This window comes from Mucilaginibacter pankratovii (genome assembly GCF_014773265.1).
In the GTDB taxonomy this organism is placed as follows: Bacteria; Bacteroidota; Bacteroidia; order Sphingobacteriales; family Sphingobacteriaceae; genus Mucilaginibacter; species Mucilaginibacter pankratovii.
Genome location: NZ_JACWMY010000003.1, coordinates 113,535 through 574,907, shown reverse-complemented (window position 1 = coordinate 574,907; position 461,373 = coordinate 113,535). Strand labels below are relative to the sequence as shown.

409 protein-coding genes, 3 tRNA genes and 5 pseudogenes (2 of these 417 running past the window's edge) are annotated in these 461,373 nt (G+C 45.7%); 174 read left to right on the top strand and 243 right to left on the bottom strand.

The window, feature by feature from the left end; translation table 11 throughout:
- Positions 1-1,991, bottom strand: partial view of a PKD domain-containing protein gene (locus IDJ77_RS08245; protein ID WP_191188462.1) — the 5' portion only. 2,008 nt of this gene lie to the left of the window's left edge; 1,991 of the gene's 3,999 nt are visible here — the first part of the coding sequence; its start codon is at positions 1,989-1,991; its stop codon lies off the left edge, out of view.
- 1,233 nt (positions 1,992-3,224) lie between these two features.
- Between IDJ77_RS08245 and IDJ77_RS28015 the strand changes: the two genes are divergently transcribed.
- On the top strand, positions 3,225-3,350 hold the full coding sequence (locus tag IDJ77_RS28015; protein WP_394368029.1) for an Arm DNA-binding domain-containing protein: 126 nt from the start codon (positions 3,225-3,227) through the stop codon (positions 3,348-3,350).
- A 30-nt stretch (positions 3,351-3,380) separates the two neighbouring features.
- On the opposite strand, the gene IDJ77_RS08240 is transcribed toward IDJ77_RS28015, so the two are convergent.
- Complete coding sequence (locus tag IDJ77_RS08240; protein WP_191188461.1) at positions 3,381-4,823, bottom strand: DUF1593 domain-containing protein; 1,443 nt, start codon at positions 4,821-4,823, stop codon at positions 3,381-3,383.
- Between the two features lie 109 nt (positions 4,824-4,932).
- Between IDJ77_RS08240 and IDJ77_RS28085 the strand changes: the two are divergent.
- Positions 4,933-5,211: pseudogene (locus tag IDJ77_RS28085) on the top strand (IS982 family transposase); the annotation flags it as partial.
- A 186-nt stretch (positions 5,212-5,397) separates the two neighbouring features.
- Here the strand turns inward: IDJ77_RS28085 and IDJ77_RS08230 are convergent.
- The 8 genes from IDJ77_RS08230 to IDJ77_RS08195 form a co-directional block, all read right to left on the bottom strand.
- Entirely contained in the window at positions 5,398-6,210 is an 813-nt protein-coding gene (locus IDJ77_RS08230; protein ID WP_224751017.1) for a sigma-54 interaction domain-containing protein, read from the bottom strand.
- A 369-nt stretch (positions 6,211-6,579) separates the two neighbouring features.
- On the bottom strand, positions 6,580-7,941 hold the full coding sequence (locus tag IDJ77_RS08225; RefSeq protein ID WP_191188458.1) for an alkaline phosphatase family protein: 1,362 nt from the start codon (positions 7,939-7,941) through the stop codon (positions 6,580-6,582).
- A gap of 11 nt (positions 7,942-7,952) precedes the next feature.
- Positions 7,953-9,143: a metabolite traffic protein EboE gene (eboE, locus tag IDJ77_RS08220; RefSeq protein ID WP_191188457.1), complete on the bottom strand. Its 1,191-nt coding sequence runs from the start codon at positions 9,141-9,143 to the stop codon at positions 7,953-7,955.
- 15 nt (positions 9,144-9,158) lie between these two features.
- Complete coding sequence (locus IDJ77_RS08215; RefSeq protein WP_191188456.1) at positions 9,159-10,307, bottom strand: 3-dehydroquinate synthase; 1,149 nt, start codon at positions 10,305-10,307, stop codon at positions 9,159-9,161.
- A gap of 28 nt (positions 10,308-10,335) precedes the next feature.
- Positions 10,336-11,202 carry a UbiA-like protein EboC gene (gene eboC, locus IDJ77_RS08210; RefSeq protein ID WP_191188504.1) on the bottom strand — a complete coding sequence of 289 codons (867 nt, stop codon included), beginning with the start codon at positions 11,200-11,202 and terminating at the stop codon, positions 10,336-10,338.
- 34 nt (positions 11,203-11,236) lie between these two features.
- A complete protein-coding gene (locus IDJ77_RS08205) occupies positions 11,237-12,217 on the bottom strand; it encodes a TatD family hydrolase (protein ID WP_191188455.1) in 981 nt (326 codons plus the stop codon).
- Between the two features lie 14 nt (positions 12,218-12,231).
- Positions 12,232-12,957 carry an EboA domain-containing protein gene (locus tag IDJ77_RS08200; RefSeq protein ID WP_191188454.1) on the bottom strand — a complete coding sequence of 242 codons (726 nt, stop codon included), beginning with the start codon at positions 12,955-12,957 and terminating at the stop codon, positions 12,232-12,234.
- 5 nt (positions 12,958-12,962) lie between these two features.
- On the bottom strand, positions 12,963-13,286 hold the full coding sequence (locus IDJ77_RS08195; RefSeq protein ID WP_224751005.1) for a transmembrane 220 family protein: 324 nt from the start codon (positions 13,284-13,286) through the stop codon (positions 12,963-12,965).
- A gap of 634 nt (positions 13,287-13,920) precedes the next feature.
- Between IDJ77_RS08195 and IDJ77_RS08190 the strand changes: the two genes are divergently transcribed.
- Complete coding sequence (locus tag IDJ77_RS08190; RefSeq protein ID WP_394368028.1) at positions 13,921-14,115, top strand: aromatic-ring hydroxylase C-terminal domain-containing protein; 195 nt, start codon at positions 13,921-13,923, stop codon at positions 14,113-14,115.
- 66 nt (positions 14,116-14,181) lie between these two features.
- On the opposite strand, the gene IDJ77_RS08185 is transcribed toward IDJ77_RS08190, so the two are convergent.
- The 4 genes from IDJ77_RS08185 to IDJ77_RS08170 all read right to left on the bottom strand — a co-directional run bounded on the left by IDJ77_RS08185 (position 14,182) and on the right by IDJ77_RS08170 (position 21,194).
- Positions 14,182-15,231 (bottom strand): phytase, encoded by a 1,050-nt coding sequence (locus tag IDJ77_RS08185; protein WP_191188451.1) that lies wholly within the window; start codon positions 15,229-15,231, stop codon positions 14,182-14,184.
- 5 nt (positions 15,232-15,236) lie between these two features.
- Complete coding sequence (locus tag IDJ77_RS08180) at positions 15,237-16,499, bottom strand: right-handed parallel beta-helix repeat-containing protein (RefSeq protein ID WP_191188450.1); 1,263 nt, start codon at positions 16,497-16,499, stop codon at positions 15,237-15,239.
- A gap of 31 nt (positions 16,500-16,530) precedes the next feature.
- Positions 16,531-19,308, bottom strand: a complete 2,778-nt coding sequence (locus tag IDJ77_RS08175) for a TonB-dependent receptor (RefSeq protein WP_191188449.1) — start codon at positions 19,306-19,308, stop codon at positions 16,531-16,533.
- Positions 19,309-19,574: 266 nt separating this feature from the next.
- Complete coding sequence (locus IDJ77_RS08170; RefSeq protein ID WP_224751004.1) at positions 19,575-21,194, bottom strand: tetratricopeptide repeat protein; 1,620 nt, start codon at positions 21,192-21,194, stop codon at positions 19,575-19,577.
- 330 nt (positions 21,195-21,524) lie between these two features.
- Here IDJ77_RS08170 and IDJ77_RS08165 point away from each other — a divergent pair, with 330 nt between their 5' ends.
- The gene (locus tag IDJ77_RS08165) at positions 21,525-22,778 is read left to right on the top strand and encodes an alkaline phosphatase family protein (protein WP_191188448.1); all 1,254 of its coding nucleotides are present in this window, start codon (positions 21,525-21,527) and stop codon (positions 22,776-22,778) included.
- Between the two features lie 331 nt (positions 22,779-23,109).
- Here IDJ77_RS08165 and IDJ77_RS08160 read toward each other — a convergent pair whose 3' ends face one another.
- The 6 genes from IDJ77_RS08160 to IDJ77_RS08135 form a co-directional block, all read right to left on the bottom strand.
- On the bottom strand, positions 23,110-23,778 hold the full coding sequence (locus IDJ77_RS08160; RefSeq protein ID WP_191188447.1) for a TerD family protein: 669 nt from the start codon (positions 23,776-23,778) through the stop codon (positions 23,110-23,112).
- A 21-nt stretch (positions 23,779-23,799) separates the two neighbouring features.
- Positions 23,800-24,375, bottom strand: coding sequence for a TerD family protein (locus tag IDJ77_RS08155; protein WP_191188446.1), 576 nt, complete (start codon positions 24,373-24,375; stop codon positions 23,800-23,802).
- A 385-nt stretch (positions 24,376-24,760) separates the two neighbouring features.
- Positions 24,761-25,891, bottom strand: a complete 1,131-nt coding sequence (locus IDJ77_RS08150; protein WP_191188445.1) for a TIGR03364 family FAD-dependent oxidoreductase — start codon at positions 25,889-25,891, stop codon at positions 24,761-24,763.
- Positions 25,888-27,213 (bottom strand): DUF5690 family protein, encoded by a 1,326-nt coding sequence (locus tag IDJ77_RS08145; protein ID WP_191188444.1) that lies wholly within the window; start codon positions 27,211-27,213, stop codon positions 25,888-25,890. The genes IDJ77_RS08150 and IDJ77_RS08145 overlap by 4 nt, the downstream gene beginning before the upstream one ends.
- Positions 27,213-27,899: an HAD-IA family hydrolase gene (locus tag IDJ77_RS08140; protein ID WP_191188443.1), complete on the bottom strand. Its 687-nt coding sequence runs from the start codon at positions 27,897-27,899 to the stop codon at positions 27,213-27,215. The genes IDJ77_RS08145 and IDJ77_RS08140 overlap by 1 nt, the downstream gene beginning before the upstream one ends.
- A gap of 79 nt (positions 27,900-27,978) precedes the next feature.
- A complete protein-coding gene (locus IDJ77_RS08135) occupies positions 27,979-28,557 on the bottom strand; it encodes a helix-turn-helix domain-containing protein (RefSeq protein ID WP_191188442.1) in 579 nt (192 codons plus the stop codon).
- Between the two features lie 164 nt (positions 28,558-28,721).
- Here IDJ77_RS08135 and IDJ77_RS08130 point away from each other — a divergent pair, with 164 nt between their 5' ends.
- From IDJ77_RS08130 to IDJ77_RS08110, 5 genes are all read left to right on the top strand, one after another.
- Positions 28,722-29,291, top strand: coding sequence for an HD domain-containing protein (locus IDJ77_RS08130; RefSeq protein ID WP_191188441.1), 570 nt, complete (start codon positions 28,722-28,724; stop codon positions 29,289-29,291).
- Between the two features lie 190 nt (positions 29,292-29,481).
- A complete protein-coding gene (locus IDJ77_RS08125; RefSeq protein WP_191188440.1) occupies positions 29,482-32,760 on the top strand; it encodes a SusC/RagA family TonB-linked outer membrane protein in 3,279 nt (1,092 codons plus the stop codon).
- A gap of 14 nt (positions 32,761-32,774) precedes the next feature.
- The gene (locus IDJ77_RS08120; protein WP_191188439.1) at positions 32,775-34,355 is read left to right on the top strand and encodes a SusD/RagB family nutrient-binding outer membrane lipoprotein; all 1,581 of its coding nucleotides are present in this window, start codon (positions 32,775-32,777) and stop codon (positions 34,353-34,355) included.
- A 70-nt stretch (positions 34,356-34,425) separates the two neighbouring features.
- The gene (locus IDJ77_RS08115) at positions 34,426-35,514 is read left to right on the top strand and encodes an alkaline phosphatase family protein (protein WP_191188438.1); all 1,089 of its coding nucleotides are present in this window, start codon (positions 34,426-34,428) and stop codon (positions 35,512-35,514) included.
- A 2-nt stretch (positions 35,515-35,516) separates the two neighbouring features.
- On the top strand, positions 35,517-36,326 hold the full coding sequence (locus tag IDJ77_RS08110; protein ID WP_191188437.1) for a glycerophosphodiester phosphodiesterase: 810 nt from the start codon (positions 35,517-35,519) through the stop codon (positions 36,324-36,326).
- Between the two features lie 12 nt (positions 36,327-36,338).
- Here the strand turns inward: IDJ77_RS08110 and IDJ77_RS08105 are convergent, their stop codons facing one another.
- The 5 genes from IDJ77_RS08105 to IDJ77_RS08085 form a co-directional block, all read right to left on the bottom strand.
- Positions 36,339-37,421: a bile acid:sodium symporter family protein gene (locus IDJ77_RS08105; RefSeq protein ID WP_191188436.1), complete on the bottom strand. Its 1,083-nt coding sequence runs from the start codon at positions 37,419-37,421 to the stop codon at positions 36,339-36,341.
- Entirely contained in the window at positions 37,421-38,353 is a 933-nt protein-coding gene (locus IDJ77_RS08100; RefSeq protein ID WP_191188435.1) for an RraA family protein, read from the bottom strand. The genes IDJ77_RS08105 and IDJ77_RS08100 overlap by 1 nt, the downstream gene beginning before the upstream one ends.
- A 228-nt stretch (positions 38,354-38,581) precedes the next feature.
- Entirely contained in the window at positions 38,582-39,709 is a 1,128-nt protein-coding gene (locus tag IDJ77_RS08095; RefSeq protein WP_191188434.1) for a mannonate dehydratase, read from the bottom strand.
- A 49-nt stretch (positions 39,710-39,758) separates the two neighbouring features.
- Complete coding sequence (locus tag IDJ77_RS08090; RefSeq protein ID WP_191188433.1) at positions 39,759-41,279, bottom strand: SusD/RagB family nutrient-binding outer membrane lipoprotein; 1,521 nt, start codon at positions 41,277-41,279, stop codon at positions 39,759-39,761.
- Between the two features lie 20 nt (positions 41,280-41,299).
- Positions 41,300-44,395 (bottom strand): SusC/RagA family TonB-linked outer membrane protein, encoded by a 3,096-nt coding sequence (locus IDJ77_RS08085; RefSeq protein WP_191188432.1) that lies wholly within the window; start codon positions 44,393-44,395, stop codon positions 41,300-41,302.
- Positions 44,396-45,109: 714 nt separating this feature from the next.
- Here IDJ77_RS08085 and IDJ77_RS08080 point away from each other — a divergent pair.
- A complete protein-coding gene (locus tag IDJ77_RS08080; RefSeq protein WP_191188431.1) occupies positions 45,110-49,279 on the top strand; it encodes a hybrid sensor histidine kinase/response regulator transcription factor in 4,170 nt (1,389 codons plus the stop codon).
- Here the strand turns inward: IDJ77_RS08080 and uxuA are convergent.
- Entirely contained in the window at positions 49,276-50,481 is a 1,206-nt protein-coding gene (gene uxuA / locus IDJ77_RS08075) for a mannonate dehydratase (RefSeq protein ID WP_191188430.1), read from the bottom strand. The two genes, IDJ77_RS08080 and uxuA, sit on opposite strands and share 4 nt — an antisense overlap.
- 199 nt (positions 50,482-50,680) lie before the next feature.
- Here uxuA and IDJ77_RS08070 point away from each other — a divergent pair, with 199 nt between their 5' ends.
- Positions 50,681-51,031, top strand: a complete 351-nt coding sequence (locus IDJ77_RS08070; protein ID WP_191188429.1) for a glycoside hydrolase — start codon at positions 50,681-50,683, stop codon at positions 51,029-51,031.
- A 69-nt stretch (positions 51,032-51,100) separates the two neighbouring features.
- Here IDJ77_RS08070 and IDJ77_RS08065 read toward each other — a convergent pair whose 3' ends face one another.
- A complete protein-coding gene (locus IDJ77_RS08065) occupies positions 51,101-53,392 on the bottom strand; it encodes a GH92 family glycosyl hydrolase (RefSeq protein ID WP_191188428.1) in 2,292 nt (763 codons plus the stop codon).
- A 197-nt stretch (positions 53,393-53,589) separates the two neighbouring features.
- Between IDJ77_RS08065 and IDJ77_RS08060 the strand changes: the two genes are divergently transcribed.
- From IDJ77_RS08060 to IDJ77_RS08040, 5 genes are all read left to right on the top strand, one after another.
- Positions 53,590-54,168 carry a LemA family protein gene (locus tag IDJ77_RS08060; RefSeq protein WP_191188427.1) on the top strand — a complete coding sequence of 193 codons (579 nt, stop codon included), beginning with the start codon at positions 53,590-53,592 and terminating at the stop codon, positions 54,166-54,168.
- A 99-nt stretch (positions 54,169-54,267) separates the two neighbouring features.
- Positions 54,268-54,702, top strand: a complete 435-nt coding sequence (locus tag IDJ77_RS08055) for a TPM domain-containing protein (RefSeq protein WP_191188426.1) — start codon at positions 54,268-54,270, stop codon at positions 54,700-54,702.
- Between the two features lie 10 nt (positions 54,703-54,712).
- Complete coding sequence (locus tag IDJ77_RS08050; RefSeq protein ID WP_191188425.1) at positions 54,713-55,519, top strand: TPM domain-containing protein; 807 nt, start codon at positions 54,713-54,715, stop codon at positions 55,517-55,519.
- 87 nt (positions 55,520-55,606) lie between these two features.
- Positions 55,607-56,020 carry a hypothetical protein gene (locus tag IDJ77_RS08045; protein WP_191188424.1) on the top strand — a complete coding sequence of 138 codons (414 nt, stop codon included), beginning with the start codon at positions 55,607-55,609 and terminating at the stop codon, positions 56,018-56,020.
- Positions 56,007-56,558, top strand: coding sequence for an NUDIX hydrolase (locus tag IDJ77_RS08040; RefSeq protein WP_191188423.1), 552 nt, complete (start codon positions 56,007-56,009; stop codon positions 56,556-56,558). The genes IDJ77_RS08045 and IDJ77_RS08040 overlap by 14 nt, the downstream gene beginning before the upstream one ends.
- Before the next feature lie 263 nt (positions 56,559-56,821).
- Here the strand turns inward: IDJ77_RS08040 and IDJ77_RS08035 are convergent, their stop codons facing one another.
- From IDJ77_RS08035 to IDJ77_RS07885, 31 genes are all read right to left on the bottom strand, one after another.
- Positions 56,822-58,216: a RagB/SusD family nutrient uptake outer membrane protein gene (locus IDJ77_RS08035; RefSeq protein WP_191188422.1), complete on the bottom strand. Its 1,395-nt coding sequence runs from the start codon at positions 58,214-58,216 to the stop codon at positions 56,822-56,824.
- 15 nt (positions 58,217-58,231) lie between these two features.
- Positions 58,232-61,285 carry a SusC/RagA family TonB-linked outer membrane protein gene (locus IDJ77_RS08030; RefSeq protein ID WP_191188421.1) on the bottom strand — a complete coding sequence of 1,018 codons (3,054 nt, stop codon included), beginning with the start codon at positions 61,283-61,285 and terminating at the stop codon, positions 58,232-58,234.
- Positions 61,286-61,415: 130 nt separating this feature from the next.
- Complete coding sequence (locus IDJ77_RS08025) at positions 61,416-61,913, bottom strand: acetyl-CoA carboxylase biotin carboxyl carrier protein subunit (protein WP_191188420.1); 498 nt, start codon at positions 61,911-61,913, stop codon at positions 61,416-61,418.
- 1 nt (position 61,914) lies between these two features.
- Positions 61,915-62,577 carry a DUF4159 domain-containing protein gene (locus IDJ77_RS08020; protein WP_191188419.1) on the bottom strand — a complete coding sequence of 221 codons (663 nt, stop codon included), beginning with the start codon at positions 62,575-62,577 and terminating at the stop codon, positions 61,915-61,917.
- Positions 62,574-63,284 (bottom strand): 16S rRNA (uracil(1498)-N(3))-methyltransferase, encoded by a 711-nt coding sequence (locus IDJ77_RS08015; RefSeq protein ID WP_191188418.1) that lies wholly within the window; start codon positions 63,282-63,284, stop codon positions 62,574-62,576. The genes IDJ77_RS08020 and IDJ77_RS08015 overlap by 4 nt, the downstream gene beginning before the upstream one ends.
- A 79-nt stretch (positions 63,285-63,363) precedes the next feature.
- Entirely contained in the window at positions 63,364-64,704 is a 1,341-nt protein-coding gene (locus IDJ77_RS08010; protein ID WP_191188417.1) for a hemolysin family protein, read from the bottom strand.
- Between the two features lie 7 nt (positions 64,705-64,711).
- Positions 64,712-65,257 (bottom strand): inorganic diphosphatase, encoded by a 546-nt coding sequence (locus IDJ77_RS08005; RefSeq protein ID WP_191188416.1) that lies wholly within the window; start codon positions 65,255-65,257, stop codon positions 64,712-64,714.
- Between the two features lie 20 nt (positions 65,258-65,277).
- Entirely contained in the window at positions 65,278-65,922 is a 645-nt protein-coding gene (locus IDJ77_RS08000; protein WP_191188415.1) for a DedA family protein, read from the bottom strand.
- A gap of 53 nt (positions 65,923-65,975) precedes the next feature.
- Positions 65,976-67,355 carry an NADH-quinone oxidoreductase subunit N gene (locus tag IDJ77_RS07995; protein WP_191188414.1) on the bottom strand — a complete coding sequence of 460 codons (1,380 nt, stop codon included), beginning with the start codon at positions 67,353-67,355 and terminating at the stop codon, positions 65,976-65,978.
- Positions 67,356-67,375: 20 nt separating this feature from the next.
- Positions 67,376-68,842: a complex I subunit 4 family protein gene (locus tag IDJ77_RS07990; RefSeq protein ID WP_191188413.1), complete on the bottom strand. Its 1,467-nt coding sequence runs from the start codon at positions 68,840-68,842 to the stop codon at positions 67,376-67,378.
- Positions 68,843-68,868: 26 nt separating this feature from the next.
- Positions 68,869-70,773, bottom strand: coding sequence for an NADH-quinone oxidoreductase subunit L (gene nuoL / locus IDJ77_RS07985; protein ID WP_191188412.1), 1,905 nt, complete (start codon positions 70,771-70,773; stop codon positions 68,869-68,871).
- A 65-nt stretch (positions 70,774-70,838) separates the two neighbouring features.
- Positions 70,839-71,168: an NADH-quinone oxidoreductase subunit NuoK gene (gene nuoK, locus IDJ77_RS07980; protein ID WP_191188411.1), complete on the bottom strand. Its 330-nt coding sequence runs from the start codon at positions 71,166-71,168 to the stop codon at positions 70,839-70,841.
- Positions 71,168-71,677, bottom strand: coding sequence for an NADH-quinone oxidoreductase subunit J family protein (locus tag IDJ77_RS07975; protein WP_191188410.1), 510 nt, complete (start codon positions 71,675-71,677; stop codon positions 71,168-71,170). The genes nuoK and IDJ77_RS07975 overlap by 1 nt, the downstream gene beginning before the upstream one ends.
- Before the next feature lie 61 nt (positions 71,678-71,738).
- Positions 71,739-72,236 carry a NuoI/complex I 23 kDa subunit family protein gene (locus IDJ77_RS07970; protein ID WP_128534166.1) on the bottom strand — a complete coding sequence of 166 codons (498 nt, stop codon included), beginning with the start codon at positions 72,234-72,236 and terminating at the stop codon, positions 71,739-71,741.
- A gap of 15 nt (positions 72,237-72,251) precedes the next feature.
- A complete protein-coding gene (gene nuoH / locus IDJ77_RS07965; protein WP_191188409.1) occupies positions 72,252-73,283 on the bottom strand; it encodes an NADH-quinone oxidoreductase subunit NuoH in 1,032 nt (343 codons plus the stop codon).
- Positions 73,283-74,281 (bottom strand): 2Fe-2S iron-sulfur cluster-binding protein, encoded by a 999-nt coding sequence (locus IDJ77_RS07960; RefSeq protein ID WP_191188408.1) that lies wholly within the window; start codon positions 74,279-74,281, stop codon positions 73,283-73,285. Before IDJ77_RS07960 ends, nuoH begins: the two co-directional genes overlap by 1 nt.
- A gap of 28 nt (positions 74,282-74,309) precedes the next feature.
- Positions 74,310-75,665, bottom strand: a complete 1,356-nt coding sequence (gene nuoF, locus IDJ77_RS07955; protein ID WP_191188407.1) for an NADH-quinone oxidoreductase subunit NuoF — start codon at positions 75,663-75,665, stop codon at positions 74,310-74,312.
- A gap of 5 nt (positions 75,666-75,670) precedes the next feature.
- Complete coding sequence (locus IDJ77_RS07950) at positions 75,671-75,853, bottom strand: hypothetical protein (protein WP_191188406.1); 183 nt, start codon at positions 75,851-75,853, stop codon at positions 75,671-75,673.
- On the bottom strand, positions 75,853-76,377 hold the full coding sequence (locus tag IDJ77_RS07945) for an NADH-quinone oxidoreductase subunit NuoE family protein (protein WP_191188405.1): 525 nt from the start codon (positions 76,375-76,377) through the stop codon (positions 75,853-75,855). The genes IDJ77_RS07950 and IDJ77_RS07945 overlap by 1 nt, the downstream gene beginning before the upstream one ends.
- Positions 76,370-77,581: an NADH-quinone oxidoreductase subunit D gene (locus IDJ77_RS07940; RefSeq protein ID WP_191188404.1), complete on the bottom strand. Its 1,212-nt coding sequence runs from the start codon at positions 77,579-77,581 to the stop codon at positions 76,370-76,372. Before IDJ77_RS07940 ends, IDJ77_RS07945 begins: the two co-directional genes overlap by 8 nt.
- Positions 77,581-78,084 carry an NADH-quinone oxidoreductase subunit C gene (locus IDJ77_RS07935; protein WP_191188403.1) on the bottom strand — a complete coding sequence of 168 codons (504 nt, stop codon included), beginning with the start codon at positions 78,082-78,084 and terminating at the stop codon, positions 77,581-77,583. Before IDJ77_RS07935 ends, IDJ77_RS07940 begins: the two co-directional genes overlap by 1 nt.
- Entirely contained in the window at positions 78,084-78,626 is a 543-nt protein-coding gene (locus IDJ77_RS07930; protein WP_191188402.1) for an NADH-quinone oxidoreductase subunit B, read from the bottom strand. The genes IDJ77_RS07935 and IDJ77_RS07930 overlap by 1 nt, the downstream gene beginning before the upstream one ends.
- A 117-nt stretch (positions 78,627-78,743) precedes the next feature.
- Positions 78,744-79,115, bottom strand: a complete 372-nt coding sequence (locus IDJ77_RS07925) for an NADH-quinone oxidoreductase subunit A (protein WP_191188401.1) — start codon at positions 79,113-79,115, stop codon at positions 78,744-78,746.
- A 77-nt stretch (positions 79,116-79,192) separates the two neighbouring features.
- Positions 79,193-80,875: a tetratricopeptide repeat protein gene (locus IDJ77_RS07920; RefSeq protein ID WP_191188400.1), complete on the bottom strand. Its 1,683-nt coding sequence runs from the start codon at positions 80,873-80,875 to the stop codon at positions 79,193-79,195.
- Between the two features lie 26 nt (positions 80,876-80,901).
- Positions 80,902-81,822: a PstS family phosphate ABC transporter substrate-binding protein gene (locus IDJ77_RS07915; RefSeq protein ID WP_191188399.1), complete on the bottom strand. Its 921-nt coding sequence runs from the start codon at positions 81,820-81,822 to the stop codon at positions 80,902-80,904.
- Positions 81,823-82,051: 229 nt separating this feature from the next.
- Positions 82,052-82,879: an energy transducer TonB gene (locus IDJ77_RS07910; protein WP_191188398.1), complete on the bottom strand. Its 828-nt coding sequence runs from the start codon at positions 82,877-82,879 to the stop codon at positions 82,052-82,054.
- Between the two features lie 23 nt (positions 82,880-82,902).
- Positions 82,903-83,436, bottom strand: coding sequence for an ExbD/TolR family protein (locus IDJ77_RS07905; protein ID WP_191188397.1), 534 nt, complete (start codon positions 83,434-83,436; stop codon positions 82,903-82,905).
- A gap of 8 nt (positions 83,437-83,444) precedes the next feature.
- A complete protein-coding gene (locus IDJ77_RS07900; RefSeq protein ID WP_191188396.1) occupies positions 83,445-84,059 on the bottom strand; it encodes an ExbD/TolR family protein in 615 nt (204 codons plus the stop codon).
- Between the two features lie 88 nt (positions 84,060-84,147).
- Entirely contained in the window at positions 84,148-84,990 is an 843-nt protein-coding gene (locus IDJ77_RS07895; protein WP_191188395.1) for a MotA/TolQ/ExbB proton channel family protein, read from the bottom strand.
- Positions 84,991-85,589: 599 nt separating this feature from the next.
- Positions 85,590-85,925 carry a translation initiation factor gene (locus IDJ77_RS07890; RefSeq protein WP_191188394.1) on the bottom strand — a complete coding sequence of 112 codons (336 nt, stop codon included), beginning with the start codon at positions 85,923-85,925 and terminating at the stop codon, positions 85,590-85,592.
- Between the two features lie 6 nt (positions 85,926-85,931).
- Positions 85,932-86,822, bottom strand: a complete 891-nt coding sequence (locus IDJ77_RS07885) for a diacylglycerol/lipid kinase family protein (RefSeq protein ID WP_191188393.1) — start codon at positions 86,820-86,822, stop codon at positions 85,932-85,934.
- Between the two features lie 210 nt (positions 86,823-87,032).
- Between IDJ77_RS07885 and metK the strand changes: the two genes are divergently transcribed.
- The 4 genes from metK to IDJ77_RS07865 all read left to right on the top strand — a co-directional run bounded on the left by metK (position 87,033) and on the right by IDJ77_RS07865 (position 90,701).
- Positions 87,033-88,283, top strand: a complete 1,251-nt coding sequence (gene metK, locus IDJ77_RS07880) for a methionine adenosyltransferase (protein WP_191188392.1) — start codon at positions 87,033-87,035, stop codon at positions 88,281-88,283.
- Between the two features lie 83 nt (positions 88,284-88,366).
- Positions 88,367-89,308, top strand: a complete 942-nt coding sequence (locus tag IDJ77_RS07875) for an EamA family transporter (RefSeq protein WP_191188391.1) — start codon at positions 88,367-88,369, stop codon at positions 89,306-89,308.
- Positions 89,309-89,358: 50 nt separating this feature from the next.
- Complete coding sequence (locus tag IDJ77_RS07870; protein WP_191188390.1) at positions 89,359-89,919, top strand: NUDIX domain-containing protein; 561 nt, start codon at positions 89,359-89,361, stop codon at positions 89,917-89,919.
- Positions 89,920-89,966: 47 nt separating this feature from the next.
- Positions 89,967-90,701, top strand: a complete 735-nt coding sequence (locus IDJ77_RS07865; RefSeq protein ID WP_191188389.1) for a lysophospholipid acyltransferase family protein — start codon at positions 89,967-89,969, stop codon at positions 90,699-90,701.
- A 249-nt stretch (positions 90,702-90,950) separates the two neighbouring features.
- On the opposite strand, the gene ypfJ is transcribed toward IDJ77_RS07865, so the two are convergent.
- From ypfJ to IDJ77_RS07845, 4 genes are all read right to left on the bottom strand, one after another.
- Positions 90,951-91,790 carry a KPN_02809 family neutral zinc metallopeptidase gene (gene ypfJ / locus IDJ77_RS07860; RefSeq protein WP_191188388.1) on the bottom strand — a complete coding sequence of 280 codons (840 nt, stop codon included), beginning with the start codon at positions 91,788-91,790 and terminating at the stop codon, positions 90,951-90,953.
- A gap of 157 nt (positions 91,791-91,947) precedes the next feature.
- Complete coding sequence (locus IDJ77_RS07855) at positions 91,948-93,273, bottom strand: M20/M25/M40 family metallo-hydrolase (RefSeq protein WP_191188387.1); 1,326 nt, start codon at positions 93,271-93,273, stop codon at positions 91,948-91,950.
- Between the two features lie 2 nt (positions 93,274-93,275).
- A complete protein-coding gene (locus IDJ77_RS07850; RefSeq protein ID WP_191188386.1) occupies positions 93,276-95,141 on the bottom strand; it encodes a M61 family metallopeptidase in 1,866 nt (621 codons plus the stop codon).
- A gap of 139 nt (positions 95,142-95,280) precedes the next feature.
- The gene (locus IDJ77_RS07845) at positions 95,281-96,399 is read right to left on the bottom strand and encodes a DUF4407 domain-containing protein (RefSeq protein WP_191188385.1); all 1,119 of its coding nucleotides are present in this window, start codon (positions 96,397-96,399) and stop codon (positions 95,281-95,283) included.
- 123 nt (positions 96,400-96,522) lie between these two features.
- On the opposite strand from IDJ77_RS07845, the gene IDJ77_RS07840 reads away from it, so the two are divergent.
- From IDJ77_RS07840 to IDJ77_RS07830, 3 genes are all read left to right on the top strand, one after another.
- A complete protein-coding gene (locus IDJ77_RS07840; RefSeq protein WP_191188384.1) occupies positions 96,523-96,837 on the top strand; it encodes a rhodanese-like domain-containing protein in 315 nt (104 codons plus the stop codon).
- A 1-nt stretch (position 96,838) separates the two neighbouring features.
- A complete protein-coding gene (locus tag IDJ77_RS07835) occupies positions 96,839-97,027 on the top strand; it encodes a DUF6358 family protein (protein WP_191188383.1) in 189 nt (62 codons plus the stop codon).
- Between the two features lie 106 nt (positions 97,028-97,133).
- Positions 97,134-98,039, top strand: coding sequence for a prohibitin family protein (locus IDJ77_RS07830; protein ID WP_191188382.1), 906 nt, complete (start codon positions 97,134-97,136; stop codon positions 98,037-98,039).
- Positions 98,040-98,125: 86 nt separating this feature from the next.
- Here the strand turns inward: IDJ77_RS07830 and IDJ77_RS07825 are convergent, their stop codons facing one another.
- The 7 genes from IDJ77_RS07825 to IDJ77_RS07795 form a co-directional block, all read right to left on the bottom strand.
- Positions 98,126-98,989: a 3-keto-disaccharide hydrolase gene (locus IDJ77_RS07825; RefSeq protein WP_191188381.1), complete on the bottom strand. Its 864-nt coding sequence runs from the start codon at positions 98,987-98,989 to the stop codon at positions 98,126-98,128.
- Between the two features lie 134 nt (positions 98,990-99,123).
- The gene (locus IDJ77_RS07820) at positions 99,124-100,014 is read right to left on the bottom strand and encodes a hypothetical protein (RefSeq protein ID WP_191188380.1); all 891 of its coding nucleotides are present in this window, start codon (positions 100,012-100,014) and stop codon (positions 99,124-99,126) included.
- A 304-nt stretch (positions 100,015-100,318) separates the two neighbouring features.
- The gene (locus IDJ77_RS07815) at positions 100,319-101,542 is read right to left on the bottom strand and encodes a family 16 glycosylhydrolase (RefSeq protein WP_191188379.1); all 1,224 of its coding nucleotides are present in this window, start codon (positions 101,540-101,542) and stop codon (positions 100,319-100,321) included.
- Between the two features lie 254 nt (positions 101,543-101,796).
- Positions 101,797-103,665, bottom strand: a complete 1,869-nt coding sequence (locus IDJ77_RS07810; protein ID WP_191188378.1) for a glycoside hydrolase family 30 beta sandwich domain-containing protein — start codon at positions 103,663-103,665, stop codon at positions 101,797-101,799.
- Positions 103,666-104,216: 551 nt separating this feature from the next.
- Complete coding sequence (locus IDJ77_RS07805; protein WP_191188377.1) at positions 104,217-104,735, bottom strand: DinB family protein; 519 nt, start codon at positions 104,733-104,735, stop codon at positions 104,217-104,219.
- A 176-nt stretch (positions 104,736-104,911) separates the two neighbouring features.
- On the bottom strand, positions 104,912-106,816 hold the full coding sequence (locus tag IDJ77_RS07800) for a 7TM diverse intracellular signaling domain-containing protein (protein ID WP_191188376.1): 1,905 nt from the start codon (positions 106,814-106,816) through the stop codon (positions 104,912-104,914).
- A 260-nt stretch (positions 106,817-107,076) separates the two neighbouring features.
- Positions 107,077-108,309: a glycoside hydrolase family 5 protein gene (locus tag IDJ77_RS07795; RefSeq protein WP_191188375.1), complete on the bottom strand. Its 1,233-nt coding sequence runs from the start codon at positions 108,307-108,309 to the stop codon at positions 107,077-107,079.
- A gap of 245 nt (positions 108,310-108,554) precedes the next feature.
- Between IDJ77_RS07795 and modA the strand changes: the two genes are divergently transcribed.
- The 3 genes from modA to IDJ77_RS07780 are packed head-to-tail and all read left to right on the top strand — an operon-like array spanning position 108,555 to position 110,608.
- A complete protein-coding gene (modA, locus tag IDJ77_RS07790) occupies positions 108,555-109,316 on the top strand; it encodes a molybdate ABC transporter substrate-binding protein (RefSeq protein WP_224751003.1) in 762 nt (253 codons plus the stop codon).
- Positions 109,317-109,322: 6 nt separating this feature from the next.
- Positions 109,323-109,994 (top strand): molybdate ABC transporter permease subunit, encoded by a 672-nt coding sequence (gene modB / locus IDJ77_RS07785; protein ID WP_191188374.1) that lies wholly within the window; start codon positions 109,323-109,325, stop codon positions 109,992-109,994.
- Positions 109,991-110,608 (top strand): ATP-binding cassette domain-containing protein, encoded by a 618-nt coding sequence (locus IDJ77_RS07780; protein ID WP_191188373.1) that lies wholly within the window; start codon positions 109,991-109,993, stop codon positions 110,606-110,608. The genes modB and IDJ77_RS07780 overlap by 4 nt, the downstream gene beginning before the upstream one ends.
- A gap of 140 nt (positions 110,609-110,748) precedes the next feature.
- Here IDJ77_RS07780 and IDJ77_RS07775 read toward each other — a convergent pair whose 3' ends face one another.
- The 3 genes from IDJ77_RS07775 to IDJ77_RS07765 all read right to left on the bottom strand — a co-directional run bounded on the left by IDJ77_RS07775 (position 110,749) and on the right by IDJ77_RS07765 (position 112,314).
- On the bottom strand, positions 110,749-111,261 hold the full coding sequence (locus tag IDJ77_RS07775) for a molybdopterin-binding protein (RefSeq protein WP_191188372.1): 513 nt from the start codon (positions 111,259-111,261) through the stop codon (positions 110,749-110,751).
- Between the two features lie 197 nt (positions 111,262-111,458).
- Positions 111,459-111,734, bottom strand: coding sequence for a hypothetical protein (locus IDJ77_RS07770; RefSeq protein WP_191188371.1), 276 nt, complete (start codon positions 111,732-111,734; stop codon positions 111,459-111,461).
- A 1-nt stretch (position 111,735) separates the two neighbouring features.
- Positions 111,736-112,314, bottom strand: coding sequence for a sigma-70 family RNA polymerase sigma factor (locus IDJ77_RS07765; protein ID WP_191188370.1), 579 nt, complete (start codon positions 112,312-112,314; stop codon positions 111,736-111,738).
- A gap of 381 nt (positions 112,315-112,695) precedes the next feature.
- On the opposite strand from IDJ77_RS07765, the gene IDJ77_RS07760 reads away from it, so the two are divergent.
- The 3 genes from IDJ77_RS07760 to IDJ77_RS07750 are packed head-to-tail and all read left to right on the top strand — an operon-like array spanning position 112,696 to position 114,989.
- Positions 112,696-113,496 carry a DUF1223 domain-containing protein gene (locus IDJ77_RS07760; protein ID WP_191188369.1) on the top strand — a complete coding sequence of 267 codons (801 nt, stop codon included), beginning with the start codon at positions 112,696-112,698 and terminating at the stop codon, positions 113,494-113,496.
- A gap of 25 nt (positions 113,497-113,521) precedes the next feature.
- Positions 113,522-114,220 (top strand): cytochrome b/b6 domain-containing protein, encoded by a 699-nt coding sequence (locus tag IDJ77_RS07755; RefSeq protein WP_191188368.1) that lies wholly within the window; start codon positions 113,522-113,524, stop codon positions 114,218-114,220.
- Positions 114,210-114,989 carry a molybdopterin-dependent oxidoreductase gene (locus IDJ77_RS07750; RefSeq protein ID WP_191188367.1) on the top strand — a complete coding sequence of 260 codons (780 nt, stop codon included), beginning with the start codon at positions 114,210-114,212 and terminating at the stop codon, positions 114,987-114,989. The genes IDJ77_RS07755 and IDJ77_RS07750 overlap by 11 nt, the downstream gene beginning before the upstream one ends.
- A 14-nt stretch (positions 114,990-115,003) precedes the next feature.
- Here the strand turns inward: IDJ77_RS07750 and IDJ77_RS07745 are convergent, their stop codons facing one another.
- Positions 115,004-116,815 (bottom strand): PAS domain-containing sensor histidine kinase, encoded by a 1,812-nt coding sequence (locus tag IDJ77_RS07745; protein WP_191188366.1) that lies wholly within the window; start codon positions 116,813-116,815, stop codon positions 115,004-115,006.
- Between the two features lie 138 nt (positions 116,816-116,953).
- Here IDJ77_RS07745 and IDJ77_RS07740 point away from each other — a divergent pair, with 138 nt between their 5' ends.
- Positions 116,954-118,300, top strand: a complete 1,347-nt coding sequence (locus tag IDJ77_RS07740; RefSeq protein ID WP_191188365.1) for an MFS transporter — start codon at positions 116,954-116,956, stop codon at positions 118,298-118,300.
- A 66-nt stretch (positions 118,301-118,366) separates the two neighbouring features.
- On the opposite strand, the gene IDJ77_RS07735 is transcribed toward IDJ77_RS07740, so the two are convergent.
- The 3 genes from IDJ77_RS07735 to IDJ77_RS07725 form a co-directional block, all read right to left on the bottom strand.
- Positions 118,367-119,503: an alpha/beta hydrolase gene (locus IDJ77_RS07735; RefSeq protein ID WP_191188364.1), complete on the bottom strand. Its 1,137-nt coding sequence runs from the start codon at positions 119,501-119,503 to the stop codon at positions 118,367-118,369.
- A gap of 156 nt (positions 119,504-119,659) precedes the next feature.
- A complete protein-coding gene (locus tag IDJ77_RS07730) occupies positions 119,660-120,535 on the bottom strand; it encodes a TIM barrel protein (protein WP_191188363.1) in 876 nt (291 codons plus the stop codon).
- 84 nt (positions 120,536-120,619) lie between these two features.
- The gene (locus tag IDJ77_RS07725; RefSeq protein WP_191188362.1) at positions 120,620-121,852 is read right to left on the bottom strand and encodes a DEAD/DEAH box helicase; all 1,233 of its coding nucleotides are present in this window, start codon (positions 121,850-121,852) and stop codon (positions 120,620-120,622) included.
- A gap of 176 nt (positions 121,853-122,028) precedes the next feature.
- On the opposite strand from IDJ77_RS07725, the gene IDJ77_RS07720 reads away from it, so the two are divergent.
- From IDJ77_RS07720 to IDJ77_RS07705, 4 genes are all read left to right on the top strand, one after another.
- Positions 122,029-123,054 carry a hypothetical protein gene (locus IDJ77_RS07720; RefSeq protein WP_191188361.1) on the top strand — a complete coding sequence of 342 codons (1,026 nt, stop codon included), beginning with the start codon at positions 122,029-122,031 and terminating at the stop codon, positions 123,052-123,054.
- 255 nt (positions 123,055-123,309) lie between these two features.
- Positions 123,310-123,975 carry a 3-keto-disaccharide hydrolase gene (locus tag IDJ77_RS07715; protein WP_191188360.1) on the top strand — a complete coding sequence of 222 codons (666 nt, stop codon included), beginning with the start codon at positions 123,310-123,312 and terminating at the stop codon, positions 123,973-123,975.
- A 39-nt stretch (positions 123,976-124,014) separates the two neighbouring features.
- A complete protein-coding gene (locus tag IDJ77_RS07710) occupies positions 124,015-125,748 on the top strand; it encodes a GMC family oxidoreductase (protein ID WP_191188359.1) in 1,734 nt (577 codons plus the stop codon).
- Positions 125,749-125,754: 6 nt separating this feature from the next.
- Positions 125,755-126,387, top strand: coding sequence for a gluconate 2-dehydrogenase subunit 3 family protein (locus tag IDJ77_RS07705; protein ID WP_191188358.1), 633 nt, complete (start codon positions 125,755-125,757; stop codon positions 126,385-126,387).
- Between the two features lie 226 nt (positions 126,388-126,613).
- On the opposite strand, the gene IDJ77_RS07700 is transcribed toward IDJ77_RS07705, so the two are convergent.
- A complete protein-coding gene (locus IDJ77_RS07700; RefSeq protein WP_191188357.1) occupies positions 126,614-127,285 on the bottom strand; it encodes a response regulator transcription factor in 672 nt (223 codons plus the stop codon).
- Between the two features lie 236 nt (positions 127,286-127,521).
- The gene (locus IDJ77_RS07695; RefSeq protein WP_191188356.1) at positions 127,522-128,049 is read right to left on the bottom strand and encodes an outer membrane beta-barrel protein; all 528 of its coding nucleotides are present in this window, start codon (positions 128,047-128,049) and stop codon (positions 127,522-127,524) included.
- 246 nt (positions 128,050-128,295) lie between these two features.
- On the opposite strand from IDJ77_RS07695, the gene IDJ77_RS07690 reads away from it, so the two are divergent.
- From IDJ77_RS07690 to IDJ77_RS07680, 3 genes are all read left to right on the top strand, one after another.
- Positions 128,296-128,505 carry a sensor histidine kinase gene (locus IDJ77_RS07690; protein WP_191188355.1) on the top strand — a complete coding sequence of 70 codons (210 nt, stop codon included), beginning with the start codon at positions 128,296-128,298 and terminating at the stop codon, positions 128,503-128,505.
- Between the two features lie 171 nt (positions 128,506-128,676).
- Positions 128,677-129,423: a YdcF family protein gene (locus IDJ77_RS07685; protein ID WP_191188354.1), complete on the top strand. Its 747-nt coding sequence runs from the start codon at positions 128,677-128,679 to the stop codon at positions 129,421-129,423.
- A gap of 2 nt (positions 129,424-129,425) precedes the next feature.
- A complete protein-coding gene (locus tag IDJ77_RS07680) occupies positions 129,426-130,409 on the top strand; it encodes a glycoside hydrolase family 43 protein (protein ID WP_191188353.1) in 984 nt (327 codons plus the stop codon).
- Between the two features lie 194 nt (positions 130,410-130,603).
- On the opposite strand, the gene IDJ77_RS07675 is transcribed toward IDJ77_RS07680, so the two are convergent.
- Positions 130,604-131,998 carry a Gfo/Idh/MocA family protein gene (locus IDJ77_RS07675; protein WP_191188352.1) on the bottom strand — a complete coding sequence of 465 codons (1,395 nt, stop codon included), beginning with the start codon at positions 131,996-131,998 and terminating at the stop codon, positions 130,604-130,606.
- A gap of 224 nt (positions 131,999-132,222) precedes the next feature.
- Between IDJ77_RS07675 and IDJ77_RS07670 the strand changes: the two genes are divergently transcribed.
- A complete protein-coding gene (locus IDJ77_RS07670; protein WP_191188351.1) occupies positions 132,223-134,130 on the top strand; it encodes a beta-N-acetylhexosaminidase in 1,908 nt (635 codons plus the stop codon).
- A 334-nt stretch (positions 134,131-134,464) separates the two neighbouring features.
- Here IDJ77_RS07670 and IDJ77_RS07665 read toward each other — a convergent pair whose 3' ends face one another.
- Genes IDJ77_RS07665 through IDJ77_RS07640 form a run of 6 tightly spaced genes read right to left on the bottom strand, consistent with a single transcriptional unit; the run spans position 134,465 to position 137,017 of the window.
- Complete coding sequence (locus tag IDJ77_RS07665) at positions 134,465-134,896, bottom strand: hypothetical protein (protein WP_191188350.1); 432 nt, start codon at positions 134,894-134,896, stop codon at positions 134,465-134,467.
- 40 nt (positions 134,897-134,936) lie between these two features.
- Positions 134,937-135,320, bottom strand: a complete 384-nt coding sequence (locus tag IDJ77_RS07660) for a DoxX family protein (protein ID WP_191188349.1) — start codon at positions 135,318-135,320, stop codon at positions 134,937-134,939.
- 20 nt (positions 135,321-135,340) lie between these two features.
- Positions 135,341-135,766, bottom strand: a complete 426-nt coding sequence (locus tag IDJ77_RS07655) for a VOC family protein (protein WP_191188348.1) — start codon at positions 135,764-135,766, stop codon at positions 135,341-135,343.
- Between the two features lie 12 nt (positions 135,767-135,778).
- The gene (locus IDJ77_RS07650) at positions 135,779-136,321 is read right to left on the bottom strand and encodes an SRPBCC family protein (RefSeq protein WP_191188347.1); all 543 of its coding nucleotides are present in this window, start codon (positions 136,319-136,321) and stop codon (positions 135,779-135,781) included.
- A gap of 42 nt (positions 136,322-136,363) precedes the next feature.
- Positions 136,364-136,768, bottom strand: coding sequence for a VOC family protein (locus IDJ77_RS07645; protein ID WP_191188346.1), 405 nt, complete (start codon positions 136,766-136,768; stop codon positions 136,364-136,366).
- Between the two features lie 33 nt (positions 136,769-136,801).
- On the bottom strand, positions 136,802-137,017 hold the full coding sequence (locus IDJ77_RS07640) for a hypothetical protein (RefSeq protein WP_224751002.1): 216 nt from the start codon (positions 137,015-137,017) through the stop codon (positions 136,802-136,804).
- A 104-nt stretch (positions 137,018-137,121) separates the two neighbouring features.
- Between IDJ77_RS07640 and IDJ77_RS07635 the strand changes: the two genes are divergently transcribed.
- The 3 genes from IDJ77_RS07635 to IDJ77_RS07625 all read left to right on the top strand — a co-directional run bounded on the left by IDJ77_RS07635 (position 137,122) and on the right by IDJ77_RS07625 (position 140,745).
- On the top strand, positions 137,122-138,108 hold the full coding sequence (locus tag IDJ77_RS07635; RefSeq protein WP_191188345.1) for a GlxA family transcriptional regulator: 987 nt from the start codon (positions 137,122-137,124) through the stop codon (positions 138,106-138,108).
- Positions 138,109-138,195: 87 nt separating this feature from the next.
- The gene (locus tag IDJ77_RS07630) at positions 138,196-140,022 is read left to right on the top strand and encodes an ATP-binding protein (protein ID WP_191188344.1); all 1,827 of its coding nucleotides are present in this window, start codon (positions 138,196-138,198) and stop codon (positions 140,020-140,022) included.
- An 84-nt stretch (positions 140,023-140,106) separates the two neighbouring features.
- The gene (locus IDJ77_RS07625) at positions 140,107-140,745 is read left to right on the top strand and encodes a DUF47 domain-containing protein (protein WP_191188343.1); all 639 of its coding nucleotides are present in this window, start codon (positions 140,107-140,109) and stop codon (positions 140,743-140,745) included.
- A gap of 1 nt (position 140,746) precedes the next feature.
- On the opposite strand, the gene IDJ77_RS07620 is transcribed toward IDJ77_RS07625, so the two are convergent.
- Positions 140,747-140,899: a hypothetical protein gene (locus tag IDJ77_RS07620; protein ID WP_191188342.1), complete on the bottom strand. Its 153-nt coding sequence runs from the start codon at positions 140,897-140,899 to the stop codon at positions 140,747-140,749.
- A 123-nt stretch (positions 140,900-141,022) separates the two neighbouring features.
- Between IDJ77_RS07620 and IDJ77_RS07615 the strand changes: the two genes are divergently transcribed.
- Complete coding sequence (locus tag IDJ77_RS07615; protein ID WP_191188341.1) at positions 141,023-141,340, top strand: hypothetical protein; 318 nt, start codon at positions 141,023-141,025, stop codon at positions 141,338-141,340.
- A gap of 5 nt (positions 141,341-141,345) precedes the next feature.
- Here IDJ77_RS07615 and IDJ77_RS27930 read toward each other — a convergent pair whose 3' ends face one another.
- The 3 genes from IDJ77_RS27930 to IDJ77_RS07600 all read right to left on the bottom strand — a co-directional run bounded on the left by IDJ77_RS27930 (position 141,346) and on the right by IDJ77_RS07600 (position 144,299).
- Positions 141,346-142,821, bottom strand: coding sequence for a gliding motility-associated C-terminal domain-containing protein (locus IDJ77_RS27930; RefSeq protein WP_191188340.1), 1,476 nt, complete (start codon positions 142,819-142,821; stop codon positions 141,346-141,348).
- Between the two features lie 65 nt (positions 142,822-142,886).
- Positions 142,887-143,870, bottom strand: coding sequence for a 23S rRNA (adenine(1618)-N(6))-methyltransferase RlmF (gene rlmF / locus IDJ77_RS07605; RefSeq protein ID WP_191188339.1), 984 nt, complete (start codon positions 143,868-143,870; stop codon positions 142,887-142,889).
- 75 nt (positions 143,871-143,945) lie between these two features.
- Positions 143,946-144,299 (bottom strand): winged helix-turn-helix transcriptional regulator, encoded by a 354-nt coding sequence (locus tag IDJ77_RS07600; RefSeq protein WP_191188338.1) that lies wholly within the window; start codon positions 144,297-144,299, stop codon positions 143,946-143,948.
- A gap of 111 nt (positions 144,300-144,410) precedes the next feature.
- Between IDJ77_RS07600 and IDJ77_RS07595 the strand changes: the two genes are divergently transcribed.
- Entirely contained in the window at positions 144,411-145,013 is a 603-nt protein-coding gene (locus tag IDJ77_RS07595; protein ID WP_191188337.1) for an FMN-dependent NADH-azoreductase, read from the top strand.
- Positions 145,014-145,057: 44 nt separating this feature from the next.
- Here IDJ77_RS07595 and IDJ77_RS07590 read toward each other — a convergent pair whose 3' ends face one another.
- The 14 genes from IDJ77_RS07590 to IDJ77_RS07525 form a co-directional block, all read right to left on the bottom strand.
- Positions 145,058-145,984: a class I SAM-dependent methyltransferase gene (locus IDJ77_RS07590; RefSeq protein ID WP_191188336.1), complete on the bottom strand. Its 927-nt coding sequence runs from the start codon at positions 145,982-145,984 to the stop codon at positions 145,058-145,060.
- Between the two features lie 127 nt (positions 145,985-146,111).
- Positions 146,112-147,233, bottom strand: coding sequence for a glycoside hydrolase family 76 protein (locus tag IDJ77_RS07585; RefSeq protein ID WP_191188335.1), 1,122 nt, complete (start codon positions 147,231-147,233; stop codon positions 146,112-146,114).
- Between the two features lie 11 nt (positions 147,234-147,244).
- Positions 147,245-149,518: a GH92 family glycosyl hydrolase gene (locus IDJ77_RS07580; RefSeq protein WP_191188334.1), complete on the bottom strand. Its 2,274-nt coding sequence runs from the start codon at positions 149,516-149,518 to the stop codon at positions 147,245-147,247.
- Positions 149,519-149,623: 105 nt separating this feature from the next.
- Positions 149,624-151,804: a type 1 glutamine amidotransferase family protein gene (locus IDJ77_RS07575; protein WP_191188333.1), complete on the bottom strand. Its 2,181-nt coding sequence runs from the start codon at positions 151,802-151,804 to the stop codon at positions 149,624-149,626.
- 67 nt (positions 151,805-151,871) lie between these two features.
- Entirely contained in the window at positions 151,872-152,630 is a 759-nt protein-coding gene (locus tag IDJ77_RS07570) for a DUF3823 domain-containing protein (protein ID WP_191188332.1), read from the bottom strand.
- A 12-nt stretch (positions 152,631-152,642) separates the two neighbouring features.
- The gene (locus tag IDJ77_RS07565) at positions 152,643-154,556 is read right to left on the bottom strand and encodes a RagB/SusD family nutrient uptake outer membrane protein (RefSeq protein ID WP_191188331.1); all 1,914 of its coding nucleotides are present in this window, start codon (positions 154,554-154,556) and stop codon (positions 152,643-152,645) included.
- 11 nt (positions 154,557-154,567) lie between these two features.
- Positions 154,568-157,714 carry a SusC/RagA family TonB-linked outer membrane protein gene (locus IDJ77_RS07560; protein ID WP_191188330.1) on the bottom strand — a complete coding sequence of 1,049 codons (3,147 nt, stop codon included), beginning with the start codon at positions 157,712-157,714 and terminating at the stop codon, positions 154,568-154,570.
- 194 nt (positions 157,715-157,908) lie between these two features.
- Entirely contained in the window at positions 157,909-160,470 is a 2,562-nt protein-coding gene (locus tag IDJ77_RS07555; RefSeq protein WP_191188329.1) for a Kelch repeat-containing protein, read from the bottom strand.
- A 284-nt stretch (positions 160,471-160,754) separates the two neighbouring features.
- The gene (locus tag IDJ77_RS07550) at positions 160,755-161,789 is read right to left on the bottom strand and encodes a GntR family transcriptional regulator (RefSeq protein ID WP_191188328.1); all 1,035 of its coding nucleotides are present in this window, start codon (positions 161,787-161,789) and stop codon (positions 160,755-160,757) included.
- A 91-nt stretch (positions 161,790-161,880) separates the two neighbouring features.
- Positions 161,881-163,266: an FGGY-family carbohydrate kinase gene (locus IDJ77_RS07545; RefSeq protein ID WP_317174315.1), complete on the bottom strand. Its 1,386-nt coding sequence runs from the start codon at positions 163,264-163,266 to the stop codon at positions 161,881-161,883.
- 2 nt (positions 163,267-163,268) lie between these two features.
- Positions 163,269-164,543, bottom strand: coding sequence for a TIM barrel protein (locus tag IDJ77_RS07540; protein WP_191188327.1), 1,275 nt, complete (start codon positions 164,541-164,543; stop codon positions 163,269-163,271).
- Positions 164,544-164,603: 60 nt separating this feature from the next.
- On the bottom strand, positions 164,604-166,724 hold the full coding sequence (locus IDJ77_RS07535) for a bifunctional aldolase/short-chain dehydrogenase (protein WP_191188326.1): 2,121 nt from the start codon (positions 166,722-166,724) through the stop codon (positions 164,604-164,606).
- Positions 166,725-166,873: 149 nt separating this feature from the next.
- Positions 166,874-167,962, bottom strand: a complete 1,089-nt coding sequence (gene rhaT, locus IDJ77_RS07530; RefSeq protein WP_191188325.1) for an L-rhamnose/proton symporter RhaT — start codon at positions 167,960-167,962, stop codon at positions 166,874-166,876.
- A gap of 93 nt (positions 167,963-168,055) precedes the next feature.
- Positions 168,056-171,730, bottom strand: coding sequence for an MBG domain-containing protein (locus IDJ77_RS07525; RefSeq protein ID WP_191188324.1), 3,675 nt, complete (start codon positions 171,728-171,730; stop codon positions 168,056-168,058).
- Between the two features lie 264 nt (positions 171,731-171,994).
- On the opposite strand from IDJ77_RS07525, the gene IDJ77_RS07520 reads away from it, so the two are divergent.
- From IDJ77_RS07520 to IDJ77_RS07510, 3 genes are read left to right on the top strand one after another with little or no spacing between them, the layout of a single operon-like run.
- Complete coding sequence (locus tag IDJ77_RS07520; protein ID WP_191188323.1) at positions 171,995-172,423, top strand: SRPBCC family protein; 429 nt, start codon at positions 171,995-171,997, stop codon at positions 172,421-172,423.
- A 4-nt stretch (positions 172,424-172,427) separates the two neighbouring features.
- The gene (locus tag IDJ77_RS07515) at positions 172,428-172,751 is read left to right on the top strand and encodes an ArsR/SmtB family transcription factor (protein WP_191188322.1); all 324 of its coding nucleotides are present in this window, start codon (positions 172,428-172,430) and stop codon (positions 172,749-172,751) included.
- Positions 172,752-172,762: 11 nt separating this feature from the next.
- Positions 172,763-173,221, top strand: coding sequence for an SRPBCC family protein (locus IDJ77_RS07510; RefSeq protein ID WP_191188321.1), 459 nt, complete (start codon positions 172,763-172,765; stop codon positions 173,219-173,221).
- Positions 173,222-173,301: 80 nt separating this feature from the next.
- Here IDJ77_RS07510 and IDJ77_RS07505 read toward each other — a convergent pair whose 3' ends face one another.
- Positions 173,302-173,919 (bottom strand): hypothetical protein, encoded by a 618-nt coding sequence (locus IDJ77_RS07505; protein ID WP_191188320.1) that lies wholly within the window; start codon positions 173,917-173,919, stop codon positions 173,302-173,304.
- A gap of 284 nt (positions 173,920-174,203) precedes the next feature.
- Here IDJ77_RS07505 and IDJ77_RS07500 point away from each other — a divergent pair, with 284 nt between their 5' ends.
- Both IDJ77_RS07500 and IDJ77_RS07495 read left to right on the top strand, forming a co-directional pair.
- Complete coding sequence (locus tag IDJ77_RS07500; RefSeq protein WP_191188319.1) at positions 174,204-174,809, top strand: trimeric intracellular cation channel family protein; 606 nt, start codon at positions 174,204-174,206, stop codon at positions 174,807-174,809.
- Between the two features lie 253 nt (positions 174,810-175,062).
- Complete coding sequence (locus IDJ77_RS07495) at positions 175,063-175,899, top strand: DUF2971 domain-containing protein (RefSeq protein WP_191188318.1); 837 nt, start codon at positions 175,063-175,065, stop codon at positions 175,897-175,899.
- Positions 175,900-175,975: 76 nt separating this feature from the next.
- On the opposite strand, the gene IDJ77_RS07490 is transcribed toward IDJ77_RS07495, so the two are convergent.
- Positions 175,976-176,047, bottom strand: a tRNA-Arg gene (locus IDJ77_RS07490).
- Positions 176,048-176,172: 125 nt separating this feature from the next.
- The gene (gene metG / locus IDJ77_RS07485) at positions 176,173-178,239 is read right to left on the bottom strand and encodes a methionine--tRNA ligase (protein WP_191188317.1); all 2,067 of its coding nucleotides are present in this window, start codon (positions 178,237-178,239) and stop codon (positions 176,173-176,175) included.
- Positions 178,240-178,372: 133 nt separating this feature from the next.
- On the opposite strand from metG, the gene IDJ77_RS07480 reads away from it, so the two are divergent.
- Both IDJ77_RS07480 and IDJ77_RS07475 read left to right on the top strand, forming a co-directional pair.
- Positions 178,373-179,293, top strand: coding sequence for a S66 peptidase family protein (locus tag IDJ77_RS07480; protein ID WP_191188316.1), 921 nt, complete (start codon positions 178,373-178,375; stop codon positions 179,291-179,293).
- A 19-nt stretch (positions 179,294-179,312) separates the two neighbouring features.
- Positions 179,313-179,720: a DoxX family protein gene (locus IDJ77_RS07475; RefSeq protein ID WP_191188315.1), complete on the top strand. Its 408-nt coding sequence runs from the start codon at positions 179,313-179,315 to the stop codon at positions 179,718-179,720.
- A 199-nt stretch (positions 179,721-179,919) separates the two neighbouring features.
- Here the strand turns inward: IDJ77_RS07475 and IDJ77_RS07470 are convergent, their stop codons facing one another.
- From IDJ77_RS07470 to IDJ77_RS07455, 4 genes are all read right to left on the bottom strand, one after another.
- Positions 179,920-180,855 (bottom strand): peptidase associated/transthyretin-like domain-containing protein, encoded by a 936-nt coding sequence (locus IDJ77_RS07470; protein ID WP_191188314.1) that lies wholly within the window; start codon positions 180,853-180,855, stop codon positions 179,920-179,922.
- Between the two features lie 333 nt (positions 180,856-181,188).
- Entirely contained in the window at positions 181,189-182,040 is an 852-nt protein-coding gene (locus tag IDJ77_RS07465; protein WP_191188313.1) for a BT_3987 domain-containing protein, read from the bottom strand.
- Between the two features lie 58 nt (positions 182,041-182,098).
- Positions 182,099-183,568 carry a SusD/RagB family nutrient-binding outer membrane lipoprotein gene (locus IDJ77_RS07460; RefSeq protein ID WP_191188312.1) on the bottom strand — a complete coding sequence of 490 codons (1,470 nt, stop codon included), beginning with the start codon at positions 183,566-183,568 and terminating at the stop codon, positions 182,099-182,101.
- An 11-nt stretch (positions 183,569-183,579) separates the two neighbouring features.
- Positions 183,580-186,780: a SusC/RagA family TonB-linked outer membrane protein gene (locus IDJ77_RS07455; protein ID WP_191188311.1), complete on the bottom strand. Its 3,201-nt coding sequence runs from the start codon at positions 186,778-186,780 to the stop codon at positions 183,580-183,582.
- 184 nt (positions 186,781-186,964) lie between these two features.
- Between IDJ77_RS07455 and IDJ77_RS07450 the strand changes: the two genes are divergently transcribed.
- The 5 genes from IDJ77_RS07450 to IDJ77_RS07430 all read left to right on the top strand — a co-directional run bounded on the left by IDJ77_RS07450 (position 186,965) and on the right by IDJ77_RS07430 (position 193,232).
- Positions 186,965-187,300, top strand: coding sequence for a PadR family transcriptional regulator (locus tag IDJ77_RS07450; RefSeq protein WP_191188310.1), 336 nt, complete (start codon positions 186,965-186,967; stop codon positions 187,298-187,300).
- 24 nt (positions 187,301-187,324) lie between these two features.
- On the top strand, positions 187,325-188,977 hold the full coding sequence (locus IDJ77_RS07445) for a PspC domain-containing protein (protein ID WP_191188309.1): 1,653 nt from the start codon (positions 187,325-187,327) through the stop codon (positions 188,975-188,977).
- Positions 188,977-189,192: a hypothetical protein gene (locus tag IDJ77_RS07440; protein ID WP_191188308.1), complete on the top strand. Its 216-nt coding sequence runs from the start codon at positions 188,977-188,979 to the stop codon at positions 189,190-189,192. The genes IDJ77_RS07445 and IDJ77_RS07440 overlap by 1 nt, the downstream gene beginning before the upstream one ends.
- Before the next feature lie 229 nt (positions 189,193-189,421).
- Positions 189,422-191,881 carry an outer membrane beta-barrel family protein gene (locus IDJ77_RS07435; RefSeq protein WP_191188307.1) on the top strand — a complete coding sequence of 820 codons (2,460 nt, stop codon included), beginning with the start codon at positions 189,422-189,424 and terminating at the stop codon, positions 191,879-191,881.
- Positions 191,882-192,086: 205 nt separating this feature from the next.
- Positions 192,087-193,232: an acyltransferase family protein gene (locus IDJ77_RS07430; RefSeq protein WP_191188306.1), complete on the top strand. Its 1,146-nt coding sequence runs from the start codon at positions 192,087-192,089 to the stop codon at positions 193,230-193,232.
- A 102-nt stretch (positions 193,233-193,334) separates the two neighbouring features.
- Here the strand turns inward: IDJ77_RS07430 and IDJ77_RS07425 are convergent, their stop codons facing one another.
- Complete coding sequence (locus tag IDJ77_RS07425) at positions 193,335-195,833, bottom strand: M14 metallopeptidase family protein (protein WP_191188305.1); 2,499 nt, start codon at positions 195,831-195,833, stop codon at positions 193,335-193,337.
- Positions 195,834-196,164: 331 nt separating this feature from the next.
- Between IDJ77_RS07425 and recQ the strand changes: the two genes are divergently transcribed.
- The 3 genes from recQ to IDJ77_RS07410 are packed head-to-tail and all read left to right on the top strand — an operon-like array spanning position 196,165 to position 200,140.
- Positions 196,165-198,309 carry a DNA helicase RecQ gene (gene recQ, locus IDJ77_RS07420; protein WP_191188304.1) on the top strand — a complete coding sequence of 715 codons (2,145 nt, stop codon included), beginning with the start codon at positions 196,165-196,167 and terminating at the stop codon, positions 198,307-198,309.
- A complete protein-coding gene (locus IDJ77_RS07415) occupies positions 198,306-198,779 on the top strand; it encodes a DinB family protein (protein ID WP_191188303.1) in 474 nt (157 codons plus the stop codon). Before recQ ends, IDJ77_RS07415 begins: the two co-directional genes overlap by 4 nt.
- 11 nt (positions 198,780-198,790) lie before the next feature.
- Complete coding sequence (locus IDJ77_RS07410; protein WP_191188302.1) at positions 198,791-200,140, top strand: UDP-N-acetylmuramoyl-tripeptide--D-alanyl-D-alanine ligase; 1,350 nt, start codon at positions 198,791-198,793, stop codon at positions 200,138-200,140.
- A gap of 203 nt (positions 200,141-200,343) precedes the next feature.
- Here the strand turns inward: IDJ77_RS07410 and infB are convergent, their stop codons facing one another.
- The 5 genes from infB to IDJ77_RS07385 form a co-directional block, all read right to left on the bottom strand.
- A complete protein-coding gene (gene infB / locus IDJ77_RS07405) occupies positions 200,344-203,388 on the bottom strand; it encodes a translation initiation factor IF-2 (protein WP_191188301.1) in 3,045 nt (1,014 codons plus the stop codon).
- A gap of 61 nt (positions 203,389-203,449) precedes the next feature.
- The gene (gene nusA / locus IDJ77_RS07400; protein WP_191188300.1) at positions 203,450-204,685 is read right to left on the bottom strand and encodes a transcription termination factor NusA; all 1,236 of its coding nucleotides are present in this window, start codon (positions 204,683-204,685) and stop codon (positions 203,450-203,452) included.
- 4 nt (positions 204,686-204,689) lie between these two features.
- Complete coding sequence (gene rimP / locus IDJ77_RS07395; protein ID WP_191188299.1) at positions 204,690-205,154, bottom strand: ribosome assembly cofactor RimP; 465 nt, start codon at positions 205,152-205,154, stop codon at positions 204,690-204,692.
- A gap of 114 nt (positions 205,155-205,268) precedes the next feature.
- Positions 205,269-205,691: a hypothetical protein gene (locus IDJ77_RS07390; RefSeq protein ID WP_191188298.1), complete on the bottom strand. Its 423-nt coding sequence runs from the start codon at positions 205,689-205,691 to the stop codon at positions 205,269-205,271.
- On the bottom strand, positions 205,688-205,846 hold the full coding sequence (locus IDJ77_RS07385) for a hypothetical protein (RefSeq protein WP_191188297.1): 159 nt from the start codon (positions 205,844-205,846) through the stop codon (positions 205,688-205,690). The genes IDJ77_RS07390 and IDJ77_RS07385 overlap by 4 nt, the downstream gene beginning before the upstream one ends.
- Before the next feature lie 116 nt (positions 205,847-205,962).
- On the opposite strand from IDJ77_RS07385, the gene IDJ77_RS07380 reads away from it, so the two are divergent.
- Positions 205,963-206,568: a murein L,D-transpeptidase catalytic domain-containing protein gene (locus IDJ77_RS07380; RefSeq protein ID WP_191188296.1), complete on the top strand. Its 606-nt coding sequence runs from the start codon at positions 205,963-205,965 to the stop codon at positions 206,566-206,568.
- 152 nt (positions 206,569-206,720) lie between these two features.
- Here the strand turns inward: IDJ77_RS07380 and IDJ77_RS07375 are convergent, their stop codons facing one another.
- Positions 206,721-209,093, bottom strand: coding sequence for a S9 family peptidase (locus IDJ77_RS07375; RefSeq protein ID WP_191188295.1), 2,373 nt, complete (start codon positions 209,091-209,093; stop codon positions 206,721-206,723).
- Positions 209,094-209,165: 72 nt separating this feature from the next.
- On the opposite strand from IDJ77_RS07375, the gene IDJ77_RS07370 reads away from it, so the two are divergent.
- The gene (locus IDJ77_RS07370; protein ID WP_191188294.1) at positions 209,166-209,702 is read left to right on the top strand and encodes a GNAT family N-acetyltransferase; all 537 of its coding nucleotides are present in this window, start codon (positions 209,166-209,168) and stop codon (positions 209,700-209,702) included.
- Positions 209,703-209,791: 89 nt separating this feature from the next.
- The gene (locus IDJ77_RS07365) at positions 209,792-210,277 is read left to right on the top strand and encodes a nuclear transport factor 2 family protein (protein WP_191188293.1); all 486 of its coding nucleotides are present in this window, start codon (positions 209,792-209,794) and stop codon (positions 210,275-210,277) included.
- A gap of 112 nt (positions 210,278-210,389) precedes the next feature.
- Here IDJ77_RS07365 and IDJ77_RS07360 read toward each other — a convergent pair whose 3' ends face one another.
- From IDJ77_RS07360 to IDJ77_RS07340, 5 genes are all read right to left on the bottom strand, one after another.
- Positions 210,390-211,013, bottom strand: a complete 624-nt coding sequence (locus IDJ77_RS07360; RefSeq protein WP_191188292.1) for a thiamine phosphate synthase — start codon at positions 211,011-211,013, stop codon at positions 210,390-210,392.
- Positions 211,014-211,133: 120 nt separating this feature from the next.
- Positions 211,134-212,798 (bottom strand): alkaline phosphatase PafA, encoded by a 1,665-nt coding sequence (pafA, locus tag IDJ77_RS07355; protein ID WP_191188291.1) that lies wholly within the window; start codon positions 212,796-212,798, stop codon positions 211,134-211,136.
- Positions 212,799-212,910: 112 nt separating this feature from the next.
- Positions 212,911-213,999 (bottom strand): acyl-CoA dehydrogenase family protein, encoded by a 1,089-nt coding sequence (locus IDJ77_RS07350; protein ID WP_191188290.1) that lies wholly within the window; start codon positions 213,997-213,999, stop codon positions 212,911-212,913.
- A 1-nt stretch (position 214,000) separates the two neighbouring features.
- Positions 214,001-214,621: a nicotinamide riboside transporter PnuC gene (pnuC, locus tag IDJ77_RS07345; protein ID WP_191188289.1), complete on the bottom strand. Its 621-nt coding sequence runs from the start codon at positions 214,619-214,621 to the stop codon at positions 214,001-214,003.
- A 4-nt stretch (positions 214,622-214,625) separates the two neighbouring features.
- Positions 214,626-217,070: a TonB-dependent receptor gene (locus tag IDJ77_RS07340; RefSeq protein WP_224751001.1), complete on the bottom strand. Its 2,445-nt coding sequence runs from the start codon at positions 217,068-217,070 to the stop codon at positions 214,626-214,628.
- 398 nt (positions 217,071-217,468) lie between these two features.
- Between IDJ77_RS07340 and IDJ77_RS07335 the strand changes: the two genes are divergently transcribed.
- The 7 genes from IDJ77_RS07335 (at position 217,469) to IDJ77_RS07305 (ending at position 224,476) form a co-directional block, all read left to right on the top strand.
- Positions 217,469-218,527 carry an acyltransferase family protein gene (locus IDJ77_RS07335; protein WP_191188288.1) on the top strand — a complete coding sequence of 353 codons (1,059 nt, stop codon included), beginning with the start codon at positions 217,469-217,471 and terminating at the stop codon, positions 218,525-218,527.
- A gap of 55 nt (positions 218,528-218,582) precedes the next feature.
- Positions 218,583-220,337, top strand: coding sequence for an aspartate--tRNA ligase (gene aspS / locus IDJ77_RS07330; protein ID WP_191188287.1), 1,755 nt, complete (start codon positions 218,583-218,585; stop codon positions 220,335-220,337).
- Positions 220,338-220,358: 21 nt separating this feature from the next.
- A complete protein-coding gene (locus tag IDJ77_RS07325) occupies positions 220,359-220,826 on the top strand; it encodes an FKBP-type peptidyl-prolyl cis-trans isomerase (RefSeq protein ID WP_191188286.1) in 468 nt (155 codons plus the stop codon).
- A gap of 471 nt (positions 220,827-221,297) precedes the next feature.
- Positions 221,298-222,608: an amidohydrolase gene (locus IDJ77_RS07320; protein ID WP_191188285.1), complete on the top strand. Its 1,311-nt coding sequence runs from the start codon at positions 221,298-221,300 to the stop codon at positions 222,606-222,608.
- A gap of 1 nt (position 222,609) precedes the next feature.
- Complete coding sequence (locus IDJ77_RS07315) at positions 222,610-223,269, top strand: hypothetical protein (RefSeq protein WP_191188284.1); 660 nt, start codon at positions 222,610-222,612, stop codon at positions 223,267-223,269.
- Positions 223,270-223,293: 24 nt separating this feature from the next.
- On the top strand, positions 223,294-224,157 hold the full coding sequence (locus tag IDJ77_RS07310; RefSeq protein WP_191188283.1) for a hypothetical protein: 864 nt from the start codon (positions 223,294-223,296) through the stop codon (positions 224,155-224,157).
- Positions 224,158-224,161: 4 nt separating this feature from the next.
- Positions 224,162-224,476 carry a low molecular weight protein tyrosine phosphatase family protein gene (locus tag IDJ77_RS07305; RefSeq protein WP_191188282.1) on the top strand — a complete coding sequence of 105 codons (315 nt, stop codon included), beginning with the start codon at positions 224,162-224,164 and terminating at the stop codon, positions 224,474-224,476.
- Between the two features lie 167 nt (positions 224,477-224,643).
- Here IDJ77_RS07305 and IDJ77_RS07300 read toward each other — a convergent pair whose 3' ends face one another.
- The gene (locus IDJ77_RS07300) at positions 224,644-226,173 is read right to left on the bottom strand and encodes a serine hydrolase (RefSeq protein WP_191188281.1); all 1,530 of its coding nucleotides are present in this window, start codon (positions 226,171-226,173) and stop codon (positions 224,644-224,646) included.
- A gap of 109 nt (positions 226,174-226,282) precedes the next feature.
- On the opposite strand from IDJ77_RS07300, the gene IDJ77_RS07295 reads away from it, so the two are divergent.
- Positions 226,283-228,502 carry a S9 family peptidase gene (locus tag IDJ77_RS07295; protein ID WP_191188280.1) on the top strand — a complete coding sequence of 740 codons (2,220 nt, stop codon included), beginning with the start codon at positions 226,283-226,285 and terminating at the stop codon, positions 228,500-228,502.
- Positions 228,503-228,611: 109 nt separating this feature from the next.
- Here the strand turns inward: IDJ77_RS07295 and IDJ77_RS07290 are convergent, their stop codons facing one another.
- Positions 228,612-229,520: a hypothetical protein gene (locus IDJ77_RS07290; protein ID WP_191188279.1), complete on the bottom strand. Its 909-nt coding sequence runs from the start codon at positions 229,518-229,520 to the stop codon at positions 228,612-228,614.
- 256 nt (positions 229,521-229,776) lie between these two features.
- Between IDJ77_RS07290 and IDJ77_RS07285 the strand changes: the two genes are divergently transcribed.
- Positions 229,777-231,330, top strand: a complete 1,554-nt coding sequence (locus IDJ77_RS07285) for a glycoside hydrolase family 10 protein (RefSeq protein ID WP_191188278.1) — start codon at positions 229,777-229,779, stop codon at positions 231,328-231,330.
- Positions 231,331-231,335: 5 nt separating this feature from the next.
- Here the strand turns inward: IDJ77_RS07285 and IDJ77_RS07280 are convergent, their stop codons facing one another.
- The 8 genes from IDJ77_RS07280 to IDJ77_RS07245 form a co-directional block, all read right to left on the bottom strand.
- On the bottom strand, positions 231,336-232,127 hold the full coding sequence (locus tag IDJ77_RS07280; protein ID WP_191188277.1) for a hypothetical protein: 792 nt from the start codon (positions 232,125-232,127) through the stop codon (positions 231,336-231,338).
- Entirely contained in the window at positions 232,120-233,736 is a 1,617-nt protein-coding gene (locus IDJ77_RS07275) for an ATP-dependent DNA ligase (RefSeq protein WP_191188276.1), read from the bottom strand. The genes IDJ77_RS07280 and IDJ77_RS07275 overlap by 8 nt, the downstream gene beginning before the upstream one ends.
- Positions 233,733-234,854: a ligase-associated DNA damage response exonuclease gene (locus tag IDJ77_RS07270; RefSeq protein ID WP_191188275.1), complete on the bottom strand. Its 1,122-nt coding sequence runs from the start codon at positions 234,852-234,854 to the stop codon at positions 233,733-233,735. Before IDJ77_RS07270 ends, IDJ77_RS07275 begins: the two co-directional genes overlap by 4 nt.
- Before the next feature lie 182 nt (positions 234,855-235,036).
- Positions 235,037-235,354: a 2Fe-2S iron-sulfur cluster-binding protein gene (locus IDJ77_RS07265; protein ID WP_191188274.1), complete on the bottom strand. Its 318-nt coding sequence runs from the start codon at positions 235,352-235,354 to the stop codon at positions 235,037-235,039.
- Positions 235,351-236,358, bottom strand: a complete 1,008-nt coding sequence (locus IDJ77_RS07260) for an NAD(P)/FAD-dependent oxidoreductase (RefSeq protein ID WP_191188273.1) — start codon at positions 236,356-236,358, stop codon at positions 235,351-235,353. Before IDJ77_RS07260 ends, IDJ77_RS07265 begins: the two co-directional genes overlap by 4 nt.
- Positions 236,359-236,369: 11 nt before the next feature.
- Entirely contained in the window at positions 236,370-236,804 is a 435-nt protein-coding gene (locus IDJ77_RS07255; protein WP_191188272.1) for a MarR family winged helix-turn-helix transcriptional regulator, read from the bottom strand.
- Positions 236,805-236,941: 137 nt separating this feature from the next.
- Positions 236,942-239,074: a carboxy terminal-processing peptidase gene (locus tag IDJ77_RS07250; protein ID WP_191188271.1), complete on the bottom strand. Its 2,133-nt coding sequence runs from the start codon at positions 239,072-239,074 to the stop codon at positions 236,942-236,944.
- Between the two features lie 200 nt (positions 239,075-239,274).
- On the bottom strand, positions 239,275-239,892 hold the full coding sequence (locus IDJ77_RS07245; RefSeq protein ID WP_191188270.1) for a hypothetical protein: 618 nt from the start codon (positions 239,890-239,892) through the stop codon (positions 239,275-239,277).
- A gap of 333 nt (positions 239,893-240,225) precedes the next feature.
- On the opposite strand from IDJ77_RS07245, the gene IDJ77_RS07240 reads away from it, so the two are divergent.
- Positions 240,226-242,625, top strand: coding sequence for a PAS domain S-box protein (locus tag IDJ77_RS07240; RefSeq protein ID WP_191188269.1), 2,400 nt, complete (start codon positions 240,226-240,228; stop codon positions 242,623-242,625).
- Between the two features lie 62 nt (positions 242,626-242,687).
- Here the strand turns inward: IDJ77_RS07240 and IDJ77_RS07235 are convergent, their stop codons facing one another.
- Positions 242,688-243,530 (bottom strand): isoaspartyl peptidase/L-asparaginase, encoded by an 843-nt coding sequence (locus IDJ77_RS07235; protein ID WP_191188268.1) that lies wholly within the window; start codon positions 243,528-243,530, stop codon positions 242,688-242,690.
- Positions 243,527-244,447, bottom strand: a complete 921-nt coding sequence (locus IDJ77_RS07230) for a cyanophycinase (RefSeq protein ID WP_191188267.1) — start codon at positions 244,445-244,447, stop codon at positions 243,527-243,529. The genes IDJ77_RS07235 and IDJ77_RS07230 overlap by 4 nt, the downstream gene beginning before the upstream one ends.
- Positions 244,448-244,606: 159 nt before the next feature.
- Between IDJ77_RS07230 and cphA the strand changes: the two genes are divergently transcribed.
- On the top strand, positions 244,607-247,234 hold the full coding sequence (gene cphA / locus IDJ77_RS07225) for a cyanophycin synthetase (protein ID WP_191188266.1): 2,628 nt from the start codon (positions 244,607-244,609) through the stop codon (positions 247,232-247,234).
- Positions 247,235-247,404: 170 nt separating this feature from the next.
- Here cphA and IDJ77_RS07220 read toward each other — a convergent pair whose 3' ends face one another.
- Positions 247,405-248,037, bottom strand: a complete 633-nt coding sequence (locus IDJ77_RS07220; RefSeq protein WP_191188265.1) for a DNA-3-methyladenine glycosylase family protein — start codon at positions 248,035-248,037, stop codon at positions 247,405-247,407.
- Between the two features lie 66 nt (positions 248,038-248,103).
- Between IDJ77_RS07220 and IDJ77_RS07215 the strand changes: the two genes are divergently transcribed.
- From IDJ77_RS07215 to IDJ77_RS07195, 5 genes are read left to right on the top strand one after another with little or no spacing between them, the layout of a single operon-like run.
- On the top strand, positions 248,104-249,384 hold the full coding sequence (locus IDJ77_RS07215) for a replication-associated recombination protein A (RefSeq protein WP_191188264.1): 1,281 nt from the start codon (positions 248,104-248,106) through the stop codon (positions 249,382-249,384).
- Positions 249,385-249,420: 36 nt separating this feature from the next.
- Complete coding sequence (locus IDJ77_RS07210) at positions 249,421-250,086, top strand: TMEM175 family protein (RefSeq protein ID WP_191188263.1); 666 nt, start codon at positions 249,421-249,423, stop codon at positions 250,084-250,086.
- A 1-nt stretch (position 250,087) separates the two neighbouring features.
- Positions 250,088-251,563: a DUF5687 family protein gene (locus tag IDJ77_RS07205; RefSeq protein WP_191188262.1), complete on the top strand. Its 1,476-nt coding sequence runs from the start codon at positions 250,088-250,090 to the stop codon at positions 251,561-251,563.
- A gap of 1 nt (position 251,564) precedes the next feature.
- Positions 251,565-252,308: an ABC transporter ATP-binding protein gene (locus tag IDJ77_RS07200; RefSeq protein ID WP_191188261.1), complete on the top strand. Its 744-nt coding sequence runs from the start codon at positions 251,565-251,567 to the stop codon at positions 252,306-252,308.
- A 9-nt stretch (positions 252,309-252,317) separates the two neighbouring features.
- Positions 252,318-252,812, top strand: coding sequence for a GNAT family N-acetyltransferase (locus IDJ77_RS07195; RefSeq protein ID WP_191188260.1), 495 nt, complete (start codon positions 252,318-252,320; stop codon positions 252,810-252,812).
- A 129-nt stretch (positions 252,813-252,941) separates the two neighbouring features.
- Here IDJ77_RS07195 and gltX read toward each other — a convergent pair whose 3' ends face one another.
- A complete protein-coding gene (gene gltX, locus IDJ77_RS07190; RefSeq protein ID WP_191188259.1) occupies positions 252,942-254,465 on the bottom strand; it encodes a glutamate--tRNA ligase in 1,524 nt (507 codons plus the stop codon).
- Between the two features lie 177 nt (positions 254,466-254,642).
- Here gltX and IDJ77_RS07185 point away from each other — a divergent pair, with 177 nt between their 5' ends.
- Positions 254,643-255,863, top strand: coding sequence for a sensor histidine kinase (locus IDJ77_RS07185; protein ID WP_191188258.1), 1,221 nt, complete (start codon positions 254,643-254,645; stop codon positions 255,861-255,863).
- Positions 255,841-256,353: a DinB family protein gene (locus IDJ77_RS07180; protein ID WP_191188257.1), complete on the top strand. Its 513-nt coding sequence runs from the start codon at positions 255,841-255,843 to the stop codon at positions 256,351-256,353. Before IDJ77_RS07185 ends, IDJ77_RS07180 begins: the two co-directional genes overlap by 23 nt.
- 57 nt (positions 256,354-256,410) lie before the next feature.
- Here IDJ77_RS07180 and IDJ77_RS07175 read toward each other — a convergent pair whose 3' ends face one another.
- Complete coding sequence (locus IDJ77_RS07175; protein WP_191188256.1) at positions 256,411-256,761, bottom strand: DUF6249 domain-containing protein; 351 nt, start codon at positions 256,759-256,761, stop codon at positions 256,411-256,413.
- Positions 256,762-257,075: 314 nt separating this feature from the next.
- Here IDJ77_RS07175 and IDJ77_RS07170 point away from each other — a divergent pair, with 314 nt between their 5' ends.
- The 3 genes from IDJ77_RS07170 to IDJ77_RS07160 all read left to right on the top strand — a co-directional run bounded on the left by IDJ77_RS07170 (position 257,076) and on the right by IDJ77_RS07160 (position 259,359).
- On the top strand, positions 257,076-257,657 hold the full coding sequence (locus IDJ77_RS07170) for an RNA polymerase sigma factor (protein WP_191188255.1): 582 nt from the start codon (positions 257,076-257,078) through the stop codon (positions 257,655-257,657).
- The gene (locus IDJ77_RS07165) at positions 257,654-258,169 is read left to right on the top strand and encodes a hypothetical protein (RefSeq protein WP_191188254.1); all 516 of its coding nucleotides are present in this window, start codon (positions 257,654-257,656) and stop codon (positions 258,167-258,169) included. Before IDJ77_RS07170 ends, IDJ77_RS07165 begins: the two co-directional genes overlap by 4 nt.
- 332 nt (positions 258,170-258,501) lie before the next feature.
- Positions 258,502-259,359, top strand: coding sequence for a DUF2911 domain-containing protein (locus IDJ77_RS07160; protein WP_191188253.1), 858 nt, complete (start codon positions 258,502-258,504; stop codon positions 259,357-259,359).
- A gap of 54 nt (positions 259,360-259,413) precedes the next feature.
- On the opposite strand, the gene IDJ77_RS07155 is transcribed toward IDJ77_RS07160, so the two are convergent.
- The 3 genes from IDJ77_RS07155 to IDJ77_RS07145 all read right to left on the bottom strand — a co-directional run bounded on the left by IDJ77_RS07155 (position 259,414) and on the right by IDJ77_RS07145 (position 262,579).
- The gene (locus IDJ77_RS07155; protein ID WP_191188252.1) at positions 259,414-260,583 is read right to left on the bottom strand and encodes an acyltransferase family protein; all 1,170 of its coding nucleotides are present in this window, start codon (positions 260,581-260,583) and stop codon (positions 259,414-259,416) included.
- Complete coding sequence (locus IDJ77_RS07150; protein ID WP_191188251.1) at positions 260,555-262,285, bottom strand: sodium:solute symporter; 1,731 nt, start codon at positions 262,283-262,285, stop codon at positions 260,555-260,557. Before IDJ77_RS07150 ends, IDJ77_RS07155 begins: the two co-directional genes overlap by 29 nt.
- Before the next feature lie 108 nt (positions 262,286-262,393).
- Positions 262,394-262,579: a hypothetical protein gene (locus IDJ77_RS07145; protein WP_191188250.1), complete on the bottom strand. Its 186-nt coding sequence runs from the start codon at positions 262,577-262,579 to the stop codon at positions 262,394-262,396.
- Positions 262,580-262,853: 274 nt separating this feature from the next.
- On the opposite strand from IDJ77_RS07145, the gene IDJ77_RS07140 reads away from it, so the two are divergent.
- Positions 262,854-265,715, top strand: a complete 2,862-nt coding sequence (locus IDJ77_RS07140; RefSeq protein ID WP_191188249.1) for a M16 family metallopeptidase — start codon at positions 262,854-262,856, stop codon at positions 265,713-265,715.
- A gap of 128 nt (positions 265,716-265,843) precedes the next feature.
- Here the strand turns inward: IDJ77_RS07140 and IDJ77_RS07135 are convergent, their stop codons facing one another.
- On the bottom strand, positions 265,844-266,446 hold the full coding sequence (locus IDJ77_RS07135) for a hypothetical protein (protein WP_191188248.1): 603 nt from the start codon (positions 266,444-266,446) through the stop codon (positions 265,844-265,846).
- 129 nt (positions 266,447-266,575) lie between these two features.
- Between IDJ77_RS07135 and IDJ77_RS07130 the strand changes: the two genes are divergently transcribed.
- Both IDJ77_RS07130 and IDJ77_RS07125 read left to right on the top strand, forming a co-directional pair.
- Positions 266,576-267,262, top strand: a complete 687-nt coding sequence (locus IDJ77_RS07130; RefSeq protein WP_191188247.1) for a flavin reductase family protein — start codon at positions 266,576-266,578, stop codon at positions 267,260-267,262.
- Positions 267,263-267,326: 64 nt separating this feature from the next.
- Positions 267,327-269,900 (top strand): ligase-associated DNA damage response DEXH box helicase, encoded by a 2,574-nt coding sequence (locus IDJ77_RS07125; RefSeq protein ID WP_191188246.1) that lies wholly within the window; start codon positions 267,327-267,329, stop codon positions 269,898-269,900.
- Here IDJ77_RS07125 and IDJ77_RS07120 read toward each other — a convergent pair.
- Complete coding sequence (locus IDJ77_RS07120) at positions 269,897-271,036, bottom strand: NAD(P)/FAD-dependent oxidoreductase (RefSeq protein WP_191188245.1); 1,140 nt, start codon at positions 271,034-271,036, stop codon at positions 269,897-269,899. The two genes, IDJ77_RS07125 and IDJ77_RS07120, sit on opposite strands and share 4 nt — an antisense overlap.
- Positions 271,037-271,151: 115 nt before the next feature.
- Here IDJ77_RS07120 and IDJ77_RS07115 point away from each other — a divergent pair, with 115 nt between their 5' ends.
- The 3 genes from IDJ77_RS07115 to IDJ77_RS07105 all read left to right on the top strand — a co-directional run bounded on the left by IDJ77_RS07115 (position 271,152) and on the right by IDJ77_RS07105 (position 273,649).
- On the top strand, positions 271,152-271,880 hold the full coding sequence (locus tag IDJ77_RS07115) for a zinc metallopeptidase (protein ID WP_191188244.1): 729 nt from the start codon (positions 271,152-271,154) through the stop codon (positions 271,878-271,880).
- Positions 271,881-272,076: 196 nt separating this feature from the next.
- On the top strand, positions 272,077-272,904 hold the full coding sequence (locus IDJ77_RS07110; RefSeq protein ID WP_191188243.1) for an ion transporter: 828 nt from the start codon (positions 272,077-272,079) through the stop codon (positions 272,902-272,904).
- Positions 272,905-273,046: 142 nt separating this feature from the next.
- A complete protein-coding gene (locus IDJ77_RS07105; RefSeq protein WP_191188242.1) occupies positions 273,047-273,649 on the top strand; it encodes a hypothetical protein in 603 nt (200 codons plus the stop codon).
- 55 nt (positions 273,650-273,704) lie between these two features.
- On the opposite strand, the gene apaG is transcribed toward IDJ77_RS07105, so the two are convergent.
- Entirely contained in the window at positions 273,705-274,091 is a 387-nt protein-coding gene (gene apaG / locus IDJ77_RS07100) for a Co2+/Mg2+ efflux protein ApaG (protein ID WP_191188241.1), read from the bottom strand.
- A 47-nt stretch (positions 274,092-274,138) separates the two neighbouring features.
- Positions 274,139-275,131, bottom strand: coding sequence for a tRNA dihydrouridine synthase DusB (dusB, locus tag IDJ77_RS07095; protein WP_191188240.1), 993 nt, complete (start codon positions 275,129-275,131; stop codon positions 274,139-274,141).
- 37 nt (positions 275,132-275,168) lie between these two features.
- Here dusB and IDJ77_RS07090 point away from each other — a divergent pair, with 37 nt between their 5' ends.
- From IDJ77_RS07090 to IDJ77_RS07075, 4 genes and pseudogenes are all read left to right on the top strand, one after another.
- Positions 275,169-276,113, top strand: a complete 945-nt coding sequence (locus tag IDJ77_RS07090; RefSeq protein ID WP_191188239.1) for a CPBP family intramembrane glutamic endopeptidase — start codon at positions 275,169-275,171, stop codon at positions 276,111-276,113.
- A complete protein-coding gene (locus IDJ77_RS07085; RefSeq protein WP_191188238.1) occupies positions 276,094-276,306 on the top strand; it encodes a hypothetical protein in 213 nt (70 codons plus the stop codon). Before IDJ77_RS07090 ends, IDJ77_RS07085 begins: the two co-directional genes overlap by 20 nt.
- Entirely contained in the window at positions 276,303-277,160 is an 858-nt protein-coding gene (locus IDJ77_RS07080; protein WP_191188237.1) for a phosphatidate cytidylyltransferase, read from the top strand. The genes IDJ77_RS07085 and IDJ77_RS07080 overlap by 4 nt, the downstream gene beginning before the upstream one ends.
- Before the next feature lie 36 nt (positions 277,161-277,196).
- Positions 277,197-277,850 (top strand): annotated as a pseudogene (locus tag IDJ77_RS07075) (phosphatidylserine decarboxylase family protein); the annotation flags it as partial.
- A 346-nt stretch (positions 277,851-278,196) separates the two neighbouring features.
- Here the strand turns inward: IDJ77_RS07075 and porN are convergent.
- The 20 genes from porN to IDJ77_RS06975 all read right to left on the bottom strand — a co-directional run bounded on the left by porN (position 278,197) and on the right by IDJ77_RS06975 (position 293,558).
- Positions 278,197-279,423 carry a type IX secretion system ring subunit PorN/GldN gene (porN, locus tag IDJ77_RS07070; RefSeq protein WP_224750999.1) on the bottom strand — a complete coding sequence of 409 codons (1,227 nt, stop codon included), beginning with the start codon at positions 279,421-279,423 and terminating at the stop codon, positions 278,197-278,199.
- 72 nt (positions 279,424-279,495) lie between these two features.
- The gene (rplS, locus tag IDJ77_RS07065; protein ID WP_191188236.1) at positions 279,496-279,843 is read right to left on the bottom strand and encodes a 50S ribosomal protein L19; all 348 of its coding nucleotides are present in this window, start codon (positions 279,841-279,843) and stop codon (positions 279,496-279,498) included.
- A gap of 217 nt (positions 279,844-280,060) precedes the next feature.
- On the bottom strand, positions 280,061-280,303 hold the full coding sequence (locus IDJ77_RS07060; protein ID WP_191188235.1) for a hypothetical protein: 243 nt from the start codon (positions 280,301-280,303) through the stop codon (positions 280,061-280,063).
- Positions 280,278-280,805, bottom strand: coding sequence for a hypothetical protein (locus tag IDJ77_RS07055; RefSeq protein WP_191188234.1), 528 nt, complete (start codon positions 280,803-280,805; stop codon positions 280,278-280,280). The genes IDJ77_RS07060 and IDJ77_RS07055 overlap by 26 nt, the downstream gene beginning before the upstream one ends.
- A gap of 42 nt (positions 280,806-280,847) precedes the next feature.
- Positions 280,848-281,411, bottom strand: coding sequence for an RNA polymerase sigma factor (locus tag IDJ77_RS07050; RefSeq protein WP_191188233.1), 564 nt, complete (start codon positions 281,409-281,411; stop codon positions 280,848-280,850).
- A 157-nt stretch (positions 281,412-281,568) separates the two neighbouring features.
- Positions 281,569-282,243 carry a tRNA (guanosine(37)-N1)-methyltransferase TrmD gene (trmD, locus tag IDJ77_RS07045; RefSeq protein WP_191188232.1) on the bottom strand — a complete coding sequence of 225 codons (675 nt, stop codon included), beginning with the start codon at positions 282,241-282,243 and terminating at the stop codon, positions 281,569-281,571.
- Between the two features lie 64 nt (positions 282,244-282,307).
- Positions 282,308-283,036 (bottom strand): hypothetical protein, encoded by a 729-nt coding sequence (locus tag IDJ77_RS07040; protein ID WP_191188231.1) that lies wholly within the window; start codon positions 283,034-283,036, stop codon positions 282,308-282,310.
- Between the two features lie 322 nt (positions 283,037-283,358).
- Positions 283,359-283,733, bottom strand: a complete 375-nt coding sequence (locus tag IDJ77_RS07035) for a VOC family protein (protein ID WP_191188230.1) — start codon at positions 283,731-283,733, stop codon at positions 283,359-283,361.
- Between the two features lie 62 nt (positions 283,734-283,795).
- Positions 283,796-284,227: a VOC family protein gene (locus IDJ77_RS07030; protein WP_191188229.1), complete on the bottom strand. Its 432-nt coding sequence runs from the start codon at positions 284,225-284,227 to the stop codon at positions 283,796-283,798.
- A gap of 63 nt (positions 284,228-284,290) precedes the next feature.
- Positions 284,291-284,491: a helix-turn-helix transcriptional regulator gene (locus IDJ77_RS07025; RefSeq protein ID WP_191188228.1), complete on the bottom strand. Its 201-nt coding sequence runs from the start codon at positions 284,489-284,491 to the stop codon at positions 284,291-284,293.
- Between the two features lie 3 nt (positions 284,492-284,494).
- Positions 284,495-284,950, bottom strand: a complete 456-nt coding sequence (locus IDJ77_RS07020; protein ID WP_191188227.1) for a hypothetical protein — start codon at positions 284,948-284,950, stop codon at positions 284,495-284,497.
- 590 nt (positions 284,951-285,540) lie between these two features.
- Positions 285,541-287,118 (bottom strand): M28 family peptidase, encoded by a 1,578-nt coding sequence (locus tag IDJ77_RS07015; RefSeq protein WP_191188226.1) that lies wholly within the window; start codon positions 287,116-287,118, stop codon positions 285,541-285,543.
- 29 nt (positions 287,119-287,147) lie between these two features.
- Positions 287,148-287,582, bottom strand: coding sequence for a ribose 5-phosphate isomerase B (gene rpiB / locus IDJ77_RS07010; RefSeq protein ID WP_191188225.1), 435 nt, complete (start codon positions 287,580-287,582; stop codon positions 287,148-287,150).
- 270 nt (positions 287,583-287,852) lie between these two features.
- Positions 287,853-288,716, bottom strand: a complete 864-nt coding sequence (gene tatC / locus IDJ77_RS07005) for a twin-arginine translocase subunit TatC (protein ID WP_191188224.1) — start codon at positions 288,714-288,716, stop codon at positions 287,853-287,855.
- A 77-nt stretch (positions 288,717-288,793) separates the two neighbouring features.
- Positions 288,794-290,128 (bottom strand): acetyl-CoA carboxylase biotin carboxylase subunit, encoded by a 1,335-nt coding sequence (gene accC / locus IDJ77_RS07000; protein ID WP_191188223.1) that lies wholly within the window; start codon positions 290,126-290,128, stop codon positions 288,794-288,796.
- A 114-nt stretch (positions 290,129-290,242) separates the two neighbouring features.
- Positions 290,243-290,713: an acetyl-CoA carboxylase biotin carboxyl carrier protein gene (gene accB, locus IDJ77_RS06995; RefSeq protein WP_191188222.1), complete on the bottom strand. Its 471-nt coding sequence runs from the start codon at positions 290,711-290,713 to the stop codon at positions 290,243-290,245.
- A 161-nt stretch (positions 290,714-290,874) separates the two neighbouring features.
- Positions 290,875-291,870 carry a beta-ketoacyl-ACP synthase III gene (locus IDJ77_RS06990; RefSeq protein WP_191188221.1) on the bottom strand — a complete coding sequence of 332 codons (996 nt, stop codon included), beginning with the start codon at positions 291,868-291,870 and terminating at the stop codon, positions 290,875-290,877.
- A gap of 5 nt (positions 291,871-291,875) precedes the next feature.
- Positions 291,876-292,814, bottom strand: a complete 939-nt coding sequence (gene plsX / locus IDJ77_RS06985; RefSeq protein ID WP_191188220.1) for a phosphate acyltransferase PlsX — start codon at positions 292,812-292,814, stop codon at positions 291,876-291,878.
- A gap of 14 nt (positions 292,815-292,828) precedes the next feature.
- Positions 292,829-293,020 carry a 50S ribosomal protein L32 gene (gene rpmF, locus IDJ77_RS06980; RefSeq protein WP_128533978.1) on the bottom strand — a complete coding sequence of 64 codons (192 nt, stop codon included), beginning with the start codon at positions 293,018-293,020 and terminating at the stop codon, positions 292,829-292,831.
- Between the two features lie 16 nt (positions 293,021-293,036).
- The gene (locus IDJ77_RS06975) at positions 293,037-293,558 is read right to left on the bottom strand and encodes a YceD family protein (RefSeq protein WP_191188219.1); all 522 of its coding nucleotides are present in this window, start codon (positions 293,556-293,558) and stop codon (positions 293,037-293,039) included.
- A 203-nt stretch (positions 293,559-293,761) separates the two neighbouring features.
- On the opposite strand from IDJ77_RS06975, the gene IDJ77_RS06970 reads away from it, so the two are divergent.
- On the top strand, positions 293,762-294,043 hold the full coding sequence (locus IDJ77_RS06970; protein WP_191188218.1) for a hypothetical protein: 282 nt from the start codon (positions 293,762-293,764) through the stop codon (positions 294,041-294,043).
- A gap of 62 nt (positions 294,044-294,105) precedes the next feature.
- Here IDJ77_RS06970 and IDJ77_RS06965 read toward each other — a convergent pair whose 3' ends face one another.
- Both IDJ77_RS06965 and pdxA read right to left on the bottom strand, forming a co-directional pair.
- Positions 294,106-295,290, bottom strand: a complete 1,185-nt coding sequence (locus IDJ77_RS06965; RefSeq protein WP_191188217.1) for a DUF5009 domain-containing protein — start codon at positions 295,288-295,290, stop codon at positions 294,106-294,108.
- Positions 295,291-295,369: 79 nt separating this feature from the next.
- Positions 295,370-296,425, bottom strand: coding sequence for a 4-hydroxythreonine-4-phosphate dehydrogenase PdxA (pdxA, locus tag IDJ77_RS06960; protein WP_191188216.1), 1,056 nt, complete (start codon positions 296,423-296,425; stop codon positions 295,370-295,372).
- 226 nt (positions 296,426-296,651) lie between these two features.
- On the opposite strand from pdxA, the gene rsmA reads away from it, so the two are divergent.
- Positions 296,652-297,431 (top strand): 16S rRNA (adenine(1518)-N(6)/adenine(1519)-N(6))-dimethyltransferase RsmA, encoded by a 780-nt coding sequence (rsmA, locus tag IDJ77_RS06955; protein WP_191188215.1) that lies wholly within the window; start codon positions 296,652-296,654, stop codon positions 297,429-297,431.
- Positions 297,432-297,434: 3 nt separating this feature from the next.
- Positions 297,435-297,746: a hypothetical protein gene (locus IDJ77_RS06950; RefSeq protein WP_191188214.1), complete on the top strand. Its 312-nt coding sequence runs from the start codon at positions 297,435-297,437 to the stop codon at positions 297,744-297,746.
- Here the strand turns inward: IDJ77_RS06950 and IDJ77_RS06945 are convergent.
- Positions 297,743-298,306, bottom strand: coding sequence for a hypothetical protein (locus IDJ77_RS06945; protein WP_191188213.1), 564 nt, complete (start codon positions 298,304-298,306; stop codon positions 297,743-297,745). The two genes, IDJ77_RS06950 and IDJ77_RS06945, sit on opposite strands and share 4 nt — an antisense overlap.
- A 270-nt stretch (positions 298,307-298,576) precedes the next feature.
- Here IDJ77_RS06945 and IDJ77_RS06940 point away from each other — a divergent pair, with 270 nt between their 5' ends.
- The 3 genes from IDJ77_RS06940 to IDJ77_RS06930 all read left to right on the top strand — a co-directional run bounded on the left by IDJ77_RS06940 (position 298,577) and on the right by IDJ77_RS06930 (position 300,775).
- On the top strand, positions 298,577-299,515 hold the full coding sequence (locus IDJ77_RS06940; protein ID WP_224750998.1) for a 2-hydroxyacid dehydrogenase: 939 nt from the start codon (positions 298,577-298,579) through the stop codon (positions 299,513-299,515).
- Between the two features lie 276 nt (positions 299,516-299,791).
- Positions 299,792-300,265 carry a transcription elongation factor GreA gene (gene greA / locus IDJ77_RS06935; RefSeq protein WP_067188926.1) on the top strand — a complete coding sequence of 158 codons (474 nt, stop codon included), beginning with the start codon at positions 299,792-299,794 and terminating at the stop codon, positions 300,263-300,265.
- 99 nt (positions 300,266-300,364) lie between these two features.
- Positions 300,365-300,775: an HIT family protein gene (locus IDJ77_RS06930; protein ID WP_191188211.1), complete on the top strand. Its 411-nt coding sequence runs from the start codon at positions 300,365-300,367 to the stop codon at positions 300,773-300,775.
- 161 nt (positions 300,776-300,936) lie between these two features.
- On the opposite strand, the gene IDJ77_RS06925 is transcribed toward IDJ77_RS06930, so the two are convergent.
- The 4 genes from IDJ77_RS06925 to IDJ77_RS06910 form a co-directional block, all read right to left on the bottom strand.
- Entirely contained in the window at positions 300,937-301,872 is a 936-nt protein-coding gene (locus IDJ77_RS06925; RefSeq protein WP_191188210.1) for a hydrogen peroxide-inducible genes activator, read from the bottom strand.
- Positions 301,873-302,061: 189 nt separating this feature from the next.
- Positions 302,062-303,897, bottom strand: coding sequence for a glutamine--fructose-6-phosphate transaminase (isomerizing) (gene glmS / locus IDJ77_RS06920; protein ID WP_191188209.1), 1,836 nt, complete (start codon positions 303,895-303,897; stop codon positions 302,062-302,064).
- 100 nt (positions 303,898-303,997) lie between these two features.
- Positions 303,998-305,386: a DUF4270 domain-containing protein gene (locus tag IDJ77_RS06915; RefSeq protein WP_191188208.1), complete on the bottom strand. Its 1,389-nt coding sequence runs from the start codon at positions 305,384-305,386 to the stop codon at positions 303,998-304,000.
- 15 nt (positions 305,387-305,401) lie between these two features.
- Entirely contained in the window at positions 305,402-306,226 is an 825-nt protein-coding gene (locus tag IDJ77_RS06910; protein ID WP_191188207.1) for a glycogen/starch synthase, read from the bottom strand.
- 154 nt (positions 306,227-306,380) lie between these two features.
- On the opposite strand from IDJ77_RS06910, the gene panC reads away from it, so the two are divergent.
- From panC to IDJ77_RS06895, 3 genes are all read left to right on the top strand, one after another.
- Positions 306,381-307,211: a pantoate--beta-alanine ligase gene (gene panC, locus IDJ77_RS06905; protein WP_191188206.1), complete on the top strand. Its 831-nt coding sequence runs from the start codon at positions 306,381-306,383 to the stop codon at positions 307,209-307,211.
- Between the two features lie 220 nt (positions 307,212-307,431).
- Positions 307,432-307,782: an aspartate 1-decarboxylase gene (gene panD / locus IDJ77_RS06900; RefSeq protein WP_191188205.1), complete on the top strand. Its 351-nt coding sequence runs from the start codon at positions 307,432-307,434 to the stop codon at positions 307,780-307,782.
- 32 nt (positions 307,783-307,814) lie between these two features.
- Positions 307,815-308,774 carry an energy transducer TonB gene (locus tag IDJ77_RS06895; protein ID WP_224750997.1) on the top strand — a complete coding sequence of 320 codons (960 nt, stop codon included), beginning with the start codon at positions 307,815-307,817 and terminating at the stop codon, positions 308,772-308,774.
- Positions 308,775-308,781: 7 nt separating this feature from the next.
- Here the strand turns inward: IDJ77_RS06895 and IDJ77_RS06890 are convergent, their stop codons facing one another.
- Positions 308,782-309,306, bottom strand: a complete 525-nt coding sequence (locus IDJ77_RS06890) for a hypothetical protein (protein WP_191188204.1) — start codon at positions 309,304-309,306, stop codon at positions 308,782-308,784.
- A gap of 93 nt (positions 309,307-309,399) precedes the next feature.
- Here IDJ77_RS06890 and IDJ77_RS06885 point away from each other — a divergent pair, with 93 nt between their 5' ends.
- From IDJ77_RS06885 to IDJ77_RS06870, 4 genes are all read left to right on the top strand, one after another.
- Positions 309,400-309,969: a Crp/Fnr family transcriptional regulator gene (locus IDJ77_RS06885; RefSeq protein WP_191188203.1), complete on the top strand. Its 570-nt coding sequence runs from the start codon at positions 309,400-309,402 to the stop codon at positions 309,967-309,969.
- Between the two features lie 74 nt (positions 309,970-310,043).
- A complete protein-coding gene (locus IDJ77_RS06880) occupies positions 310,044-310,763 on the top strand; it encodes a sterol desaturase family protein (RefSeq protein WP_191188202.1) in 720 nt (239 codons plus the stop codon).
- A gap of 292 nt (positions 310,764-311,055) precedes the next feature.
- The gene (gene carB, locus IDJ77_RS06875; RefSeq protein WP_191188201.1) at positions 311,056-313,872 is read left to right on the top strand and encodes a carbamoyl-phosphate synthase large subunit; all 2,817 of its coding nucleotides are present in this window, start codon (positions 311,056-311,058) and stop codon (positions 313,870-313,872) included.
- A gap of 93 nt (positions 313,873-313,965) precedes the next feature.
- Entirely contained in the window at positions 313,966-314,661 is a 696-nt protein-coding gene (locus IDJ77_RS06870; protein WP_191188200.1) for a hypothetical protein, read from the top strand.
- 108 nt (positions 314,662-314,769) lie between these two features.
- Here IDJ77_RS06870 and IDJ77_RS06865 read toward each other — a convergent pair whose 3' ends face one another.
- Entirely contained in the window at positions 314,770-315,102 is a 333-nt protein-coding gene (locus IDJ77_RS06865) for a DUF4920 domain-containing protein (protein WP_191188199.1), read from the bottom strand.
- A 250-nt stretch (positions 315,103-315,352) separates the two neighbouring features.
- Between IDJ77_RS06865 and IDJ77_RS06860 the strand changes: the two genes are divergently transcribed.
- The 4 genes from IDJ77_RS06860 to IDJ77_RS06845 all read left to right on the top strand — a co-directional run bounded on the left by IDJ77_RS06860 (position 315,353) and on the right by IDJ77_RS06845 (position 319,131).
- Positions 315,353-315,949: a ribonuclease HII gene (locus IDJ77_RS06860; protein ID WP_191188198.1), complete on the top strand. Its 597-nt coding sequence runs from the start codon at positions 315,353-315,355 to the stop codon at positions 315,947-315,949.
- A gap of 61 nt (positions 315,950-316,010) precedes the next feature.
- Positions 316,011-317,207, top strand: coding sequence for a glycosyltransferase family 4 protein (locus IDJ77_RS06855; RefSeq protein WP_191188197.1), 1,197 nt, complete (start codon positions 316,011-316,013; stop codon positions 317,205-317,207).
- 52 nt (positions 317,208-317,259) lie between these two features.
- Positions 317,260-318,339, top strand: a complete 1,080-nt coding sequence (gene gcvT / locus IDJ77_RS06850; RefSeq protein WP_191188196.1) for a glycine cleavage system aminomethyltransferase GcvT — start codon at positions 317,260-317,262, stop codon at positions 318,337-318,339.
- Between the two features lie 39 nt (positions 318,340-318,378).
- A complete protein-coding gene (locus IDJ77_RS06845; RefSeq protein ID WP_191188195.1) occupies positions 318,379-319,131 on the top strand; it encodes a 2-phosphosulfolactate phosphatase in 753 nt (250 codons plus the stop codon).
- Here the strand turns inward: IDJ77_RS06845 and IDJ77_RS06840 are convergent.
- The 5 genes from IDJ77_RS06840 to IDJ77_RS06820 all read right to left on the bottom strand — a co-directional run bounded on the left by IDJ77_RS06840 (position 319,128) and on the right by IDJ77_RS06820 (position 322,569).
- Positions 319,128-320,081, bottom strand: a complete 954-nt coding sequence (locus IDJ77_RS06840; protein ID WP_191188194.1) for a DUF4349 domain-containing protein — start codon at positions 320,079-320,081, stop codon at positions 319,128-319,130. The two genes, IDJ77_RS06845 and IDJ77_RS06840, sit on opposite strands and share 4 nt — an antisense overlap.
- A 121-nt stretch (positions 320,082-320,202) precedes the next feature.
- Positions 320,203-320,529 (bottom strand): nucleotide pyrophosphohydrolase, encoded by a 327-nt coding sequence (locus IDJ77_RS06835; protein WP_191188496.1) that lies wholly within the window; start codon positions 320,527-320,529, stop codon positions 320,203-320,205.
- A gap of 9 nt (positions 320,530-320,538) precedes the next feature.
- The gene (dtd, locus tag IDJ77_RS06830; RefSeq protein ID WP_191188193.1) at positions 320,539-320,997 is read right to left on the bottom strand and encodes a D-aminoacyl-tRNA deacylase; all 459 of its coding nucleotides are present in this window, start codon (positions 320,995-320,997) and stop codon (positions 320,539-320,541) included.
- A gap of 50 nt (positions 320,998-321,047) precedes the next feature.
- Positions 321,048-321,965 (bottom strand): ribosome small subunit-dependent GTPase A, encoded by a 918-nt coding sequence (gene rsgA, locus IDJ77_RS06825; protein ID WP_191188192.1) that lies wholly within the window; start codon positions 321,963-321,965, stop codon positions 321,048-321,050.
- Between the two features lie 22 nt (positions 321,966-321,987).
- Positions 321,988-322,569 (bottom strand): hypothetical protein, encoded by a 582-nt coding sequence (locus IDJ77_RS06820; protein ID WP_191188191.1) that lies wholly within the window; start codon positions 322,567-322,569, stop codon positions 321,988-321,990.
- A 255-nt stretch (positions 322,570-322,824) separates the two neighbouring features.
- Here IDJ77_RS06820 and thrA point away from each other — a divergent pair, with 255 nt between their 5' ends.
- The 5 genes from thrA to IDJ77_RS06795 all read left to right on the top strand — a co-directional run bounded on the left by thrA (position 322,825) and on the right by IDJ77_RS06795 (position 328,754).
- Positions 322,825-325,275: a bifunctional aspartate kinase/homoserine dehydrogenase I gene (thrA, locus tag IDJ77_RS06815; RefSeq protein ID WP_191188190.1), complete on the top strand. Its 2,451-nt coding sequence runs from the start codon at positions 322,825-322,827 to the stop codon at positions 325,273-325,275.
- Positions 325,276-325,374: 99 nt separating this feature from the next.
- Entirely contained in the window at positions 325,375-326,328 is a 954-nt protein-coding gene (locus IDJ77_RS06810) for a homoserine kinase (RefSeq protein ID WP_191188189.1), read from the top strand.
- 125 nt (positions 326,329-326,453) lie between these two features.
- Positions 326,454-327,764: a threonine synthase gene (gene thrC / locus IDJ77_RS06805; RefSeq protein ID WP_191188188.1), complete on the top strand. Its 1,311-nt coding sequence runs from the start codon at positions 326,454-326,456 to the stop codon at positions 327,762-327,764.
- Positions 327,751-328,152, top strand: coding sequence for a hypothetical protein (locus tag IDJ77_RS06800; RefSeq protein WP_191188187.1), 402 nt, complete (start codon positions 327,751-327,753; stop codon positions 328,150-328,152). The genes thrC and IDJ77_RS06800 overlap by 14 nt, the downstream gene beginning before the upstream one ends.
- Entirely contained in the window at positions 328,149-328,754 is a 606-nt protein-coding gene (locus IDJ77_RS06795; RefSeq protein ID WP_191188186.1) for an HAD family hydrolase, read from the top strand. The genes IDJ77_RS06800 and IDJ77_RS06795 overlap by 4 nt, the downstream gene beginning before the upstream one ends.
- A gap of 141 nt (positions 328,755-328,895) precedes the next feature.
- Here the strand turns inward: IDJ77_RS06795 and IDJ77_RS06790 are convergent, their stop codons facing one another.
- Positions 328,896-331,196 (bottom strand): TonB-dependent receptor, encoded by a 2,301-nt coding sequence (locus IDJ77_RS06790; protein WP_191188185.1) that lies wholly within the window; start codon positions 331,194-331,196, stop codon positions 328,896-328,898.
- 60 nt (positions 331,197-331,256) lie between these two features.
- Positions 331,257-331,589: a hypothetical protein gene (locus IDJ77_RS06785; protein ID WP_191188184.1), complete on the bottom strand. Its 333-nt coding sequence runs from the start codon at positions 331,587-331,589 to the stop codon at positions 331,257-331,259.
- 138 nt (positions 331,590-331,727) lie between these two features.
- On the opposite strand from IDJ77_RS06785, the gene IDJ77_RS06780 reads away from it, so the two are divergent.
- The 5 genes from IDJ77_RS06780 (at position 331,728) to IDJ77_RS06760 (ending at position 335,907) form a co-directional block, all read left to right on the top strand.
- Positions 331,728-332,072: a hypothetical protein gene (locus IDJ77_RS06780; protein WP_191188183.1), complete on the top strand. Its 345-nt coding sequence runs from the start codon at positions 331,728-331,730 to the stop codon at positions 332,070-332,072.
- A gap of 2 nt (positions 332,073-332,074) precedes the next feature.
- Positions 332,075-332,785 (top strand): peptidylprolyl isomerase, encoded by a 711-nt coding sequence (locus IDJ77_RS06775; protein WP_191188182.1) that lies wholly within the window; start codon positions 332,075-332,077, stop codon positions 332,783-332,785.
- A 73-nt stretch (positions 332,786-332,858) separates the two neighbouring features.
- A complete protein-coding gene (locus tag IDJ77_RS06770; protein WP_191188181.1) occupies positions 332,859-333,626 on the top strand; it encodes an exodeoxyribonuclease III in 768 nt (255 codons plus the stop codon).
- A gap of 309 nt (positions 333,627-333,935) precedes the next feature.
- Positions 333,936-334,223 (top strand): hypothetical protein, encoded by a 288-nt coding sequence (locus IDJ77_RS06765; RefSeq protein WP_191188180.1) that lies wholly within the window; start codon positions 333,936-333,938, stop codon positions 334,221-334,223.
- A gap of 40 nt (positions 334,224-334,263) precedes the next feature.
- The gene (locus tag IDJ77_RS06760) at positions 334,264-335,907 is read left to right on the top strand and encodes a M1 family metallopeptidase (protein WP_191188179.1); all 1,644 of its coding nucleotides are present in this window, start codon (positions 334,264-334,266) and stop codon (positions 335,905-335,907) included.
- Between the two features lie 247 nt (positions 335,908-336,154).
- Here IDJ77_RS06760 and efp read toward each other — a convergent pair whose 3' ends face one another.
- From efp to IDJ77_RS06730, 6 genes are all read right to left on the bottom strand, one after another.
- A complete protein-coding gene (gene efp, locus IDJ77_RS06755) occupies positions 336,155-336,718 on the bottom strand; it encodes an elongation factor P (RefSeq protein WP_191188178.1) in 564 nt (187 codons plus the stop codon).
- Between the two features lie 145 nt (positions 336,719-336,863).
- Positions 336,864-337,484 (bottom strand): ABC transporter ATP-binding protein, encoded by a 621-nt coding sequence (locus IDJ77_RS06750; RefSeq protein ID WP_191188177.1) that lies wholly within the window; start codon positions 337,482-337,484, stop codon positions 336,864-336,866.
- A gap of 95 nt (positions 337,485-337,579) precedes the next feature.
- Positions 337,580-338,365, bottom strand: coding sequence for an acyl-ACP--UDP-N-acetylglucosamine O-acyltransferase (gene lpxA, locus IDJ77_RS06745; RefSeq protein ID WP_191188176.1), 786 nt, complete (start codon positions 338,363-338,365; stop codon positions 337,580-337,582).
- A 4-nt stretch (positions 338,366-338,369) separates the two neighbouring features.
- On the bottom strand, positions 338,370-339,767 hold the full coding sequence (locus IDJ77_RS06740; protein ID WP_191188175.1) for a bifunctional UDP-3-O-[3-hydroxymyristoyl] N-acetylglucosamine deacetylase/3-hydroxyacyl-ACP dehydratase: 1,398 nt from the start codon (positions 339,765-339,767) through the stop codon (positions 338,370-338,372).
- A 101-nt stretch (positions 339,768-339,868) separates the two neighbouring features.
- Positions 339,869-340,906: a UDP-3-O-(3-hydroxymyristoyl)glucosamine N-acyltransferase gene (lpxD, locus tag IDJ77_RS06735; RefSeq protein WP_191188174.1), complete on the bottom strand. Its 1,038-nt coding sequence runs from the start codon at positions 340,904-340,906 to the stop codon at positions 339,869-339,871.
- Positions 340,907-340,963: 57 nt separating this feature from the next.
- Complete coding sequence (locus tag IDJ77_RS06730) at positions 340,964-342,190, bottom strand: HD domain-containing protein (RefSeq protein ID WP_191188173.1); 1,227 nt, start codon at positions 342,188-342,190, stop codon at positions 340,964-340,966.
- A gap of 139 nt (positions 342,191-342,329) precedes the next feature.
- Here IDJ77_RS06730 and porX point away from each other — a divergent pair, with 139 nt between their 5' ends.
- The 3 genes from porX to IDJ77_RS06715 all read left to right on the top strand — a co-directional run bounded on the left by porX (position 342,330) and on the right by IDJ77_RS06715 (position 345,715).
- A complete protein-coding gene (gene porX / locus IDJ77_RS06725) occupies positions 342,330-343,883 on the top strand; it encodes a T9SS response regulator signal transducer PorX (RefSeq protein WP_191188172.1) in 1,554 nt (517 codons plus the stop codon).
- Between the two features lie 131 nt (positions 343,884-344,014).
- Positions 344,015-344,431 carry a tRNA (adenosine(37)-N6)-threonylcarbamoyltransferase complex ATPase subunit type 1 TsaE gene (gene tsaE / locus IDJ77_RS06720; protein ID WP_191188171.1) on the top strand — a complete coding sequence of 139 codons (417 nt, stop codon included), beginning with the start codon at positions 344,015-344,017 and terminating at the stop codon, positions 344,429-344,431.
- Between the two features lie 57 nt (positions 344,432-344,488).
- Positions 344,489-345,715 carry an alanine dehydrogenase gene (locus tag IDJ77_RS06715; RefSeq protein ID WP_191188170.1) on the top strand — a complete coding sequence of 409 codons (1,227 nt, stop codon included), beginning with the start codon at positions 344,489-344,491 and terminating at the stop codon, positions 345,713-345,715.
- Here the strand turns inward: IDJ77_RS06715 and IDJ77_RS06710 are convergent, their stop codons facing one another.
- On the bottom strand, positions 345,716-346,327 hold the full coding sequence (locus IDJ77_RS06710) for a phosphoglycerate mutase family protein (RefSeq protein WP_191188169.1): 612 nt from the start codon (positions 346,325-346,327) through the stop codon (positions 345,716-345,718). It abuts the gene before it with no gap.
- 48 nt (positions 346,328-346,375) lie between these two features.
- Here IDJ77_RS06710 and IDJ77_RS06705 point away from each other — a divergent pair, with 48 nt between their 5' ends.
- The 3 genes from IDJ77_RS06705 (at position 346,376) to IDJ77_RS06695 (ending at position 351,423) form a co-directional block, all read left to right on the top strand.
- Positions 346,376-347,368: a YihY/virulence factor BrkB family protein gene (locus IDJ77_RS06705; RefSeq protein WP_191188168.1), complete on the top strand. Its 993-nt coding sequence runs from the start codon at positions 346,376-346,378 to the stop codon at positions 347,366-347,368.
- A gap of 44 nt (positions 347,369-347,412) precedes the next feature.
- Positions 347,413-348,726, top strand: coding sequence for a PDZ domain-containing protein (locus IDJ77_RS06700; protein ID WP_191188167.1), 1,314 nt, complete (start codon positions 347,413-347,415; stop codon positions 348,724-348,726).
- Positions 348,727-348,819: 93 nt separating this feature from the next.
- Positions 348,820-351,423, top strand: a complete 2,604-nt coding sequence (locus tag IDJ77_RS06695) for a zinc-dependent metalloprotease (protein ID WP_191188166.1) — start codon at positions 348,820-348,822, stop codon at positions 351,421-351,423.
- Between the two features lie 103 nt (positions 351,424-351,526).
- Here the strand turns inward: IDJ77_RS06695 and IDJ77_RS06690 are convergent, their stop codons facing one another.
- Entirely contained in the window at positions 351,527-351,799 is a 273-nt protein-coding gene (locus IDJ77_RS06690; protein ID WP_191188165.1) for a hypothetical protein, read from the bottom strand.
- Between the two features lie 204 nt (positions 351,800-352,003).
- Between IDJ77_RS06690 and IDJ77_RS06685 the strand changes: the two genes are divergently transcribed.
- Together IDJ77_RS06685 and IDJ77_RS06680 are read left to right on the top strand one after the other, a co-directional pair.
- Complete coding sequence (locus IDJ77_RS06685) at positions 352,004-352,732, top strand: collagen-like triple helix repeat-containing protein (RefSeq protein ID WP_191188164.1); 729 nt, start codon at positions 352,004-352,006, stop codon at positions 352,730-352,732.
- Positions 352,733-352,945: 213 nt separating this feature from the next.
- Positions 352,946-355,918 (top strand): outer membrane beta-barrel protein, encoded by a 2,973-nt coding sequence (locus tag IDJ77_RS06680; RefSeq protein ID WP_191188163.1) that lies wholly within the window; start codon positions 352,946-352,948, stop codon positions 355,916-355,918.
- Between the two features lie 67 nt (positions 355,919-355,985).
- Here the strand turns inward: IDJ77_RS06680 and IDJ77_RS06675 are convergent, their stop codons facing one another.
- On the bottom strand, positions 355,986-356,360 hold the full coding sequence (locus tag IDJ77_RS06675; RefSeq protein ID WP_191188162.1) for a response regulator: 375 nt from the start codon (positions 356,358-356,360) through the stop codon (positions 355,986-355,988).
- A gap of 105 nt (positions 356,361-356,465) precedes the next feature.
- A pseudogene (locus IDJ77_RS06670) lies at positions 356,466-356,951 on the bottom strand (magnesium chelatase subunit ChlI family protein); the annotation flags it as partial.
- Positions 356,952-356,956: 5 nt separating this feature from the next.
- On the opposite strand from IDJ77_RS06670, the gene IDJ77_RS06665 reads away from it, so the two are divergent.
- Together IDJ77_RS06665 and IDJ77_RS06660 are read left to right on the top strand one after the other, a co-directional pair.
- A complete protein-coding gene (locus IDJ77_RS06665; protein WP_191188161.1) occupies positions 356,957-357,415 on the top strand; it encodes a helix-turn-helix domain-containing protein in 459 nt (152 codons plus the stop codon).
- 106 nt (positions 357,416-357,521) lie between these two features.
- Positions 357,522-357,875 carry a response regulator gene (locus tag IDJ77_RS06660; RefSeq protein WP_191188160.1) on the top strand — a complete coding sequence of 118 codons (354 nt, stop codon included), beginning with the start codon at positions 357,522-357,524 and terminating at the stop codon, positions 357,873-357,875.
- 154 nt (positions 357,876-358,029) lie between these two features.
- On the opposite strand, the gene IDJ77_RS06655 is transcribed toward IDJ77_RS06660, so the two are convergent.
- Complete coding sequence (locus tag IDJ77_RS06655; RefSeq protein ID WP_191188159.1) at positions 358,030-358,473, bottom strand: hypothetical protein; 444 nt, start codon at positions 358,471-358,473, stop codon at positions 358,030-358,032.
- A 659-nt stretch (positions 358,474-359,132) separates the two neighbouring features.
- Here IDJ77_RS06655 and IDJ77_RS06650 point away from each other — a divergent pair.
- A complete protein-coding gene (locus IDJ77_RS06650; protein WP_191188158.1) occupies positions 359,133-359,357 on the top strand; it encodes a hypothetical protein in 225 nt (74 codons plus the stop codon).
- A 144-nt stretch (positions 359,358-359,501) separates the two neighbouring features.
- Here IDJ77_RS06650 and IDJ77_RS06645 read toward each other — a convergent pair whose 3' ends face one another.
- The gene (locus tag IDJ77_RS06645; RefSeq protein ID WP_191188157.1) at positions 359,502-359,945 is read right to left on the bottom strand and encodes a hypothetical protein; all 444 of its coding nucleotides are present in this window, start codon (positions 359,943-359,945) and stop codon (positions 359,502-359,504) included.
- Between the two features lie 133 nt (positions 359,946-360,078).
- On the opposite strand from IDJ77_RS06645, the gene IDJ77_RS06640 reads away from it, so the two are divergent.
- Positions 360,079-360,438 (top strand): helix-turn-helix domain-containing protein, encoded by a 360-nt coding sequence (locus IDJ77_RS06640; protein ID WP_191188156.1) that lies wholly within the window; start codon positions 360,079-360,081, stop codon positions 360,436-360,438.
- A gap of 1 nt (position 360,439) precedes the next feature.
- On the opposite strand, the gene IDJ77_RS06635 is transcribed toward IDJ77_RS06640, so the two are convergent.
- Positions 360,440-363,385, bottom strand: a complete 2,946-nt coding sequence (locus tag IDJ77_RS06635) for a type IV secretory system conjugative DNA transfer family protein (RefSeq protein WP_191188155.1) — start codon at positions 363,383-363,385, stop codon at positions 360,440-360,442.
- 4 nt (positions 363,386-363,389) lie between these two features.
- On the bottom strand, positions 363,390-363,845 hold the full coding sequence (locus tag IDJ77_RS06630; RefSeq protein WP_191188154.1) for a hypothetical protein: 456 nt from the start codon (positions 363,843-363,845) through the stop codon (positions 363,390-363,392).
- A 116-nt stretch (positions 363,846-363,961) separates the two neighbouring features.
- Between IDJ77_RS06630 and IDJ77_RS06625 the strand changes: the two genes are divergently transcribed.
- The gene (locus tag IDJ77_RS06625; RefSeq protein ID WP_191188153.1) at positions 363,962-364,228 is read left to right on the top strand and encodes a hypothetical protein; all 267 of its coding nucleotides are present in this window, start codon (positions 363,962-363,964) and stop codon (positions 364,226-364,228) included.
- Positions 364,229-364,257: 29 nt separating this feature from the next.
- Here IDJ77_RS06625 and IDJ77_RS06620 read toward each other — a convergent pair whose 3' ends face one another.
- Positions 364,258-365,382 carry a hypothetical protein gene (locus tag IDJ77_RS06620; RefSeq protein WP_191188152.1) on the bottom strand — a complete coding sequence of 375 codons (1,125 nt, stop codon included), beginning with the start codon at positions 365,380-365,382 and terminating at the stop codon, positions 364,258-364,260.
- A gap of 365 nt (positions 365,383-365,747) precedes the next feature.
- Complete coding sequence (locus tag IDJ77_RS06615) at positions 365,748-366,914, bottom strand: type IV secretory system conjugative DNA transfer family protein (RefSeq protein WP_191188151.1); 1,167 nt, start codon at positions 366,912-366,914, stop codon at positions 365,748-365,750.
- 418 nt (positions 366,915-367,332) lie between these two features.
- On the opposite strand from IDJ77_RS06615, the gene IDJ77_RS06610 reads away from it, so the two are divergent.
- Complete coding sequence (locus IDJ77_RS06610; protein WP_191188150.1) at positions 367,333-368,964, top strand: recombinase family protein; 1,632 nt, start codon at positions 367,333-367,335, stop codon at positions 368,962-368,964.
- 167 nt (positions 368,965-369,131) lie between these two features.
- Positions 369,132-369,647: a hypothetical protein gene (locus IDJ77_RS06605; protein ID WP_191188149.1), complete on the top strand. Its 516-nt coding sequence runs from the start codon at positions 369,132-369,134 to the stop codon at positions 369,645-369,647.
- Positions 369,648-369,938: 291 nt separating this feature from the next.
- Here the strand turns inward: IDJ77_RS06605 and IDJ77_RS06600 are convergent, their stop codons facing one another.
- Both IDJ77_RS06600 and IDJ77_RS28010 read right to left on the bottom strand, forming a co-directional pair.
- A complete protein-coding gene (locus IDJ77_RS06600) occupies positions 369,939-370,439 on the bottom strand; it encodes a hypothetical protein (RefSeq protein ID WP_191188148.1) in 501 nt (166 codons plus the stop codon).
- 408 nt (positions 370,440-370,847) lie between these two features.
- Positions 370,848-371,096, bottom strand: a complete 249-nt coding sequence (locus IDJ77_RS28010; protein ID WP_191188147.1) for a helix-turn-helix transcriptional regulator — start codon at positions 371,094-371,096, stop codon at positions 370,848-370,850.
- A gap of 210 nt (positions 371,097-371,306) precedes the next feature.
- On the opposite strand from IDJ77_RS28010, the gene IDJ77_RS06590 reads away from it, so the two are divergent.
- Together IDJ77_RS06590 and IDJ77_RS06585 are read left to right on the top strand one after the other, a co-directional pair.
- On the top strand, positions 371,307-371,465 hold the full coding sequence (locus IDJ77_RS06590; RefSeq protein WP_191188146.1) for a hypothetical protein: 159 nt from the start codon (positions 371,307-371,309) through the stop codon (positions 371,463-371,465).
- Positions 371,466-371,495: 30 nt separating this feature from the next.
- On the top strand, positions 371,496-372,980 hold the full coding sequence (locus IDJ77_RS06585; protein ID WP_191188145.1) for a recombinase family protein: 1,485 nt from the start codon (positions 371,496-371,498) through the stop codon (positions 372,978-372,980).
- Here the strand turns inward: IDJ77_RS06585 and IDJ77_RS06580 are convergent.
- Positions 372,961-374,016 (bottom strand): annotated as a pseudogene (locus IDJ77_RS06580) (YifB family Mg chelatase-like AAA ATPase); the annotation flags it as partial. The gene IDJ77_RS06585 and the pseudogene IDJ77_RS06580 overlap by 20 nt on opposite strands.
- Positions 374,017-374,316: 300 nt before the next feature.
- A complete protein-coding gene (locus tag IDJ77_RS06575; protein ID WP_191188144.1) occupies positions 374,317-374,769 on the bottom strand; it encodes a hypothetical protein in 453 nt (150 codons plus the stop codon).
- A gap of 170 nt (positions 374,770-374,939) precedes the next feature.
- Between IDJ77_RS06575 and IDJ77_RS06570 the strand changes: the two genes are divergently transcribed.
- On the top strand, positions 374,940-375,698 hold the full coding sequence (locus IDJ77_RS06570; RefSeq protein ID WP_191188143.1) for a class I SAM-dependent methyltransferase: 759 nt from the start codon (positions 374,940-374,942) through the stop codon (positions 375,696-375,698).
- A 161-nt stretch (positions 375,699-375,859) separates the two neighbouring features.
- Here IDJ77_RS06570 and IDJ77_RS06565 read toward each other — a convergent pair whose 3' ends face one another.
- The 7 genes from IDJ77_RS06565 to IDJ77_RS06535 form a co-directional block, all read right to left on the bottom strand.
- On the bottom strand, positions 375,860-376,888 hold the full coding sequence (locus IDJ77_RS06565; protein ID WP_191188142.1) for an acyltransferase family protein: 1,029 nt from the start codon (positions 376,886-376,888) through the stop codon (positions 375,860-375,862).
- 140 nt (positions 376,889-377,028) lie between these two features.
- Positions 377,029-377,409, bottom strand: a complete 381-nt coding sequence (locus IDJ77_RS06560) for a hypothetical protein (protein WP_191188141.1) — start codon at positions 377,407-377,409, stop codon at positions 377,029-377,031.
- A gap of 263 nt (positions 377,410-377,672) precedes the next feature.
- Complete coding sequence (locus tag IDJ77_RS06555) at positions 377,673-379,826, bottom strand: S9 family peptidase (protein WP_191188140.1); 2,154 nt, start codon at positions 379,824-379,826, stop codon at positions 377,673-377,675.
- A 184-nt stretch (positions 379,827-380,010) separates the two neighbouring features.
- Positions 380,011-381,339 (bottom strand): signal recognition particle protein, encoded by a 1,329-nt coding sequence (gene ffh, locus IDJ77_RS06550; RefSeq protein ID WP_191188139.1) that lies wholly within the window; start codon positions 381,337-381,339, stop codon positions 380,011-380,013.
- Between the two features lie 70 nt (positions 381,340-381,409).
- Entirely contained in the window at positions 381,410-382,579 is a 1,170-nt protein-coding gene (locus tag IDJ77_RS06545; RefSeq protein WP_191188138.1) for a hypothetical protein, read from the bottom strand.
- Between the two features lie 65 nt (positions 382,580-382,644).
- Positions 382,645-383,421, bottom strand: a complete 777-nt coding sequence (locus IDJ77_RS06540) for a C10 family peptidase (RefSeq protein ID WP_191188137.1) — start codon at positions 383,419-383,421, stop codon at positions 382,645-382,647.
- An 87-nt stretch (positions 383,422-383,508) separates the two neighbouring features.
- Positions 383,509-384,681, bottom strand: a complete 1,173-nt coding sequence (locus IDJ77_RS06535; protein ID WP_191188136.1) for a helix-turn-helix domain-containing protein — start codon at positions 384,679-384,681, stop codon at positions 383,509-383,511.
- Between the two features lie 227 nt (positions 384,682-384,908).
- Here IDJ77_RS06535 and IDJ77_RS06530 point away from each other — a divergent pair, with 227 nt between their 5' ends.
- The gene (locus IDJ77_RS06530) at positions 384,909-387,362 is read left to right on the top strand and encodes a DUF5916 domain-containing protein (RefSeq protein ID WP_191188135.1); all 2,454 of its coding nucleotides are present in this window, start codon (positions 384,909-384,911) and stop codon (positions 387,360-387,362) included.
- A gap of 114 nt (positions 387,363-387,476) precedes the next feature.
- On the opposite strand, the gene IDJ77_RS06525 is transcribed toward IDJ77_RS06530, so the two are convergent.
- The 7 genes from IDJ77_RS06525 to ruvX form a co-directional block, all read right to left on the bottom strand.
- On the bottom strand, positions 387,477-388,493 hold the full coding sequence (locus tag IDJ77_RS06525; RefSeq protein ID WP_191188134.1) for a DUF3078 domain-containing protein: 1,017 nt from the start codon (positions 388,491-388,493) through the stop codon (positions 387,477-387,479).
- A gap of 64 nt (positions 388,494-388,557) precedes the next feature.
- Complete coding sequence (locus tag IDJ77_RS06520) at positions 388,558-388,881, bottom strand: hypothetical protein (protein WP_191188133.1); 324 nt, start codon at positions 388,879-388,881, stop codon at positions 388,558-388,560.
- Positions 388,878-389,627: a hypothetical protein gene (locus IDJ77_RS06515; RefSeq protein WP_191188132.1), complete on the bottom strand. Its 750-nt coding sequence runs from the start codon at positions 389,625-389,627 to the stop codon at positions 388,878-388,880. The genes IDJ77_RS06520 and IDJ77_RS06515 overlap by 4 nt, the downstream gene beginning before the upstream one ends.
- 62 nt (positions 389,628-389,689) lie before the next feature.
- Positions 389,690-390,520, bottom strand: a complete 831-nt coding sequence (locus IDJ77_RS06510) for a glucosaminidase domain-containing protein (RefSeq protein WP_191188131.1) — start codon at positions 390,518-390,520, stop codon at positions 389,690-389,692.
- Positions 390,521-390,572: 52 nt separating this feature from the next.
- Positions 390,573-391,127, bottom strand: coding sequence for a glucosaminidase domain-containing protein (locus IDJ77_RS06505; protein ID WP_191188130.1), 555 nt, complete (start codon positions 391,125-391,127; stop codon positions 390,573-390,575).
- A gap of 2 nt (positions 391,128-391,129) precedes the next feature.
- Positions 391,130-391,768: an O-methyltransferase gene (locus tag IDJ77_RS06500; RefSeq protein ID WP_191188129.1), complete on the bottom strand. Its 639-nt coding sequence runs from the start codon at positions 391,766-391,768 to the stop codon at positions 391,130-391,132.
- 158 nt (positions 391,769-391,926) lie between these two features.
- On the bottom strand, positions 391,927-392,337 hold the full coding sequence (gene ruvX, locus IDJ77_RS06495) for a Holliday junction resolvase RuvX (RefSeq protein ID WP_191188128.1): 411 nt from the start codon (positions 392,335-392,337) through the stop codon (positions 391,927-391,929).
- A gap of 150 nt (positions 392,338-392,487) precedes the next feature.
- On the opposite strand from ruvX, the gene IDJ77_RS06490 reads away from it, so the two are divergent.
- The 4 genes from IDJ77_RS06490 to IDJ77_RS06475 all read left to right on the top strand — a co-directional run bounded on the left by IDJ77_RS06490 (position 392,488) and on the right by IDJ77_RS06475 (position 396,900).
- Positions 392,488-393,630, top strand: a complete 1,143-nt coding sequence (locus IDJ77_RS06490) for a DNA polymerase III subunit (protein ID WP_191188127.1) — start codon at positions 392,488-392,490, stop codon at positions 393,628-393,630.
- 3 nt (positions 393,631-393,633) lie between these two features.
- Positions 393,634-395,067, top strand: a complete 1,434-nt coding sequence (gene ricT / locus IDJ77_RS06485) for a regulatory iron-sulfur-containing complex subunit RicT (RefSeq protein WP_191188126.1) — start codon at positions 393,634-393,636, stop codon at positions 395,065-395,067.
- Positions 395,067-395,546 (top strand): gliding motility lipoprotein GldH, encoded by a 480-nt coding sequence (locus IDJ77_RS06480; protein ID WP_191188125.1) that lies wholly within the window; start codon positions 395,067-395,069, stop codon positions 395,544-395,546. Before ricT ends, IDJ77_RS06480 begins: the two co-directional genes overlap by 1 nt.
- 76 nt (positions 395,547-395,622) lie before the next feature.
- Complete coding sequence (locus IDJ77_RS06475) at positions 395,623-396,900, top strand: tetratricopeptide repeat protein (protein ID WP_191188124.1); 1,278 nt, start codon at positions 395,623-395,625, stop codon at positions 396,898-396,900.
- A gap of 5 nt (positions 396,901-396,905) precedes the next feature.
- Here IDJ77_RS06475 and IDJ77_RS06470 read toward each other — a convergent pair whose 3' ends face one another.
- Positions 396,906-397,286 carry a hypothetical protein gene (locus IDJ77_RS06470; protein WP_191188123.1) on the bottom strand — a complete coding sequence of 127 codons (381 nt, stop codon included), beginning with the start codon at positions 397,284-397,286 and terminating at the stop codon, positions 396,906-396,908.
- Between the two features lie 78 nt (positions 397,287-397,364).
- Between IDJ77_RS06470 and IDJ77_RS06465 the strand changes: the two genes are divergently transcribed.
- From IDJ77_RS06465 to IDJ77_RS06455, 4 genes and pseudogenes are all read left to right on the top strand, one after another.
- On the top strand, positions 397,365-397,616 hold the full coding sequence (locus IDJ77_RS06465; protein ID WP_191188122.1) for a hypothetical protein: 252 nt from the start codon (positions 397,365-397,367) through the stop codon (positions 397,614-397,616).
- A 63-nt stretch (positions 397,617-397,679) separates the two neighbouring features.
- A complete protein-coding gene (gene rmuC, locus IDJ77_RS06460) occupies positions 397,680-399,059 on the top strand; it encodes a DNA recombination protein RmuC (protein WP_191188121.1) in 1,380 nt (459 codons plus the stop codon).
- A 160-nt stretch (positions 399,060-399,219) separates the two neighbouring features.
- Positions 399,220-399,318: pseudogene (locus tag IDJ77_RS28005) on the top strand (IS1595 family transposase); the annotation flags it as partial.
- Between the two features lie 129 nt (positions 399,319-399,447).
- Entirely contained in the window at positions 399,448-400,194 is a 747-nt protein-coding gene (locus IDJ77_RS06455) for an IS1595 family transposase (RefSeq protein ID WP_262892792.1), read from the top strand.
- Here the strand turns inward: IDJ77_RS06455 and IDJ77_RS06450 are convergent, their stop codons facing one another.
- Positions 400,195-400,578 carry a hypothetical protein gene (locus tag IDJ77_RS06450; protein WP_191188119.1) on the bottom strand — a complete coding sequence of 128 codons (384 nt, stop codon included), beginning with the start codon at positions 400,576-400,578 and terminating at the stop codon, positions 400,195-400,197.
- Positions 400,579-400,840: 262 nt separating this feature from the next.
- Between IDJ77_RS06450 and IDJ77_RS06445 the strand changes: the two genes are divergently transcribed.
- Complete coding sequence (locus IDJ77_RS06445; protein ID WP_191188118.1) at positions 400,841-401,269, top strand: hypothetical protein; 429 nt, start codon at positions 400,841-400,843, stop codon at positions 401,267-401,269.
- 101 nt (positions 401,270-401,370) lie between these two features.
- Entirely contained in the window at positions 401,371-401,691 is a 321-nt protein-coding gene (locus tag IDJ77_RS06440) for a GIY-YIG nuclease family protein (RefSeq protein WP_317174314.1), read from the top strand.
- Positions 401,692-401,788: 97 nt separating this feature from the next.
- Here IDJ77_RS06440 and thiL read toward each other — a convergent pair whose 3' ends face one another.
- On the bottom strand, positions 401,789-402,835 hold the full coding sequence (thiL, locus tag IDJ77_RS06435) for a thiamine-phosphate kinase (RefSeq protein ID WP_191188117.1): 1,047 nt from the start codon (positions 402,833-402,835) through the stop codon (positions 401,789-401,791).
- A gap of 239 nt (positions 402,836-403,074) precedes the next feature.
- Here thiL and IDJ77_RS06430 point away from each other — a divergent pair, with 239 nt between their 5' ends.
- On the top strand, positions 403,075-404,514 hold the full coding sequence (locus IDJ77_RS06430; protein ID WP_191188116.1) for a DNA/RNA non-specific endonuclease: 1,440 nt from the start codon (positions 403,075-403,077) through the stop codon (positions 404,512-404,514).
- Between the two features lie 129 nt (positions 404,515-404,643).
- On the opposite strand, the gene nadA is transcribed toward IDJ77_RS06430, so the two are convergent.
- A complete protein-coding gene (gene nadA / locus IDJ77_RS06425) occupies positions 404,644-405,636 on the bottom strand; it encodes a quinolinate synthase NadA (RefSeq protein ID WP_191188115.1) in 993 nt (330 codons plus the stop codon).
- Positions 405,637-406,043: 407 nt separating this feature from the next.
- On the opposite strand from nadA, the gene nadB reads away from it, so the two are divergent.
- Complete coding sequence (nadB, locus tag IDJ77_RS06420; protein ID WP_191188114.1) at positions 406,044-407,636, top strand: L-aspartate oxidase; 1,593 nt, start codon at positions 406,044-406,046, stop codon at positions 407,634-407,636.
- A 90-nt stretch (positions 407,637-407,726) separates the two neighbouring features.
- Complete coding sequence (locus IDJ77_RS06415; RefSeq protein ID WP_191188113.1) at positions 407,727-408,314, top strand: hypothetical protein; 588 nt, start codon at positions 407,727-407,729, stop codon at positions 408,312-408,314.
- Positions 408,315-408,317: 3 nt separating this feature from the next.
- Here IDJ77_RS06415 and IDJ77_RS06410 read toward each other — a convergent pair.
- Positions 408,318-408,390, bottom strand: a tRNA-Gly gene (locus tag IDJ77_RS06410).
- 73 nt (positions 408,391-408,463) lie between these two features.
- Here IDJ77_RS06410 and IDJ77_RS06405 point away from each other — a divergent pair.
- Positions 408,464-408,976: a gamma carbonic anhydrase family protein gene (locus tag IDJ77_RS06405; RefSeq protein WP_191188112.1), complete on the top strand. Its 513-nt coding sequence runs from the start codon at positions 408,464-408,466 to the stop codon at positions 408,974-408,976.
- On the opposite strand, the gene IDJ77_RS06400 is transcribed toward IDJ77_RS06405, so the two are convergent.
- The 5 genes from IDJ77_RS06400 to IDJ77_RS06380 all read right to left on the bottom strand — a co-directional run bounded on the left by IDJ77_RS06400 (position 408,966) and on the right by IDJ77_RS06380 (position 415,428).
- Positions 408,966-410,612, bottom strand: coding sequence for an Ig-like domain-containing protein (locus tag IDJ77_RS06400; RefSeq protein ID WP_191188111.1), 1,647 nt, complete (start codon positions 410,610-410,612; stop codon positions 408,966-408,968). The two genes, IDJ77_RS06405 and IDJ77_RS06400, sit on opposite strands and share 11 nt — an antisense overlap.
- 115 nt (positions 410,613-410,727) lie before the next feature.
- Positions 410,728-412,590, bottom strand: a complete 1,863-nt coding sequence (gene mnmG / locus IDJ77_RS06395; protein WP_191188110.1) for a tRNA uridine-5-carboxymethylaminomethyl(34) synthesis enzyme MnmG — start codon at positions 412,588-412,590, stop codon at positions 410,728-410,730.
- 63 nt (positions 412,591-412,653) lie between these two features.
- A complete protein-coding gene (locus IDJ77_RS06390; RefSeq protein ID WP_191188109.1) occupies positions 412,654-412,908 on the bottom strand; it encodes a CBU_0592 family membrane protein in 255 nt (84 codons plus the stop codon).
- 1 nt (position 412,909) lies between these two features.
- A complete protein-coding gene (locus tag IDJ77_RS06385; protein WP_191188108.1) occupies positions 412,910-414,775 on the bottom strand; it encodes an ABC-F family ATP-binding cassette domain-containing protein in 1,866 nt (621 codons plus the stop codon).
- A complete protein-coding gene (locus IDJ77_RS06380) occupies positions 414,775-415,428 on the bottom strand; it encodes an NAD(P)H-binding protein (protein WP_191188107.1) in 654 nt (217 codons plus the stop codon). The genes IDJ77_RS06385 and IDJ77_RS06380 overlap by 1 nt, the downstream gene beginning before the upstream one ends.
- A 428-nt stretch (positions 415,429-415,856) precedes the next feature.
- On the opposite strand from IDJ77_RS06380, the gene IDJ77_RS06375 reads away from it, so the two are divergent.
- Genes IDJ77_RS06375 through IDJ77_RS06365 form a run of 3 tightly spaced genes read left to right on the top strand, consistent with a single transcriptional unit; the run spans position 415,857 to position 418,202 of the window.
- On the top strand, positions 415,857-416,633 hold the full coding sequence (locus tag IDJ77_RS06375) for an MlaE family ABC transporter permease (RefSeq protein WP_191188106.1): 777 nt from the start codon (positions 415,857-415,859) through the stop codon (positions 416,631-416,633).
- Between the two features lies 1 nt (position 416,634).
- Positions 416,635-417,417 (top strand): ABC transporter ATP-binding protein, encoded by a 783-nt coding sequence (locus IDJ77_RS06370; RefSeq protein WP_191188105.1) that lies wholly within the window; start codon positions 416,635-416,637, stop codon positions 417,415-417,417.
- Positions 417,414-418,202: an MlaD family protein gene (locus IDJ77_RS06365; RefSeq protein WP_191188104.1), complete on the top strand. Its 789-nt coding sequence runs from the start codon at positions 417,414-417,416 to the stop codon at positions 418,200-418,202. Before IDJ77_RS06370 ends, IDJ77_RS06365 begins: the two co-directional genes overlap by 4 nt.
- 82 nt (positions 418,203-418,284) lie before the next feature.
- Here the strand turns inward: IDJ77_RS06365 and IDJ77_RS06360 are convergent, their stop codons facing one another.
- The 5 genes from IDJ77_RS06360 to IDJ77_RS06340 form a co-directional block, all read right to left on the bottom strand.
- Positions 418,285-420,399 carry a prolyl oligopeptidase family serine peptidase gene (locus tag IDJ77_RS06360; RefSeq protein ID WP_191188103.1) on the bottom strand — a complete coding sequence of 705 codons (2,115 nt, stop codon included), beginning with the start codon at positions 420,397-420,399 and terminating at the stop codon, positions 418,285-418,287.
- Between the two features lie 147 nt (positions 420,400-420,546).
- Positions 420,547-421,062 (bottom strand): glutathione peroxidase, encoded by a 516-nt coding sequence (locus tag IDJ77_RS06355; protein ID WP_191188102.1) that lies wholly within the window; start codon positions 421,060-421,062, stop codon positions 420,547-420,549.
- Positions 421,063-421,107: 45 nt separating this feature from the next.
- Positions 421,108-421,533, bottom strand: coding sequence for an rRNA maturation RNase YbeY (ybeY, locus tag IDJ77_RS06350; RefSeq protein ID WP_191188101.1), 426 nt, complete (start codon positions 421,531-421,533; stop codon positions 421,108-421,110).
- Positions 421,533-421,979: an ATP-binding protein gene (locus tag IDJ77_RS06345; protein ID WP_224750994.1), complete on the bottom strand. Its 447-nt coding sequence runs from the start codon at positions 421,977-421,979 to the stop codon at positions 421,533-421,535. Before IDJ77_RS06345 ends, ybeY begins: the two co-directional genes overlap by 1 nt.
- On the bottom strand, positions 421,957-425,256 hold the full coding sequence (locus tag IDJ77_RS06340; protein WP_191188100.1) for a DUF4175 family protein: 3,300 nt from the start codon (positions 425,254-425,256) through the stop codon (positions 421,957-421,959). The genes IDJ77_RS06345 and IDJ77_RS06340 overlap by 23 nt, the downstream gene beginning before the upstream one ends.
- Before the next feature lie 116 nt (positions 425,257-425,372).
- On the opposite strand from IDJ77_RS06340, the gene IDJ77_RS06335 reads away from it, so the two are divergent.
- Positions 425,373-425,446, top strand: a tRNA-Pro gene (locus IDJ77_RS06335).
- Positions 425,447-425,515: 69 nt separating this feature from the next.
- Here IDJ77_RS06335 and IDJ77_RS06330 read toward each other — a convergent pair.
- The 3 genes from IDJ77_RS06330 to IDJ77_RS06320 form a co-directional block, all read right to left on the bottom strand.
- A complete protein-coding gene (locus tag IDJ77_RS06330; RefSeq protein WP_191188099.1) occupies positions 425,516-426,829 on the bottom strand; it encodes a hypothetical protein in 1,314 nt (437 codons plus the stop codon).
- A gap of 1 nt (position 426,830) precedes the next feature.
- Positions 426,831-427,574 (bottom strand): glycosyltransferase family 2 protein, encoded by a 744-nt coding sequence (locus IDJ77_RS06325; RefSeq protein ID WP_191188098.1) that lies wholly within the window; start codon positions 427,572-427,574, stop codon positions 426,831-426,833.
- Positions 427,575-427,837: 263 nt separating this feature from the next.
- Entirely contained in the window at positions 427,838-428,698 is an 861-nt protein-coding gene (locus IDJ77_RS06320; protein ID WP_191188097.1) for an OmpA/MotB family protein, read from the bottom strand.
- 255 nt (positions 428,699-428,953) lie between these two features.
- Between IDJ77_RS06320 and IDJ77_RS06315 the strand changes: the two genes are divergently transcribed.
- Positions 428,954-430,444: a M28 family metallopeptidase gene (locus IDJ77_RS06315; protein ID WP_191188096.1), complete on the top strand. Its 1,491-nt coding sequence runs from the start codon at positions 428,954-428,956 to the stop codon at positions 430,442-430,444.
- 117 nt (positions 430,445-430,561) lie between these two features.
- Positions 430,562-432,802, top strand: a complete 2,241-nt coding sequence (locus tag IDJ77_RS06310; protein ID WP_191188095.1) for a tetratricopeptide repeat-containing sensor histidine kinase — start codon at positions 430,562-430,564, stop codon at positions 432,800-432,802.
- Positions 432,803-432,815: 13 nt separating this feature from the next.
- Here IDJ77_RS06310 and IDJ77_RS06305 read toward each other — a convergent pair whose 3' ends face one another.
- Positions 432,816-434,972: a tetratricopeptide repeat-containing sensor histidine kinase gene (locus tag IDJ77_RS06305; protein WP_191188094.1), complete on the bottom strand. Its 2,157-nt coding sequence runs from the start codon at positions 434,970-434,972 to the stop codon at positions 432,816-432,818.
- A 178-nt stretch (positions 434,973-435,150) separates the two neighbouring features.
- Here IDJ77_RS06305 and IDJ77_RS06300 point away from each other — a divergent pair, with 178 nt between their 5' ends.
- A complete protein-coding gene (locus IDJ77_RS06300) occupies positions 435,151-435,642 on the top strand; it encodes a hypothetical protein (RefSeq protein ID WP_191188093.1) in 492 nt (163 codons plus the stop codon).
- A 54-nt stretch (positions 435,643-435,696) separates the two neighbouring features.
- On the opposite strand, the gene IDJ77_RS06295 is transcribed toward IDJ77_RS06300, so the two are convergent.
- Positions 435,697-435,885: a hypothetical protein gene (locus tag IDJ77_RS06295; RefSeq protein WP_191188092.1), complete on the bottom strand. Its 189-nt coding sequence runs from the start codon at positions 435,883-435,885 to the stop codon at positions 435,697-435,699.
- 93 nt (positions 435,886-435,978) lie between these two features.
- Positions 435,979-436,362: a hypothetical protein gene (locus IDJ77_RS06290; RefSeq protein WP_191188091.1), complete on the bottom strand. Its 384-nt coding sequence runs from the start codon at positions 436,360-436,362 to the stop codon at positions 435,979-435,981.
- Between the two features lie 150 nt (positions 436,363-436,512).
- Between IDJ77_RS06290 and IDJ77_RS06285 the strand changes: the two genes are divergently transcribed.
- The 5 genes from IDJ77_RS06285 (at position 436,513) to IDJ77_RS06265 (ending at position 443,079) form a co-directional block, all read left to right on the top strand.
- Positions 436,513-436,914 (top strand): VOC family protein, encoded by a 402-nt coding sequence (locus tag IDJ77_RS06285; protein WP_191188090.1) that lies wholly within the window; start codon positions 436,513-436,515, stop codon positions 436,912-436,914.
- 82 nt (positions 436,915-436,996) lie between these two features.
- A complete protein-coding gene (locus IDJ77_RS06280) occupies positions 436,997-437,170 on the top strand; it encodes a DUF3606 domain-containing protein (protein ID WP_191188089.1) in 174 nt (57 codons plus the stop codon).
- A 12-nt stretch (positions 437,171-437,182) separates the two neighbouring features.
- Positions 437,183-439,915 carry a DNA ligase D gene (gene ligD / locus IDJ77_RS06275; protein WP_191188088.1) on the top strand — a complete coding sequence of 911 codons (2,733 nt, stop codon included), beginning with the start codon at positions 437,183-437,185 and terminating at the stop codon, positions 439,913-439,915.
- Between the two features lie 612 nt (positions 439,916-440,527).
- The gene (locus IDJ77_RS06270) at positions 440,528-440,890 is read left to right on the top strand and encodes a BlaI/MecI/CopY family transcriptional regulator (protein WP_191188087.1); all 363 of its coding nucleotides are present in this window, start codon (positions 440,528-440,530) and stop codon (positions 440,888-440,890) included.
- Positions 440,887-443,079: a M56 family metallopeptidase gene (locus tag IDJ77_RS06265; protein ID WP_191188086.1), complete on the top strand. Its 2,193-nt coding sequence runs from the start codon at positions 440,887-440,889 to the stop codon at positions 443,077-443,079. Before IDJ77_RS06270 ends, IDJ77_RS06265 begins: the two co-directional genes overlap by 4 nt.
- 67 nt (positions 443,080-443,146) lie before the next feature.
- Here the strand turns inward: IDJ77_RS06265 and IDJ77_RS06260 are convergent, their stop codons facing one another.
- From IDJ77_RS06260 to IDJ77_RS06250, 3 genes are all read right to left on the bottom strand, one after another.
- Complete coding sequence (locus IDJ77_RS06260; protein ID WP_191188085.1) at positions 443,147-443,512, bottom strand: response regulator; 366 nt, start codon at positions 443,510-443,512, stop codon at positions 443,147-443,149.
- Between the two features lie 248 nt (positions 443,513-443,760).
- The gene (locus IDJ77_RS06255) at positions 443,761-444,390 is read right to left on the bottom strand and encodes an NAD(P)H-dependent oxidoreductase (RefSeq protein WP_191188084.1); all 630 of its coding nucleotides are present in this window, start codon (positions 444,388-444,390) and stop codon (positions 443,761-443,763) included.
- A gap of 116 nt (positions 444,391-444,506) precedes the next feature.
- Positions 444,507-446,768, bottom strand: coding sequence for a biosynthetic peptidoglycan transglycosylase (locus IDJ77_RS06250; RefSeq protein ID WP_191188083.1), 2,262 nt, complete (start codon positions 446,766-446,768; stop codon positions 444,507-444,509).
- Positions 446,769-446,891: 123 nt separating this feature from the next.
- Here IDJ77_RS06250 and IDJ77_RS06245 point away from each other — a divergent pair, with 123 nt between their 5' ends.
- From IDJ77_RS06245 to IDJ77_RS06235, 3 genes are all read left to right on the top strand, one after another.
- The gene (locus IDJ77_RS06245) at positions 446,892-447,980 is read left to right on the top strand and encodes an Mrp/NBP35 family ATP-binding protein (RefSeq protein WP_191188082.1); all 1,089 of its coding nucleotides are present in this window, start codon (positions 446,892-446,894) and stop codon (positions 447,978-447,980) included.
- Between the two features lie 27 nt (positions 447,981-448,007).
- A complete protein-coding gene (locus IDJ77_RS06240; RefSeq protein ID WP_191188081.1) occupies positions 448,008-448,286 on the top strand; it encodes a NifU family protein in 279 nt (92 codons plus the stop codon).
- Positions 448,287-448,395: 109 nt separating this feature from the next.
- Positions 448,396-449,019: a hypothetical protein gene (locus IDJ77_RS06235; protein WP_191188080.1), complete on the top strand. Its 624-nt coding sequence runs from the start codon at positions 448,396-448,398 to the stop codon at positions 449,017-449,019.
- A gap of 151 nt (positions 449,020-449,170) precedes the next feature.
- Here IDJ77_RS06235 and def read toward each other — a convergent pair whose 3' ends face one another.
- Both def and IDJ77_RS06225 read right to left on the bottom strand, forming a co-directional pair.
- A complete protein-coding gene (gene def / locus IDJ77_RS06230) occupies positions 449,171-449,743 on the bottom strand; it encodes a peptide deformylase (RefSeq protein WP_191188079.1) in 573 nt (190 codons plus the stop codon).
- Positions 449,744-449,761: 18 nt separating this feature from the next.
- On the bottom strand, positions 449,762-450,994 hold the full coding sequence (locus IDJ77_RS06225; protein ID WP_191188078.1) for a M16 family metallopeptidase: 1,233 nt from the start codon (positions 450,992-450,994) through the stop codon (positions 449,762-449,764).
- Positions 450,995-451,430: 436 nt separating this feature from the next.
- Between IDJ77_RS06225 and hpt the strand changes: the two genes are divergently transcribed.
- Positions 451,431-451,970, top strand: a complete 540-nt coding sequence (hpt, locus tag IDJ77_RS06220) for a hypoxanthine phosphoribosyltransferase (protein WP_191188077.1) — start codon at positions 451,431-451,433, stop codon at positions 451,968-451,970.
- Positions 451,971-452,183: 213 nt separating this feature from the next.
- Positions 452,184-452,951 (top strand): slipin family protein, encoded by a 768-nt coding sequence (locus IDJ77_RS06215; protein WP_191188076.1) that lies wholly within the window; start codon positions 452,184-452,186, stop codon positions 452,949-452,951.
- A gap of 71 nt (positions 452,952-453,022) precedes the next feature.
- Here IDJ77_RS06215 and darG read toward each other — a convergent pair whose 3' ends face one another.
- From darG to mfd, 3 genes are read right to left on the bottom strand one after another with little or no spacing between them, the layout of a single operon-like run.
- Positions 453,023-454,087, bottom strand: coding sequence for a type II toxin-antitoxin system antitoxin DNA ADP-ribosyl glycohydrolase DarG (gene darG / locus IDJ77_RS06210; RefSeq protein ID WP_191188075.1), 1,065 nt, complete (start codon positions 454,085-454,087; stop codon positions 453,023-453,025).
- Entirely contained in the window at positions 454,074-454,718 is a 645-nt protein-coding gene (darT, locus tag IDJ77_RS06205; RefSeq protein ID WP_191188074.1) for a type II toxin-antitoxin system toxin DNA ADP-ribosyl transferase DarT, read from the bottom strand. Before darT ends, darG begins: the two co-directional genes overlap by 14 nt.
- A 32-nt stretch (positions 454,719-454,750) precedes the next feature.
- Positions 454,751-458,101, bottom strand: coding sequence for a transcription-repair coupling factor (gene mfd, locus IDJ77_RS06200; protein WP_191188073.1), 3,351 nt, complete (start codon positions 458,099-458,101; stop codon positions 454,751-454,753).
- Between the two features lie 158 nt (positions 458,102-458,259).
- On the opposite strand from mfd, the gene IDJ77_RS06195 reads away from it, so the two are divergent.
- The 5 genes from IDJ77_RS06195 to IDJ77_RS06175 form a co-directional block, all read left to right on the top strand.
- On the top strand, positions 458,260-458,676 hold the full coding sequence (locus tag IDJ77_RS06195) for a DUF4199 domain-containing protein (RefSeq protein ID WP_191188072.1): 417 nt from the start codon (positions 458,260-458,262) through the stop codon (positions 458,674-458,676).
- On the top strand, positions 458,669-458,983 hold the full coding sequence (locus IDJ77_RS06190) for a DUF2752 domain-containing protein (protein WP_224750993.1): 315 nt from the start codon (positions 458,669-458,671) through the stop codon (positions 458,981-458,983). Before IDJ77_RS06195 ends, IDJ77_RS06190 begins: the two co-directional genes overlap by 8 nt.
- 394 nt (positions 458,984-459,377) lie before the next feature.
- On the top strand, positions 459,378-459,746 hold the full coding sequence (locus tag IDJ77_RS06185; RefSeq protein WP_191188071.1) for an NINE protein: 369 nt from the start codon (positions 459,378-459,380) through the stop codon (positions 459,744-459,746).
- A 525-nt stretch (positions 459,747-460,271) separates the two neighbouring features.
- Positions 460,272-461,369 (top strand): Nif3-like dinuclear metal center hexameric protein, encoded by a 1,098-nt coding sequence (locus IDJ77_RS06180; RefSeq protein WP_191188070.1) that lies wholly within the window; start codon positions 460,272-460,274, stop codon positions 461,367-461,369.
- Positions 461,369-461,373: the start of a zinc ribbon domain-containing protein gene (locus tag IDJ77_RS06175; RefSeq protein ID WP_191188069.1), read on the top strand. Its footprint extends 739 nt past the window's final position; 5 of the gene's 744 nt are visible here — the first part of the coding sequence; the start codon lies at positions 461,369-461,371; its stop codon lies beyond the right edge, outside the window. The genes IDJ77_RS06180 and IDJ77_RS06175 overlap by 1 nt, the downstream gene beginning before the upstream one ends.

The window sequence follows — 461,373 nt, the reverse complement described above, 5'->3', positions numbered from 1 at the left end:
TTAATCAAACCTCTTTCAAAATCGTAATTTGGGTTTGGCGGGAACGGGTAAGAGAAAAAATCATTTTTAATATTCCAGTCAGTGGCGGTACAACTGTTGCGCGCAACATAGCTTTTAGAATTGGCCCACTCTGTAGCGCAGCCGCTGCAAACCGGTGCGGAGCCCAAATCCCAGTGTGTGGCCGGTACATAATATTGATACAAAGTGCTTCCGGCATTGGCTTGGCTCATGGTGACGTCGGTATACATAATGGTGTGGTCGTCATTCGACATGTCATATTCTGATAACACGGTGATATAATCCCAAAGGCTTTGGCCGGTTAACGAGGTAGTTGACGGAACGCTAAAGGCGAACGCAGGAAGCGAAATTGGCCTCCCGCTGCTATTGGACGTACCAGGGAGTGTGTATGTGTAATTACGCACCATATTGTTTGCCGTACTAATACCGTCATAATCGGTAACTTGCTTGACGCGGACTCCACCTCCTGCTACACTTTGTGCGGATGGCAAATCATAATACGTATTGTATTCATACAATACACTTGTTGTGCCTCCTTGCGCATATTTGATGCCGGAAAGGCAGCCGATGGATACGCCGCCCGTGGGTGCAACCGGTGTGCGGCTTACACCGCCACTGGTAGAATATACATAACCCCCGGCCCCCGTTGCGGGATTATAAATAGCATAACGCGGATATCCGGCATTAAAAGGGTTTACCCAAACCTTAGGGACAAGCGATGAGCTCCCGGATCCGGTATAATAGCCCCAGTAGTCGATATTATTAGAGGTGGAGTCAGGAAGTAACGTTGTATTTGTTGATAGATTTTCGCCATCATAGGTAAAACTGTAGTTGACCGGCGAACTGCAGCCCGCCTCGGTGATGCCGCGAAGAAAAAGCCGCCTGAACCCTGTGGTACTTTGGGCGACAGGGGAATAATTTAATATAAAATCCCGCCCAAGGCCGATTATTTCCCTGATGACGAGTTGCCCGGTTTGGGAGGTTGGGAATCCACCGACATCATTGCGGTAAAACGTTAAGCCAGGAAAGGTGGTGCTTACATTGAATGTATTTATCGTGGATAACAATTGAGAGCTGATCTGGCTTTGGACATAATATTGTATACTTTGGCTCGAAGATCCGGATAAATGAAGTATAACGGGGTCAGTACCATAAGTAACCGTCGTTGGCAAATAGTTAAATTGTATGCCGTTACCCAAAGGGTCGGTAATCGATATAAGGTTCCAGCTATTATAAAATGTTACACCATTTTTATAATTGTTATATTTCGTAGCAAAATAGGTGGCAGTACCGCTGCCCAACACCGTTTTAACAGTGGCCTGTTGCGGGGCAGAAAAATTGTATTTGATACCTCTGTCCGTTGTTATGGTGAATGAATTAATGAGGCTTGAGTTACTACCGCTGCCGCCATGAGTGGTGTAAGTGATGGCCAAATCTTGGTAGTTAACCAATTTAAACTGGTTCGTAGCCTTGTCAAAAATCATCTGGCAGGAAAGCCCCGGTGCACTTACGGTGAACAGGTCCGGCTCCCGGTCATCATTGGTAGTGCTTAAATTAGTATTGATATAACTGTTATCATTCGACTCATCTGTACAAGTTGCGAAGTTATTGTCGTTTGCAATGGTGAACCCTGTAATAAGTGATATAGGGCTAAATGACATCCAGCCATGAAGGTCCAATGCAGTTGGTGTTGAGTTGTCTTTCGTTACATCGTCCGGCAACCCCCTAAGTTCTCTACTGACCGCCCCTCCGGCTATGACGTTCCAGCCAAGGCCTGCGGTGCCTTCCACATCTTTGGGCTTAACCCCTGACGTGCTGTAACTTAAGCTTACGGAGGCAGATACCTGCCCGCTACTCAAGGTATAGATTGGTATATCGACGGCAGCCGCACCTGTTAGCGGGTTAACTGTAACCTGCCCAACGGCGCTAACAGCAAAAATCCAAAAAAAAGGTAAAATTAAATATTTCAGCATAACGATAATGGTTTAGGAAAAGCTTAAGCACTTTATATTACAAGTAAATTAGTACAATTATAATGGGAAGCCAATACCTCAGTCTCTTATAGAGCCTAAAAGTATTGAATAACAAATCCGAAACGGTAAAAAAAATAGTTGCGGAATGCAAAGATGATTGTAGCAGGCTTTCATTTGGTGATATTTTATGGTTCGGGATAACGAAATAAATATATTAAATAAGTTATTAAAAATCCAAATAAATAAATAAATAACTGCCAACCGCAGCTTTTACCTTCTGAAGATTAAGTGTAGTGCCTGGGGCACGCGGGGCGGCCTATAGTTAGTTTTCCCTTGCCGCCGGCCCTGCAGAACCCTCTACTTCCTTGGGCTTTATCTCGTTGGTGCTGTAGCCAGGCTTACCGGGACCGCAACCTGCCCTTTGGAAAGGTGATTTTTATTTCGAAGTACCTACAAAATGTTCAATAAATTGCATTATTCGGGTGACCTTTTCGGGACCTCTAATATATTATTGTAATTTGAGCTTAAAATACCTCAACTTAATACTTCTTACGCGCTTTACCTGTCGACTAACATATTCAATGGCAGTTCTTACAAACTGTCCAGGGGAAACTAATTAATCACAGCGATGGTTAAGCTATGATTATGGATTAATGCACCTTTTCAAATTAAATTTTGACTAACGAATATTCTAAATAAAAGTGCCGAAGACGTAATCAGCAAAGGGCAAAAAAATATCTGAAAATTTGGTTTAGATTGTGCTTTCGCAATGCAGATAATCTCACGTTGTACATCTTTATTTCCACCAAAAATAGCTCAATGTAGTTGGAACAGTTTAAAAGATTTCTTATCTTTATATCGTAAGATTTGTGATTAATCTGCATCAAAAAAATGGTTAGTAATTCGGTGCGTAGTACATCGAGGACCATATAAAGTATTGTCAGTCAATGGGGTTTTAGTCGTGTTCGATTTCCCTACGGGTTACCAAAAACAATATCGAAAGATACTAAAGACCTGCAAATCAAATGATTGCAGGTCTTTTTGTTTGCGCCAAAATGCCATTTTATACACCAAATCGCAACAAAAAGAGGCAGATTCGGTGCGTACTTAAATGGAAATATACTACGCGCCGAATTGATCGTCATTATTTGATTATCAACGCATTAAAGCGATTACCATTTTGATATCAGCAGGCTGCAAACTTACTTTTGTTTCACTTTTAAGCTTGTAATTATGAAAAGTAATTTCCATCTGCTTTTTTATCTGAGAAAGCAAAAAAACCACAAAGGCGGGCCTATGGCCGTCTACATGCGTATTACTTTAGACGGTAAACGTGCTGAAATGTCTGCCGGATGTTAATGTGATCCGGCGAAATGGAACAGCCATCGTTCATAGCTTTGGAAGAATGGTCACAATTACTCTTTTATATCGGGTTAGCCGGGGCGTTCCTTTATCGGTAACCTTCAAGATGAAGTGAGTAGTTTGGAGACTACCTACCTCTGGCGCTTTTAACTCTGCAATGACAGACATGTTTTCTGCCGGAGTGACCGCTATTGTATTATGCAACGTTCCCGCTTCCCTGTATTGAAACCACTGAAAACTCAGGGCATCTCCATCAGGGTCATAGGATGCACTGCCGTCAAGACTAAATGCCTCGCCGGATTTTACCGTGAACTGTTCAGGCATATTGAGTTTCACAACCGGTGGGTGATTGGCAGCTTTATAATCCTTATTGCACCAAGCCATTCTTGCCGCAAAATCATTCTGGATTTCTTCTCTCCATCTCCAAATCGTTACATGGTTGTCTTTGTATGTACCGGTGTCTTTTACAATGGCGCTCCCCCATTTGCCCTGCACCCAAGGTGTATATTCGTCTTCGGCATTTGTCCAAAATGGTCTCGTCTCTTCTTCCAGCGGAACAATCCATTTCATCTTGGGGTCAAAGGGTGGTTTGTAAAATTCATAACGTCCGCCCCAACCTCCCCAGTTTGGATGCCCCGGGTTGTTCAGTCCATTAGGAATCAGCGAGAGCCAGGACGGGGTATCACCCTCCATTCCAAAAGACACATCAGGATAGATTGCCCCGAGCGGCCCATGTCCCTGCTGGACATTTCGCATAAGCCAATCATTGCTGACGACTGCGTTGTTGGCGCCGGGAAATACGCGTAAGATGGCTGACCATGTAGCCGCATAATAATTTCCCGGGCTTGCGATGTAGAATAGGTCGGGGAAATTCTTGCGTATCCATGTCCCCGAATTATCCTGGTCCGAAATCGTGTATACTCTGAGCTTGCTTATCAACCTTTTTGCTTCCCCTTCGCTTTTAGTCTCCCTGATTTTCCAGAGTGCTTGCGCCAGTATATTCGGGCCGCCCCAAACAGTCACCCACAAAGGGCGGCTGTCATTCTTTTCAAGCATCTTGATGACCCAGTCCGAACCTTCCGAATCTTTGCCTTTTCCTACGCCTTCCATGCCATAAACCGGAAGGCCTTTTTTTACCAGGCTTAATAATTTTTGCGCTGTCGGAAATCCGGGTTCGTGTTTTAGAAGATTAGGTTGCACCTTCTCATAACTACGAATGACTTTTTCAATGAGTTCTGGGCTAACCTTTTTTGATTGATGAATGGATGTTGAAGCGATGAGCCCTACAATGTCGATTTGATTTGTGTATAGCATTAACCGGACCATCGACATAAAATCATCAGGCTCGTTTCCGATGTCTGTAATGACAATCAGGCGATGTTTGGCAATTGTTTGTCCAGAAGCCGTAATGTGTGTTGCCAGTATAATACTTAATACAACTAGCGCAACTAGCATTAGTCTTGTTTTCATTATTTAACGTGAGTTCGGGATAAGAAAAGTATATATAAAGAAAGCAAAGCGCATGATTTTTTTCTCATAAATAACTGGCAATCAATTTATTAATAAATATCAACGCCTCATGCTCAGAGATAAAATTATAGAAATTTTTGTAAACGTTGATGACTTTTGCAAAGAAATAGCACCAGAACTTGAAAAACAGTTTATCCAAGAATATTCTTTAGGCAAACGAAACAGAAAAGCAGGCTTGTGCAATAGTGAGATCATTACCCTGATGATCGCATTCCATTATAGCCAGTTCACTAACCTGAAATCTTTTTACGTTCATTTTGCACAACCTCATTTAAGGGATTTGTTCCCCGGCCTGGTATCTTATAACCGCTTTGTCGAACTTCAACCTGGTAATAAGTCGTGTTCGATTCCCTTAGGGAATGGTTTTGAGGCCAATACGTTGAAAGGCTACAATACATCTGTTAAACATTTATCCGGCTTTTTAAAAGCTAATCACGGAAAGGCAGACATTGAGGTCAAAAGCCTAAATCATGCATGCATCGTCAATAAGCACGAAAATTTTTAAGATAGCGCATTAATTATTTTCATCGCTAAGGTACTTTTTACCAATACCCAGTTTTTTCATTCGCGAGTTGAGCGTGGATGGATGAAGGCCTAATAATTCTGCCGCTCCGCCCTCTCCGTGTATTTTCCAGTTACAGCGCTCAAGCGTCATTAAAATATGGTCGCGTTCGTTTTCTGTCATGGTTCTGATAGGTGCCTTTTGTACTACCGGGGCCACACCAGCCTGGGCGGGCAACTTTAAAGAATCAATAATTGGCCCGGTGGTAAGTAAAACGCATCTTGCCATCAGATTTTCTAACTCCCTTATGTTGCCCGGCCAGTTATAATTGAGCATACTTTGTATCACATGGTCCGCTACCCCTGTGATTGCTTTATTTTCCTTCCGTGCAAAAATGTTCACAAAATGCTTAGCCAGGGATGCAATGTCTTCCTTGCGTTCGCGTAAAGCAGGCAGGGTGATAGGGAAAACATTCAGGCGGTAATACAAATCCAGCCTAAACCGGCCCTTTGCAATTTCTTCTTCCAGGTTGCGGTTAGTGGCAGCTATAATCCTAACATCTATCTTTCTCTTCTTGCCGCCTACGGGTTCTACTTCTTTTTCCTGCAGAACTCTCAGTAATTTTACCTGTAGTTCAACCGGGAGTTCCCCGATCTCGTCTAAAAATACCGTTCCCTCATTTCCCTGTTCAAACTTCCCGGTCCGCTTATCTGCAGCACCTGTAAAAGAGCCCTTTTCGTGCCCGAACAGTTCCGACTCGATCAGGTTTGCCGGCAGTGCTGCACAATTTATCGGCACGAATGGCTTTGATCTCCTGGACGACATTCTCATCAGGCTCCATACTTAATGTTGCCGGAGGCTCATTCGTGTTCTTTGCTTCAGCTCATCAAGCCGTCTTTGATAGAGGACCCAGGCGAGATTGCTCTTTTAAACGTCATTAACTCTTGGGGGAGGTTAGTGCAAACACAAAGGGTTTCAATAATCAAAATGGTACCGTTGTTATGCAAATGTCATTTAAGAAGAGCATGGAAAGAGCTTATCACCAGCTGTTTAAGGCGTAACTTTTGCTTGCTAGCAAAAGTTACCGGACCAAGGGTGTTCGATAATTTTAAAGTTCCAACAACTTGGTCAAATTAAAATGTTGATACTTGCTGATGGAAGCTCTGTGAGTTATCTATTTATTGTATACAACGTTTAAGCAGAAGTTTGTACCAATGTTTCCCAAATTACGTCATAAACATCTGTGGAGGATAATTTTTGCTGGTCAATTCTATTCCCGGACACTAATACCGCTTTATATTTATCCTCAATATTTACCCGGCCATGAGACCCTTTAATCAGCAAAGCATCGAGCGGAATCACGTCCATTACATAACGGAAGCCTAATTTTTTTCGGAGCAGCTTATAGGCAGCGCGGCCTTTAGATGTCATGAACATTTCGACAGGGTCGTAGCCAGGTTTTTTGTGAATATCTACAACGCGGGCGTAATCAGGTGCAACAGCGTCGTCCAGCCAGAAATAATAAGTGAACCAGCTATCTTTATCGGCCATCACTACAAGATCTCCTGCACGTTCGTGGTCGATATGGTATTTGGCTTGTTCGGCACGATCAAGTACCAGTTCTACTCCTTTAACGGAGCTTATGAGGCTTTTGACCTTTTCTGTAACTGATAAATCATTAATATAAATGTGCGCGACCTGGTGATCAGCGACCGCAAATGCTTTGGAAGCACCGGGATCGAGCAGCTCCAGGCCACGTTCTATCCGTATGCCTAACATACCTTCCTCGCGAAGCAAGCGGTTTAAATGGATCGGGGTACTAACCGGCGCAATTCCATACTCGGATAGCAGGATGATTCTGGCACCCTTACGCTCGTAATAGGCAACCAGATCTTTTACCACCTCATCGATTTTCTTTAACTCCGGTATTATATCAACAGAGTCCGGCCCAAATTTTTGCAAACAGTAATCTAAATGCGGAAGGTAAATCAGAGAAAGTGTCGGATCATACAAGCCATCCGTATACATAGCAGCATCTGCGATCCAGCGCGTCGACTTAATATTCGCACCAGGCCCCCAAAACTGGAACAGTGGAAACTGTCCCAGCTTTTCCTGTAATACATCGCGCAATTTAGCCGGATGCGAGTAGCAATCAGGCATTTTGCGGCCATCAGCCAGATAGTTTGGCCGTGGCGTAACCGAATAATCGGCGTTAGAGTACATGTTGTACCACCAAAACATCATGGATGTGGTAAATGATGGGTCAAGCGTTTTGGCTTTATCCCAAATTTTTTCACCATTTACCAGTTTGTTTGATTGTTTCCAAAACTTCACTTCGCTGTCGGCACGATCATACCAGCCATTGCCAACAATACCATTCTCAGCCGGCCATTTACCTGTTAAATAAGCAGATTGAACGGATGTGGTTACAGCGGGTAATAACGGCTCAATTACGTTTAGGTTATTTTTCGCAATGTAATTTGTCAAGAATGGTGTATGTTCACCTATCACCGAGGTGGATAGGCCAACAATATCTATAACGACGGTTTTATTCATAGCTAAAACGTTTATTGTTTAATCTGGCCGGCCACCCATGCCAATTCCCTACTGATTGAACTTGCAATAGGAATCTTGAGCTCCGGAGGCAATACATTCCAGGTGTAAGTTTCAACCTCCAAATGGTTAGTAAATCTTCGCGTTTCCCAAATGGCCAATATTTCTTTAATATCGCTTTGGGTCGAGCTCAGCAAGCCAAATTGTTCTAAAAATATTGGCACATGAAAATGGGCCCGCCATTCCGCAGCATCCTTACTTAATAATAAAGCGTCAGGCAAATCTGAATAACGCGTCAACCGGCCATCTTTCTCCCGGGCTATAACCTGATGCAAATAGGTGGGTTCGTCAAATTTGGCAAACGAATCCAAAATCGCCTGATTATTTTCTGAGTCGTTATCAAATGAGGCTTTAAGTGCTGCGCTGATCTGGATTTTCCCTGTTTTTATTCCTTTTAATGCAAGTTCTGCCACTACTTCTTCGTGTACTTCATAACCGATAGAAAAGTGGCAAACATCGTAACATAAATTGATGTGGCGCTTAATTATCGTATCAGCATTGCTTTTACCGTCAAAGAAATCTGATCCAAGCGGTAATAGGACTTGTTCATACCAGTCGATAAACTCGCGGCCGGTCTCTAATAAGCCATCCGGCTCTGGTTCGATATCCAGGTGCAGAATTTTACCGCTTTGTTCATAAATTTCGTTTAATTGCTGAGCTATTTTTAGGATTTGCATGGTGGCAGTAATGGTAGCTTTCTTCACTTCATTAGCCCCGGCAAACCAATTCCTATAGCTCAACGGTGAAGTGGAAATTCCCCCGTCCATTCCTTCAGGAAGTAGCTGGGCCAATATCTCAAAAAGACGTTGGGTATAAGCCAACCTTTCACTTGTGGTCCAGTCCGGCGCATGTACCTGATCTTTTACTACAACATCATGAAAGCCGCCATATGGAAAACCATTCATCGTAAAAACATAGGCATCATTTTCTTGCAGCCACTGTTTAAATTGTTGCAAATTATCACCTGATAATATTTCGATGCTGGCCTGGTTTGATAAACGCAAACCAATGCCCATGCTGACGTCAGGCGATACATCTGCCTTAATCTGAGGGAAACTTTGCTGTAGTGCCAAAAAGTGTGCATCCCAGCTTTCTCCCGGATGTATGTTAGTGCAGTAAGTAAGATGTGCGTTTCTAATAAGCATATGTTATTGTAAGTTTTAGTGCGTTGAGGTGGCTAAAATATGCCCGGCTTTTTCAAGTAAACCAGCATCCATCTCATGGGTTTCCTCACCTTTGCCTATAGCGACAAGGAGCATAATGGTCAGCTCTCCGCCAAGGTGTTCGCGAAATTCTTCCAGGCCATCCATTATCGGGCTTGTGCCTTCATTAACCTGCAGCAGCGGATGGGTGACCTCAAAACCTAAAGCCATAAGCAGATCAACTACCCTGCGGCTCGCGGCAGATGATAAACGACCCGACAAGTTAGAATAGACGGTATCTAAAGCGATGCCAAGAGCTACAGCCTCGCCGTGCTTTACGTCAAAATTACTCAGGCACTCTAATTTATGTGCGCTCCAATGTCCAAAATCGAGGGGGCGTGATGAGCCGCTTTCAAAGGGGTCGGCACCGGCAATGTGTTCCATGTGCAGGCTGGCACAGCGCCAGATAAGGTGGTTCATGGCGGCCATATCGCGCCTTGTCAGCAAACCTGCATTCTCTTCTATCCATTTAAAAAAGTCAGCGTCCTTAATGAGAGCAACCTTTATCGCTTCAGATATTCCCGAACGCCATTCGCGGTCTGATAAAGTGGCCAGGAAACGCTCGTCATTAAATACCGCTACCGGTGGAGCGAAAGTTCCAAGAAAATTCTTTTTATTGAAATAATTGATACCGTTCTTTACACCGATACCCGAATCGTTCTGCGACAATACCGTTGTAGGGATCCGAATGAGCTTAATACCGCGATGTGAAACGGCCGCGGCATAACCCACCATATCCAAAACAGAACCACCGCCAATGGCTGCAATATACGAATGACGATCAACCCCGTATGCATTTACGGCTGCCAGAACATGGTCAAAATAGCTGATGTCGTTTTTTACACGCTCACCGCCGGCTACAATAAGTATATGCTCTACAAGTTTTACTTCCTTATTTATGGCAAAATAATTTTTGATATCCTGAATAAGTTGTGGATGCGCATCGGCAACTCCCGAATCAATTATAAAAAAAATCTTCCGGTGGGCGTTACTTTTTACGTTTGACAAAAAGCTGCTCAATAACGTGTTCCCGGGCTCGAACAGGCCTGCAGTAAAAAATACCTGATAGTTAAACTGTACAGTAAAAGACTGTTGTAAATGATGCATAAAAAAATTCGATCGATAAATTAAAAGATCATGTGACGGCGAAGATACGGGCCAACCACAAGGATATGGGTAATAAACAAGCGATTAACAACGCCACATAAATAGTGCTGAAAGTAGCCGCCCAGGCTGCGTCCATTAATATCAGTGATATTACGCCCGCCTTTACCGCTGCACCAATATTTTTTCCGGCTGGGTCTTTAATCGCCTTTATTAACGGCTTAAATATCATCCATAAAAATGGGCATAGAAAAAAAGCTGTTAACCATAATGTGTGATTATAAAAACCAAAATAAGCGATGTTTGCCGCAACTATGCCATAAAGAAGCGCTGCTATATAAAGGTTACGCTTACTTCCGCCATTCACCTCTCCCCGGCTGATCATCGTAATGCAGAAAATATAAATGATCGGTACGATGGCTAAAAAATACCAGATTGGCAGCAGCGGTGGCTTAATACTGATACCTAAAAGAAGGTTAAGTCCGCGGCATATCCCCATATTTAAGGGGCCAAAAATAAAGTGATGCTTACTAAACTTATTATATAATAATGCAAAAAACGCGATAGCCGCAGCCAAAAGCCCGGATACAATACCGCTTAAAAACGCGGCTGTAATACCTAAAAGCAACAGTATAACGCCTAATGTGGCGGCTTGTTTCAGACTAATAATACCACTTGGAATTGCCCGTTCCGGACGCTCTATTTTGTCCAGTTCAGCATCGAAAACATCATTAAAAACGATGCCACCAGCATACAGGCAGGCGGTGGAAAAACTGAGCAATAATATATTTGACAAGTATGCCGGAACAGTTGGCGCAGCCACACGTGTAAAAACCCCGGCTATTGCGATACCGGCCAGTACATCTGCTACGGAAGTAACCATATTGGCCGGGCGCATCATGCGCAGATAATTGATTGTATTGTTCAAAATCTTAACTGATAATAATAGAAGATTTATCTATACGTGGTTGCTGGCCACCCCGTAAAATGCTATTTCCTGCAAATTTGGTGCTCTGGTCGATAGTACTACTGAACTCAGTTTCATCAATTTGCCCGCTTTGCGCGAATGCGGTGATGGCATTACGATAAGTTACCCGTTCAATATCCCCCGTACTTATACCCTGTTGCTGCATTAGCGCTGCAGTTTTAGGTACAGCCAGCGGATCGCTGATTCCCCAATCGGCAGCAGAGTTGATCATGATACGTTCCGAACCGTATTGCTTTACAATCTCCACCATGCGTTGGTTACCCATTTTGGTGAACGGATAAATAGTGAACGCTGCCCAAAAACCCCGGTCAAGGACTTCTTTAACGGTCTCTTCGTTATTATGGTCAACGATCACGCTATATGGGTTTAGGCCGTGCTCAACGGCAATGTCCATACTGCGTTGCGTGCCGCGCTTTTTATCCCGGTGAGGCGTGTGTACCTGCACCGGCAGCCCAGCCTCTTTAGCTAAGTCCAATTGCAATCGGTAATATTTTTCCTCGGCAGCGGTCTGGTCATCAAAACCAATTTCACCTACACCTACCACTCCTTCTTTATAAATAAATAAAGGCAGGATTTCCATAACTTGTTCAGCTAAGGCCTCATTATTGGCTTCACGCGAGTTCAGTCCAATAGTGCAGTAATGTTTGATACCAAATTGCGAGGAACGAAACCGCTCCCATCCAATTAAGCTGCTATAGTAGTCGCGGAAACTATCCAGTCCCGTCCGCGGTTGTCCCAACCAAAATGCAGGTTCTATCAAAGCTACCACTCCGGCATCAGCCATGGCCTGGTAATCGTCGGTTGTGCGCGATGTCATATGCACATGCGGGTCAAAAAACTTCATTCCCTTTATAGCGCTTATATCAAATAACTCCGGTACAACTTCCGGATGGTATTCGTTCTCAACAGATCGGCTACAGCACATATCTTTAAATTTATTCAGTTTAGTTGATAATCTTGTTTCAATTTATCTATTAGCCCCGCCTCGGTAAACTGCTGAGCCAGTTTCCATAATTCCGTTGGTACGGTACGGCCGGCAGCGCCACGTTCACGGGCGTGGTCCAACAGGATTCGAGCGAGCTCGGCGTTATTGCGTTCATATAGTCCAATAATCAAACCAATTTCTTTTTCAGTGAAAATAGCTTTCATCACCAACTGATTCCAGGCATCTGCCGAGAGCTGCTCGCTGGGGTAGGGATTGCGGTACATAATAGCTTCGAGCACATTACCGATATTGCTGCGAATTCCTTCTGCGCAACGCATGGCCCACGACTCTGGATAAGCCAGTAATGGCAGGGCTGAATATAGCGCTACCAACTCATTCATTTCCCCTGCACGAAATAAACTCTCAATCACCTTTAAGTAATGACTTCTATCAATTGCATCAGCTAATGTTAGTAAAAATACCCGGCCGAGGCGGTCGGCTGTCCAGCCCTCAATGTTGAAGTTAGGGCGGATGGTGTTTAGTTGCGTGATTTGTACCGGTGTTACAGATATTGTTAACCTTCCGGTCTTTCGCGGCATCATTACAAAAGCAGCATGGAAGGCAGCAGTATTATTGCTATTTCCTTGCTTCATTAACCACGCTAAAACATCCGGCGAGATATTGTCATGCATAATTAAACCAAGCAATTGTTTTAGCGCATCGATATCGTATGTATACATCTCAGCTATATAGACAAATAATTGACCATTAAAGCCGCGGTGATGATAAGCAGCCCAAAGAATTCGCGTGTTTTTTCAATGTACGGTTTTTCGGCTTGCATGCTTTGTACTAAACTTGGCCTGTTATATTTGGAAATCCAATCGCGGACGCCATCCTGTTGAAAGAAGAGCAACGCAGCATAAATTAGATAAAATACCATCAGCAACAAATAGATGGTTGGGTAGACCATATTTACCACTGCAAGTCCGCAGCATGCGGTCGCACTTAAGTAGATTGGCACCCACAGGTACCAATCAGGGTCGTTAAAATTCAAATAAGCGAATATCAAAAACGATATTACACACAAAATATTAAAGTAAATCAAAGCCTTCGTATTACAAAGGTATAAAAGTAATAAAGTCCATATAAAATTGAACGAGGAATTGTATTTTGACTTTTAATATACATTTGGACAATCAAGTATTAAAAATGCGATAACATGTATTTTAAAAAACATCCCTTTTCAACGGACGATTGTATACGATCACCATATTACAATCACCTAAACCAGCAAGTGTGCTTGCGGTATTGCCAATTATAAGTATTTACCATCGCAATGTTCTCAAAAGCCTCAATTATATAAACTTAAATCTTTTCATTGGTCCGTAATTTTGGAATTCAATTCTCGCAGTTTGAGTTATGGTGAAATTAAAAAAAACCTGCAAAACAGTATAAAACAGTATTTCCTGAATGCACGGTCGCAGGTTGCTACCAGCAGTATGCTATATAAAGCGGGAACTGCGATACGCGAAGCAAACGGCACCATGCCCGGCGGCTCATGCAACGGTTCGCACCTTAGAGAGGGCCTTCAAGCAATCTTCCGGCTATACCGTTAAAGATGTATCGGGCTTAATACGCTTTGACAGGTACGCAACCATTTATGGCATTATCCGGACATCGGCCTGGCCGGCTTAGCTCATGAGTTGGGCTATACCGATCAAGCCCACCTAAGCAGCGGTCGAATGAAATATGTTTCGGCGGGGGCGAAGGAGCAATTCGGCTTGAGCGCGTTAATGATACGCCCCGATGGCATCGTCGCCTGGGTTTCTGAGGGCGGGGCCGATTGCGGCGAACTTGAAAAGGTTGCCGCCCGGTGGTTTGCGCCGAATGATCTATAAATGTTATATAGCAAAAACGAGATCAGCCCTGGCGGGCTGATCTCGTTTTAATCAAATCGGTGAAGTTTATTTTACGCGCAATTCCAATCCTGCAATATCCTCCCACTTGTAGTAGTGTAATGTTTTGTCATCGCTCATTACTACAAACAATCCATGCTTAAAAGTATCATTCAATGGCACATTAACTACGTCTGATCCGTCGCTCTGGCGGGCAGAAACATTGGCTACTTTAAGCAGTTTATGGTTTATTCCTTCGCGACTAAAGATCTGGAAGCGGTTAGCGCCCTGGTCTGATACCAAAATATAACCGGTAGTATCTGTGAGTTTATAAATGGAGATCCCTTCATGGTCGGCATTAAAACCGCTGGTACCAAATATGGCTAGTTGTTTATCGCCTTTTTCCGGGTCGGCATAGTATTGCCTTACGCCTGTTTGCTCATCAGAGTAATAGATGTACCCCAGCTCGTTATCTACGGCTATGGATTCTATCTCCTTTTTACCACTGTATTCGCCAAACTTACGTACGAGGGTGGCTTTCACATTGCCGGTGCCATCATCTCCCAATAAATATTGCCAAATGTAGCCGCCGGTTTTGGGTCCGTTTTTTCTACCCACTACCGCATACATTTTGCCGTCCTTAGCCGTATAAATAGCTATCCCCATCAGGTCGCGATACTCGAAACCCTTTTCGTTGGTAAACATCTCAATGCCACCGTTGTCTACCGGCTTCATATCCGGCAGGGAGAAAATGCGCAGCTTGTGTGTCATCCGTTCGGTAGTAATAGCGATATCGGTTGGCTTGCCGTTCAGCATCAGGCCGTAGGCAAGGTCAACATTATTGGGGCGTTTTAACCCTCTTATTACTTTATCGGCTATTATTTTACCATCCAGATCAAAGACATATAAAGCGCCGTCGGTATTTTTATCGGTACCTATTACCAAACTTTTAGATGGATCCGCCTTATTTACCCATATGGCCGGGTCATCGGTATCGTACTTTACCGGTTGGGTGATCACCGCGGGTTTTATTGCGTTTGTATCGGGGGCTGGTTTGCACGAAACCAAAACAGAAAAACCTAAGCCTAACAGGCAAATAGTATTATAACTATACTTCATTCCCCTTATAATTTAATGCCGTATGCACCTACATAAGCAGCAGGCTCCGGTGACACGTAAGTAATCCCGTTTGCGGTTGTTATACCCGCTTTGTGGTGCCGGGTAAAGGTAGTAATGCCCTTAGCTAATGCCGGGGAATTACCCTGTAAATGAAAATCCCATGCTGTATTAAAATCCGCATTTATAACCGGTGTGTTCAACGGATAGTTAACAAACTTAGGGTCGTTAGCGCCTGCGGCGGTGCCCCTTACATCATTTACACCTGCAACAATATCGTTAGCACCTGGCTGAAATTGGGTGACGGTTGTCTGATCGTATCCATAGTACCAGTTGTTGCTGTATTTAGATCGCGCATCTTCTGGTTTTTTAGGGTCGCGTTTTACGCCAAAGCGGGTGTTGACAAAAAGATTGTTGTAAAGTTCGGCGCGTACCGTAGCCTCTAACCAGATAGAACCACCTTTAGCGGTTGGCCTTCTCCAGCCGGTATTAACCATAGTATTATTGTAAGCAATGATGTAGGCCTGTGGCGTGCGGTCCCCGCTGTTTGATAATTTAAGCGCGTTGGTATTGGTGCTGTAAACCAGGTTATTGGCAACATCGGCTAAACAGCCCGATTTAAAGTTCATCGCTTCGCCGCCTGTTACGCCCGTGGTGTAAAATACGTTGTTAGCAAAAATGATCTTACCACCCTCTATATAGGTACAATCCTCCTGAAAATTGCGAACAATACTGTTCTGCACAACCAGTTTACCATTTACGTTAGAGAACCATAGGGCAGGCAGGTTTTCGCCTGCTACTGCTTTGTATAAACCCATTTTAACCGATGTAGATGCATCTGAAGTTGTTGCGCCGCCATATTCCAAAATGGTATGGTCCAGCACTAATTCGGCACAGGTTGGGCCTGCTAAAATGCCGCCCCAAAGCTTACCAAATTTATTTTCGGCAGTGCGGTAAGCATCGCTCACGGTAAACTTAACCGGGTTCTCTACCGTACCCAAGGCGTATAAGTTGCCTTTTACTACTATCTCGGGCTTGGCGGTTACATCCATCAGCACGGTTACGCCCTCTTCAATGGTAAGGGTTTTACCTTCGGGGATAATAATATCACCCTTAATTTCGTGTACGCTGCCTTTTGCCCAAACGCCCGATACTTCGCCTATTGCCGAACCACTTGTTGGCGTGGTATCTACATCTATATTCGCTTTTTCGCAGCCGCTAAATACTACTGCTGTCAGCGCTATTGCTGCAATAATTTGTTTGAATTTCATTATATCTCTTTTTAAATATCGTTTTTACAGATTAATTGAATTTGTAGCGCAGGCCTAATAAATATGTTTGGCCGTACAGGTCGTTACGTATAAGGGTACCGCCATTTGTACTTAGGTTTTCTTTCAGCTTGTCGTTCTCGGGGTTAGTGCCCTTAATAAACAGCTTGGTTGGCGTATTAAGAATGTTATTTGCTTTGGCAAATACGCTGATACCGCCTTTAAACCTTTTTTCGGCTGATGCATCCATCTGCACAAAGCCCGTCTGCCACAGATCATTATTTACAAACTGTGATACGGTGTTGATACGCGAACCGGTATATGCACCCGCTATTTGTAAATCCCAGCCTTTTTTGGTGTCTTTATAAAGCAGGGAGATGTTACCGATATGCTCCGACTGGCCATACAACGGCCTGGTCTGATCCACCGTTATGGTTTCGATATTGCCGGTGGTGCTATTGATCTGGCGTTTATTTTTGGTAGTAGTAATGCGCGAGTGGGTGTAGGTATAGTTGGCCTTAATACCAATCTTGTTAAAAAACTTAATGTAATCTACCTCTGCACCAAAGTTATTGGCCGTACCAAAATTGCCGGGGGTGTAGTAGGTATCCTGCGGACGCGTACCATTTGCCTGGAAGGTGAACTCGATAGGGTCTTTTATGCGTTTGTAAAAAGCACCAACCAATAACTGCTCAGATGCACCCGGGAATAATTCGTAACGCAGATCGTAGTTATCAGCTTTGGCGCGCTTCAAATCGGGGTTACCTGCTTCGTTATAATCTTCGTTAATAGTTCCGCCGGGCACCAGTTCATAAAAGCCGGGGCGGTTAATGGCTTTGTAGTACGATGCATGTAACTGGGCTTTATCGCTTAAATGGTATTTAGCTGTTAAGCTTGGTAACACATCCGTGTAAATTTGGTTACCGGTAGGGCGCGATTCGCCTTGCGCAAACAGCATCCGGTAGCCCTGGTCGGTATGTTCTACACGGGCACCACCAACTAATTCTAACGATTTACCGGTGTATTTAAACATACCGTAACCCGCTGTGGTTTTTTCAGATGCATCGTAAGTTAAAGAGTTGGCTACGCCACCTGTAGGGTTACTCACCACAAGGGCCAGATCGGTGTAGTTTTGAAAATCTACCCCGTACTGCAAACCCGCATTGGCTGCCGATGGCGCAAGGGTGTAGTTGTTGTAAAAGCTGCTGCGTTGCTTATCGCGGTACAAACCACCGGCCATTAGGTCCAGCTTGTTTTCGCCTGTTTTTAAGCTGTACGTAAGGTCTAAATAACCTGCTTTATCATCATCGGTGTTACGTTCCCAGCGGCTTTCTACCGGGGAAGTGTTTACCAATGAAGTACGTTTTTCCTGGAAGTTCTGGCGCAGGCCATTCAACTCTATATTGGTATTTTGAGGCACATCGTTTTTAGCGGATGAATATACTGCCGACCACTGCACCTTAAATTTCTCGTTGAAGAATTTATGATCGCCATGCAGCGTGCTGTTGTATATCTGCTGCTCGGTTAAGCGGCTGCGGGTATTATAAGTAAGTTCTGCATTGCCTGCGTCAGGGTTGTACACTCCATTGTAGTTGGTGGTAACCGCATCGCGTACCTGCTGGTTTTTGAGATTTACATATACATTGTACAGGCTTATCTTGTTATTATTGTTAAACACATAATCAAGCTTGCCATGTAAGCCAAGGCGTTTCTGCTGCTCCGAAAACTCGCGGTAGCTTTTGCTGGTGATAACGCTGTACTCATCGGTACCGTTAATAGATGCGTTATACAAGGTGCTGTTGCTGCCGCGATAAGTGTTTTGGTAGCTACCGGCTAAAATAAGGCCCAGTTTGCTATCTAAAAACCGCTGACCGATGGATAAGCTGCCTAACATGTTTGGCGCCGGCCTTTTGGTAGTGTAATCAAGCACACCTTTAGAAAAATCGGCCTGGGTAGCGCTGTAAGTGCGGCCATTTATTTCGTACGGCGATTTATGATTGATGCCCGATGCATCGAAGCTTGTAAACTTACGATCGAAAAACAGCTGGCTGTAACCGGTAGCAATGTTGGCATTCACCTGGAAATGATCGGGTGCGTTCTTCATCACCATATTAACCGCGCCGCCAATTGCATCACCCTCTAAGTTGGGCGTAAGTGTTTTGTAAACCTCTAAACGATCCAACAGATCGGAAGGGAAAAGATCAAGCGGCACATAACGGTATTTGTTATCCGGGCTTGGGATTTTTACGCCATTTACCAGGGTGTAGTTATAACGTTTATCCATACCACGCAGAATAGCATACTGGCCATCGCCGTTGCTGTTACGCTCGATAGATACACCCGATACACGCTGCATTACGTTGGCTACGGTCAGATCGGGAGATACCTCTATAGCCTTGCCCGATACGATATTCATTACCTGAGTAGCATTTTGCTCTATCCGGCGGGCATCGCGGTCGTTCGATCCGCTTGCTGTGGCGCGTATTACCACCTCGTTAAGATCTTTGCCTGCAGTCTCCATATAGATCTTAATATGGGGATTGTCTTTCTCGAGGATCAAAATTTCCTTTACCACGGTTTTGTAAGTGATATAAGTGATCCGGATAGTTGCGGCTCCTGCGGGTACGTCCTTTATTTCAAACGACCCATCCAGCCCGGTACTGGTGGCTTTGCCTGTTTTCTCCAAAACAACGGTAGCGCCTACAAGTGCTTCGCCCGATTGCTTATCATAAACATGGCCTTTAATTTTTGCGGCGCTGGCTATTGTAGCACAAAATAGCAGCGGTAACAGGATCTGTAAAATTTTATTCATTGCTGTGTGATAACGTTCATACTTTTTGATGACGCTGCAAAGGTGAGTTACAGAAAAACACAAATGAAACTTTGAGGGTTACACAAAGGCAACACCGTTACATGTAGCGTATATCAAAAAGCAACTTAAATATATAATACAATGATTTACAAATATTTATATCAAATAAAAACCGCCGTTATCATTTTATTACCGTTACATTAAGATAATGTTAACTCGTTCTTTTGGCGAAAAAAAGCTCCTTAAACAGGCCTGATGTAACGCTATCAGAGGGATTGTATAAAAGCGGTTAGGTTATCGCCTTGTGGCATATTGAGCTTTTTGCGCAACCTGTAGCGCGAAACGCGGAGACTATCGGTGGAGATATTAAGCAATGTAGCGATATCTGCGGAATCGAGATTGATGCGAAGCAATGCTATAAGCCGCATATCTGCGGATGTTAACTCGTTGCTATGCTTTTTTATATTATCAAAAAACTGCTGATGCACCTGCTCGAAGGCCGTGGTAAATTCTTTCCAGTGCTGTTCGTGATTAAAGCTTTCGTTTATCTGCAGGATGATTTGCTGCATTTGTTTCTTTTGATCGCGCTTATCCTCTTTTACCATCGCCTGTAAAGTGCTCCTGAGTTGCTCTAACAGCTGGTTGTTCTTTATTAAATTTAAAGTATGGGCAGATAGCTCCCTGCTTTTTACATCCAGTTGCTGTTTTAGGCTTTCCTCTTCCAGTTGCTGGTTTTTCAATTGCAATTGCATCAGGTGATGCTCCGCCTCACTTTGCCTGGCCAGGGCGCGCTGGTCTTTTATTTTAAGCCGCTGGCGGCTGAATATAACGATGGCTAAAACAATCAACAGCAGAACAACAACCACCACTGCCGCGGTTATGATCCGGTTGATCTTGCGGATATTGTTAAGGCGGTTTATTTCGTCGCTCTTTTTATTGATATCATAAAGCACCTGCAGAAATGCCGTTTGGTTAACCCCATCTTTTGAATAAACCTCCAAAGAGTACTTGCGACTCAACTCGGCGTAATAGTATGCGCTATCCATACGGTTCATTAGTTCGTAGGCTTTACCCAGATCTTTACTGCAAGCTGCCAGTTGGTATCCGTTACCCGTTTGCCGGGCAAGCTCCATAGCCTTGCGCGATTGCGTAATGCTTTCGGCATACTTACCCGTTTTACGCAGAATATCTCCCAGGTTATTAAGCACCTCTATGCTCGCAATCTCATTTCGCTCTTCCTTATAAAGTTGCAGCGAATGGTTAAAGCTGGTGTATGCCGAGTCGTATTTAGTTAAATCCTCATATATACTGCCCAGGTTCTCATAAATTTTGGCAGCCCCTTGCTTGTAATTAGCGCGCGTATAACTATCCAATGCCAAATGCTGGTAGTAAAAGGCACTATCATACTGTTTGCTTTTTTCGTACAGGTGCCCAATGTTGCCGAATATCTCTGCTTTACCTTTTTGATTATCGGTTTGATTGTAAATAAGCAAGGCCTTGTTATACATCTCGCGCGATTTGGCTGGCTGTTTATTATAATAATACAGCACGCCCATTTCGCCGTAATTCTGGGCGAGTAAACTTTTGTCATTTACTGCTGATAACACCTTATCTGCATGCAGATAAAATTCGAGTGCCTGGGCATAGTGCCCCTGGTTATAGCAGATCTGCCCCATTTGCTTCAGGCAAATTCCGGCGGTAACGGCATCGTTATTATCAACCGCCTGTCCATGCCTTTTCTTCAGTATAACCAATGCCTGGTCGGGATGCTTTTGGCTGGTGGATGGCAGATCGGAAAGCACGGGAGTTTGTGCATGTGCGCATATGGCCGACAGTAACAAAAGCTTCGTTAAAACTACCAGGCCAACCTTTTTAATCATGCGCATTCTCATTGTGTCAATTCAATCAAATTAAGCGCTTTAATATTAAGTTAATGTTAAATGACTAACAATGTGTTAATACCCAATCTGTATATTTTAGCATTTTCACAGGCTTATTCAGTGGTGATTCGTTTAAAATCACGCGTGTTCGGGCTTGTTCGGGCTGTTCGCGCCCTATGTCGAACGCGAACAAGCCTAAAAAGCGATTGAAATTATTACCAAAATCCGTACTGTTAGTGGTTCTGTTTTAAAAAGGGACTTCCCTGGCGATAAGATAATAATTGCTTAACCCAGGCAACTTTTTTATAATTTAGCTTAGCCACAAAATAATCTTGTATGATTTCTTTTTCCAAAATATTTAAGCTCGTTATACTGTCTTTATGTATATCAACCATTACCTATGCGCAGCAAAAGGTAAAAAAAGCCTTGTTTGTAATTGTTGACGGCATCCCCGCCGATGTAATTGAAAAAACGAGCACCCCTAATCTTAAGCTGATAGCTACACAAGGAAAATATATGAGGGCACACGTGGGCGGCGAAAAGGGAGGTTATAGCCAAACGCCAACTATTTCGGCCGTAGGGTATAATAGCCTGCTTACTGGTACCTGGGTTAACAAGCACAATGTTTGGGATAACGATATTAAAGCCCCCAACTACAGTTATCCTACAATATTCCGATTGTTTAAGGATCAGTACCCCAACAAAAAAATAGCAGTATACTCCAGCTGGCTGGATAACCGCACCAAACTGGTTGGAGATGGCCTGGCCGCCACAAATAACATAAAAGTAGACTATCATGCCGATGGGTTTGAGCTCGACACCATTAACTTTAAGCATGATAAGGAAAGCGCCTATATGCACCGCATTGATGAAAAGGTTGTGGCCGAAGCGGCCAAAGGCATTAAAGTAACGGCACCGGACCTTTCCTGGGTATACCTGGAATACACCGATGACATGGGGCACCGGTATGGCGATAGTCCGCAGTATTATAGTGCCATCGAAATGATGGATAAGCAGATGGGGAAACTATGGGAAGCCATACAATACCGCCAGCAAAAATTTAACGAGGAGTGGCTCATATTCATTACTACAGATCATGGGCGTAATGAGGCGAGTGGCCGCGATCACGGCGGGCAATCTACAAGGCAACGCTCTACCTGGATGGTTACCAATGCCAAAGGACTAAATAGCTACCAAAAGTATTATTACCCCGGCATTGTAGATATTATGCCAACCATTGCCCGCTTCATGAACATCAGCATCCCGGCAAATTATAGCCGCGAAATTGACGGCACACCGCTTACCGGCCTGGTATCGATAGCTGTGCCAACCGCTAATCTGGTACAAGGCAATATTGATGTAAGCTGGAAAGCCCTGGGCAAAGGCGAAAAAGTAAAGATCTGGGTAAGCAATACCAATAATTTTAAAGAGGGTAAGCCCGATACTTACAAATTACTGGCCGAAGTACCCGCAGAGCAGGAACACGCGCTGATTTCTGTTAAAGATATGCCATCAGGGTTTTACAAAGTGGTTATTGAAGGGAAGAACAATACGGTAAATGCCTGGGTGATAACGGACGTGAAGAAATAAAATATAATCGCCCCGAAAGTAATAGCCCGTATGCTTATTGATAGGCATACGGGCTATTTTGTTTTGGAGTATTTCGGCTAAAGCCTTTGATGGCCTGCGTGTTCCGTCGGTTAAAACCGACGGCAATGAAGGTGTGGCTTATGTCTAATTTGCAGTTCTGTCGCGTTAGCGACTACCGCTTTGTAGAAAAATAATAGCCGTTTTTTTTGCCCTGTAGGGGCTAACCTTCGTCGCTTAACATATCGGCTAGACCCCTGCCTGCATTTGCGCTGCGGCTGCCGCACCCCTCCCCAAGGAGGGATTTAAAAAATGCTGCTTCCTGTTATCATTCTCAGGTATAATTTTTAAGCAAATCCACAAAATTATCTGTGGTATGCGGTTCGCCAATGGCGCGGAACTTCCAGGAATCATCCTTGCGGTACACTTCAGCAAATATCATAGAACGCATGCCGTTGTAGGCACTATCGCCGGATAGGCTGAACTTCGCAATTTCGCGGCCTTTTTTGTCTACCGCCCGGATGAAGGCGTTCTCTACCATACCAAAGTGCTGATGGTGTGCCTTGCCCATGTAAATTGCAACTACAAACACTATCTTTTGGTATTGGTGCCCCAGGTCGTTTAGCTTTACAATAATTTGCTCGTCGTCGCCCTCTCCCGCACCGGTGCGGTTATCGCCGGTCAGCCAGATATGACCCGATGGGTGTTCCATCGAATTGAAGAATACCACATCGCCACCATAATAGCTAATGCTGCGGCCATTTGTGGTTGGCGTTTTCCGGCCGGTGTTTACCACTTTACCGTTTGCATCCAGCAAAAATGCTATCGCATCCAAATCGTATTCATCTTCTTCTTCCGCGCCGAAGAGTTTGGCAAAGAAACCCGTATCCTTCTTCCTCACATCCCAGCCAAGCCCAATGGTTACTTGCGAAAGGTCGTAATCGGTACCGCCATCGTTTTTACGGAGATCGATAGTTTGCCCTTTTATTAAACTTATTGCCATAATGTTTAACCTCCTTTCCTGTTATTTGATGATCTCACCTTTAAAGTGCTTGCTCAGGAAATAGGCAAGGTCCTCGCGGTAGCCAATGCCCGATGCCTCAAATTTCCAATTCACATCTTTTTTGTACAAACGCCCGAATTCGATCCCCGTCTCAATGGAGAAGTCTTCATCCAGTTCGTATTTGGCTATCTCCATGCCGGTAGTTTCGTCAACAATGCGGATGTATGCATCGCGCACCTGCCCAAAGTTTTGGCGCCCGTGGGTTGCCTCATGGATGGTTACCACGAACAGGATCTCGGTAATTCGCGGGTCAACCCGGTTAAGGTCTACGCTGATCACCTCGTCATCGCCGCCATCGCTGTTACCGCCGGTGGGGTCGTCACCCGAGTGGGTAAGCGCACCATCGGGAGAGGTGGTGTTACCATAAAACACAAAGAATTCTTCAGCCGGAATTAAACGGCCGGTGCCGATCATGATCGCGGATGCGTCGAGGTCAAAAGCGAGACCGGAACCTTCATTAGGGTTCCAGCCTAAGCCAACACTAATTTTAGAAAGGCCAATGTTGATCCTTTCTCCTTTTCTCAGAGTAATAGCCATGTTAGTATGTATAAAAGATTATTGTTTTATTGTTTGCCAGATTGTTTCCATCTTAATAGAATTGGCAACGGCCGATTGAGGTCATCGTCGATTTCGGTGTCAAAGTAAATGACATTTTTTAGATTTAACAATATTGTAATTGTTACACTAACAGGAAGGGAAATTGCACAGAATATTCACGAACAATAGGATTTCTCTGTCGCTTTGTCGAAATGATAAGTTTTTATTCTTTCTGTCATTCCGAGGGAAGCGCAGCGACGAGGAATCTTGTTAGTTATGCAAAGCGGTAATGCAAAATAGAGAGCTTTGCATCAACAAGTTTCTCCCTCGCCGTCACCTGGTGGCAATGACAAGTTTATACAGCATTTCAGGCAAACAACAAAAACTAATCAAACTTGGCAGCTATAATTTGTTCACAAAGGCCAAAAGACAAGGTCATTCCGTTACCCCCAAGCCCGTTAATAATGGTTACACCCGGCTCGGGCTCCATTACCAGTTCGGTTTGCCCGGTGGTCATTTTTGCATAGGTGCCGTTCCAGGTTTGTATTACGCGACTATCCTTTAACCTGGTGAAAGTTTGCAGATATTTCAAGATCATCTGGTTGATGAAATCTTTATCGAAGGGATCGTGCACCAGGCCATATTCGTGCGAATCGCCAACGGTTAGTTCGCCGGTATGGTTTTGGCATGCCATTACATGTATACCCCATTTCAATTCCTCGGCGTATTGTGCTTCATAACGTTTACGCAAGGCAGGCAATGCAGCTGCCGACTGAAAGCCGGGGTAATGGATCATACTTAAACTTCCGCAAAGTGCCGGGCCAATTCGCCAGTCGCCGGGTTGCGCGGCCAAACGCATCATCTGCAGCTTACACTTTGTAATATCAAAGCCAGCAAACAGCTGCGGGTAAAGGGTTTCAAATTCTACTCCGCTGCAAATAAATATCTCATCGGCCTGCCAGCTGCGGGTGCCGCTTAATACGGTGCTTTGTTCCACATGGCTTATGGCAGTGTTCCAGTAAAATTTCACATCGTATTTATCTGTCAAATACTGCGCTATATTACCTATGGCGGCACGGGCCTCAACAATCATCTCGGTACCGCTCCACAGGGCACCTTTAAGCCCATCAGGGTTTACCCCAGGCGATTTTTGCAATGCCTGTTGTGGTGTCAGCAAAGCACAGTCGCGTAGGCTTTCATTGATGTTGGCGTACTGCTCCATTACCTCCAATTCATCATCGTGGTATGCCACGTGTAACGAGCCAACCTCGTCGTGCCAGATACCCGCATCCACACAGGTTTGCTTCCAGATGCTGCGCGAGAGCATAGCCCGCTCAAACAAAGGGCCTGTAGGCTGCCCAATGGGCCAAACCATACCAAAATTACGTATAGATGCGCCAACAGCGCGTTCGTACCGTTCAAAAACGGTTACCTCGTAACCCCTCATAGCAAGCGCTCGGGCGGTTGCCAGCCCTACAATGCCGGCACCAATTACGATAGCTGATGGTATGCTCATACAGTAGAAAATTTTAGATCGACACTACCTTCGGGTACCGTTGGTTGCCGGCGGGCCGATTGCAAAAAGTAAATTAATGATAAAATACCACATAGGCCGCCCACAACGGCAACTATCAGCACACCTTCTTTAAAAAACTCGCCCCAGCTAATGTTTGGCCGGGCAAATTCTTTAACCAAAAGCACACTAACGCTGCCCAGGTACCCCATCGAATCGGCAACGTACATTACAAAACCAACATTGCTTTTATAATGGAAGGTAGCAATCATTCGCTCGAAAAAGATAGCGTTGTAAGGCACGTAGCCCAGGTAAAGCCCAAGTCCGGCACAAGTCATCCAGGTAACGGGGCCTATCATTTTTAAGGAGAACAATAGCGTTGACGCGCCAACCAATACGCAGCCGCCTATAATAAATAGGTGAATGATGCTAAATGCCCGCAGGTTTTTTCTGACGAGGATAAGCAGACTCATGGCTACTAAAACAATAATGGATATTTGCGTATCAATTTTTGTGTAGATGCCACGGTCCTTTATGCCAAGGCTGTTCCATATCTCTACCTCAAAATTATCCCGTACATCGCGCATAATGGTTAGTAACACATATATAATGAGGGTTAATATAATACCCGGCAAAAAACGAATGATAAAATATTTACGCTCCTGCGCGTTCATTGGCGCGCGTTCGGCGCGTAGCAGCTTGTCTTGGGGAGTTTGTGGCGGCATCAATTCCAGCATAAACACAAACAGCACAAGCGGCAGAGCAAATAAGGCGCCAGTAAAAAAGGGCATATTGTATTCGCTGATGTGATAAACGTGGATTAAGGTTTGCCCAATGGTTTTAACAAAGCCCGACCCGAATATTAAGCTGATGGAAAGTACCGCGGCCATAAATTCGGTAGAGCGCCGCCCTTCTAAATACCCAAACACCAAACCCCATATCAGCCCGAGCGGGAAGCCGTTAATAAAAAGGAAGATGATGTTGTACGGGGCAGGTACTAAGGCAAAACCCAGCAAAGCCAGCCAGGCGATACCAACCAGCATCAGGATAATTAATCCACGTTTAGCGCCTTTTACTTCGGCTATAAAGCGGATGCCGTAAAACTTGCTTAGCGTATAACCAATAATTTGTGCTATTACCAGCCAAACCTTATAATCTACATGAAAGTATTGCTGCCCGGGGTAGGTGCCCGCGGCAAAAGCCTTACGAAAAGCATACATGGATGTATAAGCACCAAATGCCGATACAGCCGCCATAACAGAAACCAGCCAGTACGGCCAATTGGCTACGGCTGTTTTTAGCTTACTGGCTAAAGGCATAGCCATTAGTTGAGTACAATATCCAGCACACCGGCAATATCATCCAGGATATGGGTGGGATGGTAGGGTTCCAGTTCGGTACGGGTAAAGGCGCCGGTGGTAACCGCAATTACATACTTGCACCCCGCATTTTGGCCTTCGCGGATATCCACTTCGGTATCACCAACCTTGGCAACTTCCTGCGGGTCGGTAATTCTGGCAAGTTTCATCATCCGGTTTATCATGGCAGGATCGGGGCGGCCGTTTTCTACCTCGTCGGATCCTATCAAATAATCTATCAATCCTTTCTCGCACCATTGCAGGCGCTCGATGATGGTTTCTGCTATATCTTTAGAAAAGCCTGTGTTAACACCTATCTTTATCCCCGTTTTCCGCAGCGTAGCGATAGTTTTTTCGGCATTAGGCAAAGCTTCCAAAGCAGGCGCTTTTTTGTAATAGTTGATCATCAGCGCGATAAACTCCTGATGGATATTTTTGATCAGGTCTGGGGTGATCTTTTGCGTATCGGGCTCCAGCCGGTGCAGCATTTTGGTAATGGCAACACTTTTTTCGTAACCCATTAACGGGTTTATGGCGTCGTAAGTAACGTGGTAGCCGTATTTTTCCAGCGCAAGCCTGAATGTTTCCGTTACCTTATTTTCATCTTTGACCGTAGTGCCGGCCATATCAAAAACAACAAGTTTAATAGACATTTGCTAACAATTTTGTTTAGCAATATTAAACTATGTTTATTAATAATAAACTAAATTAAAGTTAAGGAATTTTTAAGTGCTATGCCCGTTCTTCAAAAAAGTAAATAACCAGCATGCTTGCTTTCTCTTTACCCGTGTTTTTTGGTGTGTGGGGGATACGTCCGTCAAACAACATCGAATCGCCCTGGCTTAGGGTGTATATCTTTTCGCCAAACTGGTATTCTATACTCCCCGACAGGATATACTTGTATTCGTAGGCCTCGGTTTCAACTTGCGGGCGATGTGCGTCGGGTTCCAATTCTAATATAACAATATCAACCGTAGAGTTTTTGATACTTTGAGTGAAGATGCGCTGGTAATGAAAACCCTCGGCGTGTTCTTTCTCAAAATGCTCATAGTCGGCCTGTCGGCGTATAATGAGCGGAAAGTTGCTGCCAGCTGCATGGATGTCTTTAAAAAAAACATTCATATCTATCTCCAGTGCTTTAATAATATCAATGAGAACAACCAAGGAAGGAATAGTACGACTGTTCTCTATTTGCGAAATAAGCCCCTTACTTACATTAGCTCTTGAGGCCAACTCCTGCACCGTTATATTTTTTTCGCGCCTTTTATCCTTTATCCGGTTACTGATCTGTATCAGTACATCATCTTCCATTATAATATATTAGGGTGGTTGAACGCTGGCAAAGTAGAGAATTAAATTAAAGGGGGCAAGGTATTTAGCTTATTTTAACACCTTTTATGTGTAACAAATTATATGATGAAAATTTAATTTTACCGTAATACTAAAAGCTTTCCTTTGACGGAAACATTACCTTGATGCCCCTTATACAGCTCTCGCCGGAAAAAATTGTAGACGAAGTTTTTGCTTTGTACGAATTGCATGGCGATGACGACTACATTGGCGAGCCGGTTTCGCAATTAGAGCACATGTCGCAGGCGGCCGCCCTGGCTCAGGCCGAAGGGCACGATGATGAGGTTGTATTAGCCGCCTTCTTTCATGATATAGGCCATTTGTGCGCCAGCGCCGAAAGCATGGACGGCATGGGCAATGTGGATCATGAAAAACTTGGGGCAGATTATTTAACAGATCGCGGTTTTTCTGAACGGCTGGCCAACCTGGTAAACGGCCACGTTATTGCCAAGCGCTATTTAACTTATAAATACCCCGAATATTTTGACAAGCTATCGCCGGCCAGTAAGGTTACGCTTGGTTTCCAGGGGGGCGTAATGAGCGCCGCAGAAGCTGCCGCCTTTGAACAACATACCGATGCTGATCTTATAATCCGTATGCGCTATTGGGACGATGAAGCTAAACTGCAAAATGTAGCGGTGGATAATATTGCATATTTAAAAACCATAGCGCTATCTCATTTAAAGCGCAAATAGCAGCCCCTGTACCTGCATGTTAATTTAGTTTAACGGTGCGGTAATTTAATTGTTACTATCCTTCCCGGTGCTTAATTCTAAGTACACAAAGTGTTAAAGTTTACTTAATCTAAACTTAGTTTACAAATAATAAACAAAGTTTAGTATTGCTGCAACAAAAACGAAGCTTTTTACTCAAAAAATTAATTTAATGAAACAGATTTACCAGCAATTAAAAGTTGTTGTAGCAGTAGTATTATTCTGTTTGTCGCCGGCATTATTGCATGCGCAATCAAAAATTACAGGTACTGTTACGGATGACAAAAACTTACCGCTGCCGGGCGTTACGGTAAGTGTTGTAGAAACAGGCAAAAATGCCGCTACCGATGTAGAGGGGCATTACCTTATTACAGCATCAATGGGGCAAACACTTGCATTTAAATTCATCGGTTTCGAAACAAAAACAGTTGTAGTTGCCGATAAAACAATTATTAACGTATCGTTAACCGGATCGAGCCAAACCCTTAATGAGGTTGTTGTGACCGCCTTGGGTGTTAAAAAAGAAACCCGCCGCATTGGTTACGCTATACAAGCGGTAAGCGGAGAGCAATTAACCACCGCACGCGACCCTAACCCTATTACCGGTTTAATTGGTAAAGTGGCGGGTGTATCGGTTGGCCCATCTGCCGAGCTTTTGGGAAACCCTAACGTTTTGATCAGGGGTAACCAGGTATCGTTATACGTAGTGGATGGTATCCCTATCAATACCGATACGTATAACATCAGCCCCGATGACATTGAAACTTATACTGTACTAAAAGGCCCTGCAGCTGCGGCGCTTTACGGTAACCGTGCACAATTTGGTGCAATTTTGATCAGCACCAAAAAAGGTGAGAAAAACAAAAAAGGCTTAACTGTTGATATTAACAGCAGTACTGTTGCCAATACCGGCTTTTTGGCGTTCCCACGCATCCAAAATAGCTATGGCGCGGGCGAAAACACTTACTACCAGTTTGTTGATGGTAAAGGTGGCGCACCGGGTGGTGTAGATGGTGACTACGATGTTTGGGGACCTTACTTCAACGGCCAGTTGATACCGCAGTATGATAGCCCTATCATAAATGGTGTTAGACAGGGCACACCCTGGACGGCCCGCGGTAAGGATAACCTGAAGAACTTTCTGCAAACAGGTTACCAAACCAACAATAACATCGCATTAGGTTCGGTTGGCGAAAACTACGTAACCCGTTTATCGGTTTCGCAGCAGCACCAAACCAGCTATATCCCTTCGCAGTACTTAAATATTGCTAACGCGAACTTATATGCATCCTTTAGCCCAACTGCAAAGTTGAAATTTGAAGGTAACGTTAACTTTAACCGCCAAAGCACTGACAACTTCCCCGATGTGCAATACGGCCCTAACAGTATCATCTACAACATCGCTGTATGGACCGGTGCTGATTGGGATATCAACGCACCCGATATTAAAGCCATTTGGCAGCCGGGCAAAACTGGCGTTCAATCGCAGTTTGCCGAGTATCAGCGCTACCATAACCCATACCTGCTTACCCAGAAATGGACGCGCGGCCATTACAAAAACGACACTTACGGTTACTTAACCGGTAACTACAAATTCAATAGCAATTTGAATGTTACCTTACGGTCATCTATCAACACTTATAACATTTTACGTACCGAGAAGCTACCGTATTCTGCTCACCCTTACGGCCGTGAAGGCAACCAGGGCGATTACCGCGAAGACCGCCGCGACCTGTTTGATAACAACACCGAGTTATTTGTTAGTTACAACTATACCATTAAAAACTTCCTGAACTTATCGGGTTTGGTTGGTTCTAACCTGCGTAACTTTAACTACAACAGCAACTGGGTGTCTACCGATTATTTGAACGTGCCCGAAGTTTATGCTTTCAGCAACTCAAAAAACGCTATACAGGCTACCAGCTTTAACTCCGCATCGCGCGAGTTTAGCTACTATGCTTCGTTAGATGCATCGTTTGGTAAATACGCTACGGTATCGGGTACTTTCCGCCAGTACAAATCAAGTAACTTCCAAAACGTAGCATCGTACGGTTATCCAAGCGTATCGGCTGCAACGGTTGTTTCTGATTATGTGAAACTGCCTGAGTTTATCTCTTTCCTTAAACTGCGCGGTTCTTACGCCAGCATCCGTAACGATGTATCAAGCCCAACTATCGGCCCTGCACCGTTCAGCTCTATCACGGCTTTTGGTGGTGGCACGGCAGCATCGTTATTCAACAACCCGTTGGGTTACGGTTCAACTTATACCTCACCGTACAACGGGCCGGATTACTCACTTAAAACATCTTACTTAACCAACAAGCCTTATAACGGGCAAACTGCCGGTTACGCAAGCAATGTATTGTTTATCCCTAACATCAAAACATCAACCCGCGTAAACTGGGAGCAGGGTTTTGATATTAAATTCCTGCAAAACCGTTTGGGCTTTAGCGGTACCGCTTTCCAGTATGTGGATGGCCCAAGAATTTTGGGTAACTCTATCTCTACTGCATCGGGTTACACTACTTTGTTCCTAAACGCATTAAAAACCAAGCGCTCGGGTTACGAGGGTTCATTAGAGGGTACGCCAATTAAAAATTTAAGCGGCTTTACCTGGAATGTTTTGGTAAACGTATCAACCAACAAAGAGGTATACAAAGAACTGCCTCCGGGCCAGGACACTTACAACACCTTCTTTAAAGCCGGCGACCGCACCGATAAATTGTACGGCAGCAAATTCGTACGCACACCAGAAGGGCAGATCATAAACGATGCAGCCGGCAAGCCGCTTGTATTACCTGTTGCACAGTACCTGGGTAATATGAACGCTAAATACAGCTGGAGTGTTTACAACAAGATCCGCTACAAAAACCTAAGCATGGGCTTCCAGTTTGATGGTTCGGTTGGTGGTGTAATTATCGATTACATGCACAACAAAACCATGCGTGGTGGTGCCAATATCGAAACCGCTACAGGCGCATTGGGCGATGCACGTTACAAAGACTGGCAGAACTTTGGCGCAGCCGGTTACAATGGCAGCTACGTAGGCGAAGGTGTTGTGGTAACCAACGGTACCGCTATCAACTACGATTCTAAAACAGGCGCTGTTTTAAACTACAATGCCTTACAATATGGTGCCAACACCAAAACCGCCTTCGTACAGGATTATGTGAGCAAGTACTACAACGTGGATGAAAGTAACCTGATGAGCAAAACCTTCTCTAAACTGCGCGAGGTTACATTCAGTTACGATTTCCCTAAAACATTCCTGCAGCACACCTTTATCCAGAAAGTATCGGCATCACTTTACGGCCGCAACCTGCTGTACTTCTACAAAGACAAACGCTTTAAGGATGTGGATCTGGATCAGTACAACGGCGCTGTTTCGCAAACCGTGTTACAATCGCCCACAGTACGCAGCTATGGCTTTAACCTAAATCTGTCATTCTAATTATTAGGATATATATGAAAAAGATATTTAAAATTTGTGTCCTGCCGGTATGTATGCTACTATCGGTAACGGGCTGTAAGAAAAGCTTTGATGAGCTTACTATTAACAATAACGTACCCAATGCGGTTCCGGCCTCGCTTTTATTCAACGGTGTATTAAACAGCATGGCTGATGGCCCGGATGGCGAAAACGAGATCTACAGCCAGTATTACCTGTACAACTACGATTACTACGGCAACAACCGTTATGATTTTGGCAGCGGCGATAACTATTACAACACCCTTAAAAACGTTGTTGCTATGGAAGAGCAAGCTAAACTTGCCGGTTTGCCTGCAGTAAACCAGTACAGTGCGGTTGGTAAATTCTTCCGCGCCTATTTCTTCAGCAAAATGAGTTTAGAAATGGGCGATATCCCGATGACCCAGGCCTTAAAAGGTTTGGACGGCTTAACCCCGGCTTACGATTCGCAGAAGGATGTGATGAAACAATCGTTAACCTGGTTAGAAGAAGCAAATACCGACATGACCGCGGTTATTGCCAAAGGCGGAAGCACTTTAACCGGTGATATCTACCTGAACGGCGACCTGGCCAAATGGCAAAAAGTTATCAATACTTTCCACATTAGGTTATTAACCGAGCTGAGCAAGAAAGCTGCGGAAGCAGACCTTGGCGTTACCAGCCAGTTTGCTGCCATTGTTGGCAACCCAACAAAATACCCAATAATGCAAAGTGCGGATGACAACCTGCAATATACCTTTGTTGCACCGAGCAATTACTACCCAATGACGCCGGATAACTTCGGTCAGAATGGTTCACGTAAAAACTCATCATCTACTTATGTTGGCTTATTAACCAATCTGAAAGATCCGCGTGTATTTGTTACCAACGAACCTTCTCGCGATCTGGTTGACGTTGCTAAACAAAGCCCAACCGCTTTCAACTCATTTGTAGGTGCCGACCCGGGTTTAGACTTAGGTGTGATGTACAACAACGCCGGTTTGCAGAAATACTCTTTCATCAACCGTAAACGTTTTTATTCAACCTTTACCGGCGAGCCTTCTATCCAGATAGGTTATGCCGAACTGATGTTTAACATTGCCGAAGGTATTAACCGCGGCTGGGCAACCGGCGATGCCGAAGCGTATTACATTAAAGGGATACAAGCATCGTTTGCATCATACGGTGTGCCAACAGGTACGGGTACGTTCACAGCTTATTTTTACCGCCCGGGTTCTACAGGTACGGCTAACATTGCTAACTATGATACCTATACCATCAATGTTGACTGGGCTGCTTATTATGCACAGGCAGGTGTTAAATACACTGCCGATGCTGCGGGTTTAACTAAAATATTACAGCAAAAATACCTGGCGCTGTTCCGCCACTCGGGCCTGGAGAGCTACTTCACCTATCGCAGAACAGGTATCCCGGTATTTACAACCGGCCCTGGTACAGGTAACGGTGGCCGTATTGCCGCCCGTTTTCAATATCCATCGTCAGAGCGGACCTCAAATGCTGATAACTACAATAAAGCGTTGCAGGCCCAGTTTGGCGGCAACGATGACATCAACGGACTGATGTACATTCTTAAATAACAAAACTAAACCAACCAAATGCAACAGGGCAGTTAGAAATAGCTGCCCTGCTTGTTTAAACAAAATCCAAATGAAAAAATTGCTTTTTATACTGCTAAGTGCCTGCTTTATAACGCCGGCAATGGCTCAGCATAAAACAAAAAACCTCATCATCGTTACACTTGATGGCATGCGCTGGCAGGAGGTTTACCGCGGTGCGGATTCAGCACTCCTCAACTCTAAATTCACCAATGATAAGGAAGAGGTGAAGAAGCATTATTGGGCTGCAACGCCACAGGCGCGCCGGGCCATTTTGTTCCCGTTTTTGTGGAACGTAATTAGCAAGCAAGGGCAACTTTACGGTAACAGAGATGCGGGCGGCAAAGATGAACTGGCTAACCCATACCATTTCTCGTATCCGGGCTATAATGAGATCTTCACCGGTTTCCCCGATAAACGAATGAATACCAACGAGCCCATCACCAACCCTAACATGAACTTGCTGGAGTACATCAATAAACAAAAAGGCTTTGAGGGCAAGGTGATCGCCTTCTCCTCGTGGGAACGCTTCCCACAAATCCTGAATGTGAACCGGTCTGGCTTACCAGTATACTCGGGCTATGCCAATGTAAAGAATGCTGATGCTAACGCCCGTTTAAAATATTTGAACGAGCTACAACACAATACCCCTCGCTATTTAGGCGATAGCACAAGGTCGGATTTCATCACATTTGAATACAGCAAAGAATACCTGAAACAATACAAACCGCGTGTATTATATATGGCTTTTGATGAACCGGACGACATGGCGCATGATGGCAACTATAAATCATACCTGGAAAGGGCAAAGCAGGAAGATGGCTTTATTAAACAGCTTTGGGATATTATCCAGGCAGACCCATTCTATAAAAACAATACTACGCTGCTGATCACTTGCGACCATGGCCGCGGCGAAACGCCATTAGACACCTGGAAAAGCCATGGTGCCGAAGTTGTTGGGTCGGAGCAAACCTGGTTTGCAGTGATAGGCCCGGATACTGCACCGATGGGCGAAGTAAAACCAGCCGAAACTACCTACCACAAACAACTGGCGCAAACCATGGCACAATTGCTCGGCTTTGATTTTAAGGCAAATGCCGGGCACGAAGTTGGCGATGCTATAAAAACCGTTATCAAATAACCATGCGCCATACAGTTTTAGCACTAATAATATTATTAACAGGATTGGGCAGTTATACGCCCAATCCTGTTCCCGTATCAAGGCATAAATTTATTGTTATAGCCCATCGCGGCGATCATGTAATTTATCCCGAGAACAGCCTGGAAGCTTATCGCGAAGCCATTAAAAACGAAGCGGATTACATAGAGATAGACCTCCGTACCACCAAAGACAGCCAATTGGTGAGCATGCACGATGGCACCGTAAACCGCATGACAAACGCTAAAGGCGCGGTAAGCAGTTTCACCCTCAACGAATTGAAGCAGCTTACCTTAAAAAATAAGGATTCGATCCAAACGTACCATGTCCCTACCTTTGCAGAGATCCTTAAACTCGCCAAAAACAAAATAAACATCTACCTGGATTTTAAAGCCGCAGACCCTGCCGTAGCTTACAAAATGATAAAGGAATACGGCATGGAGAAGCAGGTGCTGGTATACATTAACAGCCCGGTGCAATTTACCGGTTGGCGCAAGGCCGCCCCCAAAATGCCATTGATGCTAAGCCTGCCCGATAGTGTTAAGAGCGTTTACGGGATGCAGAAATTCATTGATACCTACCAGCCCGATCTGCTCGACGGCGGATATAGCCAATATACACCCGCCCTGCTTGCTAATGCTGCCACACTAAACCTGCCGGTTTGGCCGGATATACAAAGCGCCGGCGAAGGGCCTGCCGATTGGGATAAAGCCCTGCAAAAAGGGCTTACCGGCCTCCAAACCGACCACCCCGCAGCCTTGGTAAAATACTTAAAAGAAAAGAGGCTCCGATAATATAGCAACATTTTATTTTTCGGCCGGCGGTTTGCGGTGCCACCAGGTTGCCAATATCGACCCGGTGATGTTCATCAGCGGACCAAAAACTGCCGGCGCCAGGCCAACGGTGGCCATTTTGCCCATTTCTTTGGCCAGGCCCGACGCAAGCCCACCATTTTGCATCCCTACTTCGATGGCAATGGTGCGGCAATCGCGTTCGCTCATTTTAAACAACCGGCCCGACCAATAGCCCAACAAATAGCCCGACATATTATGGATCAGCACCAGTAATATTAATAAGGGGCCGATGGTAAGTAAGCTGTTTCGCCCCGCCGCAGTGATGATAACGATAATAAAGGCAATACCGAACATCGATACAAAGGGCATAGCGCTATCCAGCCATTTTGCTTTGCCACTTAAGAACTTGTTAAACAATAACCCGCCCGCAATGGGTAGGATTACCATCTTGGTAATATCCCACATCATATCCAGTACGTTTATCTGCACAAACGCTCCTGCTAAGAGTTTCATTAAAAGGGGCGTAATAATTGGCGCTAATAAGGTAGATACCGCAGTGATGGTAATAGATAGTGCCAGGTTGGCTTTAGCAAGGTATGATATTACGTTGGATGCCATACCGTTTGGCGAACAGCCTATTAATATAATACCTGCTGCAATTTCGGGTGGGAAACCGCTGAGGCTTGCGAGCGTATAGCCAATCAAAGGCATGATAAGGAAATGGCTGAATACGCCGATGAATACCCCTTTTGGCATTTTTACTACGCCAACAAAATCGCCCACGCTCATGGATGTGCCCATTCCAAACATGATCAGCTGTATTAGTGGCGTTATCAGCTTAGAAAATTTAAAGCCTTTGTATTCTACAAAATAATGCGGATAGTACAAAGCCGTAGCTACCGCCGCAAAAATGCAAAGGGTATAAGCAAAGCCTTTTAATAAGGCCGACCGCCTTACGCCAATGGCCAGTAGTATAAAAAAACTGATATAAAGGAGGCCCGCTTCTTCAATATGGCCGGCAAATGATAATGCCAGCGCCACCCAGATACATACCGCCGCCAGCGCTAATGCTAAGTTGTATAATTTATTCTTCATTAATAATTGCGCTCCTTTAAGTAATCGTCAAGCTCTTTTTTGGTCATGGGGAGTTTGCCCGGGTAATGGTTAACCCAATTTAAAAAATCAGCCTTAATATCTTCCGTCCATTTGCTGTCTATCTGACCGGTTAGGTATTTTTTCTCGCGCAGGCGCTGGTGGCCAAACTGGTCGCGCAGGGCGGTAACTTCTGATGTAAGTACAAGCTCCTCTACCAAATAAGCAGGAATAAATATGGTACCATACTTCTTTGCCAGCACCACATCGCCGGGCAAAACCGTTGCCCTTCCAATGCGGATTGGGTTGTTTATGGTAGTAATTGTAGATTGCAAAAGGTAGGATGGGTCGGTGCCCTTGATCCAGCCGTTGAAGCCCTTTATAGCGCTTAAGCCCTCCACATCCCGTACCGAACCATAGAATATAACGCCCCGGTGCGATTTTGCGTAAATGGAATTGCCAAGGTTATCGCCAATTAAAGTTCCGTCCGCCACCTTGCCAAAGCCATCGGCAACATATACATCGCCATCAACCAAGTTATCTATAGGCCAGGAGTTATTGCCGCCCTGTTGTCCGCGGCCTTCGGCAATGCCCTGGGCTTTTATCATTTCGGCCATATCCGGGCGGGCGGGCATGTATTGCGCGGTAACTACGCGGCCCACCATGGGGCTATCAGGGTTGATGATGGTCCAGTCGCCTTCAAACTGGTTTACAAAACCTTTATTTTTCAATACCCCCCAGGCATCTTCCAGCGATATGTTTTTTAATCGCGCTAATAAGGCATCGGATACCTTTGGGCGGCCATCGGCAAAACGCTCACCTTTCCACTTAGCGGTGAGCGTTTTTATATATTCGGGCGATGCGCCAATTTGCTGGGCATTTGCGGCAAAAGCCGCAGCCATACAAAAGGTAAAAAGTATAAATTTCCTTTTCATTTTAAATAGGTAAATAAGTCAGGGAAATCGCAGTTAGAATTTTTACAGCCTTATTCAGTAATGATTTGTTTAAAATCACCCGTGTTCGGGCTTGTTCGGGCTGTTCGGGCTCCATGTCGAACGCGAACAAGCCTAAAATTAATTGAAATTATTGCCAAAATCCGTACTGTTTTGGTTCCGTTTTAAAAGCGATTTCCCTGGTAAATAAATTTTTGACAGCCCAGGTGATTATTTTTTGCTTACAGCTTCCATCAGCCCGCGCATGTAGCCAATGGCATATAGGGTGGCAATGGTGCTGTAGCCGGGGTGTTCGTTACTGTCGCCGGCCATGGTTGGCACATGATCTGGCCGGATGGCGCCTTTAAAGCCTATTTTGTAATAAGCTTCCATTGCCTTATACATGTCAATCTGCCCTTCGTCATGAAACGTTTCCTCGAACTTGAATTTGCCTCCCCGCACGTTCCTGAAATGCACAAAATGGATGTTTTCTTTCCCGAAATGATGTATCGTATCCGGGATATCTACACCCATCAGCGAGAAATTGCCCTGGCACATGGTGATGCCGTTACTGGGGCTCGGGTAAAGTTTCAGCATCCTGTCGAAGTTCGGCACGGTGGTCATGATCCGCGAGATCCCTCTCACGCTATCCACCTGCGGGTCGTCTGGGTGCATGGCCAGTTTAATGCCAGCTTTCTCGGCCTCGGGCACTACAGCTTTTAAAAAGTATTCCAGGTTTTTCCAGAGTGCATCTTTTGATATCTCCCCATATTTTGTAACCGGAGCCTTTTTAATATCCTCGTAATCAAAAGCCGTTACCAAAGCCCCGCCACGGCCGGGTTTATCATTACTGGTACGCAGCCAGCCTATCACAGGCATCCAGTTATAACAAATGGTGTCTATACCCGCTTTGGAAAGGTTTTTCATAAAGCTGATAAAGTTGGCTATCTCCTCATCCCGGCCGCTTAAGCCCAGTTTTGTTTTTTCGCCGAGGCTTGGGGGGCCTTCTATTACCCTTAGCTTTAAGCCCACATTCTCCCAGGCCTTCACATTGGCCATAATAGTATTGTATTCCCACGGTTTTGAACCGGGACCGCCCAGCGCAGGCTGGATCCCTGCAACAGCGCCCAAAACATCCATTTGTTTGGTAAGCGCTATTTTTTGCTGGTTCATCCCAAAAAAGTACGATTCGCAGAACTGCATACCTGCATCCCTCGCTATCGCCGTAGTTTCCCGGGCGTTTTTAAGCCCATGCTTATATGGTTCCGAACCTGCTGCAGAAGCAGCCGGCCTACCAAGCGATAGGGCGGCTGCCAATGAAGCACCTTTTTTTATAAAATCTCTCCGGTTATCCTTCATTATTATATGATCCTTATTTATTAAGGGGTGTTAGTTTTAGTAAGGCCGACTATTTATCCCACCATACGCGGGTAGTAAATAAATCGGCACCCTGCTTTGCGATAGCCGCGTTAACATTTGGGTTTACACCAAACTCTCCCGGCGAATATTTTAAACGGCGCGGGATAACACCATTTGTTTCGTTGCCAACAAAATTTACAGGAGTTAACACCGGGTAGCCGCTCCTTCTCCAGTCAGACCATGCTTCGGCGCCATTAAGCGTAACCGCGTTCAGCAAGTACAATTCGGTATGTATTGCGTTCATTTTGGCATCAAGCGTACTCAAAGCAGGGTATGTATTTGCTGCAGCGTAAGTAGCAATATCGCCGGCAGATGGCTTAACCGCACCATAAACCTGGTTTAAGGCCGAAACCTGCCCATCGGCAAATACGGTTGCGGCAGCACCTGTAGCGTAGCCTCTTTCAATAGCTTCGGCCTGTAATAAGCGGGCTTCGGCATAGGTCATGTAGATCCATGGATTGCTGTTTTGATACATTGCAGCAGCCGGGCGCGAATACAGGTCGAGGTTGGAAGGCGTCAACGTGGCCAGCGTATTGGTATTGGTGCCATTTGGCAAGCCAGCCTGCTTGGCAACGGTATTGTCCCCATTTTTTAAAGCCGCGATAAGCGGAAGGCGAGGATCCTGGCGGTTCTTCATCATATCAATTAAGGTTTTACCCCACGATACGCCGTTGATAGCCGCAATATTACGCGAGCCCGTTGGCCCTAATATCCAGGAATTGGGGTTCGAACTGATCTGGGCCACACCATCAAATTTGATAGCAATATTTTCGGCGCTGCTGGTAATTAGGCCGCCTGCAATTGCTTTGGCCGCCCAGGCTTGTGCCATAGCCGGATCAACCTTTACCAGGCGCATTGCCAGGCGAAGCATAAGGGTATTGGCCGCACGTTTCCATTTTGCAAGGTCGCCCGAGTAGATGTAATCGGCCTTTACAGGTATGTAAGCTGTTGCATCAAACGCGGCACCTGCTTTTTCCAGTTCGCTCAACAGATCGGAATAAATATCCTTCTGCGCATCGTAAGCCGGGGTAAAGTTGGCATCAAGATAACCCTTACCTGCACCTGAATAAGGCACATCACCGTACATATCCGTCATGACAGCTATGTCCATTACTTTTAAAATACGGGCCATCGAAGTGATGTTCACAAACTTGGCATCTGCTGATGACAGGCTGATCAAATTCACCTCATTTTTGATGGAATTGGGATAAGCATCTTCAAAATAAGCCGAGAAGCTGTTTTGTGTTGATGTGTAAAAGCTACCGCCATAAAAGCTGATATCGGTAGACGACATTTGCTGCACCAGGCAGGCAGAATACCCAAAATTGTTCCTCCACGATTTTGAATCGGGGTTATGCGCGCCGGCAAGCTGTACCTGCGATGTGGCAAGCAGGTAATCGTTGGGTACCGCCGTGGGCACATTTGGGTTGGTATTGATAGATTGAAAGTCTTTGGTGCACGAAGCAAACAAGACCGTAATAAATGCTATAATTGATATTTTACGTACCATTTTAATACTTTTTAAATGTTTTAAAATTTGATATTAAGGTTAAGGCCGATGTTCCTGGTGGTTGGCGCGCTGCCGTACTCTAAACCCTGCGCGTTGCTGTTATTGTAGTTAGATTCAGGGTCGAGGTTGCCTGTTTTCTTCATCAAAATAACTACGTTACGTGCAACAAGGCCAATTGTAGCACCCTTTACATTAATCTTGTTGAGCAATGATGAAGGGATCTGGTAGTTCAGGATGATCTGCCTTAGCTTAATAAAGTCCGATTTAAATACAGTGGGGGTTGCAATATTAGAGTGGATGCTTCCAAAGTAGTTTTGCGAGGTAGAGCTAACTGTATTTGGCGTACCCTGCTCATTAACACCTACACCTATTATACCACCATCGCGGCCTTCCAAAGTCTCAGGTGCTAAACCAAAGCGGTAAGCAAAAGCTTTCGACCCTGAATAGATATAGCCACCAAACTTGGCATCTATCAATGTACTTAAAGAGATGCGTTTGTACGTAAATGTATTGGTAAAGCCCATTGCATAAGGCGCAACGCCAGAACCGTATACGATAAGGTTACCTTTTTGAGGCGCACCGCCAGCGCTGTAAACAATGTTGCCGCTTGCATCCCGCTTATAATCGAACCCGGTTATTTGTCCGTATGGTTTACCCACTATCTGGTCGATAAACGAGGTCCCGTAACGGCTTTGATCTACACGCAGCGTAGTAAGGTTTTGGTACAGGCTAAGCACCTCACTTTTGTTATAGGAAATGTTAAAGGAAGTATTCCAGCTGAAAGATTTGGTTTTAAAAGGCGTACCACCAATTAATAATTCGATACCCTTATTACTTATCGCACCCACATTATATAAGGCGGTGCTGTAACCCGATGCCAGCGAAACCGTTGCCGCTACAATGTCGTTACGGGTTTTACGGTTGTAAAGGGTTACGTCAAGGTTAAACCTGTCGTTAAACATCCTGGTTTCCACACCAATTTCCGATGTAGTAGAAGTTAGTGGCTGCAGGTTTACGTTAGGGATATTGGTGTTATTGATCTGGCCAAGCGGTGCCCCCAAGTTGGTTCCGTTTAGCGCGTAGTTGAGCGACAAGTTGTACGGATCGGTATCACCGCCGGCCTGCGCCCAGGCTGCTCTTATCTTTAAGTAGTTGAAAACCTCAGGCAGTTTTAAAGCTTCGGAAGCCACAAAACTTAACCCTACCGATGGATAAAGAATGCTGTTTTTACCAGACGACAGGGTAGAGAACCAATCGTTACGGGCCGACGCGTTCAGATACAAAAAGCTCTTGTAAGATACTTCGGCAGTACCGTATACCGAGTTGATCCTTTTTTCGATATGGGCGTTGCTGTAAGTACGGTTTGCAGCGTCGATATTAGACAGATCGTAAAAGAAAGGGATATTGAATGAGTTAGATGCCGAAAAATCGTTACCATCGGTTACCTGCTTTAAAAAGTTTGACCCTACTATACCGTTAACATTAATATCCTTTGTAATATTCTTATTAGCCCCTATCATAAACTCGGTGTTCTGTTCATTATAAGTTCTGTTGTGTATAGTTAAGCCACCTCTTAACTGGTAAGCTGTACCATAAGGGATGATCTCGCTTTCGGTGTAATTAAAGTAGTTTAAACCGAACCTTGCCTTGGTGTACAACCAATCGGTAATTTGCCATTTTGGCTCAATTGCGCCAATGATACTGTTCTTCTTATCGTTTTCTTTAAAATCTTCAACACCATAGTAAGGATTCACGGTGAAGAGGTTATCGTTCCATGGGTTATCATACCCATTTGCATCGTACTTCTTCTCTCTCAATAAAGAAAGCGGAATAGTTGAAGGCAGTGCCAATATCCCGAAGGTAGAACTACCCGCCTCACCCAATACCCGCGGCCTGTTGTGGTTCTTTTCGGCTATGTATTTGGTATTGATTAAAATAGAAAGCTTTTTGCCCAGGTTACTGTTTAGATTCAACGCGAAGTTGTTGCGATCAGTAGTGTTAGTGGGCAAAATACCGTTGTAATTTACATTACTGTAGGAGAAGCGGTATTTGGTGCTCTCTGTGGAACCGGTTAAGGCAACGTTGCTGGTAATGTTTTTACCGGTTTGGTAAAAATTGCCGTAGTTATTATCCTGCGCAACGTATGGGCGCAAAACGCCGTCGTAAAACATCGCGTCGGAGCCATCGAGCTTGCCGCCCCAGCTAAAACGGCCGGCCTTTGCCTGTGCAATTGTAGCTGGTTTTACACCGCCTGTACCATGGCCATATTGGGTTTGGTAACCCAGGTCGGGTATCAGTAGGGTTTCCATTGCAGCATTCAAACCAAGTTCCACACCTACGCCCTGCCCGGCTTTTGCAGATTTGGATGTGATCAATATCGCACCGTTTGATGCTCTTGAACCATATAAGGCTGCTGCGGTAGCGCCTTTAAGCACGCTCACGGTTTCAATTTCGTCGGGGTTTAACTGGGAGATCCCATCGCCTTTATCGTAACCCTGGGCATCGCCTTTTGTCCACGATACAATTGGGCCAAGTGTGCTCGGGTCGTTGTTGATGGGTACACCATCAACCACAATTAGCGGCTGGTTGTTGCCGGAGATAGATCCACTACCCCTAATGGTGATACGCGTTGAGCCATTGGCGCCTGTTGCAGGGGGCGAAATGTTTAAACCTGCCACTTTGCCTTCCAGGCCATTAGCAAGGTTAACGCTGCGTGCTTCGGTTAGCTCCCCGCCTTTTACTTCGGTTACCGCGTAGCCTAACGATTTCTTTTCTTTTTTGATACCCAGTGCGGTTACCACCACCTCGCTTAGCGAGGCATTGCCCGAGCTCAAAGTGATTTTTATGCCAGAGGTTTCACCTTTTAACTGGTAATCCTGGGTTTTGTAACCGATGTAACTTACCACGAGGGTGGCAGTCGCCGACACATTGATAGAGAACGCGCCTTTGTTATCGGTAGTGGTGGCATTACTTATAGCCGCTTTATTATACACTGTGGCGCCTATTAAAGGCTGCCCGTCATCGCCCATAACCACACCGGAGACCTTTTGTGATTGTGCGAATGCGGTACTCAGAAAAACAAGGCCTAATAAGGCCAGGAAAATAATTTTTTTCATAAACAACTGATTGTTGAGTTAATTAAGGTTTATAAATGGTTTTTGATAAGGACACGGAGCAGCACCATATGGCTTGCAGCTTCTCACACTGCCGCATAAATCGTCCGTTTAATCCTGTTGCGCTTGCACCTCCGCATACGGAGATTTGGACAGCCTTAGTAAGTTTGATGTATAGGTTTTCTCATTTTAAATTGGTTTGGTTTATCAATTCACCGGCGCGCGGATTGGTTGGCCATACGCACAGGCATAAATTCATTTTTATTTAAGCTTATTATATCACGGCGCACAATCAGCAGCGTTGCCAACCTTACCGCGGTACTAAAATTATAATTGGTTAATGGCCATGCCGGGAAGGCACAATCATGTGGTACAATGTTATGTAATGGGCTTTCACATGCCCTTATCAAGGCGTGCCATAACTTATCAATTGATGCATCCGCCGGTTTTGATGCTTTTTTTACAGTCGTAAGCCCTAAACTTGTTTAAGTAAGCCCGGGGTAAAGAGGGGGGAGCATATTATCAATACATGCCATTGTGTGTCGTGTTACAGCTAAATGCTGTGCCATTTGTGTTTGGAAGGTGTGTTTATTTAAATTTTACCCCGTCAAACTGAAAAACCAATTATAAAAGCCGATTAACTGTTAAATTGCCAGCTATTGATTGCTGAACCTGCAAAGTGTGTTGCTTTGCCATATCAACCGTATGGGATCTCTTATGCTCTATTATCAAATAGCGGCCGCCCGCATTATTAAATTACGTGCCCGGTTTTCCAAAATCTGGTTGCTGCTTTGTGTAGCCTGCTTACTGCTGCCAGGCACCAGGGTACACGCGCAGGTAAAAAATGTGGTACAGTTTACCCATTTAACTACAGCCAACGGGCTTTCGCAAAGCAGCGTGGTTTGTATATTAAAAGATAGGTATGGCTTTATGTGGTTTGGCACGCAGGATGGGCTAAACAAGTACGACGGGTACAAATTCAAAGTTTACCGTAATAGCCCCGCAGATAAAAAAAGCATCCCAAATAATAACATCAGGTGCATGTTGGAGGATCATGCGGGCAATTTATGGGTAGGCACTGTGGGCGGAGGATTGGCCATGTACGATAGGAACAGCGACTCGTTCATTGCCGTAACTGCTACGGAAACAGGGAACGAAAAAATAGGTGCCAAAATAATTAAAGCTATTTACGAGGACAGGAAACATAATTTGTGGGTGGGCACGGTATCTGGGTTCAACAGGTATAACCCCCAAACAAAAAAGCTCGAGCCGCATATCTTTGATAACGTGCAAATAGACAACATCAACAGCATTTATGAGGATAGCCACGACAATTTGTGGATAGGCACATTATTCGGGGTAAATAAATGGGACAAGAACACCGATACTTTCAGGCAGTTTAGCGCGGGGACCGCAACAGGCCGGGGCCTTAGCGCCAACAACATCAATACCATATACGAGGACGAAACAGGGAAGGTATGGATTGGCTCGGTTGATGGTTTGAATTTATACGACAACGAGACCGAAACTTTCCGGGCATACAAAAAGGACCTTAAAAACCCAGCCGGCCTGCGCGATGGCGTTATAAGGGCAATATGCAAAGCAGGCGACGGAAAGCTTTGGGTAGCCACAGAGCTTGCCTTGGAGTTGTTCGACCCGGTTAAGAATACCTTTACCCACTTTAGGCAAAGCAGCAAAGATGTACGCTCGTTAAGCAGCAGCTCTATCTCCTCCTTACTGCTTGATGACCAGGGTATCCTTTGGGTAGGCACTTATGCAAAAGGCATCAACAAGTACGATAAAAATCAATTTAAATTTAATCTGTACAAAAACTTTGGCACCGATGCGCTGAATATCAACGCCAACATTGTAACATCGTTCAGCGAGGTACCAAACGGCGATATCTGGATTGGCACCGATGGTACGGGCTTATACCGATGGACAAGGGGGAGCAACAAATTTGAGGCCTTTAACCCCGCAGCCAAAGAGAATTATTTTGCGAGCCTTTCTGTTTTGTGTATGCAGCTTAGCCGTCAAAAAGATTATCTATGGGTGGGCACTTATGATGAGGGGCTGGCAAAGGTGAATTTAAAAACCAAAGCCCGGACCTATTATACTGCGGGCACTACCGATCGCAACCTTGGTAATCAATCGGTATACGCTTTGCTGGAAGACAAAAAAGGTAATATTTGGATAGGCACCAACGGCGGCGGGGTAAATGTATTAAACCCGGCCACAAACCAAATTAAACGGCTGGAACTAAAAGTAGGCAAACGAAAGAACAGCGCCAATTACATCCGGTCGTTTTACGAGGACAAAAGCGGGAATATATGGATAGGCACTATTGCACACGGCGTAATTGTTTACAACCCCCAAACCGAAAAGTATGTAGCCTATAACAAAGCCGAGCACAACCTCGGCAGCGATGCCATTTTCTCCACATTCGGCGATAGTAAAGGCAATATTTGGGTGGGTACCATGGGCGGCGGGCTATCCTTATTCAATCCGCAGCAAAACAACTTTAAACGGTACACCGAAAGCCAGGGACTTGCCAATAACATTGTAAACTGCATCTTAGAGGACAAGTATGGATACTTGTGGCTCAGTACCGATAATGGCTTAAGTCGCTTTGATTCCAAAACCGGCCAATTTAAAAATTACACCAGCAGCAGCGGTTTGCAAAGCAACGAATTTAGCATCGGCGCGGGCCATAAGCTGAGCACCGGTGAATTAATTTTTGGCGGGCTGGAAGGTTTTAACATTTTTATGCCGGGCAGTTTAAAGGACAATCCCTACGTGCCGCCCGTGGTGATAACAGATTTCCAGCTTTTTAATAAACCGGTACCCATCACCATTAACACCCCCCCATTAGCAGAAAACATCAATACAAATAAGGAGATCACTCTATCCTACGACCAATCGGTATTTACCCTGGAGTATGCGGCGTTGGGTTATACCGTACCCGACAGGAACATGTATGCCTATATGCTGGAGGGTTTTGATGAAGGCTGGAACTATGTTGGTACAGAACGGAAAACAACTTATACCAATCTCGACCCGGGAACTTACACTTTTAAAGTGAAGGCGTCCAATAACGATGGTCTATGGAATGAAAGCGGCACATCCGTAAAAATTATCATTCTGCCCCCCTTCTGGAAAACCACTTGGGCTTACCTGGTGTACATTGCCATGGTTGCGGCTGCACTTTACCTGGTTTATAAGGAAATAAAATCCCGTGAGAAGTTAAAAAGCGAGGTACACTACCAAAAATTGCTTACCGAAAAAACAAAGGAGCTCAATCAACTCAAGCTCAACTTTTTCACTAATCTTTCGCATGAACTGCGCACACCGCTTTCTTTGATACTCGACCCGCTGCGGAAGATCAAAAACGAAAACATTACTGTACCGCAGGCAAAAAAATACAGCAACCTGGTTTTTAATAATGCATCGATGCTGATGAACCTGGTTAACCAACTGTTAGATTTCCGGAAGGTTGAGACCGGCAGCTTTAAACTCGATGCTCATAAAATTGAGGTTATTGGCCTCATCAAAAACATTTTCAACGCTTTTATCGCCCGGGCAATGGAACGCAACATCCACTACTATCTCGACCTGAAAGTAGATCAGCTGGAAGCCTGGATAGACACCGATAAGCTGGAGAAGATAATGTATAACCTTATCCCCAATGCTTTTAAATATACGCCGGATTTTGGTGTAATTATGATATTGGTTAAAAAAGGTGTTTTAACAACCAACAATGGCGAATTAAAAGATGCGATAGAGATCCATATAAAAGATTCGGGCGTGGGTATTCCTGATGAGTTAAAGGATAAGATATTTGATATTTTTTACCAGATCAAGGGCAGCTCCAGGTTCGAGAAAGAATCCAGTGGTATCGGTTTGGCGCTTACACGCGAGCTTGTGCTGCTGCACAACGGCGAAATATTAGTAACCGATGCCGAAAACCAAGGCACCGATTTTATAGTAAAAATACCCATTGGCGAAGAGAATTTTCACCTTACAGAGGCGCAGCCAGGCGAAGAAATAAAAATCACCGACACCCAAAATGCTATAACCGAACCAGCGGCAACAGAATACAAATTATCCGAAGAAAAGATCTCGAGCATCCCTATTGTACTTATTGTAGAGGATAACCAGGATCTGAGGGAATATGTTGCCGATGAGCTGGAGGGTGCCTACCATGTGGAACAGGCATCAAACGGTGTGGAAGGATTAAAAAAGGCGGTAGATCTTATCCCCGATATTATCATAAGTGATATTATGATGCCGGACGGAGACGGGCTGGAGCTTTGCAATAAACTTAAGGCCGACGAAAAAACCAGCCATATCCCTATCATTTTGCTAACTGCCAAACAAACCGACGAGAACAAAATTGAAGGCTATAACGTAGGTGCAGATGATTACATTTCCAAACCATTCAACGTAACTCTTTTAGCTGCGCGGATCCATAACATCCTCGAATCGCGTAAGAAACTGCGGGAACTATTTTCAACACACACCGATGTTTCCATCGAAGCTTCGGCTATTACCGATATCGATAAGGAATTCCTCAAAAAAGTGGTAAAGATAATTGAAGAAAATCTGTCGTACTTAAATTTTGATATCGATAAACTGGCCACGGCGTTAAAAATGAGCAGGCGGCAGTTGTACCGCAAGCTCAACGCGCTTACCAACCAAACTGCCCATGATTTTATCACCAACACCCGGTTAGAGCACGCAGCTGCATTGCTGATAACCGGCGATTTCACCATATCAGAGATCGGCTATAAGGTTGGTTTTTCAGAACCTTCCAACTTTAGTCGCTCCTTCACCAAAAAATTTGGCAAAAGCCCCAAAAGGTACCTGTCCGATCTAAAAGTTGTTTAACCGGTGCTTTGCGCCTCAATATTGAATGCTCTCTGTATCCCCAATTCGAGGCCCCTCAATTCTGCCAGCCCTCTTAAACGGCCAATGGCTGAGTATCCCGGATTGGTTTTTTTGCGGAGGTCATCCAGCATTTTGTGCCCATGATCCGGCCGAAAAGGCATCGTAAGATCTGTTCGCCCGGCGGCGGCCCGCTTTTTCTGTTCTTCCAGTAATGCCTTCATTACGGCATACATATCTACATCGCCGGTTAAATGATCGGCCTCGTAAAAATTGCCGTCAGCATCGCGCTTTGTACTACGCAGGTGTATAAAATGGATCCGTTCGCCCAAACGCTCTACCATACCGGGCAGGTCGTTATCCGCAATCACCCCAAAAGAACCCGTGCAAAATGTTAAGCCGTTATTGGGGCTATCAATAGCGTTATAAATATCTACGATATCCTGCTCATTACTCACCACCCTCGGCAGGCCTAAAATAGGGTACGGCGGGTCATCCGGGTGAATGCACATCAGCACGCCTGCCTGCTCGGCAGCCGGGATCACATCGCGCAGAAAATCGGCAAGGTTGGCCTTAAGTGTCACCGCATCAATATTGCCGTAAGATGCCAGCATGTCTAAAAATCTTTCCGTGTTGTACCCCTCCTGTGAACCGGGTAAACCGGCAATTATATTGCTAACCAGTTGTTGTTTATCCGCTTCGGTTAAGCCATCGTAATATGCTTTTGCTTTTATTTTAAGCTTTTCGGGGTAATCTTTTTCTGCGCCGGGGCGGTTCAGGATATAAGCGTCGAAAGCGGCAAAGGCAGCAGTATCAAAACGCAGCGCGGTTGAGCCATCGGGCAATAAGTAATCCAGATCGGTACGCGTCCAATCCAATATGGGCATAAAGTTATAACAAACTATGCCCAAACCGCATTGCCCAATATTGAGCAGGCTTTGGCGATAGTTTTCTATGATCTGCTTGTAGTTGCCACTGCGCTTTTTAATATCCTCGTGCACCGGCACGCTCTCTATTACCGCCCAGGTTAAACCCGCGTCTTCTATAATTTTCTTCCTTTTTTGTATCTCATCAACCGGCCAAACTTCGCCGGTAGGGATATGATGTAGCGCCGTTACTATGCCGGTAGCGCCGGCCTGCCTGGCATCGGCAAGACTAACCGGATCGTTGGGCCCGTACCAGCGCCATGTTTGTTGTAAACTCATGTAATAAAATTTATCCGTCTAAAATACAAAGTATATGCATGAAATGGTCTGCTCTCTTTAACTAATATATAAATTATAACAGCCATATATTCATCGCTTAAAAATGGGATTCCGTCTATGTTTGCCTCCCCTCCGTCTATTGCATTTTCACCTTCAAGCCCATAATTGTTTATTAGTGAAATTATTAAACCTTAAAAAAATGATGAAAAAACTATTAACCACCACAGCGCTTGCAATTGTTATTATAACCGCTTGTTTTGCTGCAGACATAACCGGCAAATGGACCGGCAAAATTATGGACCAGTATGATATCGCCTATGATTTTAAGGTAGACGGTGAAAAACTGACCGGTTCAACCACCGGCCCCGAAGGCAACGTAATCAATATTGAAAATGGCGTTATCAAAGGTGACGACCTTTCCTTTAGTATCAAATTCATGGATAACACCATGAAAATTACCGGCAAAGTAAAAGACGATACAATTACCCTCACCATGCCCGGCATGAACGGCGGCGAACCGATGAATGTAGTTCTGAAAAAGGCAAAATAAGTATAGCCAATAATATAAAAAGGGCAATCCGCTAATGTGGATTACCCATTTTATATTATATGCCGTGAGCTATTTATGCTTGCCGCCCATAAAAAACACCAGTTCGCCGCCGTTCATAATTTCCTGGTGGGTAATGGTGAGGCCGGTTAAAGGCTTACCGTTCAGTGTCATTTTTTGAATGTAAACGTTCTTTTCGCTTTGGTTTTTTACGGTGATGGTAAATGTTTTACCACTGCCTACCTGTATGGTGGCGTTATTAATGGCCGGACTGCCAATGGCGTAATCGTTTGATGCCGGCGCAACCGGGTAAAAGCCCAGCGTACTGAAGATGTACCAGGCGCTCATCTGGCCGGTATCGTCATTACCGCCCAAACCATCCGGGGTTGGCTTGTACATACGGTTTAATATCATGCGGATGCGTTCCTGTGTTTTCCATGGCTTATCGGTCCAGTTGTACAGGTAAGCCACATGGTGCGATGGCTCGTTGCCATGCACGTAATTACCAATGATGCCGTCGCGGGTAATGTCTTCGGTTTCAGCAAAATATTTATCAGGCAGTTCCATCGTGAACAACGAATCGAGGTAGCGCACAAAGCGCTTGTCGCCGCCCATCAGTTTGATGAGGCCTTCCGGATCCTGTGGTGCAAACAAGGTGTAGTTCCAGGAGTTACCCTCAATGAAACCTTCGTTGATAGTACTTAACGGGTCGAACTTGGCGCGGAAGGTACCGTTGGCCAGTTTTGGGCGCATAAAGCCTACAGCAGGGTCGTATACATTTTTATAGTTTTCGCTGCGTTTAATGAATTCGTTGTAAATGTCCATCTTGTTCAGCTTTTTGGCCATTTGCGCTATCGCCCAGTCGTCGTAAGCATACTCCAAAGTATTGGATACCGATACCCCCGTTTTTTCATCGGGGATGTAGCCTTTGTCAATATACTCACCAATGCCTTCATAGCTGCGGTGGCGAGCGGTAGTTACTGCGGCTTCCAGTGCTTTGTTGGCATCAAATGGCGCATTGCCTTTTACCACGGCATCTGCCAAAACAGATACGCTGTGATAGCCGCTCATACACCAGTTTTCATTACCGCTGTTGCTCCAAACGGGCAGCATGTGCTCGGGGCTCTGGTCGTAATGTACCAGCATCGATTTCACCATATCGGCATTGCGCTGCGGCTCAATAATATTAAACAGCGGGTGCAGGGCGCGGTAGGTATCCCAAAGCGAGAAGGTGGTGTAATTGGTAAAGCCATCGGCTTTGTGTATGTTCTGGTCGATGCCTTTGTATTGGCCATCCACATCCATATAAACGGTTGGGTTTATCATGGTGTGGTACATGGCGGTATAAAAATCCTGCTTTTTCTCTATGCTGCCATTAACGGTAATTTTCTCTAAGGCGGTTTCCCAAAGGGCCTGGCCATCAGCTTTTACCTTGTCGAAATCCCAGCCCGGTACTTCTGCCTGCATATTGGCCATTGCGCCATCCATGCTCACCGGCGAGAGGGCAAATTTTATTTTGATCTTCTCATCCGCTTCGGTTTTAAAATCGAAGTAAGCGCGGATCTGTTTGCCGGCTATCTCGGGGAAGTTTTTTGTTTGGTTGAACTTACCCCAGAAACCTCCGTAAACCTGCCGCTTTTCGTACTTTTTAAAGCCATACTGGGTGAACTTTTTATTGAACGTCATGGCGAAATACAGGGTACGCGTGCGTGCCCAGCCATTGGTTTGGCGGTAACCTACCAGGGTGCTATCATTTAATATTTTTACGTACGTCCAAACGGTTTTATCAGGATAATTATAGATGCCTGCCATCAGATCGAGGATGACGTGCGACTGGTCTGATTTCGGAAAAGTATACTGATGGAACCCCACACGTGCGCTGGTGGTCATTTCGGCGGTGATATTGCTTTCATCAAGCTTCACTTTGTAATAGTTGGCTTCGCTTACCTCGTTTGCATGCGAAAAAGCCGAGCGGTAACCGCTGCCCGGTTTATCTGCCGTGCCGGGGTTAAGCTTTAAGGCACCCACGGTAGGCATAATGAGGAAATCGCCCAGATCCGAGTGCCCCGTTCCGCTGAAATGGGTATGGCTAAAGCCTACAATGGTTTTATCATCGTACTGGTAACCGGCGCAATACTTATATACATCGGGGTTGTACTTGCCATTAAGCTCGTAGCTCGGGGTATCCGTTTCGGGGCTTAGCTGCACCATGCCAAATGGCACGGTTGCGCCCGGGTAGGTGTGGCCCATACGCTGCGTGCCAATGATAGGCTTTACGTATTGTACCAGTTTTTCGTGAGCGGGAGTTTGAGCGGAGGCCTTTAAGCCGGCAAAAAGTATTACAGCTGCTAATAATTTCTTCATTAGTGGGCGATAGTGTACGATCAGTAAAACAATTTAACGGAAGCAAATATAAAATCATATCTTGGTTAACCCTATTTAATTGCATCTTCCATAGCCAAAAATTGCCATTATGGCGCAATTGTTACGGTTTGTAACATCGGTATGGCTTTTGTAATCTAATTTGTAAATTACATCACCAAAACTAAAAACAACAACACATGAAAAAATTATTCTTCGCGCTCGCTATAATGGTTGGGGCAATGTCGTTAAGCTCGTGCAGTTACAACAGCATGGTTACCGCCGACGAAAATATAAAAGGGAAATGGGGCGAGGTGCAAACGCAATACCAGCGCCGCAGCGACCTGATCCCAAATTTAGTTGCAACCGTTAAAGGTGAGGCCAATTTTGAGAAAGGTACGCTTACAGAAGTTACTGAGGCACGCGCCAAAGCAACATCCGTACAGGTTGACGCGAGCAAGCTCACTCCCGAAAGCATCCAAAAATACCAGGAAGCACAGGGCCAGTTAAGCACCGCTTTAGGCCGGTTGCTTAGTGTTACCGAAAACTACCCTACCCTGCGTGCAAATGATGCTTTCCGCGGCTTACAGGTGCAATTAGAAGGCACTGAAAACCGTATTGGCTTTGCCCGCAAAGATTTTAACGAAGCGGTACAGGCATACAACAGCAAGATCCGTTCGTTCCCGGCCAATATTACCGCTAAAATGTTTGGCTTTAAAGAGAAAGGCTACTTTACTTCCGAACCCGGTTCTGATAAAGCGCCAGAGGTTAAATTCTAATTAGTGAATGAGCGATTTAGTGAATGAGTGATTGTAGCTACAATTACAGGTTCACTAAATCATTCACTCCTTCACACATTCAATAATTCACTAATTAACATGGCAGTATTTACCGACGAAGAGCAGCAGCGCATTCAAAAAGCTGTGGCTGAGGCCGAAAAAAACACATCCGGCGAGATCCGCGTTTGTATGGAAAAAACCTGCAGCGACGAAGCGTTGGATCGCGCGGCGAGATATTTTGCGCGGCTGGAAATGCATAAAACCAAGCTACGCAATGGTGTGCTTATTTACGTGGCCACGGTCGACCGTAAGTTCGCCATTATTGGCGATGCCGGTATTAACAAGGTGGTGCCCGCTGACTTTTGGGATACCACAAAAGAAGATATGCTGAGTCATTTTAAGTATGGCAACCTGGTAGAGGGCATTGTTACCGGCGTTACAAAGGCGGGGGAGCAACTTAAAAAGTATTTTCCGCACCTGTTGGACGACCGCAACGAACTGCCCGACGATATAGCCTTTATGGATGGCAACTAACCTTAAACCGATGCTGAAAAAAATATTATTAGGCATTAGCCTGGTGCTATGCATAACAACCGCATTCGCCCAAAACTACCCGGAGAAACCCACGCAGGGCCTTGTTAATGATTTTACAGGCACCTTGTCGCCCGAGCAAATAAGCCGGCTTGATGATAAGCTGAAAGCCTTTGAAGATTCTACCACCAACCAAATAGCGGTTGTACTCATTAACACGCTTGACGGCCGCGAGATAATAGACTATGGCGTTGGGCTTATTCGCACATGGGGTATAGGCACAAAAGAAAAAAGCAATGGGGTTTTGGTGCTGGTTGTCATAAAAGACCGAAAAATATCGATACAGACTGGTAACGGCTTAGAGGGCGCACTGACCGATATTACTACCCACGAGATCATTATGAACGATATGCAGCCAAAGTTTCGCGCAAACGATTACTATGGCGGGCTGGATGCGGCCACAGACGATATCATAAAAGTAACAAAAGGCGAATACAAGGCCACCAAAAAGGCAACCAGCAGTAGTAACGTAGGTAAGCGCGGTGGCAGTGTGGGTTTTGTCATCATTATTTTAATTATCATACTCATCATTGTTTTCCGTAACAGGGGCGGTGGTGGTGGCAACCGCGTTATTGGTAGCCGAGGTGGTGCAAACCCGTTTTGGTGGCTATTGGCGGGCAACATGCTTAGCGGTGGCGGCAGAAGCAGCGGCAGCGACTGGGGAGGTTTCTCTGGTGGTGGTGGTGGCGGTGGCGGAAGCAGCTGGGGCGGCTTTGGTGGCGGTAGCAGCGGTGGCGGCGGCAGCAGCGGTAGCTGGTAAATTGAAGTGAAAGGATAAAGGTAAAAGCTGAAAGGTAATTCACTTCGATCCTAATCTCTAACCTCCAATCATCTAATCTCTAAAACAATGATGCAACGCGATTATATGCTTAACGAAGCCCGCAAAATGGCTTTGCTACTGGCAAAACTAATGGGCTTAAAAACCGAAAGCAGCGATGAGGAATACCAACAATATTTCAACTCGATATTGCAGGATGAATATAATACCGAACTGGAAGAATTGCTAAAAGCATCAGAAGCGGATTTTAGCGCCATGCTTAACGAGCGTGCCTATAGTGCCGAAAAGCTGAACGCTCTGAGCCAAATGCTTTATGTATTTGCCGAACCATTTAATGCCGATGAGCAAACAGCATCTATCTTAAAAAAAGTTCTTGCAATATTTGATGCTCTTGAAACCGAACATCATTACGAATCTTTTGATAATTTAAACAAGAGGAACCATATATACAGTTTCTTTAAAGCTAACTATGAACGAATTTAAATGGAAAACCCTTTCCAGCACCTATGTACATAAGGGCCCCTGGGCCACCCTCCGCGCTGATAAATGTGAAATGCCCAATGGCACCATTGTAGACGAATACTACGTACTTGAATACCCCAACTGGGCCAATGCCGTAGCGCTTACCGAAGATAACAAGATCATCATGATACGCCAGTACCGTCATGCGGCGGGTATTGTATCGCTGGAGATCCCCGGCGGCGTAATTGAAGAAGGCGAAGACAAAGAAGAAGGCATGCGCCGTGAATTACTGGAAGAAACCGGCTACGCCTTCGACAGTGTGGAGCTCATCAGTACCGTTTATGCCAACCCATCAACTGCGGGTAACGTTACCTACTGTTACCTGGCCCGCGGAGGTAAAAAGGTAAAAGAGCAATCACTCGACGAGCATGAGCAGATCGAAGTGATGGAATATACCATTGATGAGGTAAAGCAATTATTGGCTGATAACAAGATCCCGCAATCCCTGCATTGCACGGGTTTGTTTTATGCGCTAATGAAGTTGGGAGAATTGAAGTAAACCGGCATCCCAACAAAGTGTTCCACTTTTTGCGTCAAACACTTTAATTTTGATTATTATTGGCTATCAGCACTTTAAGTGAAATCAGTGAAACACTTTGGAACATCCCCGGTGTTTAGATAATCTTATTAAAGTATTTACTATCAATATCTTAAACAAATAAAACGCAAGTGACCTAAAAACTGGGCGAAACAGTTTGCTTGATATAAAAAAGAAAACCCCGAAGCATAATGCTTCGGGGTTTTCTTTTATTTGTAGCAATCCTATTGATACCCTTCGTTCTGTGTCAACAACGGGTTGGCATCTCTTTCTCTTTTTGGTATCGGGAAAACTAATTTTGGTGAATTCCACTCAAACGGATCAACGTGATTACCATCACCATCTATTGAATAAGTGGTTTCTTTGTAGCGTTTTAAATCAAATAATCTAAATCCTTCAAAAGTTAGTTCAGCACGGCGTTCATATTTAACTGCAGCAAGTAAATCACCCGGGGTAGTCGCTTCTGTATCTTCCAGCAACGCACGGTGCCGTATTACGTTTATATCATCTGCAGCACCCGAAAGGTTTGGCGACGGTTTTAATGCCCTTGCTTCGGCCCTTATTAAATAGATCTCGGCTAAACGAATAACAACCACATTGGCGAAAGCATTATTAAACTTAGCCGTAAAGGAGTCATCCGTAACTTCGTTTATCCTGTCGTCACCCTCCTCAAACATATCAAAAAACTGTCCGTTGAGGTACGTTTCTTCACGGCCAGCAAATGCAGATGAAGCATATACCTCATTAAGCGCGTTATAGCCAGACTGGCTTGAGATTTGGATAGCGAATATATCTTCTGATGTATTAAATACCCGTGTTGCCTGCTCTTTCACCTGAAACTCATCCGAAAAATGTTCTACAAGGCCATAAGCACCGCTCGAAATTATTTTTGTGGCCTCGGTCTCAGCATCCGCATATTTCTCCTGCGTAAGGTAAATTCTTGCCAAAACAGCGGCAGCAGCAGCGGAGCTTGCGTAAGTAGATTTTATATCCAAATTGTTTTCGGCGAACTGCAGATCGCTAATAGCCTGTGCATATACTTCAGCTACTGTATTACGTTTCACCATCTCAATACCTGATATTGCGGTAGTGGGTTTTAAGATAATAGGTACCGCAAGGTTTGTAGTTGGAGAACCATCGTTCCATGCCTTTCCAAAAGCACGCGCAAGATCGAAATAAACCATCCCACGTAAAAATTTGGCTTCCCCTTCAACCTTTGCTTTCTTAGTTGGATCAACTAGGGCAAGGTTAGCTAAAACGGTATTACATACGCCAATAGTATTGTAACCTGCGTTCCATAAACCTTCAACGAAGCTGTTATTAACCGTTATCGTTTTGTTATTTAGTTCCGTATAATCAGAGAAAGTACCGAAATACGCAAAATCGCCGTCGTCCCCCAAAAAATCACTGGCCGACTGAAAACGTCCACCATAGATCCCCCTTAAACCGGCCGCAGTGTATGCACCGATTAACACGCCCTCAACATCCTTAGATGTTTTTAGTGCGATAGCCGACTCTACCGAGTCGTTGGGCTTGATATCCAGCTGCTTTTGGCAACCGGAATTATATAGCATAGCTATTATACCAACAGCTATGATCAAATATTTTCTGTTCTTCATTTTCTTCAGGTTTAATTAAAATCCTACGTTTATTCCAAAAGTTATTGTTTTGGCCTGCGGAGCCGCATAAAAATCATAATTCTGGGTAATATTACCAGAAAATGCATCAGAGTTTAACTCCGGATCCCAGCCGGAATACTTTGTCCAGGTTATCAGGTTTGTTGCCTGGGCGTATACCCTCAGGCTACGCAGCTTGATTTTGGTAAGCCATGGTTTAGGAAAGTTGTACCCTAGAACAATATTTTTTAAACGAACATAAGAACCATCCTCTAAAAACCGTGAACTTGGTGAAACGCCATTACCGCCAAACAAACGGGCCTGTGGCACCTGTGTAACTTGCCCAACAGTTTTCCATGCATTTAACTGGTCTATAGTTTGGTTATCCGCACCATTGTTAAAACCTACAGACATATACTGGCCGCCACCGTTATAGATATCGGCACCATGCACCTGTTGCAACAGGAAACTAAAATCAAAGCCCGCGTAAGTTACGGTATTGTTTAAACCTGCAATATAATCGGGGTTAGGGTTACCTACCACTACAGGGGTTGCAGCGTTATAATCATTAGTGGTGCTGCGGTCGCGGGTACCATCACCTTTATCGGTGTTTTTGTAATAAAGTGCATCGCCGTTTGCAGGGTCGGCACCGGCAAATTCAACCGTGTAGAACACGCCTAACGGCTGGCCTTCAAAAGCACGGTTAACAGCATCGCCGCTTCCGGTTATCACCTGCCCCTTAATATCGGTAATTTTGTTTCGGTTAATAGAGAAGTTGACACTTGTTGACCAGGTTACTTTGCCAACAAGGTTTTTCGAGTCTACCTGTATCTCAAGCCCTTTATTTTGAAGCTTACCTAAATTCTGCGTAATTGTTGTAAAACCTGAGGTTGCAGGCACCTGCACATTTAACAGCAGGTCTTTTGTTTTCTTCAAATAAACGTCAAACTGGCCGGATAAGCGCCCGTTAAAAAAGCCTATATCCAATCCTAAATCGGTTGTTGCCGAAGTTTCCCACTTCAGATCGGGATTAGGCAACTGAATTGGCCTTGCCCCGGCAATACCGGCATACCCGAATGCGGCAAACAACCCGCGTGAAGGGAAATTTCCAATTTCGGAGTTACCTGTGATACCATAACTGGCACGAAATTTCAATTCCGATATCAGTTGCTGGTTCTTCATAAAATTTTCTTCGGAAACTACCCACCCCACAGAACCCGCAGGGAAGAAACCGTACCTGTTATTATCCCCAAAGCGGGAGGATCCGTCTATACGGCCGCTTAACGACAATAGGTACTTATTGCTGTAGCTATAATTGGCTCGCGCGAAATAAGATAGCAGTGAATAAGCATCGGAAGTTGTTGATGCTCCCGTAATATCCGCTGAGCTGTTTAACTTTTTATAAGCATCGCTTGGAAACTGGTTACCACTAATCGAGTTAAGATCGTTTTGTTGCCGCTGATAACTCATACCACCTACCACGTTTAAACTATTGTTGCCAATATTTTCTATGAACTGCAAAAAGTTATTGGTGTTAAAGTTGGTAGCCGTTACGGATGAATTAAAACCGGATCCGTTTGATGTACCGGAGTTACGTACCGTTAAACTGCCCGAGTAACTATCTTCGCTTGTGTTTAATATATCCACACCAACTTCCGAACGGAAACTTAACGACGGTAGCAGTTTTACCTGTGCGAATACATTACCAAGATTTCGATAGTCGATTGTGTTGTAATAACTATTCGCTGAATTGATGAGCGGATTATAATAAACAGGATAGTTTGTATTCGGTGCACCTGTCGTAGGATCGAGCACGCCGCTTAATAAACCGCTGCGTGGGTCGATAAGCGGTGAAATTGGCGATAGCGCGACGATCTGCTCCGGCGTTGAGAACTGGTTATCATTAGATAAACGATAGTTCTTTGTCCGCGATAAGCTCAGGTTAACTCCTACCTCTAACCATTTATTTGCCTGGTTACTGATATTTGTACGGAGGCTGTATTGGTTAAGCGCATTACCTATCAAGTAACCTTTCTGATCGTTATAAGTGCCCGAAATATAAAACTTAGTTTTATCTGTTCCGCCGGATAACACCAGGTTGTAATTTTGTACCGGCGCGTGTTGCGTTATTGCATCCTGCCAATTGGTATTTACATCGTAGGTTTTGTAGTTGTCGCTTCCTGCTGCGTATCTTTTTAACCTGGCTTCTACAGAAGCGGTTGAATAGCCCCCCGCTGCGCCTGCTTCTCTCAGCATAGTTACATATTGCTCGGAATTTAAAAACTTACGTTCGCCGGTTGGCTTACTAAAGCCATAATACTGGTTGTAAGTAATTTTAGTATCACCCGATTTACCTTTTTTGGTAGTTACTAAAACCACACCATTTGATGCCCTTGAACCATATATAGCTGCGGCAGAAGCATCTTTTAAGATGTCGATAGATTCGATATCGTTCTGATTCAGATCCACCAGCGGGTTAGTCGAAGCCCCATTGCTCGAAAAATCATTGACAGTAATAGGCAACCCATCAACTACGTACAAGGGCTGGTTACCTGCAGACACCGAAGAAGCACCGCGGATACGCACCTGGATCCCCTGCCCTAACTTACCGTTTTGGGCCTGAACATACACACCCGGCGCCCGGCCTTGAATAGCCGATTCTAAACTTGGCACAGGAATATTCTCAATGTCGGTCCCTTTAATTTTAGATACCGAACCTGTTAAGGAGCGCCTGCTTTGTGTGCCGTACCCTACCACGACTACTTCAGAAAGCACCTTAGCATCAGTTTCGAGGCTGGCGTTTATAACACTGCCACTTGCGGCAAGTTCAACATCTTTATACCCAATAAATTTAAATATGAGTATTTTACCTGTTGGAATCGACAGGCTGTACTTACCATTAATGTCGGTTTGTGTACCGATTGTAGGGGAGCCTTTAACGGTTACTGTTACTCCCGGTAACGCTGATCCGTCCTTCTGATCTGTTACTTTACCTGTAACAACACTGTTTTGGCTAAAAGCAAATGTTAGGGAGGTAAATAACAGCAGGAATGAGAGTAGAATTTTCTTCATGCGATATTAGTTAAATGAATTGAAAGAGTAAGTTCACAATTAAAAAGCACAAAAGCAACAAAAGGCATAATTTCTTATGCCTTTTGTTAATATTTTACTAAAAAAATCGAAACGACACTGATATTACATGTTAAAACACCATTAATATCTGGCCTTTTTCAACTTTATCCCCTGGTTTAATTTTTATTGCCTTAACGTTAACATCTGCCGGTGCCTTTATGATATTCTCCATTTTCATGGCCTCCAGCACAAACAAATTCTCCCCTTTTTTTACCTCAGCACCCACCTCGGCAAATATTTTAAGTACTAAGCCCGGCATAGGCGCCTTTATCTCGCTTACCTTTGCCGCGTTTAAATTGCTAAGCCCCATTTTGTCGAGCAAAACATCAAACTTGTCTTTTGCCGATACCGTATAAACATTATTGTTAACCTTTATCTCCGCCGTTTTTTCTTCTTTGTTGAAGCTTACTACTTCGGCATTATAAGATGCGCTATCGTTAATAATATGGAATAAGGACGGGTTTAGCGCTTTTATATCCGCGTTAACCGCGGTATCGTTTACAAGCAGGCCCTTCGATTGCCTGTCGATCTCAAAATCGTGCTTATTATTAACCTTTATCTTATACATCCTATTTAGTAAATATATACTGTATTAAATTAGCGCCCATGCGCAATGCTTTTAAGCGGGTTTCCTGGCTGTCGCCTGCGTAGGTGCCTAAGTCTTCCCAGCCGTTGCCCAAATCGCATTGGTAGGTGTAAAAGCACACCAACCTGCCTTTATATATCAGTCCGAAACCTTGCGGTCGCTTGCCGTCGTGCTCGTGTATTTTGGGCAAGCCCGTGGGGAAGTTAAACTTTTGATGATAGATGGCGTAATTGGTCGGTAATTCTACAAACTCCAGTTCGGGGAATACCTTTTTCATTTGCGGGCGAATGAATTGGTCGAAACCGTAATTATCATCAATATGCAGGAAACCGCCGCCTGTTAAATACTTACGCAGGTTTTTCGCTTCCTGGTCGTTAAATATCACGTTGCCATGGCCGGTCATAAATACAAATGGGTAATTGTACAACTCTTCGCTGCCTGCCTCCACGGTTTCCTCCTCGGGCTGAAAGTTTGTTTTTAAATTTTCGTTGCAAAACTTAATGAGGTTCGTCAATGCGGTACGGTCACCATACCAATCGCCGCCGCCATTATATTTTAGCCTTCCCATTTTATAGGATGGGTCGCTAAAGCTACTAATGGCTATCATCAGTATTAAAGCTGCAACAATAAAAAGGGGTTTCCTCATATCCGGTTTAAAAAATTCACCTCGAAACAGGCTTCTAAGGCGGCTGTTTCGGTACGCAAACGGCTTTCACCTAAAGTTATGGCTTTAAATCCGTTTTGCAAAGCCATATCAATCTCCGCCGGACTAAAATCGCCCTCCGGGCCTATCAGTATTAAATAACGGCTTTGTTTGGTAAGAGATTGCGCAAGACTCAATTTTTCGCCTTCGGCACAATGGGCTATGAACTTCTCCCCGTCGAATGGTTGTTTGAGGAATTGCGCAAACGATACGGCCTCATTCAACATCGGGAGGTAAGCTTTAATGGATTGCTTGATAGCCGAAGTTATAATTTTATTCAGGCGTTCTATCTTGGCTTCCTTCCGTTCGGAGCGCTGGCAGATAATGAGCGATACCTCATCAATGCCAATCTCCGTAGCTTTCTCCAGGAACCATTCGGTGCGCTCAATGTTTTTGGTGGGGGCAACCGCGAGGTGCAAGTAATGGTCGCGTTTGTTAAATTCTGTTTTTACCGAATTTATCTGCAGGATGGTGCGTTTTGGATGGGCATCCTTTATTTCCGCATCGTACAGGCCACCCTTACCGTCTATCAGGGTAACCGCATCGCCATTTATTAGGCGCAATACGCGCACAGCATGCTTGCTTTCTTCTTCACTTAAAAAGTATTGGGATACTGATGGATCGATGCCGGGTGTATAAAAAAGCTGCATAGTTAAAGCTAAAAGCCTAAAGCTGAAAGCACAAAGCTATCATTAAAATATCCGTATTGATAAAAATGGGTAGAAATTATTAGTGCAGGTCTACCGTGTCTTCCTCATTTATAAGCAATTCCAGCTTAACCGATTCAATGTTCTGGTCGGATTTTTTTAGTACGGTAATATTGTAGCCGTTTGATTCCTTTTGCTCGCCCACATCCGGGATCTTACCAAAGATATCACCCAACCAGCCCGAAACGGTGTCAAAGTCGCCGTCTTCGGGCAGGTCGTGTGGCAAGTGCTCGTTCACGTCGTAGATAGGCGCTAAGGCATTCACTACAAATTCGCGTTCGTTTATTTTTTCTACAATTGGTTTCTCTTCGTCAAACTCATCCTGTATCTCACCTACCAGCTCTTCAACAATATCCTCCAGGGTAACCATACCGGCGGTACCGCCAAACTCATCAGATACAATGGCTATTTGGATGCGCTTTTGCTGCAGCTCGGCCATCAGATCGTTTATCTTCTTAGTTTCGGGGATAAAGTAAGGCTTACGGATGATGTTCTTCAGTACGATCTCCTCGTTACGGGCCAGCAAAGGCAATACGTCCTTCGCGTGTACAATGCCTATGATCTTATCTATCACTTCATCGTAAACAGGCATACGGGAGTAACCTTCGGTTATCAGTATCTCCAATAATTCTTCTGTTGGTGTATCTACCTCTATGCCCGAGATCTTGGTACGGGGCACCATGATGTTTTTCACCACGCGCTCGTTAAAATCAAAAACGTTCTGTATCAGTTCGTGCTCGTTGGAATCAAGTGCGCCACTTTCCTTACCCTGCTCTAACAAGTATTGTAATTCTTCGGAACTATGATGTGCTTCGCCGCCCTCTAAAGTGGTAATGCCCATCAGCTTTAAAATGAAGTTGGCGAAACCGTTGAGCAGCCAGATTAGCGGCCTAAATACAACAAAGAAGAATTGCAATGGCACCGAAACCGCAAGCGTAGTTCTGACAGATTTTTGTATAGCTAAGGATTTTGGCGCAAGTTCCCCGAACACTATATGAAGAACCGTAATTACCGCAAAAGATACAATATGTGCAGCAGTATTAAAGCCGGGAGACAAGGTGATCCCTACAGCTAAAAAGCCCCGGAGCACAATATTGGTAACCACTCCCTCGCCAACAACACCAAGCCCCAGCGAAGCAATGGTAATACCTAATTGGGTTGCCGCAAGGTAACCATCGAGATTATGCAGTATGCCACGGGCAACTTTTGCTACCCCGCTTCCGCTTTTGGCTTTAAGCTCTATTTGTGAGCCGCGTACTCTTACCATGGCAAACTCCGCAGCCACAAAAAAGCCGTTAAGGAGCACCAAAAATATGGTTGCGATTATATAAAAGCCATTGATCTCTAAATGCGCGGGGTCCATCAATTATTTATTGGTAAGCGGGAAAGGTGGTCTTATACAAGTCAAGTGCTTCGGCAATTACTTTGTGGGCATAACGTAAACCTAACAAATGTTCGATGGTTACGTTTTTGCCTTCCAGCTTTTTGTAATCTTTAAAAAAGCGTACAATTTCGGTCATCGCGTGTGGCGGCAATTCGTTCAAATCGTTAATATAGTTAACCGACATGTCGTTTTTTGCTACCGCTATGATCTTATCATCCTGCTCGCCGTTATCAACCATGTGCATTACGCCTACTACCTTTGCTTCGATAATGCTCATTGGGTAAACGTCTATCGAGCAAAGTACCAGGATGTCCAACGGATCTTTATCATCGCAATAAGTTTGCGGGATAAAGCCATAATTGGCCGGGTACATTACCGAAGAAAATAAAACACGATCCAGCTTTAACAAGCCCGAATCTTTATCAATTTCGTATTTAGCCTTAGAACCTTTAGGTATCTCAATTATCGCGTTTACTATCTCAGGAATATTTTCGCCCGGAGAAACCTGGTGCCATGGGTGTTGTGTGCTCATTTGGTATATGTTATATTATATTATTGCTCCTGATTATTCGTTTTGCTAAGTTTTTTCTTAACAAAAGCAAAAATCAACGGAACGGTTGTTATTATTATTAATCCAAGTACGATGTATTGCAGATAATCTTTTAGCTGCGGAAAGCGCCTGCCTAAAAAATAACCTGCCAATGTTAACGTGGTTACCCAGGCTACACTGCCTATGATGTTATATAAAGTGAACTTTTTGATATCAACTTTTACAACACCTGCAAATATAGGGGCAAATGTCCTAACTATGGGGAAAAATCTGCCTAAAATCAAAGCCATGCCGCCGTATTTGTCATAAAACTCTTCGGCTACGGCAATATAACGCTTTTTAAAAAACAAAGAATCGTTTTTGCTGAAGAGAACCGGCCCCGTTCGGTACCCAAACCAATAGCCGGCGTAATTGCCCAAAATACCGGCTCCAATTAGCGAAAGCACCAATGTGTAAATAGGCACCTGTATGATACCGGCTGCACTTAGTATGCCCGCCAGGAATAAAAGATAATCTCCAGGTAGAAAAAACCCGAAGAACAATCCTGTTTCGGCAAATACTACAATCAGCAGAAGGTAAAAGCCCCCACTACTTATAATTGATTCCGCTTCGGTTAAAGTTCGCAGGTATTCCCAAAAATTTTCCATTCGCTATATCCGTAAAACTACAAATATTATGTGGGAAATTTTTGAGTGCTAAATTAAATAAGGCTTGATATTAACGCGGGGTAAACGCCAATGGCTATGGTAACCAGTGCCGAGAAGCCTAAAACAAATTTGTAATAAGCAGGTACAACAACCTCGCTACGATCGGCACTGCGGAAATACATGGCAATGATGACACGGAAATAATAGAAAATGCTGATGATAGCATTAACTACCGCTACTATAACCATAATATATTTGTACTGTAGCAACGCGCCCGAGAACATGTAAAATTTACCCACAAAGCCCGCTGTTAAAGGGATACCCGCTAAAGACAGCATACTAACCGTAAGCACAAACGCCAGGAAGGGATTTTTGCGTGCAAGACCATTAAAGCCCTCAACGTTATCGCTGCCGGTTTGCTGGCGAACCAATACCAAGGCCCCAAAAGCGATAATAGAGGCGATTGAATAAGCTGTGGCATAAACAAATACCGAATTTGCAGAAGCAGCGCCTAAAGCCACAATGGCAAACATCAGGTACCCGGCATGTGATATACTGGAGAAAGCCAACATCCGCTTAAAGCTTTGCTGATATAGCGCCGTAATGTTTCCTATAAACAGGGTGATGATGGTAATTACCATTAACACCGGCGACCAAAATGTCGCGATAGAACCGAAACTTGCAGAAAACAATCTTAAGAACGCTGCAAAACCGGCCGCCTTAACTACGGTAGACATATAAGCGGTGATGAGCGAAGGTGCGCCTTCGTAAACATCGGGTGTCCAGAAATGAAAAGGGGCAGCACCAACTTTAAAGCAAAGGCCAACGATGATCAGTAACACCCCGGTGTAGAATATCGGATCGATATTGCGGGGATGGGCTAACACGTAATCGCGGATACCATCCAGATCGAACGAACCTGATGCCCCGTAGATAAGCGTAATACCAAATAGCAAAAAGCCTGTAGAGAACGCGCCCATCAGGAAGTATTTCAACGCAGATTCGTTTGAAGCAAAATCGTTTTTACGGATCCCTGCCAAAATGTAAAGACTTACCGACATGATCTCGATACCTACAAACAGCATGGTTAAGTTGTGGTAACTTACCATTACTACGATGCCTGCCAGCGAGAATAAGATAATGGCGTAATACTCCGCAATATGGCTGCTTATCTTTTCGAAATAGCCTTTAGAAAGCATCAGTATTAAAATGGTAGAGACGATACTGACAACCGAGAAGGCGATAGAAAAGTTATTAAACAGCATCATGCCATGATAAATAGGCTGCGCGTTATCGCTCCATTGCATTACGGCAGCGCCAAGGGCAATCAGCATACCAATAATAGTAACCGGGAGCAGCGCTTTTTGTGCTTTATATAAACCCAGGTACAACAGCACAATAGGTAAAACAGATATGATGATTAAAGTATTCATTTGATGATTATATCTGTACTTTAAAATTTCGTGGTGATAAATTTATGATTTACGGTATCAATCAAATTGGTTACCGCGGCTTCTGATATATGTAATAGTGGCTGTGGATAAACGCCTATAACTATAATTAATGCACAGATGATACCGAGCGCCAGTTTCTCCGAACCCTTGATATCGGTAAATGTAGCTGTCAGCTCGTTTAGTTCGCCTTGCATTACATTTTTATACATGCGCAGCATATAAACTGCTCCAAGTATAATAGTGGTACCTGCTATTGCAGTTGTATAAATACCCCATGCAAAAACGCCTCTTAACAATAAAAACTCGCCAACAAAGCCATTGGTTAAAGGCAAAGCTACCGTACCCAAAACTATGATTAAAAATGCGATAGAAAACTGCGGTGCAACCTTTGCAATGCCCCCCAGCTTACTTATATCGCGGGTGCCTAAGCGCCTGCTGATAATGTCCCATATAAAAAACATACCCACTACGTTAATACCATGGCTTACCATTTGTATCATGGCGCCTTGTATTCCATAGAGGTTCCAGGCGAAAATACCCGCGGCAATTAGCCCCACGTGCGCTATAGATGAGTAAGCAACCAGGCGCTTCCCATCAATTTGTTTGAAGGCTATAAGTGATGCATAAACAATTCCAATGATAGCAAGCGCTAACGCCACATTTTGCCAGGTTAAATACCCAAGCGGCGCATTAGGTATTAACCAGCGGATAACACCATAAATACCCATCTTAAGCATTATACCCGATAGCAGCATAGTACCGGCAGTTGGTGCCTCGGTATAAGTATCCGGCTGCCAGGTGTGGAAAGGGAATAGCGGCATCTTAATAGCGAAAGCTAAAAAGAAAGCGAGGAATACCCACGATTGATGGCTGGCATCTAAACTGAGGTTATAAAAATGTTGCAGATCGTAATCTTTACCCGGTGTTTGCAGGTATAGGTAAATAATACCTATCAGCATAAACAACGAACCTGCGAACGTATAGATAAAAAATTTGATAGTGATACGGATGCGGTTTTCGCCTCCCCATAATGCACAGATAAAATAGATAGGTATCAATGCTGCTTCCCAGCCTACGTAAAACAAAAAGCCATCAAAAGCGGTGAACACCGTAAGAAGGCCTGCCTGCATAAACAGAATCAGCGCGTAAAAAGCATTGGCATTTTTATATTGGTGCTCATAAGTGGTGAGGATGATTAAGGGCACAAGTGCTGTGGTAAGCAATACCATTACCATGCTTATACCATCGATACCCGCTTTAAAATACACCCCAAACTGTGGGATCCAGGGCGCATCAATACTGTATTGCAGCGATGCATCCGGGACAAAACCACTTAAAAAATAAAGCGCAATAGCCAGTTCCACAACAGCAAAAAACATTGCTGCATGCTTAGCCATTTCGTTTTTAAACAGCAATGTTAAAAGCGCTGCTACTATCGGTAAAAAAATTAAAATGCTAACCGTCATTTTATGTGTTGAAAAACGCTATTGTTCTATATTTTAGTTATTCCGTATATCAGGATGGCAACAATACCTATTACCATCATAAATATATAAAAGCCTACATTACCTGTTTGCAGCAGGCGCAGGCCCTTGCTTGTTTCCAAAGTCCCTTTACCCAGGCCGTTTACAAATCCGTCTATCCCTAATTGCTCAATTACTTTGTAAAAGAATACCGATATGGCATCAAGTGGCTTGCGGATAATGGTATCGTACAACTCATCTATATAAAATTTGTGGTAGGACAAATTTGCCAGTGCCGGGCGTTCTTCCTCATCAGATACCGGCAGGCTGCCACCTTTAACGTATTTGAAATACGCGTATGCCATAGCTATAAGCGCCAGTAGTACCGAAATCGCCATTAACAATTTCTCGGTGCTGTGGCTCAATTCGTGTTCGCCTAATATTTTTGTTGAGCCTTCAAATACCGGAGCCAAATAAGCGCCTAATTCGTGGTGACCGCCTAATACCGCAGGTACGCCGATCATACCGCCAATGGCCGATAATATGGCCAATACGATCAACGGAATGGTCATGCTTGGCGGCGACTCGTGTAAGTGGTGTTCCTGCTCATGTGTTCCGCGGAATTTACCCCAAAAAGTAAGGTACATCATCCGGAACATATAGAAAGAGGTAAGCATGGCTGTAATTACACCCACTACATAAAAGGTAGTGCTGTGTGCAAATGCAGCCGCTAAAATTTCGTCTTTAGAGAAGAAGCCCGAGAAAGGCGGGATACCAGCGATTGCAATAGTGCCGATCAGCATGGTAATAAAAGTAATTTTGATCTTACCTTTTAGGCCGCCCATTTTGCGCATGTCCTGTTCACCACTCATGGCATGAATTACAGAACCTGCGCCAAGGAATAGCAAGGCTTTAAAGAACGCGTGTGTTAACACATGGAAGAAAGAGCCGGTATAAGCACCAACACCCAAACCTAAAAACATATACCCCAATTGCGATACGGTTGAATAGGCCAGTACTTTCTTAATATCTGTTTGTGTTAAAGCGATCAGCGCGGCGAAGCAAGCGGTGGTTAAACCTACTATGGCAATAACCTCCATAGTTTGCGGTGCCATAGAAAATAAGATGTTAGAGCGTGCTATCATATAGATACCGGCGGTAACCATGGTAGCGGCGTGTATCAGTGCTGATACCGGTGTTGGGCCGGCCATCGCATCCGGTAACCAGGTAAACAGCGGCAGCTGCGCCGATTTACCAATTGCACCGATGAAAAGCAATAAGGTAACTACCGTAAACAATACATCGCCCCGCACCATTGTAGCGGCTTTAGGGAAAATGGTGGCAAACTCTACACTTTTAAATACTGCGGTTAATATAAACACCCCTAACAGGAAACCAAGGTCTCCTATGCGGTTCATGATGAAAGCTTTCTTGGCGGCATCGGCGTAGCTGGCATTTGTATACCAGAAACCGATAAGCAGGTAAGAGCATAAGCCCACGCCTTCCCAGCCAATAAACATAATAATGTAGTTGCTACCCATCACCAGTAATAGCATAAAGAACACAAACAGGTTTAAGTAAGCGAAGAACTTACCAAAACCCGCATCATCATGCATGTAACCGATGGAATAAAGGTGGATGAGGAAACCTACGCCGGTGATGATCAGGAGCATAATAGAGCTTAGCTGATCTATTAAAAAAGCGAAAGGTATTTTAATATCGCCAACGCTTATCCAGTTAAACAGGGTAACGTTTATTGGAGTAGCAGTTTGTTTGATCTGGAAGAAAGCAGCTACACTTATCCCGAAGGCAATAAATACAAGTAAGCTGCCTATAGCACCAATTACATTTTTCGACAGCGCATTACGCCCAAGTCCGTTTATAACAAAACCGGCTAAAGGTAATATGGGAATAAGCCAGATATATTGATTCATTTGTGTCCGTTGTGCGTGTTATATTATTTAAATCCGAAATCGAAAATTCGAAATCCGAAATGGGTTTACCATTTCAACCTGTTTAATACGTTAATATCTATCGAATTGGTGTTGCGGTATATCATTACTATAATTGCCAGTCCAACTGCAACTTCGGCAGCGGCAAGCGCCATAATAAAAAATACAAAAACCTGCCCGGCTGCATCGCCACGGTAAACCGAGAACGCGGTAAGCAACAGGTTAACCGAATTAAGCATCAGCTCAACCGACATAAATATCACAATAGCATTACGGCGTAAAAGCACACCCATAACTCCTATGGAGAATATGATAGCGCTTAATAGGATGTAATGGTTAAGCGGCACCGCTTGAATGGTATTGGCTACACTGTTCATCAGATGGTTGCTTTTGGTTCTTTAGAATCTTTTGTTGCCAGTAAAACGGCGCCCACCATTGCCGATAACAGCAATACCGAGGACACTTCAAACGGCAGTAAAAATTCGTTAAATAAAACTTTACCCAGGTTTTTCACCAGGCCCAGGTTAGGGTTTGTTAATACTACAGGTGCCGACGCTCCTAATGATTTTAATGACGATACCAGTGCCACCATTAAAATGCCCGCGCCAAATACAGCGGCAAGCTTCACCATAAATGGCTTAACGGGCTCGCTCTCTTTGTTCAGGTTGATCAGCATCAGCGTATATAGGAACAATACCAGTATAGCGCCCATGTAAACAATAAAGTTTACAATAGCCAAAAACTGGGCATTCATTAATATATAGTGGATGGTGAAAGTAAAAAACGTAAGGATAAGGTACAGGATACTATGCACCGGGTTCTTTGCAGAGATAACCAGTATAGAGAAAAATATAGATAAAAACGCGATGAAGTAAAAGGTACTCATGTTTATATTTTACAAAATACTTTTGCCCTTGTAATAGTGGGGCAAAGGTATAAAACTTCTGTTATTGATTTAAAGGTGCTTCTACTAATTTATCTTTACCGTAAATAAAATCCTTACGCAGGTAATCTGATTGTACGATATCGCCATCCAGGTATATAGCTTCTTTAGGGCAAGCTTCTTCGCAAAGGCCGCAGAAAATGCAACGCAGCATATTTATCTCGTAAACGGCAGCATATTTTTCTTCGCGGTACAAATGCTCTTCGCCTTTCTGGCGCTCAGCAGCTGTCATGGTAATAGCCTCCGCAGGGCACGATAAAGCGCAAAGCCCGCAGGCGGTACAGCGTTCCTTGCCATTTTCATCGCGTTTAAGCGAGTGCAGGCCACGGTAATTTTCAGAAAACTCGCGCTTTTGCTCGGGGTACTGTATGGTAACCGGTTTTTTAAAGAAGTGGCCCATGGTAATGCTCAACCCTTTTGCAATAGCAGGCAGGTAAGCCCGTTCCCAAAAATTGAGCGGCTTTACTTCTAAAACTTTCTTTTTATTGCTTAATGATTCCATTTTAACTCTACCTCTCTAACTAAAAAAAGTTATCCAAATACCCGTAACCACAATATTGGCGATAGCCAAAGGTATCAGCACCTTCCAGCCCAGATCCATCAACTGATCGTAACGGAAACGCGGGATAGTCCAGCGTACCCACATAAAGAAGAAGATGAACAGCAACACCTTAGTGAACATCACTGCGAAACCAAATAAAGGCCCCCAGGTTGCTCCCAATAACTCGTTCATATAATCCATACCAGGATAGTTGTAACTGCCCCAGTATAAGGTTACCATTACTGCCGATGAGATGAACATGTTGATGTACTCCGCAAACAGGTAAAAACCCAATTTCATCGAAGAGTATTCAGTATGGTAACCGCCAACCAGTTCGGTTTCGCACTCAGGCAAATCGAATGGTGTACGGTTTGTTTCGGCAAAGGAACAGATCAGGAACAATAGAAAACCTACCGGCTGGTAGATCACATTCCAGTGCCAGCCATGTTGTTGCTGTGCAATTTCGCCAAGGCTTAGTGTGCCTGTCACCAGCAATAAGGCGATGATAGAAAGCCCCATCGAAATTTCGTAGCTGATGTTCTGCGATGCCGCGCGGATAGCGCCCAACAGCGAATATTTATTGTTTGATGCCCAGCCACCTATCATTACACCATACACACCTAAGGATACTACGCCGAAGATGTAAAGGATACCTACGTTAATATCGGTAACCTGCAGCGGTATGGTTCTGCCTGCAATAACTACATTTTGTCCCCATGGAATAACCGCAGAGGCTATACAAGCTGTCAAAATAGCCAATGATGGGCCAACTATAAATAAAAAGGGTGTGGCATTGGTTGGGATGATCTCTTCTTTCAAAAACATCTTGGCACCATCGGCCAGAGGTTGCAGTATACCAAAAGGGCCTGCGCGGTTAGGGCCAACCCTGTCCTGAAAAAATGCCGCTATTTTACGCTCGGCATAAGTAGAATACATAGCCACTACCAGGCTAATGCCGAAGATGATAGCTACAAGAGCGAATTTTATACCTATTTCTGCTAATTCCATTACAGGCGTGTCTCCCTTTCAAATTGTTCTTTATTGGCTTGCTGCAGTACTGGGTTGGTTTTTACAACCGGCAGTGGTTTAAGCGTATCGTAGTGGTTAGAGCTGATAACCGATTTATTCGACACCTTACGGGGACCTTCAATTACCCAGTCGGCGGTTTTCTTTTTATCAAAGCGGCAGGTATTACAGATAAATTCCTCTGCTTCGCCGTACTCGTCTTTACGTGCGGTAACGCGTAAAACATCTTCGCCTTTGTACCAAAGGGTTACCTTACCGCAGCATTTTGGGTTTTCGCATTCGCGATGCGCTTCTACCGGCTTGGTGAACCATACGCGGTTTTTAAAACGGAAGGTTTTATCGGTTAATGCGCCTACCGGGCAAACGTCAATAACGTTACCGCTAAAGTCGTTATCAACCGCTTTGGTGATGTAAGTAGAAATTTCTGAATGATCGCCACGGTTAAGGATACCATGGATACGGTGATCGGTTATCTGGTCGGCAACAAATACACAACGGTAGCAAAGGATACAACGCGTCATGTGCAGTTGGATCTTATCGCCTATATCTATTCTTTCAAATGTACGGCGGTCGAATTCGTAGCGGGTTTTGGCAGCGCCATGCTCGTAACCCAGGTCCTGCAGGTGGCATTCGCCGGCCTGGTCGCAAACCGGGCAATCCAGCGGGTGGTTTATCAAAAGCATTTCCACTACGCCTTTACGCGCTTCAATAACTTCCGGAGAAGAGATATTTTTCACCTCCATACCATCCATAACGGTGGTACGGCAGCTTGCTACCAGCTTTGGCATCGGGCGCGGGTCTTTTTCAGAGCCCTTGCTTACCTGTACCAGGCAGGTACGGCATTTACCGCCACTGCCTTCCAGCTTGGAGTAATAGCACATAGCAGGCGGAACTATATCACCACCTATCATCCTTGCGGCATTCAGGATGGTAGTTCCTGGTTCTACTTCAATGGTTATACTATCAATTGTAACTTTCATTGACTTTTGTTAGTCGTTAGTATTTTATCTATGCAACTACCGCATTCAACGGATCAGCATAATGCGCTATTCCATAATTGCGTGTTGTTGCTTCGTAGGCGTTTGTTACGTGCCATTCAAATTCATCCCTAAAGTGGCGTATTGCACTGGCAACCGGCCAGGCCGCTGCATCACCTAACGGACAAATGGTATTTCCTTCAATTTTCTTTGATACATCAACCAGCAGGTCCATATCGCTCATTTTACCGTGTCCGTATTCCAGGCGGTGTAAAACTTTCTCCATCCAGCCGGTACCTTCGCGGCATGGCGAACATTGGCCGCAGCTTTCGTGATGATAGAACCTTGCGAAATTCCAGGTATTGCGCACAATGCACTGGTCTTCATCATAAGCGATGAAACCGCCCGAACCCATCATGGTACCGCTTACAAAGCCGCCGTCAGCTAACGATTCGTAGCTCATTAAACGGGCCTCGTTATTAACCGTCTTCAAAAATAAATTAGCAGGAAGGATTGGAACCGATGAACCACCGGCAACAACCGCCTTTAAGCGTTTACCGTTGGCGATACCGCCACAATATTCATCGCTGTATAAGAATTCTTCGGCCGGTAAGCCAAGGTCAATTTCGTAAACGCCCGGGTTTTTAAGGTTACCTCCTGCCGAGATCAGTTTAGTACCGGTACTGCGGCCAATGCCTATTTTAGCATACTCTTCGCCACCATCATTGATGATAGGCACAACAGCAGCTATAGACTCCACATTGTTTACTACGGTAGGGCAGCCATACAAACCGGCAATAGCCGGGAATGGTGGCTTTATCCTTGGGTTACCGCGTTTACCTTCCAGCGATTCTAACAACGCGGTTTCTTCGCCGCAGATGTAAGCACCACCGCCGGGTTGTACGTAAAGCTCCAGGCTGTAATCGGTACCTAAAATATTTTTACCTAAAAAACCTTTTGCTTTTGCTTCGGCAATTGCTTTCTCCAGGATGCGGATCTGCGGCATCATTTCGCCGCGCACGTATATATATGATGTTTTTGCACCCAGCGCAAAGCTGGCTACGATCATCCCCTCAATTAATAAGTGAGGGATATAGGTCATCAAAAAGCGGTCTTTAAAAGTACCGGGTTCAGATTCATCGGCATTGCAAACCAGGTAGCGTTCTACACCTTCCGGCTTGGCCAAAAAGCTCCACTTCATCCCGGTAGGGAAACCTGCACCGCCACGGCCGCGTAAGCCCGATTTTTTTACCTCTTCTACCACCTCTTCGGGTGTAAGGGTTTTCAGGGCTTTTTCCACGGCTGCGTACCCCCCTTTTGAGCGGTATACATCAAAAGTATTGATGCCGGGTACGTTAATATGTTCAAGTAAAAGTTTACGAGCCATTACTATTAATATATTTTACCGTTTAGTTTATAAGCGGTTATATGATTTCTTACACAATTAGAAAGTATCATTACGGTTATCAACCCAATGATGAGGTTGTAGTTACCCGGCACTTGCAAAAACAGAAACATTACTATGCCTGCTATTAGCGCTGCGTCCCAGCCAACCAACCGGCTTCTTTCGCTCATTAATTATTTGCTTTCGCTTTTAAATCACCAATCAGTTTATCAACGGAACCGGTAGTTAAGTTCTCGTAAAAAGTATACTCAGGGCCTATCTGCAAAACCGGGCCAAAGCCGCAGGCTGCCAGGCATTCAACGCCTCTCCAGCTAAATAAGCCATCCTCGGTAACGTCGCCTTCTTTTACGCCAAGTGTTTTCTCAATATGCTCCATTATCGGCGTGGCGCCTACAATTTCGCAAGGGCCGGTGCGGCAAACTTCCAGCATATACTTGCCTTGCGGCTTTAAAAAGTACATGGTGTAAAACGATGCCACCTCATAAACCTCTATCGATTGGATAGAGAGGTATTCGGCGACGCTATCCATTGCGGGCGCGCTTACCCAGCCATATTCTGCCTGCACTAAATGCAGTATAGGCAATAAGGCCGATTTTTGTTTACCCACCGGGTAACGGCTAACCACATCAGCAAACTTGCTGATCAGTTCCGGCGAGAATGTTACCGGGGTATTGGTATCCTGTACGCTAAGCATCTAACTCTCCTGCTATTACGTTTAAACTACTCATGTTAATAATCGCATCAGATAGCAACATGCCCTGGCTCATTGGCGCGTACATCTGGTAATTGATAAAGCTTGGCCTGCGGAAATGCAAACGATATGGCGAGCGGCCACCGTCGTTAACCAAATAAAAACCAAGCTCGCCGTTTGCACCTTCAACCGCGTGGTAAACTTCGGCAGTTGGGGTTTCTACTTCGCCCATCACAATTTTAAAGTGATAGATCAAAGCTTCCATGTTATTATAAACTTCTTCCTTCGGAGGCAGGTAAAACGCCGGCACATCCGCGTGGAATATATCTGATGGTTCTTTTTCTAATTTGGCAAGCGCCTGCTCTATAATGCGCATGCTCTGCCACATTTCTTCGTTGCGTACTAAAAAGCGTGCGTAAACATCGCCATTGTCGCCGACCGGGACCTCAAAATCAAAGTCCTCGTATGATGAGTATGGCTCCATGGCCCTAACGTCGTAATCAACGCCAGTAGCGCGCAATATCGGGCCTGTCCAGCTGTAGCTTAAAGCGGTTTCGGCAGTAACCTCGGCAACGCCACGGGTACGATCTACAAATATGCGGTTACGGTTAAAAAGGCTTTCAAACTCTTTTAATCCTACACGGTATATCTTTAGGAAGTTGCGGATCTTATCGAAAGCGATCTTATTAAAATTACGTTCGAACCCGCCTATACGGCCAATGTTGGTGGTTAAGCGCGAACCGCAAATCTCTTCGTAAATCTCATACACCGACTCGCGGTATTGCATCATATAGGTAAAGCCGGTTAACGCACCGGTATCTACACCTAAGATGGAGTTACATACAATATGATCGGTAATGCGGGCCAGTTCCATGATAATAACGCGCATATAGTCCACACGTTTTGGCGTGGTAATGCCCAACAGCTTTTCGGCTGTCATGTGCCATCCCATGTTGTTTATGGGCGACGAGCAGTAGTTCAACCTGTCGGTAAGGGGTGTTATCTGGTAAAACGGCCTGTGTTCGGCAATTTTTTCGAATGCGCGGTGGATGTAACCTATGGTTGATACGCCGCTAACAATACGCTCGCCATCCATCTGCAGTACGTTTTGGAAAACGCCGTGAGTGGCAGGGTGTGTTGGCCCAAGGTTTAGCGTGGAATACTCCGTTTGCGGATCGTTATCGGTATATACGGGATGGTTATGCATTATCTTCCGAAAAAGTAATCTTTTTTATCAATACGGTTAGGGTCTTCCAGCGGAAATTCCTTCCTCATCGGGAATACAGTCATGTCATCAACATTCAGTATCCTCCTTAAGTCGGGGTGGCCTTCAAATACAACCCCATAAAAATCATATGTTTCTCTTTCCATCCAGTTGGCGCCATCCCAAAGCGTGGTAGCGGTAGGGATATGCACATCATCAGCTGTGAGGAAAACCTTTACGCGGATACGTGTATTTGTTGTTAAGCTGTGCAGATGGTAAATTACGCCTATTTGCTTCTCCAGTTCGGGGTAATGTATAGCGGTAATATCGGTAAGAAATATAAACTTCAGTTCAGGATCGTTCTTTAAATAAGCGAGCACATCGCTTATTTGCTCCCTGCCGGTTTCTACCGAAAGCAAACCGTAATCCTGGTTCAATTCTGTCACCTGGCCCGGAAATTTATCCCCCAGTTTTTGTATCAGCACTTCGTTAGCTATCTTACCCATTATTGTATTCCGTATTTAGCTAACAATTCCTGGTATTTCGGTTCTTCGCGGCGGCGCAGGGTTTCTGTCCTAACCAATTTTTGGATAGCCATAAAACCATCGATGATAGCTTCGGGGCGTGGCGGGCATCCGGGTACGTAAACGTCCACGGGGATAACTTCATCAATACCCTGTAAAACAGAGTAAGTATCAAATATACCACCGCTTGATGCACATGCGCCAACAGCCATTACCCAACGGGGTTCGGCCATTTGCAGGTACACCTGGCGCAATACCGGGCCCATTTTTTTAGATATAGTGCCCATCACCATCAACAGATCGGCTTGGCGCGGCGAAAAGCTTAAACGCTCGGCACCAAACCTGCTCAGATCGTATGTAGATGCCATGGTAGCCATAAACTCGATACCGCAGCATGATGTGGCAAATGGCAAAGGCCATAACGAATTTGCACGCGCCATGCCTATTGCTTTATCAAGCGAGGTGGCAAAAAAGCCAGATCCCTCTACACCGGCTGGAGCCTCAACTATTTGAATATCACTCATGAATTTTTATCAAATAAAATAAACCCATCAGCTAAGCTGATTTTGCAAATTTAAGTAAAATACGCTGTAACGAGTACACTAAGAAAGAAGAGGCAATATATTTAGAATCAGTCTAAACTAATCCCAGTTCAACGCACCTTTTTTTATGATGTAGATAAAGCCCGCCAATAACGTGGCCATGAAGATGAACATCTCTATCAGCCCATCTTTACCCAACTCACGGAAGTTAACCGCCCAGGGGTACATAAAAATCACTTCCACATCAAACAGCACAAATAGAATGGCCACCAGGAAGTATTTGATCGACATTGGCGTACGCGCGTTACCAATAACTTCTATACCCGATTCAAACGGGGTAAGCTTATCTTTAGTTACGCGTTTTGGCCCAATTTTGTGGGTAACAAACATGGTAGTAACCACAAAACCAAGCGCCACCAGCATCTGGAATATGATTGGAAGAAAATCAACCGGTAAACTTTTTAATTCCATGCTGCAAATATACAAATGAGCAGATAATAAAAAAGCCCCTTTTTGCAAGGGGCTTGTATTTTAATTGGGGAAAAGGATTACTTGCCTTTGGATGCACCGCCTTTACGGGCAAAATATGCGGTTGCCTGCTTGTTGGTAGGATCTGCTTCCCTCGCCTTGGTAAAGTTCTCAGCCGCCTTAGCATCATCTTTCTCTTTGTACTCGTAGTAAGTACCTAAGTAAGCGTAAGCCGCTGCCAAACTTTTGTTTTCAGCTTCTGTACGAGTAGCTTTAGCGCTTACTACCTGTATATACTGCTCGTAGTATGGCTTAGCCAGGCCTTTAATATTGTTCCTGTCTGCGTCTTTAGAATCGGCAACATAGGCACGGTATAAAATTACCGGGGCAACCGGGCTGGTAGCTTTTTGCGATATGTAGCTGAAAGCTGAATCTGCCTTTGTTAATAAGGTAGTATCTGGCTTAGTAGCATCAAATGCAAAGTAGTAGCTCATACCTTCGCGCAGGTAATCGTTAAGGGTACCTTTACGAGATTTGCTTAAGTATGTACGGTAAGCATCGCCTGCCTTTTCGTATTTCTTTTGAGCAAATAACGATTTGCCGATTTCTGAGTAAACATCTGCCTGGGTGGTATCCAAAGCATACGCTTTTTGCAATGAACCGATACCTAATGAATCTTGTGCAGAAGCGATCTGCGCACGACCAAGGTAAAGGTAATCACGTGCTATGATACGTTTAGGGTCAGCTTTGGTTATCCAGATATTACCAGCTGCTATTGCAGCAGGATAATCTTTATTTTCTGTTGATGAATACATCAAATAACGCTGAACCTTTAAGTTTTTTGAGGTTTTCGCCAACTCAGTTGCAACAGTTTGCAAAGTTTTCCAATCACCGCTGTACACCAGGAAGTCGGCATAACGTAATTGTGATTCCTCCGACATATCTGTCAGCGCTAAATATTTACGATACTGTTCAGTAGCTTCTTTAACTTTAACCGATGCCATTTTAGGGTCGGATAAAGCCCAGCGTACATCTGTTTCAGCCCATTCGCGGTAAGCAGGGCCGTAGTTAGGGTCGATAGCTAAAGCAGCCTTAAACTCTGCTTCAGACATATCAAAGTTATTGGCAAACTTCCAGATAACGCCGGTTGCAACTTTAGCGCCGGCCAGCTTTGGATCTATAGACAATGCAGCCTGGTAGTTACTCAACGCCTCGGTGTTTTTAGATTGTGTGCGGTAAGCATCACCCAAAGCCAACAATACATCAACATCTTTAGGGTTCAGCGCTTTTGCTTTATTTAAAATAGCAATTGCTGCTTCTGCATCAGCAGGGGCTACCCTGTCGTTTACCGGTGCAGCTAAATAGCCACGGCCCACGTAAGCGTAAGGCTTGCTGTTTTTACCAGCCAATGCAACTGCCTGGTTAAAGTTTGTTGTAGCGGTTGCTCTATCTTTATCAGCAAATGCAGCAACACCCAATCCAGCGTAGTTTAAAGCCGATTTTGGGTTTACCGCAATACCTTTATTGAATACGGTTTTTGCAGAATCTGTATAGTCCTGCAGAATATAAACCCAACCCAGGTAAAAGAAATTCTCATCTTTAGTAGCCTGTGTAACGGTCAAATTCTTAAGCATCGATTTAGCTTTCTGGTACTGTTCCGCATCTATCGCCTTCCTTGCATCTTCCAAACTTTGCGCAAAAACCGATGAGCCCACCAGCATCAGTGCTAATATTAGTTTACTTATTTTACTGATCATTTTCATCTTAGTTTCGTAATTAAATATAGTTCTTAGTGTGTAATGTTTATTTCCCTCGTCGGGATAGAATCGGGCAGCAGGCCCGATTTTAGTATTATTCTTTGTCCGCGCTCGCTTTTTAAAAATGACGCAAACCCGGCTCCTAATCCTTTTCTGCCGGTGCAATCAACTATATACAGCGATCTGCTAAGCGGATACGTATGTTGGACGAGTGTGGTCTGCGAAGGTTTAAAGTACGCGCCGGGCGCCTTCTTGTTGGTATCGTCCTTAACGCCCACTATCTTTACTTTCGCAACCGCATCCGCGTAATCTTTATCCGGGTCATTAAGCCATGCAAATCCTGTTATGCCAATTGCATTAGGATGTTCGCTTACATACTTTATAACTTCCTTATTTGACTTTAACGCGTAGATATTCTTCTGCGTAAAATCCTTGTTTCCTGATAGCTGCTTCAAATACCTTACCAAACTTGAGTTGGGGTTATCAAAAACAATGCTTTTATCAGTTTTGGCCGTGCCGTTAAGCATGCCAATAATTTCTTTTACCGATGTTAATGTATCGGCCGACTGCTGATTTACAATAATAGTAACCGCGTCTACAGCAAATTTATTTACATCCGGTGCCAATGCGCGCCTTCTTAAAATTCCCGTCTCCGTTGTATCAAGCTCCCGGGATATAATAGCAACCCGCACCTTATCGTTAAGCAGTTGGTTAACCACCTCGCTTTCGGGGATATATTTGATCACCGGTTTCGCATCGGGGTAAAGGGCCCTAAAAACGTATTCCTCTTCACCAACTATAGGCGAAAACGATTCGTCGGCAGCAAAAACTGCGGTGCCCGAAGTAAAGCCGTCTTTAATAACTACTTTTTTATCCTTTTTATTTTCCTCGCAGGCCGAAAACAACAACAAAAGCCCAAAGCTCAGGATCAATAATAAACCTCTATTCTTCATCCTCGGGGCTTTTTCTTAAATAGCGCGAAAAGCGCAATACTGCGTAAATTAAAATTACCGCTCCAAATATCTTGCGTTGGGTTGCCGGTAACTGCAGGGGAAATTTATCCCAAAAAATTATCATTAAACCCAGCACACAAAATCCTGCGAATGCAGCAACTCCTAAAATAAGCAAAAACCGCCTTTTGGGCGATTTTTGCTTTCCATTATCATTTAATAACATTAAACCTTATTCTTCTGAAGCCAGGGCAAACGCTACCGGTACGCTGAACTGTACACGTACAGGGCGGCCGTTTTGAATACCCGGTTTCCATTTTGGAGAGGATTTTAGCGCACGTATTGCTTCTTCATCGCAACCGCTACCTATACCTCTTAACACTTTAATATCAGTTAACGATCCGTCACGTTCAACAACAAAGGTTAAAATTACACGGCCTTGTACGTTGTTCTCTCTTGCAACTGCAGGGTAACGAATAGCTTTTGAAAGATATTTGTTAAACGCATTTTCATCGTTACCAAAGCTTGGCTGTTGCTCTACTGCTGTAAAGATCTGGTTAGGGTTTTCCTCAACCACTTGCTTTACATCCGAGTTACCTACGGGCTCATCAATCCTGATATCGGCATTAGGGTCACCTTTCTGATCTTTCTGACCAGGATCGGCAACTTCCAATTCCTTCATGGTTGGCGGTTCTTTTTCACGCACCTCGTTATCCGGTTTTACTACCGGAGGCGGGAACCGCACCTGGTCGATCTTCGGTTTTGGCGGCTCCGGTGGCGGAGGTGGTGGTTTTTTGGTTTCATCAACCGGCGGAGGTGGAAGCACCACTTCTGTGATCTTCACCTTTTCGTCAGCTTTTGGAATAAAGCCCTCAAGCTTGTTGAGGATTGTTTTAAAGGATATAGCCAAAACAAATACAGCTACGCCAATAATAAGGGCCTTGTTGGTATGACGAGGGTTCTCCTTACGTAATTCGTATGCTCCATAAGCTTTGTTACGGCCTGTAAAAACAACGTCTATCCACTGCTGGTTTAGTATGTCTAATTTTGATCCGAACATTATCTTATAACGTTAATTTACATTTAATAATTGCCATCCCTTTTCAGCAATTCAAGCTCAGGCGGCGTAATATCAACAATTGCATAGGATTGTACGCCGGTTATGTTCATCTCATCAATCGTATCAACTACGTTTTTATAGTTTGATTTATCGCTTGGTTTGATCAACACAAACATGAATTTACCTGTACTTTGTTGAATTTCCCTGCCTTTTTCAATAAGGGTCTTACGCAAGCCATTTTTACCGAAGCCTTCTGTTGTTGGCTGCGATTTGCCCGGCTCGCCAATAAACCATTCCACTTTGTTATTAGCACCTAATAAAAGTGTCATGGAACGGGAGGCCGCCATAGGCATCTGGTCTTTTGTTTGCTCGTCCTTATCAGGCATGGTTAAATCCATTGCCTTAGGTTTTGACAGCGTGGTGGTAAGCATAAAGAAGGTGATGAGCAAGAAGGCCAGATCCACCATCGCGGTTAGATCCACGCGTGTAGAGGCCTTTTTACTTCGTACTTTCCCGCCTTTATGTTTACCCCCGCCGGAGGTATCTAATTCTGCCATTTTTTTACTTATTTAGCCTCAGCTTTCACCGTAGTGATGAGCGAGAACTTGTTAATTTTCTGTTTTTGAAGAACGCCTATCAGTTTCTTGATAGTTGGATATTCCTCTTTGTTATCTCCTTTGATAGAAATACGCAAAGCACGGTTGTGCAAGCTCACCACTACCCGGCGCGATTCACGGATCCAGTCAGACAACTCGTTGTTGGCTGTTGTATCGGTTGGTATACCGGATTGCTGGAAAGCTTTTCTTCCCTCTGCATCCAGATCAAGAAAACCGCCCAATTGCTTTAAAGGCACGCCGAATACCGGCAAACCCGAAAACTTCTCCTGCTGCTCGGCACTGAATTTAATTCCGTACTTATCGCCCATTTGTATGAGCGTTTGTTTGCGTACATCATTACCATCCACAGAGAAGAAAACTTTACCCTGGCCCACAGTTAACATTAACATGTTATCATCAGGGATAGGGATCTCTGTAGTTGCTGCCGGGATATCAACAGGAACGGGGTCCTCTGTTCTTGGCTTAGCTGTTAATATAAAGAAGGTAAGCAGCAGGAAAGCTACGTCGCACATGGCGGTCATATCTATCGAAGTGCTTTTTCTTTGGACTTTTACTCTTGGCATGGTGTAAAGTTAAATATTAAGTGTTACAATTTCAAATAAATTCCAAATTATATTTTGTTATAACGAGGAAACCATCACTTATATTTTACTACCTGCTATTTTTGTGTGATGCAGCGAATGTTTGAACAATGCTGAAACCGGTTTCATCGATAGCGTAAGTAAGCTTATCTATTTTAGATGTAAACAAGTTGTACATAACAATTGATATAGCTGAAGTACCGATACCTAATGCAGTATTGATAAGTGCCTCAGAGATACTGTTTGATAATGCCGATTGGTTTGGAGCACCAGAAGCTGCTAACGCACCGAAGGCCTTGATCATACCGATTACCGTACCTAACAGACCGGTTAATGTACCGATTGATACCAGGGTAGCGATGATGGTAAGGTTTTGCTCTAACATTGGCATTTCTAAAGCTGTTGCTTCTTCGATGTCTTTTTGGATAGCTAAAGTTTTTTGATCTACGTCAAGATTTGGCTCTGCTTCCATTTCTTTGTATTTTTTCAAACCAGATTTGATAACGTTTGCTACCGAACCTTTTTGTTTGTCGCACTCTGCACTTGCAGCATCGATGTTACCGGCGTTAAGGAAAGATTGGATCTTTTTAACGAAAACATCTACGTTACCTGTACCAGAAGCTTTACCAATAACGATTGCCCTCTCGATAGAGAATACAATAACCATTAATAAGTACGACATGATGATAGGTACGATAACACCACCTTTGTGGATGATACCGAAGTAATCGCCAGGGTTAACATCATTTTCAGGATCGCCGCCTTTGTAGTGGCTGCCATCTCCTAATATGAACATGTATATTAACACAGCGACCGCTATACAAATCGGGATGGTCAAAGTTGCAAATGCGCCCGATGCACTTGAGCTTTCATTCTTAACAGGGGTAGTTGGTTTTGTTGGTGCGTTTGCCATTACTTTTAATTTTTAGTTTTCGTTTTGTTTATAATATAAGTTAATAAAAAATGTGTGCGTATTAAGCGAATAACAAAAATAGAATTTAAATGAATTAAAAAAACTTTTTATGTAATTCTTTATAATAATTTAATATAGCCCGCTTAGCGGTTTTGTAAAATGGTAATACATAACGCTATTAAGCCCAAAAATTGTGTTTTTGCCAAATAATATTTTACAATAAAACCCATTTTTTTTAATAATAGCAAGTGTTAGCCTACAAAAAGTGTGTAACTAAACTGATATAGTAGTGTCTAAAGTACAATTACTGCTATGCGCTGTCCGCTAAATGTGTAAAATTAACACATTGAATTAGTGTGTGATAGCTGTAAGGCTATGAGTCAACAGCAACAACAGGCAAGTTGTTTGCTGCAAAATGACATTCATTAAAATCCATCGCTAAAACAAATTAAGCGGATTGCCGGTAAGCTGACAAAACTGCGGGATGTACAAGTTGGTACAAGTTGAAACAAGGCCTATAATAAGGGGAAGCATGGTGTCGCGCCCCTAAGGCCGTGTGCCTACACATAAAATATAGATGAGACACAAAGCGGAAGGCTCTATCCGCCGGCTTTTTTGGCTTTATACCCATCGGTTTGTAACAGGGTGAGCACCTTATCCCTAAAATCACCCTGTATCAATACTTCGCCATCTTTAACAGAGCCGCCTACACCACATTTGGTTTTTAATTTTTTACCGATAGCTTCCAGGTCGGCACCGGTACCAATAAACCCGGATATGCGGGTAACCAACTTATTCCCTTTTATCCTGTCGAGGTATATTTTCAGGTTTTGCTGTTGAGCAGGCAGGGTTTCCAAATCGGCGTTCCCTTCTTCCTGGTATTTAAAATCCGGATCGGTTGAGTACATGATACCGGTAAAGTTTTTCTTTGCCATAAGTAATTAGTCTTTATAGCTATCGCCAACAATGATTTTTAATGCACCGGGTATCACATCCACGGTTAACTCCAGGTCGGCATCCCGGGGTTCGCCATCTAAATGAATAGGGCCCGGCTGGCTGCGTGTAATAGTAATGTGCTTGCCTTTTATGATCTCCACAAACTTAGAGCTATCGGCCGTTTTGGTGAACATACGCAGCCCCATCTCCGGGAAACGGTATAAAGGGAACGGCTTTATCACGCAAACATCCAGCAGCCCATCCTGCACCGAGGCGGTTGGTGATACATGCGCGTTATTGCCATACTGCGATGAATTGGCCATGCTCAGCATAAATGCTTCGCGCTCGTACTTCACACCATCTATATCCAGCTGGTAGGTTTGAGACCTATAATTAGAAATTTCCTGTAACGACGACTTTAGGTAACTAATAAAGCCGCGCTTTACGCTGCCATTAGCAAATACGTGGCTAATGTGGGCATCAAAGCCCATGCCCGCCATATTAAAAAACCATTTGCCGTTCATTTTCCCGGCATCTATTGTAATAACCCGCCCGGCATTGATACTTTTAATAGCACCTTCGGCATTCATCGGTACACTTAAAAAACGGGATAGGCCATTGCCCGATCCGTAAGGTATTACACCTAATATAGTATCCGTCCCGGCAATTGCCGAAGCTACCTCGTTAACCGTACCATCGCCGCCCACGGCTACAATAATATCGTAAAACTTGGCCTGCTCGCGGGCAACATCGCGCGCGTGCTTAACGCCCGTGCTAAAAACGGTTTTGTAGTCAAATAAAGAATGATCGAGGTACTTCTTTATAAGCTCCGGCACACCATCTTTCCTCTTCCCTCCCGATACCGGGTTTATTATAAATAAAGCTTTCCTTTTCAACTATATAGGTTTACAAGCGGCAAAAGTAAATGTATTTTCGGCTTTGTGAAAAATTGTTTTATTTTTGCCCCACGTAAGTGGACTGATTTGATCGTACCGGCCTGCCCGGTACTTATTGCAACCACGTAAAAAAGTGCTAATTCCTGCTTCTCTTTTACAAGTTTCAAATAAATCCATACTTTAGGTTTTAACGTTTATTTTAAAAAAAACATGCCATACTTATTTACATCAGAATCCGTATCGGAAGGGCACCCGGACAAAGTTGCCGATCAGATATCCGACGCTTTAATTGATAATTTCCTGGCTTTCGACCCCGAGTCGAAAGTTGCCTGCGAAACCCTGGTAACAACCGGGCAGGTAATATTAGCCGGCGAGGTTAAATCAAAAGCTTATCTTGATGTACAAAAAATTGCCCGCGAAGTGATCAACAAAATTGGTTACACCAAAGGCGAATATATGTTTGATGGCAGTTCTTGCGGTGTACTTTCGGCTATTCATGAGCAATCTCCTGATATTAACCAGGGTGTTGAGCGTAAAGCACCTGAAGAACAAGGCGCGGGCGACCAGGGTATGATGTTTGGTTACGCTACTGCCGAAACCGATAACTATATGCCGCTTGCTTTGGACATAGCACACGCCTTACTAATAGAGCTTGCAGCTATCCGCCGCGAAAACAGCGAGATCAAATACCTGCGCCCGGATGCGAAATCGCAGGTTACTTTAGAGTATGCCGACGATAACACCCCGCAACGTATTGATGCCATTGTGATATCTACCCAGCATGATGATTTTGACGAAGAAGCGGCAATGCTTAAAAAGATCAACGATGATATCATCAGCATTCTTATCCCGCGTGTAAAAGCTAAATACCCTAAATACGCGCACTTTTTTAACAACGATATTAAGTACCACATAAACCCAACCGGTAAATTTGTTATTGGTGGCCCGCATGGCGATACCGGCTTAACCGGCCGCAAGATCATTGTAGATACCTACGGTGGTAAAGGCGCGCATGGTGGTGGTGCATTCAGCGGTAAAGACCCTTCAAAGGTTGACCGTTCTGCTGCTTACGCTACCCGCCATATTGCAAAAAACCTGGTGGCTGCCGGTGTTTGTACTGAAGTATTGGTGCAGGTATCTTACGCTATTGGTGTTGCCCAGCCAATGGGTATTTACGTAAACACTTACGGTACCGCCAAAGTTGGTTTAAATGATGGCGAGATAGCCAAGAAGGTAGAATCGATATTTAACATGACGCCTTACGCTATCGAAACCCGTTTTAAGCTGCGTAACCCTATTTATAGCGAAACCGCTGCTTATGGCCACTTTGGTAAGCCAAGCATTACAGTCACCAAAACCTTCAACGCGCACGATGGCAGCAAGCTGGAGCGCGAAGTGGAGCTTTTCACTTGGGAAAAGTTAGACTATGTAGATAAAGTAAAAGCTGAATTCGGATTATAATTCCCCTAATAAATTTAATCAATGAAAAGCGGCTGATACTTCGGCCGCTTTTTTTGTATCATCATATTTCACTTGTCATTTAAATGAAAGCACAGAAAACGGTTTCGCCATTATTGGTGGCCTTCGCCTTCTTCAATATTTATGTGGTATGGGGTTCTACCTACCTGGCTGTGATCTTTGGTCTAAAGAGCTTTCCTCCTTTTATATTGGTGGGGCTTCGTTACCTGGTTGCCGGTTTGCTGATGTTGGCATGGTGCAAAATAAAAGGCGAAGAATTGCCCGAGCGAAAACTACTTTGGCGGCATGCGCTTAGCGGAACACTAATGCTAGTTGGCGGCACCGGCGTAATTGCCTGGGCAGAACAATATATCAGCTCGGGCCAGGCTGCTATATTGGTTGCTACCGAACCGTTGATGCTTTTAATAATAGACCGCCAGCGCTGGAAGGAATATTTCTCCAATAAATTTATCGTAAGCGGGCTGATCATCGGCTTTATCGGAATTTTCCTGTTTTTGAAGTTGGGGGTTGCCCCAGCTCACCAATCGCCAATGGCGCTCATTGCCAGTATTGCCGTATTGTTTGGAGCCCTGCTTTGGATCATCGGATCGCTCATTGTTAAAGGTAATACCGGCAAAAGCTCCACAGCGATGAATTCAAGCGTACAATTATTGGCCGCCGGAGTATCGGCCACTATTGTGGCCTTTTGCAAAAGCGAACAGGTTGGCTTCTCTTTCAACAACATCGCGTTTGAAGCCTGGGCGGGGTTGGCGTTCTTAATTGTGATGGGCTCGCTGGTTGCCTACCAATCATTTGTGTGGCTGTTGAGTATTAAGCCGCCGGCCATAATCAGTACGCACACCTACGTAAATCCGGTGGTAGCCGTGTTCTTGGGCTGGCTGTTTATACACGAAAACGTGAATACAGCTCAGCTTTTAAGTCTCATTGTGATCTTAGCAGGGATACTGTTAGTGAACGTGCCGGGCTACTTAAAAAAGGGAAAGCCGGAAATTACAGAAGCCGCATAAATTTTAAATAGCCGGGTAATAAGTAAGGGCATACTATTACCTTTATGGCAATGGAGCACCCAACAGAAAACCCCTGGCAAATAACATCCGAGCAAAATATTTACGATAATCCCTGGATAAACGTTACCGAGTACCAGGTGATCAATCCATCGGGCAACCCTGGCATTTATGGGAAAATCCATTTTAAAAATGTAGCCATAGGTGTTATCCCTCTGGATGCTGATATGAATACTTATTTGGTGGGCCAGTATCGTTTTGTGCTGAACCAATATTGCTGGGAGATCCCCGAAGGCGGTGGGCCCGAAGGCAGCGACCCGCTGGAATCTGCCAAACGGGAGCTTTTGGAAGAAACCGGACTGAAAGCAAACGAATGGACCGAGATACTACAGATGCACCTCTCCAACTCGGTAAGTGATGAACTGAGCATTATTTACCTTGCCCGCGGTTTGGAGCAGCACGAAGCAGAACCCGAAGATACCGAGGACCTATTAGTAAATAAAGTGCCTTTTGAACAGGTTTACCAGATGGTGAATAGCGGCGAGATAACCGATTCGGTAACGGTGGCTGCGGTGCTTAAGATAAAACTGATGCAGTTAGAGAACAGATTATAAGCCAAACATTTAGCATTTTCTCAAAAAAATATAACTTTGCGGCCTTGATGAAAAAGTTTTTAGGCTATTTCCTGTCGCCTCTTGCCAGTATTGCATTTATGGGGATGCTGATCATATTTCAGCCCATACAGTGGATGTGTTATAACTGGGGCGGTTATAAGGCGCATAAGCGGTCGGTGGATATTCTCAACTTCTTTTTGGTTGGCACCTACTACATTTTGTTCAACCCGGTTAAATTTACCAACAAACAAAACCTGCCACTTGGCCGCTCTATTATTTTTATTGCCAACCACCAAAGCGATTTCGACATCCCGCCGATGATCTACTTTTTGCGGAAATACCATGCAAAGTTTGTATCTAAGGTAGAACTTACCAAGGGCGTGCCATCTATATCCTACAACCTAAAGGTAGGCGGTGGTGCTAATATCGACCGTAACGACCCACGCCAGGCAATCACCGAACTGGTAAAGTTTGGCATCAGGATGAAGGAGAATAAATGGTCGGCTATGATATTCCCCGAAGGAACACGCTCTAAGGATGGCAAAGTAAAAACCTTCCAGGCTGCAGGCGTGGCCGCGTTGTTAAAGAAATGCCCCGATGCGTTATTAGTACCGGTAGCTATAATAGATTCATGGAAGATGCGCCGCTACGGGCTTTATCCGCTTAATACCTTCACTCCAATGAGTTGGACAGTGCTCGAACCCATCGAACCAGGCAAAGCACCTGTTGATGAACTGGTGAAAGAAATTGAGGATAGGATAAGGGTAGTAGTGGAGGGATAAAACAGTTTGGCATTTTTTGCAAACCCGCCTCTGTTGCATGCAAGTGTCCCACTTTGCATGTGCGGGACAGCGAAACATATTAAATATTGATTACCAGTGTTTTATATTATTTGGCGGGACACTTTGGGACATCCCTGCTCTTGACATAAACGACATAACCTACTGGTCTATAGATTTTTATCCGAAACTTGCCGTCGCAGCGATTTTTTAATGAGTGGGACACTTCAATAAACAATAGAGCCCAAAGCTTTAATTCAAATCACTCGCCGTAAAGGTATTCCCCTGGCTTACATCGCCCGTTTCAAAGCCTTTTTTAAACCAAAACATACGCTGGGCACTGCTGCCGTGGGTAAAGGAATCGGGCGTAACCTGCCCCTGGTATTTCTGCTGCAGGCGGTCGTCACCTATCTGGTTTGCGGCGTTAAGGGCTTCTTCTATATCCCCGGGGTCAAGCACATTCTTCATATTCTTTTCGTAATGTGCCCAAATACCGGCATAAAAATCTGCCTGTAATTCCAGCTTTACCGATAATTTATTATACTCTTCTTCGCTTAATTGCTGGCGCGCCTGCTCCATTTTAGCGCTAAGGCCGAGCAGATCCTGTACGTGGTGGCCAACTTCGTGGGCAATTACGTAGGCTTGTGCAAAATCTCCGGAGGCGCCGAATTTATTGGACAGCTCATCAAAAAAAGAAACATCGAGATATACCTTTTGGTCCCCAGGGCAGTAGAACGGTCCGCTTTGTGAGGATGCTTGTCCGCAGGCAGTATTTACGCCCTCGGTAAAAGAATGCATTACCGTTGGCTGATACGTTTTACCCATATCATTAAAAAGCTTTGTCCACACATCTTCGGTATCTGCCAGTACCACACGTGCAAATTTTTCCTGTTTACTATCGGGCGCAGTTGATTCGGTATTGGATTGTTGTGCATTCTGGCCCTGGTTAAGGATCTGTGAAGGGTCTACTCCTGTAAAAAAGTAGATAGCAGCAGCAATTAAACCTAATACGCCACCGCCTACAGCCATACCACGGCCGCCACTGCTGCCTTTTTCAAAATTATCGCTTTCGCGCCTGCCAAACCATTGCATAATTTTTCGAATTTATTTTAGGAGTAACGCCGGGAGGATATTAAATGTTTTGTTTTATTAGAAGGTTAAAGCTGATATGATTTTATGTTAAAAGGTTTTAAAGCTGTATTTGCTAAGCAACATTACAACCTTAAAACCTTTCAACTTTCAAACAAAATTATCGCTCCAGCTTCGGGATCCTCGCGGGTGCATCCTTGCCGGCAACTATCGAGCGTGAGCTTAAGGCGATTGCCCTGATGGTTGCTACGATATTGCTTACATCCATGCTGCTGAATTCATCTTTAACCGAGTGATAGAGCTTATCGGTATCAATCTGGTCGGTAGAGATGGTGTGGGCTGGTACGCCCAAAGCTGCTAACGTTGCGTTATCGCTGCGGTAGAACAGATTTTGCGCAGGGTATGGGTCCGGGTAGAATTTAAAGGCGGTGCCTTCCAAATTGCTCTGGAGGATCTTCCCAAAATCAGAACGCTCGTAGCCGGTAATAAATGCCGAATTCTCGCCAAATTTGGAAGCCTTGCCTATCATCTCAATGTTAAACATAGCCACAACCTGGTCGGGGTTCATTTGTTTAGAGAAATATTGTGAACCAAAACCACCAATTTCTTCCGCGGTAAAGGCCACAAAAATGAGCGTTCGCTCGTTGTTATTCAGTTTTTTGTAATACTTGGCCAGTTCGATAACCGCGGTGGTACCAGATGCATCGTCATCCGCGCCGTTGGCAATGCTATCGCCATCCATCGGTTTAATAATCCCCAGGTGATCGTAATGACCGGAGAATACCACGTACTCGTTTGGCTTTGATTTACCCGGGATCATCCCTGCAACGTTAAACAACGGTTTTTCTTCGGTTTTTGCCTCGTAAGTAACCGATAAAGATTTTACATCATCAATACCCGCTATTACAAATACAACAGGTTTTTCTGTGTCACCGGCGCCTTTAAAGGATGTTCCCCCGCGTTTTGCGCGGGCAGCAACCCGTTTAAACATAGCTGCGTAGCTGGTATCCAGCAATGCAACAGTGTTTTTTCCGCTCTTTAGCAAAGCCTGGTATTCGGCACCAAAGTTTTTACCGGCCGCAATCTTTACAACCTCTACGCCATCAAGGCTGCTCCAGTTGAAAGAGCCTGATCCGCTGATGGCAAACTTATCGGCAGGCACATCCGCGCCATTGATGGTAAGCTTTGAACTAACCGGCGTGGTGCGCAGCATGCTAAAGTTTTGACGAAAGCCTGTCGCGCCTGCAAGCGGTTTAATGCCTGCTGCCTTAAACTCGCCTTCTATAAAAGTTGCGGCTTTATCAATACCCGGCGTAAATGTGCCGCGGCCCTGCATGTCATCGGCGCTGAGGGTTTTAATGATGCGTTCCACATCATCGGTTTTAATAAAGTCTTCAACCTTTTTATTATAACCAGTTTGCTGGCTATAACCAAGTGCCGGTATTAATGCTAAGGCAGCAACTGCCGCGTACAGTTTAATTTTCATGTTTATTTTACTTTTGATGATAACCACTTATCGCGGAAATCCTGTTGTTCTTTTGTTAATTGTTTACCTGCTTTTTCTAAGGTTACCACTTCATAGTTAGGGTTTTCCTCTAAAGTGATCACGGTTTGGTGTTCGCCCGCGCGGTTTTTAAAGCTTACGGCGATCTTGTCGCCCGGTTTTTTATTGGCCAATGCCTCGGTAAAAGCGGCGGCATCTTTAATATCCCTGCCATCGGCTTTGGTGATAATATCGCCGGCATCAATACCCGCTTTATAAATTGGCGTACCTGCTGTTGTGTTCGATAGTATGGCAAAGCCATCCCCGTCGCCTGTACGCGCCTGCCCGCTTCTGCCACGGCCGCCCGCGCCGCCTGTTGGACCAGCCCAGCCTTTACCCGGCTGTACGCGCTGTAATACCAAACCTGCTTTAGCCAGTAATGCTTCGTAGTTGTTCTTTTCGGTACCGTTGATGTAGCGTTTAAAGAAATCCGCAGCAAATTTTGCGTTTTTGGTTACGGTTGCCAGGTCGCTTTGCAGATCGGTGATGGTGTAAGGCTTCATCACTTTACCGCGCGACAGCCAAACCTGGCGCATATAATCATCAAGCGTTAAGTTAAACTCGCTGCGCAGGCGCAGATCTAAGGCCAAAGCCGTTGCACCGCCATAAGTGTAATAGCTGGTGAACATATTGGTTTGGTTGTTCGGGTCGATAGATACGCCGGCATCGGCAAATACCGCATAGCGACTTGCCTCAGCAGGAGAATATTTTGCCGCTCCGGGCGTGTTAACCGCCTGGTTTACCAAACCGGCAATGGTGCGGGTGTAATCATCCACACTATGGATGCCTGCGCGGGCAAGTACCAGCTCGCCGTAATATTGGGTAAAACCTTCGGCGAACCAAAGCTCGCTGCTCATGTTGGCATGCGTAAAGTTAAATGGCTCTAATGATTTTGGGCGGATGCGCTTTACGTTCCAGCTGTGGAAAAACTCATGGGAAAAAGTGCCTATCAGCCTGCTTTCCAAACCTTCTACTTTTGGCGCGGGCTGCACAATAATAGTAGAGTTGCGGTGCTCCATACCATCGCCTGATGTGGTAGGATGTACATCCTGCAAAAAGGTGTATTCGCCGTTATCGTAAACCGGGAGTTCGCCAAAAACGGCTTTTTCTTCCAGCACCATTCTCTGCACCATTTTGGCAAAATTATCAATCACCGCCTGGCTATCGTCCGAGTGTGTGCTTATGTTGATCTTCTCGGGCTTGCCGTTGTTATCAACCGTCCAGCTGTTTATTTTATAGGCAGATAGCTCGGTTGGGCTATCCATCAGGTATTGCAGATCGGGCGCGCTGTAAACATTATCGCCCTCGCTTTTTAGTTGGGTTGCTACCTTCCAGCCGTATTTGTCGGCATCATTAAACTGCACTCTTATTGGTCGGTCGGTTTGCCCTTCGGCCCACATAATGGTGGCGGGCATGTTTAAATGCGCGTGGCTGGCATCGATGCTGGCGTAGGTTCCGTCCGTCCAGTTACCAAAAAGGGTATAACTTATTTTTACGGTTTCGCTTGTTACCTGTACCTCATACAGATCGCCTTCCAGCTGTTTAACGGTAAGCGGCGCGTTATCTGCCCCGGTGGCTTTTAAGTTGTATATGTTTTTACCAAACTCGTGCGTGGCATAACGGCCCGGAGATGAGCGGCTCATGTGCACTTTTAGCGAACCCGCCGGCGCTTGCGGAATGGTTAACAAGATCTCGGCCTCGTGGTGTACCGCATTGGGGAACGAGATAGTATAATAAATGGCCTTTTGCTTTTGGGCAAATGCCGAAGCGGCCAGGAGCGAAGCCGCCGCAAGCGTAAATAATTTTTTCATTGATCAGTGTATTACGGCGCTGAAATTAAGATTTAATCGGTAAATGTTTTCTATCAATTTTATTACGCTTCGCGAGTGAATGGTGAGTAGAGAGTTGTGAGTGGTTCGCTCCGTCTTACCAAAACCTTTGGTAAGCCCGCTAATCGTAACTATGCCGACCAAAATCATAATCCGACTGTGCCGTGATGATGCGCTTTCGCCGTTCCACGTCGGCATCCAGGTTATGGTCGTAAGTGCTGTCAGTAACAGCAATATCCCGGTCTTTATCTTTATCAGCGAAATGGATATTCGCCTCCGCTATTTTTGCGATAGCTGTATCGTAAGGCCCTTTTGGCGACATTAGTTTCACGAAAACCGGTAAACACTCGAACAGGATAAACAAATACCCGATAAAGGAGATAGCCAGATAAGTATCCAAATCGCGGCTTCCATCTACATTATAACCCAGCTGCCCTAAGGCCCAGTTTCGGTCGGCAAAACCGGCCACGTTAGAGAGGCTATCCAGTTGCTTTTCGTTAAACAGCCGGGTGCTGTTAACTCCCTCGTAATCTTTGCGCTGGCTTAAATAATTATCCATCTGCCCCAGGTTGTCAGTCACCGTTTTTAAGCGCTCTTCCTTTTCTTTAAGCACCTGCTCTTTTTGTTTTGCATAGGTGCCGTAGCCGGTAATGCCCGATGTTTGGTTGGTTTTATCCCCAAAAACCTCCTGGTTAAGCTGGTACCGCGATCGGTTGATATCGCGTTCTAACGAGTCCTTTTCCTTCTTCAGATCGGTGTTTTTACCCATTTCCTGGGCGTACTTTTGCTGGTAGGTTTTCTGCAGCGAATCTATCTTGGTGTGCTGTCCCTTCAGGTAAGCGGTTTTTAATTTCTGGCGAATTTCTTTATCAAAGATCTTCAGTTCCAGCGGGCGCGATATAACTATGCCTATCATTATCGCCAATAAAATACGCGGGGATGCCTGTAATATTTGCTGGTTGGTGCTGCCTTCTTTATTAATACTCGATACGATATATCTATCCATATTAAATATGGCGGTGCCCCACAAAAGCCCGAAAAGTATAGCGAAGCCAACGGCAAATGCATCGCCGCTGAATACGAAATACATGGCATAACCGCCTGATAAAGAGGCGAATAATGCAGTGAAAAATATAGTTGCCCCAATACCTACATACTTATTATGCTCGATAGGGTATTTCTTTAAAGTATCTATATGTGCTCCGGAACAGAACCAAAAAAACCGGTTAATTTTCTTCATTTAAGCAGCTATTGTAATAATATACAATTATATATGAAACGCCCGAGGGTGCTTATTGTTACAAAACAGGGACAATTATTTGATACGGAAAAAACATACCTTTGGCTTATAATTACATTTAAGATGAAAGAAATAAGCGTACAGGAACTAAAACAGAAGTTAGATAGCGGCGAAGATTTTCAACTGATAGACGTTCGGGAAGATTTTGAATACGAAACTTCCAACCTGGGTGGCAAGCATATCCCGCTGGGCGGCATTCTGATAGAGGCCGACCAGGTAGCTAAAGATAAACCGGTTGTTATTATGTGCCGAAGCGGTAAACGCAGTTCGGTAGCTTTGCACCAGTTAGAGGCACAAGGCTACACCAACCTGTATAATTTGCAGGGTGGCATTTTAGCCTGGCAGGCAGAGATTGACCCTACTATAAGCGTATACTAATATGGGTAAGAAAATAGCGCTCAACGTAGTTTACAACCTGGGTATTTTTGTGGCCCTGATGATAGGCTATTGGGGTATTGAGCACGCGCAATACGCTTATTTATTGGGTGCGGTATTTATCGCTGCTGTATTCATCTCCCTGAAAATAAAGCTGATAAAAGAAGTAAAAAATACTACAGGGAAACAGTAACACCCGCTCCCGATGTTAAAATAAATGCCCGGTTTACGTAACAAAGCCGGGCATTTAAATTCTAATACCAAAACATTCTCAAACCTTACATTAATCTTAAACTATCATGTTTTTAGCAATTGTTGGCGTTATTATACTTTTTGTAGGTGTAATGTTAAAACGCTCGCCCCAGCCGGCCGGCCGTTTTGGTGGCCTTGTTAGCGTTGTTGGTGGTGCCATAGCCGTACTGGGGCTGGTGTTATCCTCTGTTAAGGTGATCGATTCCGGCCGTGTGGGTGTACAGGTATTGTTTGGCAAGGTACAGCCTGATGTATTGGAAAGCGGGCTGCATTTTGTAAACCCATTGGTAGAAATTACCAATTTTGATGTACGTACGCAGAATTATACCATGAGCGCCCAGCATAACGAAGGCGATATATCGGGTGATGATGCGATACGGGTGTTATCATCTGACGGACTGGAAGTTACTGTAGATCTTACCGTATTGTTTAACGTACGCTCGGCAAAGGCCCCTTTTATTTTACAGAGCATTGGGCCAGATTATGTTAATAACATTGTACGCGCCGTTGCAAGAACCGCCATACGTGATAACGCCGTAAATTACGCCGCGGTAGACCTTTACTCGGTAAAAAGGCAGGAGTTTCAAAACAGGATAAACCGCACTATTGCCGCCAGTTTTACCAAACGCGGGCTGGAACTGGAGCAGATCCTTATCCGTAATATCTCTTTGCCATCATCTGTTAAAGCCAGTATCGAATCGAAGATAAACGCCGAGCAGGAAGCGCAGAAAATGACCTTCGTGCTGCAGAAAGAGCGCCAGGAAGCCGACCGTAAACGTGTGGAAGCACAGGGTATTGCCGATTACCAAAAGATCCTTTCTACCGGCTTATCTGATAAACAATTACAGTACGAAAGCATCAAAGCGCAAAAGGAAATTGCCCTGTCGCCGAATGCTAAGGTGATCATCCTGGGTAATAACAAGGGGACACCGATATTGCTGAGTGATAAATAATTACAACTACTAATTTCACGAATCAGACGGATTTTACGAATTAATTTAGTTCGCAGAATTCGCCTTTTTTTGTTGCGGTTAGGTGCTTATTCGAAGTATTTAGCATACTTGGCCGGGATACCTTTTATCGGTTTGATCATAATATCCTTATAGTAAACTTCTGCGGCTTCGCTTTGTAGTTGGAGCTTGCCGTGAGTGAGGGGTTTTATTACGTCGCCATCTTTGTAGCGGGAGTTTTTTAACGCCATAACTACCTGCCCGTTAACAATATGCAGGCTTCTGTCGCCATAGGTGATCAGTTCAATTTGGTTCCATTCGCCGATGGCTTTATCCATTTTTTTACCTGCCTCGCAGAAGCCACCGTTGCCGGTTGCTCCGCCAAGTGGCGTCCATTTGCCTTGTGTGCTAAACTTATAACTACTGTCTTTCACAGCTTTAGCATCTGCTTGCGAGCTGGCTTGCGACCAGTAATCGCCCGAGCTGTTTTCCACCACCTGGAACTCCTGGCTCAGCATCCAGGTACGGAACCACTCTACACCGTTTTTACCTTGCGAATGATATAGTAAACCACTGTCTTTCAGCTCATCCAGCCTTGGCACCCATTTCTTTTGGCCCCAACGGAATTTCAGTTTAAGGTGGTAATTGGCAAAATCCTGTTTGGTAAAAATGCAGCCATAGATCTCCCCGGTAATTTTGAGTACCGGCTGCCCGTTCTCCATTACAACCGAAAACACATTATTCTTATTTACATTGTATCCAATTGGCTGTATTTTAACACCATTACTATCAACAGGAGGCTTGCCGTTATAGCCAACTTTGTGGTAAAAGCTTTGGTAAGTTTCCCATTTGGAGAGGTTTTTATCCAACAAATTTGTCCACTCTGGTTTTGGCAGAAACGATGTGGTAAGCAGGAAAACAAGGCAGCAAAGGCAGGCAAATAATTTTTTCATATGCGGTTTATCGTTCACTAATATATTGAAACAAAATGGGGGTAACTAATACAAAATATACCAAAAATGTGCAAAATCACTGTCGAAAATCTCCTTGTTTTTACCATTTTGATCAACAAAACGGTCGTTTTTCATCAATAATTCAGCACTAATCCAACTGATAATTTATAGCCTTTCCGGTCTACCTCATTGAGTTGGGTTTTGTCGGATCCGCCGGAGGCTAAAAACAATTCGTCTATCCCTTCCCCGGTTTGCCCTGTAAAGTAGCCGCCGCCCAAATTTACAGCGATGCTTTTGGTGATGTTATAAGCCACCGACGCGTCGGCAGCAATGCCGTAGCCTTTCGCAGTATGCCGGTAGCTCACCGGGTGCTGAAAGGTTGGGATCAGGTTCCAGTCGGCTTTGGCGTTGTAGTCGGCCTGGTGGTAGGCGAGGGTGGCCGTGGCGGTAAGTTTTTTTGAAAGCTTTAAACCCGCTATAGCTTTTACGAACGCCCCCTTCCAATCGGTATCGTAGGTACTGTTCAGGTCGGCATACTGGCCGCTCCTGTCCAGCAGGTGGAGCGATTGCTTACTGGCACTGTATCCACCGTAAGGTGTAAGAGAGAAGGTTTCTTTATCAATGAGCTTATACCCAAGGCCGACAGCCAAATCCCGTGTAAAACCTTTGTCCGCATCAAATAATTGATCGTAAGCGGGGTTGGTGCGGTTGTCGCCGCTGTAGTCGTTATCCCTCACGGCGCCTGATTTTATGGAGACCCGTTGATACCCGCCTATCAGCATCAGCTTATTCCAAAAATTCCATTGCAGTGCTGCGGCTACCGATTGCCCACCAACCTTTTTCCACTGCAGTTCCGAATATATATTGGGGTTTTGTCCATCCAGGTTACCCGCTATCGACCATTTCAGATCTTCCCGCTGGTAGCCTGTGGAGATGTCGAGCTGTAGTTTTTTTTGCAAAGATTGCGCCTGCAGCAAGGTGGTGCTCAATAAAACACAAAGGCAGGTAACAAAAAGTCTTCTCATCAAGGTAAAATAAAACAGCCTGCCCACTGGTTAAGAAGGCAGGCTGTAATTTAGGACTTTTTTTATTGGTTTTGTTTACGGTTTGTCCCATAGCCAATGTCCGCTCGCCAAGTTGACTCACCCCCCCGGGTGCGCTCCGCTGCCCGACCCTCTCTACCTGCGGTAAAGAAGGTGAGTTCGATAGCCTCACCCTGCCCTCTCCAAAGGAGAGGGTTCTATTTTCTTTACCCTCTCTGCTTCGCAAAGAGGGTCGACGGGCGGAGCCTCGTCGGGATGAGTAAACTCTTGACGCAGCAAATGAACTTTACTGGTTCACCCCAAAAGCTTCCCAACCCGCAGCAGTTGCCCGGGTGCAGGTCATGGCTTGTGTGCCATTCTCGCTGGAAATGAATTTGCCGTTGTTGCCTCTGAAGGTAACCTTGCCGTCTGCTGTTGGCACCCAATCAAATTTCTCCCAATCGCCAATGGTAGCGCGGTTACAGGTGATGGCCTGCGTGCCGTTCTCAGAGGATACATATTTGTTCATGCTGCGTAAAGCTACCTTACCGCCGCCTGCGTCAACCACGGTGAATTGCTCCCAGGTAGATGCTACCGTGCTGGTGCAGGTCATGGCCTGGGTGCCGTTCTGGCCATTCACATATTTGTTATTGAAGCCTTTTAAGGTCACTGTTTGCCCGATAGGCGCGGTAGAGCCTGTTCCGCCGCTGATGCTATAGACCCTTACGTAATCTACATACATATTAGCGGGCAACGCGCCGTTGTTAATGGTGTTGCCGGGCAGGTCGCCTCCTACCGCAAGGTTCAGGATCAGGAAGAAAGGCAGCTGAAACTCTTCGGTACTGTTGATGTTGTTTTGAATATTCCCGGTGTGGAACAGCGTACCATCCACATACCATTTAATGCTGTTTGCATCCCATTCTACCGCATATAAATGATAACCGGTAACATTCACCGGTGTGTTGCCGCCGTAGTAAACGTGGCCGTTATTGTTCCAGTGCATGGTACCCAGCGTAACATTGCTGGTGTTGGTTTGCTCCATAATATCTATCTCGCCGCATTGTGGCCAGCCTACCGAGCCGATATTGGTACCCAGCATCCAGAATGCCGGCCAGCTACCCTGGAAAGCGGGGAGTTTGATACTCGCCTCGATGCGGCCATATTTTACCGAGAACTTACCCGAGGTGGTGAGCTTACCCGAAGTATAAGGTTGCCCGCCCATGCTTTGGTTTTTGGCCGTGATAACCAGGTTGCCCCCTGTTACCGCCACGTTCCCGGTTGAGTAATACTCCTTCTCATTGTTTACGTTGGGGTTGCCTACATCTATACCCCATTTGCTGCCGTCTACACCGGTGCCGTTAAACTCATCCTGCCAAACCAGGGTGAGGGCGCGGGGAGTAGTAGTGGCGGTAGCGATTGCAGCTTTTTCATCGGCCGGCGCTTTTACATCCTTTTTACAGGAGATCATCGCAACGCTGATAGCCAGTACCAGTCCGGCTCCTTTCAGAAAGTTTAATAATTGCTTTTTCATTATGTTGGTATTTGTGGTTAATTGGTTTTTGTGTTGGTAGCGATAGCGATGGGTTTGAAACCTGCATACTTGAACCTTTAAAACAACACGGCATGCCGAATTTATTTCGGCACCCCATCTGCATGGTAGCCTACTCAACAGGGCGGTTAGCATATCGGCTACCTGTCCTGTGGGGTCCTGAAACAAGTTCAGGATGACGTTATTTATATTTTTATTTAGCGATGGGTTTAAAACCCATCGCTATGGATTACAGCTTACTGGTTCACCCCAAAAGCTTCCCATCCCGATGCGGTTGCGCGGGTACAGGTCATGGCCTGGGTGCCGTTCTCGCTGCTTATGAACTTGCCGTTGTTACCGCGGATGGTTATTTTACCATCCGTTGTTGGTACCCAATCAAATTTCTCCCAATCGCCAATGGTGGCGCGGTTACAGGTGATGGCTTGCGTGCCGTTTTCTGATGATACGTATTTGTTCATGGCACGAAGGGCTATTTTACCTGCGCCCGCATCCACCACGGTAAATTGCTCCCAGGTAGATGCTACTGCGCTGTTACAAGTCATAGCTTGTGTGCCGTTCTGGCTGTTTACATATTGGTTATTAAAGCCTTTCAGGGTGATGGTTTGCCCGATAGGCGCGCCGCTGCCTGTGCCTCCGCCCGGTGTGCCGCTCCATTTAAAGGTTACTACCGCGCCTGCAGCCAGGGTGTAAGTAAAGGATTCTGAACCCCATTTTACTTTGAAGCTGGTGCTGCTGCCGCCGCTGTTTGATGCGATGAGCACTTTGGTACCGTCGCTGTTACGGAACGCCACGTTTTGGATGCTGCCCGCTATGTTAGAGGCAATACGTACCGCGCCCGGCCTTACCGCTTTTGATGCATGGGCAATAATGTAATAACCTACGTTACGGCTAATGGATGTACCGCTTACCGTAATAGCGCCAAGGCAGGTGCTGCAGCCGCCTGCGGTATGCGGGTTGTTGTTAGGATCGGCAGCGAGGTTCCACTCCAGTACGTTGCGGCTCCAGTTACGGGTAGCGCCTATGATGAGGGTGTTGATGTGCCAGCCCAAATCGCCGCCAAAGTTGCTTGGTGCGCCCACCCATTGCTCGGTAAAGTAAACGTTTTTGTTAGGGTATGCGTTGTGTACAGTTGTTAACGCGCTGATATCGCCTGCGTAAAGGTGAAACGCAGAACCATCTACATATCCGCCTGCCTGGCCTACTACCGTGGTGGCGTAACTTGGCACATCGGCATTATGATCGTATGCGATAATTTTGGTGGTGATGCCGGCTGCGGCAAATTGCGGACCCAGGTGGTTGTTGATAAACGTTACCTGCTCATTGGCCTGCATTACCATGCTGGGATTATTGTAGGGATTAAGTGGCTCGTTTTGCGGTGTAACGGCATCTATGCGGATGCCCTGCGCTTGCATAGCCTGTATATATTTTACAAAGTACTTAGCATAGGCAGCGTAATAAGCGGTGTTTAAGCTGCCACCGGTATAGCCGTTGTTGCCGGTGGTGTTCACCTTCATCCAGGTTGGGGCCGTCCAGGGGGTGGCTATAATTTTGATGTTAGGGTTAATGACCAGGATCTTTTTCAGGATAGGCAGGAAATCGGTGTTCTCCTGTGCCAGGCTAAAGTTGTTCATGTTTACATCGCCCGCGGTTTGGTTATAGGTAAAATCTGACGAGCTAAGATCTGATGCGCCAATGCTTACACGCAGGTAACTAACGCCTATTTGCCCGTTACCTGTGCCAAACAACTCGTTGAGCACGCTGGCCTGGTTGCCTCCCAAGCCGTTTAGCAGGCTTGCGCTGCCGCCGGTAAGGGTATAGCCAAAGCCATCGATGCCCTGGTAGGTGGTACCTTCATCAACCGTAATGGTATTTGGGTTGGTGCCGGCATCTGCCGCGAAGTTTACGCTGCCCTGCGCCAAAAGGCTGCTTTGATTGGAGGTAGTAAGCCAGGTGGTAACCGCGCTGGTGGCGTTTCGCGGTTCGGTAGTGGTTGTTTTTGCGCCATCGATGCTTTGCGTGCGGGCATCTTTTTTACACGCATTTACCAGCAGCGCCAGTGTAATAAACACCGTTGCCAGTAACTTAATTTTGTAGGTGATCTTCATAATTTTTGTATTTGATTGGTTATTAATTGGTTTGCTGTATTGGTAAATGATACAACCGTAATTGCCTGCAAGCCATTAACTTTTATGTAAACCAAAAGCACGCAAATACCCGCAGGCATTTATGGCATATTGGTGTTCTCCAGGAAATAGGCAGATGCCGGTATAATCGGTTAACGCAAATTTAAAGTAATTTTCACGTTACAAACAAGCGCTTTATAATATAAATAACTGATAATTAGCCATTTATATGAATTTTGATACGCTTGCCTCACAGGGGTAAAACAGCAAAAAGCCGCTTTAAAGGGTTTAAAGCGGCTTTTAAAAAAATAAAAAAATAGTTGCGATACGCTTCCCTCACAGCTTACCTTTTAAGCAATATAGCTATGGGGAGTAAGCGGATTGGAGATTGAGTATAAAAGACACTACTCAACAAAGCGTCATTGCGAGGTACGAAGCAATCTCTACGCAGGATAAGCGATCTGCATAGCGGACCTTCCTATCGGGAGATTGCTTCGTACCTCGCAATGACGCCTGGGTTTAGTTAATTAAACTTACCACCTGTCCCAAAACGCTGGCGGCTCGATGCCGAGGGCGCGGAGGTATACAAACCCCTGCCCGCGGTGGTGTATCTCATTATCTATCAAATAGAGGATCGTATCAACTACTGTATTTTCATACTGCCCAAAGGCCTTTACTTGATCGTAAAAATGGTCGGCAGGTATTTGTGGCCAAAGCGTATCAAGTTGGGTGGTTACCTCGTCCCAGGCGGCAAGCAGCCCGGCTTTGGTTTTGATCTCTACTTCGTTGTTAAAGTGTTCTAACTCGGGCCTGGTTGTCCAACTGCCGGTTACAATACCGTTGATGCCGCCGCTTGCCAGGCCTATCATTTCCTTTGCAAGCTGATCGTATGGGCGCATCCCGCCGATAGAAAATTCAAAAAGCTCCTTTTCGGGGAAGGATTCTAATGCTTTACGGCTTAGTTTACGATGCCCCTGCCAGTGTTTTAACAGCGCATCGGCAGTGACTACGGTTACATCGGTGTTGGTGGTTGCAATGCTTTGGTTTTCCATGATATTTGTTTTTTGATTACGATACAAATAAACCATACGGTAATGACAACGGTATGTCAGTAGGGTTTGTCTGAACCGGGATTTTTACGATTAAACAGATGGGCGGGATTTTTTTATTTATCCTGATTCTTAAAATCCGAGAATCGTATAAATCAGTTTAATCCCGGTTCAGACTTTTACTCCTCCGAAGTATCTATCACCAGCTTACTCCAGCCTTTGCTGCCGGCGTTTTTGATCTCTTTTTTCATGCTCTCCATGGCTTTTTTTATGCGGCTGCTGTAGGCCCAGCAGGTGCTTTGGCGGATAGAGAGAATCTCGGAGAGTTTGTGCGACGAGATCTTTCCTTTGGTGCTGTACATCAAAAATATCATGTAAAATGCCTTGTTGATGGGGATGCGGGTGTTCTGCAGAATGGTGTAGGCAATAACCGATTCCTCGTACCCGCATTTAGAACAGCGGCGGCTGTAAGGCAAATGCCCGTTACCATAATGGGTGTTACTGCATTTTTTACAGGCGTAGCCGTGTTCCCATTTCAAGTCGGCCAGGAATTTGAAGCAGGTTTCGCGGTCGGGATAGATGCGGCTAAACTCTTCAAAATCTACTTCGGCACTCATCACCCTGTCGTGCGTAACTTTTTCAATATCGTTATGCAGGGTAAGGTTGTCCTTTTCCAGCAGCACGTTCATACGCGAAATTTCTTCTGCTTGCTGTTGCAGCAATTGGTTTACGGCTGTAAGTTCTTCGTTCTGTAGTTCGATAAGGGACGATTTTTCTAATAGTTCGCTGGTACGCTCGGCCACCTGCACTTCCAGGCGCTTGTTCAGCAGGTCTTTCAATTCTTCGTTTTGCTGCAGCTGTTTTATCATACGCTGCTGGGCTGTATCCTTCTCGCGTTTCAGCATCCGCACCCTATCGCCAATAGCGAAGGTGATGAACAGCATCTCCATAATAAAACAAAAACTGAGGCTGTAAAAGTTGAGCGCTGTAACGGGCAGCCACCATAAATTGAGCGCTATAAGCGATTTGATGATAAAACCGGTAAACAAAAAGCTGTAACCAATAACAAAGAAGCGCGCCGGGCGATACCCTTTGTACAGCACGTAACAGCCCGATATAAAAGCTACGGACAGGGGGATGATCTCGATAATTTTATAGGTGAAAAGGGTTTTATCTACCAGCAAACCAATAGCGAAGAAAATAGCCCTGGCGATGATGACGCCATTAAGCACCTTGTTAAAACGTGGCGCGTTCTCCTTTAAACTGAGCAGGCTCTGGGCAAACAGCATAGCAAAGGTGCTGGCCAGGAACAGCGCGATACCGTATGCGTAGTGGTTCCACTGCGGGGCGGTTTGCCACAGGTACTGGTAGGCAATACCATCGGTACACATTTCGTAAAGGCCTATGCTGAGGTTGTAAACAATGTAGTACAGGTACTGACGCTGCCGCATGGCCACAAACATCATGAAGTTGTACAACCCGAAAACCAGGATCATACCATAAAATATGCCGAAGTAAAAGTATTCGTCCAGCGCGTAGCTGATGAACCAGTTTACCGATCGCAGTACGATGATAACGTTGGCCGATTCGTGCGAGCGGAGTTTAAAGTAATAGTAATTCTCGGCCTTAACATCATTGCTGATGTTGAGCGTAAAATTTTTATGCGCGTACATCCGCTGCGAAAAAGGCCGGTTACTGCCCAGCAGCGTGGCGGTATAAGTACCGCCTTTTGCGGGCGAGTATACGGTTATACTATCAATGGTTTGATCAAAAAACTCCAGGATCCAGCTATTTTCGGTAGCTATGCGCTGATCCAGCCGGATGCGGTACCAAAAGGTGGCGCCGGCCTCCTGTATCTGTGGGGTGGGCAATGTATTACTTACAAATTTACTACTATAGCGCGTGCTTACGTCGGCCAGGCTAAGGGCATTGGTGGTATCGCGCAGGTATTCCAGTTCGGCAAAACGGAATACGTGCTGCTTGGCCGTATCTACAACGGGCACCAGGGTTTGCGCAGCAACGGGCAGAGCCATACCGGCCAGCACAACAAAAAGGTATACAAACTGATAGTAACGTCTATACATAAGCGGTATATTTATCATCGTCGCTATTAACTCACCCGGCCATTGCTGCGCTTGGCCACCCTCTCTCCGCAAGCGGAAAGAGGGTAAGCTTCAATAATTTTGACACTTTCTTTACCGAAGGTAGAGAGGGTCGACCAGCGAAGCGTAGTCGGGGTGAGTTAACTCCACGTAATGGGTACAGTTAAAAATTAGGGTTTATAATTCTCCTTGCAATGTAAGCGATTTATAAATTCAAACCTATTAAAGGTACACTATACAGTTTATTTTATGGGCACTTTAAGGCCCAGCGCTTCCATATACCCTTTTTGCGGGATGCTATTGGCAAACTTGCTATTCTCTAAAAAAGCGTAAAGGGCCGCTTTTATTTTGGCCCTGTCGGCAGGGGCGGCTTTGCGGATGTCCTCGAAACTGGCGCGCGGCTTTTCGGTATAGTCGATCACTTCCTGGTAACCATCGGGGATATTGAAGCTCATGAAACCTCTGTCGCTATCCAGTTTTTTGTAGGGCCAGTAATGCCAGCCAATGTTGTTTTCTTCACATACGACGCGGAAATCGTGCACCCATTTATCGGTATTCTCGCCGGTTTCGCCTACGTAGATGGGCACATTGTACTTATCGCGAAAATCGATATATTCCTGTACCACGGCCTTTGTAGCATCCGTCCAGTATTTATGGAAGGTGTAAACGGCTTTGCTATCAAAGGGCCTACCGAAGATCTTAAAATTGCTGTCCCACTGCGCACCGCCGATGAATACGATATGGTTTTTATCAACCGAGCGTACTGCCGCCGTAATTTCTTTGTAGGTTGGCTCCAGGTGGGGGTTTATCTCATCTACCTTAAAATAATGGGCGATGGGCTCGTTCAGCAGGTCGTAGCCTAAAATGATGCTTTCGTTTTTATAGTGATTGGCAATGCGTTTCCAGATGTCGGCGGTTTGCTTGCGGTTGGCCGCGCTAGTGAACAGGAAGGGGTAACCATCGCCATCATCGATATTATCTCCGGTTTGGCCGCCGGGGGCACAGTGCATATCCAGCATTACGTAAAGCTTCTCCTGCTTGCACCAGCCTATCACCCTATCCAGCAGTTCGAAACCGCGGTTGGGGTTGTTCATACCCATATAGCTTTCGCTGGTGAAGAGTTTATAGTTGAAGGGGATACGGATGGAGTTTGCACCCGAAGCCTTGATAAATTTAATATCGGCCTGTGTGATATACGTATCCTGGAATTTCTTCCAGAAAAGCCGCGTTTCTTCGGGACCGATCAGCTCGGTAAAAGCCTGATTAATGAGCCTTTGCGAGTTAACGGCTTTAAACTTAAACATATAGCCTTCGGGTACCAGCCAGTTGCCTAAATTGGTGCCCTTGATAAGGAAGGGTTTGCCATCTGTGCCGATAACTTCTTTGCCGTTTGTGGAGATGAATTTGGGTGCTTGCGCGCGCAGGGTAAAGGCGCAGGTAACGAGCGCCGCAAACAGGATAATTACTTTTTTCATGTTGTGAGATATGAGAGATTGAGATTTTGAGAGATTAGTTGATTGTTTATTATGCACAGCTATCCATAGGCAGATCAGTTGTTTTATAGGTTGAGATGTTTATATTGGTGTATAAGCAACACAAATGTAATGTATTTACATCAGGATATTTAACCGTTTATATTTGCGTTGGCTAATGTATATCCGTAATTTGTTTGCGGCGGGTTTAATTACACTCATGATGAAAAATGTTCGATCGTGTTAATATGATAAGATTTGGCAGGAAGCTATTTTTTGTTGCTTTGTGGTTGATGGCGCTAAGCCCTATCTCCCTAAAGGCGCAAAATTTAAAGGTGGCCATAGCGGCCAACCTGCAGCCGGTAATGAAAGCCCTGCAGGCAGATTTTATGCAGAAAACGGGCATTATTGTGGATGCCATCGCGGGGCCTTCAGGCAATCTCACTACGCAAATTAAGAACGGTGCGCCTTTTGATGTTTTCCTTTCTGCCGATACCGCATTTCCTGACGAACTTTTTAAAAGCGGTTTTGCTACCAAAAAGCCTGTGGTGTATGCATCGGGCACACTCATCATTTGCAGCACCCAACGACTGGATTTTACCAACTGGGCCAAACTGCTGCCCGGCGCATCCATCCAAAAAATAGCCATTGGCAACCCGGCCATTGCCCCCTACGGCAAAGCCGCCGAAGAAGCCTTAAAGCACGAAAAGATCTACGACAAGGTGCAAGATAAAATAGTTTTGGGCGAAAGCATTACCCAGGTGAACACTTACATTACCACAGGCGTGGTGCAGGCCGGTTTTACTACGTTATCATTGGTGAAAGATGCAGCCAACAAAACGCAATTGTACTATAAGATCATCAACCCAAAAACTTACAGCCCTATTGAGCAGGGCATGGTGCTGATAAAACAGCCCAAACCAAACTCCGACGCCGAAAAGTTCTACCGCTATATATTAAGCCCCGCCGCAAAAAAGATCTTCACCCGTTACGGCTACCACGTAAAATAAAACGCAATGGACCTAACCCCCATATGGCTTACCTTAAAACTGGCCGGCATTACCACTTTGGTATTGCTGGCGTTCGGTTTGCCATTGGCCTGGTGGCTCTCCAAAAAGCGGTCGTTTATAAAAATTATCATCGAGGCTATTATTACCATGCCGCTGGTGCTGCCGCCATCGGTGCTGGGCTTTTATTTGCTTCTGGCTTTTAGTCCGCGGCATGGCATTGGCAAATGGCTTCACGATGTGTTTAACCTGCAGTTTGTTTTCAGTTTTGAGGGACTGGTACTGGCATCGGTAATTTACAGTATGCCCTTTATGATCAGCCCCGTAAAATCGGCCTTTCAGCAATTGCCGGCTTCGCTTTCACAGGCCTCTTATACGCTGGGGAAAAGCGAATGGCAAACCTTCAGGCAAGTATTGCTGCCCAATATCAAACCATCGCTGCTCACGGCCATTGTGCTCACCTTTGCGCATACGCTGGGCGAGTTTGGCGTGGTGCTGATGATCGGCGGGAATATACCCGGCGTAACCCGGGTTGCCTCTATAGCCGTTTACGATTCGGTGGAACAAATGGATTATACCTCGGCCAATAACTATTCGCTCGTCCTTTTCGCCATTACTTTTATATTGGTCATCGGCGTATTCATCTACAATAAATACCAGGTAAAAAGCCCTTTGGAATGATCAGCATCGATATAGAAAAAAAGCTAAAGGCCTATAAGGGCGTACAGGTGCTGCGGGTAAAAAAGGAGTTCGCAACAGGCGGCATTGCGCGGATCACCGGGCCATCGGGCGTGGGTAAAACCACGCTGCTTAAAATGATTGCCGGACTGATAACCCCCGATGCTGGTCGCATAGTTGTTGATGACATTACCTGGTTCGATTCCGCGCAAAACATCAGCCTGTCGCCGCAACAGCGGATGCCGGGTTTCGTTTTCCAGGATTACGCGCTGTTCCCCAATATGACGGTGCAGCAGCACCTGGAATATGCCACTAAAGATACCGCCTGGATAAACCGACTTTTAAATATTGGCAAGCTGGAAACCTTTACCACGCATAAACCCGAACACCTTAGCGGCGGGCAGCAGCAGCGCCTGGCCATTTTACGGGCCCTGGCCATTAAACCAAAATTATTGCTGATGGATGAGCCTTTTTCTGCGCTGGATGTGAAAATGAAGGGTGAGCTGATATCAGACCTGCAATCACTGATTAAAGAATTGAAGGCTACGGCATTGACTGTAAGCCACAATCCGCAGGAGTTGGATGGGGTGAGTGGGGATGAGCTGGAGGTAGGGTGATAAAAAATCGCCGCTACCGCGGGTTTCCAACCCGTGGTTTGCATGGCTGAAGCCTTCGGCTTCCGTCAGCTGGAAGCTGACCTGGTGCGCACCAGGAGATACGCTTCGCTAATCTCGCGGCAGCGGAGCGATGAGGAGTGCTACTTCACCTGCCCCACCACTATCTTATCCAAATTATGCAGATACCGGCGGCCGGTTTTTATATCGGCGGCGGAGGTCATTTGCATGCTTTCGGGCATTTTATCGGCGGTGAGGCCATTCTTTTCCATAATGATGTACACGTGGTCGCCCACCGTGGTGTTGTACAGTTCGTTCCAGGAATAAACTACTTTGTAGCCATCTGCGCCGCTGCAAACAAAGTAAAAGCGACTGAGCAGTTTGGGACTGGTGGTTTTGAATTTGGTGTGCGAAAGTATGTCCTTCAGCAAAATGCCTTTTAGTTTATCGTCTTTATGTTTAAAGGCTCCAGTATGGTCGGTAATGTTTATATCGCCTATCTCGCTGATGGTGTATTGCTTCAGCGAATCCATGGTGATCACCGACTCCTTCTCCACCTCGCCCACAATGGCAAATTTGTTAGTTTGCCGGGTTTTCTCTTGCGCCATGGCGCTGCCGGCATAAATAAAAAGCAGTATGGTAAACAGTTTTTTCATGGTTTGGATAGAATAAAAAAAGCTCAAAGCTAACCGGGGTTAACTTGAGCAAATTAGTAAAATAGTTATTTAGTTACAGTAAAGCTGTATTAAAAAGGAAGGGGGCAAAATGCCCCCTTCCCAAAAAGCAAAAACAACCTCCCAATTGTCGTAAGCTTTCCCGCTTTGTCGGGCAGGTAAAGCAAACCTTACAAGTTTTAATTTTTATTCAACTCATCGTTTATGGTTACCTGCATGCGGTTTTTAAAATCGTCATCTAAACGGATATTATTAGCGGCGGGGCTTTTCAACAGCGCTTTTATCATCTCATTTATTTTTCCGCTTTGTTTTACGTACAGCCTGCAGGCCGCGCAGCCATATAGGTGTATCCGCAATTCAATGTGTTCCTTAAATGTTATTTTCCCGGCCATCCGCTTATCGGTAAGATAGGTTGCTTTGCGGCAGTTATATATTATTGCTTTTAATGCGCTCATATCAGATCCAGTTTTTTTGAAGGCAGGCCCTCAGGTTAAGTTTTGCACGATGGATAATTACCCAATAATTGGCTGCGCTTATTTTCAGTTCGGAACAAACGGCATCAGTGGGTTCATCATCCAGGTGCTTCATCGTAAAAACCGATTGCCAAAGGGCGGGCAGTTTCTCCATGCACTTTTTTAGTATACCATTCAATTCTTTGCCTTCCAGTGGGTCGTAATTATCTATACCAAAGGGTTGCGGGGCATACTGCTCTTTCCAGTGCCCGTCGTGCCCATTAAAAAAATCATCTACCTCACCTTCGGCGTTGGCAAGCTCCCGTGTTTTTAAACCCGAGGATCTTTTTCGGTACACATCAATTATTTTATTCTTCAATATGGCCGTTAGCCAGGTACGCTCGCTGCTTTTCCCTTCAAACCGGGACATGGCATTTAAGCCGGCTAAAAAAGTTTCCTGTACCAGGTCCTGCGCCTGTTCCTCATCGTTAACGCGGGTAATGGCGTACATGTACAGGTAATCGGCATAAGCTTTTACCCAGTTCTTAGGGTCGAGCTGATGATCTGTGGGAGGTGATATCATTTCATCTGTCGTTTAAACAATGGCTTTGTCGTTAGGATATGTAAAACCTTACAGCGAGATTTACAATTATTTTGCAATTAGTTACGTATATAAATTAATTCGAGTTCGGGCTAAGCACAAAGTAGCCTCATCCCAACCCTTCTCCTTTGGAGAAGGGCTTATTTGCATCATTTCTGCATTTAAAGTCCTCTCCTTTGGAGAGGATTATTGCATGAAGGCTTCGCCGTTTAGGTGAGGCTATACGAATTTTTATCCCTGGCCCTGTCTAAAAATGTCATCTCAGAACTTGCGTTAAGTTAAAGCATAAACGGAGCAATTATAATTTAAATTTATTTGTAAGGATAATACGCCAACCGCTACTAAGCGGGTAAAATAAAGGATATGAAAACCATAAAGATATTATCAACCGTCGCCATCCTGGTTACCGCGGGCTTAGCTTTGGTAGCGTTTATGAATGCAAAACCAGCTGTGAAAGCGGCAAAGCCGGCTTTTGAAGGCAAAGGCTTCGGGGTTGTAGAGCTTTTTACATCCGAAGGTTGCAGCAGCTGCCCGGCGGCAGACGCGGTAGTTGCCAAAATAGAGAAAGAAAGCGCGGGTAAACCCGTTTATATATTGGCCTACCATGTAGATTACTGGAACCGCCTGGGCTGGAAAGACGTTTTTAGCAGTGCCGATTATTCGCGCAGGCAAAACATTTATGCCAACTGGCTAAACCTCAGCTCGGTTTATACGCCGCAGGTAATTGTAAACGGGCGCAAAGAGTTTGTAGGCTCGCAGGAGGGCACTTTGCGTAATGCCATCAGCGCAGGTATTGGCAAAGTAGGTAAAACCGAATTGACTTTGGATGGACTAAAGGCGAATAACAGCCAGGCCACTCTTAAATACAATGCCGATGCTGCAGGTGCAAACACCTCATTGGTATTGGCGCTGATAGAGAAGAATGCCACAACCGTAGTTAAAGCGGGCGAGAATGGCGGGCGCACTCTGTCGCACGTGCAGATCGTTACCAAAATCAAAAGCATCGCTTTAAACGGCAATAAAACCGGCGAGGCAAACATCGATTTGCCAAAGAATTTTACCGCGCAGAATTACGAAGTAATTGCCTTTGTGCAGAACACGCAGAATGGCGGGATCCTGGCTGCAGGGCGCGCAGCGTTCCCATCCATGAGCGCAAGTAATTAAATTTTGACCCTATTACCTCCCACAAATGAAAGCCATAAAAGAAAAACATTCGCTGCTGATGCGCTGGACGCACTGGGTGAACTTCCCCATCCTCACCATTATGATATGGAGCGGGATGCTTATCTACTGGAGTAACGATGTATACAACATCACCATCTTCGGCCATACGTATTTCAAATTCTTCCCGCAGGGGTTTTACGATTATTTCCATTTTTCCAAACGCCTGTCGGAAGGGATGGCTTTCCACTTTTTGTTTATGTGGTTCTTCGCATTGAATGGAATCGTATATGTTTTATACACCATCATCTCCGGTTCGTGGCGCGAACTGCTGCCCGAACGCAAATCGTTTAAAGAGGCCTGGCTGGTGCTGCTGCACGATCTGCACATCCGTAAAATGGCGCCGCCGCAAAACAAGTATAACGCCGCCCAACGAATTGCTTACACCGCCATTATTGTGATGGGTTTCGGCTCGCTCATCACCGGGCTGGCCATTTATAAGCCGGTGCAGTTTGCCACCATTACCTGGCTATGCGGGGGTTATCACCTGGCCCGTATCCTGCATTTTGCCCTGACGATAGGTTATGTGTTCTTCTTCCTGATCCACATTGTACAGGTTGTTCTGGCCGGCTGGAACAACTTCCGCTCGGTGATCTCCGGCTTCGAAATTGTGAACGAAGAGCCAAAAGCTTTAACCCCCTCAACCCCTGCCGAAGATGGAAAATAACAAGAAACCCAAAAAAGAGCTTACTATCGATCAAAAGATAAAGCGTCGTAATTTTATCTCCTTCGGTGTGTTTGGCGTGATGGGCATCGCGGCGTGGAAAGGCTGGCAATGGCTGTACACCGCCCCAAAAGAAGTGGCCGGCGTTACGGCAGGCGCCAAGGCGCCTCTGCGCCGGGCATTAAACAAAACCGAACTGGCTATGCGTAATTTTTTCAGCAATAACCATTTGGTAAAAACCTACCCCAAATCCATGGCCGCCAAAAACGTACGGCATAACAGCGATATTGGCGTAAAAGGCGGTTTTGTTATTGAGGACTGGAAGCTGCAGGTAATAAAACATACCGGCGAAGTGCTCAATATTACCATCGAACAGATAAAGGCCCTGCCCAAAACCGAAATTGTATACGATTTTAAGTGCGTTGAAGGCTGGGACCAAATCCAATACTGGGGTGGCCTAAAAATGATAGATTTTATGGAGCACTTTGGCCTTGCAGAGGAAACCACGGTGGACTATATGGGCCTGATGACACCCGATAAAGCCTACCAGGTAGGCCTGGATATGCCCAGCGCTATACACCCTCAAACCATACTGGCTTATGAGATGAACGGCAAGCCCATCCCCATGAACCATGGTGCACCGCTAAGATTGATCATCCCGGTAAAATACGGCATTAAAAACCTGAAACGAATAGGCAGCATTACCTTTAGCAATACCCGCCCACCCGATTACTGGGCGCGCAGCGGGTATGATTACTATTCGGGCCTTTAATTTAGGTGAGCAGGCTACTGGATGGTTTTAAGCCAGTCGCTTGCTTCCTCTATCTTATCAAAGGTTTTGTGAGTAATGTCGCCGGTGGATTTTTTAATGGTAAGATCTGCCGAAAGGCGGCTGAAGGTGCTTGGAGAATACACCCAGCCAATATATCGTAATCCGGCTGCTTCGGCCAGCGGGAACCAATCCTTTACCACCCAATCAACCGCATTATCCCAGGTACCCAATACATTGGTGTTATCGTTTAGTATCTTACTGCAGTTGTATGCCGACAGAGCCTCCAGCAATTTAATGCAGCCTGTTTTTACCGAGTGCAGGCTATGGAAGCCTTTCCAATTGGCCAGGATGCAGCCGGCCGCCTCATCGTAATCGATCTCCAGCCCCTGGTTTTTAAATATCGATGCGTGCTTTCCCTTTGGCTTAACTTTGGAGATGTTTGATAGCGGAAACCTCATGCTGAATGTTGTGCCCTTGCCGGGAATACTTTCTACCCAAATGCCGCCGTTGTGTTTGTTTGCTGCCTCAATGATCTTTAAAAACCCCGAACCCAGCTCGCGCGCCACACTTTTTTTGCTGAAGCTTAAAAATATTTTGTTGATCAAATTCTGATCTATTCCTTCCCCGAAATCTCTTACAGATAATACGAGGTTGTTATCTATGATCTGCCTGTCGATAACTACCCGGTTAGCCTTAGGGGAGAATTTTATGGCGTTTTTCACCAGGCTTGTAATCGCAACCGCTATACTTTTACGGTTGCCATAATAAATAAAATCTGTTTTCTTTTTCAGGATCACTTTATGCGTTGCAGCGTTAGGCAGGTTGGCGGCAACTTCATTTAAAAGCCCGTTCAGCGAAAAATCGCCCATCTCGTATTCGGGATCGGTCGGTTCATCATTATAATTCGCCTTGGTGTTTACACTTTTAACAATATCATCCAGTTCGAGGGCGCAGTCGCGGATGAGCTGCAGCGTGTCGGCTATTTCATCGGGCGCCAAAAGCCCCTCGCTAAACAGGCTGGTGAGGCCAAGCAAGCTGGCAATGGGCTTGCGGATGTAATGAGAATTCAAGAACGACAGTTCCGACATCTGCTCTATTTTTTCGAGCAGCCTCTCTTCCATGCGCTGTTTGCTGGTAACATCGTTTATGGTTACAATAATGCCATCGGCCACGGGGTATATATCAATACTAAACCACCTTTGCACCGGCCAAAAGTATTCTGTAAACTGCACACCCTCCAGTTTTTGAAGCGCCCATTCGTAATGGTGGTAAAAATCAGAACCTTTCAATTCGGGGAATACATCCCATAAATTATGGCCTTTTACGTATTCGCGCTTATAGCCTATCAACCTTTCGGATGCCTGATTCCAATAAATAATCCGCGAGTGGTAGTCTAACTGAAAGAAGCCGATCTTGGTTTCTTCCAGGATCTGTTCCAGCTTAAACTCGGTGAAATCCAGGCGGCTCAATATCTCCTTTTTTTCGTCGATATTTTGCGCCACAACCAGCCTCGCGTTAAGATCATTATAAACAAACGGGTACGACATGATCTCCACGTTCAGGATTCTGCCGTTTTTGGCTACGTGCTTAAACTCCCTGTACCTGGTTTTGGTGCCCCGGATATCGGGCAGCACTTTTATCACCAACGGAACATCCTCGGGCAGGCGCAAATCCAGAATAGTTTTGCTTAAAAACTCTTTTTTAGTAAAGCCATACCTTCTTATGGCGGCGCTGTTCACGTCAATTATCCTCAACGAGTCTACATCAAACACCCACATGGGTTGTACGCCCGAATAAAATAAAATGTCAAACTTTCCTGCGGTCATTAGCCATGGTTTAGTTTTGAAGGTAGATCATATCGCGATTATGCCCACGTAAGATACAAACAAAGTAATAAAGCTGTATACGTATAGGGCCCTCCGGATGTTTTTTATCCCGCTTATTTATTTGCATATTGCAGGGTAATGCTGCCCGCTAAACTGCCTCTTTCTAAACAAATAGCTTATGCCTGCGGAATGATAGGCTGGAGCACAATGACCAACATTATTATTGTAATGCTGCCCTATTTTTACCTGCCGCCAAACAACGCGGGGCTAAGGCCGCTTATACCGCAACTTCTGCTTTTTGGGGTAATCAATATCCTCTCGCTCATTACCGCCTCGGGCAGGCTGGTTGATGCCTTTTTCGATCCCTTCATCGCCTCGCTCAGCGATAAAAGCAATAACAAACGCGGCCGCCGCATCCCGTATATGAAATGGGCCATTTTACCCGCCGTTGTGTTTTGCGCGCTCACTTTTTATCCCTGGGTAAAAGGCCTCAGTGTACACAACGCCTGGTGGCTTACAGCAACGCTGGTGTTTTTCTTTATGGGTGCTACGGCATACATTATCCCCTATAATGCCTTGCTGCCCGAGCTTACCAATACCGGTGCCGAGCGGGTAAAACTATCCTCGCTGCAGCAGGTTGGCTTTGTAATTGGTATTATCCTCTCCGCATTGGTGAACAACTTTGCCGATGTGGTAGAAAAGTCCCTCCACATTACCGACCGTGATACTGCCGTGCAATACACCATTTGGGGGCTTGCTTTTTTCTCGGGCCTGGTGATGCTGGTACCGGTGCTGGCTATCAAAGAAAAACGATATTCTAACAGCAAGCCTACGCATTTACCGCTGCTGCCGGCTATCAAAAAAACCTTCGAGAACCGGAATTTTAAGTATTACCTCATCTCCGATTTTTCTTATTACATGGCGCTGAGCATTATCTCCAGCGGCCTGTTGTTTTTTATCACCGTATTGCTAAACCTGCCCGAATCTATGGGCGGCGTACTAATGGGCTCGATGGTGCTTACTTCCCTGTTGTTTTACCCCCTGGTGAATTATCTATCTAAAAAGATAGGTAAAAAGCCCATCGTGCTGTTCTCCTTTGGTTTGTTGAGTTTAATTTTTGTGGCGATATTTTTCTTAGGAAAGGTACCTATCGACCCGAAAGTGCAGATCTACACGCTTGTGCTCAGCGCCTCCTTCCCGCTCGCCTCGCTGGGTATTTTACCGAACGCCATCCTTGCCGAAATTGCTCAGAACGATGCCAGGCGCACCGGCGAAAACAGGGAGGGAATGTTCTTCGCCGTAAAATATTTGTTCGTAAAACTGGGGCAAACGCTGGGTATAGCGCTGTTTGCTTTCCTCACCGTTTATGGTAAAGACCCGGGCAACGATTATGGCCTTCGCCTGAATGGTATCTGCGGATGTGTGCTTTGCCTGCTGGCCATTGTTTTCTTTAGCCGGTTTAGAGAGCGGAGGGAGATTAAGTAGCAGTTGCAAGTTGTTTTGCTATAAAAGACCACCGCTATTTATAGCTGCCACCGCCACTCATAACTGCTACTTTTCAACAACCGTATTTATAAAACGTTCTACCACGTAGGTTGATAACTGCCCACTAGGTCCGTATAAATTATAATCGAAACCGTGCGTGGCCCATGGTAGCTGCAGCAAATAATATTTAACCCCATTTTGCGTAAGTTTTTTAACCAGCCTGGCGCTATGCCCCGGCGATACCAACACATCATTATCGCCATGCAGCAATAGGGTGGGCACCGTTTGCCTGTTTACAAATTCTATGGGCGAACAGGCAATATACTTTTGCGGCACGGCGGGGTAAGCACCGCCAATATAATTCTCCATAACCTTTCGAGAATCCATGATCCATTTACTGGATGGGAGTGCATACCCCCAAACCATATCCACAGGGCCATAAAAATCTATCACGCCTTTTAAGCCGGGTTCCGGCCGGGTATAGGCATATAGCATAGCGATCTGGGCGCCTGCCGAGCGGCCGAGCAATACAAAATTATTGGTATCTATATGCAATTCATCGGCGTGTGCTTTAAGATAGGCAAATGCTTCGGCAACATCTGCAACAGGTGCAGGTGTTTGGTATTTGGGCGCCAGGCGATAGTTGATGGCGGCCACATTGTAGCCTTGCTGTGCCAGGTAGCTGTTTAGTTCGGGCAGTTCGGAGTTATCACCGCCTGCCCAGGAGCCGCCATGCACCGATACGATGCAGGGCCTTTTACCGCTGATGGCCGATGGGTAAAAATTAAGGCTCAGCGGAGCATCTTTACCTGTATTATAAACCAGGGTTTTATAGGCAAGCGCCGGCTTGGTCTTAAACAGTTTAAAAAAACTGAAGGGAGCCTGTGTACTATCGCCATGGATATTGGCGCTGCCAGGGCCAAAAGCTGTTTCAAAATCTTTTTTTAGCGATGAAGCAACGATATAAGAGCGCGCAATTGGTGAGAGGAATAAAACCAGCGCCAGTACACCAATGGCGGTTGATGCCGCCTGGTATTTTTGAAACCAAATACCGGCTATCAGCACTACAGATGTTATCCCGGCGAATAGCAAAGGGAACTCGGTTACACCAACAGCCAGCAGCCATAAATAATAGGCCGGTGCCCTAAACACCGCTAACAACGAAATAAGGAAGAGTACAATGATTATAATAAGCCTGATCATGCGCCGGTTTTGAGAAATAAATAATGGCTTACGATCCATTCGCTGCCTTTTTCAAAGTTCTCTCCTTCGGAAAGAAGAGGGGGAATTAAAAAAATCATCCCACAAAAAAGCCGAACGCCTTTCGGGTTCGGCTTTATCATATTGTTAAGCCTGTAGTTATACCAGGTTAGTTTTAATGTAAGAGTAGCTTTTGGTGATGCTATCAAACGGATCGCCGGGGCAAACATCCTGTTCGTTAAAAAAATAATCTAAACCAGCTTTACCTGCGTGCTTAAAAATATCTTTAAACGGAATAACACCGTTACCCACTTCGGTAAACATTTGTTTAGGGGTGTTATCCATATCCTTTACGTGCCACAGCGGGAAACGACCCGGATTTTCGTTGAAGAGTTTAATAGGATCCTGCTTGGCGCGATAGATCCAGTAAATATCCATCTCCATCTTTACCTTGTCTTTATCAGTAGCACTCAATAAAATTTCGTATGGGTATTTGCCGTCTTCCTGTTTAAATTCAAAATCGTGGTTATGGTAGCAAAGCTGTATGTCCGATTTTTTACAGATGGAGCCCGCAACGTTTAATTTATCGGCAGTTAATTTATAGTTTGCGAGGTTGCCGCGCTCGCCATCAAGCAAATAAGCGCATACCATATATTTCAAACCTACGGCAGCTGCATCGTCAACGGCTTTTTGCCATTCGTTGGCAATAGTGCCTTTAGCATTCGGCATGCCATCGCCAAGCATGTAGTGCCCGCTTACCATTTTAAGCCCATTATCACTTAAAACTTGTTTAAACTCTTCAGGTTCCATGCCGTAAAACTTTTGGGTACCTGTGTAGGTAGCGCCTTCTACGGTGTTAAAGCCTATTTTGCTAATTTTAGCTAAAGTACCCACCGGGTCTTTTGCCATAGCATCGCGCACGGTATATAGTTGTATACCTATGTTTTTTTTATTGCGGGCGTATAAGTTCGGGGCCATTAATAGCCCGGTACCCAATACCGCTGAGGTTTTGAGGAAAGAACGTCTGGAAGTCATGGTACGGTTGTTTAATTGGTTTGTTGTGTAAAAGTAACGCATTCACTATTACAAATCAAATAGACCATACAAATTTTATAAGGTTTAATTAGCTGCCGGGCGCGGCTTGTTTCCTTTATAGCGACTTAGCCTGCGGCGTTGGTCGTTACGACCGCCGCCATGCGGGCGTTCCTGTGCAACATGCTCAATGCCTTTCAGTTCTTCGGGCAATTCCTTCTGGGCTACTTCGCGGCTTATCAACTGCTCAATGCTCTTCAGTTTCTTCAGGTCGCGGTCGTTCACAAAGGTAATTGCGGTGCCGGTTGTTGCGGCGCGTGCAGTACGGCCTATACGGTGTACATAATCCTCGGCATCGCCGGGTACGTCGTAATTTATAACCAGGTCTATCCCTTCCACATCAATACCGCGCGATAAGGCATCGGTACCAATAATAACCGGTAGTTGTTTGTTTTTAAAGCGGAGCAGAATTTCTTCGCGCTCGTTCTGCTGCAGATCTGAGTGGAATGCGGCAACATTCAAATGCGCCTGCTTCAATTCTTTATAAAGCGACTTTACAATTTCCTTACGGGATGCGAAGATGATGGAGCTTAAGTAGCCGCCATCTTTTAAAAGCATTTTAAGTAAAGGTGTTTTTTGCCCGTCGTGCAGGCGGTAAACCTGTTGATCTATCCCGGCTGCGGGCTGCGATATAGCGATGTTGATCTGCTGCGGGTCGGTTAAAATAGCTTTAGCCAGATTACGGATCCTGCCCGGCATCGTAGCCGAAAACAAAAGCGTTTGGCGTTTTTTAGGCAGGTAGCTAATGATGCGCATAATATCATCGCTGAAACCCATATCCAGCATCCGGTCGGCTTCGTCTAAAACCAAATGGGTAATATGGTTGAATTTAAGCACGCCCGATGTAAGGTGGGCTATCAGCCTGCCTGGTGTAGCAATAATAATATTTACGCTGTTTTGGATGCCGCGGCGCTGCTGCTCGTAAGCCATACCGTCGCCGCCGCCGAAAACGGCCTGCGAGCTGATGCCGGTAAAATAGGCAAGCCCTTCTACCTGCTGATCTATCTGCTGTGCAAGCTCGCGCGTTGGGGCAAGCACTAAGGCCGTAGTTTGATGAGTGTTAGCGTTGGCTATAAAATTTAAAACCGGTAGTAAATACGATGCGGTTTTACCTGTACCGGTTTGGGCACAGGCGATGAGGTCGTCGCCATTCATAATAACCGGGATGGTCATTTCCTGTATGGGGGTAGCCTTGGTGTAACCCATGCTTAGTACGCCTTCTAATAATTGTTCGTTGAAATTAAAATCCTGAAAAGTCACTATATGTTGTAAGTAAATTATGCAAGGTATGCATTTTGTTTTTAAAAAGGCGTAAATATCATAATGTCAGTATTAAGTCTGTTTTGGATTGATGACAAAAATACCATCATTCCATACGTTGTTGCAACCTTAATTTGCAATAATTAATTTTTTTACGCCCCCGTTAACTCGTCATAATGCTTCCCTTTACTATTTTCCGTTCTAAAATATTTTTGGCCCTGGTTTTTTTAATATCCATCGCACCGGCAAAAAGCTTCGCCAATTATGCCAGCACAATGGCAGATACCATTTTAGTTAATGGCGTACCTATACGCCAGGATACCATCACCTCGCTGATAGCCTGCCGCCTCATCAACCGCGACTTTAACGATATCTATGTACAAAACCTCCGTTCATCGTTCTTCGGGCAGGAATTTTTTCAACCCATAAAAACCCAGTTAGTTGCCGATGTGGTAGGCAATTTTGTGGTGTACAATACACCCAAATCGCGCCTGTTTGTAAACGCCTTTACCCGGGTGAAGATCCGGCTGCTGAATACGCCTGGTGCGCCGGTAAAATCACCCAGCTATATACCCGGCATCCAGTTATTTTATCGCCTGAACAATAATGTTTATAACCCGAAATTTTTATCGGGTGGTTATACTCATCACTCTAACGGTGTACGCGGGCCCACCCAGCTGCCTGATGGTAGCTTTAATGTAGATAGCGGCAAGTTCTCTACCAATTTTTATACGCTTAATTATACCGTGGGCAAGCGCACCGATAAACCCAATATGGTTATCAACCAATACAAAACCATCGGGCTGGAAGTGCATAGCGGGCTGTTTGGATTAGGTGCCGCCGAGGGCTTGCCGGGCCATTACGGCTGGATACGGGTAAACGGCACCTATATGATAAACCTGGCCAAAGCTTACGAAGACCCCATCAGAAACGGCCATAAACTGTTTGCCAACTGGCAGCGCCTGCAGTTTGATTTTACCTACATTGCCGATAAGTACAATAATTACAATGCACAGAATCTCAAAAAACGACTGAACGTGAGCCTTAAATATTATTATCATTTACCGTTCCTGCAGGATGTGTCGGTTATGGCAGGTGGCGGCTATCGCGGGCAGGACGATTATAACATCTCTTTCCAAAGCAGCTACGGCTACGGCATGATCGGGTTGGCTTCTGGGCTTTCGTTTTTACTGAACAGATAGGTTCGCCTCACCTAAACGGCGAAGCCCTCATGAAATAATCCTCTCCAAAGGAGAGGACTTGAAAAAAATTCTTAAACCCTCTCCTTTGGAGAGGGCAGGGTGAGGCTTCTTAAGCATTTTGCCTGCGTCTCTTCCCCCACTGTAATTTTTTTGATTGATTAAGCGTTAAAGTAGCATCAACCAAAATAAATATTACTTTTACTACCCAAACAATAACAAAAAAGCAGGCATACCGCGCTGCTAAAACGAATCACTATGAAAAAATTAATTTTAAGCGCTTTAGCTTTATCGGCCATTAGCTATACCGCTTCGGCGCAAAAAGAAGTTAAATTATTTGATGGTAAAACCACCACCGGCTGGCACGCTTATAACAAAACCGGCGCAGGCTCATGGAGTGTTGTAGATGGAGCTTTGCAGCTCGATCCAACATCGCACGAAGCATCTGACCTGCTTACCGACGGCGAATACGAAAACTATGAATTAACTATCGACTGGAAAATTGCCGAGGGCGGTAACAGCGGTATCATTTTTGGCGTACACGAGGATCCATCGTTAAACGCTACCTACCTTACCGGCGTTGAGATGCAGGTTTTAGATAACGTAAAAGCAGAAGACAATAAAAAGCCGAGCCATTTGGCAGGTAGCTTATATGATATGAAACCGGCACCCGCCACCGCGGCAAAACCGGCAGGCGAGTGGAATAAAGTAAAAATACGTAAACAGAATGGGCAGCTTACCTTTTGGCTGAATGGCGTGGAAACTGTTAACGTACTAATAGGCAGCCCGGAGTGGACAGAAATGCTGAACAACAGCAAATTTAAAACATGGGAAGGCTTTGCAAAATACCCTAAAGGCCACATTGCTTTGCAGGGCCACGGCGCTGTTGTAGCTTACAAAAACATCAAATTAAAACAATTATAAGCCGCGGCTTCATCAACCCATAAGCGAAATATTTTTTCAATGGAAGATTTGCAGATCAAAAAGTCGGGCACTACTTACGATGTGGTAGTGGTAGGCTCGGGCGCGGGCGGCGGTATGGCGGCATACGTGCTGGCCAACGCGGGTGTTAAAGTTTTACTACTGGAAGCCGGCCCTTTTTTCGACCCTCAGAAAGATTCGCAGCAACTGCGCTGGCCCTGGGAATCGGCGCGCAGGGGTGCGAGCAGTACCCGCCCCTTCGGCGATTTTGATGCCGCCTTTGGCGGATGGGACATTGATGGCGAACCCTACACCACAAAAGATAAAACTGAATTCTACTGGTTCCGCTCGCGGATGCTCGGTGGCCGAACCAACCACTGGGGCCGCATCTCGCTAAGAATGGGTCCGCAGGATTTTCAGCCTACGGACGGACTTACCGATCCGTGGCCGATAACCTACGACGACGTAAAACCTTTTTACGATAAAGTCGACCGCCTGATAGGCATCTATGGCACTAAAGAAGGCTTAGAGAACGAACCGGATGGCATTTTCCTTCCGCCGCCAAAACCGCGTTTAAACGAACTGTTCATCACACAAGGCGCGCGCAAGGCTGGTGTAAAAGTTATCCCGGGCCGTGGCTCGGTACTTACCGAGGCTTTACCGGGTAATAAAGATCGTGGTGCCTGTTTCTTCTGCGGGCAATGCGGCCGCAGCTGTAAAATTTACGGTGATTTCTCGGCATCATCCTGCCTGGTTATCCCGGCTATAAAAACCGGCAATTTAAAGGTGATCACCAACGCCATGGTGCGCGAGATCCTTACCGATAAGGATGGCCTTGCAACCGGCGTATCGTACGTAAATAAAGAGGACATGCAGGAGTATCAGGTAAACGCCAAAACGGTGGTGCTTGGCGCCAGCGCGGGCGAATCTGCACGCATCCTGCTCAATTCCAAATCAAGTGCCCACCCGGGCGGTTTGGCCAACAGCAGCGGCGTGGTTGGTAAATATTTGCATGATTCTACGGGTTCCAGCGCGGGAGGTTTTCTGCCGCAACTACTGGATCGCAAGCGTTACAACGAAGACGGCGTAGGCAGCGTACACATCTACTCACCATGGTGGCTGGATAATAAAAAACTAAATTTCCCCCGCGGCTACCACATCGAATACGGTGGCGGCTTGCACATGCCGTCGTATGGTTTCGGCTTCGGCATGCATAAAATGAACGGAATGGTGCCCGATAGGGATGGCAAACCAAAAGAAGCAGGCGGCTACGGCGCTTCGCTAAAAGATGATTACCGCCGTTTTTACGGCACACAAGTGGGCATGGCCGGCCGTGGTACTGCCATAGCGCGCGCCGATAACTATTGCGAGATAGACCCTAACGTGGTTGATAAATTCGGCATCCCGGTGCTGCGTTTCCATTACAACTGGACCACCGACGAGATAAACCAGGCCAAACACATGCAGGATACCTTTGAGGAGGTATTGCACAACATGGGCGCCATACACGGCACCAAGCAAGGCCCCGAAACCAATTACGGTTTAGAAGCACCGGGCAAGATCATCCACGAGGTAGGCACCATCCGTATGGGCGATGACCCATCAAAATCGGCCCTGAACAAATATTGCCAGGCGCACGATTGTAAGAACCTTTTTGTGGTGGATGCCGCCCCGTTTGTACAGCAGGGCGATAAAAACGCTACCTGGACCATCCTGGCCCTGAGCATGCGCACCGCGGAATATATTTTGGCTCAACGTAAAAAACTTAACGTATAACGCATCATGAACAGACGCGACTCCTTAAAAGCACTTGGAATTGGCACCCTATCGGCAACCGTATTGCTGGAAGCCTGCAAAACGCCTGATAAAAACACACCCGAAACCGCCGAAACGATTGCCGGGGGCACCCCGGGCCGCCAGCCCGAAGAACTGGAGCGGGAAAAGAAACTGCTTGCCGATAAGTTTTTTACCGAACACGAGATGGCCACCATCACCGTGCTGGCGAATATCATTATCCCCAAAGACGCAAAATCGGGCAGTGCATCTGATGCCAAGGTGCCTGAGTTTATCGAATTTATTGTAAAAGACATCCCAGATCATCAGCTGCCGATGCGCGGCGGTTTACGCTGGTTGGATGTACAGGCACTTAACCGCTACGGCAAAACCTTTGTGGCGAGTTCTTCTGCCCAGCAGATAGAAATGGTTGACCAGATAGCCTACCCGGCGAAAGCCAAACCCGAAATGCAGCAGGGCGTAGCCTTTTTTAACCGCATGCGCGATCTTACCGCAACCGGTTTCTTCACTACCGAAATGGGGGTAAAAGATCTTGGCTTCGCCGGTAACTCACCCAATAAATGGGTAGGGGTGCCTGCCGATGTATTGAAGCAGTACGGATTGGAAAATTTGGTGGTATAATTGCGCTCGAGATAGCAAAAGGGTTAACATAACTTAACATAATTCAAATCGAAATTAACTCAACTATTTGATAGTCAATATATTGACGTTTTATCTGGGTTAACATAGATGAGGAGGCTAATTGCCTGTTGGTTAATACTTCCTATAGGCTAAAAGCATAGTAGCTTTTGATAACCGGACATACCTGCAGATGCACAAAAGCGCAATATTAATCATGCGCTGTCTCTTAATTAAACCACTTCTTCCTCAGGGCTATCTTAATAGCTGATGCTTTATTGGATACGTGCAGCTTTTCATAAATATTGGCTATATGCTTGCGCACGGTATGCGGGCTGATGAAAAGGCGCTCGCCTATTTGGGTGTAGTTTAATCCGTCAACAATACGGTTCAGGATCTCCAGTTCGCGGGAGGATAGTGAGCAGTCATCGGCATCTTCTTTGGGTTGCTCAACCGCTTCAGAAGTGTTCCTCAGCATGGCCAGGGCTTTGCGTGCTATCCGGGGCGACATGGGCACCCCGCCTTCATAAACAATTTCGGTAATGGCTTTTACAATGTTCGATACCCGTTCGTCTTTCAGTAAATAACCGCTTGCGCCCGCCTTAATGGCCTCAAAGAGTTTCTCGTCATCATCAAAAACAGTAAGCATCAAAAAGTGTACATCGGGGTAAATTTCTTTGGCGATGAGTACCGCCTCTATGCCATCCATCACGGGCATTTCAATATCCATAAGCACCACTTGGGGGCGCTCATCTGCTTTAAAAACCTTCATTCCCTCTAAAAAAGCAGATCCATCGGCAGATTGTAACACAACGCTGATCTCTTTGTAATAAGCTATCTGCTCGCTTAACGACTGGCGCAATATGCGTTTATCATCAACAATGGCAACCGGTATACTCATGATGTTGAGGGAAATAGGTTTATAAAAATAGGGAATAATATTTAAAAAGCCACCCCGCCTGCACGGGGCAGCTTTTTAAATATCTGCGTACGAGTTATGATAATAACGGTTTAAGTAATATACGCTTTCAACTTTTATTGTTGCTGCCTTCGGGCTTGCGCAAGCCAATAAACATAACGCCGATGGTTATCAATACCAATACTAATGTGTTCATGGCAATGGGTTGGTAATTTGCTTTAGAAATTGAAGCCCAGGCGTGTGCCGATGAAGCCCGCACCGCTGTAGCCTTCGTACCTAACACTCAGATCAAGCGCGCCAAGTTTTAAACCAAGGCCCGGAGCGTAAGTAAACGATGAACCGCTTGCTGATACCGTGCCGCCGTTACCGTTGCTTGCATATGATTTTGCAATGGTGATACCAGCTTCGCCAATGGCGTAGAAGTTGTCGCTCAGCATGTATTTGTAGCCTGCTTTGATTGGGATATTGATCTGTGTTTTTAATTTATAACCGCTGCCCAGGTCTTTAGGGATAAAAGCGATGACACCCGAAGTAATGGTAAACGCGCTCGAAGCATCCAGCCCGATGGTTGCGCGTATGGTAGCGCCCGCGCCAAAGCTGTAGGCATTGTTTAAGTTACCAACAGGCAGCGCGCCTTCGAAGCCAAGGCCAAGCGAGAATTTTTTGTAGTCGCCATCTTGCGCGTAAAGTTTTGAGGTTGTTACCGCTGCCAGCATAACAATAACCAGTGTAACGATTTTTTTCATTGTTTTAAGGATTTTGTGTTTAGTGAATAATTGATGTTTTTAATAGTACTAAGCAAGCGGAATTGGAGGCCGGCATCAATACCACATATGTAGTATTTTTGATTACCCGACGCACCTGATGATGCCGAACATACTGCTGCGCCCGAGCATCGCGTCGGGTCTGAAGAGCTTTAACGAAAAGATAGATGCCGACAGTCTGAAAGTTTCGCTGAAGGCTTCCGGCTTTAAAACAAGCTGGAAAGCACTATGGAAACCATGCTTTACCGCATTATACAGGGAAGCACTAACAATGTTATTAAACATGCCAAAGCTACTCACTTCAATATCACCTTAAACCGCACCGCCGCAGGTATTAGCGCCATTATTAAAGATAACGGGATAGGCTTTGACAACAGTAAATCCGAAGATTGTACCGGCATCGGTTTAAAAAATATTCAACCCCGCATAGCCTATTAAGGGTACAATAGCTTACCATTCAGGGCCTGGGCAGGGTACTGTGGTAGATATTTTGTCCCGGTTGAATAGTGATCCCCTTAGCACAGTTTAACGTCAGGCGTCTACAATAAATTTTTCGTTACACCTCAAATACATAAAAATGAGTTAAATTGTACCGCCATAATAAAACCGATGTATTTCATTCTATCTAAGGTACTTTACATACTTATACTTCCATTTATGTGGGTGTTTGGCCTGTTACTATATGCCATTTTCACCAAAAACACCAAACGGGCGCGCAAGCTGCTTATCTGCTCGGTGGTGTTGTTATACCTTTTTGGCAACCCATTGTTAATGAGACTATACGTAAATGCCTGGGACATTAAACCCTACAACCCGGGCACTACCAAATACAGCAGCATTATTTTATTAGGTGGCTTTGCGACTGAAGACGCAAATGGCCATCCTTTTTTTAATGATGCGGCCGACCGCTATACCGAGGCAGTAAAGCTTTTGCAGAATGGTACGGCATCGCACCTACTGGTTACCGGCGGCAACGGCAACCTTAACCCAAGCGGCTTCCGCGAAGGGACATTTGTGCAGGCCGAGCTTCGTAAACTGAATATCCCAGATAGCGCGGTACTCATTGAAACCCAGGCACGTAACACTTTTGAAAACGCCTCATTCTCAAAAGCTATATTAAAAAAAACAACGCTTAAACCCCCATATTTATTGGTAACTTCTGCCTTTCATATGCGGCGGGCGCTTTTGATCTTTAAAAAGGCCGGGCTACCGGTGGTTGCATACCCCTGCGACTATTATAAAACCAACAGAGGAAGCATATCTTTATGGGATATTTTGCCCGACACGGTAGTGTACGGCACCTGGAACACTTATATTAAAGAATTAATTGGCTACGTGGTAGCACAGCTAAAATGAACATGAAACGATTACTTATACTCTCCCTTTTATCCGCACTTGGCCTGCAATACACACAGGCGCAAACTCTTAAAAAAACAACATCGGGCAATCCAATTTTTGAGGGATGGTATGCCGACCCGGAAGCCACCATATTTGGTAAGCAATACTGGGTTTACCCCACCTACTCCGATAAATACAACAAACAGGTACACTTCGATGCTTTTTCGTCCTCAGATCTTATCACCTGGAAAAAACACGATAACGTGCTTGATTCATCTAACGTGAAATGGGCAAAACGCGCCATGTGGGCTCCTGCTATTGTAGCAAAAGGAGGCAAATACTATTTATTCTTCGGTGCCAATGATATCCAGAACGACCAAACTGTGGGCGGCATAGGCATAGCCGTAGCCGATAAGCCCGAAGGTCCTTTTAAAGATTATTTAGGCAAGCCTTTGATAGATAAGTTTTACAACGGCGCGCAGCCGATAGACCAGTTTGTTTTTAAAGATAAAGACGGGCAGTACTATATTATTTATGGCGGATGGGGGCATTGCAACATCGCGAAGCTAAAAGATGATTTTACGGCGGTAGTGCCTTTTGCCGATGGTACCATGTTCCGGTCTATTACGCCGGAGGGCTATGTAGAAGGCCCGGTGATGTTTATCCGAAACGGCAGATATTACTTTATGTGGTCGGAAGGCGGGTGGACCGGCCCCGACTACCGCGTGGCCTATGCCATAGCTGATAATCTGAACGGCCCCTTTAAACGCATAGGTACCGTTTTAAAACAGGATGCTGCCGTGGCAACCGGGGCGGGGCACCACTCCGTAATAAAAGTACCGGGTAAGGACGAATATTATATTGTGTACCACCGCCGCCCGCTTACCGAAACTGATGGTAACCACAGGGTAACCTGCATTGATAAAATGATATTTGATGCCAAAGGCTTTATTAAACCGGTAAAAATTACAAATACGGGCGTAACAGCCCAAAAGCTAAAGTGATGGGTAAAGATTTGTGAAACGGGTATTTCATATTGCTACCTACATAATCGCCATGCTGGCGGTGAGCAACTGTTATGCCCAGGTAATGGCTCGCCTACTTTAGAAACTAAAGTGGCGGGCTGGGTAATTATACGCTAACAAAAAAAACGGCCGCAGGCATACACCCACGGCCGTTTCATTTGAAAACATCACACTTAAACTATCTTCATGTTCTCGGCATCCCAGCGGATCACCCGGTTCTCGAAATAACTATCGTTACAGGCCAAACAAGGTGCGGCGGCCCTAAAGCCAAACACCGCGTCTTCAACTACCTTGGTCTTATTACGTACTGAATCAAAAAAGTTGGCAAAGTGGTCGTTGGAGGCGTTATACCCATCAGGTGCGCGGTAGGTTACATCCGGGAAATGCGGCCTTGTTCTTTGCGCTTCGGTATAGCGTTTATTATAATCGTCCATCAAAGCTTTTTGCTGCGCTTCGGTATAGGTAAATAACGAATCCCAGCCGCCAATGCCCGGCGCTTCGGCCATTTTACTTTTGCGGATGCTGAAGCCCTCGCCTTCGCCGCCCAGGTCTATCACCCCTTCCGAACCTGTAATTTTTGTAGTGCTGGAGCCGCCATCGCCGCTCACAAAGTTCACCCGTAAGGTAACCTGGAAAGCAGGGTGTTCTTTGGTTTCTCCATAATGGATAACCGCGCTCATTACATCGGGCACGTTCCGGCCATCCTTCCAGTAGGCGAGGTCGCCGATGGAGTAGATCTTCTCAGGGCCTTTAGAGCCGGTGATGAAATGGATGCCACTCAGCAGGTGCACAAACAAGTCGCCCGCTACACCGGTGCCGTATTCACGATAATTTCTCCAGCGGAAAAAGCGTTTCGGATCATAATCATATTTAACTTTGGCGTTGGATTGAAACCTTGCCCAATCCACATTTTGTACCGACTGATCCAGCGGCATAGTATATTGCCAGGCACCCAGGGCATCCTGCCTGTTAAACGATGCTTCGATAGAATTAATCTTGCCGATAGCACCGGCCTCATACATTTCCTTTGCTTTTTTATAAGCAATGCTGCTCACCCGCTGGCTACCCACCTGGAAAACCATCTTAGTTTCCTGCTGTGCCTTTATTTCGGCAAGGCCCTGGCTTATCTGGTGCACCATTGGTTTTTCGCTATAAACGGCTTTGCCCGCGCGCATGGCATCAATAGCTATCTGGCTGTGCCAGTTATCGCTGGTGGCAATGATAATTGCGTCGATATCCTTGCGGTCTATAATATCCCGGTAATTACCTGTAGTATATAAGCCTGAACCATAAACTTCTTTAGCGCGTGCTAACCTTCCCTGGTACAGATCGCAGGCGCCAACCAGTTCCACGCCCGCTGTGGTAAGCGCCGCATTGGTATCGTTAAAGCCCATAATACCCATGCCAATGGTGGCAATACGTATTTTATCATTTGGAGTGATGCGTTTTTGGGCGCGTAACTCCCGTATCTCGTTCTCCTCTTTCGCCGCCAAACTGGTGAGCGAAGCGGAGGTTAACAAAACCGAAGTACCCAGGTGTTTGAGAAATTTTCTGCGATCAGTTGACATGTTTTAATAATTAAGCTTAATAATTGGTTTATAAAATTGCAGGCGCAATTGTGAGATGTATAAAGGGCAATTTAACAAAAAAACTAAAATGAAATTTTATTTCGCGATAATAAGTTTGGCGCTAAAGCACTGAAAGATACTGTTGTAAAAAAACTTATTAATTTAATTTAAAAAGTTATAAATTGCATCCCGATACCCCCTTATAAACCATCAATTTATTATCAATGAAAAAATTATCCTTACTGGCATTTTTCTGCCTTATTGGTTCGTTAAGTTTTGCGCAGCAAGCCGCCACGGATATTGCCATCATCCCCGAACCTGTTAAAATTACCAAACATGCCGGGCAGTTTACCCTGCCAAAAATTGTGGTGGTGCAAAGCAGTTCGCAGCCCGAAATGACCCCGATATTGGATCTGCTGAAGAAAAAATTCAGCACGGCAGCAGGCAAAGTGGTAACAGTAAAGGCAACAGCACCGGCTGCAACCATTAAACTGGTGCTTAATAAAAAAGCCGATGCGACAATTGGCAAAGAGGGGTATTTTTTATCGGTAAAAGCTAAAGGCATCACCATAAGCGCCAACCAACCCGCCGGTTTATACTACGGCGTGCAAACGCTGATGCAGTTACTGCCAAAGGAAATTGAAGGCCTGGAGGTTGCTAAAAATGTAACGTGGGCCGTACCTGTGGTAGATATTACTGACTATCCGCGCTTTGAGTGGAGGGGCTTGATGTTTGACGTATCGCGCCACTTTTTTACCAAGCAGGAGGTGAAGCATTTTATCGACGATATGGTTAAATACAAATTTAACCTGCTGCACATGCACCTTACCGATGATGAGGGATGGAGGATAGAAATAAAAAGCCTGCCCCGCTTAACAACCGTGGGTGCCTATAATGCAAAACGTGAAGGTGCCTTTGGCGATTTTATACCGCCACCGGCAGATGAACCACGTACCTACGGCGGTTTTTACACCCAGGACGATATCCGCGAAATTGTAAAATATGCTAAGGACAGGTTTGTAGATGTTATGCCCGAAGTGGATGTACCCGGCCATAGCCTTGCAGCTATAGCTGCTTATCCGCAGTTAGCCACCGCCCAGGGGGCGGATCAATACAAGGTGCGTTCTGGCGAGAAGATCATGGATTGGTCGAAACCCGGCCACCCGGCTTTGGTAGATAACAGCCTTAACCCTGCCAGCGAGTACACTTACGAATTTTTAGATAAAGTGGTAGGTGAAATAGCGGAGCTTTTCCCCTTTGCATACATACATATGGGCGGCGACGAGTGCGCTAAAAACTTTTGGGAGCAAAGCGACCAGGTAAAAGCACTGATGGCGAAAGAAAACCTTAAAACCATGGAAGAAGTGCAAAGCTACTTTGAAAAACGCGTAGAGAAGATAGTAGAAAGCAAGGGCAAAAAATTTATGGGCTGGGATGAGATACTGGAAGGCGGAATTGGCCCCAATGCTGCCTTGATGAGCTGGCGCGGTATAAAAGGTGGTATAGAAGCTGCCAAAATGGGCCACGAGGTGGTAATGAGCCCAACCACTTATGTTTACCTGGATTACATGCAAAGCGATAAGATAACCGAGCCACCAGTATACGCAACCCTTCGCCTGAGCAAAACCTATGAGTTTGAGCCGGTGCCGGACGGCGTTGACGCTAAACTGATAAAAGGCGGGCAAGCCAACCTTTGGACAGAGCAGGTGTACAATTTCCGCCAGGTGGAATATATGATATGGCCACGTGCGCTGGCGGTGTCGGAATCGGTATGGTCGCCAAAAGCGAAGAAGGATTTTACAGTTTTCTTCCCCAAGGTGGAGAAACAATTCGCACGTTTCGACCTGAGCGAAACCAAATACTCTCCAAGCGTTTATGATCCAACGTTCAAAGCCATCCGCAATGCGGATAAGAGCTTAGGTGTAACCCTTACGCCTGAAATACCCGGACTTGATATTTACTACAGCTTTGATAATTCATCGCCTGATAGGTTTTACCCAAAATACACCAGCACACTTTTAGTACCTATTGATGCCACACAGCTAAAGGTGGTTACCTACAAAGGTAAAACCCAGGTTGGCCGCCAATTGATTATGCCCGTAGCAGAGTTACAGAAAAGAGCGGGGAATTAGTCAGTTAGCAGTGGGCGGTTGGCAGTTGGCAGTGCCTTGCATGGAGTGGATTTCAGTTGGCATTAAGTAGCCTAATTGGGCGTCGCTTCGTAGTTGGTTTGCTAAGTTCCAATGCTCCGTTAGGAGCAACCGCTTTGTAGAAAAATTAGTACAGATAAATAGTGCGCCGTAGGTGCTACCCTTAATCAGCCGACCTGTGGGTAGCACCTACGGCGCACATTTACTTTAATTATACGACTTCTACAAAGCTATAGCGCCGATGGCGCAAGATCTGCACTTACTTTAGGCCGTTAACTGTATACTGAAAACTTACTGCTAACTGCCAACTGCCCCCCTATTCGTTTATTTTCATGCGGGAAAAGGGAAAACCGTTGCAGCCGGTTTTGGGACGCTTGCGATCTGCTTTGGCCATGCTTTCGGCTATTACATCGGTTTTAGCGTCGTAGGCGGTTAAACAATAGCCCCATTTCCAGGGCGACATGTTTTTAAACTCCATAAAATCTATCCGGGTGTATAGGCCGCCTTCGCCGGGGTTGCCATCATTATTGCGCGCCACCAGGTATTGCTCTTGCAAATTCCATTTAACAATACGGTATTTGCTACGTGGCAACTGTGTCCACAGGGTATCGCTTATCTCGTATTTAATGCCGTAATCATCCTTAAACTTCCCCTTCATAAACTCGGGGATGGTATCATTATGATGCACGGTTTTACCGGTAACGCTAACTACCGAAAGGAAAAACACAAACAGCAATATTTTTTTCATCCCGCAAATATAAGGGGATTAGAGAATAAAGCAGATGCTATTATTTCATTGCCAAAAGCGGCTCATAGTTTTTACGGTAATACCAGGCCAGGAACAGGTTTCCAATCAATAACAATACGGCCATCAGGATACCTTCCGGCGCAACGAAAATATGTGTCAATAATATATTTAACGTTATCGGGAATATCACAACCGTAGCGAGGGGAACAAACCTGCCAATTAAAAAGGCTATGGCACAAACTAACTCCGTTACTTTGATAAATGTCATTAAATAGCCAGAAGCCATTATCCCCGCCATAAAAGTTTTATTGGCTTCACTCATCTCCGGCATTTTGCCCATGTCAATTTTAAACAGTACTACCACTGATGCAAAAAGGAACATCAGCCCCATCAGGGTGCGTACAATAATCATCGCGATCTTCATAATATTTAAGGTTTAATAGTTTATTCTTTAATTTCTAAATTCACCATCCATTGCAGCCCGAACTTATCGGTACACTGCCCAAACCAGGCACCCCAAAACATTTTCTCAAGCGGCATTTGCACAACGCCACCTTCGGATATCCCATTAAAAAACCTGTGGGCATCCTCCAAATTATCGGGCGTAAAGGCTATAGAGAAATTGTTGCCGAAGGTTAAAGTGTGCCCAAATGCTTCCAGTGCATCAGTACCCATCAGCGTAGTGTTTCTGCCAAGGGGCAGGGCCACATGCATTATCTTTTCCTGGTCTTCGGGGCTCATCTGCCCGCCGTGCGGGGTATCTTTAAAGCGCTGCAGAAAAGTAAATTCGCCGCCGAATACGCTTTTGTAAAAGTTAAAGGCCTCTTCGGTATTGCCCAAAAAGTTTAAATACGGATTGAACGTTGCCATCTGTTTTATATTTTATGGTTGTTTTTCTATGATCTGTTTCAGGTTTTGCAAGCTGATGACCAAGTCTTTGCCCAACATTTCGCCCATATCCATAAACAGCAGTATAGCGTTCATGGGATAAGGCATTTTGCTGGCAAAGCCCCATTTTACCAAAGTGCTGTTATCAATAGCAGGCTCGGTGATGATATAGGAATCTGATACTCCGGCGAAAGGCTTTACAAAAGTTATCTGGATATCTATCCGCTTGCCGTTCTCAATTTTTTTGATCACCTGCTCGCCGCGGCCGGCTTTATTGTCGCTATCCCAGGCGTAGGCGAAACCTTCGGTGCCATCTTCGCCCTTATAATCCTTCTGCATCATGGGGTCTACCATCACCCACTTGTTGTAATTATCCATGTTTTTCAGGTTTCGCACGTAGCCAAAAACCTGCGCTACCGGTTTGTTAATGGTTATTTCGCGCTCTACGGCATAATCGCTTTTGGCAAAGGCGGCGGCAAGCAGCAACAACACAACTATCGCTGCGATTATTGCCAGGATGATGAAAAGGATATTCATAATTGTGGGGCTTTTAATTAGGGTTTACAACGTGTAAATTACTTATTTTTCCGCTGAAAATACGCCCCATTTCACGCCAAATTTATCGGTAAGGTTTCCCATAGTACCGGCAAAGAATTCCATTATCGGGTGAGTAACATTTCCACCTTCTGCCAGCTTATCAAAAGCGCTTTTCATTTCGGCTTTAGTTTCATAAGTGAGCATCAGCGTTATGGTTCCCGGCGATACCGATGAATTTCCCGGCAAGTCGGTTGCTAATAATGTAAAATCGCTGCTCTCTAAGCTGGCGTGCAGGATCATATCCTGGTGCGAGCCCGGGAACATATCTTTCATTGGTGATTCCTTCACTACCTGCAGCGTTAGCTCTCCACCGATAACTTCCCGGTAAAACGCCATTGCCTGGCGGCAGGTATCGTTAAACCCGATGTATGCATTAATTTTAGGCATGGCTTATTGTTTTGTTAAATAAATATAAGTGTTTTAAATAAGTACTTCGCAATGGTGCCCGTTTAACTGTAGCAGGGCAATTACCTGTTTCGGGCAAAACTCCGGGCCTTCTACTCGTAGTACTTTGTCGCAATCCTCCAGGTCGAAATTTACCCGGCGCACTGTAAAGCGTGCTGCGATGAGGCCTATCAACATCTGCGATTTGCTTGCATCGTTCACATTTGTTTTGAAAACTTCTACCATATCCATTTGCTGACACTACAAAGGTGCATTGCTTTTTCCCAAGCGCCGGGGTGTAATTACGACATTCTAAGGGGTTGATTGCGACGGAGTTTCCATTTACTTTTGATACTATGAAACACATATCGATCCTTATTCCGCAGGGCAATGCCAGCCTAAGCAATATAGAAGCGACCTATAAAATGTTTACCGAGGTGAACAACGCTTTCGACAGGATGAAAAAAGCCCCCTTGTTTAAGATCCAACTCGTGGGGCTAAGTAAAGAGACCACGCTTGGAAACGGCTTATTTGTGATAAAGCCCGACCTGACGATTGGCGAGGTTGCGAAAACCGACCTCATCATTATCCCGGCGGTACATGGCGATATGGCTAAAGTAGTAAGTGATAATGCAGATTTTATCCCATGGATAACTAAGCAGTACAAAGGTGGCGCCGAGGTGGTTTCACTTTGCATCGGTGCGTTCATACTGGCATCAACCGGCTTGCTGAAGGGGAAAAGTTGCACCACCCACTGGCTGGCAGCGGCGGAATTCAGGCAGATGTTTCCGGATATTAACCTGATGCCTTATAAAATCATTACAGACGAAGGTGGCATTTACACCAGCGGCGGTGCCTATTCTTCGCTGAACTTGCTGCTATATTTGGTAGAAAAGTTCTCGGGACGAGATATGGCCATCACCTCATCCAAAATGTTCGAGATAGATATCGAGCGAAATAGCCAGTCGTTATTCATTATTTTCCATGGGCAAAAAAATCACGAAGATAACACCATTAAAAAAGCGCAGGAATATATAGAGCAAAACTACGCCGGCAAAATTACGGTGGACCACTTAGCATCAACCCTGGCCATGAGCCGCAGGCACCTGGAGCGCCGGTTTAAAAAAGCCACCTCCAATACCGTGGTAGAATATATGCAACGCGTACGCATAGAGGCCGCTAAAATGAGCCTCGAAACCCTGCGCGAAAACGTTAACGAGGTGATGTACAACGTAGGCTATACCGATACCAAAGCCTTCCGCGAAACATTTAAAAAAATAACCGGCGTATCGCCGGTGGAATACCGTAATAAGTATAATAAGATAGCGGTGGCAGCACATTAATACCTAAAAACAACTTATCGGCATATTAATCTTTTGAGTTTCGAATAAAATACCTGTATTATTATAGGATATTATTTTTCCTAATTCATGGTAAATATTTCTTTTAATTTTAGCGCAAAGCCATTAGTATTGGCCCTGGCTTTGTTTATTATCCCTTTATTTAATTGGGCGCAAACGCCACCTCCTGCCAAAACCCTGCCCCAAATTTTAAGCGAATTGCAAAGGCAGCCTGATAACCTCAGCCTTAAATTAGACGCGGCTAAGGCTTATCTGAAAAAGGGAAGTGCAGATACCGCCGAAGTGCTACTGAACGAAATTACCCTGGCCGCAACGCAAACCAACAACGCCAAAGCCTTTATACAAGCCAACATTAGCCTGGGCCGGATGTATGCCGATAAAGGAGAGAATGTAAAATCGTTAGGGATCTACCAAAAGGCTTTGCATAAAGCGGATGACGTTGGCGATAAAACCTTAACCGCGCATATTTATAAAGGCATTGGCGCGCTCTACATCAGCTGGAAAAAGTTTGAAGAGGCTTTAAGCTATTACGAAAAAGCCGAAAAACTGGCCCTTGAAGTTAACGAAGAGGAACTGGCCGCCGATTGCCAAAACAATAAAGGCACCGTTTACGAGCAGCAGCTAAAATATGATAAGGCCATAATAGCGTATAAGAACGCGCTGGATGTTTATACTAAAAAGAACATCCCGGCAAAAATAGCTATGGCGCTTAGCAATGTGGCCATTGTATACAAATTCCAGAAAGACTATGCTGCCTCGTTACAGTACAACTTCAAAGCAATAGATCTTTCTTTAAAAACCGGTGATGAGTGGATGATGGCCGCCACTTATAATAATATCGGCAACCTGTATGGCGAGCTGGGCGATTTTAAAAACGCCAAGCTTTATTGCGAAAAAAGCATAGCTATCGCCACAAAAATAAACGCTATCGAAATTGTTGAATCGGCCTATGATAGTATGGGGGACGCGGCAGCTAAAGCGGGCGATTACAAAAGCGCTTTTGAATATCATAAGCTGTATGCCCAAAGCAAAGACAAATTCATCAACCTGGATAACACCCGGCAGCTATCGGAATTGAACGTAAAGTTTGAAACCGAACGCAAGCAAAAACTGATACAGCAACAGCAGTTTGAAATAAGCCGCAAAAACTACTGGCTGTTTGGCTCGGTTATATTATTAATTCTGGGGGTATCTTTAGCCTTCCTTATCATCCGCAAAAATAAATACAAGCAGGAAAAACGCCTGCAGGCCGAAGTATTTAAGCAACAGGAGATAGCAACCAAATCGCTTTTTGAAGGCGAGCAGAAAGAGCGCATCCGCATAGCCCGCGATCTGCATGATAGCATTGGCCAGATGCTTTCGGTCATCAAAATGAACATCTCGGTGTTACAACCACAGGATGCAGAAGTGCCCGCGGTAAACAACGCCCTTAATTTAGTCGATAAAACCATTAACGAAGTTCGCCACATATCGCACAACCTGATACCCGAAGGGCTTAATTTCGGTCTGTTTGCCGCCTTGGAGGATCTTTGCCAAAAGGTGAACCTGGCGGGTGGTACCGAGGTGATGCTGAACGTGCCCGAAGATATCAGGCAATACCAGTTTGCCAAGCCCAACGAGCTTTCGATATACCGCATTGTGCAGGAAGTACTAAATAATATGATGAAGCACGCGCAGGCAACGCACATCGATATTGATATCGTTCAAAAAGAAAGCAACCTTACACTGAGCATCAAAGACAACGGAAAGGGCTTTGATGCCAGTAAAATAGATGAATCTAAGGGTATCGGCTGGAAAAATATCGCCGCCCGGGTAAACCTGCTGGATGGTAAGATGCAGGTACAAAGCGAACAGCTTAAAGGCACGCGGATAGAAATATTTATACCGGGGATGTAATTTTAAAGCTTATTGCCTATATAAAACCAAACATTAACACAGGCTTAATATGCTTTTTGTAGGTTTGTAGCAAATAGCTAATACATGGCAACCCTGTTAAAGTTTTTGGTACCAAAAGACCGCGCATTTTTTGACCTGTTCGACCAATCGTGCACTATCAATATACAAATGGCCGAACTGCTATTTAAATTGGTAAGTGGCGAATCGGAAGACCATAATATTCAGCTTAACCAAATAAGCCGCCTTAAACAATCAGGGAACGAGGTAAAACACAAGGTTTACCTGGCTTCGGCAAAGGCCTTTGTATCGCCATTTGCCCGCAGCGATATGTATGCTTTGGCCTCTTCAATCAATAACATTTGCGATTATATCCATATTTCATCGCGCAGATATAGCCTGTTTCAATCAGAACCGGCAAGCCCGGCTATCAAAGAATTAGCGGGTATTATTATAGAAAGCTGTATGGAATTGCAGGCAGCTGTTACGGGCCTGAGTAATTTAGATAACTCGGATGCGATAAAAGACAACTGTAATAAAATTAAGCAGCTGGAGCATTATGCCGACCAGGTATCGGGCAAAGCCGTTAGCGCGGTTATGGAGATCGAAAAAAACTCGGTAGAACTAATCAAATATACGGAGATATTAGCCGCTCTGGAGCGCACTACCGATAAGTGCGAACACGCTACAGTGGTGATAGAGAGCATCATTATCAAAAACAAGTAGGCTATTCCTTATCCGGGTCAGATGAATCGATGGTATCGGTCAGCTCATCTTTTTCAAACGCTTTTTCATCTTTACGGTTACGTACTATTAACCATATTACCACCCCTACGGCCAGTAGAGCCACTAATCCGATTTCGTAATAATTGATCTGCATGATTATAACATAGCAATAGGCGTGCCTAATTGGGTCAATGTTAAGCACTTATAATATGCTTAACATAATGATAACATTGGATTAACCTTACAGTAACCTATCTTTGCACAATAATTCGCAGCTATGAAAAAAAATAAACTGAAGGCCTTAGTAAAATCCGCCCGGAAAAACACAACCGAAACTATTAAAGCAACACTTGTTGCCCAACTAAAAGAAGCAGCCGAAAAACTTGGTGTCGCCTCCAAAAAAACAACAAAAGAAATTGAAAAAACGGCTAAAAATTTAGCTAAAAAACTTTCAGCAGAAGTTAAAGTAGATAAAGACACTCTTGCCAAAGCAGCAACTGAAGCTAAAGAAGTTGCTGTAGTAAAAGAAACTGTTGCTGCTGAACCAAAAGCAGCAAAAACTACTAAGCCAAAGGCCGAAAAGGTAGCCGGATAATTAGCTTACCTGATAATGGTAACCGAACCCGCGGTGGTTTGGGTTTGATCGAGGTTTATGAAATAATAATACACGCCGGATGGACATTGTTTTCCGGCGTTTGTTTTTCCATTCCATTCCTCAACATAACCTGTTGAATGGAATACCTGCTGGCCATAACGGTTATACACCCTCACTTTAGCATTTCTAAAAGCATCTACCCCGGGAAAACTCCAGGTATCATTCACGCCATCTCCATTGGGCGTAAACAAGTTGGCTGTGGTTGGCCTAAAAGGTATGGTTGCATTGTTCACCACAGGATCGGAAGTAACAATATCGCTGGTGGTACAATCGGCATTGCTTGTTAAAACACAGGTGATCAAATCGCCGGGTACCAGCTTGTAAGCGATGAAAGTATCCGATCCCGAGCCCGCATTTACGCCATTTATCTGCCATTGATACAAAGGGCTGGTTCCCGCGTTTTCTATTGTTGCTTTGTATGTTATAGATACGCCGGCTTCAACCGAGACGGGGGTAATGCTTATTTTTGGTGTAACCAGCGGGATAAGCGTTACCGTATACGGCAAACTGGCAGCCGTTGTACTTGCCTGGCATACTTTCGCGTTACTGTACATGGTACAGGTAACCCTGTCACCCTCATTTAGCTGGCTTGATGTAAATGTTTTGGCATTCCCGTTTGGGGCTGCCACCAGGTTTACATACCATTGGTAATCAGGCGCATCTCCGCCGTTCACCGGGATAGCAGTAAACACCACGGCGCTCCCTGCGCAGGGTTTTGTATCGCTCCGTTCAATACTGACCGAGGGGTTCTCTGCCGGGATATCATCTATCCTAATAGGGTTGCTTTGCACCACATTTGTAGTAATGCACACGTCGGTACTCGTCATTTCGCAAGTCACCTCATCCCCCTTTTTTAATCCTGTCGGAGAAAATGGTATGCTAACATCAGTAACTAACGGACCAACGTTGATATGATTTACCTTCCACTGATAGGTTGCCCGATCGCCGTTATAGGTTGGCACACCGGTAAAGGATGGGTTAGGGTACTCCGCACAAATAATATTAGATCGTGTGGAGATCGTAATCACCGGCACCTTAAGGTTGGTAATGGTTATAGCATTGGAGTTGATCTCGCAGCCGGCTTTGGTAACTATTTTAACAAAGTACTTACCGGCGATGTCGGCTTTAAAGGTGTATGGTGTGTTTTGTGCGGCTTGCTTAGCAACCGTTGTGGTGTTTTCGTATATCCACTCAACAGATTCAATCGGGTCGGTAGCAGAGGCGGTGAGCGTGCTGCCAATACAGGTATTGCCGGTAAGGTTGCCAATGGTATTGCAGGCGTTTGTTTTTTTGGGCCTGTCCTTTTTTGTAGTATCCTGCTGGGTGGTAACTGGCTTCACTACATAACTGTTGCCAGCCTTGCATAAAGCAACCATATTAAAAAGCAGGAAAAACAGGGTTACAGCAATGCCGGGCCTCACGTATCGGGTTAATTGGTATTGCTAAAAATAAGAATGTTTTATGAGTATTGCTTACCGAACCAATGTTAAATGTTTGATTCCGTGCCTTTCCAATACGTATTGCGCCAGGTGCGTTGCGCGGCCTCGCTCAGGAATGTCCAGGCAACAATGCGGCTCACCTTTTGGCCCTGGGCCATATTGATGGTTTTAACCTCTATGGCTTTTACTTTACTTAAGGCGCGGTATACCGCAGCAAGTGTGTCTTTTTTGGATACGAGGGTAGAGAACCACAGCACCTTATCGGCAAAAAGCGCGCTCTGATCAACCATGTTGCGGATGAACGCCACCTCGCCGCCCGGATACCATAGCTCGGTATTTTTTCCCCCGAAGTTTAGCTGCGGCTGTTGCGGTTTGCCATTATTCAGGTTCTGCAGTTTCTTTAATGTACCTGCCTGCGCGTCTTTCAGCGAGGCATGAAAGGGCGGGTTACATATCGTAATATCAAATATTTCGCCCTGCGTAATTGCGCCTTTAAATATATTGGCCTTGTTGCTTTGCGGACGAATTTTAATAGATGAGCTCAATTCCGGGTTTGCAGACGCGATCTTATTTGCCCAGCGGATAGCCTCGGCGTCGGTATCGGTACCGGTGAATTGCCAGCCGTAAACACTGTTGCCTATCAGCGGGTAAACGCAATTGGCGCCAACACCAATATCCAAAACTTTAATGCTTTTCCCGGTAGGGATAGCGCCGCCATAGCCTTCTGCCAGCAGATCGGCAATGTAATGGATATAATCTGCGCGGCCGGGTATTGGCGGGCACAGGTATCCCGCAGGGATGTCCCAGTAATTGATGCCGTAGAATAATTTAAGCAAAGCCCGGTTCAATTCTTTTACCGCTTCCGCATCGGCAAAGTCAATCGACTCGATCTCGTACTGATTCAGCTTAACAAACGGGCGTAGGGTAGGCGATGCCTTGATCAGTTTATCAAAATCATAGCCTGCCCGGTGCAAATTGCGGGGATGCAAACTTTCTTTCTCGGCGGGCTTTTGTTTTTCGGCTGATGGCATAGTTTAATTTATAGCGATGCCGCAAATATCGGCATTCCTGTACAAACACAGGCAGCAAACAATTGCTTTATCAAACTACCTTTCGCGGCGCAGTTTGTCGCGGTGCGTGGCACCCCACTCTGCTAATGCCTGCAATACATTGCCAAGCGTATCGGCATAAGGCGTTATCTGGTACTCTACCACCACCGGGATCTGCGTATGAACAATCCGGGTAACAAAGCCATTCATCTCCAGCTCCTTCAGTTCGCTGGATAATACCCTTGCCGAAATGCCGTCGATGGCCCGCTGGATCTCGTTAAAACGCTTGCTCCCCTCGCGCAGGGCGAGTATTACCCGTAATTTCCACTTACCGCCAATTACATACAACGCATCGCCGATGGATGTTAATGCAACAGAACACTCTTTGCCAGCCGGCTCAACATAACTCATAACTTACTTATTTTCAACTTACTAACAGAAAGGTTACTACTAACCTTTTGTATACTACTAATATTTTATAAGCAAATGTAGATAGATTTGTTCACATAAAATATAAACAACATGAAAAAAATACTTCATATCATTTCGAGCCCGAGGGGTGCCGCTTCGCTGAGCATCCAACTGGGGAACGCGATCATCAGCAAGATAAAAGAAACCTACCCGGGCAGCATTGTAGTGGAGAAAGACCTGGCTAAAAAACCATTTCCCCACCTGGAGGAAGCGCAACTGACATCATTTTTTACCCCGGCAGAAAACAGAACGCCCGAGCACGAGGCCGCTATAAAGCATTCAGACGAATCCATACAGGAGATAAGGAATGCCGATATTATTGTGATAGGTGCACCGCTTTACAACTTCCAGATCCCTTCGACCCTAAAAGCCTGGATAGACCATATTGCACGCGCGGGAGTTACTTTTAAGTATGATGAAAATGGCCCCGAGGGACTGATAAAAGGCAAAAAGGTATACGTAGCCATCACATCGGGCGGGATTTATACCGAAGGGCCGATGAAAGCTTTCGACTTCATTGAACCCTACCTGCGGGCAACACTAAGCTTCCTGGGAATGGCTGATATCTCTTTTTTCAGGATAGAGGGTTCCATGGTACCTGGCGTAAAAGAGACCGCCATAGAAAAGGGTGTTGAGAGTATCCTTATAGACTAAGTGCCCACAGCAATGGGAACGCATTGCTTCCCATTGCTTTCTTTTCAGATCATTTCGCTGGTAAAAACCGCTAATTTATAAATACTCCCATCCACCGAGCTGGCGGGAAACAGCCAGCCTTGTAAAGCTACTTCGGGCGTACAGGGTCCATAGGTGATCACCGTAATTTCTCTCCGCAATGACTCTTGTTTTAAGCGATCTAAAACCTGCAGCAGCATCGTTCCCTTAAATGGCGTGTACATAAAGAATACGGTACCATTCGAATAATCAGCTTCCCGGGCATCGGTATTCATAAATTCTACATCAGGCAAATTAAGCGTGCCGGCAACTTCGCTTGCATAAGTGCAAAACGCAGGCTCAAACTCAATGCCTTTAACCTTGATACCGGCAAGCAGGTTTACCAGCATGGCTACCTGCCCCAGTCCGGAACCGATATCGAAAAACACATCCTTCCCGTTAAATCGGATCTGCTCTATTATTTCAAAAACAATTCTCGCCGGTGTTTTCTGATAGTAAACCATTCCCTCCTCCAGTGTTTGTACCGGCGTGGGGATAGCGGGACCGGGCAACAAGCCATTCATAAAAACATCAAGGTTATCGTAGCCAATCTCTTGTTCTCCACCTGGTCTTAATTCAAGGTCTGTGCATTCTTCTATAAGGCTTTTAAAGCCTTTTGCTTTATATGTGCCTGTTTGGATAGCTGCCCGGAGTTCCTCAAAAAGATTACTATTGATGTGCCCGAGTTCCTGTACTATTCTGTCTGCTTCGTTTCTTAACAAAAGCAATTCATCCGGCGGGGTTATTTGGGTTATCAACGCATCGATATGCCCAATAATGTGGAAGTCGATAAAGTCCAGCGCTTCCACACGGGCGCTAAAGTTCTTAGGCTGATAAAGAAGCGTATTACTACGTACCGGTCCCAGATCTGATCGGATTTCCTGCAAAGCTGCTTCGTCGCTATTTTCGATCATAAACTGGGGCGGTGTTCATTCGCAAATATACCGGCATTAATTGCATTGCCGCTTTAAATTCATCCATACAAAAAAAGCGCTTACCCATTTACGGGAGCGCCTTTCTCAATTGTTGTGATGGAATTTACTATTTTGGAGGGCAAAGCTGCATAAACGTTACAATGCTGCTTGCCTCGTAAGATTGGATATCGCCGGTTGGGCAGTGGATAGCGTAATTCCTAAAGGTGAGGTTCCTGTCGGTATCGCGGTTTTTCCAGCCGGTGTTGATGTTGCTACGTACCCAATCCAGGTACTGGCTTTGGCCGCCATCGGTTATTAGCTGCATCATATACTGGGCAAATATGGCTTTCAATACGCCCTGCTCGTTAAAATCGCCCTCGGCGGGCAAAAGTCCGTTGCTGCACATTTTAGTTTGGGTGTAGCCTGCCACCAGTTTGGCATCATCCAGGTAGCTTACTTCCTTTGTCTCTTTATAGAGCGCGATAGCCGCGCCTATCGCGGTGCCCTGGTTGTAGGTGTAATCCTCGTATCCCGGTGGATTATTGCCAATTTTATGATCGGCAATGCGGCCGGTTGCGGCTTCCATCAGATTTGTTTTCGACCATGCGTAAATGGAGTTGGCTTTATCAAGGTAACTTGCATCTCCTGTAATTTTGTATAACCGCATAGCCGCGATAACCGTTGGGTAGTTGATACAAGCGTTTTTGCCGCTATGTTTAAAATCCCAGAACATGCCGCCGTTTGCCGGGTCATAAGATCCATTCCATACGCGGTTGAAACCGGCTTTAGCTTTTTGCAGGTAAACATCATTGCCGGTAAGCTGATTGGCGCGGGCCAGTGCCATTACCCACCACATCATATCATCATAAATAAACCAGGTGGTGGTATTGTCCCAGTTATAACCGTCGTACTGGTTAAAACCGCCCTGGTACATATCGTTTATCATGGTCATTTGCGCCGGGTCTTTGGTTCGCTCGTAAACGTTCATGGCCATGTCCCAGTAAATGGCCTGCGTCCATATGGCGGCCAGGCCATCGCGGCGGGTAGTGCTGTAATACAGCCTGGCGCTGGCATTGTAAAAATACCGGTTAAAGGCCGTGTAAGCGGTGGTAGCATCGGCAGCAGTAAAGGAGGTTGGGGTAGTGTCTACCGGTTTGGTATCGACCGGCTTGGTGCCTTCGGCACCCTTACTGCAGCTAACGGCTGTGATGAGCATGCTCATGGCCATTACATAAAATACTTTTTTCATAGGTAGATGATTTATTTATCGTTTGTTAGTGAGTAAGGCGCGTCTGCAGGCTGTGTGCCTTTTTGCTTATTAGGCTGCGCCGACATACCGAAATTGAGCGTGGCCCCCTTCAGCAAAGCCGAATGGCCGAGCCAGTTAAGACTATAAGGCTTCCCATTCACATTCAGGCTATTCACATAGCGATTTGTGCTGCTGTTATTGGCGGCATTTATGATGATGGTTTTACCGTTCTCCAGTGTCACGGTGATCTTTTTAAACAGTGGCGCACCCAATACATACTGATCGCTGGCGGGTGTTACCGGGTAAAAACCCATTGACGAGAAGATGTACCATGCCGACGTTTGGCCGTTATCCTCGTCCCCGCAATAACCATCGGGTGTTGGTTTATACATTTTGTCCATCACATCACGCACGTGCTGCTGGGTTTTCCAGGGCTGGCCTGCATAGTTGTACAGGTAAACCATATGCTGTATAGGCTGGTTGCCGTGCGCGTACTGCCCCATCCCCGCTATCTGCATCTCTCTTATCTCGTGAATTACCTGCCCGTAATAGCTATCATCAAATACGGGCGGAAGGATGAATACCGAATCGAGCTTATTTACAAACTTTTGATTGCCACCCATCAAATTGATCAAGCCCTGCACATCATGGAAAACGCTCCAGGTGTAATGCCAGCTGTTGCCTTCCGTAAAGGCATCGCCCCACTTAAATGGGTTAAACGGACTTTGAAATTTGCCGTCCTTATTCTTACCCCGCATCAGCCCCGTTGCCGGGTCGAACAGGTTTTTGTAGTTCATGGCGCGCTTGCGGTATAATTCCGTTTCGGATGCAGGGCGGTTCAGCGCTTTGCCCAGTTTATAGATGGCAAAATCGTCGTAAGCGTACTCCAGCGTTCGGGCCGCATTCTCATTTATTTTTACATCATAGGGCACATAGCCAAGGCTGTTGTAAAATTCAACGCCGCGCCGGCCGGTAGCATCGGGCCCGGTATTATTTGCGCCATGCAGCAGGGCCTGGTAAAGTGTTTGAATATCATAACCGCGGCCGCCCTTTAAATAAGCCTCCGCAACTACCGATGCAGAGTTATTGCCTACCATTATATCCGCATAGCCCGGGCTGCTCCACTCTGGCAGCCAGCCGCCTTCTTTATAATCGTTCAGTAGCCCCTCCTGCATTTCTTTACTCATTGATGGATAAACGAGATTGAGGAAAGGATACAAGGCCCTGAAGGTGTCCCAAAAACCGGTACCGGCGAACATATAGCCGGGCATTACCTTACCTGTGTACGGGCTGTAATGCACTATTTGGTTTTTACCGTCGAATTCGTACATCCGGTTTGGGAAGAAGAGCGCCCGGTACAGGCAGGAATAGAATGTACGGGTTTGATCAACGGAACCGCCTTCCACCTTAAGCCGCCCTAAAGTGTTATTCCAAACGGTTTTCGCTTTTTGCTTGGTAGCCTCGAAGCTTTCGTTACCCAACTCACGTTTTAAATTCAGCTCGGCTTGTTCCTGGCTGATAAAGGAGGATGCTACCCGCAGGTTCACTGTCTCGCCTTTATTGGTTTTAAAACTGATAACCGCACCAGCATGGTCGCCGGTATATTCCAACTTGCCTTCATCCACATCCTTATTATGCCAGGCCGAGGCAGTAAAAGGTTTATCGATATAAATAACAAAGTAATTCTTAAAATTTGATGGCACAGCACCACTGTTGCGGGTACTGTAACCCACTATTTTGTTCTCACGCGGGATGATCTTTATGTACGAGCCTTTATCAAAGGCATCTATTACAATATGCGAGCTATCACTTTTTGGGAAGGTGAACCTAAAGCTGGCGGCACGCTCGGTCGGCGTAATTTCGGTGGTGATATCGTAGTCGGCCAGGTAAACACTGTAATAATAGGGTTTTGATACCTCTGCTTTGTGCGAAAACCAACTGGCGCGTTCTGTATCTTCCAGTTTTATTTTGCCCGTTTCCGGGAAGATGGAAAACTGGCCATAATCGTTCATCCAGGGCGATGGCTGGTGCGTTTGCTTAAAGCCGACGATCTTATCAGCGTTATAAGTGTATTGCCAGCCGCTGCCCATTTTACCGGTTTGTGGTGTCCAGGTGTTCATACCCCAGGGCAGTGCTACCGCAGGATAGGTATTTCCGTTTGATAGGGAAGGCTTGGAATCGGAGCCCATTAACGGGTTCACCAGGTCGGCGAGACTTGAGGTATTAACCTGTGCAAATGCAAAGGTCGGCAAAAATGCCAGTAGGGCTAATAGTGTTTTTTTCATTTATATAATATAAGCGGGTAGCGGCTTTTACACAGCCATACTACACCTGCACGGAATTTCCGTGCAGGGCAGTGATGGCCGCTCTTTAAACCAACTAAAAATATCTTACCAACTCAATTCAACTTTAATCCCCGCGGGGTCGTTAGCAAAGCCGAGGTATATGGTATTTGAGGATGCATCCCAGGATGTTTTTACATCTGTAAGCTGTTGCCCTTTGCTATCGGTAACTTTTGTGACTTTGGGTTGTGCCGGTAGCAATACACGCATACTGTTTAATGTTTTAACAGGGCTTTTAACCACAAACGAGTAGGTGTTACCCGTTACTTTCTCGTCGTAAGCCCTTGCCGCGGCAGCCAATACCTGTGGTTTTGCTTTATCAGCTATTCTGTTGGTGTTGTACAATAACGATTGCTCGCCCGGATTGATCACCTTTTCGGCAAGCACCGGTAGCTGCGGATCAAACAGGTCGATCACCGGGCCTTTGATGGTGTAAGGTTTGGCATCGGTGTTCTCGTCCATTACCGAAACCACATCATAGGGGCCGCGCTCCAGGTACAGGCTGTTCTTAAATTCCAGCTTGCCTGCATTGGCGTCTTTCTCGTAACCGTGTTTCACCACATCAATGAATTTGGTATCGGCATTGGCCTGCAGTACAAACTCCTTTGGGTTTTGGCGGATGATGTATACCGAGCCTTTGCCATAGCTGAACTTCTCCTGCCCGGAAACGCCGTTAACCTTCATGAGTTGGAAAAGGTGCTGAGATGGAGCGGTAAACATATTGCCATTGGTATCCCACCATTCCATAACCGATTGGTAGGGATCGTCGTCGCGGCCGCAATAGATGAGTACACCGCCTTTTTTAACCCATTTGGCCAGTGCAGCATGAATTTCTGCCGATACCGGTTTCATGTTAGAATAACTCACTATCAGCACCTTAATGTTTTTTAAGGTAGCGGCGTAACTCAGGTTTTCCATGTGTACCGTTTGTACCGGCACGCCACGCTTTAGCAACGGCAGCGTTTGCCCGTAAAAGTTAGAAAATTGCGGATCCTCGAAACCATTGTGCGTTGGAAAGCGCTGAAACATGAGCGAATTACTCATTAAAACGCCTATCCCGTTAGCCCCTGTTACCTTGTTTGCTGATGCCGGCATGCTGTTTAAAGCATTCACCATGATCTGCATCTGTGTAGAATAATATTGCGGTATCAGCACCTTTTCGTTACTGTTGGCTACCTTATAAGGGTGGGTGTAAATACGCTCGGGCCAGGGCATTACTTCATAATCGGCAACTGTGGGGTAAAGCAGCTTGGCTGTAAAAGTGGCCTGGTAGTTCTTTTTATAATCGGCCCAATCGCGTGGCCAGTCCTCAATTGGGTCCGTCAAAAAATACATTTTGCGGCCCGTTGGCGCGGTCATAGATACCATGGAACCATACTCCAAAAAAGCATTCTCAAATACCCGCTCTTTTCTTTGCCCGTTGAAAAACGTAGGCTCGCGGGAGGTGCCCGTCCATACCTGTGCGATGTAGCCATCAATACCTGGCAGCGAAGCCAAACTCGCTTCCGGACTCACAATTTGCCACGATGAATAATTCACCAGCGAATGCGTGGCGATGTAAACCTTAATATTTTTCCCTTTGCCTTTACCGTAGGCTTTGGCGTAGTTAGATGTTTCTTTAATAGCCTCGTAATACAGGTGGTATTTCAATTTGCTGGAGAGGTAGGTATTCTCGGCCGATTCGTGCTGTGGTTTCCAGGGGAAACCATAATATTTTTGCCATTCTTCTTTAAAAGGTTGGCTGTAGCCTGCTCTCGCCCAAAACTCGGGCTCTTCTAAAAAGATATCCGTTATCCCGGCATCTATCACCCGTTTGATGACGGCGGTTTTCATGTATTCGATAAAGGATTTAACCGGCACCACATAAGGCATATCCTTACCATGGAATATCGTATCACCTTTTTGAGTAACCTGGCCAACACCCAGGTGGTTGATGCCATCCCACTTGCCTAAAAAATAGTCTTTGTAATCGCCCCAGGCAATGCCGGTCATAAATTGGGTTTGATAACCATGGTCGCGCCAGGATTGCACACGCTGTTCAAAGGTCATTCCCGGCCTGTCGTTCACTCCGTAAACAATGGCAATATCAGATCGCACGTCTATCTCGGGGATCCAGGGGCTGCTGGTTTGGAAGGCTGTTTTCTGCTTCAGTTCTGCGGGCTTTCCGGACTGGGCGTAAACTCCTCCCGTTAGCGCTGCAAGTGCGCAGCTTAATAAAAAATTTCTCATAGGTGGTATTAAAAAACCTGCCCGGGGCGGTTGGACCTCCGCCCCGGAACAGGATGAACAGTTTTATCTAAGGAACACTAATCGTTTTCACATCTGTGTAGTTGTAGTACTTTAAACCGTAATTGGTACGGGCACCTATGCGCAGAAAATAATCGCGTTTGGTGGGGAGCGGACCACCTTTTGTAGTCAGGGTAATGGTTTGGCCCAGTTGGGCATTGGCCGATGAACCGCTAAAATCAATCTGCGGCGAATACCGGTTATCGTAATTGTTATTGCCCACAAACTTGTTTGAATTCAGGAACAAATGCACATCGGTAATATCATTCTGAAACGCCGCGTCGCTGGTTCCGCGGGTGATCTTAAAGCTGGCCGAGATGGTACCATCTGCATTGATCACGGGCTCGCCTACCCATTCTACCCGCAGTAAAGGATCAACCGAAAAATTAACGGTAGTGGTTCCTTTTATATCAACCGTTTGGCTTTTATCAACCACTGTTGCACCCGAGCTATTGGTTTGCACCAAGGGTACAAAGGCACCTTCGGCACTAATTTTATTTTTGCCTGCAAACAGTTTGGTGTAGTTAAAAGTACCATCCTGCATGGATGCAATGTAGAAGGGCGTTGGGTTGTCACTCCAGCTGATCTCCAGCAGTTTGATGCGTGTACCGCCGCCGCCGTTCTCGGTTTGCAGGGTTTTGCCTGTGCCGGCGTCAATTACGCTGCCCGTAAGGGTTTCCTGCGGTTCTTCGTAATTATCCAGTTTTTTGCATGACGACACCCCAAAGGCTATCGCGCATACGGCTATTGTATATAATATCTTTTTCATGTTGTTAGCTGATTAATAACCGGGGTTTTGAATTAACTTCTGACTTTTCTGGATCTCTCCGTTCGGGATCTCTTCGTAGTACCAGCGCACATCAAAAGTATAACGCACGTTACGCTCATCCGTCCGGGCATCAAAAAAATACTTTTTATCGTTTGCCGAATAAAATGGCATCAGTACCCGGTAAATGGTAGAGTTTTGCTCGATATCCGCAGTTCTCCATCTCCTCATATCCCACCAGATCTTGTTCTCAAACCCAAGCTCTTTTCTTCTTTCCTTACGCACTACATTCACGCTTGACAGATCGCCGGGGCCTGCAAGTAAGGTAGCGCCCGCTCTTTCACGAATCTGGTTAATATCCAGGAAAGCATCCTGCAGGTAATCCTTATCATTCTGCCCCAAAGCGTTCAGCTCGTAGGCGGCTTCGGCACGGTTAAGCAATACTTCGGCGTAGCGCATTTCTATAAATGTTTGGTCAGACCGGTTCTCCAGCACTTCTGATGTCGGTTTATCCGGAACCAGGTACTTACGGACAGAAAAACCCGATATAGCGCAGGTACCATCGCCGGTGAACACGCCGCTTAAGCCTGCAGGGTTCATGGTTGTACCATCGGGCAATTTGTAGGGTGTTTGGTTGGCGTTGGATGACTGTACAATATTTGCCGTTGGATAATTTGATGTAGAACCCGGGGCTAAAAGCGGACTGATACCACCTGCCGAACTACCGGTATAAATACCGCGGCGGATCTCGATGCTCTGGCCCTTAAACTGATCGCCGGGCAAAATTACGGTTGCTCTTAGTCTTGGTTCAGCGTTGGCAAACAGATCCATGGTGTTGGCGTACAGGTCATACTCGCCCGATGTTGTTGTCCTGAGCGTTCCGTCGGCATTTTTAGGGAGGCCGTCAAACAGTTCTACATAATTCAAAGTAGGGTTTACTTCAGATGAGTAGCCGTTACCGCCCATTAACTGGCGGGGAACGTTATAAGCATCGTAGCCGTGAACAGATTCGGGGTAGTGGTACTGTTTTACAAAAATGTTCTCCGGGCTGCTTTCATCAAAAAACATGTTCACATAGTTTTGAAACTGCGCTTCTTTATCACCGGCGGCCCATACCTTTTTGTAAAGGCTGTATTTGGGCGCCACCAGCAGGGCGGCATCGTAAGCAGCTTTAAAATAGGTTACCGCTTTGCTCGATGGGATCCCGCAAACGCGGTTTCCGGCACCATCAGATAGTGTGGTAGTGTTGTATTTAGCAATAGAACCCGCGTAAAGCATAGCGCGCGATTTAAATGCAGCGGCAGCATACTTATTGGCGCGACCGGCCTGGTTAGATTCTGAAAGGTTTGCGTACGCAAAATCGAGGTCGGCAGCAACAAAATCGTAAACCGCCTCTTCGGATGCACGGGCCATATTCAGGTCGTCGATATTACCGGTTGGGTACTCCAGCACTTTATCCACTATCGGCACACCGCCGTAACGTTTTACCAGCGCAAAGTAGGTAAGCGCACGAATAAAGCGTGCCTCGCCCAGCCATGAATTTACCTGCGCAGGCGTATAGGTGCCGGCATACTTTGGCATATTCTCAATAAAGTAATTCGCATCCCTTATCAGCTTGTAGCAATCGCCCCATGGCGATTCGCCTACGTTTTCCTGCATGGCGCCGTTCTGGTCGCGACTTAAAGCCTCGCCGGTAACAGCAGGGAAGGGGCTGATGATCCAGAAGAAATTTAACCCGCGCTGTGGCGAATACCTGAAATCTTCGATAGGCAGTTCGCTATAAATGCGCGCCATGTAGGCCTGGATCCCGCCCGTGCTGGTAAATACATCCTTATCCTGGATAATGTTGATAGGGGGTACGTCGAGCTTTTTACATGCTGTTGTCCAGCAAACCAAAAAGCATATGATGATATATATATTCTTTTTCATGTTGATGATTCTTATAACTTAACATTTACGCCCAGTGAATACGTTTTGTTGAGTGGGTACAGGTACCCGTAAGTGCTGGATGGGTGCTCCGGATCGAGGTATTTTACCCCGGTAAAGGTTAGCAGGTTGTAGCCGGTAACAAAGATCCTCGCTCCTTTGATGCCTATCTTTTTGGCAAAGCCCGATGAAAGGCTATAGCCCAGTTCAGCAGATTTCAACCTCAGGTACCGGGCGTTTTGGATATTAAACATCGAGTTTACATCGGCCGTGGTACCGGTTAGCGCATAGTTGCCCGGGATCCAAACGGTGTTGGGGTTGTATGGATCGGCATTAGGATCGGCAGGGTGATACCTGTCCAGGAACATGGTAAGCGCGCTGCCTCCGCCCCATAGCGGGATGTTTAATTGCTCGAAATAAGACACCGTTACGCCGGTAGCGCCCTGCCACACGGTATTAAAATCGAAGCCTTTATACGAGCCGCCAAGTGTTAAACCAAATGTGGTTAATGGTGCGCTGTTATAAGCAATTGGGTGCACATCATCGCCGTTGATCTGGCCGTCGCCGTTCCAGTCCTCGTAAACATAATCGCCTACCACCGCATTACGCGACACGAACTGCCCGCTGTTGAGGATATCCTGGTAATTGGTATAGCGCCCGTCGGCACCAAGACCCCAGTAGATATTATCCCAGCGGTTATTTTGGTTGTTATGCCAGTTAAGCTGCGAGTTGCCAAAGGCTGCCTGCACTACGGTACGCCTCATGGTACGTGCATAGGCCAGGTTTCCCTTTAAAAAGTAATTAAACGCACCAACATGGTTGCGGTGGCTTAGTTCTATTTCGAAACCCTGTGTACGGTCGCTATTTAAGTTCTCCTGCGGAAGATCGGCACCGACAACGCTTGGCAAGTTTAGGATCTGCGTACCCAGCAAGCCGTTCCTGTCGCGGCGAAAAGCGTTAAAGGTTGCGCCTAACAAACCGTTCCATGCCTCAAGGTCTACACCGATGTTATACGTTTCGGCATTGAACCAGGTGAGGTTAGGGTTTGCTATACCTAAATTTTGGGCACCGTTAACAAACTTCCCGTCGAAAACGGAGCCCGGTGGCAGTTGGTTGTTTGAACCATCGGCAGGGAAACGGTAACCGGTAAGGAACTGGTAAGCCAAGGCAGAATCATCACCCACTTTTCCGTACGAAACACGGAACTTCAGATCATTGATGAACGATAGTGCCGACCATTTTTTCCAGAAATCTTCCTGGGAGATCCTCCAGCCTAATGAACCTGCCGGGAAAAAGCCCCAGCGCTTAAGTGGCGAAAACCTGGAAGAACCATCATTACGGAAACTGAACTCCGCCAAGTATTTTGATTTGTAGTTGTAGTTGATACGGCCAACTATCGATTTATTGGTGTAATTATAAATATCGCCCGAGTTGGATGAACCCAATTGGTTTTCGCTGCTTCCTGAGAAAAGCTGGTCAACCGCCAGGGAAAGTTCGCGCTGTGCATAAAAATTATCCTGCTGGCGGTTATTCTCTTCGTACAGCAATAAGCCGGTAAAGCTATGGTTGCCAAAAGTACGATCGTAGTTTAAAGAAAGCTGTGTTAAAGTACCCGGGCGTTCAAAAAACTCGCGGCGGAAAGTAGCCGGGGTTTGGTTTGGCACTGCCGAGTAGCTATCCGAGTTTGCATCGTAGTTGTACTGGTTGTACGATTTCTGATAGATGCGGTTGCTGGAGCTATAATAATCGTAGCTAAACAATCCTTTCGCGCTTAAACCCGGAACAAAGGGTATGCTATAAGTTGCTGAGACCTGCGATTGAAACCATTTATTGTTATACACCCGGTAGCCGTTGATATTGGCATCCGATAAAGCAACGGGGTTAGAGCCGTCAACCTGGCCCACGTTCAGGTAATCGGGATTGTTGTTGGCATAAATAGATTGTGTTGGCACCTGCCTCCAAAACGACCTGATGATCCACCAGGCATCCTGGTACGGCTGGTTCTTTTGGTCCATGGTGCCGTTGATGTTGAGGTCTACCGTAAGGTTTTTGGTGATATGGGTAGTTAAATTCGAGCGCAGGTTGTAGCGCTTGTAGTTAAGATCGCCACTGCGCAGGAAACCGTCCTGCTGGGTAATACCCGCGCTGATGAAGTAGTTGGTATTTTCGTTACCGCCCATCGCGTTCAAGTTATGCTGCGATTGCGGTACGCTGTTTTTAATCACCGGAGTGTACCAATCTGTAGTGGTGCGGGTGCCGTTAGCGTAAGCATCAAAATCGGCTTGCGAATATTTTACCTGCCCGCCGTTTACGTTATGCAATAATTGCTCGTTCACCAGCGTCATGTAATCTATCGCGCCTACCGGTTTCGGTAAACCCGATGGTACCTGGAAACCGTAAGTGCCCGAGTAGTTTAACTCAAGTGAGCCCTTTTTTCCTTTCTTGGTGGTTACCAATACCACACCGTTTGCCGCGCGTACACCATATATGGCCGCGGCTGCATCCTTCAGTACCGATACGCTCTCGATATCGTTTGGATCGAGCCGGGTGATGTTATCGCGCGGAACGCCATCAATGATCACCAAGGGGTCGCCAAAGCCGCGGATGCTAAATGAATTGTCGAATGAACCAGGTTCGGCCGAGTTTTGTGTTACACGCAAGCCGGCAACTTTACCGGTAAGCGAGTTGAGGACGTTCTCGTTTTTGGTGGTTATTATCTCGCTGCTGTTTACGGTAGCGACAGAGCCTGTTACGGTAACCTTTTTTTGCGTACCGTAACCCACCACCACCACTTCATTAAGTGTTGACGATGCCTGCGTTAAAGTAACATTAACTGATGGTTGGTTGCCAATTACAACTTCCTGCGTGGCATAACCCAGGAAAGAGAACTGGAGTGTTTGGCCCGAATTTACGGCGATGGAGTACTTTCCGTTTACATCGGTAACAGAGGCTGTACCCGTCTCCTTTACTTTTACGGTTACCCCGGGTAATACCCCCGCATTGTCTGATACCGTACCGGTAATGGTTTTGGTTTGTGCGAAAGATGCGCTCCACATCAATACAAACAGCAGCGGCATTATACAACACTGCACCGCCCGCCTGATCTTCACACCATAGTGAATGCGATGGCATCCACCATAATTAGTAAAATTTTCACTCATAGGTTTATTGGTTTTAAACTGGTTTATTGCCGGTGATGAAGCCGCTGGTCAACGGCCGCATTTGGTTTACCGACGAGCAAGTATAGACGGGGAAGTATTAAAAGATGGGTTAAAAAAGGGGTTAATCCGGTCAAAAATTCATTAACCAGGCAAAAATTAACCCTAAAAATGTAGTATTGATTAAAGCGGCTGCTTTATTTACAGATCTTATCGAAATGGATGGGGTATTCGCCGCCGAGTGAGCGGGCGTAATCGGCAACAAATTCATCGTAGGCGCGCCTGGCAACATCAACACCCTTTATGCGGCGGAGTGCCTTGAGCTTGAATTTTAACGCGGTATCATTAAAGGGATCTATAGCCATTACAACACGGCATAGGTCGAGCGCCTTTTTGCGTTCGCCGCTATCATAGATCCGCCTGATTTCGGGGACGATGATCTGCAACAACGATTCTTCGAAGCCCACTTTGGTTTCATCTAACCAGGGTTCCTGTATATCGGGCAATAGTGCCCCGCGCGAAAAGAGGTCGAGCTGCGTGGCTAACAACTCGTCGGGTGTTAGCTGGCGTTGTTTAAGTTGTGTTATTGCATCCGCTACCGCAAAGTAATCGCAGAAAAAACCCTCCTGTAAAACAAAACAATAGGTATCGTTCACAAAGCTGAGTTCGACGCCATCTATATCTGCAATGATGTTTCGCAGATGGTTAATGGTTACCCCTCTGATGTTCTTTGTTTTGGTAGCTTCCTTATCGGGCCAAAGCGTGGCGGAGATCTTTTTGGATACCACACCATTCCCGTCGCGGCTGTTCAACAAAACGAGGATGAACAGCTGCTTTATTTTAGGGCTAAACATGTAAGAGATATCCCTGCCGGTTTTATCAAATACCGCGAAATCACCCAGGATGTAAACCGCGTTGGGTTTCTTTTCGGCCGCTTTCTTTGTATTGTAAACATCCTCCGGGAGTTCATTTTCATTGCCGCTCTCCAGCGCTTTTAACCGGCGCTTTCTAATCAGGTACCATATCGTAGTCCCGACAAGCGTTAAACCAATAAGCAGGTATTTAATATAGCGATTAAAACCCGCAGCGGCAGGCTGCTGCGAGGCCAGGTAAGCCGCCTGGCTAACCGGCGGGGCTGCCAATGTAAAAACACGTACGGTCGACCGGGTTGGTGATGTAAATTCCTGCGCGGTACAGATAAACTGGTCCTGCTTAGCGTCATAAAACAAGTTAAAATCGCTTTCTATTCGCTCGGAGGTAACAGGGATGGCGGCGCTCACTATTTCGTAAGAACCATCTTTTATTGAAAATTTGTAAAGCCGCAGGTTGGTTTTGGGTTTTTCGTGCGGGTAGCATAAAGCGTAAAAATATTTTTTGTCTTTAGACAGGATCAGGTTGTTGGCCGATACGAAAGGTTCTTCATTCGGCTTTATTTCCCAGCATTTTTTTATGGTACGGGTAGTTAGGTTAACCCAGTATAAGTCGTAATAGTGGGTACCGCCAACTATCTGGTTGCCCGATTGGTTGCCGTACCCACCAAAAATGTAAACCTCGTTATGTTCATCGGCCTGGCTGCTGCCCGAAAAAAAACGTGGCGAGATGGTATCGCCTTTAAAGGCTACGTTTTCCCATTTATCGGCATCCTCGTTATACCTAAAAAAATCTTTATGGTACGAGAAGGATCCGTAGCCGCCAAACAGGTAAATATTTTGCTGGTCTTTATCAAAAAAAACATTATGGTGGTGCCGTTGATCTTTAATAAAGCCTTTGCCTATATCCTCCCATGTCAACGTTGCCAGATCGAATGCAGCTATACTGCGGGAGGTATCGGGCGGCAGCACCTCGTATACATAACATTTGTTTAGCCGGGTATTAATAACACTCTTGGCCAGCAAAAGTACCATCGGCAACCTGTTTTTAAATGGTTGTATCTCGATGCGGTCTTTGGGCAAATCATACGTCAGCAACGAATCTCTTTTAAAAACAAAAAGCTGCTGCCTGGCTGCGTCAAAGTTTAGCCCGGCTACGTCGAAAAAGGTTTTGTTAAACTTCGGCATCCAGGAATACGATTCGTTGATCAACCACGCCGGGTGATCTACGTAGCCGAACGCTTCTCCCTCGTCATTATGTACGTCGTTGCCCTTCCATTCTTCCAACGGGAAAAAGTATCGATCATCCGTATTGCCTACAACCAGGTTTTTTATAGCCATTTTCGGCACATCAGAATAATGCGGATTTTTACCAAAGGTAATCTTCGGCGTAATTTTATCCTCGAAACCAAAATCCTTCGCCCGGTAGCGTTTGCCGTTCACCAAAAATTCTACTGTATTTTCCGCGAGATTAATATCCACCTTAACCGGCATCCATTTACGTTTCTTAAGCTGGGCAAGGTTTAGCGGGATCTCAATTTTGTTGCTTTTGCTATCGATATTAAAATTCAGCGCCGGCGACCCGTTGTGATTAAAAATGTAGGTAAGGCTGTAAGAATTGTTGCGGGTATCGGTAATATTAAACACATAACCCAGGTGGTCGTTATCCCATAACGACAGATCGAAACTAATGATTAAATGGTTGCGAAAGGTTGGTACATTATCGGCAAACACAACATAGGAGGTGCGTTTGCTCATTAAGCTGTCGTTAGAGTTGAATTGCAAACCCTGGGCGCTTCCCTGCACCGTTATTAGGGCGAATAACAAAAAGGCATAGCAATTTTTATATACTGCTTTAAAGGGCAATAAATATTTACTAAGCATTTTCATTTTGGCAGGCACAGGGGGTAGTTAGATCTAAACAAAGTATGCAAATTTAGCTTTTTTCATCGCCAAAACGCGGGCGATTTATTAACGTGCAGGGAAATCATTTTTAGAGTTTTCGCAGGCTTATTCGGTAATCATTTGTTTAAAATCACAATGTTCGGGCTTGTTCGGGCTGTTCGCGCTCCATGTCGAACGCGAACAAGCCTAAAAGTAATTGAAATTATTGCCAAAACCCGTACTGTTAGTGGCGGTATCAGGGGTAATTGCTCTGCACCGATCTGCCCAAACTATAGCGAGGCTCGCCTGGTATAATAAAAGGGCACTTCGGTTTTTCTTTTTTCGCTTTCCAATATCATACTTGCGGCTACGGCGCCCATGTACTTAAAATCGGTTGAGATGGTGGTGATACCGTTGAGCAGTACCTTTTTCAGAGGAGTTTCATTATAAGATATAACGCCCACATCTTTACCCGTTTTAAACTTGTACTCTAAAATGCGCTCCAGCAATATCACCAGGTCGTCTTCCATCAGGTTAATGAAAACTTCCCCTTTATTTATCGGGGCGTTGGTTATATTATTGATCACTTCGTGGTTAAAGGCGTATTGCTGGCAAAAGCGCTTAAACCCGCTGATGATCTCTACCGGGAAATACGTTTGCTCGGGGAAGATCAGTTTAATGGTATGATATTTACTTAACTGCGTACGTGCCTGGTAAAGCGCGTTGTAAATATCCTTCTCAAAGTTTTCATACACCACGCTGTATTCGCCGGTTATGCCGGGGATATTCTTATCCAGCAATATTAGCTTATCCTTGGGTATAGCGTTGATCACTTCGTTGGCGTTCTCACCGCCTTCTATAAAATGAGGAATGATCACATAATGAGAATAATCCTCCCCCTGCTTAGATTGCAACAGCTTTTTAAACAGGTTGAAATCGTTGTTATAAATATAAAAATCGATAGCCACATCGTCTCCCAGGGCAGCAACCAACGAATCGTAGATGATCTTTTTGTGCGCGCTCAGCTTGTTAAACAACAAAAATATTTTTAGTTTCTGCCGGAAATCGAGGCTGGAGATGCAATACCCTTTGCCCGGAAAAGAGGTAACCACCCCGATTTTTTTTAAGTGCCGGTAGCTTTTATGGATAGTATCTCTCGAGATGTCAAACTGGTAGCTCAGTTCGTTAATAGAAGGAAGAAGGTCGTCCTTTTTAATAACGCCGGCTTCCAGCGCGTTGATGATAGAATTGGCTAATTGTAAATATTTTGGCGTTGCGGAATATTCGTCAATCCTGATAAAATCATAAAGGGTACGCTGCTTCATGAAATAGTAATTAGATCATATTTCTTGTAAAGCACATATTTACGGATATTTCGTGCATCCACCAACAACATCATTCAAAAACGCCTTGCGATCATAGCGCTATAGCCTCGCCCGCCGAGTAATATTTTAATTCGATGATATCGCTGGGGATCGGTTTGGTGTTCCATTCTTTATGGATGCTTAACGCAGCACCAACGGCAGAAGCCTGGGCCATCGACGCGGCAAAGGTTTCCATATTTTGAAAAGAAGAAGCCAGTAAATGCATGTAGATGCTGTTTTTACTAAAGCCGCCGTCTACAAAGATCCTTTTTACCGGTGTGTTGTTCAACACCAGCTTTGTAGATTCTACCTGCAGGCTTATCAGGTCGAGGATCAATTGGTGATAAGCTTCCACGTCGTTGCCAAATGCCGACAAGTCCCTTGATGTAAATACCGATTCCTTGGCAAACCCTGTTTCTTGTGCGTGGATGTTTTGTTTTTTAAGCTTCAGCATCACTTCAGGATCGAAAGGCAGGTTCCTGAATTTGATGGCATCCTGGTTAAAATGGGCGGCTATTCTTTTTACCTGCTGTTCGTGCTCAAACCCGGAAAATAACCGCGAGGCCTTTACGTGCTTCCCCTTGTACTGGATGTAAAAAAGGCAATCTTTATCCAGTTCGTCCGCAGTCAGCGCCGATTGGTTAAAGGGGTTTAAACTGATGCACCAGGTGCCTGTTGAAATCAGAATAAAGGGCTCGCTAAAATTCACCAGGTAGGGTATAAGTGCCGCCGAACTATCGTGCAGGCCTACGCCTACCTTATAGTTATTACCCGGGAACAAGGCCGGCAAAGCCTTATCCGCTGCGGCTATGGGGGCGAGTTTTAAGGCCAGCCCTTCCCGCTGCACCCATTCGTGGTAGCAGTCGTTCGCAAAATCCCACAGCGCGGTGTGGCAACCTATGCTGGTAAGATCGGAATAATATTGGCCCGAAAGGAGAAAACTTAAATACTGGGGCAGATGCAGTGCATATTTTATTTGTTTGTACAATTCGGGCTTTTCATGCTTGATGCGGTAAAGCTGTAGGCCAGAATTTAAGTTTCCCAAAATAGGAGAAGCGGTTTCAGTACTGAACCGAAGCTCGCCGCCATAAGTTGAATAAAAATTATTGCTGAGGCTCTCCGGGTAAGGTTTAAGGTAATTATACAGGGGCGCTACCGCCTGGCCGGATTCATCTAAGTAAACAAAGCTTGCGCCATACGCGGAAAAGTTAACCGCTTTTACCTTAAATTCCTTTAATCTGAAAATTTCGCTCAACGAGTCGAATACCGACAAGCGCAGGCTCTGCAGGTTTTCGCAAGCGAAGCCGTCCTCATCAACCGTTTCTATAAACCGCGCGGTTTTTTCAAATACGATGTGGTAGTCCTGGTCAAATAAGAACAGCTTTTTATTGGTCTTACCTACATCAAATATGGCTATGACGGGTATGGCGTTCATCATATCTACAATCCCGTAGCTACGGTTTTTAAACCACGCTCGCTTATCAGGTGTTCGCGGATGCTTAACGTTCTATAGGCATTCACCGGGTCTAACGCGCCGCCGTTTCGCAGGCTGGCTTCGGCAACCAGGGGCCTAACATCTGTGCGATAGGCTTGCTGTAAGATCTCCTGCGCCAAAACCACATCATTGTTGTTCTGCGCCGCCGTTAATGCCGTTTTATCTACTATCAGCGCCTGAGCATAAGCAATTTTAATGGCCTGTACCGACTGCAGCAGATCTTCTACCGGGTCCTTAACATTATGCGAAGCATCTATCATCCAGCCCAGGCCCGTCGCGTGGTTCATCCCTCTTGCATCCATACCCTCTACCAGTTCGTTAAATATCAGGAACAGCTGGTAAGGGTTAATGCTGCCTACAGTAAGGTCGTCGTCGCCGTATTTAGAATCGTTGAAATGGAAGCCTGCAAGTTTATTCTCCATCAGCAATATAGATACGATCTGCTCGATATTGGTGCCCTGCAGATGATGCCCCAGATCCACCAGCGTACTCGCCTTTGGACCAAGTTTGGATGCCAACAGGTAAGATTGGCCCCAATCGCCGATAGTAGTGGAGTAGAAGTTTGGTTCGTAAGGTTTGTATTCTACCCAAACTTTCCAATCATCGGGCAAGGCTTCGTAAATCTCCTGCAGGCTTTCCAGCGTGTTTTGAAACGCCTTGCGGAAGTTTAACTGCCCGGGAAAATTGGAGCCATCCGATAACCAAACCGAGAGTGCCTTTGAATTAAGCTGCACACCGTATTTGATCACCTCGATATTATGCTCAATGGCCTGCTTGCGCACCGCCTTATCGGTATGATGCAGCGAACCAAACTTGTAGCTCAGCTTTTGATCTTTCTGATCCTGGAAGGTGTTTGAGTTTACGGCATCAAAATGTAAACCGTGCTGCGCCGCCAGTGCATTCATCGCCGCGGCATTCTCCGGGATATCCCAGGGGATGTGCAGGGAAATAGAGTTGCTCGACTTGTTTAAGGCATGTATCACACCTACATCAGCTATCTTTTCTTCCAGGCTGCGCGGCTCGCCACCGCCCGAAAAGCGACCAAAGCGGGTACCACCTGTGCCCAGGGCCCAGCTTGGTATGGCAACGTTAAAAGCGCCGAGCTTTTTCAGCACTTCCTCAACGTTCTCAACGTCGGTGGAAATATGCTCAAACTGCCTTGTATGCTTAGCGCTTAGCTGATGATTAAGCTCATCAACCTTGTGTTTCTCAATTTGCATTTGGTTATAATTTGGTTTAGCCGGTGGTTAGCCGGCTGTAATTTCAAAAATTTATGGGTATTATCTTACAAACCCCGCTGCAACGCCGCCATCTACGTTGATCACGTTCCCGGTTGATTTGCTGAGCAAGCCTCCGGTTAAGGCAAAACAGGCATTGGCAATATCCACAGGCAGGATCACCTCGTTAAGTAAGGTCCGTTTAGCGTAATAAGCAGGCAACTCGGCAACGGTAACGCCATAAGCCTTAGCACGGCCTTCGGCCCATCCGCCGGCCCATATATTGCTATCGCTTATTACCGCATCAGGGTTAATTACATTTACGCGGATATGATCGGCACCCAGCTCGGCGGCATTTAGCCTGCTTAGGTGCAGTTGTGCGGCTTTCGCACTGCCGTACCCGGCATTATTCGGGCCGCTTACTAAGGCATTTTTGCTTACGATGTTGATGATGTCTCCACCAATTGCTTGTTTTTTCATTACGGCAACTGCGGCCTGTGTAACAAAAAACTGCCCTTTTACCAGTACGTCGTATAGCAGGTCCCAATCCTTTTCGGTATGGTCGCCTATGGTTTTTGAGATGGATAGGCCGGCGTTGTTAACAACCAGGTCAACACCTCCAAAGGCCAGTATGGCGGTGGCTATCGCATCCTGGATCTGGCTTTCGCTGGTAACATCCAGCGAGGCAGTTGTGCAGGCATCTTTACCAAATTGTTTTACAAACTCGTCGTAAGCGCCGGCTAAACGCTCGGCGTTCATATCGTTTAAGATGACAACCGCGCCCTCTTCTGCAAACTTTTTAGCGATGGCCTTACCAATGCCGCCGGCGCTGCCGGTCACCAAAGCAACACGGCCGGATAAGGCCTTCGGCTTGGGCATACGCTGTAGTTTTGCTTCTTCCAGCAACCAGTATTCGATATCAAAGGCTTCCTGGCGTGGCAGGGAGGTGTATTCCGAGATCGCTTCGGCACCCTTCATCACATTGATAGCATTGATGTAAAACTCCGCGGCAACTCTTGCTGTTTGTTTATCCTTAGCAAAAGTGAACATTCCCACGCCCGGGTACAATATTACCACCGGGTTGGCATCGCGGATGCCGGGACTGTTGGGGTGTTTACAAGTGTTATAATAATCCTCGTACATTTTGCGGTATTCCTCAAATGCAGGGCTAAGCTTTTCTTTTATGGCGGTAACATCGCCCAGGTCTTCACCCGGTGCAAGCGTTAAAACCAGCGGACTGATCTTGGTACGCAAAAAGTGATCGGGGCAGCTGGTACCCATCGGGGCTAAGCGGTCCAGGTCGTTAGAGTTAATGTATTCCAGTACTCTTGCATCATCGGTGTAATGGCCAATCATCTGCGTTTTAGAGGAGCAGAAACCACGCAGTATCGGCGCCAGGGCAACCGCTTGCTTTTTACGGTCGGCTTCGGGCAGGCTTTCAATCTTTTGGCCGCCAAACACGCTGCCGTTTTTGGCATAGCTTTGTTCCAGGTATTCGGCACATTTTTCTATCACTTCCAGGGTGTTGATATAGCTTTCATAAGCGGTATCTCCCCAGGTAAACAGGCCATGCGAACCCAGCATAATGCCGCAGATGCCGGGGTTATTATCCAGGCATTCTTTCAGCTGCAACCCGAGGTCGAAACCGGGGCGCTGCCAGCCTACCCAGCCAATGGTGCCTCCGAATAATTCCTCGGTGATCTTTTGTCCATTCTTTGCTGCCGCGATAGCAATGGCGGCATCGGGGTGCAGGTGGTCGATATGTTTAAATGGCAAAAAGCCATGAAGTGGAGTATCTATCGATGGCGCTTTAGAGTCAAGATCGAAAATGCTATGATTAAATAAGGCCACCATTTCGTCTTCAAATTCAATACCACGGTAAACATTGGTTAGGCTTCTTAAACGATCGACATATAGCGCAGCAAGGCCGCTTTTTTTCAAGGTGCCGATATCCCCGCCCGAACCTTTTATCCACATCACTTCTACTTCTTTTCCTGTCAGTGGGTCTTTATCCAGCACCTTGCAGGAGGTATTTCCTCCACCATAGTTAGTAAGCCGCAGATCGGCACCAAGCAGGTTAGAGCGGTATATTAACAGGGCTACTTCGTCGCCGGCCAGTTCTGCAGCCTTAGCATCATCCCATAAGTAGCTTACGTGTTTAAATTGTGTAGTATCTACAGACATATCTTCAATTGTTATATTTTATTATTACTTAAGTCGCCCATCGTTTTTGGGATCATCGGGTTAATGCTTCGAATTTAGTTAACCAATATTTTCAAACTGTTATGCACTGTGTTGAGCAACTCGGCCTTCAGGCGGTTCAGCATTCAAAATCAGGCTTTAATAGAATTACCATAGCCAACAATCAATATAGAAATGATGATGGTTACGATCCCTGCAATCACCGTTGTTAAAGCTTTTCTACTCACACCCTTCCATTCCCTTAATACCAATCCCCAGCCATTGGCTACCAGTATGATGAACGCCATGTGCAATATCCACGAGCTTGCGCCATTGCCCAACTTGCTTTCGCCCATGCCATAAAAAAAGAATTGCAGGAACCAGGTGGTGCCGGCTAAAGCCGAGAAGATATAGTTTTTTAACAGTGGCGTTTTGCTGTCGGTATAGTTACCAAATGTTTTATTGCGGGCGTTCAATATCATACACCATATAAAGTTGGTAGTTAAACCGCCCCAAAGGATCACTATATAAGTAACGTTGTTTTTATACAGGAAATTTGCATTATCAGTAATGTGGTTGGCTGTTCGCCAGGCTGCGTTTGCCGCGTTGGCCATATCTGCACCGGCATCAATACCAAAAGCAAAACAAGCGCTTAATACCCCGGATATAATGGCAACGGTTATACCCAGGCCAAAGCGGTACTCTTTATTTTCGTTAACTACAGCGCCCTCTTTGTTCAGGTCGCGTTCTTTTAAAGTACCGGCACGGCCGCAGATAATAATACCAATAACGCAGACGAGGATGCCCAATAAAACCATTTGTCCCCAATGGGTTGAAGCAAGCGTACCGATGCTGTCTTTACCGGCCGTTGGTGAGAATTGGTAAAAAACAGCGGGCACCAAAGCTCCGAATACTGAGCACAGGCCTAATATGATGGTACTGCCCAACGATACGCCTAAGTAACGAACGCCCAAACCATAGGTTAAGCCGCCTATGCCCCATAATAAACCAAAGAAATAGGTTAAACCCAGGATGCCGCCGTTGGTAGCTTTGATGATTTCCACAAAATGCGGAACGGTTAACCATGCCGCTACGGGCGGTACAATAAGCCAGGAGAAAATGCCGCCGACAATCCAGAAGCTTTCCCAAGCCCAGCCCTTTACTTTTTTATAAGGTATGTAAAAACTGCCCGAGGCAAAACCACCGATAAAATGGAATATGATCCCAAATATTGCTTGCATGAAAATTAGGTTAATTGGTAAATAACAATGCTAAGCTAAGTAACCGAAATTTGATAACTGTTATGCACTGTATTGGCAGCGAAAATATTTTTACTATCTGAGCAGGGTAACATAGCCCGACACGATGTTTTTTACATTTTCGGGGTTGATGACGTAATAGTAAACGCCGGTTGGCAGGTTGGCGCCTTTGTATTTCCCGTCCCAGGGGGTTTTGTAGCCAATGGCGGTAAAAACATTTGTACCGTACCTGTTAAATATATTCACCCTGCATTTTGGGAAAGCCGCTAATGCGGGTAGGTTCCAGGTATCGTTTACGCCATCGTTGTTTGGCGAAAAGGTGTTGGGGATAACGAGTTCAGCAGGCGGTACAACAGGGGCGGGTGATATGGTAAGCGTGCCCGGCACATATGCTATTGTGTAATTATTGGCGATAGCGCTGCTTGCCGTAATAGGGTAACTGCCGACAGCCGATGCAGCAGTTGCCGTTGTTGTAAGTACGGGCAATGTTGTTAGCTGCGCTTCATCCTCATTATTTACAAAACCTGTGTAATGGTAGGTAAATACGGGATTAGCCTCACCGTATACCCTTGTTTTATCATCAGCAATAATAGTTAAAGCTGCCCGCCCGATTGAGATATGGCCCGCGATATAGGTAATAGAATAATTGCCCGCGTTAAAAGTTCCCCCGGTTGGTAAAGAGCCATTAATAGCATCGGCATACACACCAACCGGTGAGTTGGCCGATGCCGCATCCGGGATGTATGTTGTAGTGATACTACCTACCGACTCTCCATTTTGCAAACCCTGCGGTATAAAAAGAGTGGATGCCGAGCTACCCGCTATGGCATCGCCGTACGTTTTATTAACATTTGTAATATAAATAGTTAAAAGTGCCGGGGTTACCGTACTATTAGGCATGGTTATGGTAACGGGTGCCGCGCCTGCACTATTCAATAAAACATTGCCGCTATAGGTTCCTACAGGTGTTAGTTTTGATAATCTTATATAAATAGGGATATTATTAAAGCCGCCCGATCCTCCTACTCCCGTGATATTGTTAAATGTAATGTTATCGCCGCTTACCTCAAAGCCCAGCGGAGCGGTTATGTTAACAACATTAGTTAGGTTGGTGCCCGATAAGTTAAAGGTTGTTGCGTTAGATGGGGTACCATAAATGGTATTAACCGGCGACAATGGACCGGTAACGGTGATGGCAGGGGCGGGCGCCGCGCCAACCGTAATATTTGCCGGCACATATCTTATATCGTAGTTAGATGGAGAGAATGTCCCGCCCGCAGCATTAGACGCTGTTACCGATCCTGAATATACACCCGTCGGCGCTGTCGCTGCCGCCCCTGTACCGTAGGTTATCCGGACGCTTCCAACGGTTTCGGAATTTTTTATCCCGGTCTGGTCAAAGTCCGTAGCAGCCGGCAAGTCAGTGAGAGTTGTACCGTATGGCTTGTCTATATTTTTTGCTGCAATGGTTAACGGCGCCGGGATTACAACCACATCAACAGGCATATATGTAAAAACGTAATTACCCGGCAGGTAACCGTTGCCACCGGTAAATGCCGATACGATCAACGATCCGCTATACATTCCTGCCGGTGAGTTGGCCGCCGCGCCTGCGCCAAATTTTAACTCCATTGAGTTAAATGTGTTACCATTCTTCAACCCAGCAGGATTAAACTTAACAATGGGGTCGTTATAATACAAAGTGTAATCTGTCAACACATCTCCGTAATATTTGCCGTAGTTGCCCGTAATAGTAACAGGGGCCGGGCCTATAATGCTGTTTGGCATTGGCACATTTACATTTGCAACTCCCGCGCCGCCGCTTAACACGATATTACCCGAATAGCTTGCGGCGTTATCCACAGATGTTAAACGTATATAAACCGTAGTGGATGCAATATCGCCCGCACTCCCTATTGTTACCGTACTGCTAAATGTGCTGTTATTGATACTTACCTCAAAACCGGGCGGAGGCGTTACCAAAATACCCGCGGGCAAATTAGTACCCGACACAGTAAAGCTGGTTGATGTTGAAGCAGTGCCAAAAACCGTATTAAGCGACGCGGGGGCACCCGATGCGGTGATAACAGGTACCTGCGGATTTACCGTAATGGTAAATGTTACCGGTGTACCACTGCATCCATTCCCTTTACTGATGGAATTATTATATAATATGGGGTTAGCGCCTACCGGCGCAGTAGCAATCAACGTATTTGTAAGGGTATTAATAACATGTATGGTGTTATTCCCATCGTCGGGTATGTAGATGCGGCTGCCATCGCTGCTAATGCTTGGAGGGCCCAACAACCCGGGAACCGGAATAGTTGCAACTACGCTATTATTGAGGGTATTAATAACCGAAACCGTTTGCGATATGTGGCCCACCGAGTATACAAATTTTCCGTCTGGAGTAATAACTGAACCCATGCTAAAGGCACCTACCGGTATTGTTTCCTCTATCGCCCAGGTTGATGTATTGATCACCGTAACCGTTCCGTCATACTCGCTTGGAACATATAAATGCTGGCCGTCGGCACTTAAAGATGGACCTAAAGGAAAGTTGCCTACCGGTACCGAAGTTACTAATGCATTGGTAGCAGTATTAATAACAACGACTTTATTTAATGCTGCGCTGGTAATATATAAGCGCGAGCCATCAAGGCTTAGCTGCATATCGGTAACATTGTTTATATTGCTTATCGTGGCTTCTATCAGGTTGGCTTGTGTGTTAATAACGGAAATATTGCCCGAAAAAAGGCTTGCTACATAGCAGTGTTTCCCATCCGGGCTAATTGCTGAAACTGACGGGGCCAGATCTACGGGTACTGTAGCAACTGCCGTGTTTGTAATAGTGCTGATGGCCGTAAGGTTATTTGAACCCGAATTTGATACATATATCCAGCTGCCGTCAGGTGACATCGACATGTAAACAGGGCTTTGCCCTACGGGAATAGTAGCTATAACAGTATTTGTGAGCCAGTCGATCACCGACACGCTATTTCCCCCTCCATTCATCACATAAATACGGGTACCATCAGGGCTAACTATGGTTCTGATCGGATTTTGCCCCACAGGTATAGTGGCCACAATACTGTTATCGCCCGAGTTAATTACAGATACGGAATTACCGTTGTTGTTGGCTGTATAAATAAAACCGGCAGGCACCGGCGTAACGGTAAACGTTGCTGTGATGGGGCTGCTACCCGTATTAATCGCTGCAAATGAGGGAATGTTTCCCATGCCGCTGGCGGGAATGCCTATGCCTGGCGTATTGCTGGTCCAGCTGAAAGCTTTGCCCGTACCTGTGAAATTGATCGGGGTTGTTAATTCTCCGTTGGATAGTATTTGGCCGGGCACCGCATCTACAGTAGGCAAAGCATTTACGGTTCCGTGTACAGCCACATCTTTTGTTGCAGCGCCCAGTGATGTTAGCTGTACATTGCCCGATATACTGCCTGTTCCCGCAGAGGTTGCGGAGCGAACATACAAGACACTATTCACCGCGCCGCCGGTTTGCACCAGTGTAACCGTATTACTGTACCCGTTATTAGCGGCTGCAGATACCTCAAAGTTTGCCGGAGCGGTCGCTGTGATACCGGCTGTTAAGCTACTGCCGGTAACAGTAAATTGCTGAATATTCGGGCTTATCGAAGGTGAGCCAACGCAGCCCGTAATAGTGCCCGAGGCCGTACCTGAGGCTATTGTTTGCGCCTGAATTTTTAAGGTGTAAAGGCTAAAAGCAAAAACCAAACTTATTATCAGTAAACATCGTCGCATTCCTCTGCCCGGGTAGATTTAAGTTTGGTGAATATAATAAAAGCCCGCAAATTCTTCTAAAAGTTTTCTACATTCTTATCAGCCTTAAAGGCAACAGTTTTCAAGCTATTTGCGAGTGCGTTACTGCGCATCTTACAAAAACAGGTTTGCAAAAAGCTGGCATAAAATAAAAAGTAAAATAAATTTGCGTAACCCACAAGTTACTTATACATTTGGGTAACTTAGAAGTTACCTATTATGGCAAAAATTATTAAACACCAATTTTTCTTCTCTCATCCAACCGAAACGGTTTGGGAGTACCTCACAAAGTCTGAACTCATGGCGCAATGGCTCATGAAAAACGATTTTCAACCCGTTGTGGGGCTCGATTTTCAGTTCAGGACAAATCCCATCCCCAGCCTGGATTTCGACGGCATCTTTTACTGCAAAGTGCTGGAGATCGTCCCCTTTAAAAAACTTTCCTATTCCTGGAAGAGTGGGCCGGGCGATGCTGTCATCACGCTCGATTCGGTAGTAGTATGGCGGTTACAACCAAAAGATAAAGGCACAGAAGTGTTTCTGGAGCACAGCGGTTTCGCAAAAAAAGAAAACCTGGACTTTTACAACGGCCTGCTTCATGGCTGGGTGGAGAAACTCCAAAATATCGAAAAACTTTTAACCGCTTAATAACATGCCCATACCAACACTTGATGCATTCCAGGTAATCGGCGACCCGAGCAGGAGGAAAATGCTGATGCTGCTTTCGGAAGATAGCCTCACTATCAACAGCCTGGCAGATAACTTCGATATGAGCCGCCCTGCCGTTTCAAAGCATATTAAGATCTTATACAGTGCCGGTTTTATTTCCATACAGGACATTGGCCGCGAACGGTATTGCACGTTGAAAAAGGATGGTTTTGAAGAACTGCAGGCCTGGATCTCTTATTTCGACGAGTTCTGGACATCGAAACTGAAAAAATTGGAAACTTTATTAAATAGCAAATTACCCAATTAAAAACAAACAACATGACTACGCCAGATTTTAACACTACTTTTTCGGTAGATCAAACCCCGGATACCGTATTCCATGCCATCAATAATGTTCGCGGATGGTGGTCTGAAAATATCAACGGCGGTACGGATAAACTCAACGATGAATTTACCTACGAGGTGAAGGACCTTCACCGCTGTACCATAAAGTTAACAGAAGTTGTGCCCAACAAAAAAGTTGTTTGGCTGGTGCTGGATAACTACTTCAGTTTTACAACAGACAAAACGGAGTGGATAGGCACACAGATCGAATTTGAGATCAGCGAAAACGGCGGCAAAACACAGGTTCATTTTACGCACCGCGGCTTAGTACCCAGTGATGAATGCTATGAGATCTGCTTCGATGCATGGACCGGCTATATTACCGGTAGCTTGCGTAACCTCATCACCAGCGGTAAGGGTGAGCCAAATCCCGGGGAAAATGCAACGGCATAATCAGGATTGATATTGAAGAGAGGGCGTTGCTCAGAGTAATGTGCCACTCACCATTTTAGCGGCCTTGCTCTTGGTGTTGTTTATTTGCCCGGCTTGGTATATTGAAAATCTTCCTTTTTGGTAAAATAGTTCAAGGCCAAAATCAAAACTATTGTAGTGGCAAACGTGATTTTCTGCATGATGGGCAAAAATTTAACATGGCCGGAGCCATACAGGTATAGTGTGGCATAATAAATCAAAAGGCAGCCAACACAAAGAAATTTAAAAATATGCAGCTTCGACTTTAAAACAAAAATTGTAATATAAAACATGCCTATCAGAAACATCGTACTTGATATCGTGATCATCGTATCGTGCAACGGAGTGGCTATTAAAGCTGTAAAAAACATACTGATACCCCCGATGTATTTGATGATTTTAGCGGCGCCCTTCGCCGGAATTCTCTTTGAAAATTCAACAAAGAATAGGGCAAAGCTTGCAGACAGAAAGATCATTCCCGCGATGGCCCAAAAACGGGATGCGTTGCCGGCACCATTAACTGCATTTTCACCAAAAAGATTACTTATATAGTTATTCTTCCAGTTGTACCCGATGGCGTTTTTGTCAGCCTGCGACCCACCGGGATAATACCATGTGGCTATCAGCAACAACGAGATAGAGATTGTTATCCCCAGCAGAATTGAATGTTTTTTTTGCATACTATATTGGGTTTTCAGGCGTCCGGCGCAAAAGTATTTCAATATCGCATTAAGCTTGGTGATTTGCAAAGGTATAAGCCTTTATTGCGCTTGTTCGCGTTCGACATGGGGCGCGAACAGCCCGAACAAGCCCGAACATTGTAATTTAAAACAAGTCACTACTGAATAAGCCTGTAAGAACTCTAAAAGCGATCACCTGCCCTTTATTAGTGTTATGGCCTTGCAGCCCAGGCATACAAGTCAAACCATTAACCAAATCATGCAAAATAGTTAAGTTTGCATTGATGGCGCATCTTTCATACGTTTTTATTATTGAGCTGCTGGGAACCATGGCCTTTGCAGTTTCGGGGGCTTTTTCTGCCATGGAAAAGAAGCTGGATGTGTTTGGCGTGGTTGTGATCGCATTTGTTACCGCGATAGGCGGGGGCACCATACGGGATGTATTGATAGGGAACCTACCGGTTACCTGGATGCGTGATATCATTGCGCCCTCGGTTATTTTAGCGACAGCCGTAGTAGCCATTTTATACAGGAACATCTTTCACAACCTGCCAAAAACCTTGTTTTTATTCGATTCGCTTGGCTTGGGCTTATTTACCATTACAGGCATTCAAAAAGGATTGGACGCGGGTATCCACCCTGCTATCTGCGTTGCTTTGGGTACCATCACGGGCTGCTTTGGCGGCGTTATCCGCGACCTGCTTCTTCGCGAGATCCCTGTTCTGTTCCATAAGGAATTTTACGCTTCCGCCTGTATCGTGGGCGGAGTGGTTTACTTCCTGTTATTATATGTGGTAAGCGCTCCGGTGGCACAAACAGTTGCAATTGTAGTGGTTTGCGCATTAAGGTTATTGGCGGCGAGATTTAACTGGCGGTTGCCGGCTGTTTAGGCTCGACAAGAATATATCATGTCGGATTTACGGGTTTCAATGCCGTTCGATGTCAAATCACTACAAAATGGTAAGCTTTGATATCATTGTAATTTTACCCTTTTGTTGACACACGGGTTTTATAATTTGTCTCATGCCGATTTTCGTATTCAAAGATTTATTATCAATACAAGTATTCCCTCCATGGAATGAAGGGGTAAAAATCCTAAGTAAGAATTCCTACTTTGCTATATTATATTAAACTAAGAAATCTATGAATCAATCGGATCAGGTTAGATTAGATGACCTATTACACGTTGCCAAGCTCGATTACCTATATAAATACACATCTGCGGAAAATGGTATTCTATTACTTGAAAACAATAAAATACATTTCAACTCTCCTTTAAAATTCAATGATCCATTTGATTGTCATCCATTGTTGATTAAGATCAGCGATCAGTATATATATAATACCTTGAAGCAAGGTGAATACAAAAATGTTCTAAATCGAAAGGGCTTCACTACCTCACCATTCTACTTAAACTTTGTAAAGGATTTTGGCAAGACCCAAGTTCAGGTAATTAACGCTAAGATATTACCCAAAGTTAAAATCAGTTGCTTTAGTGAGAGAAAGAACAATTTGTTGATGTGGGCACATTATGCTAAAGATCATACTGGCGTTTGTTTTGAATTCGACACCAAACAAATGATAAGATATTTAGCAACATTATCAAAAGTTAGTAACGATTCGACGGGAATGTTTCTTAGAGTACTGTACAATCACAAACGCACTAACTATCCATTTGAATCGTCCAACGATCCTTTCCCTTTAATCATGTGGATGAAAACAAAGTCGATAGATTGGGAATATGAAAGAGAAATTAGACTTGTCTTTACGAAACGGGAAGAAAATTTGCTTGCTATTCCTTCTGAATTAATCTCGAAAATGTATTTAGGCAGTGAAATATCTAACATACATGAGGCTCAAATTGTTAGACTCTGCCAGGCAAATTTCCCAAAGACAGCCATCTATAAAATGGACCTTTCTGACCGGGAATTCCAACTTGTTGAGCAACGATATAATAGTTCCGCGTTATCCGATGTTTAAATCATCCCGATATGCGTCAACCCATTTAACATAAGAAAAGCCTTTAAACTTTCATCTAAAGGCTTTTATATTCATGTGGTCCCGACGAGAATCGAACTCATATCTAGAGTTTAGGAAACTCCTATTCTATCCGTTGAACTACGGGACCTTTCAAATGTGCAAATATGCGGATGTGCAGATATGCAGATTATAAGAAGTGCAAAGGTGCGAATTTCGGATGAGTTTTTCAAAATCATTTGCACATCTGAAATCTGCACATTAGCACATCTATCTTTATCTTATCACCGAACCATTTGCCATCTCATCTGCCGGCGTTACAAAGCTTAGCTTACCTTCGGCGTTCTCGGCCATCAATATCATCCCTTGCGACATGATGCCTTTTATTTCGCGTGGCTCCAGGTTCACCAGTATGCTTACCTGTTTGCCAATGATGGCTTCGGGCTCGTAATGCTCAGCAATGCCCGATACTACAGTGCGCTCGTCAATGCCGGTATCAATGGTCAGTTTTAAAAGCTTTTTGGTTTTGGCTACCTTTTCGGCGGTTAAGATGGTTCCGGTACGGATATCCATCTGAGCGAAGGTATCAAAATTGATGTTAGCTTTAGCGGGTATCACGGGTGCAACAATTTTAGCAACCGAGGCTTGCTTTTTATCCGCCAGCTTTTGAATTTGGATGTCCATCGCCTCGTCTTCAACCTTGGCAAACAACAAAGCTGCCTGGTTTAGCTGGTGGCCATTGGCAAACTCCATTTCCTGGTCGAAGCTTATCGCATCAATATTCAGCATCCCAAATATCTTTGCAGCTGTTCCGGGTAAAAATGGCTGCAGGCAGGTTGCAATATGCCCAACCAATACCAGGTTATTATGCAGGGCTGTTTTAGCTGCTTCCGGGTCTGTTTTTATAGTTTTCCAGGGCTCCTGCTCGGTTAGGTAACGGTTACCCATACGGGCCATATCCATTACGTTCTGCATCGCCGCACGGAAACGGTAGCTCTCCAGGTTTTTGCCCAGTTCGTCGTAATAACCACCTAATTCTGCATCAATTTTGGCATCGGTAAGTTTTATCACTGCGCTATCAGTTTCTACTTTGCCGCCGTAATATTTGTGCATCAGCACCAGTATGCGGTTTACATAGTTGCCCAAAATGGCAACCAATTCGTTGTTCACACGCGCCTGGTAATCTTTCCAGGTAAATTCGCTGTCGCTGGTTTCTGGCAGTATCGACGTAAGCACATAGCGCAATTCATCCTGTTTACCGGGGAACTCCTCCAGGTACTCATGCAGCCAAACGGCATGGTTGCGCGAGGTAGAAAGTTTATCGCCTTCTAAATTTAAAAACTCATTGGCGGGCACGTTCTCCGGCAAAATATAATCGCCATGCGCTTTCAATATCGCCGGGAATATGATGCAATGGAACACAATATTATCCTTGCCAATGAAGTGCATCAGGCAGGCATCGTCTTCGGCATTAGCCTGCTTTTTCCAGTATTGCTGCCAGTCTTTGCCGTTGTCTATGGCCCATTGTTTAGTGGCCGAGATGTAACCTATCGGCGCATCCATCCATACGTATAGCTTTTTGCCTTTGGCTTCTTCAAGTGGCACATCAATGCCCCAATCCAGGTCGCGGGTCATCGAACGTGGCTGCAGGCCCGATTTTAACCACGAGCGGCATTGGCCAAATACGTTTACTTTCCATTCGCCTTCCTTCTCGTCAATCCATTTTTCCAGCCAGGGCTGGTATTTATCAAGCGGCAAAAACCAATGTTTGGTTGGTTTTAGTACAGGCTTTTTATTGCTTAGGGTGGAAATAGGATTAATAAGATCAGTAGGGTTTAGGGATGTACCGCAGTTTTCGCATTGGTCGCCATAAGCCTTATCATAGCTGCAAACCGGGCAGGTGCCGGTAATGTAACGGTCGGCCAAAAACTGGTCGAAATCCTCATCGTAATACTGCTCCGAAAACTTCTCGATAAACTCACCCTTCTCGTATAAATTCAGGAAAAACTCCTGCGAAAGATCATGATGTATGGCAGATGAAGTGCGGTGATAGATATCGAAGGAGATGCCAAACTCGGCAAAACTATCTTTTATCTGGTTGTGATATTTATCAATAATAGCCTGCGGGGTAGTGCCCTCTTTTTTTGCTTTTATAGTGATGGCCGCGCCATGCTCATCAGACCCGCAAATGTATACCACATCTTTTTTCATCAACCGCAGGTAGCGCACAAAAATATCGGCAGGCAGGTAAGCGCCGGCCAGGTGGCCTATATGCAGCGGTCCATTGGCGTAAGGCAGGGCCGAGGTGATGGTATATCTTTTATATTTATTAAGTTGCGACATTAAGCAGGTATGTTTATTAATTTGCAAAGATAATTTTTTTAAGTCAGAAAGTCCGAAAGGCTGTTAGTCCGAAAGACGAAAGAAAAAGGGATTATCGTTATATCATTGAATTACTAATTCCTCTTTCGGACTTATGCGGACTTTCGGACATTCGGACTCAATAATCCCACCTTACCTAAAACAAGGCGACAAGGTTGCCATTACCTGCCCGGCAAAAAAGCTACCCATCCCGATGACGGATGCCATCAGTTTATTACAGAGCTGGGGCCTTGAGGTTGTACTTGGCGAAACCGTAACTGCATCTTACCACCAATTTGCCGGCGACGACGACCTCCGTGCCGGGGATATGCAGCGCTTTATTAATGACGACAGCATCAAAGCCATTATCGCGGCCCGCGGCGGCTATGGTACCATCCGCATGATAGATAAGGTTGATTTTGGCAGATTGGCAAGCCATCCCAAATGGGTAGTGGGTTTCAGCGATATTACTTTATTGCATTCGCATATCATCAGCAATTATAACCTGGCTTGCATTCACGGGCAAATGCCGTTGAACATACCCGATGCCTCGGCCCATTCGCTGGAGACATTGCGGTTAGCGCTTTTCGGCGAGGGTTTAGCATATCAGATCCCTCCAAACTCGATTAACAGAGCAGGCAACTGCAGCGGAATACTAATCGGCGGCAACCTATCCCTTTTAGTAGCCACCAATGGGTCGGTAAGCGATGTGGACTACAACGGTAAAATACTATTTATAGAGGATGTGGGCGAATACCTCTACTCGGCCGACCGGATGCTGCGCTGCCTTAAACGGGCAGATAAGCTCAAAAACCTCGTTGGTTTAATAGTTGGCGGTTTTACCGATATGAAGGATAATGATATCCCCTTTGGGCAAACCATACCAGAGATTGTTTTGGACGTGGTTAGCGATTACAATTACCCCGTTTGTTTCGATTTTCCGGCGGGGCATGTATCCAATAATTGCAGCCTGATACTTGGCCAAACCGCTAAACTATCGGTAAAACTAGATGGCGCATCGTTATTTATTAAATAAATCAAAAAACTAAAAAAATATGGCTTACTTAAGCGGTTTAAACAAGTATAAAGATTTTGGCCTCCTCATTATCCGGGTTGGATTGGGCGCAATGTTCATTTACCACGGCTACCCCAAACTAATGGGCGGTAAAGAAATGTGGACGGGGCTGGGCAGCTCAACAAAGTATGTAGGTATCACCTTTTTACCTATGGTATGGGGTTTGCTGGCCGCGCTTACCGAAACGGTAGGCGGTTTACTGATCATATTAGGGCTGGCGTTTCGCCCGGCGTGTTTGCTGCTGCTGATCAATTTGATAGTGGCTGCTGCAACGCATTTTGGCAAAGGGGACGGCTTGGATGGTGCAGCACACGCCATTGAGGATGCCGTGGTTTTTGCAGGCCTGTTTTTTATAGGCCCGGGGCGCTATAGCGTGGATAAGAAATAATAAAAGGCCTTGCACTAAGCAAGGCCTCCTTTACGGATTTTGACAATAATTTCAATACTTTTTAGGCTTGTTCGCGTTCGACATGGAGCGCAAACAGCCCGAACAAGCCCGAACATTGTGATTTTGACTAAATCATTACTGAATAAGCCTGTAAAATTTATAAAAGCGATTTCCCCGGGTTATTTCCCGCCCTGAATGCTTATTGGTTCAACGCGTCGCCCAAAGCGGTGAGGTAAGCATCGTCGATGTCGCCTTTTGCTGAGGACATATACTTATCTAACTTATCCGCATCAGCAGCAAACAGCTCCTTTAATGTTTTCTTTTTGGGGTTGAATTTCACCGGCGCATCGTTGCCTTTGGCAAAAAAGTACAAGTAGGTTGGCGCATACTCGTCGTATTTATTGCCGGTAGAGGTCATGCCGTTTGTTTGGTAGGTAGCCTTCATGTAGCGTATAATGATCTGTTTATACATTTTATATTTAGGGCCATCGGCCAATACTTTTACATAGTGCGAATTATCTACCGCCGGTACATAGGCAAGTTTGGTTGCCACGCCCTTGTCATCGTAAAGCGAAACACTTTTTACATTTGCCCTATTCACCGTGCTGATGGCTTTTTGATCGGCAGTGTATATAATATCGCCGCCCATCATGTCGTAATTAAATAGTTGGGCGGGGTCCTGTATAACGCCGTCATCGGTGCCGATAGCAAAGCCGTGCATCCAATTTTCCGACAGATAGCGGCTTCCCTGTACCTCCGTTGTGCTTGCAAAACTACCCAAAATTGTAGCAGTAGTAGCTTCGCTGTGTACGCTGAACATATTGCCGGCCGAAGTGCTTACGGCGCTGCCATCGCCTGCGGGTAAGGTAATGTTCACGCCACCTTCTTTAACAGTGGCACTTGCAGCACCAAATCCTTTAGCAGTAGCAATAAGCTTAGAAGTAGCATCGGCTTTTAGCGCATACGAACCCTCCCCATCAGCATACGTGGCATACGCGTGCTGCGAATCTCTTACAAAAGCAAATGGCACGGGCTTTCCCTGCGAATCAACAACTGTGCCTTGCACCGCAACGGTTTGGCCAAACGACAGGCTTACTACAAGCAGTAAAGCGCTCAATAACGCGAGTTTTTTCATAAGAGGGCTGGTTTGGGTTTAAAATTGAATCCGTTAACGTAGATTTTGGTGAGTTAGACGGCGAATAAAGTTTAAGGTTTAATTAGATTTTTCCAAATATAAAAGTTTTGTTAAGTCAAATCCTAAAAAAATTCAAGTAACAACTATAAAAAATATGTTATTCAAATCAGCCTTTCACCTTACGCTATCCACTCAACTTAAATGAGTGAATGCCAACGTACGCCGATGTAGGGAGCCTACAGATTCAAAAATTTGAATCGCAACTAAAACCTTATTTATAAAAAAGGCCGCCAACTGAATCCAGAGGGCGGCCTTTGAAATAATTTGTTATTACTATCTCGGACCTACGTAAACTAATTTTTCTTCAGTTGTACGCGCGCCACTTCTGTATTGGTAATGCAAAGTGAAGGTCTTTGTAGTAGGATCATAAGTATTAACACCATCCTGAGTGTATTCAGCCGGTAAGGTTGTTAAACTAGAACCAGCAAACGTTACAGTTACACTATTATCAGCATTAACTGTTAGGTTTAAAGGTGAACCAAGATCAGCCACCGATGACTGTACGGTATTACCATTAACAGTGGACAGTGATTTATTCTGATTGATAGTGCGTTCATCTAAACCAACACGAACGAATTTCCCGGTTGCCTTATAAACCCCGTCATACTTGTTTTTCACACCAACTATTGTAAGCAAAGTATGGTAGTTTGCATTAATGGTTTGACCGCTTGCGTCTACCAATGATATTGGTAATACATACGCTTTTGAAGGATCAATAACACTGCTTTTAACAGTTACGGTTAAGTAAACCAAACGTTGGTTAGCAGGAACCGTAAGTTTTGTCCCGGAAAGAGTGTAAGCTGCAGCTGGCAAAAGCTCGTAACTTGTAGAGTTTGCGGTGTTATATGCTGTTAATGCTGCCTGATCAACCGCGATAGTAACATCCAACGGAGTTGAAAGTGGTTTCGGCGAAGCTACATTTACAGCAATCTGAAAAGTTGCTGGTGTTGAACTAATCTCGAAAGATTGAGCCTGGATTCCCGACGGAGCCAGCGGCAATTCAACCGTAACACCAACAGCGGCAAAATCAACGAAGTTTTTGTCCTTAAGGCATGAGCTAAAGCTCACTACAGCCGCTAAGCCCAGCAACATCGAAATATTTTTTAAATATGATATCTTTTTCATTTTAATGTTTTTAAATATAAATACTATTGTCAGCATTGATTACTTACAAAAGTAATCTTTATGGTTGCCAGAATATTTTTGACGTAAACGGATCAATAGTACCTTCTGCACCTACAGCATCAGCATTTTGCTGGTACTCAGTAGTAGGATAATAAATCCTGTTTGGTATAGTTGTACCTATTGCCTTGGTATCAATTGATCTTGGTATTCCTGCAGGGAACCCGGTACGTTTGTACTCATTCCAAGCTTCAAAGAAACTGTAACCGTTCAATGCAAGATACTTCTGGGTGATGATCGCCTGCAATTTATTTGAAGAAGATGTCCAGCCTACATTAGCAACGTCCTGGCTGTAGTAAGTTGTTGCTTGTGCAGCCGTTAAACCCAATGCAACAAAGGATGCGGTAATACCACGTTGGTAAAGATCCTGTGCATCACCGGTAATCCATCCTTTTTGAACAGCTTCTGCCTGCAAAAATAAAGATTCTGCACTTGACATAATAACTGCATCCATTGTAGGAGCCTTTAACAAGCCCGGGCCAAAAGTACTCGATCTTGGGTTTTGAGGTGCGTTAGGATCACCCAAAACAATACCCCTGTAAACGTTATCAGAAGTAGTTAAAGAATATTCCTTACCAAGCCTCGGATCGTTAAGAATTCTTAATAATTCAACGCCATAATTTCCTGCACGTACACTTGTACCTACCGCGTTTCCTGCAAGATCGGTACCATAGGCTCTCCAGAACGGGCTTTGCTGGCCTTCTAAACCACCGCCTGTGTAACCAGGGTTGGCCACTACGGTAAAGTCGTCGGTAACAAAAGCTGAACCGGCAGCTGCTGGCAACGCCGCTTTTGCGGTACCACCGTCTAAACCGCTTTTACTTTGACGGATAGCTAAACGAAGGATAAGCGAATTGGCAAATCTTTTCCATTTAGCCATATCACCCTTAAAAATGATATCAGAAGCACCAGGATCAGTTGCACCTGCATTAGCATCAATAAGCGCTTTAGCAGCAGTTAACTGCACAACAAGATCTGCATAAATATCTTTACCCTTATCATATTTAGGAAACAAGTAAGTACTTGCCTGAAAAGCCTGGGTATAAGGTACATTGTCATAAAGATCTACCAGTTGCTGAAAATCATAAGCCTTCATGATCATGGCAATAGCCTTGAACTTTGCCAATGAGGCATCAGCACTTATAACCTGCAGGTTGTTAAAGTTTGTAGCGTTAGCAAATAACGGCACAAATACCTGGAAGTTATCAGTTGTAAACTGGTACTGCTGTAAAGAAGGGCTTGGTACAAAGTTACCGCTTGGCGAAGCATAGCCAACCCATATACCGAATACGGTGTAATTTAAATTTGGAATATCCGCCGCAATTTTCTCGGCACCTGCTAACGCAAACTGCGGTGTTGTCACCGAAGGGGTATTTGGATTCACCTCCTGGCTCAGAAAGTCTTTTTTACAACCGGATAAGATGGCACCCGTTGCAAAAAATGCTGCTATAATTAGTGTATACTTTTTCATCTTCGTATTAATTAAAATGTTACTTTAAGATCGGCACCATAAATTCTCTGGCCCGGAACCTGGTTTGCACTTGTTACACCCACTGCGTTACCTGCTGTATCGCTAAACTCAGGATCGCTCCATGGGTTGTTTTTTGGTTTCCACAAGAACAAGTTCCTGCCGGTAAATGAAAGGTTTAAGCCTTTAATGTAACGGGTATTTTTAACAAATTGAGTTAAGTTAAAGTTGAGGTTGATCTCGCGTAATTTCCAGAAAGCAGCACTTGATACACGTGGCTGGTTAGTAGTGTTGTACGCAGAGCTTTGCCAGAAACCGTAGTTACCGTCAGCAACGGTTACGTTGGTGTTTGGTGTATAAACCGGTGCAGCGGCTGTACCGGTATTGATAACAGAACCCGGGTAAACAAAACGTTGACGACCGGCAAGCGTGGTTATTAATGACGAACCGGCAAAGTTAAGTGTGCTACCGATAGAGTTGTAAATGATGTTACCACCACGGTATTCTGCTGTTGCACCAAGGCTTACAAATTTGTAACCGAAGGTGTTGGTAATACCTAAAATATGCTTAGGAGTAGTACGGCCAAAGTTTACTTGTGTTGGGTTCAACGAAGGTAAGCCAGTGGTAGCGCTTACAATTACGTTACCGTTAGGGTCGCGGTTCATGTCGGTACCTTTGTAAACCGGGAATGGCTGACCAACAACTGCAGTTATACCAGAACCCAAATCAAGTTGGTTGATACCTGGGATCAATGATATTACCTTTGAATCGTTGATGGAGAAGTTAGCACCTAACTCCCAGCTAAAACCACCTTTTGGTGCCTGAAATATAAAGCCTCTTGCTTCAAACTCTTCGCCGCTTGATTGAATTTCACCTGCGTTAATTACAGAAGAGTTGAAACCTGTTGAGCCTGAAGTATTAATTGTAAGCGTTTGGTTTTTACTATTTTGTTTGTAATAGGTAGCTTTAATGTTTAAGCGGCTGTCAAAGAATGAAAGCTCAGTACCTGTTTCAATTTCAGATATAATTTCTGGTTTCAGATTAGGGCTGTAATTACGTGTACCTAAGCTTAAACCGCCTAATGAACCGTAAGGGAAACCACCGGTTACACCAACAGTGTTGAAAATGTTATATGGACCAACAGAAATGTTACCCACACGGCTCAACGATAAATAAACCTTAGCATAGTTTAATACTTTGCTTCCTTTTAAGAAAGAGATAGCCTCTGTAGGAACAAATGAAATTTTACCTGATGGATACCAGAAAGAGCGGTTAACCTTAGGTAAACGAGAATCGTTATCGTTACGTAAAGTTCCCTCTAAAAATAAGTAATCTTTGTAGCCAATATTCAAATCTGCAAAATAAGCTATCTGACGTATTTTAGCATAACCCGTTCCGGCGCCTGCAAAACCAGATATAGTGTTGATATTGTAGAAACCTTCAATTAAAAGATTATTGCTACCTGCAGAAATACTGCTTATACCACGTTGGTAAATAGTGTTACCTAACAATAAACTGGTTTTAAAGTCTTTAAAAAACGTGTAGTGTAAGTTAGCAGTTGCATCGCCCTGTAACCTTGCATAACCATCACCATCACCTGATCCATCACCAAAAACGCTTACATCAAACACCTGGCCGGGACGAAGGCGGGTATTTAAAAAGCTACCTTGTACACTACCTGCAGAAAAAGGATCATTTACAGAGTACTCGCTAAAGGCAACCTGTGCAGCTGTATTACGCTGTTGGTAGTTACCAAAGTTTTGAGAAACGTTGTATTGCACATCTAACCATTTGGTTGGCGACAAAGTCATTTTCAAGTTAGACAAGAACACATCTTTTTGCCTGTTGCTGCGTGCGTTATCGGTAATCCAGTAGGGATTGATCGCATACGCATCATAAAAATCGCTTGGGTTAGAGAATGTTCCGGTAGTTGAATTTTGGAATTGTTTGATATCCAAAAAGGCCGGCCATTGTAAAACGGTAGTGTAAAGTAACGCACCGTTGTAACCTACACCGTAAGTACTGATGCTGGTACGGGTGTAAGAAGCAGAATAATCCACTTTAAATATGCCAAAAGTACGCGCACCCCTAACGCTTACAGATGTACGGGTGTTTTTGTCTTTTGGAACAACGCCTTTATCAATTACGTTTTGTGCTGAAAAATAAAATGAGTTTTTAGCATCGCCCTGTTGAAACGCAACCTGATTTTGCTCAACGATACCCCTGTTAAAGAAAGAAGTGATAGGGTTTTGCTCTAAAGCGCTGTATTTCACTTTCAATACTGGTCCGTTAGGGCCGCCTGCAGGGTAACCAACCTGAACTTCGCTGCCATCAAATGCAGGTCCGTATAACTGGTTTTCGTATTCGGTGTAACGGGAGAAGCCAGTAATGGGATCTACATAAGGAGCGCCTTCACCACCGTAAGGGCCGTAATTACGTTGCAACTCGGGGAAGAAACCCACAGTTTTAAACTGGAAGGAGTTACCATAAGTGATAACCGGTTTACCATCGCCTGTACCGCGTTTGGTGGTGATGATGATCGCACCGTTTGATGCTTCCGAACCGTAGATAGCGGCAGCACCGGCACCTTTCAGGATCTGAGTTTCAGCAATGTCATCAGGATTGATGGACGAAATAGAACCGCCCGGGATAGGCACACCATCTAATACGATTAGCGCAGTGTTGTTACCCGATAATGAACGGTTACCACGTAGCGTAATACGCAGACGCGGATCGATACTGTTATCAACAGTTTGTACGGCCAAACCAGCTACCTTAGCTGTTAAACCGTTTGCAAAGTTGGTAACATTGGTTTGGTTGATTTCTTTACCGCTTACACGGGTAGTAGCGTAACCCAACTCTTTAGCGGCACGCTTAACACCTAAGGCACCGGTTACAACAACCTCGCCAATTTCGGTGAAAGAAGACTCAAGCGTTACGTTGATCACGTCGCTTGCGCCAACCTTAACCTCTTGTGTTTTGTAGCTCACAAAAGATACCACAAGGGTTGCGCCGGCAGGAACCGACAAGGTGTACTTTCCGGTTGTAGTAGTTTGGGTACCAATTGTGGTACCTTTTACTTTCACCGTTGCTCCAGGAACGGGAAGACCATCATCTTTGGCCACAACCGTACCGGATACTGTACGATTTTGTGCAAATACCTGTGTCACGCATAACATCAGGAAACACAAACTTACTAGTAGAAGTTTTTTCATGTTTGTTAATAATAAGATCAGTTAATAGTTAATTAATCATAAAAGTAGTGTTACGCTATCAATAAATCAAATTAATTCTAAAAAAAACACCCGTTTTGTTAAAATAAGTTAAAAATTTAAAAAAAAGTAATAATTATAGTACTATGTATTGCATAATACATTCTTAAACATATATCTTTGCATTATGATTGTTGAAAACACACAAACCCAAATGAGGAAAGGCATACTGGAGTATTGCATACTTTCCATAATAGCAAAGGGCGAAATTTATGCTTCAGACATAATTGCTGAACTAAAAAAAGCCCGGTTGCTTGTTGTTGAGGGTACCCTATACCCGCTGTTAACCCGATTGAAGAACAATGGCCTGCTGGCCTACAACTGGGTAGAATCTACCTCGGGCCCGCCGCGCAAGTACTATGTGCTTAGCGATGAGGGCCGTAAGGTTTTAGAGCAGCTGGATACCACATGGAAGGAACTGCTTTTTGCCGTGCAAACCGCAATTGGCGACAGAAACAATTAATTACCCTTAACTATCACCATCATCATGAATAAGACTATCATCATCAATATAAACGGCACCGTTTTCCACATAGAAGAGGATGCCTACGAGATATTAAAAACGTACATGACCGCTGTAACGCGTCATTTTATGAACTCGGCCGACAGCCTGGAGATCACTACAGACATTGAGAACCGCATAGCAGAAATGTTCACCGAAATTTTAACCCGCGAAGGCAAACAGGTTGTTGTTGCGCAGGATGTAAATGCCGTGGTTGGCCAAATGGGTTCGGTAGAGGATTTTGAGGCCGAAGAAAACGGCGAAAGACCCGGCCAAACCTACACCTACACCACCGAAAACCGCAGGCTCTTCCGCGATGCGGATGACCACCTGGTAGGCGGCGTTGCCGCGGGTATTTCAAACTACTTCGATATCAATGCTATTTGGGTAAGGCTTGGCTTTTTACTGCTTTGCGCAGGTGGGGGTATCGGTTTCCTTTTGTATATCATACTATGGATAGTAGTGCCAAAAGCCGTTACCCGCGCCGACCGCATGGCCATGAAAGGCCAAAAGCTGGATCTGCATGGTTTTAAGCTGAATTTTGAAGAGGAACTTAGCACTGTAAAAGGCAACCTCAACACCCTGAGACACGAAGCCAAACCACTTGCCTACAAAACCCGCGATTTTGCCGGCGATATCTTTGGGCATTTCGGCAACTTTATTACCGGGGCGTCAAAACTGATATTTAAGCTTGTCGCCATCGCTATTTTGCTGGCTTGCTTTGCCGCCATGATAGGGCTCGTAATTACTATAGTAATGTTCACCGTGTACGGCAACACCACCCTAACACATGTGTTCCCATTCAACATCGTCAATCAGGAGGCAAACACCATGTTTTTGGTGTGCGGGTTTCTTACCCTTGCCATGCCGCTGCTGGCCATTATACTGGTTATTATTAATGCTGTATTTAAAAGCAGCACCATTGGCCGCACTACAGGCTCGGCATTGTTAATGGTTTGGGTAGTAGCCATTAGTATAGTTATATACTATACCGCCAAGGCCGGTGCAAATTTCAGGGAAGGTGCCAGCTTTAGCCAAAGCATCAATATTAAACCACAGGCCGACAGCACCTATTATTTAAAACTAAACGACATCAAATTCCTGAGCCGCGAGGATAGCGTGCGCCTGCAAATAAAAGACAAATTCGATGGCCGCATTATATTAGATGACGATGATGATAACAACATGGATATGCCGAACAAGAACATCGATATCTACATCGAAAAAAGTGATGTATCGCAACCGGTGCTGGTGGAATCGTTCAGCGCACGTGGCCGCGATTACGAGGACGCCTTATCCAACGCGCGGGGCATCAGTTACCAGTTTCAGCAAGTGGGTAATGTGTTAAAATTCAATCGCCGGATGGAGAAACAGGAAGATAAATTCTGGCGCGCACAGGAGCTGCATCTAACTTTAAAAGTACCGATGAACTATAAACTGGTTATCGATCAAAACCTCGACAGGTTTGTAAGGGGTATCAGTGTGTACGATTGTAAAAACGACAACAAGCAAGAAGCCGCTACATCTGCCAAATTCATCATGACCGAAAACGGTTTGCAATGTAAGATAGATACCCTTGTGCTTCCCCAACCCAAAAAAGTAGCTATCCCAGCCGATAGCACACAAATCGGAGAATAATGAAACTCATTATAAAGTATATAGGCCTGCTGATATTCAGCGGGCTTATATTACCTTTTTGCAACTTAAAAAGCCTGCAAATAGCAACAGCCATGTCCGTAAAAACCGCTGCGCAAGTAGCTAATCTTCAGTGGAAAAAGCCCGCAGATCTCCTCCCGTATTTATACCCCGAATTGGCAGACGTACTACTGCCCGCGCTAAAAAAATTAAAATAGTATGTAACCTTGGCCCCTGTTCTTGCATCTTACTATAAACAAAAACACCTTGCTGTTAATGTTAGCGGCAAAATTTAAAACAACAACTATGCAGAACACCCATCATATAAACTCCACCCTAACACCGGCTATTATTTGATAGCACACTACTAAAACACTTTTACTTACTAACGCAAAAAAATGGAGGGTACCCTTCCCTGGCATTTTATTGCCCAATTTTTTCTAAACCATGAAAACTATCATCCACTATATATATATTATACTCTTTGTATTTATCGCAGGCGCAGCAAATGCACAGCCCAAAAACACACCGCAAACCGCAAGCATTGCAGGCTCCTTGCTTAACGAGCAGGGCAAGCCGATGGATTTTGCAACCGTTACCCTGCTGCGCGCAAAAGATTCATCGGTAGTGAAAGGCACCCTAACTACAGATGCCGGCACTTATGTGTTTGATAAAGTACCCGCAGGCAGTTACCTGGTATCGGCAACAACCGTTGGCTACCAAAAAACAGTGAGCCAGCCCGTAACGGTTAGTGGCGAACAGCCAACAGTAAGCGTACCGGCCATAAAAATGCAGCCGGGCAGCAAAAGCCTGCAAACGGTTAACATTATATCGTCGAGGCCGCTAATTGAGCGCAAGGCCGACCGCACCGTGATGAACATTGAGAACAGCGTTTTAGCCGCCGGCAATTCCGCTCTCGAGGTTTTAGAACGTGCACCCGGCGTTACCATTGATAAAGATGACAACATCAGCCTGAAAGGCAAACAGGGCGTTACCGTAATGATAAACGATAAGCTCACCTACATGTCGGCAGCGCAGCTTACCATTATGCTCAAATCGATGGATGCCTCTACTATACAATCCATCGAGATCATCACCAATCCATCTGCCAAGTACGATGCATCGGGTAACTCGGGTATCATCAACATTAAATTAAAAAAGAATAAGCAAAGCGGCACCAACGGTAATCTTAGCCTGGGGGTGGTGCAGGGCGCACGATTCAGAGATAACACCAGCCTTACCATCAACCACAAACAGGGCAACCTTAACCTTTTTGGAACCATCAGCCGCGGCGATGCCAACAGGCTAAACATCTTAAATATCGACCGGGTGGTAGACAGCGCGGCCACCAGCACCTACTTTAAACAACGCACCGAACTGCGTTCGCAGGTGCACTACAATAACTACCGTTTTGGTGCCGACTATAACACCTCATCAAAAAACACCCTTGGTTTTGTCATCAATGGCGATTACACAAATGAATACAACAATCCCAACAGATCGGTAACCAACCTGGGCCTTACGCCAGCTGCTAACGATTCGTACCAAACCACAACATCAAACATTAAGCAAACCTACCGCAACTTTGCAGCAAACCTGAACGACAAGCTGGAGATAGATACCAACGGGCAGCAGTTGAGCGTGGACCTTGATTACTCCATTTTCCATAACAATTCTACCGCGCAGTACGATACTTATTTCTTTACCCAGGCAGGGGCCTCGCAAATGTCGCCGCTATTCATTCGCAACCAAACACCTTCCACTATAACTATATATACTCAAAAGGCAGATTATACCCTGCCGATAACAAAAAGCGTAAAGTTTGAGACCGGCGTTAAGTTCAGCTCGGTAAAAACTGATAACGATCTGCAGGCGCAAATAAACAGCGGCAGCACTTTTATTAATGATACCAGCCGCACCAACAGGTTTGTTTACGACGAAAAAATAAGCGCGGCTTACATAAATTTAAGCAAAACCTGGGCTAAAACATCGGTACAGGCCGGCTTACGTGCCGAGCGCACTTCATCAATGGGCGATTTGGTAACCAAAAACCAGGTGGTAAAACGCAACTACCTGGATTTCTTCCCAAGTGTGTTTGTTAATCACTCGTTTTCGGACAAGCACGAAGTGGGGCTTAATTACAGCCGCCGTATAGACCGCCCGGGTTACGACCAGCTAAACCCTTTCCGTTTTTACCTGGATCAGTATACCTACGAGCAGGGTAACCCTTTCCTGAAACCGCAATACACCAACTCATACGAATTGAGCTATACCTATAATAAAACCATTAACGTAACGCTTGGTTACAGCCAAACAAACGATGTAAGCACGCAAATTATATTAACCGATACCTTAACTAAGGCAACCTATCAAACCAATTTAAACCTTAACAGGCAAAACTCCTACAACATCAACATTAACTCGCCCTATACCATAGCCAAATGGTGGACAGGTAACATAAACTTTACCGGCTTTTACCAGCAGTTTAAATCCGATTCGCTGTTGGGCGCTACCTTAAATTCTGGCAAGGCAACCTATGTGATCAGAACAACACAAACATTTTTGGTTGCCAAAGGCTACAAAGCAGAACTATCCGGCAATTACACATCGGCCCTGGCCTTCGGTATCTTTAATATCAAACCGCAATACTCGGTAGATGCCGGCGTGAGCCACTCGTTCTACAACAAAAAAATGAACCTGAAATTTGCCGTGAGCGATATATTTAACACCCGCAGAAACAACGTAAGCAGCCGCTACCAAAACGTAAACCTTGATGTAAGGCAAAAGAATGATACCCGCGTTGCCCGCCTTACCTTTACTTACAACTTTGGTAACAGCAAAATAAAAGCACGCCAACACCAAACCGGTGCCGACGACGAAAAGAACCGTGTGAAAAGCGGGAATTAAAATAAAGCCATAACCCCCTAAAGGGGAACATTTGATTAGCGGGTTGGCAGCCGCATTAAAAAACGATGTCATTTCGATGAGCGGCGGAAGGGATGAGTGCGGGGCGAAAGAGAAATCTTCTCGCCCCGACCGCTCGTTAGATGACAAGGTGGGTTTCTTCGCCGCTTTATGATTGATTTGTATATTGCATCCATAAAAAAATTGAATGCAAAGCCCAGCCGCCATCACACCAAAACCCACCCGTTACAAGCAATTAGATAGCCTGCGTGGATTAGCCGCCCTATGCGTTTTTATATCGCATTGCTTTTTAATGCTGAGCCGGGCCGGGACCTGGGTAGAGCCCATAAAACAAAGTCCGCTGGGTATATTATTAAACGGGCGGGCTGCGGTGATGTTCTTTTTTGTATTGAGCGGTTTTGTATTGAGCCTTCCTTTTATCAATAGTAACCGCCCTTTAAAACTAACCGAATTTTATATTAAAAGAGTTTTCAGGATCTACCCCGCCTATTTGCTGGCCATAGTGCTTGCCATTATTTTAAAAACCTATGTGTTTCAACCGGGAGGCAACGCTGGGTTCTCCGGCTGGATGACTGGCTTTTGGGGCTGGCCATGGGATGCAGTACACCGGCAGGAAATAGTAAAAACATTTTTATTGATAGGCCCCAACTTTGATGCCGATATGATAGACCCGGTGATATGGAGTTTGGTAGTTGAGATGAAAATGTCGCTGCTGCTGCCATTCTTCATCATCATTGTATCGCGTGGCAACCTGTTGTTTAATCTCCTTTTCTTTTTGCTGGTGCTGGCACTTATTTATAACCACACCAATGGCTTTTTGGGCGTGTTTTATATTGGCGTGCTTTGCGCAAAGTATAAAGAACCATTAACAAAGGCTATTAAAGCTTTAAATACCGCCTGGGTTTTTGCGTTGCTGTTGCTGGCGATGTTCTGCTATAATATCAGTTTTGAATTTTATACGCCCTGGGGAGATAGCGCCCACCCCTTCGCTTATTTTTGGCGCGATTACACCAACGCCATTGGCGGTGCATTGGTAATGATGATGGCTTTAGCCAGGGTAAGGGCCGGCAACTTCCTCCAACAGCCGGTTTTTAATTTTATGGGCGATACCTCGTACAGCTTTTACCTGCTGCACATGCCTTTATTAATATCCTTTTCCTCCCTGTTCGGGCAAAAATTTCAGGGAAGCGCAGCAGCCATTATTGTATTGTCTATTATCCTCGCGTACGCCCTAAGCTATGTAGTATTTAAAACCATCGAGATTCCTTTTCAAACCTTAGCTAAGAAACTCGTTGCCAAATGGCCGTTGTTGAGAACAATGGATATTAAGTAGGCAGTTGGCATAAAATAAGCGATGTTGAACACATCGCTTATTTGTTTACTAATAGTGGCTGATTAAAAATGGCGAACCGCCCACTGAAACTGCAACTGAAGCTTACTGCCCCACCATAAATACCGCGTTGCTGAACAGCAGCTTGCCGTTTTCCCAGAAGCTGCGGAACAACGGATCATCGGCCAGGTAAATAACCGAGCCGCGGCCCATATTTTGCACACCAATGAGCATACCGTTAGCTATCCTTTGCTTAGATTGCGAACCGGCAAAGCCCGATACATAGGCATCTTTTTTTACAGTGCCTACGTTCCAGCCGTCATCGCCAAGCAATTCGTAAATATCATCGTTCATTTTTAAGGAGTAATAGTAGTTAGGCAAGCCAAAGCCCAGCGGATGTGTATTATCTAAACTTAATTTAAATATAGCGCCGGGGATGCCCGATGATATGGCATCGCGCTCGCGGTTGGCGTAAACTTTTACCTCCGGCGATTTATCTTTCTTATCGTCTTTTTTAGCTTCTTTCATTTTAATGCCAAACTCCTTCTTATCGGCCAATAACGATACGGCATTTTCCAAAGCGATCAACCTGCCGCCATCGCGTACCCAGGCCTGCAATTTCTCCGAAGGGAAGCCCTCGTAACGGCCATCGGGGAAAATAGCGACATCAAAATCAGACAATTTGGTACGGACAAGATCCTGATACCTGATGAGGGTAATAGGGTAACCTATCTGCTGCTCAAACAAGTGCCAAACTTCACCCATTGCTTCGGAATTTACACCATCGCCGGCCATTAGCGCCACGCGCGGCTGTTTAATAAACCTAACCTCGCTCGAGCCTATATCGTTCCCTTTATCCATAAAACCGGTAGATATGGGTGTAAGTTCGTGGCCCAGTTCTGCAGCCGTTTGGGTAACTACCTGGTCAAAATCTGCACGGTCGTTACCTGCTTTGGTAATCAGCAGCGAGCCTGCGGGGAACTTCTTACCTGCAATTTCGAAGGGCAGTTCAGAATAGCGCGCTTTTATGCCCTTCTTCATGATAGCTGCCAGGTAGCGCACATCGGCAATAGATTGCCACGACGATACATAAGCATAAGCGCGGGTATTGGTCAATACCGCCGGTTTGGCAACATTCCAGCTTGCAGTTGCAGGCTTAAACGATTCTTTTAAACCGTAAGCGCGTAAACCATAGGCATAAGGCAGGGCCCAGGCGGTAATATCATACGTAGCCGAATCGGCAATAAAGGTGGTTGGCTCCATCAGTACATTAAGCAATACCGCTTTGGGCTGGTAGGCGTTTATCACCAGGTCGTTTGCATCTACAGTATAGGTTTCGGTTTTACCGCTGAAATAATCAAAACCGGTAATGCTTTTTGCAGCCAGGCCATAGCCATATTGGATGCCGTTGCGTGCCAGCAATTTGGCAAGCTGATCTACCTTCTCGTTATTATCGTTTTTAATCACATAAGTTTTGTATGGGCCGGGAGGGTTGGCCTTACTGTTATCGTAGAATTTTTTAAACTCCGATAAAAGTTTGGTAGCATGAGTCGAAGCAGTTTCGATGGTGCTGATGCTGGTAGAGTGGTGGTGCGCCACACGCTGTACCAATGTTAATGTATCGCCGCTGCGGGTAACTACGGCCAGGCCGCCACCGATACCCCCCTGCTCATACGTCATACCGATAGAACCGTTGTACAGCGGATAGGTATCGCCGTAAGATGGGTACAACAGATCGAACACCTGTTTGGTGAAATACATCCAGCCGTTTTTATCAAAATCCTTAGCGTTGTTTTTACCAATGGTAACCTGGAAATCGCGCTGCCATTGGGTAATATCCTTGTGGTATGGCTCCGCCGCCGGGGCAAAGTAATAAGGCGCATTAATGCCTTGCTCGTGGTAATCTACATGCACTTCGGGCAGCCATTGGTTATACAGGCCAACGCGGTTTTGCGTTTCTTTTTGTGCCTGCCATGCCCAGTCGCGGTTCAAATCAAAATAGTAATGGTTCACCCTGCCGCCCGGCCATGGTTCGGCGTGTTCGCGGGCTGTCGGGCTTGGGTCGGGTTTACCGGCTTTAACAGAATTATAAAAGTTTACATAGCGGTCGCGCCCATCCGGGTTAAGGCATGGGTCGATAACTACTAAAGTATTTTTCAACCACGCTTTAGTACGGCTGTTTGCCGGGTCAACCAAATCAAACAGTGTCCACATAGCGGCCTCGCTGGATGCGGGCTCGTTGCCGTGTACGTTATAGCTCAACCATAAAATAACCGGCGCATTGGGCAGGTTAGCTGTGCCGCTTTCCATACCGGCCAGTTTTAGGTTATTATGACGGATCTCTTCCAGGCGGCCGATGTTCTCGTCGGATGCGATGAACATAGCCAGTTGCGGGCGCCCCTCGTTGGTGCTGCCAAACTGTTGCAGCTTCACATTTTTTGATGCCGTGGCCACGTATCTGAAGTACTCCACAATACGGTAATGCGGGGTGAATTGCTCGCCAAGCTTGTACCCTAAAAATTGCTCGGGCGATTGGATGCTTTGCGCGACGGCAGCTGAAAAAGATGCAACAGCTATAACAAGGAGGAGTAACCTTTTTATCATAATGTGAATGTTGGGGTGATGTAAAGGCTAATATGCAGAATTTTTTTGATTTGTGCCCGCACACGGTTTTCAGTTGCGTAAATGTTACAGAAACCGGGTGGTAGACATCCGTAAAATCTAATATTTTTAGCATTTTATTACTTAAATTTGTATTTTGCACATCAATGTCGTTTACTTAAGAGTTAGCCCGTTGCGTAGCCTCACCCCAAACCCCTCTCCAAAGGAGAGGGGCTAAAAGTCCTCTCCTTTGGAGAGGATTTAGGTGAGGCTACTTAGTAGCTTAAGTACACGACATTTATTGCACATCTGAAATCTGCACATTTGCACATCTATGAATCCGTTAGACGCTCTTCAAAAATATTTTGGTTACAGCAATTTCAGGCATTCGCAGGAAGCCATTATACAGCATGTTTTAAACAAGCAGGATGTAATGGTGCTAATGCCAACGGGTGGCGGTAAATCACTTTGCTACCAGTTGCCCGCTGTATTATTAAATGGCTTAACGGTTGTGATATCGCCGTTGATCGCTTTAATGAAGGACCAGGTAGACAGCCTGAACCTGAGCGGCATCCCGGCAGCATTTTTAAATTCCAGCCAATCGCCTGAAGAGCAGAAAGACATTGCCATTCACTTAAAAAACAATGAGCTGCGCTTGCTTTACATTGCCCCGGAGCGCTTGTTCGGTAAAGATGATCGTTTAATAGTTTTCCTGAAGACCCTTCCCGTGGTGCAGATAGCCATTGATGAAGCGCACTGCATCTCGCAATGGGGGCACGATTTCCGGCCCGAATACCTGATGCTGGCAGGATTGAAAAAGGAGTTCCCCGGCGTTCCGGTAATCGCGCTAACCGCTACTGCCGATAAGCTCACGCAAAAAGATATCCTCGAGAAGCTAAACCTGCAAAAACCTGCGGTTTTTATCTCCTCGTTCAATCGCGAAAATATCACCTACCGCGTCAACCCAAAAAAGAACAGTTTTAACCAGCTCATTAATTTTTTGGAGGAACGGAAGGATGATTCGGGTATTATCTACTGCTTGTCGCGTAAGTCAACAGAATCGCTTGCAGAGAATTTAAAGGAAGAAGGTTTTTCTGCCGAGGCTTATCATGCGGGCTTAACCAACGAAACCAAGGCCAAAAACCAGGAAGCTTTCCTGCGGGATGAGGTAAAGATCATGGTAGCCACTATCGCCTTTGGCATGGGGATCAATAAATCGAACGTGCGCTACGTGGTGCATGTGGATCTGCCCAAGAACATAGAAGGTTACTACCAGGAAACCGGTCGCGCGGGCAGGGACGGGCTGCCTTCTGATGCGCTGTTGCTGTACTCGCCCGGCGATGCCATGAAGCTAAAGGGCTTTGCACAGGTGGAGAACAACCCCGAACAAAGCGCCATTATGATGAAAAAGCTGGACGATATGGTGAACTATTGCCAGCTGCATGCCTGCCGCCGCCAGTATTTAATGCAATACTTTGATGAGAATTTTCCGGATAATTGCGGCTCCTGCGATTTTTGTCTCAGCGAGTTTGTAAAATTCGATGGCACACTCATCGCCCAAAAGGCTTTATCCGCGGTAGCGAGGGTGAAGGAACGCTTTGGAGTTACCTACATTGTAGATTTCCTCCGCGGATCGCGCAGTGAGAAGATTTGGGGCGAACATAAATTATTGAAAACCTATGGTGCCGGTGCCGATATCAGCAAAGCCGACTGGCAGCGTTACCTGCGCGAGCTAATAGCTATGGGCTACCTCCGCCTTTCCGATGACGCGTACGCGTCGCTCAAACTCACCCTAAAAAGCGATGCGGTGCTAAAGGGCCTGGAAAAGGTAGAGCTCATCTCCTCGCAAACCACCGACGAAAAAGAAGCCGCCCCGCTGGATTTTGAAGCAGAACTGCTTAACACCCTCCGCAAAAAACGCCAGGAAATTGCCGTGATGGAAAACCTGCCGGCCTATATTATTTTATCCGATGCTACTCTACTGGAAATTGCCACCTATCTGCCGCAAAAGCTGGAGGAGCTGCGCCAGATCTCTGGTTTCGGCGATATTAAACTGGCGAGATACGGAAGGGAATTTTTAAGCCTGGTTACCGAATATTGTACGCAGAAAGATCTAACATCCCGCATCAGCCAAAAATCGGCTAAACGCGAGAGAAAACCTAAAAAAGAAAAAGTGCCGGATACCGCCAAGGTTAGTCTCGCACTCTTTAGGCAAGGGCAAACGGTTACCGAAATCGCGCATGAGCGGGGTTTATCGCCCATGACCATTGAGAACCATTTAGGCAATTTTATACAAAACGGAGAACTGGATGTGCTTGCGATTGTTAAAGAAGAAAAAATACCGGCCATAAAAGACGCCGTTGAAAAATATGGCAACGAACGACTGGCACCATTAAAGGAAATTTTAGGAGAGGCTTATACTTATGGCGAGATAAGGGCCGTAATTGCCTGGATGAACAGACAAATACAAGTATCATGACAGCTGCAGAACTCATCATATTAAACTCGGAAGAGGTGCGGCGGCGCAGCATCAAACTGGTGCAAGGCATCCCGCATGAAGTGATCTACTGGAAACCGGATGAGGAAGCCATGTCGATAATCGAAATGGTACGTCATATGCTGGAGTCCGAATATATCTATAACGAGATAGTAAAGACCAGGGGCAGGTTAGACGAGGATTTCGTAACGCCCTGGGAAAGCCGGTCGTTTACTACAATGGCTGATGAAATAGCATTTGCAGCGCTTTACCACCAACAATTTTTGGATAGCGTGCGGATGTACACCGACCAGGACCTGGACGAAATTGAAATTATCCGGGTAGACAGGAACCAGCGCAGAAAACTCGGCGATTACTTATTACGCATTGCCTACCACGAAAGTGTACATGCCGGTAACTTGCTCTCGTACCTAAGAATTCTTAATATTGACCGCCCGGACATCTGGGATTAATATTGCATACCATGGCCACTACCGAAGACATCTACCAGCTTTACCTGCAGCACCCGGTTATCAGTACAGATACCCGTAAAATTGCACCCGGCAGCCTCTTCTTTGCCCTTAAAGGCGATAAGTTTGATGCCAACACCTTCGCCGAAAAAGCGATAGAGGCGGGTGCGGCGTACGCCATTATTGATAACCCAGCATACGCACTTGGCGAAAAATATATCCTGGTAGACGATGGACTTACCGCATTACAAAACCTTGCAGCCCATCACCGCAGGCAGCTACACATCCCGGTTATTGGGCTTACGGGCACCAATGGCAAAACCACTACCAAAGAACTCATCAACGCTGTATTGTCCCAGCGTTTTAATACGCTGGCTACCGAGGGGAACCTTAATAACCATATCGGCGTGCCGCTTACCATCCTCAAAATTACAGCTGAACATGAAATGGCTGTGATAGAAATGGGCGCCAACCATCAAAAAGAAATTGCGCTGCTTTGCAGCATTGCCCAACCTACTCATGGCCTTATTACCAATGTGGGGAAAGCGCATTTAGAGGGCTTTGGCGGCGTGGAAGGCGTGCGGAAAGGTAAGGGGGAGATGTATGATTACCTTGCCCCAGGGAACGATGAAGAGCGTGCCATTGATAAACCGAATGGCGTTGCTTTTATTAACAGCGATGATGCTGTATTGATGGCCATGAAAGATGAACGCCGGCTTACTAACGTAATTTATTACGGGAAGAACGGAGATCCCGACAATATCATCAGCGGGAAATTACTGGATAGTTCGCCGCTGCTTGTGTTGGAATGGACGGATAATTTAGAGGGTGGCACTTACACCGTTCCCACTCATTTAACGGGTGCCTACAACCTGGATAATATACTGGTGGCAATCTGTATCGGCTCCACATTTGGACTGACGCCTGAGGAGATCAGCGATGGTATTGCCGGCTACGAGCCAAAGAATAACCGTTCGCAGATACAGCGCACTGTAACCAATACCCTCATCTGCGATTTTTATAATGCCAACCCCAGCAGCATGTTCGTGGCTATAGAGAACATGGATAAAATGCAGGGCAGCCACAAGGTTTTGATATTAGGCGATATGTTTGAGATGGGGGCCGAATCCGCGGCTGAGCACCTATCCGTTTTGAAAAAAGCGATGGAAGCCGATGTTCAGGAACGGATATTTATAGGGAAAGATTTTTTCAGCCAAAAAAGCGCAGCATCTGAAAATGCCACTTTTTACTTAACCGCGGAGGATGCGATAGAAGGATTAAAAACCAATCCAATTACAAATGCAACCGTTTTAATTAAAGGCTCGCGCGGTATGGCGCTGGAACGGTTGGTGGGGTTATTGTAATAATACCATCACGTCATTCTGAACTTGTTTCAGAACCCCCATCATAAAGGTAACCACAATACATATCCACTTTGCATCCACTCACCTGCCGTATGGGGTGCCGAAATAAATTCGGCATGACGTTGAGGCCTACTGTTAAATAGGCACAAATTAAAAAAGGGACAGCTTTCGCCGTCCCTTTTCCTTTATCTAAACAAATTCGCTTAAGCTAGCTTGCGCTTCACTTCTACGTTTTCGTATGCTTCTACTATATCGCCAACTTCTATGTTGTTGTAGTTGTTGATGTTCAAACCGCACTCGTAACCGGTTGCAACTTCTTTCACGTCGTCTTTAAAGCGTTTCAGTGAGGCCAGTTCGCCGGTATGGATTACCACGCCATCGCGAATGATACGGATCTTGCTGTTACGGGTAATTTTACCATCCAACACCATACAACCTGCAATTGTACCCACCTTGCTGATCTTGAATACGTCGCGGATCTCTACGTTAGCAACAATCTTCTCTTCGAAGGTTGGTGCAAGCATACCTTCCATCGCTGCTTTGATCTCATTGATCGCATCGTAGATGATAGAGTATAACCTGATATCGATCTGTTCTGCCTCGGCCAGTTTACGCGCACCTCCCGAAGGGCGTACCTGGAAACCGATGATGATCGCATCTGATGCCGAAGCCAGCAATACGTCGCTTTCTGAGATCTGACCAACCGCTTTCGATATAATGTTAACCTGTATCTGCTCGGTAGAAAGTTTCAGTAACGAATCTGACAACGCCTCGATAGAACCATCCACGTCACCCTTAACAATAATGTTAAGTTCCTTAAAGTTACCAACTGCCAAACGGCGGCCAATTTCATCAAGTGTGATGTGTTTCTGTGTACGTAAGCCCTGCTCGCGTTGTAATTGTAAACGTTTGTTGGCAATTTCACGTGCTTCCACTTCGCTTTCCAGTGCGTTGAACTTGTCGCCCGCTGTTGGTGCGCCCTGCATACCCAGCACCTGTACCGGTGTAGATGGGCCTGCCGAATCTACGCGCTGGCCACGCTCGTTGGTTAATGCTTTTACACGGCCGCTGTAGCAACCTGCTAATATCGGGTCGCCCACTTTTAGGCGGCCTGCCTGTACCAGTACCGTAGTAACAATACCACGGCCTTTATCCAGGGCCGATTCTATTACCGTACCAACGGCACGTTTGTTAGGGTTAGCGGTAAGCTCAAGCAATTCTGCTTCAAGCAATACTTTCTCTAACAGTAGTTCGATATTTAAGCCTGTTTTGGCAGATATTTCCTGGGTTTGGTATTTACCACCCCATTCTTCTACCAGTATGTTCATGGCAGACAATTGCTCGCGCACTTTATCTGCGTTGGCACCCGGCCTGTCTATCTTGTTGAATGCGAAAATGATTGGTGCACCTGCAGCCTGCGCGTGGTTTATGGCCTCGCGGGTTTGCGGCATCACGCTATCATCAGCAGCAATTACAATAATAACAATATCTGTTACCTGTGCACCCCTGGCACGCATGGCGGTAAACGCCTCGTGGCCCGGTGTATCCAGGAAGGTGATTTTTCCTTTATCATCCGGCAAAGTTACTTCGTAAGCGCCAATGTGCTGGGTTATGCCCCCTGCTTCACCGCCGATAACGTTGGTTTTGCGGATAAAATCGAGCAAGGATGTTTTACCGTGGTCAACGTGGCCCATTATGGTCACGATTGGTGCACGCGGTATCAACTGATCCGGCTCATCAGGCGAATCTAAATTTGCTTCTTCATCCTGTGGTTTTACAAACTCTACCTGGAAACCAAACTCATCAGCAACAATGCTTAAAGTTTCGGCATCCAAACGCTGGTTGATGGATACGAACATACCCAAACTCATACAAGTGGAGATGATCTGCGTAACAGATACATCCATCATCAAAGCCAGCTCGTTCGCGGTAACAAACTCGGTAACCTTGATCACTTTGGATTGTGCATCCTGCTCCATTGCCAGTTCTTCGGCGGTTGCAGCAACATCATCACGCTTCTGACGGCGGAACTTAGCACGCTGTGCAAACTTACCGGATTTACCTGCACCGCTTAAACGTGCAAGCGTTGCTTTGATCTGGTCTTGTATATCTTTTTCAGTAGGTTCTTCCTTAGGGCCGGTACTTGGCGGCGAATTCCTGTTACCTCCGCCTCTAAAATCGGGGCGATTACCTGCGCCGCCTCCGGGAGGGCCGCTTGGCCTGTTCCTAAAATCGGGACGGTTTGGATTGATAGGGCCGCTTGGCGGTGCCTGCTGCCCGGTGCTATTGCCACCCTGGCCGCCGCCGCCACCTTGCGCGTCTTTACGTTTACGTTTACGCTTATGATCTGCCGCGTTACCCGCAGCATTTGACGATGATGCAACCGGACCGCCACGCTTGGGCGTATTACTAACCGGCAGTTGTATTTTGCCTATAATTTTTGGTCCGCTAAGGCGTTCTGCGCTCGCGCGGATAACGTCGTCGCCTTCCTCTACCGCTGCAGGAGTTTCTACAACAGGTGCAGCAACTTCTTTAACAGGCTCGGGTGCTTTTGGTGCTTCCGCAACAGGTGCCGCAACTTCTTTAACAGGCTCGGGTGCTTTTGGTGCTTCCGCAACAGGTGCCGCAACTTCTTTAACAGGCTCGGGCGCTTTTGGTGCTTCCGCAACAGGGGCAACAACCTCTTTAACAGGCTCTGGCGCTTTTGGCGCTTCTACCACAGGGGCTTCTACCTTTGGTGCTTCTGCAACCGGGGCAACTTCTTTAACAGGCTCTGGTGCTTTTGGCGCTTCCGCCGGTTTTGCACCCAGGTTGTTCAAGTCTATTTTACCCACAACGGTAACACCAGGCAAGCCGGTATTACTGCGGTCTTCCACTTTCGGCTGTGCCGGTTCAGCAGGTTTTGGCTTCTCAGCCGGTGCTGAAGAAAAATGACCTGTGTTTTTGATCAGGATCTCTTCGTTCTCAAAATCTCTCGAACGGCGTGGCTGCTCTACAGGGCGCTCAGGCGTTTGTACACCTTCTTCCTTGCGGATATTACCAATCTTGATCTGTTTGGCCTCTTCTTTAATAATTTTATCAACAGCAAACTCCTTTAACAAGGTAGTATACATATCGTTATCCAGCTTGGCCATTGGGTGCTTCTCCACCTTGTAACCTTTAGTAGCTAAGAAATCGACAAGGGTACCCATACCGATGTTCAGTTCTTTTACTGCTTTTATTAATTTTATAGATTTGTCTTCTGACATTTATTATTATTTCTCTGCTCTAATTATCGCAAAAATACGATTTTAATTTTGCTTATTCTGTTTATTCAAACTCAGCCTGCAGAATTGATAAAACTTCTTTTACGGTTTCTTCCTCTAAATCGGTACGTTTTACCAATTCGCCAACAGAAAGCGCTAATACTGATTTTGCCGTATCTAAGCCAATGCGCTTAAATTCGTCCAGTATCCAGCTATCAATTTCATCTGAGAATTCTTCGATATCCACATCCTCGTCATGCTCGTCTGCCTCGCGGTAAACATCAATTTCGTAACCTGTCAATTTACCTGCCAGTTTGATGTTATGGCCACCACGACCGATAGCTAACGACACCTGATCGGGCTTTAAGTAAACTGCCGCAGTTTTTTTCTCGTCATCTAATTTAATAGATGTGATCTTTGCGGGCGACAGTGCACGCTGTATGTATAGTTGTATGTTATTAGTGTAGTTAATAACATCAATATTCTCATTCTTCAGCTCGCGAACAATACCGTGGATACGTGACCCTTTCATACCTACGCAGGCACCAACCGGATCGATACGATCGTCATAAGATTCTACCGCAACTTTCGCCCTTTCGCCCGGCTCGCGAACGATCTTTTTGATGGTAATTAAACCGTCGAAAATTTCCGGAACCTCCATCTCGAACAAACGCTGTAAAAACTCAGGCGCAGTACGAGAGATGATGATCTTAGGGTTGCTGTTCAGCATATCAACCTTGCTGATGATGGCGCGTACGCTATCACCTTTCTTAAAGTAATCCGCCGGGATCTGCTCTGTTTTTGGTAATAAAAGCTCGTTGCCTTCATCATCCAAAACCAAAGTTTCTTTTTTCCAAACCTGGTAAACCTCACCGGTAACAATTTCGCCAACGCGGTCTTTATATTTTTTGAAGATCTCGTCTTTCTCCAGCTCCAGAATTTTTGACACCAAAGTTTGGCGTGCTGCTAAAATAGCGCGGCGGCCAAAGCTTTCTAAAGTGATCTGCTCAATTTGCTCGTCGCCAACTTCCAGGTCGGCATCAAATGCCTTAGCTTCCAGTAATTCAACCTCCAGGTCGTCATCCTCGCTAAAACCATCTTCCACAACCACACGTGTGCGCCAGATCTCTAAGTCACCGTTATCGGTATTCACAATAACGTCGCAGTTCTCATCGGTACCGTATTTTTTCCTGATCATGCTTCTGAAAACGTCTTCCAGTACGCTCATCATGGTTGGGCGATCGATGTTCTTGAAATCTTTAAATTCCTGAAAAGAATCAATTAAATTAATATTGCTCATTTTCTTACTTGAATGATATTAAAACTTTTGTCTCTGTTATTTTATCTGTGGGGATGGTGCTTTCAACAGTTTCAGCCTTTTTCCCTTTTTCTTTTATTGTTTCTTCTATAGTAATAGCACCTTCGCCAACACTCAGCAATTTGCCTTCGCGTTTTGTACCATCTGCCATTTTAATTCCCAACGTACGGCCAACATTTTTGGCATATTGCCTTGGCAAAGTAAGCGGGGTATCAATCCCCGGCGATGAAACCTCTAAATTATAGGCTTCTTCTATCACATTCTCTTCCTCCAGGTGGAAGCCTACGTGCCTGCTTATCGCGGCGCAATCGGCTATGCCAATGCCATTATCTCCATCCACCAACACTATTAATTTACCGTTCGAATGCATTTTAACATCCACCAAAAACAAGTTTGGCATATCGGCAATTTTCTCTTCAATCAGTTCTGTTACTCTTTTTTCAATATTCATTATCGGGTCGGTTTATCTGAATGATAATTTGATCGATAAAATAAAAGAGGGGACTAAAGCCCCCTCTTTTTTAATTCGGATACAAATGTACGAAATATTTTTTATTTCAAATGCTTATTGCTTAAAAATCAAATCGGTAAATTGTGTTTGCCCCGGTCGCAACTGTCCCCGCAGATAGTCGGAAGCCTTTTTGCCCTTATCAAAACGATACCAGCGCACAAAGTAGGTTTGGCTGGCGGCAAAAGGGGTATCGGGTGTAAAAACAACCATGCTATCCACAATCTGGTATTTGCCCGGCTGCTCGGGTTGATAGCTCTTCATATCGGTATCGGCAGGCATCCGGTAAACAGGTACCAAACCTTGCCAGCCTTTGCCTATGGTATCACGACTCACTTCGCCTATAATGTCCTGATCAAGCCCTTTAAACTGCAGGGACTTTTTGTTATTAGTTAAGGATATGCTGATGCTGTTGAGCTGCGGTTTGGGGGAGCAGGCGAAGAGGAAGGTGGCGAGGATGATTGCGCAATAGGTCTTCATTCGTCAAACGGCATTATAAAAAAATCAGCCTCATCTATTTGCTCACACCCTTTTTCTATATTTTTTTCAAATGCCTCAAGCTCATCGGCGCTTAAAGTATTGACAAAGCTCTTAATTTTATTTTTGAAAGCTTTGCTCGGTTCTTTGTCCGTCATAAAAATGAGTTCTTACGCAAAGATATTACATAAATTTATAAATAGAGATAAACATTGCTGCTAATAAAATACGCGGCCACCTTTGCCGTTATCAACATAAATTCGCCAAATCTTTAATGAAACCTAAACCGTCATTCGCTCTTTTACTGGCCCTCCTTTGGTGCCTTACTGCTTTAGCAGAAACGCCCCATATCGACCTGACCCGTACCAGAGAAAAAGCCAAACAGGCTTTGCTGTTTTCTAAAGAACGTGGCTACAATTCCCGTTATTGTATTTTAATTGATATGAGCCTGCCCAGCGGGGTTAAGCGCTTTATGGTTTGGGATTTTAAGAAGAATAACGCCATAACATCCGGCCTGGTTAGCCATGGCTGCGGGCGAAGCCCATGGTCGGGTGAGTGGAGTAAGGATACGCCGGCCTTTAGCAATGCGGATGGCAGCCATTGTACAGCATTGGGTAAATATACGGTTGACGCCCGTGGTTACAGTGCCTGGGGTATCAATATAAAATACTATTTAACCGGGCTGGAAAGCACCAACAGCAATGCCTACGCACGCCAAATCGTTTTCCATTCCTGGGAGAAAGTGAGCGAAACGGAGGTTTACCCTAACGGCACCCCAGAAGGCTGGGGATGCCCCGCCATATCCAATCAAACCATGAAAACGGTGGATGCCCTGTTGAAAAAGCAGAGGAAAAAGGTTTTGATGTGGGTGTATAATTGATAGCTATGCGCAATGAATATACGTCATGCCGAATTTATTTCGGCACCCCACACGGCAGGTACGGCGCATACATAGCGGTTAGCATGTTGGCTACTTACATGATGGGGTGCTGAAAAAATTTCAGCATGACGATGGTTTACTTTGAAAGCTTTCTATTTCCCCTTCAGCGTCTCCTCAAATAATTTATAGATGCGTTTATACTCATCCGTCCAGCTGCTGGGTTGTACAAAGCCGTGGTCTTCTACGGGGTAGGATGCCAGTTCCCAATTCTCTTTGTGCAGCTCTATCAGCTTTTGCGTAAGGCGGATGATATCCTGGTAATTTACGTTTTGGTCTACCATGCCATGCAGCATCAGTAGCTTGCCTTTTAGCCCGTTGGCAAAGTAAATGGGCGAACTTTGGCGGTAAGCAATATCATCCTCAAAAGGCTCATTTAAAATATTAGAGGTGTAGCCATGGTTATAATGCGCCCAATCGGTAACCGAGCGTATCGCCCCGCCCGATGCAAATACATCCGGCTGCGTAAACAAGGCCATTAAGGTAATAAAACCACCGTACGAGCCGCCATATAAGCCAACATGTTTAGGGTTAATGCCATATTTATCAACCAAATATTTTACACCGTCTACCTGGTCGGTGAGATCTTTTCCACCCATGTGGCGGTAAATGCCGGTACGCATATCGCGCCCGTAGCCCGAACTGGCGGTGTAGTCGATATCTATCACCGTATAGCCATTATCTGCCAGCATGTTGTTAAACATATACTCGCGGAAATAGCTGCTCCACCAGTAATGTACATTTTGCAGGTAGCCTGCACCGTGTACAAATACCACGGCAGGCTTTGCCGGATCAGCTGTTCTGGGCTGATAAACGCGGGCATAAATATCGCTGCCGTAACGGTTTTTAAAGCTGATCACCTCCGGTTGCTTCCAGGCATAGGAGTTAAATTCAGCCGAAGTAGAGTTAGTCACCTGCACCGCTTTTGCGCCGGGCTTATTAGGCTGCACATACAGCTCCCAGGGCTTGTTGGAATAAGAGTAGCGGATAGCCAGCCATTTTTCATCGGGTGAAAGATCGATCTCATTCCCACCCTTCATGCTGGTTAGCTTTACAGGTGAGCCGCCGCTTACCGGGATCTTATAAAAATGAGTAATACCTGGGTGCTCAATGTTGGCGGTAAAATAAAAGGTCTTTTTATCGTTGGAGAGTTTCAGCGTTTGCACTTCCCATTTGCCGGAGGTAAGTTGTTTTTTCTCGCCGCTTACCAGATCCATCAGGTACAGGTGCGAATAGCCGCTGGCTTCGCTTTGATAATAAAAATGGGTGTTATCGGTAAAGCCAAGGCTGCCATTGGCGAAGAAACCGCCGGTACCGGGGCCGCCTATCCAGGCTTCGTCGCGTTGGCGATCCAGAAGGGTTAATTTACCGGAGGCTGCATCCAGTTTCATGATCCAGCGGTCTTTATTATCCTGCGATTCTACCACAACCACCGCGTATTTGCTGTCCTCGCTCCAAACCGGTACGCCAATATCTACCCTGCGGTCGGCATTGGCTTTTTTGCGGTCTTCCAATAGTTTGGGATAGTCTTTCAGGTAATCGGGCAGGTCTTTTATGCCGGGGATCTCTTTGGTAGAGATGGCGTAAACACTATCGCGTTTGATATCAAACACATAACTTACCGACGTGGATTGCGGCGCGCCCACCTTGGTGCGGTTGGGGATATCCTCTGTAAAGCCCGAGCCGGTTACATAGTTAGGCACAATGCCATTTTTAGCGCCCTCGGCAGGCTGTATCAGGCGGTAAGTAATATACCTGCCATCCGGACTTAGCTGTACACTATTTACCCGTTTATCGCCATAAACTATCTCCTTTAATTTTGCAGGCTGCATTTCCTTGCGCTCGATGCTATCCAGCTTGCGGTCCTTATCCTCCACTTTAATAATGTCGAATAATTCCAGCTGCTGTTTTTTCAGGTATTTTTCCTGCTGGTTATCGGTATTCTTTTTGGTGGTGCTGCTTGCCGCTTTTACAAAATTGGTTAGCTGCACCAGCTGCCCTTTAGCAAGGCTGAGTTTGTACAGGTTGTTTTCTTTAGAGAACAGGACGGCGCTTTCATCAGCCGTAAAAACGGGGATGGCTTCGCGCTCGGTTGTGCTGGTAAGCTGAGTGATTTTGCCTATTTTTATATCAGAAAGGTAAATATCGCCATTGCGTTCAAAAGCTTTCAGGGTGCGCTTTTTGTTCCAGCTGCCGTTTTCGGGTGCCATATCGCGTTGTTCCTCTGTGGCTACTTCCCTCGGTTTCAGGTTGGTTGGAGTGATGGAAAAAAGCCCGTCGCGTTCTTCGCTTTTGGGGTTCCAGTTAAAATAGACTTTCCTGCTGTCGTCGCTCCAGCGGACTTTGGAGGGCGATACCCCCATCCATTTTGGGTCGCGCATGATCTTTTCGATGCTCAGCGTTTCCAGCTTTTGTGCCGATGCACCGGCAAATACAAATAACAGTAATGAGGTAAAGAGTTTCTTCATGGAATATAGCTTAGCCGCCGCAATTTAGCAGTTTAAGTAATATTACTATTTTTAACGATTGGATTGTTACAAATGGAAATAAAAGGCACAGGATTTACACTGCGAAATTGGCGCTTGAGCGATGCTCCGGCTTTACAGCGCCTGGCTGATAACCCCAAAATTGCCGCGAACCTTTACAATCGTTTTCCATCGCCATACACTATGGAAGATGCGGAGTTTTTTATCGGCATCAATATAAACGAGCAGCCCCCTAAAACTTTTGTAATAGATATCGATGGCGAGTTTGCCGGTACTATCGGCCTCACATTTCGCGACGATGTGTTTACCCGGTCGCCGCTGTTTGGTTATTGGCTTGGCGAGCCCTATTGGGGGCGTGGTATCATGAGCGAAGCCGCCGGCTTGGTTACGCAATACGCCTTCCAAACTTTTGACATTATCTGCCTGCAGGCCGGGGTTTTCAGCTATAATCCAACATCAATGCGGGTGCTGGAAAAAACTGGCTTTATCAAACAGGGAATTTTAAAAGGAGCCGTCTTTAAAAACGGCCACGTGTTGGACGAGCATATTTATATGGCCTATCCGCCTGCGTCGACCCAACAAGATATTTGATGAGCACATTTATCCCCTGTACATGACATGATCATTAAGACGCGAAGTATCGCGTCTCTACCATACCTATTAATTCGTTATATTTAACCATGAAAAAAATCATCCCAACCCTGCTTATTTTGGCTTCGTTCGCTATCATTTCCTGCGGTAACCAGAGCGCGAACACGGCAAAAACAACTGCCGATTCGCTGAGTAAGCGGGCTACACAACTTTCGCTGAATAAAAAGATGGTAGCCGAATTTTACCAGGAATTTTTTGGCGATAAAAATATTGGCGCATTGGATAAATATTTAGCGGATAATTACATTCAGCATAACCCCGGCTTACCCGATGGTAAGGAAGCTTTACGCCAGGGTGCTACCGTTTGGTTTAAAGGCGCGCCAAAAACCAAAATAGATATCCAGCACCTCAGCGCTGATGGCGACCTGGTGTACATCCACCTGAAGAGTAAAATGGGCGATAAGGTAAATTCTGTGATTGATATTTTCAGGATAGAGAACGGCAAGATAGCCGAACATTGGGATGTGATACAGGAAGTGCCTGCCAAATCGGCCAATGCGCACCCGATGTTTTAACCTCTTTCGTCATGCTGAACCTGTTTCAGCCACCCCACATGCATAGTAGCGAATAAGCATCACGGAGGACCTTTCAGATGGGACCCCGAAATAAATTCGGGATGACGGTTTGTTAATAAATCTTCCTGTAAAATTCCTTCACCATCCCGCCGGGATCCAAGGATAAATTAACGGCAGAAGAAACGGCAACACCGTAAATGCCGGTTGCTAAAAGGGGTTCCGCATCCTTCAATTGTACGCCGCCAACGGCTATTACGGGAATCTCTATCGGCTGTTTTTCTAACTCGCGATAGCCATTATAACCCAGCAATGGTTTATTGTTTGGTTTTGTATCGGTATGTGCAAAGGGGCCATAGCCGCAATAATCTACTATACCGGTGTTTTGTACGTGCAGTAATGCCTCTACATTGGTGGCCGATGCGCCTAAGGTTTTTTCATCTGTTATCACTTTGCGGATAGCGGCAAAATCGGCATCAAGGTCCTCTATGTGTACGCCCTGGGCATCCACCTTATCCAACAGGTGATAGTGGTTGGCGAGGATGAGCGTGGCGCCCCAGTCGTCGCAAATGGAAGCTATCTGGTGGATCTCGATTATCATTTCCTCATCACTTTTGCTCATGCAACGATACTGCACCCAGTTTGCACCCGCTTCGCAGGCTATTTGCGCCTGTTGGATGTGGCTGCGATGCGGCAGATCCTGTGTGAGGTAATGAAATTTGGAGATGTATTTTCTCATGTTATTAGTCCGGAAGCCGGAAAGTCCGGGAAGTCGGAAAGATAGGATTTATCTTCTCATCCCGCGGAGGAATCCTCATTATCTTTCGGACTTACCGGACTGCGGACTTCCCGACTTTCTCTAATCTTTAAACCATTTCAGCACTTCGCCAATTGGTGCGCCAATGTTTCCGCTTGGTGCTTGTATATGCAATAAAGCGGCGAGGGTGGCGGCAATATCGGTCATGTGAGTTTCGCGTACCAGGCTGCCGTGTTTAATACCCCAGCCCATAAATACCAGCGGGATATGTGCATCGTAAGGGTTCCAGGTGCCGTGTGTGGTACCAGTACCGCCGTGCCCACCATACCAACCCGGTTTCAGGATGATCTGGATAGTGCCGCTGCGTTCCACGTTATAACCGTTACTGATCCGCGTGCGCAGGTCTTCCGGGATATTGGCAGCCTGCACCTTTTGCATATCTACCGCGTAGGCCACACCTGCCTGCTTTTGCAAAGCAGCGATGCAATCGGCCTTCAGTGCTTCTTCGCTGATGGCCTCCTTGCTAATCAGCGCATTGTTAAAGTTCACCTGATAATTATTCAGGCCCAAAACCAGGTTTTTAGCCTTGTATTTATCTTCTAACAATTTATTCAGCTGTGTACGCGCGGCCGTTTCGTCCCAATAACCGGCGGGGATATTATGATCTATCAAAAACTGCGGATTGTGGGCCGCGCCATGATCGGCTGTTAAGAAAACCGTATAATTTCCTTTCCCAACTTTGGCATCCAGGTAAGTAAAAAATGCGCTCAGATCGTTGTCCAGGCGCAGGTAAGTGTCTTCTGCCTCAACAGAGTTTGGACCAAACTGGTGGCCAACGTAATCTGTTGAAGATAAGCTCACCGCTAAAAAATCGGTCACCACATTTTTGCCCAGCTGTTCGTTTTCTACGGCGGCCTTGGCCAAATCGAGCGTAAGGCTGTTGCCGTACGGCGTACTGCGGATCATCCCGATGCGCCCCTTGTACAACTCTGATGTTTTGATAGGGAAGGTTGGGGCCTCGGCACCGCTAAATTTGCCCTCGTATCTGGGGCTGTTATCTGTAGCGCTTTGCACATAAGTATTCAGCGGATACAGCGTGTTCCAATCCTGCTTTAAGTATTTCTCGGCAGGCTTGCCGGCGTTGAAAGCTTTTACCCAGGCAGGCAGATCCTTCATGTAATAAGTACTGCTTATCCAGGCGCCGTTGGCATCATCAAACCAATAGGCGGCATTAGCGGCATGGCCGGCCGGCAATATCCCGCCACGATCTTTAAGTGCTATGCCGATAACCTTCGAGCGAAAGTTTGTTGCCAGTTTCAACTCATCGGTAATGGTGCTCGCCAGCAGGTTACGCGGCGACATTTTGCCGGCTATGGATGTGCTGCCTACGGCAGTAACGGTGCTATCATCTGTACAATACATCGATTTGCCGGTGGCCTGTATAATGAAATCGTTCCCGGCAATACCGTGGATAGACGGAACAGAACCGGTATACACCGTTGAATGGCCTATAGCAGTAACCGTTGGGATATAGGGAATAAGCGTATTTTCGCAGGTAAAACCCTCGTTAAGCATTCTTTTAAAGCCGCCTGCCTGATAGCGGTCGTAATAGCGGTAGAGGTAATCCCAGCGCATTTGGTCAACCACTATCCCTACTACTAATTTGGGGCGCGGCAGGGTTGATGTGGTGGTTATTGTTTTTTTACTTTGGGCGGATGCACCGGTTGCGACAAGAAATACCGCAAAGAACAGGGATCTGAATTTCATACAATAGCAGAATTAAATAACGCAAATATGAACAATGATATGAATTATCCGTGTGATATTTGCGTTACGTAATGGTTAAGACAATATCGGTTTGTGATCATTCGCAATAGGATTACTCCATAAAAGTAAGCAGCGCATGTTGGCTGGCGGTGTGCAGATCGCGCCACACGCGGTTAATTTCTGTATCGGGAGATGCTGCAAGTAAGCCGCAGTATGGGTAAAGCAAGTCCACACTTTCGCGTGCGGTTTTGGCGAGTAAGCGGCTTACATGGCTTACCTGCTTCAACATCCCCTGATTAGTTGGCTCTGCCCAGGAAACCTCAACAGCTTTAAAAAATCGAAGTCGTACCTGGTTGAGCTCTTTACTTGCATCTGCGAGGGCATTATGCATCACAGCAACGTTAGCCTCGTTTACGCGGCGGATGTTTGTGGCTTTATACGCAAAGGCCGGCGCGCAAAGATCGATAAAATGAACCGCCATGCCAGATAGATTTGCCGCGAGCGTGGCTTCTGCCAGTTGTAAAAAGGGGTAGGTATACAGCAGCGAATCGATCACGGCTGCATCGGCGTCAATTTTAAAACACCGGCTTTTATCAATGTAAAGGTTATTCACCTCGTAGGCATCGCTGCCTGTGGCTACCATGCCCATATATTTCCAGCCGGGCAAAAGTTTTACATCTGCACTATTCAAAATAAATGGCAGTATCAGCTGTGCACCATCCTCATCTAACACGGGTTCGCCGTTGTTGGTAATGAGGCAGTTTACAGTAATGTGCGTGGCATGGTGTACGCCGCTTGCATATTTCCAATTGCCGTTAATGATATAGCCGTCGCCGGTAATATCAGCGGTACCCGTTGCCGCGCCGCTGCCGGCAATACAGGCTTCGGTATCGGCATAAACCCTTTCGGCAATGCCGGGTTGCAAAAAGCCGCCAAACCAGCCGGCACCGCAGCATAGTGTTACTACCCAGCCCAGGCTGCCGTCGGCCCAGCTAAGGGCTTCTTCAATTTCAATTAATTGCGGCAATGGTGTTTCTGATCCCCCATAAGCAGCAGGCGCAAGCAGGTTAAACCATTGCTGCTGATAGATCAGGTTTAACTGTTCCGGGTGCAGCTTACCCAGTTTTTCTGCCTCTGCGGCATGGCTGCGAATGGTTTCTATCCAGCCGGGATGCAAATGGGTTGATGGATGTTCTGTCATATCAGCTTGCAACAAGGGTTAATTTTTCTTTATTGATGATCTTGCGCCAGTCGTAATAACCAAAAATGGCCACGATAAATAGTATCAGCGTAAGCACAGCAAACATCACCAGGTTTTTATGGTAAAGCAGCGGGATGGCAAACAGGTTACTCACATTTAAGAGCACCCAGTTCTCTATTTTACGCCGGGCCAGCAGCCACATACCGGCCCAGGCCGTAGAAGATACCCAGGCATCCCAAACCGGCACGGTAGATTTGGTAAAATTTATCAGCAATAAATACAGCAAACCCCAGCCCACAAACACAATAAGCAGGGTAATTATCCATTCGCGCTTGTTGGCGTAGGCTACTTTTACAGCGGGTTTCCCCCGCTTTTTCACCCAGTGGTACCAGCCGTAAACGCTCATCACTACGTAGTAGCCGTTCAGCAAAACCTCTGCATATAACGCTACCTCCAGCAGCAGAAAAATGGATATTAAAGTGGCGGCTATACCGCTTGGGTATAGCCACACTTTATTAGCACGCGCCAGCAGTACTTCGGCAACGCCTAATATTACGGCAGTCCATTCCAGCCAGGTTGTAGCCTTTAGTTGTTCTACAAAAAGCGTTAGCCAGCTCTGCATCCGCCTAAAAACTTAAGCTAACAGATGCCAGGAAGTTGCGCGTTGCCTGCGGAAAGTAGTAGTTATAGTTAACCACCTGCCCGCCTTCAATATCGGGATAGGTAGCGCCGTTAGCTTCATACTTTTTGCTGAAGATATTGTTCACCAGCAGGCCCAGGCCAATGTTTTTAACTGACCGGACGCTGAAATTGTACCGCAGCCTCACATCGCTCACAAAATAGCTTTTCAGCAGCCTATCGGTGATAAAAGAGTTATTGCCCGATGAGGGGAACCCAACAGGATTGGTATTGGATGTATTATCTAAATATTGCCTGCTTATATATTTGCTGATGAACGCAATCTCGCCGCCCTTAAATGGTGCAAGGCTGATCTCGCTGGAAGCGATGAACGATGGCGAGTAGGCGATATCGGTTTTCTTCAGCAGGATGAATGCTTGGGTGCCATCGTCGTAATTATTAAAAAACTGACCGTAGTTTTTGATCTTATTGGTGCTGATGGTTACCGTTGCCGCCCAGCTAAGCGCTTTAGTGATTTTCACCCGGCCATCCAGCTCTATACCCGCGCGGTAGCTGTCCTTTACGTTATTGCGGATCTGTGCGCCAACATCATTTAACGCGCCGGTTAATATCAGCTGGTTTTTATACAGCATATAAAACAGGTTGATGCCGCCTTTAAAAACGCCGGTGCTGGTGCGGTAACCCGCTTCAAAATCCTTTAGGTTTTCTGCTTTGGGTCTGCTGGCGGGGGTGCTGTTGGTGTAATCGTCGCGGTTGGGCTCGTGGTTGCCTACGGCAAAGGACGCGTAGATATTATTCTGCGCGTCGAACTCGTAGGTAACGCCAACTTTAGGGTTGAAGAAATTGAGCGTAGCATTTTGCTGCACATTGTTCAAATTCCTGTCGAACCCTAAGAAAGAATAGTAAATGCGGCGGTATTGCATATCGGCAAATACGGTGGTGTTGCCGGTTTTCCATTCACCGCGGCCGAAGATGTTAAAATCGTTCTTTTTGGCATCGTCGCGGTAGTACTCATAGTTAGGACTGATCCCTGCGCTTTGTTTGGTATAAATAATATTGCCAAAATGCGCACCGGAGTAGCGGTTGTAGGCGCCGCCAAGCGTAAAGTTGAGGTTAGCCTGCGGCAGGTATTTTAAGGCGTAGGTAACGCCGTAAAAATCATTATCCAGCCAGCGGCGGCGGGCCAGGTCGGTATTGGTGATGGTGGTTCCACCGATAACTACCGGCGTTAAGCCATAATCCGCAACCTTGGCATCGGTTTTAAATTCCTCGTAATAGCCTTTGCCTTTTGTATAATGCAGCGCACCGCTAAAGGAAACTTTATCAGATAGTTTCTGATCATACAGTAACTGGTAGTGGTTTTGCAGATAATCATCTACCTGGTCTTTATAATAAGCGCCATCGGGCATCAGGCCCAACTCGTTGTAACGGCGGCGGTTGGGGATGCTCTCATCGCTGATGATATAATCGGGGATGCCGTTCCAGGCCTGGTAAGTACGCTCGTAACCCGAGAAGATATTAGCCCGCAGCGTGCTGTTAGCGCCGTAATACGCGCCGCTCACAAAAAACGATTTCAGCTGCGAAGAAGCCCTGTCGATATACCCGTCGGATTTAATGCGCGATAAGCGCCCATCTACGCTGAATTTACCACCCAGCAAACCTGTACCCAGGTTGATGGTGTTTTTTACCGAGCCGTAAGAACCTACCGAGTTGTTAATATCGGCATAGCCCGTATCACGCCGGGTGGTGGTTTGGATGTTGATACTGCCGCCGAACGCGCCCGCGCCATTGGTTGATGTACCTACGCCACGCTGCACCTGGATGTTGTTGATAGAGGAGGTGATATCGGGCAGGTCGACAAAATAGGAACCCTGGCTTTCCGAATCGTTATACGGGATGCCATTGATGGTAACATTTACCCGGCTTGCATCGCTCCCGCGGATGCGGATACCGGTATAACCTATGCCCGCACCCGCATCTGAAGTAATTACTACGGATGGCGTTTGGTTGAGCATGTAAGGCAGATCCTGCCCAAAGTTGGTTTTCTCCAGATCTTTCTTACTTAAATTGGTAAATGCCGTTGGCGAATTGCGGCCCGCGCGGGTGGCAGTTACTACAACTTCTTCGGCACTGAATGTGCTGCGGCTAAGTACAAAATTTACCGGTTGATTAACTTGCGCAGTTACTACTTTAGCAAGTGTTTGATAGCCTACGTAACTCGCTTTTAACAGATAGCTTCCTTCCGGAAACGTACCCAGACTATAATTACCGTTTACATCGGCTTGTGTGCTTTGAGCCGGTTTTACAAGAGTGACTGTTGCGCCGGGCAATGCTTCGCCGGCTTGATTGGTGATTTTTCCGCTGATAGAAAACTGGGCCGATGCCAAAACAGGCAACAGCAGGGCGAAGAGCGCCGCAAATAAATTTTTCAAAATGTGTTGAACAAAAATGAGTTAAACCATCTGCCGCCGGGATAAAACGGCAGTACACTTAACTTGTTACCTCTCCCTACGCCGGCATTACCCGGATCAGGTGCATGTTGGATAGTGGTTAGTAGTCAGTAGTTAGCAGTCAGTGGTTAGTTTTCACTCACCATTCACAACTCACCATTTACAACTCACTATTCACAACAATGGGTTTGATCTCAGCCTGTCTTTCAGTTTGGTAAAATAACCTGCAGATTATTTTTAGTACACCAAAGCAAGGCACCCCTTGAGAATTATAGGGCAAATATAGGAATCATTTCGGAATTAGGATGTTCGATTTCGGATTTGATGTGAAACGACATTTTCAACCCCGGCTCTTAAAGTAATTTATAGCTTTGTGACGCATGATAACCATTAAACAACTTGACCGGGGCCGGGACAACAATTTCGACCAGATCAGGTTTATTGCCGCTACGCTCGTTATCTTTTCGCATGCTTACCTGGTTACGGGTGCTTTTGGCCGGGAGCCGCTTATTAATGCAGTGGGGTTTACAGACCTTGGCGAAGTTGGTGTAAAGGTTTTTTTTACCATCAGTGGCTACCTGGTCACCAAAAGCCTTTACAGCCAGCCCACCCTGGGGAGTTTTGTTTGGGCGCGTGTGCTCAGGATATTTCCGGCATTGTTCGTCTCGGTATTGTTTTGCGCTTTGGTTATCGGCCCTATCTGCACCACCCTTCCCTTAGGCGAGTACCTGTTTAACCGGGTAACGCTGCGTTTTATATGGCGGCTTGCAACCCTGCACAATTTTAGCAACGTATTACCGGGCACTTTCGGGCAAAACCCTTATCCGGCTGCTATCAATAACCCGGTTTGGACACTGGCCGCCGAACTGCTTTTTTATGCGGTTGTATTAGCCTTGGGGCTTATCCTGCTTATCTGGAAAAAACAATTCAACACAATCCTTAAAGCACTACCGGTGTTAATTGCTGTGCTTGTTTTTTTTGCCGGTATTACTTATGATGCCGGGTATATGCACTGGGTGCTTTCCTGGGCAGTGTTATTTGGGCTTGGCGCTTTTTGTTATTTTTTTTGCCGTTATATTATCATCAGCATCCCGCTGTTTTGCGGTTTGCTATTAACCAGCATCGCGTTTTTTTATTTTAAACTGCCCATGTTGATGTGGGTTTATAACATCACGCTGGTATATGGTGTATTCATATTTGCTTACCACCCCAGGTTGCAGGTAAAGGGTTTTCACAAGTTGGGCGACCTCTCTTATGGGCTGTACATCTACGCTTTCCCTATACAGCAACTGGTCGTAGCAAAAATACCCGGCATCAGTATTACCGGTGTTTTTTTTATGGCCTACATACCCGCGTTGGGGCTGGCCGCCCTATCATGGTACTTTGTTGAAAAGCCTGCCTTAAAATTAAAAAGCCGCCCATCGGTTAAAATACCTTAAACCTTTCTCCTTTCGCCCCAAAAATGTACTTTTGCAAACTTTTTAAAAAGGAATTATGCTTAGAACACATACCTGCGGGCAATTAAATATCAGCAATTTAGGGGAAACCGTTACCCTTTGCGGATGGGTGCAAAAATCGCGCGACTTGGGCGGTACCACTTTTATTGACGTACGCGACCGCTACGGCCTTACCCAGCTTGTTTTAAATACCGATACCGATGCCGACCTGCGCGAAGCCGGCCGCCAGTTGGGCCGCGAGTTTGTCATAAAGGTTACCGGCAAAGTGGTAGAGCGTTCTAACAAAAACACCAAAATTGCTACCGGCGAAATTGAAATTACCGTTACCGAACTGGAAATTTTGAACGCCGCCAAGATACCTCCATTCCTGATAGAGGACGAAACCGACGGCGGCGAAGAGCTGCGCGCCAAATACCGCTACCTGGATCTGCGCCGTAACCCTATCCGCAACAACCTGGTGCTTCGCCACAAAATGGCGCAGGAGATCCGCAAGTACCTGGATGGTTTGGATTTTATAGAGGTGGAAACCCCGGTGCTGATCAAATCTACTCCCGAAGGTGCGCGCGACTTTGTGGTGCCAAGCCGCATGAACCCGGGCGAGTTTTACGCCCTGCCGCAATCGCCGCAAACCTTTAAACAATTATTGATGGTGAGCGGGTTCGACCGTTACTTCCAGATAGTGAAATGCTTTAGGGATGAGGACCTGCGCGCCGACCGCCAGCCGGAGTTTACCCAGATAGACTGTGAGATGTCGTTCATCACCCAGGAAGATATCCTGAATATTTTTGAAGGCCTTACCCGCCATCTGTTCCGCAACGTGAAAGGCTTAGAGCTTGGCGATTTCCCGCGCATGCAATACGCCGATGCGATGCGTTTATACGGTTCTGATAAACCCGATACCCGTTTTGGGATGGAATTTGTGGAATTGAACGATGTGGTTAAAGGCAAAGGCTTCGGCATTTTTGATAATGCAGAGCTTGTCGTAGGCATCAACGCAAAAGGCTGCGCCGGTTATACCCGCAAGCAGATTGACGAATTGACCGAGTGGATGAAACGCCCGCAAATTGGCGCTACCGGCTTAATTTATGCCCGCCACAACGAAGACGGCAGCATTAAATCATCGGTAGATAAATTTTACAACGAAGAAGAACTGGCCAAATGGAGCGCTGCTTTCCAAACAGAAAAAGGTGACTTAATATTGATCCTGGCCGGCTCGACAGATAAAGTACGCAAGCAACTGAACGAATTACGCCTGGAAATTGGCGGCCGTTTAGGCTTACGTGATAAAAATAAATTCGCGCCGCTTTGGGTATTGGATTTCCCGCTGCTGGAATGGGACGAAGAAACTGAGCGTTACCATGCCATGCACCACCCCTTTACTTCGCCGAAGCCGGAGGATATTGCCATGCTGGATACCGACCCTAAAAACGTACGCGCCAATGCATACGATTTGGTGATAAACGGTACCGAAATCGGCGGCGGCAGTATCCGTATCCACGACAGGGCCTTGCAATCACTGATGTTTAAACATCTTGGCTTCTCGCCGGAAGAAGCGCAGAAACAATTCGGCTTTTTAATGGATGCCTTTGAATACGGCGCACCTCCGCACGGCGGTATCGCCTTCGGGTTTGATAGGCTTACCTCTATCTTCGCCGGCCTGGATTCTATCCGCGATGTGATCGCTTTCCCTAAGAACAATTCGGGCCGCGATGTAATGATAGATTCGCCATCAACCATCGCCGATACGCAGATGAACGAACTAAAAATAAAAACAACTGTATCATTATCTTAATTTCCGCCGTTACCCTTGTATATGAAAAGATATCTATTAGTCCTTAGTTTATTGATAATTGGCTGTTCGGCCTGTAAAAAAGAAGCGAAATTTGATGCAGCGGCACAAGCGGTTAAAGACGAAGCTGCTATCCAGGCTTTTCTTACGGCTAACCCAAGTATTACCGCCACAAAAGATGCATCGGGTGTTTATTACCAGATCATCACCCCCGGCACAGGCACAAATCCCACGCTGTCATCAACCGTTACGGTAAACTATGTGGGTAAGTTGTTAGATGGGTCGCAATTTGATAAAGGCACGGGCACTACGTACCCGCTAAGTGGCTTTATACAAGGCTGGCAAAAAGGTATCCCCTTTTTAAAACCAGGCGGCCGCATGCTGCTGATCGTACCATCAGCTTTAGCTTATGGCAACAGTTCTCCGGGCGCGGGCATCCCTGCAAATTCGGTACTGGTATTTACTATCGACCTGCTAAGCGTCACTAACTAAATTCAATAAAAATTATATCGGAAAGCGCCTTGTGATAACAGGGCGCTTTTTTTTGTTTTGGGTGGATCGCCAAAGGCCCCTTTCTCTATCATGCCTTTCGGTATAACAGAGGGATTACCAGCCACAATTTCTCTTAACTTAAAAAACCACTCCTGCTGTTGCGATAAAAAAGTTTACAAAAGTTTACACAATTCAATGTGCTAACAACCCAAACACCTAATAATCAAGCTATTAAAATCTTACAGGGTTTACATAAATATCGGATCATTTTTGCCTGTCAGTTAATTATTACCGGCTGTTAGCTTCGTGACGATTGTGCAATTTAGTGCGAATAAATACGCTTGTAACAGCCAAAACGGGATGGCAACCCGGTGCATATACAGGGTGTTGGCATATTTTAGCACTTTAAACACCGGCCATTATTTCTCCAGCAAATATTTATATTTAGAAAAATTACCAAACCCATCCCAAATGAAAAAACTCCTCCTACTTGCCTTAACCGCTGTCTCGCTATCAGTAAGTGCGCAAAACAGCGCATCCAATAAAGCCATCAGTGCCAAAGCAGATGCCCTCCAGGATAAGATCATTGCCTGGCGACGTGATTTTCACGAGCATCCGGAGCTGGGTAACCGCGAGGTGCGCACATCGGGCATTATCGCCAAACATTTAAAATCATTGGGGATAGAGGTACAAACCGGCATTGCCACCACAGGCGTAGTTGGGATCTTAAAGGGCGGCAAACCCGGCCCTGTTGTGGCCCTGCGCGCCGATATGGATGCGCTGCCGGTTACCGAGCGTGTTCCGCTCCCCTTCGCCTCAAAAGTAAAAACACAGTATAACGGTAACGAAGTTGGCGTAATGCATGCCTGCGGACACGATTCGCACATGGCCATCCTGATGGGTGTTGCCGAGGTGCTGGCCGGGATGCAGAAAGACCTGCGTGGAACGGTAAAATTCATCTTTCAGCCTGCCGAGGAAGGTGCACCCGCAGGTGAAAAAGGCGGAGCGGAGCAAATGGTGAAAGAGGGCGTGCTGGAGAACCCGAAGGTAGATGTCATCTTCGGGCTGCATATCAATTCACAAACCGAAGTAGGTAAAATTGTTTATCGCCCGGGCGGCACCATGGCAGGCGTAAGCGATCTGCAAATCACCGTAAAAGGCCGCTCGGCACATGGCGCATACCCCTGGAGCAGTATCGACCCGGTGGTGGTATCGGCACAAATTATCAGCAGCCTGCAAAGTATTGTAAGCCGCAACGTAAACGTTACCGAAAACCCGGCTGTGGTTACCATTGGTGTGATCCAGGGCGGCTCCCGGTTTAATATCATCCCCGAAAGCGTAAAAATGCAGGGCACCGTGCGCTACTTTACCGAATACGATGAAAAACTGGTTACCGATAACGTACGCCGCATAGCCACCAAAACAGCCGAAGCATACGGCGCAACAGCCGAGGTGATGCTGCCCTACAGCAACCACTACCCGGTTACCTTTAATGATGTTGCCCTCACTGCCAAAATGCTGCCATCGTTAGAAGCGGCTGCCGGCAAAGAAAACGTAATGCTGCGCCCGCCCGTAACCGGTGCCGAAGATTTCAGCTTTTTTCAGCAAAAGGTACCCGGACTATTTTTCTTTTTAGGCGGGATGCCGAAAGGCGGTAACTCGATAACCGCGCCATCGCACCACACACCCGATTTTTATCTGGATGAAAGCGGCTTTACCCTTGGGGTAAAAGCTTTATGTAATTTAACGCTGGATTATATGGCTTCGCCTAAAAGCAAATAACATGGCTGACGAATTGATCACTTATCAAAAATTTAACGATGCAGCCCTGGCCGATGCGCTGGTTGATATACTGGAGAAACATGACATTGCCTACGAAGTGGAGCAAGCTACAGCAAGCGCCAATCCGCTGCTGGCGCTCAATAATGAGTTAAATATTGAGTATATTGTTAAAATTGCTCCCGAAGATTTCCTGCCAGCAGATGTGGCCGTTAGCAACGAAGAGCAAACGGGAATTGCGGATGTAGAGCCGGAGCATTACTTATTTGCTTTCACAAACGAAGAACTGCTTGACCTGATAGCAAAACGCAATGAATGGAGCGCCTTTGATTACCAACTTGCGCAACAAATATTGAAGGAACGCGGGGTGGAACTAAGCGAAGAAAAAATCTCGGAACTGGTGGATGGCAGGATTGCGGAATTGAAGCAACCGGAACCGCCGCAAACTGTTTGGATAGTATTGGGCTATGCCTGTGCCGTGTTTGGCGGCCTGCTGGGATTGTTCATTGGCTGGCATTTAGCCAATCATAAAAAAACTTTACCCAACGGCGAACAGGTATTTGGCTATACAGAAGCCGACCGTGCGCATGGCCGGCGAATATTTTACCTGGCCATAGCAGGGCTTTTAGTGGCTATATTTATGCGAATAAACCGTTCATTATAAATTACACCACAACCTAACCCAATTATGTTAAAATTCACGGTGATAGTACTCCTGTTTTTTTCTTTTATCACAGCTGCAATTGCCCAGGACAAAGAACCCGAACGTGCCGAAATAGACCAGCTAACAGACAGCGTTATGGCCGAAGGCAAAGCCTTGTATCGCTCGGAATGGGCGTCGTGGCATGGCACGGATATTTTCCTGGAAAAGTACAAAGATAAACAGAGCCAGTTAGGCGGCTACGTATCGTACGAAACACCAACCAATCTTATTAATGTATTTTATACCAAGGGCGATAAACCCGTTACTATTGGGGTGATAACCTTCGGCAAAGATTTTAACGAGAAAAACTACCGGTTAGATACCGTTGCAAGGCTATTAAACCCGGTAGAGCAGGACCTGTTTACATTACGAAAGGCCGCGTTCAAAGCTCTTAATACCGATACAACATTTAAGCGGTACAATAACACAAATTTTAACGTTATCCCATTTATCAATAACGGATTGAAAAGAATTTATATCCTTACAGCACCCACCGCATTGAATGTTGTTGCATTTGGAAATGATTATCTACTTAATGTAAACAGCAAAAACGAAATTTCGTCCATAAAAAGAATACATAATAGCCTAATATCAACAGATACCAAAAACAATGACGTAAAAGCAATCTTTCATTCGCACATTCCCGGTAAAGATGAAATAATGAGCGCTACAGATATTTGCACATTAATGCTTTATGAAAAGGAGAACAACCTGAAGCAAGCCTATGTAATGTCGAAACAATATGTTTCGATATGGGATTGTGAAAAGGATAATCTTGTTGTACTGACCAAACAGGCATGGGACCGGATTTACAGCGACCAAAAAACACGGCACCCTGATAAACAATAATATTTTGCCCAACCTCCTTTTTATCTGCAGTAAAAACCAATGGCGCAGCCCAACGGCCGAACTGCTTTTTAAAAACCACCCGCTGCACCAGGCCCGCTCGGCAGGCACAAGCGATAAGGCAAGGGTACGCCTAAGCCAAAAAATGGTAGACTGGGCAGACGAGATCTTCGTGATGGAATACAAGCACCGCGATATTGTTAAACAGAACTTCCGGCTTAATGGCCGGGCACTTACGGTGCTTGATATTGAAGACCTTTATCAGTTTAACGACCCGGAACTGGAGGAGATATTGCAAGCGAGCTTAGCGGAGTACTTGTAAGGAAAACCAATACCACGGTGTCATTTCGAACCAAGCGATAGCGAGGGAGAAATCTTATACACAATGCAAATCGTATATGCAGGGCGGAAAAGTATAGCGGTTATAGCAAACCGCATAAGATTTCTCCTCGCTATCGCTCGTTCGAAATGACATTTTTTTATTTTTCATCAATCCACTTTCTTAAAATCGTAAGGGTTATACTCTATAAAATCGGCTACCTTAACCCTAACGCCGGTTACCTTGTTGTTGGTTACGTAAAAAGGGAACACCGCCTTGCCCAGGGTAGGGTCGCTAAAGGTTACGTAGAAACGGTTGCCGCCCAGGGCCTGTAGCTTGGCGTACATTTTGGGATGGTGTTCAAAACGCATTTCCAACAGTCCGTTCTCGCCTGCGGTAATATTCATGTTGCCATAAAAATCGTTGGTGTATTTCCCGGTATAATCGTTAAGCGATAATTTGGGCTTTGGTGCCAGGGCAACGGTATCGCGCAGCTTGCGGTCGGTTAGTAATTGCCTGGTAGCAGCGGCCTTATACTGCGACAGGTAAACTTCGCTGTAGTTACGAAACTTCTGTTTAAAGTAAGCATCCATTATTTCCCAGCGCAGGGCATCGTACAACTCATTCTGGTCGGTATTGGTCAATACGATAATGCCCAGCTTATCCTGCGGCACCAGCGTAACCGAGGTAAGGTAACCATTTACCCCGCCGCTGTGCATAAAAATGCGGTGGCCCGAGTAATCCTGTATCTGCCAGCCCAGGCCATACAGTTCATAATTGGTTTCGCCGTTGAGGTGTTTTACGCTGCCTACAATATCCTGTGGCTGTCTGGTGGCCTGTATAGCAGCCGATGCGATAACCTGCCGGTTGCCCACCTTGCCATCATTCAGCAGGGCCGTTACCCATTTACCCAGGTCATTTACCGATGAACTGATCGAACCAGCAGGCGCCAGTCCATCTATAGCCGCATAGGGGATGGCTGTTAGCCGGTTATCAACCAATGTATGCGGCACGGTGCGGTTAAGGGCCTTTGGCATATCGGCACTTAAGGCCAGGGTGTTACCCATGCCCAGCGGCGCAAAAATGCTTTCTTTTAAATAAACTTCCCAGGGCTTGCCTATTACCCTCGGGATAATTTCCCCGGCGGTTAAAAAGGCCGCGTTGGTATAGCCCCACGTGGTACGGAAGGGATATGTGGCCTTCATTTTGCCCAGCCTGTCTATCACCTCGTAACGGGCAAGGTTGGTGTTATAAAAAGTAAAATCGCCCTGGAAGGTACGGAAGCCCAGCCGGTGGCAAAGCAGATCTTTTATAATGGTTAACTCCCCTGCGGCTTTGTTATCCAGCTTAAACTCGGGGATGTATTTGGTCACCTTTTCATCCAGCGAAAGTCTTTTATCGGCCTGCAGCATGGCCAGCGCAGTGGCGGTAAACGCCTTGGTATTGCTGCCTATCATAAACAGGGTGTTCTCGTCCACCTTGTTCATCAGCCCAAGCTCCTTTATGCCGTAGCCTTTCATCAAAACTATCTTGCCGTCCTTTACAATGCAAACAGCCGCGCCGGGTATTCGCCAGTTGGTCAGCGCCCGGTTGATGTAGCTATCCAGGCTATCTTTCAGGAATTTACTGCGGTCGGTATTTTGGGCGTTGGCCGTAAAAAGGGCAAAAAAGCTTAAAACAAGCAGGCATATTTTTTTCATCAGAACGGATATTAATTTAAAGGCTTTAAAATGCTAATTTAACGCAAAATTTACCGGGGCGTTGTTTTGTTAACAAATATTGCCTGCAAACGTTTAATCTTATTCAGATATGAAAATTTACCGCTGGGGCTTGCCCTCATTGCTAATTTTATCGCTGCTGATGGCCGGGCAAACGGCATCTGCGCAGATCCCCTCTACCCATTGGGCAAACGATGGCTACCAGTACTACAAAGCACAAAGCGGCGAAGTTGTGGTGCTTGATACCCGCGACCCTAATAAAAAAACCGTACTGCTAAGCAAAGAGATGCTTACGCCACAAGGCGAAAAGGCGATAGCCCCGCGCAACTTCTACCTTTCGGCCGATGGGCAAAAAGTTTTGGTATACACCAATGCCAAAAAAGTATGGCGCTACCCCACCCGTGGCGATTACTGGGTTTACGACCTGACCGCTAAAAAATTAACTAAGCTCGGTGCCAAGTTCCCGGCATCGTCTTTAATGTTCGGCAAATTCTCGCCGGATGGTACTAAGGTTGGCTACGTTAGCGGGCACAATATTTATGTGGAGACATTGGCCGATAACAGCGTAAAACAACTGACCACGGATGGCACCACCAAACTGATCAACGGCACTTTTGATTGGGTTTATGAGGAAGAGTTTTTCTGCCGCGATGGTTTCCGCTGGAGCCCGGATAGCAAAAAAATAGCCTACTGGCAGATAGACGCCAGTAATACCAAAAACTATTTGATGCTGAACACCACCGATTCTATTTACCCCTTTGTAAAACCCGTAGAATACCCCATAGCCGGCGAACCGCCTTCTCCCTTTAAGATCGGCGTGATCAGCGCGGATGGCGGCAGCACCAAATGGATGGATATCCCTACCGACCCGGTTCTGCAATCGTACGTTCCGCGTATGGAATGGGCCGCCAACAGCAGCGAATTGATAATACAGCATATGAATCGCGCGCAAAACCACACCGAGGTGATGATCTGCAACGCGGCAACAGGTAAATCAAATAGTATTTACAGCGAAACAGATGCTGCCTGGATAGATATTTTGCCCACATGGGAAGAGCATTACTATTACGGTGGCTGGAATTGGTTTAAAAACGGCGCCGAGTTTTTATGGGCCAGCGAAAAAGACGGATGGCGCCACCTGTACCGCATCAGTCGCGATGGTAAAAAAGAGAAACTGATCACCAAGGGCAACTATGATGTGATGCAAATAAACGCGATTGACGAACAATCGGGTTATGTTTATTTTTCGGCTTCGCAGGATAATGCTACGCAGAAATACCTGTACCGTACCAAACTGGATGGCAGCGGCAAAGCCGAGCGCCTAACCCCGGCTACCGAACCGGGCACACATGAGTATGATGTATCGCCAAACGGCAAAGCGGCCACCCATGCCTTCTCTAACTATTACACCGAAGGCACTAACGAAACCGTATCGTTACCTCTCCATAAAACCTTCAGCGGCGATGAAAAAGTGGCGAAGGCTATTGCCGCGGCAGCAGATGCCAAAGCAAAATCTAACGTAGAGTTTTTCAAGGTAAAAACCGAAGACGGTGTAGAAATGGATGGCTGGATGCAAAAACCAAACAATTTCGACCCGGCAAAAAAATACCCGGTTGTATTGTTTGTTTACGGCGAGCCATGGGGCCAGAATGTGAAGGATGAGAACGGCACCACCTACAACTTTATGTACACCGGCGATATGGCGGCTGATGGTTACATCTACATGTCGATAGATAACCGCGGTACACCTGTTCCTAAAGGCCGTGAGTGGCGCAAATCTATCTACAAAGGTATTGGTACGCTTAACATCCGCGACCTGGCCATGGGCACCAAACAATTGCTTAAAGAACGCAGCTACCTGGATACTTCCCGCGTAGCGGTATGGGGCTGGAGCGGCGGCGGTTCATCAACCCTAAACCTCATGTTCCAATACGGGGACATATTTAAAACGGGCATTGCCGTAGCAGCCGTTGGTAACCAGCTTACTTACGATAACATTTACCAGGAGCGCTATACCGGTGTGCCGGTAGATGAAGCAAGCCGCGCGGCGTTCACAAAAGGTTCGCCCATAACTTACGCTAAAAACTTAAAAGGTAACTTGCTTTACGTACACGGCACCGGCGATGATAACGTACACTACACCAATGCCGAGCAGCTGATAAACGAACTGGTGAAAAATAACAGGCAGTTTCAGCTAATGCTGTACCCTAACCGTACCCACGGCATCTCCGAAGGAGCGGGAACAACTACGCATCTGCGCACCATGTACACTAACTATTTAAGAGAACACTGCCCTCCGGGAGCGAGGTAAAGAAATGTCGGATTTCGGATGTTCAATTTCGAATTTCTTTAGAGACATTAAATAGAAAACGCCCGCAGCACAAGTGCTACGGGCGTTTTCTATTTAAACCCAAGGTCTCTTATTTCAACGTAAACGAGCTTTTACCCATGGTATAACCATCAGCATATAAAATAACGGTGTAGGTGCCTTTTTGGAAAGGAGAGTACAACCAATCGATAGTGTAACCGCTGCCATCATCTTTAAAGTCGATAGCGGTTTTGTAAGTGTATTGCAAATCCTGCGCATCGGCTGTGAAAGTTCCGCTATCGGCAGGGGTGATTAGGTTACCGGTTGGGTCGATAACGCGAACGTATACATCATGCAGGCCTTTCTCAGCAACCGTGTTGCTTGCAACGGTAAAGTTTATCTTGATTTTTTGCGCGTTCTTGGCCTTTTTCTCTTCCACCTCTTTGCCGCTGTTCTTTATTTTATAGGCAACAACTTCGGCGCTGCCTACCTTAATGGCCGAGGCTTCTTTAACCTTGGCATCCAGTTCCTGAGTCTTTTTTTCAAGATCGGCGGCTTTGGTACTAACAGAGGCCAGGTTAGTTTTTAAAGTATCACGCTCAACCGTAAGGTTGGTGTTTTCTTTCTTCAGCTCTTCCAAATCGGCGGTATATTTGGTAACAAAGTACCGCAGCTGCTTAATGTCTTCCTGTGCATGTGACAGCTCGGCCACGGTTAGTTTACCCTTGGCCAGTTCCTTTCTTAGCACCCTTATCTTGGCCCTCAGCGAGTCGTTCTTGGCCTGCATCTCGGTTGTCATTTTTGAGCGGCCTACGTTTACCTGCTCTATTTGTGCTTCAAGGCTATCCAATTCTGTTTGCAGGCGGGTTTTCTCATCATTCTGGTAAACTATCTTCGTGTCAGATTTATTTTTTTGCATGTAGAGGTATACATCGGTGCCTAACAGAGCTACCACTACCGCTATCAAAAAGTAAATGACATTCGAATTTTTTTTCTGCGATTGTCCGGATTGGTTTTCCATTGTGTTTCTTTTAAAGTTTAACTAAAGCTTAAACCAGCGTATAAGCCTCGGGTTTTGTCGGGGTTGTAAAATAAATGTAGCGCTTTTTTTATTACTAAGGTATAAAAATCTGTTTAACCACATAAAATTAACCCGCAGGTTAAAGTAATTTACAATAGAGTTAAAACACAAAATGGCCGTAATTATTATACTTAATAATAAAACTGCTTAGTGTTGAGTTTATATCTTTGCACCTTTTAATAAAAACATCCGCTTAATGCATTTATATAAATACCTGTTTATTACCCTGCTTTCTACCGTAATTGTTACCCATTCAATAGCACAAACCGCTGTTACCGAAGATACCGTAAGGCCGGAGCCTAAACATGAATTCAGGGGTGTATGGATAGCTACCGTGGTGAATTTAGACTGGCCCCAAAATGCGCGCGCCACCGCCGAAGTGCAAAAACGCGACCTTATTGCCCAGTTAAACTCGCACCAGCAAACCGGCATAAACGCCATTATGTTCCAGGTGAGGCCCGCTGCGGATGCCTTTTACGCAAAAAGCCGCGAGCCCTGGTCTAAATACCTTACCGGCAAACAAGGTGAAGCACCCGACTACGATCCGCTGGAATTTGCAGTTGAGGAAGCGCATAAGCGTAACATGGAGTTGCATGCCTGGTTTAACCCATACCGCGCCACCTTCGATAATAAGTTCAGCACATTGGCATCAGACCACATCACACGCACCAAGCCCGAGTGGTTTTTTATATACGAGGGGATAAAGCTTTTTAACCCCGGCATACCCGAAGTACGCGAGTACATTGTACAGGTGGTATTGGATGTGGTGAAGAACTATGATGTGGATGGCATCCACATGGATGATTATTTTTACCCCTACCCTATTAAGGGCCAGGTAATCAACGACGCGGACGCCTATGCCGAATATGGCGGCGATTTTGATAACGTTAAAGACTGGCGCCGCGATAATGTTGACAAGCTGATACACATGCTTGCCGATAGTATCCACAAATACAAACCCAACATGAAGTTCGGGATAAGCCCTTTTGGTATCTGGGCAAACAGGAGCCAGCACCCGGATGGTTCTGAAACAAACGGCGGTTCATCTTATATTGAAAATTTTGCCGATACCCGTAAGTGGATGCAGGAGGGTTGGATAGATTATATAAACCCACAGATCTACTGGCATATTGGCTACCGATTGGCCCCCTTTGAAAAACTGCTGAACTGGTGGAGCAACAATACTTATAACAGGCACCTGTATGTTGGCCAGGCACCTTACCGTTTTTACGAACCTCGAAGCCCTGCTTATAAAAACCCATCGGAGATACCCAACCAGCTACGCTTGATCCGTGCTAACCCCCGGGCGCAGGGGAGCGTATACTTCAGGTCGCAATCGCTGGTGGGCAACGCCAATCACCTGGCCGATTCGCTTAAAGAGGATTTTTACCGATACCCGGCCCTGCCGCCACCTATGCTATGGCTGGACTCTATCCCGCCAAACGCTCCGCAGAATTTTATGGCCAAGGCCGAGAAGAAAAGCATTTTGTTAAAATGGTCGATGCCGCTGCCTGCCGCAGACAATGAGGCAGTTTACGGCTACGTGGTTTACCGTTTCCAGGTGAATGAAAAATTCGATCTTGGCGATCCGCGCAATATCCTGCACATCCAATACAACACCGAGCCTGTTTACCTGGATACGAATGTATTACCCGGCAAAACCTATTTTTACGTGGTAACGGCTATCGACAGGCTAAAGAACGAAAGCGAACGAACGCCAACGGTAGCGGTAACGTTGCCTGCTCTATAGTGCTGCTACAGGTCGATGAGTTTTTTGTCTATCAGCGTCTGCAGGTACATATCCAGCTGACTATCGCCTAAGCCGTAAATCTTTTCGGTTTGCCAGAAGGATGGGTAGATCTCCGCTTTTGAATGAGCGCCACTTTGGTAAATGCCCAGCAATTTTTGGTGGACATAGTTTAAACCGTCTGCATCGAACTCCAGGCGTTTTACGTGTGCCTCCATTGCCGGTTTTAGGTTGGGCATATTGCCCCAAAATGGTGTATCTGTAAGCCAGGCTTTTAATTTACCGGCATCCCCTATTACGTATAGTTGCCATGCTTCGGCTGCCAGGGTAAAATCGTATTCGCCCAGTTGTACCCGGATGTTATCGTACAGGTAATCCAGTTGTTCGCCATTCAACTCGCCTATGCCGCTGAAGTTTTCCAAACCAGGAAATTCCGCAGGACTGACCAAATAAACCTCGGGTGACGATAGGTTGGTTTGCTGATTCAGCATCATCATAGTGCCTAACAGGTTTACCTGGCAATGCAGATCGAACTCGAACCACAGGTTAATTTCCTCGTAAGGCGCGCTCAGTTTTTCCAGCGGCACAATCATGCCATCGTGGTAACCCTCGGGCGTTTCGCCAAAAGTTTGGCAGATCCAATCCGAACGTAATTGCCAAAAAGCCGCCGAAGCCACATTTTTATTTAAAGGCCCTTCTGATAAAACTTCGCGCCAGACCATGGTATCTCCGGGGATCCCGGCTTCTGTAAAACCGGGTAGGGTGGCATCGCCATTGAGGATGTGGAGGGTGTTATTCATTTAACAAAGCTTTTAAACTATCCAACGTATCGGCTTCTTCTTTTGGTTTATCGTGCCGCCACCGCAATATACGCGGAAAACGTAAAGCTATGCCCGATTTATGGCGTGTAGATCTGTTTATTCCCTCAAAACCTATCTCAAAGACTAATTCGGGTTTTACGGTGCGCACGGGGCCGAATTTTTCGAGGGTGTTGCGTTTTACAAAATAATCTACTTTGTTTATCTCCTGGTCGGTAAGGCCGCTGTAGGCTTTGGCAAAGGGCACCAGCTTATCGCCATCCCAAACCGCGAAGGTATAATCGGTGTACAGGTCGGCACGGCGCCCATGCCCCTTTTGGGCGTAGATCATCACCGCATCTACCGAAAGCGGATCTATCTTCCATTTCCACCAATCGCCGCGTTTGCGGCCAACCTGGTAGGTAGCACTTTTGCGTTTCAACATAATGCCCTCGGCTATCATGGCGCGGGATTGCTCGCGGGTGGTTTCCAGTTCCTCCCAGCTTTTAAATTCAATTAACGACGAAATACGGAACACTTCCGGGAAAGGCGTAGCTCTTTGTAATTCATCCAATATCAACCGGCGCTCTGCCTGCGTTTTTGTACGGATATCCTCGCCTTTATACTCCAGGCAGTCGTATGCAATTACTGCAACAGGGCTATCTGCCAGTATCTTTTTACTTAGATTTTTACGCCCGATACGCGTTTGCAGCACACTGAACGACATAGGTAAACCATTTTGAAAGCTGAGGATTTCACCATCCAGCACGGTACCATCCGGCAGGGCGTTCAGGAATGGGTGCAGTTCAGGGAATTTCTCCGTCGCCAGGTCTTCGCCGCGGCTCCAGATGAAGATCTGGCCATCACGCTTGATCATTTGCGCGCGGATGCCGTCCCATTTCCATTCGGCCTGCCAGTCTTCAGCGGCGCCTAAAGCAGCTCCAACTTCTTCTGCTGATTTTCGTTTCTCGGATGTTTCCTGTATCGGGTACGCTAAGAAGAAGGGGTATGGCCTTGAGATATTGTCGGCAGCGCTTTGCTCTTCTATAAGCTGACTGTAGGTATAATCCTCCGGCATCCAGCTGCCCATAATGCGGTGAGTAAGCGCGGGGGCTTCTATCCCGGTAACATCGGCTAAAGCTTTGATCACCAAACTTTGCGATACACCCACACGGAAACTGCCGGTTAGCAGTTTATTGAACACAAAGCGCTCCTGGCTATCCAGCATCGCCCATGATTCCATCAGCCAAAGTTTTTTTTCAAATTCGGTTTTGGTAGCAAGCGCATTAATCTCGGCAATCCATTCGGTAAGTGTTTTGCTGCTGCTGTTTTGGCTTTCGGGCATTAATAAGCTCATAGTTTCGGCCAGGTCGCCTACCACCTGGTAGCTTTCTTCGAAAAGCCAGGCAGGGATGTTGGATGCTTCCATGGCCCAGGTGCGCACCAGCGTAGAGTTGATCTGCCGTTTGGGCCGCCTGCCGGTGAACAGCGCCAGCATATGCATTTTATCGGTATCCGGTACGTTGGTAAAATAATCCTTTAGCACCTTAACCTTTTCGTTGGTTTTATTGGTTTCATCTAAGGAGAGAAAGAGCTGGGCGAAGGCTTTCATGATAGCTCCTCCTTAGTAGCCTCACCTAAATCCTCTCCAAAGGAGAGGACTTCAGAAGCGTTATCATTCATGTCTGCCTTTGGCTCCCTCTCCTCTGGAGAGGGCTGGGGTGAGGCTTCTGCATCTTCCTCCTCACCACCATACAGGGTGTGCACTTCATGCGCGTCAAACCCAATTTCGTTTAAATACCTGCTGAAGGATGCCGTGTAACCGTGCGTTAGATAAACGCTTTCGCAGCCTGTGGCATCTATCGCGCTTACCAACCCGTTCCAGTCGGCATGATCTGATAATACGATCCCTCTATCTGCCGCCCGGCGGCGTTTGGCACCACGGATGGCCATCCAGCCACTGCAATAGCCAAAGCTATAGGGCGCGAACTTGCGCATCCAGGGCGTGCCTACGGATGATGGCGGGGCGAGGATGATGCCTTTGCGCACTTCTTCTTTGGAGGAATCGAAAGTTATCCTTTCGGTAGGGTTTAAGATCACGCCGTTACGGCGGAGGGCCTCGTTTGTATTTTCGATAACGCCATGGGTGTACACTTTGCCATTATCAAGATCGAGGTTTTGGAGGATGCGCTGGGCTTTGCCAAGGGAATAGCCCACTACGATGGTGGCTACGCCGTTTTGCAGGTTGGTTCGCCACCAGTTGTTCACGTCGGCAAAGATCTGCGCCTGCGGTTTCCAGGTATAAACCGGCATCCCAAAAGTACACTCTGAAATAAAGTGGTGACATTTAACCGGCTCGAAGGGTGTGGAGATACCATCGTCTTCGGTTTTATAATCGCCGGATACCACCCACACCTCGCCTTTATATTCCACCCTTATCTGTGCCGAACCGATCACATGCCCTGCCGGGTACATGGAGATCTGTACACCATTTTTGTTCACTGTTTCGCCGTATTCGATGGTGCGGAGGTTGATCTCGCCAAGGCGGTAAAGCATTACCTCGCGCGACAGGTGGTGCGCCAGGTATTGCTTATGCCCAAAGTAGGCATGATCGGCATGGGCGTGGGTAATTACGGCATCGTCCACGGATTTCCATGGGTCTATGTAAAATTTCCCCTGGGCACAGTAGATGCCGCGGTCGGTAAATTCCAGCAGTGGTTTTTTTGGCATACGAGGTAATAACCTGCTATTTGCCAATTTAGTTTTACCTGCGCAATTATAGAGGGAACAAGAATAGATCCGGCAATTTGTATCAATGTTCGCGTTCGGGATGTAGCGCGAACAGCCCGAACAAGCCCGAACAAAGCAGGTTTATAGTCCCGAAAAAAGTGCCCCCCTGATCCTACCCGCAATTAATCAGCCTCCGGGATCCTAAAAAGGCACCCTTCCAGGCTTTCATTCACATGCAGTTGGCACGAAAGCCGGAGACTGTCATCCATAACCGGTAGCGTATCTAAAATATCCAACTCCGCATCGCTGATGGGCGGAAGTTGTTCCACCCCCGCTAATACCTGTACCCGGCAAGTGGCGCAAAGCGCCATGCCGCCACAAGTGGCCAGGATGTCGTACTCGCTGGCCTTTAGTACCTCCATCAGGTTCAGGCTTATTCCTTCGGGCACTTCCACAGGTACCTGCTGGCCATCCCTGTCTTCAACCGTAAATGTGATCATGCCAATTCGGTTATGCCGTAAACGGTGGTATACTTAAAAGTTAAACGCTGATCGGGATATACATGCTTAAACGCGCTTTGCGCCATTAAAGCCGCCTCGTGGAAACCACACAAGATCAGTTTCAGCTTTCCCGGATAAGTGTTGATATCCCCTATGGCGTAAATGCCTGCTACATTGGTGCTGTAATCGCGGGTATTCACAGTAATGGCGCTCATCTCTATATCCAGGCCCCAGTCGGCAATCGGGCCAAGTTTAGGGCTCAGGCCAAACAGCGGGATAAAGTTATCTGCGGGCAGTTCTACCTTTTTATTATCGTGCCCAATTATAGTTACCTGCTCCAAATGCCCCGTACCATCCAGCGCTACTACTCTTGCTTTTAGTATGAGGTCGATAGCGCCTGTACGTGCCAGTTCGGCAACCTTCTCCGCTGCATCAGGCGCACCTCTAAAGGTATCCCCGCGATGTACCAGCGTTACTTTATTGGCCACATTCGCCAAAAATATCGCCCAATCCAAAGCAGAATCTCCCCCACCGGCTATCACAATATTGCGCCCCCGAAAGGCTTCCGGATTTCTAACCGCATACATCACACCCTTGCCTTCAAATTCAGCTAAGCGGTCAACCTCGGGCTTCCGTGGTTCAAAACAACCCAGGCCGCCGGCTATTACCACCACCTTACAATTGATCAGCGTACCCTCGTTGGTACCGATAACCCAGGTGCCGTCGTCCAGCTTCTCCAGCGTTTCTACCCGCTCGCCAAGTGTATAACCCGGATGGAAAGGCGCTATTTGTTCTGATAATTTATCAACCAATTCCTGCGCGTTCACGGTTGGATAGCCGGGAATATCGTAAATAGGTTTCTGCGGATAGATCTCTGATAACTGCCCGCCAGCCTGCGGTAAAGAATCGATCAAATGGCAGTGCATTTTTAACAGGCCTGCTTCAAAAACGGCAAACATACCGGTTGGCCCCGCCCCGATAATGCCTATATCTGTAGTGATCATGATTATAAATATTAAGATTCTAAGTTTTGATAAATTTTATTCAGTATCGTTTTCAGCTGCTCGTAATCCTGCTCGCTGAGGTTCTCCCAGGCTTTCATCCGGATCTCGTTCACCTTTGGCGATAGCTCAGTTAGTTTTGTTGTGCCCGCAGCCGTCAGGTGCACGGTAAAGCTCCGGCGGTCATCTTTGTGGGTAACACGTTCGGTTAAGCCTTTTTTGCAAAGCAGATCTATAATTCGCGTAAGCGTTGGGTTATCCTTCCCTGTTATTTCGGCAAGCTCCTTTTGTTTCAGGTATTTATCATTATCCAGGCTTTTTAAAATCAGCCACTGGTCAACCGTTACATCAAAATCTCCCGACGCGAATTTCTGCTGCGCGTACCCTTTTACCCGGCGCGCGGTGCGATCCAGCAGGTAGGAATAACTATCAAATTTTTTATTTGTCATACTAACTATTAGCATAACAAATGTAAAGTTTAAATAGCATACTCAGCTATTTAATTTGAAATATTTTTGGCGGGTATAAAGCAACAAAAAGCCCCGGCCGAAGTTATCGACCGGGGCGTATAAAGAAGTTTATTTGCTTATTTGATAATGGTAGAAACCTTATTATCCAGCGTAATGTAGTCGGTTAGTACCTGGCCTGCTTCACGTTTCAAAAAGTCGAGGTCTTCGTTCTTTGGTTTGGTTTGGCCTTTGGTTAAGGCAGGTAAACCCAGTGCCACACGGCGAAGGTTATTTTGCTCAAACGCTTTCTTTTCGTCGGCATCGCGCTGTTGTTTTAGCTGCGCCTCGTTTAAGGTTACACTCTTTTCCGCATCGCGTCTTTTCATTTCAGCTATGTCTTCCATCAGGTATTTGAAGCTGTCGCTGCCGCTCATACGCTGCTCGTGCAGTTTTTTCAGCTGCGGCAATACCGCTGTAAAGTCACCAACCCTGGTGAAATCTGTTTTAGGGATAACATCATAAGGCATTGCAGATGGTTCGGTATCCTCACCGTATTTATCCATTGGGATAACCGATGGGAATTCGATATCTGGCAACACCCCTTTATGCTGGGTAGAACCTCCGCTAACGCGGTAGAACTTACCAATGGTTAAGTTTAACTGGCCAAATTTATTCTGGCTGCCGGTTGCTACCGTAGTTGATTTACCAACCAACTTGGCCAATCGTTCTTTAATAGAAGGGCTGATCACCTCATCCAGGTCGATAATACGTTGTACAGAGCCTTTACCGTAAGTTTGTGTGCCGATGATAATACCACGACCATAATCCTGTATAGCGCCCGAGAAGATCTCTGATGCCGATGCGCTAAACCTGTCTACCAATACAGCAAGCGGGCCACCGTAAGCAATTGCCGGGTTGTCGTCTTTTTCAACTTCTACCTGGTTGCGTGGGTCGCGTACTTGCACAACCGCGCCGGTTTTAATAAACAAGCCGGTAAGCTCGGTTGCTTCCATTAAGGAGCCACCACCATTTTGGCGAAGATCTAATACCACACCATCTACGCCTTCGCGTTTCAGGGTATCCAGTATAAGCCTTACATCGCGGGTGGTGCTTTTGTAATTCGGGTTGCCCGATTTGTAATCGTTAAAGTCCAGGTAAAAGGCAGGTACGTTAATAATGCCTATTTTAATAGTTTTACCATTACTGTTATAGGTACGGATCTCTTTTTTAGCCGATATATCCTTCAGGATAATTTTCTCGCGCACCAGTTCCAATACCCTTGGTTTTACGGTAGCGCCGGTGCCCTTAGGCAGTATTTGTAAACGAACAGTTGTGCCTTTGGTACCGCGGATCAAAGCGATAGCATTTTCAATCCTCCAGCCAACGATATCCTGAAATTCGCCCGTTTTACCTTGTGCTACACCTATGATACGCTCATCAACGGCAAGTTGCTTGCTTTTATCAGCAGGGCCGCCCGGTACAATAGAAGTAACGGTAACGTACTCGTTTTGCGATTGCAGGGTAGCGCCAATACCTTCCAGCGAACGGGAGATATCAATGTTAAACGCGGCTGCAGCCGATGGGATAAAATAGTTGGTATGCGGATCTATCGCGCCGGTGAACGCATCCATAAACACCTGAAAAACATCCTGGTTATTTAACTTGTTGGATTGCGACAGGATGTTGCTATAGCGTTTTTTTAATGTTTCTTTATTCGCGTCTAATTCTTTACCTGCCAGTTTAAGGTTCAGCAGGTCGTATTTTACGCGCTGAGCCCAAAGGTTATGCAATTCGTTTTCAGATGCGGCGTACGGCAGGTTTTCCCGGTCGTAAGTAAAGGTCTCATTCTTAGTAAAATCCACCGATTTGCTTAGCTGGGAGATAGAAAAGTTCACATACTCGGTATACCTTTTTTGAAACACGTTGAAGATGTAAAACACGTGGCTCAGGTCGCCATTTTTAATATCATCATCCAAAACGGTTTTGTACTGCTCAAATTCCTTTACATCGCCCGCGGTAAAATAGTTATGATTCTCGTCTATCTTTTTCAGGTATTCGGTATAAATAATAGCCGATATCGAATCGTTAAGCGGTACTTTTTTATAGTTGTAGCTGCTCACCATGCCGGCTACCGTTTTCATCACCACACTTTGTTGCTCATCGGGTTGCAGGTCGTTCGGGCCCGCTTTTCTCATTACCGGTTTCGTTGGCGAAGCGTTGCAGGCAAGCGCAGCGGCCAAAACCAGCATTAAATAAAATCTCTTTAACATATCTTTTGTAGTCTTTAAATCGGGATCGGGATGAAACATCAATACTTGTACCTGTTTTAATTTCGTCTAATAAAAAAAGAGACAGCTACCAAGCCGTCCCGCTAATATATTGAATAACAATATTACAATAATGTTTGGGTTGTTTTATACTACGACCACCATTTTACGTAAATGTTACATTAAACGAAGGCCAGGGACGTTTATTTTATTTTACCGGATAATTCCACCGCCTCGGCGTAGCGCAGTTCTGATTTAGACAGCCACACTTTGTTGCTTTTTAAGTACGCCAGCTTTTTATCAATGGTAAGTAAATCTGCAACGCGGCCGGTTGTTACAGCTATCTGCCGAGCTTCAGCCAGATCCTGCTGGGCCTGCACCAGGTCGCCAAGGTCGGCTTTTACCATCCCCAGGTTGATGAGGTTATTGATGGTGTGCTGCTGATCGCCCTGCCGTTTAGAGATGAGGATGCTTTGCAGATAATACCATTTTGCTTCCGAGAGGCGGTTCTCTTTTACATACAGCTCGGCAAGCTCGCTAAATTTATAGCTCGCCATCGCATATTCGCGGTAACGCATGTAGTGTTGTGCCGATTTAATCACCGCCTTCTCGCATAATTCCAAATTATAAGCGCTGCGCGGAACCTTAGCATACGGCAACTTAACCTTAGCCATTGCAAATTTGGGGATGCGTTTTACAGAATTATTTTTTGGCTGCGCGATGAGGGGGTAACGCTTGTGCTTTTTAAAATCGCCGCGCCACCACTGCGCATTTGCTGTGAGATTAAAAGCGCAAAGAAGTACTAATATCAGGTATCTCATTTAAGATTTTTTCGCCCGGGTATAGTTAAATTAACTGGTATGTAAAGATACTACAAATATTAGGATTTGCAAATACTACAGATTGGGCTAATTAATTCGTTTTTTATTCAAAAGCGTAAACGAAACAAGAGCCTTTTTCGTACAAATGGTCATAAAAATAGTTTTTGAAACAGCTGGGTAGCATATTGTATTACTTCGAAAAAGAATAACTTAGCTTTACCAATACAACAGCCTCTGTTTAAGACGAATAAATCGGTCGATCACCCCTAAACTACCGGTTTCGAATTTAAAGCAGCAGCAAAAGTTTCTGTTACCGCCAATTATCGCCGCTACATGTTAAATAAGTTCAGTGCCTCTGCAAAATTGTACCTCCTGCTGTTTATTACGGCGGTAAGTATCATAGCATTGGGATTGTATGGCATTAGCGATCTGGAGGAGATGAATCAAAACACCCAAAAGCTGTATGCCGACAGGGTGCTACCGTTTGAGCAATTATCGAATGTTCGTTTTGCGTACACTACAGAAATATTGCCGATGGCCCAAAAAGTGGCAAACCGTACGCTCAGTTTTAGCGACGCCGCAAAAAGGGTAAAACAAGCAGAAGAGACGATAAACTACAATTGGGGCAGGTACAGGAAAACTTACCTTACGCGGGAAGAAGCATTGCTGGTTAAGCAAACCGAGCTTACAAAACAAAAGGCCGATGAACAATATGCCGAATTACTTATCCTGTTAACCAAAAAGGATAACAATGCCCTGGAAAAGTTTATACAGAACGAAAATTATGCCGGGACGGCACCATTTACGGTAAACCTAACCCACCTGATGAAATTACAGGTAAAGGTTGGGAAACAACTATTTACCGAGAACAATAAGATATACCACACTACATCCGGGCGGTTCATCATCCTGATCTCGGTTTTTTTAGCCATCGCCCTGTTGTTATCGTTATACATCATTAAAAACGTAAAAACGCTAATTACCAGCACCTTAAAGGCCAATTACATTATCAAAGCAAGCGAGGAAAAATATTACTCATTATTTGAGCAGGCATCTGATGCCATTTACGTTGTAAACTTTAAAGGCTACTTTACCCAGGTAAATAATAGCATGTGCCAGGTCTCCGGCTACTCGAGGGAGGAACTGTTAACCATGAATATCGCCGGCCTTTTTAATGAAGAGTTACTGAAGATATACCCGCTTCAATATATGGCCGCAAAACCGGGCGATTCGGTAATAGCAGAGCGGAAGATGGTAAGAAAAGACGGGGCTATTATTGATATTGAAATTAATGGTAAAAAATTTGCCGACGACCGGATATTAGTTATTCTCCGGGATATTACGGCACGCAAGGCCATGGAAGCGGAGCTAACCAATGCGGAGTTGAAATTCCGAACGCTCGCCGATAAATCCATGGTTGGCATTTACATTGTACAGAAAGGAAAATTTGTATACGTAAACCCACGTTTTGCGGAGGTTTTTGGATACGAGCCCAGCGAATTGATAGGCAGGGAGCCCGTTGAGGCCATTGTACACCCCAATTATCAGGCTACCGCAAACGAAAACATCCGGTTGCGCATAGCGGGCGAGGTAGACAGCGTGCATTATGAAGCCATGGGAAAAATGAAGGATGGCAGCGCTAACTGGGTAGAGTTTTATGGCAGCCGGACAATTTTTGAAGATGAGCCAACCATCATAGGTTCTATGATAGACATCACCGAACGGAAGATAGCCGAGGAAGAACTAAAGGTATCTGAAAAGAAGTATAAACTGCTTTTTGAGAGTAACCCCGTACCGTTATGGATCATATCGAAGGAAGATCTTTCCATTATGGCCGTAAACGAGGCTGCATCCAACCTTTACGGGTATACCAAAGAGGAATTACTGAACACCAGTGTAAAACAATTGAGGCCGAAGGAAGACTGGAATCTGCAACTGTTAAGCTATCAGAAACAGATTACCGGCGCAGTTGATTTTGGCGTGGTAAAGCACCTGAAAAAGGATGGCACTGTAATTTATGTAAACATCATTTCTGAAGACATTTTATTTGAAGGCCGGCCCGTACGGATCTCGTCAACAGCCGACGTAACAGAAAAACTGAAGGCAGAAGAATTGCTTAAAAAATCAGAGGCTAACCTGCAAACCATTTTAAACACTACCGATACCGCCTACGCGCTGTTAGATCGTCATTTAAACGTATTGGAATATAATGATATAGCACTGGTATCCGCAAAGCGTGAATTTAACTTCGACCCCCAAAACGGAGGTAAGCTTTTCGACCATTTGCCGGCCGAAAGGCGGGCCGAATTTTCAGGATACATCAACAATGTATTCAAGGGAAACACCATCAGCTACGAAGTTACCTACGACCAGCCCGACGGCGGCGACATCTGGTATTATGTTAAGATGTTCCCGATATCAAATAAAGAGAATGAAATATTGGGGCTTGTACTGGCCATTTCTGATATTACCGAACGCAAGCATGCCGAGCAGAGTTTGCAACAGGCCTACGAGCGCATTAAAACAAATATTGGATTTATTCGCGGGATGATCTGGAAACAATCGCACATCCTCAGAAGCCCCTTAGCCAACTTAAAGGGCCTGATAACTATCCTGCAAACCGACCCGGATGATCAGGAAATACTTGCCCATATCAAAACAGAACTCGACAGAATGGATGCCGTTTTTATAGAAATGGCCCAGGACTCATCGGCAGATGACATGAATTATTAATTGATTAAGAGTAATTAGCCGCCTGTTGGCCAAAATGCACACGGCGAACATGTGAAACTTGCCTACTCAAACACTTCCGCCTCACCATCGTGCAAAGCCCAAACCATATAGGGATGGGTATCGGCGTGGTAAATATCGCCGTGGCTGCTAATGCCGATGATGCCGGCAAAGCCGTCGTAAGGTTTCATTTCGTCGAGGGTTTTTTCGGTGGCGATGGAGAGGGGCATGCCATCGGTAACGCGGGTAACAATTTTGGTAGCTACCGATCCGCTTACAATATCCTCGCCCACGCCTGTGCAGGAGATACCTGCGAAAGCATTTGCATAATTACCCGCCGTAGTTGCCGAATCGCTTACGCGGCCGGGAATTTCAAAGCCTTTGCCGCCGGTGGAAGTAGCTGCGGCAATATCACCATAAATGTCAAGCGCCACGGCGCCAACGGTGCCCAGGCGGATCGAGTCGCTTAATTTCTTTTCGTATTCTTTACGGCGCTGAGGGATCTCGGTGTTGAAATATTTAAAGCCGTTTTGTTTGGCAAAATCACAGGCGCCATTGCCGCTCAATACCCGGTCTTCGTAGTCCATCAGTTTCTCGGCAACGCAAATAGGGTTGCGCACATCCTCTATATTAATAACACCCGAAAATTTTTGCGTTTTGCCATCCATCAGGGAAGCGCTGAGGCGGATCTTGCCGTCGCTCTGGATCTGCGAACCGGTACCGGCATTAAACAGGTCGCAATCTTCCAGCAGGCGCACGGTGTATACCACGGTTTGGGCAGCGGTATGGTGCTCCAGGTATTTATGGCCCAGGTGTACTATCTCCAGCAGGGCGTCCTGCTTTGCCTTTTTTACTTCCTGGTTTGTTTGGCTCTCGCTAAAAAAACCACCGTGTATGATTAGCTTCATTGTAAATCGTTACTGTCCTGGGCGGTAATAAATACGCCCTCTTCCACCTTAACCGCTTTTTTGATGATCATCTTGTGCTGATCCAGGTCGTACTTATCAAATATCGACATCACATGCACTTTCAAATTCTCTATAGAAACAGGGTCGCCTATTTCTACATCATAAACGTTAGTTTCCACAATATTAGTGCCATCAACCAGCATGATCAATCCCGAGCCAATGGCTTCCATCATGCAGCCTTCGGTAATCAGCAGCCCGGCATCTTCGCCAAGGCCTATGCCTAATATGCCCGGGTTAGTAGCCACAGCGTATAGTAAACGGCCGATACGGCCGCGCTGCACAAAGTGGGTATCTACAATAACCGAGTCGATAAAACCAAGGCCTGCGGTGATCTGCACCTCGCCTTTTATCAGCGCCTCGTTGCTTTGCCCGCGGTAGATCATATGGGTGGATGCCGCGGCTGCGCCTGCCGATGTACCGGCAATTACAAAAGCTTCTTCGTTATAGCGTTTCTTCAGGATCTGCAAAAACTGCGTTCCGCCGAAGATCGCGGTCAAACGTAGCTGGTCGCCGCCGCTAAACATCACTACATCAGCGCGGCTGATACGGTCGAGATACTCCGGGTTAGCGGCATCCTCGCGGCTTTTAATGTGCAGGATATTTACGTGGGTAACATTAAGCTGGTTAAAGGCTTTGATGTACTCATTGCCCACAAGCTCAGGTATTTGCGATGCCGTGGTGATCACCTCCACTAAGGAAGCTTCCTGTTTCGCCGACTCGTTAATAATACGGCGCAGGATGCCTTTCTCGAAAAACTTTATATAATGCGGCTGCATAATATGCTCCAGCACGCTTACGTTACTGCCCATATCCACAGCACCTCCAATTATTACCAGTTTTCCTTTGGGGCTTATCATTATTTTATATCAGTTTATACAAATTAAAATAAAAATCATTAAAACAGAGGGATTAAATTAATAAAACTGCATTTTTCCTCCGAAAGGTTTTATTAGATTGATAAGTTTTTTAGATTTAAACCTTATTACTCCTCACATTAGTTTTTGACACAACATCCTATGAAGATAGAAAACATACAAGTACTTCGCGGCCCTAACCTATGGAGCGTTAGCCGCAAAAAGCTGATCCAAATGCGCCTCGATCTGGAAGATCTGGAACAGCGCCCTACCAACGAGATAGATGGATTTTACGAGCGCATGAAGGCGTTGATACCCTCGCTGTACAGTCATCGCTGTTCGCCGGGCGTACCCGGAGGCTTTTTTGAGCGCGTGATCGCCGGCACCTGGATGGGCCATGTGATAGAGCATATTGCCCTGGAGATACAAACCCTTGCGGGCATGGAAACGGGCTTTGGCCGCACCCGCGAAACCAAAACGCCGGGCGTTTACAACGTAGTATTTGCGTACCTGGAGGAAAAAGTAGGTGTTTTTGCAGCGGAATCTGCCGTAGCCATTGCGCAGGCATTAATTGACGGCACGGAGTACGATTTGGAGAAAGACATCCAGCAAATGCGCGAGATCCGCGAGAATACCCGCCTGGGCCCAAGCACCGGCGCTATTGTGGAAGAAGCTATCGCGAGGAACATCCCATGGATAAGATTGAATAACCAAAGCCTGGTACAACTGGGCTATGGCAAAAACCAGGTGCGTTTCCGCGCCACCATGACGGAAAAAACCAGCAGCATTGCCGTGGATATTGCCAGCAATAAGGATGAAACCAAGCGCCTTTTACAGGAGCAGGCCATACCCGTTGCCAAAGGCATGACCATCAGCCGCGTAGAGCAGGTGGTAGAAGCCATCGACAGGATCGGTTTCCCGCTGGTATTTAAACCGCTGGATGGTAACCATGGCCGCGGTATCAGTATTAATATAAACACTACCGAGGATGCCATTGCCGCCTACGAGTTTGCCGCAAAAATTTCGCGCCGCGTAATTGTGGAGCGTTTTGTTACCGGCTACGATTTTAGGGTGCTGGTGATAGATAATAAAATGGTGGCCGCCGCCCTGCGCGACCCTGCGCACGTAAAAGGCGATGGCGAACTCACCATCCAGCAACTTATCGATAAAGAAAACTCCGATCCGCGCCGTGGCTACGGGCACGAAAATGTGCTGACCTTAATTGACGTTGACCGCGATACTTTAGACCTGCTGGAAAAGAAAGGCTACACCCTGGATACCATCCCCGCGAAGGATGAAAAGGTTTTTGTAAAATCTACTGCCAACCTCAGCACCGGCGGAACCTCCGTTGATGTTACCGACCACGTGCACCCGCAAAACGTTTTCATTTGCGAACGGATCTCCAAGATCATCGGGCTGGACATTTGCGGTATCGATATCATGGCCGAGAACCTTACCGAACCATTAACCGAGAATGGCGGTGTGGTGCTGGAAGTGAACGCCGCACCGGGTTTCCGCATGCACATAGCGCCAAGCGAAGGCCTGCCGCGCAACGTGGCCGGGCATGTGATAGATATGCTTTACCCCACAGGGAAATCTGCAAGGATCCCTATCATCGCCATCACCGGAACCAACGGTAAAACCACCACCACCCGTTTGATAGCTCATATTGTGAAAAACAACGGGCATCGGGTAGGTTTCACCACCTCTGATGGGATCTACGTGCAAAACACCATGATGCTAAAAGGTGATACCACCGGCCCGGTAAGCAGCGAGTTTATTCTGAAGGACCCTACGGTTGATTTCGCTGTATTGGAAACCGCCCGGGGTGGCATCCTCCGCTCGGGCTTAGGTTTCAGTTCCTGCGATATTGGTGTAGTTACCAACATACAGGAAGACCACCTGGGTTTATCAGACATTCATACCCTGGAAGACCTTGCCCGTGTAAAAAGCGTGGTGATCAATGCGGTAAAAAAAGATGGCTGGGCGGTATTAAACGCGGATAATAAATATTGCGTGGACATTGGCAAAAAGGCCGATTGCAACATCGCTTATTTTAGCCGCAGCGAAAACAACCCGGTAGTAATTGCCCATTGCAAAAAGGGCGGTATTGCCTGCGTACACGAAAATGGCTTTATCACCATACAAAAAGGCGATTGGAAGATCAGGGTACAGCGTACCATCGTTATCCCGCTGACGTTTGGCGGCACAGTTGGTTTTATGATCGATAACGTAATGGCCGCCACGCTGGCTACCTTCCTGCATGGCTTTAAAACTGAGGATATCAAAATTGCGCTGGAAACCTTTATCCCGTCTGCAGCGCAAACACCGGGCAGGATGAACATCTTTGAATTCAAGGATTTCCGCTTTATGATCGATTTTGCGCATAACCCGGATGGTTTTAACGGCATTAAACAATTCCTCAGCCATATCGATTCGCCGTTGAAGATCGGAATCATAGCCGGCACCGGCGACAGGCGAGACGAGGACATACAGGAGCTGGGTAAAATAGCGGCAGAAATGTTTGATTATATCATCCTCCGCCAGGAAAAACACCTGCGCGGCCGTACCGAAGAAAACATCCTCGACCTGTTGAAAGCGGGCATAGCATCCGAAGGCAATAACACACCTTATGAGATTGTACCGAAGGAGATAGACGCCATAAAACACGCCATGAGCATGGCCAAACCGGGCGCATTTATTGTGGCACTAAGCGATGTGATAAGCAACGCCATAGAAACCGTACAAAACTACCAGGAACAGGAACGGAACGGTTTGTTTAACGTTTAGAAGCTTCCAACGTCCGTTGGCTAACGGAGGAACTTTTGAAAAGCATACGGCTGCAAGGTAAAACCTTGCAGCCTTTTTTATTTGTAGAGACGCAATACTTTGCGTCTCCGGTTTGCAAATGAAATACGCACATCAGCCATGCATGTCCAGAGACGCAAAGTATTGCGTCTCTACGGTTTCGCCTTCGGGCTTGACAAATAATAATGCCACAGCAGCATACTCGCCACGGTACGGTAAGGCTGCCATTGTTCACCAATAATAGCCAGTTCCTCTTTGGAGGTTTCTTTGGGCAATCCTTTTAACCGCTTAATGGCGTTTACAATGGCCAGGTCGCCGAGGGGGAGGATATCCGTGCGCTGGAGTACGAACATCAGGTATACATCCACCGTCCAGTTGCCGATGCCTTTGAGGGCGCAAAGCTGGCTGCGGATCTCGCTGTCTTCCATTTTTTCAAATGCTTCAAGGTTGATCTGTCCGCTGAGGATAGCTTCTGCAAGGTAGCGGGTGTAAGCGGTTTTTTGCCTGCTGAAATAGCATTCCCTAAATTCGGTATCTGTTAACAATAGTATCCTTGCCGGGGTTAATTCCGGCACCCGTTCTCGCATTTTGTTTAAGGCCGATAATGCCGATGCCAGCGATACCTGCTGCTCCAGGATGATGTGTACCAGCGTTTCGAAAGTATTGGGCCGCGACCACATGGGCGGGTAGCCGTAGGTAGAAATTACGTTGGCGAAATCGGCATCTATGGCTGCGAGTTGGTCGCATATGGAATGGTAGGTTGCAGAAGTAAACTGTTGTGGCATATTATTGTTAGTTAAACGTACTAACTTTTTTAGGATTTAGCATTTCAATTTCTGAATTTTACATTTATGAACAATCTGCCGCCATTAGCCGAACGCATGCGCCCAAAATCACTGGATGATTATGTGGGGCAAAAACATTTGGTAGGGCCGGGCGCGGTTTTGCGCAAGGCCATCGAGAGCGGTACGCTGCCATCCATGCTGTTTTGGGGGCCGCCGGGGGTAGGTAAAACTACGCTGGCCTATATCATTTCGCAATCCCTTTACCGGCCGTTCTTTTCTTTAAGCGCTATCAATTCGGGCGTAAAGGATGTGCGTGAGGTGATTGAAAAAGCGTCCATCCTAAAGGAACAGGGCGAAATATTGCCTATACTGTTCATCGATGAGATCCACCGCTTCTCCAAATCGCAGCAGGATTCGTTGCTGGGCGCGGTGGAGCGGGGTATTGTTACGCTGATAGGCGCCACTACCGAGAACCCATCCTTCGAAGTCATCTCGGCTTTGCTATCGCGATGTCAGGTTTACATCCTACAGCATTTAGCAGAGCGGGACCTGCTCGACCTGCTGGAGAAGGCACAGAAAGAAGACATCGTCCTGAAAGAAAAAAATATTGTTATTGAAGAGCATGAGGCCTTGTTGCGCCTTAGCGGCGGCGATGCACGTAAGCTGCTCAACATATTCGAGTTGCTTGTAAACGCTTTCGACAGCAAAAAAATAATATTGACCAATGATGTAGTGCTGGAGCATGTGCAGCAAAACATGGCCCTGTACGATAAAACCGGCGAGCAGCATTACGATATCATCTCGGCTTTCATCAAATCTATGCGCGGCAGCGACCCTAACGGAGCAGTCTACTGGCTGGCCCGCATGATCGTTGGCGGGGAAGACCCGCTGTTTATCGCCCGGCGGATGCTCATACTGGCATCAGAAGATATCGGCAACGCCAACCCCAATGCCCTGTTACTGGCGCAAAGTTGCTTTAATGCCATCCAGGTTATCGGGATGCCCGAGTCGCAACTGATCCTGTCGCAAACGGTGATCTATTTGGCTACGTCGGCTAAAAGTAATTCGGCTACTACAGCTATCGGGGCGGCTATTGCACTGGTAAAACAAACCGGCGATCTGCCCGTTCCGCTGCACCTGCGCAACGCACCCACCAAGCTGATGAAGAATATCGGTTACGGTAAAAACTACAAATACGCGCACAGCTACGAAGGCAACTTCGCCGATCTGGATTTTCTGCCGGAGGCCATCAGGGGGACTAAAATTTACGAACCGGGTAACAATGCCAAAGAGAACGAGTCCAAAGAGAAAATGAGGAAACTTTGGGGCGACAGGTATAAGTATTAGTTAATATTTATTACCTTCCGTCATTAACCTTAGATCATGCTAAACCACGACCTTAAAAAAGAATTCCAGGTAGAGCGTATCGCGTTTTTTAGCGATGCCGTTTTTGCCATAGCCATCACCTTACTCATCATCGAAATTAAAGTGCCTGAGGTACACGGGGAACATCTCACCAATGGTGCAGTGGCCCGGGCGCTCGGTCACCTTATACCTAAATTCATTGGTTTTATTGTGGGCTTTTTTGTGATTGGCCTTTACTGGGTGCATCATCATTTATTGTTTAAATATGTGGAGCACTACAGCCCCAAGCTTATCTGGAACAATCTGCTGTTATTATTTTCCATTGTGTTGATGCCGTTTAGCTCGGCGTTTTACAGCGAATACTGGATCTATTTAAACAACGTATCGCTTGGTTTTTATGTGATAAACATTAGTCTCACCGGTTTCTTACACTATCGGTTATGGTGCATAGTAAGTAACCCAAAAAACAAATTAAGTAGAGGGCTGGAAAATCCGCACCTGGTGAGTTATTATAAAATGCGTGCGTTAGTTACGCCCTTTGTTTTCCTGATGTGTTTTGCGGTGAGCTTTATAAGTCTGCCCCTTGCCTATTGGATACCGGGTACCATTTTTATTTATATGATGTTTATCGCTAAGTATTACCGAAAGCATCACCCCGAAATTTTTGTAAACAGCACCACCTAATATGATATCAACCTTTTTCAATCATGAGTTAAAATCCTTCTGGCGCTCAAAAAACACCGGCAAAAGCATCGCTGTAAAAGTGATCATGGGGATCCTCATTCTTATCCTGCTTTCATATGTAGTGTTCTTTGGTGTTTTCTTAGATTTTATCTTAAGCAAAATGTTCCCGAAGGATAACTTAACGGTTACCTTCTGCGGCATTATCCTTATTTATTTCCTGGGCGACCTGCTGATGCGTATGCAGCTGCAGGAACTGCCCACACTAAAGGTGCAGCCTTATTTGCATCTGCCGGTAAGGCGGAATAGCGTAGTGGGGTACCTGGCGTTAACGGCGCTCTTCTCCTTTTTTAACCTTTGGCCCATTATTATATTTACTCCTTTTATTTTAAAGGTGATATTGCCTGCCTCGGGCGGGATAGCGGCGGTTGCGTTTCTCCTGTCGGTTATTGCGCTCTCTGTGTTCAACAACTACCTGGCTATGTACATTAAGCGCAAGGCCAACTTAAACGGCTGGATCTTTTTGATGGCGGGCGCTGTTTTAACGCTCATTACCTGCGGCGATTTCCTTTGGCATTTTTACTCTATCCGTAGTTTATCCTATTCGTTTTTTGGTGCGTTGCTGCTTAAGCCTTACCTGGTATTGATACCGATACTATTAGGCGCTGCCATGTTCTATCTCAATTTTATTTATTTAAAGGGTAATTTATACCTCGAGGAGCTCAGCTCTAAAAAAGCATCGGAATATAAAAGCAGCACCGAGATTCCCCTTCTGGGCCGCTTTGGGCACGTGGGCGACCTGGTTGCCAACGAGATAAAACTGATACTGCGTAATAAGCGCCCGCGCTCGGCGCTTATCATGGGCCTGTTCTTTTTATGCTACGGGTTGATCTTTTATACCCAGGCGATATATGGCGAAAGCGTAAAAATATTTGTGGGTATGTTTATGACGGGTATCTTCATCATCAGCTACGGGCAGTTTATGTTTAGCTGGCAGGCCTCGCATTTTGATGGTATCCTGGTAAGCAGGATCAACTTCAGCGATTTTTTAAAGGCAAAGTATTTGCTGTTCACCATCGTATCAACCGTGGCCTTCTTCCTCACAACGCCTTACGTTTATTTTGGCTGGCGCGTGGTGATGATCCATTTTGTAATGTACCTGTGGAACATCGGGGTTAATACCACCATCGTGCTCTTTTTCGCTAATCGCAACTACAAACGGATAGATCTTTCTAAAGGGGCATCCTTTAACTGGGAAGGTGTAGGGGCAACGCAATTGCTGCTGTCGTTCCCACTGCTTATTTTGCCATACGTTATTTATTGGCCGTTTAAAATGTTAGGGATGGCCAACACAGGCTTTGCCGCACTGGCTATAGTGGGCGTGGTGTTTATTGCCACCCGCAGCTTCTGGATAAAACAGCTGGAGGCCGATTTTTATACCAAACGATTTAAAATAGCCGAAGGCTTCAGAAATAAATAAGATGATAGAGATAAAGCACCTCAAAAAAGTATACGCCGGGCAAACTGTGGTAAACATACCGCAGCTGGAGATTAAAAAAGGCGAAAGCATTGGCCTGGTTGGTAACAACGGCGCGGGTAAAACCACACTTTTCCGCATGATACTGGACCTGATACGCCCCGAAAGCGGCGAAGTGCTCTCCAACGGGCACAACGTTGCCGGCGCCGAGGAATGGAAGAATTACACCGCATCGTACCTGGACGAGGGCTTTCTGATAGATTACCTCACCCCCGAAGAATACTTCTACTTCATTGGCGGGCTGCACCAAAAAAACAAGGCGCAGGTAGATGAATACCTGTTAACGCTGACCGACTTTTTTAACGGCGAGATCCTGAAAAAAGGCAAATACATCCGCGACTTGAGTAAAGGAAACCAGTGCAAGGTTGGCGTGGGCAGTTGCCTGCTGCAAAAGCCCGATCTGCTGATGCTGGATGAACCTTTCGCTAATATCGACCCCAGCACGCAGTTCCGTTTAAAGAACATCCTGAAAACGGAGAATAAGAATAATGGTGTCACCACCATCGTATCCAGCCACGACCTAAACCACGTGACCGATGTTTGCGACCGCATTCTGCTGATGGAGAAAGGCCAGATCATTAAAGATATCTCCACCAACTCATCCACCCTGAACGAACTGGAAGAATACTTTGGAGTAGGGCAGATAGTTGCGCCCGAAATTACCATTGACAAAGAAGAAAACCACTAAATTTGCTGAATGTACTCAATTAAAGAAGCCGCGATTGCCGATACAGATGCCATTATCAGCATCGCGACAGAAACCTACTGGTCGGTTTATGGGCCGATATTGACGGAGGAGCAGATCAATTATATGCTGGGCACTATTTATAGTGTAGAAACAATTTCCGGCCAGATAGAAAATAACGTGCAATCGTTTTTACTGTTGCTGGAGGATGAAGAACCGGTAGCCTTCGCTGCCTACTCGCCTCGTGCAGAGAACCCCGACATATACAAACTGCACAAGCTATACTGCCTGCCCAAAACGCAGGGCAAAGGCTATGGGAAGGTACTGCTGAACGCCGTAGCCGATAAAGTAAAAGAGGCCGGCAAAAACACATTAGATCTCAACGTAAACCGCTACAACAACGCCAAAACTTTTTACGAGAAAATGGGCTTTAAAGCGATATACGAAGAAGATATCCCCGTTGGCGATTACTGGATGAATGATTTTGTGATGCGGAAGGAGTTGTAGGGGTTACCCTACTTACACCACGTTATTGCAAGGTACGAAGCAATCCCCGATTAGCAGATCGAACCTGCCTGCGTAGAGATTGTTTCGTACCTCACTATGACGACTTTAAAATGGTTTTAACGGAGTAAGCTACTGCGCGGTAAACGCTTCCAACGCCTTATCAATCCTCTTCAACGTTTCGCCTTCGCCAAGCAATGCAGCTATATCAAACACATGCGGGCCAAATTTGCCGCCTACCAGCATAATGCGGAAGGGCAGCATCACATCGCCAAGCTTCAGGCCTTTTTCTTCGGCCAGGGCTTTAAAACGGGCTTCCAGGTCGGCAGGCTCAAAGGCATCCGAGTGGCTGAAAGTATCCTTTAGCTGGTTAAAGAAATCGGTTTTAACGTCCGTCCATTTTGGTTTTACCGAATTGATATCGTACTCTTTTGGGCACTGGAAAAAGTAGGAAGCCTGTTGATAAAAATCGGTAAGCAATACGCAGCGGTCTTTCACCACATCAATTATCTTCAGCAGGTAAGCCTCTTTATTCACTGTAACGCCTTTGGCGGTTAAAACTTCGGCAACTTTTACCTTTAATTTTTCTGCAGGCGCGTTTTTTATCCACTCGGCGTTGTACCATTTCGCTTTTTCAAAATCGAATTTAGCACCCGCTTTGCTTATACGCTCGATAGAGAATTTTTCTATCAGCTCATCCAGGGTAAATATCTCCTGCCCGGTGCCGTCGTTCCATCCCAGCATGGCCAGCAGGTTTAAAAATGCCTCCGGCAAAAAGCCCAGCTCGCGGAAACCCTGGGTTAGCTCTTCTGTTTTTGCATCGTACCAGTTCATGGCATATACCGGGAAGCCGAGGCGTGCGCCATCGCGTTTGCTTAACTTGCCATGTCCGTCGGGTTTTAATATCAATGGCAAATGCGCCCATTTTGGCATATCAGCCTTCCAGCCCAAATACTCCCAAAGCAGTAAATGCACCGGTGCCGATGGCAGCCATTCCTCGCCACGGAAAGCGTGCGAGATCTTCATCAGGTAATCATCTACCACCACGGCTAAGTGATAGGTAGGCATCCCGTCGGCTTTTAATAAAACCTTATCATCTACCAGGCCTGTCTCAAAACTTACGTATCCGCGGATCATATCATTAAAACTGATGGTTTCGTCATCAGGCATTTTTATACGGATAACATGCGGAGTGCCATTGTGCAGCAGGGTTTCAACCTCCTGCAAAGGCAGGGTAAGCGAGTTACGCAATCCGCTGCGGTGCGTATGCCCATATTGAAAGTTAGGCACTTCCTTGCGTTTGGCATCCAATTCTTCGGGGGTATCAAAAGCATAATAAGCGTGCCCCTGCGATACCAGCCTTTCGGCATATTCGCGGTAAATTACCTTGCGCTCGCTTTGGCGGTAGGGGGCGTATTGCCCGCCCGCCATGGGGCTTTCATCAGGGATGAGGCCACACCAGGCCAGGCAATCGGCTATGTATTTTTCTGCGCCTTCCACGTAGCGGCTCTGGTCGGTATCTTCAATACGCAAAACAAAATCGCCACCGTGTTTTTTGGCAAACAGGTAATTAAACAATACGGTACGCACACCGCCCAGGTGTAAACCACCTGTAGGGCTTGGCGCAAAACGAACTCTTACTTTTTTCTCAGACATAGCAGGGGCAAAGATAGGGTTTAGTGCGGAAGTGGGAAAGTTTGAGGTTCGAAAGTCTAAAGACGGAAACAATGACCTCTTGATCCTCGTCGGACTTAAACCTCGGGCTTTAAATAAAAACATTTTCCGTATTTTGCGCTTCTTCCGACTTACGGACATCCGACTACGGACTATTACATGAATCCATACCAACAAAAACGAACCTGGAAATATTCGCTGCTTGCCTTTGCTGTTGTTATCGCCAGCGGATCGTTGCTTTACACAAGCTACCTGGTAAAAAACATAGCAAAGTCTGAACGCACCCGCGCGCAGGTGTGGGCATTAAGTATGCGGCAGATGCTGGCATCTGATGATAATGATTTTTTGAACTATGTATTGGCTGTAAGGGATAGCTCGGTAGTACCATCGCTGGTTGTTAATTCTAAAGGCGAATTTCAGCTCACGCGCGGTTTAGATACTACAAAGACCTTTATTAAACTGGATGCTGCGGAGCTTAAGCTAAAGCATCAGAAGTACGACCCGGGGTACTTTAAAGATGAGCTGGAATACATGAAGTCTCAGCACGACCCGATACAGTTAGCCATTTTAAACGAGCGCTGGCTGGTTTATTATAAAGATTCGCCGCTGCTTACACAGTTAAAAATATTCCCTTATATACAGTTATCGGTTATCGCTATCTTTTTAATGGTGGCTTATACCGCATTTAGCTCCTCCCGCAAATCTGAGCAGAATCAGGTTTGGGTAGGGCTTGCCAAAGAAACGGCCCACCAGCTGGGCACCCCCATATCCTCGTTAATGGCATGGATAGAACTGATCAAAGATAAATTCAACGCCGAGGACGACCCATTGCTGGCCGAGATGGAAAACGATGTAAAGCGGCTGGAAATTGTTGCCGACCGTTTCTCCAAAATTGGCTCCAAACCCAAGCTCGAAACGCATCCTGTATATGATGTGGTGAAGGATTTTGTAGACTATTTTAGGGTGCGGGTAAGTGATAAAATAAGCTTCGAACTCACCGGTAACCGGCGCCTGCTGGCCGGGCTTAACATCCCTTTGTTTGATTGGGTGCTGGAAAACCTGCTTAAAAACGCGGTAAATGCCATTGACAGCACGGGCAGCATCAAGGTAAATATCAGCGGAAGCCGCGCCAAAAAACAGGTTTATATTGATGTGTCGGACACCGGCAAGGGCATCCCGCGCTCTAAGTTCGAAACCGTTTTTCAGCCGGGATACACTACCCGAAAACGTGGCTGGGGCCTGGGCTTATCGCTCACCAAGCGCATGATACAAAATTATCATAACGGACAAATTTTTGTGCGCGATTCGGAGCTGGGCAAGGGCACAACATTCAGGATAGTATTAAAAAGTTTAACAGATGATAGCAAGGCCACAACTTAACGAGTACCCGGTGTTTGCGAGTACGTATGTAAACATGGTGCCCGAGGGGGCCGATGTAATGCAGTTATTAACCGATTCTTTAACGGAGACCTATGAATTATTCAGCACCCTGCCTGATGAAAAAGCGCTTTTTGCGTATGCCGAAGGAAAATGGACCGTTAAAGAAGTATTAGGGCATATCATAGATACCGAACGGGTTTTTGCTTTCAGGGCGTTTTGCTTCTCGCGCGAGCAGATTACTTTGCCGGGCTTTGACCAGGACACTTACGTAAATAATACCGATTACAACAGCCGCAGCCTGCAAGACCTGGCAGAGGAATTTAAAGTAACCCGGCTATCTAACCTCTACGTATTCCGCAACTTTACCGAAGAGCAGATCAACCGCAATGGAACCGCCAGCGGCAACTATTTAACGGTAAGGGCATTGATTTACATGACCGCCGGCCACGTGCTGCACCACTTGCAGATATTGAAGGAGCGATACTTATAAAACCAAAAAAGGGGTAACGCTTACGCTACCCCTTTAATGTGTAAAGTTTTTACAAGCTTACTCTTTTTCGTTATTGTAAAGTTCCTTTTTCTCTATACGGTAAGAAAGCACCAAACCTAAGCCGCCAAAGATGGCTATCAGGCCGAAGTAGATGGCCTCGTTTTCGTCGCGGGTGGCTGTAAATACGGTACGATCTAACAGGAATGCTAAAAACAAACCTACACCGGCACCGATAAGCAGTAAGCCCCATTTTAAGTTTTGATAAGGCGCAGGCTGTGCCTTGTAAGCGCGGGGATCCATGCCGCGTTCTATCATCGCCATACGTTCGCGGTTACGTACATAAACAATTCCAAAGATCATTGCGAAAAGCCCAAGGGAAATTAATATTGGGACCAAAATTCCTTCCATAATACTATAAATTTAATAAGTGTGTATTTTTTGTTTAAAACCCACCACCACGGTGTATTTGTATGCTATGACCACACGTTTTTAACGCAGGTTACACCCTGGTGCAAAAAAATTCGGATGTGGGATTTTAGATTTCGGATTGAAGCTATTCTTTATAATATATGCCTACCTTTATATAGTATACAAAAAAGGGTGTTTAAGTATCAAGTTGAAATTTAAAGAATCGGCAAATCCGAAATCGAACATCCGAATTCCGAAATCAAAATTAACCTGTAACCTAATCGTTCGCCATGTAGTCAGAGAGGTTGTATAATATGCAAAGCAAGCTTTCAGATATAGAATTGATAGAACAAACCCTGGCGGGTAACCAGCAGGCCTATGCCGACCTGGTTAAGCGGCACCAGCGTTTTGTGTTCACTTTGGCCATGCGTTTTACTAAAGGAAGGGAAGACGCCGAAGAGGTTGCACAGGATTGCTTTATAAAGGCTTACCGAAACCTGGGCAGCTTTCAGCAGCAAAGCAAGTTCAGCACCTGGCTGTACAGTATTGTATATACCACGGCCATGACCTTTTTGCGGAAGAAAAGGGTGGATACCTCATCGATTGATGATGATGAAAGCTATATACAGATAGAGAATAAACCAAGCGCGTATGATACGCACAACATCGAAAACAAATCGAGGTCGTATTACCTCAACCAGGCCATAGAACAACTATTGCCCGATGATGCAACCATCATTACCATGTTTTATAAAGGCGAGCAATCGCTTGAAGAAATTGCACAGGCCCTTAATATGGAGGCCAATACCGTTAAGGTAAAACTATTTAGGGCGCGCCAGCGTTTGAAAGAGAAGCTGGAGCGTAATTTAAAACACGAAGTTAAAGAACTGATATGAACAGTATAGAAGAACAACTTTGGAACTACATTGATGGCTCCTGTACCCTGGCGGAACAGCAGGCCATTTCTGGGCTTATTGCGCAGGATGAAGCCTGGCGCATAAAGTACAATGAGTTGCTAAAACTGAACGAAGAGTTTAGCACGATGGACTTAGATGAGCCATCGATGGCATTTACCTACAATGTGATGGAAACCATCCGTACGGAGAACGCCATGAAGCCGCTTAAAGCTACCATAAACAAGCGCATCATTTGGGGTATAGCGGCATTCTTTATCGTTACGATAGCGGCCCTGGTGATATTCGCGCTCAGCACCATTAACTGGAGCGTGCCCGCCGGTAATACCAGCTTCGATCTTAATATAAAAATGCCCGAGCAACTGGATAGCAACCATGTAAAAAGTTTCTTCTCGGGCGGCGTGGTAAAAGGCTTCCTGTTTTTCGATCTGGTGATGGGGTTATTCCTTTTAGATGCCTACCTGCGCAGAAAGCAGAGCGCAAAACAACACTAATTGTGTACAACCCTGTACATTTTTCCTGACAAGATGTACAACAACTGTAACAGTTGCAGTAATAACGCACTATAAATAACCTGTATACTCACTTTAAAGTAACAAATAAAATACGTTTAAACACCAAATAAGTTTTGGTATAGTATTTGTAAGATACAACACGGACCGGCAATCTGCCGGTTAATTGTGATAAGGTTTAGGTTGAAAGTCCCCCGGAGCAAGTCTAGGGGGCTTTTATTTTTTAAACACTTTTCGCCCGATCCGGTACAATATCTATTTCATTAAAAATTCATTCAACAATTATTACCTTAGTGCTAAATTTTACCGATCTGATGAAGAAACCGTTTTTATACCTCTTTGCCATAATGCTGGCGTGTTGTAGCTCTGCCAACTTATTTGCACAAGATCCGCCCCGCATCCCCGAGGCCAGCTCCACCCAAACCCTCATCCAGGATTTTGGCCTGGGAAAAATAACCATCACCTACTCCAGGCCAAATGTAAAGGGCCGTAAAATATTTGGCGGCATAAACCCATACGGCGAAGTTTGGCGCACCGGCGCAAACGCTGCAACCACCATCACCTTTAGCGAAGGCGTAATTTTTGAAGGCGCGAAGGTACCTGCCGGCACATACGCTTTATTCAGCATACCCGGCGAAACCGAGTGGACCATCATCCTCAACAAAACAGCAAAACAATGGGGTGCCTATAGCTATAAGCAGGAAGATGACCTGCTGCGTGTTAAGGTAAAACCACGTTCGGTTGATGAGAAAAGGGAAACCTTTACCATGCAGTTTGCAAACTCAACCACAAAATCTACCGACTTGTATATGGTTTGGGACCATACCGCCGTACCTATGCATCTGCAAACCGACGACGACGCCCAGATAACCGCCAACATAGAAAAACTGATGCAGGGCGAAAAAGCAAACCGCCCTTATTTTAACGCCATACAATACTTTTACGAGAACGATAAAGACCTGAACAAAGCCATGCAGTGGGCCCTGGAGGCCGAAAAGATGGAGCCAAACGGCCCTTGGTATAAGCTATGGAAGGCCCGCATCCAGCTAAAAATGGGCGATAAGGCAAAAGCAATTGCCACCGCCCAGGAAGGCGTTAAGCTGGCCAAAGCAACAAAGGATGATGAATATGTTCGCCTTAACGAGGCTGTAATAAACCAGGCGAAAAATTAAGATCCATTTTAAAATGATACCTGTAGAGACGCGATACTTCGCGTCTCTTTTTGTTTAAACGGATTTTGTTGCCGGCGAAAAATATCGCGGTTTTACAGGTGCCTGTGTTTTCCGCTTCAGCACTCTGTCGCGCATCCTCATAAAGGGCTTCTCTACCACAACATGCAACAAAACGGCAGCCGCCACAACCACGATAAAACAAACGAGCATCGTTATATTACTATTGGGATCGAATCCATAGGGTTCTATCAGCCGCTGCGTTAAAGGCATTAAACCTTTATGTGATAGGTAGAGGCTGTAAGAAAGCGTCGCTATCTTTTCCGTCAAGCCCGAACGGTATCTGTACAATACACTCGCTGGGTGCACAGCAGCCATCACCAACAACCCGTAGCCCAGGGCCACCACCGGGTAGCCAAAAACAACGGAGATGATACTTGCCTCATTCTCGCTTAAATAGTATGCGGCAATTAACACCAGCATAGCCAGCGGTATAAGCCAATTGGCTGCCTTCATTATTTTAACGCTAAAGGCGGGGCGGTAATGGTACAGGGCCGATACCGCGATACCGATGAGCAACGGATCCAGCCGGTTGTAAGTAGGGTAGTAAATATATTTGTGATGTAAAACCCGGAAAGAATCATCCTCCACAAATGGTGCTATAAGTTGCCAGCCATACCAGCGTGTAAAAAATCCCGCTAAAAACAATCCTCCCAGCAACAGTAGGCCCTTTTTGCCGGTTTTATAGTACGCAAGCGCAAGCAGCACCATGGGTAACACCAAATAAAACTGTTCTTCTACACAAAGCGACCACGAGTGCGAGAAAGTGCCCTCCGCCTTCATATCCAACCCAAAGTTTTTGGTGAAAGTTAAGAACCTCCAAAGTGGGGATAATGCCTCCCGCTCGTGATAGGCAGGCACTAAAAAGTAAACCGCAACAATAAACAGGTATGCCGGCAATATACGGAACGATCGTTTGATGAAATAGGTTTTTAACGATATGGTACCCGTTTTGGATAGCTCTGCAAACAGGTGCGAGGAGATGAGGTATCCGCTCAGCACAAAAAACAGGTCGACACCCGACCAGCCGAAACCGGCCAATACCGGCACCCAATCCGGGTGGCCAAAAAGGCGGTAATGATACAGTAAAACGTAACAGATGGCAAAAGCCCTGAGATGATCGAGGCCGTAGAGTTTTTTATGTGCCTGTAGGACCGGGGCTTGCATGGGTTAAATTAATTGCGGGTTGTTTGGGTTTGATAAATATATTCAAAATCCCGGCAATTATTATCACCATAAAACAACCGATGGGGTTAAGCCACAAATAAGCCAACGTGTTTTTATAGCCCATATAACAAATGATAGCTTCGGTAACCACAGCAGCTATAAATACCGGGGTGCCTTTAATTCTTTTAAAATAAAAAGCCACCACAAACACACCCAAAACGGTACCGTAGATATAAGACCCCAGCTGATTTACCGCCTCCAGCAGGTTGCCGATTTTACTGGCATAAAGCGCCATGCCTATACAAACCAGCCCCCAAAACACCGTGGCCAGCCGCGAGGCGTTCACATAGCTTTTATCGGATGCGTTGGGATTGATGATGCGCTTATAAAAATCAACCGCCGTGGTTGATGCCAGCGAATTAAGCCCGCTCGCGGTTGAACCCATCGACGCCAGGAATATCACCGCTATAAGCAGCCCAATCAAGCCCTTCGGTAAGTAATGGGTAACAAAAGTGAGGAACACGTAATTGGTATCATCCGTATTCGCCTTGTCGTTGTTCTTTTTTATCACAGCGATGGCATCGGTACGGATCTTACCAGCCGCTTTATTAAGATCGCTTAATTCGTTTTTCGCTTTACTTATCTGCCCGGCATTGTCGCTATCCAATGCTTTGGCAAGATTGTCGGCTTTTATTTTTCGCTGTTCAAAGGTTTTGTTATACTGATCTTCTAACTGGTTAAACTGTGGGGCATAGCTGCTTTGTTTCACCTGCTCCACCTCGTAGTTGTTAAAGAAAACAGGCGGGCGGTTAAACTGATAAAAGCTAAACACCAGTACACCAACCAGCAATATCAAAAACTGCATCGGGATCTTCAGCATCCCGTTCATGATCAACCCAAGGCGGCTATGCTCTACCGAGCAGCCGGTAAGGTAACGCCCCACCTGGCTCTGATCCGTACCAAAATAGGCCAGCTGTAAAAAAAATCCGCCGATAATGCCACTCCAGATATTATAACGGTTATTGGGATCGAATTTCCAGTCGATAACGTTCATGCGCCCCAGGTTGCCCGCCATTTTTATCGATTTAATAAAGCCCACATCCGATGGCATCAGCATCACCACAAATAATCCGGCCAAAAACATGCCCGAAAAAATAATGGTCATCTGCAGTAGCTGGGTGTACGATACCGCCTTGCTTCCACCATAAACGGTGTAAAATAAAACCAGCCCGCCTATAAATAAGGTGGTGTAAGTAATGTTGATATGCAGTATGCCCGATAGGATAATGGATGGCGCGTAGATGGTAATGCCGGTAGACAGCCCACGCTGAATCAAAAATAACAGGGAAGTAAGCGCGCGGGTCTTCAAATCGAATCGGGATTCTAAAAACTCGTACGCGGTATAAACTTTAAGTTTATGAAAGATGGGGACAAAGGTGATGCACAGTACGATCATCGCCAGCGGCAGCCCGAAATAGAACTGCACAAAGCGCATCCCATCACTATAAGCCTGCCCGGGCGCCGAAAGGAAGGTAATGGCACTGGCCTGCGTTGCCATTACCGATAGGCCTACGTGGTACCAGGGTAACGACCGGCTGCCCAAATACTGGCCAATATCCTTATTACTTCCGCTTTTAAAAACACCGTAAGCAACGATGGCAAGCAGCGTGCAGCCAAGAACTACCCAGTCGGTTAAGCTCATTCAAAAGAACGTGTAATAAGCCAGAAGATAAAAATCAAAAAAACCAGCCATACAAGCACAATGCCGTAAAACTGGTTCCAGTTTTGTATAAATGAAGGGAGGCTGCTATCAGACCTCTTCACGGCCTTTAACCAAAAACTTGATAAATACCGCAGCAGTAAGTAAGCCAAATATAGCGCCTACAGGGATCCAGATAAAGCCACGCTCGATAATTGCGCCCACAAAAGCACCGCTAAGTAATGCAACCAGGTAAAATACGTAATCAAAGTTTTTCTCTTCTTCGTGATGCGACATAGTGTTGATATTAAATATTCGATTGCAAATTTATATTATTAAACCGTTGATGCCTAATTCAATTATCAATTTTTATATGGCCAGCCTAATAAAGCAAAGTGCAAAATCACTACTTAAACTAAGTGATGCGCATAATATTGCCCTGCTTTTAAAATTCTGAAACCGCGCCGATGTCTGCAGTACCCCTTTCCCTTCCGGTTACAATTAAGCCCTAAAACAATTTGTAACTACCTTTTTCGTTTTGCATCTTAGCATTCTCATTCTTAATTGATTTATGAACTTTAACAGACCTTTTTCTGTAACCTTAATAGCACTTGCAATTGCTACCACAAGCAGCTTTGCACAGGTTAAAAGAAAACCCACTCCATCACCAAAAACAAAACCTGTTGCCGCAGCCGTACAGATCCGTCCATCGCTGTTACCAACAGACCCTGATGTGCTTATTGGTAAACTGCCAAATGGCCTAACTTACTACATCCGCCATAACGAGCAGCCAAAAAACCGCGCAGAGCTTTACCTGGTGGTAAAAACCGGCTCGATATTAGAAACCGATGCACAGCAGGGCCTGGCCCACTTTACCGAGCACATGGCCTTTAACGGCACGCGCGATTACCCAAAGAACGAGCTGGTTAACTACCTGCAAAAATCGGGCGTAAAGTTTGGGGCCGATCTTAACGCATACACCTCTTTTGATGAAACCGTTTACCAGTTGCCTTTACCTACCGATAGCGCTGCGGTATTCACCAACGGCTTTAATATTTTGGCCAACTGGGCCGGCTACGTAAGCTTTGATGCCGCCGAAATTGATAAAGAGCGCGGCGTTGTTTTAGAAGAGGCCCGCGCACGTGGTAAAAACGCGCAGGAACGCTTAAGCCTGCAAACACTTCCGGTGATCCTTAATAATTCCAAATATGCTTCGCGCTTGCCAATTGGGCAGGAGAGCGTGCTGAAAACATTTGATGCCGCAACCATAAAAAGCTTTTACCATGATTGGTACCGGCCAAACTTACAAGCTATTATTGCTGTGGGCGATTTTGATGTGAAAGTGGTGGAAGAGATTATTAAAAATAAATTCGGGCTGTTAACCAACCCTGCCGGCGAAAAACCACGCACTGCTTTCACGGTACCGCCAACACCGGGCACAGTAGTTAAAATTGCTACGGATAAAGAGTTCCCTTATACGCTGGCGCAAATTGTGGTGAAGCACCCGCAGGCGACGGTTACCAACACGGCGACTTACATGCGCAGCCTGCGCATCAACCTGTTTAATTACATGATGAGCGAAAGGCTAAACGAGTTGCTGCAAAAGCCCGAGCCTCCGTATTTATACGCGAGGGCAAGCTACTCAGCGTTAATTGCCAAGCAGGATGCCTTTTCATCGGTAGTGATAGCCAAACCCGGCGACCTGGAAAACGCCGTAAAAACCATGGTTGCCGAAACGGAGCGGGCCCGCAAATTTGGGTTCACCTTAACCGAACTGGAACGTGCTAAACAAGCTGTTTTGGTACAGGTACAAAACGCCTATAACGAGCGCGACAAAACCAACTCGGCAAATTTTGTACGCGATTACAGTAGAAACTTTATATCCGGCGAAGCCATCCCCGGTATAGAGTTTGAGTACAATTACATTGCAACCAACATCAACAAAATTGGCACTGCCGATATGAATGTTTTGGCGGGCCAGTTTATCAGCGATCAAAACCGCGTTATTATTATAGAAGGCCCGGAGAAAGACAAGGATAAGCTGCCTAACGAAAAAACAATATTAGGCTGGATAAACACTGCCGGCGTTGGTGTAACCGCCTACGTGGATAATGTTACCAGCAGGCCTTTAATGGGAAAATCTCCCGCTCCCGGCAAAATTGTAAGCGAGACCACAGATGAGGCCATAGGCACCACTACCCTGGTTTTGCAAAATGGCTTAAAGGCTATATTGAAGCCAACAAAATTTAAGAACGACCAGGTTTTAATAAACGGTTACAGCTTTGGCGGTACATCGCTTGCCAGCGACCAGGATTTTACTTCGGCTAACTTAGCCGCCCCAATTATTGGTGGCAGCGGCATCGCCGATTTTAACCAGGGCCAGCTGGACAAGATGCTTGCCGGTAAAAACGTAAGTGTAAGCCCTTATATAAGCGATATTGCCCAGGGCATCAGCGCCAATACATCGCCAAAAGATTTTGAAACCGCTATGCAGCTGATACATCTTTATTTTACACAGCCGCGCAGGGATGAGGATATCTGGAAGGGTAATATCAGCCAAACGCGGTCGATACTGACTAACCGCGGGCTCGACCCGGGAAGCGTTTACCAGGATACCGTATCTGCTGTGCTGAGCAGCTATAATATGCGGTCGATGGTTACCACGCTGGCAAATTTAAATTCGGCCAGTTTAGATAAAGCCTATAATTTTTATAAGGACCGCTTTGCCGATGCAAGCGGTTTTACCTTCACCTTTGTGGGTAATTTTGATGTTGATGTGTTAAAACCATACATCGAATCGTACTTAGGCTCCCTTCCGTCAACCAACAAAAAAGAGAAATATAAGGATCTGGGTATCCATCCGCCGGCAGGGCAGTTAACAAAAACCGTTTACAAAGGCCTCGACGACAAAGCCACCGTACAAATGGTATTCAGCGGCACTTACGAATACAACGAAACCAACAACATCCAGCTGGATGCTCTGGAAGAGGTGATGAACATTAAACTTACCGAGCGCCTGCGCGAACAGGAAGCCGGTGTTTATGCACCGGGTGTAAGAATATCTTATGCAAAAATCCCATCGGGAAGGTACACGGCTACCATTTACTTTACCTGCAGCAGCGCCAATGTTGATAAGCTGATAGCTGCTACGCTTGACGAGATAAGCAAACTGAAGCTGAATGGCGCCACCCCGGCCGACATACAAAAATTTGTTGCCGAAGAAGCCCGTTCTACCCAGGTGCAGTTAAAGGAGAATGTATTTTGGGCAGGATACCTTGGCGGTGCATCGCAAAACGACGAAAACCCCGATGATATTTTAAAGCACGTGAGCAGCCTGGAGCAGATCACCGTTGAAAGCACCAAACAAACCGCTGCTAAATATTTAAACACCACCAACCTGGTGAAACTGATATTAATGCCGGAGAAGAAATAAGCTCCATTATGTTATAAAGGAAAATGCCCGGCTCTAACCGGGCATTTTTTTGTTATGATACTTTTTCTTTTAATGGTATAGCTATAAGCCTTTTGGCTTTGCAAGGCATTCGTGAAATTAGTGTCCATTTAATGCATATTCAAATACGTGTCTGCTGCAGAATTAGGCTGATGCACTAATATGCCGACACATTTGCCTTGCATATCTATTTCAAATGAAATCCCTTTCTCTATATCGGTATATGTTTTAATCGTTTGTCCGTTTTTTTTGTAAGAACTGCCCTCTTTAAGCGTGTAGTACATCCCAATATCCTTTAGGTTATTGCCCGTGCTGATGTACTCGGCTGTTTTAAACCAGGGCGAGGTGACCAGGATTTTTTTGATGCGGCTAACAGGCTCGTCCTTACCGCCCATATCCCGGCGGCTAAAAATGCTGGTTTGGTAACCTGCGGTATCATGGTCGGCGTACCAGGTAGCCAGCTGGCTCCCCATGGCCGCGTCGCCGGTATCAGGGCGGCCAAGTAATTGCACTATCGAATCGGCGCTGCCATCGAGCTTAATATGCCCTATGCTTTGCCCGGGGCTAATCAGCTGTTCGGCGGGGATAGCCTTTACTTCGGTAGTATCCGGCGGTTCGGGGGTATCGTTTCCGGCTGCATCTTTGGTTTTTTGCTTGCAGGCAACGGCTAACACAATTGCAAAAAGTATAGTCAAATAAGTATAGCGCTTCATCCTTTTTAATATTTATGTTAAACCCTTTACTTATAACTATAAAACTTGCCTTTTGTTAGATGCATTGTCAGCAAGAATCGGGTTTAACCCAACTGCCCGTAGCGTTACTTTTGCGTATAAACACAATGTATGCATATTGACAGTCAACCATCCATCTTATATTTCGGCACGCCGGTAGTTCTCATCAGCACAAAAAACCAAAACCACACCGATAACCTTGCGCCTATGTCGTCCATTTTCTGGCTGGGCTGGCGTTGTATTATTGGTTTAGCGGCGGCCTCCAAAACAACGCAGAATTTGATCCATACGGGAGAATGCGTGTTAAACCTACCATCGGTTCACCAGGCAGGCGCGGTAGATTTTCTTGCGAAAACCACCGGCAGCAACCCGGTTCCCCCAGGCAAAGTTCAAAAAGGCTACCGATATCACGAGGACAAATTCTCGCTTGCCGGGTTGAACAAACAGGCATCAGAAACCGTACAGGCGCCAAGGGTGCAGGAATGCCCGGTACAAATGGAAGCGGTGGTAGAAGCAGTGCACGGGCTTGCAGATGGCGACGCCGAGATGCGGGGGAAAATTTTAACTTTCGAATTACTGATAAAACGGGTTTACCTGGATGAGTCGATATTATTGGATGGTCATCCAAACCGCGTAGACCCTAACAAATGGAAGCCGCTCATCATGAGCTTTCAGCAGTTTTATGGCCTGGGCGAACAGGTACATTCGTCTACGCTCGCCCAAATACCCGAGCATTTGTATAACACGCCTGATAGGGAAAAAGCCATCAACAGAGCCGCACTAACCCCAATGCTGTAAATAAATGCCATTGGTACTTTGATAGCAACGCAACTTATTCCAATTTGCGTTGTATAATAAGGGCATGACAACAAAAGGGCAGCAGGTTATTCAGCAATGGTACAAGCAAAAGGCATGGAAGCAGTTTCCCTTTCAAAAAGAGATGGAAGAGGCGTATTTATCCGGCTTCTCGGGCCTGTTAAATGCTCCTACCGGCAGCGGTAAAACTTTCGCGCTTTTTCTGCCTTTCCTGGCTGATTTTATTAATAAACATCCCGACAACTACACCACCAATAGCAACAACGGTTTACTGATGCTTTGGATAACACCCCTGCGTGCCTTAACCAACGACATCCGCAAAGCGATGCAGGAAGTATGCGACGATATCGGCCTGCCTTGGCGCATCATGACCCGCACCGGCGATACCTCCGCCGCTGAGAAAGCCGCCCTTAAACGAAAGCTGCCCGAAGTATTGCTCACCACGCCCGAAAGCCTGCATCTCATGCTCGCCCAAAAAGAATATCCAAAAGTATTCTCCGGCCTGCAGGTACTGGTATGCGACGAGTGGCACGAACTCCTCGGCACCAAACGCGGCGTACAGGTTGAGTTGGGGTTAAGTAAGCTGAAGGCACTAAGCGGAAAGCATAAAGCCGAAGAAAAACATTTACTACTCACTGCTCACCACTCACTAAAAGTATGGGGTATCTCTGCAACCATTGGCAACCTGGAGCAGGCTGCAGAAGTTTTGTTGGGAAACGATTTCCCGCCGGAGCAGGTGAGAATGGTACGGGCCAACATCGAAAAAAAATTGGTGATAGAATCGGTGATCCCGGAGAATATTGAGAATTACTCCTGGGCGGGACACATCGGTGTAAAGCTGTTGCCGCAGGTGATGAAGATAGTAGCCAAAAGCAAAACTACCCTCATATTTACCAATACCCGCTCGCAGGCCGAGATCTGGTACCATGCCATTATTGATAATTACCCCGAGTACGCCGGCATCATGGCCATGCACCATGGCTCGCTGGACAACGAGTTGCGCAACTGGGTAGAGCAGGCCCTGCATGCCGAAGCGCTGAAGGTGGTGGTGTGTACCTCCAGCCTCGACCTGGGGGTTGATTTTCGCCCGGTGGATACCGTGGTGCAGGTAGGCAGCCCTAAAGGGGTGGCCCGTTTTATGCAGCGCGCCGGGCGAAGCGGGCACCATCCAGGCGCTGTTTCCAAAGCCTACTTTGTGCCTACCCATTCGCTGGAACTACTGGAGGGTGCGGCCCTTAAACAAGCCATCAAACAAGGCGTATTCGAAAGCCGCGACCCGATGCTGCTTACGATGGATGTGCTGATCCAATATATGGTTACCCTGGCGGTATCCGAAGGTTTCCGGGCAGATGAATTATATGCCGAGGTAAAATCAACCTTTGCCTTTGCCGATCTGCGGCGCGATGAATTTAACCAGCTGCTTGATTTTATCACCAACGGCGGCAAAACGCTTGCCCAGTACGATGAGTTTTTGAAGGTGGAGGTAGAGAACGGCCTGTTTAAAGTGAACAACCGCCGGGTGGCGATGCGGCACCGCCTGAGCATCGGCACCATTACCAGCGAGCTCAGCATTCGCGTAAAATGGCTCAGCGGCGGCAGCCTGGGCACTTTGGAGGAAGGCTTTATAGCAAAACTAAAGCCCGGCAACACATTTTGGTTTGCAGGGCGAAGCCTCGAGTTTATCAAGGTAAAGGAAATGACCGCCTACGTAAAAAAATCAACCAAAACCAAAGGGCTGATACCCAGCTGGGCGGGAGGCAGGATGCCGCTATCCTCGCAGCTCTCCGCCGTTTTCCGCGATAAACTGGATGAGGTGGCACAGGGAGTAGAAGAGGATATCGAGGTAAAAGCCCTAAAACCACTGTTCGACCTGCAGGCGCGGTTATCACACTTACCGCAGAGCCACGAGTTTTTGATCGAATCGTTTAAATCGCGAGAGGGGCACCATTTGCTTTTTTATCCCTTCGAAGGCAGGTTGGTGCACGAGGGGATGGCCAGCTTACTGGCCTTTCGCATCTCCAAAATAAAGCCCGCCAGTTTTTCCATCGCCATGAATGATTATGGCTTTGAATTGCTCACAGATGAGGATATCCCCATCGAACAGGCTTTGGAAGATGCCGACTTCTTTTCCATCAACAACCTGATAGAAGATATCCAAAACAGCCTTAACGCTAACGAGATGGCCCGCCGCCGCTTCAGGGACATTGCACACATCGGCGGGTTGGTATTTACCGGCTACCCGGGTCAGCCGATGAAAAATAAGCATTTGCAGGCATCTACTTCATTGTTGTTCGAAGTATTTAACGAGTACGAGCCCGATAACCTTTTGGTGAGGCAGGCTTATAACGAGGCTCTGGCATTTCAGCTGGAAGAGTTCCGCCTGCGGGCAGCCTTGCAGCGCATCCAAACGCAAAGCATCGTTTTAAAAACTATTGAACGGCCTACTCCCTTTGCCTTCCCCATCATGGTGGATAGCCTTGGCAGGGAGAAACTAACTACCGAAACCATGGAAGAACGCATTGCCAAAATGGCCCGCCGCTATGGGGCCGATGAAGATGATGTACCCGAGCCGGCACCACGCCCGCGCAAAATTGGTATTACCAGGAAAAAGGGATTTTAATTATTTAGTACCAGATCTGCCACCTCTTCGCCTACCAGGCTACCCATGGCCACACCCATGCCGTTGCAGCGCACGGCGCAATAAATGTTGGGCTCTACCTGTTTTACAATGGGGCTGATGCCTTCGCCGAATCCCATAATGCCGCTCCACCAATAGTCTATCTCTGCGTTTTGCCCCGGCAGGATAACTTCGTTAAGGTAAGCAACGAGGATTTGCTTTACGGCATCGGTATGCCCGAACTCGCTGGTCTCTTCGGCTGCAAAATCGAGGTTGCGCCCGCCGCCGAAAAGCACCCTTCCGTCGATATTGCGGAAATAATAGTACCCCTCGTTAAAATGATAGGTACCCTGTAGCTTTAAACCGGGGATAGGTTTTGTTACCAATACCTGCCCGCGGCCAGGGGTTACTTTTAATTCAGGAAATAACTGGTTGGCAAAGGCGTTGGTCGCCAGGATCACTTTAGCCGCTTTAAAATCGCCTTGGGAGGTTCGCAAATGGATGTATTTACTTTCCTGCGCCACATTGCTTATCGCACAGTTATTCAAAACCATCACATCTTTTTGGTAACATTTATTGAGCAGGGTACGCATCATTTTACCGGTATGTATCTGTCCCTCAAAGGGGTTATAAATCATCCGGCTTACTTTATCAAAGCCAAAACCTGCAATTTTTTCATTCGCTACTGAATAAATGTCATGCCCGCTAATGGCGTTCTTTAATAAATTATTGAGGTAACTTATTTTCCCGATGCATTCATCGGCATGGCCTTCCTCTCCGTGCATAAACATTTCGTAGCCCCCATGTTGGTGGTAATCGATATTGGCATCGCCAAGGTTTTGGCGCAGGCGCTGCAGGCCCCGCCATTTATAGTTTGCCAACCGGGCTACTTCTTCTTCGGACGAATCCGTTAAAGATGATAATTGCTCGGAAACGGTGCCAAAACAGGCAAATCCGGCGTTTTTTGTGCTTGCACCACTGGGCAGGAAGCCTCGTTCCAGCACCAGCACCTTTAAGTTGGGCTCGCGGTTTTTTAATTGCAGCGCGGCACTCAGGCCCACAATTCCGCTGCCGATGATAATTACATCGGCGTTATCAATAAACGCGGTACGTTCCCAGTATGAAAAATTTGCTTCCAAACTCAAATGTAAAAATTCCAACCTCAAAAACAGCGTCTTTCACCTTTTGTCATACCATCCTTTCTCTCAAAATGGAATACTTTTTGAAATAGCCTTTCTATAAAAAACTATTGAGATGTTTCACCTATCTATCATATTCGGAATTATAAATACGGGTTCGGCATGGCTGCTGATGGCCGCTATCGCACTCGTGAGTTTTATTGTCCAGTCGCGCTTCAGGAGCAAATTCAGGGAATATTCGGAGATCCCGCTGCTATCGGGCCTATCCGGTAAAGACGTGGCCGAAAAAATGCTGCGCGATAACGGCATTTACGATGTACGCGTAATTTCTGTTGAAGGCCAGCTTACGGACCATTACAACCCGGCCGACAAAACCGTTAACCTTAGCGCCGATGTTTATAACAGCCGCAGTATTGCCGCCGCCGCCGTTGCAGCCCACGAATGCGGGCACGCGGTGCAGCACGCCAAAGCTTATGCCTGGTTAAGCCTGCGGTCATCATTAGTGCCCGTGGTTAACATAGCATCAACCCTTACGCAATGGACGCTGTTCATCGGTGTGATGCTGTTGTTTTTCATGCACAGTATTTTTCTACTGGCAATTGGTGTGGTTGCTCTGGCTTTTGTAACCTTATTTAGCTTTATTACGCTGCCAGTAGAGTTTGATGCCAGTAACCGTGCATTAGCCTGGTTGAACAACAATTATAATATTATGCAAACCAGTAAAGAGCACAGCCAGGCAAAAGACGCCCTTTGGTGGGCCGCCATGACCTATGTCGTTGCCGCATTAGGCTCGTTGGCTACGCTGGTTTACTACGCATCGTTTTTACTTAACAGGAGAAACTAAGTTTAGATTAAAGAATTAAGACCAAAGAATAAAGACAGGAATCGCTCCGCAATCGGAGCGATTTTTTGGGTTTATCCTGTAACAGATGCTTATCGTGTGCTGTGCCAGGCTCCTTTGGGGCAGCCTATTTATTTTAAAACCCATGAAAAAACGCTGTTGCACACAAACATGTGTATTATTGTGTTTACGCTAAACCATGGCATCACCCCAAAACAAAAGAGACTGGCGTTTCCTGCTGCACGAGATCATCTACGAATCGAACACCGCTGCAGGCAAAGCATTTGACGTTGGGCTACTGATAGCCATTTTCACCAGTATATTAGTGGTGATGATAGATAGCGTAGCAAGTATCCATCAGGAACATGGGCGTTTATTACAGCGAGTGGAGTGGTGCTACACGGCGTTGTTTACGGTTGAATACGTTTTACGGCTCATCAGCATCCGCAAACCTATGCGGTATGTGTTTAGTCCGCTGGGTATTATCGATCTGGTTGCGCTTATCCCATCTTACCTCAGTATTTTCTTTATCGGCGCGCAATCGTTATTGGTATTCCGGGCGTTAAGGCTGCTCAGGGTGTTCAGGATCTTTAAACTGAGCCGATTCCTTACCGAGATCGATTTTTTAACCATCGCATTAAAAAGCAGCCTGCGCAAGATCAGTATCTTCCTGCTTACCGTGCTCACCTTAACGGTAATATTAGGCTCCATTATGTATCTGGTAGAGCAAAAAGAGAATGGCTTCTCCAACATTCCCGAAAGTATTTACTGGGCTATTGTTACCATCACCACTGTTGGCTATGGCGACATATCCCCGGTTACCCCTATGGGTAAGTTCGTCGCTTCGGTAGTGATGCTGATAGGTTATGCCATTATAGCGGTGCCAACGGGTATCCTCACGCACGACCTGGCGATGGCAGCCAAAAAAGAAAAGAAGGAATTACCCGAAGCCTGCCCCAATTGCGGCCGCGAAGGGCACGATGGCGACGCTGCTTTTTGCAAGTTTTGTGGAGCGCCCTTGCTTTAGGCGGGCGCGACATACATCCCCGTGTCCGATGTCTTCCTTCTAAATTTAATGTTCGCCCCTGTTAAACCAAGCGAGGAGGATTGCATCCAACGTCGGCACGCCTTGCTATTGCAGGGAAATATCAATTCTATACTTTTGCACAATGTTAGCCAAACGTTATATTTTTTTCGCCCTGCTGTTTTTTACTGGCTTTGGGTGCTACGCGCAGTCGCCGTTTCAGATTGATCTAAAAGTAACAAACCGTTACGCGATGGTGAACGCTATTGAGATTGATGATATGCTCTTAACTTTCGATCTCAAAGGCAATATCCATTTCGATTCGGACAACAAGACCGAAACCGATTACTACAATAAATTCGACAGCGATAACATCGGTAAATTAAAAACAATCGGTGGCCTCAAAATACAATATTATGACAGGTTTGACCGCGATGAACTCCACGGAAAAGTAAAAAGCATCGGCGATGTAAGCTTCACCTATTACGATATCTTCGATAGAAGCGAACTGCAGGGAAAGCTTAAATCCATTGGCGGTGTGCCGCTTAAATACTATGATAGGTTTGACCTGAGCGAGCTAAGCGGTAAACTAAAATCGGTAGGACAGATCAACATCAGCTATTACGACAGGTTTAACAGCCAATCGAAAACCGGCCATGTTAAAGCTGTTAAAGGCATTTCGCCACAAGTAATGGTAATGTTCTCAGATAAAATATCGGATGATGTGGAGATCTCGGAGCAACCGTAAGCGTTGAAGGAAGCGCGTATCTTGACTCCTGACTCTAAAAGTCCTACTTCTACGGTTAATTATACCGGTAAGGTGCTACCAAATAAAATTCAGGGATCTGCACGTTAAAAACAGAGCTGTCTAAAAGGCGTTCCATCTGGTATTCGCCTTTCATGCTGCCCATATCGGTTTTGAGGTTGCAGCCGGATACGTATTCGTGGGAGGAGCCGGGTTCGATAATGGGTTGCTGGCCCACCACACCTTCGCCTTCTACTTCGCGTTTTGCACCGTTAGAATCGAAAATGTACCAATGGCGGCTAAGCAGGCGCACAGCATAATTACCCAGGTTCTCTATGCTTACCCTGTATGCAAACATAAAGTGGTCGTTAGCCGGGTTAGAATATTCGGGCTGGTAAATTGTTTCAACTGAAACCTTAACACCTTCAGTTATGGTAGTAGCCATTGCTTGTTAATCTCTTTTAATTCAAATATATAGCATCCGAACAAATATTACGCCATTTCGAGCGCATATTTTTTGTCGACCTCTGCTAAAATATCCATGATCTCTTCTACGGTGGCCGCGGTAACAAGTTTCATCCTAAACTCTTTAAAATCGGGCACGCCTTTAAAATAGTTGCTGTAGTGGCGGCGCATCTCAAAAATACCGGTGCGGGCACCTTTCCATTCCATTGATTTTTGCAAGTGCGTTTTGCAAATCTCTATCCGCTCGGCAATAGTTGGCTTATCCAAATGCTCGCCAGTAGCAAAGTAGTGCTTTATTTCGCGGAAGATCCAGGGGTAGCCAATGGCAGCGCGGCCTATCATCATACCATCCACTTCGTACTGCATCCGCCATTCGGCCGCTTTTTCAGGCGAATCGATATCTCCGTTACCGAAGATAGGGATCTTAATACGCGGGTTTTTTTTGATAGAGTGTATCAGGCTCCAGTCGGCAGCGCCTTTGTACATTTGGGCGCGGGTACGGCCGTGTATAGTGAGCGCTTTGATGCCCACATCCTGCAGGCGTTCGGCAACTTCGTAAACGTTTTTGGTGTTATCGTCCCAGCCGAGGCGGGTTTTTACCGTTACAGGCAAGTGCGTAGCGTTCACAACCGCTTTGGTCATGGCTACCATTTTGTCTATATCCTGCAACAGGCTTGCGCCCGCGCCACGGCATGCCACCTGTTTTACAGGGCAGCCGTAGTTAATGTCCATCAAATCGGGACCGGCAAGGCTGGCAATTTCCGTTGCTTCGCGCATATGATCGATATCGCTGCCGAAGATCTGGATGCCGATGGGGCGCTCGTATTCAAATATATCCAGCTTCTGGCGGCTCTTGGCTGCGTCGCGGATCAATCCCTCCGAAGAAATGAACTCTGTATACATCATATCCGCGCCATTCTGCTTGCACACGTAGCGGAAAGGCGGATCGCTCACGTCTTCCATCGGTGCCAGCAGCAGCGGGAATTCCCCTAAATCTATATTTCCTATTTGTACCGACATGAATTATATTCGTGCAAATTTACGAAATTTAAGCTAAATGGTAAAAAAGCCTGTAAATCAGTTATCACCGGGCCTGCAACTGGCTATTTATTTAGGGCTTTCTGTTGGAACTATCTTTCTTTTCAACCTCATTGGGCTGGCATTGATCATCGCGATATACGGTCTAAAACTTATTGAGCAGATCTCACAGATGAATTTTTCTGACCCGCAGATGCAACAGGCACTGTATATTTTGCAGTTTATCAGTACTACCGTACCCATTATGCTTGCCCCGCTGGTCTTCGCCCGTTTTATTGTAAATGAACCGGGGGATTACCTTAAACCATCGTTCCGCTTTCACTGGCTGTTGCTGATCGTTGCCTTTTTTGTAATGATGACATCCACACCGTTGATAGAGCTTTTGAGCAATATTAACCAGCAGATGGTATTGCCAAAATGGCTAAGCGGACTGGAAGCCTGGATGAAACGCAGCGAGGAGCAGGCCCAACTGATCACCAAAGCCATTTTAAAAATGGATAACGTTTGGGATATGCTGAAAAACGTTTTGCTGATAGGCTTGCTTACCGCGATAGCCGAGGAGTTTATGTTTAGGGGTGTGCTGCAAACCATTATGCAGCGCTGGACGAAGAATACCCACGCCGCCATCTGGATAACCGCGGCATTGTTTAGCGCTTTCCACCTGGAGTTTTATGGTTTTTTGCCCAGGATGCTTTTAGGAGGGCTATTTGGATACTTTGTGGCCTGGAGCGGCAGCATCTGGCCGGCTGTATGGGGGCATTTTTTAAATAATGGCACCGCCGTTTTGGTAACATATTTGTTTCAGCAGAAAAAAATAAAGGTAAACCCCGATGACACCCACACTTTTACTTACGGGGGCTATATATTTAGCGCGATAATTATTATAATTTTGCTGTTAGTTTATAAAAACATAGCATCGGGCAAAAAGCAGCTGGCTAACATTAATGGAGAAGAACTGGGTTAAAATTTTTACATCAACCAATTTTTATCAATCAGAAATTGTTAAGCAAATGCTTACCGGCCACCATATTGATGCTGTACTACTCAACCGGCAGGCATCATCCCATCAAGATTTTGGCGACATTGAGGTGTATATTCACCAGGAAAACTTTAGCACTGCCGTTGAGATAATGATCTTGAACCAATTGAACTTATGAAGACACGCGCCATCACAGGCTTCTTTTTTATTATTGTAATGCTGGGCTCGGTAAACGCGGGCGATTACGTTTTCGGAGCTTTTTACCTTTTACTTTGCCTGCTTTGTCTCCACGAGTTTTACGGCTTGAATATCAAAAGCGGCATTCAGCCCAACAGGCTGGCAGGTTTTATTACCGCTATTTTAATATTCTCGGGCTTTGCACTCATCAATTACGCCAGTCTGTCGGCATTACCAGCTACAGAAACATCAACTGTATGGGGGCACAGGTTGCTTTTTCTGCTACCGCTATCGGTAAGTGCCATATTGATCCACGAACTTTTTAAGATAGATGCATCCCCGTTTACCAATATTGCTTATACTATTTTAGGGGTTGTAATGGTATGTATCCCATTTAGTTTTTTTGTTGCTTTGGCTTATGTGAAGCCGCCGGGCCTGGAGCTTGGGCACAACCTGCACATCCCCCTCGGCTTTTTGCTGATGCTTTGGGCTAACGATACCGGCGCTTATTTGGTAGGCCGCGCCATCGGCCGCACAAAACTGTTTGAGCGCCACTCGCCAAAAAAAACCTGGGAGGGTTTCATAGGCGGCGTTTTGATAGCTGCCGTGGTTGGTTTTATCATCAGCCTTTATTTTAAAGATCTGCCCTGGAACCAGTGGGTATCTATCGCCATTATCATCGGCTGTTTCGGCACACTGGGCGACCTGGTAGAATCGATGTTTAAGCGTAGTATCAATATAAAAGATTCGGGCGGTATATTGCCGGGCCACGGCGGTTTGCTGGACAGGTTCGATGGATTTTTAATTGCCGCGCCAATTGTATACACATACCTGTACTTTGTTGTAAATGTTTAGTTTTGTAATAATTTTTTAACCAATATATAAGCTCATATGACTATCCATAAAGAAGGATATACCTCCATAGCCTTGTGCGTTTTGTTCATAGCTGTTGTGAATGCGCTGATACAGTTTTACCTCCCCGAAGCTAATACGCTGAAATGGGTGGTTTACATCCTGTCGGCCCTGTTGTTTTTTATCATCCTGCAGTTTTTCCGCAGCCCAATACTTGCTATAAATGCCGAAGAGACCCAGGTACTTTGCCCTGCCGACGGTAAAGTTGTGGTTATTGAAGAAACCGAAGAAACCGAATTTTTTAAGGATAAACGCATCCAAATTTCGGTATTTATGTCGCCTATTAACGTACACATTAACCGTAACCCTATCAGCGGCTTTGTAAAATATTTTAAATATCACCCGGGCAAATACCTGGTGGCCTGGCACCCAAAATCGTCTACCGAGAACGAGCGCACCACCGTGGTAACCGAAAACAGCGAAGGCGTAGCAGTATTGTTCCGCCAGATAGCAGGCGCTTTGGCCCGCCGTATTGTATGGTATGTAAAAGAAGGTGACCAGGTGCAGCAAGGGCACCAGTTTGGTTTCATCAAGTTTGGATCGCGGGTGGATATCTTTTTACCGCTCAATTCTAAAATTAACGTAGCCATTAACGAGGTTGTAAAAGGCGGCCGCACTATATTGGCCGAACTGCCGTCCGTAGGTACTTTTGTAGATATTGATGATGTACCTGATGAAGTACATATCCCGAATTTTACAGAGCCATCGTCGGCCCCCTTATCTAACGCGCACGGTAAACCTACCATGGTAGTTGAACATGAAGACGTACCGAAAAAGGCAAAGAGAGGCCCGCAGGCTAAAATAGCCCCAAAAGAGAAATTCGCGAAACCGAAGAAATAGTTTGGTTAAATAGTGAGTGGTTGAGTCATTTGATTTTTCGCCTAAATAAAAAGGTTCGCAGCGTAAATGCTGCGAACCTTTTTTTGCATCTATAACTCACAATAAGATCTATTTCCTACTTACTATTCACTACTCACCACTAATATTGCCACAAGCCAAGCTCCCAGCCTTTCAGGTTTAGCTTTTGCCGTTCGGCTTCGTAAAGCTTATCAATACCCTGGGTATAATCGCGAATGCGCTCATCCCTATCATTTGATTGTTTGATAATATAGCTGGTAAAAAGTCTTTTCATAAACACATCATCAAAGCTCAGGGCGGCGGCATCGCTGCTTCGGTTCACAGCTTCTTTAGTTGCCAATATGCTGCGCACTTCGGGGAAATAAATCCAAAAAGCTGGCTGATATTCATTATTAGTTACACCTCCGGCCGTTTTAATTTTCACAAGCGGTGCAATGCCTACAATGCGCGGCTCAAAAATGCCACGTTGTTTATCGTACAGCCAATCCTCCTTCAGTCGAAATTTCACAATATCATCGGGGTTAAACTCCCCGGCAACAACTTTCGACCCTGTTTTCTCACCTGTTTTTTTGTCTATTATATCTACTACGCTGCTATCGGCCAACCTCCGGAGTGCCTGGGCTACGGTTAAGCGCCTGGAGAAAGCGTCTCCACTGGGGTCCTCCCTGGTGGAGGTGGGGTCATAAGCCACTACGTCCCTGTTTTGCACCGCTGCAAGCAATACATCCATCAACCGCTGTTTTGGCGATGCCAGATATTGGTTCATTTTTTCGCGCAGGTCTATCTCGCGCCAAACGCGTTTTGCAAATATCACGTCAGCCTCACGCGCATTGGCATACGCCGTTGGCTTTGTTGAATTGGCGATATTGTTTTTGTGGTAATAACCATCCAGCGGGCGAATAAAAGCGGGCTTTACAATGGTAAACCGGCCCGGTTCGCATACACTGGTAAGGTATTCCTTACCGTTGAACGATCTTTCGCTCGTCCACGTACCGTCAATAACAAACAGCGTGTTTAGTGAGTCTACGGTAAAAGTCCCCTTCATTTTTTTAAGACAAAACTCGTACTTGCCGCTTTCGCAATCGCAGCTTACGCCTTTGTACTCTTCCAGCATTACGTTTTTGCCTTCAATGTTCCCCTGCAGGGCAAAAACAACCTTATGATTATCTACTGTAGTAAAAGTGGAGGTACCTACAAGACTTTTACCGGTTTGCACCAGGTCTATCTCCAGCTTAAATTTTACATCGCGGTTGTTTTGGGGCAGCTCGCCCAGCCATTTACCCGTTAAGTTTTGCCCCAAAGCAATATTCCCTATCAAAAAAGCAGCTACAAAAAATAAGTATCTCATCAGCAAGCCGGGTTGAAACAAAAAAAGCCTCTCTGCAAGATGCAGAAAGGCTTTAATATACAAAAATGTAAATTAAACTCTTTTTGATTTGATACGGGCTGCTTTACCGGTAAGGGCACGCAGGTAGAACAATTTAGCACGGCGTACTTTACCAACGCTGTTTACTTCTACTTTATCAATGTTTGGAGAATTGTAAGGGAATATACGCTCTACACCTATACCGTTAGAAACTTTACGCACGGTAAAGGTTTCGCTGTTGCCAACGCTATTGCGTTGCAGTACAACACCCTGGTAAAGTTGTATACGTTCTTTGTTACCTTCTCTGATTTTATAATACACGCTAACAGTGTCACCGGCTTTAAAAGCGGGAAATTGATTCTTAACTACTGATTGCTCTTCTACAAATTTTACTAAATCCATGATTTTTAGCTCTTAAAGCGACTTTTAACCCGTAAAAATCGGAGTGCAATAATAGGGAAATTATTTGAAATAAAAAAGTATGTTTTAAAAATTTCCACATTTTGTTTTTTATACACAATCAGAAGCCTCCCGGCACTCTAAGAAGGAGCTTTTGAAACGCTTAAAACTTTATCCTACAGTAGCAAAGCTAATGTCAATGCAAACTTCTGTTCCCCCTTCAGGGGGTTAGGGGGCTCGCCGGCTTTTTCTCGGTAAAATAAGCCACTATCGTATATGCCAATCCTATCAATAATAAGTTAAACACAAAGTTAATAAGCGTATCGCTTACCGAATGCGAGCGGCTGTCGATATCAACAAAAGTGTAAACGGCATACACCAATGCGGCGGCAAATATAAGCCATCCGGTGATAGATGCAGGCAAGTAAATAACGCCTTTACGGGTGAACCAATTTAATTTCATGATCGGGTGATTTTTTTGTGATAGAGATATTTTCTGTCATAGCAAACGCAAGAAATGCCGCTATGATTAGCTTACTGAGTACGATGAGCAGCACGTTCCACCATCTTATCCTGATGGTAAAACTGAATTCCCTGTACTTACGCGTATGCCCTGCTTTTTTTAATTGCACATGGGTGATAGCCAGTATATTAATAATAATACACACTATTGGCAGTATGATAAGTACTATCGGTGCCATAAAATCGAGCCAGGGTGTGTTATCCATGCTAATGATCACATTAAACATAGCCTCGAACCAGTTACTTTGCCCGTGCGAGTAATAATATATAAAAACACAAAGCAAAAAGTAAGAAGGTATAGCCAAAAGCCAGGCCCCAAGGGCGGCAGAACGGTTGGCATTCATGATGGCCATTTTAACGCTGTTTTGGTGTTGTGCCGACGGATCGGCATTGGGGACTTGCAGGGTTTCCATTTCTTTTAAAAATTCGTCTTTATCTTTCATTGTTATATCACTATAATGTGTAAATGATAATTGGTTGCAGTTTTAAAGCATATTCCTCAATTTCTCCAGTCCGCGCGAAAGCAGCGATTTAACCGTCCCTTCGTTCTTATCCAGTATATTGCTTATTTCGGTATTGGTTTTTTGCTCGAAGTAGCGCAGGGAGATCACCTCCTGATACTTAATATCCAGTTGCAGCAGGTTTATTCGCACCTGCTTGTAGGTGCTCAGGTGCTCCATTTCTTTCTCAATAATTTCCTTTTCGTTATCTGCCTGTGCATGCAGCAGCTTTTCCATGCCGGGTTCCTCCAATAGTTGCTGTAACGATTGCGGCTGGTATTTTTGCCTACGGTAGTATTGGTTAAGCTCGTTAGTGGCAATACGGTAGATCCACGAGGAAAGGCTGATACCCCGCCAGCTAAACTTGCCGATATTCAGGTAGGCCTTTAAAAATGTTTCGGCGGCAATATCGCGGGAGAGGTCGTAATCGGCGGTGCGGCGATAGATGTAGCCAAACACCGGGGCATACCAAATATCAAAAACATCGCCAAATGCGGCCGGGTTATCCCGGCATCGCTGTATAAGCTGCTGTTCTTTTTTGGCATCCACTGTTAGGTATAACGCAAAAATAGAATTTGGTTGCAGTCGCCCCCCAGCCCCTTGAAGGTGGAGCAGAAGTTTACTTGCGTATTAAGTCTACTCCATAAAGATACCGTTAACTTTTAAAAGGCTCCCCCTTCAGGGGGTTAGGGGGCTCGCCGTGATCCTATTCCAACAGATCCGGCCTTCTCTGCTTCGTACGTTCTATTGCCTGCTCAAAGCGCCATTGCTCTACTTTCGGGGTATCGCCGCTGAGCAGGATATCCGGCACTTTGTGGCCGTTCCAATCTGCCGGGCGGGTGTAAACGGGGGCATCCAGCAGGTCGTTCTGGAACGAATCTGACAGGGCGGAGGTCTCATCAGACAATACACCCGGTATCAGCCTCACTACGGCATCAACCAGCACCGCTGCGGGCAGTTCCCCGCCCGAGAGCACATAGTCGCCTATGGAGATCTCGCGGGTAACAAAGATATCGCGGATGCGCTGATCGATCCCCTTGTAGTGCCCGCAAAGGATGATGATGTTGCCTTTAATAGATAGCTGGTTGGCTATTTTTTGATTAAGCGTTTCACCATCGGGCGACATAAAGATCACCTCGTCGTACTCGCGTTCAGATTTTAACTTTTCAATACAAGCCGCGAAGGGTTGGATCGTCATCACCATGCCGCTGCCGCCGCCATAGGGATAATCGTCTACGCTTTTTTGTTTGCCGCTGGCATAATCGCGCAGGTTATGCACCACAATTTCGGCTACGCCCTTTTTTTGGGCACGCTGCAAAATAGAGTGGGTAAAGGGGCTTTCCAGCAAGCCGGGCAATACGGTAATGATATCGAAACGCATGGCGCAAAGATAGTGATTTGGCAGATGTGCAGATATGCGGATTTCAGGTGTGCAGATTGGGGGATTAGGCTGCTTCTACTAATTGGTTTTGTTTTGAAGTTTTATACTTCATCCAATAAAACACAACCAGGAAAATGAGTTGCATGGAAATAATGCTGCAAAAAAGCGCATCGAAGTAGTCCCAGCCGTATACCAGCCAGTACAACACAACAAATAATACATAGTGCGCCAAAAAGCTTATTTGTAATGCCCTTAACCTAATCTCAAAAAGCACTTCGTTTTCCACACGTTCCCTTGAGCACGTCCAAAGTGCCAGCGCCGCCGGGAACAGCATGGAGATATCCGAATAAATATTGTATTTGGTGGAAAACATTTCGCTCACGGTAAAAAACAGCATGAACAGTAGGGTACCCCATTTCCCGATCATGTTGAAGGGCATATATGGTAGCAGGTACAATTGTTTAAGCTGATGTTCCTGTTTTATCTTCCGTTTGAAATACCAGAAAACCGGTATAAAAAGCGCTATCGGGATCAGAAAGTTATTAAGAGTAAAATAAGCCCCCGCCTGGGAAACAAAATCGAGGAGCCTCGACTTAGTATCGGTTGCTATTGGCAAAACTGCTAAAGCCAGGTACAGGACCGTTGATGCCCATGTAATGATGGCCGACCCATAGAACGCCAGCATGCGGATCTTCCCGGTAAGGGGACTCTCGTTTTTCAGCTTGCCAAAGGCAATGAACAATAACGCAGCTATCAAAATAGTGGTAGACACCTCATCGGTAAAATTATTCATTCCATTACCGAACTCGAGTACCTGCTCTGTCCGACCATTATAATTTAGAAACGGTATTACATAATGCCCAAACTGTACTTTGAAACATAAAACCAAAGCAGGCAGTAAAAGTATCCAGCCAAGTATCCTAAATATCCGCGGTAGCAACATGCACTAAAGATAGGCGTTTAGATGTGCAAAATTCGGATGTGCGGATATGCAGATATAAAAGGCTTTTTGGCGATAAGCCGTTATTTGTAGATCTGAACGATCGCTTCCGTGCAGAAGCTATCATGGTACTCCTCCATCTGCACATCTGAAATCTGAAATTTGCACATTCTCGCTATCCTCCATGCTGATAAATCGTCCACACATTGCCGGACGGGTCGGCGAAGCGGGCGATCGGCACACCGGAATCGGCATCGAACGGCTCAACCACAGTGCCTCCGACCACTACGATCACGTCAAGTGTTTTTTGCGCATCATCTACCATGATAGATACCCGCATGCCCGATGTTGTTACCGGTTCATCAACTTTAAACCACATGCCGCTAACACCGCCCGTACCGTCGTCGAAATTGGCGTTGCCTTGCTCGTCGCTACGAATTTCCCAGCCAAATACTTTTTGATAGAACGTTATTGCCTGCGCTATATCGAGAGCGGGAATCTCCACATAACAGATCTTTCCGTGCCCGAATATGGGTTCCTGGTTTGCCATTGGTTTATAATTCTAGGTATGCTTTATCTTGTGTCTTGATTCTTGCTTCTTGATTCTTTTCTCTAAATCGCCTTCTGTATCTGCCACAAATGCCCAAATGGGTCGCGGATGGAACCCTGCCTGTAGCCGTAATCGTAATCCTGCACGGGCGATGTAATGATTGCACCGGCAGCCACAGCCTGTGCAACAACCGCGTGCACATCATCCACAAACAACCCTATGACCACGGTTGTACCTCCGTTAATTGCATCCGGGCTTACCGCATTGGAATTGCGTGTTTGTTCGTGCAAATGAAATAGTGTGCCGCCAATAGAAAATTCCGACACATGGATCGAACCGTCATCGTTACCAAAACGGCGCAGCTCTACCGCGCTGAATGCTTTTTCATAAAAACTTACATCGGTTATCCCATTGGGGATGAATAATTCCGGGGCAAAAACTGCCGCCCAACCTCCGTTGGCTAACGGAGGAGCAGGATTTATAGTGATGTTCATTTTATTATCTAGATTACTTACTTTTTCAAACTTTCAATTCCCCCTTCAGGGGTTAGGGGGCTATTAATCTTCTTCCTCTAATGTAAATATTTCCTCCACGGGTTTACCAAACACCCGGGCAATTTTCAGCGCCAATACGGTGGATGGCACATAGCGGTTACTTTCGATGGTGTTGATGGTTTGCCGCGATACGCTGATCAGTTCCGCCAGTTCGGCCTGGGTGATGTTTTTGATGGCGCGCTCCACCCGCATATTATTTTTCATCGCCTATACCTCTTCCTTTTTTAGCAAGCGGTTAAGCTGCCAAAGCTTCCAGCGGAAACGAACTATAAAAAACACCAGTGGTATCAGCAGGTTCAAGCGCAGCATGTCGATAAAGTCGATGCCGTTGGTAAATACCAGGCTCATGATAAGGATAAAATAATTCACGTAGATAGCCCACTGCAGCGATTCTAGCCGCAATTGCGAGATCTGCTCATCTTCTATTTTCTCCTTTGCAAAAGCTACCAAAAATAGCCCCGTTAATACCAATAGGGTCGACGCTATAAAAAACAAATGCCCATTAGTGAAAAGTGCCGAATCTCCTGCGTTGACAGGTAGTTTATGGCTTTCATCAATATCAGGGTTTATCATTTCCCAAATCGCTCTTACGGGCACATGCGCAACAATAAGCGCCAATCCTATAAAGCGGCTCTTATAAGGAAACAACATCGAAGGTTTCATGATTTGTAAAGCTTGGTTTACCAAATGTAAAGCATACTTTACATTTCTGCAAGTGTTATTTTAATAATCTATTTAATGCGGTGTCCTCACTATAGGTGTTCTGAAGATTAAAAAAGCGGAGAAAATGTGCGATTCCCCACTTAAGGGGAATAGCCCATCATAAGACAGACGGGTAATTCATAAGACGTTCCGCTGGAACGTACGGTGGTTCTTTGGCATTTTCTACCCATAAAACATTCCGATGGGATGAAAACAGGTCGTTCCAGAGGAACGTCTCATGGGTAGAAAAAATAAAGACAATTTTTACGTTCCAACGGAACGTTTTATGAAATCTGTCTAATCATGGGCTATTCCCCTCTTGAGAAGGGTTGAGGGGTGTGTTTCTGCTCCATGCATTCCGCAATTAGATAACGGGTAACACACCCCGCCACCACACGATCACTCGCGCCCCCTCTCAAGATGGGAACAAAAATAATCTTCCGAACACCCATGTTGAGGACACCGCCTTAGTGGGAAAGGAGGGAATTGAAATGTGTATAAGCAAAAAAAGCGCCCTTGTGGGGCGCTTCTTATATAATATTGTTTAATGCTTAGCGGGTACCGCCTGCTGGTTTTTTATCTACAACAGGGCGGGCATCGCGGTTTGCCAGTTCCCAGCCGGTGTAAAATGCCAGCTGCGCACGTTTTGCCAACAGCGGGAAGTTAATTTTGCTTACTTCGTCACCAGGCTGGTGATAATCGGCATGTACACCGTTGAAGTAAAATATAATTGGTACGCCGTAACGGGCAAAGTTGTAATGATCGCTACGGTAGTAGAAACGGTTAGGATCGTTAGGATCATCATACTTGTAATCCAGTTTCATTTTAGTGTAGGTGTTGTTTGCGTCCTTGCCAATTTTATTCAGATCTGAGCTTAGCATGTTAGAACCAATTGAATATACATAGTTGGCAGAATCGGGTTTGCCAATGTATTCTTCGCCCACACGGCCTATCATATCAATATTCAAATCGGCAATGGTGTTAGCCAAAGGATAAACCGGATGATCGGTATAGTATTCAGAACCTAATAAACCTTTTTCTTCGCCAACGTTACCCAGGAATAATACACTGCGACGCGGGCCTTTACCGTCTTTTTTTGCTTTGGTAAATGCCTGCGCAATCTCCAGCATACCGGTGGTACCGCTGCCATCATCATCGGCACCGTTGTTTACTTTATCGGTTGCACCGGGTTTGGTAACCAGACCGATGTGGTCGTAATGGGCAGAGAAAATCAAAACCTCGTTTTTAAGCTTTGGGTCCGAACCTGGTAAAAAGCCTAAAACGTCAACCGCTTTTACATCCGTCATGGTTGTCTTAAAAGCTATTTCCGCGGTTGCTTTTACGGTTTGTGTTGTTTTGCCGGCAGCTGCTGCTGTTTTAAGCTCCTCGTATGTTTTGCCGGTAGATTTAACAATTGCATCCGCAACGGTTGTGGATACGTTAAAAACAGGCGTAGCCGCATTACTATTGTCTGCCGGTTTTTTTATAGCTAAGGCACCACCACCGCTTGGGTTTTGCCCACCAAAGCGTTTAAGCAAGCCTGCAATTTCTCCGTTTGCAGCCAATATAACAGCAGGCTTCTGCTCGCGGATAGCGGTTAAGATGGCCTGGCGTGCAGCTGTTGCACGGTAGCTGGTATTTGTTTTTGTACCTACAACGGGTTTATCCTCGTTTATTAGTAATACAATTTTACCTCCCAGGTCGGTACCTGCAATTTCCTCAGCAGTTCCGTAGCCAACAAAAACAACATCGGCAGCATTAATGGTTTTATCAGGAAAAGTGCCGCGGACAAAAAAATCTGTCCAGTTGGCAAAAGCCTGGCCATTTATAGAAAACGCGCTGATGGTGAGCTTAGTTTCGGCCAAGGGCACGTCAAAAAAATATGAGCCGTTAACAGGGGCTTGCAAGCCTAATTTTTTAAACTCGCCTGCTATGTAGTTGGCGGCTTTCTCTGCACCGGGTTTGCCAGTTTCGCGACCTTCAAACTCGTCTGACGCTAAAATGCTTAAGTGCTTTTTGGCATCTTCGGCTGTAATTAATTTACCGTACTTAACCGCGGTGGCATTTTGCTGTGCACATGCACTTGCACCTATAGCCAGGGCGGTTATAAAAAGTGATACTTTCTTCATCTATTTTAAATTATCTATTGTTAATGTATTTAGCAGCCAATTTTGCTTACGCGCCTTGCGTGTCGGCCGCCTTCAAACTCTTCGGTTAAAAATCTTTCTATAATAGTTTTGGCCTCATCCAGTGTTACATGGCGGGCGGGGATGCACAGTACATTGGCATCGTTGTGGGTGCGGGCGGGGATGGCTACTTCTTCTTTCCAGCAGATGGCTGCGCGGATACCCTGGTGCTTATTGGCCGTCATGGCTACACCGTTGGCGCTGCCGCAAAGCAGGATGCCGAAATCAACGCTGCCCGCTTCTACTGCTGAAGCTACGGCGTGAGCAAAATCAGGATAATCAGCAGATTCAGCCGAATCAGTACCAAAATCTTTAAACTCGATATCATCAAACATGCCCAAAATGGCTTGCTTATATTCAAAGCCGGCATGATCCGCGCCAATGGCAATTTTTAACCCTGTTTTCATTATTCAAATGTATAATTTTTATACAAGGGCTTACGTAAATTTTTTGATAGGAAGGGAAGGTCGAAAAAGGAGAATTAATATCGAACACCGAATTTCGAATGATGAATACTGAACGCAGGAGTGATGCGCTATACAGCAAAGCTTTTTACCCGATCATTCGATATTCAATATTCGGCGTTCGACATTATTTTGCCTGATGGTCTGATAACAAAACGCCCCCACCTTGTAAAGGAGAGGGCGTTTTTAAAGATCGAGTGTTATTAGCGAGGGCTACAAATCCAGTTCTGCTTCGCGTTTTAACTTGCGTTTTTCTACCACACCAGCCACCACAATACCCACTTCGTAAAGCACAAAGAGCGGTATACTCACAATGGTCATGGTCATCATATCGGGTGTTGGGGTAATTACTGCCGAGATAACTAAAATAGCCACCACAGCGTACCGCCGGCCGCTGCGCATAAACTTAGGCGTTAAAATACCCAGGCTGGATAGGATATATACCAATATTGGTAGCTGGAAAACTATGCCGGTAGCTAATGTTAGTGTGGCTACCGATGACAGGTACGAATCGATATCGAAGTAGTTCTCTATTTTATCGCTAACGGTAAAGCCCGATAAAAAGTTAATAGACTCGGGAGTGATTACGTAATAGCCGAAAAGGATGCCCAGGACGAACAGGAAGGTAGCATAAAACACAAAACCCGTTGCCGCCTTACGTTCTTTTTCGTGCAGGGCGGGTTTTACAAACAACCATACCTCGTATAATAAATAGGGAAAGCCCAACATCACACCAATTAACAAACACGAGTTTATTTGCAGGGTAAATTGCCCGGCCATCTCGGTGTTAATAAGCTTTATGTTTATTTTATCGATGCAAAAGCCAGATTTTCCCAGCAGATCGCCCAGTTTGCAAAGCATGCGATACGTCCAAAAATCGGTGCGGCTTGGGCCCAGGATAATGGTATCGAATATAAAATTGTAAAAATAAAACGCGCCGATAGTAAAAATAACGATAGCGATAGCTGCCCGGATAAGGTGCCATCGTAAAGCCTCCAAATGGTCAAAAAATGACATTTCGGCTTCCATCGTCTGGCCTTTTTCTTTTATAGCCTTTATTAGTTTGTTATCGCTCATTATCTGTTTTAAATATCACTCCTTTAACGCTCAGGAATGCTATTTACGTTTTATGTGGCCTTAAAAGTTTTTATTTATTAATATTCAAAGGTCTCCATAAACTTGGTAGTAAAATTACCGGCCCTAAAGTTAGGGTCCTTGAGTAATTTTAAATGGAATGGGATGGTGGTTTTGATACCTTCTATAACAAACTCGCTTAGCGCGCGCTCCATGGTTGCCAATGCTTCATCGCGTGTTTGGGCCATGCATATTACCTTGGCTATCATCGAATCGTAGTTTGGCGGAATGGTGTAACCGCTGTACACATGCGTATCTACACGCACACCATGGCCACCTGGCGAGTGGAAGTTGGTTATTTTACCTGGCGACGGGCGGAAGTTGTTGGCCGGGTCTTCGGCGTTGATGCGGCACTCGATAGCGCACATGGTTGGCTCGTAGTTTTTACCCGAGATTGGGATACCGGCAGCAACTTTTATTTGTTCTTTGATCAGGTCGAAGTTAATTACTTCTTCGGTAACCGGGTGCTCTACCTGGATACGGGTGTTCATTTCCATAAAGTAGAAGTTGCGGTCTTTATCAACCAAAAACTCTACCGTACCGGCACCTTCGTATTTTACCGCTTTTGCGCCTTTAATAGCGGCCTCGCCCATCTTTTTACGCAGCTTATCTGTCATAAAAGGCGATGGCGCTTCTTCAACCAGTTTCTGGTGACGACGTTGTATAGAACAATCGCGCTCGGATAAATGGCAAACTTTGCCGTATTGGTCGCCCACTACCTGTATTTCAATATGGCGTGGATCCTGTACATATTTTTCAAGATAGAGGCCGTCGTTACCGAAGGCAGCGCCGGATTCGGCACGTGCGCTATCCCAGGCATTTTCAAACTCTTCGTCTTTCCAAACAATGCGCATACCACGGCCACCGCCACCGGCGGTTGCTTTAAGTATAACCGGGTAACCAATTTTATTGGCGATAACGATGCCTGATTTGATATCCGAAAGTAAGCCTTCGGAACCCGGAACGATGGGAACACCAGCCTTTTTCATGGTTTCTTTAGCCGAAGCTTTATCTCCCATTCTGTTGATCTGATCTGCAGTTGCACCGATAAATTTGATGCCATATTCGGCACAGATAGCAGAAAATTTGGCATTTTCCGAAAGGAAACCATAGCCCGGATGGATCGCATCGGCGTTGGTTAATTCGGCAGCAGAAATTATATTGGGGATATTGAGGTAAGAGTCGCGGCTTGCGGGGGGGCCAATACATACGGCCTCATCGGCAAAACGTACATGCAGGCTGTCCCTATCGGCAGTGGAATAAACCGCTATGGTTTTGATGCCCATTTCCTTACAGGTACGAATAATTCGCAGGGCAATCTCGCCACGGTTGGCTATTAATATTTTTTTAAACATTTGCTCTAATTTGAAAATTTGAAAATGTGGTAATTTGAAAATGAATAACTAAATACTTAGCGTAACGATTTGAAAACGGTAATTTTCAAATCTTCAAATTAACTAATCTTCAAATTACTTAGGTTCAACCAAAAACAAAGGCTGGTCGTATTCTACCGGCGATGCGTTATCAACCAATATTTTCACAATACGGCCCGATACTTCCGATTCTATTTCGTTAAACAGCTTCATTGCTTCGATAATGCAAAGCACGCTGCCGTTGCTTATCTCGTCGCCCACGTTTACAAACAGTGGCTTCTCCGGTGATGCCGAGCGGTAGAACGTACCTATCATCGGCGATTTTATAGTAATATAGTTGCTTGTATCGGCTATAGGTGCAACCGGCTCAGGCGCTGGTGCTACTGCAACCGGGGCGGGGGCTGCTGCTGCTGCAAGTGGAGCCGCAGGCAGGGTAGCATGGTAAACTGCCGGTGCAGCCTCGTTGGTTTTGATCGTGATCTTGAAATCCTTTTGTTCGATGGAAACTTCGTTTACACCCGATTTGGAAACAAAGCGTATAAGATCCTGAATTTGTTTAATATCCATGTTGGAGCTAATTGGTTTTGGATAAAAGTATATATAAAATATGCAAATGTGCGGATATGCAAATGTGCAAATGATTTTTAATGAATATATTATTTAACAAGCACAATTTTAAGATGTTTTAATTTTAAATCTGCATATCTGCACATTTAAAATCTGCACATCTATGAGTTATAGGCCCATTTTAAATAGATAGATCCCCAGGTAAACCCGCCGCCAAAGGCAGCCAGTATGAGGTTATCGCCTTTTTTAAATTTGCTTTCCCATTCCCATAAACACAGCGGGATGGTACCATTGGTGGTATTGCCATAACGCTCTATATTAATAATAACCTTATCGGCACTTATGCCTGTACGGTTAGCGGTTGCATCTATAATACGTTTGTTGGCCTGGTGTGGCACCAGCCACGCAATATCATCAGCAATTAAACTATTGCGCTCCATTACTTCGGCAGCAACATCGGCCATATTGGTAACAGCAAACTTAAATACTGCCTGGCCTTCCTGGTATGCGTAGTGCTCTTTATTATCAACCGTTTCGTGCGACGCCGGGCGAACGGAGCCGCCGGCTTTTTGATAAAGGAGCTGCGCTCCCGAACCATCTGTCTTCAAAATAGAATCCATGATGCCCAAGCCTTCGCTATTGGGCTCAAGTAAGGCGCAGCCGCAGCCATCGCCAAATATAATGCAGGTAGCACGGTCTTCATAATTAATGATAGACGACATTTTATCGCCGCCAACTACCAATACTTTTGTGTGTTTACCACTCTCTATAAATTGCGCTCCTGTAGCCAGCCCAAATAAAAATCCCGAGCAGGCCGCCTGCAGGTCGTACCCCCATGCGTTCTTCGCGCCGATTTTATGAGCCAGTATGTTTGCGGTTGCAGGGAAGGTAAGATCTGGCGTTACGGTGCAAAAAATAATCAGGTCGATTTCCTCTGCGCTTATGCCGCGTTTTTTTAGCAGGCCCTCTACAGCCGGTACGGCCATTTCAGATGTGCCCATTCCTTCGCCTTTCAATATCCTACGTTCCTTGATACCGGTACGGCTCATTATCCACTCGTCGTTGGTTTCCACCATCGTTTCCAGTTCGTGGTTGGTGAGGATATAATCGGGCACGTAACCATTTACTGCGGTAATAGCGGCATGGATCTTACTCATATTTTTTACTGAAAAGCTTGTTTAATTTTATCGATGAGGTTGGTCTCGATCATGTTTTTCGACAAAAGTACCATGTTTTTGATGGCTTCGGGGCTGGAGATACCGTGGCCCACAACAACCGGGGCGTTTACCCCAAGTATAGGGCTGCCTCCGTATTGCTCGTAATTAAAGCGGTCGAAAAACTCGTCTTTCAATCTTTTCTTTAAGGTAATAACGTAGAACGATTCAGCAAGCTTCAATATCACATTACCTGTAAAACCATCGCAAACCACCACATCGTTGTTATCCTCAAAAAGGTCGCGCCCCTCTATATTGCCCACAAAGTTAAATAACTTCGAATCGCGCATTAAAGGGTATGTGGCCTGGGCAAGCAAGTTGCCCTTTTCTTCCTCCTCACCAATGTTCATCAGGGCGATGCGGGGATTTGGAATATTGTAAACCGATTCGGCAAGCAGGCTGCCTAAAACACCAAACTGCACAAGCACATCGGGCTTACAATCGGCGTTAGCGCCCACATCCAAAATAATACCCAAACCGCCTTTAAGTTTGGGTACAATGGTTGTCATAGCCGGGCGTATAACACCAGGTATGGTTTTTACGCTAAACATAGCACCTACCAGCATGGCACCGGTATTACCTGCCGATGAAAAAGCTTGTATGCTATTTTCCTTCAGCATTTTAAAGCCCACAGCAATGCTGCTATCGGGCTTTTGCACAATGGCCTTGGTAGGGTGTTCGCCCATGGTGATAACTTCGGTTGTGTGTACAAACTCAAAGTTATCGGGGCTAAAGTTATTTTCCTGAAGAATAGTAACCGCGATATCTCTATCGCCAATAAGCACCAGTTTTTGGCCGGCAGAGAGCACCTTACATGCTTCTATCGCTCCTAAAACGGCCGCCTTGGGGGCGTAATCGCCGCCCATTATATCTAAGCCAATCTTCATTTCAGAAAATTAACTTATACTGCTACTGCTTTCTCAATAAGAATTTTACCGTTGAAGTATACGTTACCATCAACAGTGTAGGCACGGTGTGGCAAATGCACGGCGCCAGTAGTTTGGCAAGTAGTTAAGGTTGGCGCTAACGCTTTATCGTGCGTACGGCGTTTATCTCTTCTCGATTTCGAAATTTTCCTTTTTGGATGTGGCATGATCCTGTTGTTTAATTTACTTTAATTTTTTCAGAGCGTCCCATCTTGGGTCTATTTTCTCTGTTTGTTCGTCATTTACCGATAACTTGTTTAAGCTATCAAGCATTTCCTCGTCGCATTGCTTTCCGTCGCCCTGGTTGCTGCATAAAGCAACAAATGGCATGGCAACGGTAACATATTCATATATCAACCCGGCAATATTGATCTCGTGATCATTTTTACCGAGGGTAATAATTTCATCATCCTCACCCATTTCCTCTTCGCTGAAACGGGCTATCTGTTGCTCTTCAATAGCTATCGGCTGCTGATATTCCGATAAGCATTTATCACAGGTGGCTGTAACCGTTCCGGTGATATCAAAGTTAAGGATCATCATCGTTTCCTGCTTTTCCAGCTCAACCTTGCAAAGCAGGGTGGCTTTTTTAACCAGCGAATACTCAAACTCCTTAAAAAATTCCTCACCAATTTCATATTCAAAAAGGTGTTTACCCAGCTTTAAGCCGGTAAAAGGGATTGCGTATGTCCTTAGCGATTTCAATGAGCAACAATTAGCCCGCAAATGTAGGTAAAAATCCTAAAACTGGAAACTGTTTTTTTTAAATAGAAATGAGGTTATAAACAATGCCCGGCACAGACGCAAGACAATAAGAATTAAGAGGCCGGAAAAAGAAAAATTGGATCAATGAAGATGGCGGATTTGCGACGCTTTTTTTACTTATTTTAGCTTCAAATTTTTTAGTGATGAAAAGAACCCTACTCTTTCTTTCTGTAATTTTGACATTGGCATCGTGCAGTGGCTGGAGCCCGGAATACAAGCAAACCGTAAAAGATACCATCACCACCCGGCTTAAACTAAACCTGCCAGCGGCGGCGGGCACCAAACAGCAAAAAGCCGAGCTTTGCGATTGCATGATAAAGGTATTTGAAAAAACCTATCCCGACGAGCTACCCGCAACCGGCATCCCCAAAGACACCCTGAGGAAAGCGTTTTACCATTGCTGCCCCTGGATACAGAAGATATAGTTCATGGTTGATAGAGGCTGGTTGATGGCTGTTAGCGAAAATACTTATTCACCACTCCCCAACTATATCTTCAGCCTGATGTTTATCTTCTGCAGCAGCCCTGCAAGCCAAACAATTACCAGCGCAAGTATCAATGAGCGGATAAGGCCGCCGGTGCCCTGGTCAAAGTATTGAGGGTAATTAAAATCTGTCATCTGATACATGGGGTAAAATAAATAGGGCAGCAGGTAGCAGGTGAATGTGTTGGTGCCTGCGGGTTCTATCACTTTAAACCAATGGTACTTCTTGCAGGTATCTACCACAAAAACAAATATGGCGTATACAATAAGGCTGATGCCAGTACAGATAAGTACCCACGAAGGCGTATCGCGGGCTTTGGAGATACCGCCGCTAAAGTACCTCACAATAAAGCCCAGGTTAAACAGGATAATGGCGATCAAAAACATGGCCACCCAAAGCATTTTTAATTCGCCGTTTTGCGTAAGCCTGATGTACAGCACCGATACAAAAATGCCTGCCATAGTAAAGGCCTGCATAGCCCCGTTACCAGAGATCCACACGTATTTTTGCACCGGTGCCAGGAAATTAAGCAGCCCAAAGTGGTAATCGATATTAAAAAACATAAAGAAAAGCCAAGCGGCGGCCTGTACCCATAGTGCTCCGTCGGAATAGTGGTAAATAAAGGCGCAAACAAGATAAGACCAGCCAATTAATCCCAATATACCCCACCACGTTAAATGCAGCCAGGAGTGCCCGGGGTCGGAGCTTTTATATACGATACATACCAGTATAAGCAAGGCAATGCCAAAGCCCTGGCATAAATAGCGCTTAACAAGCGAGGTGGTTTTGCTGTAATCGATAAAAATAAAAAAGAAGCTGAAAGTGGCCAGGCTGTCCCAAACAGGGCGGGGCAAAATGGCGTGTGCCTCGTCGTAAGTTTCCATATTGGCATGGAAAAAACCGATAAATATTAAGGCGAAAGAGCGCGTGATAATGCGCATCGGTATTTTGGAGTCCTCCTTTTTCGACCGGTGTTCAAAAGCGTATGGGATGGCCAACCCCACAATAAATAAAAAGGCAGGAAATATCGTATCGGCTAATCCTAATCCATCGGCATTTACAGCTGCGTGCTTGAGCCATTCGGGCGTATTGGGTACGCCGTCGAGATCATTCACGAAGATCATCAGGAACATGGTAACCGCACGAAACGCATCAATTGACCTGATGCGGTTAATTAAATTACTCATTAAACAGGGAAATGTTTTTTAGAGATAAATGTTTTAAATAAACGGCAATTTGTTTAAAACAGTATCGCTAACCGGTGCTTTAGTCCCTGTCTCGGCTCAGTTTGCTAAATAAAAGTGGATTTTCGTTTAGCTCGGCTGTTTCGCGGCGATGCTTAATAACATGCAAAGCAGTGAACAATGCCTCGCGGAACGAGATCTCTGATGCCATGTTTTTACCGGCAATATCGTACGCGGTACCATGATCTGGCGATGTGCGCACAAAGCTCAGCCCAGCGGTATAATTAACACCCGATTCAAACGCGATCTGCTTAAAGGGGATAAGCCCCTGGTCGTGATACATGGCCAATACGGCATCAAACTGCAGGTAGGTGCCATTGGCAAAAAAACCATCGGCAGCGTACGGTCCAAACGCCAAAACATCATGCGCGCGTGCTTCCTCAATGGCCGGGATAATTACGTCTTTCTCTTCAGAACCTATCAGCCCGTTATCGCTGGCGTGGGGGTTTAGGCCCAAAACCGCAATTTTGGGTTTGCGGATCCAAAAATCATCGCGCAGGCTGCTGTGCATCAGCTTTAGCTTGGCAATAATTTTTTCGGTAGTGATACTTTCAGAGATCTTTGATACCGGGATATGGCCGGTTACAACACCAACGCGCAGGGTTTCGCTCACCAAAAACATTAGCGATTCTTCCGCGCTATCGCGCGATTGCAGGTACTCGGTATGGCCGGGGAAGTTAAAATCCTCGTTTTGGATATTGTCTTTATTGATCGGTGCCGTAACCAGGCCATCTATCATACCGCTCAGCAGGTCGTCGGTGGCACGTTGCAGGGACAGGTAGGCATATTTACCGCCGTCGGCTGTAACCGTACCGGGTTCTATGCGCACATCTTCTTCCCAGCAATTGATCATGTTGGCACGTTTTGCAATTGATTGCGATGCATCGCCTACCACATTAAAATTCAGCTCGTTGATATGCGTAGCTCGGCGATGGAAAGATGCCACTTTGGTATGCCCGTAAACAATGGGGGTGCAGTAATCGTATATTTTTGCATCGGCCAGGGTTTTGATGATTATCTCTAATCCAATACCGTTAACATCGCCAATACTTATGCCTATTTTAGGTTTATCGCTCATGATTTTATGATTTCACCGATTATAGCTTCTGATTTCACCGATTATCGAGGTTCACAAGTTGATTTGCGAAACAATTTATTAGGTGGAAAGGCTTAATCGACTGTTATAATTGCTTTAAGCTTTGCGCTTTAGGCATTCTACTTAATATGCAAATAAAAAGATTTTAAGTTTATAATTCCTTAATAAAGCGCAAATATGCCTTAATTTGCTTAAATATACTTGCATAATGACATTAGTAAGAGCAAAAAAACATTTAGGCCAACACTTTCTTACTGATAAAAATATGGCGCAAAAAATTGTGGAGAGCCTGCGCCCGGCTGATAAATACAAACAGGTGCTGGAGGTTGGCCCAGGCATGGGCATCCTGTCGGATTTTCTGCTTCAGAAGCCGGAATACGAGGTTTTTTTGATCGATATAGATACCGAATCTTACACGTTCCTGCAAAAGAAATACCCTGCCTTAGGTACGCATTTGATCAATGCCGATTTTCTTGAGCTGGACTTCCCGGCCACTTTTCAGCCGCAAATGGCAGTTATTGGCAATTTCCCCTACAATATATCCTCACAGATACTTTTTAAGATCCTTGATAATCGTAAACAGGTTGTGGAGGTGGTAGGCATGTTCCAAAAAGAAGTGGCCGAGCGCTGCGCCAGCAAACCGGGCAGTAAGGAGTATGGCATCCTGAGCGTTTTTTTGCAGGCTTATTACAAAGTAGAGTACCTTTTTACTGTGAAAGCCGGTGTGTTTAACCCGCCGCCAAAGGTATTATCTGCCGTTATCCGCCTAACCCGCAACGAAACCGAAACCCTTGGCTGCGATGAAAAACTGTTTTGGCAGGTGGTGAAGGCCGGTTTTAATCAGCGCCGCAAAACGTTGCGCAACGCCTTGTCGTCCCTTATCAACAAAGAAAAGATGACCGAAAACAAAATGCTGGACCTGCGTGCCGAGCGTTTAAACGTGGAAGATTTTGTGAAATTGACGAATCAGATAACCGTGAATAAATAAGAAGTGTCTCATTTAATTGTTGCTTTTGCTCAATTGATAGCGAAGTACGCTACCGTTTCCATCAAATCTATCGAGGAGATCTCCATCGTGGAATCGTACGGTTATTCAAAGGCGTTCTTCGACGAAATAGGGAGCGCGATTACACCTTCCGAGATCGATGAACTTAAACAAACAAAAAATGCTATCGGCACGAATGAGTTCGATAGCATTTTTCTTTGTAATGTTTTAATGCAAGGCCGAAATTACATTGTTCTAATTTACGACTCGGAAGATTTGTATGCACCCACATGGGTATGGGGTATGTTTCCCCGTTAGTAAACTTTAATCTCCACCGGCCCACTGATGCCCTGCGATTTCTTCACCGAATCGGCCATACGTTTTACAAAAAGATAGTTTGCTGTGCCGCCGATAACTGCGCCGACGACGGGTATCAGTCTTTCGGCTGTACGCACGCCAAAGGCCAGCAATAGTTTTTCAGCAACGGTTTCCATTACGGTTTTGGTCATGGCTACGCCCGCTTCTATTTTGAAAGAGGCGGCAACCAAGCCCATAAATTCTTCGAAGGTGATTTTGTAACTGCCGCGGCTGTAGTACATAATGGCCATAGTAACCCTGAACTGCTGGGTAATAAGATTCACAAAATCCACAGGCATACCCACTACCATGGTAAACACGCCGCCACTACCGGATATGGCACCCGAGCCTGCCGCCAAATATGCGCATTGGTTGATGAACTTATCAAGGCCCATTTTATCCACCCCTTTTTTGATGTTGAGCTGATCTATATGGTCGAAGATCTGTTTAAAGCCGTCGTGCGATAGCTTTTCGGCGTATTGTTTTATATCTGATCGTGTTCTTTTAAAAGGTAGTTTCATTTTGGTTACGGTTTTAAGCTCCGTATATAGGTATATGCTATTTGCGTGCCAGTTTTAAAAGGCGGCAGATGTGGCAGGGAAGGGCCTCACCCTGCCCTCTCCAAAGGAGAGGGTTCAAAAAAGCTTTTAAAGTCTTCTCCTTTGGAGAGGATTTGGCTACGATTTGAAGGTGGATCGCATATGCCCTTCGTCATCCAATAAACACATCTGTGGCGAATGTTAAGTAATCATAAGCAATTTCTTAATTTTGTCTTCTTCAAATTCAAAGCATTGAAAAACAATATTCTTATCGTTGATGATATCCACCCCATATTTATTGAACGTGCCGACGCTGCCGGTTACACCTGCGATTATCAGCCAACCATCAAAACCGACGAAGCTATTGGCATATTAAACCGTTACGACGGATTGGTGATCCGTTCCAAATTCCAGGTGGATAAGGCCGTGATAGACCTGGCACCAAACCTGCGCTTTATTTGCCGCGCCGGGGCCGGGATGGATAATATCGATGAGGATTACGCTATCAAACGGAACATCACTCTTATCAACGCACCCGAAGGAAACTCTGATGCCGTAGGCGAACATGCCATCGGTTTGTTGCTGTCGCTGATGAACAATATCAACATTGCCGATGCGCAGATCCGCGCGGGCAGCTGGCAGCGCGAGGCAAACCGGGGCTACGAACTGAAAGGTAAAACTATCGGCATCATTGGTTACGGGCATATGGGGCAAAGCTTTGCACGCAAGCTATCTGGTTTCCAGGTAGGAGTGCTGGCCTATGATAAATACAAAACCGGCTTTAGCGATAAATATGCCCGGGAAGTAAGCATGGAAGAAATTGTAAAACATGCCGATGTGCTAAGTTTGCATATTCCGCTCACGCGCGAAACCAATGGACTTATAGATGACGAGTTTTTGTTCCACTTTAAAAACCCCTTCTTTTTGATCAACACCTCCCGCGGCAAGGTGGTAAAAACAAGCGCCGTTTTAAATGCCATTAAACAAAATAAAATAATAGGCGCCGGGCTTGATGTGCTGGAAGTTGAAAAATTCCCGGCCCTGGGAGAGCAACTTTGGTTTGATGAGTTGCGCCAATCGGGCAAGGTGATCCTGAGTCCCCACGTCGCCGGGTGGACGTTTGACAGCTACCGCAAAATAAGCGAAGTAATGGCTGAAAAGCTGGTTGCGTTGCCGCTGAGTGGTGAATAGGGAGTGGTGGGTGGTTGCTTAGGCACAATTAACAAAATCATTTTCAACTGCCGCTACAAAAATCGGTGCAATCCCTTCTCCATCGGTGGAATCCCAACAATAAATTTGGATATTAAAACTTAATTACCTTATCTTCGTTTTACACTAAACAAGACTATGCAGGCCCGGCCGACGTAGTCTTGTTTGTTTTTAAGGCCATCACGCTCTTCTATTTGTTAGAAATAGTAGGGCGGTTTTTTTTGGCGCTCAACGTAAATAAATTTTATTATTAGTACAATGGCAGATGTTTCTTACTACACCAAAGAAGGTTTAGAAAAATTAAAAGAAGAATTACAAAGGTTAAAAACCACCGGCAGGTCTGATATATCAAAACAAATTGCGGAGGCACGCGATAAAGGCGACCTGTCTGAAAACGCGGAATACGATGCCGCTAAAGAAGCACAGGGTTTGCACGAAGCCAAGATTGCCCAGATGTCGGAAACGCTGGCAAACGCCCGTTTACTGGATGAATCTAAACTGGATGTATCTAAAGTGCTGGCATTATCTATCGTAAAAATAAAGAACCTGAAGAACGGCGCTACCATGAGCTACCAGCTGGTTTCTGAGAGCGAAGCGGATATGAAAACCGGTAAAATATCGGTAGCATCGCCTATCGCTAAGGGCCTTTTAGGCAAAAAGGTAGGCGAAACCATCGAGATAACCGTACCTGCCGGTAAAATTGAATTTGAGATACTGGAAGTTAGCAGGTAGTTTACAATTAGTGAATGAGTGATTTTTGAATGAGCGAACAGCGCAATTCATTAAATCACTAATTCACTAATTCACTCCCTCAAAAATCACTCATTACCCATGACTATCTTTTCAAAAATAATAGCAGGCGAAATACCGGCCCATAAAGTTGCCGAAACGGATGATTTTTTGGCATTTTTAGATATCAGCCCGCTGGCCGAAGGGCATGTGCTGGTGATCCCTAAAAAAGAGGTGGATTATATTTTCGACCTGGATGATACAACATACAACGAGTTGCAGATCTTCACCAAGATTGTAGCTATCGGTGTAAAAAAAGCTATCCCCTGCAAAAAAGTGGGTGTTGCGGTTATCGGGCTGGAAGTTCCCCATGCACACATCCACTTAATACCGATGAACCGTGTGGACGATATGAATTTTGCCCGTCCCAAACTATCCCCAAGCCAGGAGGAATTGACTGCTACAGCCGAGAAAATAAGAGAAGCGCTGAAGGTAGTTACGAACGAAGAGTAGGCGCTAAAATATTCAATAAAAACCCGTCGTCATGTTGGATTTATTTCAACACCCCATCATAAAGGTAGCCGCTATACTTAATCGACTTGCAACATGAATACCTGTCCCGTGGGGTTCTGAAACAAGTTCAGAATGACGGTTTTAAATTTTTCTGCGCGAATTTATATATCCATTATCTCCTTCTTCTTTTTACTGCGGAGCCGTTTCGGCACAAAATTTAGGATCTCGTTTTTTAAGGCCTCTATCATTCGCCTTTTCAGAAAGTTACGGTGCATTACAATGCTTACTTCGCGGGCGGGCTCGGGGCTTTTAAAATAGCGTACTTTGTCCAGTTGTTTTTCGTTCAGATCGGCAAGAGCAAGCTCGGGCAAAATGGTGGCGCCATTGTTCATATCCACCATTCGCTTAAGGGTTTCCACGCTGCCGGTATTGTACTCAAAATGCTGGTACCCCTTGGTGGCTTTGCGGCGCTGGCAAATGTTTAACACCTGCTCGCGCATGCAGTGCCCCTCGTTCAGCACCCAGATCTCCTCCATATCAATATCCTCCGGTACGATGTTCTTCTTTTTAGATAGCTTGCTGTTTTTTGATACGTAGGCCACAAAATTCTCATAAAATACCGGCACCTCAGTAAGGCTGGTTTCATGCAGCGGGGTGGATAGTATACCACAATCCAGCGTACCCAATTTAAGCTGCTGGATAATCAGCTCGGTGGTTTGTTCCCAAACGATCAGCTTCACCCCCGGGTATTTCTCTACAAAGCCTTGTATGATCTTTGGCAGTATGTACGGGGCAACAGTAGGGATAATGCCCACCTTCAGCTCCCCCGAAAGCTCTTTTTGCCTGTCGCTGATGATCTCTTTGATCTTCTCGCTTTCGGCGAGTAATATCCGTGCCTGTGCGATGATCTCGCTGCCAATTTCTGTAGGGATCACTGGCTGCTTGCTGCGGTCGAACAGTTTCACGCCCAGGGTATCCTCCAGTTTTTGTACCTGCATACTTAGCGTAGGTTGGGTTACAAAACATTTGTCGGCCGCGCCTACAAAGCTTCGGTAGGTATCAACGGCTATAATATATTCCAGTTGTGTAATGGTCATCTTGTTTGAATAGATATAAACTATGCAAAACTAATAAAAATATTGTTTTTATCTATAACCCTTAATTTAGATTTGAGATTGAGATAAAGCTACAAAGCAAAGGGGCCGCTTTGGTTTCCCACAGCGGCCCCTCTTATCAGCAAAACATGAAACTTCTTGTCTCACATCTCACATCTCAAATAATCTATCTTACTCTACCGTTACCGATTTCGCCAGATTCCTCGGCTGATCTACATTACAGCCGCGAAGCACCGCTATGTGGTAAGCAAGTAACTGCAGGGGTATGGTAGCCAGCAGCGGCACAAAGGCCTCGCCTGTTTGGGGTATCTCTATCACATATTCGGCCATTTCTTTTACATCAGTATCTCCTTCGGATACGATGGCAATAACATGCCCGCCACGTGCCTTTACTTCCTGTATATTGCTCACTACCTTTTCATACGAAGAATTTTGTGTGGCGATGAATATCACCGGCATATCGGCATCAATCAGGGCTATGGGGCCGTGTTTCATTTCGGCAGCCGGGTAACCTTCCGCGTGAATGTAGGAGATCTCCTTGAGCTTTAAAGCACCCTCCAGTGCAACAGGGAAGGAGCTTCCCCTGCCGAGGAATAAGCAGTTTGGCGAATCTTTAAAACGCTCGGCAATAAGTTTCACCTGGTCGTTGGTTTTTAAGGCCCGCGTAACCAGGTCGGGTATCTCGTTCAGCTCGGTAAGGTATTCCACCAGTTTACCCTGGGTGATGGTGCCCCTTTGCTGCGCAATGTAAAACGCAATTAAAGTTAATACCGTAACCTGTGCCGTAAATGCTTTGGTAGACGCAACACCAATCTCGGGGCCGGCATGGGTATAAACTCCCGCGTGGGTAAGCCTCGGTATAGAAGCACCCACCACATTGCAAATACCAAATATGGTTGCACCGCGCTCTTTGGCCAGTTCTATGGCAGCCATGGTATCAGCCGTTTCGCCGGATTGCGAAATGGCAATTACCAGGTCCTTAGATGTGATAATAGGGTTGCGATACCTAAATTCAGATGCGTATTCAACCTCTACAGGCACGCGCGCGTATTCTTCTATCAGGTACTCTCCAACGAGGCCGGCATGCCATGATGTGCCGCAGGCTACAATGATAATACGGTCGATATTTTTCAGTTTCTCCACATACTCTTTGATGCCCCCTAATTGTACCAATCCTTTTGTCGGATAAATACGCCCCCGCAGGCAATCGCGGATAGAGCGCGGCTGCTCGTAGATCTCCTTCATCATAAAGTGGTCGTAGCCGCCTTTTTCCAGCATCTCCAGCTTTAAAGAAAGCTCTTGTATGTACGGGGTTTGCACCGTATTGTCGATGTTTTTGATCAGCAGGTCGTCGCGCTTAATGTAGGCGATCTCGTTATCATTTAAATAAATAACATTCTTGGTGTATTCCACTATTGGCGTAGCATCCGAAGCAATAAAGTATTCGCCTTTACCAACTCCAATTACCATGGGGCTGCCTTTACGGGCGGCGATCAGTTCATCGGGGGTGTCGGCGCTCATAATTACAATAGCGTATGCACCAACCACGCGGTTAAGGGCAAGGCGCACAGATTCCTGCAGACCTAACCCCGTAGTTTTTTGAATATCCTCCACCAGGTGGATCAGTACTTCTGTATCGGTATCACTTTTAAAAGTATGCCCTTTAGCTGTCAGCGCCTCTTTAAGCACCACATAATTTTCAATGATCCCGTTATGGATGATGGTAAGCTTGCGGTCGGCCGATGAGTGAGGGTGCGAATTACGGTCGCTTGGTGCGCCGTGAGTGGCCCAGCGCGTGTGGCCCATACCTGCAGTAGCAGTAAGTGTAAGGCCTTTTACAAAGTTCTCCAGATCGCTAACCTTACCGGCTTTTTTATAAACCTTCAGGCCTTTATCTGCAAGGGCTATACCGGCGCTGTCGTAGCCGCGGTATTCCAGCCTGTGTAAACCTTTTATTATAATAGGATATGCATCCCGGTAACCTATATAACCAACTATACCGCACATATATTAAAGTTTAGATGTATCGCCGTAAAAATAATCTTAATACAGCAAAATCCATGTCTATTACTTAATAAACATGGATTTTGCGGATAAGTTGTGCTGGCTATTGATTTATCTTGGTGTAGATAATATTGAGCTTGATGCGCGAAGGCGAGTTTTTAGCCGGCGTTATAGTACGCTCGGCATACGTTGCTGTGGGGTTGATGTTTATCAGCGTAGCAAGCGTAGGGTCTACCGGCGCTATGTAGGTGCCGTAGTCTACCGTTTTACCTCTAACAAGGTCCTGAATGTAGGCTGTAACCAGGAAATGGTATTCGCCGTTTGCCTTGTTGTAAAAACCGCTGAAGAACGATGGCCCGTTAACCCCTCTCGGGTCGCTTGTTGACGCATCCTGTATCCTGATCCGCTGTTTTGCCAGATCGAGCTGATACATGGTAAGCCTGCTTAATGCTGCAAAAGGAACCGTTGTACCCGGTGCCGCCTTAATAACTAATTCTGCACGGTTAATAATCACGTCGCCCCCAACGGATGCAAACGTACTTTTAATATTTGGAAATTCTACCTTGGCCCTTAAACCGGCAAGCCCTTGCAGGTAGATGAGTCCGTCTGTTGAGGTTTTATTTAAAGAAGCTTGTACCTTAGCACTGTAGGTATGCTTAATAGATGCCATATGGCTGCCTGTAGATACCGGTAATGATATTAGCGTTGTATCTATAACGCCCGCGTTATTCGCTTTAAAATAAACAGCTATACGGGCAGAATCCATCGACAACATAAGATTACCGCCCGGCCCGGTGGTGCCTGCTTTATCAAGCGTAAGGTAAATCCCTTTTATATTATTTTGAAACGCAAGGGTAGACGAACGAACCGTGGTAGGCCCTTCAAAAAAATTACCCCCGCCAATAAAATCAGGATTAATTGGAATCCGAATTTGAGGGGACACCTTTTTTAAAGTATCGTTGCCGCCTTTTACAACATCAACTATTTTGATAGTATCGTGTGAGCGCGCGGTAAAAGTTTTTGTACCCAATAATGTAGGAGAGTAGTCCCACTGTTTGATATTATAGTAAGTTTGGGAAACGTACTTTTCGTTTAATTGGTGAACATTTATTTTGTATTTGGACGTAAGTGAATCGCCGTAAAACCCTGATGATGCGTATGGTAGCACCAATAACACAGAATCGATACTGATTGTACCAGTAGGCAGTGTATAAGCCACGCCGCCGGGTAAAGTTAGCTGTGCAGCAATATTAGATTCTGTTACGCCAAACTCAGGGTCCTTAAAGTAAGAAAGTGGCGTTCTAAAAAGGGCCGATGTAACTACAGAGTCTTCTAAAACATTGGTTACGACTATGTTAGTATCGGCAAGCAAGGTTCCGTTAAGCTGGTTTCCGGCATCAACACCTAAACCTATGCCGTCCTGGTTTTTACAGCTACTCAAAATAAAAAGACTTATTAACAGGGTTAATAAGCCTAATTTGTAAAATTTCATATATAGTTTTAAAGCTTATGCAACATGCACCAATTCGTCGCTGGTGATTTCGTCGTAAAAATTGTAATAATTTTCGTAATCTGCAGTGGAAACGTAATCCAACACCGATTTATTGCTGTTTTTAACATTATTTAACACATCACCATTGATGTTTTCGCTGGCCAGTACAATACCATCGCTGTATTGTATAGCACCCGCATACATGGCCGAGTTGGTACCTTCTTTGTATACTTCGGTATGTGCTTCTGTCATATCGCCCATAACGGCTTTACGTGCAAAATCAGCATCCATTTTTTCAGTAAACTCGTTTTCGTAAATAGAGTAAACCACTTTTGAGTTTTTAAAGGTAGGGTCGTCTTTGTACGTGGTTTTTAAATACGCAGGCACCAAAGCACTCATCCAGCCATGGCAATGGATCACATCCGGTGCCCAGCCCAGTTTCTTAACGGTTTCTAACGCACCTTTACAAAAGAAGATCATGCGCTCGTCGTTATCGGCATAAAATTTACCGTCTTTATCGGCAAATACATGCTTACGCTGAAAATATTCTTCGTTATCTAAAAAGTAAACCTGCATACGTGCTGCCGGGATAGATGCTACTTTTATAATCAGCGGGTTATCATTATCGTTGATAATAATATTCATCCCTGATAAACGGATAACTTCATGTAAACGGTTCCTGCGCTCATTGATATTCCCGAAACGCGGCATTAAAATGCGTATTTCGTAACCTTTTTCCTGCATTGCTTGCGGAAGCTGGCGTGTTATTTCGGCAATTTTTGTGAGTTCGAGGAAAGGAGACATTTCATGAGTTATGAACAAAAGCTTAGATTTACCCATCACTAAATCAGAATTTTAAAATGTAAAGAAGTCAAAAAATTTGAGTCTGCAAATATAAGCATTATTATATCAACTGGCAACCAATAATGCAAGCCTATTTGGTAATTTTTAATCTATTGCCCACCTTTAGCAAATTTTTCCAGCCAAAAATCAATTGAAAATATTCAGCACCCGAAGCGAAATTCAGCAATATTTAGCCTCGTTAAACGGCAAAACCGTTGGCTTTGTACCCACATTGGGCGCGTTGCACCGCGGCCATATTTCGTTAATAGAACAAGCCAAAGCCGGCAACGACGTAGTTGTTTGCAGCATTTTTGTGAACCCAACACAGTTTACCGACCCAAAAGACCTGGAGAACTACCCGCGCCCTATAGCCACCGATATAAGCAAACTGGAGGCTGCGGAATGCGATATTTTGTTCCATCCGCCCGTGTCAGAAATTTATGATGATAATGAGCATTGGCATTTAAACATAGGCCCGCTGGAGTTTTTGCTGGAGGGTGAGTTTCGCCCCGGGCATTACCAGGGGGTAACGCAGGTAGTTTATAAACTGCTTGATATTGTAAAGCCAACCAGGCTTTATTTAGGGCAAAAAGATTATCAGCAATTTATGGTGATAAGCCGGATGGTTGAATTACTTAAGATCCCTGTACAGCTGGTAATGTGCCCCATAGAGCGCGAACCAGGCGGCCTGGCCATGAGCTCGCGAAATATCCATTTAACGGCTGATGACCGGCAGCATTCGCTTATCTTATCGAAAACTTTAAACTGGCTTAAAGCCAATTTTGATGTAAACAAAATTTTTCAGTTAGAGCAGGATGCCATGGCCATGCTACAAAGCGAACCCGGCGTTGAGCCCGAATACATTGAAATTGCCGACGGCAAAACGCTGCTGCCTGCCGATGAAAGCTCCACATCAATAATTGCGCTTACCGCGGCACGGGTAGGCAAAACCCGGCTGATAGATAACGTGGTGATACGGTAGTTGATAGTAAATGGATCATAGTTCATAGCCGCTCAGTAATAAGATACTGACCTTATGGCACTCAGTCCTCAAAACTAATATCATCTATGAACCATCAGTCATGAACTATTAGCTATTGACCACGGACTAAAAATACTCGTATCTTTGCACCGTCATTTTTAGGTTGCCGCTTTGTTGCACATGGATAAGTGGTAGGATTATTGAGAGATGACCGTCAATTATGATTATCGAGATTTTAAAATCAAAGCTCCATCGCGTTAAGGTAACACAGGCCGAACTGAATTACGTTGGCAGTATTACCATAGATGAAGACCTGATAGAAGCCGCCAATATTATACCCAACGAAAAGGTACAGATAGTAAACAACAATAACGGCGCCCGCTTTGAAACTTATGTGATAAAGGGCGAACGCGGCAGCGGTACAGTATGCCTTAACGGCGCAACCGCGAGGCTGGCGCAGGTAGGCGATATCATCATCATTATGAGTTACGCTTACATGGAAGCCGAAGAAGCGCGCAGTTACGAGCCCATTTTGATCTTCCCGGACGCCAATAACAAATTAATTAAATAAATTAGCGGCTATAAGAAGCCCTTTTTTATTTAATGAAACTGTTTTTTACTTCTCTTTTAACACTCGCCGTATTTGCCGGCTATGCGCAGCAAAATGTGTACTTCCTTAAAAACGGAGGCCGGTACGTAGACAAATTAGATAGCGCCGATTATATGCGGGTGGTAAAACCACCGGATACGGGCTCCACCCTTTATAACGTTTCGGAGTATTATAAAAATGGCAAAGCCAAGGCGATAGGAAAATCCGCTAAGATAGATCCGCCAAGGTATATGGGCCAGTATACCAGCTTTTTTGAAAACGGCAACAGAGAGAGCCTGTACCAATACACTGATAAAGGCCGGGTGGGCAATGGCTTTGAGTTTTATCCCAACGGAAAATTATACCGGTTGATAAAATATCCCGATAGTGTTAAAACCGACAATCATTTTGCAAACGACTACCTTATTATCACCAATCTCGATTCGCTTGGCACATCCCAGGTAGCCGAAGGGCAAGGGTATTACAGGGGCTTTAATAACAAGTTTGCTTATATAGATGAAGAAGGCCCGGTTAGAGATGGCAGGCGCAATGGCACCTGGAAGGGTATTGACAAAAACATGAAGCTTACCTTTACTGAAACATATAAAGATGGCGCGCTGATATCGGGCACCGCTATCGATAGCGCCGGCTTAAGCTCCGCCTATGCCGGCAGCAGGATGACGAGCCCCAAATTCGACGGCGGAACCAAGGCATTTGGCAGCTACCTGGGCAAAAACATTATCTATCCCGATATCGAACGAAAAAACGAAATATACCGCATTGTTGTTTTGCAGTTTGTTGTTGAAAAAGATGGCCGCATTACCGATGTAAGGGTACAAAAATCGGTAAGCCCGGGGTTGGATAAGGAAGCCACGCGGGTAATAAAACGGTCGCCCCTGTGGATCCCCGGAACACGCTTTGGCAAGCCCGTAAGGGTAACCTACGCCGTGCCGGTAAATTTTGTACTGCAGTAATTCCAGTTTACTTTGTCGGGTCGGCGGTAATACCCAGCACCACCCTTAAGCTGGCATCAAGGCTTATTTTGTTCCTCAGCTGGTAAACCATTTTTATGCGCACGCTTTTTTCGCGCACCAGCTCATCTAAAAAGTGGGTGTTATCAATATCCAGCACAATGTTATTGCCGCTGTTTGAGCCTATATCCGTACGCGATGCCACCATCACCTCACCATCTCCGTTTGCTTTGGCCATGTATATTTTTGCCGATACCAGGTTGCCGATGTTAAAATCGGACGGAATAGTGGCTACCATTTTGGCCGAAACGATGTGTACATCGCTTACCCGGGCCCCGTTGTTGCCGTTTTTTGCAAAGTTTTGGTCGAAGCTGTTACCCTGGCTAATGGCCGTGAGGGTGGTGCCGGTAGCAGATGATGCCGGTATAACCAACGTTGCCGTATACGGAAAGCTGGATTTAATGATGGATTGTACGGTGCCGCAGCTTGCGCAGATAAATGCGCACAGGGCAAATAAGATCAATTTTTTTTTCATAGCCTGGGGATGGGTAATAGTATGTATTATTACGTTATAAACGCAAATTAGTTTTACGCAATAGTTAAGCTTGCAAATAGCCCTATTAACATCATGGAAGCCAACAGCCTTATACAAACGCTTAACAATATTACCATATTATCGCCGGCCATACAGCAGGAAATAAAATTGCACTTAATTGAAGAGCGCTTTAACAGGAAAGCCATTATACTAAAAGCCGGCCAGGTATCGCAGCGCATCTACTTTATAAAAGAAGGGTTTATACGGGCCTTCTATCAAAAAAACGGCAGCGATTATACCAGTTGGTTTATGGGGCAGGGCGATATCATCGTATCGGTATACAGTTTCTTCTCCAGGAAGCCATCGTTTGAGAATATCCAGATTTTAGAGAACAGTGTACTGCAATCCATCAATTGGGATCAGTTGCAGCAGCTATACAAAACCTTCCCCGGGTTTAATCTTACAGGCCGGCTCATTACCGAGCAATACTACATAAAAAGCGAAGAGCGATCAATCGCCCTGCAAACGCTAACGGCAAAGCAGCGATACGATGCCCTGCTGCTGGCCTACCCGGGCATTTTGCAAAAAGCCACCTTAGGGCAAATTGCCAGCTACCTCAGCATTAAGCAGGAAACCCTCAGCAGAATAAGGGCAAAAGTTTAGCGATCCTGTTTTTTGACTTTAGTCAAACCTTATCAGCCGCCTTTGCATCGAGATTTGATAAAAAAACAAATCTTATGCTTACCATTATTTTGATCTGCTTCGCTATCTGTTTCCTGATAGAAAAAATCATCCCCGGCTGGAAACTGCCCGCCGTACCCACTTGGACCATCCGCGTACTGGCCATTAACTTTGCGCAACTGCTTATTGTTGTGGCTGCCGGTTTCAGCTGGGAAAAATGGCTCTCCGCTTATTCGCTGTTCAACCTGTCAAGCCATTTACCCAACTGGCTTGGCGGCGTTATTGCTTATTTTATAGCCACGTTTATTTTTTACTGGTGGCACCGCTGGCGCCACGAAAGCGATTTTTTGTGGACACGCTTTCATCAGATCCATCATAGCGCCCAGCGCATAGAGGTAATCACCTCCTTTTACAAACACCCCTTAGAGATGCTGGTAAACTCCATTATCGGCAGCCTGCTGGTGTATACCTTGCTGGGCTTAAACCCCGAAGCCGGTGCCATTTACACCCTCTGCACCGCACTGGGCGAGTTTTTTTACCACACCAACATAAAAACCCCAAAATGGGTAGGCTATGTATTTCAACGGCCCGAGATGCACCGTATCCACCACGAATACGAGAAACACACCAGTAACTACGGCGACATTGTTTGGTGGGATATGCTTTTTGGTACTTACGCTAACCCTAAAGAGTTTACAACATCCTGCGGTTTTGATACCGAAAAAGAGCTGCGCCTTGCCGAAATGTTGCAGTTTAAGGATGTGCATAAAGAGTAAGCGTGGTTGTTGGCTATTTTCTGCTTAAACCCACAGCGGCAATAACATTTTAAATTGTCGCTGTGGGAGCGGGCGTTAAGGCTAATTTAACGGCAAATTAACCTCGCAGAGGCTTACAAAGAGGCACAACATATTAATTCTAAAAAAAAGATTAAAATGTTTCAACAAAGCGTATCTTTGCACCCCGACGCTGAAGTCGGGATTTCTCGCTTTCAGCGCATAGGAAAAATCGTTATCATATTGATATACTTTGACTTCTTACACTTAGAACTTTTTAATTAAAAAAAGCCCTATGCCCAAAGATACCTCCATCAAATCCGTCCTGATCATCGGCTCCGGCCCTATTATTATTGGCCAGGCATGCGAATTTGACTACGCCGGCTCGCAAGCCGCCCTTTCGCTAAAAGACGAAGGCATTTCCGTATCCATTATCAACAGCAACCCCGCCACTATCATGACGGATAAGGTTATTGCCGATCATGTTTACTTGCTGCCCCTCACCTGCGAAAGCATCGAGAAAATATTACAGGAACAAAAAATTGATGCTGTGCTACCTACCATGGGCGGCCAAACCGCGCTAAACCTTTGTATTGAAGCTGACGAGCAGGGCATCTGGAAAAAATACGGTGTTAAAATTGTAGGTGTTGATATCGCTGCGATTGAAAAAACCGAGAACCGCGAAGCCTTCCGCCAGTTAATGGTGGATATTGGCGTTGGGGTGGCAACTTCAAAAATTGCCAACTCCTTCCTGGAGGGTAAAGAAGCCGCCCAGGAAATTGGGTTCCCGCTGGTTATTCGCCCAAGCTACACGCTGGGTGGTAAAGGCGCAGGCTTTGTACACAAAAAAGAAGATTTTGATGCTGCTTTAAGCCGCGGCCTACAGGCTTCACCAACCCATGAGGTTTTGGTAGAGCAGGCTGTTTTAGGCTGGAAAGAATACGAACTGGAGTTGCTGCGCGATAGTAACGATAACGTAATTATCATCTGCTCTATCGAGAACTTCGACCCGATGGGCATCCACACCGGCGATTCGATCACCGTGGCCCCGGCCATGACGCTGAGCGACCGCTGCTACCAGGAGATGCGCAACCAGGCTATTAAGATGATGCGTGCCATTGGTAATTTTGCAGGTGGCTGTAACGTACAGTTCTCGGTAAACCCGGCCAACGAGGAGATCATCGCTATCGAGATCAACCCGCGTGTATCGCGTTCATCGGCCCTTGCATCAAAAGCAACCGGTTACCCAATTGCCAAAATAGCTGCAAAGCTGGCCATTGGTTACAACCTGGATGAAATTGAAAACCAGATCACCAAAACTACTTCGGCATACTTTGAGCCAACGCTTGATTATGTTATTGTAAAGATCCCCCGCTGGAACTTTGATAAATTTAAAGGCGCTAACCGCGAGCTTGGCCTTACCATGAAATCGGTAGGTGAGGTAATGGGTATTGGCCGCAGCTTTATCGAGGCTTTGCAGAAAGCCTGCCAGAGTTTGGAAATTGGCCGCGCCGGTTTAGGTGCCGATGGCCGCCAAAGCCGCAACCTCGAAGAAATTATGCACAGCCTGGAGCATCCGAGCTGGGACAGGCTTTTCCACATCTATGATGCCATGAGCCTGGGCGTACCTGTCGAGTCTATCCGCAAGGCAACCAAAATAGACCGCTGGTTTTTGAACCAGATACAGGAAGTGGTGAATATGGAGAACGAGCTTCGCCGCTATTCATTAAACAACATCCCTGAGGATTTCTTCTTCACGCTAAAACAAAAAGGCTTTTCGGATACACAAATAGCCTACATATTAGGCAACGTTACCGAAGAAGATGTTTACCAGCGCCGCAAAGCATTAAACATCCGCCGGGTTTACAAAATGGTGGATACGTGCGCTGCAGAGTTTGCCGCCAAAACCCCATACTACTACTCAACTTACGAGGGAGAGAACGAATCCATCGTATCAGATAAAAAGAAGATCATCGTGTTAGGCTCGGGCCCTAACCGCATTGGCCAGGGTATCGAATTCGATTACAGCTGTGTGCATGGCTTGTTAGCCGCTAAAGAAAGCGGTTTTGAGGCCATCATGGTTAACTGTAACCCGGAGACGGTTTCTACCGACTTTAACATGGCCGATAAGCTTTACTTTGAGCCGGTTTACTGGGAACATGTTCGCGAGATCATCGACCTGGAAAAACCACACGGCGTTATTGTTCAGCTTGGCGGGCAAACAGCGTTGAAGATGGCTGAGAAACTGCATCAGAATGGCATCAAAATTATCGGTACATCTTTCGATAACATGGATATTGCCGAAGACCGTGGCCGTTTCTCAGATCTGCTGAAAGAACTGAACATCCCTTACCCTAAATATGGCGTTGCCGAGAGTGCCGAAGAAGCACTGGCTGTTGCACACGAAGTAGGCTACCCTGTATTGGTTCGCCCAAGCTATGTATTAGGCGGCCAGGGTATGAGCATCGTGATAAACGATGAAGACCTGGAAAAAGCGGTTGTAAACCTGCTGAAAAACCTGCCAGGCAACCGCGTACTGATCGACCACTTCCTCGACCGTGCGTCTGAGACCGAATCGGATTCTATCCATGATGGCGAGGACGTACACATTATTGGTATGATGGAGCACATCGAGCCGGCCGGGATCCACTCGGGCGATTCGTTTGCGGTATTGCCGCCGTTCGACCTGAGCGATAGCGTGATCAGCCAGATGGAAGAGTACACCGAGAAAATTGCACGTGCGCTTAACGTGCGTGGCTTGCTTAACATCCAGTTTGCTGTGAAGAATGACACCGTTTATGTAATTGAAGCAAACCCGCGTGCATCACGTACGGTACCTTTCATTGCCAAAGCTTACGATGTGCCTTATATTAATATTGCTGCCAAAGTAATGCTGGAAGTTAACAAACTGAAAGATTTTACCATCGAGCGCAAACTATGGGGCTATGCCATCAAAGAGCCGATATTCTCTTTCGATAAGTTCCCTGAAGTGAACAAAGAATTAGGGCCAGAAATGAAATCGACCGGAGAGGCGATCAGGTTTATCCCGAATCTGCAGGACCCTTATTTCAGGCACCTGTATAAAGAAAAATCAATGTACTTGAGTAAATAAATTTTGTTCCGTTTTTTTGGAATTTAATTTTTTATAGGTTTATTGCAGCCGCAATTGCTGTTGTAAACGATGGTTTAATTTAGTTCGATCGTATTGAAACTTAACATAAAAAGTGCCACCCCTGGCCTTAATTTAAACAACTTCGACGCCGAAGATATTGGCGATGTATTGCTTAAGATTGAAAAATCGTTTGATATTACCTTTGCTGATGACGATTTAAAAGAGGCAAAAACCTTTGGCGCACTATGCGATGTTGTAGTAGCAAAAGTGAAACACGCGCAGGCCGACAGTTGCACCACGCAGCATGCTTTTTACAAGCTGCGCAGCGCTATTAACGCCAAAAATCCAACAGAAAAATACCTGGTAAAGCCCCAAACCAAACTTTGCGAGCTATTCCCCCGGGATAACCGTATAGAGGTGGTTGCAGATATTGAGGCCGAGATGGGTTTCCACATGAACCTGCTGCAGCCTAAGGCCTGGATAGTTTGGACTTTCGGGCTGATGCTGGTTGCTTCTATCGCTTTATTCTGGGTAAACACAACCATTGCAACGCTGGGTTTAATTGTTTCTATAGCAGGCCTAAGGCTTGCCGGACGTTTTGGCAAAGAACTTAAAGTAAAAACCATTGGCGACCTGGCCGAAAAAATTGCCCGTGAGCATTATCTCAAATGCCGCCGCGATGCTTCTACCGTAAACCGTACTGAAGTAGTACAAAAGGTAAAGGAACTATTTGCAGAATCGTTCCAATTGGAAATGTCGGTGTTAACTAAGGAAGCAAAGTTTGCATAGTTAAAGCTGAGAACGAAAAGCATATATCAATAGCGATGGGCTTGAAACCCATCGCTATTTTTTTGTTTTGGGGCTTCGCAAACTGCAAACCGCTCACTGCAAACTGCTTTACTCATCCACCATCAATCCCCTTACTTCAAACGTTAGCCGCTGCTTAGGGTTTGTTTTTATTTGATGCTGTTTAGCTCCAATAACCGTATCGCCGGCAAAGTGCTGCATATCGTCTGCTATAAACTGCTTTTGTGCAACACCTTCTATGATCACAATACGGCCGCGCAAAGCTTTCGGCAGATCGATGCCATAATTTTTAAAATGGGCGTTAATTATCTTCCCCCGGCCGGCATCAATTTCAAACCAGCCGCCCTTTGATTTAGTTACCCGGATAATTCTACCGCGAATAGCGGTTGTGATACGTGTTTTCTTAGCAATCGTGATTTCCATCTGCGTGGCGGCAGTGGGGCCAATATTTGCAGGCTTTATGCCAAAAACCATCCCATGTGGTAGCGGCGGCGGCTTCTGGGCGAAGCAGAATGAGGATGTGATCAACCACATTAAAATAAATATGCCTTTCATTATCCGCATAATGCTGTAACATTCGTTAAGGTTGTAAGTTTGACCATTTTGACTGCGAAGTGGTTTATTTTTCCACAGCGGGCTCTATCGGTCGGGCTATTTTAAGATATTTGTATACATGTTATTAGCACGTTACCAGCACGAATTTATTGAGGCCGGATGCGACGAAGCAGGCCGCGGCTGCCTTGCCGGCCCGGTGTTTGCCGCCGCCGTTATTTTGCCCGATGACTTCGACCATCATTTACTGAATGATTCTAAACAGTTATCAGAAGAGGTACGCTACGAACTCCGCATCGAGATAGAACAAAAAGCCGTTGCCCATGCAGTTGCCTGGTGCGATAATTTGGAGATAGACCAGATCAATATCCTTAACGCTTCTTTCCTCGCCATGCACCGGGCCATCGCGAAGCTGCATTTATCGCCGCAATTTTTAATTATAGATGGAAACCGCTTTAATAAATACGGTAGCACACCACATGCCTGCATTATAGAGGGTGATGGCAAATACTTCAGCATTGCGGCGGCATCCATCCTCGCCAAAACCTACCGCGACGATTACATGAAGCAAATTGCCGCTGAGCACCCCGAGTATAACTGGCACAGCAATAAAGGCTACCCAACCATTGCGCACCGCAAAACCGTGCTGGAACTGGGGCATACGCCATATCATCGTAAAACTTTTAAAGTTACCAACCCACAGCTTACTATTTTTTAGCCATTGCTTTGCCAAACCGTGCAAGGTTGATAACTTTGAAAGAACCAATTATTTACTCGCTTTGAGGATCCTGATCTTAACCCACCGTGTACCATTTCCACAGAATGGCGGCTACCCTATTGTGGTAGGCAATACTATAAAGGGTTTGATCAACCACGGTCACGAAGTTTCGCTCGTCAGCCTTAACGTAAAAAAGCATACCGACAAAATTTTTGAGCGCGACGAGTTATTAAACAAGATCGCTTACACAGAATATGACATTGATACTCGTGTATCTATGATAGAATTTGTAAGCAACCTTTTCACCAAAAACCCATATAATATTGATAAGTATTATGATGCCGGTTTTGAAAAACTGCTGGTTCAAAACTTAAAGGATAACGAATATGACATTATACAACTGGAAGGGCTTTTTGTAGTCCCGTATCTTGCGGCCATCCGCAAAAACTCAAAAGTGAAGGTTATTTATCGGGCGCACAATATCGAGCACCAGGTATGGCGCAGGCTGGCACAGCAAAAAGGCGATCCATTTAAAAAATGGTATCTTAATCTGCTTGCACGGCGCGTAAAAACCTACGAGCTGGAACTGCTTAACAAGTTTGATGGTATAGCCGTGTTTACCGGGCAGGATAAAACCTCCATGCTATCCTTCGGCACTAAAATACCCTTGCGGGTTTTACCCATAGGGGTAGATCTGGCTATGTACGTACCTATGCCAGCCAAAACAGAGTGCCCCAGTTTGTTCTTTTTAGGCTCGCTGGATTGGCTCCCCAACCGGGAGGGCATAGAATGGTTTATGGATAATTTTCATAAAGATATTGTGGATGGCGAGCTTAAGGTAAAATTCTACGTAGCCGGCAACAGCATCCCCGAGGAGTTTGACGAATACGAGGTACCCGGCAAAGTATTTATACAAGGCGAAGTAGATGATGCACTGGAATTTATCAACAGTAAATCCATCATGATAGTGCCCCTGCTTTCGGGTGGTGGGATGCGGGTAAAAATTGTAGAAGGGATGGCTATGCAGAAGTGTATCATTTCTACTTCCATCGGAGCGGAGGGGATCAGCTTTGTACACAACGAGAGCATCCTTATAGCCAACAACGCCGATGAGTTTTACAACGCTGTGTTGAAGTGTGTAAGGGATGAAGAATATTGCCGTACCGTTGGGCAAAACGCACGTAAATTAATGGAAGAGCAGCACGATATAAATAAGGTTACCGAAAGCCTGGTAGACTTTTACCGGTCCATTATCTAAACAGCGGGCAATTAAACCTATTTTACTACTTTTGCCCCGATAATAACTAAGCATGAAAAACACAGCATTAACCGGAGTACACACCGCACTTGGCGCTAAAATGGTACCCTTTGCGGGCTACAATATGCCGGTACAATACACAGGCATTAATGCCGAACACGAAACCGTACGCAAAGGCGTTGGCGTGTTTGATGTAAGCCACATGGGCGAATTTATTTTGAAAGGCGAAAACGCGCTGGCGCTGATACAAAAGGTTACCAGTAACGATGCCTCTAAACTATATGATGGCAAGGTGCAATACTCCTGCCTGCCAAACGAAGACGGCGGCATTGTAGACGACCTGCTGGTTTACCGTATTGACGAGAAAACCTACATGCTGGTTGTAAACGCTTCCAACATCGAAAAAGACTGGAACTGGATCTCTAAATACAATACCGATGGCGTGGAGATGAAAGATATCAGTGACCGTACATCACTCTTAGCCATCCAAGGCCCAAAAGCCGCTGAAGCGCTTCAAAGCCTGACGGATATCGACCTGGCATCGATGGAGTACTATACGTTCAAAAAAGGCACCTTTGCGGGCATCAACAATGTTGTGGTTTCTGCAACAGGCTATACCGGCGCAGGCGGTTTTGAAATTTATTTTGATAACGAACATGCAGAATTTATTTGGGACGCGGTATTTAAAGCCGGCGAGCCATTCGGTATAAAACCAATTGGCCTGGCAGCACGTGATACCCTGCGCCTGGAAATGGGCTTCTGCCTGTACGGTAATGATATTGATGATACAACTTCTCCTTTGGAAGCCGGCCTGGGTTGGGTAACCAAATTCAGCAAGGAGTTTACCAATTCCGAAGCTTTGCAAGCGCAGAAACAAGCCGGCGTTTCGCAAAAACTGGTTGGCTTTGAAATGATAGACCGCGGTATCCCCCGCCATGATTACACCATTGTAGATGCCGAAGGCAACAACATTGGCAGGGTAACATCGGGCACGCAGTCGCCATCGCTGCAAAAAGCAATTGGCCTGGGCTACGTGAAGAACGAATTCGCCAAAGAAGGCAGCGAGATTTACATCAGCATCCGCGATAACAAAGTAAAAGCAAAGGTGGTAAAACCGCCGTTTTATAAGTAACCCCCAGCCTCTGTTAGCTAACGGAGGAGCAGAATTAGCATGTCAGAATCAGCACATCAAAAGTTCCCCCTTCAGTGGATTAGGGGGTTAGACGTTTGCCTCACTCCCGCATTAATTCCACTCTATAATGTAGAAGATTACATCGTAGTGGTAATCGATATCTTCCGCGCTACCTCTTCTATCTGCTATGGTATCGAAAACGGCGCAGAAGCTATCATCCCTGTATCTGAAGTAGAGGAGTGTGCCGCTTATCGCGAGAAAGGATTAGATTACCTGCTGGCTGCCGAGCGTAACGGCGAAGTGGTTGATGGCTTTGATTTTGGTAATTCGCCCTTCTCTTACACGCCCGAAAAAGTCTCCGGCAAAACCGTCGTCCTGACTACCACAAACGGAACCCATGCACTACATTTATCGCGCAGCGCCAAACGCATCGTCATCGGTTCATTCCTTAATCTTAGCGCGCTTTGCAACTGGCTAAAAACGCAGAACGAAAACATCCTGCTGGTTTGCGCGGGTTGGAAGAATAACTTTAACCTGGAGGATACCCTGTTCGCCGGTGCGGTTATCGAGCAATTGAAAGGCAACGGCTATGTGTTGGACGACCCCGCGATCGCTGCAAACGACCTTTTCCAGGTCGGCAAAACCGATATTACCAAATACCTCGATAAAACGTCTCACGGCGAGCGCATGAAAAAACTGGGCATCGAAAAAGATATCGCCTTTTGCCTGCAGGTAGACCTTACTACCGCCATCCCCGTTTTGGATGGCGATAGATTGGTGAAGCTGGTTTAGGCCGCCCTCGCAACATGTCGCCGCTTGCGCCATCTTTTGATAAAAAGGTATAGCGCAAATACTACAAACCAATAAGGCCAAAGCGACAAAATACCGAAGAACATCTCCTGCAACAAAGAAGAACCACTGCCCAGCGCCTTCATTATTTTGTAGCCAAAACCTACACTTGTTTCCCTTTGCGAAGGACGCTCGGTATAAAACTTGATGGTTAGCGAACTGTAATCAACCTGTTTGTTTAAGTAATTAAGCTGTCCCTGGTTCGATTCGATGTCCGTTCTTATCTCTGCGAGTTTATTTTCAATCTCCAGCATTTCAGATATTTTGGTAGCCCGCTTCAGTAGTTCTAAGTAGCGCCTTTCCAATACCAGCTTATTCTCTAACCGGGTTTTAGTATCAATAAATTGCGTGGTTACATCGCGGATGCTGATGTTTTTGCTGTCTATTTTGGTTGCGGTAGATGATACCGAACTAAAAAAAGCGTCAAAGCTAACTGCGGGTATTTTAATATTCAGCTCGTATTCTTTACGTCCATATTCGCCGTCATCAGTTTCCTGGTCAGATTGTACGTAGCCCTTTAGCTTTTTAAGGGATGAGATAATTCGTTGCCGGGTGATTTTCACATCGGCTGTTTCAAAACTAATGTCGCCTTGTTTAATTATCTTTTGAGTAACATCTGTCGCAGTTTTTACCCTGGCATTTACTACCGGAGCATCAACTTCGACGTCTGTGTTTGATTCACTATCCCCTACAAACTCAGGGGCGCTTTCAACGCTTGCATACACTTGGTTGTCTTCTTTTTCAACCGGGGGTGGCATCATCACTTCCGCCAGCTTTGGTTTGTCCATTGCTACACTGTCGAGAACCATTTGCTCTACCCCATTGGTATTGCTATTCTTACAGCCGCCAGTAATTAACAGTGACGTTGCAAAAAAGAAAAAATAAGCTTTCATAATAATGTGGTTTAGTTTTATCTTCCAAACGAACACCGCACTATTATATTGTACATAATTTTAATTATACAGAATTATATTCTGTATAATTAAAATAAATAGATTTTTATATCGAAGGCTGTTATTTTAGCTTCTCATTATTCCGATGCCTGTCGGCATCGCGAATGCTCTTTTTAATCATATTTTTCTCCAGTGCTTCGGTTAAGTTAATACCGGTTTGGTTAGCCAGGCATATCAGTACAAATAGCACATCGGCCATTTCATCCGCCAGATTAACTTCCGTATCCGATTTTTTGAAGGATTGCTCGCCGTATTGCCGCGCCATAATGCGGGCAACTTCGCCAACCTCCTCCATTAAAATAGCCGTATTAGTAAGCTCATTAAAGTAACGGATGCCGGTTGTTTTTATCCAGTTGTCAACGGCTTGTTGTGCCTCGTCTATCGTTATAGCCATCGCTTAATGATTGTCTTTATCTTTAGTATCCATTACAATAGTCACCGGCCCATCGTTCAACAGACTTATCTTCATATCGGCGCCAAAGATACCCGTGGCTATTGTTTTTCCGGTCAGGGTTTCCAGTACGGCAATCATCTTTTCGTACATCGGTATTGCCTTATCCGGCTTTGCGGCACGGATAAAAGATGGGCGGTTGCCTTTTTTTGTTTGTGCAAACAGCGTGAATTGAGATATAAGCAATATATCCCCGCCGATATCCGAAAGTGCTTTATTCATCAGCCCATTTTCATCGCCAAAAACGCGCAAGCCGGTTATCTTTTGTGCCAGCCACTGCAGGTCTTCGTCGGTATCGGCATCCTCTATGCCTATCAAAACTAAAAAGCCTAATCCTATCTGTCCGGTAATATTGCCATCAACCGTACAGGATGCCTGGGTAACACGTTGTATAATTGCGCGCATGTCTATCTCGTTATTTTAAATTCTGCTCCCCCTTCAGGGGGCCGGGGTGCTTAAGCCCTCGTATCGTTCCCATTATAAATACTCAAATAGCTGTCATAGCGGGATATGGCAATATCACCCTCCTCAATAGCAGCCAGCACCGCACAGCCGGGCTCGTTAATGTGCCTGCAATTGTTAAAACGGCATTGGTTCATTAGTTCGCGCATCTCGGGGAAAAAGTGGCCAAGCTCCTGTTTTTCAATATCAATAACACCCAGTTCGCGGATGCCCGGGGTATCTATAATGTATCCACCCTGCGGGAGTTCGAACATTTCGGCAAAGGTGGTGGTGTGCATACCCTTGTCGCTCCAGTCGGAGATCATGTGCGTGCGCAGATCCAGATCGGGCAACAGGCGGTTGATCAGGCTGGATTTACCAACCCCTGAGTGGCCCGAAAACAGGGTAACCTTATCTTTCAACAGATCCTGAACGGTATCAATATGCGTACCCTCCAATGCCGATACGGAATAGCATTTATAGCCGACATTCTCGTAAACGGCCTGGTATTCGGAAAGGATCTCTAATCCTTCATTGCTGAACAAATCGAGTTTGTTAAATATCAAACAGGCAGTTATGCCATATGCTTCTGCAGTAACCAAAAAGCGGTCGATAAAGCCAAGCGAGGTACGGGGCGATGCCAGGGTTACCACCAAAAGGGCCATGTCCAGGTTGGCCGCGATGATCTGCGCTTGCTTAGACAGGTTGATAGATTTGCGGATAATGTAGTTTTTGCGCTGCTGCAGGTTGGTTATTATGCCGGTTTCCTGCTCGGGTTCCATTTCAAAATCCACCACGTCGCCAACCGCCAACGGGTTGGTGGTAGTAATCCCTTTAGTGCGGAATTTTCCTTTAATACGGCAATCTATAGTCTGTTCTCCGGCTTTCACCTGGTACCAGCTTCCGGTTGATTTTGTTACGAGCCCCTGCATATTCAGCGCCAAAAATACTTAATTACATCGTTTTATTCGCCATCGCCTTATTTAGCGATGCAATACAGGCAATAACTGCCGTATTCATTTTATCCAGGTATTCCCTTATCATCCCGCGGCTTAAGCTCATCGAGGTTATCAACCCTAAATGTTTCTTTTTATAAAGCTTGATCAAATAGTCCGGATCGTTTTGATAACCGATCTTATTCAGCACGCCGTTCTTTGGCCGGAAACTAATCTCATAAATTTTATAAGCGTAAAAGTTATTGCCACTGGTTATTTTTATAGAAACCGCAGCGAAGTAATCGATAGCTATCAGCCCGGGCGACACTTTGTACTCTAACATGGCCTGGTCAAAAACAGCTGCGCCTACATCAACTTCTCGGTCTGCCGGATAGGGTCGATAGTTTTTGAAGTAGTTTTTGAACCAGGCATTGGCTACCCTATCTAATACGGCTTTGCTACCTGTTACCTTAACGGTGTCAGCATAGATTAGCTTATCATTCACCATAGGCAGATTATATACAAGCGAATCTTTTACATCCTGGGCAAGAGAACACTTAAGCAGAAGCGCCAAAACTGCTGTTATTAAATACCGTTTCATAATGAGCTAATGTTACAAATAATACACATTATATCGGAGATTTAATAAAAATGAAAATAATCCTTGTTTGTTAAAAAATAATCTACTTACTTTACCGACATTATATATGACAACTAACAACACCACAATTACAACAATTATTACCACCGGGATAAAACTTGGAGGAAGATAATCGTATGGTGTAAAACATAAAGACAAACCAAATGAAAGCCTTCCTCCGCAAAGAGGAAGGCTTTTTTATTTTTTATCGCAATAATGAAAGTACTAAAATTCGGGGGAACCTCGGTCGGGTCGGTAAACAGCATCAAAACACTGCTCGACATCTTAAAGGAAGAGAACAAGAACGGCAGCAAGCCGGTGGTAGTATTATCGGCCATGAGCGGCATTACCAACCTGCTTATTTCTATGGCAGAAGGGGCAGCGGCAGGCAAAGAGTTTACGGCAGAGCTTGCCGAACTGGAACGCCGCCACTTTGAAGTAGTAAAAGCCCTGTTGGATATCCAAAACCAAAACCCGGCTTACACCCGCTTAAAAATTCATTTTAACCAGTTAGAGGAGTTACTACAGGGTGTGCTTACCTTAAGAGAGCTTACCGCCAAGACCCGCGACACCATCCTAAGTTATGGTGAGCGCTGTTCGGCGATGATGATCAGCAAGATAGCGGCGCAGCATTTCCCCGAGGCGATGTTTGTGGATGCCTCCGAACTGATAAAAACAGACAGTGCATTTGGCAACGCCCGGGTTAACCTCGAACTTACCGATCTGCTTATCCAATCTTTTTATAAAGAGCATAGCGATAAACTCTTGATCGTAACCGGCTTCATTGCCGGTAACGATGCCGGGCAGATCACCACGCTGGGCCGCGGCGGCAGCGATTATACCGCAGCCATCTTTGGCTCGGCACTAAATGCGCAGGAAATCCAGATCTGGACCGACGTGAACGGCATGATGACCGCCGACCCGCGCATGGTTAAAAAGGCGTTCTCTCTGGAGGAGCTTACTTATACCGAGGCGATGGAACTTTCTTATTTCGGCGCCAAGGTTATTTACCCACCAACCATGATCCCTGCCTTTTTGAAGAAGATCCCTATCGTGATCAAAAACACCTTCGAGCCGGAATTTGCAGGAACTGTGATCCGTCATGATTGTAAATCTTCTAACCTACCAATTAAGGGCATCTCCTCTATCAATAACATCAGCATCCTCAGCCTTGAAGGCAGCGGCATGGTAGGCAAATCTGGCTTTAGCGGCCGTTTGTTCTCGCTGCTGGCAAGAGAGCAGATCAACATCATCTTAATTACGCAATCCTCATCAGAACATAGCATCACGTTTGCGGTGCAGCCAACAGATGTTGGCAAGGCCCAAATGCTGATAGAGCAGGAGTTTGAGCTGGAGCTTTTAGCCAATAAGCTGGAGCCGCTTGTAGTAGAAAAGGGGCAGGCGATATTAGCTATCGTAGGTGAAAACATGAAACAAACACCGGGCGTAAGTGGTAAATTGTTCCACGCGCTTGGCCGTAATGGTATTAACGTAAGGGCGATAGCACAAGGCTCGTCAGAGTACAATATTTCTGTTATCATTTCCGCGACGGATCTGGCCAAAGCGCTTAATGCTGTTCACGATGCGTTCTTTATCCAGCTCACCAAAACGCTTCATGCCTTTTGTTTAGGCACGGGCAACATTGGTAAAACCCTGTTCAATCAGCTGAATGCCCACCGCGAGTTTTTGCAAAAGAACAACGGTATCCAGGTTAAAATAGCAGGCATCAGTAACACCCGTAAAATGGTTTTCAATGCCGACGGTTTGCCGCTCGACAGCTGGGAAGATGAATTGGCGCAATCGCATCACGAGGCCGACCTGAAAACCTTTATCCATCACATGAAGGAAATGAACCTGCCCAATTGTGTGTTTATTGATAATACCGCCAGCCTTGCGCCTATAAGTATTTACGAGGAGGTTTTTAAATCGAATATCTCGGTAGTTACCTGCAATAAAATAGGCAACTCGGCAAGTTACAGCCAGTACAAAACCTTTAGGGATACCGCCCGCCGCCATGGTGTCGATTTCTTTTACGAAACCAATGTGGGTGCCGGCCTGCCTATCATCCGTACATTAAAAGATTTGATGAGCAGCGGCGACAGGGTGCAGCGGATAGAAGCGATCCTCTCGGGCACTATATCCTATATCTTTAATTACTTTAAAGGCGATGCCAATTTCCACGACGTAGTAAAAGAAGCGCAGGAAAAAGGCTATACCGAACCAGATCCGCGCGATGACTTGAGCGGCAAAGATTTCATGCGCAAAATGCTGATCCTGGCCCGCGATGCCGGCTACGAAATGGAGGCAAGCGATGTGCACATAGATGCTATATTGCCCAAAGCCTGCCTGGAGGCCCAAACTGTTGAAGATTTTTATGCTGCATTAAAAAGCGAAGATGCTTTCTTTGCAAACTTAAAGGATACAGCAGAAAAGGACAAAAAGGTGTTACGCTACATTGGCAAACTGGAAAACGGCAAGGCCTCCATCACCCTGCAAATGGTTGATGAGAACCACCCTTTTTATATGCTCAGCGGCAGCGATAACATCATCTCGTTCACAACCGACAGGTATAAAGAACGCCCGCTGGTAGTAAAAGGCCCCGGCGCAGGTGCCGAAGTAACCGCCGCCGGTGTGTTTGCGGATTTGATAAATGTGGGAGCGAATTGATATACAAGAGCAAAGAATCAAGAGACAAGAAAAAACGCTTGTTAGCCTCCCTTAAGAAATAGATTTATGAGTAACGATATACAAGATTTAAAACAACCAATGGTAACAACGCAAAAGCTTTTGGATAGCATCCAGGTTTTCGCACCCGCTACTGTTGCCAACGTGGTTTGTGGTTTTGATGTACTGGGGTTCGCCGTAAACGAGCCGGGTGATGAGGTGATCATGCGCCGCACTAATAAACCAGGTATCACCATCAGCAAAATTACCGGCGATGACGGTCGCCTGCCGCTTAACCCGGCCAAGAATACGGTGAGCGTAAGCGTACAGCATTACCTGCAAAGCGTGGGCCGGATGGACATTGGTTTAGATATCGAGCTGCACAAAAAAATGCCTATTGGTAGTGGGCTGGGTTCCAGCTCGGCAAGTACGGTTGCCGGGCTATTTGCTATCAAAACCCTGTTGGGTGACGATACAGATGCTGCTACGCTGCTTCCCTTTGCCATGAAGGGCGAGGAGATGGCATGTGGGCACGGCCATGCCGATAACGTTGCACCGGCATTGTTAGGCGGTTTTGTACTCATCCGCAGCTACGAGCCATTGGACGTAGTGCGTTTGCCGCATCCGGCAGGCTTATGGTGTGCCATTGTTTTCCCGGATGTGGATGTGCCCACCCGCGAGGCCAGGCAGATCATCCGCAATAAGATCTTTATGAAAGATGCCGTTACCCAATGGGGTAATATTGCCGGGTTGGTAAGCGGCCTGTTTATGCAGGATATCGACCTCATTGGCCGCAGCATGAAAGATGTGCTGGTAGAACCGGTGCGCAGCATGCTCATCCCCGATTTTTACATCATGCGCGAAATGGCTATGGAAATGGGCGCGGTAAGCTTCGGCATCTCCGGTTCGGGGCCATCAGTGTTTGCTTTTACCCGCGATGAGGAGACAGCCAAACGCATCACACAAAAATTACAAAAACATTTAACCAGCATCAAAATAGGCTCCAATATTTATGTATCAACTATAAACGATGCAGGGCCGAGGGTGATAGGGTAGTATCCTCCGCCACGTCATTGCGAGGAACGAAGCAATCTCCCGGCAATGCATGGCGTATATGTAAAGTGTAGAGATTGCTTCGTTCCTCGCAATGACGCGTGGGTTTTTAGACATCCGAAATCAAAATGAAATTCTACAGTACCAATAATACCGAACTAAGGGTTGGCTTTAAAGAGGCCGTTTTTAACAGCATGCCACAGGATAAGGGCCTTTATATGCCCGTGGAGATCCCACACCTGGGCGATAAATTCATCCACAACCTCGATCAGTACACCCTGCCCGAAATTGCCTATCATGTAGCTAAAAACCTGCTCGGCGATGATATCCCGGCAGAAGACCTGAAAGCTTTAATTAAAGACGCTATTAACTTTTATGCCCCGGTTGTAAAACTGGAAGAAAAGGTAAACGTGCTGGAGCTTTTCCACGGTCCCTCACTGGCTTTTAAAGATTTTGGCGCACGCTTTATGAGCCGCGTTATGAGCTACTTTTTAAAGGATGGCGAAAAACAACTGGATGTACTGGTAGCCACTTCCGGTGATACCGGCGGCGCTGTGGCACTTGGCTTTTTAGGGGTGCAGAACACGCGGGTTACCATCCTTTACCCAAAAGGCAAGGTAAGCGATATACAGGAACTGCAGTTAACCACCAACGGACAAAACATTCGCGCATTAGAGATAGATGGTACATTTGATGATTGCCAGGCATTGGTTAAACAAGCCTTTACAGATCCCGAATTAAACGCCGAATTCCGCCTTACTTCGGCTAACTCCATCAACATCGCCCGGCTTATCCCGCAAACGTTCTACTACTTCAATGCTTACGCGCAATTATTAAAGCGCGGAACCCGAAAGGTGGTTTTTGCAGTACCAAGTGGTAACTTTGGTAACATTGGCGCAGGTTTATTGGCCTGGAAAATGGGACTGCCGGTAGAGCAATTCATCGCGGCAACAAACGCTAATGACACCGTGCCCGAGTTTTTAAAAACCGGCGTTTATCAGCCCAAACCATCCGTAGCAACCCTATCCAATGCTATGGACGTAGGCAACCCAAGCAACTGGGTACGCATCGCCGATCTGTTTAAAGAACACCCCGACCAGCTAAACGCCCTTATCACCGGCTACACTTACACCGACGAGGACACTTTGACCGCCATACAAGAGATCTTCGACACTTATAATTACGTGGCCTGCCCACACACCGCTATTGCCTGGAAAGCCTTAAAAGCCTATCAGCAGGAGCATAAGGCAGAAGACACTACCGGCGTGTTTTTATCAACCGCACACCCCTGCAAGTTCCCTGATGTGTTTACCGAACAGATAGCCCACGAGATAACCGTACCCGAACAGGTAAAGGAACTGGAAGAAAAAGACAGCAAAGCGGTAAGTTTAGGCACCGGTTTTGACGAATTTAAAGGATATTTGCTTGAAAATAGTTAAGATGAGCAATAGCGGCATCCGATCGGCTTTGATTTTTTTAGTTGTTTGTGCAATGGCTGTGGCCGGTTGTAAAAACCAGCGCCCCTTTAACGGGCGCGAATGGAACGATGGCGACGGTATCGATTTTCCAAAACGCTACATGATGGTTGAAGACCTGCTGGCAACCCATAAACTAAAAGGCATGACCTATAAACAGGTTATCCTTTTATTAAAATACCCGCAGCGCAACAGCCATACCGACCGCAGTTTTTATTACGACATCACCCTGAAAATGGACGGCATCGATACCGCTTATTTTAAAGGACTGTTGTTTAAATTGAATGCCGACTCGGTGGTAACCGATGTGCAGGTATTTGAAAAGACTGCTAAAAAGAAGGAGAAAAAGTGATTAACACCATCATATTCGATCTCGGGGCAGTACTTATCGACTGGAACCCCGATTACATGTACCGAAGTATTTTTGCCGATGAGCAGCAAATGCGCGATTTCCTCACAACTGTAACCACATCCGACTGGAACGAGGAACAGGATGCCGGCCGTTCTTTACAGGAAGGCACCGAATGGCTTATTGCCCAACACCCCCATCATGAAGAAAACATCCGCGCCTTTTATGGCCGTTGGATTGAGATGCTGGGTGATGCATTTGAAGGCACCGTGGAGATTTTTAAAGAACTAAAAGATAGCGGCAAGTACAGGATCTACGCGTTAACCAACTGGTCGGCAGAAACCTTTCCCATGGCGCAGGAAAAATTTGAGTTCCTGGGTTGGTTTGATGGTATCGTAGTATCAGGTGCCGAGAAAATGCGCAAACCCGCCCCGGAGTTTTACCAGATCCTGCTGGACAGGTATAACGTAAAACCCGAAGAATCTTTATTTATCGACGACAATTACCGCAACATCCTCGCTGCAGAAAAAATGGGAATTAACTGCATTCACTTTACATCTTCTGAGAAATTGAGAGAGGAGTTGCTTGAAAAGAGCATTTTGTAAAAAGACGCGAAGTATCGCGTCTCTAAGAAAAATATTCTATTGTAGAGACGCGATACTTCGCGTCTCCATTTTGACATAAAACAGCAAAGCCCTGCAAGATCACTCTCGCAGGGCTTTTGCTTATATTAATTGTTGTTTTGGCTATTTGTTAGTACCGAATGGCAGGTAGAAACCAAAGGTAATGTTACGCCCCGGATTGTACACGCCAAAGGTGGGGTCTTCCTGGCTGTAGCGGCCCGGCCTTAAACGGCTAAGCGCATCGTAATAGCGTTTGTTGGTTAGGTTGTTGCCCGATACATACACCTTGAGCGGCTGCGCGCCAATTTTAAAGGTAGCGCCAATACCCGCGTTCAACAAAGTATAAGCATCTGCAGGTGTTTCAAACGTGGCATCAACCCTTGTTTGTTTAAAAAAGTTATCTATCCCAGCCGACAGGTAAAAATCCCTGATGCCTTTTACCTTGGGCTCAAAACGCAGGGTGTTATGCAATACGCCGGCCGGTATTAATGGCAAGGGCCTGTCGAACGATCTGTTTTGCGCGCGGGTATAGCTAAAGGTATTCTCAAAATGCAGAAACGATATCGGGTGCAGGGTTAAGTTCCCTTCAAAACCGTAAAGGTTGGCATTCACTTGTCCGTAACGGTAGGCATCATAGCTGCGCGGCAAACCGGTAGATTCATCGGTAACAGTTATCTGCTCGTTGTTGGTGTTTGATGCGTAGATGTAATTGTGGATATAGTTCTCATAAATACCAAAGCTCCCGGTTACAAAGCCGGAACCATATTCCAATGTGGCGTCTGCCTGGTAGCTGCGCTCGGGCGATAGATTGCCCGAACCGATCTCATAGCGATTGGTTCCTTCGTGAACGCCGTTAGAGCCCAACTCGGCAGGGTTTGGTGCCCGGAAGGCCGTACCCGCATTTGCTTTAAAGCTCAACACATCATTAAAGATATGGGTGTACCCTAAAGCACCGCTTACGTTAGAGAATTTATTATCGAAGCCGGTGAAGATCTCATCGCCATCCACAAACTGCTGCTTGCCTTTATTCTGGATGTAATCAAACCTTAAACCAGCGCTAAAGGTGTTGTTCTCCCATGTCTTTTTCACATACCCGAAAGCACCGGTACTGTATTCGTCATAAGCAGGCACCAACAGCTCAACGCCTTTGTTAACACTATGCCCAAGGCTTGCGCTGATACCGAAAACAGGACGCCAGCCATTAAAATCGTGCAGGTAATACTTGGCATCCAGCGAATAGGTATTCAAATCAAAAAACAATACCGGGGTTGGATTATCTTCCAGCTCACGGCGCTGATTTTTCTGGAAACCAAGGTCGAGTTTTAAAGAGTTACTGCCCAGTATAAAATTATTGTTGAACGCTAATTTATAATGGCGGATATCCTGTTTTGGGTAATCCAGCGTGCGGCTGGTATTATCGCTGTACAGGTTGTCGCCCGGCTCGGCATCAAAAAAACCAATGTTGTTTTTATAGTACGAGAAGTTTAAATGCGAGTAACCCCAGGCCTTATTTACACCCAGCATCCCGTTAAAGTCGGTTTGGTTGAAGCCGCTGTTTTGGAAGTAGCCTGCAGGGGTATTATACGAGTGCGCGTTTTGATAGGTACCCCGGCCCCGCCAAACAAAGCCATTCTCATTGCCACTCAACATCACCGATGTATTGATGAGCCCGCTGTTGGTAGAGTAATTGCTCAACACCTCGCCTTTGATATTTCCTTCCGCGGGAGACGGCGGGTCTATCACATTAATAACACCGCCAAGGGCGTCTGAGCCGTACATTAACGATGCCGCGCCGCGCAGCACCTCAACACGCTCCGCCTGGAACTGGTCTATCTCTATGCCGTGCTCATCGCCAAATTGCTGGCCCTGTTGCTTTACCCCATCGCTTAGCGTAACAACACGGTTGTAGCTTAAACCACGGATAACGGGTTTAGAGATGGCCTGGCTGGTGGTGATCTGGCTTAAGCCGGGTACCTGCCTGGCCAACGCGTCAATCAGGTTGGTTGATGCGCCTTGCAGCTGATCTTTGGTCACCACGCTGGCAGATGTGCTGTTGCTTCTGCTGCTGGCGGTGATGGGGGTGCCGGTTATCACCACTTCGTGCGCTTCCACAATGCTGGTCTGCATGGCAAAAACCAAAGGTGTTGCCGACGAAAAATCTATCGTTTGGGTAATAGTTTTATAACTAAGGTACTGCACCTGTACCACATATTTGCCGGTAGCGGGCACGGAGCGAAAGGTAAACTCGCCGTTGGCATTGGTAGCTACAGAAACATGCAGATCGGGGATGCTAACAACGGCGCCAATAAGCGTCTCGTTTGTTTTGGCATCAATAACTTTACCTTTAATAATATTGGCATCATCGGCGAAAGCCGTAATTTGTATAAACAGGAACAGGAAACAACTAATGAGTTTTAGTTTCATAATAAATAATTAAAATTCGTGAAAATGCCACGTTAGGCGGCGTTATTTAAGAATGGCTTATTATGAAGCAACAGGAGGAGCACGCCCGGCAGCTAAAATGAGGGCTATGCTGGTAAAATCATACTGAGATGATTTAAAGGTGTGTTTGGTGATAAACAGTGGGGCATGGAAGTCGGCGCCGGCAGAAAGCTCCATGGCGTTGTGGTGCATACTATCGCAGATCTCGCACTTTTCTTTTACAATGGTGTGCGAAGAACTCTTACAATCGTGCTGTGTAGAAGCATGTAAATTTTTTACCTGGTTGTGCTGGTGGGCATATACCATATACTGGCCCGTAACAAAGCAAAGCAGCAATGCCCAGGAGTAGATAATATGGTACGTGCTTTTTTTCACAACTATTTGTAAGCTTTTAGCAATGTTGATGCAAAGCTAATTAATAATATGCTAACGCGATATTTCCCCCGTAACAATATTGTTAATTGGGCGCAATCATTACAATTTAAAACAAGCCCGCATACGTATATTTGCCGTATGAAACCTGCTGAGATCAATTTAAAGTTTGCCGCATTACAGGACCGCATAGCCGCCGACTTTGATAACGAAAAGCCGGACATTAAAGTACTGCTGTTTTTAATTGGCGTGCAGGAGCTGGGGCAGGGCCCGCGTAAATTCAACAAAAGGCAAAAGGAAGAGTTGATGCATATTGCCAACTGTAAGCTTTTTAGCCAAATGGGCTTTTACGAACTGGAAGGCCAGGACCAGGACGGCTGGCCGCATTGGAAGCTGGTGAAAACCATCCCCAATTACGCCATATTAGAGCAGGAGATGCTTATAAAATCGCTAATTATTACTTACTTCGAAGAGAACGGATATTGAACATGAAAAAACTCTTTACTCTTAGTTTATTGTTGCTTACGGTTAGCATTGCCTTTGCAAAGCCGCCCAAAAACCAGTACGTGCGCATCCGTACCAGCTATGGCGATTGTATCATCAGGCTGTATAATGAGACGCCTCTGCACCGCGATAATTTTATAAAACTAACCAAAAAGGGGTTTTACAATGGCACTTTATTTCACCGCGTGATCCAGAATTTTATGATCCAGGGCGGCGACCCGGATTCGCGGGATACCACCAAGGCCAAACCCGGTGCCGAATTGGGCAATGGCGATGTGAAGTACACCATACCCGCCGAATTTAGGGACAGCCTGTTCCACAAGCGCGGCGTGTTGGCTGCCGCACGTGATGACAATCCTAAAAAAGCATCGAGCGGCTGCCAGTTTTATATTGTGGAAGGCAAGCGTTTTACCCCCGGCCGTTTAGATACCGTGGAAATAACCCGCCTTAAAGGCCGAAAGATCCCGGCCTGGCAACGCGATATTTATACCACTGTTGGCGGCGCACCCCACCTCGACCAAAACTACACAGTTTACGGCGAAGTGGTTACCGGCATTGACATGGTTGACCGTATAGCCGCTGTTAAAAAAGATGAACGCGACAGGCCAACAACTAATGTAGATATGTTGGTAGAATTGCTTAGCAAACGCGAGTGTAAACAGTTGGATAAATTATTGGGGCTGGCACAGAAATAAATCCGAAACGGCGAAGCCCCCTTGAGCACCAATAGACAGTAAAACGCGAAAAATCGAACATTCGACACCCGAAATGAAAATTATTACTTACAACGTTAACGGCATTCGTTCTGCCATCAATAAAAACTGGCTGGCCTGGCTGCAGGCTACCGATGCCGATGTGGTTTGCCTGCAGGAAATAAAGGCAACGCCCGACGTGCTTACCGACCTTGGCCTCATCGATGCGCTCGGATATCAACATTTCTGGTTCCCAGCGGAGAAGAAAGGGTATAGCGGTACCGCTATCTTCAGCAAGATATTACCCAACCATGTAGAGTACGGCTGCGGCATCCCCGATTTCGATAGGGAGGGGCGCTGTATCAGGGTTGATTTTGATGAGGTATCGGTAATGAGCGTCTACTTTCCGTCCGGCTCCAGCGGCGACGAACGGCAGATCTTTAAATACCGTTTCCTGGACGAGTTTGGTAAATATCTTACGCTGCTAAAAGTGGAGCATCCAAAATTGGTTGTGTGCGGCGATTACAATATCTGCCACCGCGCTATAGATATCCACAACCCAAAATCAAACGCCAACTCCTCCGGCTTTTTACCCGAGGAACGCGAATGGATGGAGAACTTTATCGAGTCGGGCTTTGTAGATACCTTCCGCCATTTAAACAAGGAACCGCATAACTATACCTGGTGGAGCTTCCGCGCAGGTGCCCGGGGTAAGAATTTGGGCTGGCGGATTGATTATGCCATGGCGAGCAAAGAACTGGAAGATAACATCAAGCGGGCGGCTATATTGCCGGAGGCAAAGCATTCCGACCATTGCCCCGTGCTGCTGGAACTGGAGTTTTGACACGTTTTTGCTGCGAGCGCACCTGAGAAAAAGTTTACAAAAGTTTACACAATTTCATATGTTAACTTCTTAGATATCTCATAATCAATCCATTGCGTTTTTATGGGGTTTACATAAAACATGCTTCTTCACGGTGTTTTTTTGTTTATACCCTTCGTCGTAAACCGTTGCCCGGTCATATAGGTCGAACCGACGGTTCTTTATTCATTTCAATGCCCCACACCGGGTTAAAATCCGTTGCTACAATATAGGTCGAGGCTAACGCCTCTTTAAAAAGCTTAAATTTTAAGCCGAATTGTATATTTGAAAATGGTTACGTTAAAAAACCCTCTATTGCTACGATATTGGTTTGAATTTGAATCGGATGAAATTCCATCGCCAATACCGATTGGATGGGGCGTTGGGCTAACGGCTTACAGTTATGACAATGCAATTCACCTCCTTGCCATAACCATTTTCTTAAATGAAAGTATGCCGGAGATTAAAAGATGTATTGAAAACATTGACATCTCAACCTTGGAAAAGAACCACGTATTGCCAAATGTCGGTGCATCTAATTTTAGAGGACTTTGGTTTCCAATTACACCTCATTTATAAAACATTGGTTACTTGTTTTTTGATACTTTAAACCTCGACTATGCGAAAATTTTCATGTTTACTAATAATCATCTCGTCGATTACGGCTTCCAGTTACGCCCAACAACCCGGCGCCCCCATAGATGTGCAGCATTATAAGTTCGCCTTGCAACTGAACGATGCCAACAACAATATTAAAGGGCAGGCAACCGTAAAGCTAAAGTTCTTAAAACCGGCGAATGCCTTTAGCCTCGACCTGGTTAAAAAGAAGGCAACAGGCAAGGGGATGATCGTTTCATCGGTAACAGAATTTGGCAAGCCCCTGCGTTTTAGCCAGGATAGTAATTCCGTAAAGATCAATACCAAAGCAAGCTCGGGCAGCCTGCATAGTTACACCATCAAATACAGCGGTATCCCTGCGGATGGGCTCATTATTTCCACTAATAACTATAAACACCGCACTTTTTTTGGGGACAACTGGCCCAATCGCGCACAAAATTGGCTGCCTTGTGCAGACCATCCCGCAGATAAAGCTACTGTTGAATTTGTTGTTACCGCGCCGGCCCATTACAATGTGGTGGCCAATGGCTCAATGGTTAAAGAGCAAAACCTCCCCGGTAAATTAAAGCTTACCCATTGGAGCGAAAAAGCACCTATCTCTACCAAGGTGATGGTTATCGGCGCCGCCGATTTCGCGATCGACCATACCGGTGACGTTAATGGCTTTCCGGTTTATACGTACGTGTTCCCGGAGGATAAGGCAATCGGTTTTAAAAGTTATGTCGTAGCTAAAGAGATCCTGCCCTACTTCATCAAAAACGTTGGGCCTTTTGCTTATGAAAAGCTGGCCAACGTACAATCGAAAACCATCTTTGGCGGTATGGAGAATGCCAGCTGCATCTTCTATTTCGAAGAATCGGTAAAAAGCCCAACCATCGAAGAGTTAATGGCTCACGAAATTGCGCACCAATGGTTCGGCGATGCAGCAAGCGAGAAAAGCTGGCCCAACATTTGGCTGAGCGAGGGCTTTGCCACGTACTTTACCAATCTCTACCTCGAAAGCAAATACGGGGTAGAAAAACTTAAACAGCGGGTATTGGCCGATACTACTGCTATATTCGCTTTAGAAAAAACACATTTCGCGCCGGTTGTTGATACCACCATCAACGGCAACTACATGAAATTGCTCAACGCCAATAGCTACCAAAAAGGCGGTTGGGTATTGCATATGCTTCGCCGCAAACTGGGCGATGATCTGTTTTGGAAAGGTATCAGTGATTATTACGCTCAATACAAAAACAAAAACGCCAATACCGATGACCTTCGTTTAGTGATGGAACAAGCCAGTGGAGTTGACCTGAAACAGTTTTTTAAACAGTGGCTTTATACCGCAGGCCACCCCGTTTTGCAGATAGAAAAAGTATACGATAAACCTTCAAAAACCTTAACGCTAACCATAACACAGAAACAGGAAGAGCTTTACGATTTTCCGCTGGAGTTTGTGCTGGATGGGCGTGAGGGTATAATGAAAATAAAAGACCGGGAAGTAACCATTAAACTATCCGCCGGTTCGAACGACGTTGTTTTTGATCCAAATGCTAATTTGTTAGCGACGATTGACGTGAGTAAGCAATTGCTCCCGTCGACTCTTCAGGGTATCGTGTACCATATCTTCTGCGATAATAAAGGTTCTGTGTCCCGTTAGGGACTACCTGTTTGTAGCTAATAATTAAATTTATGCCCCATCGGGGCTACCCAATTACAAATTATTGGCGGTCCAATGCAAATTGGGGTAGCACCTAACGGCGCACGAATGTTGTTGTTGCCAAATGCTACAAACAGATAGCCCCTACCGGGGCATTCAAAAAATATGGACACACGATAACATCAAACAAAAAAGCCACCCATTGGCGGCTTTAAAAATCCTGCTCCCCCTTCAGGGGGTTGGGGGGTTACCCCTTCACTCTTTCCACATAAGTCCCGGTTGCCGTATCAACTTTTACCTTATCGCCAATATTAATAAAGAGGGGAACGCGGATCTCTGCACCGGTTTCAACGGTGGCATTTTTCATTGCGCCTGTTGAGGTATCGCCTTTTACAGCGGGTTCTGTATAGGTGATCTCCAATTCCGCAGAACCAGGGATAGAACCTATTATTGGCTCATCGCTTTCAAACGCTACAATTACGTTGGTGCCTTCCTTCAAGAATTTAACGGCACTGCCGAATAGCATTTTCGGTACGTTATGCTGATCATAAGTGGCATTGTCCATAACTACCAACGAATCGCCGTCCTCATATAAATATTGATAATCACTGGTTTCTACGCGCCTGATATCCACCTCTTCATCGGTACGGAAACGATACTCTACCAGCTTACCCGACCTTACATTACGCATCCGCGCCTGGTAAAAGGCACGCAGGTTGCCCGGGGTGCGGTGTAAAAAATCTTCTACCTGTACCAACTCCCCGTTAAAACGCAGGATGTTGCCGTTTTTTATATCAGATGCCTTTGCCATGTGGAATTATAGTTGAGAGGCAAAAATAATTATCTGTGAGGAAAGAAGCAAATAGGCGGATTGTAGAGACGCGAAGTATCGCGTCTTGTTTAGGGGAGTAAGAACGCGTTGTAAAATGCTTATCCAGACACGAAGTATCGCGTCTCTACGATTTGTAATCGGCTATGCTTAGCCGATTCTTACAAAAGCTATATTCATGCTCCTGGTTACTACAGATGATGGTTAAACGGTTGGCGCTGTATCGTTCTACAAGGCTAAGATACCAGTCGATGCCCTGGCTATCCAGGTTAGAGGTGGGTTCATCCAGCATCAGCATGGGGGTATCCGAGCAAAAGGCAAGCGCGAGTTTTAGGCGCTGTTTCATACCGGATGAAAAGTATTTGATCAGTTTATTCGGGCTGCCGGGCAGGCTTAAAAGATCCACTACAGATTGCCTGTTGAGCCCGGCTTTATAGCTTTTGAATTTGAAATGAAAATCAACGATCTCGTTAAGGCTAAACTCCTCAATCAACTCCAGGTACGGCGCTGCAAGGCTCAGGTAAGTAAAAGCACTTTCGGCTTCTACAGCTTTACCCTCGTAAGAATAAGCAAGCACCCCGGCAGACGGCGCCAGGCTGCCGTTCAACACCTGCAACAGCGTTGATTTCCCTGAACCGTTGGAGCCTAATATCGCGTAGCTTTCTTTGTTCTCAAAAGTATAGTCAACCCCCCGGAAGATCCATTCACGGTTAAAGCGGCGGCCGATATTTTGGAGGCTGATGTTCATTTGTGGTTCATGGTTGGTTCATAGTTCATGGGTGATAGTTCATAGTAAGCTTCATTTGAGGCCATGAACCATGAACTATCAGCCATGAACTCTATTTACACTGCGCCAAAACCCTTCATGATACCGCGCTGCGAGTTCTGTACAAAGTTGATGATCTCGTCGCGCTCCACTGTTGGGTTAAATTCCGCCTCGATGATATCCAGCGCTTTGGTTACGTTATACTTTTTAAGGAAAATGATGCGGTAAATTTCCTGGATCTCGTTAATAGTGGTTGCCGAAAACCCACGCCGGCGCAGGCCAACAGAGTTAATACCGATATACGATAGCGGCTCGCGGCCGGCTTTGGTAAACGGTGGCACATCCTTACGTACCAGCGACCCGCCCGAGATCATGCTGTGTGCGCCAATCTCTACAAACTGGTGCACGGCAGAAGTCCCGCCGATAAAGGCATGGTCGTAAACGTTGATGTGCCCGGCAAGCTGTACCGCGTTTGCAATAATTACGTTGTCGCCAATAACACAGTCGTGCGCTACGTGTACGTAAGCCATCAGCAGGCAATTACTGCCAATGGTAGTGGTGTTTTTATCTAAGGCAGTACCGCGGTTCAGGGTTACGCATTCGCGGATAACGGTGTTATCGCCAATCGTAACGGTGCTTGGCTCACCCTTATATTTCAGATCTTGTGGTGGTGCAGATACAACGGCACCCGGGAAAATACGGCAATTTTTACCGATACGGGCACCATCCATTATAACCGAGTTGGAACCCACCCAGGTACCTTCGCCAATTTCCACATCCTTGTGGATGGTAACAAAAGGCTCGATAACCACGTTATCGGCAATTTTGGCCTGGGGGTGTATGTACGCTAAAGGCTGTATCATGCTTCTATTTATATTTTACTATTTGTGCCATTAGCTCGGCCTCTACCACAATTTTTTCGCCAACCATGCCTATGCCTTTCATCTGCGCAATACCGCGGCGGATAGGGGCAACCAGGTCGCAACGAAATATTAACGTATCGCCGGGCAATACCTTATCCTTAAACCTGGCATTTTCTATTTTCAGGAACAATGTCAACCAGTTTTCCGGATCGGGAACGGTGTTCAATACCAAAATACCGCCGGTTTGCGCCATGGCCTCTATCTGCAAAACGCCGGGCATTACCGGTGCGCCCGGGAAGTGGCCGATAAAGAACGGCTCGTTCATGGTTACGGCTTTTAAGCCTACCACGTGCGTTTTTGATAGTTCTAAGATCTTATCGATAAGCAGCATCGGCGGGCGATGCGGCAGAATGTTCATGATCTGTACCGTATCGTATACCGGCTTCATGTTGGGGTCGTAAACTTTTACATGCTTGCGGCTGCGCTCTTTTTTAATTAGCGTTTTTATTTTTTTAGCGAAGGCAACGTTTGCTGCGTGGCCCGGCCTTGCAGCCATAATATGGCCTTTCAATGGAACGCCGACTAAGGCCAGGTCGCCAATCATATCCAGCAGCTTGTGGCGGGCCGGCTCGTTCTGGTGGCGAAGCTCGATATTGTTCAGGATACCCTGCGGTGCTACGCTGATATCTTTACGATTAAACAGTTTAGCAAGGTGGGCAAGCTCTTCTTCATCCACTTCCTTATCAACTACCACGATGGCATTGTTCAGGTCGCCGCCTTTTATCAGGTCGTGTTTTAACAAGGCCTCTAACTCGTGCAAAAAGCAAAAAGTACGGCTTGATGCAATTTCTTTTTTAAACTCCGCAATGGTAGATATGGTAGCATGCTGGCTACCCAATACCTGCGAATTATAATCAACCATACAGGTGAATCTATAATCGGTATCTAAAGGCATGGCCACCATCTCCACTTTTCGGTCTGGCTCGGTATAATGGATATTGTATGGGATATGATAGTACTCGCGGTCGGCCTCCTGCTCGGTAAAACCCATGGCCTCAATGGCATCGATGAATTGGATCGAACTACCATCCATAATAGGCATTTCGGGGCCGCTCACGTCTATCAGTACATTATCAATTTCCAAACCAACCATGGCGGCAAGCACATGCTCTACCGTACTAACACTTGCGCCGTTTTGGGTAAGCGTAGTACCGCGCGAGGTATCGGTTACGTTATCGCAATCAGCCTCAATAATGGGCTGGCCGGGCAGATCTACCCTGCGAAATTTGTAGCCATGCTTCTCGGGCGCCGGGTTAAACGTAAGCGTAACAAATTCGCCGGTGTGCAGGCCAGTGCCCGAAACTGAAACGGGCTCTTTAATCGTTCTTTGTTTTACATTCATTTTAATGGTTCATTGGTTCATTGGTTCAGTAGTTCATTGGTGGGTTGTCCAATAACCTCTTTAACGAGACTAATGAACCAATGAACTATTGAACCAGTGAACTATCTATTCCTTAATTCAGTAATTATCTTTTCTAATTCTAAAACTCTTTTTTCCAGTTCGGGCAAACGGCTAACCACTACGTTCGACCGCATGTTATTACCATAAGGCAAAGCAGGCGAACCGGCCCATTTTTGCCCTTCCTGCTTTATCGGGCGACTAACACCTGATTGTGCCTGCACCTGTGTGCCTTTTGCTATGCTGATATGGCCCACAATGCCAACCTGCCCGCCAAGCATCACGTTGTTCTCCAGCTTGGTGCTACCCGCAACGCCGGTTTGGGCGGCTATCACCGTATTTTCTCCAATCTCTACATTGTGGGCTATCTGTACCAGGTTATCCAGTTTGGTGCCTTTGTGTATAACGGTAGATCCCATTGTTGCCCTATCAATAGTGGTATTGGAACCTATCTCCACATCATCCTCAATTATAACATTGCCTATCTGTGGTATCTTACTGAAGGTTCCATCGGTCTTTGGTGCAAAGCCAAAGCCATCGCTGCCAATTATCGCGCCCGAGTGGATAATAACATTATTGCCTATCACACAGTCAAAATAAACGGTAACACCGGGGAACAGGGTAACATTATTGCCCAGGGTAACATTATCCGCAATATAGCAATTAGGGTATACTTTACAGTTATTCCCCATTTTTACATCCTGGCTGATGTAAGCGAAAGCGCCAACGTAAACATCCTGCCCTATTTGGGCGGAAGGATGGATAAAAGATGGCTGCTCGATGCCTGCTTTGCGCAGTTTTAAGGTGTTGTACTGTTCCAGCAAAAGGGTAAAAGCGCTGTACGCGTTTTCTACCCGTATAAGCGATGCCGTTACGGGGCCGGTAAGTTGCTGGTCGTTATTAATAATAACTATTGATGCATTTGTAGTATACAAATACTGCTCATACTTAGGGTTAGCCAAAAATGATAATGAACCGTTTTGCGCCTCCTCTATCTTGGCAAGCTGACTAACCGCCGCAAGCGGATCGCCTTCAACAGTTCCGTTTAGCATAAAGGCTATGTCCTTAGCGGTAAATTGCATCCTGCAAATTTATGTTTATTTTATGTTTTGTTTATACACTATTAACATTGCCTATAACTATACCAGCGCTTTGCTGTAGCAAAGTATGTGTTTTTTTACTGTTTTTGTAAGGGCCTCCAGGTTACTGTTATCACTTGCCAGTGCAATATCCCTAATATCTCCGTTCTTCATCAGTATATGGATGTTTCCATCTCCTTTATTATAGGCATTATTGCGTATCGCATCGGTAAATACAAAGTACGATGCTTCGTCCTCGCTAATACTATAAAGCGCTGCCGCTTTACGCCGTAGTTCTGCAACAAAATCTTCATCGGGTCTTTCGGCTGTGATATCTACATGGAATAATTTTCGCTCTATCAGGTTATTGCACAGTGTCGCTAAAACAAAATCCTCGCTGTCTGCCCAAACCTTTACGGCAGCCATTACATCGGTATCATCCAGTTTGGCAAAAATATCCAGGTGATGGGGCTGGTTTTTAAAATCATCTTCAGAAATTACCTTCTCCAAAAAATGATTTAGTGCGGGCGTGATGTTGAATTTATGCCCTTCTAAAGCCAGCTCGCGGCTGCGGTTAAATATTTTGCAAAGTAGCTGCTCACCCGCTATAACCGTTTTATGCAGGTACACCTGCCAATACATCAGCCTGCGGGCTATCAGGAATTTCTCTATAGAATAAATGCCTTTTTCCTCTACCGTAACACTATCATCCTTTACGCTCAGCATTTTAATGATACGATCGGAACTGATAACGCCCTCGGATACGCCAGTGAAAAAGCTATCCCGGTTAAGGTAATCCATCCTATCCATATCCAGCTGGCTGGATACCAGTTGATGCAGAAATTTTTTGTGGTAGGTGCCTTTAAATATCCCGATGGCTAAAGAAAGCTGCCCGTTGAATTGCTCATTCAGTTTATCCATTAATAAAATGGAGATATCTTCATGGTCAATACCCTCAATAATGGTTTGCTCCAGGGCGTGTGAGAACGGCCCGTGCCCTATATCATGCAATAAGATGGCAATAAGCAGCCCTTCCTTTTCTTCGGCGCTGATGGTGCATCCTTTATTGCAAAGCGTTTCTATGGCGGTGCCCATTAAATGCATGGCGCCAATAGCATGATGAAAGCGGGTATGCAATGCGCCGGGATAAACCAAATGGGTCATTCCCAATTGTTTAATGTACCTTAACCGCTGGAAGTACGGGTGCTCGATAAGGTCGAACACCAGCTCGGATGGTATACTGATAAACCCGTAAACCGGGTCGTTGATGATCTTCTTTTTGTTCAAAGTAGCTTTATAGAATGCAAAAGTGTTGAATTATGACAAAACAAGCACCATGCTATTGTTAATATATGTTAAACCTTTGCATAATTTTGCAACAAAACATACTACCCCGGGGTTATAAGGGGGTAAAAATAAATTTATTATGCAGGATACCTCCATATTATGGGCCGACGACGAGATCGATTTGTTGAAACCGCACATAATGTTCTTAACAGAAAAAGGCTATAAAGTTACCACGGTAACAAACGGCCACGATGCCTTAGACGAATTTAAAAAACAATACTTCGATCTTGTTTTTCTTGATGAAAATATGCCCGGCCTAACCGGCCTTGAAACTTTACAGCAAATAAAAAATATCCGCAGCGATGTACCTATCGTTCTGATCACCAAGAATGAGGAAGAGTACCTGATGGAAGATGCCATCGGATCTAAGATAGACGACTACCTGATAAAGCCTGTACACCCCAAGCAGATACAGCTTACCATAAAAAAACTTACCGAGAACAAACGCCTGGTAACCGAGAAAACCACCATGGCCTACCAGATGGATTTCCGCACGCTGGGGATGACGCTGAACGACAATCTCAGTTTCCAGGAATGGGTAGATGTTTATAAAAAGCTTATTTATTGGGAACTGGAACTGGAAACATTGGAAGATGCCGGGATGCACGAGATCCTAACCCTGCAAAAGGCCGAAGCTAACGTACAGTTTTGCAAGTTTGTAGAGCGCAACTACCTCGACTGGGTAAAAAACCCCGATACTGCGCCAACATCATCCCCACAACTATTTAAAAAGAAGGTGTTCCCTAAGCTGGATGGCAACGGGCCGGTTTTCTTTATCCTGATAGATAATTTACGTTACGATCAGTTTAAGATCATCAACCCTATCATATCCGAGTATTTCCGTTTGGAGGAAGAGGATACCTATTTCAGCATCCTGCCAACAGCAACGCAGTACGCACGTAATGCCATTTTCTCGGGCTTAATGCCTTTGGATATGGAAAAGCGCTACCCGCAAATGTGGCAGAATGATGAGGACGAAGGCGGCAAGAATTTATATGAGGCCGATTTTATTGCCGATCAGCTGAAACGTACACTGCGCCGCGATATTAAACACTCTTATCATAAAATATTAAACATTGATGAAGGCCGCGCGCTGAACGAATCGGTAAGCAACCTGATGCAGAACGACTTGAACGTGGTGGTTTACAACTTTGTGGATATGCTGAGCCATGCCCGTACCGATATGCAGATGATCCGCGAGCTGGCCAGTGATGATGCGGCTTACCGCTCGTTAACGCTATCTTGGTTTGAGCATTCGCCCTTGTTTGACCTGCTGAAGTTTTTAGCCTCAAAACAAGTTAGGGTGATCATCACAACCGATCACGGTACCATCAAGGTAAAAAACCCGAGCAAGATCATTGGCGACCGTAACACCAATACCAACCTGCGTTACAAACAAGGCAAAAACCTGAATTATAATGCCAAGGAAGTATTCCACATCCGCAACCCGCACGATGCCATGCTGCCCAAGCTGCATGTAAGCAGCAGCTTTGTATTTGCCAAAGGCGATAGCTATTTTGTGTACCCCAACAATTACAACCATTTTGTGAATTTTTATAACGAGACCTTCCAGCACGGCGGTATCTCGTTAGAAGAAATGATCATCCCGATTGTAACTTACGGGCCGAAATAACCTTTTTTTACCTACGTCATTGCGAGGAACGAAGCAATCCTCGGCAAGCAAATCGCCTTTGCAAATCGGCTCTGCTTACCGATGATTGCCGCGCTATCGCTCGCAATGACGTTTTTGAAAACCTATTCCCCATGGATATCCACATCAACTCCCTCGAAGAGCTTGCCGACTCGGCATCCACCATTTTAGAATATGCCGGCAGCAATAAGATCTTTTTGTTTTACGGCGATATGGGCGCGGGCAAAACAACGCTCATCAAATCGCTTTGCGCCGGGCTTGGCGTAACTGACGAAGTTACCAGCCCTACCTTCTCTATTGTAAACGAATACGCGGGCACCGACGGCCCTGTTTATCACTTTGATTTTTACCGGCTAAAGGAGCAGGGCGAAGCCTTGGATATGGGCTACGAGGAGTATTTTTTCTCGGATAATTATTGCTTTATAGAGTGGCCCGAAAAAATTGCCGGGCTGATACCGGATCAGTACACCGGCATCCGCATCAAGGTATCGGAAGAGGGTACGCGCCAAATAACTGTGGAAAACATTTGATACCCAAACTGGTTTGTTTTTATTATCTTCATCATCCGGTAAATAACATAGAATGAAATGAGTTCAGGAAAATATAGCGGATTTTCTGATGTTGCCCGCCAGGCAATGATGCAGCCCCAGGAATCGATGCTGGAGGTTAAAAGCAAAAAAAATAAACTTTATATCGGCATCCCCAAGGAGGTCTCCTTCCAGGAAAACCGCATTCCGCTTACGCCGCTATCAGTTGCTTTGCTGGTAAACAACGGGCATGATGTGCTTTTAGAAAGCAACGCCGGCCAGGCGGCAAACTTCTCTGATAATAACTACAGCGAACAGGGCGCGCAAATAGTTTACGATACCAAACGCGTTTACGAGGCCGATATCATCATAAAAATTGCGCCGCCTACCATGGAAGAGATAGCCATGATGAAACCCGGGCAGCTGCTGATATCCGCGCTGCAGGTATCTACCCTGAAAGCGGAATGCCTGCAGGCGTTATTGGCAAAAAAAGTGACCGCTATTTGTTTTGAAAATATTGAAGATGAAGGCGGCACCCTAACGGTTGTACGCGCCATGAGCGAAATTGTTGGCGCCACATCCATCCTTATAGCAGCCGAATATTTAAGCAATATTTTTGGTGGAAAAGGTCTGATGCTCGGCGGCATTACCGGCGTTCCGCCAACCGAAATTGTAATACTTGGGGCCGGTACCGTTGGGGAATATGCCGCCCGTACAGCCATTTCATTAGGGGCCGAAGTAAAAGTGTTCGACCCATCCATTTATAAACTGCGCCGCCTGCAAAACAACATCGGCAGCCGGGTATTTACTTCGGTGATACAATCCATTGTGTTGGAAAAGGCAATTACTACCTGCGATGTAGCCATTGGTGCCATGCGTGCCGATGATGGCCGCAGCCCCTGCCTGGTATCAGAGGCAACGGTAAGCAAAATGAAACCAAATTCGGTAATTATTGATGTGAGTATCGATCAGGGTGGATGTTTTGAAACATCGGAAGTGACTAACCACACGCACCCGGTGTTCAGAAAACACGACGTTATACATTATTGTGTCCCCAACATTGCATCGCGGGTAGCACGCACAGCCACCTACGCCCTCACAAATATTTTCGCGCCTATATTATTGGATATCGGCGAGCATGGCGGGCTGAAGAACGTGATCTGGAAAAAATCGGGTATCCGCAACGCGGTTTATATTTACCAGGGGCACCTTACCAACAAGCACATGGGCGAGCGATTTGGTATCCCATGTAAAGATCTCGACCTGCTGGTTGTATCCAACCACTAATTAATAATGGGCCGCGGGGCTTACAAATTGCTGGGCCGGGCGGTCGTCGTCCTGGTATTTCTGCGGCAGGTCTGATTTATGGTGGAGAATGCCATAGTAACGTACTTCCAGTTCCCGTTTGCCATTGCTTTTAATGGTTATTTTAAAAGCCATATCAAAATCGTCCTCATCAAGGGTGTCAAAGGGCATTTCGGCGCCAAAGGCATCCAGTATTTTCATTACGGTATTAGAGTGCCCAACAATCAGTACATTGCCACCATTGTGAGTTTTTAATACATTAGCTGCAAAGGTTTTTAAGCTATCGCCGTAAACGGCAGGGGTTAGGCCTGTTTGGGTAGCAATGGGCCTTGCGGTTTCTATGCTGCGTTTGTATTTGGTAACGTATATAGCCTTAATTTTTTCTCGCTTTAAAAATTTAGCCAGGGCCTCGGCGCGCGCTTGTCCATCGGCAGAAAGGTTAGGGTCGTCGGCGGTTTTTACGGTTGCCGGCTCTTTTTCGCCATGCCTTACAACCCAAATTGTTGTTTTTTGCGCAAAGGCATTATAATTGCTAAGGAAGAAACAAACAAAGAGTACTTTTAGTATTTTAGATTGTAGTAATACGTTTTTCATAGCGTGCTTAATAGGTTTACAAGTAAAGGTATTTACAAATATATTGATATGCGGTTTTTTGATAAAGAATATTTAAAGCACCTGTGGAAGGTTTTAGTAGCAACTTTTAGCGGCTTTGGTAATGATAACGGTTTAAAGCTGAGCGCATCGCTGGCCTATTATACGGTGTTTTCCCTCGCACCGTTACTTATTTTAGTAATATCTCTGGCAAGCCTGGTATTTGGCCACGATGCCGCTACCGACCGCCTTTATCCCCAAATACAACATTACGTTGGCGAAACTGCCGCTTTGCAGATACAGGACATGCTTAAGAGCCTGGAACTGAGCGGCAAAACAGGCACCGCGGTGGTTATAGCCGTAGTAACTTTGCTTGTAGGTGCAAGCAGTATTTTTTTAGAGATCCAGGATTCGCTTAACATGATTTGGCGCGTAAAGGCTAAGCCTAAAAAAGGCTGGGTAAAAATGCTGCAGAACAGATTCTTATCTTTCTCCCTTATCGTGAGCCTTGGTTTTCTGCTGATGGCATCGTTGGTAGTAAATTTTTTAATGGAGGCTTTGAGCGGCCAGCTTACCCGCTTTTTACCAAGTGTAACCAAGCTCCTCATCAGCGGTATCAACCTCGGGATTACTTTAATAGTAATATCGGTACTATTTGGCATTATCTTTAAATTCCTGCCAGATGTTAAGATTAAGTGGAAAGATGTACGCTCTGGCGCAATTTTTACAGCAATTCTATTCATGCTGGGGCAATACATCATCAGCTTATATATTCAATATATAGCGCCTGGCTCTGCCTACGGGGCAGCGGGTTCGCTCATCGTGATATTAGTTTGGATCTACTACACGGCAGCTATCCTGTACATCGGTGCCGAGTTTACACAGGTTTACGCTGAAGCCATTGGCAGCCACATAGAACCTGCCGAATACGCTGTGCACGTACAGCAAACAGAGGTAGAGCGGGTAGTAAAACAATTGCCCGCACAAAACCCCGATATAAAAGACAACCTTAAATGCGACGATAAGGAAAAGACGAAAAAATAGCATTGTTGTAACGGGAGCCCGCGAAAATCATATACCATAGCCCCTTGCCTTTCTATATTGTAACAGGGGTATTTACATTAGTAAATAATGGCGTACATTTAGCTACCAATTTTACCCGTTTGTTAGCTGTAGTGCATATATTTAAAAAAAGGGCTTTCTGGCTTACCGCTATATTCTGCTGCTTTTATCTGTTTTCTTCGGCACAGTATTTCGCAGTGGATAGTAACCGTAAAAATGTGAGCATTCCGTTCCGCCTTATCCGCAATATGGTGGTTATTAAAATGCAGATAAATAATAAGGGGCCCTTTAATTTTGTGCTGGATACCGGCGTAGGGCTTATGATCATGACAGACCCAACCATGGTCGACTCCATAAACCTCAGCCAAAAGCGCACCATCAAAATATCCGGCCTTGGCGAAGACGGCGATTACGAGGCTTTTGTAACCACTCCCTTAAAGCTGGAAATACCCGGACTTTCCAGCCATGGTGTATCATCGGCTATCTTAAAAAAAGATTACTTCAGCCTTTCCAGCTATGTAGGCATGCCTATACACGGTTTAATAGGCTGGGATTTTTTTAACAACCTGGCAGTAAAGATCACCTTCTCTGATAGCACCCTTACCGTTTGCCGCCCCAAAGACCTGAAGGGGACCAAAAAAAGCCAGAAGATACCTATTACCATAGAGGACAAAAAACCTTACCTGGAAACCATGGTGACTTTCCCGGATGGACGCAGCGGAAAAAATAAACTGGTGATAGATCTTGGTGCCGGGCACCCCCTGTCGCTGGAAAACTTGCAGAAAACTAACGGATTGCCTAAAACATACATCAGGGCAAATCTCGGCGTAGCTTTAAACGGGCCCATAAGTGGCTATATAAGCCGGATAAACGAAATTGAATTGGGCAAATACAAAGTAAAAAACGTCATCACATCATTTCCCGATATTGCTACAGAAGCCCGATCTTACTCGATCGCGCGCGATGGAAATTTGGGCATCGGGATATTAAAAAAATTCAACGTTATATTCGATTATAGCAACAACGCCTTATACCTTAAGCCGAACCAAACCTACAACGAGCCATTTGAGCACGATATGAGCGGCATAGAGTACTACTCGACCGGTGATAACCTCGATCATTTGGTGGTGAGCCGCGTAGAGCCAAACTCCCCGGCAGATGAGATAGGCTTACAACGGAATGATGAGATCGTTTCTATCAATTTTAAGCCTGTAGCAAAAATGAGTGTGGAGGAGGTAGACAACCTTTTAAAATCAAAAACCGACCGGAGCATCTTATTAGAAGTATACCACGATAAGCGGTATGACCGTGTAATACTAACCCTGCGCCGCCGCATTTAATGCTAATTGTAACAAACCCATAGGCATTAGCGATTTTATATAATATTCCATATTTTTAGCTTTTGCTTTTTACTAATTAATTTAAAATTTAATATGACTACACCTTTACGGGTAGGCGTTCGCCTGCGCGTAGCAATTATCACCCTTGCCGTTGCAGCAAGCTCGTGCGCTACAAAAAAAGAAACCGCATCTACAGTAACCCTTAAAACCACCACTACGCCCGGCGGAGCAACTGCTGCTACAGCAACCGTAGGCCCGGCGAAAAAAGAAGGGATCAAAAAATTCAGCGATCTGATTGGAAAAGCTAAAGCCGATAGCGGCCTGTTCCCAACCTACAAGGTGGAAGGGAAATATTACTTCGAGATCCCCGATAGCTTGCTAAGCCGCGAAATGCTGGTTGTTACCCGCTTTGTAAAAACACCCGTTGGGTTAAAATCTTTTGGCCAGCAATACGGCGGCGAAGAAGTTAACGACCAGGTTTGGAAATGGGAGCGCCACGATAAGCAGGTATTCATCCGCGTGCCAAGTTACTCGGTACGTGCTGATAGTACCAGCGACATGTACATGTCCGTTAAAAACTCCAACCTTGATGCAGTATTAGCCTCTTTCGATATTAAAGCCTACAATAAAGATACTACCGGCGTATTGATAGATGTTACCGATATGTACAATGGCGATGTAGCGGCTATCAGCCTGCCTGATAACGTTAAAAAAGCCTACAAAGTTAGCGGGATAGATAACACCCGATCTTACATCGATACCATCAAAAGCTTCCCTATAAATGTGGAAGTGCGCACCCTGAAAACATTCCGCGCGGCAGAATCACCAACCGATAATACCAACGCCGCATTAACTTTCGAGCTGAACACCTCAATGCTGCTGCTGCCAAAAACGCCCATGAAAGCGCGTTTGATGGATGCGCGTGTTGGTTACTTTGGCCAGGGACAAACAGATTACGGTACCGATGCCCAAAAAGCAGAAGTAACTTCATACATCCACCGCTGGAGGCTGGAACCTAAAGACGAAGCTGCCTATGGCCGCGGCGAACTGGTGGAGCCTAAAAAGCAAATTGTGTACTACATAGATCCGGCTACGCCAAAAAAATGGGTGCCATACCTTATAGCCGGTATTAACGATTGGAATAAAGCATTTGAGGCCGCCGGCTTTAAAAACGCCATTGTGGGTAAAGTTGCCCCAACCGCCAAAGAAGACCCGGAATTTAGCACCGAGGATGCCCGCTACAGCGTATTGCGTTACTTCGCATCAGATGTACAGAACGCTTACGGCCCGCATATCTCCGATCCGCGCAGCGGCGAGATCTTGGAAAGTCACGTGGGCTGGTACCACAACGTAATGAGCTTATTGCGCAACTGGTTCTTTATCCAAACAGCCGCAACAAACCCCAACGTGCGCAACCCGCAATTTACCGACACCCAAATGGGCGAGCTGATCCGTTTTGTATCATCGCACGAAATTGGCCACACACTGGGCCTGCCACATAACTTTGGTTCCAGCTATGCCTATAAGGTCGATTCATTACGTTCTAAAACATTTACTGCTACACATGGCACGGCACCATCTATTATGGATTATGCTCGCTTTAACTATATTGCCCAACCGGGCGATGGTGTAACCCGCTTTTACCCGCAAATTGGCGAATACGACCTTTGGGCTGTAAAATGGGGTTATAGCTATTTTAACGGCAACAAAACTGTTAAACAGGAGAAAGAAACGCTCGACACCTGGACAAAAGCAAAAGCGGGCAACCCGCTTTATTATTATGGCCGCCAGGGCACGTCTATCGATCCGCGCCTGCAGAACGAGGACCTGGGCGATAATGCAATGAAAGCAAGCGCTTACGGTATTGCCAACCTGAAAAGGATATTACCAAACATTGAAAAATGGACCTTCCAGAAGGGCGAAGAGTATGATGATGTACAAACCCTGTACAACGAAGTTATTGGCCAGTACAACCGCTATATAGGCCACGTTACCATGAACATTGGCGGCATGAACGAGAACTTTAAAACGTATGATCAAACCGGGCCGGTTTATGGCTTTGTAAATAAAGGCCTGCAGCATGATGCGGTTGTGTTTTTAAACCAACAGCTGTTTAAAACACCAACCTGGCTTATCAACACATCCGCACTAAGCAAGTTTGACAACGGGGTTGTTCTTGGCCGTATCAAATCGGTACAGGTAAACGCGCTGGCAAACGTGTTAAACCCATCGCGCTTAGCCCGTATGTTTGATAACGAAGCAAAAAGCGGCGCATTGGCTTACCGCGTAAGCGATCTGCTCACCGATTTGCGCGGCGGCATATTCCCAGCCGGTAAACCAGATCAGTTTCAGCGCAATTTACAGCGTGGCTACATCGAAAATTTAAAGATGTTCCTGAATACGGATGCCAGCCAAAGCTTCCCGGGAGCTACAAACGTACAATTAGCAAACTTCGGTTTAACGCCTATCAACATCGCGTTGTCTGATATCAGGCCGATGGTGCGTGCCGAGCTTACCAGAATAAGCAGCACCCTGCCAAATGGCGGCGACGCATTAACCGCGGCACATTATGCAGACCTGCGCTTGCGCATAAAAGAGGCGCTATACCCAACAAAACCGGTTATTAATGTTATTGGCGGGACAGTGGGTGGCCGTTTAGCCGAACCGGAGCAACAGGAAACAGAAATAAATTACTAACAGAGATGCTGGCTTGGCCAGTAAAATGCAAAAAAAATTAAGCCCCTGCTATTTTAGCGGGGGTTTTGTTTTTTAGTTAAGAATATAAATAGCGGGGCAATAATTATTTCAGCTGGCTGATGTTTTCAAAAAAGGCGGTCTGCAGATCGAGCAGCGACCTTACACTCATCTTTTCACCATACATATCAAAACACAAAAATTTCGCTTTCGACATATCATCACCTTTTGATTTTTCGTAAAAATTAAACGTTTCGAAAAAGTAATGATTGGTGGTGATCTTGTTCTTAAAATTGGTTTGTGATGCATTGAGACTGAACCCAATAGCATCCATCCACGTGTGCACTTTGGCGTGGAGCGACTTTCTGATATTATCCATAGGTTAAAGATTTGTAGTGTTAAACGAAAACGGTTGCGCAAAGGTTTTATTCTTTGCAGGGGTCGTTTTTTAACAATCGTTAACAATTTATGAGTACAATCGCAGGGCGAAATTAATATTGGTTAGTAAGAAATATTTTTTCTTTCCACATTGAGTGAAACTTATTAACACCCCGCCCGTACAAAGACACTCAGCATAACCGATATGAAACTAACAAATACCTTTTTTGCGATTTCGATAATTTGCTTAACTACCCTTGGGGCTTGCAAAAAAACTATTACTCCCGGCCCTGCCGGTGCCGATGGCGCTATAGGTGCAACCGGCCCCGCAGGAGCAACTGGCGCCACGGGCCCTCAAGGCCCGCAGGGGGCAACCGGCGCTAATGGAGCAACGGGTGCCACGGGCCCCGCAGGAGCAACGGGTGCAACCGGTGCCACGGGCCCTGCCGGCCCAACAGGAGCTACGGGTGCTACCGGCGCAACTGGCCCTACAGGGGCAACCGGTGCAACAGGACCTGCCGGCCCAACGGGTGCTACCGGCGCAACGGGCGCTACAGGTGCCGATGGCAGTGCCAATATATCCAGTGTATTGCTAACCAACAGATCGGTTATTTTAACCGGCTTTACACAATTTAGCGTGCCTGCAATTACACAAGATATTGTTGACAAGGGGCTTGTGCTGATGTACTTCCGTATTACCGGCAGCAACAGCGGCTTTTTTGCAATGCCATATGCTGAGGCCGGCCAAACATTGGCACTGTCTTCTTACGGAGTGGGTTATGTGAGCGTAAAATCCAACTTTACCGCAAGCGGACTTGATTTTAGGGTGGTGATCATCGAGGGCACATCGCTTACTACATTTGGCGCCGCTCATCCAGATGTAAATCTCAGAAACTATAGCCAAGTGGCCAGCGTATTACATTTATCAAATTAACGCCGCCACCCGTATAAATTTTTGTACAGCTTATTTTAACTTCGGCCCCGCATTGCGGGGCTTTTGTTTTTTATATGTAACAATCCTATTGTTTACATGCTGTAATATGTAACAATGCTATGATTATTAAATATTTAAATTCTATAAAGTGAACATTTGCATAAAATATGTGTCGTACACATAATAATATCAATGTGCTCCTTTAAATACATTATGAAATACATTTTTTTACTTCTTACTATCCTAAGCCTGTCAACGCTGCGATCAAATGCGCAGGGTAGCCGCCAGCTGAGCGGTACTATTATCGATTCAACCAAACTAACACTCCCCGGCAGCAATGTTAAAATATCATCCGATCGGGGCGACAGCCTTTCAACCACTACAGATGTTAACGGCCGGTTTATCTTTCCATCGGTAAAAGGCACCAAAATTAATTTAACAATTACCTCTATTGGTTGCCAGGGCATCATAAAACATTATACAATAGCAGCCGATGGCAAAGCCATAGTGCTTGACCCAATTATACTAAAATCGGAAACACGCCAATTGGGCGTGGTAACCATTGTGGGGGTAAACCCGGTTATTTTAAAGGAGGACACTGTGCAGTACAGTGTATCGGCCTATAAGGTAAGGGAAAACGCGCCTATAGAAGACGTGTTGAAAAAGATCCCAAGCCTTGATGTGGCCAAAGACGGAACTGTGACAGCACAGGGCAAACAGGTAACTAAAGTTAGGGTTAACGGTAAGGATTTTTTTGGGGGCGACGTATTAAGTGCCACCCGTAACCTCCCCGCCGATGTTATTGAGAGTGTACAAATTGTTGACGACTACGGCGACCAGGCAAACCTGAGCGGCGTACGTACCGGCGAACCGACCAAAATACTTAACTTCACCATCCGTAAGGATAAAAACTATGGCTACTTTGGCCAGGCAACAGCAGGCGATGGCTCCGATCTGCTCCCGAAGAACCCGGGCGTAACAAACGATAACCGCTACCTGGGTTTGTTAAACTTTTTTAAATTTAAAGGCGATCAGCAGATCTCTGTTTTAGGAAGCATCAACAACACCAATGTTAACACCTTTAGCTTTGGGTCTGCAACGGGCGGCGCCGCGGGTGGTGGTGGTTTCGGAGGAGGAGGCGGTGGCGGCGGCCGTGGCAATGCTTTAAGGGGTGGCTCAAGTGGGTCTACTACCAACGCAAACGGCATCACCAACGCACGTTCTATCGGCTTAAACTTTAGGGACCAATGGGGCAAAACCTTATCGGTATATGGTAGCTACAGCTTTAATGATAATACTGTTTATACCAACTCTAATATCATACAAAACAATTACTTTTCTCCGCCAAGTACTAGTACCCAGCAGAGCCAGGAAACCAATAACCCGGTAAACCATCGTTTTACTTTTAATGCCGAATGGAGGCCCGACACGATAAACTACCTTAAAATAACACCGACTTTCTCCTATTCGGGCAACGATGTTACCAGTGTGGATAAGGTAACTTCTACCAGGGGTGGTGTTAACAACCTGGCGTATACTTCAAATTCTATCAGTAACTCATCATCTCCAAATTACGGCTTAAGCGGTTTATTTAACCACCGTTTTAACAGCAGGGGCCGCAACCTCAGCATCACGTTCAACGGCTCATCGAACAAAAGCAACTCTTACGACAATCCGATATACAATTACACTACCGGTGCAGGTAACGCCCCGGCAAACCAGGTTATTTATACCGATAGCCGGGTGAATAGTGTTAGTGGTAACGTATCTTACCAGGAGCCGGTAAGTAAACATGGCTATTTAGAGGGTAACTACACGTTCAGCCACTCATCTACAACCAGCGATAAAGAAACAGATACTTTATACACCACTAATCCGGATGCGTACCATCGTTACGATCTGTTAAGCAACAACTACCGTTACACCTTTACCACAAACCGTTTTGGTTTTAACTACCGCTTTGTTCAAACCAAATACAACTACGTGATTGGTATTGGTGCACAGCCAGCCACATTGGAAGGTTTTTCTGACAGGACGACCGTACCAACAAGGGTAACTACATTCAACATTATCCCGGCGGCACGTTTTGTTTACAACTTCTCGAGGAGCCAATCGTTAAATTTTAACTACAACGGTAACAGCAACCAACCTGCGTTTAACCAATTGCAACCGGTAATAGACCTATCTAACGCGCTTTACCCGGTTCAGGGTAACCCGGATCTGAAACCTGAATTTGCCAACAATATCCAGTTGCGTTACAATAAATTCAGTTTCCAAACAGGCGACATTTTCTTTACTAATATTGGGTATACCCAAACCGATAACAAGATCGTATCTAAAACAACGGCTTACCCAAGCAGCTTTTCTGCAGCCGCCCTGGCAGCTAACCCTAATTTGCAAAAATTGGTGAACACCAATTTGACTCAGTATCTTAATACAGGGGGCTACTATCAGGTAAATGGTGGCTTTGTTTTCTCTAAGCCATGGAAGGAACGCAAATACACCTTAACGTTTGACGGGCAGGTGGCCTATACCAACAACATTGGTTTCTCAGACTCGGTAGATGTAAACAACATCGAATCACCGGTGCAAAAAAACATTGCCAAAACATTCACGCTTGCTCCGCGCACACGCTTCAGGGTAAATATTACCGATGTAATAGATGCCGAAACATCTGCGCGTTATACCATCAACAAAACAAGCAACTCATTAACGGGCCCGCTTTACAGCGCCAATACTAATATCCGCACGCTGGATCTTGCTATTAGCGGTAAAAACTATTTCTGGAAAGACTGGACATTAAATTACGATTATACCAAAACCTTAAACTACGGGTACGATGCCAAACTAAACGTTAAAAACCCCAATATTTTTAATGCTTATGTAGAGCGCCGTTTCCTGAAGGATCATAGAGGTACCCTGCGTTTGGCCGCATACGATCTGTTTAACGAGAACACAGGCTTCTCAACAACAACGGTGGGTAGCATACAAACCCAAACCAACGTAAACAAACTTGGCCGCTACTTCCTGTTATCGTTTACTTTGAGGCTGCAAAAATTCTCGGGAAAAGCACCAACACAAGAACCCGGCCGTGGTTTTAGAGACGGCGGCGGCCCTGGTGGCGGCGGCGGAAGGCCAGGCGGTGGCGGTCCCGGTATGGGTGGTCCCGGCGGCGGCCCAATGTAAAAAGGCATACAAAAGAAGGCCTTCCGTTTATAAGCGGAAGGCCTTCTTTTGTATGAAGAACTATAAGTTAATTATTTACCAGCACGGTGTTGATAACCCGCTCCAGTTCCTCCAGGTCGAATGGTTTGGCCAGGTAAGTTTCGGCACCGGCATGGTCTGCAAGCAGCTGGATATCGCTGTTAGCAGAAAAATATACTACAGGGATGAGCTTCAGCGCTTCATCTTTTTTTAGCGTTTGGGTAGCCACAATGCCGCCGGCGTCGGGGATCCAGTTATCCATCAAAATAACATCGGGCAGGATGCCGGCTACCTTTTCGACTATATGATTGCAATCGGTAAAAGTATGCACTTCCCATCCTTGCTCTTCTAAAATATAACTGCAGATAGACAAGATATCCTCGTCATCGTCGAAAATGATAATTTTTTTAGACTGTTTATTCATCGGGGTGTAGAAGTGTGAAGCTATAAATAACTTTTAAAGAAAGCAAATATTTTAATTACAACCAAAATCGGTTGCTCACACCAACACCCGCCCCGTAAACTGCCGTTAACCGGCCCAGCCCTCCCGGTCTAAGCTCCTGAAGTGGATAGCCTCGGCCAAATGTTCCAGCAGGATCTCTTCGCTACCGGCGAGGTCGGCAATGGTGCGCGATACTTTCAATATCCGGTCGTAAGCCCGGGCAGACAGCCCAAGCTTTTCCATTGCTTTCTTCAGCAGCGTTTGCCCGGCCTGGCTTATTTTGCAAATATCGCGCACCATTTGAGGGCTCATCTGCGCGTTGGCGTGCAGATCGGGCTTCGCGCCGAAACGTTCTATCTGCCGCTCGCGGGCTTTGATAACGCGTTCGCGGATGAACTCGCTTTTCTCGGCGAGCCTGTCCGAGGATAGCTCGGTGAAATTTACCGGTGTAACTTCTACATGCAGATCGATACGATCTAACAGCGGACCGGAAATTTTGCTGAGATATTTCTGTACCGTACCCGGCGGGCAAATGCATTCCTTCTCGGGATGATTATAATACCCGCAGGGGCATCCCTGTGAGAAATTTTCTTTCACGTTCTAAAGTTGTTAAAAAGCCAAATGTTCCGCAATATAATCCAAATCCGCAAACTATCGGTGAGCACATCAGAAAGAAGCGGATAGAAGGTAAGTTGTCGCAAAAAGCTGTTGCCGATCAATTAGAAGTTGAAGAAAACACTATTACTGGCTGGGAGTTGGAACGCAGCCAGCCTTTGATGAAGCACTACCCTGCTATCATTCGGTTTCTCGGCTACTACCCGTTCGACCACGAGACCGACAGCCTTGCCGGTAAATTGAAGCATTTGCGGCACTGTCACGGTCTCTCCTTCAAGGAATGTGCGAGGCGGCTGTCCATATCAGTGGACGCGGCGATGCGCTGGGAGCGGGGCAAGCCTGTTGCATACCCAAGCACAAGAAAACTTATCATTGATCTTTGGCAGCAATTGCCAAGCAATTTACTACAACACCCCGTATAGGGGTGTTTTTATTTGAATTACCAATGCCGTTTGGGAAATGAAGTAATCGTGCGCGTACAGATAAATTCCTTTTAATAGATATATTTGTGAACCTAAAAATTTAGCAATGAAAAAAATTCTTATCATCGAGGATGACGAGGCAACATTAGAATTGCTCGGCCTCATTTGCGAGGAAAAAGCAGTTGAGGTTGCACTAAAATCCACCTTAATAGACCTTGCAGAAATTGAAAGCATGAAACCCGACCTGATTTTATTAGACCACTGGATGGGGAGCAGCCGGGGCGGCGACCTCTGCTTGGAGATCAAGCAAAATCAGGCTACTCAAGATATTCCGGTAATCCTCATCTCAGCTCTTAATGAAATAGGGCAAATTGCTCTGGACAATTGCGCAGACGGCTGCATCATGAAACCGTTTAACGTTGAGGAAATCCAAGAAGTTATAGAAACTTATATAGGCTAAAACTTAAACGCCAATACTGTAATAACTGATAACTCGAAGTATCGCTAACTTGCAGCTGTATTTAAAATCTTGATGGAATCATCCTTTTGTATTTTCCCCTGCCATATATCTAAGAAGCCTCCTTTGGAGGCTTTTTTGTACCTGTAGTATTCTTTTAAGACGGTGACTTCGCTGGTCGCTTTAGCCGAATGGGAAATAGCGCAAACTCGATTGCGCTTGCCATCAACGCGGGCAAAAAATAGCAAACGAAAATGATAGCCTGGACATAGGGGCTGTGAACTTTCTGGCGGCTGATGAACATTCCCGCGCAAAAAATGGCTGCTATGGCCGCGAAGAGAACTTTTAGGTTGACGTTTCCCTTGAGACCGATGAACCGAAACACACGATTGTAGATTGCCACAAGAACGAAATATACCGGAGGATAAGGTATAAGCAGCATTGCCGCAAAAGACCAGAACGGGTGCCTCAGCGCATCGGGGAATGGCAAACAGACAAGGACATACAGCAATAACGTATTGGTCAACACGAGCAGGCTCACGACGCTCAAGGACTTGGTGAGCCAGTTGGCGCGAAGATAGAGGGATTTAACAATATTCAAGAGATACTATTTTAGGCTTTAAAGGGTTGTACTCCAACTAACATTTACTGCGCTATGGCATCATCCAGCGCATGCAACCGCAGTGACGACACTGATACCGTTTCAATCGCAACCATGAAAGCATGAATTGTGTCGTCGCTGGCAATGGCAGTCGCCTGAATGAAGCGGGGAGATGGAGATTGCAGCCGCAGGCGGCGAAGACCGTCGTTTTTGAATATAGCTTGACCATCAGTCAATATAATAATTTGCAGCTAAATAAATCCCCCCCCTCAATCACTTTCCCAGGGTCCACCGCTTACGGTCGCACATATAGCACTTGTACCGCTTGAGCGGTAGCCAAAAGAACAACGTTTTTGCCGCCCATGGGCGCGGCGTACGAACCCAGTTTGTCGTGCCGCAAAGACAGGGCTTGAATGCCGATTGTCTTGACAAGGAATTGGAAATCATCGGTCAAAAATTAAATGAAACAATACTTCTCCTACTTAGGCGATAAACGGTTGCTCAAATATAACATTCGCCGCGTCAAATCAAGGGATTATTATATGCTCCTTTTTTAAATAATATATCAATGGCGTTGCCATATTCACGATAACAGTTTTGTGCTTCGGCTAAACTTTTTAGAACAACGACTGTTTTAAGAAACAAACGAACTACGTATTATGAAAAAACTATTCGCCTTACTAATCGCGGCGGCTTTAAGCTCCTCTGCAATCACGCTACCCGCTCACGCCGCGACCTATGCAAGCTTCCAGCATCTGAAAAAGGATGGCACGCCCGACAGGCGGTACAACGACAACAAGCACGTAAAAAAGGACGGCACTACCGATATGAGATTTAGGTCGAGCAAGAAGGCTGCCGCTGCCGCGAAAAAGAAAAAGTCCTAATAAAGGCGCTTGCCGGCAATAAAATACAAAGCCCCCTCACACTCGCTGCTTGGGGGCTTTAACCTAAACCTTATCACAATGGCGGCGGATGCCGCCAGCAATAGAGTTACAAAAATAAGAGAATTTTCCGATGTTGCAGTTAAATCAGTGGGAAAACGTCTCCCGCACGCCGCTCTTGCCGAAGAAGCTGCTCGGTATTGCCGTCCATTGCAGCGTAGAGGAGGTAAGCTGCGTGACGGTATAGGTGTCGGCGTAGCTGTTGCCCGACAGCGTGACCTGGGTGTCGTTGTTAATCAGGTGCCACGTGCCCGTCTTGGTGCCCTTGCCGCCGTTGAAGTAGGTCTGGGTGACCGAGAACGTGTTGTCGGAGTTGAACACGAACGCGAAATGGAAGTCGCCGTCTGTCTGCGCCTCCCAGCTGCCGTCTGCTTTCTGGAACTCCACCTTGTTGCTCGTCCACGTCACGCCGGTGAGGGTGCTTGGCTTAACGGTGGTGCCGTTGTCGCTGCCGCCCTTCTTGCAGGATGCTGCCGCAATTGAGAAAAATAAGAATAAAAAGAAATTTTTTAGAGTCAAGGTATTTTTCATGTTGTATTTGGGTTTAAGTGCGATGCAATTTCAATAAAGCCGGATTTCCTTCCAACCCAAATACTGGATACTTTATCCGCTAATTGGATAATTTATCCGCTATCTTTATGCCGTTACAAATCGCAATACAGACATGTTCGGAGAAAAGATCAAGATGATTAGAGAACTGCGCGGCTTTTCGCAGGAGAATGTTGCCGCCAAACTTGGGATTGCGCAGAACGCATACTCACGTATAGAAACTAATCAAACAAAGCTTGATTCCGCGATGCTCGTCAAGGTTGCAGAAGTGCTCGGCGTGTCGCCCATGGATATCCTTTCGGGACAGCCTGCCATCGTCAATTTTCAGTCCAACAAGGGAACGCAGCAGTCGTTCGGCTATGTCGAGCAAGTCGGGTTCGGGCAAAAGGAACTGTACGACAAGCTGATTGCCGGAAAGGACGACGAGATCGCTCGCCTTAATATTATTATCGAAAAACTGCTGTCGAAGAAATAGGCTATTTCCTCGACCCGTTCACGATACTTTGCAAAAGTGCTTGCTGATTCACTCCCCCTTCTTGATATCGCACCTTAACTCTATATCCTTTCATCACCGTATGCTGTGGTTTGGGGGGCTGCTGTGGTTCAGCGGTCAATATGCTGTGAAAGTCTTCTACGGTGCCGAAAGTTATTTTGCCCATGTCAGCGACAGGCACGGCGGCAGTCACCAATTTTTTTATAGCCGCCAATTTCTTTTTATTCGCGCAGCAGCAGACTACGCTCTCATATCCCGCACTCAAGCACTTTTGAATATTTTTCAATTCGTATTCGGGCGTGTTCGTCACTGATAGTTCGACCGCAATGCGCTTCCCTGCTTTTTCAAGCAATACATCCACTTGCCCGTTGCCGTCGGGCGTTGGTACTTCGAGGTGCGCTATATAGCCGTGTTCCTCTGCCAATGTTTTTATGAATGCTTGCGTGTAGCGGTGCTCTCGCGCCAGCTGGGTTGTTGCAGATGGCTCGATTGGCTCTATGCGCACCGGTATTGGCATCGCTTGTGGCAATGGCCTTGCTTCAGGAATTTTCACTAATGCCTGAGCGTCTGCGGCTATCGGCTCTGCTGGCGCGACGGGCATCACGGGGACGCTGTACCTCAGCCGAGAATTCGCCACGATTGCGTCGGTGTTGTCCGCCTCTCTGCTGGCATCACGCGGAACGATGGCGAGATTGAAATCCGCGTCCGCAGTGTTGACCCTCGCAATCGCCTCGCCCACCCTCAGGTTTTGCAGGTCTTCCATGGAAAACGAAGCGAACCCCTCCTGCATGCGCTTCGCCTCGGTCTCGGCCAATCGAAAGCAGATGCGCGTTGCCGCGTTTGCCAGTACGCTGCTGGCAACTTCCATATCGTGCTTTTGCACCTGCTGCATGTCTTGATGCGCCAGTACCAGCCCCAGCCCGTATTTCCGCGCCCCCGAAACGATTGCCGCCATCGAGGGAGTGACGAAGTTGTGGAACTCGTCAATGTAGCAGAAGAACGGCCTGCGATGCTCAACCGCCTGCGATTGCCTGGCCATTGCCGCCTGCTGCAATTTCGCCACGACGAATGCGCCCAAAAGATAGCTGTTTTCTGCACCTATCAGCCCCTGCGACAGCTTCACCAATATGATTTTGCCGCTGTCCATCAATGCACCAAAGTCGATGCTCCTCGTTTGGCATACCATCGCGCGGATGACCTTGGGGCGCAGAAAGCTGTCAAGGCGGGTCAGGATGGGCCCGACGGAACCGCCTGCCTTGAGCAATGGATATTCCTTTTGCCAGTAGTACGCGATGTCGGGGTCGGTGACGTTTGAAAGGATATTGTTTCGGTATGACGGTTCGATGAGGAATTTGCGCAAATCGCCCAAATGATATGTTTTAGCATTGAACAGTAGCGCCAAGATTGCATTGGAAAGGACGCTGTACATCTGGTCGCCAAAGGAAGTGCTGAAACGCCTGAATACCGCCGCCAAGTCTGATGCCAAGATTTCGCGCTCAACATCTGTATGTGCTTCCAATATATTTAGCCCTATCGGAAACTCGCTGTCTGTCGGGTCAACCAGTACCACGTCATTGATGCGCGATGCCGGAACATTTGAGAGCAGTCCGGCAATCAGGTCGCCGTGCGGGTCGAGGCACATCATGCCATTGCCTGCCGCGATGTCCTGCATCATCAGGCTGTGCAGCAGCGTAGACTTCCCCGTGCCTGTAGCGCCCATGATATGAATGTGCTTGAGTCGCTGGTCGGTGCCTATGCCCACGGCAAATTCCTGCCCTTGATGCTCGTTTAACCCCAAGATGTAAGAACTGTTGATTAGATGAGGCGGTGCCTGCCTGGTGGCGCGGTGCTGCCTGAGCAGCTTCTTGGAAAGCTGCGTGCTTGGAAGATGGACAAAGGTTGAGAGTTCGGAAGCGTTGAGCAGCATGCCCAACCTATGGCTTTGCCGCAATGCCAAGTCCGACAGCCGCTGGTCGATGGTGTATGCTGGCGTATTCAATGGCTGCAAGGCGTTGTGATGCGAGGTCGAAGCATGAACGACCGCCACCGCGCTGTGCTGCAACAATGCGGCGGCGTTCTGCACTCGGTCGGCAAATGCCGCAATCCGCACGTTGGCAAAAAACAGGGGCTGCGAAGTCTTCTCCTTCGCCAGCTGCGGCATCTCTGGCGCGTCAATGAAGAAAGATCCTCCGATGCCGTCCCCTGCCGCGCGGACAACGCTTTCTCCCCAGGCATTAAGCGCGCCGCAAAACAGCACCTGCACTATTATTGCCTCATCGTCTTTCAAACGCTCGAAGGTGCCGAACAGCGGCGTATAGGGGTCGTAACCTCCGCGAAGCGTGGCAATCGGGCGCAAGCACTCCTCCTGCAGCCCGAAATCCACCGTGCTCACCGCCGGTCGCTCGTTTGCCCAATCGAGCACCGCGTCCGCCTGCTTCTCGTGCACCGCGCATTCGGGGAAGTACGAACTCAACTGAATGTGTATGAACGGCGCGATGTCCTCGCTGCACGCAACTTGGATGCTGAAAGTCTCGCGCTCCGCAATTAGTTCGAAGCTGACAGGCTCCCTGCACAGCGCAAGCATGGTGAGGAAGCGTTCCATCGTCTCGCCCTTAAGAGCGTACCCTTTGGGAATGGCAACGCCGTAGATGGCGAGAGGTGGCGGGCCTTCGTCGTCAGGAACCGCGATACCCTCATCTTCCGGGGCTTCGGCCATTGCAGGCGCTTGCTTCGGCGCAAGGCACCCTTTCAGCCTGCTCAGGAAGCCGGGACGCTTGCCGTCGTCTATGATGCCGCCTGCTACGAAATGCCCGAAGAACGGTACGAACGCGGGCTCAAGCTGCACCGGCTTGCCGAACGCGTCCCACCCCCTGCCTCGCCGTTCCCATTCGTAGAACTGCTCGGTGAGCGACCTGCCCCGGCTGCTCATGGGGCTAATTCAGCGCGGCTGCCTGCCGCTTCGCGTGAATGGGGTCGAGCGTTGCCGTCACCTCGCCTATGAGCGCGTCGATGCTTCGCTCGAACATGATGCGGGTGTCCTGCGCGTACATGGTCGCCTCGGTGTCCTCGAACAGGTAGCTCATCACGGGACTTTGATAAATCCAGTCGAGCAGCCAGTTGCGCTTGTGCCAGAACCACCAGCTGACAAAATAGCTTCGTCCGTACGGAGCGGCGCAGACATAGAACCACAGCTGCTTTCTTCGTATTACTAAGTATTCCCGCTTGTCTTGCAAAACGTTCCTGCTCTCGAATACCGCGCGGCGCTCGACCTTGATGTCGGGATAGTCGCACGAGGAAATGATTTTTTCCAGCTTGGCATAGCATTCGTCGGATGACAGCTGGAGGTCGGCGAAATGCCGGTACGCGTGCTTGAGGGCTTTCTGTGGCATGGGAATAGGTTATTGGCTGGCATAAAGCTACTTAGCGCTATTTAAAAAAGCAAATTTCTTGGAAAATTAAAAGCAGGTTCCTACATTTATCGGACAAACCTTTTCACCTTACTGTTATGAGCTTACTCGCCATTCTCCTGCACATTCAGCTTTGGCTGATATTCGACAGTTTCATAGACAGCCATCCCTTAATCAGCCTTGCCTTGTTTCTTTGGCTGTTTCGCTACGCGCTGCGCTGGTTCTTTGGCATCAACAAGATCAGGCGCGCGCAAAGCCAGTACACAGAGCTATTGGAACAGCACAACGACCTGCTGCAAAGGCAGACGGAAATGATGGAGCAGCATAAGAGTGTCTTAGGAAAGCTTGGCGAGAAGTATCTCTAAATCCGTCATTTTGGCCGAACGTTAATTGATTAAAATCTTTCGTAAAAAGGAGATTCTGATGTTAACGTAAAATTTGATGTTGATATCTTACGCTCATAAATTTTTGTATTATAATACTTATCATACTTGAATTGTTTTTCCGTAAACGGTATTGAAAGGAATGTTTTAATTCCAGACGTAGAAGACAATTCTATAAGTTTCAGCTGGGCATTTAAATTTAAATTAGAAAATTGAAGAATAGCCCCATTCAGATCATTAAATCCAATCGCCCGCGGACTTCTCTTGATCCCGGAACTATTCGTTTCAGTAATAGTATAGCGCTCCGTTATAAAGATTTGTTGTGTAAGCATATCTACTGCCAAGTCCATGTATTCGAGGGGTTCTGAATCGTTAACATATTTCGTCAAATAGTATGTATTGTTAAAACTATCGTTACCCTTATGAGGTATAATCACCCTTAATTCAATGTTTTTTAAGTAACTTAAAACGAAACGAGTATAAAATGGTAGTTTTTTCTCAAGATTATGTAGATGGAAAAAGTCGCCATTTAAACCAGTATACGCTTGCGACCAAGGATAACGTTTAAACTCGGCTGATTTTTTATATACTACCTGTAAACTGTCGTTACGCCTACATATGCTGTCACTATAGTTCAGTATATATGGCTTAAATTTGCTGAGATTTTCATCATCAAGTGAAACCTGATAATAAACAGACACTTTAATAGGAGTTATTGGATTCAGACTTCGCTCTAAATTCAACACGATTTGCTCTTCTCTTATATTGATATCATTATTAGCCTTCATAAGATGTGTAGCGGTCCTATTAGTTGCTTTTTGAACGGCTAATTGAGTTTTCAATGTATCGCTCATGTTTTTTAAGCTATCGTACAGCACTGAAACATTTTGCAAAATTTGTTTCTCATTCCCAATCCTTTCTTTCCTATCATCGTCTGCTGTCTTTTTGTCGTCAAGCTCTTTTTCGTATTTGCTCAAAACGTCGTAAATGTTCATTAGAAGTGTTATTACGATTAATAATAACGCAAGTCGCCTAAGGATTTTTTTTACATTTTCTTGAGTTGTGTCTTTTAATTCACTTGAAATAGCAAGAATTGCGGCAATTGTACCTAAGCCTATCTGAATAAAAATTTCCATTGCAAATAAAATCTCAAGATAATAAAAAAACCCCTATAAGGGGTTAGGATTTTTTATTATCGCCATCACTAATATAAAGCAAACAATGCATGCTAAGACCTTAAATATAGCAAAGAGCCAGCGGGTCAATATTAGGTCGGCTTGCGTTAATACAGGGAACAATCCCACGGCTATTGTCACGATGACAAGGGTGAGGAAAAATAATTTTCGTTTTCTTTTGTTATTTGTTTTCATTTTTAACTGCTTACCAAAACAGCCAAGCTTTGGTAAGCAGTTAAATCTTACTTAGATTAGCACATAAAACGATATTTGTCAAGAGTTAAACTTTCCTAATTAAATAGTTACTAAAAAGAAAGATTTGGCCTTCAGTAATTTAAGGTGACAGCACTAAACCCCTTGCTCTCCGCCCCGTCAATCAGCAGCTTTATGTAGATATGATACTTAGGCAAGCTGATAAAGTCGTCATACGTAAACACGGGATAGAACTGCTTTTCCATCACTTTCGCGTCCTCCAGCCCCACCCTAAATACTATCAGCGTCCCGAAATTTGCAAGAATGGCGCTTCGCGTGTCCGGCTCCAGCTGGTCGAGGTGCTGGTTGGCCAGGAACAGCCCCAAGCCGAACTTTCGCACCTGCGGGAGCATGGCGGCGAAGGAGGTGGAAACGAAGTGCTGCGCCTCGTCTATGAACACGTAGAACCGCTTGCGCTGTGTTATCGGTATTGATGCTCTACGCATGGCGGCATTTTGAATGCTGGTGATGATGAAGCTGCCAAGTACAGTTGCCACGTCTTCACCTATCTCGCCTTTAGAGAGGTTTACTAATACAATCTTTTGCTCGTTCATGCACTGCTCGAAAGACAGACCTTGCTGTTGCCCGAAAATGCCGCGTAACGTATCGTTGGCAAGCAATACCCCTACCTTGTTCAAGATCGGCTGCACTGTGCTCGCCTGCATACTCGCGGAGTACATATTGTACTCGTTCACCCAAAAGGACTTAGTGTAGGGATTGGTAACGTGTTTAAGTACTTCCGCCCTGAAAGAGGCATCCGTCAACAGCAGAGATATATCTAACAATGTAGCATTGGGATATTCCATCAGCGAGGCAATGGCGAAGCGCAATACATATTCAAGCTTGCTCCCCCATGCGTCACTAAAGAGCCGCTTAAAGGTCGTTATCATCTCGGACGCTACAAGCTGTCGCTGATGCTCCGGCACATCTGCCAGCGGGTTGAACGCCGGCAGGCTGTCGCGGCTGGTCGCGTCGAAATAGATTACGTCTTTTCGGCGGTGCTCCGGGACTTTCTTATATACCGCCTCTACCGTATCGCTGTGGGGGTCAAGCACACAAATACCATAGCCTTTGAGCATGTCATCAACGGCCATATTTATGAGCAAATGGGATTTTCCCATACCAGTTTTTCCCAGGCAAAATATGTGATATAGGCGGTCGGTGGGTTTAATACCGAAAATATGATTGTGGTTGCGCCAGTTGGTTTGTCCTATTGGCGTGAATGGTGTGAGGTCAGGCATGTACTAAGCATATAGCCTTGTGAATAAGAGAGTAGTATCAGTATTTAACGATCAGCCATGAAATACTGATACTGGTGGCTGATAATTGCAAATGGGAAAATATTTCTATGGAAATAATCGAAGCGGACTTACTACAATTTATTGAAATATATAAAAGCGAATACAACGTAGTCCTTACTTTAAAGCAAGCAGAACGTGAAGCCGCCAAATTATTCGCATTATATAAACTGGTATATCTTGCACCCGATTCTCACCCTATAACTAATAATGGAACTACGTGATACAATGTCGCTGCTATACGTAAGATTATTAAATAACAGGTTTTAAGCCCATAAAAGGGGCAAGCAGAGTCTTACGTATAGCAACTTAAGACTGTTACTGCTTGCCCCTTTTTTGGGTTTGGACTAAAGACACTAATATGAAAACAGAAAAAATTGATGTTATAACCTATGGGGAATATTTGCGTAAATCTACCGACGACAAGGAAAAGCAAACGCTTTCGCTTGGCAACCAGCGCGACGTTCTTGATAGGTTAAGAAATGCGCACAACTTGACGGTTGTGGAAACGATAGAAGAAAAAATGTCTGCGAAAAAGCCGGGCAGGTTTGGGTTTGGCATCCTCGTTAATATGGTCAAGGACGGAAAAATAAACGGGATTATAACGTGGGCACCTCACAGACTTTCGAGAAACTCCGTAGACACAGGCGAGCTAATTGACCTTTTTGACAGGGGGCTTCTTAAAGAGATTGTTACCGATGGGCACGTATATCGTAACAACCCTATGGACAAGTTTATGTTCGGCTTCAACTGTTTGCAGGCGAAATTTGAAAACGACAACAAAGCAATTGATGTGAAAAATGGGATGCTTAAAAGTGCAAGCTTGAACATGTACCCTGCATGTCCGCCGATAGGGTATTTTCCTGACAAACACGGAATTCGGGGGGCGCGGAAACGAGATGTCGACGCAGAACGGTTTCCAGTCGTCGAAAGAATGTGGAAATTGTTATTTGCCGGAACTCATACACCGTATCAAATTCTGTCCAAAGCCACCAATGAATGGGGGCTGCGTTCTCGAAATAATAAAAAGCTTACCAAATCAAGCATTTATAAAATATTTCATAACCCGTTTTACTACGGTGAATTTGAGTTTCCAAAAGGCAGCGGAAATTGGTTTAAGGGCAACCATAAACCGATGATTACCAAAGCCCAGTTTGATCGCGCACAAGAGATTCTCAGCGCACCTGAGCGACCACGACCCATAACTCATTATTTTGCATTTGGAGGGTGCATGTTGCATTGTAGCGAATGTGGATGCGCTATTACCGGCATGGCGAAAACTAAAAAGCAAAAGAACGGCAATGTTCATCATTACATTTATTATGGTTGCACTAAGCGACGCGGGGCTTGCAAACAAATGCCCGTTACTGAAAACGAATTAAATGACAACATATACCAAATTTTGGTTAACATCAACATTCCTAAGCCGTTGCACGATTTGGTACTAACATGGATATCCAAAGAAAACGAAAAGCACTTTATCGGGACTAATGCCCAATTAGATGCATACAAAAACAAGTACTCTCTTTTGCAAAAGAAGATTGAAGGATTGATTGACATGCGTGCTGCCGCGCTAATTAATGACACGGAATACCAGAGCCGCCGCTTGCAAATGGAATCGGAAAAGGCAGAACTTTTGCAATTGACCCAAAACTTGGAAACAAATAAAAATGGCTGGCTGGACAAAGTTAATGGTGCCTTATCTATAACTGAATTAGTCGCTTTACGATTTCAAAATGGCAATTCGGAGGACAAAAGGGGTATCCTTGCGGAATTAGGTTGGAACCTGTCCATAAGCCAAAAACAGCTTGATTTAACAAGGGAAAATTGGATTTGGCCCGTAATACAGATTGCAATGCATATTAAAAGCATTTACCCCACGTCGGAACCTGTTTTATCCCCATATTTTAAGGCTAAAATTGAGAATTTACTCAATTCTGAAAAATTGTGCTCGCTGTTAGACGACGTTAGGAACCTTTTTAGTGAAATGTAAAAAATATTTCCAATAGCCTTTTACAATTAAATTTGACCATGCTTAAGTGGCTTTATTTGTTTCAACTCTATAAACACAAAAAAGTTCTTAACTTCCTACATATTTAAGGAAAATAATTAGGAAGTTTAATTATTATAATTACTTTTGTCTTAAGCAAATGATTTTTTATGCAGACTGAGAAAACAGAGGTAGATGAAATCCTAATACAGAGACTTAAAGACTTGATAAAGTACCACAAAGGTAGAGTTGTAAGCCATAGCACTATGGTTACCACTTATACTGATATGCTCTCTAAGTTATTAGGTACAGATGAAGTAGTAGAACCAATACTTAGTAATCAGGCGCAACATAAAAAACTTATCCCTAATAAAACAAAGAGAAGGAAAACGTCTGCTTCAAACTACACATTAAAGGCAGTGGTGATGGAATATATAAGCGAAAATGAAACTCCATTATCTGCTAATGCGTTGAGAGAAAAATACAACACAATTGTAGGTAAAGAAATTAAGGTATCAAATTTCTCACCACGGATAGCCGAATTAACTAAAAACGGCGATATAGCAAAGGTAGTTATAGAAGGAAATCCAATAAAATCAAAATTTCTTTATGCATTGCCAGAGTGGTTAGATAATAACGGTGTTCTAAAAGAAGAGTTTATGATAAAAGTAAAAGCCGGACTTTAAGCCCAGCTTTTATAAAATATTGGTGTCCAACGCCAACAGAAGCACCTATCTGCTTTTAGGTGTTTTGAACGACAAGCCTCTGTTACTACAAGGTCTCACTATCGAAGAGTGAGGATAGCCGAATAGACAGGGGTTTTGTTGTTTCCTCAAACGTATATACTTTTTCTGAAATTACAAAACATAATCTATTCCTTTTTCTTATAACCATTCCTCTTGCCTCTCCTCACCGCCATTATTACAAAGGGTTAGTATCAATCAGAAAGCGGAGTTGTTACCCCGCTTCTTTGACCGTTATTCGTGTTTCTTCTTCCTATTAAGGTATTTCACTTTCAGCCTATTGTAAAAGATATGTGCAGCCAATACTGCTTCATATAATTTCTTGTGGAATTTGTGATTGCTTTTTATACCTCTTTGATACAGCTCTAAAAGTTCGGGATGCATTTTAGTGGCGAACTGGATTATCTCGTCCGTCGACTGCAGGACGTAGGTGCCTTTTATTTCAGCCTTGGTGATGAAATCCACTTCGCAGTAATGATCCCTTGCCAACGCCTCTATGCGCCGCATCAGTCGCTTTAGTGCTGGAGTATGGCGGGACGGCGGAGGAACTTTTACAATCACCCCGATAATCGCGTACCGCTTAAAATAAGAGCGAAAATTACTGAGGATGGCGCGAAGCTTCGTATCTGACCACGGTACCGGGTAGTCGTGGACATTTTTCGCCAGTATTTTCTCGTTGTCCAATATGCAGATGCCCGTCCGCGATGTGCCCAGGCTAATCCCAAGTATAATCATGTGTGTTGTAGATTGAATTAGTAATAATATGAGTGAACAGCCGTGGGCGCGTCGTCCAGACCGAATGGTCGGGCAGTGACTGGACGTGCACCAGTTGGGCTAACAAGAAGTCCTTTGGGTACTTCTTGGCGCACGACAAGTAGAACGCGAGGGACTTTTGGTCATTCAGCCCGTCCGCGAGGGTGTGGGCCAGTGTGATTTCGTTAGGAGTGTACAGATTGCTTTTTATTCGTTGCATAATGTTTTTTATGAACTGATAAGGCGTGTACGTTCGTTCGATTTTTTTTATTTTTCGTTCGTACGTTCGTTGCGATTTTTTAAAAATTGGGGCCAAAGAAAAAGCCTAATGTTGTATAGGATAGCGGTAGCGATATTGAGTTTGTAGTATCGTGCTCGTCAGGACGATACTTATGTTGCGATCAGGATATATTCCATCTGTTGCGTATATTCTGGATACAGTTCCATCGGTGTCGTTCTATAGAGGATGCACAGCTTTAGGAGGTTGGTGCCGCTCGGCATAGTGTGTTCGTTTTCCCAGGCGCATACCGCATTGGAGTTGTTGTATCCAAGCAATCGTGCTAATTGTTTTTGTGTGTAGCCCGCATTTTCGCGAGTTACTCGTAGCCTATTTGGATATAAGGGTGTCGTGTAACTCACAAGGAGATAGTAACAATTGAAACAAGGTGAATAATAGTATCAGTATTTAACGGTCAACAGTGAAGCCGTCTCCACGCCATTGTATTAAAAAAGTGCTAAAGAAAATGTAAAGTAATGATGTAATTCCCATTGTGATAATGGTCAACCGTTAAATACTGACACTACTCCGAGCCGCTCACGCTCTCTACAATAGAAGGAAATCATAAAAACATGAAAGTTCCTTTTAAAAAAACCGATCACCTGCTGAAGTTCATCTTCGGCGCAGCGCTCATACTCTCAATGGTGTATGTCGTAGTAGATGGAGTGCTCTCTGCAATTGAATTTTTCATTGCATTGCTGCATTCTCTTTCTTTTCCTAACTTTAAGTAACTAAATCTTTCACAATCATTTCACTAACAAATGGAAACAAAGCGTATTGGCATCTTCATTCGCGTAAGCACGGAGATGCAGGTGCAAGACGAGAGTCCCGAGCATCACGAGCAGCGCGCTCGCTATTATGTGAATGCCAAAAACTGGCAGGTGATGGAAGTATACAAGCTCGACGCAGTTAGCGGCAAGTCAGTGATGCAGCATCCCGAAACGAAGCGCATGATTGCGGACGTAAAAAGTGGTCATATTAATGGCTTGGTATTTTCAAAGCTTGCGAGGTTGGCGCGTAACACCATTGAACTATTAGAATTCTCTAACATCTTCCGCGCATCTGGTGCTGACTTAATTTCCCTTGCTGAAAGCATCGACACCAGCACGCCAGCTGGCAGACTGTTTTATACGGTCATTGCAGCAATGGCGGAGTGGGAGCGCGAGGAAATCAGTAGCCGCGTGGCAGCGTCCGTTCCGATACGCGCAAAAATGGGCAAGCCGCTCGGCGGTCAGGCATCGTTCGGGTATCAGTGGGTTGACAAGGAATTGGTGATCAATGAACAAGAGGCACCAGTGCGCAAACTGATGTACGAATTGTTTTTGAAATACCAACGAAAATTTAGCACCGCCAAAGCGCTGAATGATGCTGGTTATCGAACTCGCAACGGCTCGAAATTCACCGCCACCTCCCTATCCCGCTTGCTGCGCGACAGTTCCGCCAAAGGCGAACGCCGCGCCAATTACACCAAGAGCCTCGGTGACGGCAAGGCATGGGTTATCAAGCCCGAAAGTGAATGGGTGGTGATGCCTTGCCCTCCTGTGGTTTCACCTGAACTGTGGCAGCAGGTTAATAGCTTGCTCGACATTCAGGAAAAGAAGAAATCACCGGGACCGAAAGCTGTGTACCTCTTGTCGGGGTTCGTGAAATGTACCTGTGGTAAACCGATGTATGTGTACCACACATCAAAGGTGTACGCATGTGCCAAGTGCAGGCACCGCATTGCAGTCGCAGATTTAGACGAGATTTTTCAGGTGTATCTCAAAGAATATTTGGAAAGCATTGAAGTATCAAGCTACATCACTGAAACCGAAAGCGAAATTGAGCAAAAGCAAGCACTACTGGAAAGCACCAGAAAAGAACGCGCTCGCCTGCAACGGAACATTGATGCATGGATTGATATGCGCTCTGAACAAGAGTTATCGAAAGAGCAATTTGCAGAAAAGTATCGCCCGGCAGAAGAACGTCTTAATCAGTTGGACAAGCAGTTGCCCATGCTCGAGGCAGAAATCGATGTGTATACCATTCAGTTGCTTTCAAGCGACACCATCATGCAAGACGTGCATAATCTGTACAGCCAATGGGGGGTGATGACGTTTGAGCAAAAGCGCAGTATTGTCGAAACGGTGGTATCAAGCATTACGATAGGAAAGGAAGACATCGACATCACGCTCGCCTATATCCCCCAAACTCCCTTAAATGCAAAGAAAGGTTCTCACAACGTCATGGATTCATACTGGCGATAAGCATAAAGCTGCTGGGATAATCTACCGTAAACTTGGCGCGGGAGATGGTTACCCGCCGCTCCTCCAGCGGCTGGCGCATCACTTCTAAAGCCGAGCGCTTAAACTCCGGCAATTCATCCAGGAACAAAACGCCATTATGTGCCAGCGAGATCTCCCCGGGCTGCGGGTTACTGCCGCCGCCAACCAGCGCCACATCGCTAATGGTATGGTGCGGAGAACGGAATGGCCGGGTAGTTACCAGCGCATCCGCTGCGGATAGCTTGCCGGCCACCGAATGAATCTTGGTAGTTTCCAGCGATTCGTGCAGGCTAAGTGGTGGCAGTATAGAGGGCAGCCTGCGTGCCAGCATAGTTTTGCCGGCACCGGGCGGGCCTATGAGGATAACGTTATGCCCGCCTGCTGCGGCTATCTCCAGTGCACGTTTGATATTTTCCTGCCCGCGTACTTCGCTGAAATCACTATCGTAATTGGTGAGGCTATCATAGAATTCATCGCGGGTGTTTACTTCTTCGCGTTCTAAAGCGGCGGTACCGTTAAAGAAATCGGCTACTTGCTTAATGTTTTCTACACCGTAAACTTCCAGATCGTTCACTATGGCGGCTTCCCGGGCATTTTGCTTGGGAAGAATAAAGCCTTTATACTTTTCCTTACGGGCCTGGATGGCAATAGGTAGTGCACCTTTGATGGGTTGCAAACCACCGTCTAACGACAGTTCGCCCATAATGAGGTATTTATCCAGCTCTTCGGCATCTATCTGGCCGGAAGCCGCCATAATGGCCATGGCGATGGTCAGATCATACGCGGACCCTTCTTTGCGGATATCCGCAGGCGCCATATTTACAACGATACGTTGTCGTGGCATCCGGAAACCGTTGGTTTGCAGGGCGGTTTCTACACGTTGCATGGCTTCGCGCACAGCGTTATCGGGCAGGCCAACAACAAAGTAGGCCAGTTTGCCCCCACTTATATTCACTTCCACTGTTATGGTGATGGCCTGTATGCCATAAACCGCACTTCCAAAGGTTTTAACTAACACTATAGACAAGGTTTTTGTATAGCGAAAGATATAGAATTATTTTGAAGGTTTGGTAAAGGAATACTCTTGTTCGCGTTCGCGATGTAGCGCGAACAGCTCGAACAAGCCCGAACAATGTTTAAACATGCAATTGCGGGTGATTATAGCGTGAAATGTTGGGAGGTTTTGCGGCTTGGGGATGTCTGTTGATTATGGGTAAATTGTTGCTTAGCGGTAGGTGAAAACTTAATTCGTTTTGGGTCGACTTATAAGCTTCGATTAGCGAGGCACCATTTGGTTATCCCCTTTTATTCGTAAAATTTATTCATACCGGCTCAATGCCAATTCAAAAGCCGAAAAGATCTCTTGATTTGACGCTTTGCTTAGAACGGCGACCTTGTCTGCCTCCCCCATGAATAAGAACCCCGAATCTGGCTTTTTTGCGGGAATGGTTGGAGTAAAAATAATTTGCTCATCCGTTTCTTCGGCCAACAAACACTTTGCCTTAGGGGAGAACAATGACTTTGAAGACTTTAAGCCTGTCTTCGCCATAAATTCTTTGTCGGCCTGTTTCCAATCTTTAGGATGAGGGATCCGTTTTGAGTCATCATTGCAAAGCGCAGTTTTAATCGCGTCAGCCAGAACATCATTATCAACGCCCTCCGGTAAGTTTATAAATGGCTCGGAAGCGACTCGTAACCCAATACTGGTTTTGCTATGGCTGTGTATTAAATATCCAATGCCTTTTATTTTATAGATCGTTGCTGATTTCATGCTTAGACTATTGGTATTCTTTGTTTAAAACTTCTTGTTGGCTCATAATGCTTTGCGTGTGATTGCAAAGCATGAGTTATATAACTCCTCCCTAAATATACAACAAGTCCACCATTCCCCTCTTCCTCCTTTCCCTCAAAATTCCTATCTTTCCCCTAAAAAGTTATACGATGCTTGAGCAGGTTAAACAGCAGCAGAACGCTTACGAGGGAATTTACGCGCCGGAACAGAAATCGGAGTTCGATTTTCATATCACTACCGATCCGCTTACCCGCTACCTGCGCGATCGCCGCCTGCTGAAAGCTCTTGCAGTACTGGAGCAAAGCAATACCAACATCCGCGAGTGGAGCGTGCTCCTTACCTGCGGCGGAGTTGGGGGCGAAGGCCTTTTCTTCAAAAAGAACGGCTTTAACAATGTTACCGTAAGCGATATCTCCGAAAACTCACTCAAGATCTGCAATGAGTTCGACCCGTCCATCAGCACCATTATGCTAAACGGCGAAAGCCTGGATGTGCCCGATGCTTCATACGACCTGGTGGTGGTGCAGGATGGCTTGCACCACCTACCACGACCGGTTACCGGCTTTACCGAAATGCTGCGTGTGGCTAAAAAAGCGGTGATCGTAATAGAGCCGTACGACAGCCTCATCGGCAACCTGATGGGTACCGAATGGGAGGAACAGGGCTCCGCCATTAACTACGTATACCGCTGGGATAAGAACAGCTTTACCCAGGCGGTGAAAAGCTACCTGCTTAAAAATTATAAGCAAATACGCGTGCTTCGCTTTTGGGACCATGGCCTCATGGTATCAAAACTGGCTGGCAAACTGCCAAAAAGCATGCAGTTAAGCGCGGCCAAAATTATCTACGGCTTATTTGCTCCTTTTAATTGGGTAGGGAATATGTTTGTGGGGATATTGATGAAGTAACATTAAGGAACGTCATCCTGAACTTGTTTCAGGACCCCATTGGATAGGTAGCCAACATGCTTAACCGCTTTACACATCGCCACTTTGCATATGGGGTACCGAAATAAATTCGGCATGACGGGATGTTTAAGATTTGCGACACGCAGCGTTTAAAACCGGTATTATTCCACCGCGTGGATGGTGCGCGCTTTCCGCTTAATAAAGGGTTTTTCGATAAATAACCAGGACAGCGTCGCCATCACCACCGTGCCCAGTATCAAATAAACCAGGTTAAAATAAGGAACCAGCTTAAGCTCCACCACTACGGTGATGATCATGCCGTGGTAGATGTATATGCCGTAAGAAATATCGTTCTTCCGCAGCAATTTATCGGCAAGGGTTGGCAGGGTATAGGCCATGGAAAGCAGGGTGAAGGCCAGGATCAGGTATTGAATCACCGTAAAATACGCCGCGTCTATCCTGTCAAAAAAGAACATGCTGAACGCTACATAGGGCACTATCCAGTATAGCGCCTTCCCATAAATAAATTTTGAACTGTAAATGCGTAACCGCTGGAAGATCACCCCAAGCAAAAACAGGTAAAAATGTGGTATAAAGGTGTAGCGGATAAGCTTGGTTATCTTATCGCCGAGTGGTACCAGTCCGTAAGCAAGGGTTAGCCCCACAAACACAACAAACAGCGCGATGAACCAAGTGTTGAGCTTTCCTTTGGGTGCGAATAAAAAGCAAATGGGCAGCATAATGTAAAACTGCAGTTCGATGGGGATGGTCCACAAACTGCCGTTGTAGGAACCGAAACCGTAATTGGCCAAAAAGTTGGGCGTATAAATAAAGCCCAGCAATTGCGATGGCAGCCAGGCGAGCGTTTGTTTGTTTAAAAAGTTTACGCCGGTGAGGGTAAAAACGATCAGTGTTAAAATGATGCAGCCCCAAAGTCCCGGGTAAATACGCAGCGCCCGGTTGCGGATATAGTTTTTGATGGAATTATTGCGTTCGTACGAGGCCGAAATGAGGTACCCGCTGATGACAAAGAAAACCGGCACGCCGGGGAACAGGTAAAGCACTTTTAAGCCTGTATGACTGATGGGCAGCTTAAGGTGCTGGTAATAATGATCAAATATCACCTCGATAGCCGCAAGCAGCCTCAGCAGGTCGAAATTGTTTATCTTAAATTCTTTCAGCGGTTTCATTAAGCAGCTGCAAGATATGGATTTTAAACAATTCCTGTTTAATTAAGCAACAGGCCGGATGATAAAGCGGGAGATGAGTTCAACAAAAAACGCCGCAAAAATGCGGCGTTTAATTATTAAAAATTTTATGGGGTCGAAGTCTAAATAAAACTCAATCCGCAGGCGATAAATACATTAAATAATAAGGCTATTGAGCAGATGTTAACATTGCGGCGGGTGCTTACATGCGCCATCTGTAGGTTTACCTTTCTAAACCATTTGTTGTTGAGCAAAATAAAATGATTGGCCACCAGGAAAAGGACCGCGCCGGCAACAATAGCCACGCATACACCCATTCCAAGAGTTACCAAGTGCCCTTTGATCATCAGCTTTGTTAAAAGCATGGCGTTGGTAAGCAATACCACCAGCAAAAAGCTCACGTTGAACATCGATTTGAATTGAGGGATGCTGTTACCCTGCCCGAAGTTTTTGAAGTTCCACCTGTAAAACGATACATAAATGGATTGATAGGCTTTTTGCATAGCGTGTGGTGTTTAAGTGTTAATAGTTAAGTACCGTTTGTTAGACCGTACCGTTTATTAATAGTTTAACGGGTTTCTGTTTGTTTTGTTACGCAAAGTAAAATTAAATTTTGAGAAAACGGCATTTGACAACATAAAAAATCAAAAATAATTTTTTTACCACGAAGAACACGAAGGCAGGCATAACTTTTACCACAAAGGGTACAAAATTTCTCTTTGCGCCCTTTGTGGTTTTTTTCTTTGTATCCTTTGTGGTTAAAAAATCATTTCGCAGCCAATTCCGCCGGCACAGGTTTCTGCAATAAATACTGGTAGATAAACCGGTTGGTTTCCATTTGCTGGTGTTCGGCTTTGCCTTTGTCGCGGAAGCCGTGGCGTTGGCCCGGGTACAGCATAAATTCAAAATGCTTGCCTTCGTCCTGCAGTTTGCTGATCAGCTGGATGCTGTTTTGGGCGTGTACGTTATCGTCCATGGTACCATGCACTATGCGCAAAACGCCTTTCAGCTTATTGGTATACGTTAATACTGAACTGCTTTTGTAACCTTCGGGGTTGTTTTTGGGCGTACCCATATAGCGCTCGGTGTAATGGGTATCGTACAGGCTCCAGTCCATTACGCCAAAGTTGGCTATGCCATGAGTGAAGTAATCAGCGCCGTAGGTGAGGGCATAAGCGGTAATGTAGCCGCCGTAGCTACCGCCGGTAATGCACATTTTTGTGGGGTCTACATAGCTTAGGGTGCGCAGGTATTTCACCATTTCTATATAATCGGCCATTTCCCATTTGCCCAGGTCTTTATACATATAGTTTTGGCCAACCTTACCAAAATGGCCCGATGCACGGTGATCCATGGCCACCTGTATCATGCCTTCTTTTGCCCACCATTGCGCCATGCCGCTAAAACGCCAGGTATCCATTACGGTACCGGCATTGGGGCCGCCGTAAATGCTGATCATCACCGGGTACTTTTTGTTCGGATCGTAATTCAATGGCAGCATAACGGTCATCGGCAGGTCGAAACCATCTGCGGTTTTCACGCGGATAAGCTTGGTGGTAGCTATTTCGTAATCGCCGTACTCGGCGCCCTTGCTGTCGGCCACTTCTTTAACCAGTTTGCCTTTGCTATCGTACACAGCCGTTTTAGCCGGGGTTTCTACATTAGAGTAGGTATCGGTAAAATAAGTGCCCTGGGGCGACATGGATACCGTGTGGTTAAACTCACCCGCCGTTAAACGGGTTAGGCCTTTGCCGTTAAAGTTGGTCCGGTACAGGTCTACCCGTGCAGTGTTCTCTTTGCGGGCGGTAAAATATACCTGCTTGCTCTTCTCGTCGATGTACTGTATCCCGGTTACGGTGTAGTTGCCGGTGGTTAACTGCGATTTCAGCTTACCATCCATACCGTACCAGTAAATATGCTCCCAGCCGCTTTTGTCACTCATCACAATAAAACCCTGGTTGCTTTTCAGGAAATCGATATCCTTAAACCAGCTGATCCATGTTTTTTGTTTCTCGTCGTAAATTTCTTTTTTGGTGCCGGTTGCCGGGGTAACGGCGTAAAGCTTCAGGTTATTCTGATCGCGGTTCATCCATTGCATCCAAAGCTCGGTACCATCCGGCGACCAGATAGGTGTGCCCAGGTAAGTATCGTCGTTCTCGTTGAAATCGGCCCAGGTAATTTTGTTAGCTGGTACGTTGTAAAAGGCCAGCTTTACTTTCGGGTTCGGGTCGCCCGGCTCCGGGTAGCGGGTAAGCTCGGTAAAGCCGTGCTGCCCATCTGAATTATACAGTGGGAACATCGGCACCTGGGTATCATCAAAATGCATCCAGGCCAAAGTCTTACTATCCGGCGACCACCAGAAAGCTTTGTATTTTGACGCCCGGCCTAAGATTTCCTCGTAATAAACCCACGACGCGTAACCGTTGTAAATAACATCGGTACCATCATTGGTAATTTTTGATTGCTTGCCGCTGGCGATATCCAGGATATACAGGTTGCCCCCAAAAGTGTAAGCCACTTTGCTGTTGTCCGGCGATAGGGTTGGGTTTTGCTCCTCGTCGGCCGTTTTGGTGAGGCGGGTTTCGGTACCGTTTACCTGTTTCAGGTAAACATCCTTATCGCGCACGCTTACCGTCATGTTGGTAACGGGCGGGGTGTATGGGGTTTCGGTACCGCTGAGCACATCCACCTGGGTGCTTCCTCCGCCATTGCCGCCGCCTCTGCGGCCTGCCGCTGCTTTTATATAATGGCTGTCATCTGCCCAGCCGCTAATAGTTGGCAGGGGGGTAATAATTTTATTGGGCTCGTTTTTGAGCATTTGCCCGGTGGTAAGCTGCTTTTTTTGCGCTTGCGCGGAGGACAATGCCGAAACAGCAAGCGCAACCAACAGCGCCCGGCGGATGGGGAAAGATACAGTCATAAGATCAGTAAAAAGTTTAACTGCTAATTTTGCAAAATTCAGTCACAAAGCGGCTATATGTAGTAGGAATTTTACACGCGGGGAACTTCCATAAAAAAGCCCCAACATTTCTGCTGAGGCTTTTAAAATTTTTGCCCCCCTTCAGGGGCCTGCCTGCCGGTAGGCAGGGCTGGGGGGCTTCGCTTTACATTTTCGGCATCCGGCGCATCATGCTGGCCATGGCTGCGGGGTTGCTCATTTGTTTCATTACCTTTTTCATATCATCAAACTGCTTCATCAGGCGGTTTACTTCCTGCAGATCGCTGCCCGAGCCTTTTGCGATGCGTACACGGCGGCTTTGGTTGATGAGTTCGGGGTTTTCTTTTTCTTTCGGTGTCATGCTCTGGATGATGGCTTCGATCCCTTTAAAGGCATCGTCGCTTACTTCTACATCCTTCATCATTTTGCCAACGCCCGGTATCATGCCCATCAGATCTTTCATGTTACCCATTTTTTTGATCTGCTGTATCTGGCTGTAAAAGTCGTTAAAATCGAACTTGTTCTTACGGATCTTCTTCTGCAGTTCGGCAGCTTCCTTCTCGTCGAACTGTTGCTGCGCGCGCTCCACTAATGATACCACGTCGCCCATGCCCAGGATCCGCGAAGCCATACGATCCGGGTGGAAAACGTCAAGCGCCTCCATTTTTTCGCCGGTACCGATGAATTTTATCGGCTTGTTCACTACCGATTTGATCGACAGCGCCGCGCCACCGCGGGTATCGCCATCCAGCTTGGTTAATACTACACCGGTAAAGTCCAGGCGGTCGTTAAACACCTTAGCGGTATTTACGGCATCCTGGCCGGTCATACTATCCACCACAAACAAAATTTCCTGCGGTTTTACAGCGGATTTTACGCGCGCTATCTCCTGCATCATGGCTTCGTCTATCGCTAAACGGCCGGCGGTATCAATAATCACCACGTTGTTGCCATCGCGCTTAGCCTGGGCTATACCTTCCAGGGCAATAGCAACCGGGTCTTTCGATTCGCGGTTGGCATACACCGGTACGCCAATTTGCTGGCCTAAAACCTGTAATTGGTCTATCGCCGCAGGGCGGTAAATATCATCGGCAACCAGTAATGGTTTTTTATTTTTTTGCGTTTTAAGGTAGTTGGCCAGCTTACCGGTAAAGGTTGTTTTACCGGCACCGTTCAAACCCGCTATCAGGATAATGGTAGGGGATGCCTTCAGGTCCAGCTCGGCGGTGGTACCGCCCATTAGCTCGGTCAGCTCATCATTCATGAGCTTGGTAAGCAGCTGCCCCGGCGAAATGGAGGTTAATACATTTTCGCCCATTGCTTTTGTCCTTACATCATCTGTAAAGGTTTTGGCTGTTTTATAGTTAACGTCGGCATCCAAAAGCGCCTTACGTATCTCTTTCATGGTTTCGGCCACGTTTATCTCCGTGATCGAGCCTTGTCCTTTTAGTACTTTGAACGCCCTGTCGAGCTTATCTGATAAATTTTCAAACATTATGTATTCCTAATTTTTGAGGATACAAAGGTATGATTTTGAAGCATAAACCCATTCTACTAAATGAAAATCAGCTCCCCTTTATCAATTTCGAAACCTCCGTATTAAAATTGGCTTTGTTTATCCCGGTCAATTTTTCCAGCGCCTTAAAATAATTGGCATCGCCGGCTTCTTTTTTGCCGCAGCTTAGTAATTCTATCACCGCGGCAAAGCCCTTTTCCTTTTCCAGCTTTTGTACAATAAGCGCATTGATCATGTACGAGATCTTGAAGATCTTGCCCCCATCGTTGTAATAGTTTTTTCCATCAAGGTACAGTTGCAGCCAATCAGCACCGGGGTTATCTTTTACGTAAACATTAAACATTGCCGAAACCTCGGGCCAGCTTTTACCCCAGCTGCCGCCGTACAGGTAAGCGCAGCCTTCATCTACCGGGCGATTAATGATAGCGCTGCTCATTACGGTGCGCAGCCTGTCGTGAAACAGGTCGTGCGGATCAAACCTGTTTTTTACTGTGCTCCAGCCATTAATAATAAGGTCTGTGTTGTTTTCATCCGCACCTAACTGATTGCTGACGAGGCCGGCGTTATCTGCCATATATTCAATACCCAGCAGCTGTTGTACTTCTAAAAAATCCGTACAATAATAAAGTATAATCGGTTTATTGGTGTTGAGCTTTTTATTGTAAAGCGCAACCATTCTTATAAACTCCTTTGCGTCGGCAAACGAAAGGGTGTCTCTATAGTGAAAAGATACTGCGCCATGGCTTTTAACTTTCCAGGAACTGGTGTTTTGCCTAAGCGGCGAATAAAAGTAAAACCGGCCGTTTACTTGTTTAGCCAGTAGCTTAAAGCTTGCCCTCATTAGCGGCGTATCGCCGGCCACTCCGATATAGGAAAACTGGACAGCATACCGGTTTTCCCCCTGTTTCACAACATTAGTCAGGTATGGCCTATAGAAATCGGCCACTTTGAGCGTTACATTTTGCTCTATCCCCTTCATTTCATCCAGCAAGGCCGATGTTTCCAAAAGCTCATCCTTTAGCACAAACGAATTATCCTTATTCGGCTTTTCCTTTTGAGACAGGAAACCGTTGAGGGCAATTACTATTTGTTTGCTTACCGTGTCTTGCGGCAGGTTAATGTTTTTCGGGATGATGACACCGCCATCTTGCGCCCGGCTGCCCGAAACAGCGGCGACTAAAAACAGGCAGGTAATAAAAGCGGATAGTTTAAAATTCATTGCGATGAAATAGGTGCCGTTAAGGTACTTTAATTTCAATAAATCGGACTAACCACCGGCCCTTATTATTTCAAGGGCTTAAACGTGTAGATAACCCGCAATTTCCGGTCATCTTCTTTCAGCAGGTCCTTATCATAATTATACCAGCCATCCTGCGGGCCGCCCTGCCCCTGGTTCAGGTGTACCATAAATACACCACCGTCTTCGCGGTAACCATCTATCACAACCGAATGCCCAAAGTTTTTAAGATTGGCGAAATGCAAAAACACCGGGCGCTGGCTGTTGATCTCTGTTCTGATAATGCGTTTCTGTTTACCCGCAGTATAAGGCAGCAGGCGCTGCCAGGAGATGTACCGACTTACCTTTACTTTGTAATGCTGCTCTAAAAGGCTTGCCCCGGCAAGCTTATTCATGTAATTATCGGTGCCGAAATCTTTTTGAATGGCCAGCGCGGCGTAGTAATTATACCGGGCGGTTTCGGCTACCTGCTCCCCGTTGGTGGTACTGTCTATCTGGTTGGCCAGTTTATCCATGCGGATGGTAGCGCTGTCTATCTTTTCATTTATCCGATAGCCCTTACTGGATACATAGGCCACATGGCCGAACGGTTTTAGCCGGTGGTAATACATGATCTGCGCCAGGGCGGTGCTCCAGCAACCCAGCCTCATTTTATCCGGGGTGTAACTTTCAAAGCCGCCCATTTGCTGCCAGTGGGTTTTTATTAATACGCTATCGGCCCGGGGTGTGGTATCGGTAGTGGGGATAAGCGCTGTTGCTGCGAAAACATAGCTGGTGCACAATATAGCCAGCGACGCTAAAATAATTTTAATTGCCTTTTTCATATTCTTTTGTTTTTAAGGCAAAGCAAGGGTAAACGGCATTCACCATCCTCTCAAAACAGGTAATGAGAGCAAATAAAAACAGAGCGGTTAAGAAAGTCGGGGAGCTGCCGGAGGCGTAAGTTTCTTTGTTTTGGCGAGATAGCTCTTTGGCGATTCGCCTGTGGCGGCTTTAAATATGCGATAAAAGCTGGCTTCGGAATTAAAGCCGCTTTCGAACGCGATGCCGAGAATAGAAAGGTGGCTGAGTTTTTCGTTGGCCAGTTTTTGCTTTACCTCTTCCACGCGGTAATTGTTTATTAACGACCGGAAAGGCATACCAAACCCCTTATTGATGGCTTCAGACACAAGCGCGGGCGAAAGCATAATATGCGCTGCAAGTGCGCTTAACGTGAGCTCGTTGTTTAAAAACAGTTTTTCTTTTCCCAGCGATAGGGAGATAGCTTCTTTCGCGGTGGCAAGTTCGGTATGGGTGTATTTAGATACAGCCAACTCGGCCGGCCGGGCCTTTTCATCGTTTGGCATGGCTGCAACCACGCCGTTTTTTTGCTGGTACGATTTGATGGCGATGTAATAGATAAGCCCCGAGAGGTAAACGTAAAAGATCTCCCAGTGTAAAAAATGACGCGCATTAAAATGGAAAACCTGGTCGAGCAGAACATTGGCCATTAGCCCGGCGCCCAATATGCCGGTAAGCAGCAACACATTCTTTAACCAGGTAAAGGTTGGGTAAGCGGTGCCGGATATATTTTTATACAGCCAGCCCCGGTAACGCTGCACCAGCCTGAAACTCAGCAGACCATAAACAATTCCGCTGATAACCGACAGGACATCCTCTACCGACTTTACCTGGTTAAAATATAATTGCCCGGCTATGGCGTCTTTAGCGCTTAGTCCGCTTACCGGCAGCACCGCTATATAAACCACAATGGCGTGCAGCATGAGCAACGCCGGCGGCAAAAGGTGCAACAGTTGCCTACCCCGGAGTTTGAATTTGGGGAGGATAAGCGCCACCACATACAGGTACAGTAAGGGCTGGATAAGCAGATCGATAGCCAGGGGAAAATAGCGCAGCAGGGGACTATCCCAAAGCCCGAGGGTGTGCAGCACGATTTTAAAACTGAGCACGCTAAATACAAATAACATAGCAGCCAAAAGCCTTGTGGCCGCATTGCTGCTTTTTATACACAGCAGCAATGCCGCAGAAACCACGCCCTGCAGAATGCCAAACAACACAATTACATCAAACCAGTTAAAGCTCATTTTTATGGGTGAGGGGATATAAAAATACACATTATGTGTGGCATCAAATTGCCCTTAAAAACTCAAAATAAGATTAAATTATGCGTTTACCCATCCGGGGAATATGTTTTTTGCATAGCTATTTAACATATAGCCAATTATTTAACACTTATTAACCAACATTTAATACTTGATTTTGTAACGTTTTGCAAACTTCGCACATCTTATAGCATTATAAGCCCCCTTACATGAAGGTACTTTTCCTTGCTCTTTTTCTCTCTATAGTAACCCTTAACGCTTTTTCTCAAAAGGCGAAGAAAACCTTAGTTGCCATAAAAACCGAAACCCCGCCAAAAATGGATGGCGTGCTGGATGATGCTGCCTGGCAAAATGTGCCCATCGCTACCGATTTTGTGGAATTGCAACCCAATGCCGGCACACACGAAAAACCCGAAGAGCGCACCGAGGTAAAGATCATCTACGATAATAACGCCATTTACGTTGGCGCACGGATGTACGAAACATCCTCAGATAAAATGGCCAAGGAAATTGCTACACGCGACAACGTGGGCAATGCAGATTTCCTGGGGATAATTTTTGATACTTACCAGGATGGCATAAACGGTACCGGCTTTTTTGTAACATCGGCTAACAGCCAGTTCGATGCCAAATATACCCCGCCGGATGCTAACGGAAATACAGAGGACCCTAACTGGAATTCGGTATGGACCAGTAAGGTGCATATTGGCGAAACCGGCTGGTCGGTAGAAATGCGGATCCCGTATTCGGCCCTGCGTTTTGCAAAAAAGGATGTACAAACCTGGGGCATGAACCTTATCCGCAAACGCCAGCGCATCCAGCAGCAGTTATTCTGGAACGAGATAGACCCAAAAGCGAACGGCTTTATAAACCAGGAAGGGATATTAACCGGCTTAGAAAAGCTGAACCCGCCGGTCCGTTTGGCCTTCTACCCCTATTTTTCTACTTACGTAAACCATTACCCGTACAACACAGCCGGTGTGCCCAACACCAAAGCATCGGTTAACGGTGGGATGGATGTAAAATATGGTATTAACGATGCCTTTACGCTGGACCTGACGCTGATCCCCGATTTTGGCCAGGTGCAATCTGACAACAAAGTGCTTAACCTAACCCCCTTCGAAGTAGAATATAACGAGAACCGGGCCTTTTTCACCGAGGGTACCGAGCTATTTAATAAAGGCAACCTGTTCTATTCGCGCAGGGTGGGCGGGCAGCCTATCCACCACGACGATATTGCTACAAGTAAGGGGGAAGAGATAATCGCCAATCCCACCGAAACAAAGCTACTCAATGCTATTAAACTCTCCGGGAGGCTTTCAAGCGGCCTTGGGATCGGTATGTTTAACGCGATCACTAATACGGCTTACGCCACCATAGAAGACTCGTTAGGGAACCGGCGGCGGGTACAAACCAGCCCTTTAGCTAATTATAATATCCTGGTATTTGATCAGAACCTAAAGAACAACTCCGCGATAACACTGATCAACACCAACGTAAATCGCTTTGGTAAAGATTACTCTGCAAATGTGGGCGGCTTTGTATACAACCTCAACAATAAAAAGAACACCTACAAATTGCGTGGCTTTGCTATGATGAGTAACCTTTATGGCGGCGGCATGAAAACCAACACAGGCTACAGCTATGAGGTTATCGGCGGGAAATCATCCGGTAATTTTACCTGGGATATTGGGCAGGATATGGTTGATAGCCACTACAACTCTAACGATTTGGGTATTATGTATAATAACAACTACTTAGAACATAACCTTAACCTGCAGTACACCAACTACAAACCCAAACACCTGTTTACCCAATACGGGGTATGGACCAACAATTATTATTCGCGCCGGGTTAACGCATCAAACTACCAAAATTACAATCAAAATTTTGGCGGCTTCGGTACTTTTAAAAACCTGTGGCAGGTAAATATTAACGGCCATTACCGCTTTGAGGGCAACGATTTTTATGAAGCCCGTACAGACGGACTACGCTACCGCTCGCCCCGTAACTTTATGCTAAACTGGAATTTAAGCACCAACCGCTCTAAGATGGTTTCGGGTGGTTTCTGGTATTCTGATACCTGGGTTTGGAACGGCAAGGGCGGGCACGGTAACGACCTGGAACTTTTTCTTAACCTGCGCCTGAGCAACAAGTTTTCCATCAATGAGGATATTACTTTCAGCCCCCGGATAAACTACCTGGGCTTTTCTACTAAAGATACCGTGAACAATAGTCCCATTTTTGCTTTGCGAAATGTGCATACAGTAGAAAACATCTTCAGCCTGAAGTATACCTTTAGCGCCACTATGGGGCTTAATTTAAGGCTACGGCACTACTGGAGCAAGGTGAATAATAAAGAGTTTTATAACCTTGGCAAAGATGGATATGTAAGCGCGCTTACAACTGTCGACTTTGATCATGCCGACCGTAACGTAAACATCTGGAATGTGGATATGGTATACGTTTGGCAGTTTACCCCCGGCAGCGAGCTTAGCCTTGCCTGGAAAAACTCGGCTTTCAATTCGGATCTGCCGGCCAACGAGGGCTACCTCAACAACTTACACAATACGTTTAACCTGCCGCAGAACAACAATTTCTCGCTGAAGGTGCTGTACTATATCGATTTCCAGGCGTTGAGAAAGCGCCACGATAAGGGGTAAAAACACACCGTCATTGCGAGGAACGAAGCAATCTCCCGATTAGAAGAGCGGCCTGCAAAGTGGCACGTCCAGCGTAGAGATTGCTTCGTTCCTCGCAATGACGTGCTGTGATGTTTACGGGAATTTATACAATATCCCCAGCGATAATCCTTCTGTGCCCTGTACGCTGTCAGACGTATTCTTATCAAACAAGAGCGTACCATTGATGGATACGTTGATAAGGCGGTTCACTTTCGCTGCAAGCAGGGCATCTACCCGGTGACGAACGTAACCCAGCGCTTTGCCGTAAGGCACAAACATATCGTACCGGGCGTTAAAGTGCATATTCTTGGCAATGTCTTTATCAAAGATGGCCACCATCTGGAAAGCGATATCCGTGCGGATGGTTTTGCCGGGGGCAACGCCGTAGTTGCCCGGGTTGTTATGATAAATAGTAGTATCCAACACAAACGTTTGGCGGGCCGTACCAGTACCTAAACGCAAATCGAAGAACTTTTCGGCCTTATACTCAAAACCCACAGATTCGGTTAAATAACCCGGCGACATAAAGTTAGATATCAGCACCGGCGGGTTCACACCCGCGGCATCGTATTGGAAGCCCTTATCAAACTGCGATTCGAAACTTAAGGAACCGAAGAAGAACCAGTGTTTAGACATTTGGGTGGCCACCTTGTTATCCAGGAAGATCCTGTCGTTGGTTTTGCGCGCGCCCTGCCCCTTGTTCTTTGATTTTCCGTAAAGCAGGTTTAATTCCGTAGCGTAGCTGAAGGGTGCTTTGTTGTATTCGGTACGGTATATTAAATTACTACCTAAGGCTATGGCGGTAACACCCCCGGCGCTGTAATTATTGCTGAAGGCCGCCTGGTTAAAGTTTAGCCCGAGGGTGATATACCTGCGCCAGTAGCTCACCTTATAATCAAGCATGGTTACTGGCAGCAACTCCTGCTGTATCAGCAAGGGTTTTGATGGTACCGGGATAGCATTGGGTTTTGGGGATATGCGATACCTGTTTAACAGGTTGGTGTCAATTTTAACGGTGTCTCGTTTAACAGTATCGGTTGTTTGGGCGCTGGCAGACAGCGCAATTGAACAACAAAGTGTAAGAACTACTTTTAAACCGGTTTTCAACATAAACGCAAAGAAAATGGAAAAATCTGTTATTTCAAGGCACAAAATGTAACTAATGTGTTCGCAATCAAAAAAAAGCCAGCCAGTTGCACCATTTCCGGCGGCCTAAATAGGCCATGTCTGCTTCCTTTTGATAGGCCTCCCGCTCAAACGCGATGTTAAAATATGCCGGGTAATGTTTGCCGTAACGGGCAAGGTTTACCACGTAATTTAAAAAGTACAGCACATAAAACGGCAAAACCAGCAGCTCGGCCTGCTGCCTTAAATGAATGCGCTCGTGATTTAGCAGTACTTCGTCCTTCCGCATCTCTTCGTCGCGCAGTAAAATAAAAGGGAACAATGCCATAGCGTTAACATTTAAAAACGGAGCAACTACAAGCCGCCCTCTCATTTAATGTCGATATATTGGGTTGGCAGCGGGGCCAGCTCAAATGCTTTAGGGTTTCTTTTATAACGCCTTAAGCTGGTGCGAACGTATGCTACAAATTCATACTCGCTGGCGGTAGTTACCATATAATAACTGGGGCGGTACTTAAACATAAAATCCGTTAACTGTGGGTCCTTTAAAAAAGTAATGCCCGCCACATACGATTTATTGAACCGGTAATCAATTACCGATTGCTTGTAATCCCTGTCGATGATCTCTTTCAAATGTTCGGCGTTTTTACCACTGCGGCTAAACATATTGTAAAGCGCATCAATGCTAAAGCCTATGCCACCCTGCCCAATGCTCAGCAGATCCTGGTTACCCATCGAGCCATATATTTTTCCGAACTCGCCTTTGGTGGCCAGGTACCTGCGCCGCGGGTTCAGCACGCTATCGCGGATGGTTACCTGCTGTAGTTGTATGGCTGTCGGCCGCATATAAACCGCAAGCGGCACATAGGTATTTACGGTGATGGTATCGGAGTGATGGTCTGCCTTGCTGAAGATGAGCATATCGCCTAAATTGGCCTTAATGTTAAACTCCCCTGTAAACGTATTGTATACCGATTGCCCGGAGGTATTATTGCGGATATTTACCCTGGCTATGCGGCCTTTGTTCTCCTTATCAAACACGATACCCGTAACCTCCTTTTGCTGGGCAAAAGCAGATACACACATCATGCATAGGAATAAGGGAAGCCATAATTTCATCAAGGGATTAAAACTACACGTTTAACAACTGGGTTTGGCTGCAATTAACAAATTTTAACACGCTATTTCACCACAACAAGCTTTTGGCCAATCCTGATGCCACTATCACCCATTCTGTTCAGCGCTTTCAATTCGTCTACAGTGATACCAAAACGTTTGGAGATGTTGTATAGTGTATCGCCCTGCTTTACGGTGTAAATTTTATCGTCGGGCGATGTTTTGGTAATGGTATCCTGCTGCGCAACGCCAATATTGCTGTTGATCTGATCGAGCACGCGGTCTTCGCGTTTTATTTTGGCCATCTCGCCTTCGGGGCGGTCGTATTGGTCGAGGTTGTATTTTACAATGATATTGAGCAGCAATTGCGGGTATTTGGGGTTAGTGGCATAACCGGCGGCCTTTAATCCGTAGGCCCAGCCCTTAAAATCGTTCTTATCCAACTCAAAAAGCCGTGCGTAGTTTTTCTTCTTTAAAAATTCGGAGTGGTCGCGGTAGCTGTCTTCGGGGTTATCATATACCCGGAAACAATCGTTGGTGTTATCATCATCCTTATAATAGCTGGAGCCGTTCCAGGTGCTGCCGCATTTTATACCGAAGTGGTTGTTGGCCGCCACAGCCAGGTCGCTGTTGCCCGCGCCCGATTCAAACAATCCCTGTGCAAGGGTTATGCTTGCCGGGATGCCGTAAGTGTTCATTTCCTGTATGGCGATGGCTTTAAAACGTTCGATATACTCCAGCGACGACATATTGCGGTGAGCCGCTATTGCTGCCTGGTTGCGTTTTTGGATGGCTTTGTTGTTTTTGCGGGCCTTACTACTGCTAATGGTGCTTTTATGCGCCGAGCAGGAGTTGAACACAATGGCGAGAGCGAAGAGGATGCAAAATTTCCGCATTATAAATAACCAATAGCCCGCATTGCCGGGCTAAAATTAAAAGAGTGAAAAATTATTTTTGGTTATTGTCTGCCAGTTCCGGGCCCGGGGTGGTAGCTGGTTTTTCGTCCAAATCGCCCAGTTTGTATTTTTTGATGATAGCAACAACCTGCGATGCCCAGGTACGGCTGCTGCAATAGCCACTGCGTTGTATGCCTTTTGCCCATCCGGTATAATCATACTGGGTAAGTTTATCTGACAGATGGCTAAATTGCTTCCGCTCTGTCATGATACGGGCAAAATCCTGGAAGGAATCCATCACCGAATCGTACCGTTTGTATGAGGTGCGTACTTTTTTGTTGTGTTTGTAATAAACTACAGTGCCTCCGCCTTTTACTCCAAACTGGTTGTTCAGATTTTGGGCTATATTGCTCTTTCCGCTGGCCGATTCGTGCATGGCAACGCCTAAAATGATGCTTGCAGGTACGCCTGTTTCATGCATAATGCGAATGGCATTATCTTTGAACTTCTCGATGTATGATTGTGGAGCGCTTTGTGCCGAAACGGCTGTAGTGGTTGCAACAATTGCAGATACTAACAGTAGAGTAACAGTAAAGAGTTTCTTCATAATTATTTTTTTCTGATGATCAATAGTCCATCACGAATGGGGAGAATAAGTTTTTCCACCGTCGTGTTAACAGCTATGTGTTCATTTAGTTTGCGGATGTTTACGGTATCGGCGTCATTTTCGTTGCCGTATACTTTGCCTTTCCACAAAACATTATCAATTATTATTAACCCACCGGGCCTTACTTTGTCAATTACTAACTCAAAATAAGTAAAATTATTTCGTTTATCCGCATCAATAAACACTAAATCGAAGTTATTCTCCTCTAAATCAGCAATTACAGCTTCAGCGGCGCCAAAATGCAGCTTTATTTTTTTATCCACATTTGTTGATTTGAAATGTGAATTTAACATTTCCTCAAACTCGCGGTTAACTTCTATGGTATGTAAAATGCCGCCTTCCACCAATCCTTCTGCCAAACAAATAGCCGAGTAACCGGTAAATGTGCCTATCTCTAAAATAAGCTTTGGCGCCACCATTTTGCTCAGCATACTTAGTACCCGGCCCTGGTAATGGCCACTTAGCATGTGCGGTTTAAGCACTTTTAAATATGTTTCGCGGTTGATAGCCTGCAGCTCGGGGGATTCGGGATCGAGGTGGGTGTCGAGGTAGGATTGCAGATCGGGATCTAAGATTTCCATGGGGCAAAAATAGGGAAATTATTTTTTAGCGTTATTATCTCTGCTTCACGTCATTGCGAGGCACGAAGCAATCTCCGTACTATGCATTACACCTTGCGCGGCCTCTTGTCCTGTGTAGAGATTGCTTCGTGCCTCGCAATGACGTGTTGGCAACTGGTTCAGAAACTTTTCCCCATCCAGCTCTGCAGCAATATCACCGCCGATATCGTATCCACCAACTCCTTATTCTGCCTCGCTTTTTTGCCCATGCCGCTTTGGGCGATGGTGGCCGATGCCATTTTGGAGGTGAAGCGCTCATCCAGCATTTCTACGGGAATCTCGGGGAAGGTTTTCTTTAACAGATTAACGAAACCTTTTACATGCGGTGCCGATTGGGAGGGGGTGTTATCCATCTGTTTGGGTTCCCCAACAATAAAGCGTTCCACGGGTTCGGTTTGCAGGTATTTTTTTAGGTAGTCGATGATCTTAAGCGGGTGGATGGTGTCCAGCCCGGTTGCGATGATCTGCATCGGGTCGGTAACCGCTATGCCGATGCGCTTGGTGCCGTAATCGAAAGCCATTACTCTCATAATTGGTGAGTGGTGAGTAGTGAATGATGGGTGGTTTGATATGGCATTCGTTTGTAATTTAAAAACTGAAACTTATTCAAAGATAGCGTAATCCCTTTCCGGTCTCAAATCTCATATCTCAATCTCAAATCTATTTTTTACCTTGCACCAATGCAGTTTAAGCAAATTACCGGGCAAAACGCTATAAAGCAACGTTTGATCTCTTCTGTAAATGAGAACAGGGTGAGCCATGCGCAGCTGTTTCTTGGTCCGGAGGGAAGCGGGAGCCTGGCTCTGGCTGTTGCTTACGCCCAATATTTAAGCTGCGAGGATAAACAGCCGGACGATTCCTGCGGTGTATGTTCCAGCTGCCGCAAGTACCAGAAATTAATGCATCCCGATCTGCATTTTTCTTACCCAACGTTCGGCACGCCAAAAGAATCATCCATAGATTTTATTGAGCAATGGCGCACGGCCTTTACCGAAAATCCCTATTTAAGCCTGGACACCTGGCGGGGGTATTTAGATTCGGGCAATAAACAGGCGAATATCAACATACTGGAATGCCACCAGATCATCAAGAAACTCAGCTTTAAACCCTTCGAATCTGTTTACAAGGTTTTAATATTGTGGTTGCCCGAGTACCTGGACAAACAGGGCAACGCACTGCTAAAAGTAATAGAAGAGCCGCAGCCCAACACGTTGTTTTTACTGGTCGCCCAAAACCAGGACCAGATCCTGAACACCATCCTTTCGCGTACGCAACTGATCAAAATACCTTGTTTAAATTATGAGGACGTTAAAGGTCATCTCATCGCGCAGCATAACCAAACCGAAACCGCGGCATCAGAAATTGCCTACCTCAGCAACGGCAACATGACCGAGGCGCTGGGCATGTTACAGCAGGATGCCAAAGGCTACCATAACCTGTTTGTACAATGGCTGCGTTTGTGTTTCGGGAACAAAGGGCTGGAGGTGCTGAGCTTTGTGGATCAATCCTCAAAAATGGGGCGGGAGAACCAAAAGAATTTTTTGCGCTACGGTATCAATTTCATTCGCGAATGCTGTTTAATATCGGCCGGAGCCGAAAGAATGGTACATTTACCCGATCAGGAACTGGATACGGCCCGTAAAATGGCCAAAGTGATGAACATCGCGCAGTCGGAAACCATTATCAGCGAGCTGGAAAAAGCTCATTATCATATAGAACGCAATGCTAACCCTAAGATCTTGTTTTTAGATGTATCTTTGCAGATTATAAAAGTACTAAATTTAAAAATCGTCCCTCCGGGGAATCATTATATACCGAATTAAATTATGGGATGCGGAAGTTGCTCAACAGGGGGCGGTTGCTCACCTGCAGGCTGCAAAAGTAATGGCAGTTGCCTTACTAACGGTTGCAGCAAACTGGATGTACACGATTGGCTATCGCACATGGATATGCCAAACAATTATAAGCCCTTTAGCATAGTCGAAGTAAAATTCAAAGGCTCGCGAAAGGAGTTCTATCATAACAACGATAATATTTACCTGGAAGCGGGCGAGCTGGTAGCGGTAGAAACCACTACCGGAGGCTACGATATTGGCCATGTATCTATCACCGGCGAACTGGTGCGCATGCAGATGACCAAGCGCCATGTAAAAGAAGCCGATGTTACGAAAAAGATCTATCGCCGTGCCACCCCTGCCGATGTAGATAAGTGGAAAATGGCTAAGGACTTGGAGTGGGAAACCATGCACAAATCGCGCACTTTAGCTTTGGAACTGAAGCTCAGCATGAAAATAAGCGATGTGGATTACCAGGGCGATAAAACCAAGGCAACCTTTTATTATACGGCCGAAGGCCGGGTAGATTTTCGCGAACTGATCAAAAAAATGGCGGAAAGTTTCCGTATCCGTATAGAGATGCGCCAGATAGGCATGCGCCAGGAAGCAAGTCGCTTAGGCGGTATTGGCAGTTGCGGGCGCGAGCTTTGCTGCAGCACCTGGTTAACCGATTTTAAAACCGTATCAACCTCGGCGGCACGCTACCAAAACTTATCTTTAAATACGCTAAAGCTTGCCGGCCAATGCGGTAAATTAAAGTGCTGTTTAAACTACGAGCTGGATACTTACATGGATGCGCTAAAACACATCCCCGATAATGTAAACTTCCTGAAGACCGAAAAAGGTGATGCCCGTTTGCAAAAGACCGATATCTTTAAAAAGATCATGTGGTTTGCTTACCCGCGCGAGGAATCGTGGATCCCGTTGCCTATAAGCCGTGTAAAAGAAATTCAGCAGATGAACCGCGACGGCGTTTTACCTGAAGACCTGGGTGAAATTATTGAGGTTGAAACTGCACCGGTAAAGGTGCTTGATTACGAAAATGTTGTTGGCCAGGATAGCCTTACCCGCCTGGATGAGCGCCGCAATAACAATAAAAACAAAAGCAAGAATAAAAGCCGCAATAAAGGCCCAAGGCCCGATGGACAGGCACCCGCACAAGCGGGCCCTCGCCCGGAAGGCAACCGCCAGCAAAATAACGCGCCTAAGCGCGAAGGCGGCCAACAAGCAGGCCCAAGGCCAAACAGGCCCGAGGGAAATCGCCAGCAAAACAACGGCCCAAAACCAGAAGGTAACACACAACAGGCGGGCCCAAAACCGGAAGGCAGCAACCGTGGTAATAACCGCAAGCCAAACAGGCCAAGGCCAAACCCGAATAATCCAAACCGTAACAATAATACCCCACCACCAGCAAGGCCCGAATAATGAAGCGGATCTTTAAATTTCCTTTAGGCCTATCAGCAGCCCTTATCTTTTTTTTGGTGCAGGGTTGCACAGACCCGGCTGCTGTTTTAGATCAAAATGTGGAGATAAGCAACCACAACTGGGCCTACATCAACCGGGTTAAGTTTGATGTGAAGATAGACGACGAAACCCTGCCTTATAACCTGTACCTTAACTTAAGGGTTGGCGGCGGTTACCGTTATTCCAATATATATGTGTTGCTGTTGCAAAAGCACGGCGATAAAACAGCTAAAACCCGTTACCAGTTTCCATTGGCCAACCCTGACGGTGAATGGCTGGGCAGCGGCAGCGGAAACCTGTACAGCTACCAATTGCCTTTGCGCAGGCAGTACAAATTCCCTGCTAAGGGCGTATACCACTTTGAGATAGAGCAAAATATGCGCGATAACCCCCTGCACGAGGTGAGCGACGTGGGCCTGCGGGTAGAAAAAGCACAATAACTACATTTTTTTATTTCTGCCGGTATAAAACCATTTCATGTTTTTATATTAGTTGCTTAAACCTATCTCTTAAGCAATGAAAAAACTTGCAGTTCTGCTGTTGTTCTCCCCGCTATTTGTAAAAGCGCAAAATGCCGATAGTATTAAATACGCCGGCTCGGTTAAATATTATACCAAAATTATTGCCGATAAACCCGGCGATGCCGAAGCATATTATAAACGTGGCAGCGCAAAATATAAACTTAAAAGTTACCAGGAAGCCATTAAGGATTTTGACAAAGCGATAAGCATTAATCCAAAATACGAGGACGCCTATATTGGTCGCGGCCGCGCCAAAGACGATCTGGAAGATTATAAAGGCGCCATAGCCGATTATTCAGCCGCCATCCTGATCAAACCATCCGCAATAGCTTATTACGAACGCGCCGTTACCAAAGCCCACATGGACGACCATAAAGCCGCCATTCTCGATTTTGATAAATCCATAGCGCTTGACCCTAACGACGAAGACGCTTATAACGAGCGCGGGGTTGAGAAAAAAATACTGGAAGATTACAAAGGTGCCATGGCCGATTATGCAAAGGCCATCGCTATAAATCCTACCGGGCCCAACCCTTATTATAACCGCGGTGTGGCAGAAAATATCACCAAAAACTACACCGCCGCCATGGCCGACTTTAACAAAGTTGCCACGCTAACGCCCGAAGATCCCGATGTTTATTTTAGCCGTGGTAATACCAAGCGCTATATGAAAGATTACCAGGCGGCTGTTGACGATTATAATACTGCCATTAAATTATCTCCCGAGTTTTTAAACGCTTATAATAACCGCAGCGTGGCTAAGTATAACCTTAAAGATTACGCCGGTGCCATAGCAGATGCGGACAAGATCATTTCGATTGACCCTAAATATGCCGATGGGTATTATAACCGCGGGTTGGCACACGATGGGCTGACCAATTACAATGATGCTATTGAAGATTACACCAAATACATTGCCCTGGAGCCAAAAGAAGCCGATGGCTATTTTAAAAGAGGAACATCCAAATTAAATCTCGATGATGATAAGGGCGCCATTGAAGATCTAAACAAAGCTATTGCTCTTGATAAGGAATATGCCGATGCTTATTATAACCTTGCCCTCGCAAAAAGATCTTTAAACGATTACAAAGGTGCTATAGAAGGTTACACGCAATACATTGCCCTGGAGCCAAAAGACGGTGACGCCTTTAATAACCGGGGTAATGCAAAACGCCTTTTAGGCGATACCGCCGGAGCATGCGCCGATTTCAAAAAAGCGGTAGAGTACGGCAACACACTGGCCGTAGGCAACCTGGCAAAATATTGTAAATAGGGCGGTTAATTAACCGTGTAATCGGTTGTTATTTTACTAAAGGAACCTAATTCCGTACCGGACGCAGATTTAACCACGGTGCCGTTATTGGTAATGGTATACGATACCGTATTTTCTGCGCCCGCGTTTTGGATCTCTAAATACAGTACGCCACCCGCAACCAGTCCCGTTGTAAACTCGTAGCTGCCGCTGCTCACCGTTTTGGTATCTATCGCCGAGTTTACCGTTTCATCAGCTTTTATGGCAGAGAGCTTAACCGAGAACGCCGCCGTCGCGGTAACACTTACTTTAATGTTGCGGGGCACCGGTCCTGCAGCTCCTTTTTTTGAGCACGAAGTAAAAAAAAAGCAGCCAACAAGGCTTAATAACATAAACGCATATTTCATAGTCAGATTTATTTTGAGAAATATTAAACATGTAAATATGCTGATTGTAGTTTAAGTATACCAACAAAAATTACCGTCATGAAACAAATAATTTCTTACCTCGTAATCATGTTAGCTGCGGCTCTTTTGTTTTTCGCGGCATGTAAAGGCAACACCGGGCAAACAGGCGGGGCACAAGCAGCTTCGGGGCAAACCCATGTTGGTAACTCGGGCCCGGCAGATAGCACAGGTTACAAAACCACCCCAACCGAAACCGGCGGGAAAGATACCAGCGGCAATGGCAGTGGTACCACCAATGCGCCCAAGGATACGCTGAAGACAAAGCCGTAAAACTATTCTCTTTTTTAGTAAAGTATAATTTACTACATTCGTTTTGCTAATTTTTTTATCAAAATGGACGTGGTTATTTTAGGCATTGCTGCCGTTATTTTTATTGGTGCTTTGGTGCTGTTTTTCATTAGGAAACAACCTGCCGGGCTTATTTCCGAAGCTGATTTTGCCGCTTTAAAAAGCGAAAGCGAATTACTTAAAATTTCTTTAGCCGTTGCCGGGCAGAAGGCCGCCGGCTTACTTACCGAGAAAGAGAATATCACCAAACACCTCAAGGATGAGCAAACCAGGATACTGGATGAGTTGGTTGACGTTCGTTCGCAGCTTGCCCAGGCCAACCAAAGCTTAGAATCATCGCGCTCATTTTTTAAGGCTCAGCAGGAAAAGCTCGCGGAGCAAAAAGCAGATATAGAAAATACCCGCAGCCACCTCCAAAAGGAGTTTGAAAACATCGCCGAAAAATTATTGAAGGAAAAATCGCGGGAGTTTACCGATGTAAATAAACTCAGTATTGATACCATCCTCAACCCGCTGAAAGAAAATATTAAAGCTTTTGAGCAAAAGGTAGATAAGGTTTACAGCACCGAAGCCGCGGAGCGGCATGTTTTGCGCGGAGAAATTTCCAAACTAATGGAGTTAAACCAGCTTATCAGTACCGAAGCTTCTAATTTGACCAAGGCCCTTAAAGGAGACAATAAAAAGCAGGGCAACTGGGGCGAGGTGATCCTGGAAAAGGTTTTGGAGCGCAGCGGCCTGGTGCGGGATAGGGAGTACCGCACGCAAGCCAGCCTGAACCACGCCGACGGTAGCAGGCTGCAGCCGGATGTGATTATTGACCTCCCGGATGAAAAACATTTAATAATTGATTCTAAGGTGTCGCTGATCGCTTACGAGCGGCTGGTTAATTGTGAAACGGAGGAGGAGCGCCGTTTATTCTCCAAAGCGCATGTAGAATCTATCCGCGGGCATGTACAGGGCCTCTCCTCCAAAAACTACCACGACCTGTACCAGGTAAACTCGCCCGATTTTGTGTTGCTTTTTGTGCCGATAGAATCCTCCTTCAGCTTTGCCGTACAATTGGATGCCGATCTGTTTAGCGATGCCTGGGATAAGCGGGTGGTAATTGTAAGCCCAAGTACTTTATTGGCTACCCTGCGTACTATCGCCAGTATTTGGAAACAAGAACGCCAAAACCGGAATGTATTGGAGATAGCCCGCCTCAGCGGCGAAATGTATGATAAATTTGTTGGCTTTGTTGGCGATATGGAAGGTATCGGCAAAAACATTAAACAAAGCCAGGACAGTTATGATAAAGCGCTTAACAAACTGGTTGATGGCAGAGGTAATTTAACCGTGACAGCAGAGAAAATTAAAAAGCTTGGGGCAAAGGCTAATAAGCAGATTGATGTGAAGTATATTGGGGAGGAGGAAACCCCTAACTAATGCATTACCACCATGTCATTGCGAGCGCAGCGCGGCAACCTCAATCTGCCCGCCACGCAATAGTGCATAGTTAAAGTTAATATTATGAAAATTAAATAATGACTATCCGCTTGTAGACACCGGATAGTTTTTTATCTTTGTTTTCAAGCAAAACGAAGATATGAATTTACTAACCTTTAACGATAGATTCCCCGATGAGGTTGCGTGCCGCGCTTATTTACGGGACAAACGCGAAGCGGAGGGCATTACCTGCAAAAACTGCAGAGGTACTAAACATTACTGGATAGAATCAAAATCGAAGTGGCGCTGCGCCAGCTGCCTGTCTACAACAAACCTACGGGCTGGCACCATAATGGAGAAGTCTAAGCTATCGGTTAAGACTTGGTTCATGGCTATTCATTTAATAACCTCTACCAAAAAATCTTTCTCTGCGCTCGAAATGCAACGCCAGCTGGGCCTTAAGCGCTACGAGCCTGTTTGGTATATGATGCAGAAGATCCGGCTGGCTATGGGTAAGCGGGATGCAAAATATACACTACAAGGTAATATAGAAATTGATGATGCTTACTTTGAGATTGTGGATCTCCCGGAACTGGATGAACTGGGCAATAAGAAAACCAGTGGCCGGGTTGTGAATACCGATGGTAAAGAAGACGACGAGCAGAAGCGCGGCCGTGGCACCAACAAGAAACAAAAGGTTTTGGTTATGGTAGAATCTAACCCCAATACAGACCCTTTAAACAAGCATAAAAAGAAACGGTCCATGGGCTTTGTAAAGATGATCATCATGGATAACTTCCGTAACGACACCATCAATTATGAAGTATCTAAAGCAGTCCAGCAGAAAACGAATATCATTTCAGATGCTATGCTCGGCTTTAATAAACTCGCCAATGTAGGTATGAACCACACGGCTATGATAGTCCCTAAAAAAGAAGCCGGTAAAACACTACCATGGGTGCATACCGTTATCGCAAACGCTAAGCGCTTGTTCCTGGGCATACATCATTCTATCGGAAAGGAATACCTACAAAACTACCTTAACGAGTATTGCTACAAGCTTAATCGCCGTAATTTCCAAGCTGACCTTTTCGATAGAATGATCGTCGCCGGTATTAATGATACTTGGTATTAATTAACGGTGAGTGGTCACTACCTCTCCATAAAGAGACATAAAGGTAACTACAGCAGAAAATAAGAACAAGCAGGCGCCTGTCTTATAAAGCAGATCGCCGTGTTTTATATCCATAATAGAATACATCTCCTTTCCTATATCTCCTTTTGGCCTATTGTTTAATAACCAAATAAATGACAACAAAGCCGACCACTGCAATACCGTTACACTCCAATTAAAAACCCAACATAACAGCACAAAAAGGAAACCTGTGATGATCGCAATGCCAATCCACAAATAAGGTCGGCCAAGCATAAATACAAAATTGAAACTGAGGCCCAGGATTGATTTAAGCAAAGAGGTTAGGATACCTATCCCTAACAAAGTAAGTAAAAAAGAGAACATTGTGAATAAGGGTTATTGCCATAGCCCCTATTTGGCGGGTTAATAAAACAAGCGTGAGGCCCCATAGGCCGTCACGCCCCGCCAAGAGCGCATATACGAATGAGGTACCCCACGCTATAGCGTACGGCTAACTCTCACTCATATATTCCAGTTTCTTACTTGGCGGGTTTGACGGCCTGAAATGAGTTCGCTATTCCAATAAAATTGTATCAAATATAGAAAACGCAATGGCATTTGCCGCTGCGTTTTCTATATTAGTTGTATGAATCATACGGCACCCAGTTCAAAACATTTGCGATTCGATATAGATCCGGAAATATACAAGACCGCGTTTGTAGAACTTGAATACAAACCTTACATAGAAGTTCAAATTGGCAGAAATATCAACAGTGACACACACTGGATTGGCGTGGTATGGCGAATCAATTACTTCATTGCCGGTACCAATAAAGATGTAATTGGTTATTTGGGAGAAAATAAGGTTACTGTTCTTTCTGTTGAAAACAAAGAAAAGGACTTAGAAGTTATAAAAAAGTTCATTTCAAATGCTTTTTTAAACGTAGAAATATACCTTTTAGAAAAATTAGCAGGGCGTATTCAAATCGCCCCCTTCTTATCCCGGGCATCCATTGATGGCCTTGCTCAACAAATTCTACTTTTTCTTGATGAACTCGGGTACTATAAGAAATAACACACACATCACTTTTTACTACTGGCCCATTAACAAACTCAATTTTATTACTTTTCATAATATTTCACTTTTAGTTAATTTAAAAAGTAAAATACCCAATTGTGTCTATATGCGGACAGTCATTAATTAAATTACATGAGTACTATGTGTACATCGTCACTAACCATTCTAACAACGTACTTTATACAGGCATGACCAATGATTTGAAAGAACGCGTTCTCCAACATAAAGAAAAAGTTAACCAGGGATTCACAGCTCAATATCAATGTAACAAGCTGGTTTACTTTGAAGAATTCCAGTGGGTACAGGATGCAATTGCGAGAGAAAAGCAAATAAAGGCTGGTTCTCGCAAAAAGAAAATCGAACTTATAATTTCTATAAATCCTGATTGGAAAGATTTGAGTGACGGCTGGTATGACTAAATAAAACCACTATAGGACAAGCATCCGTTACTTTGCAAGGTTGCTTGTCCTATGAGGTTGCCGCGCTTCGCTCGCAATGACACGGTTTTATATTTAGCTACGCCTGCGACCCAAACGCATTCCATCCCTGTGCTTTCAGCGGATGCACGTTGCCACTTTTGGTGATCAAATTACAACCTGCATTTGGTTCGGTGATGTAACCGATGATGGTGAAATCCATCTTAAATTTTATTTTATCGTACTCGGCTTGTTTTACGGTGAAGAGTAATTCATAATCTTCGCCGCCGCTTAAAGCGCAAACTGTTGGGTCGAGGCCAAATTCGCGGGCGGTTTCGTAGGTCATTGGGTCTACCGGGATCTTTTCTTCGTATAAATTACAGCCTTTATTGCTTTGCTTACAAATATGTAAGAGTTCAGAAGCCAAGCCATCAGATACATCAATCATCGAAGTTGGTTTTACATCCAACTCTTTCAACAGGTCGATAATATCCTTACGTGCCTCGGGTTTTAGCTGGCGTTCTACAATATAATCCTTGCCTTCCAGGTCGGGTTGTATGTTGGGGTTTTCTATGTAAACCAGTTTTTCGCGTTCTAACAATTGCAAGCCTGTGTAAGCGCCACCTAAATCGCCCGATACGCATATCAGGTCGCCTTCTTCGGCGGTGTTACGGTAAACAATATCCTTTTCATCAGCATAACCTAAAACGGTTACACTGATCACTAAGCCTTGTTTTGATGCGGTGGTGTCGCCGCCTACCAGGTCCACATTATAATTATCGCAGGCCAGGTAAATACCCTCGTACAATTCCTCAATAGCTTCCAGCGGAAATTTACTGCTCATGCCTATGGATACGGTAACCTGCGATGCGGTACCATTCATGGCATAAATATCACTCAGGTTTACCTGTATGGCTTTATAGCCGAGGTGCTTCAATGGAGTATAAGCCAAATCGAAATGGATACCCTCTAAAAGCATATCGGTAGATACCAGCAGTTTCTTGCCGGCATGATCCAGCACCGCGGCATCATCGCCAACACCTTTAATGGTGCTTTTTTGGGTAAGCTTTATATTTTTAGTGAGGTGGTTTATTAAGCCAAACTCGCCTAATTCTTCTAAGTGGGTTCTTTCCTGGTTCTCAAACATATTTATATGATTACACCGATTTTAAGATTGATTTCACAGATTGCACCGATGCCTGTTTTTTACACTAATTAAAAATCGGTGTAATCATCTTAAAATCGGTGTAATCCCAAACCACAAAATTACCAATAATTAATTAATCCCCTTGCACTTAGCCGGCTATGTAATATTTATCGTACATAAATTTATTTAACATATGGTTAATATTTAAGCAATACCTTTGCCTTTTTAATAAAATCTATATGAAAAACAGAAAGTTACTTATTTATTTAAGTTTTGGCATCGTACTATTAGCTGGTTGCGCCAAGGATTATCGTGGTGGAATCACCATAGACCCGGCCCCACCGGTTGAGGTTGTTGTACCAAAACCTTACACTATTACCGAGGGTTTTGAGACCGGTACGAAAGGCGCTTATGCAATTGCCGATGTACAATTAAGTACCGGAACCTGGAGTTTTAATGACGCTTTAATAGGCAATTTAACTGCCGACCTTAAAAATGGATCAAAGTCGGTAAGGCTGCGTGCCGGCGATCTCACCATGAAATTTGATATCAGTGGTATTAAACAAATTAATATTACCCACGGTAAATATGGTACCGATGCTAACCAAAGCTGGCAGTTATTAATGTCGGTTGATAGTGGTAAAACTTTTACCCAATTGGGTACCGATATTGTTGAAACCAACACCACACTGGTTACCGATTCGTTTAAAATAGAGACCACTAAAAAGGTCCGTTTCCAGATAAAAAAGGTTGGTACCGCAACCACCCGTACCAATATTGATGATATCACCTTTAAAGGTACCGGCGATGCGGGTATCATAGTAGGCGGCAGTACCGATAACAGCGGCGCCGATACCACTACCACTACAACGCCCCCTGCAGCAGAGCGTGGTGTAACCGCCGGGGCAGATGCACCGCCGGCAGATGGCGATAACAATAACTTACTGTTTGGCAATCCATCAGGCGCACAACCTACCGTGGTAATGGCGAACGACTATCTTATCGATCAAAAATACTATGTAGAATCTTATAGTAACAGCCGCGGCACACCAAATTGGGTAAGCTGGCATTTAGATGCATCAAATATTACCAACGCTGCACCACGTGTGGATAATTTTGCAGGCTTTAGCGGGCTTGACGCCAGCTTTTATCATGTAGGCAGTACAAGCTATTCGGGTTCTGGTTTTGACAGGGGTCACAACTGTCCGTCCGCAGATCGTACAAGTTCTGCAAATGCAAACTCTTCTACTTTTTTAATGACTAACATGATCCCCCAAGCACCAAATAACAATCAGCAAACCTGGGCAGATATGGAAAATTATCTGCGCGCGCAGGTAGTGGCCGGTAACGAAGTTTATATTGTAATGGGCGCTTACGGGCAGGGCGGTATTGGCAGTAAAGGAAGTGCCAATACTATTAACAACGGGCATATAGTTGTACCAAGCAATGTTTGGAAAATTGCCGTTATTGTTCCTGTTGGCGATGGCGATGTAAGTCGGGTATCTGCAACTACAAGGGTTATAGCAGTAAACACACCAAATATAAATACCATAGTAAGGGATTGGAAGCAGTACCGCGTAACTGTACGGGAAATAGAAAAAGCTACCGGTTATAATTTATTATCGATGTTACCACAAGCTGTGCAGGATGCTGTGGAGACGAAGAAGGATAATTTATAATTACAATTAATCCCCACGCGTCATTGCGAGGCACGAAGCAATCTCTACATAGGACTATCCGATTTGCAAGTCGGTTATGCAAAGCTTAGAGATTGCTTCGTGCCTCGCAATGACGCGTCTTATATTTTGTTATAGTCCCAACCTCGCCGATATCTCTAACATCCGCTCTATCGGTTTCACCGCCTTTTCAATAATGTGCGCAGGCACTTCAATCTCCGGCATTTCATTTTTCATACACAGGTATAATTTCTCCAGTGTATTTCGTTTCATGTGCGGGCAATCGTTGCAGGCGCAGGTATTATTCGGCGGAGCCGGGAAAAATTTTTTAGACGGGTTCTCTTTTTCCATCTGGTGTATAATACCCGCCTCTGTTGCTACAATAAACTCCGTTTCGGGGCTGTTGGTAGCATATTTCAATATCCCGGTGGTAGATCCTATGTAATCTGCCATCTGCAGTATCACTTCCTCACATTCCGGGTGGGCCAGTATCTTAGCATTCGGGTGGCGTTCCTTCAGTTTGGTTATTTTCTCCCTGCTGAATATCTCATGAACCATACAGGCCCCATTCCAAAGTACTAAGTCCCTGCCGGTTTTCTTAGCTACCCAGGCACCCAGGTTTTTATCCGGACCGAAGATGATCTTCTGGTCTTTTGGTAAACTTTCTACTATCTGCACCGCGTTGCTGCTGGTACAAACAATATCGCTCAAAGCCTTCAGTTCTGCCGTACAATTCACGTAAGTGATCACCAAATGGTCCGGGTAATTTTCTTTAAACTTCCTGAACAAATGGGGCGGGCAGCTATCGGCCAAAGAGCATCCTGCCTTCAGATCCGGTAACAGAACTTTCTTGTTTGGCGATAGTATCTTAGCTGTTTCGGCCATGAAGTGTACTCCTGCAAAAACGATAATGTCAGCATCGGTTTTTGCAGCTTGCTGAGAAAGCCCAAGGCTATCGCCAATATAATCGGCAATATCCTGTATATCCCCTTCCTGGTAATAATGGGCCAGCACAACAGCATTTTTTTCCTTTTTAAGTTTATTGATCTCGGCAAAAAGGTCAAGCGACGGGTCGATGTATTCGTCGGCAAAACCATTCATTTTTATTTCTTCGAAGGTATCCATTCCACAAATCAATTAATAATAAGTTCTTTTTATATATAAATAAAACCTATTGTTATTAAGGTGTTAGTATTGTTAAGAAATTGTGATGCGATTTAGTAAAAAAGTTATTTTTACATTTTTACTAACATTTATCAACGCTGCTTTATTTTTTATTTTACTGATTTTTAGCTTTCTGTGACAATCAAATATTAATATCAAAACTTAAATGTTAATATTTACTTGCTCAATAAAATGTTAGTTTCGTTGTAATATCGTCTTACAAATCGCTCAAAAGTATTGTAAAAATTGGTAATAATCCGGGTTGTTAACTATTCGGATTATTTATAACTATTTACTTACACAAATTTAACACGTTTTATACCGCTTATTAACATTAGTACTAATTTTACACAATATATAGATAAAGCATGACCAGAACTGTGGATTTCCTGGTAGTAGGTTCGGGCATTGCCGGATTGAGTTTTGCACTAAAGGCTGCAAAGCATGGTAAGGTACTGATAGTTACAAAAGCCAACGAAGATGAAAGTAACACCAAGTATGCCCAGGGCGGCGTTGCGGTAGTTGTGGATAAAAAAGAAGATTCTTTTGAAAAACACATAAACGATACCTTAATTGCCGGCGATGGGCTCTGCGATAAGGAAGTTGTAGAGGCTGTTGTAAAGGAGGGCCCGGAACGAATTAACGAGATCATCGACTATGGAACCAACTTCGATAGAACCAATGAAGGTAATTACGACCTGGCAAAAGAAGGTGGGCACTCCGAATTTAGGGTATTGCATTATAAGGATATCACCGGTTTTGAGATAGAACGGTCGCTATTAGAAGAGATCCATCGGGAACCAAATATTGAGATATTAACCCATTACTTTGCCGTTGATATCATAACCCAGCACCATTTGGGTGAGATGGTAAAAAAATCATCAGATAACATTACCTGCTATGGTATCTATGCCTTTAATACCGAAAATAACAACGTAGAGAAGATTTTATCTAAAGTTACGGTAATGGCATCGGGCGGTGCCGGGCATATTTATTCGGTTACTACCAACCCAACCATTGCTACCGGTGATGGTGTTGCCATGGTTTACCGTGCTAAAGGAAAGGTACGGAACATGGAGTTTATCCAGTTCCATCCCACGGCTTTATATAACCCGGGCGAATATCCTTCTTTCCTTATTTCGGAGGCTGTGCGGGGCATGGGCGGCGTATTAAGGCGTACCAATGGTGAGGAATTTATGCAGGAGTATGACGAGCGCAAATCGCTTGCTCCGCGTGACATTGTTGCCCGTGCTATTGATGCCGAAATAAAAAAATCGGGGGAGGATTTTGTTTATTTAGATATCACTCATAAAAAGAAGAAGGATATTTTAGAGCATTTCCCGAATATCTATGCGAAGTGTTTGGAGATGGGTATAGACATGACCCGCGATATGATACCCGTAGCGCCGGCATGTCATTATATGTGTGGAGGAGTGTTGGTAGATCATGCCGGCCGTTCGTCTATCAGGCAGCTTTATGCCTGCGGAGAATGTTCTTCAACAGGTTTACATGGCGCTAATCGCCTGGCGTCAAATTCATTATTAGAAGCTTTGGTATTTGCCCATCGTATTTATAAAGATGCCGTTGTTGCATTTGCTGAGTTTGAGATTCCGGCCAATATACCCGATTGGAACGAACACGGTGTAAAACTTTCTAACGAAGATATTTTGGTTACCCACAATATCCGCGAGATGCAAAAACTGATGAATGACTATGTGGGTATAGTACGATCTGACTTTAGGTTAGAGCGTGCAATGCGCAGACTGCGTTTGTTATATGAAGAAACGGAGGATTTTTACAAGCATACCAAAGTATCGGTAAAGCTTTGCGAGCTGCGTAATTTGATACAGGTGAGCTACCTGGTAGTAAAATCGGCTATGGCCAGGCACGAGAGCAGGGGGCTGCATTATACGACGGATTACCCCGAGCATGCGGATTTGTTGGAGGATACGGTGTTTTAGAATTTAAGATATTGTCTTGTGCGTTATCGCGTGGTAGCTGAAAAGTTTGATATGGTTTGGGGTTAATTAAAGGTTTAATTGTAAGCAATTATGTGGAAGTTTTATTTAATAATTATATCAAACACTTTAAATATTAAGACCACCCAGGTTGCGGAGAGGCTTGGCCTTGATACATCAATTTTTAAGACAGTTAACTTTATGTCCGCTCAAAAAATTGGAAGCGTTAGTATAGGGTTGATAAATGAAAATATAACTATAGTAAGCGATGAACTTGCATTAGAATTTTTAGAAACGGATGCTAAGCAAGCAGAATTGGACCTTGTTAAACTATTCCCTGGGTCGAAGATTACTGTGCTTGTTGCTAATCCAACAGTAAACTTATATGGATTTTCTTTGATTGAGAACGGGAAACGCATTAGGGTTAAATCCGGCGCGGATGATGATGTTTATATAGATTTTGGTAAACCAGTGAGTTATGAATTACAGTTATCGGCAGAGAAAATATTTAGCGATGAAGAACTACAGGAAATAACAGAAGAAAATGGGAAAGATGGTTTACAAAGAATACTTGATAATGAAAGGGGAGTGAGAACTACTTTGCACTTAGAAGAAATGTTATTGGGTAAAGGTGAAATGGTTTCGAACATAACCCTTACAAATTACCCTAATAAAAAATAGATGAGCGGAAAACGGGATTCGAACCCGCGGCCTTCAGTTTGGGAAACTGACGCTCTACCGACTGAGCTATTCCCGCTTAATTTTTTTCCAAACATAGTAATTTTTTTATTCACTAATTCAGTCATTCACCAAATCGCTCATTAAACAATATGCCATTAATACTACCCGTTAAAGATAAAAGCCCCATGTGGGGAAAGGACTGTTTCATCGCCGAAAACGCTACCATTGTTGGTGATGTAGTAATGGGCGATAATTGTTCTGTGTGGTTTAATGCCGTTATCCGTGGGGATGTGCATTACATTAAAATAGGGGATAATAGCAACATCCAGGATGGCGCCATCATCCACGCTACCTATTTAAAAGCGCCAACCAATATAGGTGATAATGTGTCCATCGGTCATAATGCTATTGTGCACGGTTGTACGCTGCGTAATAATGTTTTGATAGGAATGGGTGCCATAGTGATGGATGATGCCGTAGTGGAAGAGTATGTGATCATTGGGGCAGGTTCGGTAGTGCTGGAGAAAACCATCTGCGAATCTGGGTACCTCTACGCCGGCACGCCTGCAAAAAAAATAAAGCCTCTTACCGATGAGCAAAAGGCTTTATTGGATAAACTGCCGCAAAACTATATTATGTACTCGGGCTGGTTTATGGGTTAGTTTGCTCCTTCGGTATTTCCAGTGGTTCCTCGGCCTCCCAGTTAGCCCGTAATACTATCTCTTTCGGGCTTACCCATATTGTCTCCGGTTGTGCCCTTCGTTTTACGTTACCGCTATCCCAGCGGCCGTTGTGGTTGGTATCATAGGTTACCCGCACCGTATACTTTATAGTGGCATAATTTTTATAAACCAGCGAAGTATTCTTACTGACAACATCAGTCCGAAGTACATTTTTTATATCGTCTAAAAGTTCAATTATATAAGTTTTCCCTGTATCGGCAGGTACGCTTACTTTTAAGGTAAGCTGGCTATAATTTTCAGGTTTATCTATGGTGAAGGGCTTATAAAACTTTTTATTCTTATCACCATAGATATCGGTGAATGCGCCGTCGTTTAAGCTGAGCTGGTATTTTGAATTAACCCGCCAGCGGTATTTCATGTAGTATTTTCGAAGGTTGGCGGTATCTTTTGTAAGCGTGAAATTAGTTATCGGGATAGAGTCTTCCAGTAATACGATCTGGGCTGCATCGTAACTTTCCAGTGGAAAGTTACCGGTGATAGGCAGATCGGTGCCGGGCTTTAGTTTATTATCACGGTTTACACCAAAAGAGAAATTGAGGGTTCTGTCAAATTTCTCGTTTTTACTCTTGTTCTGATAAATGGTATCAATCGGTTTGTTATTGTCAAGGATAGCTACGCTTAGTGAATCGAAGGCCATATTGCGCATATATATCACAGCGGTATCTTTTGTCCTGGTAAACTCTACTATCTTTTGATTGTCGAGCGCGGCGGGGTATAATATCTTGATAGATGGCTTTTGTACCGGTCTGTTAAATATCATCGATAACTTGCCATCCAGCGTAAACTTTTTTTCGGCCACCCTAAAATTGTCCGGGACCTGTTTAAATAATTTTAGCAGTATATTAGAGCTGTCCTTATCAACCTTGATGGGATTTTTGGTAAATGCGATCAGGTCGTTGTCGTTGTTGAATATTTTATCCGGGCTGTTTTCTTTGAGGGCGTAAATGCGGTAAGTGTCTTCGCGTAAATTATTCAAAGAGAAATTCCCGGCGGTATCGGTTGTCGTAAAAATACCCGGTTTCTTTTTCCCGAAGAGGAGTGAATCCTGGCTGAGCGGAAAAAGGAAAACGGTTGCATCTTTTTCTTTTAGCCCGGTGGTAGAATTTATAACGTTACCCGAAAGACTCAGCGAATCGATATGGCTGCCGGTAGAAAAAACGTAGGTGTAATTTTTAAGTACGTTACTTTCGTTAACATCCGCAATGGCTTTACCAAAGTTGATAACGTAGGTTGTGTTTTTCAGCAGCGTATCCTTAAACTGGATGATTAAACTTTTTTTGTCGGTTTTGTACTCGGGCTGTTTTTCCTGAGCCGGACTGATTACGATTTCCTGGTATTGATTGGTGAGGCGGAAATATTCATCAAAATCTATCCGGATCTCTTTGGCCTTAAAATTACGGGTCTGGTCTTCGGGTGTTGCCTTCAATATTTTGGGCGGGGTGAGGTCCCTGGGGCCACCCTGCGGTTTTTGCTGGGCCGCGCAGCCGCAAAACAATAAAACAACTACAAACAAGAAGAAATTTTTACTAAAAAAGACCGGTTTTGGATTTAACATAGTTTTTTTGGCCTGTAAGCAACTTTTGTTTTTTTATGAACCCTGATATTAAAATTTTAAAATAATGCTTTATAAACGATAATTTATAATTAATTGATTTACAGATATTTATAACCTATCTGGATACATGAACCATCAAAACCGATACATCCGACGGCGAAACGCCCGAAATGCGGGATGCCTGGCCCAAAGTGCGTGGTTTTATCCGTTTCAGTTTTTCGCGCGCTTCTTTAGAAAGTGAAACCAGTTGGCTGTAATCAAATTCGGGATTGATCTCTCTGTCCTCCATTTTTTTCATGCGCTCAACAATTTCCATTTCTTTTATAAAGTAACTCTCATATTTAATTTTTATTTCAGCCTGCTCGATAGTTTCTTTATCGTAAGCCGATAGTTTATCCTGCAGGGCAGGGTCAATGCTTTTAAGATCCTTAAATCCAATTTGCGGGCGGCTCAATAAATTAAACAGTTTGGCGCTTTGGTTTATCGGGCTGGTACCGAGTTCTTCCAGCAGATTATTTACAGCAGCCGGGTCAACACTTTTGCTGCGGGTAAAGGCAACTATGTCATCCGAGTTTTTTATCTTTTGGTTTACCTTGTCTAAACGCTCATCACTGATCAGGCCAAGGTCGTGGCCCATGGGGCTAAGACGAATATCCGCGTTATCCTGGCGAAGCAATAAACGATGCTCTGCCCTTGACGTAAACATACGGTAAGGCTCTTCCGTGCCTTTGGTTACCAGGTCGTCTATCAAAACGCCGATATACGACTCCGACCTTTTCAGGATCAGTTCGTGCTGATCATTTATTTTTTGGTGTGCATTGATACCTGCAATGAAGCCCTGCGATGCCGCTTCCTCGTAACCGGTGGTGCCGTTTATCTGCCCGGCAAAGTAAAGGTTACTGATCAACTTTGTCTCCAGCGTTAATCCTAATTGGGTAGGCGGGAAGTAATCATACTCGATAGCATAACCCGGGCGGAACATTTTTGCGGTTTCGAAACCCGGAATTTGGGTAAGTGCTTTGTACTGCACATCCTCTGGCAGGGACGTAGAGAAACCATTTACATAGATCTCGCAGGTGTTCCATCCCTCGGGTTCTACAAAGATCTGGTGACGGTCGCGCTCCGCGAAGCGGTTTATTTTATCTTCTATCGACGGGCAATAACGCGGGCCTAAACCTTTAATTCTACCGGTAAACATCGGCGAGCGTTCAAAGCCTTCCTTCAGTGTTTCGTGTACTTTAGTATTTGTATAGGTGATCCAGCAGCAGCGTTGGTCTTTAGCAAGTTCTACATTGGTATAAGAAAAACGCCCTCGCTCTTCATCGCCCCATTGCTCTTCCATTAAAGCATAGTTCAAACTACGGCCATCCACGCGGGGTGGAGTACCCGTTTTCATCCTGCCTGAATCAAAGCCCAGGGTTATTAATTGCTCGGTTAAACCGGTAGCGGCTTTCTCACCGGACCGGCCTCCGCCAAATTTCTTTTCGCCTATATGTATTACGCCATTTAAAAATGTACCATTTGTTAGCACTACGGAGTCGGCTTCTATCTCTACGCCTATGGATGTTTTAACGCCTGCAATGGTGTTTCCCTTTACAAGGAGGGAGGTAACAGTATCTTGCCAAAAGTCAACGTTTGGCGTTTTCTCCAGGGCAATTCTCCATTCTTCCGCAAATCTTGCACGGTCGCTTTGGGCGCGCGGGCTCCACATGGCGGGGCCTTTGGAGAGATTGAGCATTCTAAATTGAAGGGACGTTTTATCAGTAATGATACCAGAGTAGCCACCCAGGGCGTCTATCTCGCGCACAATTTGGCCCTTGGCAACACCGCCCATAGCGGGGTTACAACTCATTTGTGCAATGGTTCCCATATTCATGGTTATCAGGAGAACTGATGAACCAAGGTTGGCAGCAGCAGCAGCAGCTTCACAGCCCGCATGCCCGGCACCAACAACTATTACATTATATTTCTTAAACATATAACCTCCATGTTCCACGTGGAACATTGTTTAATATCTCTTTTTGATGTTCCACGTGGAACATTATTTCGTATCGTTTGCAGATGTTCCACGTGGAACAATGAACGAATAAAGGGCAAATAAGGCCCAAATGCTTTCTAAAACCACAAAAGGGTAGAAGCTGATCATATACGATGATAATCCGCATAAACCAGCCCCTATAAAGTTCATCCCACTATACCAGCGACTGTGCGACGGTAGTTTCTTATATAAATTCAGCAAGAAGGCAGCCAATAATATGATTACACCGGTGGATGCAATAACGTCAGATAGCTTCATTTTATGCTTCTTTCAGTTCTGATAGCTCAATCCAGCGCATGCTTTTTGTATCCAATTGCTTATTTAAATAAGCAATCTTATCAGTAAGCTGCTGTAATTTCTTTGGGTCGATATTGATGGTGTTTAACTCATCAGTCGTTTCCTTCAGCTTCAATTCAATATCGCTTATTTCTTTCTCCAATCCATCAAATTCCTTTTCTTCCTTAAAGCTAAGCTTGGCTTTCTTTGGTGCTTCGGCTTGTATAGGGGCAGGGGCAGCAGGTTTTTTAGCGGCCTGTTTGCTTTCTTCCAGCTCTATCCGGTACGATGAATAGTTACCGTTATAGATGCGTACCTGTCCGTTACCCTCCATAATAAAGAGTTGCTCAGCCATTTTATCAAGCAGGTACCTGTCGTGCGATACGATCATCAGAATGCCCGGATAATTGGTTAAAAACTCTTCCAATACGTTCAGGGTATCTATATCCAAATCATTGGTAGGCTCATCCAGTATCAGGAAGTTGGGGTTCTTCATGAGGATGCTCATTAGGTGCAAACGCTTCTTTTCACCACCACTCAGCTTGGCAACCATGCCATATTGCTTGGCAGGGGGGAAGAGAAACAATGTAAGCAACGCCGAAGCGGAGATCAGCTTACCATCTGCCATGGTGATAAACTCCGCAACGTTCTTTACGATATCTATAACACGCTCATCATCTTTAAAGGATAAACCCGCCTGGTTAAAGTAGCCGATAACGGTGGTTTCGCCTTTAATGATCTCACCACTATCCGGCGTTAAACCATCGGTGATCAAATTCAACATGGTTGATTTGCCGCTGCCGTTCTTGCCGGCTAAACCAATACGGTCGCCTTTTTTAAATATGTAGCTGAATTTATCGATATAAGTATTGCCATTGAAGCCTTTACTTACCTCGTGCATCTCCATTATCTTGTTACCCTGGCGCGCAATTTTTACGCTCAGTTCCACATTTTGCTTCGGGCCGTTGTTCTTGGTTTTATCCCCCAGATCGTAAAACGCATCAATGCGCGATTTAGATTTGGTACCACGTGCCTTCGGCTGGCGGCGCATCCACTCCAATTCCTTCCTTAACAGGTTAGAGTTCTTTTGAAAAGAAGCTTCATCTGATGCTTCGCGCTCGGCTTTCTTTTCGAGGTAATAACCATAGTTACCAAAGTAAGGGATGATTTTTCCTTTATCTATCTCCAGTATCTCGTTACAAACGTTATCCAGGAAGTACCTGTCGTGCGTAACCATCAGGATGGTTCTGCTACCTTCGGTCAATAATTTCTCCAGCCACTCTATGGTGTCAATGTCCAGGTGGTTGGTAGGCTCATCTAAAATATAGATCTCCGGGTCTTCTATCAGCAGTTTGGCCAAAGCCAAACGTTTCTTTTGCCCACCTGATAGCGTATTGATATGCTGATTAAGGTGATGAATATCCAGCCGGCCTAGAATGGTTTTTATTTTGTACTCATAATCCCAGGCATCGATATCGCTCATCTCCTCCATGATCTTGTCCATCTCCTTCATATTATCCGGGTCGTTCTCCAACAACTCCTCGTAACGGCGGATCAACTGCTGCTGGATATTATCAGCATGGAAGATGTAATCGCTGATGGTAACCGCGTTTTTAAAATGCGGGTCCTGTTCAAGGTAGCCAACGTTCAGGTCTTTGCTTTGCGCAACTTTGCCCTCGGTTGGTTTTAATGAACCAGAAAGGATCTTCAGTAAGGTAGACTTACCTGCACCATTAATGCCCACTAAGGCAACCCTGCGGCCGCGGTTGATGCCAATGGTAAGGTTTTTAAACAACCAGTTATCATGAAAGGAATGGCCCAAATTCTCGGCCGAAATGTATGTACTCACTAAGCGTTCTTTATATTATCGAATGTGTATGTATGTGTGCCGGGTGTAGCCTTCAATGAATTTTTATACATCGCGTTGGCTACGGTTTCACCACTAATGCTGCGGTATTTTCTTAGGCCACCGATCAGCACGTGGTCAACCACTTTAAATAGGCCAATGAAAATGTTTTCCAATGCTCTGTGCTCTTTTCGTCCCCCATATAACATGGACGGTTGATAGATATGAAGGCTTTCTAAACCAACGGTCTTAAGATCATCCTCCAGCTCGCCTTTTAGTTTTATATAAAAGGCAGACGATTTACTATTAGCCCCAATGGCCGAGACCAAATGGAATTGTTTAACGCCGTTTGCGTGCGCTAATTGTGCTATCTGTAAGGGATAATCGTGGTCTATTTTGCGGTACTGCGTCTTATCGGGTGTTTTAGCGTTGGTGGTTCCCAGGCAGCTAAACACGGCATGCCCGGCTATGGATGCAGCATATTGATGCAGCTCATCAAAGTCTATTACCAACTGTGCCAGCTTTTTATGCGTTACAGGAAGCTCTTTCCTAACCAAAACCAAAACTTCGTCGTATTCGGCATGGTTCAGCAATATCGTCAGCAGTTCACTGCCGACAAGCCCGCTTGCGCCCACTATAATTGCCTTATATCCCATTGATGGCCAGTTTAAACCGCAAAAATACGCATAAATAAAATAGTGGTTATAAATGGTATGTTTTTGTTGTGTAAAAGATAGGGGAGTGACAATGGTAGAAGACGCGCAACGACTACTGTGTTTTATATAACTGTCTAATAATTAATGCTTTATAATTAATTCTGGTCTGTTTTTTGCTTGCTATTTAATTCAACCCGAAGGAGGTGCTGCCTGGTGGTAGTCTGAGTAGGATAACTTCACGGGATGCTCAATACGGAGCCTCTAAACAATTACCCCCATCCGCTGTTAATCTTCCCAACCAGTTATAGTTTCGAGGCAGCGCATGCATTTTCTTGCTTAGCATAAAGTTTTAAGCCGGAGTTAAATAATAGCCCAACCCAAACAAATACCAAACAGATTGTTTATAACTGGCAAGTAATTAGAATTTTATGGCAGAACAGGCAATACCCGGGTATAAAAAATGGATGGAGAGCGTTGGCGAACAGGGCGTTTTCTTCAGTCGTTTTTTCCGTAATATTTTTACCGGTGGATTTGAGTGGTCGGAGTTTGTGCGGCAGTGTTACGAAATTGGATATAAATCGTTTATGCTGGTTGGCTTAACCTCTTTTATTATGGGTTTGGTGCTCATCCTGCAACTACGGCCATCTATGGTTGATATGGGGGCAGAGAGTATGCTGCCAAAAACACTCGCGGTATCCTTCATCCGCGAAATGGGCCCGGTAATTACCGCTATCATCTGCGCCGGCAAAATAGCGTCTGGTATAGGTGCCGAATTGGGGAGTATGAAGGTGACCGAACAGATTGATGCCATGGAAGTATCTGGCGCCAACCCCATGCAGTACCTGGTGGTTACACGCATCCTGGCAACCAGCATTATGGTACCGATATTGGCATTAATGGGCGATGTTATAGGCTTGTACGGCGGCTTTCTGGCATTAAACTTTACAGACGAGATCAGCTTTTCGTTATACTTCCACAAGTGTATTTCTTCATTAGAATTCATCGATTTTTTGCCGGCCTTTGTTAAAACCATATTTTTTGGCTTCGCAATAGGGTTTGTGGGCTGCTACAAAGGCTTTCATTCTAATAAAGGCACCGAGAGTGTTGGCCTCGCAGCAAATTCGGCAGTGGTAACCGCCTCGCTGTGGATCTTTGTGATAGATGCTTTTGCCGTACAGGTCACCAGTATTTTATTCTACAGGTAATATGGAAGAACAGGTAAAGCATAACGGTGAACAAAAGCACAATCTTAACGAGGTTGTGGTAGATATCGAGCATATCTCCAAAGCCTTCGGTAGCAAAGAGGTGCTAAAAGATATCAGCCTGAAGCTAAAGCGCGGCGAGAACGTGGTGGTGTTAGGCAAATCGGGGCAGGGTAAGTCGGTTACTATACAATGCATCGTTGGGCTGTTAAACCCGGATGAGGGCACGGTAAAGGTATTTGGCGACCTGGTTGCCGATATGAACGAAACAGAGCTAAAAGCCCTGCGCACCAAGGTTGGCTTCCTGTTCCAAAGCGGGGCCTTATACGATTCCATGACCGTGCGCGAGAACCTCGAATTTCCGCTTACACGGGTGTTAAAAATGAAGGATAAGGCAGAGATAGATCAGCGGGTAGAAGAAGTGCTGGAAGGCGTGGGATTGCTCGACGCGATAGATAAAATTCCGTCGGATCTATCCGGCGGCATGCGCAAACGTGTAGGCCTGGCGCGTACCATGATAGTGAAGCCCGAAATTATGCTTTACGACGAGCCCACGACAGGTCTGGATCCAATTACTTCGCGCGAGATAAGCGAACTCATCCTGAATATGCAAAAGAAATATAAAACATCATCCATCATTATTACCCACGATATGGAATGCGCCAAAATAACCGGCGACCGCGTGGTGATCATGAACGATGGTAAATACATAGCCGAGGGCTCGTTCGACGAGCTGCAAAACTCGGGCGACGAACTGGTAAGATCTTTTTTTAACACAACAACATGAGAACCACATCATCACAAAAAATAAAGATAGGCGTATTCACCGTCATCGGGTTTGTAATACTGCTACTGGCCGTATTCTTTATCGGCAATCAAAAAAGCCTGTTCAATTCCACCTTTAGAGTATACGGTACGTTTAAAAACGTAAACGGGCTTACTGTTGGTAACAATGTGCGCTTTGCCGGGATAAACGTGGGTGTGGTAGAAAGCATTAATATAGTTACCGATAGTTCGGTGCGCGTAGACCTCAGTCTGAACAAATCCGTAAAGAAATTCATCAAGAAAGATTCGAAAATGAGCATTGGCAGCGACGGGTTGATGGGCGATAAACTGGTGGTGATAGCCCCGGGCGGCGTAACCAGCACCCAGGAAATTGCCGATGATAACGAGCTGAATGCCATAAACCCGGTAGATGTAGATAAAATAATAACCAAACTAACTAAAGTTGCAGATAATGCCGAAGTGCTCACCAGCAATCTGGCCGAGATCGTAGCCAAGGTAAACAGCGGCAAAGGCAGCATTGGCCGTTTGCTGAACAATGATAAAATTGCCCGCGACCTGGAAGGTACCGTAAAGCAAGCACAAACCACCATGAAGGGTGTACATGCCACTACAGCGACACTAAATGAAGACCTGCAGGCGGCCCAGCATAACTTTCTTTTAAGAGGCTTCTTTAAGAAAAAGGAAAAGGCCAAAAAGGAAAAGCAGGATTCTATTAAAAAGGTACAGGAAGAGAAGATCAAAGCCAAGCAAAAAGCTGCTGAAAAAGCAACAGAAAAGGCGAATTAAATAGTTGATAATCAACAGGCATTTTAAACAAGTAAAGCACTCCAAAAGAGTGCTTTACTTGTTTAAAGAGTATAAGAAAGCCTTAAAATTTGATTCCCATATTCTGGAACATGAACGCCCATTTATCGGCTTGCTCATTTATCACCTGCGCGGTTGACCTGCCTGCACCATGGCCAGCCTTGGTTTCTATACGGATAAGAACAGGAGCTGCGCCTTTCTGCATTTCCTGAAGCCGCGAAGCGAATTTAAAGGAGTGTGCAGGTACCACACGGTCGTCGTGATCTGCCGTGGTTACCAGCGTTGCCGGATACTCTGCCGGCTTTAGGGCGTGGTAGGGCGAGTATTTGTACAAGTAGTCGAACATTTCCTTAGAATCTTCGGCGGTGCCGTAATCATAGGCCCAGCCGGCACCCGCGGTAAATTTGTTATACCTCAGCATATCCATTACGCCAACCGCAGGGAAAGCTACCTGGCAAAGATCAGGACGCTGCGTAATAGTTGCGCCAACAAGCAAACCACCGTTAGAGCCGCCAGATAAGGCCAGGTATTCTTTAGAGGTGTATTTGTTATCGATAAGGTATTGTGCCGCAGCAATAAAATCGTCAAACACGTTCTGCTTTTGCATTTTGGTGCCGGCGAGGTGCCATTTTTCGCCATATTCACCACCACCGCGCAGGTTAGGCACTGCATAGATGCCGCCATGCTCCAGCAAGATGATGTTGGAAGTACTGAAGCCCGGCGTCATGCTCACACTAAAGCCGCCGTAAGCATACAGCATGGTTGGGTTTTTACCGTTAAGCACCGTGCCCTTTTTGTAGGTAATGATCATCGGTACTTTGGTGCCATCTTTTGAGGTATAAAACACCTGTTTAGATTCGTATAACTCCGGGTTAAATTGCACGCCGGATTTTTTGTAAACGATAGACTTGCCTGTTGCTATATCGTATTTAAAGATGGTGCTCGGGTATATGTAGGAGGTAAAGCTGTAATAGGTTTCCGTCTCGTGCTTTTTTGCACCAAAACCGCCGGCCGAGCCAACAGAAGGCAGTGCAATATCATGCTCGAATTTGCCATTCATATCATACTGCTTCACCAGGGATGTAGCGTCCTTTAAATATTCCGCGAATATTTTACCGCCGCCGGTTGAGACGCCCAATACGTTTTGCGTTTCGGGGATCAGATCTTTCCAGTTAGCAGGTTTAGGGTTAGTGGCATCAACCGTTACCAGCCTGTAGTTGGGCGCATTAAGGTTAGTAAAAATGTAAAGTTTGCTGCCAACATTGTCAATTACGCTATGCTCTTTTTCAAAATTGTCTACAATGTTCACAATGGGGCTGTTCGGTACCGTCATGTCCTTAATATACAGCTCGTTACCGGTAGTAGATGTAGCTGCGCTGATAACCAGGAAGCGCTCATCTTCCGTTAAACCCGCGCCAATATACCGGCGGGGCGTGACATCGCCGCCAAAGATCATTTTATCTTCGGATTGCGCCGTACCCAGCTTGTGGTAGAACAGTTTGTGGTATTGAGTTAAACCGGCTAACTCGCTGCCCGCTTTAGGTTTATCGTAACTGCTGTAATAAAAACCGTCATTTTTATACCAGGCGATTCCAGAGAATTTTACATTAGTCAAGGTGTCGCCTACGCGACTTTTATCGGCGGTGTTAATAACAATAACCTTGCGCCAGTCCGACCCTCCTTCCGAGATTTGGTAGGCCGCAAGGCTGCCATCCTTAGAAAAATTGATGCCGGCAAGGGAGGTGGTGCCGTCTTTAGAGAATTTTGTAGGGTCCAGGAAAACCTCGGGTTTACCATCGCCCAGTTGACGGTATAGTAAGGATTGGCTTTGCAGGCCGTCGTTTTTATAAAAGTAGGTGTACTTGCCTTCTTTAAACGGGGCGCTATATTTTTCGTAGTTCCACAATACTTCCAGGCGCTTGCGGATGTTTTCGCGGAAGGAGATCTGCCCTAGATAATCCTGTGTGACCTTGTTTTCGGCAATAACCCACGCTTTAGTGTCTTCAGCGCGGTCATCCTCCTGCCAGCGGTATGGGTCGGGTACCGCGGTGCCGAAGTAAGTATCAGTAACATCACCTTTTTTAGTTTGCGGGTATGGGAGTGTTTTAATATTCATTTGTGCTTTTGTGTGGCTAACTATTGCGAGGGCAACAACCAGCATTGGGATAATTTTTTTCATGTGGACGCAAAAGAGTTTATCGCTAATATAAGTGGAAAAAGCCCTTGCCGGGAACTCAAAATATAAAAGCAACCAAATTGGAGGGCCTATCAACAAAAAAGGCTGTTCCCAGTATCGGGAACAGCCTTTTTAAATGCTTTTTTTGGATTATAACGCGCTTGTAATTGCCGGATCCAATGGTTTGGTAGCCGAACGGTAACGGTGAATCAGCTTACCATTCTCATCTATCAGGAATTTCTCAAAATTCCATTTTACGTCGCCTGTAAAATCAGGGTTTTCGGCAGTGGTTAAATACTTAAACAATGGGTTGATATCCAAACCGGTAACGCTTACTTTGCCACTCATCGGGAAGGTAACGTTAAAGTTATCGTGGCAAAAGGTTTTGATATCCTGTTCGGTACCGGGCTCCTGGCCACCAAAGTTATTTGCAGGGAAGCCAACAACAACCAATTTGTCTTTATACTGCTCGGCAAGTTTTTGCAGATCGGTGTATTGTACGGTAAAACCGCATTTGGAAGCTGTGTTTACAATAAGCACTTTTTTGCCTTTGTATTTTTTTAGCGAAAAGGCTTTACCATCTATGGTCTTTAGTTTAAAATCGTATACTGACGATGGTGCAGGGGATATAAACAGCAGTGTAAGTATTAATGCAAGTGTTTTCATTGGTTAAAAAATTGGAGATGAATAATTTATACTGTAAAAGTAGGATTAAAAACTTCTTTCAGCCAAATAATGATCTTCTTTTAAAGTCATTTTTTTCTTATCCGCGGCAGATTTATCTTTATAGCCCAGCAAATGCAAAGCACCGTGTACCATCACCCGGTGGAGTTCCTGGGCTTCGGTAACAGAAAATTTGGCGGCGTTCTCTTTTATCCGTTCTATAGAGATAAAAATATCGCCAACAATGATCCCTTCTTCTTCCGAATTATCGAAAGTGATGATATCGGTATAGGTGTCATGATCCAGGTATTGCTGGTTTATTTGCAGCAGGTACTCGTCCGAGCAAAAAATGTAGTTGAGTTCGTTCAGCTTAAAACCTTCGGCAACAATGGTATCTGTTAGCCATTTGCGTACCGCGGTTTTGTTTTTTAATTTATAGCTGATCCCTTCTTCGAAAAAAGTTATTGCGGGCATTATATTTTAAAATGTAGTTCCACCTCGTTGCCGCTGGCGTTAAAAATGCACTGATCGGCGAGGTGTTTTAGGATGAATACGCCGCGGCCGGTAAGTTCTTCTAATTTATCAGGCGCGGTTGGGTCGGCAAGGTTGTTATAATCAAAGCCGGGGCCCTGGTCGCTAACGGTCCATATAACGCGTTTGGGTTCTACTTCGGCATTTACAATTACTAATTTATCAGCATCAAGCTTGTTACCGTGTACAATAGCGTTCACAACGGCTTCGTTAAGGCAGGTCATCATGTTGGCGAACGTATCGTCGCTCACCTGGTATTTATCCGCTATTTCTTCTATCAAAGCCTCCAGCAGGTTTATGCTTTCATACTTAGACGGAAGCTGCAGTGTATATAATCGTCCCGTTTGAACGTTTTCCTGCTCCATGTCATTTACCATTAAGTTGATCAAAGTATAGTTTTATTTTTTGCCTGTAGTACAAATTTAGTGCCGATGGAACGGTTTTAAGCTGTTCGGTTTGCTTAGCCCTCACTTGTTCGTAATCCTGCAGGGCTTTTATGTATCCGGGAGGCATATCTGTAGCGGCACGGGCCTCCCTCTTCTGATCCTGTTCGCGTTGCTGCTCAGCCTTCTCGGCCTCCAGCAAACGTGTTTGTATTTGCTGCTGCCTTTTTAATGCTTCATCGGTAATTCTCCTGTTTACGAGATCGTTCTCAGTTTGTTCCATTTCTTTTGAAATTTTATCCAAACCGCCCGCTTGCCCCGTTCCGTCCTTTTTTTGTTCGCGGCTTATTTGCTGCAGCGTTTGCCGTATCAGTTGCTGCTCGCGGGCCAATCGGGCCAATTGCTCACTCATGCCCTGCCCCTGGCCTTGCTGCTGCATTTGTTCGCGGGCCTTTTGCATGTTTTCGTTTAGCTTTTGCTGCATTTTGCTTAGTTGCGATAAGGATGGCTGCCCGCTTTTACCTTTGCCGCCTTTGCTTTTGTTCATCTGCTTTTGCAGCTGGCTCAAGGCCTCGCTGAGCAACAAGGCAAGGTTATTCATGGATGTCATGGCAAATTGCTGGTTACGCAAGGCCTCCGCGGTGCGGCGGTCGCCCAGTTTTTCCAGCGCCTGGTCTATCATTGAATTGATGGCTGTAACCTCCTTGTTCACAGTTGATTGTATCTGTGGAACGCGGCGGCTTATCGAATACAAACTATCTTCGGCGGTTTTAAGGTTATCCTTTATATCCTTTTGGCTTTGGGCCAGCTTGGTGTAGTTTGGGTCCGAAGGGGTGGTGTTGCGCAATTGCTGCATCAGCTTTTCCTGGCTAAAGGAGCTGTTCACCAACGATTTTAACAGTTCGCGCAGCTGCCGCGCATCTATGGCGTTTTCGCTTTCTTCGCCCTCGGCCTCCTGTTGCGCCATCTTTTGAGCCAGCTCTTTCATTTGCTTAGCGGCAGACTGCTGCGATTTGGATGCCTGCTTGCGGTTCTCCTTTTTCAGGTTCTCGCTGCTTTGTTCCATCTGCTGCTCAATGGCTTGCTTTTCTTTTTCCGGGTTCTCGAAGGATTCCTTTTTGCCGTTCTGCTCGTTGGTTTTCTGCAGGTCGTCCATCGATTTTTTTACCGCATCAAAATCCTTGTTCAGTTTTTCCTGTTTTTGCAGGTCTTGCTGGTTGTTGCCGTCTTTTTGGGTTTTATCGGCAAGTTGCTGCTGCTCATTGGACAGTTGATCTAACTGATTGATCACTTGGTTAAGCTTTTGTTCAAACTCCAGCTTTTTGTAAAGCTCCAACATCCGGTCGAGCTCTTTTTTCAACGATTTATTATCGCTCTGCATTTTGGAGAGCTCATCACGGGTGGAGTCCTTCTGATCCTGGTCTAACAGCTTTTGCAGTTTTTCCAGCATATCTTTAGTTTTTTCGTCCAGCACATTGTTAAACAGGTCTTCTATCTGTTTTTGCTTCTCCAGCAGTTCTTCATTTTGCTTAAAATTTTCCTGGCGGTTGTACAGGTTCTTTTTATTCTCTTTTTGAACATCTTTTACCAGTTCTTCCAGATCCTTCTTCTTTTGCAACAGTTCTTCCACCTGCTTTTTCTCATCAAATGAGAGGTTGTTTTTATCCAATAGGGCCTGGTTAAGTTTTTGCGCGTCTTTCTCTATCTGCGCGGCCAGCTTTACTGCCGATGCCATTTTATCTTTTACCGTCTGCGTGCTTGCGTTTAATTGTTCGGCTAATGCTGCGGCATCCGGCACGGTTAAAGTACGTTCGGGCGAGCGGGTGGTTTTGGGGCCGCTTACGCCGTCGTTATCGGCGACCTCAAAATAATAGGTAACCACATCACCGGGTTTTATGCCGGTTTCTTTCAGGCTCCAAAAATGGAAGAAGCCGGTTTGCGTTGCAGAAAGATCAGCCCTAACCTGTTTGGTGAATGATTTTTCTTCGCCTTTATCGCCAATTTTATAATGGAAGGTTAAGGAAGAAAAACCGTGATCGTCCTGTATTTTGCCGTTGAAGTAAATGGCTTTAAGGCTAACGCTGTCGGGCTTTTCCTGTACCTCTATTGAAGGGGCTTCGTCGGTAATTACACTGATGCGGTAACCGGCAGCATCGCTGCGTTTAACCGAATTGTTAAGCGGACTAATATTGTAAGCCGTGTTTTTTACTATCCGCTCGCGATGCTCGAAAACATCTGTCGCCGAGGGCTGAAGCGCAATATTATTATTGTTGATGCGGAACAACAGTGCATTCGCGTTTTGCGTGTGGAACCGCCAGTTAACTACGGTACCAGCAGGCAAGGTTAAGTCGCCCGCGTTGGCAACAACTTCGTTTTTTTTGTGGAGGTAAGCGGGGTAGCTCAGTTCGGCATCAAAATGAAGCAAAACGGGTTTCAGATTTACCTTAATTTCGTATGGTACAGAAGTAAAGCCATTGCCGGATAGTTTGAAAGTAGTATTCTGCTGCAGGTTGGTAAACAGGTAATGGAAGCGGCTGATGTTCTCTTTGTCCAACTTAAAGGTATTGGTGGCGGTTTCTACATACACATCCGATGGCAGTTTATCGCCGGTTAATTTCAAATCCAATTTAAAATCTTCGCCCTGCACTGCGGATAGATCTTTATTCATCACCATAAACTGAAAAGGCGCAACCGGCGCAAAATATTCGTTATGGCGGATAAGCCTTTTGGTGCTTTCGGTTAAGATAGATGGCGCCGCAAACGCGATGATGCAAATGATGGCCGCCGGCGGGATAACATACTTTAGGTATTTGTTATTCTCGCGAATATTCACCGCTGAGGGGAAACTTACCGGCTTCAGGGTTTCTATCTTTTGGTTGATGCTGGCTTCTATCAGGTCGCGGTGCTCGGCATTATCGAGGGCTTGTTTTTTTAGCTGCAGGGTGTTCAGCAGTTTATCATTCACATCATGAAAGTGCTTGCCGATGATCTCCGCAGCCTGGTCGTGCGTGAGCGTTTTGCCTAACTGCAGGCGCGCCAGTAAGGGGGGGAGCACCAGCCAGGCTATTAAACCCAGGTTCAGCAAAATAAAAAAGTAGAACAGGATGGTTCGAAGTGTAGTGTTAAAATTGCCGAAATATTCGCCCAAAGTTATTATCACGTACGCCGAAAATATACCCGCGCCCAAAAATATCAGCCCGCGCAGCAGGTTGTTATAATGGTATTTACGAATGAATGTGTTGATCTTATCGATCAGCAGGTCATAGTTTTCGGCGGGCGTCATAAAAAGGCTAAGCTACCAATGTACCGGTTTAAAACGAAAATAAGGGTTTAATTAATATGTAATAGAGTTTTTTTGTAAGAATACTCCCGGCTGATTATATTTGCTGCCCAATTGTTCGGGATGTAGCGTAGCCCGGTATCGCGCCAGCATGGGGTGCTGGAGGTCGGAAGTTCGAATCTTCTCATCCCGACATTTAAGTTAAAAGCCTTTAGTCGCAAGATTGAAGGCTTTTTTATGCCCGCTTTATTGCCTCAACGATTTACCCAACGTGGTAATAAAAATACAGCGACAAAAACCCTAGGGCCGAGCCGATGCATACCCGGATAACTTTTTGCCAGTCGGGTTTTTCATAGGGGATAAACAGCAACAGAAAATAGGGGACAACCTGGGCAACGTATCTGCTGGAGAATTGCACTTTTACTTTGATGGCAGAAAAAGCTATGAATAGTACGGTTAGCCCGATAAATATAAAAACCGGGTCGTGCCTGTTTTCCCACAAGCGAATAACAGACGATAACAAAAACTGGAACGACAGGAAAACCACCAGCGCCGGTATGGCCCGCTGATACCAGGAAAACATAGCCGGACTTAGGAATTTACCCGCGGCGCTTAAAAATGGCGCGAACTCAAAATAACCTTTATTGATATTAACAACCAGGAAAACCAGGCTAACAATACATGCGGCGATGATGGTTTTTTTTTCGATGACAAACCATTTAGGCGCCAGTATTACAGTTACGAAGCCACAATAACAAAAAGAAAGCAGGCCATACCAGGGTACCAGCGACAGGTTATTGGCGCCAACTATTGCAGTTTCTGTAGGAGGAGCCAGCGCCCCCCAGATCATAAACACACGAATAGGTAGCAGTAGCGAAAAGATCAGAAACAGGCTTAAAAGCAAAGGAGCGCCGGATTTATTAAGAACAATCGAAGCCTTTTTTGAGCTTTTAATGTTGTGACTATCAAACTTTGTGGCAAGATAGTTTACAATGATGCAGGCCAGAAAAGCCAGCACAACCATCAGGAAAAAGGAACGGCCAAGTATAGCGAAAGATAAAAATAACCCGGCCAAGATGGCCAAAGCTACCCGGGGCAGCAAGGGTTGGTTTCCGGTAAAGCAGCGCAGCATAAAATATAAACTTACCATGGCGCAAAGCATGGTGGGGGTTTCTGTTAGCGCCAGGCCACATACCACCCATACAATAGGCACAAAAATAAAATTGGCGGAAACGGTTATCGGCGATTCGGCATTCAGCAACGTAGCATTTAAGTATATAAAAAAGAGCAGTAGCAAAAACAGCCCGAAGTTTGTAAGCCGGATGCCTAATACACTAAAATGGGTAATGCCGGTAAACAAGCCATGTATTACGGCGTAGGTTGGCCCGGGAGAGCCGGTGATTTTTAGAAGAAAATCTGTTGTTAACCCGGTGCGCGTTATTAAATGAATATTGGGTATAAAGTAAGCCTCATCATATAAAATACCGTGGCTTTGCGTAATAATGATTACCGCTATTGAGGCGATACATGCAAGCGCCAGGGCAATTAAAACGGCTTTCGGCTTAATATAAGTCATGTTAAAACGTTAACAGATCCCATTTGTACACCTTTATTTTGGTTAAGAAATACCGGAAGGAAACCCCCAACACACCTATGCCATAGGACACGCTTCGCGAAAAGCTGATAGATGAAGCACCTTCAAAGTATTTTGTAGGGCAGGTAATTTCCCCTATTTCAAATTTGGCATAAAAGATCTGCGCAACAACCTGGTTATCAAAAACAAAGTCGTCGGAGTTTTTATGATAGGGTATCGCCTTTAAAACAGCGGCAGAGTAGGCCCGGTAGCCCGTATGGTACTCAGAAAGTTTTTGATTCATCAAAATATTTTGAGCAAGGGTTAGCACCCGGTTTGATATATACTTATACATCGGCATGCCCCCTTTAAGCGCCCCTTTTCCGAGGATGCGCGAGCCAAACATAACTTCGTACAATCCTTCGCCGATAACAGATACCATGGCCCTCAGCAATTTTGGGGAATATTGATAGTCGGGATGCAGCATTACCACAATATCGGCATCCAGAGCCAGGGCCTTATCATAGCACGACTTCTGATTGCCGCCATACCCCCGGTTTATATCGTGAACAACGATGTGGTTTATCCCAAGGCCCTTTGCTATCTCAACGGTGTTATCGTAGCTTTTATCATCAACCAGTACAACTTCATCCACCAGATCGAAAGGGATCTCGGCGTATGTTTTTGTTAAGGTTGCCGAGGCGTTGTATGAGGGTAAAACAACAACAACTTTTTTATTTAGATACATATTTTCTATTCAAAACACTCTTATAAGCGGCTTTAGCCACTGAGCGGATCCGTTTTGCGCACATTTATAGCACGTTCCGAATATAATAAATGGAAAGTTATTTATAAGGCTGTTACCTGCTATTTTATAGTTAATGTTGAGATGGAAGTGGATTGACAAATACATAATCACAACCTGTTAAAGGAGTCCATTGCCGGGTACAGATAACAAAAAAGGCGAACCCAACCGGGCCCGCCTTTTTATCTAACAATCATCTATCTCTATTACTGTTGTTTTTCTGGTGCTTTGTTTATCAATTCCATAAACTGATCCAGTTTTGGTGTGATGATAATTTGTGTACGCCTGTTTTTAACTTTACCGGCTTCGGTAGCATTATCTGCAACCGGGTTATACTCGCCACGGCCGCCAGCGGTTAGGCGTTTTGGGTCAACCTGGTAGTTGTTTTGCAAAGCCTGAACTACCGATGATGCACGCAGGGCACTCAGGTCCCAGTTGTTACGGATGTTCTTTTGAGCGATAGGCACATTATCGGTGTTACCCTCTATCAGCACATCGTAGGTGCTGTAATCTTTAATGATCTTGGCAATTTTGCTCAGCGTAGCGCCGGCCTGGTCAGATATTTCGTAACTGCCCGATTTGTAAAGCATGTTATCCGATAACGAAATATAAACCACTCCTTTCAATACTTGTACGTCAACGCCCTGTGCTTCCGCCTGGCTAAGCGAGCGGGTAAGGTTGTTGGTAAGCACCAGGTTAAGCGAGTCGCTTTTGTTTTTGGCGTTCACTAATTGCTGGATGTAACGGTTGGAGCTGTTGATCTCATCAACCAGTTTAGAGATATTTACATTGCCCTGGCCACTGGATGTTAAACACTTATCTAATGCGGCTTGCAATTGTTTGGCGTTTGCGCGCTCGGATGCCAGCTGCTCTTCCAGGCTTACTACGCGGCCTGTGCGTACTGCAAGGTTTTGCTCGCTGGTAAGGTATTTGGTTTTAAGGTCGCGGTTATTACTGTCCAATAAACTGTAATTGCTTTGCAGTTCTTTGTATTTTTTAGAGCTGACACAGCTTTGCGTCATTGCTGCTACAATTAGCAACGCGGGGATAATTACGTGAAGTTTCATAATATATGTTTTTGATATCAAATTAGTTAACAATAAAGCATAAACTGATTAAACGCTATAAAGTTTTACTTTAACCAAAACGAAGCTTACTGTTTTATATTTTGCCCGATAAAACCGCGAAAGAATTCGCAAACAAAAAAATGTAAAAGGAGCATGCGTGTGATCTTTGGCGACTGTTTTATAGGATTTTCAAAATGTTTTAATAAATTAGCGCCACAACTACCTCATTATTAAAACACTGCCCACCATTTGTAAATGCGCTTATTAACGTTATTCCTGCTTTGCAGCACGGCCTGCATGGCCCAGCAAAAATCCATCGAAAGTATTACCGGCAGCTGTTCAACCGTCAACCTAAAAAAAAACCTGTATTACCTGGCAAGTAACAAGCTACAGGGCCGGTTAATGGGCAGCCGCGGAGACACACTCACAGCAAAATACATAGCCGAATGGTATAAGCAAAACGGCGTACAGGCGCCGTATGATAAAGGCCGGTCGTATTTTCAATCTATAACTGCTGTACAAAAAGTAAACAAGGCCGCTCTTACTATCAACAACAAAACATATGATTACCTGGACGGCTGGCAAATGTTCGTCGCCGAGCCAACCGATTTAAAAAACGTGCCGGTGTTGTATGTAACCCATAACAGCATTGAGGAGTTTTATCGTGATCTGCCGCAGATGGAGGTTAGAGAAAAAACGGTTTTTTTTAATACGAAGCTTATCCGCGCTTTTATTGTGAAGGGGATAGACAGCATGGAAATGGTTTTAAAAAAACGCGGAGCGCTGATGGTTGCCTGGAGCGGCCCGTTCTTTAATAAAATAATAGACAGGCAAAAGGCACGCCGCTTTATACCGCAATATGTACAACCCTATGATGGCACCCCGCCGTCCACAATGCCCCTGCCCGAAATTAATGTAACCCCTTTGCGTTTGCGCGAAATGCTTGCCGCCGACAATTTAATGGTTGACGAAGAGGCCAATGTGCTGAACGCTGGAGATAAAAGGTACTTCGACATAAAGAGCCGGCTAACGGTGCAGGCGCAGATACAATTTAAGGAAACCCACGCGCCCAATGTAATAGGTGTTATAAAGGGGAGCGATACCTCGCTGGCTTCGGTTGTGATATCCGCCCATCATGACCACGACGGAGTAAACGGAAAAGAAATTTACTACGGTTCGGTAGATAACGCCAGTGGCACCGTTGCCATTATGGAAGTAGCAGCCATGATGAACCGCGCCGTTAAACAGGGGCTGACACCAAAGCGAACCATTGTTTTCGCGTCGTTTACGGGCGAGGAGCGGGGGTTGTTGGGCTCGGCCTGGTATGTAGATCACCCGCTTTACAGCATGAAGGAAACTTACGGAGTTTTAAATATCGATATGTTTGGCCGCCCGGATACCATCCACGTCAATCACCATATGCCCGATAGCGCCAATTATGTTTACGTATTGGTGAAAGATACCGTAAACCGGGGCTTGCGCGAGGCGTTGTATACCGCTAACGACGCCTCAACAAAACTTACCCTGGATACTTATTACGAAAACCCAAAATACATGATGCGGAGGCTGACAGGTTCGGACCAGTATTCATTTTATTTAAAGGGCGTCCCCTTTATCAGGATAGATTGTGGTTTTTGCTCGGATTACCATAAGCCTACAGATACGCCCGATAAAATAAACTATGCCCTGCTTACCAAACAAACACAACTGGCTTTCACCACACTTTGGAACATGGCTAATAAATAGGTTTTTTGGAAATTTAGCTGTGCGACACTTAAAGCTGCACATTTTTGTTTATCTTATCGAAAACTTTTTTAACTGATTTTTTCGTATAAAACAAACATCCGGAGTTAAATTAAATACATGCCCCTCAAACATATACGCCAACTAAAGCTTGGTGTTGCTTTTATGTGCTCGCTTACCAGCACCCCGCTTTTCGCGGGAGTGCGCAATCCTCATGTGGATAGTATAAAAAACCTGTTAGGTGTTTCTATAGATAGCCAGTCGCCCACGGATACGGTAACCATAAACCGGATGAATAAGCTCGCTGCCGATTATTTTCAATCGAACCCGGATAGTGCCTATTACTATGGCCAAAAAGGGATTCAGCTTGCACGCAAAATAAAGTATGATGAGGGGATTGCCAATGGCTTGCTGCAAACGGGTCACGTAAATTATTTTAAGGGCCGGTCTGAAAAAGCGCAGCAAGACTTTGATGAGGCCATAGGGATATTTAAGCGCCTGAAAAATGATAAAGGGCTTAGCATGTGCTATGTTTCGCTGGGGCGCATGTACACGCTGCTGGCAGATTATAAGCAGGCCCTTGTTTACCTAAACCTCGCGCTGCAGATCAACCAACGCATAAAAGACGAAAAAGCACTGGCCGACAACTATAAAAACATAGGCGTTGTTTACTATAGCCAGGGCGAGCTGTCTAAAGCGCTGGATTTTTATTACAAGGGGTTGTTCATCGCTGTTAAAAACCATTATAGCGGGCTATCTGCAGAGCTATATAACGATATTGGGCTGGTTTTGCAAAACATGGAGGTTTACCCCAAAGCCATTGAGCATTATCAAAAAGCGCTCAATCTTTTCCAGGGGACAAAAAACTACCAGGCCATAGCCACCGTAAACGAAAACATTGGCGAGGTGCTTTTGGCGCAAAAGGAATATGGCAAAGCAATCGGTTACCTCAGCAGTTCGTTAAAAGTGGCCAAAAGCCAGGGCGATATTGATGGGCTTTGTTCGCTTTATACCGATCTGGGCCTTTGTTTTGCTTACCAGGGGAAGGGGCCGGTTGCCATCAATTACCTGGATACAGCGATACGGCTATCTAAAAAGTATAAATATGTTTATAACCAGGCATACGCCCTTATAGGCCTCTCTACGGCTTATAATCTGCAAAAAGAGTATAGCAAAGCGTACGAACACGCCATGGCGGGGCAGGCTTTGGCTATCCGGTTGGGTAATTTATCGGTACGGGCCAATGCATCGTTGCAGCTAAGCAAAACCCTGGCGGGCCTTGGCCGGTTTAACGACGCATATACTTACCTGAACCAGTATATGGATATGAAAACCAAGCTGAAGGATAATGAAAGCATACAAAAACTAACTTCATACAATTACGACCTTGATTTTGCAACCAAAGAGCGCCAGTTGCAGGAGCAGCAGCGCGAACAAACCTTGCTATATCAGCAGAAAATAGCCAGTCAGCGCTCCATCAATATCATTTTCGGCATCATTATCCTGGCCATGGTGATCATATTGGTGAACTATTATATGCAAAGGCGCAGGCAGCAAAAGATAAACGCGAAACTGGAAGAAAAGAATTACGAGGTGCTGCAGCAGAAGGCAAGCCTGGACGAGCAAACCTCTGAACTAAACGACCTGAATAAATTAAAGGACAGGCTGATCTCTATCTTAGCGCATGACCTTCGCGCGCCCTTAAGCACCTTGCGCGGGATGTTCGATCTGTTGCAGGATGATACTATTACCCACCAGGAAATGCTGGATATGATACCGGGCGTACTTAAAAAGCTGGAGTATACATCTGATTTCCTGGATACACTGCTCTTTTGGATCAACAGCCAGATGGAGAGCTTTGTAAGTTCGGTAACTACGTTTTCGGTAAAGGATGTTGTGCGGTACGAAGTGGAAAACTACCACGATGCTGCCGAACAAAAGGGCGTTAAGCTGATAGACCATGTTGCAAAAGGCCTGTCGGCGTCGGCCGATCCAAACTCTATCCGCATCGTTATTCGTAATCTTATTACCAATGCCATTAAATTTACAGGCAAGGGCGATACCATAGAGGTAATATCGGAGGAACAGAATGAGAATACCATTGTCATTCGCGTAAAAGATTCGGGCGTCGGTATGCCTGCCGAGCAGGCCGGGAAGCTTTTCAAAAGCAAGGTAGATAGTAAAACCGGCACCAATAACGAATTGGGTACCGGCATGGGCCTGCTCTTTTGTAAAGACCTGGTAGAAAAATGTAACGGTAAAATATGGGTAACCAGCGAGCCCGGCGTAGGTACCGAGTTCTCATTCACCATACCGGTATATTCCCTGCCGGTAGAAGGCAAAATGTTAGCGCAGGCTTAAACAGATACGTTTATCACATTACCGGCACCCAAACCTTTACGGTAGTGCCTTTGTTCCTTGCCGAAAGGTAGTCAACAGTACCTTTTAAGTATTCTATACGGGTAGCTATGTTTTTTAGGCCGATGCCGCCAAAGTCATCTTTAAGCGTGGTATTAAACCCAACGCCATTATCCGCTATAACGGCGTTAATACCGGCTGCATCGCGGGTTAATTTTATATCCAGTTTATCGGCTTTAGCGTGTTTTATCACGTTGTTAACCGTTTCCTGTATCACACGGTAAAGTACCACTTCCACATTGCTTTCCAGTTTATCGGTAAAGCCTTTAGCATCAAGGGTAACTTTCAGGCTTTCGGCATCTATCTTTTCAATAAAGCTTTTCACATCAGATGCAATGCCCGATCGCAGCAGCATATTAGGCATCATCTGGTGCGATATCGATCTCACCTCCTTACAGCTTTCATCAACAAGCGCAAGGGTTTTCTCTACCAGGAACCGGTCCTCATCGCGGCTGAGGGGCACGCGCTCAAAAATACCGGTGAGGTTCATTTTCACGGCCGAAAACAGCTGGCCTACGCCATCGTGCAGATCGCCGGCAATACGCTGGCGTTCTTTTTCTTCGGCATCTAAAACAGCCTTGGTTAACAGGTCCTGCTGGTGAAGCATCTCGGCCTGTAAAAGCGCCTTTTGCGTTAATTTATAGCGGTTATAAAACAGGTAGCTTACCAAGGCCCCGGCAATAATAACTATCAGGATAATACTAATGGCCAGGTTGCGGTCTTTTACCTGCAGCGCCTTATTGTTTAATTCCAGTTTTTGTATCCGCGATTGTTTTTGAAGCGATTTAATGTTCTGCTCCTTTTTTTCGGCGTCAAGGCGTTCATTAACGAGTATCTGGTCTTTGTTTTTTAATTGCAGCCGGTTAATGGTTAATGCCTGCTTTTGCTCGGTTATTTGCAACTGGTTTTTGTTGTTTTGCAGCATACTGTTTTTAAGCAGTAACGATTTGTTGGTGTTCTCTACATTTAAAAAAGCAATGCGGTTCTCCCTTTTTTCGGTTTGGTACTGTACATCCATCTCGGCCACCTTGCCCTGCATTTTATCGGTGTAAATAGAATCCTTTATGCCAATGTACCGTTCAGAATATTTTTCGGCCTCAACATGCTTGCGCTGCAGGTGCAGCAAAATGGCCTTACCCAGCATGGCATCCGCCTGGGCAAGCCGGTCGCCGCTTTTTTGCGAGTAATACCAGGCCGAATCAACACAAAGCATGGCTGCATCGTACTTGGCTTGCTTCAGGTAAAAGTCCGACAGGTTGTTATACAACAGCCCAATATTGCCATTATCCCCAATTTGCCAGCTATTGCTTAAAGCTATTTTATAGTACTTCTCCGCTTCATCCTGCTGCCCGTTATTGCTGTAAAACACGCCAAGGTTGGTGCCGAGCGTGGCCATCCCTTTTTTGTAGCCCTCTGCCTTAAAAATGCTAAAAGCCTTAAGTTTTAGTTCCAGTTCTTTCTGCGTATTGCCTAAACCTTTATAGGCCCTCGCCAGCCCGCCCATGTTATTTGCAGCCTGCCTCTTCATGCCCTTTTTAGTAAACATATCTACAGCATAAGTAAGCAAGCCCACGGCTTTTTGATATTGCCGCAGGCGGATATAGGAGTTGCCGATATTGCCGGATGCCGCCGCCATACCGCTGGTATCCTTAATCGATTCGAAATATTTAAGCGCCAGCATATTTTTGCTGACGGCGGTTTCGTAATCGGATTTGTAATCGGCAATGTTGCCAAAGCCAAGGTTGGCCCTCGCCATGGCCATGCCATCCCCGGTTTGCATCAGGCGTGTATAAAAATAAGCGGCGCTATCGTGCCGGCCCTTATATAAATAATAGGGCCCAATGGCCATAAAACCCAGAATTTGTTGTTGTTTAAAGTAGGGCTGGCTTTTGCCTTCGCACATTCTGATGGCCAGTAAAAGGTTATCGGGGGCTTTTTTATCAAAATTGGTGGCAAGCTTCTTCCCTTCGGTAATAAGGCTGCTCACCTTTACCGAATCGGCATAAAAAGAAGCATCTGACGGCTTAGCCTTCTGTCCAAAGGCCGGCGCAGCAAAAAAGCAACAAGCGCAATAGGTTATAATCCTTAAAAAGGTTATGTATTGGCTGCTCATTGCTTGGGTTACGGTTGATAATTAGTGTGTTAAATATAAATCTATAAACGCAATAATTTATTAATTAAAGAAATATTATGCGTTTTGATGGAAATATACTACAGATGTATTATTGATGCCGGGTAGTAAATCAGGGTGATTTGTATTGTTAAACAAGCAACGCTTAAAACCAAAACCCATGAAAAAATTATTATTCCTGATGAGCACCGCGGTTATCATACTTACCGCCTCGTGCTCAAAAAGCAACAGCGACCCAAGCCCAACCGGTACAAACACCTGGACACTTGGGGGCACTACACACACCGTTACCTTTACCAATAAGGGCTTAACGGGTGGCGGCACGCCATCTACACTTATTATTTTTGCCGATAAAGTGCCCGTTGGGGCCGATCCGGCAGTTAATACGGTAAATCTCTCCTTTAAAACATCACCAACTGCCAGCGGTAAATATACCCTGGTAGGCCTGGGCAGTACGCCTGGCGATATGCAGTTTCAGCTATCGGCCGGCGGCAACGGTAAGGCTTATGGCTACATTGGTACAAACATCGACGTGGATATTACCATTGCCGGTGGCAAGGTTAAGGCAACCATTCCGGAGGTGTTGCTTAAATCAACCACCGCGGGCGACCCGGATCAAAAGATAACAGCAACCATTTTCGAGATCAACTAATCTCCGTGTATAATTAATAGTAAGCCGTTCGGAATAAGATCCGAACGGCTTTTTTTATTGGAAGAGATCTTCGTTGAGCGACTCATCGGTTTCTTCCCGCTTCTCTTCTATTTGTTCTGTTAAAAAGCTATCACGGTTTTGCGGTCGTGTTGGGGCCGCGCCGGTGAGGGATACGCCCCCAACGGCCAATAACAAGAACAACACAAGCCCGCACAGCCGCATTATTTTCCTGAATTTTTTCATGCTGAAAAATGATAGGTATGGCAAAGCCAGCCCTGTGAATTTTAAACTAAACCAATTTGGATGGTGGCGGGAGTTGTTAACTCCGCTGTGGGTTTAGCAATTATCGGCAGAAAAGGCCAGGTGCCTGATGGGGTAGGCAAGTGTGGGTTTAATAAGCGAAAACCGGGAGCTATTGCGTTTTAAACGGACCGCGCTAAGCAATGAGTGTATAAAAGCCGCGGTTTTATTTTGCTTCGCGAGGGTGTTTGCAAAAGCGGCGGCGTTATTACAGTAATAAAATGCTGCGGAGTAATTAACACTCCGTTTGATAGCCAATGGCGCTGTTGCCATTTGCCCGGAGTTGATGGCGGGCCCTCTTTGTTGTGGGGCGCTTACATAGCCCGAGATGGAAAAGAAACTTACCAGGAAAGCAGCAACCAGCAGCACGCTTTTTAGCCTGCTTTTTAATTGCAGCGGTATGGAAAGTTGTTCGGTCACCTGCGTAAAGATAGGGGATAATTGTGGGCGGTGCAATGGTTTGTCGCGTTTGCCCCCGTATGTTGGCTTAATAACGGTTTGTTAATCAATTTATTGGCAGCACTTTTGCAGGGTTATATAACCATACCCAATAAATAAACTAAGATAATCATGTTAAAAGATTCAAAAGCGTTTGGCAGTTTTTCGGTAAACGATATTGATAAAGCAGAACAGTTTTACCGGGACGCTTTGGGGCTGCCGGTAGAGAAGAATGTAAAAATGGGGAACATCCTTACGGTAACGACGGGCAGCGGGCACTTTATTATTTACCCCAAGCCCAACCATACGCCCGCAACATTTACGGTGCATAACTTCCCGGTAAAGAATATTGACGAAACTGTAAGCGGATTGAAAGACAAGGGCGTTGTGTTTGAAAGCTACGATTCGGAATATCTTAAAACAAACGCAAATAATATTTCGCGCGGAGATGGCGGAGAACGCGGCCCAAGCATCGCCTGGTTTACAGATCCGGCAGGGAATATCTTGTCGGTAATAGAGGACGCTGGGGCATAGCCCGATTTTATTACTAATTAAATTTCTTTCAAACCATATAGAAACAGGGCTGTTAATTATTCATAAACAAAACAATAAAGCCATGGATAATAAACAACAGGTAGGTGCGCCGGATAGGAACCTCATCAACGTGAACGAGGATTACGAACTGCAATACTGGAGCGAAACACTTGGCTTAAGTCGGGATGAACTGCGCGAAGCGGTAAAACAGGCCGGCACATCGGTAGAAAAAGTTAAAGCTCACCTTAACAAATAAACGCCCCATACCATGAGTCTGGAGAAATATGCAGAAAAGCGGGATTTTACCAAAACGGCCGAACCCAAGGCCGGTAAAAGCGAGGATAAAGATAAGTTGCGTTTTGTGATCCAAAAGCACGACGCATCGCGTTTGCATTACGACTTCAGGCTGGAAATGGAAGGTGTGTTAAAAAGTTGGGCGGTACCCAAAGGGCCCTCTACAGATCCTAAAAACAAGCGGCTGGCGATGATGGTGGAAGACCACCCGTACGACTACCGCTTGTTTGAGGGCCTTATCCCCAAAGGGGAGTATGGCGGCGGTACCGTTATTGTATGGGACGAAGGCACCTACGAACCTATTGAAGAAATAAAAGGCAAAAAAGCACAGGAAAAACACCTGCTGAAACAGCTTAAAGAGGGCTCTTTAAAAATAAAGCTCCACGGCGAAAAGCTGGAGGGTGAGTATGCCCTGGTAAAAACCCATGGCATGGGAGAGAACGGCTGGCTGCTAATCAAGCATAAAGACGATTTTGCTTCGGATAAGGATATCACTAAAAAGGATAAATCGGTACTCTCAGGCAAAACCATCGAAAGCATGGAAAAAACCGGCGATAAGGTTTGGCAGCACGGGCACGAGGAAGATGTAGAAGAAGAGCCGAAGAAGGAAGGTAAAAAAAAACTTCAGGTAGAAAAGCTTGAGGATGCGGTTGAAGAAACACATCCGGCGGACACGGTAGACGTGGATGTGCTATTAAAAAAAGCACCCAAAGCAACTATCCCCACCGGCATGAAACCCATGCTGGCTACCCTGGTAGATAAACCCTTCGATGACCCGGACTGGGTTTACGAAATAAAATGGGACGGTTACCGTACCCTTGCATTCATCAATAAAGGCGAAGTGCAGCTGCTCTCGCGCAACAACAAATCCTTCAACGAAAAATATTACCCCATTACCCAGCTGCTGGAAAGCTGGAAGATAAATGCCGTGATAGATGGCGAAATCCTGGTATCGAACGATAAAGGCGTATCCAACTTTGGCGCCCTACAAAACTGGCGCAGCGAGGCCGATGGTGAGCTGATGTTATATGTGTTCGACCTGCTTTGGTACGAAGGAAAAAACCTGATGGATCTTCCGCTTACCCAGCGCCAGGCCATATTAAAAGATGTACTGCCGACGGATGATGACCGTATCCGCCTTAGTCAGGTATTTACAGCCAGCGGACTTGAATTTTTTGAAGCCGCAGAAAAGATAGGGCTGGAAGGCATTATGGCCAAACGGTCAAACAGCCCATACCTTGCCGATAACCGCTCCAAAGACTGGCTGAAGATAAAAATAAACAAACGCCAGGAGGTTGTAATTGGCGGTTTCACCAAAAACGAGGGAACGGCAAAGCAATTCAGCTCGCTGCTACTGGGCGTTTATGAGGATGGCCGGTTCCTATACGTAGGCAAGGTGGGCACGGGCTTTTCTGATAAACTGCAAAAGGAAATGATGGCGCAATTTAAGCCGCTAATTGTTGATAAAACCCCATTCGAGAGCGAGCCGGACGTAAACAAACCCTCGCGTTTCCGCCCGAATCCACCGAAGGCGAAAGCTACCTGGCTAAAACCCGAATTGGTTTGCGAAGTAAGCTTTGCCGAAGTAACCAGCGACGGCGTTTTCCGCCACCCCTCGTTCCAGGGCATGCGCGATGATAAAAAGGCAAAGGATGTGGAAAGGGAAACCGAAGCGCATGTAGAGGAGTTGGTTGAGGAGGAAGTAGCACCAAAAAAGGAAGCGAAAGCCGAGAAACACGAGCTGATAAAAGCGCCAAAGGAAAGTGCTAAGCGCACACTGCTTAACCCGAAGGAAGAAACCCAGGTAAAAAAGATCTGCGGACACGACTTGAAATTTACTAATCTAAGTAAAGTTTACTGGCCCGAGGATGGCATTACCAAAAGGGATATGTTTAATTACTATTACCAGGTTGCCGAATATATTTTGCCGTATTTAAAGGACCGCCCACAATCGCTCAACCGTTTCCCGGGCGGCATCCATGGCCCAAGTTTTTATCAGAAGGATGTGCGCGGCAAATCGCCCGATTGGGTGAGGACTTTCCCCTATACCACCAGCGATGGTGAGGACAAAGATTATTTGGTAGGGCATGATGAAGCGACCCTGCTTTGGATGGCCTCGTTGGGTTGTGTAGAGATGAACCCATGGTTTAGCCGGGTGCAATCACCGGATAACCCGGATTATTGTATTATCGACCTGGACCCCGATAAAAACACTTTCGACCAGGTGATAGAAGCTGCCCTGGAGGTAAAAAAAGTACTGGATGCTATTGACGTACCCTCGTATTGCAAAACATCAGGCTCTACCGGCATGCATATCTATATTCCGCTGGAAGCGAAATACGATTACGATCAATCGCAGATGTTCGCGCGATTAATTGTAAACATTGTGCATAAAGAAATCCCCGATTATACCTCGCTCGAGCGAATGATAAAAAACCGTAACGGCAAAATGTACCTCGATTTTTTACAGAACCGCCCGGGCGCAACCATTGCCGGTCCGTATTCGTTGCGCCCCAAACCCGGCGCTACGGTATCTATGCCGCTGCATTGGGACGAGGTAAAACCCGGCCTCACCATGAAACATTTTACCATTCATAATTCCATAGCCCGTCTAAAAAAAGAAGGCGACCTGTTTAAAGGTGTTTTAGGCGAGGGGATAGACCTCGAGAAAACTATCAAAAAGGCGAAGAGCATTTTCCAGCCGTAAAGCAGAGACTTTGTATTTCCCTTTGAGAATAAAGTAACATTAATTGCAGGTGTTTCACTTCGATATGTGGAACACCTGTTTTTGTTTTATGCTGATTATAAGCGATTTAAGCAAAATGAGTGAAACACTTTGGAACATCCCTGCTGTTTAGATAATTGCCGCAAACAATTGTAAATTAAAAGGTTAAATAAATGTCGGCTCATCACATAAAATTCAGTGAAACACTTTTTGTGGAACACCCATTTTTAGGGACAAGTGAAACTCAAGCTTTACGATGGCTTACACCTTACGTTCCATTCGCAACGTAAAAACAGCTACTAAAATTTACCTGACCAACAAGCATCCAAGGGATGATACAGCTGGGTTCCATACGAACGATTGGTTTGCAGAAAAAAGCATCAAGCATTCTACGGTCCGGCGTAACGTTTGGGCAAATCGGAGCGACTACCTTAAGGCGTCTTTACCCTTCATTGGGGAGGATTCTGCATTAAGCAACAACGAAAGAATTAATTATCTATAAATCAGAACATTGTATTTTTATTCGCGCAAATACTAATCAATTAGTTGCAATACTAATTGATTAGTAGTAGCTTGCGTTATAATTTAATAGTAATGCAAAAACTGGCTAAGCGCGAAGAACAAATAATGCAGGCTTTCTGGAGCCTCGGAAAAGCATATATCAAAGAAATTATCCCCGAACTGCCCGACCCAAAGCCACACTACAACTCTGTGGCCACTATGGTGAAGATACTGGAGGAAAAAGGCTTTTTGAACCACGAAGCGGTTGGCAATATCTACAATTACTATCCAACCATCTCGCGGGAGGAATACCAAAAACACGCGATGAAGGATATCGTAAGCCAATACTTCGATAACTCGTACCCCAGCATGCTGGCCTTCTTTGCCAAAGAAGAAAAAATTTCGGAGACCGAACTGGAAGAAATATTAACCCTTATCAAATCCAACAAGAAATGATACCATACGTATTACATGTGGCCCTGCTGCTGGCCATCTGCCTGTTATTTTACAAGCTGCTGCTGCAAAAGGAAACCTATTACCGCCTCAACCGGGTTATCCTGCTGGGCTGCCTGGCCATGGCATTTTTGCTGCCGCTGATACAGGTGCCGCAGCAATGGGCGCTAAGGGAAAGCCCCAAGCCGCTTGTTACCGAAAGCATCCCTGTTGTAGCCATTCGCCTGCCGCAGGTTACCCCGGCACAAAGCTACAGTCCGCAACAAAAGATTAGTTCCACGGGGAACAATACCCCAGCCGTGGAGCCGCAAACGCCTTTGCTGCAGCGCATTATAAAATGGTCATTTTACCTGTACTGGTTTGGGGTGGCGGCTTTCGGCGCCAATTTACTGCTGCAGGTAGGTGTGCTGCTTGTGCAGGCGTACCGTAAGCCGGTTATTATAGATGGGCAATTTCGCATTGTGGAACTGGACGATGATAAAGCCCCCTGCAGTTTCGGCAACAACATTTTCATTAACCCAGGTAAATACGAGCCGGAAACCTTTAACCAGATCCTGCTGCACGAGAAGATCCATATTAAACAGGGCCATAGCCTCGATCTGCTGATCGCCGAAGTGATGCTGGCGTTCCAGTGGTTTAACCCCTTTGCCTGGTTATATCGAAAAGAAGTAGAAAGCAATTTAGAATACCTGGCAGATAACGAAGTACTGCATGATCAATCGGTAGAACGCGCTGACTATCAAATGAATTTGCTAAAAGTATCCGTGCCCAATTTATCCCTCAGAATTACAACCAACTATAATCAATCACTCTTAAAAAAACGAATTGTTATGATGAACGCAAAAAAATCAAACATACATACCGCCTGGAAATACCTTTTCCTGGTGCCAATGATGGCATTTTTAGTATGTGCCCTAAACGAGCCCGCCGCCTCCCGCGTAGCGCAGACCGTTAAACCGGTTTTTAACATCGATGTAAAAGCCACCACCCGCAACGAAGGCAACTGGAAGGCCACCATAAAAGGCAACAAGCTTGATATGAGGCTTTATGACGATAGTGAAAGTAATAACATGAGCAATTCCGATTTCCTGGTGAGCGAGTTTACTGCTTTACCAATGGGACGGGACGGCTCGTTTAAACTGACAAGAGAAGCCGGCAACATGCAGTTCACCGGCAGATTTGATGGTGTTAAAGGCACCGGGAAATACAAATTCACACCTAATGCCTCTTACAAGAACTATCTCGAGAGCGAGGGCATAACCGGCATCACCAGCGATGATGATATAGCTTTCTTCTTTCTGAATATCAAAAAGAGTTACATAGCTATGCTGAAAAGCAATGGCTACAAAGATCCATCTAAAGATGACGTGATCGCTTGTGTAGCCCTTGGTGTTGATGAGCCTTACATCAAATCGATGAAACAAAACGGTTATCCAAGCATTAAGCTGCAGGAGCTGATAACCGGCAAGGCATTGGGTATTAATGGCACGTTCATCAGCGAGATCCATAAGGCTGGTTACCCTAAAGTAAGCTGGGATAAGCTGGTAAGCTTTAAGGCACAGGGTATTGATGGTAAATACATCAGCAAATTTAAGGCAGCAAACGGCAAGCCTGGTGTTGTTAAAAAAGATGTGTCTGATGATGATATGGTGGCCTTTAAGGCGCTTAATGTGGATGATAACTATATAAACGCCTTAAAAAAGGAAGGGTATACCAATATCCCGGCAAGCAAATTAACCAGTATGAAAGCGGTGGGTGTAGATGCCGAATATATCCACGGATTTAAAACCGCCGGCTACAACCAGATCTCGGCCGATAACCTGGTATCACTTAAAGCGCTGGGCATAACCCCCGGGTTTATGAGCAGCTTTAAAGCAGCCGGTTATGAACAACTTTCTGTAGAGCAGGCCTCGTCGCTGAAAGCTTTGGGTATTACGCCGGAATATTTGAACGGCTTTAAAAACGCGGGATACACCGATATCAGCATTGATAATGCAACAGGCTTAAAAGCCCTGGGCGTAACGCCGGAGTATGTAAAAGGATTTAAGGCTATTGGGTACAATGTGTCGCTGGATCAGGCCAGTTCACTTAAAGCGATGGGTGTAACCCCGGAGTATGTTACTCAAATGAAAGAGAAGGGTTTTAAATCGGATGATATTAATAAATATATCACCCTGAAGGCTGCGTTTTAACTATACAGCAAAAAGGGAGCCCCGATTGTGCCGGGGCTCCCTTTTTTTATAAGGACACAAGGCGGAATCACGCCGCTAACTGGTATTCTACTTTGTTGAGCAATACGGTCATATCAAAGGGTTTGGGCAGTATATCATTCGGCGGGCCTTCTTGTTTCAGGGCCAATTCGATATCATCATTGCCCGAGCAGATGATAACCGGCAGATTTTTAGTGGCTTTATTATGCTTGATGATACGGCAAATATCCCTTCCGTCTACCCCGGGCAACGTTATATCCATAATAACCAGGTGAGGCAGGGTTAGGTTTATTTGGGCAACAACGTTGTAGCCGGTATTCAGAGTAGTTACATCGTAGCCGTTGTTGGTTAGTATATAGCTCATTATCTCGGTGATGAGCTCATTATCGTCTACTATTAATATCCTCTTGTTCATGGCTATGTATTTCAGATAGTTATACAAAGCCCATGCCGATAATTAACTTTCATGAAACTTTTTTTGCTGGAGGAAAATTGGACGCTGTTTCCCAGCCATATTCGGGCTAAAAACATGTGCGAAAATCTCCGTGTTTTTGCAATAATAAACACAAAAAAGGGATAAAAATGCGCTTTTGAATGCGCTTTTATCCCTTAAATGGAAGCCTGAAAAAAAGTTGCTTACGGTCTAAAATCCCCCGGGGATTTTTAGATATGGATGAACAATTCTTTTTTGGGCCGGCGTACTTTTATCAGCTTGCTGAAATGGTCGTCATCGGCGCGGAAGCCTACTGCCGCGATAACGGTTGCTGTCAGCCCTTTTTCTTTCAGTCCCAGGATCTCATCAAACTTAGCGGGATCGAAACCTTCCATCGGCCCGGCATCAATACCCAGGTCGGCTGCGGCGGCAACCAAAACACCAAGCGCGATATACGCTTGCTTTTGCGCCCACAGCAGGCGTTGCTCTGGTGTACGGCCATTTATTGCGCCCACTAACATGCCTTCCAAACCTACAAGGCTTTCACGGGGTACATTGCGGGTATCTGCTATCAAATCTACAAAGTTTTTTACGTACCCCTCATCTATATTGGTTTCGGCAGCGAATACGATCAGCTGCGATGCATCTGTAATTTGCGGCTGGCCATAAGCGGCTTCACGTAGTTTCGTACGTACTTCGGCATTTTCTATCACCAGCACCTTGTAATGCTGTAAGCCGTAAGAGGATGGGGCTAACTGAACTGCTTCCAGCAACTCATCTAATTGCTCTGCCGAAAGTTTTTTATTGGTATCGAATTTTTTGGTGGCGTAGCGCCATTTTAATTTATCTATAATTGACATGTTAGTTTCGTTTTAAATGTTGCTCAAAAATGAGTGTTTAAACATTTAAATTCGTCACCCTTAAGTAAAGGCGACTAATATGGTAGTCAATTATAGTTTAAGATGACAATACCGCCTTACGGCATCCGGCTTTTCATTTCTTTTTCCTTATCCTTCATCTCCTGCTTCAGCCGTTTCTTTTCCTCCTTCACCTCTTTTTTGGTGCGCCCGGCGGTATCTACGTTATCCATCTTGAGTTTATAGTCCGTTTTCATCGCTTCAATTTCTTGTTTGATGCGGGTTTTTATCATCTCGTTGGTTTCTTTTATCTTCTCTTCTACCTTGGCGGCCTGGCTGGTATCCTTTTTACCTAATAGCCGCTGGAAGAAATTTGGTCGTTTTGGCTCTTCGTATACGGGTGCTTCTACACCCACGCCGGTATTTTCGCCGCCCTGTTGCATCAGGCTATCAACAACCGCTGTATCTATAGGCGCCATTTGCCTGCGCAGGCTCTCTTTCAGTCTCACACTGTAAAAGCCATAGGCGTTGGTATCCCGCTGGGTAAGGCCTTTGCCTGCCATCAGCCGGCCAATAAGGTTAAAGTATCCGTGTAGCCCTGGCCGTAGTGTGCCGTCGGGCTGGAAGGAGTATAGCCCGGCTTTTGGGCGGGGTACTATACTGGCCAGGAAAATACTCTCGCCGAGCGTAAGTTCCGATGGCGATTTGCCGAAATAGTAATGCGAGGCTTCGCCGATACCATAAATATTGCGGCCCCACTCTATAATGTTAAAATACACCTCCAGCATGCGGTTCTTGCTCATCAGGCGGGTGTTCTCGATGATCCACACAATAAGAATCTCTTCTATTTTGCGCGACAGGGTTTTACTCCGCACCAAAAACGCGTTCTTGATCAGCTGCATGGATATGGTGCTGCCGCCGCGGGTAAATTTCTTGGTCTTAAAATCTGTAGCCAGGGATTTACGGATAGATTCATCCACAAAACCCTTGTTACGGTAAAAGGAGGGGTCTTCGGCCGTCATTACCGCGTTGCGCAGATCTGGCGAGATATCTTCCAGGGGCGTAAACTCCGGGTTTTCGGGGCCGATAGTATGCGGCGACATGGGTTTGCCGTTTTCATAAGGCGTGTATACGAATGTTTTATTCAGCTTGTTGAAATCGGTTTTGCCAAATTTAACAATACGGAAGCCCTGGTTATCCAGCCGCGAATCAAACAGCAGGTCGTCTACATGGGCCGAGTTCATAAAGAAGTTGAGGTTGTAGTTCAGCTTCCCGGCAACCTGCATCCCTTCCAGCGATTCGAACATCCCGGTAGGGAACGAATCAAAAACATCCTGCGCGTTCACCCAGCCGGTGTGGATCTTCATCTCATAGATCTTAACCGGGTTTAGCGTATACTTAAGGAAAGGGTTGGCGGTGATCTTTTTTAAATGGATAACCGAAGAACTATCAAGCGATAAATAGTTAGCGCCCACAAAAAAGTTGGCATCTATCGACCCATTGGGCACCACAATATCTTTGGTGGAGAGGCCGGCATGGTTTATCAGCAAATTACGCACGGCACAATAGGTAAAGATCTGTGTCTCGCCGTCGCTGCTTTTTACTTTGGTAAGCTTGGTGGTCAGCGTATCAAAATTCAGTCTCACCTTAAATTTCTTCTCGATGATGGGCAACTCTACTTTTTTGCCGTCGGCATACAGGCGTATATCGATATCTTTATCTGAGGGGTGCATTTTACCATCAAAGTGCCAGGTAGAAGCCGCCAACCCATCGTTCACCAAAATGGTTGAGCTAAGCTGGCCTTCTTTAATAACGGCCGATTTGGCCAGCATGGTAATGCGGGTGCTATCGTCGGCACCCGATACCAGGAAGTTATTAAGCGAAAGATTATCCGGGATCTTATAAAGCACCTCGTTAATGAGGTTGTCGGTAAGGTCCGCCAGGTTTAGTTTATGGCTGGTTTGGGTACTGTCTTTTTTCTTTTTGAACAGAAAATCGAAGTTTTTAACGCCCTTTTTGCTGGTAAGGTTCAGATGGCCGTTTTGCAGCACCACATCGCCCAGCTTAATAGTACCAAAAATGATAGGGAGGATCTTAACACTTACGCTGAACGTTTTGACAGACAGGAGGCTATCGCGCTGGTAAGGCACTACAGATATATCGGTAAAAGCCACGGTGGCCAGCCCTGTAAAACGTGCCGAACCTATTTTTACATCTAAATTATAATCCCTTTTTGCTTTTGCTTTAGCTTTGCTGATAGCAGATTGCAGGATAGCTTCCCGCTTGGAATAGGCAACAACACCACCGATAAGCAGGAGAACCACTAAAACAGCAACTACAATACCTGCAATACGGATATATTTAGGATGGATACGGCGCATTTGAGAAATTTTATTTCAAAACTAAACTAAATATAATGCGCTGCAACGCTTAGTTACAGCAAATTGTTTTTCTTAACAAACGCTACACGCTCCCTGTTTTCGTATTTTTGTACACAGATAAATATGGAAATTACCCAGCAACAAGTATTACAAGCCCTCGGCAACGTAGAGGAACCCGACCTTAAAAAGGACCTGGTGACGCTTAATATGATACAGGATATTGTTATCGATGGCAGCAAATTAAGCTTTTCGGTAATACTAACCACCCCGGCCTGCCCCTTAAAGGCACTGATAGAGAATGCCTGCCGCAACGCCATCAAGCACTTCATCAGTAAGGATATTGAGGTAAGCATCAACATGACCTCGCGCGTAACCTCGCAAAAAAACACCGGCGTACCTGGGGTGAAGAACATCATCGCGGTAGCATCGGGCAAGGGCGGCGTGGGTAAATCTACCGTATCGGTAAACCTGGCGCTGGCTTTGGCAAAAACCGGGGCTAAAGTTGGTTTAATAGACGCCGATATTTACGGCCCATCCATCCCCATCATGTTCGGGCTGGAAGGTGCCAGGCCGCTGGCCAGCAACGTAAACGGAAAAACACGCATTGAACCGATAGAGAAATACGGCATTAAACTGCTATCCATAGGTTTCTTTACAGATCCCAATCAACCGGTGCCATGGCGCGGGCCAATGGTATCAACCGCGGTAAAGCAGCTGTTTAACGATGCCGACTGGGGCGAACTGGATTATTTGGTGATAGATCTGCCGCCGGGCACCGGCGATATCCACATAACGGTTACGCAGAGTTTCCCGGTTACGGGGGCGGTTATTGTAACCACGCCGCAGAATGTGGCCCTGGCCGATGCCAAAAAGGGGATAGGCATGTTTATGATGAATGCCATTAATGTGCCGATACTGGGCATTGTGGAAAACATGAGCTATTTTACCCCTGCCGAACTGCCAGATAACAAGTACTATATATTTGGACAAGGCGGCGGCCAAAAACTGGCGCAAACTCTTGATGTGCCATTTTTAGGCGAAATTCCGTTAATAAAAGGCATAAGCGATAGCGGCGACGCCGGTAAGCCAATTGTATTGGAAGAAGAGGGCGGCATGAGCATTGCCTTTATGGAAATGGCCCGCAGGGTAGCGCAGCAGGTATCTATAGCAAATGCCGAAAAAGCAAATGTTATGAATGTTGCAAATAATTAATAACTTTACGTATATAAATTAGTAAAAATGAGTTTAGTAGATCAGGTTGAAGCAGCGTTAGATACCATTCGCCCTTATTTGGAGGCCGATGGCGGTAACGTTTCTGTGGAAGAAATAACGCCTGAAAATGTTGTTAAACTGAAGCTGTTAGGCTCGTGCGGATCGTGCCCCATGAGCATCATGACGCTGAAAGCGGGAATTGAACAGGCCATTAAAAAAGCCGTACCCGAAATTACGGGTGTTGAAGCTGTAAACCTAACAGACATTGACGACCCCAATGCTGTGCTTCCGGAGAATTTACGGTAGTGTTAAGAATTGTTAAATAGCAATTCGCTTTAAATGAATAATGTATTTTTACCTGCCCGTTTTTAAAACAATATAAAGCAGGCCAGGTAGTATAATACGCGCAAGATAAATGAAGAAGTTAATAGGCATATTATTTTTGTTGGTATCGCTTTCGGCATTCGCCCAAAAGGAAAAACCTTTGGTGCAGTTTACCGGCGTTATTTACAATGCCGATAGCGCCAATGTGGTGGTGCCATACGTAAGTATCAGCAATAAAAGCTACCATAACGCGGCGGTTATTGCCAGCTACAACGGCTACTTTTCTTTTGTAGTGCACGAGCAGGATACCATTAGCTTTACCGCGGTGGGTTATGCGCCCCTAACGGTTGTTATCCCGGCAAACCTGGCCAACAAAAGCTACACCACGCAAATAAAAATAAAACCACAGATTATTAACCTGCCGGTGTTCCGGGTGTTCCCATGGGCCACTACGGACGAGTTCCGCCGCGATTTTGTAACCGCAAAACTGGCCGACGACGACCTGGAGATAGCCCGCAAGAACATCAGCCGCGCATCGCTTGCCGCGCTAACAACCTCGCTGCCGCGCGACGGGCAGGAGATCCAATCGGCCAATGCGTCGCAAATGCATACAAACCTGGTTAACTCGCATTCCATCACCAACCCGCTCCTCAACCCGCTTGCCTGGGGTAGCCTCATCAAATCCATTACGGATGGGGACAAGAAGGGGAATTAGGGGTAAGAGGCTGGAGATTACAGGTTAGTTAAGTAGAGATTAGAAAGAATAAAATATTTATAAAACAAGAAAGCCACGATGTATCGTGGCTTTCTTGTTTTATATCGGTCAGTGGTCGATCCGGGGTTCCTAACCTCTAATCAACTAACCTCTACCTCCCTTTCTTCGCGTCGGGGAACTTCATGCGGTAATCCACATCAACGGCTCCCTTAGAAATATCGTTCAGTTTTTTCTCTATCATGCGCTTGCGCAGGGGGCTCAGCTTATCGGTGAACAATTTGCCTTCTATATGGTCGTACTCGTGTTGTATCACACGGGCGGCCATACCTTTAAAGGTAGCTTCGTGGTGTTTCCAGTTCTCGTCGTAGTAACTCATGCGGATAACCGGCTTACGTGATACATCCTCGCGGATATCGGGGATGCTGAGGCAGCCTTCGTTAAAGTTCCACTCGGTGCCGGTTTCTTCCAATATAGTAGCATTAATGAATGCTTTTTTAAAGCCGGCCAATTCCGGTTCTTCATCATCAAACGGAGATACATCCACCACAAACAAACGCATGCTCATGCCTATCTGCGGGGCAGCCAGGCCTACGCCGCGTGCCGCGTACATGGTTTCGTACATGTTGGTAACCAGTTCTTTTATATGCGGGTACTCATCCGGCTCGATAGAGGGCGCTTTACGCCTCAAAACCGGGTCGCCGTATGCTAGAATAGGATATTTCATTATGCAAAAATAAGGGATTTACTGTTTAGGCTCAAATAATAAGGTTATCATACCGTCATTATCAAAAATTTCATTGCTTATTTCTAATAATTGTTCGGCCGTAACGGCATTTATTTTAGCGAAGATATCCTCCAGCGAATCGATGTGGTTAAAATCGAGCAGGCTTTTGGCCATACTGATGATGAGGCTCATACGGCTTTCTTCGGCCAGTGCTATCTGCCCTATAAATTTCTCCTTGGCCTGCTTCAGCTGGATGGTACCGATGGTATTATCGCGCAGCTTTTTTAATTCCTTATGCACCAGCTTAAGCGCTTTCTCTGCTTTCTCGGCATCAGTACCAAAGTAAATGGAAAAGATGCCCGTATCGGTAAGCGAAGTGTAATTGCTCTCGATGGTGTACGCGATGCCGTATTTCTCGCGGATCTCCAGGTTAAGGCGGTTGCTCATGCCCATGCCGCCCAGCAGGTTGTTGAGCAGCAGCAAGCCATATTTATTTTGATGTGCCGATGGGTAGGCGCGGCTGCCCAGTACGCAATGCGTTTGCGAGATGGGCTTTTGGATAATATGGTGCCCGCCCTTTATCGGTGAAGGCGCAATACGGTTCTTTTGATTGGTATTCTCGGGCACGCCGCCAAAATACTTTTCGCAAAGCTTTACCAGCTTCTTAAAATCGTAATCGCCATACACGGCAAATACCATTTGGTGCGTGTTGTTATTGGCGAGCATGAATTGTTTAATATCCTCCCCGTTGATGGCGGCAACGCTTTCGGGCGTGCCCAGTATATTGTTGCCTATGGGGTGCCCTTTAAACAAAAGCTCCTCAAAATCGTCCTGAATGGCTTCTTCGGGCTGGTCCAGGTAGCTGGAGATCTCGTCCAGTATTACCCCGCGCTCTTTCTCCATTTCCTCCTCGGGGAAGGTAGAGTGGAAGAGGATGTCCTCAAAAAGATCTACCGCGCGCTCCAAATGCTGTTTTAGTAAAGATGCATGGATGCAGGTGTACTCTTTGGTGGTATAGGCGTTCAGGTCGGCACCCACCAGCTCCAGCCGGTTAAGGATCTGGTTGGTGCTGCGGCGCTCGGTTTCCTTAAACAGCAGGTGTTCGATAAAGTGCGCCAAACCTTCTTTGCTTGGCGTTTCATCGCGCGAGCCGGCGTTAAGCACAAAGCAGCAATGGGTAATAGGCGATGGCGAATGTTTAAATAATATGCGGATGCCGTTGGGCAGGGCGTGGATCTGGTGGTCTGTCATTAAGGCGCAAAGATAGTGTTTATCCTGGTTGTAAGCTGTTGTTGTGCAAGTTAGGGATGGTTTTAACCCGGGGATGACGCAAAATTTGAATTCGTTTCTGGTCGCTCGCACATTTGACTCACCCCGACATCGCTATCGCTTGTCGACCCTCTCTCCTTCGGAAAGAGGGTGAAAAAAGAATCCCGTCTTTCCGAAGGAGAGAGGGGGCAGGGCCTGCCTGCCGGTAGGCAGGGGTGAGTCAACTCGCGGTGCGGACATTTGCGCTATGTTTCTAACAATCAAGTTTTAGCGTCTATATCCCGCCAAACGCAACCTCCTTATTAGCGCGGCCCCCCTTGCTACAAATCAGCCTCACCCTTAAATAGCACAGGTAATAATTTTTTATCCTGACGATAATTTTACACCTTGGTATACATATTTATTTTATTTTAGTGAGATGAAACTACAAATAGCCGATCTGGAGTTTGAGCCGCTGATTTCCTACGAGCAGATACAACAACGCATCGCCGAAGTTGCACAGGATATAAACAACGATTTTGAAGATAAGGAACCCATATTTGTAGGCATACTCAACGGCAGTTTTATGTTTTTTGCCGATTTGCTGAAAGAAATAACCTTGCCCTGCCAGGTTACCTTTACCAAGCTCGCCTCCTATTTCGGCGGCGTAAGCAGCACGCAAACCATCCGCGACGATTTTGACCTTTCGGGCGATATAAAAGGCCGGGATGTGATATTGGTGGAAGATATCATCGATACGGGCAACACCATCCGCTACCTTATTCAAAAACTAATGGTGCGCGAACCGGCCTCCATCACCGTTGTATCCCTGTTGTTTAAACCCGATGCCGTTGTGTACAGTATTGAAGAGTTGCGCTACGTAGCCTTCCAGATCCCGAATGACTTTGTAGTAGGCTATGGATTAGATTACCGGGAAATGGGCAGGAATTTGAAGGGGATATATAGGAAGAAGGCTTAAAAGGATTAATTGTTATGCCGTCGCTCGTCTCTTGTCGAGTGACGATTATTGCGGGGCATCTTGCCGCCGAATCGCGCCTAAAATATTTTTTGCAGATATCAAAATCTACGCTACATTTACCGCGCAAATCGCATACCGGATATCTTCCCCGATCGTCCCAAAAACCCTCCCCGGAACCTACAGGCAGGCGATAAAATTTAACAAATAAAAATCATGTATTTACTTATTGGATTAGCTATCGCCATTGTGCTGATAGGAATTAGTGCGCACATTGCACAGGAGTATCAACGCGCTATTGTTTTCCGTTTGGGCCGCTACAGCCGCACAGCAGGCCCCGGGCTTTATTTTATTATCCCCTTTATCGACAGGCAGATAACCGTGGATATCCGCACCCGCACGGTAGACCTGGAGCAACAGGAGACCATCACCAAAGACAGCGTAACCATTAAGGTGAACGCCGTGCTCTGGTTCAAGGTCATCAACCCGGAAGACGCCATTATTAAAGTGGCCAACTACAACATGGCCGTTTACCAGTTTGCGGTTACTGCGCTGCGTAACATTATCGGTCAGCACCATTTGGATGAGGTTTTGCGCGAACGCGAGCAGATCAACGCCACCATGCAAAAAATAGTAGATGCCGCCACCGAGCCTTGGGGTATTAAAATTGTAATGGTGGAGATGAAGGATGTAGAGATCCCCGAATCGATGCAGCGTGCTATGGCCCGCGAAGCGGAAGCCATCCGCGAGAAACGCGCCCGTATCATTAAAGCCGAAGCGGAGCTGGAAGCATCCATCAAACTTACCCAGGGCGCCAAGCAAATGGAAGCAAGCCCGATAGCTTTAGAGTTGCGCCGCATGCAAATGCTCTCCGAAATAGGCATCGACAATAATACCACCACCATTGTACTGGTACCGTCCGATTTTACCAATGCCGCAAGGAGCTTTACGGAGATGGTGGGGAAGAAGACGACAGAGAATTAATTAGGTGTTTTATGCAGTCGCCAGGTTATTGCCGGGTGACTGTTTCTACAAGATTGAAACACAGACGGGTGTTAATTGATAGTTAGTCCGCTATAGAGAGCAGATTTGTATTTAGTTAAATGATTAATCGCTAATTCGATGTGATTAGCCGGGAAAAGATTTTCTTTTCTAAACGACCAGTTTTTAACTTCTTCTTTTATCGTTTCTAAATGATAAGATTTTGTTTGGTTAATAGAATAGTCAACAGTGGCCAATAATTCTAAACCATACGGAGATTCAAACCCCTGTATGAATTCAGCAACTTGGTTAAGCCGGACTTTTTCATCCGGTGTCGTGGAAGAATCAATATATTTTTTTACTTCGTCTTTTTTTGCGGGAACAAGTTCTAAAACCTCAAAAGGCTTGGTATCCATCTGCTCGTAGCCTTTAATGTAATAGCCATTTAATGCAAAGAGTACGAATCTAACTTCATTGGAATACGGCCCATAAGCTCCTTTGATAAAAGTTAATCTTAGCTGCGTCTCTCCAAATCGTTGCAAAAAATAACCAAGCTTTACAGCGGCAAATTCACTTGCAAACTCCCCTAAGGCCCTATACTGATAAAGCAGAGTTAAAAGCATTGCACGGGCGGGCGTAAGTTTGGCTGCAATAATCTTATCCTCTTTTTTTAACGCTTCTTTTATCAAAGCATTTGGCTCATAAACAAGCACGTCAATAGTCATATCAGACAAAGACTGTTCAATAATTGGCTTTACGACATTCCAGTCTAAGCCGCCATTGCCACAACCCAGAGGTGGAAGGGCGATTGACTTTATATCGTAGTTGCTGATTTGGTCGTGCAGGTCCTTTAATCCGTCTTTAATCCATTGCAGTTTTGATGGATTACGCCAATGCTGTTTAGTGGGAAAATTGATGATGAATTTTACACCGTTTAAATCGTTTACCGGAACAACCTGGACCTTACCAACGGCAATTTCATTTCGTTCAGAAGCCTGTTTGTAAATTTTATAATTTTCGGGGAAGGCATATTTAAACTGCAATGCGATGCCCTTACCCATCACACCGACGGTGTTAACGGTATTGACAAGCGCATCCGCTTTTGCGTCAAGTATATTTCCTTCTTTATAAATGATCATAAAACAATTTGGCCGGCGATATTCTAATATTGATATTTAAATCCGCTTCTGCAAGCAAATCGGATACTTTTTGTTCTGCCGTCTTATTAAAAACGCCAATGTAATCAACCGCTGTAATCGGCAAATGTTCTTTAACCAAAAGCTCCGATTGCTTTTTACTCTTTCTTCGAAGATCAGTCTCGTCACTTATCCAATGGGTGCTATAAATCGTATCCCAATCCAATCTATCAAAATCTTCCTTTTTATTGTAGTAGGCTGATGTGTCACTGCGGGCATGTCCATCGGTAAAGAAATAGCTAAGGTTATGTGCTTCAACTTGATCCACCGATGATATTAAATATACGATATCTTCTTGAGCGTGCTTGGGAATATCTTCATAGCCTCTCGCAATTTGATATAGCATTGGCGACCTTGGCCCGAGATAAAAAGGGACATACTCTGACAGCTTTCCACCCGGGGGATCGCAGGCGTCTAAGCCTTTACGGTAGTTAATTAGAGAGGAATCGCCAATGTTTTTGTAGTTAGGATCAAAATGTGGGGAAGTGCTCGTGTAAATTCCATTTTGGAGAATATATAGTAAATTATGGATATGTGTTATTCTATATAACCAAATTTTACCAGGCAAACTCATTCATCTAAAGTAAATATATTTTACATAATTCCCTACACCCCAACCACCAGCAACTCCTCCAAAACCTCCAGCGCCTCGTTAATATTCCCAACTCTATCCACGCTCAACCTTAGCGTGTTTTTCACCTCCTTCAAATTGGTGCGGCGTGGGTTGCGCTGTACAAAGTTAAGCACTTCGCGGAAGGCATCGCTTTCGAAATAGGCGGACTGCTGGTTGGTGATGAAATAGCCGCGAAGCACATTGTTTTTGAGTGATACTTTTTCAAAACCGATAGTTTTACCCAGCCATTGCAGGCGCATGGAGTTCAGCAGATCGTTCACTTGTAGCGGTATCGGGCCAAAGCGATCGTGCAATTGCTGTTTAAAAGCTTCCAGCTCGGTTTCGTTCTCGAGTTTGGAGAGTTCGGTATACAGGTTATAGCGCTCGGCTATGCTGGTTACGTATTCGTCGGGAATCAGGATCTCCTGGTCGGTATCTATCTGGGTAAAGGTGATAAATGGCTTTGGCTTTTCATCCGGGAACACGCCTTTAAATTCGTCTTCCTTCAGCTCCTGTATGGCTTCGTCCAATATCTTGTGGTACATTTCAAAGCCAATTTCGGCGATGAAACCGCTTTGCTCGGCACCCAGCAGGTTACCGCTGCCGCGGATATCCAAATCGCGCATGGCTACATTGAAGCCGCTGCCCAGGTCACTAAATTCTTCTATGGCGCTGAGGCGCTTGCGTGCCTCGTTGGTTAAAGTAGATAGGGGCGGACTCAGCAAATAACAATAAGCTTTTTTATTGCTCCGCCCAACGCGGCCGCGCATCTGGTGCAGGTCGCTCAGGCCGAACATGTGGGCGTAGTTGATGATGATGGTATTAGCATTCGGGATATCCAAACCTGCCTCGATAATGGTAGTGGCCACCAGCACATCGTACTCGTGGTTCACAAATTTCAGCATCACATCTTCCAGCGCGTCGCCTTCCAGCTGCCCGTGGGCAATGCCAATGCGGGCTTTTGGCACCAGCTTATGGATCATGCCGCCTAATTGCGGCAGGTCGGCAACGCGGTTGTGGATAAAGAACACCTGCCCGTCGCGCTCTATCTCGTGCTCTACGGCTTCTTTAATCAGCTTATCATTAAAAACATGCAGCTCGGTCACTACCGGCTGGCGGTTTGGCGGCGGAGTGGAGATAATGGAAAGATCGCGCGCGCCCATCAGTGAAAAGTGCAGCGTACGCGGGATAGGTGTTGCGGTTAGCGTCAGCGTATCCACATTGGCGCGCATCTGTTTCAGCTTTTCCTTAACGGTTACGCCAAACTTCTGTTCCTCATCAATGATCATCAGCCCCAGGTCCTTAAACTTCACATCCTTGCTCACCAAACGGTGCGTGCCGATGATGATATCCACCTTGCCATCTTTTAGCTTGGCAAGGGTATCTTTGATCTGTTTGCTTGTTTTAAAACGATTGATGTAATCGATGTTTGCCGGGAAACCCTTCAGGCGGTCGCTAAACGTTTTATAATGCTGGGCGGCAAGGATAGTGGTAGGCACCAGGATGGCCACCTGCTTGCTATCTGCAACGGCCTTAAACGCAGCGCGGACGGCTATCTCTGTTTTGCCAAACCCAACGTCGCCGCAAATGAGGCGGTCCATCGGGTGTGGCGATTCCATATCCTTTTTAAAATCTGTTGTGGCTTTTTCCTGATCAGGCGTATCCTCGTATAAAAAGGATGCTTCCAGCTCGGTTTGCAGGTAGCTATCCGGCGAAAAGGCGTTCCCATCCTGGGCCTTACGCAGGGCGTAAAGCTTAATGAGATCGCGGGCTATATCCTTAACTTTTTTTTTTGTTGTTTTCTTCAGCCGTTCCCAGGTATCGGTGCCCAGCTTGTTCATGCGTGGCTGCGTGCCCTCTTTGCCGCTGTATTTGCTGATGCGGTTTAGCGAGTTGATGTTGACGTACAGCAGGTCGTTATCGGCGTAAATCAGCCTGATCATCTCCTGCACCTTGCCATTTACCTCCACCTTTTCCAGCCCGGCGTATTTGCCGATGCCGTGGTCTATATGGGTGATAAAATCGCCAGGTTTCAGTTCGCGCAACTCCTTCAGCGTAATAGCCTGCGAGCGCTGGTAGCCTTTTTTGAGCTTGTATTTATAGTAACGGTCGAAGATCTGATGATCGGTGTAGCAGGCGAGTTTTTGTTCCTTATCGATAAAACCTTCGCGGATGGACACGCTCAGTGGGGTGAACTTTACCGTTTTATCCAGGTCATCCAAAATAGCGTAAAGCCGTTCTACCTGGCGGGAAGAATCGGTAAGGATATAGTTCTCAATCTTCTCCGCCTCGTTGTTCTTAAAATTATGGATGAGCAGGCTAAAGTCTTTATTGAACGATGGCTGCGGGCGCATATCAAACATGATCTGCGCGGCGTCGTGATAAAAGAACTGTTTGCCAAATTCCACCAGCGGGAAATCGTGCAGCTGGTCGGCAATCAGTTTTTCGTCGGTAAAACTAAACTTGGGATCTATCCAGTCGGGGTTCTGATTTTTCTCTTCTGCGGAGAGGGCCTTCCACAAGGCGGTTGCCTTTTTGTGGCCGGTTTGGATGATATCCAGCGTAAACTGTACATCCTTTATCCACACCTGTGTACCGGCATCCACATATTCCAACAAAGAAATGTTATTCTCTGTTAGGAATTTAGATTGCACATTAGGTACAATGGTAATGTTCTTTACTTTTTCGGCGGAGAGCTGGCTTTCTATCTCAAACGTGCGGATCGACTCGATAAAATCTCCGAAGAACTCCACCCGGTAAGGCAGATCGTGCGAGAAAGAGAAGATATCCACAATACCGCCACGTACGGAGAATTGCCCCGGCTCGTATACGAAATCAACGCGGTCGAAATCGTACTCCACCAAAAACTCGCTGATAAATTCGATGCTCAGCTTATTGTTTACCGAGATCTCCAGCGTGTTCTTTTCCAGCGAGGCGCGGTCTATCACTTTTTCGGCAATAGCTTCGGGGTAGGTAACAATCAGCTGTCCAAACTCCGATGAATGGTTTAATTCGTTCAATACTTCGGCGCGGGCCAAAACATTGCTGCTATCGGGCTGGGTAAATTCAAATGGTTTTCGGTAGGAGGAAGGGAAAAGCAGGGCTTCTTTACCGGTGAGGTTTTCCAGATCAGCCTGGAAGTAGGAGGCCTCTTCGCGCTCGGGCAGTACGAAGATCATATGCTTGTGCTGCAAAAAATACAATGCTGCCGCCATGGCCGCATCGCCCGATCCGACTAACCCCCTCAGCTGAACTCTCGGATTTTTACCGGCATTAAGCGCCTGCGCCAATGCCTTTATCCGTTCGTCGGCCTTATACCTATCTAATATATCGCGGATATTCAAAGCAGTGCAAATATAGCTAAAAAAGGCGTTTTTGTCTCCGCCGCATAATTATCAGAAATTAAAGCAAACAAAAGCAGGCATTGTTTACTTTTAAATGATATTTCGCTTTTTATGCCGCGAATCAAAATTTTAACTCAGATACTAAACTTTATACGACCATGAAGAACTCAGTAATTTTCGGAATATTAATAGGCGTTTTAAGCCTGATATGGCTTTTTGTAATGCGTGCAACGGGATACAACCTTACCGATAGTAAAGCGTCTCCTATAGAGTACGCATCGATATTAATACCCCTGGTAGGCCTTTATTTCGGCGTCAGAAACTTTCGCGATGGCGAGCTGAAAGGCAATATGGGCTTTTTGGAAGCGCTGATACAAAGCTTTAAAATATTGCTGGTTGGCGGTGCCCTGGCTATTTTTGCAGGTATTGTATTTATTAACTGGGGCAACCCGGGTTCTCAGGATACCACCTTCCAAAGCTTTAGCGGTCGTATTTTTGGCGCGCTGCTGGTTGGTGTAATTATGGCTTTTGGCGTATCTTTATTGCTCACAACCAAGAGCAACAAAGTTGATTAAAAAGCTTTTTAATAAGTACTTCGAACTTGTATTCTGGATAACAGCAATGGTTTGCCTGGCGTTTAACAACCCGGCAAACCATTCGCATTTTAGCCTGTGTCCATTCAAGGCCATGGGTTTTACATGGTGCCCCGGCTGCGGGCTGGGGCATTCTATCTCCTGGCTATTCCGCGGCGATATTATCAACTCTTTTCATGCGCACTGGCTGGGGATCCCTGCGGCGCTGGGTATCTTTTACCGGATATATACCCTGGCAAGGCCGGTGAATTATTTGGGGAAGATAGAAAACAGTCATAGCGAACTCTAAACTGCTCGTGGCGAGTTGATTAATCCAGCCTCACCCTGCCCTCTCCAAAGGAGAGGGTTCTCCATAGACGTTCAAGTCCTCTCCTTTGGAGAGGATTATTTCGTGAGGGCTTCGCCGTTTAGGTGAGGCTCTTTCTTAAGCCTTTTTACCGTAGGTAGCAGGGGCGACGCACGATAGTACCGTCGGGGGGAGTTAAATAACCACGCGATTGAACTCTGCGCATTCACTCACCGACATCCCCGCCAACCGGCAAAAAAATCACCCCCACTTCACCGCAAAATTCACCTTGTTTACCGATAGTTTATTACAGGCCGCCAACTTTGTATTGGCGTTTTTTGTGTTTGGATGTAGTTTTACATCATAAATCATCACAAACAATTAAAAAATTAAGAAAATGAACATGTATCAAGATCCTTATATGACTTTCTCGGATATGACATCCGAAGAAATGGGTTTTCTGCAACAGGCCACAAACGCGCTTTCAGAAAAACAGAAGCAATACTTTTACATGGTTTACTCCGGTAAAAGGCGCAGCCCGCAGGAGATACTGATCTTTACGCTGCTTGGTTTTATTTGTATTGCCGGCGTGCAGCGCTTTATAACAGGGCAAACGGTAATGGGTATATTCTTCCTGATAACCGGCGGCTTCTGCGGCATCGGTACCATTGTAGACCTGGTGAACCATCGCAACATTGCTACCGAGTACAACCAGAAAATGGCTTACGAAAGCTTCCAGATCACCAAAATGGCCGTTCAGGAATAATTAACACATCATCATCAACCAAACTAATACACATACTACAATGAAAACGCTGAACAAAACCGCAAATAAACTAACCGTTCGTTTCGACAAAGAATTACTGAATTTATTGAAGAGCGACCTGAAATCTGTCCGCGCTAAAAAAGCCTGATAGATATAAATAAACGACGGGCGATTAGCCCGGTAGATCAAAACGAATGTAAGCATTGGGAAGGGCAGAGAGGCCCGGCGGCGATTGGCCCACCAAAGAAAATATTATATGCGTTTTGGTCTTTGTTGGTTTTATAACTTGGTGAATTGCTTTGCAACATGATTTGCACCGACGCGATTTGACTCACCCCCGGCCCCTCTCTCCTTCGGAAAGAGGGGAGTTTTCTTTTTTTTCTTTTTTTTTACCCTCTTTGCGGAGCAGAGAGGGTCGAACAGCGATAGCGCATTCGGGGTGAGTCAACCCGCCACATTGTTTACGCAAATAAAAAATCCCGCCAATCTTTCCAATCTCCCAAATCCTGTACTACCTTAGCTTATATGAAATTAGCACAGCTCACCGCTTACCTGGAAAGCCTGGCCCCGCTGGCCTACCAGGAAGAATATGATAATTCGGGATTAATAGTAGGCCACCCCGATGCCGAGGTGCATCAGGCGCTGATCTCGCTGGATTGCACCGAGGCCGTGGTTGATGAGGCCATTGCCACCGGCTGCCAGGTGATCGTATCGCACCATCCTATTGTTTTTAAAGGCTTAAAAAAGTTCAACGGTAAAACTTATGTAGAGCGCGTGGTGGAGAAAGCCATTCGCCACAACATTGCTATCTACGCCATCCATACCAACCTGGACAACATCATGACGGGCGTTAACGCCCGCATTTGCGAAACGCTTGGCTTGCAGAACAGCCGCATCCTGGCACCCAAACATCAGTTGCTTAAAAAACTGGTTACCTACGTGCCCGTTGCCCAGGCCGAGGAAGTACGCAGCGCCTTATTTGCCGCCGGTGCCGGCAATATTGGCAACTACAGCGAAGTAAGCTTTAATGCCGAGGGCTTTGGCACCTTTAAAGGAAACGAACACACCAACCCCTTTGTAGGCGAGCCGGGCAAGCGTCACCGCGAGCACGAGATCCGCATAGAAAGCATTTACCCGGCCAACCTGGAGAGTAAAATTATTATGGCCCTCGTATTAGCGCACCCTTACGAGGAAGTGGCTTATGACCTGTATGCCCTCACCAACCAACACCAGCAGGTGGGCAGCGGCATGATAGGCGAACTGGAGAACCCCAAAAATGCCGACTCATTTTTAGCCTTCGTAAAAGAAAAAATGAACGCCAGCGTTATCAGGCACACGGCATTTACCGGCAAGCCCATTAAAAAAGTAGCGGTTTGCGGTGGCTCGGGAGGGTTTTTATTGAAGCAGGCGATAGCAGCCGGTGCCGACATTTTTATCACCGCCGATTACAAATACCACGAGTTTTTTGATACCGAGGGAAAGATAGTGATCGCCGACGTTGGACATTTTGAAAGTGAGCAATTTACGCAACAATTATTGTATGAAATTATTCAAAATAAATTTGTTAACTTTGCGGTCCGTTTAACAAAAGTGAATACAAACCCCGTCAAATATTATATTTAATGGA

Coding starts and splice junctions, on each gene's coding strand:
- lpxA (WP_191188176.1), bottom strand. CDS start 338,365: ATGATACAGCCTTTAGCGTACATACACCCCCAGGCCAAAATTGCCGAT.
- IDJ77_RS06400 (WP_191188111.1), bottom strand. CDS start 410,612: ATGTTAAATCCAAAACCGGTCTTTTTTAGTAAAAATTTCTTCTTGTTT.
- IDJ77_RS07675 (WP_191188352.1), bottom strand. CDS start 131,998: ATGTCAACTGATCGCAGAAAATTTCTCAAACACCTGGGTACTTCGGTT.
- IDJ77_RS08120 (WP_191188439.1), top strand. CDS start 32,775: ATGAAAAAGATATTTAAAATTTGTGTCCTGCCGGTATGTATGCTACTA.
- IDJ77_RS07695 (WP_191188356.1), bottom strand. CDS start 128,049: ATGAAAAAAATCGTTACACTGGTTATTGTTATGCTGGCAGCGGTAACA.
- IDJ77_RS07445 (WP_191188309.1), top strand. CDS start 187,325: ATGAATAAGACTATCATCATCAATATAAACGGCACCGTTTTCCACATA.
- IDJ77_RS07320 (WP_191188285.1), top strand. CDS start 221,298: ATGAAAAAACTCCTCCTACTTGCCTTAACCGCTGTCTCGCTATCAGTA.
- rlmF (WP_191188339.1), bottom strand. CDS start 143,870: ATGCCATCAGCCGAAAAACAAAAGCCCGCCGAGAAAGAAAGTTTGCAT.
- IDJ77_RS07085 (WP_191188238.1), top strand. CDS start 276,094: ATGGAGAAGAACTGGGTTAAAATTTTTACATCAACCAATTTTTATCAA.
- IDJ77_RS07290 (WP_191188279.1), bottom strand. CDS start 229,520: ATGGAAAACCAATCCGGACAATCGCAGAAAAAAAATTCGAATGTCATT.
- IDJ77_RS07615 (WP_191188341.1), top strand. CDS start 141,023: ATGAAAAAAAATAAACTGAAGGCCTTAGTAAAATCCGCCCGGAAAAAC.
- IDJ77_RS08055 (WP_191188426.1), top strand. CDS start 54,268: ATGGCAGTATTTACCGACGAAGAGCAGCAGCGCATTCAAAAAGCTGTG.
- IDJ77_RS06635 (WP_191188155.1), bottom strand. CDS start 363,385: ATGAGCAGCCGGGGCAGGTCGCTCACCGAGCAGTTCTACGAATGGGAA.
- nadA (WP_191188115.1), bottom strand. CDS start 405,636: ATGGATACCTTCGAAGAAATAAAAATGAATGGTTTTGCCGACGAATAC.
- IDJ77_RS07110 (WP_191188243.1), top strand. CDS start 272,077: ATGGCATCACCCCAAAACAAAAGAGACTGGCGTTTCCTGCTGCACGAG.
- IDJ77_RS07740 (WP_191188365.1), top strand. CDS start 116,954: ATGCTGCCCGCTAAACTGCCTCTTTCTAAACAAATAGCTTATGCCTGC.
- IDJ77_RS06820 (WP_191188191.1), bottom strand. CDS start 322,569: ATGAAACGGTATTTAATAACAGCAGTTTTGGCGCTTCTGCTTAAGTGT.
- IDJ77_RS06865 (WP_191188199.1), bottom strand. CDS start 315,102: ATGGAAATCACGATTGCTAAGAAAACACGTATCACAACCGCTATTCGC.
- uxuA (WP_191188430.1), bottom strand. CDS start 50,481: ATGAGTTTACAACAAACATGGCGCTGGTACGGGCCCAACGATCCGGTT.
- IDJ77_RS06390 (WP_191188109.1), bottom strand. CDS start 412,908: ATGAAGCTATCTGACGTTATTGCATCCACCGGTGTAATCATATTATTG.
- IDJ77_RS07570 (WP_191188332.1), bottom strand. CDS start 152,630: ATGAAAAAGATATTATATACAATAGCCGTATGCGCGATAGCCTTTGGG.
- IDJ77_RS07030 (WP_191188229.1), bottom strand. CDS start 284,227: ATGAACATCACTATAAATCCTGCTCCTCCGTTAGCCAACGGAGGTTGG.
- IDJ77_RS07825 (WP_191188381.1), bottom strand. CDS start 98,989: ATGAAAAAATTATTTGCCTGCCTTTGCTGCCTTGTTTTCCTGCTTACC.
- IDJ77_RS06645 (WP_191188157.1), bottom strand. CDS start 359,945: ATGAAAAATACCTTGACTCTAAAAAATTTCTTTTTATTCTTATTTTTC.
- IDJ77_RS07565 (WP_191188331.1), bottom strand. CDS start 154,556: ATGAAAAAGAATATATATATCATCATATGCTTTTTGGTTTGCTGGACA.
- IDJ77_RS07435 (WP_191188307.1), top strand. CDS start 189,422: ATGAAAACTATCATCCACTATATATATATTATACTCTTTGTATTTATC.
- pdxA (WP_191188216.1), bottom strand. CDS start 296,425: ATGAGCGATAAACCTAAAATAGGCATAAGTATTGGCGATGTTAACGGT.
- infB (WP_191188301.1), bottom strand. CDS start 203,388: ATGTCAGAAGACAAATCTATAAAATTAATAAAAGCAGTAAAAGAACTG.
- glmS (WP_191188209.1), bottom strand. CDS start 303,897: ATGTGCGGTATAGTTGGTTATATAGGTTACCGGGATGCATATCCTATT.
- IDJ77_RS06750 (WP_191188177.1), bottom strand. CDS start 337,484: ATGAACATCAGCCTCCAAAATATCGGCCGCCGCTTTAACCGTGAATGG.
- lpxD (WP_191188174.1), bottom strand. CDS start 340,906: ATGCAATTTACCGCTAAGGACATAGCCTTTATGCTAAACGGAACTGTT.
- IDJ77_RS06615 (WP_191188151.1), bottom strand. CDS start 366,914: ATGCCTGACCTCACACCATTCACGCCAATAGGACAAACCAACTGGCGC.
- IDJ77_RS06780 (WP_191188183.1), top strand. CDS start 331,728: ATGAAACCTGCTGAGATCAATTTAAAGTTTGCCGCATTACAGGACCGC.
- IDJ77_RS06705 (WP_191188168.1), top strand. CDS start 346,376: ATGCGGTTTTTTGATAAAGAATATTTAAAGCACCTGTGGAAGGTTTTA.
- IDJ77_RS06510 (WP_191188131.1), bottom strand. CDS start 390,520: ATGCGGAAATTTTGCATCCTCTTCGCTCTCGCCATTGTGTTCAACTCC.
- IDJ77_RS07495 (WP_191188318.1), top strand. CDS start 175,063: ATGAATCAATCGGATCAGGTTAGATTAGATGACCTATTACACGTTGCC.
- IDJ77_RS06840 (WP_191188194.1), bottom strand. CDS start 320,081: ATGAAAGCTTATTTTTTCTTTTTTGCAACGTCACTGTTAATTACTGGC.
- IDJ77_RS07250 (WP_191188271.1), bottom strand. CDS start 239,074: ATGTTAAAGAGATTTTATTTAATGCTGGTTTTGGCCGCTGCGCTTGCC.
- nuoL (WP_191188412.1), bottom strand. CDS start 70,773: ATGAATCAATATATCTGGCTTATTCCCATATTACCTTTAGCCGGTTTT.
- IDJ77_RS07775 (WP_191188372.1), bottom strand. CDS start 111,261: ATGAAAAAACTGTTTACCATACTGCTTTTTATTTATGCCGGCAGCGCC.
- IDJ77_RS07560 (WP_191188330.1), bottom strand. CDS start 157,714: ATGAGTGAAAATTTTACTAATTATGGTGGATGCCATCGCATTCACTAT.
- IDJ77_RS07780 (WP_191188373.1), top strand. CDS start 109,991: ATGATCAGCATCGATATAGAAAAAAAGCTAAAGGCCTATAAGGGCGTA.
- IDJ77_RS07920 (WP_191188400.1), bottom strand. CDS start 80,875: ATGAAAATGATCAGTAAAATAAGTAAACTAATATTAGCACTGATGCTG.
- IDJ77_RS07670 (WP_191188351.1), top strand. CDS start 132,223: ATGAAAAAATTATCCTTACTGGCATTTTTCTGCCTTATTGGTTCGTTA.
- IDJ77_RS06910 (WP_191188207.1), bottom strand. CDS start 306,226: ATGGGTAAATCTAAGCTTTTGTTCATAACTCATGAAATGTCTCCTTTC.
- IDJ77_RS07970 (WP_128534166.1), bottom strand. CDS start 72,236: ATGGAATCATTAAGCAATAAAAAGAAAGTTTTAGAAGTAAAGCCGCTC.
- ruvX (WP_191188128.1), bottom strand. CDS start 392,337: ATGAGAGTAATGGCTTTCGATTACGGCACCAAGCGCATCGGCATAGCG.
- IDJ77_RS06360 (WP_191188103.1), bottom strand. CDS start 420,399: ATGAAAAAAATTATCCCAATGCTGGTTGTTGCCCTCGCAATAGTTAGC.
- IDJ77_RS07890 (WP_191188394.1), bottom strand. CDS start 85,925: ATGGCAAAGAAAAACTTTACCGGTATCATGTACTCAACCGATCCGGAT.
- porX (WP_191188172.1), top strand. CDS start 342,330: ATGCAGGATACCTCCATATTATGGGCCGACGACGAGATCGATTTGTTG.
- IDJ77_RS07555 (WP_191188329.1), bottom strand. CDS start 160,470: ATGAAAATGCTTAGTAAATATTTATTGCCCTTTAAAGCAGTATATAAA.
- IDJ77_RS07325 (WP_191188286.1), top strand. CDS start 220,359: ATGAAAAGATATCTATTAGTCCTTAGTTTATTGATAATTGGCTGTTCG.
- tatC (WP_191188224.1), bottom strand. CDS start 288,716: ATGAGCGATAACAAACTAATAAAGGCTATAAAAGAAAAAGGCCAGACG.
- IDJ77_RS07480 (WP_191188316.1), top strand. CDS start 178,373: ATGCGGACTTTCGGACATTCGGACTCAATAATCCCACCTTACCTAAAA.
- IDJ77_RS07515 (WP_191188322.1), top strand. CDS start 172,428: ATGCCCATACCAACACTTGATGCATTCCAGGTAATCGGCGACCCGAGC.
- nuoF (WP_191188407.1), bottom strand. CDS start 75,665: ATGGCTCGTAAACTTTTACTTGAACATATTAACGTACCCGGCATCAAT.
- IDJ77_RS06885 (WP_191188203.1), top strand. CDS start 309,400: ATGGAAGCCAACAGCCTTATACAAACGCTTAACAATATTACCATATTA.
- IDJ77_RS07475 (WP_191188315.1), top strand. CDS start 179,313: ATGGCTTACTTAAGCGGTTTAAACAAGTATAAAGATTTTGGCCTCCTC.
- IDJ77_RS06630 (WP_191188154.1), bottom strand. CDS start 363,845: ATGCCACAGAAAGCCCTCAAGCACGCGTACCGGCATTTCGCCGACCTC.
- IDJ77_RS07760 (WP_191188369.1), top strand. CDS start 112,696: ATGAAAACCATAAAGATATTATCAACCGTCGCCATCCTGGTTACCGCG.
- IDJ77_RS07575 (WP_191188333.1), bottom strand. CDS start 151,804: ATGAGAAATTTTTTATTAAGCTGCGCACTTGCAGCGCTAACGGGAGGA.
- IDJ77_RS07220 (WP_191188265.1), bottom strand. CDS start 248,037: ATGCCACAACAGTTTACTTCTGCAACCTACCATTCCATATGCGACCAA.
- metK (WP_191188392.1), top strand. CDS start 87,033: ATGCCATACTTATTTACATCAGAATCCGTATCGGAAGGGCACCCGGAC.
- rpiB (WP_191188225.1), bottom strand. CDS start 287,582: ATGAAAACAGGGTTAAAAATTGCCATTGGCGCGGATCATGCCGGCTTT.
- IDJ77_RS06300 (WP_191188093.1), top strand. CDS start 435,151: ATGAAAAAATTATTATTCCTGATGAGCACCGCGGTTATCATACTTACC.
- IDJ77_RS28015 (WP_394368029.1), top strand. CDS start 3,225: ATGAAAAGTAATTTCCATCTGCTTTTTTATCTGAGAAAGCAAAAAAAC.
- IDJ77_RS07925 (WP_191188401.1), bottom strand. CDS start 79,115: ATGGAATTAAAAAGTTTACCGGTTGATTTTCTTCCAATCATATTCCAG.
- IDJ77_RS06530 (WP_191188135.1), top strand. CDS start 384,909: ATGAAGGTACTTTTCCTTGCTCTTTTTCTCTCTATAGTAACCCTTAAC.
- IDJ77_RS06590 (WP_191188146.1), top strand. CDS start 371,307: ATGAAAGTTCCTTTTAAAAAAACCGATCACCTGCTGAAGTTCATCTTC.
- IDJ77_RS08065 (WP_191188428.1), bottom strand. CDS start 53,392: ATGAAGAAATTATTAGCAGCTGTAATACTTTTTGCCGGCTTAAAGGCC.
- IDJ77_RS07700 (WP_191188357.1), bottom strand. CDS start 127,285: ATGAGTATACCGGTTGCCATTGTTGATGATAAACGCATATTGCGCCAG.
- IDJ77_RS06180 (WP_191188070.1), top strand. CDS start 460,272: ATGAAATTAGCACAGCTCACCGCTTACCTGGAAAGCCTGGCCCCGCTG.
- IDJ77_RS08150 (WP_191188445.1), bottom strand. CDS start 25,891: ATGAGCATACCATCAGCTATCGTAATTGGTGCCGGCATTGTAGGGCTG.
- IDJ77_RS06535 (WP_191188136.1), bottom strand. CDS start 384,681: ATGAGCTTTAACTGGTTTGATGTAATTGTGTTGTTTGGCATTCTGCAG.
- IDJ77_RS06480 (WP_191188125.1), top strand. CDS start 395,067: ATGAAGCGGATCTTTAAATTTCCTTTAGGCCTATCAGCAGCCCTTATC.
- IDJ77_RS07270 (WP_191188275.1), bottom strand. CDS start 234,854: ATGCCAAAAAAACCACTGCTGGAATTTACCGACCGCGGCATCTACTGT.
- IDJ77_RS08145 (WP_191188444.1), bottom strand. CDS start 27,213: ATGGCTATGCCTTTAGCCAGTAAGCTAAAAACAGCCGTAGCCAATTGG.
- IDJ77_RS07470 (WP_191188314.1), bottom strand. CDS start 180,855: ATGAAAAAACTCGCGTTATTGAGCGCTTTACTGCTTGTAGTAAGCCTG.
- IDJ77_RS08010 (WP_191188417.1), bottom strand. CDS start 64,704: ATGGACCCCGCGCATTTAGAGATCAATGGCTTTTATATAATCGCAACC.
- rmuC (WP_191188121.1), top strand. CDS start 397,680: ATGGACGTGGTTATTTTAGGCATTGCTGCCGTTATTTTTATTGGTGCT.
- IDJ77_RS07950 (WP_191188406.1), bottom strand. CDS start 75,853: ATGAGCGAAAGAAGCCGGTTGGTTGGCTGGGACGCAGCGCTAATAGCA.
- IDJ77_RS06315 (WP_191188096.1), top strand. CDS start 428,954: ATGCGCTTATTAACGTTATTCCTGCTTTGCAGCACGGCCTGCATGGCC.
- IDJ77_RS07635 (WP_191188345.1), top strand. CDS start 137,122: ATGAAACACATATCGATCCTTATTCCGCAGGGCAATGCCAGCCTAAGC.
- plsX (WP_191188220.1), bottom strand. CDS start 292,814: ATGAAGATTGGCTTAGATATAATGGGCGGCGATTACGCCCCCAAGGCG.
- ffh (WP_191188139.1), bottom strand. CDS start 381,339: ATGTTTGAAAATTTATCAGATAAGCTCGACAGGGCGTTCAAAGTACTA.
- IDJ77_RS07025 (WP_191188228.1), bottom strand. CDS start 284,491: ATGAAAAATAATATGCGGGTGGAGCGCGCCATCAAAAACATCACCCAG.
- IDJ77_RS08020 (WP_191188419.1), bottom strand. CDS start 62,577: ATGAGGAAACCCCTTTTTATTGTTGCAGCTTTAATACTGATGATAGCC.
- IDJ77_RS07135 (WP_191188248.1), bottom strand. CDS start 266,446: ATGAAGCGCTATACTTATTTGACTATACTTTTTGCAATTGTGTTAGCC.
- darT (WP_191188074.1), bottom strand. CDS start 454,718: ATGAGTTTGCCTGGTAAAATTTGGTTATATAGAATAACACATATCCAT.
- IDJ77_RS07660 (WP_191188349.1), bottom strand. CDS start 135,320: ATGAAGATCGCGATGATTATTGTACGCACCCTGATGGGGCTGATGTTC.
- gcvT (WP_191188196.1), top strand. CDS start 317,260: ATGAAAAACACAGCATTAACCGGAGTACACACCGCACTTGGCGCTAAA.
- IDJ77_RS08060 (WP_191188427.1), top strand. CDS start 53,590: ATGAAAAAATTATTCTTCGCGCTCGCTATAATGGTTGGGGCAATGTCG.
- accC (WP_191188223.1), bottom strand. CDS start 290,128: ATGTTTAAAAAAATATTAATAGCCAACCGTGGCGAGATTGCCCTGCGA.
- IDJ77_RS07360 (WP_191188292.1), bottom strand. CDS start 211,013: ATGAGAAAATACATCTCCAAATTTCATTACCTCACACAGGATCTGCCG.
- IDJ77_RS07090 (WP_191188239.1), top strand. CDS start 275,169: ATGGTAAAAAAGCCTGTAAATCAGTTATCACCGGGCCTGCAACTGGCT.
- panD (WP_191188205.1), top strand. CDS start 307,432: ATGATTATCGAGATTTTAAAATCAAAGCTCCATCGCGTTAAGGTAACA.
- IDJ77_RS07930 (WP_191188402.1), bottom strand. CDS start 78,626: ATGAGTGATATTCAAATAGTTGAGGCTCCAGCCGGTGTAGAGGGATCT.
- IDJ77_RS08165 (WP_191188448.1), top strand. CDS start 21,525: ATGATTTCTTTTTCCAAAATATTTAAGCTCGTTATACTGTCTTTATGT.
- IDJ77_RS06265 (WP_191188086.1), top strand. CDS start 440,887: ATGATACCATACGTATTACATGTGGCCCTGCTGCTGGCCATCTGCCTG.
- IDJ77_RS07020 (WP_191188227.1), bottom strand. CDS start 284,950: ATGAAACCTTCGATGTTGTTTCCTTATAAGAGCCGCTTTATAGGATTG.
- IDJ77_RS07975 (WP_191188410.1), bottom strand. CDS start 71,677: ATGAGTACCTTTTACTTCATCGCGTTTTTATCTATATTTTTCTCTATA.
- IDJ77_RS07450 (WP_191188310.1), top strand. CDS start 186,965: ATGATTGTTGAAAACACACAAACCCAAATGAGGAAAGGCATACTGGAG.
- IDJ77_RS06600 (WP_191188148.1), bottom strand. CDS start 370,439: ATGATTATACTTGGGATTAGCCTGGGCACATCGCGGACGGGCATCTGC.
- rhaT (WP_191188325.1), bottom strand. CDS start 167,962: ATGCAAGCAATATTTGGGATCATATTCCATTTTATCGGTGGTTTTGCC.
- IDJ77_RS08030 (WP_191188421.1), bottom strand. CDS start 61,285: ATGAAGAAAATTCTACTCTCATTCCTGCTGTTATTTACCTCCCTAACA.
- nuoH (WP_191188409.1), bottom strand. CDS start 73,283: ATGGAATTAGCAGAAATAGGTATAAAATTCGCTCTTGTAGCTATCATC.
- IDJ77_RS07645 (WP_191188346.1), bottom strand. CDS start 136,768: ATGCCTAAAATTAATGCATACATCGGGTTTAACGATACCTGCCGCCAG.
- IDJ77_RS07600 (WP_191188338.1), bottom strand. CDS start 144,299: ATGAGTTATGTTGAGCCGGCTGGCAAAGAGTGTTCTGTTGCATTAACA.
- IDJ77_RS06430 (WP_191188116.1), top strand. CDS start 403,075: ATGAAAAACAGAAAGTTACTTATTTATTTAAGTTTTGGCATCGTACTA.
- IDJ77_RS08130 (WP_191188441.1), top strand. CDS start 28,722: ATGCCCCTTATACAGCTCTCGCCGGAAAAAATTGTAGACGAAGTTTTT.
- IDJ77_RS06585 (WP_191188145.1), top strand. CDS start 371,496: ATGGAAACAAAGCGTATTGGCATCTTCATTCGCGTAAGCACGGAGATG.
- IDJ77_RS08095 (WP_191188434.1), bottom strand. CDS start 39,709: ATGAAGGATAACCGGAGAGATTTTATAAAAAAAGGTGCTTCATTGGCA.
- IDJ77_RS06240 (WP_191188081.1), top strand. CDS start 448,008: ATGAGTTTAGTAGATCAGGTTGAAGCAGCGTTAGATACCATTCGCCCT.
- IDJ77_RS06515 (WP_191188132.1), bottom strand. CDS start 389,627: ATGAAATTATGGCTTCCCTTATTCCTATGCATGATGTGTGTATCTGCT.
- IDJ77_RS06260 (WP_191188085.1), bottom strand. CDS start 443,512: ATGAACAAGAGGATATTAATAGTAGACGATAATGAGCTCATCACCGAG.
- IDJ77_RS06475 (WP_191188124.1), top strand. CDS start 395,623: ATGAAAAAACTTGCAGTTCTGCTGTTGTTCTCCCCGCTATTTGTAAAA.
- IDJ77_RS07680 (WP_191188353.1), top strand. CDS start 129,426: ATGAAACGATTACTTATACTCTCCCTTTTATCCGCACTTGGCCTGCAA.
- IDJ77_RS06540 (WP_191188137.1), bottom strand. CDS start 383,421: ATGAAAAAGGCAATTAAAATTATTTTAGCGTCGCTGGCTATATTGTGC.
- thrA (WP_191188190.1), top strand. CDS start 322,825: ATGAAAGTACTAAAATTCGGGGGAACCTCGGTCGGGTCGGTAAACAGC.
- IDJ77_RS06565 (WP_191188142.1), bottom strand. CDS start 376,888: ATGAAACCGCTGAAAGAATTTAAGATAAACAATTTCGACCTGCTGAGG.
- IDJ77_RS08200 (WP_191188454.1), bottom strand. CDS start 12,957: ATGTATACATACGATATCGATGCGCTAAAACAATTGCTTGGTTTAATT.
- nusA (WP_191188300.1), bottom strand. CDS start 204,685: ATGAGCAATATTAATTTAATTGATTCTTTTCAGGAATTTAAAGATTTC.
- IDJ77_RS07255 (WP_191188272.1), bottom strand. CDS start 236,804: ATGACAAATAAAAAATTTGATAGTTATTCCTACCTGCTGGATCGCACC.
- IDJ77_RS08160 (WP_191188447.1), bottom strand. CDS start 23,778: ATGGCAATAAGTTTAATAAAAGGGCAAACTATCGATCTCCGTAAAAAC.
- IDJ77_RS06285 (WP_191188090.1), top strand. CDS start 436,513: ATGTTAAAAGATTCAAAAGCGTTTGGCAGTTTTTCGGTAAACGATATT.
- IDJ77_RS07710 (WP_191188359.1), top strand. CDS start 124,015: ATGGAAGATTTGCAGATCAAAAAGTCGGGCACTACTTACGATGTGGTA.
- darG (WP_191188075.1), bottom strand. CDS start 454,087: ATGATCATTTATAAAGAAGGAAATATACTTGACGCAAAAGCGGATGCG.
- IDJ77_RS06185 (WP_191188071.1), top strand. CDS start 459,378: ATGAACATGTATCAAGATCCTTATATGACTTTCTCGGATATGACATCC.
- IDJ77_RS07655 (WP_191188348.1), bottom strand. CDS start 135,766: ATGGCAACGTTCAATCCGTATTTAAACTTTTTGGGCAATACCGAAGAG.
- IDJ77_RS06690 (WP_191188165.1), bottom strand. CDS start 351,799: ATGGATAATATCAGAAAGTCGCTCCACGCCAAAGTGCACACGTGGATG.
- IDJ77_RS08125 (WP_191188440.1), top strand. CDS start 29,482: ATGAAACAGATTTACCAGCAATTAAAAGTTGTTGTAGCAGTAGTATTA.
- modA (WP_224751003.1), top strand. CDS start 108,555: ATGATAAGATTTGGCAGGAAGCTATTTTTTGTTGCTTTGTGGTTGATG.
- IDJ77_RS08215 (WP_191188456.1), bottom strand. CDS start 10,307: ATGCATCATTTACAACAGTCTTTTACTGTACAGTTTAACTATCAGGTA.
- IDJ77_RS08175 (WP_191188449.1), bottom strand. CDS start 19,308: ATGAATAAAATTTTACAGATCCTGTTACCGCTGCTATTTTGTGCTACA.
- IDJ77_RS07850 (WP_191188386.1), bottom strand. CDS start 95,141: ATGAAAAAATTATTTACGCTTGCGGCGGCTTCGCTCCTGGCCGCTTCG.
- IDJ77_RS06915 (WP_191188208.1), bottom strand. CDS start 305,386: ATGAAATTTTACAAATTAGGCTTATTAACCCTGTTAATAAGTCTTTTT.
- IDJ77_RS08225 (WP_191188458.1), bottom strand. CDS start 7,941: ATGAATAAAACCGTCGTTATAGATATTGTTGGCCTATCCACCTCGGTG.
- IDJ77_RS07650 (WP_191188347.1), bottom strand. CDS start 136,321: ATGAATATCCTTTTCATCATCCTGGCAATAATCGCAGCGATAGTTGTG.
- IDJ77_RS06270 (WP_191188087.1), top strand. CDS start 440,528: ATGCAAAAACTGGCTAAGCGCGAAGAACAAATAATGCAGGCTTTCTGG.
- apaG (WP_191188241.1), bottom strand. CDS start 274,091: ATGGCTACTACCATAACTGAAGGTGTTAAGGTTTCAGTTGAAACAATT.
- IDJ77_RS06710 (WP_191188169.1), bottom strand. CDS start 346,327: ATGAAAAACGTATTACTACAATCTAAAATACTAAAAGTACTCTTTGTT.
- ricT (WP_191188126.1), top strand. CDS start 393,634: ATGGGATGCGGAAGTTGCTCAACAGGGGGCGGTTGCTCACCTGCAGGC.
- IDJ77_RS06310 (WP_191188095.1), top strand. CDS start 430,562: ATGCCCCTCAAACATATACGCCAACTAAAGCTTGGTGTTGCTTTTATG.
- IDJ77_RS06365 (WP_191188104.1), top strand. CDS start 417,414: ATGAGAACCACATCATCACAAAAAATAAAGATAGGCGTATTCACCGTC.
- rpmF (WP_128533978.1), bottom strand. CDS start 293,020: ATGCCACATCCAAAAAGGAAAATTTCGAAATCGAGAAGAGATAAACGC.
- IDJ77_RS07175 (WP_191188256.1), bottom strand. CDS start 256,761: ATGGAAGGAATTTTGGTCCCAATATTAATTTCCCTTGGGCTTTTCGCA.
- IDJ77_RS07140 (WP_191188249.1), top strand. CDS start 262,854: ATGAACTTTAACAGACCTTTTTCTGTAACCTTAATAGCACTTGCAATT.
- tsaE (WP_191188171.1), top strand. CDS start 344,015: ATGGATATCCACATCAACTCCCTCGAAGAGCTTGCCGACTCGGCATCC.
- hpt (WP_191188077.1), top strand. CDS start 451,431: ATGAAACTACAAATAGCCGATCTGGAGTTTGAGCCGCTGATTTCCTAC.
- IDJ77_RS07080 (WP_191188237.1), top strand. CDS start 276,303: ATGAAGACACGCGCCATCACAGGCTTCTTTTTTATTATTGTAATGCTG.
- IDJ77_RS06380 (WP_191188107.1), bottom strand. CDS start 415,428: ATGGGATATAAGGCAATTATAGTGGGCGCAAGCGGGCTTGTCGGCAGT.
- IDJ77_RS06340 (WP_191188100.1), bottom strand. CDS start 425,256: ATGACGCCCGCCGAAAACTATGACCTGCTGATCGATAAGATCAACACA.
- IDJ77_RS07215 (WP_191188264.1), top strand. CDS start 248,104: ATGAACAATCTGCCGCCATTAGCCGAACGCATGCGCCCAAAATCACTG.
- nuoK (WP_191188411.1), bottom strand. CDS start 71,168: ATGAACAGTGTAGCCAATACCATTCAAGCGGTGCCGCTTAACCATTAC.
- IDJ77_RS07820 (WP_191188380.1), bottom strand. CDS start 100,014: ATGAGAAGACTTTTTGTTACCTGCCTTTGTGTTTTATTGAGCACCACC.
- IDJ77_RS06245 (WP_191188082.1), top strand. CDS start 446,892: ATGGAAATTACCCAGCAACAAGTATTACAAGCCCTCGGCAACGTAGAG.
- IDJ77_RS06775 (WP_191188182.1), top strand. CDS start 332,075: ATGAAAAAACTCTTTACTCTTAGTTTATTGTTGCTTACGGTTAGCATT.
- IDJ77_RS07130 (WP_191188247.1), top strand. CDS start 266,576: ATGCATATTGACAGTCAACCATCCATCTTATATTTCGGCACGCCGGTA.
- IDJ77_RS07415 (WP_191188303.1), top strand. CDS start 198,306: ATGACAGCTGCAGAACTCATCATATTAAACTCGGAAGAGGTGCGGCGG.
- IDJ77_RS07875 (WP_191188391.1), top strand. CDS start 88,367: ATGAAAGCACAGAAAACGGTTTCGCCATTATTGGTGGCCTTCGCCTTC.
- IDJ77_RS06680 (WP_191188163.1), top strand. CDS start 352,946: ATGAAATACATTTTTTTACTTCTTACTATCCTAAGCCTGTCAACGCTG.
- cphA (WP_191188266.1), top strand. CDS start 244,607: ATGAAGATAGAAAACATACAAGTACTTCGCGGCCCTAACCTATGGAGC.
- IDJ77_RS07805 (WP_191188377.1), bottom strand. CDS start 104,735: ATGGAAAACCAAAGCATTGCAACCACCAACACCGATGTAACCGTAGTC.
- IDJ77_RS07230 (WP_191188267.1), bottom strand. CDS start 244,447: ATGATAAGCCCCAAAGGAAAACTGGTAATAATTGGAGGTGCTGTGGAT.
- greA (WP_067188926.1), top strand. CDS start 299,792: ATGGCAGATGTTTCTTACTACACCAAAGAAGGTTTAGAAAAATTAAAA.
- IDJ77_RS07335 (WP_191188288.1), top strand. CDS start 217,469: ATGATAACCATTAAACAACTTGACCGGGGCCGGGACAACAATTTCGAC.
- efp (WP_191188178.1), bottom strand. CDS start 336,718: ATGGCAAAGGCATCTGATATAAAAAACGGCAACATCCTGCGTTTTAAC.
- IDJ77_RS08100 (WP_191188435.1), bottom strand. CDS start 38,353: ATGAAAAGGAAATTTATACTTTTTACCTTTTGTATGGCTGCGGCTTTT.
- IDJ77_RS07155 (WP_191188252.1), bottom strand. CDS start 260,583: ATGCAAGCCCCGGTCCTACAGGCACATAAAAAACTCTACGGCCTCGAT.
- IDJ77_RS06945 (WP_191188213.1), bottom strand. CDS start 298,306: ATGAAACTACCTTTTAAAAGAACACGATCAGATATAAAACAATACGCC.
- IDJ77_RS07855 (WP_191188387.1), bottom strand. CDS start 93,273: ATGAAAATTAAACTGTACGCGGCAGTTGCTGCCTTAGCATTAATACCG.
- IDJ77_RS08115 (WP_191188438.1), top strand. CDS start 34,426: ATGAAAAAATTGCTTTTTATACTGCTAAGTGCCTGCTTTATAACGCCG.
- IDJ77_RS07895 (WP_191188395.1), bottom strand. CDS start 84,990: ATGGCAAACGCACCAACAAAACCAACTACCCCTGTTAAGAATGAAAGC.
- IDJ77_RS06520 (WP_191188133.1), bottom strand. CDS start 388,881: ATGAGAGGGCGGCTTGTAGTTGCTCCGTTTTTAAATGTTAACGCTATG.
- IDJ77_RS07280 (WP_191188277.1), bottom strand. CDS start 232,127: ATGAATAACACCCTCCACATCCTCAATGGCGATGCCACCCTACCCGGT.
- IDJ77_RS06445 (WP_191188118.1), top strand. CDS start 400,841: ATGAATCATACGGCACCCAGTTCAAAACATTTGCGATTCGATATAGAT.
- IDJ77_RS07145 (WP_191188250.1), bottom strand. CDS start 262,579: ATGTCGCATCACGAAGAAGAGAAAAACTTTGATTACGTATTTTACCTG.
- IDJ77_RS06455 (WP_262892792.1), top strand. CDS start 399,448: ATGGCTATTCATTTAATAACCTCTACCAAAAAATCTTTCTCTGCGCTC.
- IDJ77_RS07465 (WP_191188313.1), bottom strand. CDS start 182,040: ATGAAAAAGATATCATATTTAAAAAATATTTCGATGTTGCTGGGCTTA.
- IDJ77_RS07595 (WP_191188337.1), top strand. CDS start 144,411: ATGAAAAAAATACTTCATATCATTTCGAGCCCGAGGGGTGCCGCTTCG.
- porN (WP_224750999.1), bottom strand. CDS start 279,423: ATGAGATACTTATTTTTTGTAGCTGCTTTTTTGATAGGGAATATTGCT.
- IDJ77_RS07935 (WP_191188403.1), bottom strand. CDS start 78,084: ATGGGTAAGATAGCTAACGAAGTGCTGATACAAAAACTGGGGGATAAA.
- IDJ77_RS07370 (WP_191188294.1), top strand. CDS start 209,166: ATGGAAATAAAAGGCACAGGATTTACACTGCGAAATTGGCGCTTGAGC.
- IDJ77_RS07630 (WP_191188344.1), top strand. CDS start 138,196: ATGGTAAATATTTCTTTTAATTTTAGCGCAAAGCCATTAGTATTGGCC.
- IDJ77_RS07165 (WP_191188254.1), top strand. CDS start 257,654: ATGAACAGTATAGAAGAACAACTTTGGAACTACATTGATGGCTCCTGT.
- IDJ77_RS07500 (WP_191188319.1), top strand. CDS start 174,204: ATGGCGCATCTTTCATACGTTTTTATTATTGAGCTGCTGGGAACCATG.
- IDJ77_RS06325 (WP_191188098.1), bottom strand. CDS start 427,574: ATGTATCTAAATAAAAAAGTTGTTGTTGTTTTACCCTCATACAACGCC.
- IDJ77_RS08205 (WP_191188455.1), bottom strand. CDS start 12,217: ATGTGCTGTAGCCGATCTGTTGAGAACGAATACCATCCGGAAGTTGTA.
- IDJ77_RS07300 (WP_191188281.1), bottom strand. CDS start 226,173: ATGAAAAAAATATGCCTGCTTGTTTTAAGCTTTTTTGCCCTTTTTACG.
- IDJ77_RS08005 (WP_191188416.1), bottom strand. CDS start 65,257: ATGAGCACACAACACCCATGGCACCAGGTTTCTCCGGGCGAAAATATT.
- IDJ77_RS06695 (WP_191188166.1), top strand. CDS start 348,820: ATGACTACACCTTTACGGGTAGGCGTTCGCCTGCGCGTAGCAATTATC.
- nadB (WP_191188114.1), top strand. CDS start 406,044: ATGACCAGAACTGTGGATTTCCTGGTAGTAGGTTCGGGCATTGCCGGA.
- IDJ77_RS07375 (WP_191188295.1), bottom strand. CDS start 209,093: ATGAAGAAACTCTTTACCTCATTACTGTTATTTGTATTTGCCGGTGCA.
- eboE (WP_191188457.1), bottom strand. CDS start 9,143: ATGCTTATTAGAAACGCACATCTTACTTACTGCACTAACATACATCCG.
- IDJ77_RS06620 (WP_191188152.1), bottom strand. CDS start 365,382: ATGGAAATTTTTATTCAGATAGGCTTAGGTACAATTGCCGCAATTCTT.
- rsmA (WP_191188215.1), top strand. CDS start 296,652: ATGACATTAGTAAGAGCAAAAAAACATTTAGGCCAACACTTTCTTACT.
- IDJ77_RS07430 (WP_191188306.1), top strand. CDS start 192,087: ATGCAAAGCCCAGCCGCCATCACACCAAAACCCACCCGTTACAAGCAA.
- IDJ77_RS07390 (WP_191188298.1), bottom strand. CDS start 205,691: ATGAAGACCTATTGCGCAATCATCCTCGCCACCTTCCTCTTCGCCTGC.
- IDJ77_RS06660 (WP_191188160.1), top strand. CDS start 357,522: ATGAAAAAAATTCTTATCATCGAGGATGACGAGGCAACATTAGAATTG.
- rimP (WP_191188299.1), bottom strand. CDS start 205,154: ATGAATATTGAAAAAAGAGTAACAGAACTGATTGAAGAGAAAATTGCC.
- IDJ77_RS07350 (WP_191188290.1), bottom strand. CDS start 213,999: ATGACAGAACATCCATCAACCCATTTGCATCCCGGCTGGATAGAAACC.
- IDJ77_RS07015 (WP_191188226.1), bottom strand. CDS start 287,118: ATGAAGAAAGTATCACTTTTTATAACCGCCCTGGCTATAGGTGCAAGT.
- IDJ77_RS07910 (WP_191188398.1), bottom strand. CDS start 82,879: ATGTTCGGATCAAAATTAGACATACTAAACCAGCAGTGGATAGACGTT.
- IDJ77_RS06560 (WP_191188141.1), bottom strand. CDS start 377,409: ATGCAAAAAGCCTATCAATCCATTTATGTATCGTTTTACAGGTGGAAC.
- IDJ77_RS06235 (WP_191188080.1), top strand. CDS start 448,396: ATGAAGAAGTTAATAGGCATATTATTTTTGTTGGTATCGCTTTCGGCA.
- IDJ77_RS06215 (WP_191188076.1), top strand. CDS start 452,184: ATGTATTTACTTATTGGATTAGCTATCGCCATTGTGCTGATAGGAATT.
- IDJ77_RS07460 (WP_191188312.1), bottom strand. CDS start 183,568: ATGAAAAAGTATACACTAATTATAGCAGCATTTTTTGCAACGGGTGCC.
- thiL (WP_191188117.1), bottom strand. CDS start 402,835: ATGTTTGAGAACCAGGAAAGAACCCACTTAGAAGAATTAGGCGAGTTT.
- IDJ77_RS08035 (WP_191188422.1), bottom strand. CDS start 58,216: ATGAAGAACAGAAAATATTTGATCATAGCTGTTGGTATAATAGCTATG.
- IDJ77_RS07205 (WP_191188262.1), top strand. CDS start 250,088: ATGATATCAACCTTTTTCAATCATGAGTTAAAATCCTTCTGGCGCTCA.
- IDJ77_RS06250 (WP_191188083.1), bottom strand. CDS start 446,768: ATGCGCCGTATCCATCCTAAATATATCCGTATTGCAGGTATTGTAGTT.
- IDJ77_RS07720 (WP_191188361.1), top strand. CDS start 122,029: ATGCTTCCCTTTACTATTTTCCGTTCTAAAATATTTTTGGCCCTGGTT.
- IDJ77_RS07520 (WP_191188323.1), top strand. CDS start 171,995: ATGGCAAAAATTATTAAACACCAATTTTTCTTCTCTCATCCAACCGAA.
- IDJ77_RS07835 (WP_191188383.1), top strand. CDS start 96,839: ATGGGTAAGAAAATAGCGCTCAACGTAGTTTACAACCTGGGTATTTTT.
- ypfJ (WP_191188388.1), bottom strand. CDS start 91,790: ATGCAATGGTTTGGCAGGCGCGAAAGCGATAATTTTGAAAAAGGCAGC.
- IDJ77_RS07115 (WP_191188244.1), top strand. CDS start 271,152: ATGTTTCACCTATCTATCATATTCGGAATTATAAATACGGGTTCGGCA.
- IDJ77_RS08110 (WP_191188437.1), top strand. CDS start 35,517: ATGCGCCATACAGTTTTAGCACTAATAATATTATTAACAGGATTGGGC.
- IDJ77_RS07105 (WP_191188242.1), top strand. CDS start 273,047: ATGTTAGCCAAACGTTATATTTTTTTCGCCCTGCTGTTTTTTACTGGC.
- IDJ77_RS06525 (WP_191188134.1), bottom strand. CDS start 388,493: ATGTTGAAAACCGGTTTAAAAGTAGTTCTTACACTTTGTTGTTCAATT.
- IDJ77_RS07060 (WP_191188235.1), bottom strand. CDS start 280,303: ATGAAATTAAATTGGTTCACCCGTAAAGGCGTTATTTACTTGCCTGCA.
- IDJ77_RS08135 (WP_191188442.1), bottom strand. CDS start 28,557: ATGGAAGATGATGTACTGATACAGATCAGTAACCGGATAAAGGATAAA.
- recQ (WP_191188304.1), top strand. CDS start 196,165: ATGAATCCGTTAGACGCTCTTCAAAAATATTTTGGTTACAGCAATTTC.
- IDJ77_RS07580 (WP_191188334.1), bottom strand. CDS start 149,518: ATGAAAAAAACACTATTAGCCCTACTGGCATTTTTGCCGACCTTTGCA.
- IDJ77_RS07180 (WP_191188257.1), top strand. CDS start 255,841: ATGATAGCAAGGCCACAACTTAACGAGTACCCGGTGTTTGCGAGTACG.
- IDJ77_RS06765 (WP_191188180.1), top strand. CDS start 333,936: ATGGTTACGTTAAAAAACCCTCTATTGCTACGATATTGGTTTGAATTT.
- IDJ77_RS06225 (WP_191188078.1), bottom strand. CDS start 450,994: ATGACAGACCACCAGATCCACGCCCTGCCCAACGGCATCCGCATATTA.
- IDJ77_RS06970 (WP_191188218.1), top strand. CDS start 293,762: ATGAAAAGAACCCTACTCTTTCTTTCTGTAATTTTGACATTGGCATCG.
- IDJ77_RS07295 (WP_191188280.1), top strand. CDS start 226,283: ATGAAAATTTACCGCTGGGGCTTGCCCTCATTGCTAATTTTATCGCTG.
- IDJ77_RS06415 (WP_191188113.1), top strand. CDS start 407,727: ATGTGGAAGTTTTATTTAATAATTATATCAAACACTTTAAATATTAAG.
- IDJ77_RS07640 (WP_224751002.1), bottom strand. CDS start 137,017: ATGGATATGGTAGAAGTTTTCAAAACAAATGTGAACGATGCAAGCAAA.
- IDJ77_RS08240 (WP_191188461.1), bottom strand. CDS start 4,823: ATGAAAACAAGACTAATGCTAGTTGCGCTAGTTGTATTAAGTATTATA.
- IDJ77_RS06880 (WP_191188202.1), top strand. CDS start 310,044: ATGCTTACCATTATTTTGATCTGCTTCGCTATCTGTTTCCTGATAGAA.
- thrC (WP_191188188.1), top strand. CDS start 326,454: ATGAAATTCTACAGTACCAATAATACCGAACTAAGGGTTGGCTTTAAA.
- IDJ77_RS06405 (WP_191188112.1), top strand. CDS start 408,464: ATGCCATTAATACTACCCGTTAAAGATAAAAGCCCCATGTGGGGAAAG.
- IDJ77_RS06500 (WP_191188129.1), bottom strand. CDS start 391,768: ATGGAAATCTTAGATCCCGATCTGCAATCCTACCTCGACACCCACCTC.
- trmD (WP_191188232.1), bottom strand. CDS start 282,243: ATGCGTTTCGATATCATTACCGTATTGCCCGGCTTGCTGGAAAGCCCC.
- dtd (WP_191188193.1), bottom strand. CDS start 320,997: ATGCGCGCAATTATACAACGTGTTACCCAGGCATCCTGTACGGTTGAT.
- IDJ77_RS07425 (WP_191188305.1), bottom strand. CDS start 195,833: ATGATAAAAAGGTTACTCCTCCTTGTTATAGCTGTTGCATCTTTTTCA.
- IDJ77_RS06295 (WP_191188092.1), bottom strand. CDS start 435,885: ATGAAAAAATTCAGGAAAATAATGCGGCTGTGCGGGCTTGTGTTGTTC.
- modB (WP_191188374.1), top strand. CDS start 109,323: ATGGACCTAACCCCCATATGGCTTACCTTAAAACTGGCCGGCATTACC.
- IDJ77_RS06810 (WP_191188189.1), top strand. CDS start 325,375: ATGGTAACAACGCAAAAGCTTTTGGATAGCATCCAGGTTTTCGCACCC.
- IDJ77_RS06890 (WP_191188204.1), bottom strand. CDS start 309,306: ATGAAAAAAAAATTGATCTTATTTGCCCTGTGCGCATTTATCTGCGCA.
- IDJ77_RS07170 (WP_191188255.1), top strand. CDS start 257,076: ATGCAAAGCAAGCTTTCAGATATAGAATTGATAGAACAAACCCTGGCG.
- IDJ77_RS07960 (WP_191188408.1), bottom strand. CDS start 74,281: ATGAAAGTTACAATTGATAGTATAACCATTGAAGTAGAACCAGGAACT.
- ybeY (WP_191188101.1), bottom strand. CDS start 421,533: ATGCCCGCAATAACTTTTTTCGAAGAAGGGATCAGCTATAAATTAAAA.
- IDJ77_RS07160 (WP_191188253.1), top strand. CDS start 258,502: ATGAAGAAACCGTTTTTATACCTCTTTGCCATAATGCTGGCGTGTTGT.
- IDJ77_RS06280 (WP_191188089.1), top strand. CDS start 436,997: ATGGATAATAAACAACAGGTAGGTGCGCCGGATAGGAACCTCATCAAC.
- IDJ77_RS06990 (WP_191188221.1), bottom strand. CDS start 291,870: ATGAGTAAGATCCATGCCGCTATTACCGCAGTAAATGGTTACGTGCCC.
- IDJ77_RS07665 (WP_191188350.1), bottom strand. CDS start 134,896: ATGAAAAAAATATTGCTGTTTGTGTTTTTCCTTTCGGTAGTTAGCGTT.
- IDJ77_RS06370 (WP_191188105.1), top strand. CDS start 416,635: ATGGAAGAACAGGTAAAGCATAACGGTGAACAAAAGCACAATCTTAAC.
- IDJ77_RS06685 (WP_191188164.1), top strand. CDS start 352,004: ATGAAACTAACAAATACCTTTTTTGCGATTTCGATAATTTGCTTAACT.
- IDJ77_RS07750 (WP_191188367.1), top strand. CDS start 114,210: ATGGAAAATAACAAGAAACCCAAAAAAGAGCTTACTATCGATCAAAAG.
- IDJ77_RS07705 (WP_191188358.1), top strand. CDS start 125,755: ATGAACAGACGCGACTCCTTAAAAGCACTTGGAATTGGCACCCTATCG.
- IDJ77_RS06650 (WP_191188158.1), top strand. CDS start 359,133: ATGAAAAAACTATTCGCCTTACTAATCGCGGCGGCTTTAAGCTCCTCT.
- IDJ77_RS06965 (WP_191188217.1), bottom strand. CDS start 295,290: ATGAGTAATTTAATTAACCGCATCAGGTCAATTGATGCGTTTCGTGCG.
- IDJ77_RS06320 (WP_191188097.1), bottom strand. CDS start 428,698: ATGAAACTTCACGTAATTATCCCCGCGTTGCTAATTGTAGCAGCAATG.
- IDJ77_RS07380 (WP_191188296.1), top strand. CDS start 205,963: ATGAAACCTAAACCGTCATTCGCTCTTTTACTGGCCCTCCTTTGGTGC.
- IDJ77_RS07625 (WP_191188343.1), top strand. CDS start 140,107: ATGGCAACCCTGTTAAAGTTTTTGGTACCAAAAGACCGCGCATTTTTT.
- IDJ77_RS06895 (WP_224750997.1), top strand. CDS start 307,815: ATGAAACTGTTTTTTACTTCTCTTTTAACACTCGCCGTATTTGCCGGC.
- IDJ77_RS07685 (WP_191188354.1), top strand. CDS start 128,677: ATGTATTTCATTCTATCTAAGGTACTTTACATACTTATACTTCCATTT.
- IDJ77_RS06860 (WP_191188198.1), top strand. CDS start 315,353: ATGTTATTAGCACGTTACCAGCACGAATTTATTGAGGCCGGATGCGAC.
- IDJ77_RS07150 (WP_191188251.1), bottom strand. CDS start 262,285: ATGAGCTTAACCGACTGGGTAGTTCTTGGCTGCACGCTGCTTGCCATC.
- IDJ77_RS06760 (WP_191188179.1), top strand. CDS start 334,264: ATGCGAAAATTTTCATGTTTACTAATAATCATCTCGTCGATTACGGCT.
- IDJ77_RS07240 (WP_191188269.1), top strand. CDS start 240,226: ATGTTAAATAAGTTCAGTGCCTCTGCAAAATTGTACCTCCTGCTGTTT.
- IDJ77_RS07505 (WP_191188320.1), bottom strand. CDS start 173,919: ATGCAAAAAAAACATTCAATTCTGCTGGGGATAACAATCTCTATCTCG.
- IDJ77_RS07055 (WP_191188234.1), bottom strand. CDS start 280,805: ATGAAAGATAAAGACGAATTTTTAAAAGAAATGGAAACCCTGCAAGTC.
- IDJ77_RS07620 (WP_191188342.1), bottom strand. CDS start 140,899: ATGCAGATCAATTATTACGAAATCGGATTAGTGGCTCTACTGGCCGTA.
- IDJ77_RS07800 (WP_191188376.1), bottom strand. CDS start 106,816: ATGTATAGACGTTACTATCAGTTTGTATACCTTTTTGTTGTGCTGGCC.
- IDJ77_RS07745 (WP_191188366.1), bottom strand. CDS start 116,815: ATGACCGCAGGAAAGTTTGACATTTTATTTTATTCGGGCGTACAACCC.
- pnuC (WP_191188289.1), bottom strand. CDS start 214,621: ATGCAGAGCTGGCTAACGCTTTTTGTAGAACAACTAAAGGCTACAACC.
- dusB (WP_191188240.1), bottom strand. CDS start 275,131: ATGTCGGTACAAATAGGAAATATAGATTTAGGGGAATTCCCGCTGCTG.
- IDJ77_RS08045 (WP_191188424.1), top strand. CDS start 55,607: ATGATGCAACGCGATTATATGCTTAACGAAGCCCGCAAAATGGCTTTG.
- IDJ77_RS07385 (WP_191188297.1), bottom strand. CDS start 205,846: ATGACGGACAAAGAACCGAGCAAAGCTTTCAAAAATAAAATTAAGAGC.
- IDJ77_RS08170 (WP_224751004.1), bottom strand. CDS start 21,194: ATGCGCATGATTAAAAAGGTTGGCCTGGTAGTTTTAACGAAGCTTTTG.
- IDJ77_RS08085 (WP_191188432.1), bottom strand. CDS start 44,395: ATGAAAAAAATTATTTTCCTGGCCTTATTAGGCCTTGTTTTTCTGAGT.
- IDJ77_RS07815 (WP_191188379.1), bottom strand. CDS start 101,542: ATGAAAAAGCAATTATTAAACTTTCTGAAAGGAGCCGGACTGGTACTG.
- IDJ77_RS07410 (WP_191188302.1), top strand. CDS start 198,791: ATGGCCACTACCGAAGACATCTACCAGCTTTACCTGCAGCACCCGGTT.
- IDJ77_RS06570 (WP_191188143.1), top strand. CDS start 374,940: ATGCTTGAGCAGGTTAAACAGCAGCAGAACGCTTACGAGGGAATTTAC.
- IDJ77_RS08185 (WP_191188451.1), bottom strand. CDS start 15,231: ATGAAGTATAGTTATAATACTATTTGCCTGTTAGGCTTAGGTTTTTCT.
- IDJ77_RS08070 (WP_191188429.1), top strand. CDS start 50,681: ATGATGAAAAAACTATTAACCACCACAGCGCTTGCAATTGTTATTATA.
- IDJ77_RS06195 (WP_191188072.1), top strand. CDS start 458,260: ATGAAGAACTCAGTAATTTTCGGAATATTAATAGGCGTTTTAAGCCTG.
- IDJ77_RS06330 (WP_191188099.1), bottom strand. CDS start 426,829: ATGACTTATATTAAGCCGAAAGCCGTTTTAATTGCCCTGGCGCTTGCA.
- IDJ77_RS06490 (WP_191188127.1), top strand. CDS start 392,488: ATGCAGTTTAAGCAAATTACCGGGCAAAACGCTATAAAGCAACGTTTG.
- IDJ77_RS07285 (WP_191188278.1), top strand. CDS start 229,777: ATGCATTTATATAAATACCTGTTTATTACCCTGCTTTCTACCGTAATT.
- IDJ77_RS06675 (WP_191188162.1), bottom strand. CDS start 356,360: ATGAATAAACAGTCTAAAAAAATTATCATTTTCGACGATGACGAGGAT.
- IDJ77_RS07200 (WP_191188261.1), top strand. CDS start 251,565: ATGATAGAGATAAAGCACCTCAAAAAAGTATACGCCGGGCAAACTGTG.
- IDJ77_RS07440 (WP_191188308.1), top strand. CDS start 188,977: ATGAAACTCATTATAAAGTATATAGGCCTGCTGATATTCAGCGGGCTT.
- IDJ77_RS06715 (WP_191188170.1), top strand. CDS start 344,489: ATGAGTTCAGGAAAATATAGCGGATTTTCTGATGTTGCCCGCCAGGCA.
- IDJ77_RS06575 (WP_191188144.1), bottom strand. CDS start 374,769: ATGAAATCAGCAACGATCTATAAAATAAAAGGCATTGGATATTTAATA.
- IDJ77_RS08105 (WP_191188436.1), bottom strand. CDS start 37,421: ATGAAGAATAAATTATACAACTTAGCATTAGCGCTGGCGGCGGTATGT.
- IDJ77_RS06505 (WP_191188130.1), bottom strand. CDS start 391,127: ATGAAGAAACTCTTTACTGTTACTCTACTGTTAGTATCTGCAATTGTT.
- IDJ77_RS07715 (WP_191188360.1), top strand. CDS start 123,310: ATGAAAAAATTAATTTTAAGCGCTTTAGCTTTATCGGCCATTAGCTAT.
- IDJ77_RS07040 (WP_191188231.1), bottom strand. CDS start 283,036: ATGAATAATTTTACCGATGAGGTGTCTACCACTATTTTGATAGCTGCG.
- IDJ77_RS08000 (WP_191188415.1), bottom strand. CDS start 65,922: ATGGAAAATTTTTGGGAATACCTGCGAACTTTAACCGAAGCGGAATCA.
- IDJ77_RS07125 (WP_191188246.1), top strand. CDS start 267,327: ATGACAACAAAAGGGCAGCAGGTTATTCAGCAATGGTACAAGCAAAAG.
- ligD (WP_191188088.1), top strand. CDS start 437,183: ATGAGTCTGGAGAAATATGCAGAAAAGCGGGATTTTACCAAAACGGCC.
- IDJ77_RS07590 (WP_191188336.1), bottom strand. CDS start 145,984: ATGATCGAAAATAGCGACGAAGCAGCTTTGCAGGAAATCCGATCAGAT.
- mnmG (WP_191188110.1), bottom strand. CDS start 412,590: ATGTTTAAGAAATATAATGTAATAGTTGTTGGTGCCGGGCATGCGGGC.
- IDJ77_RS07510 (WP_191188321.1), top strand. CDS start 172,763: ATGACTACGCCAGATTTTAACACTACTTTTTCGGTAGATCAAACCCCG.
- metG (WP_191188317.1), bottom strand. CDS start 178,239: ATGTCGCAACTTAATAAATATAAAAGATATACCATCACCTCGGCCCTG.
- IDJ77_RS06470 (WP_191188123.1), bottom strand. CDS start 397,286: ATGAAATATGCGTTTATGTTATTAAGCCTTGTTGGCTGCTTTTTTTTT.
- IDJ77_RS08050 (WP_191188425.1), top strand. CDS start 54,713: ATGCTGAAAAAAATATTATTAGGCATTAGCCTGGTGCTATGCATAACA.
- IDJ77_RS07540 (WP_191188327.1), bottom strand. CDS start 164,543: ATGCAAATTGAGAAACACAAGGTTGATGAGCTTAATCATCAGCTAAGC.
- IDJ77_RS06930 (WP_191188211.1), top strand. CDS start 300,365: ATGACTATCTTTTCAAAAATAATAGCAGGCGAAATACCGGCCCATAAA.
- IDJ77_RS07455 (WP_191188311.1), bottom strand. CDS start 186,780: ATGAAAAAACTTCTACTAGTAAGTTTGTGTTTCCTGATGTTATGCGTG.
- IDJ77_RS08040 (WP_191188423.1), top strand. CDS start 56,007: ATGAACGAATTTAAATGGAAAACCCTTTCCAGCACCTATGTACATAAG.
- IDJ77_RS06355 (WP_191188102.1), bottom strand. CDS start 421,062: ATGAAAACACTTGCATTAATACTTACACTGCTGTTTATATCCCCTGCA.
- pafA (WP_191188291.1), bottom strand. CDS start 212,798: ATGAAATTCAGATCCCTGTTCTTTGCGGTATTTCTTGTCGCAACCGGT.
- IDJ77_RS08230 (WP_224751017.1), bottom strand. CDS start 6,210: ATGTCGTCCAGGAGATCAAAGCCATTCGTGCCGATAAATTGTGCAGCA.
- rsgA (WP_191188192.1), bottom strand. CDS start 321,965: ATGCAGGGGCTCGTAACAAAATCAACCGGAAGCTGGTACCAGGTGAAA.
- IDJ77_RS06465 (WP_191188122.1), top strand. CDS start 397,365: ATGAAACAAATAATTTCTTACCTCGTAATCATGTTAGCTGCGGCTCTT.
- IDJ77_RS07770 (WP_191188371.1), bottom strand. CDS start 111,734: ATGAGCGCATTAAAAGCAATAATATATAACTGCCGCAAAGCAACCTAT.
- IDJ77_RS07245 (WP_191188270.1), bottom strand. CDS start 239,892: ATGAGATACCTGATATTAGTACTTCTTTGCGCTTTTAATCTCACAGCA.
- IDJ77_RS07235 (WP_191188268.1), bottom strand. CDS start 243,530: ATGAAGCTAATCATACACGGTGGTTTTTTTAGCGAGAGCCAAACAAAC.
- IDJ77_RS06925 (WP_191188210.1), bottom strand. CDS start 301,872: ATGACCATTACACAACTGGAATATATTATAGCCGTTGATACCTACCGA.
- IDJ77_RS06555 (WP_191188140.1), bottom strand. CDS start 379,826: ATGACTGTATCTTTCCCCATCCGCCGGGCGCTGTTGGTTGCGCTTGCT.
- eboC (WP_191188504.1), bottom strand. CDS start 11,202: ATGCGCCCGGCCAATATGGTTACTTCCGTAGCAGATGTACTGGCCGGT.
- IDJ77_RS08140 (WP_191188443.1), bottom strand. CDS start 27,899: ATGTCTATTAAACTTGTTGTTTTTGATATGGCCGGCACTACGGTCAAA.
- IDJ77_RS07690 (WP_191188355.1), top strand. CDS start 128,296: ATGGAAACCATGCTTTACCGCATTATACAGGGAAGCACTAACAATGTT.
- IDJ77_RS06625 (WP_191188153.1), top strand. CDS start 363,962: ATGAGCTTACTCGCCATTCTCCTGCACATTCAGCTTTGGCTGATATTC.
- IDJ77_RS07830 (WP_191188382.1), top strand. CDS start 97,134: ATGTTTTTAGCAATTGTTGGCGTTATTATACTTTTTGTAGGTGTAATG.
- IDJ77_RS07755 (WP_191188368.1), top strand. CDS start 113,522: ATGAAAGCCATAAAAGAAAAACATTCGCTGCTGATGCGCTGGACGCAC.
- carB (WP_191188201.1), top strand. CDS start 311,056: ATGCCCAAAGATACCTCCATCAAATCCGTCCTGATCATCGGCTCCGGC.
- IDJ77_RS07840 (WP_191188384.1), top strand. CDS start 96,523: ATGAAAGAAATAAGCGTACAGGAACTAAAACAGAAGTTAGATAGCGGC.
- IDJ77_RS08090 (WP_191188433.1), bottom strand. CDS start 41,279: ATGGTACGTAAAATATCAATTATAGCATTTATTACGGTCTTGTTTGCT.
- IDJ77_RS07940 (WP_191188404.1), bottom strand. CDS start 77,581: ATGCATAACCATCCCGTATATACCGATAACGATCCGCAAACGGAGTAT.
- IDJ77_RS07990 (WP_191188413.1), bottom strand. CDS start 68,842: ATGACGGTTAGCATTTTAATTTTTTTACCGATAGTAGCAGCGCTTTTA.
- rplS (WP_191188236.1), bottom strand. CDS start 279,843: ATGGATTTAGTAAAATTTGTAGAAGAGCAATCAGTAGTTAAGAATCAA.
- IDJ77_RS06845 (WP_191188195.1), top strand. CDS start 318,379: ATGTCAGAATCAGCACATCAAAAGTTCCCCCTTCAGTGGATTAGGGGG.
- IDJ77_RS08080 (WP_191188431.1), top strand. CDS start 45,110: ATGCTCTATTATCAAATAGCGGCCGCCCGCATTATTAAATTACGTGCC.
- IDJ77_RS08180 (WP_191188450.1), bottom strand. CDS start 16,499: ATGAAATTCAAACAAATTATTGCAGCAATAGCGCTGACAGCAGTAGTA.
- IDJ77_RS07945 (WP_191188405.1), bottom strand. CDS start 76,377: ATGCTTAGCGTACAGGATACCAATACCCCGGTAACATTCTCGCCGGAA.
- IDJ77_RS07550 (WP_191188328.1), bottom strand. CDS start 161,789: ATGAAGCAGCGTACCCTTTATGATTTTATCAGGATTGACGAATATTCC.
- IDJ77_RS06610 (WP_191188150.1), top strand. CDS start 367,333: ATGAAAACAGAAAAAATTGATGTTATAACCTATGGGGAATATTTGCGT.
- IDJ77_RS06605 (WP_191188149.1), top strand. CDS start 369,132: ATGCAGACTGAGAAAACAGAGGTAGATGAAATCCTAATACAGAGACTT.
- IDJ77_RS07795 (WP_191188375.1), bottom strand. CDS start 108,309: ATGAAAAAAGTAATTATCCTGTTTGCGGCGCTCGTTACCTGCGCCTTT.
- IDJ77_RS07810 (WP_191188378.1), bottom strand. CDS start 103,665: ATGAAGATCACCTACAAAATTAAGTTACTGGCAACGGTGTTTATTACA.
- IDJ77_RS06305 (WP_191188094.1), bottom strand. CDS start 434,972: ATGAGCAGCCAATACATAACCTTTTTAAGGATTATAACCTATTGCGCT.
- IDJ77_RS06790 (WP_191188185.1), bottom strand. CDS start 331,196: ATGAAACTAAAACTCATTAGTTGTTTCCTGTTCCTGTTTATACAAATT.
- IDJ77_RS07260 (WP_191188273.1), bottom strand. CDS start 236,358: ATGATCACTACAGATATAGGCATTATCGGGGCGGGGCCAACCGGTATG.
- IDJ77_RS07915 (WP_191188399.1), bottom strand. CDS start 81,822: ATGAAGAATAGAGGTTTATTATTGATCCTGAGCTTTGGGCTTTTGTTG.
- IDJ77_RS07870 (WP_191188390.1), top strand. CDS start 89,359: ATGGAGCACCCAACAGAAAACCCCTGGCAAATAACATCCGAGCAAAAT.
- IDJ77_RS07310 (WP_191188283.1), top strand. CDS start 223,294: ATGTTAAAATTCACGGTGATAGTACTCCTGTTTTTTTCTTTTATCACA.
- aspS (WP_191188287.1), top strand. CDS start 218,583: ATGCTTAGAACACATACCTGCGGGCAATTAAATATCAGCAATTTAGGG.
- IDJ77_RS07730 (WP_191188363.1), bottom strand. CDS start 120,535: ATGACTTCCAGACGTTCTTTCCTCAAAACCTCAGCGGTATTGGGTACC.
- IDJ77_RS07195 (WP_191188260.1), top strand. CDS start 252,318: ATGTACTCAATTAAAGAAGCCGCGATTGCCGATACAGATGCCATTATC.
- IDJ77_RS07365 (WP_191188293.1), top strand. CDS start 209,792: ATGAAAAAAATCATCCCAACCCTGCTTATTTTGGCTTCGTTCGCTATC.
- IDJ77_RS07315 (WP_191188284.1), top strand. CDS start 222,610: ATGGCTGACGAATTGATCACTTATCAAAAATTTAACGATGCAGCCCTG.
- IDJ77_RS07905 (WP_191188397.1), bottom strand. CDS start 83,436: ATGGCAGAATTAGATACCTCCGGCGGGGGTAAACATAAAGGCGGGAAA.
- IDJ77_RS06740 (WP_191188175.1), bottom strand. CDS start 339,767: ATGAATGTAAAACAAAGAACGATTAAAGAGCCCGTTTCAGTTTCGGGC.
- IDJ77_RS06545 (WP_191188138.1), bottom strand. CDS start 382,579: ATGAATTTTAAACTATCCGCTTTTATTACCTGCCTGTTTTTAGTCGCC.
- IDJ77_RS07845 (WP_191188385.1), bottom strand. CDS start 96,399: ATGAAGAAAATTAACCGGTTTTTTTGGTTCTGTTCCGGAGCACATATA.
- IDJ77_RS07900 (WP_191188396.1), bottom strand. CDS start 84,059: ATGCCAAGAGTAAAAGTCCAAAGAAAAAGCACTTCGATAGATATGACC.
- IDJ77_RS07545 (WP_317174315.1), bottom strand. CDS start 163,266: ATGATGAACGCCATACCCGTCATAGCCATATTTGATGTAGGTAAGACC.
- IDJ77_RS06640 (WP_191188156.1), top strand. CDS start 360,079: ATGTTCGGAGAAAAGATCAAGATGATTAGAGAACTGCGCGGCTTTTCG.
- IDJ77_RS07035 (WP_191188230.1), bottom strand. CDS start 283,733: ATGGCAAACCAGGAACCCATATTCGGGCACGGAAAGATCTGTTATGTG.
- IDJ77_RS06770 (WP_191188181.1), top strand. CDS start 332,859: ATGAAAATTATTACTTACAACGTTAACGGCATTCGTTCTGCCATCAAT.
- IDJ77_RS07185 (WP_191188258.1), top strand. CDS start 254,643: ATGAATCCATACCAACAAAAACGAACCTGGAAATATTCGCTGCTTGCC.
- IDJ77_RS08015 (WP_191188418.1), bottom strand. CDS start 63,284: ATGCAGCTTTTTTATACACCCGGCATCGATCCATCAGTATCCCAATAC.
- IDJ77_RS08155 (WP_191188446.1), bottom strand. CDS start 24,375: ATGGCTATTACTCTGAGAAAAGGAGAAAGGATCAACATTGGCCTTTCT.
- IDJ77_RS07765 (WP_191188370.1), bottom strand. CDS start 112,314: ATGATATCACCTCCCACAGATCATCAGCTCGACCCTAAGAACTGGGTA.
- IDJ77_RS07735 (WP_191188364.1), bottom strand. CDS start 119,503: ATGATCAGGCTTATTATAATCATTGTACTCTTCCTTATTTCGTTGTTA.
- IDJ77_RS07535 (WP_191188326.1), bottom strand. CDS start 166,724: ATGTCTGTAGATACTACACAATTTAAACACGTAAGCTACTTATGGGAT.
- IDJ77_RS07275 (WP_191188276.1), bottom strand. CDS start 233,736: ATGAAAGCCTTCGCCCAGCTCTTTCTCTCCTTAGATGAAACCAATAAA.
- gltX (WP_191188259.1), bottom strand. CDS start 254,465: ATGTCTGAGAAAAAAGTAAGAGTTCGTTTTGCGCCAAGCCCTACAGGT.
- accB (WP_191188222.1), bottom strand. CDS start 290,713: ATGGATATTAAACAAATTCAGGATCTTATACGCTTTGTTTCCAAATCG.
- IDJ77_RS06255 (WP_191188084.1), bottom strand. CDS start 444,390: ATGTCAATTATAGATAAATTAAAATGGCGCTACGCCACCAAAAAATTC.
- IDJ77_RS06450 (WP_191188119.1), bottom strand. CDS start 400,578: ATGTTCTCTTTTTTACTTACTTTGTTAGGGATAGGTATCCTAACCTCT.
- IDJ77_RS07995 (WP_191188414.1), bottom strand. CDS start 67,355: ATGAATACTTTAATCATCATATCTGTTTTACCTATTGTGCTGTTGTAC.
- IDJ77_RS07585 (WP_191188335.1), bottom strand. CDS start 147,233: ATGAAAAAAGTATTTTATGTAATGGCCATGAGCATGCTCATCACAGCC.
- IDJ77_RS07265 (WP_191188274.1), bottom strand. CDS start 235,354: ATGATCACATTTACGGTTGAAGACAGGGATGGCCAGCAGGTACCTGTG.
- IDJ77_RS06375 (WP_191188106.1), top strand. CDS start 415,857: ATGGCAGAACAGGCAATACCCGGGTATAAAAAATGGATGGAGAGCGTT.
- IDJ77_RS07865 (WP_191188389.1), top strand. CDS start 89,967: ATGAAAAAGTTTTTAGGCTATTTCCTGTCGCCTCTTGCCAGTATTGCA.
- IDJ77_RS07210 (WP_191188263.1), top strand. CDS start 249,421: ATGCTAAACCACGACCTTAAAAAAGAATTCCAGGTAGAGCGTATCGCG.
- def (WP_191188079.1), bottom strand. CDS start 449,743: ATGAAATATCCTATTCTAGCATACGGCGACCCGGTTTTGAGGCGTAAA.
- IDJ77_RS08025 (WP_191188420.1), bottom strand. CDS start 61,913: ATGTATAAGATAAAGGTTAATAATAAGCACGATTTTGAGATCGACAGG.